At 64.3% G+C, this 461373-nt stretch carries 386 protein-coding genes and 3 riboswitches (1 of these 389 only partly in view); of the genes, 207 read left to right on the top strand and 179 right to left on the bottom strand.

The window, feature by feature from the left end; translation table 11 throughout:
• Nucleotides 1-45: 45 nt before the first annotated feature.
• The 9 genes from AB7290_RS30500 (at nucleotide 46) to AB7290_RS30460 (ending at nucleotide 10709) form a co-directional block, all read left to right on the top strand.
• The gene (locus AB7290_RS30500; protein WP_245344179.1) at nucleotides 46-1839 is read left to right on the top strand and encodes a ShlB/FhaC/HecB family hemolysin secretion/activation protein; all 1794 of its coding nucleotides are present in this window, start codon (nucleotides 46-48) and stop codon (nucleotides 1837-1839) included.
• On the top strand, nucleotides 1840-3780 hold the full coding sequence (locus AB7290_RS30495; protein WP_085402777.1) for a DUF2341 domain-containing protein: 1941 nt from the start codon (nucleotides 1840-1842) through the stop codon (nucleotides 3778-3780).
• A 4-nt stretch (nucleotides 3781-3784) separates the two neighbouring features.
• Complete coding sequence (locus AB7290_RS30490; protein ID WP_027534659.1) at nucleotides 3785-4189, top strand: ExbD/TolR family protein; 405 nt, start codon at nucleotides 3785-3787, stop codon at nucleotides 4187-4189.
• Between the two features lie 9 nt (nucleotides 4190-4198).
• The gene (locus AB7290_RS30485) at nucleotides 4199-4918 is read left to right on the top strand and encodes a TonB C-terminal domain-containing protein (RefSeq protein ID WP_247308523.1); all 720 of its coding nucleotides are present in this window, start codon (nucleotides 4199-4201) and stop codon (nucleotides 4916-4918) included.
• A 52-nt stretch (nucleotides 4919-4970) separates the two neighbouring features.
• A complete protein-coding gene (locus tag AB7290_RS30480) occupies nucleotides 4971-6788 on the top strand; it encodes a putative porin (protein ID WP_085402779.1) in 1818 nt (605 codons plus the stop codon).
• A 2-nt stretch (nucleotides 6789-6790) separates the two neighbouring features.
• Nucleotides 6791-7384, top strand: coding sequence for a hypothetical protein (locus AB7290_RS30475; protein ID WP_085402780.1), 594 nt, complete (start codon nucleotides 6791-6793; stop codon nucleotides 7382-7384).
• The gene (locus AB7290_RS30470; protein WP_085402781.1) at nucleotides 7381-8421 is read left to right on the top strand and encodes a peptidylprolyl isomerase; all 1041 of its coding nucleotides are present in this window, start codon (nucleotides 7381-7383) and stop codon (nucleotides 8419-8421) included. Before AB7290_RS30475 ends, AB7290_RS30470 begins: the two co-directional genes overlap by 4 nt.
• Before the next feature lie 208 nt (nucleotides 8422-8629).
• Nucleotides 8630-10081 (top strand): undecaprenyl-phosphate glucose phosphotransferase, encoded by a 1452-nt coding sequence (locus AB7290_RS30465; RefSeq protein ID WP_161495880.1) that lies wholly within the window; start codon nucleotides 8630-8632, stop codon nucleotides 10079-10081.
• Between the two features lie 265 nt (nucleotides 10082-10346).
• On the top strand, nucleotides 10347-10709 hold the full coding sequence (locus tag AB7290_RS30460; protein ID WP_085402783.1) for a helix-turn-helix domain-containing protein: 363 nt from the start codon (nucleotides 10347-10349) through the stop codon (nucleotides 10707-10709).
• Nucleotides 10710-10739: 30 nt separating this feature from the next.
• Here AB7290_RS30460 and fcl read toward each other — a convergent pair whose 3' ends face one another.
• From fcl to AB7290_RS30445, 3 genes are all read right to left on the bottom strand, one after another.
• On the bottom strand, nucleotides 10740-11717 hold the full coding sequence (fcl, locus tag AB7290_RS30455; RefSeq protein ID WP_439037249.1) for a GDP-L-fucose synthase: 978 nt from the start codon (nucleotides 11715-11717) through the stop codon (nucleotides 10740-10742).
• A complete protein-coding gene (gene gmd / locus AB7290_RS30450) occupies nucleotides 11698-12768 on the bottom strand; it encodes a GDP-mannose 4,6-dehydratase (protein ID WP_085400598.1) in 1071 nt (356 codons plus the stop codon). The genes fcl and gmd overlap by 20 nt, the downstream gene beginning before the upstream one ends.
• Before the next feature lie 68 nt (nucleotides 12769-12836).
• Nucleotides 12837-15146: a polysaccharide biosynthesis tyrosine autokinase gene (locus tag AB7290_RS30445; protein ID WP_201266163.1), complete on the bottom strand. Its 2310-nt coding sequence runs from the start codon at nucleotides 15144-15146 to the stop codon at nucleotides 12837-12839.
• Nucleotides 15147-16066: 920 nt separating this feature from the next.
• Between AB7290_RS30445 and AB7290_RS30440 the strand changes: the two genes are divergently transcribed.
• Both AB7290_RS30440 and AB7290_RS30435 read left to right on the top strand, forming a co-directional pair.
• Nucleotides 16067-17521 carry a sensor histidine kinase gene (locus tag AB7290_RS30440; RefSeq protein ID WP_085400602.1) on the top strand — a complete coding sequence of 485 codons (1455 nt, stop codon included), beginning with the start codon at nucleotides 16067-16069 and terminating at the stop codon, nucleotides 17519-17521.
• Entirely contained in the window at nucleotides 17518-20505 is a 2988-nt protein-coding gene (locus AB7290_RS30435; RefSeq protein WP_085400604.1) for a bifunctional [glutamine synthetase] adenylyltransferase/[glutamine synthetase]-adenylyl-L-tyrosine phosphorylase, read from the top strand. The genes AB7290_RS30440 and AB7290_RS30435 overlap by 4 nt, the downstream gene beginning before the upstream one ends.
• On the opposite strand, the gene AB7290_RS30430 is transcribed toward AB7290_RS30435, so the two are convergent.
• The 5 genes from AB7290_RS30430 to AB7290_RS30410 are packed head-to-tail and all read right to left on the bottom strand — an operon-like array spanning nucleotide 20462 to nucleotide 26433.
• A complete protein-coding gene (locus AB7290_RS30430) occupies nucleotides 20462-20698 on the bottom strand; it encodes a formate dehydrogenase subunit delta (protein WP_028151503.1) in 237 nt (78 codons plus the stop codon). The two genes, AB7290_RS30435 and AB7290_RS30430, sit on opposite strands and share 44 nt — an antisense overlap.
• A complete protein-coding gene (gene fdhD, locus AB7290_RS30425; RefSeq protein ID WP_085400606.1) occupies nucleotides 20685-21515 on the bottom strand; it encodes a formate dehydrogenase accessory sulfurtransferase FdhD in 831 nt (276 codons plus the stop codon). The genes AB7290_RS30430 and fdhD (AB7290_RS30425) overlap by 14 nt, the downstream gene beginning before the upstream one ends.
• 4 nt (nucleotides 21516-21519) lie before the next feature.
• Nucleotides 21520-24393 carry a formate dehydrogenase subunit alpha gene (gene fdhF / locus AB7290_RS30420; RefSeq protein ID WP_028155556.1) on the bottom strand — a complete coding sequence of 958 codons (2874 nt, stop codon included), beginning with the start codon at nucleotides 24391-24393 and terminating at the stop codon, nucleotides 21520-21522.
• Between the two features lie 10 nt (nucleotides 24394-24403).
• Nucleotides 24404-25960: a formate dehydrogenase beta subunit gene (locus tag AB7290_RS30415; protein WP_354075125.1), complete on the bottom strand. Its 1557-nt coding sequence runs from the start codon at nucleotides 25958-25960 to the stop codon at nucleotides 24404-24406.
• Entirely contained in the window at nucleotides 25957-26433 is a 477-nt protein-coding gene (locus AB7290_RS30410) for a formate dehydrogenase subunit gamma (RefSeq protein WP_085400609.1), read from the bottom strand. Before AB7290_RS30410 ends, AB7290_RS30415 begins: the two co-directional genes overlap by 4 nt.
• A 224-nt stretch (nucleotides 26434-26657) precedes the next feature.
• On the opposite strand from AB7290_RS30410, the gene AB7290_RS30405 reads away from it, so the two are divergent.
• A complete protein-coding gene (locus tag AB7290_RS30405; RefSeq protein WP_014496684.1) occupies nucleotides 26658-27551 on the top strand; it encodes a LysR family transcriptional regulator in 894 nt (297 codons plus the stop codon).
• A gap of 215 nt (nucleotides 27552-27766) precedes the next feature.
• Here AB7290_RS30405 and AB7290_RS30400 read toward each other — a convergent pair whose 3' ends face one another.
• The 13 genes from AB7290_RS30400 to AB7290_RS30340 all read right to left on the bottom strand — a co-directional run bounded on the left by AB7290_RS30400 (nucleotide 27767) and on the right by AB7290_RS30340 (nucleotide 43217).
• Complete coding sequence (locus tag AB7290_RS30400; RefSeq protein WP_085400611.1) at nucleotides 27767-30097, bottom strand: PAS domain-containing sensor histidine kinase; 2331 nt, start codon at nucleotides 30095-30097, stop codon at nucleotides 27767-27769.
• A gap of 219 nt (nucleotides 30098-30316) precedes the next feature.
• Entirely contained in the window at nucleotides 30317-31690 is a 1374-nt protein-coding gene (locus AB7290_RS30395; RefSeq protein WP_085400612.1) for a cation-efflux pump, read from the bottom strand.
• A 256-nt stretch (nucleotides 31691-31946) separates the two neighbouring features.
• Nucleotides 31947-32915 carry a quinone oxidoreductase family protein gene (locus tag AB7290_RS30390; RefSeq protein ID WP_085400614.1) on the bottom strand — a complete coding sequence of 323 codons (969 nt, stop codon included), beginning with the start codon at nucleotides 32913-32915 and terminating at the stop codon, nucleotides 31947-31949.
• A gap of 25 nt (nucleotides 32916-32940) precedes the next feature.
• Complete coding sequence (locus AB7290_RS30385; protein ID WP_063984534.1) at nucleotides 32941-33936, bottom strand: NAD(P)H-dependent flavin oxidoreductase; 996 nt, start codon at nucleotides 33934-33936, stop codon at nucleotides 32941-32943.
• Between the two features lie 287 nt (nucleotides 33937-34223).
• Nucleotides 34224-34874 (bottom strand): hypothetical protein, encoded by a 651-nt coding sequence (locus AB7290_RS30380; protein WP_071915558.1) that lies wholly within the window; start codon nucleotides 34872-34874, stop codon nucleotides 34224-34226.
• 60 nt (nucleotides 34875-34934) lie between these two features.
• Nucleotides 34935-35138 carry a hypothetical protein gene (locus tag AB7290_RS30375; protein WP_063984531.1) on the bottom strand — a complete coding sequence of 68 codons (204 nt, stop codon included), beginning with the start codon at nucleotides 35136-35138 and terminating at the stop codon, nucleotides 34935-34937.
• A 272-nt stretch (nucleotides 35139-35410) separates the two neighbouring features.
• The gene (locus tag AB7290_RS30370; protein WP_085400616.1) at nucleotides 35411-36817 is read right to left on the bottom strand and encodes a hypothetical protein; all 1407 of its coding nucleotides are present in this window, start codon (nucleotides 36815-36817) and stop codon (nucleotides 35411-35413) included.
• 615 nt (nucleotides 36818-37432) lie between these two features.
• Complete coding sequence (locus AB7290_RS30365) at nucleotides 37433-38218, bottom strand: fumarylacetoacetate hydrolase family protein (protein ID WP_085400618.1); 786 nt, start codon at nucleotides 38216-38218, stop codon at nucleotides 37433-37435.
• Nucleotides 38218-39237 (bottom strand): 2-dehydropantoate 2-reductase, encoded by a 1020-nt coding sequence (locus tag AB7290_RS30360; RefSeq protein ID WP_085400619.1) that lies wholly within the window; start codon nucleotides 39235-39237, stop codon nucleotides 38218-38220. Before AB7290_RS30360 ends, AB7290_RS30365 begins: the two co-directional genes overlap by 1 nt.
• A gap of 98 nt (nucleotides 39238-39335) precedes the next feature.
• Nucleotides 39336-39764: a CBS domain-containing protein gene (locus AB7290_RS30355; protein ID WP_063984529.1), complete on the bottom strand. Its 429-nt coding sequence runs from the start codon at nucleotides 39762-39764 to the stop codon at nucleotides 39336-39338.
• 179 nt (nucleotides 39765-39943) lie between these two features.
• A complete protein-coding gene (oxlT, locus tag AB7290_RS30350; protein ID WP_085400621.1) occupies nucleotides 39944-41281 on the bottom strand; it encodes an oxalate/formate MFS antiporter in 1338 nt (445 codons plus the stop codon).
• A 260-nt stretch (nucleotides 41282-41541) separates the two neighbouring features.
• A complete protein-coding gene (oxlT, locus tag AB7290_RS30345) occupies nucleotides 41542-42834 on the bottom strand; it encodes an oxalate/formate MFS antiporter (RefSeq protein WP_071915554.1) in 1293 nt (430 codons plus the stop codon).
• A 245-nt stretch (nucleotides 42835-43079) separates the two neighbouring features.
• Nucleotides 43080-43217: a hypothetical protein gene (locus AB7290_RS30340; protein ID WP_166098301.1), complete on the bottom strand. Its 138-nt coding sequence runs from the start codon at nucleotides 43215-43217 to the stop codon at nucleotides 43080-43082.
• A 347-nt stretch (nucleotides 43218-43564) separates the two neighbouring features.
• Here AB7290_RS30340 and AB7290_RS30335 point away from each other — a divergent pair, with 347 nt between their 5' ends.
• Nucleotides 43565-44896 (top strand): Hsp70 family protein, encoded by a 1332-nt coding sequence (locus tag AB7290_RS30335; RefSeq protein ID WP_085400622.1) that lies wholly within the window; start codon nucleotides 43565-43567, stop codon nucleotides 44894-44896.
• A gap of 169 nt (nucleotides 44897-45065) precedes the next feature.
• Here AB7290_RS30335 and AB7290_RS30330 read toward each other — a convergent pair whose 3' ends face one another.
• Nucleotides 45066-45509, bottom strand: a complete 444-nt coding sequence (locus AB7290_RS30330) for an SRPBCC family protein (protein WP_085400624.1) — start codon at nucleotides 45507-45509, stop codon at nucleotides 45066-45068.
• 196 nt (nucleotides 45510-45705) lie between these two features.
• Entirely contained in the window at nucleotides 45706-46143 is a 438-nt protein-coding gene (locus AB7290_RS30325) for a DUF2147 domain-containing protein (protein WP_071915551.1), read from the bottom strand.
• Nucleotides 46144-46281: 138 nt separating this feature from the next.
• On the opposite strand from AB7290_RS30325, the gene AB7290_RS30320 reads away from it, so the two are divergent.
• Together AB7290_RS30320 and AB7290_RS30315 are read left to right on the top strand one after the other, a co-directional pair.
• A complete protein-coding gene (locus AB7290_RS30320) occupies nucleotides 46282-46848 on the top strand; it encodes a DUF2975 domain-containing protein (RefSeq protein ID WP_063984524.1) in 567 nt (188 codons plus the stop codon).
• An 11-nt stretch (nucleotides 46849-46859) separates the two neighbouring features.
• Nucleotides 46860-47102, top strand: coding sequence for a helix-turn-helix domain-containing protein (locus tag AB7290_RS30315; protein WP_071917595.1), 243 nt, complete (start codon nucleotides 46860-46862; stop codon nucleotides 47100-47102).
• 152 nt (nucleotides 47103-47254) lie between these two features.
• On the opposite strand, the gene AB7290_RS30310 is transcribed toward AB7290_RS30315, so the two are convergent.
• Nucleotides 47255-47944, bottom strand: coding sequence for a hypothetical protein (locus AB7290_RS30310; RefSeq protein WP_085400676.1), 690 nt, complete (start codon nucleotides 47942-47944; stop codon nucleotides 47255-47257).
• A 554-nt stretch (nucleotides 47945-48498) separates the two neighbouring features.
• On the opposite strand from AB7290_RS30310, the gene AB7290_RS30305 reads away from it, so the two are divergent.
• From AB7290_RS30305 to AB7290_RS30295, 3 genes are all read left to right on the top strand, one after another.
• Complete coding sequence (locus AB7290_RS30305; RefSeq protein ID WP_028151479.1) at nucleotides 48499-48708, top strand: cold-shock protein; 210 nt, start codon at nucleotides 48499-48501, stop codon at nucleotides 48706-48708.
• Between the two features lie 97 nt (nucleotides 48709-48805).
• Complete coding sequence (locus tag AB7290_RS30300; protein WP_063984523.1) at nucleotides 48806-49048, top strand: hypothetical protein; 243 nt, start codon at nucleotides 48806-48808, stop codon at nucleotides 49046-49048.
• Nucleotides 49049-49102: 54 nt separating this feature from the next.
• Nucleotides 49103-49327 (top strand): hypothetical protein, encoded by a 225-nt coding sequence (locus AB7290_RS30295; RefSeq protein WP_028151477.1) that lies wholly within the window; start codon nucleotides 49103-49105, stop codon nucleotides 49325-49327.
• Nucleotides 49328-49533: 206 nt separating this feature from the next.
• On the opposite strand, the gene AB7290_RS30290 is transcribed toward AB7290_RS30295, so the two are convergent.
• Nucleotides 49534-49716, bottom strand: a complete 183-nt coding sequence (locus AB7290_RS30290; RefSeq protein ID WP_063984522.1) for a hypothetical protein — start codon at nucleotides 49714-49716, stop codon at nucleotides 49534-49536.
• A gap of 304 nt (nucleotides 49717-50020) precedes the next feature.
• Between AB7290_RS30290 and bioB the strand changes: the two genes are divergently transcribed.
• Nucleotides 50021-51007 (top strand): biotin synthase BioB, encoded by a 987-nt coding sequence (bioB, locus tag AB7290_RS30285; RefSeq protein WP_085400626.1) that lies wholly within the window; start codon nucleotides 50021-50023, stop codon nucleotides 51005-51007.
• Between the two features lie 250 nt (nucleotides 51008-51257).
• Here bioB and AB7290_RS30280 read toward each other — a convergent pair whose 3' ends face one another.
• From AB7290_RS30280 to AB7290_RS30265, 4 genes are all read right to left on the bottom strand, one after another.
• Nucleotides 51258-52535: an MFS transporter gene (locus AB7290_RS30280; RefSeq protein WP_201266164.1), complete on the bottom strand. Its 1278-nt coding sequence runs from the start codon at nucleotides 52533-52535 to the stop codon at nucleotides 51258-51260.
• 350 nt (nucleotides 52536-52885) lie between these two features.
• Nucleotides 52886-54163, bottom strand: coding sequence for a formyl-CoA transferase (frc, locus tag AB7290_RS30275; protein WP_085400627.1), 1278 nt, complete (start codon nucleotides 54161-54163; stop codon nucleotides 52886-52888).
• A 66-nt stretch (nucleotides 54164-54229) separates the two neighbouring features.
• Nucleotides 54230-55963: an oxalyl-CoA decarboxylase gene (gene oxc / locus AB7290_RS30270; protein WP_085400629.1), complete on the bottom strand. Its 1734-nt coding sequence runs from the start codon at nucleotides 55961-55963 to the stop codon at nucleotides 54230-54232.
• A 74-nt stretch (nucleotides 55964-56037) separates the two neighbouring features.
• On the bottom strand, nucleotides 56038-56733 hold the full coding sequence (locus AB7290_RS30265; protein ID WP_166105920.1) for a GntR family transcriptional regulator: 696 nt from the start codon (nucleotides 56731-56733) through the stop codon (nucleotides 56038-56040).
• Between the two features lie 347 nt (nucleotides 56734-57080).
• Here AB7290_RS30265 and AB7290_RS30260 point away from each other — a divergent pair, with 347 nt between their 5' ends.
• The 11 genes from AB7290_RS30260 to AB7290_RS30210 all read left to right on the top strand — a co-directional run bounded on the left by AB7290_RS30260 (nucleotide 57081) and on the right by AB7290_RS30210 (nucleotide 70212).
• Nucleotides 57081-59210: an acetate--CoA ligase family protein gene (locus AB7290_RS30260; RefSeq protein WP_028150267.1), complete on the top strand. Its 2130-nt coding sequence runs from the start codon at nucleotides 57081-57083 to the stop codon at nucleotides 59208-59210.
• A 216-nt stretch (nucleotides 59211-59426) separates the two neighbouring features.
• Complete coding sequence (locus AB7290_RS30255) at nucleotides 59427-60269, top strand: IclR family transcriptional regulator (RefSeq protein ID WP_063984517.1); 843 nt, start codon at nucleotides 59427-59429, stop codon at nucleotides 60267-60269.
• A gap of 115 nt (nucleotides 60270-60384) precedes the next feature.
• Nucleotides 60385-61353 (top strand): Bug family tripartite tricarboxylate transporter substrate binding protein, encoded by a 969-nt coding sequence (locus AB7290_RS30250; protein ID WP_085400631.1) that lies wholly within the window; start codon nucleotides 60385-60387, stop codon nucleotides 61351-61353.
• Nucleotides 61350-61832: a tripartite tricarboxylate transporter TctB family protein gene (locus AB7290_RS30245; RefSeq protein ID WP_085400632.1), complete on the top strand. Its 483-nt coding sequence runs from the start codon at nucleotides 61350-61352 to the stop codon at nucleotides 61830-61832. The genes AB7290_RS30250 and AB7290_RS30245 overlap by 4 nt, the downstream gene beginning before the upstream one ends.
• On the top strand, nucleotides 61832-63331 hold the full coding sequence (locus AB7290_RS30240) for a tripartite tricarboxylate transporter permease (protein WP_085400634.1): 1500 nt from the start codon (nucleotides 61832-61834) through the stop codon (nucleotides 63329-63331). The genes AB7290_RS30245 and AB7290_RS30240 overlap by 1 nt, the downstream gene beginning before the upstream one ends.
• 54 nt (nucleotides 63332-63385) lie before the next feature.
• Nucleotides 63386-64186: an NYN domain-containing protein gene (locus tag AB7290_RS30235; RefSeq protein ID WP_038931674.1), complete on the top strand. Its 801-nt coding sequence runs from the start codon at nucleotides 63386-63388 to the stop codon at nucleotides 64184-64186.
• Nucleotides 64187-64271: 85 nt separating this feature from the next.
• Nucleotides 64272-66074, top strand: a complete 1803-nt coding sequence (locus tag AB7290_RS30230) for an adenine deaminase C-terminal domain-containing protein (protein ID WP_085400636.1) — start codon at nucleotides 64272-64274, stop codon at nucleotides 66072-66074.
• Between the two features lie 152 nt (nucleotides 66075-66226).
• Nucleotides 66227-68017, top strand: a complete 1791-nt coding sequence (gcl, locus tag AB7290_RS30225; RefSeq protein WP_085400638.1) for a glyoxylate carboligase — start codon at nucleotides 66227-66229, stop codon at nucleotides 68015-68017.
• 13 nt (nucleotides 68018-68030) lie between these two features.
• Nucleotides 68031-68816 carry a hydroxypyruvate isomerase gene (hyi, locus tag AB7290_RS30220; protein ID WP_085400639.1) on the top strand — a complete coding sequence of 262 codons (786 nt, stop codon included), beginning with the start codon at nucleotides 68031-68033 and terminating at the stop codon, nucleotides 68814-68816.
• A 12-nt stretch (nucleotides 68817-68828) separates the two neighbouring features.
• Nucleotides 68829-69716 carry a 2-hydroxy-3-oxopropionate reductase gene (locus AB7290_RS30215; protein ID WP_085400641.1) on the top strand — a complete coding sequence of 296 codons (888 nt, stop codon included), beginning with the start codon at nucleotides 68829-68831 and terminating at the stop codon, nucleotides 69714-69716.
• Nucleotides 69717-69828: 112 nt separating this feature from the next.
• Nucleotides 69829-70212 (top strand): DUF1236 domain-containing protein, encoded by a 384-nt coding sequence (locus AB7290_RS30210; RefSeq protein ID WP_014496647.1) that lies wholly within the window; start codon nucleotides 69829-69831, stop codon nucleotides 70210-70212.
• A 60-nt stretch (nucleotides 70213-70272) separates the two neighbouring features.
• Here AB7290_RS30210 and AB7290_RS30205 read toward each other — a convergent pair whose 3' ends face one another.
• From AB7290_RS30205 to AB7290_RS30195, 3 genes are all read right to left on the bottom strand, one after another.
• Nucleotides 70273-70635 (bottom strand): VanZ family protein, encoded by a 363-nt coding sequence (locus AB7290_RS30205; protein ID WP_085400642.1) that lies wholly within the window; start codon nucleotides 70633-70635, stop codon nucleotides 70273-70275.
• 77 nt (nucleotides 70636-70712) lie between these two features.
• A complete protein-coding gene (locus AB7290_RS30200; protein WP_085400644.1) occupies nucleotides 70713-71309 on the bottom strand; it encodes a thiamine pyrophosphate-dependent enzyme in 597 nt (198 codons plus the stop codon).
• An 8-nt stretch (nucleotides 71310-71317) separates the two neighbouring features.
• The gene (locus tag AB7290_RS30195) at nucleotides 71318-71884 is read right to left on the bottom strand and encodes a thiamine pyrophosphate-binding protein (RefSeq protein ID WP_085400646.1); all 567 of its coding nucleotides are present in this window, start codon (nucleotides 71882-71884) and stop codon (nucleotides 71318-71320) included.
• A gap of 244 nt (nucleotides 71885-72128) precedes the next feature.
• Here AB7290_RS30195 and AB7290_RS30190 point away from each other — a divergent pair, with 244 nt between their 5' ends.
• From AB7290_RS30190 to AB7290_RS30180, 3 genes are all read left to right on the top strand, one after another.
• Complete coding sequence (locus AB7290_RS30190; RefSeq protein ID WP_063984507.1) at nucleotides 72129-73178, top strand: hydroxyacid dehydrogenase; 1050 nt, start codon at nucleotides 72129-72131, stop codon at nucleotides 73176-73178.
• A 116-nt stretch (nucleotides 73179-73294) separates the two neighbouring features.
• Entirely contained in the window at nucleotides 73295-73744 is a 450-nt protein-coding gene (locus tag AB7290_RS30185; RefSeq protein WP_085400647.1) for a flagellar basal body rod protein FlgC, read from the top strand.
• Between the two features lie 140 nt (nucleotides 73745-73884).
• Nucleotides 73885-74097 carry a hypothetical protein gene (locus AB7290_RS30180; RefSeq protein ID WP_028150282.1) on the top strand — a complete coding sequence of 71 codons (213 nt, stop codon included), beginning with the start codon at nucleotides 73885-73887 and terminating at the stop codon, nucleotides 74095-74097.
• 3 nt (nucleotides 74098-74100) lie between these two features.
• Here AB7290_RS30180 and AB7290_RS30175 read toward each other — a convergent pair whose 3' ends face one another.
• From AB7290_RS30175 to AB7290_RS30150, 6 genes are all read right to left on the bottom strand, one after another.
• Nucleotides 74101-74679, bottom strand: coding sequence for a GNAT family N-acetyltransferase (locus AB7290_RS30175; protein ID WP_085400679.1), 579 nt, complete (start codon nucleotides 74677-74679; stop codon nucleotides 74101-74103).
• Between the two features lie 6 nt (nucleotides 74680-74685).
• On the bottom strand, nucleotides 74686-77043 hold the full coding sequence (locus AB7290_RS30170) for an Orn/Lys/Arg decarboxylase N-terminal domain-containing protein (RefSeq protein WP_085400649.1): 2358 nt from the start codon (nucleotides 77041-77043) through the stop codon (nucleotides 74686-74688).
• Between the two features lie 97 nt (nucleotides 77044-77140).
• Nucleotides 77141-79345: a xanthine dehydrogenase family protein molybdopterin-binding subunit gene (locus AB7290_RS30165; protein WP_085400651.1), complete on the bottom strand. Its 2205-nt coding sequence runs from the start codon at nucleotides 79343-79345 to the stop codon at nucleotides 77141-77143.
• A gap of 7 nt (nucleotides 79346-79352) precedes the next feature.
• Nucleotides 79353-80369, bottom strand: a complete 1017-nt coding sequence (locus AB7290_RS30160; protein ID WP_085400652.1) for an FAD binding domain-containing protein — start codon at nucleotides 80367-80369, stop codon at nucleotides 79353-79355.
• A complete protein-coding gene (locus AB7290_RS30155; RefSeq protein WP_085400654.1) occupies nucleotides 80366-80857 on the bottom strand; it encodes a (2Fe-2S)-binding protein in 492 nt (163 codons plus the stop codon). The genes AB7290_RS30160 and AB7290_RS30155 overlap by 4 nt, the downstream gene beginning before the upstream one ends.
• A gap of 143 nt (nucleotides 80858-81000) precedes the next feature.
• The gene (locus tag AB7290_RS30150; RefSeq protein ID WP_028150288.1) at nucleotides 81001-81480 is read right to left on the bottom strand and encodes an Lrp/AsnC family transcriptional regulator; all 480 of its coding nucleotides are present in this window, start codon (nucleotides 81478-81480) and stop codon (nucleotides 81001-81003) included.
• Nucleotides 81481-81621: 141 nt separating this feature from the next.
• Between AB7290_RS30150 and ald the strand changes: the two genes are divergently transcribed.
• Nucleotides 81622-82737, top strand: a complete 1116-nt coding sequence (ald, locus tag AB7290_RS30145) for an alanine dehydrogenase (protein WP_085400655.1) — start codon at nucleotides 81622-81624, stop codon at nucleotides 82735-82737.
• Nucleotides 82738-82740: 3 nt separating this feature from the next.
• On the opposite strand, the gene AB7290_RS30140 is transcribed toward ald, so the two are convergent.
• The 4 genes from AB7290_RS30140 to AB7290_RS30125 form a co-directional block, all read right to left on the bottom strand.
• Nucleotides 82741-83376: a 2-hydroxychromene-2-carboxylate isomerase gene (locus AB7290_RS30140; protein ID WP_085400657.1), complete on the bottom strand. Its 636-nt coding sequence runs from the start codon at nucleotides 83374-83376 to the stop codon at nucleotides 82741-82743.
• Nucleotides 83377-83527: 151 nt separating this feature from the next.
• Nucleotides 83528-85438, bottom strand: a complete 1911-nt coding sequence (locus tag AB7290_RS30135; RefSeq protein ID WP_085400659.1) for a flavin-containing monooxygenase — start codon at nucleotides 85436-85438, stop codon at nucleotides 83528-83530.
• Nucleotides 85435-86076, bottom strand: coding sequence for a TetR/AcrR family transcriptional regulator (locus AB7290_RS30130; RefSeq protein ID WP_071915527.1), 642 nt, complete (start codon nucleotides 86074-86076; stop codon nucleotides 85435-85437). The genes AB7290_RS30135 and AB7290_RS30130 overlap by 4 nt, the downstream gene beginning before the upstream one ends.
• Complete coding sequence (locus AB7290_RS30125; RefSeq protein ID WP_085400661.1) at nucleotides 86073-87566, bottom strand: AMP-binding protein; 1494 nt, start codon at nucleotides 87564-87566, stop codon at nucleotides 86073-86075. Before AB7290_RS30125 ends, AB7290_RS30130 begins: the two co-directional genes overlap by 4 nt.
• Nucleotides 87567-87739: 173 nt before the next feature.
• Between AB7290_RS30125 and AB7290_RS30120 the strand changes: the two genes are divergently transcribed.
• The 7 genes from AB7290_RS30120 to AB7290_RS30090 all read left to right on the top strand — a co-directional run bounded on the left by AB7290_RS30120 (nucleotide 87740) and on the right by AB7290_RS30090 (nucleotide 94029).
• Nucleotides 87740-88999, top strand: a complete 1260-nt coding sequence (locus AB7290_RS30120; RefSeq protein WP_085400663.1) for an ABC transporter substrate-binding protein — start codon at nucleotides 87740-87742, stop codon at nucleotides 88997-88999.
• 90 nt (nucleotides 89000-89089) lie between these two features.
• Nucleotides 89090-89992, top strand: a complete 903-nt coding sequence (locus AB7290_RS30115) for a branched-chain amino acid ABC transporter permease (protein WP_085400665.1) — start codon at nucleotides 89090-89092, stop codon at nucleotides 89990-89992.
• Nucleotides 89989-91008 carry a branched-chain amino acid ABC transporter permease gene (locus AB7290_RS30110; RefSeq protein WP_085400667.1) on the top strand — a complete coding sequence of 340 codons (1020 nt, stop codon included), beginning with the start codon at nucleotides 89989-89991 and terminating at the stop codon, nucleotides 91006-91008. The genes AB7290_RS30115 and AB7290_RS30110 overlap by 4 nt, the downstream gene beginning before the upstream one ends.
• Nucleotides 91009-91010: 2 nt before the next feature.
• Nucleotides 91011-91766 carry an ABC transporter ATP-binding protein gene (locus tag AB7290_RS30105; RefSeq protein WP_085400669.1) on the top strand — a complete coding sequence of 252 codons (756 nt, stop codon included), beginning with the start codon at nucleotides 91011-91013 and terminating at the stop codon, nucleotides 91764-91766.
• Complete coding sequence (locus AB7290_RS30100) at nucleotides 91763-92476, top strand: ABC transporter ATP-binding protein (protein ID WP_085400670.1); 714 nt, start codon at nucleotides 91763-91765, stop codon at nucleotides 92474-92476. The genes AB7290_RS30105 and AB7290_RS30100 overlap by 4 nt, the downstream gene beginning before the upstream one ends.
• Nucleotides 92477-92641: 165 nt before the next feature.
• Complete coding sequence (locus AB7290_RS30095; protein WP_063984492.1) at nucleotides 92642-92860, top strand: hypothetical protein; 219 nt, start codon at nucleotides 92642-92644, stop codon at nucleotides 92858-92860.
• 110 nt (nucleotides 92861-92970) lie between these two features.
• Nucleotides 92971-94029 carry a YeiH family protein gene (locus AB7290_RS30090; protein ID WP_038941923.1) on the top strand — a complete coding sequence of 353 codons (1059 nt, stop codon included), beginning with the start codon at nucleotides 92971-92973 and terminating at the stop codon, nucleotides 94027-94029.
• A gap of 205 nt (nucleotides 94030-94234) precedes the next feature.
• Here the strand turns inward: AB7290_RS30090 and AB7290_RS30085 are convergent, their stop codons facing one another.
• The 5 genes from AB7290_RS30085 to AB7290_RS30065 form a co-directional block, all read right to left on the bottom strand.
• Entirely contained in the window at nucleotides 94235-95107 is an 873-nt protein-coding gene (locus AB7290_RS30085) for an ABC transporter ATP-binding protein (protein ID WP_085400672.1), read from the bottom strand.
• A complete protein-coding gene (locus AB7290_RS30080) occupies nucleotides 95104-96015 on the bottom strand; it encodes an ABC transporter permease (RefSeq protein ID WP_187387763.1) in 912 nt (303 codons plus the stop codon). Before AB7290_RS30080 ends, AB7290_RS30085 begins: the two co-directional genes overlap by 4 nt.
• Entirely contained in the window at nucleotides 96012-97433 is a 1422-nt protein-coding gene (locus tag AB7290_RS30075; protein WP_085399403.1) for an ABC transporter substrate-binding protein, read from the bottom strand. Before AB7290_RS30075 ends, AB7290_RS30080 begins: the two co-directional genes overlap by 4 nt.
• A 165-nt stretch (nucleotides 97434-97598) precedes the next feature.
• Nucleotides 97599-98372: a Crp/Fnr family transcriptional regulator gene (locus tag AB7290_RS30070; RefSeq protein ID WP_085399404.1), complete on the bottom strand. Its 774-nt coding sequence runs from the start codon at nucleotides 98370-98372 to the stop codon at nucleotides 97599-97601.
• Nucleotides 98373-98595: 223 nt separating this feature from the next.
• Nucleotides 98596-98892 carry a gamma-butyrobetaine hydroxylase-like domain-containing protein gene (locus tag AB7290_RS30065; RefSeq protein WP_085399439.1) on the bottom strand — a complete coding sequence of 99 codons (297 nt, stop codon included), beginning with the start codon at nucleotides 98890-98892 and terminating at the stop codon, nucleotides 98596-98598.
• Nucleotides 98893-99099: 207 nt separating this feature from the next.
• Here AB7290_RS30065 and AB7290_RS30060 point away from each other — a divergent pair, with 207 nt between their 5' ends.
• The 17 genes from AB7290_RS30060 (at nucleotide 99100) to AB7290_RS29980 (ending at nucleotide 118638) form a co-directional block, all read left to right on the top strand.
• Entirely contained in the window at nucleotides 99100-99873 is a 774-nt protein-coding gene (locus AB7290_RS30060) for a ferredoxin--NADP reductase (protein WP_085399405.1), read from the top strand.
• A gap of 100 nt (nucleotides 99874-99973) precedes the next feature.
• The gene (locus tag AB7290_RS30055; protein ID WP_085399406.1) at nucleotides 99974-101716 is read left to right on the top strand and encodes a fumarate reductase/succinate dehydrogenase flavoprotein subunit; all 1743 of its coding nucleotides are present in this window, start codon (nucleotides 99974-99976) and stop codon (nucleotides 101714-101716) included.
• Between the two features lie 31 nt (nucleotides 101717-101747).
• Nucleotides 101748-101981 carry a 4Fe-4S dicluster domain-containing protein gene (locus tag AB7290_RS30050; RefSeq protein ID WP_008141081.1) on the top strand — a complete coding sequence of 78 codons (234 nt, stop codon included), beginning with the start codon at nucleotides 101748-101750 and terminating at the stop codon, nucleotides 101979-101981.
• 2 nt (nucleotides 101982-101983) lie between these two features.
• A complete protein-coding gene (locus tag AB7290_RS30045) occupies nucleotides 101984-102961 on the top strand; it encodes a HEAT repeat domain-containing protein (RefSeq protein WP_071915514.1) in 978 nt (325 codons plus the stop codon).
• 130 nt (nucleotides 102962-103091) lie between these two features.
• Complete coding sequence (locus AB7290_RS30040) at nucleotides 103092-104264, top strand: fumarylacetoacetate hydrolase family protein (RefSeq protein ID WP_085399440.1); 1173 nt, start codon at nucleotides 103092-103094, stop codon at nucleotides 104262-104264.
• A 458-nt stretch (nucleotides 104265-104722) separates the two neighbouring features.
• The gene (gene ytfQ / locus AB7290_RS30035; protein ID WP_063984486.1) at nucleotides 104723-105688 is read left to right on the top strand and encodes a galactofuranose ABC transporter, galactofuranose-binding protein YtfQ; all 966 of its coding nucleotides are present in this window, start codon (nucleotides 104723-104725) and stop codon (nucleotides 105686-105688) included.
• A gap of 119 nt (nucleotides 105689-105807) precedes the next feature.
• On the top strand, nucleotides 105808-107352 hold the full coding sequence (locus AB7290_RS30030; protein WP_085399408.1) for a sugar ABC transporter ATP-binding protein: 1545 nt from the start codon (nucleotides 105808-105810) through the stop codon (nucleotides 107350-107352).
• The gene (locus tag AB7290_RS30025; protein WP_085399409.1) at nucleotides 107349-108341 is read left to right on the top strand and encodes an ABC transporter permease; all 993 of its coding nucleotides are present in this window, start codon (nucleotides 107349-107351) and stop codon (nucleotides 108339-108341) included. The genes AB7290_RS30030 and AB7290_RS30025 overlap by 4 nt, the downstream gene beginning before the upstream one ends.
• The gene (gene yjfF / locus AB7290_RS30020; protein WP_071915510.1) at nucleotides 108338-109318 is read left to right on the top strand and encodes a galactofuranose ABC transporter, permease protein YjfF; all 981 of its coding nucleotides are present in this window, start codon (nucleotides 108338-108340) and stop codon (nucleotides 109316-109318) included. Before AB7290_RS30025 ends, yjfF begins: the two co-directional genes overlap by 4 nt.
• Nucleotides 109315-110067, top strand: coding sequence for a FadR/GntR family transcriptional regulator (locus AB7290_RS30015; protein WP_028150313.1), 753 nt, complete (start codon nucleotides 109315-109317; stop codon nucleotides 110065-110067). Before yjfF ends, AB7290_RS30015 begins: the two co-directional genes overlap by 4 nt.
• Nucleotides 110064-110990: a Gfo/Idh/MocA family protein gene (locus AB7290_RS30010; protein WP_085399410.1), complete on the top strand. Its 927-nt coding sequence runs from the start codon at nucleotides 110064-110066 to the stop codon at nucleotides 110988-110990. The genes AB7290_RS30015 and AB7290_RS30010 overlap by 4 nt, the downstream gene beginning before the upstream one ends.
• Before the next feature lie 2 nt (nucleotides 110991-110992).
• The gene (locus tag AB7290_RS30005) at nucleotides 110993-112069 is read left to right on the top strand and encodes an aldose epimerase family protein (RefSeq protein ID WP_085399411.1); all 1077 of its coding nucleotides are present in this window, start codon (nucleotides 110993-110995) and stop codon (nucleotides 112067-112069) included.
• Entirely contained in the window at nucleotides 112069-112947 is an 879-nt protein-coding gene (locus tag AB7290_RS30000) for an SMP-30/gluconolactonase/LRE family protein (protein ID WP_085399412.1), read from the top strand. The genes AB7290_RS30005 and AB7290_RS30000 overlap by 1 nt, the downstream gene beginning before the upstream one ends.
• 73 nt (nucleotides 112948-113020) lie before the next feature.
• Nucleotides 113021-114094, top strand: a complete 1074-nt coding sequence (gene chvE, locus AB7290_RS29995; protein ID WP_063984479.1) for a multiple monosaccharide ABC transporter substrate-binding protein — start codon at nucleotides 113021-113023, stop codon at nucleotides 114092-114094.
• A 101-nt stretch (nucleotides 114095-114195) separates the two neighbouring features.
• Nucleotides 114196-115773: a multiple monosaccharide ABC transporter ATP-binding protein gene (gene mmsA / locus AB7290_RS29990; RefSeq protein ID WP_085399413.1), complete on the top strand. Its 1578-nt coding sequence runs from the start codon at nucleotides 114196-114198 to the stop codon at nucleotides 115771-115773.
• Entirely contained in the window at nucleotides 115770-116960 is a 1191-nt protein-coding gene (mmsB, locus tag AB7290_RS29985; protein ID WP_085399414.1) for a multiple monosaccharide ABC transporter permease, read from the top strand. Before mmsA ends, mmsB begins: the two co-directional genes overlap by 4 nt.
• Before the next feature lie 472 nt (nucleotides 116961-117432).
• Nucleotides 117433-118638, top strand: coding sequence for a sensor histidine kinase (locus AB7290_RS29980; protein ID WP_085399415.1), 1206 nt, complete (start codon nucleotides 117433-117435; stop codon nucleotides 118636-118638).
• Between the two features lie 29 nt (nucleotides 118639-118667).
• Here the strand turns inward: AB7290_RS29980 and AB7290_RS29975 are convergent, their stop codons facing one another.
• Nucleotides 118668-118823 carry a hypothetical protein gene (locus AB7290_RS29975; RefSeq protein WP_085965373.1) on the bottom strand — a complete coding sequence of 52 codons (156 nt, stop codon included), beginning with the start codon at nucleotides 118821-118823 and terminating at the stop codon, nucleotides 118668-118670.
• Nucleotides 118824-118995: 172 nt separating this feature from the next.
• Between AB7290_RS29975 and AB7290_RS29970 the strand changes: the two genes are divergently transcribed.
• The 15 genes from AB7290_RS29970 to AB7290_RS29900 all read left to right on the top strand — a co-directional run bounded on the left by AB7290_RS29970 (nucleotide 118996) and on the right by AB7290_RS29900 (nucleotide 134173).
• Complete coding sequence (locus tag AB7290_RS29970) at nucleotides 118996-119571, top strand: cytochrome c oxidase subunit 3 family protein (RefSeq protein ID WP_085399416.1); 576 nt, start codon at nucleotides 118996-118998, stop codon at nucleotides 119569-119571.
• 2 nt (nucleotides 119572-119573) lie between these two features.
• Nucleotides 119574-119834 carry a cytochrome C oxidase subunit IV family protein gene (locus AB7290_RS29965; RefSeq protein ID WP_085399417.1) on the top strand — a complete coding sequence of 87 codons (261 nt, stop codon included), beginning with the start codon at nucleotides 119574-119576 and terminating at the stop codon, nucleotides 119832-119834.
• Between the two features lie 110 nt (nucleotides 119835-119944).
• Nucleotides 119945-120397 carry a c-type cytochrome gene (locus AB7290_RS29960; protein ID WP_085399418.1) on the top strand — a complete coding sequence of 151 codons (453 nt, stop codon included), beginning with the start codon at nucleotides 119945-119947 and terminating at the stop codon, nucleotides 120395-120397.
• 67 nt (nucleotides 120398-120464) lie between these two features.
• Entirely contained in the window at nucleotides 120465-121811 is a 1347-nt protein-coding gene (locus tag AB7290_RS29955; RefSeq protein WP_085399419.1) for a cbb3-type cytochrome c oxidase subunit I, read from the top strand.
• Nucleotides 121812-121870: 59 nt separating this feature from the next.
• Nucleotides 121871-122683, top strand: a complete 813-nt coding sequence (locus tag AB7290_RS29950) for a CbbQ/NirQ/NorQ/GpvN family protein (RefSeq protein ID WP_085399420.1) — start codon at nucleotides 121871-121873, stop codon at nucleotides 122681-122683.
• A gap of 10 nt (nucleotides 122684-122693) precedes the next feature.
• Complete coding sequence (locus AB7290_RS29945) at nucleotides 122694-124613, top strand: nitric oxide reductase activation protein NorD (protein WP_085399421.1); 1920 nt, start codon at nucleotides 122694-122696, stop codon at nucleotides 124611-124613.
• A gap of 74 nt (nucleotides 124614-124687) precedes the next feature.
• Entirely contained in the window at nucleotides 124688-125350 is a 663-nt protein-coding gene (locus AB7290_RS29940) for an HAD family hydrolase (RefSeq protein ID WP_085399422.1), read from the top strand.
• Between the two features lie 6 nt (nucleotides 125351-125356).
• Entirely contained in the window at nucleotides 125357-126307 is a 951-nt protein-coding gene (locus AB7290_RS29935; protein ID WP_085399423.1) for a sugar-binding transcriptional regulator, read from the top strand.
• 347 nt (nucleotides 126308-126654) lie between these two features.
• Nucleotides 126655-127908: an ABC transporter substrate-binding protein gene (locus AB7290_RS29930; RefSeq protein ID WP_441254555.1), complete on the top strand. Its 1254-nt coding sequence runs from the start codon at nucleotides 126655-126657 to the stop codon at nucleotides 127906-127908.
• A 95-nt stretch (nucleotides 127909-128003) separates the two neighbouring features.
• Entirely contained in the window at nucleotides 128004-128876 is an 873-nt protein-coding gene (locus AB7290_RS29925; protein ID WP_085399441.1) for a carbohydrate ABC transporter permease, read from the top strand.
• A 3-nt stretch (nucleotides 128877-128879) separates the two neighbouring features.
• Nucleotides 128880-129710 carry a carbohydrate ABC transporter permease gene (locus AB7290_RS29920; protein WP_085399425.1) on the top strand — a complete coding sequence of 277 codons (831 nt, stop codon included), beginning with the start codon at nucleotides 128880-128882 and terminating at the stop codon, nucleotides 129708-129710.
• 15 nt (nucleotides 129711-129725) lie between these two features.
• On the top strand, nucleotides 129726-130733 hold the full coding sequence (locus tag AB7290_RS29915; RefSeq protein ID WP_085399426.1) for an ABC transporter ATP-binding protein: 1008 nt from the start codon (nucleotides 129726-129728) through the stop codon (nucleotides 130731-130733).
• A gap of 40 nt (nucleotides 130734-130773) precedes the next feature.
• The gene (locus AB7290_RS29910) at nucleotides 130774-131547 is read left to right on the top strand and encodes an SDR family NAD(P)-dependent oxidoreductase (protein WP_085399427.1); all 774 of its coding nucleotides are present in this window, start codon (nucleotides 130774-130776) and stop codon (nucleotides 131545-131547) included.
• Nucleotides 131548-131585: 38 nt separating this feature from the next.
• Nucleotides 131586-133232 carry an FGGY-family carbohydrate kinase gene (locus AB7290_RS29905; RefSeq protein WP_085399428.1) on the top strand — a complete coding sequence of 549 codons (1647 nt, stop codon included), beginning with the start codon at nucleotides 131586-131588 and terminating at the stop codon, nucleotides 133230-133232.
• A gap of 5 nt (nucleotides 133233-133237) precedes the next feature.
• The gene (locus tag AB7290_RS29900) at nucleotides 133238-134173 is read left to right on the top strand and encodes a carbohydrate kinase family protein (protein WP_085399429.1); all 936 of its coding nucleotides are present in this window, start codon (nucleotides 133238-133240) and stop codon (nucleotides 134171-134173) included.
• Between the two features lie 12 nt (nucleotides 134174-134185).
• On the opposite strand, the gene AB7290_RS29895 is transcribed toward AB7290_RS29900, so the two are convergent.
• Complete coding sequence (locus tag AB7290_RS29895; protein ID WP_063984460.1) at nucleotides 134186-135073, bottom strand: LysR family transcriptional regulator; 888 nt, start codon at nucleotides 135071-135073, stop codon at nucleotides 134186-134188.
• Between the two features lie 134 nt (nucleotides 135074-135207).
• Here AB7290_RS29895 and AB7290_RS29890 point away from each other — a divergent pair, with 134 nt between their 5' ends.
• From AB7290_RS29890 to AB7290_RS29860, 7 genes are all read left to right on the top strand, one after another.
• The gene (locus tag AB7290_RS29890) at nucleotides 135208-136629 is read left to right on the top strand and encodes an amidase (protein WP_085399430.1); all 1422 of its coding nucleotides are present in this window, start codon (nucleotides 135208-135210) and stop codon (nucleotides 136627-136629) included.
• 84 nt (nucleotides 136630-136713) lie between these two features.
• The gene (locus tag AB7290_RS29885; protein ID WP_085399431.1) at nucleotides 136714-137664 is read left to right on the top strand and encodes an ABC transporter permease; all 951 of its coding nucleotides are present in this window, start codon (nucleotides 136714-136716) and stop codon (nucleotides 137662-137664) included.
• Nucleotides 137661-138554, top strand: coding sequence for an ABC transporter permease (locus tag AB7290_RS29880; RefSeq protein ID WP_085399432.1), 894 nt, complete (start codon nucleotides 137661-137663; stop codon nucleotides 138552-138554). The genes AB7290_RS29885 and AB7290_RS29880 overlap by 4 nt, the downstream gene beginning before the upstream one ends.
• A gap of 2 nt (nucleotides 138555-138556) precedes the next feature.
• Nucleotides 138557-139570, top strand: coding sequence for an ABC transporter ATP-binding protein (locus AB7290_RS29875; RefSeq protein ID WP_441254225.1), 1014 nt, complete (start codon nucleotides 138557-138559; stop codon nucleotides 139568-139570).
• The gene (locus tag AB7290_RS29870) at nucleotides 139567-140571 is read left to right on the top strand and encodes an ABC transporter ATP-binding protein (protein ID WP_085399434.1); all 1005 of its coding nucleotides are present in this window, start codon (nucleotides 139567-139569) and stop codon (nucleotides 140569-140571) included. Before AB7290_RS29875 ends, AB7290_RS29870 begins: the two co-directional genes overlap by 4 nt.
• Before the next feature lie 54 nt (nucleotides 140572-140625).
• Nucleotides 140626-142122: an ABC transporter substrate-binding protein gene (locus AB7290_RS29865; RefSeq protein ID WP_085399435.1), complete on the top strand. Its 1497-nt coding sequence runs from the start codon at nucleotides 140626-140628 to the stop codon at nucleotides 142120-142122.
• 262 nt (nucleotides 142123-142384) lie between these two features.
• Entirely contained in the window at nucleotides 142385-144025 is a 1641-nt protein-coding gene (locus AB7290_RS29860) for an amidase family protein (protein WP_135214992.1), read from the top strand.
• A gap of 74 nt (nucleotides 144026-144099) precedes the next feature.
• Here the strand turns inward: AB7290_RS29860 and AB7290_RS29855 are convergent, their stop codons facing one another.
• The gene (locus tag AB7290_RS29855; RefSeq protein ID WP_063984453.1) at nucleotides 144100-145002 is read right to left on the bottom strand and encodes a LysR family transcriptional regulator; all 903 of its coding nucleotides are present in this window, start codon (nucleotides 145000-145002) and stop codon (nucleotides 144100-144102) included.
• Between the two features lie 153 nt (nucleotides 145003-145155).
• Here AB7290_RS29855 and AB7290_RS29850 point away from each other — a divergent pair, with 153 nt between their 5' ends.
• A complete protein-coding gene (locus AB7290_RS29850; RefSeq protein ID WP_085399436.1) occupies nucleotides 145156-145857 on the top strand; it encodes an alpha/beta fold hydrolase in 702 nt (233 codons plus the stop codon).
• 387 nt (nucleotides 145858-146244) lie between these two features.
• On the top strand, nucleotides 146245-147672 hold the full coding sequence (locus AB7290_RS29845; protein WP_063984452.1) for a DUF1254 domain-containing protein: 1428 nt from the start codon (nucleotides 146245-146247) through the stop codon (nucleotides 147670-147672).
• Between the two features lie 222 nt (nucleotides 147673-147894).
• Here AB7290_RS29845 and AB7290_RS29840 read toward each other — a convergent pair whose 3' ends face one another.
• A complete protein-coding gene (locus AB7290_RS29840; RefSeq protein WP_224517759.1) occupies nucleotides 147895-148131 on the bottom strand; it encodes a DUF1127 domain-containing protein in 237 nt (78 codons plus the stop codon).
• A 164-nt stretch (nucleotides 148132-148295) separates the two neighbouring features.
• On the opposite strand from AB7290_RS29840, the gene AB7290_RS29835 reads away from it, so the two are divergent.
• Nucleotides 148296-149870, top strand: coding sequence for a winged helix-turn-helix domain-containing tetratricopeptide repeat protein (locus AB7290_RS29835; protein WP_085399438.1), 1575 nt, complete (start codon nucleotides 148296-148298; stop codon nucleotides 149868-149870).
• Between the two features lie 173 nt (nucleotides 149871-150043).
• On the opposite strand, the gene AB7290_RS29830 is transcribed toward AB7290_RS29835, so the two are convergent.
• Both AB7290_RS29830 and AB7290_RS29825 read right to left on the bottom strand, forming a co-directional pair.
• Nucleotides 150044-151204 (bottom strand): IS30 family transposase, encoded by a 1161-nt coding sequence (locus AB7290_RS29830; RefSeq protein ID WP_085398133.1) that lies wholly within the window; start codon nucleotides 151202-151204, stop codon nucleotides 150044-150046.
• Between the two features lie 139 nt (nucleotides 151205-151343).
• Nucleotides 151344-152312 (bottom strand): glycosyltransferase family 2 protein, encoded by a 969-nt coding sequence (locus tag AB7290_RS29825; RefSeq protein WP_085403208.1) that lies wholly within the window; start codon nucleotides 152310-152312, stop codon nucleotides 151344-151346.
• 359 nt (nucleotides 152313-152671) lie between these two features.
• Here AB7290_RS29825 and AB7290_RS29820 point away from each other — a divergent pair, with 359 nt between their 5' ends.
• Nucleotides 152672-153970: a glycosyltransferase gene (locus AB7290_RS29820; RefSeq protein ID WP_085403110.1), complete on the top strand. Its 1299-nt coding sequence runs from the start codon at nucleotides 152672-152674 to the stop codon at nucleotides 153968-153970.
• 57 nt (nucleotides 153971-154027) lie between these two features.
• Here the strand turns inward: AB7290_RS29820 and AB7290_RS29815 are convergent, their stop codons facing one another.
• A complete protein-coding gene (locus tag AB7290_RS29815; protein ID WP_085403112.1) occupies nucleotides 154028-154654 on the bottom strand; it encodes an alpha/beta hydrolase in 627 nt (208 codons plus the stop codon).
• Nucleotides 154651-155589, bottom strand: a complete 939-nt coding sequence (locus tag AB7290_RS29810; RefSeq protein ID WP_085403113.1) for a ring-cleaving dioxygenase — start codon at nucleotides 155587-155589, stop codon at nucleotides 154651-154653. The genes AB7290_RS29815 and AB7290_RS29810 overlap by 4 nt, the downstream gene beginning before the upstream one ends.
• 129 nt (nucleotides 155590-155718) lie before the next feature.
• Between AB7290_RS29810 and AB7290_RS29805 the strand changes: the two genes are divergently transcribed.
• The gene (locus tag AB7290_RS29805) at nucleotides 155719-156630 is read left to right on the top strand and encodes a LysR family transcriptional regulator (RefSeq protein ID WP_085403115.1); all 912 of its coding nucleotides are present in this window, start codon (nucleotides 155719-155721) and stop codon (nucleotides 156628-156630) included.
• A gap of 158 nt (nucleotides 156631-156788) precedes the next feature.
• The gene (locus tag AB7290_RS29800) at nucleotides 156789-158936 is read left to right on the top strand and encodes an adenylate/guanylate cyclase domain-containing protein (RefSeq protein WP_245344190.1); all 2148 of its coding nucleotides are present in this window, start codon (nucleotides 156789-156791) and stop codon (nucleotides 158934-158936) included.
• Nucleotides 158937-159041: 105 nt separating this feature from the next.
• Here the strand turns inward: AB7290_RS29800 and AB7290_RS29795 are convergent, their stop codons facing one another.
• Together AB7290_RS29795 and AB7290_RS29790 are read right to left on the bottom strand one after the other, a co-directional pair.
• On the bottom strand, nucleotides 159042-161732 hold the full coding sequence (locus AB7290_RS29795) for a hybrid sensor histidine kinase/response regulator (RefSeq protein ID WP_085403117.1): 2691 nt from the start codon (nucleotides 161730-161732) through the stop codon (nucleotides 159042-159044).
• Entirely contained in the window at nucleotides 161729-162760 is a 1032-nt protein-coding gene (locus AB7290_RS29790) for an ABC transporter substrate-binding protein (protein WP_085403118.1), read from the bottom strand. Before AB7290_RS29790 ends, AB7290_RS29795 begins: the two co-directional genes overlap by 4 nt.
• Nucleotides 162761-163056: 296 nt before the next feature.
• Between AB7290_RS29790 and AB7290_RS29785 the strand changes: the two genes are divergently transcribed.
• The 3 genes from AB7290_RS29785 to AB7290_RS29775 all read left to right on the top strand — a co-directional run bounded on the left by AB7290_RS29785 (nucleotide 163057) and on the right by AB7290_RS29775 (nucleotide 182620).
• Nucleotides 163057-163812: a hypothetical protein gene (locus AB7290_RS29785; RefSeq protein WP_085403209.1), complete on the top strand. Its 756-nt coding sequence runs from the start codon at nucleotides 163057-163059 to the stop codon at nucleotides 163810-163812.
• Nucleotides 163813-163883: 71 nt separating this feature from the next.
• Nucleotides 163884-180914 carry a leukotoxin LktA family filamentous adhesin gene (locus AB7290_RS29780; protein WP_441254224.1) on the top strand — a complete coding sequence of 5677 codons (17031 nt, stop codon included), beginning with the start codon at nucleotides 163884-163886 and terminating at the stop codon, nucleotides 180912-180914.
• A gap of 11 nt (nucleotides 180915-180925) precedes the next feature.
• The gene (locus AB7290_RS29775) at nucleotides 180926-182620 is read left to right on the top strand and encodes a ShlB/FhaC/HecB family hemolysin secretion/activation protein (protein WP_085403119.1); all 1695 of its coding nucleotides are present in this window, start codon (nucleotides 180926-180928) and stop codon (nucleotides 182618-182620) included.
• A 164-nt stretch (nucleotides 182621-182784) separates the two neighbouring features.
• Here the strand turns inward: AB7290_RS29775 and bluB are convergent, their stop codons facing one another.
• The 3 genes from bluB to cobU are packed head-to-tail and all read right to left on the bottom strand — an operon-like array spanning nucleotide 182785 to nucleotide 184707.
• Nucleotides 182785-183417: a 5,6-dimethylbenzimidazole synthase gene (gene bluB, locus AB7290_RS29770; protein ID WP_085403120.1), complete on the bottom strand. Its 633-nt coding sequence runs from the start codon at nucleotides 183415-183417 to the stop codon at nucleotides 182785-182787.
• Nucleotides 183418-183421: 4 nt separating this feature from the next.
• Complete coding sequence (gene cobS, locus AB7290_RS29765; RefSeq protein ID WP_085403121.1) at nucleotides 183422-184204, bottom strand: adenosylcobinamide-GDP ribazoletransferase; 783 nt, start codon at nucleotides 184202-184204, stop codon at nucleotides 183422-183424.
• Entirely contained in the window at nucleotides 184201-184707 is a 507-nt protein-coding gene (cobU, locus tag AB7290_RS29760; protein WP_063984439.1) for a bifunctional adenosylcobinamide kinase/adenosylcobinamide-phosphate guanylyltransferase, read from the bottom strand. The genes cobS and cobU overlap by 4 nt, the downstream gene beginning before the upstream one ends.
• Nucleotides 184708-184828: 121 nt before the next feature.
• Between cobU and cbiB the strand changes: the two genes are divergently transcribed.
• Both cbiB and cobD read left to right on the top strand, forming a co-directional pair.
• Nucleotides 184829-185770, top strand: coding sequence for an adenosylcobinamide-phosphate synthase CbiB (cbiB, locus tag AB7290_RS29755; protein WP_085403122.1), 942 nt, complete (start codon nucleotides 184829-184831; stop codon nucleotides 185768-185770).
• An 11-nt stretch (nucleotides 185771-185781) separates the two neighbouring features.
• Nucleotides 185782-186747 (top strand): threonine-phosphate decarboxylase CobD, encoded by a 966-nt coding sequence (cobD, locus tag AB7290_RS29750; RefSeq protein ID WP_085403123.1) that lies wholly within the window; start codon nucleotides 185782-185784, stop codon nucleotides 186745-186747.
• On the opposite strand, the gene AB7290_RS29745 is transcribed toward cobD, so the two are convergent.
• Both AB7290_RS29745 and cobO read right to left on the bottom strand, forming a co-directional pair.
• Nucleotides 186736-188184, bottom strand: a complete 1449-nt coding sequence (locus tag AB7290_RS29745) for a cobyric acid synthase (protein ID WP_085403124.1) — start codon at nucleotides 188182-188184, stop codon at nucleotides 186736-186738. The genes cobD and AB7290_RS29745 overlap by 12 nt on opposite strands.
• A gap of 23 nt (nucleotides 188185-188207) precedes the next feature.
• Nucleotides 188208-188843 carry a cob(I)yrinic acid a,c-diamide adenosyltransferase gene (gene cobO, locus AB7290_RS29740; RefSeq protein WP_085403125.1) on the bottom strand — a complete coding sequence of 212 codons (636 nt, stop codon included), beginning with the start codon at nucleotides 188841-188843 and terminating at the stop codon, nucleotides 188208-188210.
• A 40-nt stretch (nucleotides 188844-188883) separates the two neighbouring features.
• A riboswitch (cobalamin riboswitch) is annotated at nucleotides 188884-189105 on the top strand.
• A 96-nt stretch (nucleotides 189106-189201) separates the two neighbouring features.
• Here cobO and AB7290_RS29735 point away from each other — a divergent pair.
• Genes AB7290_RS29735 through cobJ form a run of 7 tightly spaced genes read left to right on the top strand, consistent with a single transcriptional unit; the run spans nucleotide 189202 to nucleotide 197124 of the window.
• On the top strand, nucleotides 189202-189576 hold the full coding sequence (locus tag AB7290_RS29735; protein WP_028148471.1) for a DUF1636 family protein: 375 nt from the start codon (nucleotides 189202-189204) through the stop codon (nucleotides 189574-189576).
• Nucleotides 189573-190622, top strand: coding sequence for a cobalamin biosynthesis protein CobW (gene cobW, locus AB7290_RS29730; RefSeq protein WP_085403126.1), 1050 nt, complete (start codon nucleotides 189573-189575; stop codon nucleotides 190620-190622). Before AB7290_RS29735 ends, cobW begins: the two co-directional genes overlap by 4 nt.
• Nucleotides 190622-193870, top strand: coding sequence for a cobaltochelatase subunit CobN (gene cobN, locus AB7290_RS29725; protein ID WP_085403127.1), 3249 nt, complete (start codon nucleotides 190622-190624; stop codon nucleotides 193868-193870). Before cobW ends, cobN begins: the two co-directional genes overlap by 1 nt.
• Nucleotides 193867-195030: a precorrin-3B synthase gene (gene cobG, locus AB7290_RS29720; RefSeq protein ID WP_085403128.1), complete on the top strand. Its 1164-nt coding sequence runs from the start codon at nucleotides 193867-193869 to the stop codon at nucleotides 195028-195030. Before cobN ends, cobG begins: the two co-directional genes overlap by 4 nt.
• A complete protein-coding gene (locus AB7290_RS29715; protein ID WP_085403129.1) occupies nucleotides 195030-195659 on the top strand; it encodes a precorrin-8X methylmutase in 630 nt (209 codons plus the stop codon). The genes cobG and AB7290_RS29715 overlap by 1 nt, the downstream gene beginning before the upstream one ends.
• Before the next feature lie 2 nt (nucleotides 195660-195661).
• A complete protein-coding gene (locus AB7290_RS29710) occupies nucleotides 195662-196393 on the top strand; it encodes a precorrin-2 C(20)-methyltransferase (protein ID WP_085403130.1) in 732 nt (243 codons plus the stop codon).
• On the top strand, nucleotides 196390-197124 hold the full coding sequence (cobJ, locus tag AB7290_RS29705) for a precorrin-3B C(17)-methyltransferase (protein ID WP_085403131.1): 735 nt from the start codon (nucleotides 196390-196392) through the stop codon (nucleotides 197122-197124). The genes AB7290_RS29710 and cobJ overlap by 4 nt, the downstream gene beginning before the upstream one ends.
• Here cobJ and AB7290_RS29700 read toward each other — a convergent pair.
• Nucleotides 197100-197846 (bottom strand): cobalt-precorrin-6A reductase, encoded by a 747-nt coding sequence (locus AB7290_RS29700; RefSeq protein ID WP_085403132.1) that lies wholly within the window; start codon nucleotides 197844-197846, stop codon nucleotides 197100-197102. The genes cobJ and AB7290_RS29700 overlap by 25 nt on opposite strands.
• Here AB7290_RS29700 and cbiT point away from each other — a divergent pair.
• The 8 genes from cbiT to cobT all read left to right on the top strand — a co-directional run bounded on the left by cbiT (nucleotide 197845) and on the right by cobT (nucleotide 205045).
• Nucleotides 197845-199026 carry a precorrin-6Y C5,15-methyltransferase (decarboxylating) subunit CbiT gene (gene cbiT, locus AB7290_RS29695; protein WP_085403133.1) on the top strand — a complete coding sequence of 394 codons (1182 nt, stop codon included), beginning with the start codon at nucleotides 197845-197847 and terminating at the stop codon, nucleotides 199024-199026. The genes AB7290_RS29700 and cbiT overlap by 2 nt on opposite strands.
• The gene (locus AB7290_RS29690; protein WP_085403134.1) at nucleotides 199023-199391 is read left to right on the top strand and encodes a cobalamin biosynthesis protein; all 369 of its coding nucleotides are present in this window, start codon (nucleotides 199023-199025) and stop codon (nucleotides 199389-199391) included. The genes cbiT and AB7290_RS29690 overlap by 4 nt, the downstream gene beginning before the upstream one ends.
• Complete coding sequence (gene cobM / locus AB7290_RS29685; RefSeq protein WP_085403135.1) at nucleotides 199388-200170, top strand: precorrin-4 C(11)-methyltransferase; 783 nt, start codon at nucleotides 199388-199390, stop codon at nucleotides 200168-200170. The genes AB7290_RS29690 and cobM overlap by 4 nt, the downstream gene beginning before the upstream one ends.
• On the top strand, nucleotides 200170-201480 hold the full coding sequence (locus tag AB7290_RS29680; protein ID WP_085403136.1) for a cobyrinate a,c-diamide synthase: 1311 nt from the start codon (nucleotides 200170-200172) through the stop codon (nucleotides 201478-201480). The genes cobM and AB7290_RS29680 overlap by 1 nt, the downstream gene beginning before the upstream one ends.
• Nucleotides 201477-202235 carry a uroporphyrinogen-III C-methyltransferase gene (cobA, locus tag AB7290_RS29675; RefSeq protein ID WP_085403137.1) on the top strand — a complete coding sequence of 253 codons (759 nt, stop codon included), beginning with the start codon at nucleotides 201477-201479 and terminating at the stop codon, nucleotides 202233-202235. Before AB7290_RS29680 ends, cobA begins: the two co-directional genes overlap by 4 nt.
• An 18-nt stretch (nucleotides 202236-202253) precedes the next feature.
• Nucleotides 202254-202471: riboswitch (cobalamin riboswitch) on the top strand.
• Nucleotides 202472-202508: 37 nt separating this feature from the next.
• Complete coding sequence (locus AB7290_RS29670; protein ID WP_063984424.1) at nucleotides 202509-203186, top strand: energy-coupling factor ABC transporter permease; 678 nt, start codon at nucleotides 202509-202511, stop codon at nucleotides 203184-203186.
• 46 nt (nucleotides 203187-203232) lie between these two features.
• The gene (gene cobF, locus AB7290_RS29665) at nucleotides 203233-203982 is read left to right on the top strand and encodes a precorrin-6A synthase (deacetylating) (protein WP_085403138.1); all 750 of its coding nucleotides are present in this window, start codon (nucleotides 203233-203235) and stop codon (nucleotides 203980-203982) included.
• Between the two features lie 10 nt (nucleotides 203983-203992).
• On the top strand, nucleotides 203993-205045 hold the full coding sequence (cobT, locus tag AB7290_RS29660; protein WP_085403139.1) for a nicotinate-nucleotide--dimethylbenzimidazole phosphoribosyltransferase: 1053 nt from the start codon (nucleotides 203993-203995) through the stop codon (nucleotides 205043-205045).
• 6 nt (nucleotides 205046-205051) lie between these two features.
• Here cobT and AB7290_RS29655 read toward each other — a convergent pair whose 3' ends face one another.
• Entirely contained in the window at nucleotides 205052-205624 is a 573-nt protein-coding gene (locus AB7290_RS29655; protein WP_085403140.1) for a histidine phosphatase family protein, read from the bottom strand.
• A 71-nt stretch (nucleotides 205625-205695) separates the two neighbouring features.
• Nucleotides 205696-205897: riboswitch (cobalamin riboswitch) on the top strand.
• A 115-nt stretch (nucleotides 205898-206012) separates the two neighbouring features.
• On the opposite strand from AB7290_RS29655, the gene AB7290_RS29650 reads away from it, so the two are divergent.
• From AB7290_RS29650 to AB7290_RS29595, 12 genes are all read left to right on the top strand, one after another.
• Nucleotides 206013-208385, top strand: a complete 2373-nt coding sequence (locus tag AB7290_RS29650; RefSeq protein ID WP_085403141.1) for a TonB-dependent receptor — start codon at nucleotides 206013-206015, stop codon at nucleotides 208383-208385.
• A 12-nt stretch (nucleotides 208386-208397) separates the two neighbouring features.
• A complete protein-coding gene (locus AB7290_RS29645) occupies nucleotides 208398-209819 on the top strand; it encodes a PepSY domain-containing protein (RefSeq protein WP_085403142.1) in 1422 nt (473 codons plus the stop codon).
• Nucleotides 209820-209940: 121 nt separating this feature from the next.
• On the top strand, nucleotides 209941-210681 hold the full coding sequence (locus tag AB7290_RS29640; RefSeq protein WP_085403143.1) for a maleate cis-trans isomerase family protein: 741 nt from the start codon (nucleotides 209941-209943) through the stop codon (nucleotides 210679-210681).
• A gap of 11 nt (nucleotides 210682-210692) precedes the next feature.
• A complete protein-coding gene (hydA, locus tag AB7290_RS29635) occupies nucleotides 210693-212102 on the top strand; it encodes a dihydropyrimidinase (RefSeq protein WP_085403210.1) in 1410 nt (469 codons plus the stop codon).
• A gap of 179 nt (nucleotides 212103-212281) precedes the next feature.
• Complete coding sequence (locus AB7290_RS29630) at nucleotides 212282-213715, top strand: NAD-dependent succinate-semialdehyde dehydrogenase (protein ID WP_085403211.1); 1434 nt, start codon at nucleotides 212282-212284, stop codon at nucleotides 213713-213715.
• A 153-nt stretch (nucleotides 213716-213868) separates the two neighbouring features.
• Nucleotides 213869-215416, top strand: coding sequence for a MocR-like pyridoxine biosynthesis transcription factor PdxR (gene pdxR, locus AB7290_RS29625; RefSeq protein WP_441254223.1), 1548 nt, complete (start codon nucleotides 213869-213871; stop codon nucleotides 215414-215416).
• A 425-nt stretch (nucleotides 215417-215841) separates the two neighbouring features.
• The gene (locus AB7290_RS29620) at nucleotides 215842-217851 is read left to right on the top strand and encodes a hydantoinase/oxoprolinase family protein (protein ID WP_085403145.1); all 2010 of its coding nucleotides are present in this window, start codon (nucleotides 215842-215844) and stop codon (nucleotides 217849-217851) included.
• Nucleotides 217848-219428, top strand: coding sequence for a hydantoinase B/oxoprolinase family protein (locus tag AB7290_RS29615; RefSeq protein WP_085403146.1), 1581 nt, complete (start codon nucleotides 217848-217850; stop codon nucleotides 219426-219428). Before AB7290_RS29620 ends, AB7290_RS29615 begins: the two co-directional genes overlap by 4 nt.
• 10 nt (nucleotides 219429-219438) lie before the next feature.
• Nucleotides 219439-220734: a class-III pyridoxal-phosphate-dependent aminotransferase gene (locus tag AB7290_RS29610; RefSeq protein ID WP_085403212.1), complete on the top strand. Its 1296-nt coding sequence runs from the start codon at nucleotides 219439-219441 to the stop codon at nucleotides 220732-220734.
• A complete protein-coding gene (locus tag AB7290_RS29605) occupies nucleotides 220731-222521 on the top strand; it encodes a long-chain-fatty-acid--CoA ligase (RefSeq protein WP_245344192.1) in 1791 nt (596 codons plus the stop codon). The genes AB7290_RS29610 and AB7290_RS29605 overlap by 4 nt, the downstream gene beginning before the upstream one ends.
• Entirely contained in the window at nucleotides 222521-223453 is a 933-nt protein-coding gene (locus tag AB7290_RS29600) for an N-carbamoyl-D-amino-acid hydrolase (RefSeq protein WP_028148445.1), read from the top strand. Before AB7290_RS29605 ends, AB7290_RS29600 begins: the two co-directional genes overlap by 1 nt.
• A gap of 5 nt (nucleotides 223454-223458) precedes the next feature.
• Nucleotides 223459-224127: a flavin reductase family protein gene (locus AB7290_RS29595; protein ID WP_201266220.1), complete on the top strand. Its 669-nt coding sequence runs from the start codon at nucleotides 223459-223461 to the stop codon at nucleotides 224125-224127.
• Here AB7290_RS29595 and AB7290_RS29590 read toward each other — a convergent pair.
• Nucleotides 224124-224786 (bottom strand): aspartate/glutamate racemase family protein, encoded by a 663-nt coding sequence (locus AB7290_RS29590; RefSeq protein WP_085403148.1) that lies wholly within the window; start codon nucleotides 224784-224786, stop codon nucleotides 224124-224126. The two genes, AB7290_RS29595 and AB7290_RS29590, sit on opposite strands and share 4 nt — an antisense overlap.
• Before the next feature lie 56 nt (nucleotides 224787-224842).
• Here AB7290_RS29590 and hydA (AB7290_RS29585) point away from each other — a divergent pair, with 56 nt between their 5' ends.
• The 13 genes from hydA (AB7290_RS29585) (at nucleotide 224843) to AB7290_RS29525 (ending at nucleotide 240394) form a co-directional block, all read left to right on the top strand.
• Nucleotides 224843-226312: a dihydropyrimidinase gene (hydA, locus tag AB7290_RS29585; protein ID WP_085403213.1), complete on the top strand. Its 1470-nt coding sequence runs from the start codon at nucleotides 224843-224845 to the stop codon at nucleotides 226310-226312.
• A 16-nt stretch (nucleotides 226313-226328) separates the two neighbouring features.
• Nucleotides 226329-227303, top strand: a complete 975-nt coding sequence (locus AB7290_RS29580; protein ID WP_085403149.1) for an NAD-dependent epimerase/dehydratase family protein — start codon at nucleotides 226329-226331, stop codon at nucleotides 227301-227303.
• Nucleotide 227304: 1 nt separating this feature from the next.
• On the top strand, nucleotides 227305-228054 hold the full coding sequence (locus AB7290_RS29575) for an SDR family oxidoreductase (protein WP_085403150.1): 750 nt from the start codon (nucleotides 227305-227307) through the stop codon (nucleotides 228052-228054).
• Entirely contained in the window at nucleotides 228051-229487 is a 1437-nt protein-coding gene (locus AB7290_RS29570; RefSeq protein WP_085403151.1) for an NAD(P)-binding domain-containing protein, read from the top strand. Before AB7290_RS29575 ends, AB7290_RS29570 begins: the two co-directional genes overlap by 4 nt.
• A gap of 107 nt (nucleotides 229488-229594) precedes the next feature.
• Nucleotides 229595-231214, top strand: a complete 1620-nt coding sequence (locus AB7290_RS29565; RefSeq protein WP_085403152.1) for an ABC transporter substrate-binding protein — start codon at nucleotides 229595-229597, stop codon at nucleotides 231212-231214.
• 28 nt (nucleotides 231215-231242) lie between these two features.
• On the top strand, nucleotides 231243-232277 hold the full coding sequence (locus AB7290_RS29560; protein WP_085403153.1) for an ABC transporter permease: 1035 nt from the start codon (nucleotides 231243-231245) through the stop codon (nucleotides 232275-232277).
• The gene (locus AB7290_RS29555) at nucleotides 232274-233122 is read left to right on the top strand and encodes an ABC transporter permease (protein WP_008131147.1); all 849 of its coding nucleotides are present in this window, start codon (nucleotides 232274-232276) and stop codon (nucleotides 233120-233122) included. Before AB7290_RS29560 ends, AB7290_RS29555 begins: the two co-directional genes overlap by 4 nt.
• Nucleotides 233119-234789 carry a nickel ABC transporter ATP-binding protein NikE gene (gene nikE / locus AB7290_RS29550; RefSeq protein WP_441254222.1) on the top strand — a complete coding sequence of 557 codons (1671 nt, stop codon included), beginning with the start codon at nucleotides 233119-233121 and terminating at the stop codon, nucleotides 234787-234789. Before AB7290_RS29555 ends, nikE begins: the two co-directional genes overlap by 4 nt.
• Before the next feature lie 141 nt (nucleotides 234790-234930).
• Entirely contained in the window at nucleotides 234931-236532 is a 1602-nt protein-coding gene (locus AB7290_RS29545; protein WP_354075041.1) for an ABC transporter substrate-binding protein, read from the top strand.
• Between the two features lie 17 nt (nucleotides 236533-236549).
• Nucleotides 236550-237491 carry an ABC transporter permease gene (locus AB7290_RS29540; RefSeq protein ID WP_063984403.1) on the top strand — a complete coding sequence of 314 codons (942 nt, stop codon included), beginning with the start codon at nucleotides 236550-236552 and terminating at the stop codon, nucleotides 237489-237491.
• On the top strand, nucleotides 237488-238411 hold the full coding sequence (locus tag AB7290_RS29535) for an ABC transporter permease (RefSeq protein WP_085403156.1): 924 nt from the start codon (nucleotides 237488-237490) through the stop codon (nucleotides 238409-238411). The genes AB7290_RS29540 and AB7290_RS29535 overlap by 4 nt, the downstream gene beginning before the upstream one ends.
• Nucleotides 238412-238430: 19 nt before the next feature.
• A complete protein-coding gene (locus AB7290_RS29530) occupies nucleotides 238431-239420 on the top strand; it encodes an ABC transporter ATP-binding protein (RefSeq protein ID WP_085403157.1) in 990 nt (329 codons plus the stop codon).
• Nucleotides 239417-240394: an ABC transporter ATP-binding protein gene (locus AB7290_RS29525; protein WP_014496506.1), complete on the top strand. Its 978-nt coding sequence runs from the start codon at nucleotides 239417-239419 to the stop codon at nucleotides 240392-240394. Before AB7290_RS29530 ends, AB7290_RS29525 begins: the two co-directional genes overlap by 4 nt.
• Nucleotides 240395-240399: 5 nt before the next feature.
• Here AB7290_RS29525 and AB7290_RS29520 read toward each other — a convergent pair whose 3' ends face one another.
• The 11 genes from AB7290_RS29520 to AB7290_RS29470 form a co-directional block, all read right to left on the bottom strand.
• Nucleotides 240400-240687 (bottom strand): YciI family protein, encoded by a 288-nt coding sequence (locus tag AB7290_RS29520; RefSeq protein ID WP_085403158.1) that lies wholly within the window; start codon nucleotides 240685-240687, stop codon nucleotides 240400-240402.
• Between the two features lie 88 nt (nucleotides 240688-240775).
• Nucleotides 240776-241750 carry a sugar ABC transporter substrate-binding protein gene (locus AB7290_RS29515; protein ID WP_071915426.1) on the bottom strand — a complete coding sequence of 325 codons (975 nt, stop codon included), beginning with the start codon at nucleotides 241748-241750 and terminating at the stop codon, nucleotides 240776-240778.
• A gap of 42 nt (nucleotides 241751-241792) precedes the next feature.
• Nucleotides 241793-242770 (bottom strand): ABC transporter permease, encoded by a 978-nt coding sequence (locus tag AB7290_RS29510; protein ID WP_085403159.1) that lies wholly within the window; start codon nucleotides 242768-242770, stop codon nucleotides 241793-241795.
• The gene (locus tag AB7290_RS29505; protein WP_071915425.1) at nucleotides 242767-243717 is read right to left on the bottom strand and encodes an ABC transporter permease; all 951 of its coding nucleotides are present in this window, start codon (nucleotides 243715-243717) and stop codon (nucleotides 242767-242769) included. The genes AB7290_RS29510 and AB7290_RS29505 overlap by 4 nt, the downstream gene beginning before the upstream one ends.
• Nucleotides 243710-245236: a sugar ABC transporter ATP-binding protein gene (locus AB7290_RS29500; RefSeq protein WP_085403160.1), complete on the bottom strand. Its 1527-nt coding sequence runs from the start codon at nucleotides 245234-245236 to the stop codon at nucleotides 243710-243712. The genes AB7290_RS29505 and AB7290_RS29500 overlap by 8 nt, the downstream gene beginning before the upstream one ends.
• A complete protein-coding gene (locus AB7290_RS29495; protein ID WP_085403161.1) occupies nucleotides 245233-246627 on the bottom strand; it encodes an FAD-linked oxidase C-terminal domain-containing protein in 1395 nt (464 codons plus the stop codon). The genes AB7290_RS29500 and AB7290_RS29495 overlap by 4 nt, the downstream gene beginning before the upstream one ends.
• A gap of 59 nt (nucleotides 246628-246686) precedes the next feature.
• Nucleotides 246687-247571 carry an intradiol ring-cleavage dioxygenase gene (locus AB7290_RS29490; protein ID WP_028155718.1) on the bottom strand — a complete coding sequence of 295 codons (885 nt, stop codon included), beginning with the start codon at nucleotides 247569-247571 and terminating at the stop codon, nucleotides 246687-246689.
• 14 nt (nucleotides 247572-247585) lie between these two features.
• A complete protein-coding gene (locus tag AB7290_RS29485; protein ID WP_085403162.1) occupies nucleotides 247586-248488 on the bottom strand; it encodes an NAD(P)-dependent oxidoreductase in 903 nt (300 codons plus the stop codon).
• 21 nt (nucleotides 248489-248509) lie between these two features.
• Nucleotides 248510-249883, bottom strand: a complete 1374-nt coding sequence (locus tag AB7290_RS29480; protein ID WP_085403163.1) for an amidohydrolase family protein — start codon at nucleotides 249881-249883, stop codon at nucleotides 248510-248512.
• Nucleotides 249884-249887: 4 nt separating this feature from the next.
• A complete protein-coding gene (locus AB7290_RS29475; RefSeq protein WP_085403164.1) occupies nucleotides 249888-250967 on the bottom strand; it encodes a maleylacetate reductase in 1080 nt (359 codons plus the stop codon).
• Complete coding sequence (locus AB7290_RS29470) at nucleotides 250964-251287, bottom strand: Dabb family protein (RefSeq protein WP_085403165.1); 324 nt, start codon at nucleotides 251285-251287, stop codon at nucleotides 250964-250966. The genes AB7290_RS29475 and AB7290_RS29470 overlap by 4 nt, the downstream gene beginning before the upstream one ends.
• Nucleotides 251288-251395: 108 nt before the next feature.
• Here AB7290_RS29470 and AB7290_RS29465 point away from each other — a divergent pair, with 108 nt between their 5' ends.
• The 5 genes from AB7290_RS29465 (at nucleotide 251396) to AB7290_RS29445 (ending at nucleotide 257512) form a co-directional block, all read left to right on the top strand.
• On the top strand, nucleotides 251396-252319 hold the full coding sequence (locus tag AB7290_RS29465; RefSeq protein ID WP_028147172.1) for a LysR family transcriptional regulator: 924 nt from the start codon (nucleotides 251396-251398) through the stop codon (nucleotides 252317-252319).
• A gap of 13 nt (nucleotides 252320-252332) precedes the next feature.
• On the top strand, nucleotides 252333-253778 hold the full coding sequence (gene xylB, locus AB7290_RS29460) for a xylulokinase (RefSeq protein ID WP_085403166.1): 1446 nt from the start codon (nucleotides 252333-252335) through the stop codon (nucleotides 253776-253778).
• Nucleotides 253779-253908: 130 nt separating this feature from the next.
• On the top strand, nucleotides 253909-255432 hold the full coding sequence (locus AB7290_RS29455) for a sugar ABC transporter ATP-binding protein (protein ID WP_085403167.1): 1524 nt from the start codon (nucleotides 253909-253911) through the stop codon (nucleotides 255430-255432).
• Complete coding sequence (locus AB7290_RS29450) at nucleotides 255425-256462, top strand: ABC transporter permease subunit (protein WP_085403168.1); 1038 nt, start codon at nucleotides 255425-255427, stop codon at nucleotides 256460-256462. Before AB7290_RS29455 ends, AB7290_RS29450 begins: the two co-directional genes overlap by 8 nt.
• Nucleotides 256463-256564: 102 nt before the next feature.
• Nucleotides 256565-257512 (top strand): ABC transporter substrate-binding protein, encoded by a 948-nt coding sequence (locus AB7290_RS29445; protein ID WP_085403169.1) that lies wholly within the window; start codon nucleotides 256565-256567, stop codon nucleotides 257510-257512.
• 79 nt (nucleotides 257513-257591) lie between these two features.
• Here AB7290_RS29445 and AB7290_RS29440 read toward each other — a convergent pair whose 3' ends face one another.
• The 3 genes from AB7290_RS29440 to AB7290_RS29430 form a co-directional block, all read right to left on the bottom strand.
• Nucleotides 257592-259127, bottom strand: coding sequence for a glucosamine inositolphosphorylceramide transferase family protein (locus AB7290_RS29440; protein ID WP_085403170.1), 1536 nt, complete (start codon nucleotides 259125-259127; stop codon nucleotides 257592-257594).
• A gap of 29 nt (nucleotides 259128-259156) precedes the next feature.
• The gene (locus AB7290_RS29435; RefSeq protein WP_085403171.1) at nucleotides 259157-260332 is read right to left on the bottom strand and encodes a glycosyltransferase family 4 protein; all 1176 of its coding nucleotides are present in this window, start codon (nucleotides 260330-260332) and stop codon (nucleotides 259157-259159) included.
• Nucleotides 260333-260559: 227 nt separating this feature from the next.
• Nucleotides 260560-261906 carry a lipopolysaccharide biosynthesis protein gene (locus tag AB7290_RS29430; RefSeq protein WP_085403172.1) on the bottom strand — a complete coding sequence of 449 codons (1347 nt, stop codon included), beginning with the start codon at nucleotides 261904-261906 and terminating at the stop codon, nucleotides 260560-260562.
• Nucleotides 261907-262378: 472 nt separating this feature from the next.
• Here AB7290_RS29430 and AB7290_RS29425 point away from each other — a divergent pair, with 472 nt between their 5' ends.
• Entirely contained in the window at nucleotides 262379-263602 is a 1224-nt protein-coding gene (locus AB7290_RS29425) for an FAD-dependent oxidoreductase (RefSeq protein WP_085403173.1), read from the top strand.
• A 28-nt stretch (nucleotides 263603-263630) separates the two neighbouring features.
• Here AB7290_RS29425 and AB7290_RS29420 read toward each other — a convergent pair whose 3' ends face one another.
• Nucleotides 263631-264767 (bottom strand): GNAT family N-acetyltransferase, encoded by a 1137-nt coding sequence (locus tag AB7290_RS29420; protein ID WP_085403174.1) that lies wholly within the window; start codon nucleotides 264765-264767, stop codon nucleotides 263631-263633.
• A gap of 230 nt (nucleotides 264768-264997) precedes the next feature.
• On the opposite strand from AB7290_RS29420, the gene AB7290_RS29415 reads away from it, so the two are divergent.
• Complete coding sequence (locus tag AB7290_RS29415) at nucleotides 264998-266284, top strand: O-antigen ligase family protein (protein ID WP_085403175.1); 1287 nt, start codon at nucleotides 264998-265000, stop codon at nucleotides 266282-266284.
• Nucleotides 266285-266305: 21 nt separating this feature from the next.
• Nucleotides 266306-267331, top strand: coding sequence for a glycoside hydrolase family 5 protein (locus AB7290_RS29410; protein WP_085403176.1), 1026 nt, complete (start codon nucleotides 266306-266308; stop codon nucleotides 267329-267331).
• 53 nt (nucleotides 267332-267384) lie between these two features.
• On the opposite strand, the gene AB7290_RS29405 is transcribed toward AB7290_RS29410, so the two are convergent.
• The 5 genes from AB7290_RS29405 to AB7290_RS29385 are packed head-to-tail and all read right to left on the bottom strand — an operon-like array spanning nucleotide 267385 to nucleotide 273461.
• Nucleotides 267385-268749, bottom strand: a complete 1365-nt coding sequence (locus tag AB7290_RS29405; RefSeq protein ID WP_245344193.1) for a four-carbon acid sugar kinase family protein — start codon at nucleotides 268747-268749, stop codon at nucleotides 267385-267387.
• Nucleotides 268746-269954, bottom strand: a complete 1209-nt coding sequence (locus AB7290_RS29400) for a ribulose-bisphosphate carboxylase large subunit family protein (RefSeq protein WP_085403178.1) — start codon at nucleotides 269952-269954, stop codon at nucleotides 268746-268748. Before AB7290_RS29400 ends, AB7290_RS29405 begins: the two co-directional genes overlap by 4 nt.
• A 15-nt stretch (nucleotides 269955-269969) precedes the next feature.
• Nucleotides 269970-270509, bottom strand: coding sequence for a VOC family protein (locus tag AB7290_RS29395; RefSeq protein ID WP_014496479.1), 540 nt, complete (start codon nucleotides 270507-270509; stop codon nucleotides 269970-269972).
• A 19-nt stretch (nucleotides 270510-270528) separates the two neighbouring features.
• Nucleotides 270529-272439: a TRAP transporter large permease gene (locus AB7290_RS29390; protein WP_094184275.1), complete on the bottom strand. Its 1911-nt coding sequence runs from the start codon at nucleotides 272437-272439 to the stop codon at nucleotides 270529-270531.
• 5 nt (nucleotides 272440-272444) lie between these two features.
• Complete coding sequence (locus tag AB7290_RS29385; RefSeq protein WP_085403215.1) at nucleotides 272445-273461, bottom strand: TRAP transporter substrate-binding protein; 1017 nt, start codon at nucleotides 273459-273461, stop codon at nucleotides 272445-272447.
• A gap of 136 nt (nucleotides 273462-273597) precedes the next feature.
• Here AB7290_RS29385 and AB7290_RS29380 point away from each other — a divergent pair, with 136 nt between their 5' ends.
• Nucleotides 273598-274653, top strand: a complete 1056-nt coding sequence (locus tag AB7290_RS29380; RefSeq protein ID WP_071915404.1) for a LacI family DNA-binding transcriptional regulator — start codon at nucleotides 273598-273600, stop codon at nucleotides 274651-274653.
• Between the two features lie 308 nt (nucleotides 274654-274961).
• Here the strand turns inward: AB7290_RS29380 and AB7290_RS29375 are convergent, their stop codons facing one another.
• Nucleotides 274962-275693, bottom strand: coding sequence for a DUF3750 domain-containing protein (locus AB7290_RS29375; RefSeq protein WP_085403179.1), 732 nt, complete (start codon nucleotides 275691-275693; stop codon nucleotides 274962-274964).
• A gap of 121 nt (nucleotides 275694-275814) precedes the next feature.
• Between AB7290_RS29375 and AB7290_RS29370 the strand changes: the two genes are divergently transcribed.
• Together AB7290_RS29370 and AB7290_RS29365 are read left to right on the top strand one after the other, a co-directional pair.
• Complete coding sequence (locus AB7290_RS29370; RefSeq protein WP_071917581.1) at nucleotides 275815-276075, top strand: hypothetical protein; 261 nt, start codon at nucleotides 275815-275817, stop codon at nucleotides 276073-276075.
• 371 nt (nucleotides 276076-276446) lie between these two features.
• Nucleotides 276447-279551 carry a DEAD/DEAH box helicase gene (locus AB7290_RS29365; protein ID WP_085403181.1) on the top strand — a complete coding sequence of 1035 codons (3105 nt, stop codon included), beginning with the start codon at nucleotides 276447-276449 and terminating at the stop codon, nucleotides 279549-279551.
• A gap of 7 nt (nucleotides 279552-279558) precedes the next feature.
• Here the strand turns inward: AB7290_RS29365 and AB7290_RS29360 are convergent, their stop codons facing one another.
• The 12 genes from AB7290_RS29360 to AB7290_RS29305 all read right to left on the bottom strand — a co-directional run bounded on the left by AB7290_RS29360 (nucleotide 279559) and on the right by AB7290_RS29305 (nucleotide 291665).
• Nucleotides 279559-280533 (bottom strand): tripartite tricarboxylate transporter substrate-binding protein, encoded by a 975-nt coding sequence (locus tag AB7290_RS29360; RefSeq protein ID WP_085403182.1) that lies wholly within the window; start codon nucleotides 280531-280533, stop codon nucleotides 279559-279561.
• A 26-nt stretch (nucleotides 280534-280559) separates the two neighbouring features.
• Nucleotides 280560-281273, bottom strand: a complete 714-nt coding sequence (locus tag AB7290_RS29355; RefSeq protein ID WP_085403183.1) for a GntR family transcriptional regulator — start codon at nucleotides 281271-281273, stop codon at nucleotides 280560-280562.
• A 23-nt stretch (nucleotides 281274-281296) separates the two neighbouring features.
• The gene (locus tag AB7290_RS29350; protein ID WP_085403184.1) at nucleotides 281297-282037 is read right to left on the bottom strand and encodes an SDR family oxidoreductase; all 741 of its coding nucleotides are present in this window, start codon (nucleotides 282035-282037) and stop codon (nucleotides 281297-281299) included.
• Between the two features lie 19 nt (nucleotides 282038-282056).
• Nucleotides 282057-282827, bottom strand: a complete 771-nt coding sequence (locus AB7290_RS29345) for an SDR family oxidoreductase (protein WP_085403185.1) — start codon at nucleotides 282825-282827, stop codon at nucleotides 282057-282059.
• 15 nt (nucleotides 282828-282842) lie between these two features.
• Nucleotides 282843-283223: a carboxymuconolactone decarboxylase family protein gene (locus tag AB7290_RS29340; RefSeq protein ID WP_014496467.1), complete on the bottom strand. Its 381-nt coding sequence runs from the start codon at nucleotides 283221-283223 to the stop codon at nucleotides 282843-282845.
• Nucleotides 283224-283276: 53 nt separating this feature from the next.
• Complete coding sequence (locus AB7290_RS29335) at nucleotides 283277-284512, bottom strand: ABC transporter substrate-binding protein (RefSeq protein WP_085403186.1); 1236 nt, start codon at nucleotides 284510-284512, stop codon at nucleotides 283277-283279.
• 33 nt (nucleotides 284513-284545) lie between these two features.
• Nucleotides 284546-285796, bottom strand: a complete 1251-nt coding sequence (locus AB7290_RS29330; protein WP_085403187.1) for an ABC transporter substrate-binding protein — start codon at nucleotides 285794-285796, stop codon at nucleotides 284546-284548.
• A gap of 33 nt (nucleotides 285797-285829) precedes the next feature.
• Nucleotides 285830-286537: an ABC transporter ATP-binding protein gene (locus tag AB7290_RS29325; RefSeq protein WP_085403188.1), complete on the bottom strand. Its 708-nt coding sequence runs from the start codon at nucleotides 286535-286537 to the stop codon at nucleotides 285830-285832.
• On the bottom strand, nucleotides 286524-288296 hold the full coding sequence (locus AB7290_RS29320; protein ID WP_201266221.1) for a branched-chain amino acid ABC transporter ATP-binding protein/permease: 1773 nt from the start codon (nucleotides 288294-288296) through the stop codon (nucleotides 286524-286526). Before AB7290_RS29320 ends, AB7290_RS29325 begins: the two co-directional genes overlap by 14 nt.
• A 2-nt stretch (nucleotides 288297-288298) precedes the next feature.
• Nucleotides 288299-289234, bottom strand: a complete 936-nt coding sequence (locus tag AB7290_RS29315) for a branched-chain amino acid ABC transporter permease (protein WP_028147199.1) — start codon at nucleotides 289232-289234, stop codon at nucleotides 288299-288301.
• A 112-nt stretch (nucleotides 289235-289346) separates the two neighbouring features.
• Entirely contained in the window at nucleotides 289347-290741 is a 1395-nt protein-coding gene (locus tag AB7290_RS29310) for an MmgE/PrpD family protein (RefSeq protein WP_085403190.1), read from the bottom strand.
• Between the two features lie 30 nt (nucleotides 290742-290771).
• On the bottom strand, nucleotides 290772-291665 hold the full coding sequence (locus AB7290_RS29305; RefSeq protein WP_085403191.1) for an NAD(P)-dependent oxidoreductase: 894 nt from the start codon (nucleotides 291663-291665) through the stop codon (nucleotides 290772-290774).
• A gap of 227 nt (nucleotides 291666-291892) precedes the next feature.
• On the opposite strand from AB7290_RS29305, the gene AB7290_RS29300 reads away from it, so the two are divergent.
• From AB7290_RS29300 to AB7290_RS29250, 11 genes are all read left to right on the top strand, one after another.
• The gene (locus AB7290_RS29300) at nucleotides 291893-293269 is read left to right on the top strand and encodes an MmgE/PrpD family protein (protein WP_085403192.1); all 1377 of its coding nucleotides are present in this window, start codon (nucleotides 291893-291895) and stop codon (nucleotides 293267-293269) included.
• Between the two features lie 28 nt (nucleotides 293270-293297).
• Nucleotides 293298-293684 carry a carboxymuconolactone decarboxylase family protein gene (locus tag AB7290_RS29295; protein ID WP_027575101.1) on the top strand — a complete coding sequence of 129 codons (387 nt, stop codon included), beginning with the start codon at nucleotides 293298-293300 and terminating at the stop codon, nucleotides 293682-293684.
• Nucleotides 293685-293705: 21 nt separating this feature from the next.
• Nucleotides 293706-294539 (top strand): N-acyl homoserine lactonase family protein, encoded by an 834-nt coding sequence (locus AB7290_RS29290; RefSeq protein ID WP_085403193.1) that lies wholly within the window; start codon nucleotides 293706-293708, stop codon nucleotides 294537-294539.
• Between the two features lie 69 nt (nucleotides 294540-294608).
• Nucleotides 294609-295337, top strand: a complete 729-nt coding sequence (locus AB7290_RS29285) for a GntR family transcriptional regulator (protein ID WP_071915391.1) — start codon at nucleotides 294609-294611, stop codon at nucleotides 295335-295337.
• A gap of 52 nt (nucleotides 295338-295389) precedes the next feature.
• A complete protein-coding gene (locus AB7290_RS29280) occupies nucleotides 295390-296349 on the top strand; it encodes an ABC transporter substrate-binding protein (RefSeq protein WP_085403194.1) in 960 nt (319 codons plus the stop codon).
• 2 nt (nucleotides 296350-296351) lie between these two features.
• Nucleotides 296352-297107: an ABC transporter permease gene (locus AB7290_RS29275; protein WP_085403195.1), complete on the top strand. Its 756-nt coding sequence runs from the start codon at nucleotides 296352-296354 to the stop codon at nucleotides 297105-297107.
• Nucleotides 297086-297892: an ABC transporter ATP-binding protein gene (locus AB7290_RS29270; protein ID WP_041956016.1), complete on the top strand. Its 807-nt coding sequence runs from the start codon at nucleotides 297086-297088 to the stop codon at nucleotides 297890-297892. Before AB7290_RS29275 ends, AB7290_RS29270 begins: the two co-directional genes overlap by 22 nt.
• Nucleotides 297893-297899: 7 nt before the next feature.
• On the top strand, nucleotides 297900-298697 hold the full coding sequence (locus tag AB7290_RS29265) for an ABC transporter permease (protein WP_085403196.1): 798 nt from the start codon (nucleotides 297900-297902) through the stop codon (nucleotides 298695-298697).
• Nucleotides 298698-298706: 9 nt separating this feature from the next.
• Nucleotides 298707-299366 carry a polysaccharide deacetylase family protein gene (locus tag AB7290_RS29260; RefSeq protein WP_085403197.1) on the top strand — a complete coding sequence of 220 codons (660 nt, stop codon included), beginning with the start codon at nucleotides 298707-298709 and terminating at the stop codon, nucleotides 299364-299366.
• A gap of 3 nt (nucleotides 299367-299369) precedes the next feature.
• Nucleotides 299370-300224, top strand: a complete 855-nt coding sequence (locus AB7290_RS29255) for a fumarylacetoacetate hydrolase family protein (RefSeq protein WP_085403198.1) — start codon at nucleotides 299370-299372, stop codon at nucleotides 300222-300224.
• A gap of 36 nt (nucleotides 300225-300260) precedes the next feature.
• Complete coding sequence (locus AB7290_RS29250) at nucleotides 300261-301304, top strand: 5-methyltetrahydropteroyltriglutamate--homocysteine methyltransferase (RefSeq protein ID WP_201266222.1); 1044 nt, start codon at nucleotides 300261-300263, stop codon at nucleotides 301302-301304.
• A gap of 91 nt (nucleotides 301305-301395) precedes the next feature.
• On the opposite strand, the gene AB7290_RS29245 is transcribed toward AB7290_RS29250, so the two are convergent.
• A complete protein-coding gene (locus tag AB7290_RS29245; RefSeq protein WP_085403199.1) occupies nucleotides 301396-302403 on the bottom strand; it encodes an alpha/beta fold hydrolase in 1008 nt (335 codons plus the stop codon).
• Between the two features lie 294 nt (nucleotides 302404-302697).
• On the opposite strand from AB7290_RS29245, the gene AB7290_RS29240 reads away from it, so the two are divergent.
• Nucleotides 302698-303561, top strand: coding sequence for an alpha/beta fold hydrolase (locus tag AB7290_RS29240; RefSeq protein WP_085403200.1), 864 nt, complete (start codon nucleotides 302698-302700; stop codon nucleotides 303559-303561).
• A 165-nt stretch (nucleotides 303562-303726) separates the two neighbouring features.
• On the opposite strand, the gene AB7290_RS29235 is transcribed toward AB7290_RS29240, so the two are convergent.
• Entirely contained in the window at nucleotides 303727-304485 is a 759-nt protein-coding gene (locus tag AB7290_RS29235) for an SDR family NAD(P)-dependent oxidoreductase (protein ID WP_063984354.1), read from the bottom strand.
• Nucleotides 304486-304652: 167 nt separating this feature from the next.
• On the opposite strand from AB7290_RS29235, the gene AB7290_RS29230 reads away from it, so the two are divergent.
• The 6 genes from AB7290_RS29230 to AB7290_RS29205 are packed head-to-tail and all read left to right on the top strand — an operon-like array spanning nucleotide 304653 to nucleotide 310515.
• The gene (locus AB7290_RS29230) at nucleotides 304653-305912 is read left to right on the top strand and encodes an extracellular solute-binding protein (protein WP_028155765.1); all 1260 of its coding nucleotides are present in this window, start codon (nucleotides 304653-304655) and stop codon (nucleotides 305910-305912) included.
• Nucleotides 305913-305914: 2 nt separating this feature from the next.
• Nucleotides 305915-306853: a carbohydrate ABC transporter permease gene (locus AB7290_RS29225; RefSeq protein ID WP_085403201.1), complete on the top strand. Its 939-nt coding sequence runs from the start codon at nucleotides 305915-305917 to the stop codon at nucleotides 306851-306853.
• Nucleotides 306846-307694 (top strand): carbohydrate ABC transporter permease, encoded by an 849-nt coding sequence (locus AB7290_RS29220; protein WP_085403202.1) that lies wholly within the window; start codon nucleotides 306846-306848, stop codon nucleotides 307692-307694. Before AB7290_RS29225 ends, AB7290_RS29220 begins: the two co-directional genes overlap by 8 nt.
• Nucleotides 307695-307716: 22 nt before the next feature.
• Nucleotides 307717-308814 (top strand): Gfo/Idh/MocA family protein, encoded by a 1098-nt coding sequence (locus AB7290_RS29215; protein WP_085403203.1) that lies wholly within the window; start codon nucleotides 307717-307719, stop codon nucleotides 308812-308814.
• A gap of 10 nt (nucleotides 308815-308824) precedes the next feature.
• A complete protein-coding gene (locus AB7290_RS29210; RefSeq protein WP_014496439.1) occupies nucleotides 308825-309469 on the top strand; it encodes a ThuA domain-containing protein in 645 nt (214 codons plus the stop codon).
• A complete protein-coding gene (locus AB7290_RS29205; protein WP_085403217.1) occupies nucleotides 309466-310515 on the top strand; it encodes a LacI family DNA-binding transcriptional regulator in 1050 nt (349 codons plus the stop codon). Before AB7290_RS29210 ends, AB7290_RS29205 begins: the two co-directional genes overlap by 4 nt.
• Nucleotides 310516-310586: 71 nt before the next feature.
• Here AB7290_RS29205 and AB7290_RS29200 read toward each other — a convergent pair whose 3' ends face one another.
• From AB7290_RS29200 to AB7290_RS29105, 20 genes are all read right to left on the bottom strand, one after another.
• On the bottom strand, nucleotides 310587-311213 hold the full coding sequence (locus AB7290_RS29200; RefSeq protein ID WP_085403218.1) for an FMN-dependent NADH-azoreductase: 627 nt from the start codon (nucleotides 311211-311213) through the stop codon (nucleotides 310587-310589).
• Nucleotides 311214-311216: 3 nt separating this feature from the next.
• Entirely contained in the window at nucleotides 311217-312791 is a 1575-nt protein-coding gene (locus tag AB7290_RS29195; RefSeq protein WP_085403204.1) for an isochorismatase family protein, read from the bottom strand.
• Between the two features lie 22 nt (nucleotides 312792-312813).
• Entirely contained in the window at nucleotides 312814-313662 is an 849-nt protein-coding gene (locus tag AB7290_RS29190) for an N-acyl homoserine lactonase family protein (protein ID WP_028147221.1), read from the bottom strand.
• Nucleotides 313663-313692: 30 nt separating this feature from the next.
• Nucleotides 313693-314577, bottom strand: coding sequence for an amidohydrolase family protein (locus AB7290_RS29185; RefSeq protein WP_085403205.1), 885 nt, complete (start codon nucleotides 314575-314577; stop codon nucleotides 313693-313695).
• Nucleotides 314574-315695 carry a vWA domain-containing protein gene (locus AB7290_RS29180; RefSeq protein WP_085403206.1) on the bottom strand — a complete coding sequence of 374 codons (1122 nt, stop codon included), beginning with the start codon at nucleotides 315693-315695 and terminating at the stop codon, nucleotides 314574-314576. Before AB7290_RS29180 ends, AB7290_RS29185 begins: the two co-directional genes overlap by 4 nt.
• Nucleotides 315692-316573: an AAA family ATPase gene (locus tag AB7290_RS29175; RefSeq protein WP_085403207.1), complete on the bottom strand. Its 882-nt coding sequence runs from the start codon at nucleotides 316571-316573 to the stop codon at nucleotides 315692-315694. The genes AB7290_RS29180 and AB7290_RS29175 overlap by 4 nt, the downstream gene beginning before the upstream one ends.
• A gap of 8 nt (nucleotides 316574-316581) precedes the next feature.
• Nucleotides 316582-317604 (bottom strand): xanthine dehydrogenase family protein molybdopterin-binding subunit, encoded by a 1023-nt coding sequence (locus AB7290_RS29170; protein WP_014496431.1) that lies wholly within the window; start codon nucleotides 317602-317604, stop codon nucleotides 316582-316584.
• Nucleotides 317604-319196: a xanthine dehydrogenase family protein molybdopterin-binding subunit gene (locus AB7290_RS29165; protein ID WP_354075006.1), complete on the bottom strand. Its 1593-nt coding sequence runs from the start codon at nucleotides 319194-319196 to the stop codon at nucleotides 317604-317606. The genes AB7290_RS29170 and AB7290_RS29165 overlap by 1 nt, the downstream gene beginning before the upstream one ends.
• 11 nt (nucleotides 319197-319207) lie before the next feature.
• Complete coding sequence (locus tag AB7290_RS29160) at nucleotides 319208-319684, bottom strand: (2Fe-2S)-binding protein (RefSeq protein ID WP_038941740.1); 477 nt, start codon at nucleotides 319682-319684, stop codon at nucleotides 319208-319210.
• Between the two features lie 6 nt (nucleotides 319685-319690).
• A complete protein-coding gene (locus AB7290_RS29155) occupies nucleotides 319691-320509 on the bottom strand; it encodes an FAD binding domain-containing protein (protein WP_085400985.1) in 819 nt (272 codons plus the stop codon).
• Between the two features lie 2 nt (nucleotides 320510-320511).
• Nucleotides 320512-320955 carry an SRPBCC family protein gene (locus AB7290_RS29150; RefSeq protein WP_063986523.1) on the bottom strand — a complete coding sequence of 148 codons (444 nt, stop codon included), beginning with the start codon at nucleotides 320953-320955 and terminating at the stop codon, nucleotides 320512-320514.
• 5 nt (nucleotides 320956-320960) lie between these two features.
• On the bottom strand, nucleotides 320961-321398 hold the full coding sequence (locus AB7290_RS29145) for an SRPBCC family protein (protein WP_014496426.1): 438 nt from the start codon (nucleotides 321396-321398) through the stop codon (nucleotides 320961-320963).
• Between the two features lie 9 nt (nucleotides 321399-321407).
• Nucleotides 321408-324320, bottom strand: a complete 2913-nt coding sequence (locus tag AB7290_RS29140; protein ID WP_085400986.1) for a flotillin family protein — start codon at nucleotides 324318-324320, stop codon at nucleotides 321408-321410.
• Between the two features lie 25 nt (nucleotides 324321-324345).
• A complete protein-coding gene (locus tag AB7290_RS29135; RefSeq protein ID WP_063984343.1) occupies nucleotides 324346-325179 on the bottom strand; it encodes a phosphoenolpyruvate hydrolase family protein in 834 nt (277 codons plus the stop codon).
• A 3-nt stretch (nucleotides 325180-325182) separates the two neighbouring features.
• Nucleotides 325183-327399 (bottom strand): ABC transporter permease, encoded by a 2217-nt coding sequence (locus AB7290_RS29130; RefSeq protein ID WP_085400988.1) that lies wholly within the window; start codon nucleotides 327397-327399, stop codon nucleotides 325183-325185.
• The gene (locus tag AB7290_RS29125; protein ID WP_028147232.1) at nucleotides 327392-328174 is read right to left on the bottom strand and encodes an ABC transporter ATP-binding protein; all 783 of its coding nucleotides are present in this window, start codon (nucleotides 328172-328174) and stop codon (nucleotides 327392-327394) included. Before AB7290_RS29125 ends, AB7290_RS29130 begins: the two co-directional genes overlap by 8 nt.
• Nucleotides 328167-329276, bottom strand: coding sequence for a branched-chain amino acid ABC transporter permease (locus AB7290_RS29120; RefSeq protein WP_071915372.1), 1110 nt, complete (start codon nucleotides 329274-329276; stop codon nucleotides 328167-328169). The genes AB7290_RS29125 and AB7290_RS29120 overlap by 8 nt, the downstream gene beginning before the upstream one ends.
• Nucleotide 329277: 1 nt before the next feature.
• Complete coding sequence (locus AB7290_RS29115) at nucleotides 329278-330288, bottom strand: branched-chain amino acid ABC transporter permease (RefSeq protein WP_071915371.1); 1011 nt, start codon at nucleotides 330286-330288, stop codon at nucleotides 329278-329280.
• Nucleotides 330289-330527: 239 nt separating this feature from the next.
• Entirely contained in the window at nucleotides 330528-331355 is an 828-nt protein-coding gene (locus AB7290_RS29110) for a helix-turn-helix domain-containing protein (protein WP_071915370.1), read from the bottom strand.
• Nucleotides 331356-331491: 136 nt separating this feature from the next.
• Complete coding sequence (locus AB7290_RS29105) at nucleotides 331492-332742, bottom strand: ABC transporter substrate-binding protein (protein ID WP_071915369.1); 1251 nt, start codon at nucleotides 332740-332742, stop codon at nucleotides 331492-331494.
• Nucleotides 332743-333194: 452 nt separating this feature from the next.
• On the opposite strand from AB7290_RS29105, the gene AB7290_RS29100 reads away from it, so the two are divergent.
• Nucleotides 333195-335465 (top strand): MHYT domain-containing protein, encoded by a 2271-nt coding sequence (locus AB7290_RS29100; protein WP_354075435.1) that lies wholly within the window; start codon nucleotides 333195-333197, stop codon nucleotides 335463-335465.
• Between the two features lie 205 nt (nucleotides 335466-335670).
• Here the strand turns inward: AB7290_RS29100 and AB7290_RS29095 are convergent, their stop codons facing one another.
• Nucleotides 335671-336222: a hypothetical protein gene (locus AB7290_RS29095; protein WP_063984337.1), complete on the bottom strand. Its 552-nt coding sequence runs from the start codon at nucleotides 336220-336222 to the stop codon at nucleotides 335671-335673.
• A 1052-nt stretch (nucleotides 336223-337274) separates the two neighbouring features.
• On the opposite strand from AB7290_RS29095, the gene AB7290_RS29090 reads away from it, so the two are divergent.
• The 3 genes from AB7290_RS29090 (at nucleotide 337275) to AB7290_RS29080 (ending at nucleotide 342232) form a co-directional block, all read left to right on the top strand.
• A complete protein-coding gene (locus AB7290_RS29090; RefSeq protein WP_201266170.1) occupies nucleotides 337275-338645 on the top strand; it encodes a calcium-binding protein in 1371 nt (456 codons plus the stop codon).
• Between the two features lie 207 nt (nucleotides 338646-338852).
• Nucleotides 338853-340694, top strand: a complete 1842-nt coding sequence (locus AB7290_RS29085) for a type I secretion system permease/ATPase (protein WP_063984335.1) — start codon at nucleotides 338853-338855, stop codon at nucleotides 340692-340694.
• A 134-nt stretch (nucleotides 340695-340828) separates the two neighbouring features.
• Nucleotides 340829-342232, top strand: coding sequence for an HlyD family type I secretion periplasmic adaptor subunit (locus tag AB7290_RS29080; protein ID WP_231144505.1), 1404 nt, complete (start codon nucleotides 340829-340831; stop codon nucleotides 342230-342232).
• An 89-nt stretch (nucleotides 342233-342321) separates the two neighbouring features.
• Here the strand turns inward: AB7290_RS29080 and AB7290_RS29075 are convergent, their stop codons facing one another.
• From AB7290_RS29075 to AB7290_RS29060, 4 genes are all read right to left on the bottom strand, one after another.
• Entirely contained in the window at nucleotides 342322-343008 is a 687-nt protein-coding gene (locus AB7290_RS29075) for a N5-glutamine methyltransferase family protein (RefSeq protein ID WP_354074997.1), read from the bottom strand.
• A 61-nt stretch (nucleotides 343009-343069) separates the two neighbouring features.
• Nucleotides 343070-343567, bottom strand: a complete 498-nt coding sequence (locus tag AB7290_RS29070) for a hypothetical protein (RefSeq protein ID WP_144030701.1) — start codon at nucleotides 343565-343567, stop codon at nucleotides 343070-343072.
• A gap of 119 nt (nucleotides 343568-343686) precedes the next feature.
• Nucleotides 343687-344709: a TAXI family TRAP transporter solute-binding subunit gene (locus tag AB7290_RS29065; RefSeq protein ID WP_085400993.1), complete on the bottom strand. Its 1023-nt coding sequence runs from the start codon at nucleotides 344707-344709 to the stop codon at nucleotides 343687-343689.
• A 47-nt stretch (nucleotides 344710-344756) separates the two neighbouring features.
• Nucleotides 344757-346874 (bottom strand): hypothetical protein, encoded by a 2118-nt coding sequence (locus AB7290_RS29060; RefSeq protein ID WP_144030702.1) that lies wholly within the window; start codon nucleotides 346872-346874, stop codon nucleotides 344757-344759.
• Nucleotides 346875-347246: 372 nt separating this feature from the next.
• On the opposite strand from AB7290_RS29060, the gene AB7290_RS29055 reads away from it, so the two are divergent.
• Nucleotides 347247-347783 carry a DsrE family protein gene (locus AB7290_RS29055; protein ID WP_085400996.1) on the top strand — a complete coding sequence of 179 codons (537 nt, stop codon included), beginning with the start codon at nucleotides 347247-347249 and terminating at the stop codon, nucleotides 347781-347783.
• 131 nt (nucleotides 347784-347914) lie between these two features.
• On the opposite strand, the gene AB7290_RS29050 is transcribed toward AB7290_RS29055, so the two are convergent.
• The 19 genes from AB7290_RS29050 to AB7290_RS28960 form a co-directional block, all read right to left on the bottom strand.
• Entirely contained in the window at nucleotides 347915-350647 is a 2733-nt protein-coding gene (locus AB7290_RS29050) for a non-ribosomal peptide synthetase (protein WP_085400998.1), read from the bottom strand.
• Nucleotides 350648-350785: 138 nt separating this feature from the next.
• Nucleotides 350786-352663: a hypothetical protein gene (locus tag AB7290_RS29045; RefSeq protein WP_085400999.1), complete on the bottom strand. Its 1878-nt coding sequence runs from the start codon at nucleotides 352661-352663 to the stop codon at nucleotides 350786-350788.
• 11 nt (nucleotides 352664-352674) lie between these two features.
• A complete protein-coding gene (asnB, locus tag AB7290_RS29040; RefSeq protein WP_085401001.1) occupies nucleotides 352675-354663 on the bottom strand; it encodes an asparagine synthase (glutamine-hydrolyzing) in 1989 nt (662 codons plus the stop codon).
• A 3-nt stretch (nucleotides 354664-354666) separates the two neighbouring features.
• A complete protein-coding gene (locus tag AB7290_RS29035) occupies nucleotides 354667-355923 on the bottom strand; it encodes an O-antigen ligase family protein (RefSeq protein WP_085401003.1) in 1257 nt (418 codons plus the stop codon).
• The gene (locus AB7290_RS29030) at nucleotides 355920-357143 is read right to left on the bottom strand and encodes a glycosyltransferase (RefSeq protein ID WP_245344061.1); all 1224 of its coding nucleotides are present in this window, start codon (nucleotides 357141-357143) and stop codon (nucleotides 355920-355922) included. The genes AB7290_RS29035 and AB7290_RS29030 overlap by 4 nt, the downstream gene beginning before the upstream one ends.
• Nucleotides 357144-357382: 239 nt before the next feature.
• Entirely contained in the window at nucleotides 357383-358045 is a 663-nt protein-coding gene (locus AB7290_RS29025) for a helix-turn-helix transcriptional regulator (RefSeq protein ID WP_144030703.1), read from the bottom strand.
• 289 nt (nucleotides 358046-358334) lie between these two features.
• A complete protein-coding gene (locus tag AB7290_RS29020; protein ID WP_085401006.1) occupies nucleotides 358335-359606 on the bottom strand; it encodes a polysaccharide biosynthesis/export family protein in 1272 nt (423 codons plus the stop codon).
• 65 nt (nucleotides 359607-359671) lie between these two features.
• Entirely contained in the window at nucleotides 359672-360712 is a 1041-nt protein-coding gene (locus AB7290_RS29015) for an NAD-dependent epimerase/dehydratase family protein (protein WP_085401008.1), read from the bottom strand.
• Nucleotides 360713-360724: 12 nt separating this feature from the next.
• Nucleotides 360725-361462, bottom strand: a complete 738-nt coding sequence (locus AB7290_RS29010; protein ID WP_063984322.1) for a sugar transferase — start codon at nucleotides 361460-361462, stop codon at nucleotides 360725-360727.
• Complete coding sequence (locus AB7290_RS29005; RefSeq protein ID WP_354133548.1) at nucleotides 361459-362625, bottom strand: DegT/DnrJ/EryC1/StrS family aminotransferase; 1167 nt, start codon at nucleotides 362623-362625, stop codon at nucleotides 361459-361461. Before AB7290_RS29005 ends, AB7290_RS29010 begins: the two co-directional genes overlap by 4 nt.
• An 18-nt stretch (nucleotides 362626-362643) precedes the next feature.
• Nucleotides 362644-363360: a nucleotidyltransferase family protein gene (locus AB7290_RS29000; RefSeq protein WP_063986521.1), complete on the bottom strand. Its 717-nt coding sequence runs from the start codon at nucleotides 363358-363360 to the stop codon at nucleotides 362644-362646.
• A gap of 340 nt (nucleotides 363361-363700) precedes the next feature.
• Nucleotides 363701-363979, bottom strand: a complete 279-nt coding sequence (locus AB7290_RS28995) for an acyl carrier protein (protein ID WP_085401011.1) — start codon at nucleotides 363977-363979, stop codon at nucleotides 363701-363703.
• A 50-nt stretch (nucleotides 363980-364029) separates the two neighbouring features.
• The gene (locus tag AB7290_RS28990) at nucleotides 364030-365592 is read right to left on the bottom strand and encodes a class I adenylate-forming enzyme family protein (RefSeq protein ID WP_085401013.1); all 1563 of its coding nucleotides are present in this window, start codon (nucleotides 365590-365592) and stop codon (nucleotides 364030-364032) included.
• A complete protein-coding gene (gene asnB / locus AB7290_RS28985; protein WP_085401015.1) occupies nucleotides 365589-367616 on the bottom strand; it encodes an asparagine synthase (glutamine-hydrolyzing) in 2028 nt (675 codons plus the stop codon). The genes AB7290_RS28990 and asnB (AB7290_RS28985) overlap by 4 nt, the downstream gene beginning before the upstream one ends.
• 5 nt (nucleotides 367617-367621) lie before the next feature.
• Nucleotides 367622-368632, bottom strand: coding sequence for an NAD(+) synthase (gene nadE / locus AB7290_RS28980; protein ID WP_071915348.1), 1011 nt, complete (start codon nucleotides 368630-368632; stop codon nucleotides 367622-367624).
• Nucleotides 368586-369488, bottom strand: coding sequence for a thioesterase domain-containing protein (locus tag AB7290_RS28975; RefSeq protein ID WP_223153623.1), 903 nt, complete (start codon nucleotides 369486-369488; stop codon nucleotides 368586-368588). The genes nadE and AB7290_RS28975 overlap by 47 nt, the downstream gene beginning before the upstream one ends.
• On the bottom strand, nucleotides 369481-369639 hold the full coding sequence (locus AB7290_RS28970; protein WP_223153622.1) for a hypothetical protein: 159 nt from the start codon (nucleotides 369637-369639) through the stop codon (nucleotides 369481-369483). The genes AB7290_RS28975 and AB7290_RS28970 overlap by 8 nt, the downstream gene beginning before the upstream one ends.
• A gap of 56 nt (nucleotides 369640-369695) precedes the next feature.
• Nucleotides 369696-371000: a lipopolysaccharide biosynthesis protein gene (locus tag AB7290_RS28965; RefSeq protein ID WP_063986520.1), complete on the bottom strand. Its 1305-nt coding sequence runs from the start codon at nucleotides 370998-371000 to the stop codon at nucleotides 369696-369698.
• A gap of 259 nt (nucleotides 371001-371259) precedes the next feature.
• Nucleotides 371260-372165, bottom strand: coding sequence for an FkbM family methyltransferase (locus AB7290_RS28960; protein WP_231144508.1), 906 nt, complete (start codon nucleotides 372163-372165; stop codon nucleotides 371260-371262).
• Between the two features lie 370 nt (nucleotides 372166-372535).
• Between AB7290_RS28960 and AB7290_RS28955 the strand changes: the two genes are divergently transcribed.
• Nucleotides 372536-373534, top strand: a complete 999-nt coding sequence (locus AB7290_RS28955; RefSeq protein WP_085401016.1) for a glycosyltransferase family 2 protein — start codon at nucleotides 372536-372538, stop codon at nucleotides 373532-373534.
• An 18-nt stretch (nucleotides 373535-373552) separates the two neighbouring features.
• Here the strand turns inward: AB7290_RS28955 and AB7290_RS28950 are convergent, their stop codons facing one another.
• Nucleotides 373553-374800: a hypothetical protein gene (locus AB7290_RS28950; protein WP_085401018.1), complete on the bottom strand. Its 1248-nt coding sequence runs from the start codon at nucleotides 374798-374800 to the stop codon at nucleotides 373553-373555.
• 314 nt (nucleotides 374801-375114) lie between these two features.
• A complete protein-coding gene (locus AB7290_RS28945) occupies nucleotides 375115-375921 on the bottom strand; it encodes a LuxR C-terminal-related transcriptional regulator (RefSeq protein WP_085401020.1) in 807 nt (268 codons plus the stop codon).
• 582 nt (nucleotides 375922-376503) lie between these two features.
• Between AB7290_RS28945 and AB7290_RS28940 the strand changes: the two genes are divergently transcribed.
• Nucleotides 376504-377196 carry a LuxR C-terminal-related transcriptional regulator gene (locus AB7290_RS28940; RefSeq protein WP_075019340.1) on the top strand — a complete coding sequence of 231 codons (693 nt, stop codon included), beginning with the start codon at nucleotides 376504-376506 and terminating at the stop codon, nucleotides 377194-377196.
• A gap of 115 nt (nucleotides 377197-377311) precedes the next feature.
• On the opposite strand, the gene AB7290_RS28935 is transcribed toward AB7290_RS28940, so the two are convergent.
• Together AB7290_RS28935 and AB7290_RS28930 are read right to left on the bottom strand one after the other, a co-directional pair.
• Complete coding sequence (locus AB7290_RS28935; RefSeq protein WP_028147263.1) at nucleotides 377312-377548, bottom strand: DUF6894 family protein; 237 nt, start codon at nucleotides 377546-377548, stop codon at nucleotides 377312-377314.
• A 389-nt stretch (nucleotides 377549-377937) separates the two neighbouring features.
• The gene (locus tag AB7290_RS28930) at nucleotides 377938-378945 is read right to left on the bottom strand and encodes an NAD-dependent epimerase (RefSeq protein WP_085401022.1); all 1008 of its coding nucleotides are present in this window, start codon (nucleotides 378943-378945) and stop codon (nucleotides 377938-377940) included.
• Between the two features lie 376 nt (nucleotides 378946-379321).
• On the opposite strand from AB7290_RS28930, the gene AB7290_RS28925 reads away from it, so the two are divergent.
• The 3 genes from AB7290_RS28925 to AB7290_RS28915 all read left to right on the top strand — a co-directional run bounded on the left by AB7290_RS28925 (nucleotide 379322) and on the right by AB7290_RS28915 (nucleotide 383146).
• Nucleotides 379322-380308, top strand: a complete 987-nt coding sequence (locus AB7290_RS28925; RefSeq protein ID WP_244623237.1) for an aldo/keto reductase — start codon at nucleotides 379322-379324, stop codon at nucleotides 380306-380308.
• 300 nt (nucleotides 380309-380608) lie between these two features.
• Nucleotides 380609-382432 carry a glutamine--fructose-6-phosphate transaminase (isomerizing) gene (gene glmS, locus AB7290_RS28920; protein WP_085401027.1) on the top strand — a complete coding sequence of 608 codons (1824 nt, stop codon included), beginning with the start codon at nucleotides 380609-380611 and terminating at the stop codon, nucleotides 382430-382432.
• Nucleotides 382433-382945: 513 nt separating this feature from the next.
• A complete protein-coding gene (locus AB7290_RS28915) occupies nucleotides 382946-383146 on the top strand; it encodes a hypothetical protein (RefSeq protein WP_063984312.1) in 201 nt (66 codons plus the stop codon).
• Nucleotides 383147-383266: 120 nt separating this feature from the next.
• Here AB7290_RS28915 and AB7290_RS28910 read toward each other — a convergent pair whose 3' ends face one another.
• A complete protein-coding gene (locus tag AB7290_RS28910) occupies nucleotides 383267-383665 on the bottom strand; it encodes a hypothetical protein (RefSeq protein ID WP_085401031.1) in 399 nt (132 codons plus the stop codon).
• Nucleotides 383666-383954: 289 nt separating this feature from the next.
• Nucleotides 383955-384203 carry a hypothetical protein gene (locus tag AB7290_RS28905; protein ID WP_071915339.1) on the bottom strand — a complete coding sequence of 83 codons (249 nt, stop codon included), beginning with the start codon at nucleotides 384201-384203 and terminating at the stop codon, nucleotides 383955-383957.
• A 489-nt stretch (nucleotides 384204-384692) separates the two neighbouring features.
• On the opposite strand from AB7290_RS28905, the gene AB7290_RS28900 reads away from it, so the two are divergent.
• The 6 genes from AB7290_RS28900 (at nucleotide 384693) to AB7290_RS28875 (ending at nucleotide 393271) form a co-directional block, all read left to right on the top strand.
• Complete coding sequence (locus AB7290_RS28900; RefSeq protein ID WP_085401050.1) at nucleotides 384693-385373, top strand: response regulator transcription factor; 681 nt, start codon at nucleotides 384693-384695, stop codon at nucleotides 385371-385373.
• A 59-nt stretch (nucleotides 385374-385432) separates the two neighbouring features.
• Nucleotides 385433-386854 (top strand): sensor histidine kinase, encoded by a 1422-nt coding sequence (locus tag AB7290_RS28895; protein ID WP_085401032.1) that lies wholly within the window; start codon nucleotides 385433-385435, stop codon nucleotides 386852-386854.
• 194 nt (nucleotides 386855-387048) lie between these two features.
• A complete protein-coding gene (gene rpoH, locus AB7290_RS28890) occupies nucleotides 387049-387969 on the top strand; it encodes an RNA polymerase sigma factor RpoH (protein WP_085401051.1) in 921 nt (306 codons plus the stop codon).
• Nucleotides 387970-388108: 139 nt separating this feature from the next.
• Complete coding sequence (locus tag AB7290_RS28885; RefSeq protein WP_085401034.1) at nucleotides 388109-391291, top strand: efflux RND transporter permease subunit; 3183 nt, start codon at nucleotides 388109-388111, stop codon at nucleotides 391289-391291.
• Nucleotides 391288-392559 (top strand): efflux RND transporter periplasmic adaptor subunit, encoded by a 1272-nt coding sequence (locus tag AB7290_RS28880; RefSeq protein WP_063984307.1) that lies wholly within the window; start codon nucleotides 391288-391290, stop codon nucleotides 392557-392559. Before AB7290_RS28885 ends, AB7290_RS28880 begins: the two co-directional genes overlap by 4 nt.
• Before the next feature lie 10 nt (nucleotides 392560-392569).
• Entirely contained in the window at nucleotides 392570-393271 is a 702-nt protein-coding gene (locus AB7290_RS28875) for a hypothetical protein (protein WP_161495808.1), read from the top strand.
• Nucleotides 393272-393358: 87 nt separating this feature from the next.
• Here AB7290_RS28875 and AB7290_RS28870 read toward each other — a convergent pair whose 3' ends face one another.
• Both AB7290_RS28870 and AB7290_RS28865 read right to left on the bottom strand, forming a co-directional pair.
• On the bottom strand, nucleotides 393359-394567 hold the full coding sequence (locus AB7290_RS28870; protein ID WP_085401037.1) for an ABC transporter substrate-binding protein: 1209 nt from the start codon (nucleotides 394565-394567) through the stop codon (nucleotides 393359-393361).
• 80 nt (nucleotides 394568-394647) lie between these two features.
• Entirely contained in the window at nucleotides 394648-397548 is a 2901-nt protein-coding gene (locus AB7290_RS28865) for an ATP-binding protein (protein ID WP_085401039.1), read from the bottom strand.
• Nucleotides 397549-398144: 596 nt separating this feature from the next.
• Here AB7290_RS28865 and AB7290_RS28860 point away from each other — a divergent pair.
• On the top strand, nucleotides 398145-399038 hold the full coding sequence (locus AB7290_RS28860; RefSeq protein WP_085401041.1) for a helix-turn-helix transcriptional regulator: 894 nt from the start codon (nucleotides 398145-398147) through the stop codon (nucleotides 399036-399038).
• A 303-nt stretch (nucleotides 399039-399341) separates the two neighbouring features.
• On the opposite strand, the gene AB7290_RS28855 is transcribed toward AB7290_RS28860, so the two are convergent.
• From AB7290_RS28855 to AB7290_RS28845, 3 genes are all read right to left on the bottom strand, one after another.
• Nucleotides 399342-399575, bottom strand: coding sequence for a hypothetical protein (locus AB7290_RS28855; protein WP_063984302.1), 234 nt, complete (start codon nucleotides 399573-399575; stop codon nucleotides 399342-399344).
• Nucleotides 399576-399728: 153 nt separating this feature from the next.
• Nucleotides 399729-400952, bottom strand: a complete 1224-nt coding sequence (locus AB7290_RS28850) for an ABC transporter substrate-binding protein (protein ID WP_244623235.1) — start codon at nucleotides 400950-400952, stop codon at nucleotides 399729-399731.
• A gap of 404 nt (nucleotides 400953-401356) precedes the next feature.
• Nucleotides 401357-401599 (bottom strand): hypothetical protein, encoded by a 243-nt coding sequence (locus AB7290_RS28845; protein ID WP_085401044.1) that lies wholly within the window; start codon nucleotides 401597-401599, stop codon nucleotides 401357-401359.
• Nucleotides 401600-401912: 313 nt separating this feature from the next.
• On the opposite strand from AB7290_RS28845, the gene AB7290_RS28840 reads away from it, so the two are divergent.
• Together AB7290_RS28840 and AB7290_RS28835 are read left to right on the top strand one after the other, a co-directional pair.
• Entirely contained in the window at nucleotides 401913-402194 is a 282-nt protein-coding gene (locus AB7290_RS28840; RefSeq protein WP_028153535.1) for a hypothetical protein, read from the top strand.
• Between the two features lie 127 nt (nucleotides 402195-402321).
• Entirely contained in the window at nucleotides 402322-405171 is a 2850-nt protein-coding gene (locus tag AB7290_RS28835) for an ATP-binding protein (RefSeq protein WP_441254221.1), read from the top strand.
• Nucleotides 405172-405432: 261 nt separating this feature from the next.
• Here AB7290_RS28835 and AB7290_RS28830 read toward each other — a convergent pair whose 3' ends face one another.
• The gene (locus AB7290_RS28830; RefSeq protein ID WP_085401047.1) at nucleotides 405433-408336 is read right to left on the bottom strand and encodes an ATP-binding protein; all 2904 of its coding nucleotides are present in this window, start codon (nucleotides 408334-408336) and stop codon (nucleotides 405433-405435) included.
• A gap of 229 nt (nucleotides 408337-408565) precedes the next feature.
• On the bottom strand, nucleotides 408566-409459 hold the full coding sequence (locus AB7290_RS28825; RefSeq protein WP_085401048.1) for an SDR family NAD(P)-dependent oxidoreductase: 894 nt from the start codon (nucleotides 409457-409459) through the stop codon (nucleotides 408566-408568).
• Between the two features lie 357 nt (nucleotides 409460-409816).
• On the opposite strand from AB7290_RS28825, the gene AB7290_RS28820 reads away from it, so the two are divergent.
• The 13 genes from AB7290_RS28820 (at nucleotide 409817) to cydB (ending at nucleotide 421417) form a co-directional block, all read left to right on the top strand.
• Nucleotides 409817-410869 (top strand): catalase family peroxidase, encoded by a 1053-nt coding sequence (locus AB7290_RS28820; protein ID WP_085401765.1) that lies wholly within the window; start codon nucleotides 409817-409819, stop codon nucleotides 410867-410869.
• Nucleotides 410866-411429, top strand: a complete 564-nt coding sequence (locus AB7290_RS28815; RefSeq protein ID WP_085401764.1) for a cytochrome b — start codon at nucleotides 410866-410868, stop codon at nucleotides 411427-411429. The genes AB7290_RS28820 and AB7290_RS28815 overlap by 4 nt, the downstream gene beginning before the upstream one ends.
• 125 nt (nucleotides 411430-411554) lie before the next feature.
• Nucleotides 411555-412055 (top strand): Dps family protein, encoded by a 501-nt coding sequence (locus AB7290_RS28810; protein ID WP_063986515.1) that lies wholly within the window; start codon nucleotides 411555-411557, stop codon nucleotides 412053-412055.
• A 38-nt stretch (nucleotides 412056-412093) separates the two neighbouring features.
• The gene (locus AB7290_RS28805; protein WP_085401763.1) at nucleotides 412094-412717 is read left to right on the top strand and encodes a histidine kinase dimerization/phosphoacceptor domain -containing protein; all 624 of its coding nucleotides are present in this window, start codon (nucleotides 412094-412096) and stop codon (nucleotides 412715-412717) included.
• 137 nt (nucleotides 412718-412854) lie between these two features.
• The gene (locus AB7290_RS28800) at nucleotides 412855-413454 is read left to right on the top strand and encodes an HdeD family acid-resistance protein (protein ID WP_085401762.1); all 600 of its coding nucleotides are present in this window, start codon (nucleotides 412855-412857) and stop codon (nucleotides 413452-413454) included.
• Between the two features lie 3 nt (nucleotides 413455-413457).
• Nucleotides 413458-414294 (top strand): formate dehydrogenase accessory sulfurtransferase FdhD, encoded by an 837-nt coding sequence (fdhD, locus tag AB7290_RS28795; RefSeq protein ID WP_085401761.1) that lies wholly within the window; start codon nucleotides 413458-413460, stop codon nucleotides 414292-414294.
• An 18-nt stretch (nucleotides 414295-414312) separates the two neighbouring features.
• Nucleotides 414313-414978 (top strand): YoaK family protein, encoded by a 666-nt coding sequence (locus AB7290_RS28790; RefSeq protein ID WP_085401760.1) that lies wholly within the window; start codon nucleotides 414313-414315, stop codon nucleotides 414976-414978.
• A gap of 164 nt (nucleotides 414979-415142) precedes the next feature.
• Nucleotides 415143-416579: a class II fumarate hydratase gene (fumC, locus tag AB7290_RS28785; RefSeq protein WP_085401759.1), complete on the top strand. Its 1437-nt coding sequence runs from the start codon at nucleotides 415143-415145 to the stop codon at nucleotides 416577-416579.
• A 13-nt stretch (nucleotides 416580-416592) separates the two neighbouring features.
• Entirely contained in the window at nucleotides 416593-417018 is a 426-nt protein-coding gene (locus AB7290_RS28780) for a hypothetical protein (RefSeq protein WP_085401758.1), read from the top strand.
• Complete coding sequence (locus tag AB7290_RS28775; protein WP_085401757.1) at nucleotides 417015-417419, top strand: hypothetical protein; 405 nt, start codon at nucleotides 417015-417017, stop codon at nucleotides 417417-417419. The genes AB7290_RS28780 and AB7290_RS28775 overlap by 4 nt, the downstream gene beginning before the upstream one ends.
• 42 nt (nucleotides 417420-417461) lie before the next feature.
• Complete coding sequence (mqo, locus tag AB7290_RS28770) at nucleotides 417462-419000, top strand: malate dehydrogenase (quinone) (RefSeq protein ID WP_085401756.1); 1539 nt, start codon at nucleotides 417462-417464, stop codon at nucleotides 418998-419000.
• A gap of 18 nt (nucleotides 419001-419018) precedes the next feature.
• Complete coding sequence (locus tag AB7290_RS28765) at nucleotides 419019-420428, top strand: cytochrome ubiquinol oxidase subunit I (protein ID WP_085401755.1); 1410 nt, start codon at nucleotides 419019-419021, stop codon at nucleotides 420426-420428.
• Nucleotides 420429-420430: 2 nt separating this feature from the next.
• Nucleotides 420431-421417: a cytochrome d ubiquinol oxidase subunit II gene (gene cydB / locus AB7290_RS28760; protein ID WP_085401754.1), complete on the top strand. Its 987-nt coding sequence runs from the start codon at nucleotides 420431-420433 to the stop codon at nucleotides 421415-421417.
• Between the two features lie 94 nt (nucleotides 421418-421511).
• Here cydB and AB7290_RS28755 read toward each other — a convergent pair whose 3' ends face one another.
• Nucleotides 421512-422759 carry an oxalate decarboxylase family bicupin gene (locus tag AB7290_RS28755; protein ID WP_085401753.1) on the bottom strand — a complete coding sequence of 416 codons (1248 nt, stop codon included), beginning with the start codon at nucleotides 422757-422759 and terminating at the stop codon, nucleotides 421512-421514.
• Between the two features lie 240 nt (nucleotides 422760-422999).
• Here AB7290_RS28755 and AB7290_RS28750 point away from each other — a divergent pair, with 240 nt between their 5' ends.
• On the top strand, nucleotides 423000-425291 hold the full coding sequence (locus AB7290_RS28750; RefSeq protein WP_085401752.1) for an FdhF/YdeP family oxidoreductase: 2292 nt from the start codon (nucleotides 423000-423002) through the stop codon (nucleotides 425289-425291).
• Between the two features lie 11 nt (nucleotides 425292-425302).
• Here the strand turns inward: AB7290_RS28750 and AB7290_RS28745 are convergent, their stop codons facing one another.
• The 4 genes from AB7290_RS28745 to AB7290_RS28730 all read right to left on the bottom strand — a co-directional run bounded on the left by AB7290_RS28745 (nucleotide 425303) and on the right by AB7290_RS28730 (nucleotide 432142).
• Entirely contained in the window at nucleotides 425303-427258 is a 1956-nt protein-coding gene (locus tag AB7290_RS28745; protein WP_245344106.1) for a PAS domain-containing sensor histidine kinase, read from the bottom strand.
• 168 nt (nucleotides 427259-427426) lie between these two features.
• A complete protein-coding gene (locus AB7290_RS28740) occupies nucleotides 427427-427843 on the bottom strand; it encodes a thioesterase family protein (RefSeq protein WP_085401751.1) in 417 nt (138 codons plus the stop codon).
• Nucleotides 427830-430973: an efflux RND transporter permease subunit gene (locus tag AB7290_RS28735; protein ID WP_085401750.1), complete on the bottom strand. Its 3144-nt coding sequence runs from the start codon at nucleotides 430971-430973 to the stop codon at nucleotides 427830-427832. Before AB7290_RS28735 ends, AB7290_RS28740 begins: the two co-directional genes overlap by 14 nt.
• Nucleotides 430970-432142, bottom strand: a complete 1173-nt coding sequence (locus AB7290_RS28730) for an efflux RND transporter periplasmic adaptor subunit (protein ID WP_085401749.1) — start codon at nucleotides 432140-432142, stop codon at nucleotides 430970-430972. The genes AB7290_RS28735 and AB7290_RS28730 overlap by 4 nt, the downstream gene beginning before the upstream one ends.
• A gap of 23 nt (nucleotides 432143-432165) precedes the next feature.
• Between AB7290_RS28730 and AB7290_RS28725 the strand changes: the two genes are divergently transcribed.
• The gene (locus tag AB7290_RS28725; protein WP_085401748.1) at nucleotides 432166-432570 is read left to right on the top strand and encodes a hypothetical protein; all 405 of its coding nucleotides are present in this window, start codon (nucleotides 432166-432168) and stop codon (nucleotides 432568-432570) included.
• Between the two features lie 336 nt (nucleotides 432571-432906).
• Here AB7290_RS28725 and AB7290_RS28720 read toward each other — a convergent pair whose 3' ends face one another.
• Nucleotides 432907-433248: a hypothetical protein gene (locus tag AB7290_RS28720; RefSeq protein WP_085401747.1), complete on the bottom strand. Its 342-nt coding sequence runs from the start codon at nucleotides 433246-433248 to the stop codon at nucleotides 432907-432909.
• Between the two features lie 305 nt (nucleotides 433249-433553).
• On the opposite strand from AB7290_RS28720, the gene AB7290_RS28715 reads away from it, so the two are divergent.
• The 10 genes from AB7290_RS28715 to AB7290_RS28670 all read left to right on the top strand — a co-directional run bounded on the left by AB7290_RS28715 (nucleotide 433554) and on the right by AB7290_RS28670 (nucleotide 442342).
• Nucleotides 433554-434339, top strand: coding sequence for an alpha/beta hydrolase (locus tag AB7290_RS28715; protein WP_071915311.1), 786 nt, complete (start codon nucleotides 433554-433556; stop codon nucleotides 434337-434339).
• Between the two features lie 94 nt (nucleotides 434340-434433).
• Nucleotides 434434-435300, top strand: a complete 867-nt coding sequence (locus AB7290_RS28710) for an MBL fold metallo-hydrolase (protein ID WP_085401746.1) — start codon at nucleotides 434434-434436, stop codon at nucleotides 435298-435300.
• Nucleotides 435297-436943, top strand: coding sequence for a malonate decarboxylase subunit alpha (mdcA, locus tag AB7290_RS28705; protein ID WP_085401745.1), 1647 nt, complete (start codon nucleotides 435297-435299; stop codon nucleotides 436941-436943). Before AB7290_RS28710 ends, mdcA begins: the two co-directional genes overlap by 4 nt.
• A gap of 9 nt (nucleotides 436944-436952) precedes the next feature.
• Nucleotides 436953-437270: a malonate decarboxylase acyl carrier protein gene (mdcC, locus tag AB7290_RS28700; protein ID WP_085401744.1), complete on the top strand. Its 318-nt coding sequence runs from the start codon at nucleotides 436953-436955 to the stop codon at nucleotides 437268-437270.
• Nucleotides 437267-438205: a biotin-independent malonate decarboxylase subunit beta gene (locus AB7290_RS28695; RefSeq protein ID WP_085401743.1), complete on the top strand. Its 939-nt coding sequence runs from the start codon at nucleotides 437267-437269 to the stop codon at nucleotides 438203-438205. The genes mdcC and AB7290_RS28695 overlap by 4 nt, the downstream gene beginning before the upstream one ends.
• Nucleotides 438192-438914 (top strand): biotin-independent malonate decarboxylase subunit gamma, encoded by a 723-nt coding sequence (gene mdcE, locus AB7290_RS28690; protein ID WP_085401742.1) that lies wholly within the window; start codon nucleotides 438192-438194, stop codon nucleotides 438912-438914. Before AB7290_RS28695 ends, mdcE begins: the two co-directional genes overlap by 14 nt.
• Nucleotides 438889-439569 carry a malonate decarboxylase holo-[acyl-carrier-protein] synthase gene (mdcG, locus tag AB7290_RS28685; protein ID WP_085401741.1) on the top strand — a complete coding sequence of 227 codons (681 nt, stop codon included), beginning with the start codon at nucleotides 438889-438891 and terminating at the stop codon, nucleotides 439567-439569. Before mdcE ends, mdcG begins: the two co-directional genes overlap by 26 nt.
• Entirely contained in the window at nucleotides 439566-440447 is an 882-nt protein-coding gene (gene mdcB / locus AB7290_RS28680; protein ID WP_085401740.1) for a triphosphoribosyl-dephospho-CoA synthase MdcB, read from the top strand. Before mdcG ends, mdcB begins: the two co-directional genes overlap by 4 nt.
• The gene (locus tag AB7290_RS28675; protein ID WP_071915304.1) at nucleotides 440444-441394 is read left to right on the top strand and encodes an AEC family transporter; all 951 of its coding nucleotides are present in this window, start codon (nucleotides 440444-440446) and stop codon (nucleotides 441392-441394) included. Before mdcB ends, AB7290_RS28675 begins: the two co-directional genes overlap by 4 nt.
• 9 nt (nucleotides 441395-441403) lie before the next feature.
• Nucleotides 441404-442342, top strand: a complete 939-nt coding sequence (locus AB7290_RS28670; protein WP_085401739.1) for a malonate decarboxylase subunit epsilon — start codon at nucleotides 441404-441406, stop codon at nucleotides 442340-442342.
• Between the two features lie 195 nt (nucleotides 442343-442537).
• Here AB7290_RS28670 and AB7290_RS28665 read toward each other — a convergent pair whose 3' ends face one another.
• The 7 genes from AB7290_RS28665 to AB7290_RS28635 form a co-directional block, all read right to left on the bottom strand.
• A complete protein-coding gene (locus tag AB7290_RS28665) occupies nucleotides 442538-443584 on the bottom strand; it encodes a helix-turn-helix domain-containing protein (protein WP_063986513.1) in 1047 nt (348 codons plus the stop codon).
• Between the two features lie 256 nt (nucleotides 443585-443840).
• On the bottom strand, nucleotides 443841-445139 hold the full coding sequence (locus tag AB7290_RS28660) for a biotin/lipoyl-binding protein (RefSeq protein WP_085401738.1): 1299 nt from the start codon (nucleotides 445137-445139) through the stop codon (nucleotides 443841-443843).
• Nucleotides 445140-445149: 10 nt separating this feature from the next.
• Nucleotides 445150-445353, bottom strand: a complete 204-nt coding sequence (locus tag AB7290_RS28655) for a DUF1656 domain-containing protein (RefSeq protein WP_028155834.1) — start codon at nucleotides 445351-445353, stop codon at nucleotides 445150-445152.
• The gene (locus AB7290_RS28650) at nucleotides 445350-447251 is read right to left on the bottom strand and encodes an FUSC family protein (protein ID WP_135215366.1); all 1902 of its coding nucleotides are present in this window, start codon (nucleotides 447249-447251) and stop codon (nucleotides 445350-445352) included. Before AB7290_RS28650 ends, AB7290_RS28655 begins: the two co-directional genes overlap by 4 nt.
• Nucleotides 447252-447404: 153 nt before the next feature.
• Nucleotides 447405-447785: a response regulator transcription factor gene (locus tag AB7290_RS28645; protein ID WP_038955794.1), complete on the bottom strand. Its 381-nt coding sequence runs from the start codon at nucleotides 447783-447785 to the stop codon at nucleotides 447405-447407.
• Nucleotides 447786-447885: 100 nt separating this feature from the next.
• Complete coding sequence (locus AB7290_RS28640) at nucleotides 447886-448557, bottom strand: response regulator transcription factor (protein ID WP_038944749.1); 672 nt, start codon at nucleotides 448555-448557, stop codon at nucleotides 447886-447888.
• Nucleotides 448554-450431 carry a PAS domain-containing sensor histidine kinase gene (locus tag AB7290_RS28635; RefSeq protein WP_245344105.1) on the bottom strand — a complete coding sequence of 626 codons (1878 nt, stop codon included), beginning with the start codon at nucleotides 450429-450431 and terminating at the stop codon, nucleotides 448554-448556. Before AB7290_RS28635 ends, AB7290_RS28640 begins: the two co-directional genes overlap by 4 nt.
• Before the next feature lie 452 nt (nucleotides 450432-450883).
• Between AB7290_RS28635 and AB7290_RS28630 the strand changes: the two genes are divergently transcribed.
• From AB7290_RS28630 to AB7290_RS28620, 3 genes are all read left to right on the top strand, one after another.
• On the top strand, nucleotides 450884-451723 hold the full coding sequence (locus tag AB7290_RS28630) for an AraC family transcriptional regulator (protein ID WP_085401735.1): 840 nt from the start codon (nucleotides 450884-450886) through the stop codon (nucleotides 451721-451723).
• 23 nt (nucleotides 451724-451746) lie between these two features.
• Nucleotides 451747-451929, top strand: coding sequence for a hypothetical protein (locus tag AB7290_RS28625; RefSeq protein ID WP_244623230.1), 183 nt, complete (start codon nucleotides 451747-451749; stop codon nucleotides 451927-451929).
• Between the two features lie 69 nt (nucleotides 451930-451998).
• The gene (locus AB7290_RS28620) at nucleotides 451999-452865 is read left to right on the top strand and encodes a PhzF family phenazine biosynthesis protein (protein ID WP_085401733.1); all 867 of its coding nucleotides are present in this window, start codon (nucleotides 451999-452001) and stop codon (nucleotides 452863-452865) included.
• Nucleotides 452866-452928: 63 nt separating this feature from the next.
• Here the strand turns inward: AB7290_RS28620 and AB7290_RS28615 are convergent, their stop codons facing one another.
• From AB7290_RS28615 to AB7290_RS28575, 9 genes are all read right to left on the bottom strand, one after another.
• A complete protein-coding gene (locus tag AB7290_RS28615) occupies nucleotides 452929-453660 on the bottom strand; it encodes a YoaK family protein (protein WP_085401732.1) in 732 nt (243 codons plus the stop codon).
• 52 nt (nucleotides 453661-453712) lie between these two features.
• Nucleotides 453713-454495: a 3-hydroxybutyrate dehydrogenase gene (locus AB7290_RS28610; RefSeq protein ID WP_085401731.1), complete on the bottom strand. Its 783-nt coding sequence runs from the start codon at nucleotides 454493-454495 to the stop codon at nucleotides 453713-453715.
• Between the two features lie 34 nt (nucleotides 454496-454529).
• Nucleotides 454530-456146 carry an MDR family MFS transporter gene (locus tag AB7290_RS28605; protein WP_085401730.1) on the bottom strand — a complete coding sequence of 539 codons (1617 nt, stop codon included), beginning with the start codon at nucleotides 456144-456146 and terminating at the stop codon, nucleotides 454530-454532.
• A gap of 83 nt (nucleotides 456147-456229) precedes the next feature.
• The gene (locus AB7290_RS28600) at nucleotides 456230-457378 is read right to left on the bottom strand and encodes an HlyD family secretion protein (RefSeq protein WP_085401729.1); all 1149 of its coding nucleotides are present in this window, start codon (nucleotides 457376-457378) and stop codon (nucleotides 456230-456232) included.
• A gap of 32 nt (nucleotides 457379-457410) precedes the next feature.
• Nucleotides 457411-458586 carry a DUF3734 domain-containing protein gene (locus AB7290_RS28595; protein ID WP_085401728.1) on the bottom strand — a complete coding sequence of 392 codons (1176 nt, stop codon included), beginning with the start codon at nucleotides 458584-458586 and terminating at the stop codon, nucleotides 457411-457413.
• Between the two features lie 33 nt (nucleotides 458587-458619).
• Entirely contained in the window at nucleotides 458620-459417 is a 798-nt protein-coding gene (locus tag AB7290_RS28590) for an acetoacetate decarboxylase (RefSeq protein WP_085401773.1), read from the bottom strand.
• A gap of 79 nt (nucleotides 459418-459496) precedes the next feature.
• The gene (locus tag AB7290_RS28585; protein WP_085401727.1) at nucleotides 459497-460702 is read right to left on the bottom strand and encodes an NAD(P)/FAD-dependent oxidoreductase; all 1206 of its coding nucleotides are present in this window, start codon (nucleotides 460700-460702) and stop codon (nucleotides 459497-459499) included.
• Nucleotides 460703-460818: 116 nt separating this feature from the next.
• Nucleotides 460819-461112 carry a hypothetical protein gene (locus AB7290_RS28580; protein ID WP_085401726.1) on the bottom strand — a complete coding sequence of 98 codons (294 nt, stop codon included), beginning with the start codon at nucleotides 461110-461112 and terminating at the stop codon, nucleotides 460819-460821.
• Nucleotides 461113-461213: 101 nt separating this feature from the next.
• A protein-coding gene (locus AB7290_RS28575) for a helix-turn-helix transcriptional regulator (RefSeq protein WP_244623229.1) crosses the window boundary here: on the bottom strand, nucleotides 461214-461373 show its 3' end. The gene runs 791 nt beyond the window's last position; 160 of the gene's 951 nt are visible here — the last part of the coding sequence; the start codon falls outside the window, past its right edge; it ends in the stop codon at nucleotides 461214-461216.

The following is a 461373-nucleotide window of genomic DNA, read 5'->3' as shown; positions in this document are numbered from 1 at the left end:
GTCGCCGAAGGGCGTCTGCAATGCGAGCATGATATCGAGGCTGAGGTGAATTCGCGTCGTCTGTATCATAATGGCGCGCGCCGTCATGCGCCGCCGCCGCTGCGCGCTGTGCGGAGTGGTCGGTCTGATGCGGCATGTGCCTCGCGTCTCGCCATCTGCGGCCTGATCATCTGCGCGATCTGCACGAAGCCGGCCGCGGCGAAATCCGAGGCCGACGCGAGCAAGCCGGCTGCGGCGAAGCCTGCTGCTGCTGCGCCCGCAAACGCCAAGCCGGCCAAGAGTGAGGCGGAGGCGGCCAAGCCGGCAGCACCGGAAACCCGTTTCGATATCGACGAGTATCGTGTCGAGGGCGCGGACAATCTGCCGCAGATCGAGATCGAGGCTGCGGTCTATCCCTTCCTCGGTCCGGACAAGAGCTCGCAGGATGTCGAGAAGGCCCGCGCCGCGGTGGAGAAGGCCTATCACGACAAGGGCCTTCAGACCGTCAGCGTGGCCGTGCCGCAGCAGGATGCGCAGCGCGGCTTCGTCGTGCTCAAGGTTACCGAGAACCGGGTCGGACGCCTCCGCGTCAAGGGCTCGCGTTATTTCGACCTCGACAACGTCAAGAGCAGCGCGCCATCACTGAAGGAAGGAACGCTGCCGAATTTTCAGGACGTCACGAAGGACATCGTCGCGCTGAACCGCTGGCCGGACCGGCGCGTCACGCCGGCGCTGCGAGCTGGCGTCGCGCCCGGCACCGTCGACGTCGATCTCAACATCGAGGACACGCTTCCGCTCCACGGCAGCATCGAGCTGAACAACAAGCAGAGCCCGAGCACCACACCGCTGCGCACCAGCATCTCGATGCGCTACGACAATCTCTGGCAGCTGGGTCACTCCATGACCTGGACATACCAGGTCTCGCCGATGAACCCGAAGGACGCCATGGTCGTGTCGGGGTCGTACCTGGCGCGAACCGAAATCGACTGGCTCAGCGTCCTGGTCTACGGCCTGACCTCGGACAGCTCGGTCGCGACCGTCGGCGGCTCGAACGTTGTCGGCCCCGGTCAGGTGGTCGGTGGACGTGCGGTGCTGACGCTGCCGTCCAGGGGCGAACTGTTCCACACGCTGTCCCTCGGGGTCGACTACAAGGATTTCAAGCAGTCGCTCAAGCTCGGCTCCGATGCCTTCGACTCGCCCGTGACCTATGTGCCGCTCGTCGGCACCTATGGTGCAACCTGGCAGGGCGAGGGGCGGCTCACGCAGCTCAACGCAACGATCACGGCAGGCTTGCGCGGCATCGGCTCCAGCCGCGACGAGTTCGACGCCAAGCGTTTCGACGCGACCGCGAGCTTTATCACGCTGCATGCCGACATCTCGCACACTCAGGATTTCGCCGGCGGGTTCCAGCTCTACGCAAAACTGCAGGGACAGGCGGCGGATCAGCCGCTCGTGTCCAGCGAGCAATTCAGCCTCGGCGGACAGGACACGGTGCGCGGTTATCTCGAATCCGAGGTGATCGGCGATTACGGCGTCGCCGGGACGCTGGAGCTGCGCACGCCCAATCTCGCACAATATCTCGAGCAGAAGCTGCCCAATCCGCTCGGCGAATCCATCAAGTACAACGCCTTCGACGATGTTCGTTTCTTCGCTTTCGCTGACGGCGGCAATACCAGAATCCACAAGCCGCTCATCGATCAGGAATCGCATTTCGACCTCGCAAGCTACGGAGTCGGCATGCGTATGAAAACCCTTCGCTACCTCAACAGCATTGTTTTCGTCGGTATGCCGCTGACCAGCCAGCAGGTCACCGTCGCCAATCATCCACGGTTCAGCTTTCGGGTCTGGGGAGAATTCTAGATGTCGCTCCTTCGCTTTGGATCACGCCCCGGACTTCGCCTGAGCGCGCCGGTGATGCTCGCCTTCGTCTTCCTCGCCGCGCTGTGGCCGTCGCCCGCGGCGGCGTGGTGGAACGATCAGTGGACGCTGCGCAAGAAGATCACGATCGACACCGGTCCGTCCGGCGCAGGGATCAGCGATGCCATCGGCACCACGCCGATTCTCGTGCGTCTGCATGTCGGCAATTTTCGCTTCGGTGGGGCGAAGGAGGACGGCGGCGACCTTCGCTTCGTTGCCGGCGACGACAAGACGCCGCTCAAGCACCATGTCGAGAAATACGACTCGCTGCTCGGCGAAGCGCTGGTCTGGGTCGGCGTTCCCGACCTGAAGCCGGGGACCAAGAACGACATCTGGCTCTACTACGGAAACCAGAAGGCGCCGACCGCGGTCGACGCGAAGGGCACCTACGATCCCGACACCCTGCTGGTCTATCATTTCAACGATCGCTCGACGCCGGCGCAGGACATCACCGCCTGGGCGAACACCGCCCAGAACGCGGTCCCGGCTGCTGACGGCGCCATCATCGGGCAGGGCGCGCGCCTCGACGGGCAGACTGCGCTTACGCTTCCCGGCTCGCCCTCGCTCGTGACCGCGGAAGGCGGCGAACTGAGCTGGTCGCTTTGGATCAAGATGACTGCGGTGCAGCCGGGCGCAGTGTTGTTCTCTCGTAGCGAGGGCGCGAACGGGCTGACGGTTGGGCTGGACAACGGTGTGGCGTTCGTGGAGGTCACGAGCGGCGGCAATACGCAGCGTGCCGCCGGCGGGGCGGCGATCGCGGCCGGGACCTGGCACCAGGTCGCATTCACGGCGAAGGGCGCCCAGATCATCCTTTACGTCGACGGCAGCCAGGTCGCGACGCTTGCTGCGGCCCTGCCCACCATGACCGGCGTGTCGCAACTCGGTCGCGCCGCTGCCGCGGCAGCTCCCGCCGCGGATGCAGCCGCGCCCGCGGCTGACGCGGCCCAGGCGACGGCGCCCGCGGCCGCGCCTTCTGGCTCTGCCGCCGGCTTTGCCGGTGACGTCGACGAGCTTGCGATCGCGAAGGTCGCGCGCTCGGCCGGTTTCATCAAGCTCTCGGCGGTCGGGCAGGGGCCCGACCAGGCCAAGCTGATCTCGTTCAGCGTCGACGAGGAGAATGCGGGCTGGTTCAGCGGCGGCTATTTCGGCGTGATCCTGCGCTCGGTGACGCTCGATGGCTGGGTCGTCATCGGCCTGCTCGGGATCATGGCGTTGATCAGCTGGTACGTCATGGTCGATCGCATCTCGTATCTGAACCGCGTCTCGGCCGGCAACACGATCTTCCTCAAGCATTTTCGCGAGACCTCGACCGACATCGGCGGGCTGCTCCAGCTCGACAGCCAGGAGAATGATCCCGGCTTCGGGGGCGAGCTCGGCAAGAAGCAGCGCAAGGTGGTCCATGCCGCGCCGCTCTACCGCCTGTTCGCGGCCGGTGCGCAGGAGATCCGGCGCCGCTTTGCGGGCGGCGGTTACCGCCGGCTGTCGCCGCAGGCAATCCAGTCGATCCGCGCCGTGCTCGACAGCGGCTTCGTGCGGGAGAGCCAGCGCCTCAATCGCCTGATGGTGATGTTGACGATCGCGATCTCGGGCGGCCCGTTCCTCGGCCTGCTCGGCACAGTGGTCGGCGTCATGATCACTTTCGCGGCGATCGCAGCCAGCGGCGACGTCAACGTCAATGCGATTGCACCGGGTATCGCGGCCGCGCTGGTCGCCACCGTCGCAGGCCTCGGCGTCGCGATCCCCTCGCTGTTTGCCTACAACTACCTGACCATCCGCATCAAGGATGTCAGCAGCGAGATGCAGGTCTTCGTCGATGAGTTCATCACGCGGATCGCTGAGTCCTACGAATTGCCGGAAGAGCCGGTGAAGCAGGCGGCGGAGTGAACCCATGCAAGTCCAGTCCGAAAGCAAACCGTACGACGACATCAACATCACGCCGATGCTCGATCTCGCCTACGTGCTTCTGGTGATCTTCATCATCATGACCACGGCGACCGTGCAGGGCATGAAGGTGAACCTGCCGAAGGCGAGCGCGGCGCCGAGCCTCGCACAGCAGACCACCAAGGCGATCACGGTCGCCAACGACGGCAAGCTGTTCCTCGACACCATTCCCGTGACGCTGCCCGAGCTCGAGCAGCGACTGGTGCAGCAGCGTGCGCTGACGCCCGAATTCCCGATCGTCGTGCGCGGCGACAGCCAGACCCAGTACCAGAACGTCGTCGACGTGCTCGATCTGCTCGGCCGCCTCAACTTCACCCAGGTCGGCATGGCGACCAAGCCGTCGGCGCGATGAGACTGGACGATGGCGTGGGACGACGACAGCAACGACGACGACGGCCCGCCGGCATGGCGGCGCTATCTGCTGCTCGGCGGTTCGGCGCTGGTCGTGATCGCGTTGGTGGCCGGCGTCGTCATCATGGTCATGAGTGGCGACAAGGATCCGCCGCGCAAGGTGAACGAGCTTCAGGTGACGATGGTGCTTCCGCCGCCGCCGCCTCCGCCACCACCGCCGCCCCCGCCCGAGCAGCAGCCGGAACAGCAGCCCGAGCAAAAGGTGATGGAGCAGACGCCGGTCAAGGATGTCGCCGAGGAGAAGCCGGTCGACATTCCAAAGGACGCGCCGCCCGATGCCGGACCGGATCCGACGCCGGGCCCGCCGGATCTCGGTCTCGGCACCGGGCCGGGCAGCGGCGGCTTTGCACAGGGCAAGGGACGCGGGGGCGGCGGAGGCGGCGGCAACAGCCGCTTCGGCTGGTACGCGAGCATGCTGCAATCGCAGATCGACGCGGGACTCCAGGCGAATGAAAAATCTCGCGACGCCGCGTTCCGCACCGTCGCCAGGGTGTGGCTCGACAATTCCGGCCGGGTCAGTCGCGTGCAGTTGTCGCCTTCGACGGGCGACAATGCGCTCGACGTGGCCATCCGGGACCAGGTGGTCGGCGGCCTGCGCGCACGCGAGCCGCCGCCGAAGGACATGCCGATGCCGATGATCATCCGCCTCACGGGCCAGAACCGGGGGTGAGTGCGGTGAGACGAGTGACTGTGAGTGAGTTGAGAGCAGAAGAGGTGATGTCATGTGGCGTGAAATGAAGACGCGAGAACTGGCAGCAACGGCAGCGGTGCTGCTTGCGTTCGCAGTCCCCGCCGCGGCGCAGGACGACGGGATGCCGCAGGGCAAGCGTCCGACCGTCTCGCGCGACGCGCCGCCTTCATCGAACGCGACGGTCAACCTGATCAATCTGCTCGTGAAGCAGGGAACGCTGAGCGAGGAACAGGCCGCAGTCCTGGTCAAGCAGGCCGACGACGAAGCCTATGTCGCCCGCCAGGCGACGCGCGATGCCGCGGCCAAGGCGGAAGGCGCGGAGAAGAAGGCGACCAGCGCCGCCGATGCGACGTCGCCGCCCGGCACCAAGCGCGTCACCTACGTGCCCGAGATCGTCAAGAAGCAGCTGCGCGAGGAGATCAGGGCCGAGGTGATGGACCGCGCTCACAAGGAGAACTGGGCGTCGCCCGGGAAATACCCCGAATGGGCGCAGCGGATCCGGTTCTACGGCGACATCCGCGCGCGGTACGAGGGAGATTATTTCCCGGCCGGGAGCGGTCCGCTTCAGAACTACAACGCCATCAATACCGGCAACCCGTTCCTCGAGGAGAACACCAACGCGCCGCTCAATCCCTACTTTCCACCGAGCTATAACACCACCCAGGACCGCAACCGCTTCCGCTTCCGCGCTCGATTGGGAGCCGACGTCGACTTGTTCGACGGGTTCAGCGCAGGCTTGAGGATCGCGACCGGCGAGAGCAGTTCACCTGTTTCGACAAATCAAACGTTCGGTGGAAACGGCGGTAACTTCTCGAAGTACGCAGTCTGGCTCGATCGCGCCTTCATCAAGTATCAGCCGATGCAAGACTTCGTCGCTTCCGTCGGCCGCTTCGACAACCCATTCTGGTCGCCAACCGATCTCGTCTGGTACAAGGATATCGGCTTCGACGGCTTTGCAATTCAGGCCAAACAGGAGGTGGCGGAGGGCTTCACGCCGTTCTTCGTTGGTGGCGCGTTTCCGGTGTTCAACACCGATCTGAACGCGGGACTTAATACGATAGACCTTTCCGGTCCTATCAAATCGGCCAGCCGTGACAAATGGCTGTTCGGTGCCCAGGGCGGGCTCGGTGCGACATTCGATCCCGAAACCAACCTGACGCTGGCGGTCGCCTATTATGATTTCACCAACGTTCGCGGACGCCTGTCGAGCCCGTGCATCGTTTATGCCGCGAGCGATGCGTGCGATACCGACTTGCTTCGGCCGCCCTTCGCGCAGAAGGGCAATACCTATATGCAGTTGCGCAATATCCCCGTCATCCTGCCGCTTAACGCCAAGGACACGGGGACGCTGAACTATCAGTATTATGGCCTTGCGAGCGACTTCCGGCCGATCGTTGCGAGCGCTCAGCTCGATTTCGCTCAGTTCAATCCGATCCACGTCATCCTCGATGCGGAATACATCTGGAACACCGCCTTCGATCGCGCAGCAGTCGCCTCCGTCGCCGTGAACAATAAGGGCTCAACGACAGACGGCAGCGCGAGCGTGTACAACGGCGGCAATCAGGGTTGGCTCGCGCGCATGACCGTCGGCAACAAGGAGATCAAGCATCTCTGGGACTGGAACGCGCATGTCGGCTACAAGTACCTCGAGTCCGACGCGATGGTTGACGCGTTCGTCGATTCCGACTTCGGCCTCGGTGGCACCAATCTCAAGGGCTATTTCATCGGCGGTAATGTCGGCCTCGGCGAGAACATCTGGGGCTCGGTGCGCTGGATGAGCGCGAACAACATCGCCGGCCTGCCGTACAAAGTCGACATCGTCCAGCTCGATCTCAACGCGAGGTTCTGATCATGCGGCTGTTGCGTCTGTCGTCAATTGCTGCACTGGCGCTCGTCGTCGCCTCGGCCGCCCATGCCGACCAGGAAAGCGATCGCTTGCGCGAGGCGCTGCGCAGCGCCACCGCGCAGGCGCGTGCCGCCGAGGATCAACGGGCCGCGGTCCAGGCCAAGCTGACCGCGGCCGAGCAGGAGCGCGACCGTCTGCGTAAGCAGATCGAGGGCTATCGCGCCCAGGTCAAGGAGGCCGAGCAGGCCTATCGCCAGGCGGTGAAGGACTTCAACGAGCGGATCGCCGAGCGCGACGATTCCCTGGAGAAATGGAAGGCCGCCTATGGTGAGGCGGCGAGCGTTGCGCGGACCAAGGACGCGGAGCGCTCCAAGTTCGAGGGCGAGGCGACGACGTGGAAGGCGAGCGCCAAGGCCTGCGAGGCCAGGAATGTCCGTCTCGTCAGGATCGCTGACGATACCGTCAAGCAATATGAGAAGATGGATCCGCTGGAGAAGGTGATCCACCACGATCCCGTGATCGGGTTCAAGCGGGTCGAGCATCAGAACGCCGCCCAGGATCTTCGCGACCAGATCATCGAACAGAAGGCCAAGCCATGACCCGGAACGTTTTCAAGCTCCTGCTGCTAGCCGGTACGCTCCACGCTGCGGCGTCATCGTCGGCACTCGCGCAGACGCGCAATCCGCCCCAGCCCGCTGTCCCGCGCGCGACACCTGCTCCGGCAGCTCCCGCGGCGGTCCAGCCGGGCCCCTCGACGCAGGACACGACAGCCGTGAAGGGCGGCGAGATCATCGCTCGGGTTGGGGACAGCGATGTCACGGCGGAAGAAGTGCGCGCGACGATCCAGCTTCTCGATGCGCGCCAGCAGGCCGCGATGGCGCGTGATCCGGCGCTGCTGAGCCAGACCGTGCGCGCGATCCTCGCCAACCGCCTGGTGCTCAAGGAGGCCGCGGCCAAGAAGTGGGACCAGCAGCCGGCCGTCGTGACGCAGCTTGCGCGCGCACGCGACACCTTGATCGTCGAGAGCTACCTGCAATCGGTCACGGCGCTCGGCGACAGCTATCCGAGCGAGGCCGACATCAAGAGCGTCTACGAGGCGAACGCCAGCGCGTTCCTTGTTCCCCGCCGCTTCCGTCTGGCCCAGATCGTGGTCAACCTCGCCAAGGACGCCGACAAGGCGGCTGAGGACACCGCGCGCAAAAAGCTCGATGACATCGTGCGGAAGATCAAGCAGCCCGGCGCGGAGTTCGGTCCGATCGCGAAGGCATCGTCCGACGATGCGGCAACCGCGGGGCGGGAAGGGGAGATCGGCTGGGTCGCCGAGCCCGACATGCGCAGCGAAATCCGTGGGCAGGTCACCGGCCTGCCGAAGTCGGGCATCGCCGATCCGATCCGGCTCGAGGACGGCTGGCACGTCCTGAAGCTGCTCGACACCGAGGCGTCGCATACGCGGCCGCTGGCGGACGTGCGAGACGCTCTCGTGCAGCGGATGAGGGCCGAGCGCATCGAGGCCAACCGCCGCGCCTATGTGGCGGAGCTCTTGAAGCAGACCCCGCCCGTGGTCAACGAGATCGCGCTGTCCAGGCTGATCGAGCCTAAACCCGACGCCAAGCCGGACGCTGCGCCGTCGCGCTAGTCGAGCAATCACCTGAAGCGCGATGACGATTCAGCCTGATCTCATCGCGCTTGAGCACACGGCGGATTGCAAATTCATGTCAGTCGGATGACGAGGCGAATGCACCGTCATCCACGGATGATGCATTGGTTAATCGACAGTAAAAGTATCATAATTATGGTACAATGCCCGTGGTATCCGGATCGCGAACCGACCCCGGGGGCGAATTGTGACCGATCTGACCAATGCGGGTGGGCCGATATCGGCGTTCGAGGGCCGATCGCGGGTCCGTCTGGCGATCCCGTTCAGCTTCATCGAGCCCTTGTTCGCGGCCGTCGACGGCTCGATCATCGTCGCAGCGGGCGCCATCGGCGGCATCGCCTATCAGCGCGCGCTTGGTGGCACCGCCGACGGTTCCTTCTATGCCGGGCTCGGTTTGGTGGCGAGTTTCGCCTATGTCCTGGTCGCGCATTTCCTCGGTCTCTACCGGTTGAACCAGCTGCTGGACGACGAGCTCGACGGCGGACGGGTCCTGGCCGGCTGGTGTCTTGCTGCTCTCGTCCTCGCGGTCGTGCTGTTTCTGTTCAAATCCGGCGGCGACGCATCGCGTGGCTCGGTCGTCTGCCTCTTCGCGATCGGCGGCGCCGGCCTTCTCGTCGCGCGCTGGCTGGGCAAACGACGCCTTCGTTCGGCGCTTGTCGCCGGCACGATCCGCGGGCGGCGTGTGGTGGTGATCGGAACCCAAGGCGAGCTGGCCCAGTTCGGAAGGAGCGACCTGCTCGCCAGATTTGGCCTGCACGAGGTCGAGCGCATCGTTTTGCCGAGGGACGAAGCGCCAAAACTCTCTGCTCCGGGGAGGCACGAAGACGAGCTGATGAAGCGCATACGGGAGGCCGCTGCCGAGGAGATCGTGCTCTCGTTGTCCTGGTCCGGTCCCCGCGACATCGAGGCCTTGCTGGACCGGTTGCGCGTCATTCCGCTTCCGGTGCGCCTGTTACCCGATCGTGCGGTGTCGACCGTGCTGCGCCACCAGACCTCGATGCCTCAACGGCTCTACATGGTGGAGGTGCAGCCGGCGCCGCTGTCGGTTCTCGATCGCCTGACCAAGCGGCTGCTCGACATCATCGTGGCGGCAACGTCCCTGGTCGTGCTGTCTCCTGCACTGATCCTGGTCGCAGTCGCGATCAAGCTGGAGTCGAAGGGGCCGGTGATCTTCCGGCAGCGCCGCCATGGCTTCAACGGCAAGCCGTTCGTGATCTACAAGCTGCGCAGCATGAGTGTCCAGGAGGACGGCGGCACGGTTGTACAGGCGACGAAGCAGGATCCGCGCGTGACCCGGGTCGGACGCCTGATCCGCCAGACCAGCATCGACGAACTGCCGCAACTGCTCAACGTGATCCAGGGCCATATGTCGATCGTCGGGCCGCGCCCGCACGCGCTGGTGCACGACTACGAATACGGCAGCATGATCGCGAACTACGCGTTCCGCCATCACGTCAAGCCGGGAATTACCGGCTGGGCGCAGGTTCAAGGCTATCGCGGGGGCACGTCGCGGCTCGAGCTCATGGAACGGAGAGTTGCACTCGACTTATGGTATATTGATAATTGGAGCCTGATATTGGATATTCATATCATGCTGAAGACGGCGTTCGAATTGATCCGGCCGCGCAACGCATATTGACCAGAGCTTCCCGGCCGCAATCGGCCTCGAAGCGGTGTCGTCGCAAAAGTTAACATTGGTACATTTGGGAATGATCTGTTCGGTGGCGCGACCGGTTGGAGCATGGGACCGCACTTTATGATGTCTTGTCGCATCGGCGGGCGCATGCGCTGACGGGTCTGCCGGCCGATAGCCGGTCTAGGATTTCTCGCCGGCCTATTGAAAACGTTCACGATTCGCGCTTACTAAGTCCGGACTGGCAAGATTCTGGCCGGAGAGGACCACGATGGTTGGCAAGAGGCATGCCTCGGAGGAGATTTCGGCCAAGCTGGCGCAAGCCAACGAACTTGCGGCCAAGGGGAAGACCCAGCGGGAAATATCGAAGGCGCTTGGCGTCAGCATCATGACCTACCACCGCTGGAAGAAGATGCCCGACTCGTCCGAGCCGGTCGGTGGTCGGCGCGGCGAGGCCGATGGCCGGCCGCTCGGTTCGTCGGACGCCAGCAGTGTGGACACAATCAAGCGGTTAGAGCTCGAAAACGCGCAATTGCGACGTCTTGTGACCGACATGCTGCTGGAAAAGCTGAAATACGAAGAGGAACTTCGGGCGCGCCAAGGCACGCGCTTGCGGCGCCCCGACAGCGGCTAGTGCCAGAACCGCCCTACGATCCCCACTCGTCTAGCGCAAGATCTCAGACAGCTGGCGTACCGCGGCTGGATGGCTCGACAGGTACGCCTCGTATGCGCGCCTCACGCCGTCCTCGAGCGAGGTCGTCGCGCGCCAGCCGAGCTTGGCGAGCCGGCTGACGTCGAGCAGCTTGCGCGGCGTTCCGTCGGGACGCGAGGTGTCGAAGCTGATCTCGCCGCCGTAACCGACGATGTCGGCTACGACCCGCGCGAACTCGGCGATGGTGATGTCCTCGCCGGTGCCGATGTTGACCAGCTCCGCGCTCGAATAGGTCTTCATCAGGTGCACGCAGGCATCCGCCATGTCGTCGACATAGAGGAACTCGCGCCGCGGCGTGCCGGTGCCCCACACGATGACGCTCTTTGCGCCTCCGACTTTTGCCTCATGGAAGCGGCGGATCAGGGCGGCGACGACGTGGCTCAATTCGGGGTGATAATTGTCGCCGGGGCCGTACAGATTGGTCGGCATCACGCTGATGAAGTCGCTGCCATACTGGCTGCGATAGGCCTCCGCCATCTTGATGCCGGCGATCTTGGCAATCGCATAGGGCTCGTTGGTCGGCTCAAGCGGGCCTGACAGCACCGAGTCCTCGCGCAGCGGCTGCGGCGCCAGCTTCGGATAGATGCAGGACGAGCCCAGGAACATCAGCTTCTCGGCGCCGTTTTGATGCGCGGCCTGGATCACGTTCGCGGCAATCGCGATGTTGTCGTAGATGAACTCGGCGCGCAGCGTGTCGTTGGCGACGATGCCGCCGACCTTGGCCGCGGCGAGGAAGATCACTTGCGGCCGCGTCCTGGCGAACCAGTCGAACACGGCGGCCTGGTTGCAGAGATCGACCTCGCGCCGGTCGACCGTGACGAGGTTGACGTCCTCCCGCGCGAGCCGGCGCACCAGTGCGGCTCCGACCATGCCGCGATGGCCGGCGACATAGACGCTCTTGCCCTTCAGCTCAAACGGTGCGTTTGCCACTGGCCGCATCCCGTTTTGCCTCCGCCAGGTCGCTCGTCATCATCTCCTCGACGAGCTGGGCAAAGCTCCGCTTCGGCGTCCAGCCGAGCACCTCGCGCGCCTTGCTGGCGTCGCCGACGAGGAGATCGACCTCGGTCGGACGGAAATAGGTCGGATCGATCTTTACCACGGTCTTGCCGCTCGCCTCATCGACGCCGGTCTCCTCGACGCCCTTGCCGCGCCATGCGATGCGGCGGCCGACATGCGCAAAGGACAGCTCGACCATCTCGCGCACCGAGCGCATCTCGCCGGTGGCGAGCACGAAGTCGTCGGGCTTGTCGGCCTGCAAGATCCTGTGCATGCCCTCGACATAGTCCCTGGCATGGCCCCAGTCGCGCTTGGCTTCGAGATTGCCGAGATAGAGCGTCTGTTCCAGCCCGACCTCGATACGCGCGACGCCACGGGTGATCTTGCGGGTCACGAAGGTCTCACCGCGGATCGGGCTCTCATGGTTGAACAGGATGCCGTTCGACGCGAACATGCCGTAGGCTTCGCGGTAGTTCACCGTGATCCAGTAGCCGTAGAGCTTGGCGACGCCGTAGGGCGAGCGCGGATAGAACGGCGTCGTCTCCTTCTGCGGGATCTCCTGCACCAGGCCGTAGAGCTCGGAGGTCGAGGCCTGGTAGAACCGCGTCTCCTTCTCCATGCCGAGGATGCGGATCGCTTCCAGGAGGCGCAGCACGCCGATGGCGTCGGCGTTGGCGGTGTATTCCGGGCTCTCGAAGCTGACGGCGACGTGGCTTTGAGCTGCGAGATTGTAGATTTCGGTCGGCCGGATCTGCTGCACCAGGCGGATCAGATTGGTCGAGTCCGTCATGTCGCCATAGTGCATCAGGAACGGCACGTTGCCGACATGCGGGTCCTGGTAGAGGTGATCGACGCGCGCGGTGTTGAACGAGGACGAGCGCCGCTTGATGCCGTGCACGACATAGCCGAGCGACAGCAAATATTCGGCGAGATAGGCGCCGTCCTGACCGGTCACGCCGGTGATGAGAGCGATCCGCTTGCTCATCCTAGGGCTCGTCCCGCCGCAGCGGGGATCCGGCGCGGCGCCCTCTCAGCATCAATTCAACGGCACCTCTAGCTGCCACTTCTGTAGTATCCATTCTGATAAACACCCGGCTGCTCAAATTTTTCGAGAACCCTCAGATCGGCCTTGTTCAGCACCACGCCAAGCAGGCGATCGTGAAGGTCCGGCTCGGCTAGCAGATGGCGCCGCACCGCCTTGATCCTGGTGCTTCCCCATTCTACCACGAACACGAAGGAGTCGATCACCGGGACGATCGCACGCACGTCGACGACGGGTGCGATCGGCGGAAGGTCGACGATAACATAATCATAGCTTTCGCGCAGTCGATCAAGCAGGGTTCGAAATCCCTGCGAGGCCAGCACTTCGTCGGAATGGACCGGAGCTTCGGTCAGCAGCAGAGGCAGCAGCGCCAGTCCCGTGGCGGCGTCTCGGCCCGTGGCCTGTGCGAGATCGATCTTGCCGCTCAGCACCTCTAGCCATCCGGCTGACGGCCGTGGCGTGAGCGAGCGGGCAAGCGTAGGATTGCGAAGGTCCGCGTCGATCAGGATCACGCGTCGACCGGCATCGGCCAACAGCGACGCAAGGTTCGAGGCAACAGTGGATTTGCCTTCGCCCGCGACGGTCGAGGTGATGCCGATCAGCCTGTTCTCGCGGATGGTGGATTCCAGCCACGCTCTCATCTTGATTGCGCGAAACGCTTCGGTGAAGACTGAGATCGGATCGTCGACTGCGCGTCGCTTCAACGGATCGATGAATGCGTAATGGGGTGTATCAGCCGCCACGTTCTCCACGGTTTGCGGCGGCGGACCCAGTCGACCGGCCTCTGCATCGAATCCGGTCGCGATCGATCGCGGAGGTGATGGTGCACGAGGTGCCTGTCCAGCCGCGAGCGGAATCACCGAAAGACAACGGACGCCCAATTCCTGTTCGGCCTGCGATCCCGTGCGGAAGACGCCGTCGACCGCCTCGCGCCAGGCTGCAATTCCAAAGCTCGCCATCAGCCCCATTGTGAGCGCGATGGCAAGGACGAATGATGCCACCGGCTTGCTCTTCTTCTTCGGCGCGACGGCTGGACTGATCACGCGTGCATCGGTGATCGGAAACGACTGCTGCTGTATCGCCTCCATATAACGCTGCAGGAAAGTGTCGTAGAGCGTGTGATATACCTTGGCCGAGCTTTCGAGCTCGGCCAATCCAAGCCGATCGCGGTTGGTGAGCTGGCCCTCGGATACCAGGCTGGCCAGCGACCGCTCCAAACTTTCTTCGCGCGTCTTGGCGATCTCGTAATCGCTCTTGTAGCTGCCAGCGATCCGTCCGAGCTCCCCGCGGATGTTTCGGCGCGTTTCCTCCATCTGGTCGCGCAGGTTGATCGCGGCCGTATGGTCCGCACCATATCTCGTCGAGATGTTGGCCTCGCGCGCAGACAGGTCGACATACTGATTGCGGAGCCGCGTAATGACCTCGTTTTTCAGGATATCTGCGACGGCGCCTTCGCTGACGTCCATTTTCCGGACTTGCTCGATCCGGTCGAGCCGGGCCTTGGCCTCGCTGGTGGCGCCGCGCGCGGCGGCGAGCTGGCTGTTCAGTTCGAACAGCTGTTGTTCGCCGATGAGCCGGCTCGCGCTGCCGGCCGATACGTTCGGTCCGCCGAGGTCGACAATGTTGTTCTTTTCCTTGAACTCCAGGACCGCGCGATCGGCTGTCGCCGCCTTCGACTTCAGCTCGTTGATCCGGTCCTGCAGCCAGGCGCCCGCGCGGGTGACTGTCTGGTATTTTGCGCCGAGCTGGTCGTCGATATAGGCCTCCGCGATCGCGTTGGTGACCTTGGCCGCGGTCTCGGGGCTACGCGACGTGTATGAGATGTTCAGCGCATAAGTCTTGTCGCCGCGCGTGATGGAGCGGTGAGCCAGAAACTCATCGAGCGCCTTCTGCTCACGTTCTTCCACCGTGTTTGAGGTGACGTCCGGACGCGAGAACAGGCTCCAGCCACCGGCGAATTCCGGATCGTCGGCGAGCTTGAGGCTTCTTACAACGTCGAGTCCCAGCTTGCGCGAGGCGAGAATTTCGACCTGGGAGCCCACCTGAAGCGTGTCGAGCGGAATATCCCCCTGCGGCTGCAATTGGTTCTGCAGGACCCGCAGCGTGCTGCTGTCGATCAAAAGCGTAGCGGTCGCGGTGTATTGCGAGGGAGTGACCAGCAGATAGAGCAGGCCGATGGCTATGGCCACGGCGGGCACGATGAGAATGACCCGATACTGTCGCCGGGCCAGTCCGGACAGTTGGTCGATCAAGGCCGACATCGAGGACGAAGCTTCTTCCCGCCCACCGCTATAGTTGACGCGGGTTCTGTGCAACGGCATGTCCATCGTCGATCACATCCTCGGTGGGCGGGCGGTTGCTCGGAGCAAAAAGGCGCTACCACGACCGCAGCGAAATTCCACCTGACCGGGGCATCTCACCCTGTCTGGTCCCAAGGGCAGCGGGAGAGGCATTGATCGTCGCATAACTCTACCCAGCTAGGAGTATCTCGACTCATGGTCTTGCCATGACCGAGCCCGGCCCGCCGAGTTGTGACGCCAGCCCCCGTAACGTTGATGGCTTTCTCTAGCGAACAAATAATACACATTTGCAACAGTTTGATATGAACTGATGTAGGTGCGTCGTTCGATATGTTATGTGTTATCGCGGCGGGCGACGCCGGATGTCACGCGCCGTCGTTTCGCGTCGGCATGTCATGGAAATGGCGCATCGGCCGGGGCGGGTACCGTTCCGTGATCTCGCAAGGTTCAGTGGCTTGCGGTCCATGCCTCGCGTCTTGCCGGGCTGCGTCTCGACGCGCGGAACGACGCTATCGCACTTCAGGGTGACCTTGTATTCGCGGGCATGGTTGGACGCGCCGCTCAACGTCGGTACGTCCGCGGCGGTGCTATCGCGTTCACCGGTCCTGGCGAACGCCATTTGCGCGCCGTTTACCGTCAAGGTCAGTGAAGCGGAAGGCCACACCCGATCGCCGCTCCCGCCCATGACCAGATAGCCCCGCCGTCCGCATGAACGCTAGCTTGCAGGGATTTAACTTGGTTCCAATTGAGTGCCACTTTAACGTTCCATTCTGCTGACCAGATGCCTCGGAAGAGAGTTGCGCCAACTTGCCGCTTTTTCGCCAGAGACGGCCGGGAACTAGGCGGCAAAAGATGCGGTAACTGCTTGAAACAAAAGGGAATAAGAGAAGTTGCGATGACCGGTGATAGCACGCGCAGCGCTCTGATTGGGTACCGGATCCGTGACGGCATTCGGTAAACTCGTCCGCACCACGGCATTCCGGCTGACGCTGGTCTACCTGTTCCTGTTTGCGATTTTCGCGGCCTCGCTGCTCGGCTATTTCGCCTGGAATACGCGGCGGCTGATCACCGAGGAAATCACGCAGACGGTCAATGCCGAGACCTCGGAGATCAACGAGATCTACGGCCGTCGCGGCCTGCGCGGCCTCGTGCTCGCGATCGAGTACCGGGCGCTGCGGCCGGGCGCCAACCTCTATCTCGTGACCACGCCGACCGGGCAGGCGATCGCCGGCAATGTCGGCTCGCTGGCGCCGGGCGTAATGGCGACGCGCGGCTGGTCGGAGACGGCCTACAAGCGGATCGAGGACGCCGACGAGCGCGACCATCGCGCGCTGGTGCGCGTCACCGAGCTCGAAAACGGTTTCCGCCTCCTGATCGGCCGCGACCTCGACGAGCGGCGGCGCCTGTTCGGGATCGTCGCCAAGGCCGCGCAATGGTCGATCCTGATCGTGGTCGTGCTGGGCCTCGGCGGCGGCATCTTCGTCGCGCGCCGCGTGCTCACGCGCATCGATGCGATGACCGGCACCGCGCAGCGCATCATGACCGGCGATCTCAGCGGGCGCCTGCCGGTGGGGCGCAGCGGCGACGAGCTCGATCGTCTTGCGGAAAACCTCAATGCGATGCTGGAGCGGATCGAGGCGCTGATGGCGGGGCTGAAGGAAGTCTCCGACAACATCGCCCACGACCTCAAGACGCCACTGACGCGTCTGCGCAACCGCGCCGAGGAGGCGCTGGCGAAATCGGGCAGCGAGACCGATTACCGAGCGGCGCTGGAGCGGACCATCGAGGAATCCGACGGCTTGATCCGCACCTTCAATGCGCTCTTGATGATCGCGCGCGCCGAGTCCGGCCAGGCGCGCGGCAACATGGATGATTTCGACGCCGCCGAAGTCGCGGGCGGCATCCACGAGCTCTACGAGCCGCTGGCCGAGGACGATGGCATGACCTTGAAGGTCAAGGCCGAGCCGACGCCGGTTCACGCCAACCGCGAATTGATCAGCCAGGCGCTCGCCAACCTGGTCGAGAACGCGATCAAGTACGGCAAGCCGGTCGCGCAGACCGGTGGAACCGTGGTCAGCATGGACTCCAGGCAGATCATCATCGAGGCGAAGCGCGAGGGCGACCAGGTGCTGCTCAGCGTCACCGATCGCGGCCCTGGTATCCCCGAAGCCGACCGCAAGCATGTCGTCGAGCGATTCGTGCGGCTTGAAGCCAGCCGCACGCTGCCGGGCTCCGGCCTCGGTCTCAGCCTTGCCGCCGCGGTTGCGACGTTGCATGGCGGAGAATTGCGGCTGGGTGATGCCCAGCCCGGCCTCGTCGCCACGCTGGTGCTCCCGGCGCGCGCCGGCGACAGGGTTGCTCCGCCAATGCAGGATGTGCCACAGAAGGTGGCATGAACCACTCCGCGCCGGGAAACGCGGACAAGACTGGTGAGAGCCTCGCCGCGCGCTTTGCGGAGGCTCCCCATATTGCCGCTTCCACCACCGACGAACGACGTCTTGAAAGCTGGCTGGCCGAGCTCGAGCCGGCGCAATCGGCCCGTCTTGGCGTGTCGCTGGCTCATCCCTTCGCGCGGGATATTCTGGCCGGCATCGCAGAATTCTCGCTCTATTTGTTCGATCTGGTGCGCACTGACCCGCTGCGGCTGATCCGGTTGCTGGAATGCGATCCGGATGCGCATCTCGCCCTGCTGATCGCGGAGGCGAGGGACGCGGTGCTCGCGGCAGGCGACGAAGCCGAGGTGATGCGGCTGCTTCGCAGGATGAAGGCCGAAGCGGCGCTTCTCACTGCGCTGTGCGATATCGGTGGCGTCTGGCCGGTGATGCGGGTGACGGCGGCGCTGACCGATGTCGCGGTATCCTCGGTGCAGGCGGCGCTCCAGTACCAGCTGCGGCAGGAAGCCGCACGTGGAAAGATCCTGCCGCCCAATCCCGAAGCTCCGGAAGAGGGCTGCGGCCTGATCGTGCTCGCGATGGGCAAGATGGGGGCGGGCGAGCTGAACTATTCCAGCGACATCGACCTCATCGTGTTCTTCGATCCCGATGCCACGACGCTCGCGCCCGACATCGAGCCGCAGCCGTTCTTCGTGCGGGTGACGCAGGGCGTGGCGCGCATTCTCCAGCAGCGTACCTATGACGGCTACGTCTTCCGCGTCGACCTGCGCCTGCGTCCCGATCCGTCCTCGACGCAAGTGGCGATTTCGCGAGACGCCGCGCTGAACTATTACGAGCGGGAAGGGCGCACCTGGGAGCGTGCTGCGATGATCAAGGCGCGTGCCTGCGCCGGCGATGCCAAAGCGGGCGAGGCGCTGCTCGCCGAAATCGCGCCCTTCGTCTGGCGCAAGCATCTCGACTTCGCCGCGCTTGCCGACGTCCACGACATGAAGCGGCAGATGCAGACCTATCGCGGCCAGAGCGAGATCGCGGTCGAGGGGCACAACGTCAAGGTCGGCCGCGGCGGCATTCGCGAGATCGAATTTTTCGCGCAAACGCAGCAGCTGATCGCCGGCGGTCGCCATCCGGAGTTGCGGGTGCGGCCGACGCTCGCCGCGCTCGATATTCTCGCCACCAGCAACTGGATCACCTTTGCCGCGCGTGACGAGCTGACCATTGCGTATGAATTCCTGCGCCGTGTCGAGCACCGCCTCCAGATGATCGCCGACGAGCAGACCCATGCGTTGCCCGACGACAAGGAGGCGGTCGAGCGCTTTGCGCGCTTCTTCGGCTATCCGGATCGCGAAGCCTTTGCGCGCGACCTGTTGCGGCAGCTCCAGATCGTGCAAGGACACTACGAAAAACTGTTCGAGGGCGATGACCCGACCGGCACAGCAAAGCTGCCGGCGCTCGACTACAGTGCAGGTCCTGACGATCCGCGCCTGCTGCAATATTTGACGACGCTCGGCTTCAAGAAGCCGGCCGCGCTCGCGCAGACCATACGTGACTGGATCACCGGCGACTACCGCGTGTTCCGCAACGACCAGACGCGAAGCGCTTTCGTCGAGTTCGTGCCGGCCCTGATCGACGGCCTCGCGCGGGCCGAGGAGCCGGATCGCGCCGTCGTGGCGTTCGATCAGTTCCTCCAGGCACTCCAGCTTGGCGGGCGGCTGATCACGCTGCTCGGCCAGAACCGCGATCTCGTCGCGCTCGTGGCGCTGGTGCTCGGCGCGGCGCCGCGGCTCGGCGAGATGCTGGCGCGGAAGCCGCAGCTCATGGATGGCCTGATCGATCCCAGATTCTTCGGCGCGATGCCGGACAAGCAGGAATTGTCGGCGCGATTGGCCGCGACGGTGCGCGACGCCGACTCCTATGAGGAGTTTCTCGACCGTCTCCGCCTGTTCGGGCAGGAGAGCCTGTTCCTGATCGGCACGCGCATTCTCTCCGGTACGGTCTCGGCGCAGCAGGCCAGCACGGCTTTCGCCGATGTCGCCGAAGGCATCGTCCACACCGTGCACGATCTTGTCGCCGAACGCTTCGCCGCCCAACACGGACGTATCAAGGATCAGGAGACCGCGATCATCGCGATGGGCCGGCTCGGCAGCCGCGAGATGACGGCATCGTCCGATCTCGACCTGATCCTGCTGTACGATTTCGACGGCGACAATCCGGACTCCGACGGGGCCAAATCGCTTCAGGGCGCCCACTACTTCGCGCGCTTCACCCAGCGCCTGATCAGTGCCTTCACCACACGCACCAATTACGGTGTGCTGTACGAGATCGACATGCGGCTGCGCCCGTCGGGACGCGCCGGTCCGGTGGCGTCGAGCCTCGTCTCATTCGCGGACTACCAGGCCAACGAGGCCTGGACCTGGGAGCACATGGCCCTGACCCGCGCCCGCGTGGTATCGGCCTCGGATGAATTCCGTGAGCGGATCGAGCGTATCATCCGCGATGTCCTGACCCGCCGCCGCGATCGGGCGACCATCGCCAACGACGTCGCCGACATGCGGCGCGCCATCGCGCAGGAGAAGGGCGAAAGCGACCATTGGGATCTCAAATACGCCGCAGGCGGCATGGTCGATATCGACTTCATCGCGCAATATCTCCAGCTCGTGCACGCCCATGACAAGCCTGAAATTCTCGACGTCAGCACCCTTCAGGTTCTGGACAACGCCGCCAAGCTCAACGTGCTCCCGCAATCGGAGGCGGAGATCCTTCGCGCGGCGGCGCGGCTCTATCACGACCTGACGCAGATCCTGCGTCTCTGCGTCAGCGACGGCTTCAAGCCCGAGACCGCCGGCACCGACCTTCAGCGCGTGATGGCGCGCGCCGGCGATGCGCCCGACTTCTCGTCGCTGGAGGCGCGCGTGAAGGAAACGCAGAGCGAGGTGAGGCGCGTATTTACGGCGCTGCTGGAAGGGACGTCGTCTGCTTCAGCGAGGTGAGAGCCTCGCGCACGTTCGGCTCCAGGCCGGCGCCGCCCGCGTCGAGATGGGCGAAGATCGCGCGCTTCATCCGGGGATCCCAGAACTTCTTGATGTGGTCGGCGATCCCCGGCACGGCCTTGTCGTGGCCCTGGCTCTTGAAGAAGGTACCGATCTGGTTGGCCATGTAGACGAGGCGGTCAGGCGACGACATCGATAATCTCCTGAGCACGATGAGCCGTAACGCGACTCTGGTGCGTGAATACTTCAAACCCATCGCTGCGGGCAATCGCGATCAACGTGATGCCGGCGGCCTCCGCGGTGCGAACCGCGAGCGCGGTGGGCGCCGAGACGGCGACCAGCACCGGGGCGCCGATTGCGGCCGTCTTCTGCACCATCTCGACCGAGACACGGCTCGTCAGCAGCACCATGCCCACGCTAGCGTCCGTCCGGCTGCGCGCCAGCGAACCTGCGAGCTTGTCTAGCGCGTTATGGCGGCCGACGTCCTCGCGCAGGGCCACAATGCCATTCGATGGCGACCAGAAGGCTGCAGCGTGGACCGCGCGCGTCTGCATGTTGATCGATTGCAGGGGCGCGATCGCCTGCATCGCCGTCATGATCTGTTGCGGCGTGAAGCTGGACCCTGGTGGGACGACGGCCGCGGGCCGCACGGCCTCGGCGATTGAATCGATGCCGCAAATGCCGCAGCCGGTCGGGCCGGCAATGTGCCGCCGCCGCTCGCTGATGCGCGCGGCATCTTCCGACGCCAGCCACATGCGCAGCTCGATGCCGTCGTCGAGGCGGACCACTTCGAGCGACTTGATGTCGTCGACCGACCTGATGATGCCTTCGTCCAGGCTGAAGCCGACCGCAAAATCCTCGAGGTTCTGTGGAGTCCCCATCATGACGGCATAGCTGCCGCCGTTATAGGTCAGCGCCAGCGGCGTCTCCTCCGGGATCAGGCGCGCGCCTTCGGACGCGACTCCGTCGCGCCAGATCTCGCGGTCGATGGCCTGGACCGGCACGTGCATGCCGTTACTCCGCTGCCTCGGCCGGCGCGATGCGGCGGGAGTGCTGCGCCTGCGCGTCATAGGCCTTCTGCCAGTCGGACGGGCCGTTCGACGGCGAGATCTGCACCGCGGTGACCTTGTATTCGGGGCAGTTGGTGGCCCAATCCGAATAGTCGGTGGTGATGACGTTGGCCTGCGTGTCCGGGTGATGGAAGGTGGTGTAGACGACGCCCGGTGAGACGCGGTCGGTGATCTCCGCGCGCAGCGTGGTTTCGCCCGCACGGCTCGCGAGCCGCACCCAGTCGCCGTCACGCACACCGCGCTGCTCGGCGTCGTGCGGATGAATCTCGAGCCGGTCCTCGGCATGCCAGACCACGTTCTCGGTGCGCCTTGTCTGCGCGCCGACATTGTACTGGCTGAGGATGCGGCCCGTGGTGAGCAGCAGCGGGAAGCGGGGGCCGGTACGCTCGTCGGTCGCGACATATTCGGTGACGATGAACTTGCCCTTGCCGCGGACGAAGCCGCCGATATGCATCACCGGGGTGCCCTCCGGCGCTTTCTCGTTGCAGGGCCACTGCACCGAGCCGAGTTCGTCGAGCTTGGCGTAGGAGACGCCGGTAAACGTCGGCGTCAGTGCCGCGATCTCGTCCATGATCTCGGACGGATGGCTGTAGTTCATCTCGAAACCCATGGCCTTGGCGAGGGCGATGGTGACCTCCCAGTCGGCCATGCCGTTCTTCGGCGTCATCACCTTGCGGACGCGCTGGATGCGGCGCTCGGCGTTGGTGAAGGTGCCGTCCTTCTCGAGGAAGCTCGAGCCGGGCAGGAAGACATGGGCGTAGTTTGCGGTCTCGTTCAGGAAGAGGTCGTGAACGATGACGCATTCCATCGACGACAGCGCCGCCACGACGTGCTTGGTGTTGGGATCGGACTGGAGGATGTCCTCGCCCTGCACGTAGATGCCCATGAACGTGCCTTCGATCGCGGCGTCGAACATATTGGGAATGCGCAGGCCCGGCTCCGGGTTGAGCTTGACGTTCCACAGCGCTTCGAACTGGTCGCGCACGGCGTCGCCCGAGATGTGGCGATAGCCGGGCAGCTCGTGCGGGAACGAGCCCATGTCGCAGGAACCCTGCACGTTGTTCTGGCCGCGCAGCGGGTTCACGCCGACGCCGGGGCGGCCGATATTGCCGGTCGCCATCGCGAGGTTGGCGATCGCGATCACGGTGGTCGAACCCTGGCTGTGCTCGGTGACGCCGAGGCCGTAATAGATCGCGCCATTGCCGCCGGTGGCGTAGATGCGCGCGGCTTCACGCAACACCTGCGGATCGACGCCGGTGAGGATCGCGGTGGCTTCCGGGCTGTGTTTCGGCTGGGCGACGAAGGCGGCCCATTCCTCGAACTCGGCCCAGTCGCAGCGCTCGCGCACGAAGGCTTCGTTGGCGAGGCCCTCGGTGACGATGACATGCGCCAGCGCCGTCACGACGGCAACGTTGGTGCCGGGCATCAGCGGCAGGTGCAACGCCTTTACGTGCGGCGATTCCACCATTTCGGTGCGGCGCGGATCGATCACGATCAGCTTTGCGCCCTGGCGCAGCCGCTTCTTCAGGCGCGAAGCGAACACCGGGTGAGCGGAGGCGGGATTTGCACCAATGATGACCGCGACGTCGGTATCTTCCACCGAGTCGAAGTCCTGCGTGCCGGCCGACGTGCCGAAGGTCTGCGACAGACCATAACCGGTCGGCGAATGGCAGACGCGGGCGCAGGTGTCGACATTGTTGTTGCCGAAGCCGCCGCGGATCAGCTTCTGCACCAGATAGGTTTCTTCGTTGGTGCAACGGGACGAGGTGATGCCGCCGATGGCGTCACGGCCGTATTTCTTCTGGATGCCGCGCATCTTGGCAGCGGCAAACGAGAACGCCTCATCCCAGGACACTTCGCGCCAGGGATCCTCGATCCGCTCGCGGATCATCGGGTTGAGGATGCGCTCCTTGTGGTTGGTGTAGCCCCAGGCGAAGCGGCCCTTGACGCAGGAATGGCCGCGATTGGCCTTGCCGTCCTTGTACGGCACCATGCGCACGACTTCCTCGCCGCGCATCTCGGCCTTGAAGGCGCAGCCGACGCCGCAATAGGCGCAGGTGGTGACGACGGAGTGCTCGGGCTGGCCGATCTCGATCACCGACTTTTCCGTCAGCGTCGCGGTCGGGCAAGCCTGCACGCAGGCGCCGCAGGAGACGCATTCGGAGCCGAGGAAGCTCTCGCTCATGCCGGGCGAAACGCGGCTGTCGAAGCCGCGGCCCGAGATGGTCAGTGCGAAGGTGCCTTGCACTTCCTCGCAGGCGCGGACGCAGCGCGAGCAGACGATGCACTTGGAGGGATCGTAGGTGAAGTAAGGATTGGACTCGTCCTTCGGCATCCAGGCGGCGTTGATCTCGCCATGGGATTTTGCGAAGACGTGGTTCTCGCCCTCATAGCCGTAGCGCACGTCGCGGAGGCCCACGGCGCCGGCCATGTCCTGCAATTCGCAATCGCCATTGGCGCCGCAGGTGAGGCAGTCAAGCGGATGGTCGGAGATGTAGAGCTCCATCACGCCCTTGCGCAGCTTCTTCAGCCGTTCGCTCTGGGTGTGCACGACGAGGCCGTTCATGGCAGGCGTCGTGCAGGAGGCCGGCGTGCCGGCGCGGCCCTCGATCTCGACGACGCAGAGACGGCAGGAGCCGAACGCGTCGACCATGTCGGTCGCGCAGAGTTTTGGGATCTGGTGGCCTGCATCCATCGCGGCCCGCATGATCGAGGTGCCCTCGGGCACCGTGACCTGGTTGCCGTCGATGGTCAGCGTCACCATCGTCGTCGATTTGGAGCGCGGTGTGCCGTAGTCGATTTCTTCGATCAGAGACATCGTCGTTCTCCTATTCCGCGGCCTGAAGCGTGGTCGGGGCCGGGATGAAATCTTCCCGGAAATGCTTCAACGCGCTGAGCACGGGGTAGGGCGTGAAGCCCCCGAGTGCGCAGAGCGAGCCGAATTTCATGGTGTTGCAGAGGTCTTCGACGAGCGCGAGATTTTCGCTCACGCGCTCGCCGCGGATGATCTTTTCGACGGTCTCGACGCCACGGGTCGAGCCGATCCGGCAGGGCGTGCACTTGCCGCAGGATTCGATGGCGCAGAATTCCATGGCGAAGCGCGCCTGCCTGCGCATGTCGACGCTGTCGTCGAACACGACGATGCCGCCATGGCCGATCAGGCCGTCGCGTGCGGCGAAGGCTTCGTAGTCGAACGGGGTGTCGAACAGCGCGCGCGGGAAGTAGGCGCCGAGAGGGCCGCCGACCTGCACCGCGCGAACCGGACGGCCCGTGAACGTGCCGCCGCCGATGTCGTCGACGAGCTCGCCGAGCGTCACGCCGAACGCCGTCTCGAACAGCCCGCCATGGCGGATGTTGCCGGCGAGCTGGATCGGCATCGTGCCGCGCGAGCGGCCCATGCCGAAATCAGCGTAGGCCTTGGCACCTTCGGCGAGGATGAAGGGGATGGCGGCGAATGACAGCACGTTGTTGATGACGGTCGGCTCGCCGAACAGGCCGTGATGCGCGGGCAGCGGCGGCTTGGCGCGGACCAGGCCACGGCGGCCTTCGAGGCTTTCCAGCAGCGAGGTCTCTTCGCCGCAAACGTAAGCGCCGGCGCCGACCCGCACTTCGAGATCGAAGCTGTAGGTGGAGCCGCCGATCTTGTCGCCGAGATAGCCGCCGCGCTTTGCTGCCTTGATGGCCGCGTTCATCGCTTCGACTGCGTGCGGGTATTCGCTGCGGATGTAGATGTAGCCCTTGGTCGCGCCGACGGTGATGCCGGCGGTCGTCATGCCCTCGATCACCAGGAAGGGGTCGCCTTCCATGATCATGCGGTCGGCGAAGGTGCCGCTGTCTCCTTCGTCGGCGTTGCAGACGATGAATTTGCGGTCGGCCTTCGCTTGCGCGACGGTCTTCCACTTGATGCCGGTGGGGAAGCCCGCACCGCCGCGGCCACGCAGGCCGGATGCGGTGACCTCGGCGAGGATCGCATCCGAGCCGAGCGACAGCGCGCGCTCGAGGCCCTTGTAGCCGCCATGGGCGCGGTAGTCGTCAAGCGAGCGCGGATCGATCACGCCGCAGCGGGCGAAGGTGAGACGGGTCTGGCGCTTCAGCCAGGGGATCTCGTCGGTTGCGCCCAGCCGCAGCAGATGCGGCGTGTTGCTGGCGAGGGCGTCGAGCAGGGAGGGCACATCGGCCTCGGTGACCGGGCCGAACGCGATCCGGCCCTGCGGCGTCGCAACCTCGACCAGCGGCTCCAGCCAGTACATGCCGCGCGAGCCGGTCCTGACGATCTCGACTGCAACGCCGCGCTTGGCCGCATCCTGCTCCAGCGCCAGCGCAACCTCGTCGGCGCCAACCGCAATCGCACCCGCATCGCGTGAGACGAATAGACGCATGCTCATCGCTGTGCCTCCGCGACCAGTGCATCGAGGCGCTTCTCATCGAGCCGGCCAATGAGGCGGCCGTCGAGCATGGCGGACGGTGCGGTCGCGCACAGCCCGAGGCAGTAGTTCGGCTCCAGCGTGACGCGATCATCGGCGGTCGTGTTGCCGAGGGGCACGCCAAGCTTCGCCTCGGCGCGCGCAGCGAGAGCATCGCCGCCCGCAGCCTGACACGCTTCCGCGCGACAAAGCTTCAGGACATGACGTCCGGCCGGCTTGTGCCGGAAATCATGGTAGAAGGTGAACACGCCATGCACCTCGGCGCGCGACAGATTCAGCGCCTGCGCCACCATGGGGATCGCCGCCTCCGGCACATAGCCGAACGCCTTCTGAAGGGCGTGCAGGATGACCAGCGTCGCGCCCTCTTGCTTCGCATGTTCGGCGATGATCTCTGCGCCGCGCGTCTCGTCCCAAGGCTCGTAAACCGCTGTCATTCTTTGTTCTCAGATTGAGCGTCCCTTGATCGCAAACTATTTGGAATCGTTCGAAGATCAATAAAGCTGTCTCATGCTGCGATTGCGAATTCTGATCGATCTGGAAGCGCAATCGGGCGATACGGAAATGCAATTAATCGCGTTCCGCTTGCCGGTTTTTCCGTGTTGGTAATGACCTGCCGTGCTAGCTTGCATGCCACGATGGCATCCGAGGGGACGACCGGTTGATCGACAAGCTTGAACTGCTGCTGGCGCTGGCGAAGGAGCGGCATTTCGGACGCGCTGCAGAAGTCTGCGGCGTGACGCAACCGACGATGTCGACCGGGCTCAAGCAGCTCGAGGAGATCCTCGGCGTGATGCTGGTCCAGCGCGGCTCCCGCTTCCAGGGTTTTACCCCCGAGGGCGAGCGCGCGCTGGATTGGGCGCGGCGGATCGTGGGCGATGCCCGCGCCATGCGTGACGAGATCAACGGGCTGAAGCATCAGCTCTCCGGCGAAATCCGCATCGCGGCGATCCCGACCGTGCTCGGCATGGTCGCCCAGCTGACGACGCCGTTCCGCGCCAAGCATCCCGAGGTGCGATTTCGCATCCAGTCCACCACCTCATCCGAGGTGCTGGGGCTGCTCGAAAATCTCGAGGTCGATGCGGGGCTGACCTATATCGAGAACGAGCCGATCGGCAAGGTGCGCACCATTCCGCTCTACAACGAGAGCTATCGCCTGCTGACCGCGCCGGATGGAATGTTCGGCGATCGCGAGACGGTGACGTGGAAGGAGGTCGGGCAGGTGCCGCTGTGCCTGCTGACGCCCGACATGCAGAACCGCCGCATCATCGACCGCGCGCTCCGCTCGGTCGGCGCGGAGGCGACGCCAACCCTGACCTCGAACTCGCTGCTCGTGCTGTTCACGCATGTGAAGACGGGGCGCTGGGCGAGCGTGATGCCGGCCAAGCTTGCCGAGACGCTCGGCCTGTCCGATACGGTGCGTTCGATCCCGATCACCGATCCTGATGTCAATTACAGCATCGGCATGGTGATCCCGCAGCGCGATCCGATGACGCCGCTGATCGCGGCGCTGGTCAACGTCGCGCGCGAAGTGGCGCCGTCGCTGCAATTGTAGGGTCTACAGCGTTTTCGAGCGAAGTGGATACCGGTTCGGCAGGGCCCGAGCAAGCGCCTCGTCCTTCGAGACGACCGCTTCGCGGTCTCCTCAGGATGAGGCTCCGTTGTATCGGTGTTCGCTGAAACTGCTGCTGCGCACTCTGCCCTCATCCTGAGGGCCCGCCGGAGGCGGGCGTCTCGAAGGATGGCCGCAGGCGAGCTTCCCGCCATGCTCTAGGCCGCAGCCGACATCCCGGACGCCGCCTTGATCGCATCGCGCGGCAGGGTCACGCGGACGACGGTGCCCACCTCGATCTTCGAGCGCAGCCGCATCGAGCCGCCGTGGAGCTGCGCCAGCGAGCGCGCGATCGCAAGTCCAAGTCCGGAGCCGTGGTAGGTCTTGGTGAGCTGGCTCTCGACCTGCTCGAACGGGCGGCCGAGCCGTGCCAGCGAATGCGGCGCGATCCCGATGCCGGTGTCGGCGATCAACAGCACGATCTTGTCGTCGAGCTGCCGGCTGCGCACCACGATGCGTCCGCCGTCGGGCGTGAATTTCACCGCATTGGAGAGCAGGTTGACGATGATCTGCTTGGTCGCGCGGCGGTCGGCAACGACCGAGATCGATTTCTCGATCCCGGCGTCGAGCGTCAGATGCTTGTCCTGCGCGCGGCCGGAGACGACGCGGAGGGACTCCGCGAGCGTCTGTCCGAGGTCGAGCTCTTCCATGTCGAGCTTCATGCGGCCGGCTTCGATCTTGGACATGTCGAGGATGTCGTTGATGACTTCGAGCAGGTAATGGCCGCTGGTCAGGATGTCCTGGCAGTATTCCTGGTACTTCTCCGAGCCGAGCTCGCCGAACATGCCCGAGCCCATGATCTCGGAGAAGCCGATGATGGCGTTGAGCGGCGTGCGCAGCTCGTGGCTCATATTGGCGAGGAATTTCGACTTGGTCTGGTTGGCTTCCTCGGCGCGGGTCTTCTCGCGCTGATACTTCTCGGCGAGGTCGGCGAGCTCGTTGGTCTGGCGCTCCAGCGCCGCCTGGGAGCGCTTCAGGTCGATGACGGTGGCGCGCAGGCGCAGATCGTTGTCGACCAGCTTCTGCTCGTGCTCCTTGATGCGGGTGATGTCGGTGCCGACCGAGACGTAGCCGCCGTCCTTGGTGCGGCGCTCGCTGATGTGCAGCCAGCTGCCGTCGTCGAGCTGCGCCTCGAAGGTGCGTGCGCCCGGACCCTGGCTGGCCGTCTCGTTGTGGCGGGTGCGCACCTCCGGCATGCGGCCGACTTCGAGCACGGTCTCGTAGGAGGTGCCGGGGATGACGGCGCTGTCGGGCAGCTTGTGCAGGCGCTGGAAGTGCGAGTTGCAGAGCACGAGGCGGTCGCTCGCGTCCCACAGCACGAAGGCCTCCGGAATGGTCTCGATGGCGTCGCGCAGGCGGAGGTCGGCTTCGACGGTGCGTTCGGCGAGGCTCTTCTGCTCGGTGATGTCGACGGCGATCCCGATCAGGTGCACGCTGGAATCGGTCGCCCCGTGCGTCTTCTCGCAGCGGACGCGGAGCCAGATCCAGTGACCGTCGACGTGCTGCATGCGGAAGGTCTGGTCGATATGGTCGATCTTCCCGGAGATGAGCTGGTCGGCGATCTCGAACAGGTCGATGTCGTCGGACTTCACCAGCGCGTTGACCTCGCCGAAGGTGAGGAGCTCGTTACGACCGTCGAGGCCGAGCATCGAAAACATCGACTGCGACCAGAAGATCCGGCCGCGCGACAGATCCCAGTCCCACAGGCCGCAGCGGCCGCGGTTGAGCGCGGTGTCGATGCGGCCGCGCACGGCGTCGTTGATGAGGTCGCCCTCGCGGGCGCGGGTCGACTGCCAGTGGAAGGCGAAGCCGAGGATCAGGACCACGAAGCCGGTGGTCGCCGACAGCGTCACCGAGAGCGCGGCGTCCGAGCCCCAGATCGGCTCGTTGCGCTCCTGGATCACGGTGACGAGGCCCGGCAGCGACTTGATCTGCCGCGAGGTCACCATCGCGGCGTTGCCGTTCGGCAGCGTCATGTCGGAGACGTTGTTGTCGCGCGGCGGCGCCGCGACCAGTTGCGCCGTGGTGATCGCATCGAGCAGGCGGTCGTTGCCTGAGGGGTCGCGGTCGATCGGAATGCGGGCGAGGATGCGGCGGTCGACGCCGGCCGAGGTGACGACGACGTGGCGGCCGGAGGCCGTGCCCCAGGACGGGATCAGATCGGGCAGCAGCGTCGGCAGGTTCTCGATGTTCTTGAGCCGCTCCTGCCGCGACGAGGTCAGGCGATCGATCCGCTCTGCGAGCAGGTCGGCCAGCGCCGAGATGTCGTGGCGGAGCACCTGCCGCTTCTGGCGCGTCTGATCGACGACCTGCACGAACGCGCCGAGACAGATCGTGACCAGGAACGCGATGATCAGCGTCGGCACGGCGCGGCGCAGCGCCGGCTCCGCGATCAGGAGCCGATGATAGGCAGGTTTCGCGATCGATTGCGCCAATCCCTTGATCGAATCGGATTGGACGCGCACGTTCGCGGCGTCTGCACGCGACATGCCTTCTGCCCCCTGGAAAACCTGCTTGCAACTTAAGTTCGGAAGCAGCCCCACATCGCTTCCGAATCATGACCGATTTGAATCCAGTTTTCGCAGGCTGTCGAGAGTCAACGAATCGTTAACGCGAATTTATTCTTATCCAACGCGCACTTTGCGTCCGCAAACTTACGTGCGTGGCGAGTCCGAAACGAGAACATGTGACTCCCCGCACATTTCGCGTCACGCCCGCGGCGGCTCGGCGTGACTGATCACGCGCTTCACGCTCGGGAACGCGCGGCGGAGCGCGCGCTCGATCGCGTCGACATGCTCGTGCACCTTGATCACGCTCATCGAGGGCGTGGCACGGCAGTGGAAATTGACGATCTCGCCGGCGTCGGTGTTGCGGACACGCACATTGTGGATGTCGTAGATCTCGCCGCCGGCGGCATATTCCGTCAGGGCGGAGGCGATGGCCCGCACCCGTTCCGGCACGGCATCGACCCCGAACGGCAGTTCCGGTTCCAATGGTTCGATATGGACGTCCACCTCGACGTCGGCGCCGAACTCCTCCTGGATGCTGCGCTCCAGCGTGTTGGCGATGTCATGGGCGGCGTCGAGCTGCATCCCGGCGTCGACCTCGAGGTCGATGCCGACGATGAGCTTGGCGCCGAGGTCGTGCACCGTGACGTGGTGGATGGCGAGGCCGGAATTGTGTGCGATGACCATGATCCGGTCGCGCACGGTCTCGTTGTCGCGCGCGACGGGGACGGCGGTGAAGGTAAGGTCGGCGTCGCCGAATGCCTTGTCGACCGCCGCCTGCGCCTTGCGCTTGATCTCCTCGACGCGGTCGATCGGATAGGTTCGCGGCACCTTCGCGATGGTGTCGATGAACATGGTCGCGCCCACCATGCGCAGCCGCAACCGCTCGACGTCGATCACGCCGGGCACGCCAAGGATCGCGGCCGTGGCCTTCTCCTGCGCGCCCTCGGGGGCGCGATCGACCAGCGTCTGCACGGTCGAGCCGGCCATGCGCAGGCCGAGCAGGGCGATCATCACGGCGACGGCGGCAGCGGCCGCGGCGTCGCCCCACCAGAAGCCGAGGGCGGCCAGGATCAGGCCGATGATCACGGCGAACGAGCCGAGTACGTCGGAGGCGAAATGCAGCGCGTCCGCCGCGAGCGCCTGGCTGCGCGTTTCCCGTGCGGCGCGGTGCAGGGCGCGGGCACGCCACAAGTTCACGACGATGTCGATCACCAGCACCACGAACGGTACGGCCGAGATGGTCGGCGGCGGAGTTCCCTCGCGCAGGCGGCTGTAGGATTCGACCAGGATGCCCCCGGCCAGCACGTAGAGCAGGGCGGTGACACCGAGCGCGGAGATGCTCTCCAGCTTGCCGTGGCCGTAATGGTGCTCTTCGTCGGCCGGCTTGTCGGACACCCGCACCACCGCCCAGGTGATGATGGTCGCGACCAGGTCGATCGAGGAATGCAGGGCCTCCGAAATCAGCGCCAGCGAGCCGATCGCGATCCCGACCGCAAACTTGGCCGCTGCCATGCCGCCGCTGGCGAAGATCGAGATTGCGGCGACCGAGGTCTTGTTGTGCTGTGCGCTCATGGCCGGGGATTTAGCAGCCTAGGGCTGAACATCAAGCGACGATCCACAGCTGTAGTCGCGAGTGAGTTGCAGGAGCGAAACTATTGCGAATGCTTCCGAATTGAATGCTCGCTTATGCCACTGGCTCAGTCTCGTAGGGTGGGCAAAGGCGCGTAGCGCCGTGCCCACCAACAAGTGTCTCCTGATCAACCGCTGTGGTGGGCACGCTTCGCTTTGCCCACCCTACGAGACCGCGCGCTCGTCGCCCGGCCAGGCATCACAGCGTCACGACGATCTTCCCCAGATGCTTGTTCGCCTCCATGTGCTCGAACGCCTTGTCGATGTCGGCGAAGGCATAGACCTTGTCGATCGGCAGCTGCAGCTTGCGTGACTCGACCGCGCCCCAGATGTCCTTGCGGACCTCGTCGAAGATCTCGCGGACCTCCTCGATGGTGCGGGTGCGGAAGGTGACGCCGACATAGTCGATCCGGCGTGCGGCATGCAGGTCGAAGTTGAAATCGGCATGGGTGCCGCCGAGCCGGCCGACATTGACGATGCGGCCCTTGACCTTGGTGGCGGCGAGGTTCTGGCTCGCGACCTTGCCCGAGACCTGGTCGACGATGAGGTCGACGCCTTCGCCGTTCGTCGCCTTCAGCACCTCGTCCACCCATTTGGGGTCGGAGGAGTCGACGGCGAGGTCGGCGCCATACTCCCTAAGCCGGCCGCGGCGATAGGGATCGGTCGACGAGCCGATCACGAGCTTGGCGCCCTTGAGCCTCGCAATCTGCATCGCCATCAGACCGACGCCGGAGCTCGCCCCCTGGATCAGCACGGCTTGGCCGGGCTGAATGCCGCCGACGGTGACGACCGCGTTGTGCATGGTCGCGAGCGCGACGGGCAGGGTGGCGGCTTCCTCGAAGTTCATGTTCGATGGCGCGCGGAACAGCCGGCCGTGATCGGCCAGGGTGTATTCGGCGAACGCCGCGCCGCCCGAGCCCATGATGCGGTCGCCGACCTTCACGCCCTTGGCATCCGGTCCGAGCTCGGCGACCTCGCCGGCCCATTCCATGCCGAGCACGGTGCCGGCACCGCCGGCGGCGCCATGGGCGTGGCCCTTGCGCATGCCGGTGTCGGCGCGGTTCAGCCCGCAGGCGCGGACGCGGACCAGCACCTGCGTGCCCTTAGGCTTTGGTTGAGCGACGTCGGAAATCTGAGCGCCGTCAGGGCCGTAGACATAAGCCTTCATGAATTACTCTCGCTTCTTGCAGTGATTATTCAGCGGCTTGTGCGCTCGGATGAGCGATCATGCCTTCGAGCCGGCTGCGAATGATGGCTTCGGCCTCGCGCACGATGCGGGAGATCAGCTCGGCGCAGCTCGGGATGTCCTGGATCAGGCCCTGCACCTGGCCCGCCGACCAGATGCCTTCGTCCGAATTGCCGGTCGCATAGACCATCTTACCACGGGCGCCCGCAACCAGCTCGCGGATGTCCTCGAACTTCGCGCCTTCCTTCTCCATGGCGACGACCTTGGTCGAGATGTCGTTTTTGGCAACGCGCGAGGTGTTGCGCATGGTACGGAAGATCAGCTCGGTCTCGCGCTCGTCATTGGCGACGATCTTCTCCTTGATGAGCTGGTGGATCGGGCTTTCCTTGGTGGCCATGAAGCGGGTGCCCATGTTGATGCCCTCGGCGCCGAGCGCCAGGGCGGCGACGAGGCCGCGGGCATCGGCAAAGCCGCCCGAGGCGATCATCGGGATCTTGATCTTGTTGGCGGCGGCCGGGATCAGGATCAGGCCGGGGGTGTCGTCCTCGCCGGGGTGGCCGGCGCATTCGAACCCGTCGATCGAGATGGCGTCGACGCCCATGCGCTCGGCCGAGAGCGCGTGGCGGACGCTGGTGCATTTGTGCACGATCTTGACGCCATGCCTCCTGAACTCATCGACATGCTCCTGCGGCTTGTTGCCGGCGGTCTCGACCACGGTGATGCCGGCCTCGATGATGGCGGCGCGGTATTCGGCGTAGGGCGGCGGCTTGATCGCGGGCAGGATGGTGAGGTTGACGCCAAAGGGCTTGTCGGTGAGGTCGCGGCAGCGCGCGATCTCCTTGGTCAGGTCTTCCGGGGTCGGCTGGGTCAGCGCCGTGATGAAGCCGAGCGCGCCAGCGTTCGCGACCGCGGCGACCAGCTCGGCGCGTCCGACCCATTGCATGCCGCCCTGGACGATCGGGTGCTCGACGCCGACGAGCTTTGTGAACCGTGTCTGCAGCATGATCTGTTTCCCCCGCCTCGCGTGGCGCTCTGTTATCGGTTGATGGCGGCAGGATGCCGCCGGGGGTAGGAAAAGTCTATCAGCCGGGCGTGCGGGGCGTCATGCGAGCGATGAGGGTGATTCCGCAGGGCGGATAATTGGACGCCGGTTTCCGTCAGGCCGGCACCGCTGAGTCGGTTCTTAGCCCCGCTGCTTCAACACCGTCATTGCGAGCGCAGCGAAGCAATCCAGACTGTCTCCGCGGAGGGACTCTGGATTGCTTCGCTGCGCTCGCAATGACGGTAGAACTACTCCGCCGACAGCCGCACCATCTGGCGGCCGCCGTTCATTTCCTTGAGGCTGTTGACGAATTTTTCCGGGCGCTGCCAGCGGTAGGGGACCTGCAGGCCCATGAACTCGGCGATGTCGCCGATGAAGCCGGTGCAGTTGGTGGTCTCAGCGTTCCAGACCGGCGAGCTCGCCTGCAATTTCTTGATATAGGCGAAGACGCGCTTGGCGTCGGCTTCGCTCAGATAGACGCGGTAGTTCGCGGTCAGATAGTCCGGATCGAGATCGCCGTAGCTCGCGCCGGTTTCGGCTGGCACCCAGGTGAGGTGACCGAGCACATAGGCCCAAGTGTCGCCGGCGGGCGTGAGGCCCGCGACTTCGACGGCGCGCTCGCTGGTCTTGCCGTACCAGACGAACGCATGGCCCCAGCTCGCCGCCGTCCGCGCGCGGAAGTCGACGTAGTAGGGACCTTTCTCTGCGCGTGCGACGGAGCGCCGCGTCGATTGCGGCGCCGGTCGTGATGCGGCGTCGGTCGTAGCAAGCGCATTGGCGTCGGCAACGCGCTTGTTCGCTTCGTGGGCCGAGGCCGAGGGGGTGGTGCAGGCGAGCATCGCCGCGAGAGCGAATCCCGCGAGGATGCAGGATCCCGATCGATCAGATGTGTTCGTCACGTTGTGCCCCTCGACTACCGGCCGCTTACGCAGATTTCTTGCGCGTATTTCCGTTGCGCGTCAGTAGCGCGCAGCGACCGGGCCGGGCGCCTTGCCGATCGGGGCCTTTCCAATCGGGCTCTTGCCAATCGGCATCTTGCCGATCGGCGCCTGCTCCGCAGGATAGACGGGAACGGGCTGGCGACGCGGCAGATCCGCAGCGTTCGCAGCCGTCACCAGAGCAAGCGTCGCACCCAGAGCAATTACAATTTTCTTCACAGTCATACCCCTAGAAGGTTTGGTCCAAACACGGCACGGCCGTGCCCCCAGACACGCCTCATAGAAGGCGGCCGAATGCGTCCAAGTTGCGGCACCCGCGGGACATGTTGGCGGCATTGATCGGGTGCGCGGAGATATGATGTGTCTGGATGTTTCGGCGCGGCGTGATTGCGGGCTGTAGGATGGGTAGAGCGAAGCGAAACCCATCGCACCCTTTCCACGGTGATCGTGGTTATGGGTTTCGCTGCGCTCTACCCATCCTACGCAGCTCGGGCTTCTCACCCGATTCGGTTCAGGCTGTTCCTGATCGTCGAGAAGATGCCGCCGATGTCTTTGCGCAAGGCATCGAGCGCGTTGAAATTGTCGAAGATGCGGGCGAGGCGGTCTTCGACCTCGCGCTTGCTCCTGGCGAGGGCATCGACGCGCGAGGCGAGGGTGACGTCGCCGTTCGCCTCGATCTCGCCGACGGTGTTCGCAAGGAGATCGCGGGTGGCGCCGACCTCGGCGATCATGGCCTCGATGCCGAACACCGGCGCCTTCAGCGGAACGAGGTCGGCCTGCGACTTCGACAACTCCGTCTTGAAGGCGTTCAGCGTCGCCAGCGTCTCCTGCAACGCGCCGAGCCGCTGGCGCGACTGGAGGACGAAATCGTTCAGCGCGTTCTGGCGGTCGACGAGGGTCTTGCCCTCGGGGTCGGTTTCGACGTCGGCGAGCGAGCGTTCGAGCTGGGCCTGGCGCTGGCCGAGTTCCTCGAAATCGAGCCGGATCGCTTTCAGGATATTGAAGCTGTCGTCGATGCGGGCGAGGCGCTGCGCGATCTCGATCTTGTTCTTCGAGAGCGTCTCGACGCGAGTGTCGAGCGGCGCCTCGCCGCCGGTCTCGAGCTCGTCGATGCTCTTGGCCAGACGGTCATGGCTGAGGCCGAGCTCGCCGATCAGGGCATTGATGCCGGCGTCCGATGAGCGCAGCGGGACCAGTTCGGCATGGGATTTCGCCAGATCTTCCTTGTACTGGTTGAGGGTCACGAAAGTGTCCTGGACCGCGTTCACCCGTGACAGCAGCGCCGATACGTCGCGCGCCACGTCCTTCAGGCGGTCGGCGAGGTTATTCTTGCGGTCGTCGGTCTCGAGGTCGAGCAGGGAGCGTTCGAGCTGGTTCTGGCGGTCGCGGATCTCGGTGAAAACAGGCTCGACCGCGCGCCGCTGGTCGGCGACCTTGCCGACCATCTCTCGCACCCCCTGCTGGCGCCGGCGGATCTCGGCGAGCTGGTCGTGCATGTCGGTGGATTCGTTTCGGCCCTGCTGGAGTAGGGCGCGCTGCTCAGTCTCGCCCAGCTTGTCGTGGAGGGCGGAGACGGCCTCGCGGGGATCGCTTTCGATCAGGTGCTGGACGGTGGCGTCGAGGTGGTTTTGCAGGGCGTGGGCGACGACGACATCCTCGCGGGTCTTCTTGAGGCGGTCGCGCAGGGTATTGAGGCGGCGATCCTGACGCGAGAGCCGCCAGGCGGGGGCGCCGATCAGCGCCAGCCCGAGCGTCACGATCGCGCCGGTTGCGATACGCTGCGGCATAGGCAGGTCCGCAAACAGGGCAGGCAAGTGCGCGACGTCATAACCAAACGCCTGTTGGGCGAGGATCGCGATGGCGGCTAGCAGGACAAACCAGGCAACCACGAAAAACAGCCACATCGTGACTTCCCCACCCGGGACACATTCTCGCCATAGTTGCTATTGGAGAGCGGAACCGAGATCAAGGGGCGGGCGGGGTTGCCAGATGTTTCCGGTCGCGCGATCCACTGCCGGTTGCGTCAGTCGATTGGCGGAGAGCAGGGTGCCAGGTTTTCCCGGGGAGCGGGGCAAGGCCTGTAAGCCCGGATGGAGCAAAGCGCAATCCGGGGTCTGCGCGCGCAGAAACGCCCGTCCCGGATTAGGCTTCGCTCCATCCGGGCTACGGCACTGCGTGGGCCCCTTTCGGGGAGGCTAGCAGCAGGCGTCGGCGCGAGCCGGCGAGCCTCGGGCTATCATTTCCCGAGGAAGTTCGTGCGCATCTTGTCGGCGAACCAGACCACGAAGATCGCAGCGAACGAAAGAGCGAAGTACAGAGCCGCCCAGAGAAGTGCATTACTGGCGTTCGACATGACATCCTCCCTTGCATCAGAAATCGATCTGTTGCCGGGAAGGATAGCGGCAGCCGCGACCGCCGATTTGCGCAGGATCAATTTTTGCCGGGCTGCGGCGCAAATGGCCGGCGAGCCTTCATTCCGGGCCCACGATGGATTTGCGGCCTAGGAATGACGCAGCGAGTTACAGCCGAAACTCGTTGGTCAGCTCGCCGATGCCGTCGATCGCGACGGTCACGGAATTCACCGGCTCCTTCATCACCCCGACGCCGACCGAGGTGCCGACGGCGATGAGGTCGCCGGGAAGCAGGGTCATGTCGTGGGAGATTTTGCTGACCAGCTCCTGCGCGGTGAAGATCATGTCCGAGATCGGATAGTTCTGCCGCTCCGCGCCGTTGAGGATGGTGCGCACAACAAGCTTGGCCGGATCGAGGCCGGTTGCGATGACGGGGCCGAACGGGCCGTAATCATCGATGCCCTTGGCGCGGGCCCATTGCGGGAAAGTGGGATCGCTGGTCAGGATGTCGTTGGCGGTGATGTCGTTGACGCAGGTGTAGCCGAAGATGAAGCTGTCCGCTTCCGCCGGCGAGACGCGGGCGCAGGTCCGGCCGATGACGATGCCGAGCTCGCCCTCATAGGTGGTCTTGCCGTCGTAGTAAGAGGGGCGGCGGATCACGGCGCCCGGCGTCGTGATGGTGGTGGTCGCCTTCAGCAGATAGAGCGGCTCCGGCGGCTCGGGCTGGTTCAGCTTGGCGGCGAGCGCGTGGAAATTATTCCAGAGCGCGACGATCTTGCTGGGCGCGCAGGGCGCGAGCAGCTCGACCTCCGACAGCGCCAGCACCTTGCCGGTGGCTGCATGGCGGCCGAACATCTCACCCTCATACACGCTGATGCCTGATGGCGTCAGGGTGCCGAAGCCGGTCGCACCGGCATGGCGGAAGCGCAGCCATTGCTTCATCTCGCCCGCCATCACGCCACCGCCAGTGCACGGGGATCGGCGGGCGCGGAGACGCCGTCATAGAGGCCGGCGATGCGAGCACGCTGGGTCACCATCGCCAGCACCGAGTCGAGCGCGGGCGTGGCGATGCCGGTGAGGCGGCCCATCTCCTGCACCACGGTGACGAGCGGGTCGATCTCCATCGGACGGCCGCGCTCGAGATCCTGGAGCATCGAGGTCTTGTGCGCGCCGACCTTGCGGGCGCCCTCGATACGGCGCTCGACGTCGACGCGGAATTTGACGCCAAACGTCTCGGCGATGCCTTGCGTCTCCACCATGATCGCGCGCGACAGCGCACGCGTGGAGGGATCGGTGCAGATCACGTCGAGCGTTGCATGGGTCAGTGCGCTGATCGGGTTGAAGCAGACATTGCCCCAGAGTTTCAGCCAGATCTCGTCGCGGATGCGGTCGAGCACCGGCGCTTTCAGCCCGGCGGTGACGAAGAGATCGGCGAGGCGCTGCACGTCCGAGGTGATTTCGCCGGAGGGCTCGCCGAGCGGAAAATTGTTGCCGTAGACGTGGCGGATCACGCCGGGCGCTTCGATCTCGGTGGCGGGATAGACGATGCAGCCGATGGCGCGCTCGGCGCCGATCTCGCGCCACTGCCGTCCGCCGGGGTCGATGCTCTCCAGCGTCGAATTCTCGTATTGGCCGCCGTGCTTGTAGAAATACCAATAGGGGATGCCGTTGACTGCGGTGACGATGCGGGTGTGCTGCCCGAGCAGCGGCTGCATCTTCTCGATCACGCCGGTGATCGAATGCGCCTTCAGCGTGATGATGATGTAGTCCTGCACGCCGAGTTCGGCGGGATCGTCGGTGCAGCGCGGATGCACGGTGTGCTTCTCCTCGCCCGCGAGCAGGGTCAGCCCGCGCTCACGCATCGCGGCAAGGTGGGCGCCGCGCGCGACCAGGCTGACGTCGGCGCCAGCGCGTGCGAGCTGAACCCCGAGATATCCGCCGATCGCGCCGGCGCCGTAGATGCAGATCTTCATGAAATCCTCGCGGGTGTCCGGAATTTTGGGACGAAAGATCCGGTCCGGCTCGGAGAGGTCCGAGCCGGGGCCGGTAGTCGCAGGGGAAGTGTGACGCTTTAAGCTGCTGCTTGCGGCGAGCCGTTGATCGCTTCGTCAACGGCAGCAGCAATGTCGCGCATGCTGATGACGGAGACGAGGCTGTAATCGTCGATGACCGGCAGGTGACGGATGTGATTGCGGTTCATCAGATGCCGGACGTGCTCGATCGTGTCTGAGGAGCTGCAGGACACCAGCTGCTGCACCGACACGAGCTGCGAGACCTTGACGTTGATGGCGTTGGCACCATGCTCGGCGACGGCGCGCACCACGTCGCGCTCGGTGAACATGCCGACCGCGGTGTTGCCTTCGGAGCGGACCACGTCCTTGACCACCAGCGCGCTGATATTGTTGGCGCGCATCAGCTTGGCGGCGATACCCACCGTTTCGTTCATTCGCACCGTGACAACGCGCGGTGTCTTCTTGCGCAGAATGTCTCCGACCAGCATTGCAACCTCCCTAGGTGAATGACAGGGGAAGTGTGGTATACATAATGCCAATCGTCAAGCATTCGATTTGGCTGATCCGAAAATTCTTGCGGCAGCAATACTGACGTTTGTCATCGTGCCAAAAAGGAAAAGGGGCGCATCGCTGCGCCCCTTTCGACCGATTGAAAGGCGTGTGGTCGCTACGCTGTCTCGGTCTTGGCGTTGCCGGTCTTGGCGGTGTCGGTCGCGGCGTTGGCGCTCTCGGCTTCCTTGCCGAGGATGAAGGAGCGGCGCAGCGGCTTGATCACGAACAGCGCCGTCAGCGCCGCCGTCGCGTTCAGCGCCACTGCGACCACGAACACGGCCTTCCAGCCGTACGTTGCCGAGATCACGCTGGCGAGCGGGACGAGCAGGGATGCCGTGCCTTTCGCGGTGTAGAGCATGCCGTTGTTGGTGGTTGCGTATTTCGAGCCGAACGTGTCGCCGCAGGTGGCGGGGAACAGCGAGTAGATTTCGCCGAACACGCCGAAGTACACCGCGGTCGCGAGCACGAACACGATCGGGATGTTTCCATAGGCCGACAGCGTCAGCAGCATCACCGCCGCGGTGCCGAACGCGATGAACATGGTGTGCTCGCGGCCGATCGTGTCGGAGACCCAGCCGAAGAAGGGACGTCCGAAACCGTCGAAGATGCGGTCGAGCGAGATCGCGAACGTCAATGCCGCCATCTGGAAGCCCGCGAGCGTCACCGGCGTGTCGGCGATCTTGAAGTCGTGCGCGATCGGGCCGATCTGTGCCGCGGTCATCAGGCCGCCGGAGGCGACCATGACGAAAACGAGATACATCACCCAGAAAATAGGGGTGCGCAGCACCTGCGGCGGGGTGAAGTCGATCTTGGTCTGCGGCAGATTGAGCTGCTTCTTCTTCGGCGGGATGGAGATCCGCGGCGGCTGGATGAAGAAGGCGAGCACGAACACGATCAGGCCCTGGCCGATGCCGAAGGTGAGGAACGCGTGCTGGTAGCCGCTCGTTACGATCATGGTCGCGATCGGCACAATGGTGAGCGCGGCGCCCGCGCCGAAGCCGGCGGCGGTCGCACCGGCGGCGAGGCCGCGGCGATCGGGAAACCATTTCAGCGCGTTGCCGACGCAGGTGCCGTACACCGCGCCGGCGCCCATGCCGCCGACGACCGCGGCGGCGTAAAGCAGGGCGAGCGAGTCAGCGTAGGAGTTGAGCACCCAGGACAGCGCGATCATGACGCCGCCGAACATGACGACGATGCGCGGACCGTATTTGTCGACGAACCAGGCCTCGATCGGCACCAGCCAGGTCTCGGTGACGACGAAGATGGTGAAAGCGAGCTGGATCGCCGCGCGGCCCCAATGATACTTGGCGTCAATCGGATCGACGAACAACGTCCAGCCGTATTGCAGATTGGCGATCATCGCCATGCAGACGATGCCCATGGCGAGCTGGAACCAACGGAAACCGGTGCGAAGAGGCGCAGCTGTGACGGCGCCGTCCGTGCTGGAAATCATCAATAACCTCCCAACGCGCCTGATTGAATGCGACCTGGGATTGCAAGATGACCCAGTGTCGCAAATATTGTGGCTTATCGTCGCAAGCGCGGCGGGGACATTGGTATACCATATTCCAGAAGGCAAGCCCAATCTTGTGACGCAGCGCAAGAAAAGTGCGCGGTTCCCTTCACGTCAGCGGTAGCCAAGGCGGGTTCTGCAAAAACGAAAACGCCCGGCCGTGAGGCCGGGCGTCGTGCTTGAAGGAGTGGTGGAGTGCGTCAGGCGGCGGCGGTCGATTTCGCGACCACGACCTTGCGCCAGGGCTTGAGCACCATGATCGCCAGCAGCGAAGCCAGGATGTTGGCGCCGGCCGCGATGATGAACACGCTGTCCCACGTGCCCGACGATTGCTGCATGTAGTTGGCGATCGGGACAAGCAGCGCGGCGGTGCCCTTTGCGGTGTAGAGCAGGCCCGCATTGGTGGTCGCGAACTTGGCGCCGAACGTGTCGGTGCAGGTCGAGGGGAACAGCGAGTAGATCTCACCCCAGGCGAAGAACACGAAGCCCGACAGCAACACGAACCAGAGCGGGTCGTGTCCCCAGAGGTAGAGCATCCAGATGCCGAAGCCTTCCATGCCGAAGGCGATGAACATCGTGTTCTCGCGGCCGATCATGTCGGAGATCCAGCCGAAGAACGGACGCGTCAGACCGTTGAGCACGCGGTCGATCGTGGCTGCGAACGTCACCGCGGTCATCGTCACCGCCATCAGCGTCACCGGAACGCTGTCGACCTTCCAGTCGACTGCGATCGGCTTCAGGTTCGCCGTCACCATCAGGCCGCCGGCGCCGACGATCACGAACATGAAGTACATCAGCCAGAAGATCGGCTGGCGCAGCACTTCGGTCGGCTGATAGTTGCGGCGGGTCTGTTGCAACGCAGCGTTCTGCACAACGGGAGGCACCTGTCCGGCCTTCGGCGCGTAGAGGAAGAAGGCGAGGATGCAGATGATGATGCCCTGGCCGAGCCCGAAATACAGGAAGGTGGTCTGGAATCCGCTGTCCTTGATCATGGCCTGAATCGGCGCAACCGTGAGCGCGGAGCCCGCGCCGAAACCGGCCGCCGTGATGCCGGCAGCAAGACCGCGCTTGTCGGGAAACCATTTCAGCGCATTGCCGACGCAGGTGCCGTAGACGCCGCCGGCGCCGATGCCCGCGATGATCATGCCGAGATAGAAGCCGTTGAGCGTGGTGGCTTGCGCATTGATCGCCCAACCGATGGCGCAGAGCACGCCGCCGACGAGCACGACGATGCGCGGGCCGTATTTGTCGACGAACCATCCTTCGACCGGCACCAGCCATGTCTCGAACAGTACGAAGAGCGTAAAGGCCCATTGGATCGAGGCGCGATCCCAGCCGAACTTTTTCTGGATGTCGGGGACGAAGAACGTCCAGCCGTATTGATAATTGGCGATCATCACCATCGCCGCTACACCGACCGCCAATTGCGTCCAGCGATACGTGTCGCTAACCCGCGCGGCGGTTGGAACCGTTGCCTGCACCATGTCCGTCATAAAGCCTCCCGTGGCGCCTCTAATTTTTCTACGAGCGCTGGAGGGGCATTCTTGTATTCATTATGCCAAGGTTCAAGCGCTGGTCCGATCACCGTGCGCAAATGCCGCAGGACCTTCATCGGTTGCGGCTGTGACTCGGGACAACGCAAATAGAAATGGCCCCGTCCTGCGGGGCCATTCATCAAAAGTAGTATGTGGACGGTTCTGAAACCGGCGCGTCGCGCTTGCCGCGCGGGAGGCGCTGCTTACAGGCCGAAGCGGGGCAGGTCGCCGTTGTGATTCGAAATCTCGGCGCTCGCCATCAGGAAGCGATCGACTGCGGCCAGGAAGCGGGTGAACAGCGAGGCGGAGGGGGCGAGCGCGACGGAAGCGGTCTTGGACATCTGAATTCCCTTTCTCGAGACGGTCAGTGATGCTGTCTCATTTCGAAGGGCAATCTACGTATACCAGATGCCAGTGTCCATGCATGCCATTGCATAGCAGCATGCATGCTCCCGCATTGCAGCATAGTGATCCGTTAAAGGGACCGAACCGAGCTCAAAATTGCCAGCCGGGCTGCTGGAATTGCGAGATCGGCCCCAAAAGGCCCCCATTACGGAGGCAAAAGAGCGCGGACAGAGCGGCGCGCGGGTTCCAAATCCAACCGCACCGCAACATTCAAGGTCTTGGCAGGCCCAGCCAAAGCCGTTAGTGGTCTGCCCCCTTTTCCAATCAACTGTCAGAGTGGTTCATGTCGAGCGCCTCGCCCGCCGTCTCGATCGGCATCGATTTTGGGACCAGCAACACGGTCGTCGCGATCGCGGCGGACGATCGCCGGGTCGAGGCCATCCGCTTCGATCACGGCGGCCAGCGCCACAGCGTCTACGTCTCGGCGCTGTGCTTCTGGGAGGATCGGCCGGGCGCCGGCGCCCAGGCCGAAGGCGGTCCATGGGCCATCGAGACGTTCCTCGAAGGCCGCCACGTCTACCGCTTCCTGCAGTCGTTCAAGACGTTTGCGGCGAGCTCCAGCTTCAACACCACGCAAGTGTTTCGGCAGCGCTTCAAGTTCGAGGACATTCTGGCGGCGTTCCTGCGCACGCTGGCGCGCCATGGCGGCGAAAAGGTCGGCTTCGAGACGTCCAACATCACAGTCGGCCGCCCGGTGCGGTTCGCCGGCGGCAATCCCGACGAAGCGCTGGCGATGCAGCGCTATCGGGCCGCGTTCGAACGCCTCGGCGCCGGCCACGCGCGCTATGTCTACGAGCCCGTGGGCGCGGCGTTCTCCTTCGCCCGACGGCTGGAGCGTGATGCCACCCTGCTGGTTGCGGATTTCGGCGGCGGCACCAGCGATTTCTCGGTGATGCGCTTTTCGCGCGCGGGAGGAGCCTTGCGCGCCGAGCCGCTTGGACACGCCGGCATCGGCATTGCCGGCGACACCTTCGATTACCGCATCGTCGACCACGTCGTCTCGCCGCGGCTGGGAAAAGGCTCCAGCTTCCGCTCGTTCGACAAGGTGCTGCCGGTCCCCACCGGCCACTACACCAACCTCGCGCGCTGGCATCAGCTCGCGATGATGAAGAGCAATGGCGATCTGCGCGAGCTTCGGGAGCTTGCGCGCAGCGCGCTGAAGCCGAAGCTCCTTGAAGATTTCATCACCATCGTCGATCTCGACCTCGGCTTTTCGCTCTACCGCGCGGTATCCGACGCCAAGGTCGCGCTGTCGGCGCGGGACGAGGTGGACTTCCGCTTCAAGGGGGGCGGCGTCGACATCGGTGCGACCATCACACGGAAGAATTTTGAATCCTGGATTGCCGACGACATCGCCCGGCTGGGTGCCACCGTCGACAAGGTGCTAAGCGAAGCGGGCATCACCGCGCGCGAGGTGGAGAAGGTGTTCTTGACCGGCGGGACTTCCTTCGTTCCGGCCGTCAGAAAGCTGTTTGCCGAGCGGTTCGGTAACGAACGGCTGATGTCGGGCGACCAGTTCGAGTCGATCGCCTACGGCCTTGCGCTGATCGGACACAGCCCCGACCCCGATCGATGGACCGCAAGCGGTGGGATTACGCCGAAGGCGGGCGCGTAGCCCAGCAACAGCCGCCATTGCTTGGCTGCTCGCAATGACGACGGAGAGCTGTCATCAGTGCCGTAGGGTGGGCAATGGCGCGGAGCGCCGTGCCCACCATCTTTCCGAGGTTGAGAGAGCATCGGTGGGCACGCTGCGCTTTGCCCACCCTACGATACTGATTTCGCCGCTACTGATTGATCTCCGGCTCCACGAGCCTTGCGAGGCTTCGCAGCGATTCCTGCCAGCCGAGATAGCAGGCCTCGGGCGGGATGACGTCAGGGATGCCGGCCTGGGTGATGTCGACCTCGGTGCCGACCGAGACCTTCTTCAGCATCACGGTCACCTGGATTTCGCCGGGTAGATTTGGGTCGTCGAACTTGTCGGTGTAGCGGAGACGTTCGCCGGGGACGAGCTCGAGATATTCGCCGCCGAAGGCGTGGCTGTTGCCCGTCGTGAAATTCCGGAACGACATCTTGAACGTGCCCCCGACCTTGGGCTCGAGGTGATGGACGGTGCAGGTAAAGCCGTTCGGCGGAAGCCATTTCGCCAGCGCATCCGCCTCGAGGAAGGCGCGATAGACTTTCTCCGGACTGGTCGAGAGAACGCGGTGCAGACGTACAGTGCTGGGCATGTTCCTTCATCCTCTTGCATCGATGGGTCCGACCTTGGCGTCTACGGCCCATTCATGTCTCAAGGACGACCGGGATGCCGCCGATCCGACATGGCGTTGCAGATAAACGGGGGCCGCCGAAACCGGCGGCCCTTGATGCTGTTTTTGTTGTCGTCTTGGAACTTATCTTGGACGTTGTTTTGGATCGGTTTGCCGCTCACCGCGTCCAGTCTTCACCCGCGCACAACGTTCCCATGCAGCCCCGGACGTTGAGACTGCCGGATGGCAGCAAGGTGACGGTGCTCGCATAGGTCTTTCCGTCGTCGGCATTGTAGATCCTGCCCGACCATTGATTGGCGCCGGCCGCCTGCATGTCGATGAACAGGGAGATGCCGACGATCTTCCGGGCGCGCAATGCAGGATCGGCGTTATGGTCGTCGAGCTGCGCCTTGCCCGTCTTCTTATCGATCGGCTCCTTCAGCCAGACGACCCGGCCGCATAGCGCATTGCCGCAACGGCTCACCTTGATCCTCGCGTCGCCCGACTGTGTCAGCCAGACGCCGGCGGGACCGCTGGCCGTTGCGGCTTCGGCGTTTCCAAGCGGGGAGATGGACAACAGCGCTGCGAGCAGGTGCCGGACGAGGGTGGAACGCATGGGGGCTCCATATTGGATCAATTGTCATGAAATATTTCATGATAAACGATCAATATATCGCGCTTAAGGTTGAGTCAATCGCGCGGAACATGCATATTGGGGGTGGGTGGTTGCCTGGAAATTGCGGAGTGCTTGTAGATGGGTGTGGTGGAGATATCGGTACGTGAGGCCCGGCAGAGCTGGTTCCGGCGTCTCGATCTTGCGTTCTGGGCGATCTGGGCGGCACTGCCGGTGGTGGTGTGGCTCGCCTATCTCCGGAGCACGACCGCCTCCGCCTCGATCGCGGCGAGCCTTGGGCCCGACCAGGTGAAATGCGCAGGCCTTGTCGCCAATCCACTCGAGATGTCGCGCCCGGGACAGCTGTTGTTCTGGACGCTATTTGCGCTTCAGCTCTCGTTCTTCGCCGTGTTGATCGGCATCCTGCACCGTATGGTGCACCGATTCGCACGCGGCCGGATCTTCGCGTCCGAGACGCTTCAGGGCGTGTGGTGGATGGGGATCATTCTGGTGATCTGGCCGTTCATCGACCTGATCACCAGCAACGCGGTGGCTTATGCCTTGCACGAGATCGGCGACGTCAAGTTCTTCCTGCCGTCCTACAACGTCGACATCGGCACGATCGCGGGCGGGATGTTCCTGATGGCGCTGAAATTCGTCATCGAGCACGCCATCCTGCTGCAGTCCGAAAACGAGCTGACGATCTGAGGTGAATGCTTGTGCCGATCGTCGTGAACCTCGATGTCATGCTTGCGAAGCGGAAGCGCCGCCTCGGGGACCTCGCCGACGCAATCGGCATTTCCATCCAGAACCTGTCGGTCCTGAAAACGGGCAAGGCGAGGGCGATGCGCTTCTCGACCCTGGCCGCGATCTGCCGCGAGCTCGATTGTCAGCCCGGAGACATCCTCGAATATGTCGCAGGCGAGGAGGGCAGCGATGAGGATGCAGGCGAGGGGAGCTGAGCTCACACCTGGCGAGCCTTGTCCGCCTTCGTGCTGCACGCGAGAACCTGAAACACATCCCCCATGTGCAACGGTTGGCCGTTTGCGCGCTCAATTGAATCGAGCTCGCCTGGTGCGAGATCTACCTCGCGGCCGGCCGGACGACCGATCCGTCAGATCGTTGCCACATCCTGCGGCGTCATCGTGAAGGCGAGCCGGTAGCGGCCGATCGTCGGATTGTCCTGCGCGCCCAGAGCGCCAAGCGCCGCCGGCGAAAGTCGGTCGGCGGTCACCTGCTCGATCGCGTCGGCATCGTAACCCGACAGCAGCATGATCCAGTCGGCGGCGCCGTCCTTGCCGCGGATCTGCTGCTCGGTGGTGGGCGAGCTGGTCCGGGGCGTGTCGGTCAGGAGGAGGTGCGCGCCCGTCAGTCCCCGCATCTGCGCCAATGTGCCGAGCGTCTCCGAGAGATGTGTCTGCAACTCCACCTCGCGCCCGGCCTCCGGCGAAAGCCGGACGGTGGCGAGCGAGGTCGCGACGCCACCGCCAAAGCTGGCGGCGACGCGGCACTGGCTGCGCACCATGCCGAGATGGTGCGGCATCATCTTGGTCGACCACGGCGTCGGCGCGTTGAGCCGGTCGAGATATCCCTTCGACGTGAGCACCTCGTACCGCTCCAGCTCGTACAGCACGAAGAAGCCGTCAGTGTCCGTCGTGCTGGTCCAGCGCGATCCGCGCCGGAAGCCGGGAATGCTCATCCGCTCGGGAAAATGTTCGTGGGAATGCCAGTCGCCGAACTCCGCGCGCTGCTCGGGGCGGACGCTCCACCACATCGCGACGGCGGCCTTGCCAAGCAGTGACATGCTGACCTCCCTGTTTTCCAGCACTTTGCCTTGACGCCAACGGAGGAAGCAAGTCGTTCACGCTTCCAATCCGACCCCGTACTGTCAGGTGTGATCTGCTATCCCTTCGGGGCGGAGCCGGCACGTGTGGAGCTTGGCAGTCTTTCGGTGCACACAGTCGATTGGCTGGAGGGAGAGTGGTGCGGGTCTTCCGCGAGCAACTTGCCGGCGGCGTACGGTGTGCGCTCGATAGCGCGGCATCGCATCGACGCTCTCGGGCCAGCACAGTTAGCCGACACTAAATCGCGGCTGCGAACGCGCAACTCACCTTGCCTCAGGCGCCTTTCGGGCCTGAATTCGCAAAGTCCGAATTGTTCCGCCGAAGCCCATGAGGCATTAAATCCCGCCAAGCCTTGCAACTGGCGCCGATGAGGTATACGTTGGTGCTGTTCGTTCAGCCGCTGTGCCTTGTTGAATGCGCCCGCGGGCTCCTTTTCCAGAGACATCGACGAATTGAATCTGGTTCTGCGTGAGTGTCACGCGGAATGTGCGCGTATGCGCTTTGGAGAAGAATAATGACGACAGGTACCGTGAAGTGGTTCAACGGCCAAAAGGGCTTTGGATTCATTCAGCCCGACGACGGCGGCAACGATGTGTTCGTTCACATCAGCGCAGTCGAGCGGGCTGGTCTCTCAGGTCTCGCCGAGGGCCAGAAGGTCAACTTCGAGGCCAAGACCGACAAGATGCGAGGCAAGGTCAGCGCAGAGAATCTATCGCTGGCCTAAGATCCTGCGCCGTTTCACGGATGTACTGAAACGGCCACGCTGCCCGCTCGATCCCAGGGATTGAGCGGGTTTTGTCCGTTGCGGGAGTGGGTGAAGCATGAGCGGCAAGAAGTCGGCTGAACCGTCACCCCAAAGCATTGCGCGTACCAACCGTCAGCGTTTGGCTGCCGAGGAGGGAACGCGGGCAATGGCGGACGTCGAGAGACAGGCCGTCGATGTTCGCAAGAACATGGCGCGGCTTCGCGAACTGCGCGAAGCCAAGGAAGCGGCCGACGCAACTCTTCAAGCATCGCTGCCGGCACCAACCCTGACGAAGCGCAAGAGAAAGCTGACGCGATAGTCGAATTCAACTGCGTCGACGAAAATCTGGAGAGGGCCGGTCACATGCCAAAGAGTGCGGATCGTGCCTAGGATCAAGTCGGACAGCGGCGGCACAATCACCTTCTTTCTCGCGCTTGGCGCAGGCCGGCAGATGTGCCGCCTTGCGACCACGTTCCAGACGCAGAAGCAGGCCTTCAGCTATCTTCAGAAATACCGGACGGAATTCGAGCGCATCGCGCGGAGCCGATTGGCCTCCGGGGAGCTCGAAGACGGGATCGTCGTGCTTTCGATGCTCTAAAGCATGACCCGGACCCGAAGGGCCGCGTTAGCGCAAAGTGCGAAGCGGTTTTCCGAAAAGATCATGCTCAAACAATAACCTAAAGCGCGTTGACGATTCATTCCGATCTCATCGCGCTTTCGGTCAGGCGTCGATTTCGACGCGACGCGCTCAGCGCCAGCCTTCATCGCGCGGATGCAACATCGTGACCCGGCAGGGAACGCGTCCTATTCAGAGCGGTCCTTCGGCTCGGCCTCGCGGGCCAGTCGCTCCGCTTTCAGCCGCTCGCGATTCTCGTTGAAGGAGTGCTGGTCCTTCGCATAGTCATTGATCGGCTTCTGCGTTTTGACAGGCTTGAACGCCTTGTTGGCTTCACGCTTGGCCCGATCCGAGGATTGATCTCTCAACATTTCGACCTCGTTTTGATCAACAAGCTGTGACAGGACAGGTGCTGGCCGACGCCTCCCACCGCAAACGCTGTGCGTAGGCTTGCTACCTTTCGGGGCGAGAAGAAGGCCAATTCTGCAGCGTTGCGCAGATGCTTTTGCGATGTGTTTCAGTCACTCGCCTTGGCGGCTGCGTTGCTCGTACGTCGGGATAGCACGCCGGCTTAGACAACAATGGCACGCCGCCGCTTTTGTTCCAAGGACCCTGCGGACTGGCGCCAGGTTTGCGATAGTGCGATTGTCCCGCCGCAATGTCAGGAGATGTGTAATGCTCGGTGTGAACGACGGGGAGACAATCCCCGCGAAGGAAAGGCCGCAAAGGTCTCAAAGATGGACCGGTGAAGATGCATGGGCGGCTTACCAGCTTCCCTTCAACGATCTGCTCTTCCGTTCACAATCCGTACATCGGGAGCATTTTGACCCAAATCGCGTGCAGTTGAGCCGGCTGCTGAACATCAAGACAGGTGGTTGTCCGGAAGACTGCGGCTACTGCAGCCAGTCGTCGCATCATGCGACCGCTCTTGCAGCCTCCAAGTTGATGGAGGTCGGGAAGATCGTTGCCGAGGCACGCAAGGCAAAAGACAGCGGCGCGACGCGTTATTGCATGGGCGCGGCCTGGCGCAATCCGAAGCCGCGCGACATGGATGCCATTGTCGAGGTCGTCGGAGCCGTGAAGGAGCTCGGGCTCGAGACCTGTATGACGCTCGGCATGCTCGACCGGGATCAGGCCGACCGGCTGAGTGCTGCCGGGCTTGATTACTACAATCACAATATCGATACCTCGGAGCGCTTCTATCCGAGCGTTACCTCCACCCGCACGTTCGCCGATCGTCTCGATACGCTGGAGCATGTCCGCGAGGCCGGCATGAAAGTGTGCTGCGGCGGAATTCTCGGCATGGGTGAGAGCGAACAGGACCGCGTCGACATGCTGGTCACGCTCGCCAACCTCCCGGAAGCGCCGGAGAGCGTGCCGATCAACATGCTGATCCCGATTCCGGGAACGCCGATGGCGAAGGCGACGCCGATAGGTCCGATCGAGTTCGTGCGCATTGTCGCGCTGGCGCGTATCATGATGCCGGCCTCATTCGTGCGACTCTCGGCGGGGCGGTCGGCGATGACCGACGAGATGCAGGCGCTGTGCTTCTTTGCCGGCGCAAACTCGATCTTTGTCGGCGACACGCTGCTGACGGCGGGCAATCCGCAGGACGAAGCCGATCGAAAGTTGTTCCGCCGGCTCGGACTGGAGGCGCTCTGAAGCGTGATCCCTCTGGAAAGCCACTGTGCGCTTTCCGGATTAGAGCGTTTTCGAGCGAAGTGGATGCCGGTTCGCGTCAAGAAAACGCATCAAAACAAGAATCTAGAGCCCCGTTCCGATTCCATCGGAACGGGAAAGACTCTAGCCAACGCCAGACAAAGAAAGGCCGCCGAAATCGGCGGCCCTTCGTCTTCTCTGATGGTCCCGCTTACTCAGCAGCCTGCTTCTGCGGCGGGGCGAGAGAGGTCCGTTATGCGGGAGCCGGAACCGCCGGATCCTTCACCAGCGCAAAGGCTGCAGCGGCCAAAAGGCAGAGGAGCCCGGCGAGAAGAAACGCCGGCACATAAGTCCCTAGCGTATCTCTGCTGACGCCCGCGGCAAATGCCATCAGGCCAACGCCGAGCTGGTGGGCGGCAAAAATCCAGCCGAAGACCACCGGCCCCATCTCCCGCCCAAACGTACCGACCGTCAACTTCACCGTAGGCGGAACAGTCGCGATGAAATCCAGGCCGTAGAGTATCGCGAACGCGCTCATCGCTCCCAACGTTGCGTTGGACTCCACGAGCCAGATCAACGCAAGTCCGCGAAAGCCGTAATAGATCGCCAGCAGCCATCGGTTGTCGTAGCGGTCGGACAGCAATCCCGATCCGATCGTACCGATCAGATCGAACACCCCGATCATGGCGAGCAAACCTGCTGATGTCACGACCGGCAAGCCGAGATCGCCGCAGAATGGCACGAAGTGTGTCGATGTCAGCCCGTAGCTGGATACACCGCAGATGAGGAACGTCAGCGCCAGCACCCAGAACACCAGACGGGTTGATGCCAGGCGCAGGCCCCGGAAACTGATTGCCGCAAAGTTCTGCGCGGGAATTGCGGGCACCGGCGGCATCGCCGTCTCTCCGAGTGGCGCCAGCCCCAATTCCTGGGGGCGGTCCTTCCCGAGCAGCAGAAAGAGGACGAGCGAGACGAGAAGACCGAATCCGGACGGAACAAGCGCGACGCGCCAGCCCCAATTCTCGGCGATCCACGCGCCCAGCGGCATGAAGATCAAAGTGCCGGTTGCGATTGATCCGTTCGGGAGGCCGACCACCAATCCCCGATGGGTCGTGAACCAGCGTACCGAGATGACCGCGGCAAGTTGCAGGGCCGTGAGCCCCGGCGCGATGCCGAGAATAAGCCCGAGGCCGAGCCACATTTCGAACCGGTTCGTCATGACGATCGTCAGCAGCGGTCCGGCCAGCGCCAGCGTTCCGGCGATCGACAGCATCATCCGCGGACCGTAGCGGAGCATCAAGCCGCCGGCGAACGGCGCCGCCAGTCCGAACAGCGCGAAGCGAAGTCCTTGCGATGCAGACAACTCGCTCATGCTGACGCCGATGTCAGAAGCGATCTCCCGCATCAGGACGCTGGGCACGCCGAGCGCCGAGCTTGCAAATAGCGAATAGAGAAATCCCAGTGCAGCCATCACCCAGCCGTAATGGATGTTTCGCGCTGCCGCATGCCGTGCGATGAATTCAGCAAGCATGGCCAAATCCCTTCGATGAAATGAATTTTCTGAAAAAGCCGAAGGCTATGCCGGAGCTCGCCGACGAAACCGGCGGCCTTTTGTCTCGAGATAATCACCTCGATCGTGCTGCGAAGTGCTCGTCGCCGCGCAAAACATTCACTTTTCGGATGATGGCATAATACCCCTGTTTTGCCCGACGTGTCAAAAGAGGTTTCGTGAAATACGAAATCGTTTAAAGCCAACAGGTTAGCTACTGTGCATGGGGTTGTTTTTCCATTTTTTAGTCACAGCCGCGACCGCACGGTCTTCTGAAGCAAAAAGGGCCGCCCCTTCGGGCGGCCCTTTCGTCTCGTTCAACGTGGTGCGGCTTACTCAGCGGCCTGCTTCTGCGGCGGCTCGAGCGCGCCGGACTTGTGGATGTCGGCGACCTGGTGATCGCTGAAGCCGAGCACGCTGCGCAGGATCTCGTCGGTGTGCTCGCCGAGCAGCGGGGAGCGCTCCACCTCGCTCGGGCTATCCGACAGCTTGATCGGATTGCCGACCGAGATGTACTTGCCGCGGGTCGGGTGATCGACCTCGACCACGGTGCCGGTGGCGCGCAGCGACTGGTCCTCGGCGATCTCCTTCATCGACAGGATCGGGCCGCAGGGGATGTCGTCCTTGTTGAGGATTTCCATCGCCTCGAACTTGGTCTTGGTCATCGTCCACTGTTCGATGCGGGCGAAGATCTCGTTGAGGCGCGGCAGGCGGACGGCCGGCTTGGAGTAGTTCGGATCGGTCTTCCAGGTGGGCTCGCCGATCACGTCGCAGATCTTCTCCCAGACCGGGGCCTGGGTGATGAAGTAGATGTAGGCGTTAGGATCGGTCTCCCAGCCCTTGCACTTCAGGATGCGGCCGGGCTGGCCACCGCCGGAATCGTTGCCGGCGCGCGGCACGGCGTCGCCGAACGGAATGCCTTCGCCGAACTGGCTGTATTCCTTGAGCGGACCATGCGCGAGGCGCTGCTGGTCGCGCAGCTTGACGCGGGCGAGGTTGAGCACGCCGTCCTGCATCGCGGCGGTGACCTTCTGGCCCTTGCCCGAATGCGTGCGCTGATAGAGCGCGGTGACGATGCCGAGCGCCAGGTGCAGGCCGGTGCCGCTGTCGCCGATCTGCGCGCCGGTGACGAGCGGCAGGCCGTCGCGGAAGCCGGTGGTCGAGGCGGCGCCGCCGGTGCACTGCGCGACGTTCTCATAGACCTTGCAGTCTTCGTAGGGGCCAGGGCCAAAGCCCTTGATCGAGGCGACGATCATCTTCGGGTTGATCGCCTGGATCTTCTCCCAGGGGAAGCCCATGCGGTCGAGCACGCCGGGGCCGAAGTTTTCGACCAGCACGTCGCACTTCTTGATCAGCTCGGTGAGGACTTCCTTGCCCTTGGGGTTCTTGGTGTCGAGCGTGATCGAGCGCTTGTTGTGGTTGAGCATGGTGAAATACAGGCTGTCCACGTTCGGGATGTCCTGCAGCTGGCCGCGGGTGATGTCGCCCACGCCCGGACGTTCCACCTTGATCACGTCGGCGCCGAACCATGCCAGCAGCTGCGTGCAGGTCGGTCCGGACTGGACGTGGGTGAAGTCGAGAATGCGAACGCCCTTGAGCGCTTTGGTCATCGTGTTGCTCCGTATACTCTGTCTGCCCCCGCAAACCGCAGGGAATTAAGGGTTGAAGGGGAGGACTTACTTTTTCTTCTGCAGAACGCTCTGCGGATTGAGGTTGCCGATGCGGCCGCTCTCCGAGCCCGCGGCCGGATCGATCACCGCGTTGATGAGCGTCGGCTTGCCCGAGGCCATCGCCTCGTTGACGGCGCGCTTGAGCTCGTCGGGCGAGGTGGCATTCACGCCGACGCCGCCGAAGGCTTCCATCATCTTGTCGTAGCGCGCGCCCTTGACGAACACGGTCGTCGCCGGATCGGCATTGACGCTGTTGATGTCGGTGCCGCGATAGATGCCGTCATTGTTGAAGATGACGACGCAGATCGGCAGGTTGTAGCGGCAGATGGTCTCGACCTCCATGCCGGAGAAGCCGAAGGCCGAGTCGCCTTCCACCGCGAGCACGGGATGGCCGGTCTCGAGCGCAGCCGCGATCGCCTGGCCCATGCCGATGCCCATCACGCCCCAGGTGCCGACGTCGAGGCGCTTGCGCGGCCTGTACATGTCGATGACGCCGCGGGCGAGGTCGAGCGTGTTGGCACCCTCGTTGACGAGGATCGCCTCGGGATGGTCCTTGATCACGTTCTTCAGCACGCCGAGCGCACCGTGATAGTCCATCGGCGACTTGTTGTTCATGAGCTTCGGCGCCATCTTGGCGACGTTCTCGTCACGCTTGGACACGATGGCCTTGGTCCATTCGGCCGGCGGCGCGGTCCAACCCGTGCTGATCGCCTGATTGAAGGCGGAGACGACCGAGCCGATGTCGCCGACCACGGGCGCGACGATCTCGACGTTGGAGTCCATCTCGCGCGGCTCGATGTCGACCTGGATGAACTTCTTCGGGGTCTCGCCCCAGCTCTTGCCCTTGCCGTGCGAGAGCAGCCAGTTCAGCCGGGCGCCGATCAGCAGCACGACGTCGGATTCTTTCAGCACCGTGGAGCGCGCGGCGCCAGCGCATTGCGGATGCGTGTCGGGGAGGAGGCCCTTGGCCATGCTCATCGGCAGGAACGGCACGCCGCTCTTCTCGACGAACGACTTGATCTCTTCATCGGCCTGCGCGTAGGCCGCGCCCTTGCCGAGGATGATGAGCGGACGCTTCGCCGCCTTGAGCACGTCGAGCGCGCGCTTGATCGAAGCGGGCGAGGGGATCTGTGCGGGCGCGGCGTCGATCACCTTGACCAGCGACTTCTGGCCGGCATCGGCGTTCATCACCTGGCCGAACAGTTTTGCCGGCAGGTCGAGATAGACGCCGCCCGGACGGCCCGAGACCGCGGCGCGGATGGCGCGGGCGAGACCGATGCCGATGTCCTGGGCGTGCAGCACGCGATAGGCCGCCTTGCACAGCGGCTTGGCGATCGCGAGCTGGTCCATCTCTTCGTAGTCGCCCTGCTGGAGGTCGACGATCTCGCGCTCGGAGGAGCCCGAGATCAGGATCATCGGGTAGCAGTTGGTGGTGGCGTGCGCGAGCGCGGTGAGACCGTTGAGGAAGCCGGGCGCCGACACCGTGAGGCAGATGCCCGGCTTCTTGGTGAGGTAACCGGCGATGCCTGCGGCGTAACCGGCGTTCTGCTCGTGGCGGAAGGAGATCATACGAATGCCTTCGGCCTGCGCCATGCGGCCCAAATCCGTGATCGGGATGCCCGGCACATTATAGATGGTGTTGATGCCGTTCAGCTTGAGCGCGTCGATGACGAGATGAAAGCCATCCGTCAATTCCTGCTCGGTGCCCGGTGCTTCGGACTTGGTCGCGGTATTCAGCATGGGCCTTGTCTCCCTGGTCTCATATGCCGTTTTAGGCTTTGTGGGCGAATGGCTCGCCCTTCTGGTGAACGTTGCTAGGTGAACAGTTCTTGACCGTGCGCTTCGACGTAAGCGGCAAGGCCAAGGGTGTGGTCGCGGGCGCGCTTCTCGGCGAGCTCGGTGTCGCGCGCTTCCAGTGCTTCGATCATGCTGAGATGCTCGGGCAGCGAAGTGGCGGTGCGATCCTTGCGTCCGATGGTGAGCTGGCGGTAGCCGCGCACGTGCAGCAGCAGGTCGTTGGTGAGATCGACCAGCACCGGCGATTCCGACAGCGAGATCAGCGCCTGATGAAAGGCGATGTTGGCGCGCGAATATTCCTCGACGTGATCCTCGGGCAGGCGGTCCTTGCCGAAATCCTTGAAGTAGTCGCGCAGCGCCGTGATGTCTTTCTTGCGTGCGGTGGTGGTGATCAGGCGGGCCGCCATGCTCTCCAGCGCCGCCCAGGCGCGGATCATGTCGACGATCTCGCTCTTGGTTCTGCGCACCACCATGATGCCGCGGCGCGGAACCGTCTTCACGAAGCCGTCCTGCTCGAGCATCGCGATGGCTTCGCGGATCGGGGTGCGGCTGACACCCAGGCGTTCGGACAGCGCGCGCTCGTCGAGCATCACCGGCTCGGGCGTCGAGTAGATGTCCATCTTGAGGATGGCTTCCTTCAAGGCGTCATACGCCTTGTTCTTGAAGCTGCTCTCCGGGGCAATACGAACGATTGCGATATCTGCCTCGGTCATGTTCGGCAACGCCTTGGTTGGTTTCCGCAGTGACACGACGAATCTCCTCCAGTGGGAGTCGTCTTTTACAGGATTATTAACTGGAAAGTTTTTGGCATACCACATGCCAGAATGTCAAGCTGGCTATTTTTTGCGGCGTTCTAAGTCATGCAGCAGCTTGACAAGTTGGCTTCTGGCATACCAAATGCCATCGCCAGCCATTTTTGATCCAAAGCGGCGGAGTAATGTGGGCTTTATGCCACTCCGTTCCGCGACATGGAACAGAGCGCGGCGAATGGCAAGCATCACGGGCAGCCGCTACACGCGCGCGCTTTGAAAGAACGAACTGAGGTCAAGGGAGAAGCCATATGTCCAATTCCAAAGATGCCGTCCGCAAAGTGCTCGACCAGGTCAAGGCGGACAACCGCACCAGCCTGACCGCGCCGGAAGGCAAGCTGGTCTGCGACGCCTACGGCATTCCGGTGCCGAAGGAGGGCGTGGCCAGGTCGGCGGGTGAGGCCGGCAAAATGGCCTCCTCGATGGGCTTCCCAGTGGTGATGAAGATCGTCTCGCCGGACATTCTCCACAAGACCGAAGCTGGCGGCGTCATCGTCGGCCTCAAGACGGCCGAGGATGCCGAGAAGGCCTACGAGACCATTCTCTCCAACGCCAAGAAGTACAAGTCCGATGCCAAGATCGAGGGCGTCCAGGTGCAGCAGATGCTGGCCGGCGGCACCGAGGTCATCGTCGGCTCGATCACCGACGGCTCGTTCGGCAAGCTGGTCGCTTTCGGCCTCGGCGGCGTGCTGGTCGAAGTCTTGAAGGACATTACCTTCCGCCTCGCGCCCGCGACCAAGGAAGACGCGCTGTCGATGCTCGACGGCATCCAGGCGCATGAGATTTTGAAGGGCGTTCGCGGCGGCGAGGCGGTGAATCGTACGGCGCTCGCCGACGTCATCGTCAAGGTCTCGCAGCTCGTCACCGATTTCCCCGAGATCGTCGAGCTCGATCTCAACCCGGTGTTCGCGACGGCCAAGGACGCGATCGCCGCCGACGTGCGCATCGTCGTCGACTTCGCCTATGTGCCCAAGCCGAAGCCGCGCCCGACCGAAGAGATCGTCGCGGCCATGAGCCGCATCATGCAGCCGAAGGCGGTCGCCGTGGTCGGCGCCTCCGCCGAGGACGGCAAGATCGGCAACTCCGTGATGAAGAACCTCATCAACGGCGGCTACAAGGGCGACATCTATCCGATCCACCCCAAGGCCGCCGAGATCCTCGGCTACAAGGCCTACAAGAGCGTGAAGGACGTGCCGGGCGTGATCGACACGGCCGTGTTCGCGATCCCCGCGAAGTTCGTCGCGGCGGCGCTCACCGAATGCGGCGAGAAGAAAATCCCGGGTGCGGTTCTGATTCCGTCGGGCTTCGCCGAAGCCGGCGCGCCGGAGCTTCAGGCCGAGATCGTCGAGGTCGGCAAGAAGTACGACATCCGCCTGATGGGGCCGAATATCTACGGCTTCTATTATACGCCGGCCAATCTCTGCGCGACCTTCTGTACGGCCTATGACGTCAAGGGCCACGCCGCGCTGTCGTCGCAGTCGGGCGGCATCGGCATGGCCATCATCGGCTTCTCGCGCTCGGCCAAGATGGGCGTCTCGGCGATCGTCGGCCTCGGCAACAAGTCCGATATCGACGAGGACGATCTGCTCGCCTTTTTCGAGCAGGATCCGAACACGAACCTGATCGCGCAGCACTGCGAAGACCTCAAGGACGGCCGCGCCTTCGCGGAAGCCGCCAAGCGCGTCTCCAAGAAGAAGCCGGTCATCGTGCTCAAGGCCGGCCGCACCTCGGCCGGCGCAAAGGCGGCCTCGTCGCATACCGGCGCGCTCGCCGGTAACGACAAGATCTACGAGGACGTCCTGGCGCAGTCCGGCGTGATCCGGGCCCGCTCGCTGCGGCAGCTGCTCGAATTCGCCCGTGGCGTGCCGGTGCTGCCGACGCCGAAGGGCGAGAACGTGCTGATCATCACCGGTGCGGGCGGCTCGGGCGTGCTGCTGTCGGACTCCTGCGTCGACAACGGCCTGTCGCTGATGTCGATGCCGCCGGATCTGGATGCGGCCTTCCGCAAGTTCATCCCTCCGTTCGGTGCGGCCGGAAATCCTGTGGATATCACCGGCGGCGAGCCGCCGATCACCTACGTCAACACGGTGAAGCTCGGCCTGTCGGACGAGCGGATCCATTCGCTGATCCTCGGCTACTGGCACACCATCGTCACGCCCCCGATGGTGTTCGCCCGCAACATGGTCGAGGTGAAGAAGGAGATGGAGGCCAAGGGCTTCGTGAAGCCGATCGTCGCCTCGCTCGCCGGCGACGTCGAGGTCGAGGAAGCCGCCGAATATCTCTACCAGAACGGCATCCCGGCCTACGCGTACTCCACCGAGCTGCCGGTCGAGGTGCTCGGCGCCAAGTACAAGTGGGCGCGCGGCGCGGGGCTGCTCTGAGACGACGAAGACGCTTCGGTATGATCCGGAGCGGGTGGTTATTCACCTCTCCCCGCGCGCGGGGAGAGGTCGAATTGCGAAGCAATTCGGGTGAGGGGGACTCTCCACGAGTCTAACTGTCACCGTCCTTGCGGAGACTCCCCCTCACCCTGACCCTCTCCCCGCAAGCGGGGAGAGGGAAATAAGAATAGGGCGAGGGAGAACGGTCAGGTCGCGATGAGCAAGAACGTGATCCGGCGCAAATCGCTCGAGCCTCGATCGCCATCGGAGGCCGACCACGACGCGCGCGATGGCGGCGTGCAGTCCGTCGACCGCGCGCTATCGATCCTCGAAACGCTGGCCGAAGACGACGAAGGCTATCGCCTCAGCGACCTCGCCGTGCGCACCGGCCTGTCGGCCTCGACCGTGCACCGCCTGCTGGCGACGCTGGAGAGCCGCCGCTTCGTGCAGTTCGACCGTGCCCAGTCCAAATGGCATGTCGGCGTGCGCAGCTTCACGGTCGGCGCGAGCTTTGCCCGGCGGCGTAATTTCTCCACGCAGGCGATTCCTTACTTGCGCAAGCTGCGCGATCTCACTCGCGAGACCGCCAATCTCGCTGTCGTCGACGACGAGTTCATCATCGTGCTGACCCGCATGGAGAGCCGCGAGATCATGCGCTCGCTGACCCAGGTCGGCGGCCGCGTCGCTATGGTGACGTCAGGCGTCGGCAAGGCAGTGCTCGCGACTTATTCGGACGAGGACGTCGGCGCGGTCATCCGCCATCACGGCATGCCCCGCCTGACCGAGAAGTCGATCGTGCGGCCGGGCGACCTGTTCAAGGAGCTCGAGAAGATACGCAAGCAGGGTTTTGCGCTCGACGATGAAGAAGCCTGTATGGGCCTGCGCTGTATTGCCGCAGTGGTCTATAACGACTGCGCCGAGCCGCTCGCGGCGATTTCCGTCTCGGGCATGACCAGCCGCCTGACCGACGACAGATTGCCGGAAATCGGCCAAATCGTGCGCGAAGTCGCCGGCGAGTTGACCGTCGCGCTCGGCGGGGTGATGCCGAAATCTGGCTAACAAGGAACCGGGCCTGTCGCTGGACAGCATCGGCCGTTTTGGCTGATATGCGACCAAACGACACAATGCGGCAACCGATCAACGACGTCCGCACGAGCCCTGGAGAATGCCCCCCATGTTCAAATTTCCCGCGCGCCTTGTCGGCGCAGCCGTCGCGCTGACCCTTGCGGCAGCTGCGCCCGCTTTCGCCCAGCAGCTCGAGCTCAAGCTGATGGCGCCGGCGGCCCCGGGCGGTGGCTGGGACCAGACCGCGCGCTCGATGCAGCAGGCGCTGGTCGCTTCGGGCGTCGCGCGCAGCGTGCAGGTCGTCAACGTTCCCGGCGCCGGCGGCAGCGTCGGCATCGCGCAGTTCGTCAACGGCGCCAAGGGCGACGGCAACCAGTTGATGGTCAACGGCTTCGTCATGGTGGGTGCGCTCGCCATGAACAAATCGCCTGTCACGCTCGAGCAGGTGACGCCGATCGCGCGCCTCACCGAGGAAATCCAGGTGATCGTGGTGCCGGCGAATTCGCCGATCAAGACCGCGCAGGATCTCGCCGCCGCGGTGAAAGCCGACATCGCCAAGGTGACCTTCGCCGGCGGCTCGGCCGGCGGCGTCGACCACGTCATGGCCGCGTTGTTCGCGGGCGCCGTCGGCGCCGACGCGAAGAAGATCAACTACATCCCGTTCTCCGGCGGCGGCGAATCGCTGGCGGCAATCCTCGGCGGCAAGGTCACCGCGGGCATTTCGGGGCTGAGCGAATATGAAGGGCAGATCAAATCCGGCAAACTGCGCGCGATCGGCGTGACCTCGGAGAAGCGCATCGCCGGCAGCGACATCCCGACCTTTAGGGAGCAAGGCATCGACCTCGTGATCGCCAACTGGCGTTCGGTGGTCGCGCCTCCCGGCATCACGCCGGAGCAGCGCAAGACGCTGAGCAATGCGGTCGAGAAGATGGTGAAGTCGGACGCCTGGAAGGAGATCCTCAAGCAGAAGGGCTGGGAGGATGCCTATCTCGGCGGCGACGCCTTCGTCGACTTCCTGAAGAAGGAAACCGTGCGCGTCACCGACGTGCTGAAATCGGTCGGCCTGGTCAAGTCATGACCTCAGGCGATCCCGCCCAGCCGCGGCGCGTCGATCGCGCCGGCATCGTCATCGCTGTATTGCTCGCAGGTCTCGCCGCGGTGCTGGTCTGGGACGCGCGCGGGCTACAATCCACTTCGATGTACGGGATGGGACCGGAGGCAATGCCGGTCGTGGTCGCCACCGGCCTTGCGCTGCTCGCGATCGGCAATTTCATCGACGCGCTGCGCGGCAATCTGCCGGCGCGCGAGAGCGCCGATCCCGTGCCTGTGGTTCTGATCCTCGTTGGCCTTGCGCTCCTCATTGCCATCATCGGCTTCGGCGGCGGCTTCATCCTGGCGACGTCGGCGCTGTTCGTGACGACGTCGGCAGCTTTCGGGCGCCGTGCCATCCTCGTCGACAGCATCATCGCCCTCGTGATGTCGACTCTCATCTATCTCGCGTTCGACCGGCTGCTGACGCTGAGCCTTCCGACCGGCCCGCTGGAGCGACTGCTGTGATGGACACTTTTGCGGCGCTGGCCCACGGCATGGCGGTCGCCGTCCAGCCGATGAACCTGCTTTACGCGCTGATCGGCGTGTTTCTTGGCACGGCAGTGGGCGTGCTGCCGGGCATCGGCCCGGCGCTGACGGTCGCGCTGCTGCTGCCGGTGACCTACAAGCTCGACCCCGGCGGCTCGCTGATCATGTTCGCGGGCATCTATTACGGCGGCATGTATGGCGGATCGACCACGGCGATCCTGATCAACACGCCCGGCGAGAGTGCCTCGATGGCGACTGCGCTCGAAGGCAACAAGATGGCCAAGGCCGGCCGCGGCGGGCCGGCGCTTGCGACCTCCGCGATCGGCTCCTTCGTCGCCGGCACCATCGCCACCATCGGCCTTGCGTTTCTCGCGCCGTGGCTGGTCGATTTCGCCGTGCGCTTTGGCCCCGAGGATTACTTCGCGCTGATGTGCGTCGCCTTCGTCACGGTGTCGGCAACCTTCGGCGATTCCCCGGTCCGCGGCCTGACCAGCCTCTTCATCGGCCTGACGCTGGGCCTCGTCGGCATCGACAAGCTGACGGGTCAGGCGCGGCTTGCGTTCGGCGTCCCCGAGCTGCTCGACGGCGTCGAGGTGACCACACTTGCTGTCGGCCTGTTTGCGGTGGGCGAGGCGCTCTACGTCGCATCGCGCCGCCACCACACTGAGGAAAAGCTCGAGCCGGTGCGGGGCTCGCTGTGGATGACGAAAGAAGACTGGAAGCGTTCGTGGAAGCCGTGGCTGCGCGGCACCATGTTCGGCTTCCCGATCGGTGCGCTGCCCGCTGGCGGCGCGGAGATCCCGACCTTCCTGTCCTATTCCACTGAGAAGCGGCTGACAAAACATCCGGAAGAATTCGGCAAGGGCGCGATCGAAGGCGTCGCGGGACCGGAGGCCGCCAACAACGCCTCCGCCGCCGGCACGCTGGTGCCGCTGCTGACGCTGGGATTGCCGACCTCGGCGACGGCCGCGATGATGCTGGCGGGGTTCCAGCAGTACGGCCTCAACCCGGGGCCGCTGCTGTTTGCCGAGCGGCCTGACCTTGTCTGGGGCCTGATCGCCAGTCTCTTCATCGCCAATTGCATGTTGCTGGTGCTCAATCTGCCGCTGGTCGGCCTGTGGGTGCGGCTGCTCGCGATCCCGCAGCCCTGGCTCTATGCCGGCATTCTCGTGTTCGCGACCATGGGCACCATCGCCGCAAAGCCGTCGGTGGTCGAATTGTCGATGCTCGCCGGCTTCGGCGTGCTCGGTTTCCTGATGCGCCGGTTCGACTTTCCGATCGCGCCGGTCGTCGTCGGCCTGATCCTCGGTCCGATCGCCGAGAGCCAGCTGCGCCGCGCGCTCGCGATCAGCCTCGGCGATCCCATGACGCTGCTCCAGAGCCCGATCTCGGCGACGCTGCTCGGCATTGCGCTGGTTGCGCTGCTGGCCCCGTTCGTGCTGAAGGGGATGGGGCGCTTCAAGGCGAACGAGGACTAGCCGTCCCGGCGCGCGCGTCCTCTAATGCTGCGTCCAGCTCGTTGAGGAAACGCCATGCCGTCGGAACTTCGCTCGCCCCGTCTCGCCGTCCTGATCGATGCCGACAACGCCTCTGCGAAGATCGCGGATGGGCTGTTCGAGGAGATTGCCAAGATCGGCGAGGCCAGCGTCCGCCGCATCTATGGCGACTTCTCCAATGCACGGTCCAGGGGCTGGGCCGACATTCTGTCGAAGCACGCCATCATCCCGCAGCAGCAATTCGCCTATACGACGGGAAAGAATGCCTCCGACATAACCCTGGTGATCGACGCCATGGACCTGCTTCACAGCGGCCGGTTCGACGGCTTCTGCCTGGTCTCCTCCGACAGCGACTTTACCCGTCTGGCCGCCCGCATCCGCGAGCAGGGCGTCGACGTGTTCGGGTTCGGCGAGCAGAAGACGCCGGAGAGCTTCAGGCAGGCCTGCCGAAGGTTCGTCTACACCGAGAACCTGGTCTCCGTCCCGGCGACCACCCAGGATGCCGCCTCAAGATCGACGTCGCTTCAGCCGCCCGATGCCGCCACGCCCATCATCAAGAAGGTCATCACCCAGATGGAGAGCGAGGACGGCTGGGTCGCGCTCGGCGAAGTCGGCCGGCAGCTCGCCAATCTGGCCTCCGATTTCGATCCGAGAACGTTCGGGTTCCGCAAGCTGAGTGACCTCGTACGCAAGACGAATTCGTTCGAGATCGATGAGCCAAAGGGCCGGTCGATGCGAATTCGGGTCAAGCCCGCTGCTGCAGCACCGCCGAGAAGGCGGAACCCGCGCAGGCCCGCAAGGGCGGGGGCGACGGGCAGTTCGGCGCCTAAGGCGTAAGCAGGGCCTGCCGTTATATTTGCGCTTGCCCGCTATAGCGCAGGGCGTAACCATCGCCGGGCCGTAACGCCACGCGAGGGTCCCGATGACCAGACTTAGCCGCTTCGCCGTCGCACCGCTGCATTCGATGACCCGGCGTCTGGCCGATGTCGCCTCCGCGCGCGTCGCACCGGATCTCGTGGTCACGGGTGCCCGGGTGCTTTCGACCTATTCGGAACGTATCCATCCCGGTCGGGAGGTCTGGATCACCGGTGGCCGCGTCGCAGCGGTGAAACCGGCCGGGGCGGCGAAGAAGGTCTGGGGCGGGGTGCCGCTTTACGACGCCGCCGGCGGCATCATCGCGCCGGGGCTGGTCGATCCGCACATCCACATCGAATCCTCCATGGTGACGGCCTGCGCCTATGCCGAGGCTGCGCTCCTCAACGGCACCACCACGATCTTCTGCGACAGCCACGAGATCGGCAACGTCATGGATGTCGCCGGTGTCGAGGCGATGCTGGAGGACGCGCGCGAGGCGCCGCTCTCGATCTTTTTGACGGTGCCGAGCACGGTGCCGGCCACGTCGGCGGAACTGGAGACCGCGGGCGGCGACCTCACGCCAGACAAGATCGCCGGCCTGTTCGACCGCTGGCCCGAAGCGGTCGCGCTCGGCGAGAAGATGGATTTCGTGCCTGTCACGATGGGCGACGAGCGCAGCCATGCCATTCTTGCCGCTGCCTTGAAGCGGGGGCGGCCGGTGTCCGGACACGTTTACGGCCGTGAATTCGTCGCGGCCTATGCGGCGTCCGGTGTCACCGACACCCATGAGGCGATCGATCGCGATATCGCCGACGATCTGCTCGACGCCGGCGTCTGGGTGTTCCTGCGCGGCGGTCCGCCGACCACGCCCTGGCATTCGCTGCCGCAGGCGATCCGCACCATCACCGAACTCGGGGCGTCGCACAAACGTACGGCCGTGTGCACCGACGACCGTGATGCCGACGATCTTCTGCTGTTCGGTCTCGACTGGGTGGTGCGCGAGGCCGTAAAGGCCGGCATGTCGCCCGAACAGGCCTGGTCGATGGGCTCGCTGCATGGCGCCATACGCTTCGGCATGGAGGGCGATATCGGCGGGCTCGGCGGCGGCCGCCGCGCCGATCTCGTGCTGATGGACGATCAGCTCAAGCCGCAATGCACCTGGTATGGCGGCGAGCTGGTGGTCGAGCATGGCAAGATTACGCCGCGGCTCGATCAGGCGCTGTCGCAGCGCTATCAATATCCGAAGGCGGCCTATGCGACGGTGAAGCTGCCGGAGAAGGTCAAGCTGACGCCGGAATTGCCGGCGAAGGCGTGTACCGTCAACGCTATCAAGACCGCGTTGCCGGGCATTACGCTGATTCATGAGAAGGTCGCGATCGAGCCGGCCAAGGATTGGCCGTCGCTGTTTGAGCGCTACGGCCTGTGCTTCGTCACGGTGGTCGAGCGCCACGGCAAGTCGGCCGGCAATGTGGCTTACGGCCTGCTGAAGGATTTCGGCCTGAAGCGCGGGGCGGTCGCCTCCAGCGTCGGGCACGACAGCCACAACATCATCGTCGCCGGCACCAACGAGGGCGACATGCAGGCGGCGATATCGGCCATCAAGGCGGAGCAGGGCGGCGTTTGCGTCGTCGCCGACGGCAAGGTGAGGGCGCTGGTTCCGCTGCCGATCGCAGGCCTGCTCTCCGACAAACGGGTCACCGAGGTCGCCGAAGCGGTCAAGGTACTGAAGAAGGAATGGGCCGAAGCCGGCTGCACCATCCCCTACATGGGCTTCAATTTGATTCCGCTGTCGGTCATTCCGGAAATTCGTATCACCGACAAGGGCCTCGTGCTGGTGCCGCAGATGGAGCTCGCGCCACTGTTCGAGTGAGCGGCTTTCACGCCGATGTCGATCTAACCGCTTGAGACCGCCGCGGTTTTTCCACGGCTGCCGCATCGTGGAAAATAAAATCGATCTCGTTGAGATCGCATCTTGCACGCCCGATGATCGCGCTCGCTGACGCAACTCAAGCGAGGTCCGATATGGCGAAGATGCGAGCCGTCGATGCTGCCGTGCGAATTCTGGAGAAGGAAGGCATCTCGACTGCCTTCGGCGTTCCCGGGGCCGCGATCAATCCGCTGTACTCGGCGCTGAAGAAGCGCGGGTCGATCCGCCACATTCTCGCGCGCCATGTCGAGGGCGCCTCGCATATGGCCGAGGGCTATACGCGGGCGAAGGCCGGCAATATCGGCGTCTGCATCGGCACGTCGGGGCCGGCCGGCACCGACATGATCACCGGGCTCTATTCGGCGATCGCCGATTCCATTCCGATCCTCTGCATCACCGGGCAGGCGCCGCGCGCACGGCTCTACAAGGAAGATTTTCAGGCCGTCGACATCGAGTCGATCGCAAAGCCCGTCACCAAATGGGCTGTGACCGTGCGCGAGCCGGCGCTGGTGCCGCGTGTGTTCAGCCAGGCCTTTCACATCATGCGCTCGGGCCGGCCGGGTCCGGTGCTGATCGACATGCCGCTCGACGTGCAGCTCGCCGAGATCGAGTTCGACGACGAGACCTATGAGCCGCTGTCAGTCTACAAGCCCACCGCGACGCGCAAGCAGGTCGAGAAGGCGCTGGAGATGCTCAACGCCGCCGAGCGGCCGCTGATCGTCGCCGGTGGCGGTATCATCAACGCCGACGCCTCGGACCTGCTGGTGGAATTCGCCGAGATCGCCAACGTGCCGGTCGTGCCGACGCTGATGGCGTGGGGTGCGATCCCCGACGACCACGTGCTGATGGCCGGCATGGTCGGCCTGCAGACCAGCCACCGCTATGGCAATGTGACCATGCTGGAATCCGACTTCGTGCTCGGCATCGGCAACCGCTGGGCCAACCGTCACACCGGCTCGGTCGAGACCTACACCAAGGGTCGCACCTTCGTGCATGTCGACATCGAGCCGACCCAGATCGGGCGCGTGTTCAATCCGGATCTCGGCATCGTCTCGGACGCCAAGGCCGCGCTCGAGCTCTTCGTCACCGTCGCCAGGGAGTGGCGCCGGTCAGGCAGGCTCCGCGAGCGCCAGGCGTGGGCCGCGGCCTGCCGCGATCGCAAGAAGACGATGCTGCGCAAGAGCCATTTCGACAACGTCCCGATCAAGCCGCAGCGCGTCTATGAGGAGATGAACAAGGCCTTCGGCCGCGACACCACCTATGTCACCGTGATCGGCTTGTCGCAGATCGCCGGCGCGCAGTTCCTGGGCGTCTACAAGCCGCGCAACTGGATCAATGCCGGGCAAGCCGGCCCGCTCGGCTGGACGCTGCCTGCCGCGCTCGGAGTGCGTGCGGCATGCCCGGATCGCGAGATCGTCGCGCTGTCCGGCGATTACGACTTCCAGTTCCTGATCGAGGAGCTCGCGGTCGGCGCGCAGTTCAATCTGCCCTACATCCACGTCGTCGTGAACAATTCCTATCTCGGCCTGATCCGCCAGGCCCAGCGCGGCTTCGACATGGATTACCACGTCCAGCTCTCCTTCGAGAACGTCAACGCACCGGAGCTCGGTGGCTACGGCGTCGACCATGTCGCGGTCGCCGAAGGCCTGGGCTGCAAGGCGATCCGCGTCACCGATCCCAAGGATACGCAGGCGGCGTTTGCGACCGCGCGTGAATTGATGGCGAAGCACCGCGTGCCCGTCGTGGTCGAGTTCATTCTCGAACGCGTCACCAACATCGCGATGGGCACGGAGATCGACAACATCGTCGAGTTCGAGGAGGTGCTGGATCTGCCGCTCGACGAGGTCTCGACCGCGCGGCCCGGCGTGCTTCAGCCGGCGGAATAGGGGGAACAGCATCATGCCGAAATTTGCCGCCAACCTCACCATGCTCTTCAACGAGATGCCGTTCATCGACCGTTTCGCCGCGGCGAAAGCGGCGGGCTTCTCCGGGGTCGAGTATCTCTTCCCGTATGATTTCGACAAGGCGTTGCTGCGCGAGCAGCTCGAAGCTCACGGGCTGACGCAGGTGCTGCACAATCTTCCAGCGGGCAACTGGGCGGCGGGCGAGCGCGGCATCGCGATCCTGCCCGATCGCGTCAGTGAATTTCGCGACGGCGTGTTCCGTGCCATCGACTATGCCAAGGCGCTCGATTGCGAGCAGCTCAATTGCCTCGTCGGCATCGCGCCTGCCGATGCCGACCCGCGCGAGCTCAACGAAACGCTGGTCGGCAATCTTCGCTTTGCCGCCTCGACGCTGGCGCGCGAGAACATCAAGCTCCTGGTCGAGCCGATCAACACGCTCGACATTCCCGGCTTCTACCTCAACGGCACCGAGCAGGCGGTTCAGCTGATCTCCGAGGTGCGGTCGAACAATCTGTTCATCCAGTACGACATCTACCACATGCAGATCATGGAGGGCGATCTCGCCCGGACCATGCAGGAATATCTCCCGCAGATCGCCCATATCCAGCTCGCCGACAATCCCGGTCGCCATGAGCCCGGCACCGGTGAGATCAACTACCCCTTCCTGTTCCGCCACCTCGACGCGATCGGCTATCGCGGCTGGATCGGCTGCGAATACAAGCCGCGCACCACGACGCTGGAAGGCCTGTCCTGGCACGCCGCGCAGACATTTGAGACCTGAGGAAACGTAGACATGATCGATATCGGCTTCATCGGACTTGGCACCATGGGACGGCCGATGGCCGGCCACCTTCTGGCCGCAGGCCATCGCGTGCTCCTACATGACGTCGCGCCGGTCGCGCCTGAGCTGATTTCCGCGGGTGGCATCGCCTGCAAGTCAGCCAAGGAGGTCGCGGAGGAGGCGGATGCCGTCATCATCATGGTGCCTGATACCCCGCATGTGGAGGCGGTGCTGTTCGGTAAGGACGGCGTTGCTAACGGGATCTCCAAGGGCAAGATCGTCGTCGACATGAGCTCGATCTCGCCGCTGGCGACCAAAGAATTCGCGAAGAAGATCGAGGCGCTAGGCGCGGACTATCTCGACGCGCCGGTGTCGGGCGGCGAGGTCGGGGCCAAGGCCGCGACCCTCACCATCATGGTCGGCGGGCCGGAGCGGGCCTTTGGCACCATGAAGCCGATCTTCGACAAGATGGGCAAGAACGTCACGCATGTCGGCGCCAATGGCGATGGTCAGACGACGAAGGTGGCCAACCAGATCATCGTCGCACTGACGATCGAGGCGGTGAGCGAAGCGCTGCTGTTCGCATCCAAGGCGGGGGCCAATCCCGCTCTCGTGCGCAAGGCGCTGATGGGCGGTTTTGCATCGTCGCGGATTCTCGAAGTGCATGGCGAGCGCATGGTGAAGCGCAATTTCGAGCCGGGCTTCCGCATCGAGCTGCACCAGAAGGACCTCAACCTCGCGCTCGAAGGTGCGCGCGCGCTCGGCCTGTCGTTGCCGAGCACGGCATTGGCGCAGCAATTGTTCTCGTCCTGCGCCGCGCATGGCGGCAAGGCCTGGGATCATTCCGCGATGGTGCGGGCACTGGAACTGATGGCGGGACACGAGATCGCCGCAGCGTAAGTGTTACGCGGTAACACTCTCCAGATCTGGTCTGTCTTTCGTCGTGCGGGAACCGGAACAATGGTCCGCCCCCGCGGTTGAAGGCGCAGAACAATCACTGGAGAGTGTGGACATGAAGACCCGTCTTGCGATTTCGCTGGCTGCCGTGTCGCTGCTGGCGTCGAGTGCAGCCTTTGCCCAGTCGACGACCGAACAGGGCGCCAGGGACGGCGCACGTGCGGGTGGCGACATCGGCGGACCGATCGGCGCGATGGTCGGCGGCACCGTCGGTGCGGCCGTCGGCGCGGGCCTCGAAATTCCGAATGCCGTGCTCGGCGGAATCCCGCGCGACGATTCCGTCGTGATCCACGAGCGCGTCGTCGTCGGCGAGCCGCTGCCCCCGACCGTGGTGCTGCGCCCCGTGCCGAACTATACCGAGTATCGCTACGCGGTCGTGAACGATCGCCGCGTCATCGTCGAACCGCGCACGCGCCGCGTCGTCAAGATCATCGACTGATCGGTCAGAGCGTGAAGGCTTTGAAGAGCCGGGCCCCGCGGAGCGTCACTCCGCGGGGCCCTAGTTCGTCAGGGCCGAATTGGCGCGGAGGCGTGCCATGATCCAATCGGCGACGGCGGCGAGCGCAAAGCCGATACAGGCGGTGCCGGCATCGACCAGAAAATCGTCCAGCCGTGCATGCCGTCCCGGTGCCCAGAACTGCATCAGCTCGAGCACGCCGATCAGGACCACCGCGATGGCGGCGATGGCCCAGCGGCGATTCCGGTAGGCGAGGCCGAAGGCCAGTCCCACCAGGATGAAGGCGAGGGCGTGCTCACCGTCCTGGCCGAGGTCGGAATGGGGCCGCAGGCCGGGCGGGCCGAGGGTTGCGAAAGTGACGGCGGCCGCGAGCAGCCAGGCAAAAAAGCGAATAAAAATGGGCATCCGGTGCCGATAGCACGGATTTGCAACGGCCTGTTGCGGGGCAGGGATCAGATCGCCGTGTAGTTAATGACGAAACGTTAAAGTGGCTCGCGTACGCCGAGGCCGTGCATGAAGCGTTCCCGGATCTGGACGGGATCCCTGCGGGTGGTACCCACGCCCGGCTTGTCGTCGATGCGGACCGCGATCAGGCTCGGCTCGGAGGCGGACATGGCCTCGTCGACCAGCCGCTCGAAATCCTCCTCGTCCGCGGCCCAGGCGCTGTTGGCAAGTCCCGAGCCTGTGGCTATGGCGACGATGTCGGCGACGCCAGCGGCCGGCGTCGGCTGCGCACCGGTGATCTGGTAGATGCCGTTGTCCATCACGATCATGATGAGGTTCTTCGGCTTCAACGCCGCAATCGTCGAGAGCGCGCCGAGCTGCATCAGCAGCGAGCCGTCGCCTTCGAGCGCGAAGACGCGGCGATCGGGCTGGGCCAGCGCGACGCCCAATGCGATCGGGAAAGCCAGCCCCATGCTGCCGAGCATGTAGAAGTTCTGCGGGCGATGGCCGGCGGCCCAGAGATCGAAATTGGTGTTGCCGATGCCGCCGACCACGGCTTCCTCGTGCTTGAGCTTTCCGATCAGGCGCGAGGTAACGTCGAAGCGGTTCATGACCTTGGTATTGCGCGTGTTCATCGCCGACCTCACTTGTCGAACGTCTTGCCGCCGGTGAGCAGCGGGTTGAGGATTAACGCCACCGGCGCTTGCGTGGTGACGGCCTGCTTGATCGAGCGGTCGGCGATGAATTCGAGTTCGTCGAGCCGGGTGATGGTGTGGTGCTCCAGCGCGAGCGAATCCAGCACCGGGCGCATGGTCCGGCAGACCAGCGATTGCCCGTAATTGAACTCGCCAAGCGTGCCGCGCTCGGAGACGAACATGATCAGCGGGATCTGGTAGGGCACCGCGAGCGAGGCCAGCACGTTGGCGAGCGTGGCGAAGCCGGAGGTCTGCATCAGCACCGCGCCGCGACGTCCGCCCATCCAGGCGCCGGAGACGATGCCGACGGCCTCCTCCTCGCGGGCGGTGGCAAAGGTGGTGAAGAAGGGGTCGGCGTGCAGGTTCTTGATCAGCGGCGTCAGCACGCGGTCGGGCACGTAAGGGATCAGGCTGATCTCGTTCCGCTTCAGGGTCTGCAGGACGATGCCGTGCCAGCTCCTGTCGCCGGCGCCTTGTGCCGCCTGGGGCGAGGTCTGCTGTTCCGCAAGCGCCATTGCGTTCTCCCTTGAGCCGCGCATGCTTCTTAGTTCTGGTCGTCGCGGCGGTCTGCCGAACTTGACGCAGGCAGCGGGATTGTCAACATGTCCGGGCCAGCACCGTGATCTGCGCCAGACGGCCTGTCGTGGCCGGCACCGCCATGTCATAAGCGGCGATAATGCAAAAACGGGAGGAACGCATGGACGGAGCGCGGGGTGCGCTGGCCTTGCGGGTCTCCTTGAGAGAGCCGGAAGGGTCCTGATGTCCGTCAACAGCAAGCGTGTCTTCTACGTCAAATACCTGGCCAATCCGATCTATATCGACATCCTGAAGGCGCGGTCCGACGTCCGGCTCGATCGCATCGAGAACGAGAGCCCGGAAGATTTCTATGCCCCGATCCTGAACGCGGCGCATGTTTACCAGATCGGAGCCGCCCGCGACGAACTTGCCCCGCATTTCCATGTCGATGCCGCCTTCCTGAAGCGCACGCCGAACCTGTTGCTGGTCTCCAGCAATGGCGCGGGCTTCGATCCCGTCGATGTCGAGGCCTGCACCGATGCGGGCGTGCTGGTCGTCAACCAGTCCGGTGGCAACGCGCATTCCGTCGCCGAGCATGCGCTGGCGATGATGCTGACGCTGTCCAAGCGCATCATCCAGTCCGACCGCAAGCTCCGCAGGGAGGCCAACGTCAACCGCAACGAGCTCGTCGGCAACGAGGTCGAGCACAAGACCGTGGGCATCATCGGCCTCGGCAATGTCGGCCGCCGCATTGCCGCGCTGTGCAAGGGCCTGCTCGGCATGACGGTGCTGGCCTATGACCCGTATTTGTCGGCCGAGGTGATGGCCGAGCGGGGCGGGGAGAAGGTCGAGCTCGACGAGCTGCTGCGCCGCGCCGATTTCGTCTCGATCTCCTGTCCGCTCGACAAGAAAAGCCGCAACATGATCAGCACGCGCGAATTCGCGCTGATGCAGCCGCACGCCTATTTCATCACCACGGCGCGCGGCTTCATCCACGACGAGGATGCGCTGCTCCAGGCGCTCCGCGACAAGCGCATTGCCGGTGCCGGCCTCGACGTCTGGTCGAAGGAGCCGCCGCCGCCCGAGCATCCGCTGCTCCAGTTCGACAACGTGCTGGCGAGCCCGCACACCGCAGGCGTGACGATCGAGGCGCGCCAGAACATGGGCCGCATCGCCGCCGAGCAGGTGCTGGACACGCTCGACGGCAAACGCCCGCCGCGCATCATCAATCCCGAGGTCTGGCCGCGCTACGCCGAGCGCTTCAAGCAGGCGTTCGGCGTGACGCCGGGGTAGGGGCGTGCGAAGCCTGATCGCGCTCCGATCGTTGGTTACGCGGATGAAAACAGAAAGCGGCGGATTTTACTGATGGCGTGAATGAACGCGTATCACTTGTCCTGTAGTTGAAGTCCATGAGCATATTTTCGATTGCGACATCCGGACTTTCCGCGGCGAGTTTGCGCGTGAACGTGGCCGCGAGCAACATCGCCAATGTCCGCACGACCGGCCCGCTACCCGCCTCAAGCGGATCGAGCACATCGGCCGGTGCGGGCAGCTCGAGCATTGGCCCGACATTTCCAGCGGCCTATGTGCCGTTGCGCATCGATCAGGTCTCCCAATCGAGCGGCTCGACGCCAGGCGGTACGGTCGCGACCGTGTCGACGGTTTCGCCGAGCTATACCGCACAATCCGACCCCGGCGCTGCCTTCGCAAACGAGGACGGCCTTGTCGCCGCGCCGAACGTCGATCTCGCCAGCGAGTTCGTTCAAATGGCGGCCGCCAAGTACAGCTTCATTGCCAATGCGCAGGTCATTCAAGCCTACGCCGAGACAGAACAGACCCTCCTCGATATCAAGACGTGATCGCTGACGGATTGTATCGACGCCTGCGTTGGCGGCGGGAACCGTCACCGATCTTGATCCGCGTCAAAATCTCCTTTCCCGGTTCAGGCTAAATGGGATTAAAGTGCCGCCGGGGCACGCTGGCGCAGGCAGGAGGTCCCATGTCAACTTATGTCGTCAGGTTCATGAAGGACGTGCTCGGCCAGTACGGCCGGCAGATCGAGGTTTGCCAGGGCACGCTCGAAATCGACGCCACCGACGAGGACGAAGCCAGGGAGCGGGCGAAGGCGAGGTTTTGCAAGGACCAGGCGTTGCATCACTGGTCGCTGCATGCCGACCGGATCCAGGTCAAGCCGGCTGACTTTCCCTCGTAAGGTTTAACGGCCCGGTGCCGTTAGCGTCGGCGGCGCGGTGATGCCCGCGCCGAGCGATCGCTGCACCATGACCGTGTCCGACCAGCGGCCGTGGCGATAGGCGACGCCGCAGAGCACGCCGGCGCGCGCGAAGCCGAACTTTTCGTGCAGCGCCAGCGAGGGCGCGTTGTCGGCATCGATATAGCCGATCATCTGGCGGAAGCCGGCCGCCGCGCACGCATCGATCATTCCCTGGAGCAGCAGCCGTCCGACGCCGCGACCGAGATGCTCGTGGTGGACGTAGATCGAGTGCTTGGCCGTGTAGCGGTAGGCCGGGCGCTTGCGGAACAGCACCGCATAGGCATAGCCGACCACCTCGCCGCGATAGGTCGCGACCAGATGCGGCAGGCGGGTCTGCTTCAGGTTCTTGCGGCGGTCGCGCAGATCGTCCGGTTCGGGCGCGCCGGTTCCCTCGACGTCGCGCGGCACGCCATTGCGGACGTGATGGCGGTAGATCGCCAGCATCGCCTCGACATCGCTCTCCCGTGAGGGGCGGACCAGAACCGGTTCGTCATCTGTACGCGCAATCGCTGTTTCGTTCATCGGCACCTACTCGGCAACGACGTAAGTATAGAGGCCGATGCGGCCCTGTGCATCGATCTCCTTGTAGACGCCCTGGATTTCCACATCGAACCCCGGGAACGTGTTGAAGCAGGTTTCGAACATTTTGAGATAATCCACCATGGGCTTGGCCCGCTCCGTCAGCCGCTCGCCGGGGACGATGGTGGCGATGCCGGGCGGGTAGACCACGAACGGCGTGGTGGCGATGCGGCCCGCGATCGCCTCGATCGGCAAATAGTCGACGTCGTTCTTGAACAGATAGCGCGCGGCATCGCGCGGCGACATCGCGATCTCGGGCATGTGCTCGGGCATGAACTGCCGGGCCTGGAGGGCGCTGACATCGGCGGCGCGGAAGAAGCGGTGCATGTCGCCGCAGAGATCGCGCAGCCGCACGCCGGCATAGCGCGCCTGCCGCCGCTGGTAGAATTCAGGGATGACGTCGGCCAGCAACGCGTTGTCGTCATGCAGCCTTTTGAATGCGACAAGCCCGGAGATCAGCGTGCCGGCCTTGCTCGCCTCGACGCCGGGAGTGAGCAGGAAGAGCAGGGAGTTGAGGTCGTTCTTCTCAGGGACGATGCGGTTTTCGCGCAGATACTGCGCGACCACGGGCGCGGGAATGCCGTGCTCGGCATAGGCGCCGGTGGTGCGATCGAAGCCGGGCGTCAGCAGCGTCAGCTTGTTCGGGTCGGTCATGGCAAAGCCCTCCGCGAGATCGGGAAAGCCGTGCCAGTTGGTATCTGGCGAGAGCTGCCACAGCGCCGGATTGGTGGCGAGCTCGTCGGTGGAGAGGGTCTCCCAGGCGACGTTGTGCGCGGCGCCGGGGCGGCTGACGTCGGGAATGGCGACGCGATCGGGCACGAAGGGCTCGAAGAACCAGCGGCGATCCGGATTTTGCTCCTTCTCCTCGAACTCCCGGCGCATGGCGCGGATCTTCTTGCGCAGCTCGATGCCGAGCCGGATCGTGTCGTCCCACAGCACCTCGCCCGAGCGGCCCTTCATCATCTGCGCGCCGACGTCGAGGGAGGCGAACAGCGGGTAGAACGGCGAGGTCGAGGCGTGCTGCATGAAGCTCTCGTTGAAGCGGCGGTGTTCGACGCGCCGCTTCTGGCCGCGGATATGGCGGTCCTTGATGTGGATCTGGGAGGCCTGTGAGAAGCTCGCGAGCTGCTTGTGGGTAGACTGCGTCGCGATGATGCCGGGTGCTTCGGGGGGAAGGTTCGCCAGCCCCATGGCGAAGCGGCCGGCATAGAGCGGGTGGAATTTCATGAAGCCGGCCCAGGCCTCGTCGAACAGGATGTATTCGCAGAGATGGCCGATGCGCTTCAGGATCATCTCGGCGCTGTGGATCGAGCCGTCATAGGTGCACTGCTCGACGACGGCGACGCGGAACGGCCGCGCCTTGCGCCAGGCGTCCTTGTCCGTCACCAGCGGATGGTTCCGGATCGCCTCGCGCAGGGCCTTTTCGTCGAGCATGTCCCAGCGCATCGGGCCGATCAGGCCCCAGGCATTGCGGATGGTCGGGACGTAGACCGGGACGCCGCCATTGATCATCAGCGCGCCGTGATGGGCGGCCTTGTGGTTGTTGCGGTCGAACAGCACGAGGTCGCCGTCGGTGACGAGGGCGCCGAGCGCGACCTTGTTCGAGGTCGAGGTGCCGTTGAGCACGAAATAGGTCTTCTCCGCGCCGAAAATCTGGGCAGCTTCCTTCTGCGCCCTCAGCGCGGGACCCTCGTGGGTGAGGAGGTCGCCGAGGTCGAGCACGGAATTGTCGAGGTCGTCGCGGAACACGGATTCGCCGAGATGCTCGACGAAGACCCGGCCGATCGGGCTGCGGTTGTAGAACACGCCGCCATTGTGACCCGGACAGGTCCAGAGCTGGTTGCCTTCCTCGGCATAATCGACCAGTGCGCCGAAGAACGGCGTCTTCAGCGTCTCGGCATATTGCTTGAGCCGGCTGATCAAATTCTTGGCGATGAAGGTCGGCGTCTCCTCGGACAGGAAGACATAGCCGTCGATGAAGTCGAGCACCTCGACCGGCAAATCCTCGAAGCGCTTGCGCCGGATCAGGAGGATGATCGGGAAGTCGAGGCCGCGGCGCCGCATCAGGTTGATCAGCGCCGAGGTCTTCCCCTCGAGGCCCTTCTTGCCCCAGTCCACCACCATGCAGCCGATCGCGGCGTCGGTCTGCACCGCGATCTCCGCGTCCTCCAACCTGCGGGCCCTCACGACCTCGAAGCCGGAGCGCTGGATCTCCTCGATAATCTGGTTGAAGCGGATGCCTTCCAGATCGTCGGCGTCGAACACAGGTGCGGCGAACAGGAAGTTGAAGCGCTTGAAATAATCCATGGTGTGTCCCGAATCTACAGAGACTGGCAGGTCTCTGCACTTTCGATGACAGTTCTATGACAATCGCCCGATCCAGCGGGGATCGTGTGACGGGCGATCAATCCAGCAACTTGTCCAGCGTGATCGGGAAGCGCCGGATGCGCTTGCCGGTGGCGTGATAGACTGCGTTCGCGATCGCCGCAGGTACGCCGACGATGCCGATTTCGCCAATGCCCTTGACGCCCAGCTTGTTGATCCGGTCGTCGGGTTCGTCGACGAAGATGACGTCGATGTCGTGAACGTCGGCATTCACGGGAATGTGGTACTCGGCGATGTTCGCGTTCATGATCCTGCCGAAGCGGTGATCCATCACCGTCTCCTCGTGCAGCGCCATTCCGATGCCCCAGACCACGCCGCCCATGATCTGGCTGCGGCCGGTCTTGGTATTGAGGATCCGTCCGGCTGCGACCGCGCTCACGACGCGCGTGACGCGGATGACGCCCAGGTCTTCGTCGACCTTGACCTCGGCGAAGACCGCCGAATGGGTGTTGCGCGCGTGCGACTTGTCCTCCGCGAAATGATTGAGCTTCTGCTTCTCGATCCGCTCGAGCTTGCCGTGACGCATCGCGTCCGCGATCGAGACGGCACGGGCCTTGTCGCCGGCCTTGGCGATCGTGCCGTCGACCAGGATCACATCGGGCGCATCGACGCCGCCGAGGGGCGAGGCGGGCATCGCCTTGGCGAGCCGTGCGAGCTCCTGGCGAATGTCTTCGGCCGCGCCCAGCACGGCGTGCGCGGCCGACGCCGCCATCCAGGAACCGCCTTCGACGGGGGCCTGCGGCAAGGTCGAATCGGCAAGCCTCACGTCGATATTCTCGATCGGCAGCCCGAGGGCGTCGGCGGCCACCTGGGCCACGATGGTGTAGGTGCCGGTGCCGATATCGGACGCGGCGCAGGATACCTCGGCATGGCCGTTCGACGTCAACACGATGCGGACGGCGACCGGCATCTGAAGCGCCTCCCATACCCCCGTCGCCATGCCCCAACCGACCAGGTCCTTGCCATCACGCATGGAGCGCGGAGCAGGATTGCGCCGGCTCCAGCCGAACGCTTCCGCGCCGCGGGCGTAGCATTCGCGCAGCTGCTTGCTGGTGTAGGGCAGGTCTTCACTCTGGTCGCGGTCCGAATAGCACTTCAATCGCAGCTCGATCGGGTCGAGCTTGAGCGCGACGGCCAGCTCGTCCATGGCGCATTCGAGCGCGCAGACGCCGGAGGCGGCGCCGGGCGCGCGCATGTCGCAGGGTGTGGAGACGTCGAGATCGACGAGCTTGTGGGAGAAGAGGCTGTTCGGGCTCTTGTACAGCTGTTCCGCCCAGCCGCTGTCATTGCGCGAAAAATCCTCGTAGCGCGAGGTCATAGCAGTGGCTTCGTGCGCGACGGCATCGAGCGTGCCGTCGGGCCTTGCGCCGAGCGCGACGCGCTCGATGGTCATCGGCCGATAGCCGAGCCCGTACATCTGCTGCCGTGTCAGGACGACACGAACGGATCGCTTGAGTTCGAGCGCGGCAAGCGTCGCCAGCACCACCTGGTATTGCGGCCGCAATCCGGAGCCGAAGGCACCGCCGACATAGGGCGAGACCACGCGGAGGTCATCGTGCTTCTTGTTGAACACACTGCATAGATATTTGTGGACGTTCTGGACACCTTGCGTCTTGTCATAGACGGTAAGCCTGCCGCTGCCGTCGCGGACCACCGTGGTCGCATAGAGCTCCATCGGGTTGTGGTGCTCGGTCGGCAGGACGTAATCCGCCTGGTGCCGCACAGCGGCCCCAGCCAGCGCTGCGGCGGCGTTGCCGCGCGGCTTGTGCGGCCGATCCACTTTGCCGGCTTTGCCATGTTCGGATTCGAGGTCGGTCGCAAATGCCTCCCGGTCGTATTCAACGCGCACGCGGGTCGCGGCGAATTTGGCGGTTTCCCAGTCATCCGCCACGACGAGCGCGATCGGCTGGCCGTTGAACCAGATCCTGTCGTCATAGAGCGGGCGGAAAGGCGAGCCCTTCTCCGGCGCCACCTCGTCCTTCCAGGCATCGTCATTGTCGGCGAGGGGCGGACGATGCGCATGCGTAAGCACGTCGACCACGCCCTTCACTTGCAGCGCGTCGCTGGCGTCGAGGCGAGCGATACGTCCGCGCGGAATCGTGGCCTCGACGACGAAGCCATGGAGGAGGCCGTCTGCCGGGAATTCGCCGGCATATTTGGCGGCTCCGGTGACCTTGGCGCGGCCATCGACGCGGGACGTTGGCGTTCCGACATAGGCGTTCATCGGTCCCTCACGCGATTTTCTTGTGAGCCTGTGATTGTGGCGTGGCGATCGCGGCCTGTATCAGCGTACGCACGATGGTGCGGCGTGCGAGCTCGATCTTGAAGCGGTTATGTGCGCGCGCCGTTGCCCCGTGCAGCAGCAGATCGGCCGCGCGCGAGAAGTGGTCCGGCGTCGCTGCCTGGCCGCGCAACGCCGCTTCGGCCTCAAGGCTGCGCCAGGGCTTGTGAGCCACGCCGCCGAGCGCCAGGCGGGCTTCGCTGATCGCGTTGCCATCCAGTTCGAGCGCGGCCGCGACCGAGACCAAAGCAAAAGCATAGGACAGCCGGTCGCGGATTTTCAGATAGCTGTAGTTACGGGCAAAGCCATGCTTGGGAAGTTCGACGGCCGCGATGATCTCGCCGATGCCGAGATTTGTATCGACATGAGGTTTGTCCTCCGGGAGTCGATGGAAATCGGCCAATGCGATCGTGCGCTGGCCGGAGGGACCTGCGACGTGCACGAGCGCACCGAGCGCGGCAAGTGCGACGCTCATGTCGGACGGGTTGGTCGCGATGCAGGACGCGCTCGTGCCGAGGATTGCGTGGTTGCGGTTGAGGCCGTCGATTGCCGAGCAGCCGCTGCCGGGCTCTCGCTTGTTGCAGGGCGTCGCCGTGTCATAAAAGTAGGCGCAGCGCGTGCGCTGCATCAGGTTGCCGCCAACGGAGGCCATATTGCGCAATTGCGCGGAAGCGCCGGCGAGGATGGCGCCGGCGAGCAGGGGGTAGCGCTGCTCGACAAGCGGATGGTAGGCGAGGTCCGAATTCGGTACCAAGGCGCCGATGCGCAGCCCTCCGTCGGACGTCTCCTCGATGTCGCGGAGCGGCAGGCGGGAGATGTCGATCAGCCGGGAGGGCCGCTCGACATTTTCCTTCATCAGGTCGATCAGATTGGTCCCGCCGGCAATCAGCTTGGCGTCGGGATCGGCGGCCAGCAGGCGGATCGCATCGGCGACGTCGGTGGCGCGGGAATATTGGAAGTTGTTCATGGCCGGCCCATTGCCTGCTGGATCGCGGCGACGATGTTCGGATAGGCGCCGCAGCGGCAGAGATTTCCGCTCATCAGCTCTCTGATCTCGTCGGCATCCCGGGCGCGGCCTTCGGCCAAAAGGCCCGCCGCCGAGCAAATCTGTCCCGGCGTGCAATAGCCGCACTGAAAGGCGTCGTGGTCGATGAACGCCTGTTGCACGGGATGAAGCGTTCCGTCCTTGGCAAGCCCTTCGATCGTCGTGATCTCGGCGCCGTCCTTCATGACGGCGAGCGTCAGGCAGGAATTGACGCGCCGTCCGTCGATCAGCACGGTGCAGGCGCCGCACTGGCCGTGATCGCAGCCTTTCTTGGTGCCGGTCAGCGCAAGATGGTCACGCAGGGCATCCAGAAGCGTGGTCCAGGGCACGAGATCGAGCGTGTGGCCGACGCCATTGACGACGATATGAACTGGAATGCGTTCGGGAATCTCGTGCGTGACATCGCTCATGTCCTGCTCCCTGCGACGGCGACTGAGCCGAGACGTCAGCCGAGCTGACGCGGAGGCACCGTTGCCTCCGCTTGCCAATGGCCTCCAACTTACAATCGGCCGCTTGGTTCCCTGCCGGGAATTATGGCGCCCGCGACACAGTGTCAGCGCTTGGCTTCGCCGAAGACCACCGTCGGCACCGCGCGGTTGACGATCTCGCGCAGCGCGAAGCTCGATTGGACCCGCGCCACGCGCGGCAGGCGCGACAACTCGGTACGGTGGATGCGCTCGAAATCCTGGATGTCGCGGGCGAGCACGATCAGGATGTAGTCGTCGGTGCCCGACATCAGGAAGCAGCGCACGACGGACGGACATTTCACCACCTCGGCCTCGAACGCCTTCAGCGCCTCGTCGCTCTGGCTCTCCAGCGCAATGCGCACCAGCACGGTCGTGGTGAGGCCGAACTGCGCCAAATCAAGCGCGGCTTGGTATGCCTGGATGTAGCCGTCGTCCTCCAGCGCCTTCTGCCGCCGCGCCAGCGCCGTGCTTGATAGCCCGACCTTGGTGGCGAGCTCGGTGTGGCTGGCCCGCGCATTGGTGGTGAGTTCCGCGAGGATGGCGAGATCTTTCCGGTCGAGGGCCAAGGTTTCGTTTCCAGCGTGAAAGGGCGTTTGCACGCCGGAAACCGGCGCGGGGAGGTCGAAGCTAGCGGATATTTGCACGAAACCAAACTGGCCCGATCGCTACGATGGCGGGGTGAATCAGGACGTTGGAAGGAGCCCAAAATGCGCGTCGGTGTGCCCAAGGAGATCAAGGTGCAGGAATATCGCGTCGGGCTCACCCCGGGCGCGGTCCGCGAATATGTCGCGGCCGGGCACCAGGTGACGGTCGAGACCGGCGCCGGCAGCGGCATCGGCGCGTCCGACGAGGTGTACCAGCGGGCAGGGGCCGCGATCGCGGAGAACGCCCGCGACATCTTCGCCAGCTCCGACATGATCGTGAAGGTGAAGGAGCCACAGAAAAGCGAATGGGCTCAGCTTCGCGAAAGCCAGATCCTCTTTACCTACCTCCATCTCGCGCCGGATCCCGAACAGGCCAAGGGTCTGCTCGCTTCCGGTTGCACTGCGGTCGCCTATGAGACCGTCACCGACGCGGCCGGTCACCTCCCCCTGCTTGCGCCGATGAGCGAAGTCGCCGGCCGCCTCGCCGTCGAAGCCGCCGGCGCCGCGCTCAAGCGATCGGCCGGCGGCCGCGGGGTGCTGCTCGGCGGTGTGCCCGGCGTGCAGCCGGCGCGCGTCGTCGTGCTCGGCGGCGGCGTGGTGGGAACGCAGGCCGCGCGCATGGCGGCGGGCCTCGGTGCGGAAGTCACTGTGATCGACCGCTCGATTCCCCGTCTACGCGAGCTGGACGATGTGTTTCTCGGGCGCGTGCGCACCCGCTTCTCGACCATCGAAGCGGTCGAGGACGAGGTGTTCGCCGCCGACGTCGTGATCGGGGCGGTGCTGGTGCCGGGCGCCAGCGCTCCAAAGCTCGTCACGCGCGCGATGCTCAAGTCGATGCGGCCGGGCGCCGTGCTGGTCGACGTCGCGATCGACCAGGGCGGCTGCTTCGAGACATCGCATCCGACCACGCACGCCGATCCGACCTATCAGGTCGACGGCATCGTGCATTATTGCGTCGCCAACATGCCGGGCGCGGTGCCGGTGACGTCGAGCCAGGGGCTGAACAACGCAACGCTGCCATTCGGCCTGATGCTCGCCAACAAGGGCTTTGCTGCAGTCCTGGAAAATCCGCATTTGCGCAACGGACTGAACGTGCATCGTGGCCGCATAACCAACAAGGCGGTTGCCGAGAGCCTCGGGCTGGAATTTGCTCCGGTCGAGAGCGGCCTCGCCGCTTGACGGCTACACTGATTTGCGGTGGCGGCTGTCGAGCGCGGCCTCGATCGTTTCCGGACGCTCGATCCGTTCGATCAGCATGTCGATGCGATCACCGCCCCAGAACAGCTCGCCGTTGAACACCATGGTCGGCACGCCGAACACGCCGAGTGCTTCGGCTTCGTCGATGATGCGGTCGTGCTCGGTGCGGGCAGGGCCGTTGACGTAGGCTTCGAACTCGCTCGCCGAGCCGCCGCACGCGGTGATGACGTCCGTGATTGCGGCGAGATCGTCGATCTCGAGCTCATGGCTCCAGAATTTGCGGAACACCGTGTCGTGATAAGGGCGGAAGAAGCCGTGCCGCTGTGCGAACAGCATTCCAACGCTGGAATAGAAGGCGTCGTAGATCCGACGCGGCCCCTTCATGACGAGCCCTTGCGCATTGGCATAGCGCCGCGCGTCCATATAGGCGTAACGCACCTTGCGCCAGAAATGCGGCGTGCGCTCCTCGACCGTCCCCATGAATTCGGCGACGCGCAGCGTATAGGGCAGCCATTCGAGCTCGACGCCGTGCGCCTCCTCGAGCGAAAATAGCCGCTTGTTGGCCACGAACGCGTAAGGGCTCTTGTAGTCGGTGTAGACGCGGACAAGCGGCTTGGGCATTGGCGGCTTCCCTCGGCGTACGGCGCTCCCGGTTGTGCGGGAGATTAACCCGCGAATTCCGTCATTGCGAGCGCAGCGAAGCAATCCAGAGTATCTCCGCGGAAAGATTCTGGGTTGCTTCGCTGCGCTCGCAATGACGACGAGGTGAGGTTTACGCCTTCGTCAACCTGTACTGCCCCAGATCCGGATCATGCGTCATGCGCCAGTAGTCCACGAACCGCCAGGGCATCGCCGAAAACACGCGGCCGCTCGAATTGCGATAATAGGTGCTCATGCCGGTATGGGTCCAGATCATCGCCTCGTGCTCGGCATCGACCTTCTGGACGTAGTCGTCCAGCACCTCCCTGCGGACGTCGATGGCGGCGACGTCGTGCTCAATCATGTCGGCGAGGCAGGCGGAGATATAGCGGCTCTGGCATTCCGACTGGAAGATGACGCTGCCGCCATGGGCGGGGCCGGAGTTCGGACCGAGCATGCAGAAGAAGTTCGGAAAGTCCGGGACGGTGAGGCCGAGGAACGCCGTCGGGTTGTCGTTGGCCCAGGCCTCGCGCAGATCCTTGCCGCCGCGGCCGCTGATGTTGAGGCGCGCCGCCATCTCCGTGACCTTGAAGCCGGTGGCGACCACGACGATGTCGGCGGGGCGGTGCTCGCCGTCTGCGGTGACGATGCCGTCGCGATCGAAATGATCGATCGTGTCGGTGACGAGCTCGACATTGTCCCGCGTGAGCGTCCTGAACCAGTTGTTGTCAAGCAGGATGCGCTTGCCATAGGGCGGATAGGTCGGCACGCATTTGGCGATCAGGTCGGGCCGATCCTTCAGCTCGGTGAGGATGAAATCGGTCAGCTCCTGGCGATGCCGGTCATTGCCCTTGTTGACGGCGCGCTCCGGATGCGGCCAGGCCGGGTCCTTGCGCAGGAACGGCAACAGGCCGTCGCCATAGCGCCAGAACATGTTGAAGCGGTACCACTGCACATAGAACGGCAGATGCGCGAGCAGCCAGCGCGCGCCGTCGCTGATCGGATCGGAATAGCCCTTAACGGGCCGCGCCCATTGCGCGCTGCGTTGATAGACCGTGACGGACGCGACGCGGCCGGCGATCGACGGCACCAGCTGCATCGATGTCGCGCCGGTCCCGATCACGGCGACATGCTTGCCGTCGAGATTGATGTCGTCCGACCACAGGGCCGAATGCAGGATCGTGCCCTTGAAGTCTTCCTCGCCCTTGAAGCGGGCGCGAGAGGGATCGTTGAGCTGGCCGATGGCCGAGACCAGCGCGGTGGATTCAAAGGTTTCTTCGCCGCTCTTCGTCTTCAGCGTTGAGATCCAGCGTCGCTTGCCTTCGTCCCAGCGCGACGCTGTCAGCTCGGTATTGACCCGCAGATGCTCGCGGATGCCGTATTCCTCGGCGACCTTCAGCAGATAGGCAAGCAGCTCCTCGCGCTGGCAGAAATAGCGCGTCCATGCATTGCCCGAGCCGAACGAGTAGGAATAGGAATGGTTCGGCGTATCGACGCCGCAGCCGGGATAGCGGTTGATCCACCAGGTGCCCCCGAGCTCGGCGTTCTTCTCGACGATGGTGTAGGGGATGCCGAGATGGCCGAGTGCGACGCCGAGCGCGATGGCGCAGACGCCGGCGCCGACGATCAGCACGTGCTGGCCGGCAAGCTTCTCGGCGGAGGGGCGCTTCGTCCATTGCGGCTCGCGCGCTACAAATCCCATCTCCTCGCGCATCAGCGGTGCATATTCCGGTGCGACGTTCTCGCCGAGGCAGGCGCGCATCATCTTGAGCAGCAGCTCTTCGCCGGGATCGGTGATGACGGGTTTTGGCGTGCCGCCGGCAAACAGCTTGACCACTGCGGCACGGATTTCGTCCTGGACCTCCCGGGGCACGCCGGCTTCTGGATCGGGAATGAGGCGGATGTCGCGCTTGGGCAAGTACGGCGGCTCGAGCCAGCGCTCATCGCCGGTCATGTGCACCAGCACCATCAGCAAACAGCGGATATCGCCTTCGGCGATCGCGGAGACGAGATCGAGCGGCTTTTGTGGAGATGCGATGTTCATGGCGTGTCCTGATCTCCGGATGCACTGAAGAGGCCGCGCGTCATCAGCTTGCGATAGGCGGAGATGACGTGGTCGGGGACGGCGGTGACGCCGCCGGCCGAATAGGAGTAGCGGCGGCTGAGATAGCCGCGCGCGCCCATCAGCATGTGGACGATGGCCTCGAATTCCTCGTCGCTGTAATCCTCGATCGCGCCTGCCGCTCGTGCGCGGCGCAAAATGCGGACATAGGCGACCGAAATGTTGTCGAGATGTTTCTGGTAGCCGATGGGCGCGAAGAATTCGGCCTCGTTGAGGATGCGCAGGAACTCCGGCACCTCACGGATAAAGTCGAAGAAGGCGGAGAAGCGGGCGATCTCCTGCCGCGCGGCATCGGCGGTGCCGGTGCGTGCGCGGATGAACTCGACCATGTCGAGGCCGATCTTCGGCAGCAACTGGTCGAGCAGTTCCTGGCGGTTCTCGAAATGATTATAGAAGGTGCCTTGCGCGACGCCGGCTTCTTCCGTGATGCGGGCGACGGAGGCTTCGGCATAGCCATGCTTGCCGACGACCTTGGTCGCGGCGTCAAAGATCTTCTGCTTGGTCCAGGCGTTGCGCTCGACGCGGTTAAGCTTTGTGACCTTGGCATTCGCTTGCGTCATTCAGAGGTCTCCAGCTCGGCGCGCAGCACGCGCTTGAGGATTTTTCCGCTCGGGTTGCGCGGCAGGCCGTCGCGGATAACGAGCTGTTTCGGTACCTTGAAGCTCGCCAGGCGCGTACGGCAGTGCTCGGTGAGGGCAGGGAGCGCAAGGCTCGCGCCTTCGGCCAGCACGACGATCGCGACCGGCCGCTCGCCCCAGCGCGCATCGCGCAGGCCGATCACCGCGACTTCGCGCACCTCGGGCAAGTCGTAGATGACGCGCTCGACTTCGGAGGAAGCGATGTTCTCGCCGCCCGAGATGATCATGTCCTTCTTGCGGTCGGTCAGGTACAGGAAGCCTTCCTCGTCGAGATAGCCGACATCGCCGCTGCGGAACCAGTCGCCGAAGAAGGCCGCCGCCGTCTTCTCCGGATCCTTCCAATAGCCGCGCGTGATTTTCGGTCCGCGCAGACAGATCTCGCCATTGACGTTCGGCGGCAGCGTCTTGCCGTCCTCGTCACGGATCTCGATCTCGACATGGGCGATGGCGCGGCCGGTCGAGCCGATCTTCTCGATCTCGCGGCCGGCTTCCATGAAAGTGTCGCCGCCGACGGTCTCGGTGAGGCCATAGGCATCGATGTAGCGCGCATTGCGGAAGAACTCCGAGAACGCGCGGATGCGCACCTCCGGCGTCTTCTCGCCGCCGCCGATCGCCCATCTCAGGCTGGAGACGTCGTAGCGATCGCGGGTGGGGCAGGTGAGCATCGCGGTGGTCATCACAGGCGCGAACCATGCCGCGTTCAGCTTGTCCTCCGCGATCGCCGCAAGCGCGGTCTCCGGCTCGAAATTGCGCTCGATGCGGATGAAGCCGCCGTGCCAGAGCACGGCGATGCCGGGCAGGTCGAGCGCGCCGACGTGATAGAGCGGGCCGACAACGAGCAGTCGCGTCTCGGCACCGATGCCGAGCGCGATCGTCTGGTCGGCGGACTTCCAGTAAAAATTATCGTAAGTGAGCATCACGCCTTTGGGGCGGTCGGTCGTACCCGAGGTGTACATCAACCGCATCAGGTCGGACGGTGCGCGGACGTGCATCGGCGCGGGCACGGCCTCGCCCGCGAGGTGCGTGATGCTTTGCTGCGCAACTTCGTTCAGCACGACAACCTTCGCGCCCGCTGCATTCGCGGCGAGTTCCTCATCGACGATCAACAACCGCGCGCCGGCATTGCCCGCGATGTAGCCGACCTCGTCGCGCGACAGTCGAAAATTGATCGGCAAGAACACCGCGCCGAGATGACTGGTGGCGAAGACGAGCTCCAGGAACGCCGCGCTGTTCTTCATCAGCACGGCCACGACGTCGCCCGCGCCGATGCCCTGCGCGGCGAGCCAGCCGGCCGCTTGCCGGATGCGCGCATCGAAATCGGCGTAGGAGATCTCCTCGCCGCGATATTTCAGCGCGGGCCGGTCCGGCGTGCGCCGGGCATGAAAGGTGATGAAGCTCGAAAGATTGATCATTTTGCGGGTTTTGGGCCGATTACCGGCCTCGTTTCCTCCTTTGATGAATTATGACTCGTAATTCATCTTTGGCTTGACGTCACCCCCCTGCCTCTGAAATTGTTGGGAACACGGAGACGAGACGATCTCCGGCAAGGGACCAGGAAACGCCGACCCGAAAGAGGGAGGGGAAAATGACGAGAACCCGCATGCCGGGCATCAGCCGCCGTTCAACGCTGGCGCTGATGGGCGCCGGTGCGATGAGTGTTGCCGCACCGTGGGTGGCGCGCGCGCAAGCCAAGACGATCAAGATCGGCATGCCGACGATTCTGTCGGGCCGCGTTGCGCAGCTCGGCACGTCGTCGCGCAATGCGGTGATGCTCGAGGTCGACAAGGTCAACGCCGCCGGCGGACTTGCCGGCCGCCAGATCGAGATGGTGATCCGTGACTCCAAGGGCCAGCCGCAGGAAGCCGCCCGCGTCGCGCGCGAGCTCGTCAACACCGATGGTTGCGAGTGGCTGATCGACGGCGAGGCGTCGTCCGGATCGTTTGCGGTTCACGAAGTGGCGCGCGATCTCGGTGTGCTCTGCGTCCACACCTGTTCGGAAGCGTCCTCGCTCACGGCCGATCCGAAGCAGCACATCCCGAACGCGTTCCGTTGCGTGCGCCAGGGCATCCACGATTCCATCGTCGGCGGCAGCTATGCCGCCTCGATCGCGAAAGCCAAGGGCCTGAAGAAATGGGCGACCTGCTCGCCGGACTATGCCTATGGCCGCGACACCACCGGCGAGTTCACGCTGTACCTGAAGCGCTTTGCGCCCGACGTCGAAATCATCAGCGAGTCCTGGCCAAAGCTGTTCCAGCCCGACTACACCGAAGTCGTGACCAAGATCCTCCAGGCCAAGCCGCAGGCGCTGTACTCCTGCCTGTGGGGCGGCGATCTCACCTCCTATATCGACCAGGCCAACATCTATGCGATGTTCGGCCAGATGGAGGTGTTCGCGGTCAACATGGCCGACTACACCGCGCTCACCGTGGTGAAGAACCTGCCCAAGGGTATCCACTCCGGCAACCGCTACATCAAGACCTTCCCGACCACGCCGGAGAACGCGGCCTGGGGCGATGCCTACAAGGCGAAGTACAACGAATATCCGACCAACTGGTCGTGGCAGAACGCGACGGCCGTGATGTTCCTCGCCGAGGCCGCGAAGAAGGCCAACACCACCGACGGCAAGAAGATCGCGGAGGTGCTGAAGGGCCTCACCATCAAGTGCCCGTTCGGCGCCGACGGCACCGTGACAATGCGCGGCGACGACCACACGCTGGTCGGCTACGCGATCGGCTGGGGCACCACGATCCCGCAGGAGCCCTACGTGCCCGAGGTCAAGGCCGGCGACTGGAAGACCATCTTCGAGCTCGAGGCCGAGTGGAAGAAGAGCAAGGGCTACACCTGATGTGACGCGCGGCGGAGACGGGCGACCGTCTCCGCCGTTTTTATTTGGTTCTCCGCGCCAAGTCCGGCGCGTCGCAATGAAAGTGCTCCCGTGGATCTCGACGCGCTCGCCGGCTGCCTCTCCAGTTCCGCCTGCCTGGTGACGCAAACCACCAGCGGCCTCATCATCGGCATGCTCCTGTTCCTGGTCGCAGTCGGGCTGACGCTGATCTTCGGCGTGCTCAAGGTCGTCAATTTCAGCCACGGCGCCTTCTACATGTTCGGCGCCTATTTCGCGATGACGGCCTATCAGCTCACCGGGAGCTTCGCGCTGGCGATGTTCGCGGGCGCGGCTGGGACCGCGATTCTCGGTATGATCTTCGAGCGCGTCTTCATGAGCCGCGTCTATGGCGCCGACGTGCTGATGCAGCTGCTCGTCTGCTACGCCTTCGTGCTGATCTTCGACGATGTCGTGCGCATCATCTGGGGGCCGGAATTCAGGTCGATGGGCATGCCCGCGGCATTCCAGGTGATGCCGCTGTTCATCGCCGGCGGCGTAGTGCCGCCTTATTACCTGCTGCTGATCGGCGTCGCGCTCGTCGCAGCGATCGTGCTCGGCATCGGATTGTCGCGCAGCCGTATCGGCAAGGTGATCCGGGCGGCGGCACATAATCCCGGCATGGTCTCGGCGCTCGGCATCAATACCGGTCTGATCTATGGGGGCGTGTTCGCGCTCGGCGGCATGCTGGCGGGCCTTGCCGGCGCGCTCGCGGCGCCCGTGCGTTCGCTCACACCCGGCATGGGATTTTCGGTACTGATCGAATCCTTCATCGTCACCGTGATCGGGGGGATGGGTTCGATCCTGGGCGCTCTGATCGGAGCGCTGCTAATCGGTCTGATCCGCTCCTTCGGCTCGCTCGGCTTTCCCCTGTTCACGGAAGGCCTGATGTACCTGTTCATGGTGATCGTGCTGGTCTCCAAGCCCACCGGCCTGTTCGGCAAGGAGGCGGCATGACCGAGCTCGAGGCCGGACGCGCCGAGACGCTGGCGCCGGTGCGTAGCGGTGTGGCGCTGCAACGCTATCGCGACGTCCTGATTGCGCTCGTCGCCTTTGCCGTGCTGGCGAGCCTGCCGCTGTTCACCGGCAGCAAGGCGCTGCTCGATTTCGTCATCCGCTGCTCGGCTTACGGCCTGTTCGCGACCTCGCTGAACCTGCTGGTCGGCTACACCGGCCTGACTTCGTTCGGCCACGGCATGTTCTTCGGCCTTGGCGCCTACAGTTTTGGCCTGATCATGCAGAAGCTGGGCGTGCCGATTCCCGTGGCCTTCGTCGCGACGCTGGCGATCACGGCGGTAATCGCCGCCGTCATCGGCGCGATCTGCGTGCGGCTGAAGGATATCTATTTCGCCTTCGTCACGCTCGCGTTTCAGATGCTGATCCACTCGACCATCCTGTCCTGGGCCTCCTTCACCGGCGGCGACCAGGGCCTGCGTGGCGGCATTCCGCGCCCCACATTCCTCGGCATCAATCTTGCGAACCACATCCATCTCTATGTCGCGAGCTGCGCGCTTCTCATCCTCGGCCTGCTCGCGATGCGCCAGATCGCGCAATCGCCGTTCGGTTACACGTTGCGCATGATCCGCGACAATGCCGCGCGCGCAAGCTTCCTCGGCATCGACGTCTGGCGGGCCAAGCTGACAGTCTTCGTGCTGGCGGCATTGTTTGCGTCGATGGGGGGCATGGTGATGGCGCTGTTCGTCTCCGGTGCCTATCCGGAATTCGCCTATTGGACGATCTCGGGCGAGGGCATCTTCATCAACATGCTCGGCGGCGTCTCGACCTTCCTGGGGCCGATGGTCGGCACCGTGCTGCTGCTTCTGCTCAACGACACCGTCACGCGCTTCACCGAATACCACGGCATCGTGCTCGGCGTGGTCATCCTGTTCTTCGCGCTGGGCCTGCGCAAAGGCCTGCTGGATTTCGTTGCCGACTGGTTCGCGCACCGGCGTGACGCAGGCGAGGGGCGCTAGCGATGCTCGAGATCCGCAACCTCGCAAAATCCTTCGGCGGCGTGAAGGCGACCAACGACGTCACGCTCGACTTCCCCGACGGTTCGCTCACGGCGGTGATCGGCCCGAACGGCGCCGGCAAGAGCACGTTCTTCAACCTGATCACCGGCGCCTTGAGGCCGGATTCCGGCCAGGTGCTGCTCGACGGCATCGATCTCGCCGGCCGCTCGCCGCCGGAGATCGTGCGGCACGGCATCGGCCGCGCCTTCCAGGTCGCGAGCATCTTCAAATCGCTGACGGTGCAGGAGACCATGCTTGCCGCCGTCAGCGCCGACCAGCGCTCGTCCGCGGTGCTGCACAAGCGCTTTCCCTTGCCCGAGACGCGCGACCGCGCCGAGCACGTGATGGAGCTGCTGGGCCTCGCGGGAAAGCGCAATCGCACGGCCGCAACGCTGTCGCATGGCGACCAGAAGCTGCTCGACATTGCGCTCGCTCTGGTGCTCGAACCAAAGGTTCTGCTGCTGGACGAGCCGACTGCCGGCATGGGCCCGGAAGAGCGCTGGCGCATGATCGACAAGGTGCGCGAGCTCTGGGAGACGCAGAAAATCACCGTCGTCTTCATCGAGCACGACATGGACATCGTGTTCAAGATCGCCCCAAAGATCGTCGTGCTCTGCTACGGCCGCATCCTCGCGACCGGCACGCCCGACGAAATCCGAAGCAACAGCGCCGTGATCGAGGCCTATCTCGGCACTGAACATGCGGGGGCCGCCGCATGAGCGCGACCATTATCGAAGTCGCCGATCTCGACGTCTACTACGGCACCAGCCAGATACTGTTCGGCGTCGGCCTCTCGGTGCGGCAGGGCGAGACCATGGCGCTTTTGGGCCGCAATGGCGCGGGCAAATCGACGACCATGAAGGCGATCATGGGGCTGGCGCCGCCGCGGCGGGGCAGGATCAGCCTGCGCGGCGCGGTGATCTCGGGCCAGAGGCCGCACCATATCGCGCGCGCCGGTCTCGGCTTCGTGCCGGAGGATCGCCAGATCTTTCCGGAGCACACGGTCGAGGACAATCTCGTCATCGGTCGCAAGAAGGGGCCGGAAGGCCAGGACGAGTGGCCGATCAAGCGGATCTACGACGTCTTCCCGCTGCTGGAGCCGCTGCGCCATCGCATCGCCGGACGTCTCTCGGGCGGGGAGCAACAGATGCTCGCCATCGCGCGCACGCTGATGGGCAACCCGGCGCTGTTGCTGCTCGATGAGCCGAGCGAGGGCCTCGCGCCGATCATCGTGCAGCGGATCGGCGAGCTGTTGCGGCAGCTCCGACAGCTCGGATCGACCGTGCTGATCGCCGAGCAGAACATGCATTTCTGCCTGGGGCTTGCGAGCCACGCCACTGTCATCGACAAGGGCCAGATCGTCTATGCCGCCGGAATCGACGAGCTGAAGGCCAACGACGCGATCCGTCGCCGCTATCTGGCGCTTTAACCGGGTTCCGGACCGCCAAACCGGCCCAAAGAAGAAAACTATTGCCTCGGGTTCGCCAGACGGAAGGAGTTTCCCCATCGAGGGCCAAAAACGCCAATCGCTTCCATTGCCGTTTGGGGCCGAAACGACGACATTCCATTCAGAATTTGATGGATCGGCGTAGCCATGGAACGCACTGGATTTGAGCCCTTCGGCGAGCAGCTGGTGTCCGCAACGGACACCCAGCCGCGATCGCGCGCGTCAAAGCTCCTGTTGCGGGCCGGCACCACGGTGTTCTGGTCGCTGGTCGCGGGGATCGTGCTCGCGCGTGCGGCCTTCTTTGAGCCGGGCGTCTATGACAGCTTCAGCCGCGTCGCCTCGCTCGCCAAAAGCCTGATCTTCTGAGCCGATTATTCCGGGCTGAGGATAGAACTTCCCTCGGCCCTGATATGCTGAAAACTTATTCCCCAATCGGCCAGCACTGCGTATAAATATTTCTCCTCTGGGAGAGATTTGTGTCGCAGAATCAAGCATCCAACCCGGCCGACGCCAAGCCTACCACTGTCGTGAGCCGTATTGCGGCGCTGATTCCGGGAATCCTCCTGTGCATCGCCGTGGCCGGTATCTCGGCCTTGCTCGAACGGGCCGAGCTGGGTGTCTTCGAGCACCCCTATGTCGAAGCGCTGGTGATGGCGATCCTGCTCGGGATGGCGCTGCGCAGCTTCTGGAAACCGGCGCCGCGCTGGCAGGCCGGCATCGCCTTCAGCGCCAAGCAGCTGCTCGAAGTTGCGGTCATGCTGCTGGGGGCCTCGATCAGCTTCGCCGCCATCGCGGCTTCCGGCGTGGCGCTGCTGGCATCGATCGCCGCGGTCGTCGTGATCGCGCTCTGCGTCTCCTTCGGCCTCAGTCGCATGCTGGGCCTGTCGACGCGGCTCTCGATCCTGATCGCCTGCGGCAATTCCATCTGCGGCAATTCCGCGATCGCCGCCGTGGCGCCGATCATCGGCGCCAACAACGACGAGATCGCGTCCTCGATTTCCTTTACGGCGATCCTCGGCGTGATGATGGTGCTGGGCCTGCCGCTGCTGATTCCGCTGCTGCAATTGTCGGCCACGCAATATGGCATCCTCGCAGGCCTCACCGTCTACGCCGTGCCGCAGGTGCTTGCGGCAACGGTCCCGGCCGGGCTCGTCTCGACGCAGATCGGCACGCTCGTGAAGCTGATGCGCGTGTTGATGCTCGGGCCCGTCGTCGTCGGTCTCTCCCTGGTCGCCTCGCGCTGGCAGACCGGCGCCAAGAAATCCAATGTCGGCTTCTTCCGCCTGGTCCCCTGGTTCATCCTCGGCTTTCTTGCGCTGGCGACCCTGCGCTCGCTGGAGATCGTGCCGGGCACGGTGGTCGGGCCGGTGACGAAGATCACGAGCTTCCTGACGGTGGTCTCGATGGCCGCGCTCGGCCTCGGCGTCGACGTGAAGGTGCTGGCGAATGTCGGGGGCCGGGTGACGGCTGCCGTGACACTGTCGCTGATGCTGCTCCTCGGCATCAGCATCGCGCTGGTGCACTGGTTCAAGTGAGGGGAGCACAGCGACTGCGAACTCCTCTTCCTTCTCCCCTTGTGGGAGAAGGTGGCGTGAAGCGCCGGATGAGGGGTTCTATCCGCGAGTCCGAAATGAGAGGGGAGTTTGCCGAAGCAGACCCCTCATCCGCCTTGCCTTCGGCAAGGCACCTTCTCCCACAAGGGGAGAAGGGAAGTAAGAGCGCAATCGTCGAGATGGGGCGCTAGATCACATCCGCCAGCGAATGCCCATGCAGCTCGATGTTAAGCCCTTGCATGCCCATGTCGCTGATCTCGCCGCCCATCGCCTTCAGGCTCTCCTCGCGGATCAGTGACATCAGGCCGCGGCGGAGCGCCAGGAACTCCGACGACATCATCATCGATTGCTGCCGCGGCCGCTCCAGCGGGATCGGGATCTCCGCCTTGATCGAGCCGGGGCGGGCGGTCATGCAGTAGACGCGGTCGGAGAGGAAGATGGCTTCGTCGATGTCGTGGGTGACGAACAGCACCGAGATCTTCAGCCGTTGCCACATGTTGGTGAGGATCTGCTGCATGATCACGCGCGTCTGCGCGTCGAGCGCGCCGAACGGCTCGTCGAGCAGCAGCACCTTCGGTCCCGTCGCGAGCGCGCGGACGATGCCGACGCGCTGCTTCATGCCGCCGGAGAGTTTTTCCGGATAATGCTTTTCGAACGCTTCGAGCCCCGCGAGCCCGAGCAGCGTGCGCGCGGCGCGCTCGCGCTGGGAGCGCGCCATGCCGCGCATCTTCAGGCCGAACTCGACGTTCTCCCGCACCGTCTTCCACGGAAACAGCGAATATTGCTGAAATACCATGCCGCGCTCGGCGCTGGGGCCGTTGACCCGCTCGCCGTCGACCGTGACTACACCGGTGGTCGGCTTGAGGAAGCCGGCGACAGCATTGAGCAGCGTCGACTTTCCACAGCCGGAGGGCCCGACGATCGAGACGAACTCGCCGGGCTTCACATGAATCTGCGTATCGGTGACGGCCTGCACAGGTCCCTCGATGCTCTCATAGCTGAGGGAGAAATTCCTGACCTCGATATGGCCTTGCGGTGCTTTGGTCAGGATTTCGTTCATTTTAGCCTCCACGGCATCACCAACTGCCCGGCGCCCCTGATAAGCAGGCTCGATCCAAGGCCAAGCACGCCGATCGCGATCATGCCGAGCGCGATGTCGGCATATTGGACAAGGGAATAGGCCTCCCAGGTGAAGTAGCCGATGCCGTACTGGCCCGAGATCATCTCGGCGGCGATCAGCGACACCCAGGCCACGCCCATACCGACGGTGAGGCCGGTGAAGATGTGCGGCATCGAAGCCGGAAAATACACCTCGCGGAAGATCGAGCGCTCGCGCGCGCCGAGACATTGCGCGGCGCGCACCAGCACGGGGTCGACGAGCGACATGCCATGCAGCGTGTTGACCAGGATCGGGAAGAATGCGCCGAGGAAGGTGATGAAGACGATGCTCTGCTCGTTGGTCGGCCAAAGCATGATTGCCATCGGCACCCAGGCGATTGCCGGGATCGGCCGTAGCACCTCGGCGACCGGGAAGATGATTTCGTGCACCAGCTTGAAGCGGCCCATGATCAGGCCGAGCGGCACGCCGACCACCGCCGCGAGCGAGAAGCCGAACAAGATGCGCCGGCAGCTCAAGAGGATGTGCAGCAGGAATTTCGGATCGTGGATCGCCTTGGTGAAGCTCGCATAGACCGCGAGCGGCGAGGGCACGTTGGTGAAGCGCACGAAGAACACGACGCGATAGGTCGTGAGCAGGTGCCAGACCAGCAGGAAGGCGAGCAGCGATATGATGCCGATCGCCGTCGCGCGTAGCCCCGCTCGATTGAGCCGGTACCAGCGCAGCGCAAGCGTGCCGAAGGAAGGCGGTGTCGCGGGCGGGAAGGGGGCGGGCACGGGGCCCGCCTCGGCGATTGCAGTTGCTGCCGGCATGCTGTCCTCGGGATGTCTGGCGAGGGCGGGACTGCTCACGTCTTGCCTCCGCCGACCGCCGCCTTCACCGCGTCGTCGAAGCCGAGCACCTTGCCATTGATCTTGGCGGCATGGGCTTCGGCGTCCTTCTTCAGCAGGAACGGCGCGACCTCGCCGTTGCCGACCGCGAAGAAGGCCTGGTCGGCGAACAGCTTGATTCCACGGGTGGTGTCGAAGACGTAGGCGACGTTGATCTTCTTGCCCTTGGCCTTGTAGTCGGCATAGGCCCCTAACGTGCACGCTGCGGACGCAAACGGCAGGATGCCGGCTTCGTCGACCCAGACCTCGCCGGCCTTGCGCGGGTCGGTGATCGGCTTCTTGCAGAAGGAATCTTCGCCCGCGATCTCGTAATTTCTGGTGCTCGCAAGCTGGGTGTCATAGTCGAGCTTCATCTCGGCATAGGCCTTGCGGATGTAGGAATCATCCACCCACTTCTTCGGATCGAACTCCTTCATGCGGCCGAGATTCTGCAAAACCTTGACGTCGGTCGCGGCTGCATCGATCAGCGCCGGCTTCACCGTGGGATCGGTGGTCATGTTGCCGCTGGGACCGAGGAAGATATAGACGACTTCCTTGTTGATGCCGGTCCACTCCTGGATCTTTTCGGCCGCGAGCTTCGGATCGTCGCGCAGCCACTGGTTGGCGGCGATCAGCGCCTTGAAGTAGGCAACGATGACCTCGGGGTATTTCTCGGCGAAATCGGTGCGGACCACGATGCCGTGGAAGGTCGGCAGGTTGGTCTCAACGCCGTCAAAGATTTTTCGCGCAAAGCCGCGGAACGGCAGCAGCTCGGCGAAGGGGACGAAGTCGGCGTGCGCGTCGATCTTCTTCTCCTGGAGATTGGTCGAGCCGACCTCCGGGCTCTGGCTGACGAGCTGGAAGAAGTCGGAGGCGTAACCGCGGTCCTGCATCGCCTTCAGCACCATGCCGTGCGCGGCCGAGCCGAACGGCACGCTGACGAGCTTGCCCTTGAGATCGGCGAGATCGTAATAGGGCGAGTCCTTGTGGACCACGAGCCCGTTGCCGGAGCCAGACAGGCTGTAGGCGGCCACGCCGATCAGGCGGCTCTTGCTCTCCGGATTGCTCTCGAAGGTGAAGCCGTTCACGATCAGCGGATAGTCGCCCATCATGCCGATCTGGAGCTTGTTCGCCATCATCGCATTGGTGACGGGCGGGCCTGAGGTGAAGTTCTGCCACTCCAGCTCGAACTTGATATTGGCGTATTTGCCGTCCTTCGGCAGATATTTCTCGAGGAGATGCAGCTGCCGGATGACGACGCCGGCGGTCACCGTGTTGGTCGTGGTGTCCTGCGTTCCGATGCCGAGGGTGACGGTTTCCGCCAGGGCCGGCTGCGCGATCAGAAGCGCCAGCGAGGTCACCGACATCGCGATCGAGAGCGTGGGAAGATGGCGGACCATTCTCATCCTCATTCGGTTGGATGTGCTGTGGTTGCCATGATTGGGTGAGGCCGCGGGCAGGGCAAATCCGGAGTGACCGCCGCAGTCGATTAGTTGCCGGGAAAAGCTGATTGCATACTCCTTGGGCAGTCCTGCACTATAAAGCCACTTGCCTGTGCATCGACCCTAGTCGCCGCTCTGGCCGCGCATCTCCTCGAGAGCGTCGGCCCGGCACACCACGATCTGCGAGCGCTTGGTGACGACGATTCCCTTCTCCTGCATCCGTTTCAGGCTGATCGTGACCCATTGCCTGGTCGCGCCGACCATGTGGGCGATGTCGGCATGGGTGAAGGCCGCCGCGATCACCCGGCCGTCGGCATCCTCGACGCCGTAGAGCTCGACCAGATGCAGCAGAAGATGCGCGAGGCGCTGGGTGATCGAACGTGTTCCCAGCATTTGCGCCAGCGCCGAATAGCATTTGCCCTTGAAGGTAAGGCCTTCAATGAGGCCGATGGCGAGGTTCGGGATCTCCACGGCAAGGGACCGCAGTTCCTTTCCGGGCAGGTGCACGACGCTGCAATTGCTGGATGCGACGCCGGACCATTGATGCACGGTGCCCTCGAACACTTCGGGCCCACCGACGAAATTGCCGACGTGCCAATAGGCCAGCGTGATCTCGCGTCCGAGCGGCGAAGTGTAGAACACGCGGATGCGGCCGCTCTCGATCAGCCAGATGCCGTCATGCTTGCCGCCCTGGCTGAACAGCGTCTGGCCGCGGTTGAGCACCTTTCGCCGGCCCTGCTTCAGCACCAGCTCCCGCTCGCGCGGTGACAGCTTGTCCATCAGCGGCGGCGGTCCGCCGATCCATTGTTGGTTCTCGGTCAGCAGCAGCGAGGAGCCGCCGGCAGGCCGGACCGTTGCGGGAACCGTCCCGCGAACCGCATTCGCCGCCTGCAACATCGTCTGCCTCCGGAACGTTCAAATCGTTCTAAAGAGGAGCAATGTCCGTGCCAGATGGGGGGAGCTCGTGGCAGGCCGCCGCCATTCACTCCGCTGTCATCGCCCGCGAAGGCGGGCGATCCAGTATTCCAGAGACTTCAGTGACATACGGAGGGGCCGCGGCGTACTGGATTCCCCGCTTTCGCGGGGAATGACAGCGGTGTGCGTGTAGCGGGATCGAGGCTTACCGCCCCGCCAAGCTCAGCAGATACGGCTTCGGATAAATCCCCCTGTTATGCCCATCCGAAAACGAGATGTTCAGCCCGTAGCCGAGATCGCCGATCTCGGTGATGGCGATGCCGGGAAAGCGTTCGGGGAAGCGATCGTCGAAGCGGGCACGGGTGCAATGGGCGCATTTGCAGGAGAGTCGGAGCTGCTCGGCAGCGATCCCGACCACGTCGTCCTGCGTGGTGCGCACGACGAGCGTCGCGAGATCGGCGCTGGCTTCATAGGCCGCCACAGTCGGCGCCACCAAGGTCATGGTCATGACGAACCTCCAGCTTCCTTCTATGTCGGCGCGGGCGCGCACGAATAGCAACTAATTGCCAGCGCGAACGCGTGGCCGTCGGCCTCCTCTTCAGTCACCGCCCACTAAATGTGAAACTAATCGACCGGGAATTTCACTTCCGAATTGCCGGGCTCTGCTCTCTCCGAAACCTTGTGCGCCAACGACGGCTGAGGAGAGAGCATGAGCGCATTTCAGAAGGAAACGGTTTTGTCGGTCCGGCACTGGACCGATAGCCTGTTCAGCTTCACGGCGACGCGCGATCCGGGCTTCCGTTTCCTGAACGGCCAGTTCGCGATGATCGGGCTCGAAGTCGAGGGCAAGCCGTTGATGCGGGCCTACAGCATGGCGAGCGCCAATCACGAGGAGGCGCTCGAATTTTTTTCGATCAAGGTGCAGGACGGCCAGCTGACCTCGCGCCTCCAGAAGATCCGGGAGGGCGACATCATCCTGGTCGGCCGCAAGGCGACGGGCACGCTGATCACCGGCAACCTCATCCCTGGAAAGCGCCTGCTGCTGCTCTCGACCGGCACGGGCCTCGCGCCCTTCGCCAGCCTGATCAAGGACCCCGACGTCTATGAGAATTACGAGACCATCGTGCTCGCCCATGGCTGCCGCCAGGTTTCGGAGCTCGCCTATGGTGAGCACCTCGTCGACGGCCTGCGCAATCACGAATTCTTCGGCCCCCTGATCCGCGACAAGCTCGTCTACTACCCGACCGTCACCCGCGAGCCGTTCAAAAACCGCGGCCGTATCACCGACCTGATCGCCTCCAATCAGCTGTTCGACGACATCGGGCTAACAGGTCTCGATATCGAGACCGACCGCATCATGCTGTGCGGCAGCCCGGCGATGCTCGAGGAACTCCCCGCGATGTTTGCCGCGCGCGGCTTTGTCGAGGGTAACCACAGCCAGCCCGGCCATTTCGTCGTTGAAAAGGCCTTCGTCGAGCGCTGAGGCGCAAATCGCGTCCCGGCGACAACTAATTGCTATCGCCGGACAACCACCTGAACAAATCTGATGCAAAGGCGCCGGACCGGCGAACCAGGAGCAAGTGATGGCACTAGATGAGATCGTCGACGGACTTTCGGAGGTTTCCTGCGACGTGCTCGTCATCGGCGGCGGTACGGCCGGCCCGATGGCGGCGCTGAAGGCAAAACTGAAGAACCCGAAGGCCAATGTCGTCCTGCTCGAGAAGGCCAACGTCAAGCGCTCCGGCGCGATCTCGATGGGCATGGACGGGCTCAACAACGCCGTCATCCCCGGCTACGCGACGCCGGAGCAGTACACCAAGGAAATCACCATCGCCAACGACGGCATCGTCGATCAGAAGGCGGTCTATAAATACGCGCAAAATTGCTACAAGATTATCGAGGAGCTCGACAGCTTCGGCATCCGCTTCCTGAAGAACGAGAACGGCGATTACGCCGTCAAGAAGGTGCACCACATCGGCACCTATGTGCTTCCGATGCCGAACGGCGAGACCGTGAAGAAGGCGCTGTACCGCCAGCTCCGCCGCGCCCGCATCCTGATCTCCAACCGCTACATGGCGACGCGGCTGCTGAAGTCGTCGGACGGGCGCATCGCCGGCGCGATCTCAGTCAACACTCGCACCGCCGAAATCCTGGTGATCAAAGCCAAGGCCGTGATCCTCTGCATGGGCGCCGCCGGCCGCCTGGGCCTGCCGACCTCCGGCTACATGTTCGGCACCTACGAGAACGCCGCCAATTCCGGTGACGGCTATGCGATGGCCTATCACGCCGGCGCCGCGCTCGCGAACCTCGAATGCTACCAGATCAATCCGCTGATCAAGGACTATAACGGCCCGGCCTGCGCCTATGTCGCCGGTCCCTTCGGCGCCTTTACCGCGAACAACGAGGGATCGCGCTTCATCGAATGCGACTACTGGTCCGGCCAGATGATGCTGGAGTTCTACAACGAGCTGCTGTCAGGCAAGGGCCCGGTGTTCCTCCAGCTCAAGCATCTCCATCCTGATACGATCTCGGAGATCGAATCCACGCTGCACAAGGTCGAGCGTCCCACGCGCGGCCTGTTCCAGCAGGGGCGCGGGGTCGACTATCGTAGCGAGTCGATCGAGATGCATATCTCCGAGATCGGGTTCTGCTCCGGCCACAGCGCCTCCGGCGTGTTCGTCGACGACAATGCCCGCACCACCGTGCCCGGCCTTTACGCCGCCGGCGACATGGCGAGCGTGCCGCATAATTACATGCTGGGCGCCTTCACCAACGGATCGGTCGCCGGCATCGACGCGATGGAGTTCGCCGACAGCCACGACTTCGCGGAATTCGACGCCGCCGATGTCGCCAGGGAGCGCGATCGCGTGCTGGCGCCAACGAAGCGCGAGGACGGCATTCCGCCGAACCAGGTCGAGTACAAGACCCGCCGCCTCGTCAACGACTATCTCCAGCCGCCGAAGGTCACGCGCAAATACGAGCTCGGCATGCGCCGCCTCGCCGAGACGCGGCAGGACATGCAGGAACACATGATCGCGCGCAATGCGCACGAGCTGCTTCGTGCGCTCGAAGTGCAGTCGATCATGGACTGCGCCGACATGGCGGTGCACGCCTCGTTGTACCGCGAGGAGAGCCGCTGGGGCCTCTATCACTGGCGCACGGATTTCCCGGAGAAGGACAACGAGAACTGGTTCTGCCACACGCTGCTCTCCAAGCAGAACGGCAAGATGACCAGCGAGAAGCGCGCCGTGGAGCCCTATGTCGTGCCGATCGCCGACGACGAGAAGGACCTCTACGACAAGCAGCGCATCCGCGCCTCCGCCTGATCCACCGCAACATCGCAACAGGAGACATAAAATGCCTCTCGCGTCCTATCAGACATCGGTTCCGGTGGTCGTCGACGACGCCAAATGCATCGCCGACAAGGGCTGCACCGTATGCGTCGACGTCTGTCCGCTCGATGTGCTCCGCATCAGCGACATGACCGGCAAGGCCTACATGGCCTATGACGAGTGCTGGTACTGCATGCCTTGCGAGGCCGATTGCCCGACCGGCGCCGTCACCGTCAATATTCCCTATCTGTTGAGGTGATCATGTCGAGCCCGTTCGAGTCCTATGACGACCTCGAAGACGCCGATGAGCGGTTGCAAGCCGCCGATCCCGCCGAGCGCCGCGTCGCCATCATCGCGCTCGGTCACTCCGGCGATCCCGCAGCCGTCGCGCATCTCGCCAACATGGTCGCCGATCCCGACGCCGGTGTGCGCCAGCAGGTCGCGATGGCGCTCGGCGAGTTCGACGGGCCGGAGGCCGCGCATGGGCTGGTCAAACTGCTGGTCGATCCCGAAAGAATCGTGGCGGCGGCCGCGGCCGACAGCATGGCCGAGTTCAAGGATCCGGCCTGCGCCGAGATCATCCTGCCGCTGGTCAAGCACGCCCATGCCTTCGTCCGCATGGGCGCGCTGCGCGCGCTGAAGGAGCTGCGCTGCAAGGACACGCTGAAGCCGGCGCTGGAAGCGCTCCTGGATCAAGATGCGGCCGTTCGCGTGCAGGCGATCGGCGTGATCGGTTTCCTCAAGCTGGAGGAATCCATCCCCGCGCTGACCGCGCTGATCAATGATCCCGACGCCCATGTGCGCCGCGCCGCGGTGAGCGCGCTGGCCTTCTCGCAGCTGAAGCCCGCGGCCGAGACGATCACACGCGGGCTGAAGGACTCGGACTGGATGGTGCGCGAGATGGCCGCGGAAACGCTGGGCCTCAACGTCAACGGTTCGCTCGCGGCCGATCAGCTTGTCGGCTCGCTCGCCGATGAATTCTGGCAGGTGCGGCTGAAGGCGATCCGCAGCCTCGGCAAGATGAAGATCGAGCGCGCGGTACGCCCGATCGGCAATTGCATCAACCACGACCAGGCCAATTTGCGGAAGGAGGCGGCGGCCGCGCTCGGCGAGATCGCCCATCCCGACGGCGAGGCGTTCCTGGCGGTCATCGCCGACGATGCCGACCCCGACGTTCGCAAGAACGCGCGCTGGGCGCTCCAGCAGATCGCGGCGCGCAAAGCGCGAGCAGGCGCATAAAGGCCCGGGCAGGGGCATAGCGGCTCTTCGCTGCCGGTCTGGACTTCCCCTGCCAGACGTTTATTGGTCTTCGCCAATGGGATCGGCTGCTGTGAACGCGGCCGATCCGAGAAAGAGCGAGGACGCGGCCATGACGACACTGTCTGTTAGAGATCTTCTCCCCGAGGATGGAACGAAGGGGACGCTGGTCGGCCGCGTCTGGCTGCCGCAGGCGAACGGCCCGGCCGTTGTCGCCGTCCGTGGAGACGGCGTCTTCGACGTCACCGCCAAGTTTCCGACCGTCAGCGCGCTCTGCGAGGAAGACAATCCGGCCAAGGCGCTCGCCTCGGTCAAGGGCGAGCGCATCGGCGATCTCGAAGCGATCGTGGCCAACACGGCGCCGGATGGGCGCGATCCGAAAAAGCCGTGGCTGCTTGCGCCCCTCGATCTCCAGACCCTGAAGGCCGCCGGCGTCACCTTTGCCATCTCGATGCTGGAGCGCGTCATCGAAGAGCGGGCCAAGGGCAATCCGGCATCGGCCGAAGCGATCCGGAAAGAAGTGACGCGGCTGATCGGCGACGATCTGTCGAAGCTCAAGCCGGGCTCCGACCAGGCGATGCATTTGAAGCAGGTGCTGATCGATCAGAACGCCTGGAGCCAATATCTCGAAGTCGGCATCGGTCCGGATGCCGAGGTCTTCACGAAGGCTCCGACCTTGTCCTCGGTCGGCACCGGCATGGATGCCGGGCTGCATCCGAAATCGACCTGGAACAATCCCGAGCCCGAGCTGGTGCTGTTCGTCTCGAGCCGCGGCAAGATCGTCGGCGGCGCACTCGGCAACGACGTCAATCTGCGCGACTTCGAGGGGCGTTCGGCGCTGCTGTTGTCGAAGGCCAAGGACAACAACGCCTCCTGCGCGATCGGCCCGTTGCTGCGTCTGTTCGACGACAGCTTCACACTCGACGACGCCCGCAAGCTCGACATCAGCCTGAACGTGAAGGGCGCGGACGGTTTCGTTCTCGACGGCCATTCCTCGATCAGCATGATCAGTCGCGATCCCACGGACCTCGTCGAGCAGACGATCGGCAAGGTGCATCAATATCCCGATGGCTTCGTGCTGTTCCTCGGCACGATGTTCGCACCCGTCAAGGATCGCGATGCGCCGGGGCAGGGGTTCACCCACAAGCGCGACGACATCGTCACGATCGCAGCACCCCAGCTCGGCAAGCTCATCAACCGCATGCGCACCAGCGACGAGTGCGAGCCCTGGACGTTTGGAATCGGCGCGCTGATGAAGAACCTCGCGCAACGGAAGCTGATTTAGCTCCGCTACCCTTCGCCTCTCCCCGCACGCGGGGAGAGCCGGATTGCATCGAAGATGCAATCCGGGTGACGCGGACTCTCCGCGAGTCGATTTGGTCGACCTACGCCGAACTCTATCCACACCGTCATTGCGAGCGCAGCGAAGCAATCCAGAGTCCCTGCGTGGACAGTTTCTGGATTGCTTCGCTGCGCTCGCAATGACGCGGAGGAGAGATTGCGGGCCGCACATATTCCTTCATCTCCCCGTTGCATCCACGGAACAAAATCGCGCTGGGCGTGTCATTGAACCGTCCTTCCCGCCAAATCGAAGTTTCGCGCGAATAGTCAAATAATATGACTAGTCGGAACTCATCTTCCGTGAAATAGTCCCTCCCGCCGCCTCAAAGGCCGGCCTGCGGGTGCCATGCTACCGATCGGCACTCGAGATAACACAAGATGACTTCTTGGGAGATACGCCTGATGACCCTCAAAGCCCTCTTTGCGGCCAGCGCCACGGCCGCGTTGCTGCTCGCGCTGCCGGCCAGCGCCGCCGAGCTCACCATCGGCTTCTCGCAGATCGGATCGGAATCCGGCTGGCGCGCGGCCGAGACGTCGGTCTCCAAGCAGGAGGCTGCCAAGCGAAAGGTCAATCTCAAGATCGCCGACGCGCAGCAGAAGCAGGAGAACCAGATCAAGGCGATCCGCTCCTTCATCGCGCAGAACGTCGATGCGATCTTCCTTGCACCCGTAGTCTCGACCGGTTGGGACTCGGTGCTGAAGGAGGCCAAGGAGGCCAAGATCCCGGTCGTGCTGCTCGACCGCGACATCGATCCCTCCGGCAAGGAGCTCTATCTCACCGCCGTGACCTCCGACAGCGTGCACGAAGGCGAGGTTGCCGGCGACTGGCTGGCCAAGACCGTCGGCGGCAAGGCCTGCAACGTCGTCGAATTGCAGGGCACGGTCGGCGCCAGCGTCGCCGCCAACCGCAAGAAGGGCTTTGACACCGCCATCGCCAAGCATGCGAACCTCAAGGTGGTGCGCAGCCAGACCGGCGACTTCACCCGTGCCAAGGGCAAGGAGGTGATGGAGAGCTTCATCAAGGCCGAAGGCGGCGGCAAGTCGATTTGCGCGGTCTACGCGCACAATGACGACATGATGGTCGGCGCGATCCAGGCGATGAAGGAAGCCGGCCTCAAGCCGGGCAAGGAGATCCTCACCGTCTCGATCGACGCAGTCCCCGACATCTTCAAGGCCATGGCCGCCGGCGAGGCCAATGCCACCGTCGAGCTGACGCCGAACATGGCCGGCCCCGCGCTCGATGCCGTCGCGGCCTTCAAGGACAAGGGCACCGTTCCGCCCAAGTGGATCCAGACCGACTCCAAGCTCTATACAGCGGCTGACGATCCGCAGAAGATCTACGACAGCAAGAAGGGCCTCGGTTACTGAGGCGGCGCAGCGCCGGACCGCTCCCCCGTGGTCCGGCGCATCCCCCTTCGAAACCGTTGCGCGAACGAATAGGCTGGGTGTCCGCAGCATAAGCGGACGCCGGTGGGAGTGACGTCGTTATGGAGAACAGCCCCGATCCTGCTCCTTCCCTGCTGGAGGTGCGCGGGATCAGCAAAAGCTTCGGTGCTGTGCGTGCGTTGCAGGAGGTCGACTTCACGCTTCGTGCCGGCGAGATTCATGCGTTGCTTGGCGAGAACGGCGCAGGCAAATCCACGATGATCAAGGTGATCACCGGCGTATTCCCGCGCGATGCCGGCATCGTCCGGCTTGGCGGTGAAGAGGTCGCGCCGCGCTCGGCCAAGGCCGCACTCCAGGCCGGCATCGCCACGGTCTACCAGGAGGTCAATCTGCTACCGAATCTCTCGGTCGCGCAGAACCTGTTCCTCGACCGACAGCCGATGCGCTTCGGCATCGTACGTGAAGGCGAGATGCGGCGTCGCGCCAAGGCGCTTCTCACGGACTTCGGCCTCGATATCGACGTCGCCGCGCCGCTCGGCAGCTATTCCGTCGCCATCCAGCACGTCACCGCGATTGCGCGGGCCGTCGATCTCTCCGCGCGCGTGCTGATCCTGGACGAGCCCACGGCGAGCCTCGACCGCCACGAGGTCGAGATCCTCTTCGGCATCATGCGCCAGCTCGCCAAGCGCGGCATCGGCATCGTATTCGTCAGTCACTTCCTCGATCAGGTCTACGAGATCTCCGACCGCATCACGGTGTTGCGCAACGGCCGCTTGGTCGGCGAGCGCGAGACCGCCTCGCTGCCGCGGCTCGAGCTGATCCGGATGATGCTCGGCCGCGAGCTGGCCGAGACCACCAGCGCCCGCGCGTCGGCGGGAGAGCATCGGGCGCGCGAGGTCTGCGCGAGTTTCGAGAACTACGGCAAGGCCGGCTATGTCGCGCCGTTCAATCTCGAGCTGCGCCATGGCGAGGTCGTGGGTCTCGCCGGCCTGCTCGGCTCGGGCCGGACCGAAACAGCGCGGCTGGTGTTCGGTGCCGAGCGCGCCGATGGCGGGCAGGCGAGGGTGGAGGGGGCGCCCGTGCGGCTGCAGTCGCCGCGCGACGGCGTGCGCCACGGCTTTGGCTATTGCCCGGAGGAACGCAAGACCGACGGCATCGTCGCCGAGCTCACCGTGCGCGAGAACATCGTGCTCGCGCTCCAGGCCAAGCGCGGCCTGCACCGGCCGCTGTCGCGCCGCGAGCAGGACGAGATCGCAGGCCGCTACGTCAAGATGCTCGACATCCGCCCGCCCGATCCGGAGCGCGCCGTGGGGCTGCTGTCCGGCGGCAATCAGCAGAAGGTGCTGCTGGCGCGCTGGCTCGCGACCTCGCCGCGCCTCCTGGTGCTGGACGAGCCGACCCGCGGGATCGACGTCGGCGCGCATGCCGAGATCATCCGCCTGATCCGCGAGCTCTGCGACGACGGGCTGGCGCTGCTCGTGATCTCCTCCGAGTTGGATGAGATCGTGACCTATTCCGACCGCGTGGTCGTGTTGCGCGACCGTGCCCATGTCGAGGAGCTCGCGGGAGAGACGATCGACGTCGGCAACATTCTCGCGGCCATCGCCGCCGATGGCGCCGCTGTCGCGCATGAGGGTCGGGCATGACAGCGCTGTTGCCGCGCCGCGGCCTTGCCCAGATCCTCGCGTTGATCGTCATCCTGGCGGCCGATCGCATCGTGTCGCCGCAATTCTTCGATCTGCGTCTCCAGGACGGCCGGCTGTTCGGCAGCCTGATCGACGTGCTCAACCGCGGCACGCCGGTGGCGCTGCTCTCGCTCGGCATGGTGCTGGTGATCGCGACGCGCGGCATCGATCTGTCGGTCGGTGCGGTCATGGCCATCTCGGGCGCGATCGCGGCGAGCCTTGCCGACACGCACAGTCTGCCTGTGGTCCTTGCGGCCGCGCTCGGCGCTGGCCTGGTCTGCGGATTGTGGAACGGATTTCTCGTCGCGGTGCTCGGCATGCAGCCGATCGTGGCGACGCTGATCCTGATGGTGGCGGGACGCGGCATCGCGCAGCTCATTACCGAGGGGCGTATCGTGACCTTCTCCTCGCCGGATCTGGTCTGGCTTGGCAATGGCGCGGTGCTCGGCGTGCCGATGCCGGTCGTGATCGCCCTGGGCATGCTGATTCTCACCGGAGCGGTGGTGCGCGGTTCGGCGCTCGGATTGCTGATCGAGGCAACCGGCGGCAACGCGCGGGCGAGCGAGCTTGCCGGCGTCGGCACGCGTGCGATGATCCTGGCTGTCTACGTCTGGTGCGGCATCTGCGCCGCGCTCGCCGGCGTGATCGCGGCGGCCGACATCATGGGCGCGGATGCCAACAATGCCGGCCTCTGGCTCGAGCTCGACGCCATCCTCGCGGTGGTGATCGGCGGCACCTCCCTGTTCGGCGGCCGTTTCAGCCTCGTGCTGGCCGTGCTCGGTGCGTTGATCATCCAGACCATGAACACCGGCATTCTGCTGTCGGGCTATCCACCGGAGTTCAATTTGCTGGTCAAGGCGGTGGTGGTGATGACGGTGCTGCTGCTGCAATCGCCGAAATTTTCGGGGATTGCCGGGATCGCCGCGCGGCTGCGGAGGTCCAAAGCATGAAAGGCCTGCCGCCCGTCCTCATCACCGCTATCGTGCTGGTTGCCGGCTTTGCGCTCTGCGCCGTGCAATTCCCCAACATCGCCTCCACCCGCGTGGTCGGCAATCTCCTCACCGACAACGCCTTTCTCGGCATCGTCGCGACCGGCATGACCTTCGTCATCATCTCCGGCGGCATCGACCTCTCGGTCGGCTCGGTGATTGGTTTCACCACGGTGTTCGTCGCGCTTGCGATCGAGCGCTGGGGCGTGCCGCCGCTGCTTGCCTTCGTCGCGATCCTCGCGCTCTCGGCGGCCTTCGGAGCTGCGATGGGCGCGGTGATCCATGTCTTCGACCTGCCGCCGTTCATCGTGACGCTGGCGGGGATGTTCCTGGCCCGTGGCGCGAGCTTCCTGCTCTCGACGGAATCGGTGCCGATCACCGCGCCGGTCTATTCCACCGTGTCGGACTTCGCGCTGCGGATGCCCGGTGGAGGGCGATTGACGGCGATCGCGATCATCATGCTCGTGATCGTGATCGGCGGCGCCTTGCTGCTGCATCTCACCCGGTTCGGCGCCAATGTCTACGCGCTCGGCGGCAGCCGGGCGACCGCGAGCCTGATGGGCGTTGCCGTCGGCAAGATGACGGTGAGGATCTACATGCTGTCGAGCCTGCTCGCGGGCATCGCCGGCATCGTGTTCTCCTTCTACACGAGCGCCGGCTACTCGCTCTCCGCGGTCGGCGTCGAGCTCGACACCATCGCGGCTGTCGTGATCGGCGGTACGCTGCTCACGGGCGGGCAGGGCTCGGTGATCGGCACCTTCCTCGGCGTGCTGATCCAGGGCTTGATCCAGACCTACATCAATTTCGACGGAACGCTGTCGAGCTGGTGGACCAAGATCGCGACCGGCGTGCTACTGTTCGCCTTCATCGCCTTGCAGCAGGGGCTGGTCGCGCTCGCGCGGCGGCCGGCGGCGAAGCGCGCAGGAGCAGCCACATGACGTCGCGCATCGTCGTCATCCCGACGCGCCGGGCTCACTCCAACCATGCGGAAGTGGCCCGCTCGATCGGCGTCGACATCATCGCCGGCCGCTACGCCGAGGGAACGCGCCTGCCTGGCGATGCCGAGATGATTGCAATGTTCGGCGTGTCGCGACCGGTGCTGCGCGAGAGCGTGAAGACCCTGGTCGCCAAGGGTCTGCTCACCACCAAGGCCCGCGTCGGCACCGTCGTACGCGAGCGCGCCGCCTGGAACATGTTCGACGCTGACGTGCTGGCCTGGCATCTCGACGCCGGCATCGACAAGCGCTTCCTCAACGACCTCGCCGAGATTCGCCTCGCGGTCGAGCCGCGCGCGGCCATGCTGGCGGCGGCGCAGCGGTCCGAGGACGACCTCGCCGAGCTCCGTCGTTGCATGGACCGCATGCGGTTTGAGGCTTCCGATTCCGTCGGCTTTGCCGACGCCGACCTCGCGCTCCATGTTGCGGTGGCGCGCGCTTCGGGCAATCTGTTCATGCGCTCGATCGGCCACGTCATCGAGGCCGCCCTGCGCGCCTCCTTCCTGCTCAGCGCACCGGTCGAGCCGGAGGACCGTGACACCGTGCTGCTCTGGCACCAGAAGATCGTCGATGGCATCGCCGCCGGCGACGCCCAGACCGCCTCGGAAGCGATGGTTTATGTCATTCACAACGGTATGCGCCGCCACGAGGCCGAGGCGCTGCCGTCCGCGGATATTGGAGAAAAAGCGTGACCGAACTTCGCATTGCCATCGTCGGCTTCGGCAAGATCGCGCGCGACCAGCATGTCGGTGCGATTGCCGCGACGGCGGGCGCGACGCTCGCGGCCGTCGCGAGCCGCAACGCATCGCTGCCGGGCGTGCCGAATTTTGCGACCATCGAGGAATTGCTGGAAAAGGGACCGCCGATCGATGCCGTCTCGCTCTGCACGCCGCCGCAGGTACGGCGTGCCCAGGCCGCCACGGCGCTCGCTGCCGGCAAGCACGTGATGCTGGAGAAGCCGCCCGGCACCGGCGTCGCCGAGCTCGACCCGCTGATCGCGATGGCGGAGGAAGCCAAGCGAACGCTGTTTGCGACCTGGCATTCGCGCTATGCGCCCGCGGTCGAGCCGGCGCGCGAGTGGCTTCTCACGCGGCAGATCAAGTCTGTGCACATCAACTGGAAGGAAGACGTTCGCGTCTGGCATCCCGGGCAGGGCTGGATCTGGGAGCCGGGCGGGCTCGGCGTGTTCGATCCCGGCATCAACGCGCTCTCGATCCTGACCCGTATTCTGCCGCGGCCGGTGTTCGTCACCGCGGCCGAGTTGGCCTTTCCAGCCAATTGCCAGGCCCCGATCGCCGCGAACCTGACGCTGACCGACATCGGCGGCCTGCCTGTGACCGCCGAGTTCGATTTCCGCCAGACCGGACCGCAGAGTTGGGATATCCTCGTCGAAACGGACGAGGGCCGAATGACGTTGTCGGGCGGCGGCCGGCGCATGGCGATCGACGGCGAGACCATTGCCGAGGCGCCCGATCAGGAATATCGCGAGCTGTACGGGCGCTTCGTCAAGCTCACCGCGACCGGCGCGCGCGACGTCGACCTGGCGCCGCTGCGTCTCGTTGCCGATGCCTTCCTGCTCGGCAAGCGTAACATCGTCGAACCGTTTGTGGACTGAACATGGCTGGCTCAAGAATAACAAAAGACATCTTCGGAACGCTGCCGGACGGCCGCAACGTCGAGCGCATCGTGCTGCGCGGGGAGGGCGGGTTCGAAGCCCGCATCATCACCCATGGCGCGGTGATCCAGGCGCTCATCGCACCGGACGCCAAAGGCGGTTACGACGACGTCGTGCTCGGCCATGACGCGTTCGCCGGTTATCGCGCCGAACGAAAGTTCTTCGGTGCCACCGTCGGCCGCTACGCCAACCGCATTGCCAACGGACGATTTTCGCTGGACGGCGAAACGGTGCAGCTTCCGGTCAACAACGGTCCGAATGCGCTGCATGGTGGCCTCGACGGGTTCGATCGCAAGCTCTGGGAGATCGCCGCCATCGACGACGGCGCGGAGCCGGGCGTCACGCTCACCTATTCGAGCCCGCATGGCGAAGAAAACTATCCCGGCCGGCTCGACGTGCGCCTGACCTATCGCGTCACCGGCCCGGCCGAGCTGTCGTTGACGATGGAGGCGCGAACCGACCGGCCGACCATCGTCAACCTGACCAATCACAGCTTCTTCAATCTGGAAGGCGCGACCTCAGGCACGCCCATTATCGACCACAAGCTGACGGTCGCCGCCGAGCATTTCCTTGCCATCGATCCCACCGCCATTCCGTTGGCTGAGCCGCCGCGCGCGGTGGCCGGAACGCCGTTCGACTTCCGCGACGGCGAAGCCGTCGGCGCGCGCATCCGCGAGAGCGATCAGCAATTGCGGAACGGCAAGGGCTACGACCATACCTACTGTCTCGGGCGCGATGGCAAGCTTGCTTTCGCGGCCCGGCTGGAGGCGCCGCGTTCAGGGCGCATCATGGAGCTCCTGACCAATCAGCCCGGCCTTCAGGTCTATTCCGGCAACTATCTCGACGGCACGATTTCGGGCAAGGGCGGCAAGCTCATCCGGCAGTCGGATGCCATGTGTCTCGAGCCGCACATCTGGCCGGATGCGCCGAACCGGCCGGATTTCCCGAGCCCGCGCCTCAATCCCGGCGAGGTCTACCGTCATCACACGGTCTATCGCTTTGGAGTGAGGACGCCATGATGGAAGAGGTGCCGACCTCGGTTCTCTCGGACGATCCGTGCCACCTCGGCGAGGGGCCGACCTATGATTTGAGCACCGACACGGCCTGGTGGTTCGATATCCGCGAGGAGCGGCTGTTCGAGGCGAATCTCGGCAGCGGCAGCATTCGCGTCCACGCGCTCGGCCGGATGGCGAGCGGTCTCGGGCGCATCGACGCCGAGCGCCAGTTGATCGTCGCCGAAGACGGCCTCTACATCCGCAAGCTCGCCGACGGCGCGTTGACGCTGGTCTGTCCGCTTGAAGCCGACAATCCCGCGACGCGCTCCAACGATGCCCGTGTGCATCAGTCCGGCACGTTCTGGATCGGCACCATGGGCCGCAATGCGGAGGCAGGAGCGGGCGCGATCTACGCGTTCCATCGCGGCAAGATATCGATGCTGTTCCCCCGCATCACCATTCCCAATTCGATCTGCTTTTCACCGGACGGTGCGACCGGCTACTTCGCCGACACCGCGCGCGCCGTGCTCTACGCCGTTCCGCTTGATCCGGCGACCGGCTTGCCGCGAGGCGAGCCGGACGTTCTGTTGCGCCACACCGGCATCGGGGGGCTCGACGGCTCGGTGTGCGACGCCGACGGGCGGATCTGGAACGCCTGCTGGGGTGCGGGCCGGATCGATGTCTACTCTCCGCAAGGCGAGCGCCTGCGCTCGCTGCGCGTGCCGGCAAGGCAATCGAGCTGCCCGGCCTTCGTCGGCCCTGATCTGTCACGCCTCCTCGTCACCTCGGCCTGGCAGGATATGGACGCGGCGGCGCGCGCTGCCGATCCGCAAGCCGGCTGTACTTTCCTGTTGCAGGCATCTGCGCGTGGCCGCGCGGAGCCTGACGTCAAGCTCGCATAGGAGGCTCGAAGCCGCACACGACCAACGTTCTCGACGAAACGAAGAAACAGTCTGACACCCAAGGGAGTAAAACATGCTGAAACTGAAGACGACATTCCTCGCGCTGGCGCTGGCCGGCGCAGCGACGATGGCCTCAGGCGTCACTGCCTCCGCCCAGGACAAGGCGACGGTTGGCATTGCCATGCCGACCAAATCGTCGGCGCGCTGGATCGACGACGGCAACAACATGGTCAAGGTGCTGAAGGAGCGCGGCTACAACACCGACTTGCAATATGCCGAGGACGACATCCCGAACCAGCTCTCGCAGGTCGAGAACATGGTGACCAAGGGTGCGAAAGCGCTGGTGATCGCGGCGATCGACGGCACCACGCTGTCCGACGTGCTCAAGCAGGCGAAAGCAAAAGGCATCACCGTGATCGCCTATGATCGCCTGATCCGCGGCACGCCGAACGTCGACTATTACGCGACCTTCGACAATTTCCAGGTCGGCGTGCTGCAGGCGGAGTCGCTTGTGCAGGGGCTCGGCCTCAAGGACGGCAAGGGCCCGTTCAACATCGAGCTGTTCGGCGGCTCGCCCGACGACAACAACGCCTACTTCTTCTACAACGGCGCGATGAGCGTGCTGAAGCCGTACATCGACAGCGGCAAGCTCGTCGTCGTCTCCGGCCAGATGGGCATGGACAAGGTCGCGACGCTCCGCTGGGACGGCGCCACCGCACAGGCGCGCATGGACAATCTGCTCAGCGCCTACTACGGCAACAAGAAGGTCAACGCGGTGCTGTCGCCCTATGACGGCCTCTCGATCGGCATCATCTCATCGCTGAAGGGCGTGGGCTATGGCAGCGCCGGCCAGCCGATGCCTGTTATCTCGGGTCAGGATGCCGAGGTGCCCTCGATCAAGGCGATGCTGCGCGGCGATCAGTACTCGACCATCTTCAAGGACACCCGCGACCTCGCCAAGGTGACCGCCGACATGGTCGACGCCGCACTCGCCGGCAAGCAGGTCACCGTCAACGACACCAAGACCTACGAGAACGGCGCCAAGACGGTGCCGTCCTATCTCTTGAAGCCGGTCGTGGTCTACAAGGACAATTGGGAGAAGACTCTGGTCGACAGCGGCTACTACAAGAAGTCGCAGTTCCAGTAAGCTTCTTTCTTTCCCCTCTCCCCGCTTGCGGGGAGAGCCTCTTCTCCCTCTCCCCGCAAGCGGGGAGAGGTGAACTAGCAGCGATCGAGGGATGTGAAATCATGACCGCCATGCTGGAGATGCGCAACGTCAGCAAGAGCTTTTCAGGCGTGCAGGCTCTGCGTGACGTGAACTTCTCGGTCGAGGCCGGGCAGATCCACGCGCTTGTCGGCGAGAACGGTGCCGGCAAATCCACACTGATGAAAGTGCTCAGCGGCGTCTACCCGGCCGGCAGCTACGAGGGTACCATCGTTTTCGAGGGTGAGGAGCGCCGCTTCCGCGACATCAACGATTCTGAGGCGCTCGGCATCATCATCATCCACCAGGAGTTGGCGCTGATCCCGCTGATGTCGATCGCGGAGAACATCTTCCTGTCGCATCCGCCGTCAAAATTCGGCGTCATCGATCGCGACGAGGTCTACCGGCGCACGCGCGAGCTGCTGGCGCAGGTCGGCCTGAAGGAATCGCCGGATACGCTGATCACCGACCTCGGCGTCGGCAAGCAGCAGCTGGTAGAGATCGCGAAGGCGCTGTCCAAGCGGGTGCGGATGCTGATCCTGGACGAGCCGACCGCGAGCCTCAACGAGGCCGACAGCGCCGCGCTGCTCGAACGCCTGATGGCTTTCCGCGAGCAGGGCATCGGCTCGATCCTGATCTCGCACAAGCTTAACGAGGTGGCCAAGGTCGCCGACCACATCACCGTGCTGCGCGACGGCCGCACCGTCGACAGCATCGACTGCCGCAGCGAGCCGATCCAGGAAGACCGCATCATCCGCAGCATGGTCAACCGCGATCTCGCCCATCGCTTTCCCGAGCGCAGCGCGAAAATCGGCGGGCCTGTCCTGACCGTCGAGAACTGGTCGGTCTATCACCCCATTCATCCCGAGCGGCAGGTGATCAAGAACGTCAATTTCGGCGTGAAGCGCGGCGAGGTCGTCGGCATTGCCGGGCTGATGGGCGCCGGTCGCACCGAGTTTGCCATGAGCCTGTTCGGCCGCTCCTGGGGCACCACTATCAGCGGCCGCATCAAGCTCGAGGGCCATGAGATCGTGCTGCCGAGCGTTGCGGCCGCGATCGACGCCGGCCTTGCCTATGTCACCGAGGACCGGAAGCAGCTCGGCTTGATCCTGGCAGATGACGTCCGCAAGAACATCACGCTCGCCAGCCTCGACCAGGTCGCACCCGGCCGGGTGATCGACGACATCGCCGAGCTGAAGGTTGCCAGCGACTACCGGAGCCGCATGCGCATCCGCTGCTCCGACGTGTACCAGGAGACCGGCCAGCTCTCCGGCGGCAACCAGCAGAAAGTGGTGCTGTCGAAATGGCTGATGACCGATCCCAAGGTCCTGATCCTGGACGAGCCGACACGGGGCATCGACGTCGGTGCCAAATACGAGATTTACTGTATCATCAACGAGCTTGCGGAGGCCGGGCGCGGCGTCGTGGTGATCTCCTCGGAGATGCCCGAGCTGCTCGGCATCTGCGACCGCATCTGCGTCATGAACGACGGCGCCTTCGTCGGGGAATTCAAGGGCGCAGAGGCGACGCAGGAGAAGATCATGCGCGCCATCATGCGCAACGAACGAAGCAACGGAAACAGCGTGCCTGAGGCCGCGGAGATGGGAGGATCGCAGCCATGACCGACAAGACGGTGTCGCTGCCCGAGGAGCGCCGGCACGGCAGCTTCATCAAGAACAATTTGCGCAATTACGGCATGCTGATGTCGCTGATCGCGATCATGCTGTTCTTCCAGGTCATGACCGGCGGCACGCTGCTCCAGCCGCTCAACCTGACCAATCTGGTGCTCCAGAACAGCTACATCGTCATCATGGCGCTCGGCATGCTGCTCGTGATCGTCACCGGCCATATCGACCTCTCGGTGGGGTCGGTCGCGGGCTTCGTCGGCGCGGTCGCCGCTCTGCTGATGGTGACGTACAAGGTCGACTATACACTCGCCTTCATCGCCTGCCTCGTGGTCGGCGCTGCGATCGGCGCGGCGCAGGGCTATTGGGTCGCCTATTTCAAGATACCGTCTTTCATCGTGACCCTGGCCGGCATGCTCGTATTCAAGGGACTTGCGCTCGCGGTGTTGCAGGGGCAGTCGCTCGGGCCGTTTCCGCCGACCTTCCAGAAATTGTCGTCGGGCTTCATTCCGGAGTTCCTGCCCGAAGCGGGCACGCTGCATCCGACCTCGATGCTGATCGGCGCGGTGCTGGCGCTGGGGCTGGTCTATGCCAGCGCCAAGAGCCGCGCGCGGGAGCAGTCGCACGGCATCGAGGTCGAGCCTTACGCGTTCTTCCTTGGCAAGAGCGTGGTGCTGGCCTGCGCCGTGCTCTACTTCACCTACCTGATCGCGACCTATCGCGGCTTGCCGAACGTGCTGGTGATCATGAGCGCCTTGATCGCGCTCTACGGCTTCGTCACACGCCGCACCGTGATCGGCCGGCAGATCTATGCCGTCGGCGGCAACGCCAAGGCGGCAAGCCTGTCGGGCATCAAGACCGAGCGGCTGACCTTCCTCACCTTCGTCAACATGGGCGTGCTCGCAGCCCTTGCCGGCCTCGTCTTTGCCGCGCGTCTCAACACCGCGACGCCGAAAGCGGGCCTCGGCTTCGAGCTCGACGTCATCGCCGCCTGCTTCATCGGCGGCGCCTCGGCCTATGGTGGCGTCGGGCGCGTCGGCGGCGCCGTGGTCGGTGCCATGATCATGGGCGTGATGAACAACGGCATGTCCATCCTCGGCATCGGCATCGACTATCAGCAGGTCATCAAGGGCCTGGTGCTGCTCGGGGCCGTGTGCATCGACGTGTATAACCAGCGGCGGTAGGCGCAAAATCACGTCGCGGGGGAGGCTCTGGCGCCGCCCCGCCAGGCGACTACCATTTTCGTCAATTTCGATCACGGCATCGCGACCGGAACCGATGCCTCGCGATGACCATGATTTGGGGACTAGATCCGGGGGGTGCCGAGCAGGGCACGGGCAGGGCAGCACCAGTGGCGGCTCATATCCACGAGATGACAGACGATGAATTTGAGGGCCGGCTTCGCATCCTCTTGCGCATCGTTTCCGTCTGCACCCTCGGGCTAGGCTCCTTTGCTGCAGGTTTATTGATCGGGGCCTTTGTTCTGTTTTGAACGAGGCGATTCACGCCAGAGCCTCGGAACGAGAGGCGCCGGCGCGTCTTCTTGATCTAGATCAACCGATCGCCAATTCCGTGCTAATCTCATGTGGTCGACGCAAGGGACCACGGGGAACCTGAGTGACGAGTACAGTGAGGTCATCGCCGGCTTCGGAAGTGATGCTGGTCTCGACTTTGCCGGCGTTGCAGCTGATCTACGACACCGCCCCGATCGGGTTGGCCTGTCTGTCGCCGGACTGCCGCTATTTGCTGATCAACCAGCGTCTGACCGAGATCTGCGGCATATCCATCGAAGGCCATCTTGGACATACGGTCAGGGACTGCGTGCCGGCCCTGGCGGGTTCCGTCGAGCAGATTGTGCGCTCGATCGTCGCGACGGGCGAGCCCGTGATCGGTATCGAGGTGGCGGGGCAACGGGCTGATCAGGTCGAGGAGCGTTCCTGGGTTACTTATTGGCACCCGCTGCGAATGCCGGACGGCGAGATTGTCGCGGTCAACGTGGCAGCGGAGGAGATCACCGAACGCAAGCGCGCCGAGCGGGAGATTCGCAGCGCCAGGGACGCCGCTGAGACCGCGCTTCGCCATCTGCGCGATATCCAGGACACCTTGATCGAGGCGGAAAAGCTGGCGGCGCTCGGGCGCATGGTTGCCGGTGTCGCGCACGAGATCAACACGCCGCTCGGCAGCAGTCTGACGGTGGCATCGACGCTCCAGCGCAAGGCGGAGCAGTTCGCGGCGGAGGTCGCGCGGGGTAATCTCAAGCGCTCGACACTGACAGGGTTTCTGGAACTGGTCAGCGATGCGTCGGCGCAGCTGGTCACGAATCTCGGTCGCGCCGCCGAGCGGGTGCAATCCTTCAAGCAGGTGGCGGCTGACCAGACCGAGTCACTTCGGCGCAGCTTCGACGCAGGCGAGCTGACCGGCCAGGTTCTGTCGCAGTTCGAGCGGCAGTTACGGGTGCGCGACATCGCGTTCAGCCTCCACTGCGAAACGAATCTCGCCATGGACAGCTATCCCGGGCCTTTCGGCCAAGTGCTCACCAACCTCGCAGTCAATGCGATGACGCACGCGTTCTCCGATGGTGAGACCGGGACGATCAACGTCTCGCTCCGTGCGGTCAATGATGACCACGTTGAGCTGCTGTTTGCTGATGACGGCTGCGGCATGGCTCCCGATGTGGAACGGCGGGCCTTCGACCCGTTCTTCACCACGCGCCGACACGACGGCGCCAGCGGACTCGGTCTGCATATCGTGCACAGCATCGTCGTCGACCGGCTGGGTGGGCAGCTCCGGCTCGAGAGCCTGCCCGGCGCGGGGACGCGGTTTCAGCTCATCCTGCCGAGAATAGCGCCCGACCGGCGATAGCTGATCGTCTCCTCATCGGTAGTGCCCGGCTACTGCGTCGTGAACAGCACCGTCGCGATCGCGACGGAGAGGCTCACCGCCGATACCGTCGCCACCGTCGACAGCACGCCCATGCGCCGGAGCGCGATGGCGAAGGCGATGATGATGGGTGTCGCGGTCATTAGCCCGATCTGTGCATCGCTCATGTCATTGCTCACCGCTCTTTGCGAACCCTGAGTCTGTTCGTACCGCGCTCCGGCGAGCGAGACGTTGCGTCGGCGCAAACATCTCCGCCGGTGGCCCCCCAGTTTGTCCTGCGACAAATTCCGAACTGGACGGTTGAGCTAGGTCTGGCCGGTGTCCTGATCCGGAAAGACGATGTCTGCGGCCGATTGCGAACAACAGGGAACCGGCTGGGGAATCTTGGAAGATCTCCCCGGCGATCCCATGATCTGGGTGCTGATCTTCAGCGAGCTCGTCGCCTTCGGCCTGTTCCTCGGCGCCTTCGTCGTTGCCCGGGCGATCTATCCCGTTGTGTTCGCGGCGGGGCAGGCGGCGCTCAACGCGAATCTCGCCGGCCTCAACACAATCGTGCTGGTGACCAGCGGCTGGGCCGCGGCGAGGGCGACCAGATCTGCGCGCGCCAATGAAAAGCAGGCCTCGCGCCGCTGGCTACTGATTGCCATGGCGCTCGGCGGCCTCTTCATCGCGATCAAGCTGACCGAATATGCCGAAGAGATCGGTCGCGGGATCGGCCTGGAGACCAGCCCGTTCTTCACGCTCTACTTCCTCCTGACCGGCTTCCATCTCCTGCATGTTGGCCTCGGCATCATCATCCTTGCCGTGGTCTGCCGCCGCGCCGAGATCTCGGGCGTCGAGACCGGCGCCGCCTTCTGGCACATGGTCGATCTGGTCTGGATCGTCATGTTCCCGATCCTCTATCTGGTGCGCTGATCATGCCCGGCCGTCTCGACATCACCTGGCTCGTGCTGATCGGCCTCGCGCTCGCGACGATCCTGCTTCCGCCACTGATGCCGCGTCCGCTGCTCGCCAATGCACTTCTCCTGGTCCTTGCCGCCATCAAGGGCCGCCGAATCGCGCTCGATTTCATGGACCTTCGGGCGGTGCCGGCGCTCTGGCGCGGCCTCGTCAGCGCATGGATCTTCATCGTCGTGCTGTTCGCCTGGCTCGCCTCCGCCGTCGTCGCATTGATCTGACGCCGCCAACGCAGCGCTCATTGCGCCCGAACAAAGACCCGTCGGCACCGATCGGCAAGATACAGCATCACTGCTCCTCATTACTGGACTCACAACGGAAAGGACTGGCAATGGCTGAACGCCTGACCAAGTCGGCGGCGCGAAACGTCTTCTACGGCGGCTCGGCTTTCTTCTTCGCCATCTTCATCGGGCTGACGGCGCACAGCCACTACTATATGGCGACGACCTCGACGGACGCGACGACGCTGACATCGTCGGTCGCGCGCGGCAAGCATGTCTGGGAGAAGAACTCCTGCATCAATTGCCACACCTTGCTGGGCGAGGGCGCGTATTTCGCCCCTGAAGTCGGCAATGTCTGGGATCGCTGGGGCGGCAATGAGGATCCGGCCGCGGCGCGCGAGACACTGAAGGCCTGGATGCAGTCACAGCCCTCGGGCGCGGAGGGCCGGCGCCAGATGCCGCAGTTCAATCTCACCGACCAGGAGCTCAACGATCTCGCCGACTTCCTGCAATGGACCAGCAAGATCAAGCGCCAGGAGTGGCCGCCGAACAAGGCCGGCTGACGCCTTCCTCTTTCAGGGCCTTGCCTCCTTCAAGGCCTTGCCTCTTTCAAGACAGAGAGAACCCGAAATGAAATATCAGACCCAGAAAGTCGCGATGCTGTATTTCTACGGCGCGCTGACCCTGTTCCTGGCGCAGGTCCTGTTCGGCCTCCTCGCCGGGACCATCTACGTTCTGCCCAACACGCTGTCGGTGCTGCTGCCGTTCAACATCGTCAGGATGATCCACACCAACGCGCTGATCGTGTGGTCGCTGATCGGCTTCATGGGCGCGACCTACTTCCTGTTACCGGAGGAAACCGAGACCGAGCTGTACAGCCCGCTGCTCGCAAAGATCCAGTTCTGGATGTTTTTTGGCGCGGCGGGGGTGGCCGTGGTCGGCTATCTCTTCCATTACCATGAGGGCCGCGAATTCCTCGAGCAGCCCTTCATAATCAAGGTCGGCATCGTGGTCGTCTGCCTGATGTTCCTGTTCAACGTGACGATGACGGCGCTGAAGGGGCGCAAGACCACGGTCACCAACATCCTGCTGTTCGGTTTGTGGGGCGTCGCGATCTTCTTCCTGTTCGCCTTCTACAATCCCGCCAATCTCGCGGTCGACAAGATGTACTGGTGGTATGTCGTTCATCTCTGGGTCGAGGGCGTCTGGGAGCTGATCATGGCGTCCGTGCTCGCCTATCTGATGATCAAGCTCAACGGCATCGACCGCGAGGTGGTCGAGAAGTGGCTCTACGTCATCATCGGCCTTGCGCTGTTCTCAGGGATTCTCGGCACCGGCCACCACTTCTACTGGATCGGCGCGCCCGGTTACTGGCAGTGGATCGGCTCGCTGTTCTCCACGCTCGAGGTCGCACCCTTCTTCACCATGGTGATCTTCACGGTGCAAATGACCTGGAAGGCCGGCCGCAAGCATCCGAACCGCGCCGCGCTGCTGTGGTCGGTCGGCTGCTCGGTGATGGCGTTCCTCGGCGCCGGCGTCTGGGGCTTCCTGCACACGTTGTCGTCGGTGAACTACTACACCCACGGCACGCAGGTCACCGCCGCACATGGCCATCTCGCCTTCTTCGGCGCCTATGTGATGCTGAACCTGTCGGTGATGGCTTATGCGATCCCGCAAATCAAGGGACGTGCGCCCTATAACCAGTGGCTCAGCATGACCAGCTTCTGGATCATGTGCACGGCGATGATGACCATGACCTTCGCGCTGACCTTTGCCGGCGTGATTCAGGTCCATCTCCAGCGCGTACTTGGCCAGAGTTACATGGACGTGCAGGACCAGCTTGCCTTCTTCTACTGGGTGCGGCTCGGCTCCGGCGTGTTCGTCGCGATCTCAGCATTGATGTTCGTCTGGGCGGTGCTGGTGCCCGGCCGCGAGAAGCAGGCGACTATCCCAGGCGCCCTGCAACCGGCCGAATAAACACAAGGCGGCCGCGCAAGTCGCGGCCGCCTTTCCCGAATGATTTCCGGAGAAAAACCATGACAGCAGCACTTCACGCCTTGTCGGCACCCGCGCTCGTGCTCCCGGCTTACGTTCCGAGCGGCAACGAATGCGCGCTGTTCGAGCACGCCTGGCGGCATCAGCTCCCGGTCTTGTTGAAGGGACCGACCGGCTGCGGCAAAACGCGCTTCGTCGCTCACATGGCGGCGCGGCTGGGATTGCCGCTTCATACCGTCGCCTGCCACGACGATCTCACCGCCGCCGATCTTACCGGCCGCTACCTGCTGAGGGGCGGCGACACCGTATGGACCGACGGTCCGCTGACACGGGCGGTGCGGGAAGGCGGCATCTGCTATCTCGACGAGGTCGTGGAGGCGCGCAAGGACGTCACGGTGGTGCTGCATCCGCTCACCGACGACCGCCGTATCCTGCCGCTGGAGCGGACCTGCGAGGAGCTGGTCGCGCCGAAGAGCTTCATGCTGGTGGTCTCCTACAATCCCGGTTACCAGACGCTGCTGAAGGCGTTGAAGCCGTCGACGCGTCAGCGCTTCGTTGCCATCGAGTTCGGCTTCCTGCCGCCGGAGCAGGAGATCGCGGTGGTGGCGGCCGAGAGCGGGCTCGCGCCCGACTATGTGCGGCCGCTGGTCCTGCTGGCCGGCCGGCTGCGCGCGCTGAAGGGGCACGACCTGGAGGAGGGCGTTTCGACCCGTCTCGTGGTCTATTGCGCCACCCTGATTGCGGCCGGAGCCTCAATTACGGATGCGGTGCTGGCCGGCATGATCGAACCGCTCACCGATGATGCAGACGTCAAGGCGGCGCTGCTCTACGTCGCACGCGCCGTGATCTCCTGAGGGTGATGCGATGCTCGATTTCCTCGAGCTTGAAGAAACCGTCGGCCGCGCCTGGCATCGCCTGGTCGGCGGCACCGCGAGCTATCCGGTCCATGCCGAACACGCGGTATCGCTCGCGGAGGTGCGCGGCCGGATCGCGATCATGTTCCGCGCGCTTGGCGGGGAGACGGGCGTGCAGATCGCGAGCGCGAGTGCCCGCCGGACTGGGCATCGGCTCGGATGGCGGCAGCGCATCGGGCTTGGCGACGAGCGGCTCGCGCAACCCGGGCGTGATGCCGCGACGATCTTCCTGCCCGACAACATCGCGATCTTCGCCGATCGCGGGCTGAATGCTGCGCTGTACCGGTGGCTGGCCGCGTGGTTTGCCTTTGCACCGGTCGAAGTGATCGCGGAGGCCGATCCGCTGCGGCGCGATCTGCTGACGCTGCGCCGGACCAGCGAAGTCGCGGTGCTTGTGCTGACGGAATGTCCCGGCCTTGCCGAGGACTACGCCCGGCTGGCCGCGGCCACGGCCATGGCGCGGCCGCACCGGCCATTGCCGCGCATCGAGCAGGACATGGAGCAGATCGTGCTTACTCTGCTCGGCGCCGATACGCCGCCGGTGGGAAAGCTGTGGCCGGCGATGATGGGGACGGGGCCACTGCCGGACAAGGCGCCGCCGGGTTACCGTTCGATCCTGCCATGCCCGCTCTGGGGCGATTGCTGGACGCGCGAGCTGTCGCCCGCACATGAAGGCGACGACGATTGGGCGTCGACCGCTGCGCCAGCGCCATCAGACGATCGCAAGCGTTTCGCCGTCCGCGAGCGCGAGGACGGTACCAATCGCCGCGATCCTTTCGTACTCAATCGCTTTGAAAAGATTCTCGCGATGGCCGAGATGATCAATGTCGACCGCCCGGCTGACGACAGTGAGGACGAGGACGCGCGGAAGGCAGCCGACGACCTCGAGGAGATCACGCTCAGCCGCCGTAGCGGCAAGCCGGCGAGCCGGCTCAAATTCGATCTCGACCTGCCGCCGGAAGCCCTCGATGTATCGCGATTGAACGCGGACCTGAGCTATCCCGAATGGGATTATCGCAGCGGCTCCTATCTGCCCGATCATTGCCGCGTGCTCGCGGGTGCGGCCTCCGAGCTGGGTGAGGGCTGGATGCCCGATGACGCCATGCGTCGGCACATCCGCCAGGTGCGCCGCCGCTTCGAGGTGTTGCGGCCGCGTCATGAATTGATGCGCGCCCAAGCCGATGGGCACGACCTCGACCTTGACGCGCTCGTGCGTGCGCGGTGCGATCTCCGCGCCGGAAGTGGCGGGGGCGGTCTCGATCGCGTCCATGGGGCGATGCGACCGCGAGGGGACGATCTTGCCGTCACGCTGCTTGTGGATGTCTCGCTCTCGACGGATGCCTGGGTCGATGGTTATCGGGTGCTCGACGTCGAGAAGGAGGCGCTGCTGGTGCTTGCGCACGGCCTGTCGGCCTGCGGCGATCACCACAGCATCCTCACCTTCACCTCGCGCCGGCGTTCCTGGGTGCGGCTCGAAACGGTCAAGGCCTTCGGCGAGCCGATGAGTGGCGCGATCGAGCGCCGGATCGGCGCGCTGAAGCCGGGCTATTACACACGGATCGGTGCCGCGGTACGTCACGCCTCGGCCGAGCTGGCGCGCCAGCCGCAGCGCAAGAAGCTACTGCTCGTCCTCACCGACGGCAAGCCGAATGACGTCGATCATTATGAGGGCCGCTTCGCGGTCGAGGACACCCGCAAATCCGTGCAGGAGGCGCGGCGGCTCGGCATCGCGGTCTTCGGCGTGACGGTCGATGCGACGGCGCAATCCTACGTCCCGACGCTGTTCGGCCGCAGCGGCTACGCCATCGTCGGCAACATCCGTCGACTGCCTGCGGCGTTGCCGGCGATCTATCGACAGGTCGCCCATTGACCCCGGAGAATCCGCATATGTCCTCCACCGGGTGAACTATTGCTCAAAGCATGGGTATATGATCGAATGGCCGGATGGACCGAAGCCGGCAAAGGCCCGATCTCGTCATCTTCGACTGCGACGGCGTGCTCGTCGACAGCGAACTCTTGAGCTGCCAGTGCTTGGTAGACGAGCTGTCCGGATTTGGGATTTCGCTGACACTCGCGCAGGCGCTCGAGCTGTTCCTCGGACGAAGCACGAGCGCGGTCACGCAACATTATCGCGAACTCGGCCAGGCGATGCCGGCCGATTTTCCCGTCCGGCTGAAGTCGCGCGTACTGACCGCCTTCGAGAAGGCGCTCCATCCGATTCCCGATGCGGATACCGTCCTGTCCGGACTGCGCGTGCCGAGTTGCGTGGCCTCGTCGAGTGATCTCGACCGCGTCGCGCTGTCGCTGAGGGTGACCGGTCTCGCGCCCCATTTCGGCGACCGGATCTACACGGCGCAGATGGTCACGCACGGCAAGCCCGCGCCGGATCTCTTTCTCCACGCGGCGGAGAAAATGGGCGCGCTCCCTGCGCGCGCACTGGTGATCGAGGACAGCGTCAGTGGCGTGCTGGCCGCGAAGGCTGCCGGCATGACCGTCTGGGGATTTGTCGGCGGCAGCCATTATCGCGGGCGCGACGGCCAGGTTATATTGTCCGGCGCCGGGGCCGATCGGGTCTTCGCGCACATGAGCGAATTCTGGGAGGCATAGGCCGCCATGGCCGTCGAGAACGAAAAGTCCAGGCTCGACGATGCCGCGCGTGCCGGCTGGCTCTATTTCATTGCCGGTCACACCCAGGACGAGATCGCAAAGATGCTCCAGGTCTCGCGGGCCTCCGCGCAGCGGCTGGTCTCGCTGTGCCTCGCCGAGCGTCTCATCACATTCCGTCTCGAACATCCCATCGCCGCCTGCATGGAACTGGCGGCACGCCTGAAGGCGCGCTTCGACCTCAGCCATTGCGAGGTGGTGCCGGCTGACCCTGCCGCGCCGCAGGCCACGGCGGGCATCGCCGAACGCTGCGCCAATCTGCTGGATTCGACGTTGCGGTCGGAAACGCCCGTCATCGTCGCGCTCGGCACGGGGCGGGCGGTGCGCGCCGCGGTCGAGCGCGTGACGCCGATCGACCGGCCCAACCACCAGATCGTCTCGCTGGTCGGTAACATCTCCGCGGACGGTTCGGCGAGCTTCTACGACACTGTCGGCCGGCTCGCCGACCGCACCGGTGCGCGGCACTATCCGATGCCGCTGCCGTTCCTGATGTCGTCGGAAGACGAGCGCAACAAGATGGTGCGGATCGAGCCGATCGCGAAGGTCAAGGCGGTCGCGGCCAAGGCGGACTTGCGCCTCGTCGGTATCGGCCAGATGGACCAGAGAGCGCAAATCCACATCGACGGCTTCGTCACCCGCGACGAACTGTTCGAGATGATGCGGCAGGGGGCGATCGGCGAAATCACCGGCTGGGCATATGATTCCAAGGGCCGCCTGCTCAAGGCCGGTACCAACAAGCGCCTCACCAGCATTCCGCCGGAGGTGCCGGCCAAGACCACGACGATCGGCGCCGCGGTCGGTGCGGCCAAGGTGCCGGCGATCTCGGCCGCGCTGAACGGGCACCTGATCAACGGCCTGATCACGGACGAGGCGACGGCAAGGGCGATTTTGGAGCGGTAGGGCGGGCGCTACAGCCACTTGCGCCAATGTCATCATCCGCGAATGCGGATGATCCAGTACGCCGCGGCCTATCCGGAGCAAAACCAACCCACGACACGGCGTACTGGATGCCCCGCTTTCGCGGGGCATGACAGCGAAGGCGGAGGAAAAGCTCCGGCCCTCCCGCACCGCAGCACTCATAAGTTGCGGGAACGCCCGCGCGCCTGCTTGACAAGCGATGTACCTCGGCCGAACATACGCCCAACGCGTGGGCATATGCTCAGAAGCGCGATCCTAGGGAGGTCACCGTGAAACACGTCCTCGGCGCCGTCTGCGGCGCGTCTTGCCTGTTGCTGGCCGTCCCTGTGATGGCCGAAACGACCCTGACCATCGCCACCGTCAACAATGGCGACATGATCCGAATGCAGGGGCTGACCAGCGAATTCACCAAGAAAAATCCAGACATCACCGTCAAATGGGTGACGCTGGAGGAGAACGTGCTGCGCCAGCGCGTCACCACGGATATCGCCACCAAGGGCGGCCAGTTCGACGTTTTGACCATCGGCACCTATGAGGTGCCGATCTGGGCCAAGAAGGGCTGGCTGGTGCCGCTCGCCAATCTCGGCGCCGATTACGACATCGCCGACCTGCTGCCGAAGATCAGGGACGCGGTCTCCGTCGACGGCAAGCTCTACGCCGCGCCGTTTTATGGCGAGAGCTCGATGGTGATGTATCGCACCGACCTGTTCGAGAAGGCCGGCCTGAAGATGCCGGAAAAGCCGACCTGGGATTTCGTTATCGACGCCGCCAAGAAGCTCACCGACAAGAGCGCCGGCACCTACGGCATCTGTCTCCGCGGCAAGGCCGGGTGGGGCGAGAACATGGCGTTCCTGTCGGCCATGGCCAATTCCTACGGCGCGCGCTGGTTCGACGAGAAGTGGGAGCCGCAGTTCAACACGCCGGAATGGAAGACGACGCTCACGACCTATGTCAATCTGATGAAGGAGGCCGGCCCTCCCGGCGCGAGCTCGAACGGCTTCAACGAGAATCTGGCGCTGTTCAACGCCGGCAAGTGCGCGATGTGGATCGACGCGACAGTGGCGGCGTCCTTCGTCACCAATCCGAAGGAGTCCAAGGTCGCCGACAAGGTCGGCTTTGCGCTGGCGCCGAACACTGGGCTCGGCAAGAACGCCAACTGGCTGTGGGCCTGGAGCCTCGCGATCCCCGCCGGCTCCAAGAAGACGGAAGCCGCCGAAAAGTTCATCGCCTGGGCCACCAGCAAGGATTACACCAAGCTCGTGGCGTCGAAAGACGGCTGGGCCAACGTGCCGCCGGGCACGCGCACCTCGCTCTACCAGAACGAGGACTATCTGAAAGTCGCGCCGTTCGCGAAGCTGACGCTGGCCTCGATTGATGCTGCCGACCCGAACAAGCCCACCGTGAAGCCGGTGCCTTACGTCGGCGTGCAATACGCGGCGATCCCCGAATTCCAGGGCATCGGCACGCAGGTGGGCCAGCAATTCTCCGCCGCGCTCGCGGGATCGATGACGGTCGATGCCGCGCTTGCCGCGGCGCAGTCCGCCACCGAGCGCGAGATGAAGCGCGCCGGCTACATCAAGTGAACCCGAGCTCTCCCTCCTGAGCTCAAACTGGCGGCCATCCACCAGCCAGCCCCGAATGGATGGCCGCCTTCTTCCTCCCAGCGGAGACGCCAAGGATGGCAACCCGGCAGACGCAGTTTCTTGCGCGCTCGCTCCTGACGCCTGCGGTCGGGCTGCTGTTCATCTGGATGATCGTTCCGCTGGCGCTGACGATCTATTTCTCGACCCTGCATTACAGCCTGCTCGATCCCGGCTCCGAGGCGTTCGTCGGGCTGGAGAATTTCCGCTACTTCCTCACCGATCCCGCCTTCCTCGCCTCGCTCCAGAACACGCTGGTGCTGGTCGGCTCGGTGCTGGCGCTGACGATCCTGCTCGGCATCCCCCTGGCGCTGCTGATGGATCAGCCCGTGATTGGCCGCAACATCGTGCGGCTGATGGTGATCGCGCCGTTCTTCGTGATGCCGACCGTGAGCGCGCTGGTCTGGAAGAACCTGTTGATGCACCCGGTCTCCGGCCTGTTCGCCTGGCTCGCCAAGCTGGTCGGATTGACACCGATCGACTGGTTCACCGACGCGCCGCTGTTCGCGGTGATCCTGATCGTCGCCTGGCAATGGCTGCCCTTCGCGACGCTCATTTTGCTGACCGCACTGCAATCGCTCGACGAGGAGCAGAAGGAGGCCGCCGAGATGGACGGCGCCAGCGCGGTCTCCGCCTTCATCTACATCACGCTGCCGCACCTGGCGCGTCCCATCACCGTGGTGATCCTGATCGAGACTATCTTCCTGCTCACGGTGTTCGCGGAGATCTTCGTCACCACCGGTGGCGGACCGGGCCTGCAAACCACCAACATCGCCTTCCTGATCTATTCGCAGGCGCTGATCCAGTTCGACGTCGGCAGCGCCTCCGCAGGCGGCCTCGTTGCGGTCGTGATCGCCAATGTTGTCGCTTTCTTCCTCGTCCGCATCGTCGGCCGCAATCTGGAGGCTTGAAACATGGCGCGGATGGCGACGACGCAGCGGGTGGTGGTCTCGACGATCGGAGCGTGGTTCTTCGGCTTCCTGATCTTCTTCCCGATCCTCTGGATGGTGCTGGCGAGCTTCAAGACCGAGTTAGAGGCCTTCGCCATTCCACCGTCCTTCCTGTTCTTCCACTGGACCACGGAAAACTACGCGACCGTGCAGGAGCGCAGCGATTATTTCCACCACGCGATGAACTCGATCATCATCGCCGGCGGCTCGACCTTGATCGCGCTGCTGATCGCAATCCCCGCGGCCTGGTCGATGGCGTTCGCACCGACCAAGCGCACCAAGGACATCCTGCTCTGGATGCTCTCGACCAAGATGATGCCGCCGGTCGGTGTGCTGGTGCCGATCTATCTCATCTTCAAGACCTTCGGCCTGCTCGATTCCCGCATCGGCCTCGTCTTCATCCTGTGCCTCGGAAATTTGCCGATCGTGATCTGGATGCTCTTCACCTATTTCAAGGAGATCCCGCGCGACATCCTCGAAGCCGCGCGCATGGACGGCGCCACCATCGGCCGCGAGCTCATCTACGTCTTGACGCCAATGGCGATCCCGGGGCTGGCGTCGACCATGCTGCTCAATCTGATCCTGGCCTGGAACGAGGCGTTCTGGACGCTCAACCTGACGACCTCGAACGCCGCGCCGCTCACCACGTTCATCGCCTCCTATTCGAGCCCGGAAGGGCTGTTCTGGGCAAAGCTGTCGGCGGCCTCGACGCTGGCGATCGCGCCCATTCTCGTCCTCGGTTGGTTCAGCCAGAAGCAGCTCGTGCGCGGGCTCACCTTCGGCGCGGTGAAGTAAAGGGGCTGGCGGATCATGGGTCAGATCACACTTCAGGACGTACAGAAATCCTTCGGCCCCGTTCACATCATCAAGGGCGCCGATCTCGAGATCGCGGACGGCTCCTTCGTGGTGTTCGTGGGACCGTCCGGCTGCGGCAAGACCACGCTGCTGCGCCTGATCGCCGGGCTCGAGGACGTGTCTGGCGGCAAGATCCTGATCGACGGCAAGAACGTCGTCGACACGCCGCCCGCCAAGCGCGGGCTGTCGATGGTGTTCCAGTCCTACGCGCTCTATCCGCACATGAGCGTGCGCGGCAATATCGGCTTCGGCCTGAAGATGGCTGGGCTTTCCAAGGACGAGACCAACCGCAAGGTCGAGGCGGCGGCCGCGACACTGAACCTCACGCCCTATCTCGATCGCAAGCCGCGCGAGCTCTCCGGCGGCCAGCGCCAGCGCGTCGCGATCGGACGGGCCATCGTTCGCGAGCCCAAGGCGTTCCTGTTCGACGAGCCGCTGTCCAACTTGGACGCGGCCTTGCGCGTGCAGATGCGGATAGAAGTCACACGGCTCCAGAAGCAGCTTGGTACCACCGCGATCTACGTCACCCACGATCAGGTCGAGGCCATGACCATGGCCGACAAGATCGTCGTGCTCAATGGTGGCAAGATCGAGCAATATGGCTCGCCGCTGGAGCTCTATGAGCGGCCCGCCAATCTCTTCGTCGCCGGCTTCATCGGCTCGCCGAAGATGAACTTCGTCACTGGCGAGCACGCCTTGCAGAAGGGGGCGGCGACGATCGGCGTGCGGCCGGAGCATCTCAAGATCGAGCGCGATGGTGCCGGCGGCTGGCAGGGAACGATCGCGGTCGCCGAGCATCTAGGCAGCGACACCTTCCTTTATGTCGATGCCGGACCGCTCGGCATGCTGACGGCGCGCTACATCGGTGAATTGAGCCTGCATGCCGGCGACCACGTGTCGCTGGTGCCGGATCCCGCGCGCATCCATCGCTTCGACGAGAGCGGCAACGCGCTTCGGGGCTGACAAGAAACGGCAAGAGACGGCAAGAAACGGAAAGACCACCATGTACCTCGAAAAATTCAAGCTGAGCGGCAAGACCGCGTTCATCACCGGCGGCGGGCAAGGCATTGGCCTTGCCTGCGCGGAAGCGCTGGCCGAGGCCGGCGCGAAGGTCATCATCGGCGATCGCGACAGCAAGGTTGCTGACAGCGCGAAGGCAACCCTGAAGGCGAAGGGTTTTGACGTCGAGACGGCGATCATGGATGTCACCGACACGAAGCGCGTGGCGGAGGTCGCGGCCGACCTCGTCGCCCGCCACGGCAAGGTCGACATCCTCGTCAACAATGCCGGCATCGCCCGCAGCGAGACGCCGGCCGAGACCGTCACCGACGAGCACTGGCTCAACGTCATCGACGTCAATCTCAACGGCACCTTCTGGTGCTGCCGCGAATTCGGCAAGCACATGCTGAAGGCCAAGAGCGGCGCCATCGTCAATGTCGGCTCGATGTCGGGCTTCATCGTCAACAAGCCGCAGGAGCAGTGCTTCTACAACGCCTCCAAGGCCGGCGTGCACCATTTGACCAAGTCGCTGGCCGCCGAATGGGGCGCGCGCGGCGTCCGCGTCAACGCGGTGGCGCCGACCTATATCGACACGCCGCTCAATGCTTTCGTGAAAAGCACCCCGAAAATGTATGACGCCTGGATCGGCGGAACCCCGATGGCGCGGATGGGGCAGGTCGAGGAGATCGCCTCCGTCGTGCTGTTCCTGGCCTCGGAGGCCGCGAGCCTGATGACCGGCAGCATCGTGCTGGTGGATGGCGGCTACACTTGCTGGTAGGCTTGCGTCAAAACTGACGAGAGCGACCGGGAGCGACAATGCCGCGAGCGTATATCGGCGTCGACGTGGGGACCACGAGCACGCGGGCAGGGGTGTTTGACGAGGCGGGCACCCTCCTTGCCACCGCCAAGCATCCGATCCGGATCTGGCACGAGGCCGGCGACATCGTCGAGCAATCGTCGTCCGACATCTGGGAGGCCTGCGCCAAGTCGGTGCGAGCGGCGATGGAGGAAGCTGCCATCGCGCCCGACAGCGTCGGCGGCATCGGTTTCGACGCCACCTGTTCGCTGGTCGTCCTCGATCGGCAAGGCGAGCCGGTCACCGTCAGTGCCTCCGGCGACCGCCAGCGCAATGTCATCGTCTGGATGGATCATCGCGCTACGGCCGAGGCACGGCTGATCAACGAGACCGGGGACGCGGTGCTGCGCTATGTCGGCGGTTCGATCTCGCCCGAGATGGAGATGCCGAAGTTGCTGTGGCTGAAGCGGCACATGCGCGCGAGCTTCGATGCCGCCGGTCATTTCTTCGATCTGGCAGATTATCTGACCTGGCGCGCGACCGGGTCGCTGCAGCGCTCGACCTGCACGGTCACCTGCAAGTGGAACTACCTCGCACACGACGGCGGCGGCTGGAGCGCGCCGTTCTTCAAGCGCATCGGCCTCTCCGATTTCGTCAGCGAGAAATACGCCCGCATCGGCACCGAGATCGTCGCGCCCGGCACGCGGCTCGGCGAAGGCCTCACCCGAGCTGCGGCTGCGGAGCTCGGCCTGTCGCCGGGCACGCCGGTCGGCGCCTCGCTGATCGATGCCCATGCCGGCGGCATCGGCGCGATCGGCGGACGCGACGGATCGGGCGGAACGAGCGATGTCAGCGACCGTCTCGCCTACATCATGGGGACGTCGGCCTGCATCATGGCGACGACGAAGGAGCCGTGCTTCGTGCCCGGCGTATGGGGCCCTTATTATTCCGGCATGGTGCCGGACTTCTGGCTCAACGAGGGCGGCCAGTCGGCTGCGGGTGCGGCGATCGACCATCTCCTCAAGTCGCATCCCGGCCATGCCGAGGCGGGCGCGGCGGCGCGCAACGAGGGTGTCGACCTCATCGAGTACCTCGAGCGGCGCATCATCGCGCGCGCCGGTGACGCCAGCCGCGCCGCGCTGCTCGCCCGCGACGTCCATGTGCTTCCCGAATTCATCGGCAACCGCTCTCCCTACGCCGACCCCGACACCCGCGCGGTGATCGCGGGCCTCGATCTCGACAGCGACGTTGGTGCGATGGAGCGGCTGTTCGTCGCCGGCCTCTGCGGTCTGGCTTATGGCCTCGCCGAGGTGATCGAGGCCTTTGCCGCGCATGGCGTCCATTCCAGCATCATGATCATGGGCGGCGGCGCGAGCCGCAGTCCGCTGGTGCGGCAGATCATGGCGGATACCACCGGGCTCACCGTCGCGCTGCCGCAAACGAAAGAACCCGTGCTGCTGGGCGCCGCGATGCTCGGCGCGGTGGCCGGCGGTGCCTATGCCTCGATCGGCGAGACCATGGCGAAGATGTCGGCGCTGGGACGGAAGAGCGAACCGACCGCGCTCGGCATGGCCGCGTTTCATGCCCGCAAGCGCGAGGTCTACAAGCTGCTGCGCGAGGTCGATCGCAGCAGCCGTGAAGCGATGCGCGAGGGTGCCGGAGGTTGAAACGGATGTTGATTGCCTGCGGCGATGCGCTGATCGATTTCGTCCCGACGCGAAACACCGAGGGGCGAGAGGCGGTGATGCCTGCGGTCGGCGGCTCCTGCCTCAACGTCGCGATCGGCATGGCGCGGCTGGGCGCGCCGACAGGATTTGTCGGCGGCGTCTCGACCGATATGTTCGGGCGCATGATCGTCGACCACGCCACCGCGTCGAACGTCGAGCTGGGGCTTGCCACCCGCAGCGACCGCCAGACGACGCTCGCCTTCGTGCGCATCGTCGCGGGCGAGTCGCACTACGCCTTCTACGATGCCGAAACCGCGACACGGAACTGGACCTACCGGCGCGGCGCGATTCCGTTCGCGAATATCGAGGCCGTTCATGTCGGCTCGACCACGCTGGTGAACGACCAGGGCGCCGCCGAGACGAAAGCCCTGATCGCGGACGCGCGCGCGTCGTCGACGATCTCCTTCGATCCGAACTGCCGCCCCAATCTGGTCAAGAACAAGCCGGCCTATCTCGCGCGCATGGCCGAGTTCGCAGGCCAAGCCGATCTCATCAAGATGTCGGATGTCGATTTCGCGTATCTCTTCGGCGAGGAGCAATATCAGCAACGCGCGAACGCGTTGCTGGGGCAGGGCACGAGCCTCGTCGTCATCACCCGCGGCAACAACGGGGCCATTGCCTGGCACGCGAGCGCAGGGCAGGTCGAAGTTCAGGCGCCGAAGGTCGAGATCGCCGACACCATCGGCGCCGGCGACAGTTTTCAGGCTGCGCTCCTGTTCGCCCTGCACAAGCAGGGCCGCATCAGCCGGCAGCAGCTGAAAGACATCGGCGCGGACGAGCTTCGCCGCGCGCTGTCCTTTGCCGCCAATTGCGCCGGCCTGACCTGTACCCGCCCGGGCGCCGATCCGCCGTGGAGCCATGAAGTCACCTGGAATGTCTAGCCCGGGTCCGCATCACAGCCGTGCCACGACCTTCTCGGCGCATTTGAGGAAGGTGCGGATCAGCGGGCTCTGCGAATCCCGCCGCCAGCACACGGCGATATCGATGGAGTCGGCGGCATCCCGCAGCGGCCTGAACACGATGCCCTGCGGCGCGCCAAGCTTCGCGCAGGCCGGCAGGATCGCAAGCCCCTCGCCGGCGAGAACGAGGCTCATCGCCGAATGCACCGTCTCCACCCGGCTCGCGATCGGCATCACGATCTGATGCCGCCGCAGCAAGGCTGCGACCGCGGAGGAGGCGGGGTCTTGCTCCGGCGGCGGCAGCGCGATCAGCGGGCGGCCCTGGAGTCGAGCCATCGGCACCGCGCTCAGGCGCGCAAGCGGCGAGCGCTTCGGCATCGCCAGCATGAACGGTTGTGCGCCAATCCGCGCCACCTGGATCTCGGGATGGTGGATCGCCGGCATGCACAGCGCGACGGTGACGCTGCGGTCGAGCAGCCGCGCCTCGCGCGTCGAGGCGCTGAGCTCGGCGAAGTCGAGGTCGACGCCGGGAATGGATCGCCGCAGCTCGGGGATCAGGCGCGGCAGCATGGCGTTCGCCAGCACGAACATGTATCCGACCGAAATCCGCCCGCGGCTGCCGGCCGCGACCGCCCGCGCGGCTTCGACCCCGTCGGCCGCAAGCGCCAGCGCCTCGCCGGCGCGCACCAGCAGGGCCTGGCCGGCTTCCGTCAGGTCCATGCCGCGCGTGCCGCGGCGGAACAGCGGCGCGCCAACCTCGGCCTCTAACTTGCGGATCTGGACCGACAGCGGCGGCTGCGCCATCCGCAGCCGTTCGGCGGCCTTGCCGACGCTGCGCGCCTCGGCCACGGCGACGAAGTAGCGAAGCCGGTGAAGATCCATTGGCATACCGAAAACGTATGGGTTGACCACCAAAATGGTATTGGACGCTGAGTTAACAGAAGTGTCATTCTCGCTGTCAATGCCTTGTCAATGCTTGGGCCAACGAGGGCCGGCTTCGGAGCGATGATTTGACGATGAACGGCGATCCCTGCCTGCTGTCCGCAACCGAGTTGCGCGGCCTCATTTCCACGAAGAAGATTTCGCCTGTCGAAGTCACCCGCGCCGTGCTCGCGCGCGCCGAGGCGCTTCAGCCCGAGCTGAACTGTTTCATCACGCTCTGCGGCGACGAGGCGATGGCGCAGGCGCGTGCGGCTGAGCGCAAGGCGATGGCCGGCGAGCCGCTCGGCCTGCTGCATGGGCTTCCGGTCACCGTCAAGGACATCGTCAACACCAAGGGTGTGAGGACCACCTTTGGCGCCGTTCCCTACAAGGACAATGTGCCCACCGAGGACGCCGTCGCAGTCGCAAAGCTGCGCGCGGAAGGCGCGATTCTGATCGGCAAAACGACCACGCCGGAATTCGGCAGCAAATGCCTGACCGACTCGCCGCTGTTCGGCCGCACCCGCAACGCGTGGAGCGCTGAGCGCTCCTCCGGCGGCTCCAGCGGCGGCGCTGCGGTGGCGGTGGCGAGCGGCATCGCGCCCCTTGCGATTGCGACCGATGGCGGCGGATCGACGCGAATTCCCGCAGCCTGCAATGGCGTGGTCGGGCTGAAGCAGAGCAACGGCGTGATCGCGCACAGCCAGGCGCTCGACGCCTTCGGCAACCAGACCTATGTCACGCCGACCACGCGCACGGTCGCCGACACCGCGCTGATGATGCAGGCGATGGCCGGTGAGGATTCCTGCGATCCCTGGTCGATCGGCGTGCCCGTGCCCGATTTCATCGGCACCGCCGCGCCGCGCGGCGATCTGCGCGGGCAAAGGATCCTGTTCTGTGCGTCGCCGCCCGGCCGCCCGGTGTCGTCAGATGTCGCGGCCAGCTTCAAGGCGAGCCTCGACCGGCTGGCCGGTCTCGGTGCCGAGCTCGAGGAGTTCTCCGGCGAGGGGTTTGACATCGAGCCGATCTGGCGCGCCATCAACCACACCGTCTGGCGCACGCGTTTCGCCAAGCTGGTGGCCGAGCACGGCGCCGTCCTCAGCGAAGCCTTCGTCAAGCAGGTCGCGCTCGCGACCAATGTCAGCGGCATCGCCTATCAGGAGGCGATGTTCGCGCGCACCGCGCTGTTCCGCCGTGTGCAATCCCTGCTTGCGCGCGGGCATCTTTTGGCGATGCCGACCCTTACCCGCACCGCGCTGCCGATCGACCAGGACCTGTTCGGCACCATCGAGATCGACGGCAAGCACTTCGACAGCGTCCGGCCGCACTGGTTCCCCTGGACCATGCCGTTCAACATGACCGGACACCCCGCGATCAGTCTTCCCAGCGGCTTCGGCGGCGACGGCCTGCCGATCGGGCTCCAACTCGTCGGGCGCTTCCGTGCCGATGCCGAATTGCTGCGGGTGAGCGCGCTGTTCGAGGCCTCGCACGATCTTCTGTCCCGCCGGCCCGGCTGAGGTGAGGTACATGCCGCAAAGGACTTGCCTCCGGCGCCCGGACATGTTGATCGTGCGGCGGATGAGCCCTGAAGCCGAGCGCGCATGAGCGTATTCTTTCTTCGACGTCTGTTTACCTTGCTGGCGACGCTGGTCGGCGCATCCGTGATCATTTTCCTGGTGCTGGACGCTCTTCCGGGCAACGCGGCGCAGATGCTGATGGGCGCCGATGCCTCGGCCGACGCGGTGCGTGCGCTCACCGTCAAGCTCGGGCTCGACCAGCCGCTGGCGGTTCGCTATCTGCAATGGATCAAGGGCCTCCTCGTCGGCGATCTCGGCAACAGCTATGTCTATGGCACGCCGGTCGCGAGCCTGATCGCGGAGCGGCTGGTGCTGACCGTTCCGCTCGCGATCATGTCGATGCTGATCACGGTGACGCTGGCGCTCTCGGCCGGCATCTACACCGCGGCCAACCACAACAAGCTCGGCGACGTCGGCGTAATGTCGTTGACGCAAGTGGGCATCGCGCTGCCGAATTTCTGGTTCGCGATCCTGCTGGTCCTGCTGTTCTCGGTGCGGCTGCAATGGCTCTCGGCGGGCGGCTTTCCCGGCTGGGAGGATGGCATCTGGCTCGGCATCAAGTCGCTGCTGCTGCCGGCGATCTCGCTCGCCGTGGTGCAGGCCGCGATCCTCGCGCGCGTCACGCGCTCGGCCGTGCTCGAAGTGCTGCGCGAAGATTTCGTCCGCACGGCGCGCGCGAAGGGTCTCGGCAAGCGCGAGGTGCTGTGGAGCCACGTGCTGCGCAACGCCATGATCCCCGTGATGACGGTGATGGGGCTGCAATTCGCCAATCTGCTCGCCGGCACCATCGTGATCGAGAACGTGTTCTACCTGCCGGGCCTCGGCCGCCTGATCTTCCAGTCGATCGCCAACCGCGACCTGATCGTGGTGCGTAATTGCGTGATGCTGCTTGCGGCCATGGTCGTCATCGTGAATTTCGTGGTCGATGTGCTCTACGCCTTCATCGATCCCCGCATCAAGGTCCACGATTTGTGAGCGCGCCCCTGGCCACTTCGGTTGACGCCCCGGTCGCAACGCGTCCGCTGCCGGCCCGCACCTTCTGGACCCGCGCGCTGCGTCACCGCAGCTTTGTGCTCGGCGGAGCGCTGAGCCTGCTGGTGCTCGCCTCGGCGCTGCTGTCGCTGGTGTGGACGCCGTGGTCGCCCTATGAGATCGACATCGCCTCGAAGCTCCGGCCGCCGTCGGCGGCGCACTGGCTCGGCACCGATTCCTTCGGCCGCGACATCGTCTCGCTGCTGCTCGCAGGCGCGCGCTCGACCATTCTGGTCGGCATCATCGCCGTGAGCATCGGTCTCACCTTCGGCGTCTGCCTCGGCCTGGTCGCGTCGGCCAAGCGCGGCTGGACCGAAGAGATCATCATGCGCTTCTCCGATTTCACCTTCGCCTTTCCGGCGGTGCTCTCCGCAATCATGCTAGCCGCGGTCGTCGGGCCGGGCATGGTGACCTCGATCATCGCGATCGGCATCTTCCAGATCCCGACGCTGACCCGGCTGACGCGCGGCTCGGCCAACGCGATCTGGGCGCGCGAATTCGTGTTGGCCGCGCGCGCGTCGGGCAAGGGCAAATTCCGCATCACCATCGAGCATGTGCTGCCCAACATCCTGTCGATCCTGATCGTGCAGGTCACGATCCAGTTCGCGCTCGCCATCCTTGCCGAAGCCGCGCTGTCCTATCTCGGTCTCGGCACGCAGCCGCCGCAGCCGTCCTGGGGACGGATGCTGAACGACGCACAGACGCTGCTGTTCCAGTCGCCGATGCTTGCGGTCTATCCGGGCGCGGCGATCGCCATCGCGGTGCTCGGGCTCAATCTGCTCGGCGACGGACTGCGCGATCTGCTCGATCCGCGACTGGCGCGGGAGCGATGACGATGGGGGAGCGCTCAACCCTGCCGCTGATCGAGGTCGCCAATCTCGGCGTTCGCCTCAACACCAGCCGCGGACCCGCGCAGGCCGTGCGCGGCGTCAGCTTCACCCTCAAGCGCGGCGAGACGCTGGGTCTCGTCGGCGAATCCGGCTGCGGCAAGTCGGTGACGGCGCTGTCGCTGATGGGCCTCTTGCCAGACAGTGCTGTCGTGACCGGCAGCATGAGGCTTGACGGCAGCGAGCTCGCCGGTCTGTCGGATGCGGATTATTGCAAGCTGCGCGGCAACCGTATCAGCATGATCTTCCAGGAGCCGATGACCGCGCTCAACCCGATGCACACGATCGGCCATCAGGTTGCCGAGCCGCTGCGGCGTCACAAGAAATATTCGGCGGCGCAGGCGCGGCGTGAAGCGATCGCCTTGCTCGACCGCGTCGGATTGCCCGACCCCGCAAGGCGGATCGACGCCTATCCGCACCAGTTCTCCGGCGGTCAGCGCCAGCGCGTCACCATCGCCATGGCGCTGGCCTGTGAGCCCGACCTCCTGATCGCGGATGAGCCGACCACGGCGCTCGACGTCACTATCCAGGGCCAGATCCTCGACCTCATCGCCGATCTCGTCGAGGAGCGCGGCATGTCGATGATCCTGATCTCGCACGATCTCGGCGTTATCGCCGAGAACGTGCAACGCATGATGGTGATGTATGGCGGCACGGTCGTCGAGAGCGGGCCGACCGACGAGGTGTTCCGCCGGATGGGCCATCCCTACACGCAGGGCCTGTTCCGCGCCCGGCCGAAGCTCGGCGCGCGCAAGGGGACGCGGCTGACGACGATCTCGGGGACGGTGCCCGAACTTGCGGAATTGCCTGCCGGCTGCACGTTCGGCGACCGCTGTCCGCTGGTCGAGGACAAGTGCCGCGTGGCGCTGCCGCCGATGATCGAAGTCGGTCCCGGTCACGGCGTGCGCTGTGTGCGCACCGATCTCTCCATGGCCGCGAATGTCGGAGCGCTGCCCGCATGACCGCAGCGCCGCTTCTCGACGTCAAGAATCTTGAGCAGCGTTACACGCTGCCGCGCGAAAGCCTGTTCCGCCCGCCGGGCCAGGTGCGCGCGCTCAACGGCGTCAGCGTGCGGGTCGATGCCAGCAAGAGCCTCGGCGTCGTCGGCGAGTCTGGTTCGGGCAAGTCGACCTTCGCGCGGGTGGTGATGGCGCTGGAGCGGCCGATGTCGGGGCAGGTCGCGCTGCTCGGGCGCGATCTCAACCGCATCTCGCCCGACGAGCTGCGCCGCGCGCGCCGCGATTTCCAGATGGTGTTCCAGGATCCTTACGGATCGCTCGATCCGCGCCAGACCATCGCGCGCATCGTCGCCGAGCCGCTCACCGTGCTGGAAGATGCCGACCGCACCACTTTTCGCGCCCGCGTCTCTGCGGTGCTGCGGCAGGTCGGCCTGCGCGATGCCGACATGGACAAATATCCGCACGAATTTTCCGGCGGACAGCGCCAGCGCATCGCGATCGCGCGCGCGCTGATCACCCAGCCGAAGCTCATCGTCGCCGACGAGCCGGTTTCCGCGCTCGACGTCTCCGTGCAGGCGCAGGTGCTCAATTTGATGCAGGACCTCCAGGAGCAGTTCGGCCTGAGCTACATCCTGATCAGCCACGACCTCGCCGTGGTCGACTATCTCTGCGACGAGGTCGCGGTGATGTATCTCGGCCGGATCGTCGAGCAGGGCAGGCCGGAGGACCTGTTCGAGCGCTGTGCCCATCCCTATACGCGGGCGCTATTGGATGCCGTGCCGCGGGCGCGCGCCGGCGGCGGCCGACGGCGGCGCGGGGCCCAGGCGATCGCCTCGCAATCGGTGACTGCTGCCGGATGCCCCTATGTCGCGCGCTGTCCGCTCGCCGACCAGCATTGCCGCGAGGTTCCGCCCTTGCTACGCAAGGTCGGCGAAGCCCATCTCGCCGCCTGCCACAAGGCGGAGGCCGTGATGGCATTGCCGCACGCGGTCATGGAAGGTTAGTGTCCCCCATGGAATTGGCGTAGGCTGAGACAAGAGAAGGCCGGGGAGTTACGCATGTTCAGGAAATTATCGATCGTCGCATTTGCCGCCGCGCTTGTCGCAGCACCGCTGCCGGTGCTGGCGCAGGGCAAGAAGGACAGCGTCGTCATGGCGATGGCGCTAGAGCCGCCAGGGCTCGATCCCACCATCGCCGCCGCGGCCGCGATCGCCGAAGTAACGCTCTACAACATCTATGAGACGCTGACCAAGATCAACGAGGACGGCTCCGTCTCGCCCTTGCTGGCGGAGAGCTGGACCGCCTCGCCCGACCTGAAGACCTACACGTTCAAGCTGCGCAAGGGCGTCAAATTCCAGAACGGCGAGCCGTTCGATTCCGCGGCGGTGAAGTTCTCGTTCGAGCGCAACGCGATCGCGACCAGCACCAACAAGGACAAGAGCCTGTTCCAGGCTTTCGAGAAGGTCGACGCGCCCGACGCCGACACCGTCGTGATCACGGTGAAGTATTCCGAGCCGAACCTGCCGTTCCTGCTCGGACAGGCGAGCGGTTCGATCGTCGAGCCGAAGAGTGCAGCCACCAACGGCACGCAGCCGGTCGGGACCGGGCCCTATCAGCTCGGGGCCTGGGCCAAGGGCTCCTCGATCACCCTGACCAAATGGGCCGACTATCGCAACGCCGCCGCGATCAAGCTGTCGAAGGTGACGATCCGCTTCATCTCCGACCCGGCCGCGCAGACCGCGGCGCTGCTCTCTGGCGACGTCGATGCGTTCCCGCGCGTTGCGGCAGCGCGCGCCATCGGACAGTTCAAGGCCGATCCGCGCTTCAACGTCATGGTCGGCGGCTCCCGTGCCAAGACCATCGTCGGCATCAACGAGCGCAAGAAGCCGCTCGACGACGTCCGCGTGCGCCGTGCCATCCTCGCCGCGATCGACCGCAAGGCGATGGTCGACGGCGCGGCTGATGGTTTCGGCACGCCGATCGGCAGCTTCTACGTGCCCGGCGCGCTCGGCTTCGTCGACACCACCGGCATCAACCCCTACGATCCCGAGAAGGCCAAGAAGCTGCTGGCGGAAGCCGGCGTCACCACGCCGCTCGAACTGTCGCTGAAGCTGCCGCCGCCGTCCTATGCGCGGCAGGGCGGCGAGATCCTCGCGGCCCAGCTCGCCAAGGTCGGCATCATCGCCAAGATCGAGAATGTCGAATGGGCGCAGTGGCTGTCGCAGGTGTTCGCCGGCAACGGCCCGCACAATTTCGACCTCACCATCGTCAGCCATGTCGAGCCGTTCGACCTCGTCAAGATCACCGAGCCGGACTACTACCTCGGCTACAACAACGAGGCCTTCAACGCGCTCTACAAGCAGATCGTGTCGACGCCTGACGAGGCCGGCCGCGCAAAGCTGCTCGGCGATGCCCAGCGCATGCTGGCCACCGACGCGGTCGCCGGCTTCCTGTACCAGCCCCAGCTCATCACCATCACCAACAAGAAGCTGAAGGGCGTCTGGAAGGACGTCCCGCAATACGAGAACGATTTCTCGACCTGGTCCTGGGAGTAGGGGCCGTTCGATCAAGTCGAACCTGCTGCAACGTTGACCTCTCCCCATCGGAGGAGAGGTCAATCTTTTTGGGCAACCCAAAACAAAAACCTGAAAAACAACCCCATGCACAGTAGCCGGGGTTAGATATTTCAATGGCTTGCACGGTCCGCTCGATGGCTTGCTGAGCCATGCGATGCGGTTGACCCGTCGGGCAAAACACCGGCAATATACGATCATCGCGGCGTCATGGTTCGGGACGCGCCGTCAGGCGAGGCACGCCATGAAGAAGCCATCCCGCCGCGATGCCGGCATCGCCGCGGCTGCCGTCAGCGCTGAAGCACCGATCACTCTGAAGCTCGACAATGCGCCGATGAGCGATATCGCTCATGCGCTGGCCAGCGGACAGGTCACTGCCACGGCGCTGACCAAAGCTTACCTCGCGCGCATCGAAGCTTATGACCGCAACGGGCCCGCGCTCAACTCCGTGCGCGCGATCAATCCCGACGCGCTCGGGATCGCTGGCGAGCTCGACGACACAAAACCATCGGCCAAGCGGCCGTTGGCGGGCATCCCGATCCTGGTGAAGGACAACATCGCGACCGGCGACAAGCAGCCGACGACGGCGGGCTCGCTGGCACTGGAGGGCGCGCGCGCCAGGAGAGACGCGACAATCGTCAAGCTGCTGCGAAAGGCCGGTGCGGTGATCCTGGGCAAGGCGAACCTGACGGAGTTCGCCAACATTCTCGCGGCCGACATGCCCTCGGGCTATTCGTCGCTCGGCGGCCAAGTGAAAAACCCTTACGCGCCGGCGCTGATGGGCGATCACGGCATTCCGGTCGTGCAGCCAGGCGGATCAAGCGCGGGTTCGGCGGTCGCGGTGGCGGCCGGCCTGTGCTCGGCCTCGATCGGCACCGAGACGTCGGGCTCGCTGCTGTATCCCGCAAGCCAAAACGGCCTCGTCACCGTGAAGCCGACCGTTGGGCTGGTCAGTTGCGCCGGCATCCTGCCGATCGCGCACAGCCAGGACACTGCAGGGCCGATGACGCGCACGGTGCGCGACGCGGCGATGCTGTTGAACGTGTTCGCGGCCGAAGACCCACTCGACCCCGCGACCGAGCGGCAGCGGCGGCCGGTCGACTACACCGCCGACCTCGCGACCGACGCGATGAAGGGCGCGCGCATCGGCGTGCCGAGCGACTCGACCGACCCGCTCAACGATCGCTATTACGGCAAGCTGCCGCCCAGGTCGGCCAAGGTGATGGTCGACGCGATCAAGGTGCTGGAGGATCTGGGCGCCATCATCGTGCGTGCCAACATGCCAACATCTGGCTGGATCGGCGGGCCGGGTACGAGCATGAACGTGCTCAATCGCAATCCCCTGAGTCGCAACAAGGGTAATCTGGCGACGCCGCCGATCGTCTTCCTCTACGAGCTGAAGCACGATCTCAATCTCTACCTCAGCGATTGGGCGACGAACACAGAGATGAAGACCATGGCCGACATCGTGGCCTTCAACGAGGCGAACGCTGAGACGGCGCTGCGGTTCGGCCAGGACCTGTTCCTCGCCGCCAACATGACCAGAGGCGATCTCAGCGAGCGCGAGTACAAATCGGCGCGGGCCATGGACCTGCTCTCCGCCAAGACGCGCGGCATGGACGCCTACATGAACCAGTACAAGCTCGACGCGGTGCTGTTTCCCGGCGCCGCCGGCTGCGTGATATCAGCGAAGGCGGGCTATCCCAGCGTCATGGTGCCGGGCGGTTTCATTTCGGGAGCAGACGACAAGGACACGCCTGACTATCCGCTCGGCGTAACCTTCGCAGGCCGTGCCTGGAGCGAGCACAAGCTGCTGCGTCTGGCCTACGCCTATGAGCAGGCGACCGACATGCGCAAGCCGCCGCCCGGCTTGCCCGCGCTTTAGATGTCACTGGCCGAGAGGATCAGGCGGAAATCCCTGCTCGCGCGTCGGACCCGTTTCTGGCCAGTTCCTAAAGTTCAGAGTGACAAATTGCGCGACACGCCCAAGGCGTCGACAAGAAAATCGATGAACAGGCGGGCTCGCAGGGGGAGTTGTCGTCCGAATGCGTGCAGGACGTAGACCGGTGTGGTGAACATCGGTATGCCCGGCAGCACGACATTCAATCGTCCGGCGGCAAGCTCGTCCTCGATAGCGATGCGCATGAACTGCGTGATGCCAACGCCTTTTATGACCGCCTCAATCAACGACTGGGCATCGTCGCTATCGAAGGGGCCATTGGGGATGACCCGTGTGCCGTCCGCAAAAGTAAATGCTTGCGGCCGGCCACCAAGCAGATGGCGAAGGCAGGCATGCTGAGTGAGATCGTCGATCGACTGCGGGATTCCTCGTCGCTGAAGGTATTCCGGCGATGCGCCCAGAACATATTGCAGGACACCTAACGAGCGGCCGATCAGGTTTGTGTCTTCCAATTCGCCAATTCTGACAGCGAGGTCGAAACCCTCGCGGATGAGATCGACACGGCGGTCCGTGACGCTGAGATCAAGCTTGATGTCCGGATAGCGCTCCAGGAACGAGCCCGCCCATGCGGAAATCAACGGGCGTCCAAATGTACTCGGCACAGTGACCCGAAGCACGCCACGGACGTTTCCCGGAACCTGCACGACGTCGTCGGCTTCCTCTATCGCGCGCAGATGGGGAGCGACGTGCTCGTAGTAAGCGGCGCCTTCGGACGTTGGGCTGAGTGTGCGCGTTGAGCGCTGCAGCAAGCGCACGCCGAGGCGTTGTTCGAGGCGCGAAACGCTTTTCGATACCGCCGAGGGGCTGGCGCCGATCGATCGCGCGGCGCCGGCGAAAGAACCCGCGTCAACCGTCCGCACGAAGGCCAGCAGACCGGCCGTTCTTTCTAGAATCGTTGTCATTCAGGACTTTGGATCGCGAAAGAACCGAACGAAAGACGGCTAATCGGCCATTTATGAACGAATAGTCTGACTTTCGCAATGGAGGCCCCGACAACCGAGTTGGTCTTCCAATGCCCTTCATCGCTGAAGCTCGTGCAAAAAAGGAAAAGCAGTATGTCTGCGCAAATCAAGCCAACGATCGTTTTCTGTCACGGCATTTGGGCCGATGGCTCCTGTTTCAGCAAAGTCATTCCAGCATTGCAGGCCGACGGGTACGAAGTGATCGCCGTTCAATATGGCCTGGACTCCTTTGAGGAGGACCTGGCGACGGTGAGGCGCACACTCAATCGTGTTGGCAGCCCGGTCCTTCTCGTCGGCCATTCGTATGGCGGCGCCACCATCACGGGCTCGGGCACCGATGAACGCGTGGTCGGTCTCGTCTACATTGCAGCGGTCGCTCCGGATGCCGGCGAGACCGTACAGGACCGGCTCGACAAGTATCCGTCGGATATCTTCTCACGCGTCGAGGTCGCCGATGGGCGTGCCTGGATGCTTCCGAGCGGCACCGAGTTCTTCGCAGGAGACCTCTCCGCGGAAGACCAGAAGCTGGTTTGGGCCACCCAATATGCGCCCGTCTACAATCTGTTCCAGCAACAGAAGCTCAGCGCCGACAAGATCGCGTGGCGGTCGAAGCCGAGCTGGTACATTCTGGCCACGCAAGACCATACCGTGCATCCGGATCTGCAACGCTGGGTGTCGAAGCGCATGGGAGCGACGGTCACCGAAGTGGCGAGCAGCCACGTGCCGATGCTCTCCCAGCCAAATGTGGTTATCGACGTGATACGCAAAGCCGCGGCCGCCGTTCAAAAAAGCTGATCGCAAATAAGATACATTGCCGGACACGAAGGAGAGGTCGTTCGCGAGGCGACCTCTCTTATTCATGGGCTGGCGTGCGACGGCCGCTCTTGGCCCTTCGCAGACGTGGCGTTGCTCGATGCAGATTTCGGCTTGTGACCCCAAGCTGGCGTGCTGGGGCATTGGCGCGGTGTCGGCTTTTGACCCGAAGCGGACATTTTCCGAACGAATGAGCATCAACGTATTGGAAAATGCTCATGAAATCGGATTTCGATTGTAGTTCAGCGCGATTTGGCCTGACAGCTGCAAGCTGTTCGTTTTTCCGTAGTCCGCTGAGACTATTTCGTGAAATGATGACCCAGCTTCCCGGGTGTCTATTTGGCGCCCTTTCGCGCGTGGGTGGTTCACATGAACATTCGATCAAGTGTATTGGCCGCCGCTCTGACGGGCTCGATATTCGCACTGACGCCAAGTGTGTCGCAGGCGGAATGGCCTGACATCCGCGAGGCCAAGGCCATCGCCGAGGAAGGCTTCATCTACGGGCTGCCGATCGTGATGAACTACGCCGTCATGTACGAATATGCCGTCGACAGGAACTCTGGGCAATTCAAGGCGCCGTTCAACCAGATCAAAAACGAGGCGCGTGTCTATACATACAAAGACACGGCCGTAATAACTCCCAATAGCGACACGCCCTATTCGCTGTTATGGCTCGATCTGCGCGCCGAGCCGATCGTTCTTTCCGTGCCGGCTGTTGACAAGAGTCGCTACTATTCAGTGATGCTTTGCGACGGCAACACGTTCAATTACGGCTATATCGGTAGCCGCGCGACCGGAAGCGAGGCCGGAGATTATATGGTGGTTGGGCCGAACTGGCAGGGTGCCACTCCGCCTGGCATCAAGAAGATGTTTCGCTCCTCGACACAATTTTCCGCCGCCGCCTACCGCACCCAGCTCTTCCATCCGGCAGATATGCCGAACGTTGAGAAGGTCCAGGCCGGCTATAAGGTGCAGCCCCTGTCGGCCTATCTCAAGCAGCCCGCGCCCCCCGCCGCAGCGGCCGTCGACTTTCCCAAGGCTAATGCGGAGTTGGTGAAGAAGAACTTCTTCGAGTATCTCGACTTCGCTCTCCAATTTGCGCCGGCCGGGCCGGAGGAAAAGGAAATCCGCGCCAAGCTCACGCGCATCGGCGTCGGCCCCGGAAAGACCTTCGACTTCAAGGATCTTCCGCTGACCCACAAGATTGAAATCGGGCTGGGGATGAAGGACGGCGAAGAGAAAGTTGAAAAGTATCTTGCTAGTGGACAGAAAGACGTAAATGGCTGGAAAATCGGATCGCTGTTCGGAGACCGGCAATTCTACAGCGGCGACTGGCTGAAGCGCGCTGCCGCAGCCAAGGGCGGCATCTATGGCAACGACGCAATCGAGGCCGTCTATCCAATGACGAAGGCGCTTGCTGATGGCGAGGTGCTCGATGGTTCCAAGTACAAGTACACAATCACTTTTTCCGCCGGACAATTCCCGCCGGTAGAGGCTTTCTGGTCGGTGACGATGTATGATGGCAAGAGCCAATTGCTGATCGAGAATCCGATCAACCGCTACCTGATCAACTCGCCGATGCTGCCGGACATGAAGAAGAATGCCGACGGCTCTCTCACGTTGTATATCCAAAAAGATTCGCCCGGCGTCGACAAGGAATCCAATTGGTTGCCGGCGCCGAATGACGAAATCTACCTCGTGATGCGTTTATATTGGCCGAAGACAACGGCGCCTTCGATCCTGCCGGCCGGTGGGGGCTCATGGCAGCCACCGGCCGTTGTGCGCGCAGCCAACTAAGCAATCTGAGGTGATCGAGTGATGCTGGCCAAGGTCCGCTTGTGGCCCTTCGCAGACGTGGCGTTGCTCGATGCTGATTTCGGCTTGTGACCCCAAGCTGGCGTGTTGGGGCGTTGGCGCGGTGTCGGCCTTTGACCCTAAGCGCAAGCCGGTATCTGGGCCGCCAAGCGGCTCGCGTCGACCAATTTCCAACGGACCGTCCACCGCTCCCGGAGGTCGACGTCATCCGACCGATCGTATGCCTCGCGGGTCAGTATGTCGGTTCGAGGCCACGTAGTCGATCTCGCCATACGTAATCCCGATATCCTTCAGCTCCTGATCACTTAGGTGGCAAAGATCGCGCCGCAGCCGCTCCCATTTCCGCCACTCTTGAAAAGCGTTCCAGCAATTCTTGAAAACGCTGACATTGCGTCGCTGGGAGTCTGCCGTCTGGACCAAGCCCGTTGTCTGATAAATCATGCTCATCGCAGTATCCTCGGGCACCGTGTTTCCACCCTGGCATGCTGCCAAAATCCGGCCCGGCACGCTTGATCTGCTGCTTACATTTTCCTTACGGACAGCTTATTCTTTGTTTTCCAAGTGTTGCCGGGCCTGACCGGAGACCGTCCAAGGGATTTCGCGTCTTGCGCTATCTCTTCGAAGACTACGAACTGGATTCCGGCCGCCGCGAGCTGTACCGCGACACAAGCGTCGTTGCCCTGGCGCCACAGACCTTTGACTTTCTGGACTACCTCATCCGCAACCGCGAGCGCGTGGTTTGCAAGGATGAGCTCATCACAGCCATTTGGAAGGGGCGGTGCGTGTCGGATGCCGCGCTGACGACCCGCCTGAATGCCGCTCGGTCCGCAATTGGCGATTCCGGGGAGAAACAGCGGTTGATCAAGACGCTGCCAAGGAAGGGCTATCGCTTTATCGGTAAGGTGCAGGAGGCTGACGGCGCCCCCACTGTGGCGGTCACAGAAATCCAGAGGGAGACGGCTAAACCCGCCCTCCCACTTCCCGATAAACCGTCGCTGGCCGTTCTGCCATTCACCAACCTGAGCTCCGATCCAGAGCAGGAGTATTTCGCCGACGGCATGGTCGAGGACATCATCACCGGCCTTTCACGGTCCAAATCGCTGTTCGTCATCGCGCGACAGTCCACTTTTACCTACAAAGGCAAGGCTATCGACATCAGGCAGGTCGGGCGCGAGCTGGGCGTTCGGTATGTGCTCGAAGGCAGTGTGCGCAAATCCGGCGATCGAGTTCGCATTGCCGGGCAGTTGATCGAGGCCACGACGGGTGCTCATCTTTGGGCGGACCGGTTCGACAGCCAGCTCAAAGATATCTTCGATCTGCAGGACCAAGTGACGAGTAGCGTGATTAGCGCGCTCTTTCCTCAATTGGAGCGCGCCGAGATAGAGCGCGCAAAACGCAAGCCAACTGAAAATCTTCAGGCCTACGACTACTATCTGCGTGCACTCTCGAGCTTCTATGAATTCACCCGCGAACAAAACATTGAAGCCCTCAGACTGATCCGGCTTGCTGTCGAGATCGATCCCGGATTGGCCTCAGCATACGCGCTTGGTGCTTATTGCTATCTGCAACGAAAGATCTTCGGCTGGACGATCGACGCGGATCAGGAACTGAACGACACCCGACGGTTGGCAAGGCGTGCGATCGAGCTCGATAAGGATGATCCAACCGTACTCGTGAGAGCCGGGCAGGCAATTGGCGCCGTATTATACGAGATGGACGATGGCGTGGCCCTCGTCTCCCGAGCGCATGAGCTTAACCCGAACTTGGCTGTCGCACGGTATACGATCGGCTGGGAACACATACGGCGCGGTGACATAGAGGCGGCGCTCAAGCAGTTCCACGCCGGGGGGCGTTTAAGCCCCATGGATCCGTTTCTTTTTCTGCTGCAGACCGGCATAGCGTTTGCGCATTTCTTGACGGATCGATACGAGGACGGGTCATCATGGGCCAAGTCGGCTGTGCTGCACCGGCCCAACTATCTCAACGCACAATTTATTCTGGCGGCATGCCACGCGATGTCTGGAAGGGTCGAGGAAGCCCGGATGATCGGTGCACGCCTGGTGGAAGCGAGGCCGGCTCTGCGCGTCTCCACACTCGTTCCAAAGCTCGCTCGATTTTACAGGCCGGAACACCTCGAAAGGATAGCGCGAGCTTGCCCCATCATGGGTCTCCCCCCATGAGTGCTGCGGTTGCCGGGAAATACTGGTCTCATTCCAATTCCCATCAACGGCGCAGTATGCAATGTCGGCTTGTGGCCCTTCGCAGACGTGGCGTTGCTCAATGCTGATTTCGGCTTGTGACCCTAAGCTGACGTGTTTGGGCGTTGGCGCGGTGTCGGCTTTTGACGGCGAGTTCAACCGACCGCTGCAACACATTCTGCGAACTTCTCAGCCGGCGTCTGATAGAGCAAGGTCTTTCTCGGCCTTTCATTGAGCTGCCTTGCGATGGCACTGAGCTTGGCCTGGCTGTGCAAGGACAGATCGGTGCCGCGCGGAAGATATTGGCGCAGTAATCTGTTGGTGTTTTCGCTTGACCCGCGCTGCCAGGGAGATCGAGGATCACAAAAGTAGACCTCGACTTCGGTGGCCAATGTCAGCCGTTGATGGTCTGCGAGCTCCTTGCCTCTGTCCCAGGTCAGCGACCGGTAAAGTTCGCTGGGCAATCGCTGCGATTGCTTGATCAGTGCCGAGACAACGCTTTCGGTATCCTTGTTCGCAACCTTGACCAGCATCACGTAGCGCGAATGGCGCTCGACAAGCGTTGCGACATAACTATTCCCCGAACCGCCGATCAGATCGCCCTCCCAATGGCCGGGCACCGCACGATCTTCAACTGACGGCGGCCGCTCGCTGATGGAGACGGCATTCTTGATCTGGCCGAGCCCGTTTCGTTTCATGCTGGCGTGCCTCGATCGGCGGACCGTGCGCCTCGCCCTCAGGTGCTCAAGAAGCTCCTTTTTCAGCACGCCGCGCGCCTGAATGAACAGGCTGCGATAGATCGTCTCGTGTGACACCTGCTTTTGAGGTTCCCCCGGATAGGTGCGCTTGAGCCAGCCGGCAATTTGCTCCGGTGACCATTGCCGCTGAAGCAAGGTCGATACTGTCCGCCTCAAGAACGGACGGCAAGCCAGCTTGCAAAGCTTGGGGCGCCGCGCCCGATCCCACGCGGCCTGATCGGACCCCGCAGCCCGATAGCGCTCGGGCCCGCCATTGCGCTGGACTTCACGGCTGATGGTTGATGGAGATCGTCCCAAGTGGCGCGCGATCGACCGCAACGAGCAGCGCATGCTGAGCCATCGAGAGATCTCCTCTCGTTCGGCCAGGCTGAGCGCCTGTTTGGCACGGTGCCTATCTGGAGGACGAATTCCGCCGGTCGGCGAGATCACTGAGAAGACCGACGAGGACTTCCGGTCAAATCGGCGTCCGATCGAGCTCATCGGCTCGCCGGCCTGCCAGCGATCCCAGATTTCGGATCGCTGGGCTGCCGAGTAATAAATGCGACTTCGCCGTTTCATGTCCACACTCCATCTTTGCTAAAAGATTAGAGTGTCGCGCTGACCAATTGAGCCCACCACCCATAGGGGACCTTGCCATTTCGAGCGGCGGTCAGTTAGCTGCGCTATCAGATCAGAGCGTTCCCGCAGAAAGGATGAATTAAATTGCACCCGGCGCGCGCGCCCGAGCACGGATGATCTTGTTGAGAGCCATCAGGACCGAGGGGCGCAGGATTTGGATTGCGTCACGGATCGTTGCGCCGAGTGGCTGCCGGCCGATCCGTCCGCGTAGTCGAGCAACCCGCAACGCACGCACGACCGTTTCAGGATCGGGAAGTTCTCCTTTATCTTCCAAAAGGCTCCAAGTGAGGCGTTTGAGATCGACTGTCTCTTGGTCAATGTGAGTGAACGACCCGTCTGCCGTGATGCAGGGGTGGTTGGTCATGTCGTAAAAGATAAGACCATCGTCTATCGCTACCATGTCACCATGGCAGGCCAGATCAATGAAGAACAGTTGGTCGACCCCCCAACTTATCGACTTGTAGTTTCGCATCAGGCAGCCGGCTTTGACGACGTTGCTATTGACCAACAGCGTCGATGGGACAATTCCGAGCGACCGCGTTTTGCCCACCAAATAGAGATCAGTCAGGCACTGTTGGCCCGAATACACGTAAATCTCACCCCCTTGCCGGTACTTTATGCCTTTGTCTTGCACCAGATGGCTTGTGGAGGTGATGACTGCCGCGGCGGGGTAGGCCAACGCAAGTCTCGCGAAAGACGTAAGCGCCCCTGGCGCGAGCCAGTCGTCGTCATGCAACAATTTGATCCAGGGACCGCGACACGCAAGCATCGCATTGTTCGTGTTCTCGACCTGACCACGGCCTCTGCGGTTCTCGACGACTCGGATGCGCGGTTCTGTGCTGACATATTCGGACAAGAGGCGACAACTCTCGCCCACTAACCCTTCGTCGTCGCTGATCACCATTTCCCAATCGGAGAAGTCCTGCTGCAGCACGCTTTCGATCGCGCGTTGCAGCCCAAAAGGACGTCGAAAGGTTGGGATCGCGACCGAAATGAACGACCGGAGTTCCGCCTCGCTGTTCGACAGTTCTGCTGGAGACACAATCATCATCCCCTAGACGCAAGACCGCTCAACAATAACAGTTCTCGGGGAGCGGCAACATCCTAGATGTCCGGATGTGGCCCTTAGCGGACAAATCCGCGTCCTGAACAGTTGGACCGCTCTTGCCGCTTAGCGGACCTGGCCATCAGCTCCAATGTCCGCGTTGGCCCATAAGCGGCCTTCCTCTCCTTACGGCTGTAACCATCTCCCTCCGGGGAGACATCGTTCGGTAGCGCGCGCCGCTCCATTCTTGGCGTGGCCCGCGCGAACACAAGCGCAGCCACGCGTCCGTCCGGAAGCCTGCATTGGGTTGCGCAGGATGGATTGCGACAGCGCATTCGCAACCGTGACGAAAGGGTTCTACGATGTCTTATAATTTTCTGCTGGCGTCGTGGGGGACCCTCGGGAATTTGAGCCCGCTGCTGACTGCGGCGCGGAGATTGCACCGGAATGGACATCATATCCGGGTGATGGCGGATCCGGCGATGCGCTCGGAAGTCGAGGCCTCCGGCTTTGCATTTGTCGCATGGCGCCGCGCCCCGACCGGAAAGGCTGCGGATCCGGTGGACGTCTCGGATGTGAAAGACTTTCTACGCCAGGCCGTCTTTGATCCTGCTGCGCTCTATGCGGCCGATGTACGGGATGAGATCGGCCGTATGCCGACGGATGCCGTTCTCGTGCTTGACGTGCTGTTTGGAGCTGCGCTCGGGGCGGAGGCGTCAGGCGTGCCTTTCGCTCTGCTGTCCCCTCATGTCAGCATTCGGCCCCTGCCGGGAATGCCGCCGGCCACCAGCGGGTTGAGGCAACCGAAAACGCCGGAAGAGCGCGCCGAAGTCGACGCCGCCAATGCCAGGCTTACCGAAACACTCAATGTGTTTCTGCCAAGTCTCAACCGCGCGCGTGCCGATCTGGGTCTTCCGCTTCTGGCAGATGTCTACGATCTGTTCGATCGGGCCAACCGGCTTTTGCTCGCGACCAGTCGAGCGTTCGACTTTCAAGCGGACGCGCTGCCCGACAATTTCCGCTATGTCGGACCGCTGCTCGATGTACCGAACTGGTCAAAATCTCGGCAGACGGAGGCGTGGCGAGCGCCATGGTCGGCTCAGTCGGATCGTCCTCGCGGGCTGATCGCATGCAGCACGGGCGCGCAGGGTCAGCGCGAGCTGTTTCAGCGCATTATCAACGCGATGGAGGCGGTCGAGATCGATGCCCTTGCAACAGCCGGTCCCAATGTCGACGTCGCCGATCTCCGGGCTCCGAAGAACGTGCATTTGGTCCGGGGCGCTCCCCATGACCTCGTCATGAAGGATGTTTCCGTGGTGATCTCGCAAGGCGGCCACGGAACGACCACGCGTTCACTCATCAACGGACTGCCGCAGCTCATCCTGCCAATGGGGCGAGACCAGGCTGCCAACGCCGCGCGCGTCGAAGCGAAGGGGGCAGGGCTTCAATTGCCTCCAACCGCCTCCGAAGCGGAAATTGCCGCGGCGGTGAACCGATTGATTGCAGAGCCGCAATTCAGGAAGGCGGCCTGTCTGCTCGGCGAGGCCATGAAAGTCGATATCGATCGGTCCGGCCTCGTCGACGAGATGGAGGCGATCGCCGCCATTGGCCGCGCGGCGAGACCGCAACCGAAGAAACAATCGCTTCGAAAATCTGCCTGACGGATCGCAAGGCGAATGAGCGGCGCACCGTTCGTGAACGATGCGCCGCTCGTTGGTTCATGCCGCTTTGGCGTCGACGCTGCCGATCCAGTTGCGGGCCAGCGTGACGTCGGCCTGCGACAATTGATGGCCTGCCGGCAGGACCTTGTGGTCGACACGCGCGCCGGCTTCCGACAACAGCGCCGCAAGCGTTGCCGAATTGCTCGCCGGCACGATCGGATCGGCCTGCCCGGACAGCAGCAGAATCGGCTTGCCGCCAAGCTCTGCCTTCGGCGGATCCGACAGCGGCACCATGGCACGCAGCAGGATTGCGCCTGCCAGGACGTCCGGCTTCAGCAGCAACAGCGCGGCTGCGATGTTGGCGCCGTTGGAGAAGCCGACCGCAACCGGCGCGGCGATGCCGTATTGCTTCCGCGCATCCGCGACGAAGTCGCCGAGCTCCAGCGCGCGCCGGCGCACGTCGTCCTCGTCGAACACGCCCTCGGCGAGACGGCGGAAGAAGCGCGGCATGCCGTGCTCGAGCACGCGGCCACGCGGCGAGAGCAGCGCGGAGCCGGGCGAGATCATCTTGCCGAGCCCAAGCAGGTCGTTCTCGTCACCGCCGGTGCCGTGCAGCAGCAGCATCGGAGGGGAGCCCGCGCTGGTCGCGGGCTCGAAACGATGGATGAATGTGCTCTCGGTCATGACGCGCTTTCTTCCAGGCTCGGCAGAACATTTTCGATCTGCTTGCGCTGCGCTTCGAGGAAACTCGGCAGCTTCAGATCACGTCCCAGCGTTGCGACCGGTTCGTCGACGGCGAAGCCGGGGATATCGGTCGCGATTTCGAACAGCACGCCGCCGGGTTCGCGGAAGTAGATCGAGCGGAAGTAGTTGCGGTCCCTCTGCTCGGTCGGATGCAGGCCGTGATTGCTCACGAGCTTTTGCGCCATCCGGCCCTGCTCGGCGTCGTCGGCCGCGCGGAAGGCGATGTGATGGACGGAGCCGCCGCCCTGATGTCCGCGCAAAAAGCCCTTGGCCTCGTAGATGTCGACGACGCTGCCTTCGGCATCGCCCGGCGCCTTGAAGCGGATCACCGAGCCCTCGCGTCCGGTCTCCTTGAAGCCGAACACGTCGGTGAGCACGGAAGCCGTCTTCGCCGCGCTGTCGAGCAGCAAGGTCACGCCATGGAAGCCGCGGATCGCGTGCTCGGCCGGGACGTCGCCATTGCTCCAGCCGGGCTCGTTCTCGGCACCGGGGACACCCACAAGCGCGAGCGCCATGCCGTCAGGGTCGGTGAACGGCAGCACGGACTCGCCAAAACGCTTCTCCAGCGCCTCGTAGGCGATGTCCTTCTCGGTGAAGCGCTGCGTCCAGTAGCCGAGCGAGCGCTGCGGCACACGGAAGGCGGTCTGATGGGTCTCGCCGACGCCGCGGCGACCGGCGGGCACGCCGGCCCAGGGGAAGAAGGTCAGGATGGTGCCGGGGCGGCCGGTCTCGTCGCCGTAATAGAAGTGGTAAGTGCCGGGATCGTCGAAATTGACCGTCTTCTTGACGAAGCGCAGGCCGAGATCCCGGGTGTAGAAGCCGAAATTGCGGATGGGATCGCCGGCGATCGCGGTGACGTGGTGCAGTCCAGACATTGTCGTCCTCCAGAATTCGGGGAGCGGTCTTGCTCTGGGTGGAAATATCGTTCCGCTTTGGATTGGAGACAATCCATGCAAATATGACATCTATGTCTACGATTTGGAAACAATCGCCGGGGCCGGCCCTTGGATAAGGTCGCCAGCCTCCGGGCCTTCGTGAAGGTGGTCGAAAGCGGCAGTTTTGCCGAGGCGGGCCGGCAGCTGCGGCTGTCGCGCTCGGCGATCAGCAAATACATCGCCGACCTCGAGGAGAGCCTCGGCGTCCAGCTTCTGAACCGGACGACGCGCCACGCAAGCCCGACCGAGAACGGCCAGCGCTACTTCGAGCGCGCGGTCGTGATCCTCTCGGAGATCGAGGCCGCCGATCAGGCGGTGGCGCAGGCCCAGTCGGCGCCGCGCGGCCTGCTACGGGTCAACGCGCCGATGTCGTTCGGCACGATGCGGCTCGGTCCTGTGCTGGCCGATTTCATGGCGCGCTATGGCGAGCTTCAGCTCCAGATCGTGCTCAGCGACGATCTGCTCGATCCCGTCCAGGACGGCTTTGACGTGACGCTGCGGATTGCGGAATTGGAATCCTCGAGTTTGATCGCGCGAAAAATCATGCCGGTGGCGCGCATGATCTGCGCTTCGCCCGATTATCTCGCGCGTCACGGCACGCCAAAGCATCCGCAGGACCTGCGCGAGCATGTCTCGTTGACCTACGGCTTCCTGCTGACAGGCAATCAGTGGAAGCTCACGGGCAGCGACGGCGATCACTGGATCCAGCCGGCCTGGTCGCTCTGCGTCAACAATGCCGAAGTGCTGCGCGACGTCGCGATCAAGGGCAGGGGGCTCGCGCTGCTGCCGGAGTTCATTGCCGCCGATGCGTTGAAGAAGGGCGAGCTGCGGACGGTGCTGGACAAATATTCCGCGCCGCCACTGGCGCTCTATGCGGTCTATCCGCCGACCCGGCATTTGTCGGTGAAGGTGCGGCTGTTCATCGATTTTCTGGTTGAGCGGTTTGGGCGCGAGGAGGAGGCGGGTGTGCGGACGCGCTGAGGTAGGCGCGGGCTCATCAAGCGGCCGGCCGATGTCTGCTTGGCCCCGAACAGCGGCCGAGAAGCGGGGTATTTTGCCTTTGGGCCAGAAGGCGGCACAAACGGATGGGCAATCCTTGCAACCCATTGTAGAATAGGGGCGGCTTGGAATTGCGTACCATGGCGCAGGAGCGGCCAGTCCGGGTTGAGCGCAGGTTAGCGGCTATCTTGGCCGCCGACGTGGTTGGCTATTCGCGACTCATGCATCGCGACGAAGAGGACACACACGCTAGACTGACTTCCCTTTTAACGGAGGCTGTCCACCCGGCGATCGCCGAACACCGCGGCCGCATCGTCAAGAATACCGGCGACGGATTCCTGGCAGAGTTTCCAAGCGCGGTCGAAGCGGTCCGCGGGGCCGTGCAGTTCCAGACCCGTATCAAGGAGATAACGATCGACGAATTAGGAGACACGCGCATTGCTTTGCGCGTGGGTATCAATATCGGCGACGTAATCGTCGAACCCCACGACATCTTTGGGGATGGCGTTAACATCGCGGCTCGGCTTGAGGGCATCGCGGAGCCGGGCGGCATATGCATCGCGTCTTCTGCCTACGATCAAATCCGAGGCAAGGTCGGGGTACAGTTCGCTGATTTGGGCGAGCAAAACCTCAAGAACATTGCTTGTCCCATCAGATCCTACGCCGTGGTCTGGGAGACGCCTAGCCAAGCGACACGGGCCTCAACTGCGTCCACGTCGCCCACGATACTTGGCCACGGTAGCGAGCCAGTCTCGCATGTTCGCCAAAGGAAGTACCCGTTTGGTCCGTTCAGGATTGTGAGAAGCCACGAGGAAACGGGCCTGATCGGCCACAGCGCGGTAAAAGAAACCGCTGCTCGCCGAGCAATGCATCTACTGGCCAACATCAAATCTGGTCCCAATACCGTACTCGGCATGATGTTCTTACTGGCAGCGGTAGGCGCTTTGGCCGTTGGATTGATTGGCTATTGGACGACCTGGAAACCGGCTCGCACCGAGCTTGTGCACGCGAGTACTGCACCGCGCACGCCGACGGGCTCAGTGATCAAGCCGACCCACTCTCAGGGGCCGATAGTTCTGATCCTCCCTCTCATCAATAATACTGGAGACCCAAGATATGATGCAGTTGCCTCGATCTTGACCGAGCATATTGGCGCCTCGATTGGCAAGTTCTCTTCCTTGCGTGTCATCGAGCGCTCCCTCGCTGAACCAATGACGACGACCGAATACGGGCAACTAGCACGAAAAACGAGCGCCCAGTATGTCATTGGTGGCAGCCTGAGAGGTTCGGCCAAAGGCATGGCTATCAGTATTCAACTGAGTGATGCGCTCGCGGCGAGTTCGGTATGGTCAAGGAACTTTGAGGTTGGCTCCGAAATTATCTCGTCGACATCGCTTCAAGACGAACTCGCTGGTCAAGCTGCAACGTTAATCGCTGCCTATCCGGGTGCTATTGCGACCGCCGAGTACAAGCGGGTGCAGGCGAAGCCGACCGGCGAGCTCAGCTCTTATGAGTGCATTATCCAAGGCGTACTTGCAGGAACGGTCGGCACACCCGCAGCGGTGATCAGAGCGCGCGAATGTCTCGATCGCGTCACCCGCGAGGAGTCCGCCAACGCCACTGCCTGGGCAGTATTGGCTGGCGTTATGCTCAATCAGCGGTCGTTTGGGTTCGGATTGCCTCAAGACGAAGCGAGAAGCATCGACAAGCGGCTCTATCTCAACGAAGCGATCTTGAAGGCATCACTGCGTGCGGCCGAGCTAGCGCCGGATGATAGCTTCGTTCGCTTTCGCCTGGCCATTGGATACTTCGCCAATTGTCAGACCGACTTGCTGCAGTACGAAGCTGAAAGGGCGATTGCACTCAATCCATATGATGCCTACGCGATAGGTTCGTTGGGGCTTAGCCTGGCGTTTTCGGGACATTGGGATGCTGGCGCGGCCATGGCCGAAAAAGCGCTTGGCTTAATGGGAGCGAGTGCACCGAGCTTGTGGTGGTATGCGCCCGCAAAGCGACATTGGTCTAGAGGTGAACATCAGGAAGCTTACGAAACATTTCGCCGTGGTTACGTCGAGGGTCTTTGGCTTAGTCATCTCAACATGGCTTACGCGCTCGCATCCCTCGACAGGCTCGACGAAGCAAAAGCCCATGTTACCAAGCTATTGAAACTTGAGCCTGAGTTCTCCATACGCGAGGCAAACAGCTTCTTTCGGACGTACTGCCTCGAACCTTCGTTCCGCGAAAAAATGGCGAGCGCGTTGCGTAAAGCCGGGCTACCTGAGGAATGACAACGGTCCACCGCGGAGTTCGGCTTCGGGTCGCAAGCGGAAGGCGCTAGCGATCAGATGGTCCGCCAGGCCAAATCCGGGCTCGGCAAACTGGTCTGAGCATCCCTAACTGACTGAACGCTGCTCGGCCGGCCGGAGCAGATCGTCCAGCGCACTCATCGAGGCATCACGAAGTGCGGTGAGATCGCGCGCGGCGCTCTGGCATTCGGATGGGGACATCGAGGGCGCCGCCAGTTCGATCTCACGGCTGCGCTCGAACAAGCGGACGAGGCCGAGCGCGCCGGCGGCGCTGCCGAGCTGGTGCGTGAGCCGCGCAAGCTGCTTGTGATCGCCAATCGCTGCCGCCTTGGCGATGTCTGCGATCAGCTTGCCGCTGGTCTCCCCCAGCAAATGATGGAGCTTTTCGATTTGCGCGGGGCCGAGCAGCTCGCGCTGGTCGTCGAGGAAATGCAGGTCGATCAATGCGCCCGCGGCGAGTTGTGGTGCGGCCGGCTCATCCGGGGCGTCCTCGATCGCCTCGCGCAGCGCGTTGATCAGGATCGGCTTGCTGACGACCTTGGCGATGCCGGCGCTTGCGAGTCGCTCGCGGGCACTGGTGGACACGTCGGCGGTCACGGCGATGATGCGCGGCATTTTCGGCAGACCGAGCTTGCCGATTCGCGATGCCGCCTCGACGCCGTCCATGTCGGGCATGTGCAGATCCATCAGGATGATGTCGAATGCCTGATCGCGGGCGAGCGCGATGGCCGACGCGCCGTCTCTCGCGATCGTCGCGCGATGGCCGAGCCGGTTCAGGATCGCCTCGCCGACCTCGCAATTGACGGGATCGTCGTCGACCAGCAGCACCCGGAGCTGCCGCGACGGCGGCGGGACCGCGCCTTGCGCGACGCCGCTTGCGGCGAGGCCGAGCGGCACCTGAAGCGTGAACGTGCTGCCCGCGCCCGGCGTGCTCTCCACCGTCAGCTCGCCGCGCATCAGGCGCGTGAGCCGGCGCGCGATCGCGAGTCCGAGGCCGGTGCCGCCGAACCGCCGCGCGATGCTGTCGTCGGCCTGGACGAAATCGTCGAAGATGCGCTCGTGCATGTCGGGCGCGATGCCGATGCCGGTATCGCGAACGGTGATGCGCAGCAGGACATGATCGTCGCGTTGCTCGGCGGCCGCCGCGAGCGCAATTCCGCCGTGCGGGGTGAACTTGATGGCATTGCCGATCAGATTGAGCAGGATGCGGTTGAGCCTGACCGGATCGCCGTGCACCGATGTGTCGACCGTCGCATCGCAGGCGAGGTCGAAGGTCAGGCCCTTGCCGAAGGCTTGCGGACACATCAGCTCCGCTGCGGTCTCGATCAGCTGGTGGAGGCGGAAGTCGCGCGTCTCCAGCGTTTCGGTGCTGGCCTCCAGGCGGGCATATTCCAGGATGGCATCGACCAGCGCGATCAGCGTTTCGCCCGATGCCTCCGCAGTCGCGAGGTGGCGGCGCTGGGCCTCGCCGAGGCTGCCGTCGTCGAGCAGCTGCAGCACGCCCATGACGCCGTTCAGCGGCGTGCGCAGCTCGTGGCTGACGACGGCGAGGAAGCGCGACTTGGTCTCGTTGGCCAGCACGGCGGCCCTGCGCGCGCGCTCGGCCGCGTCATGCTCGGCCAGGGCCTGATCGCGGGTCTTTTCGAGTTCGGCGGTCCGCTCGACGACCTTGCGCTCGAGCGTCGCATAGGAGTCGCGCAAGTGAGCGGCCATCCGGTTGAACTGGTCGCCGAGCGCTTCCAGCTCGTCGCCGGTCTTGATCGCGAGCCGCAAGCCGAGATCGCCGCTGCCGATCCGCCGCGCGCCCTGCGTCAGGATCTGGATCGGCACGGTCATGCGCCGGCTGAGCCAGAGGGACACCAGGACCGCGCAGGCGAGCAGGACGACCAGGAGAAACGTCGCGCGTCCGATCGATGCATAGATCGGGGCGTAGGCTTCGCTGAGCGGAAGCTCGACGAACACCAGCCAGCCGAGCGAGGGGACCGTCGCATAGGTCGAGAGCACGCGCAGGCCTGTTAGATCCCCCTTGACCAGGCCACCCGAAGGCGGCCCCACGCCATCGAGTGCGGCGCGCACGTCGGCATGCCCGGAGAGATCGGTCCGTTGCAGCGCCGGCCACAGATCGGGATGCGCGATCAGGACTCCCATGCGGTCGACCACATAGGCCTTGCCGGTGTTGCCGACCCTGATCCCGGCGACGAGGTCCCAGATGAAGCGCAGATTGACGTCGGCTACGATCACATTGGGATTCCGTCCGGTCCCGCGCGTGGCGAGCGTCATGAACGGCTCGGTGTCGCCGAGGAAGTAGACCGGCCCGTAATAGGCCCGGCTTTCATTGGCACCGCGGAAGGCCGGCGAGGCCGAGAGATCGGCCTTGCTGCCGACTCTGTCCGCGACACGGCGCGACACGCGCACCTGCTCGCGGCCCTGCGAATCGAGCTCGGCAATTTCCGCGATCGCGGGCGAGAGGCGCAGGAGCCGGATGGCGTTCAGGCGGTCGTCTTCGTTGCTCGACAGCTCCGGAGGCAGCCGCGAGAGCCATCTGATCTGGCTTTCGATCTGGCCGATGAACTGGCCGATCTGGATGGCCGCGCTTGCTGCCTGCTCGCGCTGGGTCGCCGCGAGAAGCTGCTTCTGCTCGCGATAGGAGAACCAGACGTCGAAGCCGGTGTTGATGGCGAGTGCGGCAAAGGCGAGGGCGACGATCGAGTAGAGATATTTTCGGAACAACCGGCCCGGGGGCGTCCGCAAATGTCCCTGGTCGATCGCCTCGTTCACTCGCGGATCTCGTCGGCGCGCGCCAGCAGCGTGAATGGAATGTTCAATCCGAGCGAGCGGGCGACAGTGCGGTTGATCAGGAGCTCGTATTTCCGCGGCGATTGCACCGGCAGATCTCCGGCCTTGGTGCCGCGCAGGATGAGATCGACGTAATCGGCCGAGCGCACCTCCAGCGTCGGCCCGTAGCTCATCAGTCCGCCCGCATCCATGAAGTAATGGAACGGATAGATCGTGGGGACGCGATGCTTGGCCGCCGCCGCCACGACCGCCTGACGGTGGACCACGAGGAAGCTGTCGACCAGCGCAACCAGCGCCGCCTTGGGCGGTTCGGAAAAGCGCCTGATGGTTTCGTCGATGTCCGTTGGCGCGTTAACGGGCGCGGGGGCCACGGACACCCCTGATGTCGCAGCTTCCTGCTCGATCGATTCGAGGAAGAAGCGCCCGGCGCGGGGCGTGGTCGCCGGGTTGAAAAGGACGCCGACGCGCGCGAGACCCGGCACCGCCTCCCTGATGAGCTGAAGCCATTTGCCGCCCATTTCGGCGGTGCTGTTGGTGAAGCCGGTGACGTTGCCGCCCGGATGCGCGAGGCTTTCGACGAAGCCGTTGCCGACGGGATCGTTGGCGGTCGCGAAAACGATCGGGATGGTTTTGGTGGCGGCAAAGACTGCGGCGGTTTCGATGGTCGAGCCGGTCAGGATCACGTCCGGCTTGAGCTCGAGCAACTCCTGGACCGCGGTCTTGAGCTTGTCCGGTCCGCCGAAGGTCGAACGAAGTTCGAGGCGGAAGTTGACGCCTTCGACCCAGCCTCGCTGCCTCAAGCCGACGATGAGACCACCCAGGCGGGAGGTCGGGCTGTCGGTCATGCTCCGTCTGGTCAGTTCGTCGTCGAGCGGCAATCCCGTCAGCGAGGCAACGATCCGCATGCGATCTGACGTTGCGCCGATCGCAATCCATCCTGCAGCGGTTGTGCCCGCGAGGCGAATGAAGCCGCGGCGATCGAGCGCGAACGCGGAAGGCCGTTCGGTCATGGAATTCTTTGCACGATGGTCTGTCCCAAGCCGGATGCTTAACGCGAAAGGGCGGTGTCCACAATTGATGAAAAAATGCGCTTATGAATGTTCATTCGCAGCATTCGGCAGTCCGATACCGTATTCCTACCCGGCCAAAGAGTCGCTGTTTCGAGCTTTGTCTGCTCCGTGACGATCTGCAACGCATTGTGGCGTTGCAACATTTCCCGTCTCGTTGAGACGACGGTTCGGAGAAGTCGATTTCTGAGCGGCTGATTTTTTGAAGCGTTGTTTCAGGTTTGTTTCGAAGGTTGTCGATGCGCAAAATCTATCTTCTTCCGGCCCTCGTGGGCCTGCTGACCTCTGTTGCAGCCGGGCCGCTCGCGGCTCAGGGAGTGGTGCCGAAGCAGAAGGCTGCGCCGGCACCCAGAGCCGCCGCTGCCGGTGCGGCGCCAGCTGCCGCCGCCGGTGCGCCGGTCGCTGCTGCGACCGAGACGCCGGCCGCCGGTGCGGACGACAAGACGACCAAGGCGATCGACGGCTTCCGCTCCGCCAAATTCGGCATGAACGAATCCGACGTGCGCGCGGCGATGACCAAGGACTTCAGCGCCAAGCCCGACGCGATCAGGGCGCAGGACAACGCGTCCGAGCTGACGCACAGTCTGCTGCTCTCCGTTCCCGAGCTGCTGCCGAACGGCGGCACCGCCGAGCTCTCCTATGTGTTCGGCTACAAGTCCAAGTCGCTGATCCAGGTCGGCTCGGTCTGGTCGAAGGGGACCGACACGGCGATGACGCCGGAGAAGCTGTTCTCCAACGCCAACATCCTGCGCGCCCATTTCATGGGCGAAGGCTTCAAGCCCGATTCGATCGCGATGAACATGCCCGTCGCCGGCGGCATCGTGATGTTCCGTGGCAGCGACGCCAAGGATCGCTCGGTGATCCTGCTTCTGCAGGGCACGTTCGAGAACAAGGAGAACAACCAGCGTGTGCTGACCCCGACCAGCCTGCTGCTGTTCTACGTCGCGGACGCCAAGAGCCCCGACATCTTCAAGCTGCCGCCCGGCCAGTTCTGATGCCGGACGACCTCACGACATTCTCCCACCCGGTTGTGGATCGGCGCGAATGCCGATGAAGAGGATATGAAATGCGCGGACCATCTGCGACGCGACACAATGACGAGCTGACGACGCTGCGGAGGCTGGCACGCTTCCGCTCGATGTCGCTGCTCTGCGCGATGCAGATGGTCTTCCTGCCGGTGTTCAGCGTCCGCCTGCAGGCGCAGACGGCGAACGTGATCACCCCGGACGGCCGCACCGGGACGAGCCTTCAGACATCAGGCAGCGTGACCAACGTCACGACGTCGACGATTTCGGGCAACAACGCCTTCAACTCGTTCTCGCAGTTCAGCGTCGGGCAGGGCAACACCGTCAATCTGCAGCTGCCGACCGGCACGCAGAACCTCGTCAACATCGTTCGCGACGCCCCGGTCTACGTCAACGGCACGCTGAACTCCTACATGAACGGCGCGATCGGCGGTAACGTCTATTTCGCCGACCCCAAGGGGTTCGTGGTCGGCCGCAGCGGCACGGTGAATGTCGGCAGCCTCAACGTCTCGACGCCGACACGCGAGTTCACCGACAGCCTGATCGGCGCAGGCGGGCAGATCAACCAGTCGGCGGTCGGCAATCTGATGGCGGGCTCGTTCCCTGTCTCGCCCGACGGCAACATCCGTATCTATGGCCGCATCAACGCGATCGACGGTGTGCGCCTGACCGGGCAGAACGTCTTTGTCGGCGGCGCCAGCCAGCGCGACATCGCCAATCTCGACCACGCCGCGAAGTTCGCAGCCTCCGTCAACTCCAAGGGCCTGCGCAGCGCCAGCGCGATCACCGTGAGCAACGGCTCGATCCATATCGGCGCCGTCAACAACGCCAGGATCAACGGACGCCTCACTGCGCAGAGCAAGAGCGCGACGCCGAGCAACATCACGGTTCAGGCCGGCAACAACATCGATGTCGGCAAGAAGGCCAATCTCAACATCGCAAGCGCAAACGGCAATGCCGGAGAGATCCGCCTGAAGGCGGCGCAGAACCTGACCGTCGCGGGCGGCGCCAGGTTCGATGCCAGTGCGAAGACGGGCAATGCCGGTCTCGTCGACTTCAGCGCGAACGGGATCATCGACATTGGGAAAGGCATCAAGGTCGATCTCAGTGCGGACAACGGCAAGGCCGGCACGCTGCTGATCGACCCGACCGACGTGGTCGTGGGTGATGCCGCTCAGGGCGACACCGGCGTGACGCTGTCGAACAGCTCCATCGTGAATGCGCTCGCCGGGCTCAGCGCCGGTGCCGACTACCTCATCCAGGCCGATCATTCCATCACGCTCGCCGCGCATGCGATGATCGATGCCCGCCGTCTCGATGGCTCCGGCCATTCGACCGGCAACGCCAACAACGTCATCATAGACGCGCCGAACATCGAGATCATGAATGGCGCGCAGATCCTGGCCCAGTCGGTCAACTTCGGCGGGACCACCTACGCCGACGGCAACGTGACGCTGAGGGCAACGGCGAGCGACATCAAGCTGTCCGGCCAGGCCACCGCCGCGACGGCGATCACGGTCGACGGCAAGATTACCGGCGGCATCGTCTCGATCACCGCAACCTCGACGGCCGTGTCGAGCTTCCTGAACGGTTCGGTGGCCGGTGATTTCGCGCTTGTCGGCTCGACGCTTGCCGCCTCGCTGCTCGGGCTCAATGGCGGCTATGTCGCGGCAAGCGCGACTGCGACCATCAACATCAACAGCCATGCCGACATCAACGGCCGTGGCGACGTCACCATTTCCGCGCATGCCACGGAGACCGCGTCGGATCCGGCGGTCGCCTCCACCTTGCTCGGCAGCCTCACGCCGGTCGCGGCCGGCGTGGTCGTCGGCAAGATCGACGGCACTGCCACGACCAACGTGGCCTCGGGCGCGACGGTCAACGCCGGCGGCAACCTCGAGATCAAGGCGCTCAACGATGCGACCATCGCCATCTCGGCCCTCGCGGCGTCGACGAGCGCGCAGATTGTCCCGACGGTGGCCTATTCCACGGGATCGGTGACGACGACCGCCAACGTCGCGACCGGCGCGCATATTGCTGCCGGCACGGTGAACACGAGCGGCAGCACCCTGAAGGTGCGCGCGATCAACAACAACTCGTTCTCGACCAGCGCAACGTCGGTTGCGGCGCCCGGAACGGGGGCGAGCGGTGCTGTCGGCGGCGCGTTCGCCATCAGCGACATCACGACGTCCGCGACCGCGACGCTCGGCGCATCGCTCGGAACCGATACCGCCAACCGGATGAACGGGTCCGTTCTGGTCGAAGCGACGTCCGATACCACGCTCAATTCCACGATGGCTTCGTCCATCGCCGGCCTCCCGGCACTGATCGCGGCAATCGAAAGAGGACTGCGTGCCGTCACCGCGCCGACGTCGATCATCAGGGACCATATGGGCTCGCTGATGCCGTTGAGCTTCGATTTCAAAGTCGCAGGCGCGCTCTCGCTGGCCAACAGCACGCAGAGCGCAACCGCTGCGATCGCGCAGAATCCGAGCGGCGGCGCGCCGAGCATCTATGCCAGCGGCAACGTCGCCGTCGCCAGCAACGTCATCGATCGCGGCGTTCGCAGCAATGCGACGTCCAGCGCGATCACGAAGGACCCGGTGTCCGGCGAGAGCACCGCGATCAGCGCGGCCGTCGCCTGGGGCAATTTCACCCACAATTCGAACGCCTATATCGGCGGCGGAACCCTGGTCAACGCGGCGAATATCGCCGTCGATGCCACCACCGAATTGCCGATCACCAACACCTGGCTGAAGTGGGATGGTTTGGGCGCGGTGCTGAGCCACCTCAACGGCAATCTCGGCGTCGGCGGCAACATCCTGACCAGCTACGCCAATGCCACCGCGGACGCTGGCGACACGATCGGCATCGCCGGTTCGCTGAACCATTTCGTCGTGAACAACAACACGACGGCGTGGGTGGCCGGCAGCGCGAGCCTGACGGCAACCTGCGCGACCGCGGCCTGCGGCAGTGGCACCGGCTGGTCGGTCGGGATGGACAATGGCGACGTCCATACCTACAACGCCAGCCTCCAGATCGCGGCCACCACGACCACGGCGTCGATCGACGCCGCCGGCAATGTCGGCACGCTCGGCTTCCTGTTCGGCAACACCTCGGGCGGCTCCTCCGTCGGCGGCGCGCTCAATCTCGTCCAGTTCAACACCAATACCATCGCCGGCGTTTCGGACCGTGCGACGCTGCGTGCTGCGGACGACATCGCCGTCAACGCGATCACTTCCGACCGGTTCGTCGCTGTCGCACCGTCGTCCGGCAAGGCTGCCGGCACGCTGGCGCTGAACGGCATCACTTCGCTCGGTTTCCTGAACAACACGACGCACGCGTCGATCTCGAGCCAGGCCACCGTCTATGCCCCGACCGTCGGCATTCTGGCGCAGCAGGATCTGTCGGTCGTGACGCTGTCCGGCGCGATGAGCTATAACGGGAGCGGCGGTTCGGCGGTCGGCTTGTCGGTCGCCTATCTCGGCGCAAATACCGACACCTCCGCCTATATCGGCGACAACCATTCCGACATCCGGCCCGGCGTGTTCAGCGCCAACGATCCGTTCGCCGGCACCAGCGGCGGAAGCGGGGCGGTCAATGTCGACAATCTGACACTCAGCGCGACCACTTCGGGACGCATCACGGCGGCCGCCGTCGCGGCAGCCGTCTCCGACCCGGCGTCGTCGAGTTTCTCCGACAAGGCAGGCGCTGCCGGCGCCGCCTCGACCGGAGGCACCGCCGGCGTGACGACGGCGGCGGGCAAGATTGGTTCGACCTCGGGATCGAGCACAAGCGGCTTCAGCCTCGATCTCGCCGGCAGCTCGTCGGTGAGCGACGTCTCGCTCGGCACCAGCGCCTATATCAGGAACACGACGGTCAACAAGTACACCACGACCGGCGCCGTGCTGACCAACACGATCGTTCAGGCGCTGAACGACACTATGCTCAACAATGGTTCCGGCTCCGCGGCGCTCAATCTGGCCGGAGGGTCTGCCACGGGGGCTGCGATCGGCGGCGCGATCGCGGCGGCGATGTCGAACAATGCGACGCTCGCCTATATCTACGGCACCACCATGAACAACCAGAGTTCGGTGACGGTGCAGGCGCTCAATGGCGGCTCGGAGACCGTCGTTGCCATCGGCGTGGCGGGATCGAAATCCAATTCAGCGTCGCTGTCGGCCTCCGTCGGCATCATCACTGACAGCGCCAACGCCTATATCGAGAGCTCGACGATCACGGGGCAGGCGTCCGGCGTCAACCGGGCGCTCGAGGTCGATGCCTACCAGACCACGAACATCGCGATCGGCGGCGGCTCTCTCTATATATCGGGCGGCCAGGCCGGAGTCGGCATCGGGCTGACCTATGCCTCGATCGCCGATCCCACGGGCGGAAACGCGACCGACGCGCATATCCGCAGCACGGCGATCTCGAATTACGACACCCTGTTGGTGATGGCCGACAGCGCCAGCGTGATTGCGGCCGGTGCGGCCTCAGGCGGGGGCGGGGCCAGCGCCAACGGACTTGCCGGCGCGATCGTCGTCAGCGAGATCACGCCGACCACGACAGCCTATATCAACAGCGGCTCGACGGTGAGCATCAATGTCGGCCGCGTGACGGTGCTGGCGGACAGCGGCGCGGTGTCGGCGCTCGACACTGCGCTCGGCAACCTCGTCAAGAAGTCGAACAACAATCTTCTCGCGTCGGATACCTGCACGGTCGCCGGTGGCACGGGCGGGCAGAACTGCATCGACTTCAGCGCGGCTGCGCTCAACGGCGGCACGGGCAACGGTCCGGGAGCCAGCATCGTCTCCGTTGCGGGTCTCATCCAGGCGGGCAAGAACAATGTCGGCGCCTCGATCGTCTACAACACCATCGCAACCACGCATTCGGCCTATATCGCCAACGTCCTGATGACCGCCGGCAGCAACGGCAATGTCAGTGTGAGCGCGGTCGACTCCTCCAAGATCCAGGCGGTCACGATCGGCTTTGGTCTGGCGACCGGACAGTTTGCGGGCGTCGGCGGTACCACGATCAGCAGCATCTCCAATACCGTTACGGCGGCCATCGGCAACGGCCAGTCCAGCGCGACGCAATCGTCCGTCACGGCCAAGAACATTTCCGTCAACGCGACCGACAATTCCAGCATCACCGGAACCGCCGCCGTCGCGGGAGCCTCGACGCAAGGCAGCGCCGCGGGCCTGGCACTCGTCTACAGCAGCATCGCCAACAATGTCAGCGCTGGCGTGACCGGGTCCAAGCTGACCGCCTCGGGCAGCGTCGCGGTCGGTGCGAACTCGAACGCCAGCATCTCGACCGTCGCCGTCGGTATCGCGATGTCCTCGCAGGTCGGGCTGGCCGGTTCGGTCGCCACCAATCTGATGGGGACCAACGTCACCGCCAGCATCACCGCCGCCGGCACCAACGGGATCAACGGCGCCGACGTCACCGCGACCAACAACGTCGCCGTGATCGCCGGCAACAACGACAAGGCGGCCGTGTTTGCGGGTGCCGTGTCGATCAGCAAGGGCGCTGCCGGCGGTGCCGGCTCGCTGGTCACCAACCAGATCACGGGAACCACCGCGGCCTATATCAGCGGCGCCAACACCAAGGTCGATGCGCTCGGGACCAGCACCACCGACACGCTGTCGGTCAACAGCGGCTCGCTCGTCCATGCCTTCGATCTCGGCACCGCGCATGCCCCGACCGACACCACGCCCGACCTCACCGAGACCCAGGACACCGTGCGCGGCCTTACCGTGGTCGCGAGCTCGCACCAGGCGGTCGTGACCAACGTCGCGTCGGTTGCCGCGAGCAGCGGCATCGCCATCATGATCAACCCGATCACCAATGTGATGAGCGGGCAGACCCGGGCCTATATCGACAGCGCTTCCATCGACACGCGCCTGACCTCGTCGACGCTGGCGCCGCAGATCGAGGTCGCCGCGTCGAGCTTCTCCTATTCCGGCGCGTTCGGTGCCGGCATCGTGGCTCCGACCGGCAACGGCGGCGGCGGCGCTACCATCATCAGCACCACGATGCAGCGCGGTACGTTTGCCTACATCACCAATTCGACTGTCGGCGGCGCGCAGTCGTCGAGCCCGACGGTCGGCGCCGTCACCGTGAAGGCCAATGCCGAGCAGGATGCATCCTCGATCGCGATCGGCTTCAACACCGGCTCGGTCGGGTTGAACGTCTTCCAGGCGACGACTGAAGCCTATGTCGACGGTGGCGCGCTGACGGCCGCATCGCTGACGGTGAACGCCACCAACAACACCGGCATCTTCTCCGCGAACGGCTCCGGCGCCTATGGCAGCCAGGCCGCGATCGGCGCGGCGTTCCTGGTCCAGGTCTCCTCGAACCGGACCGAGGCCTATGTCGGCGACGAATTCCACTATCAGGGCAATGGCGCTGCACACACGACCGCGCTCAATCTGAGCGGCGCGCTCGACGTCGAGGCCACCACCAAGAACCGCTTCGAGGCCTATGCGATCGGCGGTGCGCTCTCGACCGGCACGGCGGCGATCGCCGGCATGGCGAACATCGAGATCGCCAACAACACCACCATCGCCGGTGTCTACGACACCACATTGCAATCGGTGACGGGTGGTGCGGCTGGCGCGGTCACCATCAACGCGACCGAGGACGTGGCGATCAAGGAGATCGCGGGGGCGCTCGCGGTTGGCGCCAGCGGGGCAGGGGTCGGCATCGGCGCCGCCGCCAACGTCATCAGCTTCAAGAGCCAGACCATTGCGGAAAGCCGCAACAGCAATCTGAACTCGGCTGGCGCGATCAACGTCAATGCGCTCAGCACCAAGGAGGTGCTGTCCTACGCGGTCACCGCGGGCATCGGCGGCAGCGTCGGTATCGGCGCGACGGTCGGCGTCATCATCATCGGCACCAACACCGCCGATGCCGACACCCAGGGCCAGCAGACCGGCCAGCTCAATCAGGGCAACAACGGCACCATCGCGTCCGTGAACAACGGCACCAACCATACGCAAGGCAGCAACGCGGTCGCCAGCGGCACGGCCGGCAATCCGAACAGCGCCAACGTCAGCTCGACCTACGACGTCAGCAGCGTGCTGAGCGGCGGCAACGACGCCGTCGTCGCGCAGATCGCTGGCGGCAACGTCACGGGCACGCAGGTCAATGTCACTGCCACCAGCGCCAATGCGGCCAAGATGTATCTGCTCGGCGCAGGCTTTGCGAAAAATGTCGGCATCGGGGCCGGCATTGGCTACACCAGCGTCAACAGCACCGTGCTCGCCAATCTGAGTGACTACGGACGCAACGGCTCCGGCGTGCTGGTGGCCGCAGATACGCCTTTGGCCGTCTCGGCACCGATTGTCACCGTTGCGGCGGTGGTCAAGGACGCGACCACCGGACCTTATGCCGGCAAGACCATCGACACCGAGGCGATCGCCGGCGGTGCGGCGCTTTACTTCGGCGCCGATGCGGCTGTCGCGGTCGGCAATGTCAGCAACTCCGTGGTGGCGATGCTTGGCGGCCAGATCACCGGCACGGGCGGCACCGGCACTGGCGCCGCGGTCATGGCGCAGGATTCGACGACCCAGGTGGTCTTCACCGGCGGCGTCACCGGCGGCGCCGTGGCTGTCGGCGCTTCGGTCGCAACGGCAAGCCGAACGAGCTCGGTCGCTGCGAGGGTTCTGAACGGCTCCACCGTCAACGTCACGACTCTGGCAGTTGGAGCAAGCGGCGCCGGCACCTTGACCACGACGTCCACAGCACTTGGTGGCGGCATCGTCGCGGGCGTCGGTGCGGATGCGGAGGCCCACGAGAACTCGTCCGTGTTGGCGGAGATCGGCAGCAGTGCCTCGATCACGACGTCGGCGGCCGGCGTCGGCACGCTGGTGTCGGCGTCGATCGCGCCCAACCTGTCGAGCGAGGCAATCGGCGTCTCGGTCGGTGGCGGTGCCGTCGGCGTCGCCATCGCCAAGTCCACGGTCGGCGCCACGGTGACGGCCGATGTCGGCGACAACGTCAGCTTCTCGGGCGGTGCGCTCGCGGTAACCGCCATGGCGCTGGTTCCGACCGTCGGCACCACGACGTGGGCCAAGGCGCTCGCTGGCGGCGGCTCGCTGATCGGCGCACAGGGCAGCCTTGCCGTGGCGTCCGAGAACGCGACGGTGAGCGCCTATGGCGGGATGGGGATCCGGCTTCCCAACGCCGACGTCACCATCGCGGCCGAGAACGACAGCGCCCAATACGCCGAGGGGACGGGCCTTTCGAGCGGCTTCCTGGCGCTCGGTGCGACGGTCGCGCAAACGTCGTCGAACGCGCACACCTATGCCTATCTGGGTGCGCCCGCCGATATGGATAATCTCAATCACGGCAATTGCACGGGCATTCTCCGGATCACGGCCACCGGCACGGATACCAACGTGTCCAACGCGACGGTCGGCGCAGGCGGCACCTATGCCGGCGCGGCAGCGGTCGCCACCACCAGCTCGACCGCCGTGACCAACGCACGGTTCGACGGTGGCGCGACGGACGACACGCTCTATTTCGGCGGCCTCCGCATCAATGCCAAGCACACCACGAATTACGCCGCCAGCGGCGACGCCTATCAGGCCTCGACGGCCGGTGTCTCCGCCGGCAAGGCGCAGAACGACGTCGACTCCACCACCACTGCCGAGATCGGAACGCACCTGATCATCAATTCGGCGGGCGGCAACATGGTCGTCATCGCCAACGACATCGTCAACCAGGGGGGCGGCGGCGCGCGGTCGGGCTCCGGCGGCTCGTTCTCGGGTGCAGCCGCACTCAGCACGTCGACCGTCACCCAGCACGTCAACACAAATATCGGGGCCGGCACGGTCCTGAGCCTCAACGGCGATCCGCGGACGTCGGCGGCGTTCATCAATATCGAGGCCTACAACACGCTGAACACCAACGATACGGCGAGCCTCGCCACGGCCAGCTTCTTCGCCGGCGGCGGCGCCGAATCCAACATGACGGCGAATGCCACGCTCGCGGTCAACATCAATGCCCGCGAGCTGTTCAGCGTGGGCAAGATCTATATCGGCACGGCCGCGAAGATGGCGGCGGCGAACAACGCCAATGCCAGCCTCTACGGCGCGATCGCCGGCGTCGGTGCCAGCACCAACAGCTGGGTCCACGCCAACCAGTCCGTCAATGTCGGCGACAACGCGAAGATCGCGGCCTGGCGCGACATCACCATCTACGCGGGCCTCGCTGGCGACGGCACCGTCTTCAGCAGCGTGCAGGCGACGGCGACGACGGTCGTCTACAACAACACCGCCGTTCCGATCTCCACGCTTTATCGCGGCACGGCCAATGCCGACGACACCACGAGCCTGACGCTGGCCCCCACCTCGAGCATCCTCGGCGCGCGTGACATCTATCTCGGCGCAACGCAAGGGCAGGTCACGGCGGCCGGCAACGGCAGCAACTACAATCCGTATCTGGACATCTTCAGCGCCAAGAACAGCGACAACCACAGCCACACCAGCGGAACCGGCGATGTCGCGCTCAACGGCCAGGTGGTGGCGGGCGTCAATAACGATTTGACGATCACGATCGAACTCGGTGCGACCGCGCCGACACTGAGCACGACCAGTCCCTATTCCCTGCTGACAAACGGCTCTTCATCGGTCCTTGAGCTCGTCTCCGACGTCAATCACTTGAGCCCGGTGATGAGCTGGAACCACCAGACGGTCCAGTACGCCGTCGTCGGCAACTTCAATCCCTACCAGCTGGTGGTCAACCAGCTGGCGTCGCTGACCGGACTGACCGAGTCGCAGGTCCGCTCCCAGCTCGCGGCGGCGACGCCCACGTCGCCTGCCAGCATGTTGCCGTCCGGCACCGATCCGACCGGCGACAAGCAGCGCCAGATCGACACGTTGATCAAGCAGGCGCCGTTTACCTCCGACGCGCCCGGCAACGCCTTCGCGTTCGGCGACATCATGGTGTCCGCCGGCAACGTCTCAATCCTGGCCCAGAAGCTCACCGGCAACAGCGGATCGAATCCCGCGGCACCGGCGGTCATCGCGCGCAGCTCGCCGTTGATCAAGATCGAGAACAAGGGTCTCGACTTCATGAGCCTGGCCAACCTCACGGTCACCGATGTGACCGGAGGCAACATCACCTACCGCCAGATCGACCATGTCGACCCGGATTCGCACTCCAATGTGACCTTCACCGCGATGCCGAGCGCGACGCCGGTCATCGACGTCTCGGCCACCTACAACCGCCTGGATCCCGATAGCGGCCAGGGCATCGACCAGAACGGCAACGTGCTGACCCGCACGCCCGACATCTATTTCAACGGCGCCGTCAACAACGCGAACGGCCTGCTCAAGATCATCAACAATCTCGGCAGCGTCGTCGCATCGCAGTCGCTCAGTGCCGCGACCGTCCAGATCGTGGTGCCCAAAGGCACCTTCACCTTCCTCGGCGGTATCGGGAGCTTCTACGACAGCGGCAGCGCGGTCACCTCGCAATGGGCCACCACTGAAAACAGGCCGGAAGACACGCTGACCGCGGTGATGACGGCGGCGACCTATCTCGGCGCCTACGGCGACTACTATACCGCTCCGCATATCGCTTCGGGAACCGATCACCCCTATTTCTATTACTGCTGCACCGACGGCAGCCACGGCGTGTATCAACCCGTCGGCAACGCCGACGCCAGCACGATCTTCACCGCGCGCATGCTGATGACGTATTACGACGGCACCTCGCTCTATTCATCGATCTTCCTGCCGGTGGGCAGGGGTACGCCTGGGAACACCAGCACTCCCGATGCCGGCAGCGTGCCTGACATCGCGACCCTCAAGATCATCGAGGGGCAGTCGCAAGACTCGTCCAATGTCGTGCTCGCGCAGTGGAAGAAAACGACTTATGACGGCCGCAACGTCTACACCGATAGCGGTCCGTACAAGACGCCGTTCAACTGTGCGTCAGCCTGCGACAGCTCGGGCTTCTTCCAGGTGATCAACATCCAGCCGGATGCGATCACGCCGAAGACCGCGGACGCGCCGGCCACCGCGACTGCCACCCGGACCATCAGCGGCCAGGCGGTCATCATCTCGGCGTCGGTGATCAACATCAACGGCACCATCCAGGCCGGCTCGAGCAGCAATTACTCGGTCGACATCGGCGCCGCGGCGTACGATGCCATCTACGGCAGCAACGGCCTCAAGAACCGCAACGGCGGCGCGGATTTTGCCGCGGCCCAGGCCAATGCGCGGAACGGCGTCTATTACGACATCTCGGGCTCCGTGACGGCGTCGGCCAGCGGCGACGCCAAGATCGGGGTCAGGTACAACGCTCTCACCGACCAGCTCATCCTGAATGGCGTGGCGCAGGGCGCCGGCGGCTACGTCTACCTCAACGGCAAGATCATCTCGACCTCGACCGACAGTACCCAGACCCAGGGTAACATCGAGATCAAAGGCGGCGCCGGCACGGTCACCGTCAACAACACCAGCGGGCTCCAGCTGGTCACCAACACCATCAATACCAGCGTCACTGCCCAGAGCGTGGTCGAGATCGTCGACCAGCTCAAGGGGAAGACGACGTGGTGGGTTTACGATCCCAAGGCTGCAAGCAGTCAGCAGGTGTCGCGGTACGAGACCAACAGTGTCACTGCGGCCGCGATCGACCCGTCGATGCTTACGGCCAGGACCGGTACGGCGGGCGTCCAGTACCGGACGCAGGAGAACATGCTCTATCAATGGGTCGACACCGCGACGCTGGATCGTCTACCCACCAGCACGCAGTTCGACTACGGCTGGAGCTTCACGCCCAATCAGGTCACCGGCGAGAACTGGACCCGCTCGACCAACCTGGTTTCAGGCACGCAGAGCAGCAACTATCAGAAAGTCACCACCGCCACAGGCAGCTATCACTGGGCGGGAGGCGTGAACCCGGATGGGAGCCCCGTTGGACTCAACACCCATTCCAACGCGTGCTGCGGCGCGGACGCCCAGTACAACTGGTACCAGGCGATCTATGATCACCTGACGCTCACGCTGACCAACACGGTCAAGGCGTCGAACCCGATCAACATCAAGTTCATCGGCGGCAGTAGCAGCGACGTCGTGGTCAATTCGACCTCGGGCATCGTCATCAACGGGTCGATCAACAACCAGCAGGGCACGACGACGCTTGCCGCCACCGGCGCCAACTCGTCCATCACGGTCGCCGCCAATGCCAACAACCCGGTGATCTCGGGGACGAGCGTGACGCTTCGGGGTGACGGCGGTATCGGCACGCTCGGCACCACCAAGGCGCCCGTCCAGGTGCAACTCTATGGCGGCAGCCTGACCGCGAGCTCGATCGACCGCGACATCGCGATCTCGGCGATCGGCGCGCTGTCGATCAATCAAGTGAAGGTGAATTCGGCAGGCACCACGCCGCAAGGCAGCGTCTTCCTCTCGGCGACCGGCGACATCAACTCGGCGTCCGCCTACAACATCGCCAATCCCGTCGTGATCGGCAAGAACATCGAGATCAACTCCACCTCCGGCGCGATCGGCGCGAAGAGCGCCGTCGTCAACGGCGCGTCCACCCTGACCAACATCAATCCGCTGGTGATCCAGGCGACCGGCACGGTCCAGGCCAACAGCACTGTCGATGGCGGCGTTCTCGACAGCGCCTCGGCCACCGGCACCTACATCATCCAGTCCAAGGGCGATCTGCGCCTCGGCACGGTCCAGTCGACCGGCGGTCCGGTGTTCCTCGAGGCGGCAGGCTCCGACGGCAACCAAGCCAACATCCTGAACGGACGCGCGGCGGTTGGTCTGACCCAGGCGCAGAGCCAGCATCTGCAGGACGTCTGGGCGAGCCTCGACCTGCTGAGCGGCAACGCCGCCACCAATGCCGTCAACAGCTACCAGTCGATGGTGACGTCGGCCTACAACGACTACTTCCAGCTCAAGAACATCGCGTTCCAGGACGGCAGCACCTACAATCCGACCTCGGTGGGGCTGACGGTGCTGCGGGCGCAGGTGGCTGCCAAGCTCGGCATCATCGATCCCGCCAATGTCACGACCACGCAGATGCAGGTCGAGGCCACGACGCGGTTCCTGCAGGACCAGTTTCTGCTCGGCAAGATCACCACCGACCAGCTCAAGAGCTCGCTGACGACATTGCTCGGCACCGCGCCGGCGGATCCGCTGGGGACGGTGTTCGGCACTTCGCTTTCGACGACGCTGTTCACGAAACTGTTCGACGGCGTGGCAACCGCCAATCAGCGAATGCCCAGCAACACGGCGCTGCAAACGGCGCTCAATACCTACAATGCGAGCTACAGCTATACGCTGGCGTCGACCGAGCGGGTCTATAGCATCATCACCGCGGGCTCGCAGTGGACGCAGAGCCAGCTCGCCTACACGGTGTCGTCGTCGGCCGTCGGCGCGGCGCCGCCGCCGATCGACGAGAACGTCGTGGCCAATGTCAACGCCAACCAGATCATGCTGTACGCGCCGCGCGGCTCGGTCGGCAATTCGGCCGCGCCCCAGACGTTCACCTTCACCAGCGTCGATTCCTCGTCGCTGACGCCGGAGCAGAGGGGATTGCTCGCCACGGCCGGTCCCGGCCAGCTCACCGTCGGCGCGGTCACGGACCCGACGACCCATGTCACGACCTATACGGTCAGCCTGTCGCAGCAGAACCTCGTCGTCGTCGACAACCCGATCGCGATCTCGGCCAAGGCGCTGTCGAATATCTATCTCGGCAGCAAGAACAGCCTCGCGCTCGGCGGCGTCACTGCGAACTACGGCCCGATCGCGGCCGCGCAGGCCAACGGCATCGAGGTGACCGGCCGCGGCGACGTCAAGCTCGACGCCGTCAACAGCATCTCCGCCAACGCAAGCGGGGCCGTGATATCAGGTGATATCGGCAACCTGACCCTGATCGCCGAGCACGGCAATGTCGGTGCCCCCTCGGGAACCGCCGGAAGCAACCCCGCGAACAATACGAACGCGCTCCAGATCGCGTTCGCGGATCCGTCCAACGACCAGCTCGACCAGGTTTCGTCGGCGCAGGGCATCTACCTGAAGCAGACCACCGGCGATCTCATTCTCGGCAACATTGCCGCCGGCAATGCGATCCAGCTCGCTGCGACCGGCAGCATCTATGCCGAAGCCGGCTTCACCGACCGTTCGGCGATCCATATCCTCGGCGCCGACCTCGATCTGCGCGCCGGCGGCAACATCGGCTTCAACGGCTCGACCTTCCAGCCGCTGCAGGTGAATATCTCCGGCGCGGTGACCGGCTCGGCGGTCGGCGACCTCAGCATCCTCGCCGTCACCGGCGATCTCATAGTCGGCACGAGCGGCACCTATGGGACGCTGACGGCCGGCGGTGCGCTGACGCTGAACGCTGCGCGCGGCGGACTCACCGTCAATGCCGACATCACCAGCGGCGGCCTGATGCAGCTGCTTGCCAACCGCGGCATGAATTTCGCTGCCGGCACCAGCGCTGCGCCGGTGGTTGCGACCAGCAGTTCGGACGGCGTCACCCTGGTTGCCGCGACGCTGACGATGGGCGCCTATTCGGCCATCAACGCGGGCGGCCTGATCTCGGTGACCACCACGGGCGATGCGACGATCGGCCAGCTGAATTCATCGCTGTCCTATGCGGCGGCCTCGAACGCGCCCTCGATCATTGTCACCGCCGGTGGCGTCGCCTCGCTTGGCGCGATCCTCGACAATGGCGACGGCCAGACCAGGTTCGTCGCGTCCGGCGCGGGCGCCGAGCTGTCGCTGAGTGCATCGAACGGTATCGGAAGTGCCACGAGCCGGCTCGCCTTCAACGCCGTACAATTGTCGGCGAGCGCGAGCGCCGGGGGCATCTACCTGAAGGCGCTGACCGACACCGAGGCGAGCTTGCTCTCCGCGGTGAAGGGCAACGTGGACATCATCGGCACCGGCGCGCTGACGCTCGACCAGGTGCTGGCGGGCACGGCGACCGGCGCGAGCGGCAGCTTCAGTGCCGTCGCGAACAACGGCAGCATCGTCATCGGGACCGCCGACAGCAGCGGCTCGCAGACGGTCCACGCCAGCCAGAACGTGACGTTCAAGTCGCTGACGACGACCGGAAATGCCGGCGATGCCGGCAACATTGACGTCACCGCCGACAACGGCTTCATCCTGGCGCAGACGGTGACGTCGGGCGGCGTGACCACGCTGGGGTCGGTCTCGGCCCACGGCTCGGCGACGCTGCTCGCGGCGACGACCATCACCGGCAACACGCTCGCCACCACGACCGGCTCGGCCGTGCTGACCGCGACCGGCCCGATCGACTGGAACACGCTCAACGTCGGCACGACGCTGGGCGCGACGGCAAGCCAGGGCAGCATCACCTTCAAGACCGCGCAGAGCGGCGGCACGCAGACCCTCCGCGCCCATGACAATGTGACGTTCAATGCGCTGACGACGACCGGCATCACGGGCGATGCCGGCAGCATCAACGTCACCGCCGACAACGGCTTCATCCTCGCGCAGACGGTGACGGCTGGCGGCGTGACGAGCCAGGGTTCGGTCTCAGCCAACGGCTCGGCGACGCTGCTTGCGGCCACGACCATCACCGGCAACACGCTCGCCGCCACGACCGGCTCGGGCCTGCTGACCGCGAGCGGTCCGGTCAACTGGAATGTCCTCAATGTCGGCACGACGCTGGGCGTGACTTCAAGCCAGGGCAGCATCACGTTCCAGACGGCGCAGAGCGGCGGCACGCAGACCATTCACGCCCACGACAACGTCACCTTCAACGCGCTGACGGCGACGGGCATCAACGGCGACGCCGGCAGCGTCAACGTCAATGCGGATAACGGTTTCATCCTGGCGCAAACGGTGATGTCGGGCGGCGTGCCAACGCTGGGCTCGGTCTCCGCCAATGGCTCGGCGAGGCTGATCGCGGCGGGGACCAACACCGGTCATAACCTCACGGCCACGACCGGCAACGCAGTCCTGAGCGGCACCGTCGTTCGTTGGGATAATCTTAGCGCGGGCGGCACGCTCGACGTCACCGCGACGGCCGGAGGGATCACCGTTGGCACCGCCATCAGCGGCGGCACGCAGACCCTGCATGCCGTCAACGATATCGTCTTCAGCCAGCTCACCACGACCGGTATCCCGGGCGATGCCGGCGACCTCTACGTCAAGTCCGACACGGGCTCGCTCCGCGGCGGATCGATCACCGCCAACGGCGAGACGCGTTTCGATGTGGCCGGATCGGTCTCGTTCGACCGGATCAGTGGCGACATCGTCAAGATGACGTCGTCGGGTGACCTGACGATCAACTGGGTCAGCGTCGTCCGGGAGCTCGACCTGGCGGCAGACACGATCAACGTCAGGGGCGAGCAGATCCGTTCGAATCCGGCGATCCCGCTGATCATGAACATCACCGGCTATAACGGCGGCGTCGCGAAGTCCGCCAACATCTCGATCGACCCGGACAGCATCATCGTCAACCAGTTCAGGGTGGTGGACGCGAACTTCTGGACCGACGCGCATGCGGTCACGATCCTGAACGGCTATGTCCCGGGCCAGCTCATGCTCACCACCGCCACCCAGCAGGTGTTCCTGAACAACCGGACGCTGGTGCCGACCAACGGGCCGACGCTCCAGCTCTACCAGCCGGGCGGCGTGTTCACGATGAGCCAGATCGGCAACGCCAATGTCAGCAACGCCTACGTGGTGTTCTACACCGGCGACGTCTCGGCGAGCGTCACCAATTACGGGCCGACGCACACCTGCTGCTACGACTTCACCGGCGCCAGCATGGTGCGCAACATCCCGGTCGACGGCGAGGGCAAGGAGAGCATCGAGACCTGGCTCGCGAAGAAGGATGGCGGGACGTTCTATTTGCTCGGTCTCTCCGGCCAGGCGCGGCTCGATGCGCTGCTGACGCCGCGTCCGGTCGAGACCATCGGCTCCGGTCCCGCCGTCAACATCGAGGGACTGAGCGACCTGCGCAAGCTGCGCCGTCAGGGGCAGCGCGTGGGTCGCCCGGGCTGGAAGGATGCGGCGGTCGAGACGGCGAAGCCGTCCGTTGGCCGTCTCGCACAGGCATGGTAACGAGATTCGGGATGCGGATTTGGGGGGCAGCGTTGGGGGTGGGGCTTGCAGCTTGCTGCATCGCCCCTTCGCGCGCGCAAGTGCCCTCGATCAATCCCGGCGTGATCCAGAACGACGTCGACCGGCAGCGCCGCCAGCTCGAACGGCAGAGCGCGCCGCCCAAGCTCACCGGTCCCGCGGTGATCGGCGGTGAGCGGGAAAAGTCCCAGCTGCTGAAGCCGGGGGGGCCGAAATTCCGCCTGCGCAAGGTCGAGTTCGACGCATCCAAGTTCATCACGCCGGCAGAGCTGGACGAGATCGCGAAGAAATATGTCGGCAAGAACGTCGACATCGCCGCGCTATTGCAGCTCGTTGCCGACATCAACGCCATCTACACCGAGCGCGGCATCGTCACGGGCATCGCGACGCTGCCCGATCAAGACGCCAAAGGTGGTGTGGTCAAGATCAAGCTGACCGAGGGCCGGCTCCAGAAGACGACCATCGAGGGCAACAAGCAGACCCGCACCGATTACATCCTTCAGCGCGTGAAGGAGCCCGAAGGCGAGGTCCTCGACGTTCCAAAACTCAATCGCGACGTGATCTGGTTCAACCGGACCAACGACGTGCAGATCAAGGCGCTGCTCCAGCCTGGCACGAGTTTTGGCCTGACCGATCTCCAGTTCGCCGTGATCGAGCCGCCGGTCGACACCTTGCAACTCTTCACCGACAACCAGGGCGCGGAGAACACCGGGCGCTGGGAGGGCGGAGCCTTCTACAAGCGCCACGGCCTGTTCGGCGTCGACGACCGCCTGACCTTCTACGGCGTCCGCGCCGACGGCAATCTCAACGGCAACGCCGCCTACAGCATTCCGGTCAATCCCTGGGGTGGCCGCGTCGGCGTCAGCTATACCGAAGGCAAGATCAAGATCATCCAGGGACCGTTCGTCGCGCTCGACGTCACCGGACGCTCGAGCCAGGCCGCGGTCAATTTCAGCCAGCCGGTCTGGGTGACGCAGAACTGGCTGATATTGCTCAACGCCGCCGAGACCGAGGGCAAGACGGTCAGCCGCTTCGCCACGGTCTCCGTGACCGACGACCACTACGACAAGGCCACCGCCGGGCTCTCGGTGACCAATTCCGGCAACACCTATTCGATCACGGTCTCGCCGGCGGTGAACTACATCACCTGGCATGATTATGTGCTCGGCAACAACCGCGCGTTCAACACCTATACCGGCTCGCTGATCGCGACCAGCGCGGCGGGGCCGCAGAATTTCAGCGCCAACGTGCTGGCGAGCTGGCAGTACACGCAGGAGAAGCTGCTGCCGGGCGACCAGATCTTCTCGATCGGCGGTCCCACCACCGTGCGCGGCTATCCCTCCAACTCCGCATCCGGCGACAGCGGCTATTATTTCAACGCCGAGCTGCACTACAATTGGTCGTCGTGGCTCAAGGGGTTCGACACCTACATCTTCACCGACTGGGGTGCGGTCTATTCGACATTCCCGGGGATCACCGAGCTCGCTTCGGTCGGCGTCGGCTTCTCATGGACCTATGCGTCGTTCATGACGTTCGAGGCGAATTACGCGACGCCGTTGAAGATGGCCGTCTCGACCCAGAACCATTACGAGGCCTATGGCCGCGTCATCTTCCGGCCGTTGTTGATGTTCCAGAAGCCGGAGAGCCCCGCGCCGGTGGCGGCTGCCGCCGGCAAGAGCAGGTCGTAGCGACAAGCCGCCGCTCTCTCCGTCGTCATTGCGAGGAGCCCGCGACAAAATTGCAAAGCAATTTTGCGCTGGTGCGACGAAGCAATCCAGAATCCCTCCGCGGATGCAGCCTGGATTGCTTCGCCACGCTCGCAATGACGGAGGATGGAGCGGGGGCGCGGCGATTAACGCCGCAGCGTGAATTCCTCCGCGCCGCGCCGGTGTTCCCATTTCGCCTGCTCCAGCTCCGGCTGGTCGCATTCGACTTCCGGATAGCCGATGCAGAGATAGGCGATGAACTTCCAGGAGCTGGGCACGTCGAGAGTGGTGCGAACGCGCTCCGGATTGAGGATCGACACCCAGCCGATGCCGATGCCGTCGGCGCGCGCGGCGAGCCACATCGCGGTGATCGCGGCGACCACGGAATATTCCGTCGTCTCCGGCATGGTCGCGCGGCCGAGGCCGTGGCCGATGTCGCTCGCCTTGTCCGCGAACACGGCGAGGTGACCGGGCGCCTGTTCGAGACCGGACAGTTTTAGTGTGGCATAGCGCGCGGCGCGTTCGCCGGAGTAACAGTTCAGCGCATCGGCGTTGCATGCCCTGAAGTCGTCGATCACGTCGCGGCGTCGTGCGGCATCTTCAACGACAACGAAGCGCCAGGGCTGGCTCAGGCCGACCGAGGGTGAGAGACAGGCGGTCTCGATCAGGCGATCGATGGCGCCGGCCGGCAGCGGATCGGCGCGGAAGCGGCGCACGTCGCGGCGCCACACGAACAGCTCGCGCAAGTGCTGACGGAAGGTGTCGTCGAACTCGACCATGAGATCAGCCTCCCATCCGGAAGGATGCCGCCACCAGCAGAATGAGGATCTCGCCGGTCTGCTCGAATGCGCCGAGGATGTCGCCGGTCTGCCCGCCGATCTGGCGGATGGCAAGCCGCGCCAGCATCAAGCCGGCGAGCGACAGCAGGATCAGGCTGACCAGCGCCTTGCCAGGCCCGAGCGCGAGGGCGAGGGCGAGCGTTCCAGCAGCGAAAGCGATGGCGACGCTGCGGCCCGGCGGCGATCCCGCGCTTGCCGACAGTCCATCAGATCGTGCCGGCGGGACCAGCGACATGAAAGCCGGCACGCCCGCGCGGGCGGCAGTGTGCGCGGCGCACAGCGCGAGCGCGACGGCCCAGGGATTGGCGATCGCCGCGAGCGCGCTCCAGCGCAGACCGAACGACAGGATCAGCGCGCAGACGCCATAGGTGCCGATCCGGCTGTCGCGCATGATCTCGAGCTTGCGCTCGCGCGTCCGGCCGCCGCCGAGCCCGTCGGCGGTATCGGCAAGGCCGTCCTCATGCAGCGCGCCGGTGATGAGCGCGGTCGCGGCCAGCGTGAGCAGGGCGGCGAGGTTCGGTGTCAGTCCGAACCGGCTGGAAACCTTGTAGACCAAGGCACCCGCGAGGCCGACCAGCAGTCCCGCGACGGGGAGTGCCCAGGTCGCGCGCGCGATGGCGCCTTCGCCTGCGGGCTTCGACGATGCCACCGGCAGAATCGTGACGAACGATGCCGCCATCCTGAGATCGGCGATAATCTCTTTGAAAAGCTCGGCGCGCGGCATCATTTCAGTTTCATCGGCAGGCCGGCCACGACGAACTCGACTTCGTCGGAAACCGCCGCGATGACCTGGTTCATGATTCCGGCGGCGTCGCGATAGCTGCGCGCCAGCGCGTTGTCGGGCACGATACCGAGGCCGACCTCGTTGGTGACGAAAATGACGGGGCTCTTCTGGCCGCCCATGAAAGCGGCGAGCTTCATGAGTTCGTGTTCCCAGTCACGCCCCGCATGCATGATATTGGAGAGCCACAAGGTCAGGCAATCCACCAGCCTTGGGCCGGCGCCATCGGTCTCGATCAGAGCTTGCAGGAGATCGAGTGGTACCTCTCGCTCGATCCAGTCGACGGCCGCGCGCTTGGCTCGATGCTTGGCGATGCGCACCTCCATTTCGGCATCGAGCGCCTCGGCCGTCGCGATGTAGATGGGCTGGCCCGGAAAGCTGCGCGCGCGCTTTTCCGCGTGGGCGCTCTTGCCCGATCGTGCTCCGCCCGTGATCAAGATGACGGCCATAAAGTTCTCCTGTGGGCCTGACTAATCACCAATCGCGGCCAAAGACAAAGCCGAAATCAGGCGGCCGGGGGCTTGCGCTCCGCCTTCGCTTTGCGCAACAGGGGCGGGACAGGAGGCGTGCGTGGGTTTTGCGGGGGCGATGGCGGTGGCGATGGCGGTGGATGCCCTGCTGGGCTGGCCGTCGTGGCTGTTCGCGCGGATCGGTCATCCCGTGACCTGGCTGGGCCGGCTGATCTCTGCCATCGACGCCGCCTGGAATCGCGCGTCCGATCCGCCGGCATTTCGCCGTGCTGCGGGCGTGGCTGGAGCGCTTCTGGTGATTGCGATCTCGGTCGCAATCGGCTGGGTACTTCAGTCCTTGCTCCCCTGGGGATGGATAGAGATCATACTCGTGGGTGTGCTGGCCTGGCCGCTGGTCGCCTTGCGCTCGCTTCATGATCATGTCGCTGCCGTCGCGAAGCCCTTACAGGCGGGCGACATCGCCGCTGCGCGCGCAGCGGTGTCGCGCATCGTCGGACGCGATCCCGCGACGCTCGACGAAGCCGGCATCGCGCGCGCGGCGATCGAGAGCCTCGCCGAGAACGCCTCCGACGGCATCGTGGCGCCGGTGTTCTGGGGCGCGCTGTTCGGACTGCCCGGCATTTTGGGCTACAAGGCGATCAACACGCTGGACTCCATGATCGGTCATCGCAGCGAACGCCACGAAGCTTTTGGCTGGGCCGCGGCACGCATCGACGACGTCGCAAACTTCATTCCGGCGCGGCTGACCGGCTTTCTGTTCGTCCTGTTGGCGTCGCGGCGCTCGGAGGCGCTGTCGTGCATGACGCGCGATGCCCGCCGTCACCGCTCGCCCAATGCCGGCTGGCCGGAAGCGGCGATGGCGGGCGCGCTCGGCGTGCGGCTCAGCGGCCCCCGCATCTATCGCGGCAGCGCGACCGATGAGCCCTGGCTCAACGAAGGCGCGCGCGATCCGCTTGCCGCGGACATCAGCCAGGGGTTAACGATCTACCGCCGCGCCATGCTGCTGCTCGCCGGCCTCCTTGCGATCCTGGCCTTCGCGTGAAAGAACGGGGCATGCGCGAGCACGGTGGAAATCTCGATCTGGCCCAGCAGCGTTTTGGCGGGCGCGCGGAGGACTGGATCGATCTGTCGACCGGGATCAACCGCCTGCCTTATCCCGTGGGTGAGGTGAGCCCGCGCGCATGGAACGCGCTGCCGTCGCGCGCTGAGATCGAGAGCCTGCATCAGGCGGCACAGCATGCCTACGGCACAAGCGCGCCGATCGTCGCAATGGGCGGTGCGCAGGCCGCCATTCAATTGCTGCCGCAACTCGCGCCAGTCGGCCGCGCGCGCATCCTCGGGCCGACTTACAACGAATATTCCGGGGTCTTGTCGGCTGCAGGCTGGGATGTCCAGGAGGTCGGCGAGCTCGACGCGCTGGCGGGCACAGATCTCGCCGTCGTCGTCAATCCCAACAATCCCGATGGCCGGCGTTTTGCGCCAGAGGATTTGCTGGCGCTGCTGCCGCGCGTCGGCCGTCTCGTCATCGACGGGAGTTTTGCCGATGCCGCCCCGCAGCTGTCGCTCGCATCCGAGGCGGATCGGCCTGGACTGCTGGTCCTGCGCTCCTTCGGCAAGTTCTATGGTCTTGCCGGCCTGCGGCTTGGGTTTGCGCTCGGCCATGCGGCCGACATCGCCAAGCTCGCGGCGATGTCGGGGCCATGGCCGGTGTCGGGAGCTGCGATCGCGATCGGCTGCCGCGCCTTGCGCGACGACGCCTGGGCCGAGGCCACGTCCGCGCGGCTCGCACGCGACTGTGCCCGCCTCGACGACATCGTGCAGTCGCAAGGCTGGCGGCTCGTCGGTGGTGCGCCGCTGTTTCGTCTCTACGAGACGCCTGATGCGCTTGCTGCGCAGGAGAAACTGGCGCGTAGCCAAATCTGGTCGCGCGTATTCGCGAAAGAGCCGGCATGGCTGCGCCTCGGGCTTCCCGGCAGCGAAGCCGAATGGACGCGCCTTGCCGAGGCGCTAGCGCGCTAGCGCGAGCAGGCCGCCGACGTCGAGATGCTGTTCGATGTGATCGGCGAGGGCGTCGAGCGCGCTCTCGACCCTGCTGTGATAAGGCTCGTCGCCTGCCGGAATGTCGAGCTTTGCGAGATACGCCTTGCGGAAATCATCCGACGTGAACAGGCCGTGCAGATAGCTGCCTTGCACGCGGCCATCGCGTGAGATCGCGCCTTCGGGCTCGCCGTTCAGTTTCGCAAACGGGCGGGCGCGATCCGGTCCGTCGGTGCGGCCGATGTGGATTTCGTAGGCGTCGATCGGCTGGTCCGTGGCGGCATGCACGGCCGCGACGCGCGTCAGTGTCTTCTGCGGGCTCATCATGGTCGCGACGTCCAGAAGTCCGAGACCCGACGTGTCGCCGGCAGGGCCTTCGATGCCATCGGGGTCGGCGACGTTGCGCCCGAGCATCTGATAGCCGCCGCAGAGGCCAAGCACATGGCCGCCGCGGCGGTGATGCGCCAGGAGATCGATGTCCCAGCCCTGCGCGCGCAGGAAGGCGAGATCGCCGCGGGTGGACTTCGAGCCGGGGATGATGACGAGGCGGACGTCGCCGGGGATGGCTTCGCCCGGCCGCACCATCACGAGATCGACGCCAGGCTCGAGCTTCAACGGATCGAGATCATCGAAATTGGCGATCCGCGACAGCGCGAGGCAGGCGATCTTGCACTGGCCCGGCTTGCGCGCGTCGCTCAGCCCCAGCGCATCCTCGGCTGGCAGCTCGCCGGCGCGCGCGAACCAGGGCAGCACGCCAAGGCCGCGCCACGCGGTCTTCTGCTCGATCAGCTTGTAGCCGTCGTCGAACAGCGAGGGGTCGCCGCGGAACTTGTTGATGACGAAACCCTCGATCATCGCGGCATCGTCGGGGTTGATCACCGTCTTGATGCCGACGAGCTGGGCGATGACGCCGCCGCGGTCGATGTCGCCGACCAGCACGACCGGCACGTCGGCCTTGCGTGCAAAGCCCATATTGGCGATGTCGGCCTTGCGCAGGTTGACCTCGGCCGGGCTGCCGGCGCCTTCGACCAGCACCAGATCGGCGCGCGCTTTCAGCCGCTCGAAGCTTTCCAGCACCGCGCCCATCAGCGACGGTTTCATCGCCGCATATTCACGCGCCCGCGCGGTCGCGATGCGCTTTCCCTGGACGATGATTTGTGCGCCGACATCGGTCTCCGGCTTCAGCAGCACCGGGTTCATGTCGGTGTGCGGCTCGACGCCGGCGGCCAGCGCCTGCAGCGCCTGGGCGCGACCGATCTCGCCGCCGTCGACGGTGACGGCCGCGTTGTTCGACATGTTCTGCGGCTTGAAGGGCAGCACGCGCAGGCCGCGCCGCGTGAAGGCGCGCGCGAGGCCGGCGACGATGAGCGACTTGCCCACGTCCGAGCCGGCCCCCTGGATCATCAATGCGCGCGCCATGGTGTTTTCAGAATCTGGCGTCGTCAGAACTCGACGCCGGCTTGCGCCTTGATGCCGGAGCGGAAGGGGTGCTTGACCAGCGTCATCTCGGTGACGAGATCGGCGATCTCGATCAGCTCGTCCTTGGCGTTGCGCCCGGTGAGCACGACATGCGTCATCGGCGGTTTGTGCGTTTTCAGAAAGTCGACGACCTCGGCGATGTCGAGATAGTCGTAGCGCAGCGCGATGTTGATCTCGTCGAGCACGACCATGCGCAGATTGGAATCTGAGATCAGCTCCTTGGCCTTCGCCCAGCCGGCCTGTGCTGCGGCGATGTCGCGGGCGTGGTCCTGCGTCTCCCAGGTGAAACCTTCGCCCATCGCATGGAACTGGCAGAGCTCGCCGAAATGGCCGGTGAGCAGGCGCCGTTCGCCGGTGTCCCAGGCGCCCTTGATGAACTGCACGACCGCGCAGGGGAAGCCATGGGCGACACAGCGGACGATCATGCCGAAGGCGGAGGTGGACTTGCCCTTGCCGGCGCCGGTGTGGACGATGATGAGGCCCTTTTCGCCGCTCTTGGTCGCCATGATCTTGTCGCGGGCGACCTTGATTTTCGCCATTTTCGCGGCGTGGCGGGCGTCGGTTTCCTCGGCCGTTTGGGTATCCGGTTCAGGCGTCATCTGACAGGGTCCTTCGGCTTGACAAGAGGCGGCCGGGGGCAAATGGTGGCCCGGCGTTGGTTCCTGTCCTATGACAGGCGAAGAGGGAATGCGATAGGGTCCGAATCGACAAGATTCGGCTCCAAACTGCAGCCGCCCCCGCGACCGTGACCGGAGAGATGCCCGAAGCCACTGATCCCCCAGGGGATCGGGAAGGCGGGGATCGAAGGGCCAAAAGCCCTGCTCCGCAAGCCGGGAGACCTGCCAGCGCGGACGAGTTTTGGACCGGCGGACGGGGTGTTCCGCGACGGGGAAACGGACCTTCGGGGGAATGGTCCGTGTGCCTCTTCGCCTCCCGCTGTTTATCCTGGAAGAGGCGATGACCGTCACACTTCACGTCTGTATTACCTGCCGTGCCGGCCAGACGCTCGACGAGGGTGAGACGACGCCCGGCAAGCGCCTGCATGGTGCGATCCTCGACGCCGGCGTGCCCGAGGGCGTCAATGTGGTTCCCGTCGAATGCCTGTCGGCATGCAGCCAGGGTTGCTCGGTTGCGCTCAGCGCGCCCGGCCGCTGGTCCTATGTCTATGGCCGTCTGTCAGAGGCCCATGCGAGCGACGTGGTCGCGGGTGCTGCGGCCTATGCCGCCGCGCCCGACGGCCTCGTGCCCTGGCGCAGCCGTCCCGAAATCTTCCGCAAGCAGTCGCTTGCCCGCATTCCCCCCATTGCCGTGTTGCCGGAGGCCGCCGAATGAACTCGCTCGCAAAAGTCCCTGTGACGGTGGTCACGGGTTTTCTCGGCTCCGGCAAGACCACGCTGATCCAGCATCTGCTCGCAAACCCTGACGGCAAGAAGCTCGCCGTGCTGGTCAACGAGTTCGGCAGCGAGGGTGTCGACGGCGAGATCCTGAAATCCTGCGCCGATGCGAATTGCCCGGAGGAGAACATCGTCGAGCTCGCCAATGGCTGCATCTGCTGCACCGTTGCGGACGATTTCATTCCGACCATGGAAAAGCTCTTGGCGCGGCCGGTGCGGCCCGATCACATCCTGATCGAGACCTCGGGCCTGGCGCTGCCGAAGCCGCTGCTGAAGGCGTTCGACTGGCCGGAGATCCGCTCGCGGATCACGGTCGACGGCGTGATCGCGCTGGCCGATGCCGAGGCTGTTGCCGCCGGCCGTTTTGCGCCGGACCCGGCTGCCGTGGAAGCGCAGCGCGCAGCGGATGGAAATCTCGATCACGAGACGCCGCTGTCGGAAGTGTTCGAGGACCAGATCGCCTGCGCCGACATCGTGCTGCTGACCAAGGCCGATCTTGCGGGGGCCGCAGGGATCGAAGCCGCCAAGGCCGCCATTACCGCCGAGATGCCGCGCCGCGTGCCGATGCTATCCGTCACCGATGGCGCGATCGATGCGCGTGTCATCCTCGGCCTTGGCGCCGCCGCAGAGAACGATCTCGCCGCGCGCCCCTCGCATCACGACGGCGAGGAGGATCACGAGCACGACGATTTCGCCTCCGTTGTGATCGATCTTCCTGAAATCAGCGACATCGACGCACTGGTCGCGTCGGTGCAGCGTCTTTCGCGCGAGCAGAACGTGCTGCGCGTCAAGGGCTATATCGCGGTCGCGGGCAAGCCGATGCGCCTGTTGCTGCAAGCGGTCGGCGAGCGCGTGCGCCACCAGTTCGACAAGCCCTGGGGCGCAGCTCTCAGGCAGTCGAAGCTTGTCGTGATCGGCGAGCACGGCGATATCGACGAGGCCGCGATCAAGGTCGGACTTGGGCTTTCAGGATCTGGTATCTGATGCACGTCGTCTTCCGCGAGAGCCGCGGTCTCGAGGAGACCGCGACGCCAAGGGACATCGGCCAGGACCCGGCCGATCTCGTGGTGCTCTCGTACTCGGATTCCGACCTTGCCGCGTTCGCGGCCGGCTGGCGGCGCGGCCGTAACAGCCTGCCGTCGCTGCGGCTCGCCAATCTCGCGGAGCTGCGTCATCCGTTGTCGGTCGACACCTATATCGAGCGCACGCTGTCGCAGGCGCGCGGCATCCTGGTGCGCCTGATCGGCGGTGAGTCCTATTGGCCGTACGGGCTCGCGGCCCTGCAGCAGCTTGCGAAGAACCGCAACATCGTGCTGGCCGTGCTGCCGGCCGACGGCCGCGACGACACGCGGCTCGATGCCTACTCGACCCTGCCGGTTTCGACGCTGCGCCGGCTCAAGGTGCTCTGCGACACCGGCGGTCCTGTTGCAGCCCAGGCCGCGATCGCGCAGCTCGCGTTGGCCTCGGGCCTTTACGCAGGCCCGGTCGTCGGCGAGATGAACCTGCCTGAGATGGGCTTTTACGATCCCGCGCGTGGCGTCATTGCTGCGCCGATGGCAGGCGAGGGAAAGCCGCTCGCGTTCGTGACCTTCTATCGTTCCTATCTCACCGCCGCGGATACCGGGCCGGTCGACGCCCTGATCGCGGCGCTGCGCGAGCGCGGCTTTGACGCGTACGGCGCGTTCGTCACCTCGCTGAAGGCTCCGGGCGTTGCGGACTGGCTGCGGACCTATTTCGCGACGAATCCTCCGGCCGCGATCGTCAACGCGACGGCGTTCTCGGCGATGGGCGACGACGGCACGACACCGTTCGATGCTGCATCATGTCCCGTCTTCCAGGTCGCGCTCTCATCGGCACGGCGCGAAGACTGGGCGGAGTCGCTGCGCGGCCTGTCGCCCGGCGATCTCGCGATGCATGTGGTGCTGCCGGAGGTCGACGGCCGCCTGTTCGCGGGCGTGGTGAGTTTCAAATCGGCGGCGGAGCGCGATCCCGATCTGCAATTTTCGCATCTGGCGCACCGCCCTGACGAGGAGCGCGTGAACGCCGTCGCCGCGCGCGTTGCGGCCTGGCGGCGCCTCGCGGAGACGCCAGCCGCCGAGAAACGGGTGGCGCTCGTGCTCTCGAACTACCCGGGCCGTCCGCATCAGATCGCGCATGCGGTTGGTCTCGATGCGCTGGCGTCGGTCGAGGCATTGCTGTCTGACCTGACCGAGTCCGGCATCGATGTTGCGCCGGTTCAGGCGCTCGGCGAGACGCTGCTCAAGCAGAACTTGACCTGGAGCGTCGCCGACTACCGCGCGGCGCTCTCGCGCTTGCCGCAAGCCTTGCAGGATGATCTCGCGCAGGCCTGGGGCGCGCCGGAGGATGACCCGAGCTGTCGCGACGGTGCATTTCAGTTCGCGGCCATCGCAAGTGGCCAATCGATCATCGCGGTTCAGCCCGAGCGCGGCGATGCGACCACGCGCGATGCCGACTATCACGATCTCGCCCGCACGCCACGCCACGCCTATGTCGCGTTCTATCTCTGGCTCCGGCAGCAGGGTTTTGACGCCGTCGTGCACATGGGCGCGCATGGCACGCTGGAATGGCTGCCCGGAAGATCCGTGGCGCTGTCCTCACATTGCTGGCCGGAAGCCCTGATCGGCGATCTGCCGGTCATCTATCCCTTCATCGTCAACGATCCCGGCGAGGCCGCGCAGGCCAAGCGGCGCTTGGGTGCCGTCACCATCGGCCATCTGCCGCCGCCGCTGGAACAATCCGCGGTGCCGGACGGCCTGCGCCGGCTCGAACGTTTGCTGGACGAATATTCGACCGCCGATGGTCTCGACCCCGCCCGACGTCAGCGTCTGATCGCCGCGATTCGCGACGAAGCGCGTGCGGCAGGGCTCGAAGACGATCTCGGTCTCGATGCATCGGCTGCACCGGCGGAAGCGATCCCGCGGATCGATCGCTTCGTCTGCGATCTCAAGGAGAGCCAGTTCGGCGACGGGTTGCACGTGTTCGGCCGCGGCACCTGCGCCGACGCGGAGCGCGATGCGTTGCGTGCCGCGCTAGCGGGACAGCGCGTTGCGCCGGGGCCATCGGGCTCGCCGTATCGCGGACGCCAGGACGTGGTGCCGACCGGACGCAATCTCTTTGCCGTTGATCCGCGCGCGGTGCCGACGCCGTCGGCGCATGCGCAAGGCATCAGGCTCGCGGAAGAGCTGCTGCGTCGCCATTTGCAGGATCACGGCGACTGGCCGAAAGGCCTCGTGGTCGATCTCTGGGGCTCCGCGACGATGCGGACCGCCGGCGAGGAGTTTGCCATGGCGCTGCATCTCGCCGGCCTTGCGCCGCGCTGGGATCACGCCTCCGGCCGCGTCACCGGCTATGACATCATCGCACCGACGGAGCTCGGGCGCCCCCGTATCGACGTCACGCTGCGCGTGTCGGGCCTGTTCCGCGATGTCTTCTCCGGCCTTGCGCAATTGTTCGAGGCCGCCGCCGAGGCGCTCGCAACGCGCGAGGAGGAGGGCGACGAGAATCCCTATCGTCACCGCGCCTCGCGTGTGTTCGCGCCGCGCCCCGGCCAATACGGCGTGGGTCTGTCCGCGATCCCCGATGCCTTTACGGCCGAGACGCGTGATGCCGCCGGCGAAGCCTGGCTGTCGGCATCGTCCTGGGCGTTCTCCGCGGACGGTGCGATGCAGCCGGATCGGGCCGGCATCGAGACGCGGCTCGCATCCGCCGATGCTTTCGTGCACGTCCAGGACTTGCCGGAGACCGATCTTCTGCTCGCCGCGGATTACGCCGCGCATGAAGCAGGCATCGCGGCGGCCGCAGCGCATCTCGGTGCGGCAGGACCATCGCTCTATCACCTCGATACGACGCGGCCCGAGCAGCCGCACGCGCGGACGCTGACCGAGGAAATCTCCCGCGTCGTCCGCGCACGCGCGGCCAATCCGGCCTGGATCGCCGGCATGATGCGGCACGGTTTTCGCGGTGCCGCCGAGATCACCGCGACGCTGGAGCACATGGCCGCCTTCGCGCATCTGGCCGGCGCCGTGCCGCCGCATCTGTTCGATCTCTACTACGATGCGACGCTCGGCGACGCCGATGTCCGCACCTTCATGGCCCGCGAGAATCCGGCGGCGCTCGCCGCGATGGAGACCTGCTTCACACGCCTGCACGAAGCCTCGCTCTGGCGAACGCGCCGCAATTCGATCGCGGCTGCGCTGAAGGAGGCTTCATGAGTGCGGCCGCGATCAAGGGCTGGTGTCCCGGCGCGTTGCGCCCGATGCAATCGGGCGACGGGCTGGTGGTTCGCGTGCGCCCGTTCGGCGGGCGCCTCGAAGCTGCACAGGTCGCCGGGCTTGCTGAGCTCGCCGAACGCTACGGCAATGGTCTCATCGATGTGACGAGCCGCGCCAACCTCCAGATCAGAGGCGTCAGCGAGCAAGGCCATCGCCGGCTGCTCGATGGACTCGCGTTGCTGCGGCTGCTCGACCCCGATACCGACATCGAAGCCCGGCGCAACATTTTGGTGACGCCGTTCTGGAACAGCGGTGATGAGACACAGGCGCTCGCCGCGGAGCTTGAGGAAGCGCTCGCCGACAGCACGCTCGATCTCCCCACAAAGTTCGGCTTCGCCATCGACGATGGAAAGTCGCGCGTACTCGCCGGCGATTCCGCCGACGTGCGCATCGAGCGCGATCACGGCGGCCGGCTCCTGGTGCGGGCCGATGGCGCAAGGCTGGGCCGCTCGGTCGCGCGCGGTGAGACCGTAAGCACGGCCCTCGCGCTCGCGAACTGGTTCATCTCGTCCGGCGGCGCGAAGGGCGGGCGAGGGCGCATGGCAGCTCATATCGCGGTAGGCTCGGTATTGCCTGAGTCTTTGAGCGGCGAAACCGAGCCTGCTCCGGTCATGGCCGCGTCACGACCCGGGCATTATCCGCATGGCGCCCTGGTCGGCGTGGCGTTCGGGCAGATGCTGCACACGACGCTCCATCAATTTTCCGGCTGCGGACATGCGCTGCGCATGACGCCATGGCGGATGGTGTTGAGCGAGGGCAAGCGCGAGATGCCGAGCGGGGCAGGCCTCATCACCGAGCCTTACGATCCGGCGTTGCGCGTGATTGCTTGTAGCGGCGCCCCGCGTTGCCGCGAGGCGCATGCCGACACCCGCGCACTCGCTTCCGCCCTTGCGCCGCGCATCGCCCTCGATACGCGCCTTCACGTCTCCGGCTGCGCCAAGGGCTGCGCGCGTTCCGGCGCGTCCGCGGTGACGCTGGTTGCGACCAGCGCCGGATTCGATCTCGTCCGCGACGGCTCGACCCGCGACGAGCCGGTTCTGCGCGGCCTCAACGGTGCCGACATCGTCAGCGATCCCTCCATCCTGGTCGGAGGCCACTGATGCCGCACACCTACGAGACCGACGGCGCGGCGATCTACCGGCAATCCTTCGCGACCATCCGGGCCGAGGCGGATCTTGCGCGCTTCTCGCCGGACGAGGAGCAGGTGGTGGTGCGGATGATCCACGCCGCCGGCATGGTTGGCCTCGAGGCGCATATCCGCTTCACATCAGGCATGGCGACTGCTGCGCGCGCGGCCTTGCAGAGAGGCGCCCCGATCCTGTGCGACGCGCGCATGGTCTCGGAAGGAATTACGCGCGCGAGACTGCCGGCGGCCAACGCCGTGATCTGCACGCTCGGCGACGAGGCCGTTCCCGCGCTCGCGCAGTCCATGCGCAATACGCGCTCGGCTGCGGCGCTGGAGTTGTGGCGACCGCATCTCGACGGCGCAATCGTTGCGATCGGTAACGCGCCGACCGCGCTGTTTCATCTCCTCAACATGCTCGAGGACCCGGGCTGCCCGCGGCCCGCAGCGATCATCGGCTGCCCGGTCGGCTTCGTCGGCGCGGCCGAATCCAAGGCCGCGCTGATGGCCGATCCGCCGGTGCCGGCGCTGACAGTCGAGGGCCGCCTCGGCGGCTCCGCGATCACGGTCGCCGCCGTGAATGCACTGGCGAGCCGGAGCGAATAGCCATGGGACGCATCATCTGCTGCGGTCTCGGCCCCGGCGATCCTGATATGATGAGCGTGCGCGCTGACCGGACGGTGCGGGCTGCGAAGCATGTCGCCTATTTTCGCAAGAAGGGCCGGCCCGGCCAGGCGCGCCGCATCGTCGAAGGCATGTTGGCCTCCGACGTCACCGAATACGCAATGGAATATCCTGTTACGACGGAGCTCGCCTTCGATAGCCCGGAATATGTGCAGCTGCTGGCCGGCTTCTACGACGAATGGGCGGAACGGCTGGCGCGGCTTTCGCGTGCGGTGGACGTCGTCGTGCTCTGCGAGGGCGATCCTTACTTTTACGGCTCCTTCATGCATCTGCACACGCGCCTGCAAGGCCGTGTCGAGATCGAGGTGATCGCCGGCATTCCCGGCATGGTCGGCTGCTGGAACGGCGTCGGACAGCCGATCGCGCTTGGCGACGACGTGACGACGGTGCTGATGGGGACGCTCGCCGAAGACGAACTCGAGCGGCGCATGCGCGATTCCGATGCGCTGGTCATCATGAAGACCGGCCGCAATCTCGCAAAGGTGCGTCGCGCGCTGGCGTCCGCCGGCCGGCTGGACGATGCCTGGCTGGTCGAGCGCGGCACCATGCCGGGCGAGCGCGTGGTGCGGCTCGCCGATATCGATGCCGCCGACTGTCCCTATTTTGCGATTGTGCTCGTGCACGGCAAGGGCCGGCATCTGGACGCCGCCGAATGACGGGCACGCTGATCATCGCGGGCCTCGGGCCGGGCAGCGATGCGCTGGTGACGCCCGAGGTCTCCGCCGCCCTTGCCGCCGCAACCGACATTCTGGGCTATGCGCCCTATGTTGCGCGCGTGCCGCCGCGGGCAGGGCTCACCTTGCACCCCTCCGACAATCGCGAAGAGCTGCAGCGCGCGAGCGAGGCCCTGCGGCTTGCGGCCGAAGGCGGGCAGGTCGTCGTCGTCTCCTCCGGCGATCCCGGTGTCTTCGCGATGGCGTCGGCCGTGTTCGAGGCGCTCGAACAGGCGCCGCAATGGCGCGAGCTTCCCATTCGCGTTTTGCCCGGTATCACAGCGATGCTGGCGGCGGCCGCGCGCGCCGGCGCGCCGCTCGGCCATGATTTCTGCGCGATCAATCTCTCCGACAATCTCAAGCCGTGGGCGGTGATCGAGAAGCGCCTGCGGCTGGCCGCGGAAGCCGATTTTGCCATTGCGATGTACAATCCGCGCTCGGCAAGCCGGCCGGAGGGTTTTGGCCGCGCGCTTGCGGTGTTGAAGGACACCGGCTGCGGCGAGCGCCTCGTGATCTTCGCGCGCGCGATCAGCGCCGCTGATGAAAGGATCGAGACCGTCACGCTGAACGAAGCGACGCCTGAGATGGCCGACATGCGCACGCTTGTGATCGTCGGCAACTCGCAGACGCGCCGCGTCGGCCGCTGGGTCTATGCCCCGAGGCAGGCGCGATGACCGAGCCACTGCATGATCTCGGCCACGCTCTCAACCCGCAACCGTTCGGGCAGTTTTGGCCGCGCGATCATGATCACGGGCAGGCCGAGCATGCGGGCCGCGTCGATCTTGGCGCGTGCGCCGTCGCCGCCGGAATTGCGGGCGACAATCCATGCGATGCCGCGCGTGCGCATCATTTCGAGCTCGCCGTCGAACGTGAATGGCCCGCGCGACACGATCACGTCCGCAGCGAAGGGCAGCGGTGCTTCGGGCGGATCGACGAACCGCAGCGTGTAGGTGTGCTGTGGCTTGCTCGCGAAGGGCGCGATGTGCTGCCGGCCGATGGCGAGGAACATTTTTGCCGGCGTCTCGGGCAGCGCAGCGAGCGCGGCGGTGACGTCGGCGACTTCGATCCAGGTGTCGCCGGGCGCCTTCGTCCAAGGCGCGCGCTCGAGCGCGATCAGCGGCGTTCCCGTTTGCGCGCACGCCTGGACCGCGTGGCGGCTCATCTCGGCAGCGAAGGGATGCGTGGCGTCGATCGCATGCGTGATGCGCTCACGGCGAATATAGTCGGCAAGCCCGCTCACGCCGCCGAAGCCGCCGATGCGGGTCGGCAGCGGCTGATCGGCGGGCGCGCGGGTTCGGCCGCCATAGGAATACACGGCGTCGATGCGCGCGCGTGCGACTTCCGCGGCGAGCAAGCTCGCATCGGCGGTTCCGCCCAGAATGAGGGCGCGCGTCATGGCTGATCCCTGGCTGACCATCATCGGTATCGGCGAAGATGGCCTTGCCGGGCTGTCCGAGGCAAGCCGAAAGGCGCTTGCCAAGGCAGAAACTGTTTTTGGTGGCGAGCGTCATCTCGCGTTTGCTGACGTGGAGGGGCGCGGTCGTCCGTGGCCGGTGCCGTTCGACGCAGACATCGTGCTGAGCTGCCGCGGCCGGCCGACGGTGGTACTCGCCTCCGGCGATCCGTTCTGGCACGGCGCGGGTGCAAGTGTCGCCGAGAAGCTCGATGCCAACGAGTGGATCGCGCATTCGGCGCCATCGACCTTCTCGCTCGCCGCCGCGCGGCTCGGCTGGCGCCTCGAAGCCATCGCCTGTCTCGGGCTTCATGCCGCGCCGTTCGAGCGTCTCGTACCGCATCTCGTGCAAGGTGCGCGCATCATTTGCCTCGTGCGTGACGGCAAGGCCGCCGGTGATCTCGCGAAATGGCTGAGCGAGCGCGGTTGTGGCGCCTCGGCGTTCTGGACTCTCGCCGCGCTCGGCGGGCCGCGCGAAAGCATCGCTGAGCATCGTGCCGACAGCTTTGCGGGCGATCTCGCCGAAAACCTGGTCGCAGTGGCCGTCGAGGCGAGGGGCGGGCAAGGCATTCCCCGCAGCTCCGGCCTGACCGACGATCTCTTCATGCATGATGGCCAGATCACCAAGCGGCCGGTGCGTGCGCTGGCGCTCTCGGCGCTGGCGCCGCGACCCGGCGAGCGGCTGTGGGATATCGGCGCGGGTTCTGGCTCGATCTCTGTGGAATGGGCGCTGTGCGGCGGGACGGCGACCGCCATCGAGGCGCGCGAGGATCGTGCCGCGAATATCCGCAGCAATGCAACAGCGTTCGGATTGGCGCATCGGATCACTGTCATCACGGGGAGCGCGCCGAAAGCTTTTGCTGCGTTGGAAGCGCCGGATGCCGTCTTCATCGGTGGCGGTCTCGATATCGCGATGTTCGATGCCATCTGGCCGCGGCTTGCGCCGGGTGCGCGGCTCGTCGCGCATGCGGTGACGCTGGAGACGGAGGCGCTGCTCGGCGAACTGCACCAGCGCCACGGCGGCGAATTGATGCGGGTCGAGATTGCCCATGCCGCGCCGCTCGGCCGCTACCGGTCCTGGGAAGCGTCGCGGCCCGTGGTGCAATGGAGTGCGGTTCGATGAAAGTCGCCGGACTCGGATTCAAAAAGGATGTCACGCTGGCTTCGCTGCGTGAGGCGCTGCTGGCGGCGGGTGGTCCCGAGGGCCTTGCGGCGGTCGCGACTGTCAGCGACAAGGCCGACGCGGAGCCGCTCAAACAGCTCGCGCGTGAATGCGGCGTGCCGATCAAGCCGGTTCCGGCGGACATGCTGGCCGGCATCGAGACGCCGACGCAATCGGAGCTCGTCGCGGAGAAGTTCGGCACGGGCTCGGTCGCCGAAGCCGCGGCGCTCGTTGCCGCTGGTCCTCGCGCGCGATTGATTGCGACGCGGGCGGTCTCGCGGGATCGCACCGCGACCGCCGCGATCGCGGAAGGAGACGGCGCATGACGGTGCACTTCATCGGTGCAGGGCCGGGCGCTCCGGATTTGCTGACGTTGCGCGGACGCGACCTGATCGCGGCCTGTCCGGTCTGCCTCTATGCGGGCTCGCTGGTGCCCGAGGGCGTGCTGGCGCATTGCCCGCCCGGTGCACGGATCGTCAACACCGCGCCGCTGTCGCTTGACGAGATCATCGCGGAGATCGCCGCCGCGCATGCCGCCGGCAAGGATGTTGCCCGCCTGCATTCCGGCGATCTCTCGATCTGGTCGGCGATGGGCGAGCAGCTTCGTCGCCTGCGCGCGCTCGGTATTCCCTACACGGTCACGCCAGGTGTTCCGTCGTTTTCGGCTGCAGCAGCTGCACTAGAGATTGAGCTGACGCTGCCCGGTCTTGCCCAGTCAGTCGTGCTGACGCGCACGCCGGGCCGCGCCAGCGCGATGCCTGAGGGCGAAAAGCTCGCGGCGTTCGCCGCCACCGGTGCGGTGCTCGCGATCCATCTGTCGATCCATCTGCTCGACAAGGTCGTCGCCGAGCTCACGCCGCATTACGGCGCGGATTGCCCCGTCGCGATCGTCTGGCGCGCGAGCTGGCCGGACCAGCGCATCGTTCGCGCCACGCTGGCGACGCTCGATGCCGCCGTCGGCACCGAGATGGAGCGCACCGCGCTGATCCTGGTTGGCAAGACGCTTGGAGCGGCGGATTTTGACGAGAGCCGCCTCTATGCCGCCGATTACGATCGGCGCTATCGGCCGGTCGGCGCCGATCCGCGCTTTCCGGAGGCATCGTGATGCCGGCAGGGCTTGTCATCTCGGCGCCGGCCTCCGGCGTCGGCAAAACCACGCTGACGCTGGCGCTGGCGCGCGCCTGGCGCAATCGCGGATTGAACGTGCAGTGCTTCAAGAGCGGGCCCGACTATATCGATCCCGCCTTCCATGCCGCTGCGACGGGGCGCGCTTCCGTCAACGTCGATAGCTGGGCGATGGATCGCGGGACGATTGCTCATCTCGTGGGTCGCGGCACTGATGCCGATGTCGTGCTCGCGGAGGGTTCGATGGGCCTGTTCGACGGCGTCGCCGCGCGCGGCGTCTCCGGCACCGGCGCCACCGCCGACATTGCGGAGATGCTGGGCTGGCCGGTGCTGCTGGTGATCGATCCTTCCGGACAGGCGCAGACGGCGGCGGCGATCGCCGCAGGCCTTCGCGACTATCGTGCCGGCGTGCGCCTTGCCGGCGTGGTGCTCAATCGCGTCGCCAGCCCGCGACATGAAGATCTCGTGCGGCGTGCACTGAACGACGCCGGCATCGCCGTGTTCGGCGCGCTGCCGCGTCATGCAGAAATCAGCCTGCCGAAACGGCATCTCGGCCTGGTGCAGGCCGAAGAGCAGGCCGAGATCGGCAAGCTGATCGACGAAGCCGCGCGCTTCGTCGCCGAGCATGTCGATCTCGATGCGGTGCTGCGGGCGGCAGCAAGCTGTTCGCCGCAACCGGCGGCAAACGGCATGAACGTGACGCCGCCCGGGCAGCGCATTGCGTTGGCCCGCGATGCCGCGTTCTCCTTCATCTATCCGCACATGCTGGAGGCCTGGCGCGCGGCCGGCGCCGAGATCTCGACATTCTCGCCGCTTGCCGATGAAGCGCCTGACGCGAGCGCCGATGTCTGCTGGCTGCCCGGCGGCTATCCCGAACTGCATGCCGGCACGATCGCGGCCAATGCGCGCTTTCGCAGCGGCTTGCGCGCCTTCGCTGACACACGGCCGGTGCACGGCGAATGCGGAGGCTATATGGTGCTGGGAACCGCTCTGACCGACGCCGACGGCGTCCGTCATGAGATGACGGGCCTGCTCGGACTGGAGACGAGCTTTGCCAAGCGCCGCATGCATCTCGGCTATCGTCTCGCTGCGCTCGCCGCGCCGATGCCGGGCCATCAGGTCGGCGCGCGCCTGCGCGGTCACGAGTTCCACTATTCGACGATTGTCGCGCAGCCGGATACGCCGCTGGCGGTCGTGCACGATGCAACAGGCGCGATCATCGCCGAGACCGGCTCGCGGCGGGGACAAGCCACCGGCACGTTCTTCCATCTGATCGCGGAGGATCGGTGAGCGGTTTTGTCACTTTCATCTCGGCCGGCCCCGGCGACCCCGAGCTCCTCACGCTCAAAGGCGCCGCGCGGCTGCGCGATGCCGACGTCGTGCTCTATGACGACCTCGCCTCGGGCGCGATCCTCGATCTGGCCCGGCCCGGCGCCAATCTCGTCGCGGTCGGGAAGCGGGCAGGGCGGCCCTCGACCAAGCAGCACCACGTCAACCGCCTGCTGATCGATTACGCCGCGGCCGGCGTCCGTGTGGTGCGGCTGAAATCGGGCGATGCCGGTATCTTTGGCCGGCTCGAGGAGGAGCTGGAGGCTCTGCGCGAAGCCGGCATCGGCTACGAGATCATTCCCGGAATCACCTCGGCCTGTGTCGCCGCCGCGCAAGCCGGCATTCCCCTGACCCGGCGCCACACCTCGCGCCGGGTGCAGTTCGTGACCGGGGCCGATGTCACCGGCGAGCTGCCGCAGAATTTGAACTGGGCGGCGCTGGCGGATCCCGAAGCGACCACCGTCGTCTATATGGGCCGGCGCACCTTTCCGGCGCTTGTCGCAAAATTGATCGAGCACGGCCTCGCCCCTGATACCCCGGCGCTGTTCGCCGAATCCCTCGGTCGTCCCGACGAGCGGCTGGTCCGCACCACCATTGCCGAGCTGGCGGAACAGCTTGCGCGGGGCGGCGCGGCCTCGACGGCGGCGGTGATCCTGTTTGGCGCGCTGGCGGGCGATTATCCGTCAGGACCGTCCCGGCCGCCCTTCGCCCCTTGACGCCCGGCTGGCGAAAGGGGCACACAGGAGACGCATGGTGCTCGAGGCGGCGCAAACCGCCGGAGCATAATCGGGAATGGGGGTGGGCGGACAGTTGCGCCGCCCAAAACCCCAGCCGCCCCCGCGACTGTAAGCGGTGAGGGACTCCGATCAGCCACTGGGCCGCAAGGCCCGGGAAGGCCGGAGAACCCCAGTGAACCGCGAGCCAGGAGACCGGCCGTGCATGTCTTGTGGCCAAGGCCGTCGGGTGTGACGGCAGGAAGGAACTGAACCATGCATATCGAACCCGGAGTCGTATCGGGCGCCAAGCTCGTGTTGAGTTACGCAACCGGCATCGCAGTCGGCGGCGTTGCGCTGAAGCTCGCGGTCGAGACCGTGCGCGAGCAGGGCATCACGTCGTTCGCGGCGCGGACGCTCGCCACCACGGGCCTCGTTTTCGTCTTCTTCGAGATCCTGCCGCACTTCCCGGTGGGCGTCTCCGAGGTGCACTTCATCCTCGGCTCGACCCTGTTCCTGCTGTTTGGGGCAGCGCCCGCGGCCTTCGGCCTTGCGTTCGGACTGTTGTTCCAGGGCATCTTCTTCGAGCCGCCCGATCTGCCGCAATTCGGCATGAACGTCACCACGCTGCTGGTGCCGCTGTTCGGGATCCAGGCGATCGCCGCGCGGATCATTGCCCGCAACACCGCCTATGTCGATCTCAGGTATCGCCAGGCGCTGGCGCTGTCGACCACGTATCAGGCCGGCGTCATCGCCTGGGTTGCGTTCTGGGCGCTCTATGGCTCGGGCTTCGGTGCGACCAACCTCGTCAACATCGCGACCTTCGCGGCCTCCTACGCGCTCGTCATCGTGATCGAGCCGCTGGCCGACCTCGGTGTGCTGGCGCTGGCGAAGTCGCTGCGCGGCGTCACCGCGCCCGGCCTCGTTACCCCGCGTTTGCATAACGCGGCTTGAGAGACAAGCGAACGGGCGGCCGTGATGGCCGCCCTTCGCACTCACGATGCTGACACTCTCCCTGATAGGCATCGGTTGCGGCGATCCCGAGCAGCTCACGCGCGCCGCCGTTCAAGCCATCAACGCGGCCGATCTCATCCTGATCCCGCGCAAGGGGACGGCGAAGTCCGATCTCGCAGATCTCAGGCGGACGATCTGCGCGGATGTACTCACCAATCCAACGACGCGCATTGCCGAGTTCGATCTTCCTGTGCGCGATGCCGGTGAAGCGGACTATCACAAGGGCGTGGACGACTGGCACGATGCCGTGGCCGCGGCGTGGTCGCGGACGATCGCCAGCCATCTCGAAGGTAAAGGCAAGGTCGCGCTGCTGATCTGGGGCGATCCCTCGCTGTACGATTCCTCGCTGCGCATTGCGCGGCGGCTCGATCCCTTGCCTGATATCGAGGTCGTGCCGGGCATCACCTCGATCCAGGCGCTGTGCGCGGCGCATGCGCTGCCGCTCAACGACATCGGCGAGCCCTTCCTGGTCACGACGGGGCGCCGCTTGCGCGAAGGCGGCTGGCCGCAGGGCGTCGATACCGTGGTGGTGATGCTCGACGGCGGCACGGCTTTCCAGTCGCTCGATCCAGCCGGGCTGCACATCTGGTGGGGCGCCTATCTCGGTATGCACGATCAGATCGTCATGTCGGGCGTTCTGGCCGAGATCGGCCCGCGCATCGTCGCCGCGCGACAGGATGCGCGCGAGCGGCACGGATGGATCATGGACAGCTACATTCTCAAGCGCAGGCCGTAAGCGAGGCAGCATGCTCCCCGAATGGGTCACCCGGAAATGCCCCGAGGTCTCCGCTGTCCATCGCGAGGCGGCGCTCGCGCGTCAGGCGCAACTCACAAAGCCGGCCGGCGCGCTCGGCCGGCTGGAGCAGCTTGCGGTCGAGCTTGCGGGCCTGCAGGCGACCGAGCAACCGCGCGCTGCGCGAGTGCCGATCATCGTCTTCGCCGGCGATCACGGCATCGTCGCGCAGGGCGTGTCGGCCTATCCGCAAGGAGTGACCATCGCGATGATGGCGAATTTTGCCTCGGGCGGTGCCGCGATCTCGGTGCTGGCGCGTGAGCTTGGCTCAGGCCTGGAGGTCGTCGACGCCGGCACGCTGGCACAGGAGGAGATGGCAGGAATCGTCACCGACAAGCCGCGCAGCGGCACGCGCGACTTCAGCGTGGAAGCAGCGCTCACCCCCACGGAGCTGGCATTCGCCTTCGAAGCCGGTCAGCGCGCAGTCGCGCGCGCGGCAGCCGGCAGGCCCGATCTCCTGATCTTCGGCGAGATGGGCATCGGCAATACCACGACGTCGGCGGCGATTGCGGCGAGCCTGCTCGGCATCAGTGCCGAGGAGATCGCGGGCAGCGGTACCGGCGTCGACGCGGCCGGCCGCGCGCACAAGGCGGGTGTGATCGATGCGGCGATTGCGCATCACGGCATTGCGGGCGCTTCGCCGGAAAAAATCCTGTGCGCCGTCGGCGGCCTCGAAATCGCGGCGATTTGCGGCGCCATCATTGCGGCTGCGCAAGCCCGCGTTCCCGTGTTGATCGATGGCTTCATCGTATCGGTGGCGGCGCTGGCGGCGGTACGGCTGAACCCGTCGTGCCAGCCATTCCTGCTGCCGTCGCATCAATCGGCGGAGCAGGGGCATCGGCTGGTGTTGCGTGCGCTGAACGTGCAGCCGTTGATCAGCCTCGATCTCAGGCTCGGCGAAGGATCGGGTGCGGCCATCGCGCTGCCGCTGGTGCGGCTCGCGTGCAGCCTTCACAACGGCATGGCGACCTTCGCGCAGGCCAATGTGCCGGATCGCCCGGCCTGACCCGGCTCAAGCCGCGCGCTGATTGACCGCGACGACGCGCCAGCCGGTGGCGAGCCGGTCGATCCGGGTCAGTGACAACGGATCGATCACGAAGCGCAGGGCCGCTTGTGGTGTCAGATCCAGCGCAATGCAGAGCGCGGCGCGGATGGTGCCGGAGTGAACGACGAGCGTTGCCGAGCCGGCGCCGATTTGCGAGAGACCCAGCCGGACGCGCACGACCTGATCCTCAAAACTTTCGCCGCCCGGCGGCCGCCCGTGCGCCGGATCGCTCCAGAACTGCGCATAGGTCTCGCCGCCGGTCGCCGCGAGCTCGTCATGCCGCCGGCCGGTCCAGTCGCCAAAATCCTGCTCACTTAATTCGGGCACCAACGCGGGTTCGAGTCCCAGCGCGCGCGCCGTCTCAACCGTACGTCGCGCCGGGCTCGCCAAGCTCGCAGCATCTGGCGGAAGCCTCTGCCGCAACGCCTCCAGTTGCACGCGATCGCCGAGATCGGCGGGCGCGTCGGCCGCATGGATCGTCCCTTTGACGCCGTCGACGGGCGCATGCCGTATCAGCCAGAGGAAGGTCTCGCCTTCCATACCTATCTCCAAGGAAGTTGGTCGCGGTGGTAATAACGTCGCACCGGCACATTGACTCTGTCTTGTCGGTAATCCTAGATGGCTTTGACGGTTTCCCCGAGTGGGGATGAAAAGGGAATGCGGTGCGGGGATTTTGTCCCCAATGCCGCGGCTGCCCCCGCAACTGTAAGCGGCGAATCTTGCGTCACGAGCCACTGGGTATCTCGGTCCCGGGAAGGCGATGCAAGGTACTGACCCGCGAGCCAGGAGACCTGCCGTCAGCCGTGGTCACACGCGAAGATGTCGGTCGGGGAGTACAGACATTCGGCTTCATCGGAAGGCTCAAAGGCCGGAGGTGGGACCTGGTTCGCTGTGACGTGCCACTGACGTCATACCGAGGTCCCGAACTGTGTCTTCCATTCGTCTTGTACGACCGCGTTGCTTCCTGCTCGCTTCCGCCGCGCTTACTTCATTTGCAGTCGCCGATCTGCCCGCAGCGCTGGCGCAGCAGGCCCGCGAGCCGCTGCCGCCGGTCGAGGTGTCGCCCGCCCAATCCCGCAAACCGGCAAAGCCGGCGGCCCGGGACGCGCAGAGCCCACGCCGCGCAGCATCGCGCAGGCCAGCGGCCGCATCGGCCGCGGCCAAGCCCGTCGTGCCGACCGCGGCGGCGCAGACGCCGCTCAACACCAATGTGGTTGCCGAGAGCGCCTCGCGCCTCGGCCTGACCGTGCAGGAGACACCCGCGACCGTCGAGGTCATCTCGGCCGAGACCATGCGGGAGCAGGGCTATCGCACCGTGTCGGAGGTTGCGCAGGGCGCGGTCGGTGTCACCTCCGGCGACAATCCGGCCGAGCCCGCGGCTTTCTCCATGCGTGGCTTCACCAACAGCCAGATCAACATGCTCTACAACGGCATCAAGATCGGTCCGCAGAACATGACCTCGCGGATCACGGATACGGCCAATCTCGCAGCCGTGGAATTTTTGAAAGGTCCGGCCTCGCTAATGTCGGGCGAAGGTGCCGCCGGTGGCGCAATCAACTTGATCACGAAGCAGCCACACACCGGGCCGATCCGGAATGACGCTGACTTCTCCTGGGATTCGCTCAACTCGTTCGGCGTCCATTACGGCTCGGGCGGCAGCACCAATTTGCAGGGGCTCGACTACCGCTTCGACATCAGCCGCGCCTCGCTCAATGGCTTTGCCGACGACACCAATACCAAGACGCTGGATGTGTCTGGCCAGCTCAATTACCGCATCTCCGACAGCCTCAAGATCTGGGGCGCGATCGAGTACCGGGAAGATCGCTCGAAGGCCTATTGGGGCGCACCGCTGGTACCGGTCGCCTTCAGCAGTTCGCATGCGACGAGCGGGATTGTTTCGGGCAATTACGTCTCGAACTTCAACAAAACGAATCTCGGTGCGATCACGATCGACGATCGTACCTTCAACACCAATTACAACGTTCTCGACAACCGCAACGTGGCACAAGAGGTGTGGCTGCGCGGCGGCTTCGAACTGAAGCTGGCGCCTGACCTGACGCTGAAGAGCCAAGCCTATGCCTATGGCGCGGAGCGTACCTGGTTCAACAACGAGATCGAGGCTTTCAATGCCAGTACGGGCCTGCCCAACTCGAACATGGTCGATCGCGAGCGCTTCTATGTTGCACATAGCCAACGCCTTGTCGGCAACATTACCGACCTGATTTGGGACGCTAATATCGCAGGCTTCGACAACCGCCTGGTCACGACACTTTCGTCCAGCTATCTCGATTTCGTCAGGCCAGGCGCGGCCAACTTCCCGGACGATTACGTCTCGCTCGTCAATCCCGACCGTGGCCTTTACGGCCTGCTCACGACGCAGCAGCAGACCGCGCGCATCGACAACGAGGCGCTGTCGTTCGAGGACCGGGTGAAGCTCACGCGAACCTTCGCGCTGGTCGGCGGCCTCCGCGTCGAGCATATCGGGCTTGACCGCAACTCGACCGACGCCGCCGGGCTGGAAAAGGCGAACTTCCCGTTCTCGAAGTCCTGGGTCCCGACGACGGGTCGCATTGGCTATACCTGGGACGCCGTTCCCGGCCTGACCTTCTTCAGTCAGTACGCGACCGGTGCTGACGTCTCAGCCAACAACATCTTCCTGCTTGGGCCAGCCCAGCCGCTCGACCTGACGACCTCGCGCACCTATGAGACGGGCGTCAAGCATCTGTTGTGGAACAACAGGGCGGAATGGTCGTTCTCGGCCTACGATATCGAGCGCAAGAACGTCTATGCGGCGGCTGGCGGCATGCAGCTCAACATCGCGGGACGGCAGGAGTCGAAGGGCGTCGAGCTCGCCGCGGCCGTACGCCCGATCGATCCCCTGCGGCTCTGGGGCAACATCGCCTATGTCGATGCACGCTATGCCGACTACAATTTTGCCGGTGGTTCGTTCTCCGGCAACACGCCGCCGAACGTGCCGCGTGTCGTGGCCAATGCCGGTGCGTCGTACCGGTTCTTCACGCCCTGGCCGGTGGAGCTCGGCATCACGGGCCGCTATGTCGGCGACCGCTACAACACCGATGCCAACGTCGTGACGATGAAGGCCTACACCGTCGCCGACGTCTACGCCTTCGTCGACATCCCGAAGACGGTGTTCAACGCGGTCGACCAGGCCCGTCTGGGCTTCCGCGTGCGCAACATCACCAACAAGCGCTACGCGATCTGGGGCGATCCGTTCTATCCCGACCAGATCCTGCTCGGTGCGCCCAGGACCTATGAGCTCTCGGCCGCGTTCAAATGGTAGGGCGCTGACCACATGATGAACGCGATCGTGCTGCTGCATCGCTGGCTCGGGATCGCGTTCTGCCTGCTGTTCGCGATGTGGTTCGCGAGCGGAATCGTGATGCACTTCGTCCCGTTTCCGTCATTGGCGGAAGCGGAACGTTTTGCCGGGCTCGCGCCGGTGGCTGGCGGAGCGGTGAGGATTGCGGTCGCGGAGGCCGTCGCCGCGAGCGGGATCGCGGACGCCACGCGCGTTCGCCTGGTCCAGCGGAGCGACGGGCCGGTCTATGTCGTGTCGAACCCGTCGCGTGTGCGTGCGGTCCATGCCTCCGACGGACGGGATGCATCGGTGACGTCCGCCGACGTCGCGGTCGGTATCGCGCGGGATCATGCCCGGCAACGCGGGCTCGATGCCGCGCGGGCGTCGATGATTTCGGGCGCGGATTATGATCAATGGAGCGTACCCAACGGCTTTGATCGACACCGGCCTCTGTTGCGCGTCGCTCTTGGCGATGCGGCCGGAACCGAGGTCTATGTCTCCTCGCGCACCGGCGAAGTCGTGCTGGATACGACCCGCAGCGAACGCGGCTGGAATTGGGCCGGCAGCGTCCTGCACTGGATCTATCCGACGGTCCTGAGGAGCAACTGGTCCCTTTGGGATCGGGTGGTCTCGACATTGTCGCTGGTGGCTTTTATCGCCGCGACGCTCGGCGCGGTGCTTGGAACTATCAGGATCAGGATTCGAGGGCGCGGGGTTTCGTCGCCTTATCGCGGCTGGCACGCCCTGCATCACATCATTGGTCTCGTCGCGACCGTTTTCGTGCTGACCTGGAGTTTCAGTGGCTGGCTCTCGATGGATCACGGCCGGCTGTTCTCGCGCGGGGAACTGACCCCGACCGAAGCGGGCGTGGTGTATGCCGCGCCTGACTGGACGACGGCCCCACCGGTCGGTCAGCCGTCGGCTCGCGAAGTCGAATGGTTCGCCGTCAACGGTGTTGTCTACCGGCGCGACCGTACCGGCCTCGCCAGTCAGGCCTTGACCAAAACGGGGGAGGCGATCCGCAGCCGCCAGGTGGCATTCCTCGGCGAGAGGGATGTCCATGACCTGACGACGCGCCTTGCGCCGGGCTGTGGCGCCCCGTCCGTTCTAGCCGACAATGACGATTATCCCGCGCACTCCGTTGTCCCCGGAGCGCCCGTCTATCGCTCCCGATGCGGCGACCTCTGGTTCGACATCGACGGTGCCGACGGCCGCGTGCTGCAAAGACTGGATGCCTCGCGGCGCGCCTATCGCTGGTTCTATAGCGCGCTTCACACGCTCGATTTTCCCGTTCTCATGGCGCATCCGCGTCTGCGCGATATCCTGGTCGTCGGGCTCTGCTTGCTGGGGCTGGCATTTTCCGTCACCGGCATCGTCATCGGCTGGCGGCGCTTGCGGTCGACCTTCGCGGCTTGAGCTGCGTATCGAACAAATCATATGCGCCATGCAAATTGCGGGTTGCGCGGGCGATGGCAGGCGCGGATGATCCTCCGAGGGGGCGCAGCGGTGCGCTCTCTCAATGGGGCGATCGTGATCGATGTCAATTCAGCGCAAGCGCCTCGGCATGATTACCCCGTCGTCCAACTCGGTGCTGGAGCCCGTCACCAATTCCATGCTGCATGGCGTGGCCGGAGTCACCGTTCATTTCTCGCGCTTCCGCGTCACCGAGATCGCGCTCGATGCCGCGGCGCTGAACCAGTTCGATGCCTCGGTGATGCTGCCGGCGGCGGATCTGCTGGCGGACGCCAAGGTCGATGCCATTGCCTGGAACGGCACGTCGGCAAGCTGGCTCGGTACCGGCCGCGACCGGAGCCTGTGCGAAGCGATCGCGGCGCGGACCGATATCCCGGCGACGACCTCCACGCTCGCCTGCATCGACGCCGTCCGGGCGCTCGGCGCCGGACGCGTCGGCCTGGTCTCACCCTATACGGACGACGTGCAACGGCGTATCGGCGATGTCTGGGCCGAGGAGGGGATCGCCCCTCACGCCGAGCGGCATCTCGGCCTGCGCGATAACTTTTCCTTCGGTGAGGTCACGCCCGCGACGATCGCCGACATGATCCGCGCGGTCGCGGCGGACGGCGCCGATGCCGTCGTCATTCTCTGCACCAATCTCGACGGCGCCGCGCTGGCTGCAGCACTCGAACGGGAGTTGGGCATCGCCGTGCTGGACTCGGTCGCGGTCACGCTGTGGCGGACGCTCGAACTCGCCGGTGGCGACATCGCGGCCCTTACGGCGTGGGGCCGGATCTTCCAGACATCAGCGATCATCAAGTGACGGAGACACCTGTGACGCAGCTAGATCTCGCCATTCGCGGCGGCACCATCGTGACGGCCAGCGACGAATTTCGCGCCGATATCGGCATTCGCGACGGACGCATCGTCAGCATCGCCGACCGCATTGAAGGCGCGGCGCGCGAGATCGACGCGACGGGGCTGCTGGCGCTGCCGGGCGGGATCGACAGTCACGTCCACATCTCCCAGGCCTCTGGCCCCGACGTCGTGATGGCCGACGATTTTGCTTCGGCAACGCGCGCGGCGGCGGCCGGCGGCAACACCATGGTGTTACCCTTCGCGCTCCAGGAGAAGGGGACGTCGCTGCGCACCTGCGTCGAGAACTACCGCAAGCTCGCCGAGGGCGAGTGCTACATCGACACCGCCTTCCACCTCATCATCTCCGACCCCACCGCAGTCGTGCTCGGGCAGGAGCTGCCGGCTCTCGTCAAGGATGGCTACACCTCGTTCAAGGTGTTCATGACCTATGACGACCTCGTGCTCAGCGACAAGCAGCTGCTGGAAGTGTTCGACGTCGCGCGCCGCGAGGAGGCGCTGGTCATGGTCCATTGCGAGGGTTACGACGCGATCCGTTTCCTCACCGCCAAGCTCGAACGCGAGGGCCATATCGCGCCCTATTATCACGGCGTGTCGCGGCCGGAGGCCGTCGAGCGCGAGGCGACGCATCGCGCCATCAGCCATGCCGAGGTGATCGGCGTCCCCATCATGATCGTCCACGTCTCCGGCCGCGAGGCGATGGAGCAGGTGCGCTGGGCCCAGCAGCGCGGACTGCCGGTGCATGCCGAGACCTGTCCGCAATACATCACGCTGACGGCCGACGACATGAAGGGCCTGAACATGGACATGTCAGGCGCAAAGTATGTCTGCTCGCCGCCGCCGCGCGATGCCGAAAGCCAGCAGGCGATCTGGGAAGGCATCACCACCGGTGTGTTCCAGACCTTCTCGTCCGATCACTGCCCGTTCCGCTACGACGACCCCAAGGGCAAGCTGACGCCGAATGCACGCACCTCGTTCCGCTGGGTGCCGAACGGCATCCCGGGCGTCGAGACCCGGTTGCCGATCCTGTTCTCCGAAGGCGTCTCGAAGGGGCGGATCAGCTTGCAGAAATTCGTCGAGCTGACTGCGACCAATCATGCGCGGATCTACGGGCTCTATCCGCGCAAGGGCTCGATCGGCGTCGGCTTCGACGCCGACATCGCGCTGTGGGACCCGAAGCTGACAAAGACGATTCAGCAGGCCGACCTGCACCACGGCGCGGACTATACGCCGTGGGAGGGCTTTGACGTCACCGGCTGGCCTGTCACCACCATCGCGCGGGGCCGCGTGGTGTACGAGCAGGGCAGGATCGTCGGCGACAAGGGCGCGGGCGAGGTGCTGAGCCGCGGCAAGTCGAGCCTGGTGTGACGGAAAAATAATCGTATCGGGACGACGCCATGTCGTCTGTTGCGCATACCATCCTCGCGCTGCTGCGGCATCATTGATCTCTTTTCGCCGGCCGCCTTTCGGTGTAGCTCTGCGCTCACTTATGAGGCGGCCGGGCGCCAATGCTGATCGCCGCCGAAATCATGCAGGAGACACCAGGGATGTACCCGAAAGTTCAGATGTTCATCGCCGGCGAGTGGACCGACGGCACCTCCGGCAAGTCGGAGGACATCCTCAACCCCGCCACCGGCCAGCCGATCGGCAAGACCCCGCACGCCTCGCGCCAGGACCTTGACCGCGCGCTGGAGGCCGCCAAGGCCGGCTTCGAGATCTGGCGCAAGACCTCGCCGTTCGACCGCTACAAGCTGATGCGCAAGGCCGCCGACATTATCCGCTCGCGCGCCGCCGAGATCGCACCCGTGATGACCATGGAGCAGGGCAAGCCGGTCGTGGAAGCCCAAGGCGAGACCATGCTTGCCGGCGACCTCATCGACTGGTTCTCCGAGGAGGCCCGCCGCGCCTATGGCCGCATCGTGCCGCCGCGGATGGGCAATGTCTCCCAGCTCGTGACCAAGGAGCCGGTCGGCCCGGTCGCCGCGTTCACGCCCTGGAATTTCCCGATCAACCAGGCGGTCCGCAAGATCTCGGCCGCGCTCGCCGCCGGCTGCTCGATCATCGTCAAGGGCTCGGAAGAAACCCCGGCAAGCTGCATGGAGCTGGTGCGCGCCTACGCCGACGCGGGCATTCCGGCCGGCGTCGTCCAGCTGGTGTTCGGCGTGCCGTCGGAAGTGTCGGAATATCTCATTCCGCACCCGATCATCCGCAAGATCAGTTTCACGGGCTCGACCGCGGTCGGCAAGCATCTGGCCGCACTCGCGGGCCTGCACATGAAGCGTGTCACCATGGAGCTCGGCGGCCACGCGCCGGCAATCGTGTTCGCGGACGCTGATCTCGACAACGCCGCCAAGATCCTCTCGGCCAACAAGTTCCGCAATGCCGGCCAGGTCTGCGTCTCGCCGACGCGCTTCCTGGTGCATGAGAGCGTGTATCAGCCCTTCGTCGACAAGTTCGTCGCCGCGGCCAAGAACCTGAAGGTCGGCAACGGCCTCGACAAGGACACCCGCATGGGCCCGCTGGCAAACCCGCGACGCGTCGACGCCATGGAAGGTCTGGTCTCCGACGCTGTGCAGCGCGGCGCCAAGGTGCAGGCCGGCGGCAAGCGCATCGGCAACGAAGGCTTCTTCTTCGAGCCGACTGTGATCACCGACGTGCCGCGCGATGCCCGCATCATGAACGAGGAGCCGTTCGGACCGCTTGCCCCGATCACATCGTTCCGCAGCTATGACGAGGTGGTGGCCGAGGCGAACCGCCTGCCGTACGGCCTTGCGGCCTATGCCTACACGACCTCGACCAAGACGATGCAGGCGATCGGCTCCGATATCGAGAGCGGCATGGTCTCGATCAACCACCATGGCCTCGCGCTGCCGGAAGTGCCGTTCGGCGGCATCAAGGATTCCGGCTACGGCTCCGAGGGCGGCCTCGAGGCGATCGAGGGTTACCTGAACACGAAGTTCGTGACCCAGGCGAGCGCGTAAGGAAGAGTCGCGTTGTCATTCCGGGGCGCGCGAAGCGCGAACCCGGAATCCATCGCGCCGCACGTAAAGAGGGAAAATGGATTCCGGGCTCGCGCCAAGTGGCGCGCCCCGGAATGACGGTGGATAGGACCTGCGTTGCCTGACGGGCGAGACATGGACAACAGCCGTCACCCGAGCAAGCGCGTGTCCCTTGCCGGGATGCATATCGACCGGAATTCGGCCGTGCCGCTGCATCTGCAGATCGCGGCGCACATCCGCGACGGCATTTTGCGCGGCGTCTTTCCGGCTGGAACGCAATTTCTGGGATCCCGGGAGATCGCGCGCGAATTGGGCTGCTCGCGCACGGTGGTGTTGACCGCCTGGGATCTGCTCTACGCCGAGGGCTATCTTGCATCGATGCCGCGCGGCAGTGTCATGGTGGCGTCAGTGGCGACCCCACATGCCGCGCCTTCGTCCGCGACGTCGCCTGCGGCCAAGCCCGCCCACATGTCGGAGCGCTGGCGCTCGCTGCTTGCCTTCGACTACGAGACCAACTGGCCGTCGGAATTCAGCCCGGGCGCGCCTGACATCTCGACCTTCCCATTCAAGGACTGGTCGCGCCTGTTGCGCCAGTCCTGGCAAAATCCAAGAGAGCAGGAGTGTCTCGATCTTCCCTCGGAGGGCCATCCGCGCTTGCGGAGCGAGATCGCGAACTTCCTCGGCTCGGTGCGCGGGCTCGTCTGCTCGCCGGAAGAGGTCGTCGTCACCTCAGGCACATCGGGCGCGCTTGATTTCTGCAGCCGGATGATCCTCGATCCCGGCGACGAGGTCTGGGTCGAGGAGCCCGGCTTCGTCGAGGCCCGGTGGGCGCTCACGGCCGCCGGCGCGAAGCTCGTTCCAATTCCGGTCGATGACAAGGGCCTCGTCGTCTCAGAAGGAATCCGGCGCGCACCGGGCGCGAAGCTGATCGTGGTCACGCCGTCGCATCAATATCCGCTCGGCGTCAGTATGGGGCTGGAGCGGCGGCTCGAACTGCTCGACTGGGCCAACAAGAACGACGTCTGGGTGATCGAGGACGATTACAATTCGGAGTTCAGGCACCAGGACAGCATGATCGCCTCGCTGCGCTCGCTCGATCGCGAGGGGCGGGTGATCTATTTCGGTACCTTCTCGAAGATCATGATGCCGAATTTGCGGCTCGGCTACATCGTCGCCAACAGGCATTTCATCGAGGGCTTTTCCAGGTGCCGCGCGCGCATCGATGTGCATACCTCCGGCATCGGACAGCTCGCTCTGGCCGAGTTCATGCGGGAAGGGCACCTGCTGCGGCATCTGCGCGGGATGCGGCGGATCTACGCCGCGCGCCGGAAGGCACTGATCGATGCGATCACAGCGCTGATGCCTGACGATCTCACCGTATCCTCCGCCGTCACCGGATTGCATCTGGTGGCGCTGTTCACTGACGCGATGCAGGCACGGAGGAGCGACCGAGAAGCGGCCGCGGTCCTGAAGCAGGCCGGCATCCACGTCCAGCCGCTCTCGCAAAACTTTCTGGAGCAGCCGACGCGGCAGGGCCTGGTGTTCGGCTACGGGCGGCTGCGGGTCGAGGATGCCGCGCCGCTGCTTGCGAGAATCGCGGCTTGCATCGGCAGCGGTCGCCGCGACGCACCATCCGACCCGGCAATATCCTCTCTTACTGTTCGTACAATAAAGAGAAGCTGAGCCGACCGTCGTGCATAGCTCGTAGGCATGCGGCTATCCCGCAACGCCGTTCAATCGCCTGGAAATTAGACAGACGTTTTTGAGTGCTCCGATTGCAGTGCAGCGGGCGTCACGATTTGCGCGGAGAAATCCGTGGTGCGCTGCACGTTTGTCGCGTGGAACGGTTCGCGTTCGTGTGCTCTCTGCGCGGGCATGGCTGCACCAAAACGTGCAGCCGGTGTTGCGCTGCATGATGTCGGTCCTGCGCTGGTCTAGTGGTTTGCGACAACTCTGGCCCTATCCCGAGCCCATCGCTCTGTCGCACGCTCGCAGGCGGTGGCATGACAGGGGATGATGATGAGCGCTCTCGGTTTGGCATTGGACGTTGCGATGGACGGCAAGCACCCGGCGTCCGGTTCGGACGTCATCCGTAACTGACCCCGCACATGAGTTCCTCCGAAAATCACTGGGAAGTCGGCACCGATATCGGCGGCACCTTCACCGACATCATCGCCATCAGGCGTGACTCCGCGGAGGCGCGGATCGCAAAGGTGCCGTCGCGCCCCGACGCGCCGGTTCAGGCGATGCTGGAGGCGATCGAGGCGGTGGGCCTGCGCAAGAGCGAGGTCAGGCGCTTCGTGCACGGCACCACGCGCGTGACTAACGCCATCGTCGAGAACCGGCTGCCGAAGGTGGCGCTGGTCGCGACCGAAGGGTTCGCCGATGTGCTGGAGATTGCGCGCTATCGCCGCCGCGATCTCTATCGTCTCGACATTCCGCCGAAATCACCGCCTTTGGTGCCGCCCGAACGATGCTTTGGGCTCGCCGAGCGCCTCGATCACGAGGGCCGGGTGCTGAAGGCGCTGGATGAGACCGAGATCGAGCGTCTGGTGGCCTGGCTGAAGCAGACCGGCGTGCAGAGCGTCGCGGTCGCACTGCTTCACGCCTACGCCAATCCCGTGCACGAAAAGATGCTGGGCGAGCGCCTCAAGGGCGTCGTCGCCCACGTCTCGCTGTCGCATGAGGTCAATCCCGAGGCGCGCGAATACGAACGGACGTCCGCGACCGTGTTCAACGCGGCCGCGATGCCGATCGCGGTGGAATATCTCAGCGAGCTGGAGCAGCGGCTGCCGATCGGCGCCGGCTTGCAGGTGTTTCATTCGGCCGGAGCCATGGTCCCGATCTCGGCCGTGAAGCGGCGGCCGCTGGTGATGGCGATGTCGGGGCCGGCCGCCGGTGTCTCCGCATCGGTCAGCATCGCGCGCCAGCTCGGCACATCGCGCATGCTCACCTTCGACATGGGCGGTACCACGACGGACGTCTGCCTGATCGTCGACGGTCAGGCCGAGATGACCGACGGCCGCATGCTCGGCGACAAGCCGCTGCGTCAGCCGATGCTTGCGGTCCATTCCATCGGGGCCGGCGGCGGATCGATCGTGCGAAACGGTCCCGGCGGCCTGACGGTCGGGCCGGAGAGCGCCGGCTCCGAGCCGGGGCCGGCCTGCTACGGCCGCGGCGGCACTGAGCCGACCATCACCGATGCCAATGCCGTGCTCGGCTATCTCAATCCCGAGACCAAGCTTGGCGACCGCATCGGCATCGACATCAAGGCCGCGGAACGCGTCATCGACCCGATCGCGCGCGCCCTGGGGCTGAGTCTGACCGAAACCGCGCTCGGCATCATCAAGGTCGCCAATGCGACGATGGCCCGTGCGCTTCGCCGCGTCACGGTCGAACGTGGTATCGACGGACGCGACTGCACGCTGCTCGCCTTCGGCGGTGGCGGTCCGATGCATGCCGCGGGCCTTGCCGATCTCTACGGGATTGCAGAGGTTGTCGTGCCGAGCGCTTCGAGCGCATTCTCGGCGCTGGGCTGTCTCACCGCCGATTTCAGCTTCCTCCAGCAGCAGACGCTACGCGCCGCCCTCGACGGTATCGATCTCGCCCGGGTGTCGGAGCGGATCGGGACGCTGATGGACGATGCGTCGGCGCCGCTGATCGCCAACGGCGTTGCGCAGGCGGAGATCCAGGTCGAGCTGGTGGCGCTGATGCGCTACGCGGCGCAGAACGATGCCATTCCGGTGCCGTTCACGTTGCCGCTCGACGTGACCAAGCTGAAGAAGGACTTTCTGGCGCGGCATCACGAACTGTTCGGCTATGCGACCAGCGAGCCCTGCGTCATCGAATCCGTGCGCATGCAGGCGCGGCGCCCGTCGACGACGGTGGTGAGCCGGCCGGCGACTGCGGTGAGGGCGGTGTCATCAGGCAAGCGAGCCTGCTCATTCGACGGCCTCCACGATATCCCGACCGCCATCATCGATCGCGCCAAATTGGCCGATGTCGTCAGCGGCCCCGCGATCATCGAAGACGCATGGTCAACGGTGGTGGTCCCGCCGGGCTGGCAAGCTAAACCCGATGTATCAGGCAATCTGTTCCTGACGCGGAGGGCGGCATGAAGCTCGATCCGTTCGTCGTCGAGGTTATCAGGCACGGGCTCTCGGCCGCGGCCGAGGAAATGAGCCTGGTGATGACGCGCTCGGCGCGCTCGCCGCTGCTGCGCGAGGCCGGCGATCTCTCATCAGCAATCACGGATGGCCGCGGCGGCCTGGTCGGGCAGGGCCGCGACATCCCGATCCATCTCGGCGCGATGGCTTACACGATCCCCGAACTCTTGAAGGTCGTTCCGGTCGAGAGCCTGAACGACGGCGACGTGCTGATCTACAATGTCGGCGCGCTCGGCGGCAATCACCTCAACGACGTCAAGGTCGTGCGTCCCGTCTTTGTCGACGGCGAGATCGTGGCGTTCGCGGTGAGCCTCGCGCATTGGCCCGACATCGGCGGCACCTGGCCCGGCAGCTATTTTGCCAAGGCGATCGACACTTTCCAGGAGGCGATGCGGATTCCGCCGGTGCTGATCGCCACGTCAGCTGGCGTCAATACGCCGATCGTGCAGCTGCTCAAGGCCAACGTCCGGGATCCCGAATCCTGTGAGGGCGACCTGCTCGCGCAGATCGCCGCGACCAAGGCCGGCGAGCGGCGCATCGTCGAACTCTGCCGCGAGCACGGCAAGGCGGTGTTCACGGCGACGCAATCGCGCCTGCACGATCTCTCCGAAATCGAGATGCGGGAGGCGCTCCGCGACCTGCCCGATGGCGTCTACGAGGGCGAAGATTATCTCGACGACGGCAGCGTCAACAATGCACCTGCGCGCATCCATGTGAAAATCACCATTCGCGGCGACGAGGCGACCTTCGACCTCTCCGGCAGTTGCGATCGCGTCTCCAATTTCTGCAACACGACGCCGTTCATGGCGCGCTCAGCTGTCGCCTATGCCGCACGCATCATGAGCGGCCGCGACATGCACCAGAATGCGGGCGCGCTCCGGCCTTTGACCATCATCACACGCCCGGGCTCGATCCTGGAGCCGGGCTGGATGGCGTCCGTTGCCGCCGGCAACCACGAGACGTCCATGCGCATCGTCGATGCGATTTTTCGCGCGATGCAGGACACTATTCCGGAGCGCTTGTCAGCCGGTGGCGCGACCACCGCGGGCGTCTTGTTCTTTGCCGAGCCGCGTCAGAACGGCTCGTGGAAGATGCTCTACGAGGTTCACGGCGGTGGTGAGGGCGCGCGGCATGATCGGGCCGGCATGTCGGCGACGCGCGTGCATCTCTCCAATACGTCGAACACGCCGGTCGAGGTGATCGAGGCGAGCTACGCGATCCGCCTGGAGCAGCAGGCCATTCGCCGGCAGTCCGGCGGCGCGGGCGCGCATCGCGGCGGTGACGGCTCGGTTCGCACCTATCGCATCCTCGCGCCTTCGATGCACCTGACCACCTGCATCGAGCGCATGGTGATCCCGCCATTCGGCATGCAGGGCGGCGAAGCCGGCAAGGCCTGCCGCATCTCGCTGATCAGGCAGGGCGCGAACGTCGCCATCGACGGCAAATCGAACCTGGTGTTGCAGCAAGACGATCTCGTCACGATCGAGATGTGCGGCGGCGGCGGCTATGGCGCCGCGGCCGCGGAGTGAGGGGATTGCGATGAGCAGATTGTTGCGAACCGGGCTGAACGCGGGCGACAGCGCGCCCATGGCCGTCGTCGGCGGCGAGGGCGTCTACTTTCACCTGTCCGATGGCCGCAAGCTGATTGACGGCAGCAACACCGGCGGCGGCCTCGGCCATCGTCACCCCGCGATGGTGGAGGCGATCCGCCGCGCGGCCGATACGCCCGTCGTGAACGAAGGCTGGACCTGGGTCGGCCGCGAACAGGCCGCCGACGACCTGATGATCACCGCATTCAAAGGCGAAGACGACTGGGTCGGCGCGGTGCGCTTCTGCATCAGCGGCAGTGAGGCCAACGACATGGCGCTGTCGCTCTGCCAGGCGCTGACGCAGCGGTCTGCGCTGGCGACGCGCGAGCGCGCCTATCACGGCATCACCGGCCTGTCGCGCAGCATGACGGTGCAGCCGCAATGGCACGGCGGCCTCGCGGTGCACGCGGGCGGCTCGAAGCTACCGGCGCCGATGGCACCGGTGCGGATTCTCCCGGCGCCGGATGGCGCGATCTATGGCGCGCCGGCCAACAACACGCCGCCCAGCGAATATCTGACGGATGCCACGCGGCTGCTGTCGGACACCGCGGCGACGATCATCGACTACACCCAGGGCGGCATCTACTACGACGGCGCCTATCAGGACGAGGTGGCGCGCCACGCCCGGCAAGCGGGATCGTACTGGATCGCGGATGAGGTCGTCACCGGCGCGGGCCGCGCAGGCCGCTGGTTCGCGTTCCAGGGCGCTGAAAGCCGCCCCGATATCGTGACGCTCGGAAAATCGCTCGGCGGCGGAGCGGCTGCGGTCGCGGCGGTCGTGGTGTCGAAAGACATCATCGAGCGGCTCAAGGGCACGAGCTGGCAGAATTACGGCACGCTGCGCGGCCATCCCATCAGCATGGCCGCCGTCAGCGCATACCTGAAGGTCGTCAGCGAAGAGAAAATCCTCGAGCGCGTGGCGAGCCTGGAAAAGTTGTTCACTCGCCGGCTGCTCGCGATCGCGCAAAAACATCCGAGTGTGCAGCGCGTGGCGGGGCAGGGGCTGCACTGGACGGTGGAGCTGCACGGTCCGGATTGGCGCTCCTGGCATGCCGACACCACGGAGGTCCCGATCGCCTCGCGCGTGGCGGAGCGCGCACTGGAGGCGGGCGCCGTGATTGGAACCAGCGGTGAGCAGACTTCGCTGTTCCTGGCGCCGCCGCTGGTGATCTCGGAGCAGGAAGCCGAGCGGCTGCTGGATGCGCTCGACCACGGCCTCGACATCGCAGACGAGGAGCACGGGTGAGCGCAGACCCCGCAGCGTCCTACCGCTCGCCGGCCTGGCCGGCGGACGAGCCCTGGCATCTCGCGATGCCGGAGGGGACGCTGTACGACGCGCTGGCACGCGCGGCGAAGGATCGGCCGTCGCACCCGGCGACGGTGTTTTATGGTGCGAGCCTGAGCTATGCCGAGCTACGCGCACGGGTCGATGCCTTGGCCGGCTTCCTGCAGAACGCTTGCGGCGTGAAGCGCGGCGATCGCGTCATGATCGCGCTGCAAAACTCGCCGCAATATGTCATCGCCTACTACGCGGTGATGCGGGCGGACGCCGTGATCGTGCCGGTCAATCCGATGAACAAGACGGCTGAGATCGCGTATCTTGCCGAAGACAGCGGCGCCAGGGTCGCGATCATTGGAAGCGAACTGAGCGAAATATTCGTGCCGCTGGTGGGCGAAGCCATCTCCCATACGATCGTCGCACAATATCGCGACGAAGTGCCGGCCGCCACGCCCTATACGCTGCCTTCATGCATCACCGAGGCGCCGTCGAAGATACCGCCGTCGCCAGGCTGGCATTCCTGGTCATCTGCGATCGCGCAAGGTTTGCAGCCAGGCGCAATGAGCGCGGGGCCGGACGATCTCATGATCCTGCCCTATACGTCGGGGACAACAGGCAAGCCCAAGGCCTGCATGCATACCCATCGCAGCGCGCTGTTCACCGCAGTCCTGCAGGCACGCTGGTATGGACTCGACGGCAGCGACGTGATGACCGGCTTCATGCCGCTGTTCCATGTCGCGGGCATGCAGGGCTCGATGAACGCCGCGGTGGTAACAGGCGCCACGCTGCTGTTGATGGCGCGCTGGGACAAGGATCTGCTGCCGGATCTGTTCGAGACCTACGGCGTCACGTTCTGGAACGCCGCGCCGACCATGATCGTCGACGTGCTCGCAAGCGTCCGGTTCCGCGATCGGTGCTTTGCGAAACTCAAGGTGCTGACCGGAGGTGGTGCGGCAATGCCGACCGCGGTAGCCGAACGGCTCAAAGGCCGCTTCGGCCTCGATTTCGTCGAGGGCTACGGCATGACCGAGACGATGTCGCCGACCCATCTCAATCCGATGGCGGCCCCGAAGCGGCAGTGTCTCGGCATTGCCGTGCAGGAGACCGATGCGAGGATCGTCGATCCCGAGACCTTGATCGAGCTCGACGACAATGTCGTCGGCGAGATCGTCGTGCACGGGCCGCAGGTGCTGCAAGGCTACTGGAACAGGCCGCAGGCCGACGCTGAGTCCTTCATCGAGCGCTCGGGAAAGCGGTTCCTGCGCACCGGCGATCTCGGCTATCGCGATGCCCAAGGCTATTTCTTCGCGGTGGATCGCCTCAAACGGATGATCAATGTCAGCGGCTTCAAGGTGTGGCCGGCCGAAGTGGAAGCCGCGATGTACCAGAACCGCGCCATCCGGGAATGCTGCATCGTCTCGACCCCCGACGACTACCGCGGTGAGACCGTCAAGGCGCTGGTGGTGCTCGATGAAGCCGCGCGCGCGACGATTTCGGCGGACGACATCGTCGGTTGGGCTCGCGGCGCGATGGCCAGCTACAAGGCGCCGCGCGCCGTCGTCTTCGTCGATGAGCTGCCGCGCACCGCCAGCAACAAGATCAACTGGCGGCTTTTGCAGGATGCCGAATGGGGGGCGGACGGCATGAAAGCTGCTTGGCTGGAAAAACGGCGCAGGACCGCGTTATGCTGCGCGCGCCGGCACGCCCCTCAAGCTGCGATCCCCAGCCTCACCAAGAAATCAGGAACTCGCTGATGCGTATCGTCACTGTTGCCGCCGCCCAGATGGGCCCGATCCAGAAGGCCGACAGCCGCGAGGCCGTGGTCAGGCGCATGATCGCGCTGATGGACGAGGCGAAAGCCAAAGGCGCCGACCTGATCGTCTACCCGGAACTGGCACTGACGACGTTCTTCCCGCGCTGGTATTCGGAGGACCGGGCGGAGGCCGACATCTGGTTCGAGCGCGAGATGCCGAACGCAGCGACCAAGCCGTTGTTCGAGCGTGCGGCGCAGCATCAGATGGCGATGAATTTCGGCTATGCCGAGCTGACGCCGGACGGCCACCATTTCAACACCGCGATCCTGACCGACAAGTCCGGCAAGATCGTCGGCAAATATCGCAAGGTCCATCTGCCAGGGCATGTGGACTACGACACCAAGCGGTCGCACCAGCATCTGGAGAAGCGTTATTTCGAGCCGGGCGATCTCGGCTTCAATGTCTGGCGCGAGCTGGGCGGCATCATCGGCATGGCCATCTGCAACGACCGGCGCTGGCCCGAGACCTATCGCGTCATGGGCTTGCAGGGCGTGGAGATGGTGCTGATCGGCTACAACACGCCGTCGGTGAATGCGGAGAAGAGCGAGGAGGGCGTCGAGAAGCGGCTGTTCCACAACCGTCTCTCGGTGCAGGCCGGCGCCTATCAGAACGCGACCTGGGTGGTCGCGGTGGCCAAGGCGGGTGTCGAGGACGGCCATCCGCTGTTCGGCGGCAGCCTGATCGTCGATCCCGATGGCGAGATCGTCGCCGAGGCCAAGACGGAGGGCGACGAAGTCCTGGTTCACGCCTGCGATCTCGACGCCACGACGTTCGGCAAGACCACGATCTTCAATTTTGCCCAGCATCGCCGCATCGAGCATTACGGCCTGATCACCAGCCAGACCGGCGCGGTGCCGCCGCCGGAGAAGTGACGCCGATGGCGGACAAGGGCACATCCGGCATTTCCTTGCGCGAGCTCGATCCGCGCGACCGCTACAAGCTGCTCTGCGGCGTGGTCGTGCCGCGGCCGATCGCGCTGGTGACGACGCTGGACGCGAACGGAGCGGTGAATGCCGCGCCCTTCAGCTTCTTCAATGTCTTCTCCGAAAGCCCTGCACTGATCGTGCTCGGGCTCCAGCACAAGCCGGATCACGGCCCGAAGGACACCACCCGCAACATCCATCGCGACGGCGAGTTCGTGGTTCACATGGTGGATGAGGCGCTGTCTGCCGCGATGAATGATTGCGCGGTCGATTTTCCCTCTGGTGACAGCGAGGTCGCGGCGACCGGGCTTGCGACGTTTCCCTCAGTTGACGTGAAGGTGCCGCGCCTTGCGGCTGCACCATTTGCTCTCGAATGCCGCCGTCACGTCGTACTGAATTTCTCGCCCGATCGCGAACTGCTGGTCGGCGAGGTGCTCCGGGTTCATGCCCGGGAGGGCCTCGTCGACGAGACCAACATGTATGTCGATCTCGACGCCTACCGGCCGATCGGGCGCATGTTCGGCAATCTCTACACGACGCAGCGGGATACGTTTGCGCTTGTGCGCGAGAGCCACGCGCAATGGCTCGCGCGGCAGGACGCCAACGAGCTGAAGGACGCCTAGTGAGCCGAGAACTGCACCGTACCCAGTGCCATGGTGACGGCCGCCTGTGTCGGGTCGATCACGGGAATTCCAAGCGCTTCTTCCAGCGGACGGCGATGGCGCGCCATGCCGGCGCAGCCCATCACGATGGCGTGGGCGCCGTCCTCGTCGCGCAGCACGCGGCCGACCTCGATCATCTTCGCCAGCGTGCCTTCGCCCGAGGCGGTTTCGGCGACGCTCATGTTGAGCGGCCGTTCGCCTGCAAGGCGCTCGGTCAGTCCCATCTGCCTGAGATAGCGCATGTGACGCGGGATCGAGCGCTGGGCAATCGCGATGACGCCGAAGGTTTCGGCACGCGCCAGCGCCGTCAGCACGCCACACTCGGCGATGCCGAACACGGGCCGGTCGGTGCCTTCGCGGCAGACCTGAAGCCCGGGATCGCTGTAGCAGGCGATGACGAACGCGGCCGAGCTGTTGTCGCCTTCGACCAGTTTTCGCAGCTGCATCGCGACGCCGTCGACGTCGGCCTGGCTTTCAATGCCGAACGGACCTTCGGCCAGCGACTGGCAGACCAGTTCCGGCCCGCCCTCGAAGCCGAGCGGCTTCAACGCATCCTCCAGCCCTTGCGTGACCGCAGGGTTGGAGTTCGGATTGATGACGAGAATGCGCGGCCGGGGCATGTTGGTCTTCCCTTGAAATGGCGATCACGTAGCTCAGGCATATCATGGAGTGCCTCATGACTGAACCCACCTACGACCTGATCATCCGCGGCGGCCGCGTTGCCACCACGACCGACGTGTTCGAGGCCGATGTCGCCATTTCCGGCGAGACGATCGTTGCCGTCGGCCGCGGGCTGCCTGCGGCGAAGCGCGAGATCGACGCGCGCGGCAAGCTGGTGCTGCCCGGCGGCGTCGACAGCCACGCCCATATCGAGCAGTTGTCCGCGGCCGGCATCATGAATGCCGACACCTTCGAGAGCGCGACCGTCTCTGCCGCTTTCGGCGGCACCACCACGGTGATCCCGTTCGCTGCCCAGCATGTCGGCATGAAGCTGCCGCAGGTGGTGGAGGATTATCACGCGCTGGCCAAGAAGGGCGCCGTGATCGACTACGCCTTCCACATGATTATTGCGGATGCGACCAAGGAGACGGTCGAGGAGCACATTCCGGCGCTGGTGAAGCAGGGCCATGGCTCGATCAAGATCTTCATGACCTATGACCGGCTCAAGGTCGACGATGAGCCGCTGCTCGACATTCTCTTGGCCGCACGCCAGTCCGGCGCGATGTTGTGCGCCCATGCCGAAAATCACGGCATCATCGCCTGGATGGTGAAGCGCCTGCTTGCGCGCGGCTACACCATGCCGAAATACCACGCCGTCAGCCATGCCCGCGTGTCGGAGGCGGAAGCCTTTACCCGGCTGATCGGCATGGCGGCGCTGATCGACCAGCCCATCATGATCTTCCATGTGTCCACGGCCGAAGGCGCCAAGGTCATCCGCGATTCGCGCGGGCAGGGGTTGAAGGTCTTCGCCGAGACCTGTCCGCAATATCTGTTCCTCACCGCAAACGATCTCGACAAGCCGGGTGCCGAGGGCGCCAAGTGGATGTGCAGCCCGCCGCCGCGCACGCATGCGGATCAGGAGGCGCTGTGGCAGGCGCTGTCGCTCGGCGATCTCCAGACCATCTCGTCGGACCATGCGCCGTATCGCTACGACGAGACCGGCAAGCTGCGCGCCGGTCCCAATCCGAACTTCAAGCAGGTGGCCAACGGCCTGCCGGGGCTGGAGCTGCGGCTGCCGCTGCTGTTCGACGCGATGGTGTCGAAGGGCCGGCTCGGGCTGGAAAAGTTCGTCGAATTGACTTCGACCGCGCCGGCAAAAATCTACAATCTGCATCCGCGCAAGGGCTCGATCGCGGTCGGCGCCGATGCCGATATCGCGATCTGGGATCCCAATCGCGAGACTGTGATCGCCGACGAGATGATGCACGACCTCGCCGGCTACACGCCGTTCGCGGGCCGCAAGCTGAAGGGCTGGCCGGTTAGCGTTCTCTCGCGCGGCCGGGTGATCATCGACGGCAACAAGTGCCTCGCGGAGGCCGGCAGCGGCAAATTCCTGGCGCGCGGCGGCGGCGAGGCGGCAAAGCCGACGGGGCGGCTCGTCGCCGACATGGATCCGGAGCGGAATTTTGGGGCAAAGCTGCTGTGACGGCAGATCGCGCGCGATGAAGATCGTCATCTTCGGCGGCACCGGCTTTGTCGGCCTCAATCTTGCCGAGGTACTGCTCGCGCGCGGGCATGACGTCACGCTGTATGACCGCGCGGAGTTGCCGCCATCCGCGCGGCGATCGCTTGCTGACTACGGTGCACGGCTCAAAGCCGTGCAGGGGGATATCACCGACGCAGACGCCATCGACGCCCTCATTGCCGCGGGCTGCGATGCGATCGCGCTGGGCGCGGCGGTGACGGCCGGCGATAAACTCGAGCGAGCGTCGACCTCGCGCGTTCTCGAAATTAACGTGATGGCGCAAATCCCCATCCTGCTCGCGGCGATCCGTCATGGCGTTCGCCGTGTCGTCAATCTGTCGTCGGCATCGGCCTATGGCGCATCCGGTGGGCGGGTGGACATTCTGGACGAGGAGACGCCCTGCGATCCCATCTCGTTCTATGCGATCAGCAAGTTCACCTCGGAGCGCTCTGTCGCTCGCCATGCCGAACTCTTTGGCGGCGATTTCCTGAGCGTGCGTCTGAGCGCCGTGTTCGGTCCATGGGAGCGGCCCGGCTCGGTACGCGACACGCCAAGTCTCCAGTACCAGATCCTGGCTGCGTTTGCGCGCGGCGAGCCGGCGGTCATGCCTGAAGCAGGCATGAGAGACTGGATCTACGCGCCGGATGCGGCCGAAGCCGTCGCACTGCTCATCGAAGCGGAGCGGCCGCGCCATCGGCTCTACAACATCTCCCGCGGTGGGCTATGGCCAGCGCTGCAATGGGGCGAGGCCTTTGCGGCGCTGCATCCCGGCCTGCAATGCCGGCTTGCGGCGCCCGGCGAGCAGACGGCCATCAAGCTGCATGGATCCTATCGCGCGCCGCTGTCGGTGACGCGGATGGCGGATGAGTTCGGCTGGCGCGCGCAGCTCGGCTGCGCTGAATCCGCCGCCGCGATGAGCGCCTGGTTGACCCAGCACAAGGAGTGGATCTGAGATGCGGCTGCAGGGGCGCACGGCCATCATCACAGGAGCAGCTTCGGGCATCGGTCGTGCAAGCGCGAAGCTGTTTGCGGAGGAGGGCGCGCATCTAGCTTTGGTCGATCGCGATGCCGCGGGCCTTCAGGAAACGCTGAGCCTTGTGGGCAACGCCACGACGCATGTCGGGGACGTCGGCGATGCCGGTTTCGCCGAAACAGTTGTAGGCGAGGTGATCGCGCGGCACGGCCGGCTCGATGTCCTCATGACTGCCGCCGGCTTTTCCTGTGGCGGCACGGTGCTGACGACGAGCCCGGAAGACTGGGACGCGGTGTTCCGCGCCAATGTCGGTGGCACTTGGCTGTGGGCGCGGGCTGCAGTGCCGCAGATGCAGCAGCAGAAGAGCGGCTCGATCATCACGCTGGCGTCGCAGCTTGCGATCGCCGGCGGCAAGGGCAACAGTGCCTATATCGCCGCCAAGGGCGCGATCGTCAGCCTGACGCGCACCATGGCGGTCGATTTCGCGACCGACGGCATTCGTGTCAACGCGATTGCGCCCGGCGCAATCGACACGCCGATGCTTCGCCGCAGCTTTGCCCGCCACGCCAATTCGGACGAGGTGCGCGAAGCCTCCCGCAACCGCCACGCCATGAAGCGCTTCGGTCAGGCGGAAGAAATCGCGCAGACCGCGCTGCATCTCGCCAGTGATGCGTCTTCGTTCACGACCGGCACCGTGATGGTGGTCGACGGAGGCTGGCTCGCGGCATGAGCGACGCGCTGGCAAAGCTTAAAGCGACCGTGCGCGCCGATCTCGCGATGATCGCGCATCCCGGCGCCGCCTGGCTCGAGCCGAAGACGGGACCGGACGGCAAGCCCGCGCTCGACGTGCTGATCGTCGGTGCCGGCCAGTCCGGCATCGCCATCGGCTTCGGCCTGATGCGCTCGCGCGTCAGCAGCATCCTGCTGCTGGACAAGGCCGAGGAGGGGAAGGAGGGCCCGTGGCTCACTTACGCCCGCATGCCAACGCTGCGCAGCCCGAAGGACTATACGGGACCTGACCTCGATATCCCCAGCCTGACCTATCAGTCCTGGCACGAAGCCCGCCTCGGCAAGGAGAGCTGGCAGGAGCTGAACCTGATCCTGAGAGAGCATTGGGCCGAATATCTGCTCTGGCTGCGACGCACGATCGGTCTGCCCGTGCGCAACGGCTGCGAGCTTCTGGAGATCGCGCCTGCGTCAGACGGTCTGCTCGCCGCACGCGTGAAACGGGCCGATGCCATCGAGACGCTCTACGCACGCAAGATCGTGCTGGCGACGGGGCAGGAGGGCATGGGCGACTGGATGATTCCCGAGCCCCTGCGCGATCTGCTGGCAGGTTCGGTCGCAACTGTTGCCGACGACATCGACTTCGAAAGCCTGCGCGGCAAGCGCGTCGCGGTGATCGGCGCCGGCGCGTCCGCCTTCGACAATGCGGCGACCGCGCTGGAGGCAGGCGCGGCGGAGGTGCATCTGCTCTGCCGCCGCGCTCAGATCCAGGTGATCCAGCCCTATCGCTGGCTGACCTTTCGCGGCTTCCTGCGCCACCTCAGCGATCTCGACGATGCCTGGCGCTGGCGCTTCATGCGCAAGATCCTCGAGATGCGCGAAGGCTTTCCGCAGCCGACTTATGATCGCTGCGCGCGTCACGCCAATTTCACGCTGCACGAGGGTGCGCCGGTCGAGGGCACCAGGCAGACCGATGGCGGTGTCGAATTGCACACGCCACGCGGCACGATCACGGCGGATTTCGTCATTTGCGGCACCGGCATCGACATGAACTTTGCTGGCCGCGGCGAGCTGCGCCGCTTTGCCGGCAATATCGCGACCTGGGCCGATCGCTATCAGCCGCCTTCGAGCGAGCACAACGCGCGGCTCGGCCGCTTTCCCTATCTCGCCGACGATTACGCCTTCACCGAACGTGTGCCGGGCGAGACGTCGTGGATCTCAGACATCCATCTGTTCGCCATTGCCTCCACCATGAGTTTTGGTCCGTCGGGATCGTCGATCAATGCAATGACGACGGCCATTCCCAAGCTGGTCAATGGCCTGACGCGCGGCTTGTTTCGCGCCGATGTTGAACGCCACTGGGCTTCGCTCAGCGCCTACGACGTGCCGCAGGCCGTGGTTGCGCGGCCCGCGCGAAACATAGGAGAATCGCGATGATCATCCATGCACCGCCGCGACGAAGCGCCTCTGCGGGATTGGCGCGCAACTTGCTTCTTTCTTGACCTGCCTTGCTGGCGTTCTTGCCGAAATTTTGGGGAAAACGAATGCGTTTTGTGTCTTTCAGGCCCGCGGCCTCAGTCCTCGCCACCACTGCGCTGTTGCTCATTGCCACCGCGCCGTCGCAGGCACAGACCAGGGCGGAGACGTTGCGCTACGTCACGGGATCAGCGGTCAACACGCTCGATCCCAACATCCCCGGATCGACGCGCGAATCCTTCGCGCTGAGCATGAGCACCTACGATCGGCTGGTGGCGTTCGGCCGCAAGCAGCTCAACGGCAAATGGGTGTTCGACCTCGACACGATCACCGGCGAGCTCGCTGAATCCTACGACGTCAGCCCCGATGGCCTGAAGCTGACCTTCCGTCTGCGCAAGGACGCCAAGTTCCAGGATGGTTCGCCTGTCACGGCGGAGGACGTGAAATGGTCGCTCGATCGCTGCGTCACCGCGCCGATCCTCGGCAAGGCCCAGCTCCTGACGGGATCATTGACGTCGGCCGACCAGTTCAAGGTGATCGATCCCCTCACCATCGAGGTGACGCTGCCGAAACCCGACAAGCTCGCGCTGCCCAATCTCGCCACCGTCTATCCCCTGGTCATCAACTCGAAGGTGGCAAAAGAGCACGCGACGCCGGATGATCCCTGGGCCACCGCATGGCTGAAGGAGCATACCGCCGGCAGTGGTGCTTATGTGGTCGAGACCTTCAAGCCGGGCGAGCAGGTCATCCTCAAGCGCGACGAGACCTGGAACCGCGGTTCGGCCAACAAGCCCGCATTCTTCAAGCGCGTGATTATTCAGTCCGTGCCGGAGCCGGCGACCCGCGCCAATCTCGTCGAGCGCGGCGATGCCGACCTCGTCGTCGATCTCCAGGCCAGCGACGTGCAGTCGCTCGAAGCCAAGGGCAAGCTCAAGGTGGTCTCGACCCCGCAGTACAATGCGATCACCTATGTCTCGATGAACAACCAGATGCCGCCATTCGACAACGTCAATGTCCGCCGCGCCATCGCTTACGCGCTGCCCTATGACGACATGTTCAAGGCCGCGCTGTTCGGCCGCGGCGCGCCGCTGTTCGGCGCGACCTGGCCGGACGGCAAGCCGCTGAATGGCATCTATCCGTTCCAGCAGCCGGTGAAGCTCGACCTCGACAAGGCAAGGGAATATCTCAAGGCGGCCGGGCTCCCCGAGGGTTTCTCGACCACCTTCAGCTTCAACGTCGGCCAGTCCTCGACCGCGGAGCCGATGGCCGCGCTGGTGAAGGAATCGCTCGGCAAGATCGGGATCAAGGTCGACATCCAGAAGCTGCCGGATGCACAGATGTCGACGCAGATCAACGAGAAGAAGCTTCCCTTCTACACCGAGGGCATCGTAGCCTGGCTGCCGTCGACCGATTACTTCTACCGCAACTTCTACACCGGTAATCAGCGCTGGAATTACAGCTCGATCAACAACCCGGATCTTGCCGCGATCGCGCAGGAGGCGCGTTTCGAGCCGGACAAGGCGAAGTATGAGGAAGCGGGCCGCAAGCTCAACGCGATGCATGTCGATCTGATGCCGCAGATCATGCTGTGGCAGCCGAACCAGGATGCGGTGATGGCGTCGTCGGTCGAAGGCTACACCTACGAGTTCCACCGCCAGGTCGACTATCGCGACGTCAGCCGCAAGTGATGGCGGCAAACAAGAGAGGCTCCGAAAGGTGACGACCGGTCTTGGTGCAACCATGGTGCGGGCGGGCAGGCGGCTTCTGTCGTCGCTGCCGGCGCTGTTCGGTGTGCTGGTGTTCACCTTTCTTCTGATGCGCGTGCTGCCCGGCGACCCCGCGGTGTTCTTCGCCTCGGGGCCTAATGCCGGCAAGGAGGAGATCGAGCAGATCCGCAAGCAGATGGGGCTCGACAGGTCGGTGCCGGAGCAGCTCGTGTTCTATCTCTCTGACATCGGCCACGGCAATCTCGGCCGCTCCATGATGACGGGACAGCCGGTGCTGAAGGACCTGCGCGAACGGCTGCCGGCTTCGCTGGAGCTCACCTTCACGGCGCTCCTGATCGCGCTGATCGCGGCGGTACCGCTCGGCGTGGTCGCAGCCTTGAAGCCCGGCTCGGTGGTCGATCACGGCGTGCGGCTGTTCTGCGCGCTCGGCGTCTGCGTGCCGACTTTCGTCTCGGGCCTGCTGCTGATCTATGTGTTCTACTATCTCCTCGGGCTGGCGCCTGATCCGACCGGGCGGATCGACGTGTTCACTTCGCTGCCGCCGCAACGGACCGGGTTCCTGTCGATCGATTTCCTGCTCGCCGGAGATGTCGAGGGCTGGTGGGCGGCCTGCAAGCAGTTGATTCTGCCGGCGGTGAGCATGGCCCTGTTCGTGATCGCGCCGCTGGCGCGGATCACGCGGGCCTCGATGCTGGTTTCGCTCGGCAGCGATTTCGTGCGCACTGCGCGCTCAGTCGGATTGTCCTGGCACAAGGTGGTCGTCACTTATGCGCTGCGGAACGCGATCCTGCCCGTCATCACCATCGCCGGCATCGTGTTCTCGACCATGCTGGGCGCCAATGTCCTGGTGGAGAAAGTGTTCTCCTGGCCGGGCGTCGCGTCCTATGCGCTCGATGCGCTCTTATCCTCCGACTATGCGCCGGTGCAGGGTTTCGTGCTGCTGATGGCCAGCTTGTTCGTGCTGGTCAATCTCGTGGTCGACATCTGCTACGGCATCGCCGATCCCAGGGTGTCGATCGAATGACCAGCGCAACGCTCCGCCATTCGGTCTGGATCCTGCGCGGCAACCCGCTCACCGCCGTTGCCGCGGCCGGCGTTGCGCTGTTCGTCCTGATTGCGATCTTCGGGCCGTGGATCGTGCCCTATGATCCCGTGGTCTCCAATGTCTCGGAGGCTCTTTTGCCGCCGAGCGCGGCGCATCTCGCCGGCACCGATCAGCTCGGGCGCGACGTCTTCAGCCGCCTCATCATCGCCGCGCGCCTCGATCTTGCCATTGCGGTTTCCGCGGTCGGCATCTCCTTCGTGATCGGCGCCGTCGTCGGCGCGTTCTGCGGCTATGCCGGCGGCAAGCTCGATCGCGGTGTCGGCCGTTTCGTCGATGTGATGATGGCCTTTCCGCTGTTCGTGCTGGCGATGGCGATGGTTGCCGCCCTGGGCAACCGGATCGAGAACATCGTGATCGCGACCGCGATCATCAATCTTCCGTTCTACATCCGCTTCGCGCGCGCCGAGGTCAACGTCCGCCGCAATGTCGGCTGGGTTGAAGCCGCGCGCGCCTGCGGCGAGAGCCATTTCTCGGTGGTGCTGCGCTTCCTGCTGCCGAATATCCTGCCGGCGATGGCGGTGCAGATCTCGCTCAATCTCGGCTGGGCCATTCTCAACGCGGCCGGCCTGTCCTTCATCGGTCTCGGCGTCAAGCCGCCGACGCCGGAATGGGGCATCATGGTCGCGGAAGGGGCGCGCTTCATCTCGACCGGGCGGTGGTGGCTGGTGGCCTTTCCGGGTCTTGCGCTGATGATGGCGGTGCTGTGCTTCAATCTCCTCGGTGACGGGATGCGGGACATTCTCGACCCGCGGATGCGCACATGAGCGAGGAGCTGCTAGGGATCAACGACCTCCACGTCTCGTTCTCGACGCGGCGTGGCATGGTCGAGGCCGTGCGCGGCGTGACGCTCTCGGTCGAGAAGGGCGAGATGCTCGGCCTCGTCGGCGAGAGCGGCTCGGGCAAGTCGGTCACCGGCTTTGCAACGACGCGGCTGCTCGATGCGGCCGGGCGCGTCACCGGCGGCAAGATCCTGTTTCGCGGGCAGGACGTCACAAAACTCAGGGGCGATGACCTCCGTCAGCTCCAGGGCGCCGCGATGTCGATGATCTTCCAGAATCCGCGGGCGGCGCTCAACCCGATCCGCGCGATCGGCCTGCAGATCGCGGATGCGATCCTCACGCATAAGAAGATATCGAAGGACGCCGCGCGCGCCGAGGCGCTCGAGCTGCTGCGCGCGGTTCAGATCCGCGACCCCGAGACACGGATGAACGCCTATCCGCACGAGCTGTCCGGCGGCATGTGCCAGCGTGTCATGATCGCGATCGCGATTTCCTGCAATCCTGCGCTGCTGATCGCCGACGAGCCGACCACCGGGCTCGACGTCACCACCCAGAAGGTGGTGATGGATCTGCTCGCAGACATTGCCGCCGCGCGTGGCATGGCGACGATCCTGATCACGCACGACCTCGGTCTCGCGGCGCGCTATTGCCGCCGCATCGCCGTGATGGAGCGCGGCCGCATCGTCGAGGAAGCGAGCCCTAAGAAGCTCTTCAGCGCACCGCAGCACGCCTATACCCGCCGCCTGGTGGCGGCATCGCCGACCGCGACGTCGCGGATCGAGGACCTCGTGACGGAGGAGGAGCGGGAGCGGCACGCGACGATCGTCAGCAGGCCGAGGCAACAGCTCCCGCACGGGACGCCGCCGCTCCTCGAGGTGCGCAAGCTCGCCAAGCGTTTTGACCAGGGCTCCGCTGCGGTCGCGGATTTCTCGATGACGATGGCCGGCGGCGAGAGCGTCGGGCTCGTTGGCGAGTCCGGCTCCGGCAAGAGCACGACGTCGCGGATGATCTGCCGTCTTATCGATCCGAGCGAAGGCGATATCGTGTTCGACGGGCAGTCGATCGGCCACGTCGCCTCGCGCGACTTTCACCGTTCGCCCTTGCGCAAAGACATCCAGATGGTCTTCCAGGACCCGAACGAGAGCCTCAACCCGCGCTTCACGGCCTTTGACTGCATCGCCCATCCCCTGATGCGGCTCGATGGCATGCGGGCGGGCGATGCGCTGCGCAAGCGGGTGGAAGAGTGTGCGGAGCGGGTGGGCTTGCCGCTCGATCTGCTGCCGCATTTTCCGCACCAGCTCTCCGGCGGCCAGAAGGCGCGCGTCGGCATTGCCCGCGCCATCGCCTGCCGGCCGCGGCTGCTGGTGCTGGACGAGCCGACCGCTGCGCTCGACGTCTCGGTGCAGGCGGTGGTGCTGCAATTGCTCGACCGCTTGCGCCGCGAGAACGACATCGCGCTGCTGTTCGTCAGCCACGATCTCAATGTCGTGCGCATGCTCTGCGACCGCACCATCGTGCTGCGCAACGGCGGCATCGTGGAGCAGGGGGAGAGCCGGGCGCTGTTCGATAATCCCAAGACCGACTACACGCGCAAGCTGGTCGAGGCGATTCCGCATATCGAGACCGGACCGGTGCTGGCGGCCGCGCTTTGACACCTGAACCGGTCGAAATCCCGATGAGATCCCGCTGGCGAAGGCCCGGTTAGTGGCATACCATTTGCACGCCAATGGGTTCTGGTTTCACCTGCCTTTGGCCAACGATGGCCGGCATCACGGCACTACTGGGAGGATTTCATGGATCGCAGGACCGTTTTGAAGGGACTGGCCGGCGCGGGCGGTCTGGCATTGACCGGCCTCTCGGCCCCGGCGATCGCACAAGGCGCCTCTGCGCGCACCCTGCGCTTCGTGCCGCAAGCCAACCTCGCCAATTTCGATCCCATCTGGGGCACGCAATATGTCGTGCGCAACGCGGCGGCGCTGGTCTGGGACACGCTCTACGGCGTCGATGCCAAGCTCCAGCCGCAGCGTCAGATGGTCGAGTCCGAGGAGACCACCGACGACGGCAAGACCTGGACCTTCAAGCTGCGCCCGGGTCTCAAGTTCCATGACGGCGAGCCGGTGCTGAGCAAGGATGTCGTCGCGAGCCTGTCGCGCTGGGCCGCGCGCGATCCAATGGGTCTGATGATCCTCGCTATCCAGCAGGAATTGACTGCGGTCGACGACCGCACCTTCAAATGGGTCCTGAAGCAGCCTTTCCCGAAAATGCTGTACGCGTTGGCCAAGAACAACGCGCCGTGCTCCTTCATCATGCCCGAGCGCATCTCGAAGACCGATCCGTTCAAGCAGATCACCGAATATGTCGGCTCGGGTCCGATGAAGTTCGCCAAGAGCGAATGGGTGCCCGGCGCCAAGTCGGTGTTCGAGAAGTTCACCGATTACGTGCCGCGACAGGAGAAGGCGTCGTGGCTTGCCGGCGGCAAGAACATCTTGGTCGATCGCGTCGAGTGGCTGGTGATGCCGGATCCGGCCACGGCTGCCGCCGCCTTGCAGAACGGTGAGGTCGACTGGTGGGAGAACCCGATCTCCGATCTCGTGCCCGTGCTGAGGAAGAACAAGAACATCAGCGTCGATATCGGCGATCCCCTCGGCAATATCGGCTCCTTCCGCATGAACCATCTGCACCCACCCTTCAACAATGTGAAGGCGAGGCGCGCGGTACTGATGGCGTTGAGCCAGGAAGACTATATGCGTGCGCTGGTCGGCGACGACGATACGCTGTGGAAGCCGCTGCCCGGCTTTTTCACGCCGGACACGCCGCTCTACACCGAGTTGGGCGGAGAGATTCTCAAGGGCAAGCGCGATCTCGATGCGGCCAAGAAGCTGCTCGCCGAGAGCGGCTATTCCGGCCAGCCGGTCACATGCGTGGTCGCGCAGGACCAGCCGATCACGAAGGCGCAGGGCGACGTCACCGCGGATCTGCTCAAGAAGCTCGGCATGAATGTCGATTTCGTCGCGACCGATTGGGGCACGGTGGGCGCGCGCCGCGCGATGAAGACACCGCCGGGGCAGGGCGGCTGGAATATGTTCCACAGCTGGCACGCCGGCGCCGATTGCATCAATCCGGCCGCCTACACCGCCATCCGCGCCAATGGCGACAAGGCCTGGTTCGGCTGGCCCAACAGCCCGAACACCGAGAAGGAGATCACGGCCTGGTTCGACGCCAAGAATCTCGAGGAGGAGAAGGCCGCGATCGGGCAGGTCAACAAGGCGGCGCTCGAGGATGTCGTCTACGCGCCGACCGGCTTCTTCCTGACCTACACGGCATGGCGCAAGAACGTCTCCGGCATCACCAAGGGGCCGCTACCGTTCTTCTGGGGCGTGTCGAAATCCGCATGATCGTACGCTGAAGCCAGATGCTCTCTTACATCCTCCGTCGCATCGTCTCGACCTTGCCGGTGATGGCGATCGTCGCGCTGTTCGTGTTCAGCCTGCTCTACATCGCGCCGGGTGATCCCGCCGTGGTGATCGCGGGCGATCAGGCGAGCCCGGAGGATGTGGAGCGCATTCGCCAGAGTCTGGGTCTCGACCGTCCTTTCCTGATCCAGTTCGGAAGCTGGGTCTGGCGCATTCTGCACGGCGATCTCGGCACCTCGATCTTCACCAACCTTCCGGTCTCGACGATGATCGGACAGCGTCTCGGGCCGACACTGTCGCTGATGATGGTCACGCTGCTACTCACCATCGTGGTCGCGGTGCCGCTTGGCGTCGTGGCGGCATGGAAGGCGGGGAGCCTGATCGACCGCGTCATCATGGCATTCGCCGTGTTCGGCTTCTCGCTGCCCGTCTTCGTCGTCGGCTATATCCTCGCCTATGTCTTCGCACTCGAGCTCGAATGGCTTCCGGTGCAGGGCTACACGCCGCTCACGGAGGGCTTCTGGCCGTGGCTGCAAAACCTGATCCTGCCGTCGATCGCGCTCGGCTGCGTCTACATCGCGCTGATCGCGCGCATCACGCGTGCCACCATGCTCGAAGTCTTGCAGCAGGACTATATCCGCACCGCGCGAGCCAAGGGCCTCGGGCAGGGCGGCATCCTCTTCGTTCATGCGCTGAAGAATGCCGCGGTCCCGATCGTGACCGTGATCGGGATCGGCATCGCGCTCCTGATCGGCGGGGCGGTCGTCACGGAAAGCGTGTTCGCGATTCCCGGCCTCGGCCGACTCACGATCGACGCGATCCTGCGCCGCGACTATCCCGTCATCCAGGGCATCGTGCTTCTCTTCAGCTTCGTCTACGTCCTCGTCAATCTGATGATCGACGTCATCTATACGCTCGTTGACCCGAGGATCCGCTATTGACCGATACGACCGTCAATCCGCAAGCGCTGCCGGCCGGCTTCGTTCTCGCGCCGCAACTGCCTGAAATCCTTCGGCCGGTCACGATCAGGCACGGTTTCCTGGGATTCTTGCGCGGCCATCCCACCGTCGCGATCGGCGGCGCACTGCTGCTGGCACTCGTCTTCATCGCGATCTTCGCGCCGTACCTCTGGACAGTTGACCCGACTGCGCTCGCGCCCGCCAAGCGCACGCGGGCTCCGTCGGCACTCTACTGGTTCGGCACCGACGTGCTTGGCCGCGACATCTATTCGCGCGTGCTGTTCGGTGCGCGGGTCTCGCTCACGGTCGGCCTGTCAGTCGCGATCTTCGCCTCCGTGGCGGGGCTCGCCATCGGCATGGTCTCCGGTTTCGTCCGCTGGGCCGACGGCATTTTGATGCGCTTCATGGACGGTTTGATGTCGATCCCGCCAATTCTGCTCGCGATCGCGCTGATGGCGCTGACGCGCGGCAGCGTCGGCAACGTCATCCTGGCCATCACCATCGCCGAGATCCCGCGGGTTTCCCGTCTTGTCCGGAGTGTAGTGCTGTCGCTGCGCGAGCAGCCCTATGTGGACGCTGCGGTCGCCTGCGGCACGCGCACGCCGATGATCATCCTGCGCCACATCCTGCCCAACACGCTGGCGCCGATGCTGGTGCAGGCGACCTACATCTGCGCCAGCGCCATGATCACGGAGGCGATCCTGTCCTTTATCGGTGCGGGCACGCCGCCCACCATTCCGTCCTGGGGCAACATCATGGCCGAGGGCCGCGCGCTGTGGCAGGTCAAGCCCTACATCGTGTTCTTCCCGGCGGCGTTCCTCTCCGTCACCGTTCTCGCCGTGAACCTGCTCGGCGACGGCCTTCGCGATGCGCTCGATCCGCGCATGGCCAAGAGCCTCTGATGTCGAGGGGGTGATCGCTATGCCGCTGCTCGAGGTCGAGAACCTTCAGACCCATTTCCGGACGCCCAGCGGCATCAACCGCGCGGTCGATGGCGTGTCCTTCCATGTCAACGAAGGCGAGACGCTCGCCATCGTCGGCGAGTCCGGCTGCGGCAAGTCGGTGACCTCGATGTCGCTGATGCGGCTGATCCCCGAGCCGCCAGGCAGGATCGCCGGCTCGATCCGCTTCGCGGGAAGGGACCTGCTGCAACTGTCCGACCGCGAGATGCGCGCCATCCGCGGCAACGACATCTCGATGATCTTTCAGGAGCCGATGACGAGCCTCAACCCGGTTCTGACGGTCGGCCGCCAGATCCGCGAAACGCTGATGATCCATCAGGGCCTGGACAAGCAGGCGGCCGAGGCGCATGCGATCGAGATGCTGACGCTGGTCGGCATTCCCGAGCCGAAGCGGCGGGTGCGCGAATATCCGCATCAGCTTTCCGGCGGCATGCGCCAGCGCGTGATGATCGCGATCGCGCTGGCCTGCAATCCAAAACTCCTGATCGCGGACGAGCCGACCACGGCGCTCGACGTGACCATCCAGGCGCAGATCCTGAAGCTGATGCTTGATCTCAAGCGCCGGGTCGGTGCGGCGATCATCCTGATCACCCACGATCTCGGCGTCGTCGCCGAGATCGCCGAGCGCGTCATGGTGATGTATGCCGGCCGCAAGGTCGAGGAGGCGCCCGTGGCCGAGCTGTTCCGCTCGCCGCGCCATCCCTACACGCAGGGCCTGCTCGGCGCCGTGCCGCGGCTCGGCTCCTCGCTAACAGGCACCGCGCGGCGTCTGGCCGAAATCCCGGGGCAGGTGCCTGATCTGCGCAAGCCCATCATTGGCTGCGTCTTCGCCGGCCGCTGCGCGCTCGCGACCGATCTCTGCCGCCAATATGCGCCTGGACTTGAAGAGAAGGCGCCTCGCCACGTCGCCGCCTGCCACTATTCCGCCAAGGGGGCCATCGCGGCATGAGTCCTCCGCTGCTCCAGGTCAACGACCTCAAGAAGCATTTTCCGGTCAAAAAGGGCCTGTTCGGCCGCAAGTCCGAATATGTCTATGCCGTCGACGGTGTGTCCTTCGAGATCGCGAAGGGCGAAACGCTGTCGCTGGTCGGCGAGTCCGGTTGCGGCAAGTCGACGGTCGGCCGCGCCATCCTGCGGCTGTTCGACATCACCGCGGGTCAGGTGATCCTCGACGGCCAGCGCATCGACGACGCACATCCGAGCACGATGCGCCAGATGCGCCGCCGCGTGCAGGTGGTGTTCCAGGATCCGTTCTCGAGCCTCAATCCGCGCATGCGGGTGCGCGACATCCTGGCCGAGCCGATCCGCAATTTTGGCCTCGCCAAATCCGCCGCCGATCTCGAAACCCGTGTGACGGCGCTGATGGACACCGTGCGGCTGCCGCGCGAGGCGCTCAACCGCAGGCCGCACGAATTCTCCGGCGGCCAGCGTCAGCGCATCGGTATCGCGCGGGCGCTCGCAGCCGAGCCCGAGCTGATCGTCTGCGACGAGGCGGTCTCGGCGCTCGACGTCTCGGTCAAGGCGCAGATCGTCAATCTCTTGCAGGATCTTCAGCGCGAGTTCGGCCTGGCGCTGCTGTTCATCAGCCATGACCTCGCAATCGTCGAGCACATGACCCATCGTGTCGCGGTGATGTATCTCGGCAAGATCGTCGAGGTGGCGCCGCGCCGCGAGATCTTTGCCGCGCCAAGGCATCCCTATACCAAGGCGCTGCTCTCCGCGGTCCCGCTGCCCGAGCCCGGCGCCCAGCGCAATCCCATCATCCTCAAGGGGGACGTGCCGAGCCCGATCAACCCGCCGAGCGGGTGCCGCTTCCACACCCGTTGCCCATACGTCTTCGATCGCTGCCGCACGGAGGAGCCGACGCTGCGTTCGACCGGACCCGAGCAATGGGTGGCCTGTCACCTCGAAGAGGCGCCGTAGGCCCTTCAGCCCTGGCGGCGCAGGAAGCCTGTGATCGTGACTTTCTCCCAGATGCCGGCTGCGGCGAAGGGATCGGCGCGGTTGAAGGCTTCGACCTCGGCGCGGCCGGGCGCTTCGATTAGGAACAGGCTGCCGATCATGGTCGCGCCGTCGTCGGAGACCAGCGGCCCAGACATCACGATCTTGACGCCGAAGCGCGATGTGTCGCTCAGAAAGGCCTTGTGGGCGTCGTAATTGGCGAGCCGGGTCGGCAGCGCGCCGGCGCGGTCGAGGGCGTGAATGGCGAACAGCATGATGTCTCCGTTGACGTGTCGGTTTTCTTGTGACGATTCTTGGGACGGCCGCGAAGGCGGCCGTCCGTGCTTGTGATGAGCGGTTGGGCTATTTGGCGCCGAGCTTGCCGGCGTCCTCGAAGGTCGGGCAGGTCCGTTGCTCCAGCGGTACGTCGAACGGCTGGTAATTGTCCTTGGTGATGACGGTCGGCTTCAGCACGATCTCGGAAATGACAGGCTGGTTGCGCAAGCTGCGGATCGCCATCATGGTGCCGAGACACCCTTGCGCAAATCCGTTGTAGTCGCCGCTGGCGAGCAGCTTGCCGGACTTGATCGCGTCGATCGCCTCCTTGGTGCCGTTGATGCCGATCACCTGGGCCTTGCGGTTCGCGCCGTCGAGCGCCTCGATCGCGCCGACCGCCATGGCGTCGTTGGCCGCCAGCACGCCGTCGATCTGCGGGTTCGACTGCATCAGGTTCTCCATGACCTGGAGCGCCTGCAGCCGCTGGTAGTTGCCGGGCTGCGAGGCCAGCAGCTTGGCGCCCGAATTCTCCTTCAGCGCGTCGTTGAAGCCGCGGACGCGATCGACATTGGTCAGCGAGCCCTTGACGCCCTCGATGATGACGATGTTGCCCTTGCCGCCCAGCGTCTTGAGCAGGAAGCGCGCGGTTTCGAGTCCGAGGCTGTAATCGTCGGCGCCGACGAAGGAGAGGAACTTGCCGCCGGCGGAGCGGTCGGTGATGTTGACGACGGGGATTTTCGCCTCGTTGATCTTCTCGACGCCCGGCACCATCGCCTTGTAGTCGACCGGCGTGAACACGATCGCGCTCGGCTTCTTCACCACGACGTCCTCGATCTGGCTGAGCTGCTCGGGGATCGAGTCCGGCTTGGTCGGGATGTACTGCAGCGTCTTCGCGTTCAGCGCTTTCGCCATGTTGTCGGCACCGACCCGCACCGTCTGAAAGAACGGATTGGTCTGGTTCTTGGTGAACACGGCGATGGTCTCGCCGTCGGCGCGCGCCTGTGTCGTGAACGCGGCCGCCATCAGCAGCGGCAGCGCCAAATAACCCATTTTCTGTTTCATGTAGCCTCCATCCCTCATTTTGCTTGTTGGATTTCTAAGAGCTCATTGCGCGCGGCGGCGGGCCTTCATGTCGAGCCAGACCGCGAGAATGACGATGATGCCGGTGACGAGCGGCTGCCAGTTGGCGCTGACCGACAACAGGTTCATGCCGTTCAGCACCAGCGTCAGGATCAGCGCGCCGATGAAGGTTCCGAACACGGTGCCGACACCGCCGAACAGCGAGGTGCCGCCGATCAGCACGGCTGCGATCGCGGGCAGCGTCAGGCTTTCGCCGATGTCGGCTTCGGCGGAATTGAGCCGCGACAGGAAGATGATCGAGGCCAGTCCTGCCATGGTGCCGGATACCGCATAGACCAGCAGCAGGCGGCGCGCGACCGGGATGCCGGAGAGGCGGGCGGCGACCGGATTGGCGCCGATCGCATAGATCTCCTGGCCCCAGATCGTTCGCTGCGCAAACAGCGTCCCGATTCCAAGGAACACCAGCAGCAGGTAGACCGGGATCGGCAGGCCGAACAGATAGCCGCTGCCGATCTGGCGGAAGCCTGCCGGGAAGCCGTGCAGGGTTTCGCCCGCCATGTACCAGTAGGTGAGGCCGTTCAGCACCCAGAGCATGCCATAGGTGGCGATGAAGGAGGGGATGCGCAGAGCGGTGACCATGATGCCGTTGAGCAGGCCAACGATGCCGCCGCAGGCGAGCCCGGTGAGGATGCCGAGCGCCGGCGAACCGGTCTTGTGGATCACGGTGCCGGCGATGCAGGCCGACAGCGCGACATTGGCGCCGACGGAGAGATCGAGGCCGGCGGTGAGCACCACCAGCGTCAGGCCTGAGGCGATGAAGAAGGTCAGGCTCGCTTGTCTCAGCACGTTGAGGATGTTGCCGAGGCTCAGGAACGAGTCGCTGAGCACGGCAAGCACCGCGCAGATCAGCAGCGCTGCGAGCAGGCGGTAGAACACCTGGATTGCGTCCTGCGACAGGAACGAGCGGGGCGGCGAGAGGGCCTCTTTGGAGATGTCGGTCATGCGCGGCTCCGGAGGCCGTCGAGGAAGAGAGCGACGATGACGAGGACGCCGACGCTTGCGACCTGCACCGAGGAGGGCATCGAGATCAGGTTGAGCCCATTGCGAAGCACGCCGACCGCGATCACGCCGAGCAACGTGCCGAGCAGCCAGCCATTGCCGCGCTCGAACGAGGTACCGCCGACCGCGACCGCGGCGATGGCGTCGAATTCGAGACCGAGGCCGGCGGTCGGATGGCCGGAATTCATGCGCGCGGTCATCAGCAGGCCGGCAATGCCGGCCATGGCGCCGCCGATCGCGTAGACCGCGATCAGCAGCTTGTTCGGCGAGAGGCCGGCATAGCGCAGCGCCTCGCGGTTGCCGCCAAGCGCGAAGATGTAGGTGCCGAAGCGGGTATGGTAGAGCAGTCCGTGGAAGGCAGCATAGGTCACCAGCGCCATCACGATGGGCACTGGCACGCCCAGAAGCGTCGCCGAATAGATGTCGCGCACGCTGTGGGGAATGCCGACCACGCTCTGGCCGTCGCTGACGATCAGCGACAGGCCTTGTGCCATGCCGAGCGTGCCGAGCGTCGCGACGAAGGGCGGGATGCCAAGGATCGCAACCAGCCAGCCGTTGGCCACGCCGAAGGCCGCGCCGACGAGAAGCCCGGCGCCGAGGCCCAGCAGCATCGACTTGGTCGCGAGCGACACGATGGCGACGCAGAGCGAGGTCAGCGTCAGCACCGCGCCCATCGACAGGTCCAGCCCCTCGGTCATGATGATCAAGGTCATCGGCAGCGCCAGCATGGTCAGGATGGTCGACTGCACCAGTACGTTGGAGAGGTTGGCGACCGACAGGAATCCGGGCGCGATCGCGCTGAACAGGGCGATCAGCAGCACCAAGACGATGGCAACGCCGGGAATGCGTTGCAGCGGATTGGGTTGAGAGACGACCGCGGCTTCACGCATGATGCATCCCCAGTCGCACGATGTTCTCCTCGGTCAGTTCGCTGCGGGTCAGGTGTCCGGCGATGCGACCCTCCCGCATCACATAGGCACGGTCGCAGACATGGCAGATCTCGACCTGCTCGGACGAGATCATCAAGGCCGCCGCGCCTTCGGCGACCAGCCGGTCGATCAGCGCAAAGATCTCGGACTTGGCGCCGATGTCGATGCCGCGCGTCGGCTCGTCGAAGATGAAGAGCTTTGAGCCGGCCGCCAGCCATTTGCCGATCACGACCTTCTGCTGGTTGCCGCCCGAGAGCAGGCCGACAATCTGGCGCGCGCTTGGCGTTGCGATGCGGAGCTGCCGGATCAGGCCGTCGGAGGTGCGCTGCGCGCTGCGCTGGTCGAACAGGCCGCTCGGGAACAGTTTTCGCAGCGCGGACACCACCAGATTGTCGCTCACCGACCGCAGCAGGGCGAGGCCCTCGCTCTTGCGGCTCTCCGGGATCAGCGCGATGCCGCGGCGGGCGGCAAGATCAGGCTCGCCGGAGATGGCCTTGCCGTCGAAAATGATCTCGCCTGACGTCACGGCATCGGCGCCGAAGATGGCACGGGCGACCTCGCTGCGGCCGGAACCGACCAGGCCGCACAGGCCGACGATCTCGCCCCGGCGCACCTCGATGTTGATGTCGGAAATGCCGGTCGACGAGCTCAAGCCCTTGACCTCGAGTAGCAGCTCGCCGGGCTTGTCGGCAAAATTGCGCGGGTAAGTCATGTCTACGTTGCGGCCGACCATCATGCGGACGAGCTGGTCCGGCGTGACGTCGGCAGGGCGAACGCCGTCGATGCGGCGGCCGTCGCGCATCACCGTGATGCGGTCGCCGAGCGCGAACACCTCCGCCATGCGGTGCGAGATATAGACGATCGATACGCCGTCGGCCTTCAGCCGCGCGATCAGAGCAAACAGCAGCTCGGTCTCGCGGTCGGACAGCGCCGCCGTCGGCTCGTCCATGACCAGGATGCGCGCGTCCTGGCTGATCGCCTTCGCGATCTCGACCATCTGCTGCTGCGCCACCCCTAACTTGTCGACGGTGGTGGAGGGATCGATGTCGAACCCGATCGTGCCGAGCACGCGCCTGGCGTCGGCCAGGATCTTGCGGCGGTCGATGGTGCCGGGAATGCGGCCCTTCGGCTCGCGGCCGAGGAAGATGTTCTGGGCGATATCGAGATGGGGGACCAGCGAGAATTCCTGGAAGATCACGGCAATGCCGAGCTTCTGCGCATCCGCGGTCGAAGAGATCGCGACCTTGTCGCCCTTGTAGTAGAACTCGCCGGCATCGGCGCGGTAGGCGCCGCACAGCACCTTCATCAGGCTCGACTTGCCGGCGCCGTTCTCCCCCAACAGCATATGGACTTCGCCGGGGAAGACGGCAAAGGAAACATCATCCAGCGCCTTGACGCCGGGAAACTCCTTGCTGATGCCGCGCAGCTCCAGCAGAGGCGCGGGTGAGGCGGGCTCGATAGCCAATGCGGCGCTGCTCATGCGTGCACTCCGCTCGCGAAGATCTTTCCGGGATTCATCAGTCCATCAGGATCGAGCGCGGTCTTGATCGATCGCATCACATCGACGGCTTCGCCGAGCTCGTCGGTGAGATAATCGATCTTGCCGAGCCCGATACCATGCTCGCCGGTGCAGGTGCCGTCCATCGCGATGGCCCGGGCGACCATGCGGGCCTGAAGCGCCTTGGCGCCCTCGGCCTCATCCGGCTTGGCCGGGTCGATCAGGATCAGCATATGGAAATTGCCGTCGCCGACATGGCCGACGATCGGGGCGGTAAAACCGTGCTCGTCGGCGTCGCGTCTGGTCTCGGTCAGGCACTCCGCCAGCCGCGAGATCGGCACGCAGACATCGGTGATCACGGCGCGCGCGCCGGGCCGCAAGCCCAGGCCCGCATAAAGCGTGTTGTCGCGGGCATGCCAGAGCCGGCTGCGGTCTTCCTGCGCCTTCGCCCAGGCAAAACCATGGCCGCCATGGTCGGCCGCGATCGCCTGCGCGGCTTCGGCCTGCTCGGCAACTGAGGTCTCGGAGCCGTGGAATTCGAAGAACAAAGTGGGGGCTTCGCGATAGCCGAGCTTTGCGTAGGCGTTGATGCCGCGCATCATGACGTCGTCGAGCAACTCGATGCGTGCCACGGGGATCGCGGACTGGATCACGGAGATCGCGGTGTTCACGGCATCGTGCAGGGTGTCGAAGCTGCAGACCGCGGCCGAGATCGCCTGCGGAACGGGATGCACCTTCAGGGTGATCTCGGTGATGATGCCAAGGGTGCCCTCCGCGCCGACGAACATCCGCGTCAGGTCATAACCGGCGGCCGACTTGCGTGCTCGCCTGGCGGTGCGGATCACGCGGCCGTCGGCCAGCACTACCTCGAGCGCCATGACGTTGTCCTTCATGGTGCCGTAGCGCACCGCCATGGTGCCGGACGCGCGCGTGGACGTCATGCCGCCGATCGAGGCGTCGGCGCCGGGGTCGATCGGAAAGAAAAGTCCGGTGCCGCGCAGCTCGGCATTGAGCTGTTTTCGGGTGATGCCCGGCTGCACCACGACGTCCATGTCGCTGTCATGCACCGTCAGCACCTTGTTCATGCGCGCGAAGTCGAAGCAGACGCCGCCGGCGACTGCGGCCGCATTGCCTTCGAGCGAGGTGCCCGCGCCGAACGGAACGATCGGCATGCCCGCGCTGGCGCAGAGCTTCACGATCTCGGCGACCTCCTGCGTCGTTTCAGGGAAGACCACGATATCAGGCGGCAAATTGCGATAATGCGATTCGCTCTGCCCGTGCTGATCGAGCACGCCGCGCGCAACGCTCGCGCGCGGGCCGATCATGCCGGTGAGGCGATCGGCCAATATGCTCGTGCTGACCCGCGGTCCCATCCTCAGCTCCCGTCTGCTCCCTGTCGTCGGACTCTTGTTCGGTCCGCCGTCGCTCAAGCTTAGGCGGCTCTCGCGTTGCTCGCGACCTGCTTCAGGCCGAAATCGTAATTGAGGTGGAAATAGTCGCGCTCCACCATGCGACCATCCGGCGCACGGCCGGCAGGATGGCCTGTGAATTCGCGGATCAGGCTGTCCTTGACGCCGAACACCACATCGCTGTCGAGGTATTTGTCACCGGCGACGAACACATGGGTCACGAGCTGCTCGAAACCGGGCGCCGAGATCATGAAATGGACATGCGCGGGACGCCAGGGATGGCGGCCCTGGACCTCCAGCATCTCGCCGACAGGGCCGTCATGCGGGATCGGATACGCCGCCGGCTTGATCGACCAGAAATGGAAACGGCCGTTGGCGTCGGTATGGAAGCGCGCGCGCATCGCGAGATCGCCGATGTCGTCGAGCTGCTGCACGTCGTAATAGCCGTCATCGTCGGAATGCCAGACATCCACGATGGCGCCCGCAAGCGGTTGTCCGTCGACGGTCGAGACCGAGCCTGTGACCAGCATCGGATCGCCTTCCATCGGGCCGGAGATATCGGCGCCGCTGTCCTTCTCCGGCGCGGCCTGGACGAAGAATGGGCCGAGCACCGTCGTCTCGGTCGCGCCTTCCGGCACCGGATGGTTGATCGCGTCGACCAGCATGGAGACGCCGAGCGTGTCGGATAGCAGGATGAACTCCTGGCGCTTGTCGTCGCACATGTGCCCGGTGCGGGTCAGGAAATCGATGCCGTATTCCCATTCCTTCTGGGTCGGCCGGACCTCGCGGACGAAGGCATGAAGGTGGCGCACTAGCGCTTCGCTGACCTCCTTGATGCGCGGATCGGTCGCGTCCTTGATCCGCTCCAGCACCGCGTCCGTTATCGTAGTCTCGTTGAAGTTGCGCATAGGTGTCTCCGCGATCAGAGTTTGGGTTCGCCAAGCCCGGACAGACGTTCCAGGTGCTTGACGGTCGCGATGAAGTCGGTGTCGCCGTCGCCCTGCGCGACCAGCGAGCCATAGGTCTCGCGCACCTGCGCTGCGAGCTGCAAGGGTACGCCTACGGCATGGCCGGCGCCGAGGATGAGATCGAGGTCCTTGGCCATCTGCTTGCATGAGAAAGTCGACTCGAAGTCGCGTGTCCGCAGCGGCTCGGTCTTGTACTTCACCATCGGCGAGGCCACCGCGCTATCGTCGAGCACCTTCAAGATGTCCTGCCAGGCGATGCCGCCCTTGCGCGCCAGCGCCAGGCTCTCGGCCATCATCGCCGCCGAGACCGCGATCATCAGATTGACCGAGAGCTTTGCGTAGCGGGCTTCCTCGGCCGGCCCGAGATAGGTCTGGGCGCGGGTGAAGGCGGCGAACAGCGTCTTGGCGTTCTCGAAGGCATCCTTCGGCCCGGAGACGAAGCAGGTCAGGGCACCGGTATGAACGATGCTGGCATTGCCCGAGACCGGCGAACGCAGATAGGCAATGCCGCGCGCCTGTGCAGCGGCCGCAACTTCGGTGGAGGCCTCGACGCTCACGGTGCTGGTCTCGATCAGAACAGATCCAGCAGCCATCGCGGCGATCAGGCCGGCTGGGTCGAGCAACGCGCCGCGCAAGGCTGCGTCATCGGGCAGGGACGTGATGATCGCGGCCTTGCCGCTCACGGCCTCGGCCGGCGAAGCGGCAATCGAAATGCCTTGCGCACGCGCCTCGTTGACCCGGGCTGCGCTCTGATCGAATGCGGTCACGGCGTAGCCGGCCTTGGCGACGAGCGCCGACATCGGCAGGCCCATCTTGCCGATCCCGATGAAAGTGACATTCCTTGAAGCGTCGGTCATTGATCTCATCCATTGGCGCCTTCAGGCGGCGCGTCCCTGTCGTTCGATGTCCTGCACCAGCCGCCGGCCGGATTGGGCCAGCAGGTCCTTCTTCGTCTCCAGCCCCTCGATCAGCAGCTGGCCGTGCCGCTTCTTCCAGGTGCCGCCGATCATGACTGCCTCGATATTGGCGAGGCTCGTCTGCATCACGACCGTCGCGACGGGATCGTGCACCGGGACAAGGTTGAGATCGGATGCGTTGATGATGACGAGGTCAGCGAGCTTGCCCGGCGTCAGCGAGCCGATCTGGCCTTCGCGGCCGAGCATGCGGGCGCCTTCGGTCGTGATCCAGCGCAGCGCTTCGCGGACGGGGATCGTGGTCGTCGCCGGAATGGTGCCGCTCACTTGACGCGACTCCGCATTGTCGAGCGCTCGCTGCATCGACAGCGCGACGCGGGCGACGGAGAAGAGATCGCCGGCCAGCACGGATTCCAGGTCGATCCCGATGGTCGGGCGCACGCCGCGCTTGAGCAGCCGGCCGGTGATCGGAAAACCGTGGCCCTGGATCATCTCGTTCTCCGGCGTCACCGAGAAGGAGACGCCGAGGTCGACCATCTTGTCGAGGAGATCGTCGGGCAGATCGTTGCCATGAACGATGTTGATGCCGGCGCCGACGAGGCCGGCCTCGATCAGCTTCTCCCAGCCGCCGGGTGTCTTGGCCGGACCGCCGCCTTGATGCATGGATGCGATCAGGTTGAGCTCGCGCGCCAGGCGGAAGTCGTGCATCGCGACGTCGAGCGTCGAATAATGCGGGCCGAGAATGGCAAGCCCGAGCGTAACGAGGCCGTCGCGGTCGGCGAGGGGACCTGCCAGCAGCCGCTCGACTTCGCGGCGCGGATGCGGAATCTCGGAGAAATGCGGCTCGCCGGGCTTCGGCTCGGGTTTTGGCGAGCCGTGGAAGAAGGCGGCACGGATGCCGCTCTCGATCAGGCCGCGCACGGCGGCGTCGGTATGAGCGGGGGTCGGATTGTTGTGGCACCAATCGACCAGCGTGGTGGTGCCGCAATTGATCTGGTTCAGCGCACCGACGAGGGTCGCAATGTAGATGTCGCTGGGCCGGAACACGGTCGCGAGCCCGGCATGCATGCGACGGAAATATTCCAGCAGCGTCCAGTTCGCGGCATAGCCGCGCAATGCCGTCTGCCAGGTGTGCATATGCGCGTTGATCAGGCCGGGGATGACGATCCGGCCGTTGCCGTCCACGATCTCGGTTTCGGAAGCGCCGCTGCCGAGCTCGATCGATGGGCGCACATCGACGATGCGGCCGCCCTCGACCAGCAAATCGCCGGTGTTGAGATCGCCAATCGCATCATCCATGCTGATGATGACCGCGGATTTGATCAGCGTGCGCCGCATCGCTTCAGGCCGCCGCTTTGGTGGTAACAGGCGGCTCGCCGGCCCAGGCGCGGGCGATCAGCTCGCGGATCGCGTTGCGCTCGAGCGGGCGCGGATTCCAGTAGGCGTTGGTGACGGCGAGATCAGCCGCCTTGTCGATGCCGCTTTCGGGCATGCCGATGTCGCGCAACGCCAGCTTCGCACCCAGCCGCTTCGCGAGGTCGTAGAGCCCCTGGGGCGCGTCGGCCGCGCCGATCGCGCGCGAGATCCGCGCCATGGCATCGGGCACCGCCGGTGCGTTGTAGGCCACCGCATGCGAAAGCACGATGGTGTGGGTTTCGGCATGCGGCAGATCGAAGGTGCCGCCGAGCGTGTGGCAGAGCTTGTGATGCAGCGCCATGCCGACGGTGCCGAGGCAGACGCCGCACAGCCAGGCGCCGTAGAGTGCCTCGGTGCGAGCCTCGCGGTCATCGCTTTTGGCCGCAATCGCGGGCAGGGCGCGGGCCAGCGCGCGGATGCCTTCTTCCGCCATCAGCGATGTCACGGGATTGGTGTCGCGCGCATAGAGCGCTTCCACCGCATGCGCGATCGCGTTGATGCCGGATGTTGCAGCGAGGCTCGCCGGCAGCGTCAGGGTGAGATCGACGTCGTAGATCACGGTCTCGGGCAGCACGGCTGCGTCGCGTACCGTGGTCTTCAGGCCGTTCTCGGTCTGGCCGACGATCGGCGTCATCTCCGAGCCGGCATAGGTGGTGGGAATGCAGAGCTGGTTGACGCCGGTGCGCAAGGCCAGCGCCTTGCCAAGGCCGGTGGTCGAGCCGCCGCCGAGCGAGACGACGCAATCGGCCTCGCATGCCTTCATCGCCGCGAGCGCGCGCTCCGTGACCTCGACCGGCGTATGCATGGTCGCGCCGGGAAAGATGCCGGCAAAAAGCGAACCGAGTGCGGCCCCCAGGCTCTTGCCTTGCGCCTCCTGCTGCGGCGTCGTCAGCACCAGCGCGCGCTTGCCGCCGAGCCGCTCGACCTCGGCCCTGGCGGAGGCCAGCGTTCCGCTGCCGAACACGACGCGGCAGGGCAGGTTTTCAAAGGTGAACGAACCGATCATGCGCCGGTCTCTTTGATGGGATAATCGACCTGGAAGCGTCCGATCCGCAAGTCGCCCAGCGCCTCGCGGACGCGCAAATGTTCGGGGTGGGTGGCATAGGCGGCGAGTGCGGCCTGGTCGGTGAATTCGGAGAACAGCACCACGTCGCAGGCGTAATCGACATCGCTGACGTCAACGCCGACCTCGATGTGGGTGAGGCCGTCGATCCGGCCGCGCAGGCCCTCGAACAGGGTCTTGACCTTCACCCGGGCGGCAGACCGCTCTTGGGGGGTCTCCCCGCGCAGCCGCCACATCACGATGTGCCTGATCGGGCCCGACATTTCCCTGTTTCCTCGCCTGCTATCTTGCTTGTGTTCTGGCCATTTTGACTTGCGGGATGTGGAAATAAAGGTCAATATTTGTAAGTCTCTTTTTCTAAAAGTGGAAAAATGGATCGCCTGCTGCAATTGGAGGTGTTCTCCAAGACGGCCGAGCTCGGCAGCCTGTCAAAAGCCGCCGAGGCCTTGCGCATGTCGAATGCGGCGGCGAGCCGCCATCTCAGCGCGCTCGAGGAACGCCTTGCGGTCAGGCTGATCGAGCGCAACACACGCAGGCTGTGGTTGACGGAGGCGGGGCAGGAGCTGCTGGAGCGCTCCAGCCGGGTGCTGAGCGAACTGGCGGAGGCTGAGGACATCGTCAGCGATCGTGCGCTGTCGCCGCAGGGCACGCTGCGGGTCACGAGCTCGCTGTCCTTTGCGGTGATCTATCTGGCGCCGATGCTGCCGGCCTTCCGCGCGCGCTATCCGAAGCTCAACATGCAGATCACGACCGCCAACCGCTATCCCGATTTCATCGAGGCCGGCATCGATGTGGCGATCCGGACGCGCGAGCAGGAGCCGGATTCGAACATCATCGTCCGCCGCATCGGCCAGATGAGGCGCGTGCTTGCCGCCGCGCCCTCCTATCTCGCAAGCGCCGGCGAGCCGGAGCAGCCCGCCGATCTCGCGCGTCACAACATGCTGGTCTACAATCTCGCGAACGATCCCTATTCGCTGCGCCTGCGCAAAAGCCATGGCGCGCAGACCGTCCGCATCACGCCGACGCTCGACAGCAATGACGGCCAGGTCATTCGCGGCGCGGCGCTGGCAGGGCTCGGCATCCTCATCCAGCCGCTCTACATCGTTCAAAGCGACATCGCGGCGGGCCGTCTCGTCCCGGTGCTGGTGGATTGGGAGCTGCCACTGCTCACCATGAACATCGCATACCAGAACCGCGCCGGGCTGCCCGCCAAGATCAGGGCCTTTTCCGACTTCCTCGTCACCCACATCCGCGAGCATTCGGAGCCGGGCATCTGGATGGACGCGACGAAGTGAGCGGGTAGCAGCCATGTATCTCGGCATCGATCTCGGCACCTCGGCGGTCAAGACCGTTCTCGTCGACGGCGCCCAGCGTGTGATTGCGAGCGAGAGCCGGCCGTTGACGACGGCGTCGCCGCTATCAGGCTATTTCGAGCAGGACCCCGCGCAGTGGATCGATGCAACCTTCGCCACGCTGGATGCCTTGAAGGCGACGCATGCCGGCGAGTTGGCGGCCGTCGAGGGCATTGGACTGTCCGGCCAGATGCATGGCGCCACGCTGCTCGATGCGAGCTCAAGACCGTTGCGGCCCTGCATCCTCTGGAACGACGGACGCTCCGCCGCCGAGTGTCGTGTCCTGGAGCGACGCTGGCCCGCCTTGCGCGCGACATCGGGCAACAAGGCGATGCCGGGATTCACCGCGCCGAAGCTGCTCTGGATCGCGACGCACGAGCCCGAAATCTTTGCGGCGACGAAACTCGTTCTGCTGCCAAAGGCCTATCTGCGCCTGGTGCTGAGCGGCGAGGCCATCGAGGACGTCTCGGATGCATCGGGATCGCTGTGGCTCGACGCCGCGCGCCGGGACTGGTCGGACGCAGCACTCGCAGCGACCGGCCTGTCGCGCGATCACATGCCGCGTCTGGTCGAGGGATGCGCGCCCGCGACCACGCTGCGCGGCGAGCTGGCGCGGCGTTGGGGCATGACCGGACAGCCGGTGATCGCGGGCGGTGCCGGCGACAATCCGGCAGGCGCCGTCGGCATCGGCGCGATCCGGCCGGGAACCGCGTTCGTGTCTCTGGGAACCTCGGGTGCCTTGCTGGCACCGACCAGCAGAATCGCTGCCAACCCGGACCGCGCGGTGCATACGTTCTGCCACGCCATTCCCGGCATGTGGATTCAGGCCGGCGCGATCCTCTCGGCCGCCTCCTGCCTGGCCTGGATCGCGCGCCTGTTCGGCGCCACCGAGGCCGAGTTGCTGGCGCCGCTTGGATTGCGCCCGCAGGCGCCGTCGCCTGTGAGCTTCCTGCCTTATCTGGCGGGTGAGCGGACACCGCACGATGATCCCGCCGTGCGCGGCATGCTGGATGGTTTGAGCCATGGCACCGATCGCGGGTCGATCGTGCAGGCGGTGCTCGAGGGCGTTGCCTTCGCGCTTGCCGATTGCCGCGACGCGCTCGCGGATGCCGGCATCGCCATGACGGAAGCCGACGCCATTGGCGGTGGTTCACGGTCCGGGTTCTGGCTCTCGGTGCTGGCAAACGTGCTGAATGTTCCGGTCCATCGCTTTGCCGGAGGCGAGACCGGCGCGGCGTTCGGTGCGGCGAGATTGGGGCGGCTTGCTGTCACCGGTGAGGCGATCGCCGCCGTGTGCACGCGGCCGCAGCGCATCGAGACGTTCGAACCCGACGCAAGACTGGTCGATGCCTATGCCGAGCGGCTTCCCGCCTGGCGCGAACTGTATCGGCCGCGCCACTAGCATCGCCTCGACGTTGCATTCCCGTGTGTTCGGTATTGCTCTGTGCCGCGGCCTTTTGTTTAATGCGTGAACCGCGCTGACAAAATGATTGAGACGCGGGTAGGAAACGCATTGTGCGTCGGGAGGCACGATGAACGATCCGATCCTCGAGATGCGTGGGGTCTCAAAATCCTTCTTTGGCATCAAGGCGCTGCGTTCCGTCGATCTCACCGTCTATGCCGGCGAAATTCATGCCCTGATGGGTGAGAACGGCGCCGGAAAGTCGACGCTGATGAAGATCTTGTCCGGCGCCTACAGGCCCGATCCCGGCGGCGAGATCCGGATCGAAGGAAGCCCGGTACGGATCGAAGGTCCGCTCGGCGGCCGCGCGGCGGGCATCTCCATCATCTACCAGGAGCTGTCGTTGGCTCCCAATCTCACTGTTGCCGAGAATATCTATCTCGGCCGGGAGCTATCGCGAGCAGGTTTGCTGGCACGCGGCGCCATGCGCGAGGGCGTCGGCCCCATCCTGAAACGGCTGGGCGCAGACTTCCTGCCGTCGACGCTGGTGGCGCACCTCTCCATGGGCCAGCGGCAACTGGTCGAGATCGCGCGTGCGCTGCACGTCAGATCAAAAATCCTGATCATGGATGAGCCGACCACGGCGTTGTCGGCCGGCGAGAGCGCGCGGCTGTTCGCGCTGATCCGCCAGCTTCGCGCCGAGGGGCTTGCCATCATCTACATCTCGCATCGCATGGACGAGGTCTACGCGCTCGGCGACCGCGTCACCGTGCTGCGCGACGGCCGGCTGGTCGGGGCGCTCGACAAGCAGGACATCCGCGCCGACACCATCGTTCGGCTAATGGTCGGGCGTGACGTCTCCTCGTTCTACAAGAAGGATCATGATCCGGAGGCGGGGCGGGGGCATCCCGTGCTCGCAGCGATCGACATGGCCGATGGCCGGCGCGTCAAGGGCTGCTCGCTGACCGTGCATGCGGGCGAGGTGGTCGGCCTCGCCGGCCTGATCGGCGCGGGTCGCACCGAGCTTGCGCATCTCATCATTGGCGCAGCGCCCAGGACCTCCGGCCGTGTCGAGCTGGAAGGACGCCTGGTCGATATCCGCACGCCGGGTGAGGCGCTCGACATCGGCGTCGCCTATCTGACCGAGGACCGCAAGGCGCTCGGCCTGTTCCTGGACATGTCATGCCTGGACAACATCAACCTCGCGGTGCTCGGCCGGGATGCCCGGATCGGTTACATCCTCGACCGCGACAAGGCCCGCGACCGCGCCAACAGGGCGTTCGCCGCGCTCGGCATTCGTGCCGCCGATATCAACGTTACCGTCGGCGCGCTGTCCGGCGGCAACCAGCAGAAGGTGCTGCTGTCGCGCCTGCTTGCGACCACGCCAAAGGTCCTGATCCTCGATGAGCCGACGCGCGGCGTGGATGTCGGCGCCAAGTCCGAGATCTATTCGATCATCGACAATCTTGCCAAATCCGGCACCGCGATCCTCGTGATCTCGTCCGATCTGCCCGAGATCATCGGCATCTGCGACCGCGTCGTCGTTATGCGGGCAGGGCATATCGCCGGTGAAATCGAGCGTGGCGCGACGTCGCCCCTGAACCAGGAAGACATCATGGCGCTCGCCACGGGGATGGAGCAACTCGATGCATGACGGCTCTCCAAAAACGGACACCGCCGCCGCCGCGGGCCTCGCGGCCGCACAAGAGACGAAGCGTCAGCGCATAAGGCTTCTGATCCGCGCCGCCGGCATGCTGCCGGTGTTGTTGATCTTGTGCGGCGGCTTCCATTTTCTGTCGGAGGGCCGCTTCTTCACCGGACAAAATCTCGGCATCGTGTTGCAGCAGGCCGCAGTGAACACCGTGCTCGCCGCAGGCATGACCTTCGTCATCCTCACCGGCGGCATCGACCTCTCGGTCGGCTCGATCCTGGCGGCGTCCGCGATGGCCGGGTTGACGCTCTCCAAGCTGCCGGAGCTCGGGATGCTGTGGCTGCCGGCCGCGCTGCTCACGGGCCTCGGCTTCGGCGTCATCAACGGCGCGCTGATTGCACTCCTTCGCCTGCCGCCTTTCATCGTCACGCTCGGCTCTCTCACCGCCGTACGCGGCCTGGCGCGACTGCTCGGGGCCGACACCACCGTCTTCAATCCTTCCATTCCCTATGCCTTCATTGGCAACGGCTCGCTGACGCTCGTTCCCGGCGTCGCGTCGATCCCGTGGCTCTCGGTGATCGCCTTGCTCGTCATCCTCGTCTCGTGGCTGGTGCTGCGCCGGACCGTGCTCGGCGTGCACATCTATGCGGTGGGCGGCAATGAAAGCGCGGCGCGGCTTGCCGGCATCAAGGTCTGGGCCGTGCTGATCTTCGTCTACGGCATCTCGGGACTCTTCGCCGGGCTCGGCGGCGCCATGCAGGCAGCGCGGCTCTATGCGGCCAACGGTCTCCAGCTCGGTCAGTCCTACGAGCTCGATGCGATCACCGCCGTGATCCTGGGCGGCACGTCGTTCGTCGGCGGCATCGGCTCGATCTGGGGCACGCTGGTCGGCGCGCTGATCATCGCCGTCCTGTCGAACGGCCTGATCCTCGTCGGCGTCTCGGACATCTGGCAATATGTGATCAAGGGCCTGGTGATCATCGGCGCCGTGGCGCTGGACCGCTATCGGCTGCAAGGCTCCGCCAGAACCTGAAAGGGTTCGGCGCGCACCTGAGTGCGCATGGTGTGATGCGAGGTTCCGCTGCGGCAACTGGTCTGCCGTGCCGGATAAGAATACAGACCAGGGAGGAAGCCAATGTTGAAGACGATCACGCTCGCCGGCGCCGCGATGGCGCTTGCCCTAAGCACCGCGCCATCCTTCGCCAAGGAACTCAAGTCGATTGGCGTCTCGCTGGGTTCGATGGGTAATCCGTTCTTCGTCGCGCTGTCGAAGGGCGCCGAGTTCGAGGCCAGGAAGACCAACCCCAATGTGAAGATCACGACAGTCGGCTTCGAATACGACCTCGGCAAGCAGGTCACCCAGATCGACAATTTCATTGCCGCCGGCGTCGACCTGATCCTGTTGAACCCCGGCGATCCCAAGGCGATCGGGCCGGCGATCAAGAAGGCGCAGGCGGCGGGCATCGTGGTCGTCGCGGTCGACACCGCGGCCGAAGGCGCCGACGCCACCATAACCACGAACAACGTGCAGGCCGGCGAGATCTCATGCCAGTACATCGTCGACAAGCTGGGGGGCAAGGGCGACGTCATCATCGAGAACGGGCCGCAGGTCTCGGCCGTGATCGACCGCGTCGTCGGCTGCAAGAACGTTCTCTCGAAGAATCCCGGGATCAAGGTGTTGTCCAGCGACCAGGACGGCAAAGGCTCGCGTGAAGGCGGTCTCACCATCGCGCAGGGCTATCTGACGCGCTTTTCCAAGATCGACGCCATCTTCGCCATCAACGATCCGCAGGCGATCGGCACCGATCTCGCGGCGCGCCAGCAAGGCCGCAGCGGCATCGTCATCACCGCGGTCGATGGCGCGCCCGACATCGAGGCGGCACTGAAGGATCCGGCAGCGCCGCAGGTCCAGGCTTCCGCTTCGCAGGACCCGTTCTTCATGGCGCGGCGCGCGGTGCAGGTGGGCGTCGGCATTCTCAATGGCCAGAAGCCGGCCTCGACCGTCGAACTCCTGCCCTCGAAGCTCGTGACCCGGGACAACGTCGCCGACTACAAGGGCTGGACCTCGGATCGTTCTCAGTAGAACGTCGCCTCCCGCGGGAGCGGTCGAAACGCGAGATGACGGGCGGCATTGTGATCCACGCCGTCCGTCGTGCCACGCGCTAACAGGCGGTGTGGGGACTGGTTCGCGGGGACAAGACGAGCGATGGAAATTTGCTTGCGAAGGCCCGGGTCTTGGGTTGAACGCGCGATCCGTCGATCACCTCGAGCCGGCCGCAGCGGTTCAGCGTGTGCAGCTTTCTGCCGGGCCATGCCGGTCCGGGCCTGAGGGAGTGGCGCACGACCTGCTTGAACGTCGACGGAGACAGTTCGACCACTTCCGCGAGGCCGAGCGCGGCGCCATATCCGTCGGCGCAATCCTGCACCGGCCGCCACAATTTGCCATCGATGGTGACGAAATTCCCCGCGGGTCGCGCACTTGCGCGATCGATCAGGACGGGGTTGCTGGCATGGGGCAACCAGGGGCCGAGCAGGTGCTCGGCGTGATAGATCGCAAGCGAATCCGAATAGCCGCCGGTTCCGTCTCGCCAGGCTCCGAACAGGTAGTTCAGACCGTTGTGCTGCGTGATGGTCACATCGGCCAGTTCGAGGCCCGAGAGCAGCGTAGCGTGTCGCTCCCATTTGTCCGGAAACCGAATGCATTTGTAGAGCGCGACGTCCCCGTGGAGCGAGCTCTCCGGGATCATCCACAACTCGCCATCGTCCTCGATCAGGAACGGATAGGACAGGTGCCAGGGCTCCTCCAGCACGGGCACGACGTCGCCGACCGGGCCGGCGTCGCCGAACTCGACGGCCGAAATGATGCCTTTTCCAACCCGATGATCGAGATCTTCGAAGTAGACGAATGTTCGTCCCTGCCAGGTGATCGGGAAGGGATCGGCGTAGAAATGATTTCCGGGATCGGCGAGAACGTTCCAGCGAGGCCCGGAGAGATCTCCCGTCTGCCAGACACCCGCGCCATCATTGAAGCGCCATCCGACATGCCAATGCGGCGCATAGCAGCAGAGGCGGTAGATCTCCTTGGCGATCGATACGGCGAGGCCGCGCACGACATAGGCCGCCGGCGGCCGGCCGTTGCCGGCTCGGGCCTGGCGTGCCAGCTGCGGCACGATACGCGGCCGTCCCGACAGGATGGCCGCCACCATGGTCAGGGTTCGCGCCATGACCGTTTCGAGCCCACCGCTCAAACCGGCCGCGATCTCTGCGGAGGGATGGCCGCGATCGAGCACCGCGCCGTCGACCTCGTTGACGATCTCGATGACGGGCAGGTCGCCGGCGAGAATCGCCGCGAGTGCCGCGTTTTCACCCGCAGTTCCGTTGAACAACGGGCGGAGATACAGCCGGGCCGAACAGTCCGGATCGCGCGCGGCGCTCGTGAAATCGACGATTACATCGGCCGTGCCGGTGCGGGCCTGCGTCTGTTCCGGATCGATCTTCAGCCCGTCGGCGCCGCTATGCCTGCCTTTACGCAGCACCACGCGCTCGAGCTCGAACAGGGCGTCGAGCCCCGCGGGCCGTGGCTCCGCCGTTGCAGTCAACGCGATTTGAACCGGAACGTCCCGGCCGTCGATCGACAGCGTCTGGCGGTGCATCCACCGCCGCGCATGGTCACGTTCGCAGCGAAACTCGATGATCATGTCGAGCTAACCTATTCCAACGCATCGGCTCAGACGACCCGGTTGAGGATTTGAACGTATTCCTCAACCATCGCATCGACCGAATAGCGCAACCTCAGGCCTTTGGCGTTCTTTTGCAGTTCGTCGCTCAGTGCTTGGTCGGTCAGAAGTCTGGAGACGGCAGCCGACAGCTTCGCTTGATCTGAAGCATCGACAAAGAGGGCAGTGGGCTTTCCTTCGAAGGACAGCACCTCGCGCAGCACGGGAAGATCCGTGACGACCGAGGGAACGCCGGCGTTGGCGGCTTCGACGGCGGCGAGGCCAAAGGTCTCGGCCTGCGTAGGAAACACGAATATGTCGAGACAGGCGAGAAAATCCGCGATCTGGCGTGGCGCGATTTCGCCGAGCAGATGCAATCGGTCCGAGACCTTCAAATCGTCTGCGAGCTGCCGCAGTCGTGCCTCGTCGGCGCCCTGGCCGGCGAGTGCAAGGTGCCACGACGGTTCGTCCGGCAGGAGGCGTATCGCCGCATCGAGCCGCTTGTGCGGATGCAGCCTCGCCGCGCAGCCGAGCAACACGCGGTCCGGCGGCAGGTTGAATTTCTGTCGCGCGGCGCCCTTCGGCAGGATGAGAGCCTTGTCCTCGAAGCCGTGCGGGACATGCACCATGCGCGACCGGTAGGCCTGCGGGTAGCGCGAATACTCGCGCTCCATGTCCTTTGAGTTCAGCGTGATGCGGTCGAAGAAGCCGACGCTGCCCATGACGATGTCGGCCGTGCGGATCGGCCAGCTCATCGACAGCGCGGATGAAACCTGATTGGCGACGACAGGGGCGCGGCTGACGAGGCGCGTCACGCCCGCGCCGATGACGTTGCCGAAATGCTGGAAGGTCAGGACGGCGTCGGGGCGCGTGGCTCTGATATGACCGCCAAGCGTCCACAGCATCCGCAGCAGCGCAACCGGATTGCCCGGCCGGCTCGATGCGCAATAGAACGTCTCGGGCGGCTCGTCGAACGAATCCGATTTGCGGAAGAAAAACAGGTTGGAGACGCGATGGCCGCGCGCGGAGAGGCCGGCGCCGAGAAGCCTGGAGATCTCCTGCGCACCCGCGTTCTCGGCCTGGGTCTGTACGAGAAGGACGTGCAGCTTTCGTTCGCTGCCGTTCAGCCGCGCCAGTTCTGTCGCGGTCGTCTCGCCCAATTCCTTGTTCGGCTGGTAGTGGAGCACGGATCCCGACCGCTAAAGAAACGAAATCTTCACCTTCTTAACCCCGTACCTATCATGCAGGCATCGGGCAGACACCGACTAGCAACAAACGGAGTTAATGCGCGAGCCGCCGATTGCCGCGTTCTCGCGGGAATTCTGCTGGTTCCCGGGTGGTGCGCAGCGAGCGCGTTAACCAACGGGACCTGCGCGCCGTCGCGGATCAACCAGGCCGATCGTACGGTTGACGCCTATTCGGCGGAGTCGGCGCTGCGCACCGCATAGCGGCCGCGTCGCCACGCCGAGAAGCGCAACAGCACGAGAACCGAGGGATCGACCCCGGTTCGCCGGCGACACAAGATATTGAGCGCGATGGTCGTGAGCGCCAGCGACACGGTGGCCGCAATCGCCGCGCCAAGCACGCCGAGCCAGGGGATCAGGACGAGGAATCCGGCCAGTCTCAATGCGACATTTGCGGCGACGACGGGGACGTAGATGCGTTCATGGCCGGTCAACTGCAGGATCGCCGCCGACGGACCGCCCGCGGCCTGGATGGCCGTTCCGATCGCCAGCACGATCAGCACCGAGTGCTGCTCGGTGAAATGAGGCCCGAACAGGTTGAGGAGATAGGGGCCGCCGATCCAGATCATCGCGAGGCCTGCGACCACGCAAAGCGCGGTCACTTCCGCCATGAGCTGCAGCGTCCGCTCGAATTCGTGGTGATTTTTGCTGAAGTAGAGCGAAGGAAGCCGGCGCGCGCCGAACGAGTACAGCGCGGCGGAAAGCATGGCGAAGATGTTGGCGAGGCGTGACGCCGCGAAGTAGATGCCGGCGGTCGCCGGATCCAGCATCCAGTAGACCAGAATGACGTCGAAATACTGGTTCGCGACTTCAAGGATGGACGCAAGCCAGAAATGCAGCGCGCTCGATCGCCAGCGCGTTGCTTCGGAATTCGCTGCGGTCGCGCGCAAATCCGGCAGCGCCCGCACGATCGCAATGATCTGTGCGACGAGGCCCACCGACATCGCAATCGTCATTGCGGCGATCAGCTCGGCGGGATCGAGCTGCCGATGCCCGAACAGCATGGCGAGCAGAAACAGCACGACGAAAACCCGCCAGAAGAACTCGCGGTTGCCTTCGCCCATGATAATGCTGACCAGCGAGCGCGCGATCTGGCTGCCGAGCATCAATCCGGCGCTCACGGCGGTGTAGGCCGAGACGGCGAGGATCAGCAGCCACAAATCCCCTCTGAAGTGCGCAACCAACGCAACCGCGGCGATCGCGATCAGCATCGCGACGGCGGAAATCCTGAAGCTGGAGAGCAGGAGGCCCTTGGTGAGGTCTGGCCTGTCGCCGACCTCATACTCGTTCAGGAATCGCACCAGCAATGCTTCCTGACCGACCAGTCCTACGACTGCGGCGATCTGGGCAACCGAAAGCCAGGTCGCAAAGATACCGAATCCATCGGGCGTCATCGTTCGCGCTGCCAGCGAGAACAACGCAAACGCGAGCGCGCCGCTGCCAACCTTCAGAAGGATGGTCCCGACGACACCGCGCGTGACGTCACGCCGCAGAAATTGAACAATGGAATCGATCATCGAAGATGCGGAGCGTTCCCCGAAGATGGGCGTTGCAAGGACGGCGAGAGCCTAGCATGCCGGAAAAATGCGAGTGTTAATGCGCGGTCTTGAGGTCCCGTCGTCTGTCGTCGACGAAGGTCGTACGCCGCTGCTTCACTGCGGAACAGCCGCGTCCCCGATGTGCCAGATTGACCGGGCACCGGCTCGATCGAAAAGCGGCGCGATGTCGTGCCGGTGCAAGATGCGGGGCGAAGCCGGCCGGCCTGCGGCTGTTCGAGCATTGGAATGGCCTCTCTGGAACGAATTCGGACGCTTGGTCTGACGAGACAGCAGTATTTCGAGGTCGTTCTGAGCAAGGCGCGTGCCGGGACGGATGTGTCCGGCGACCCGTTAACCTCAATCGCCGGAAATGATCGCGTTTGGCTCTGCGATACGACATCAGGCGAGGGAATTGCACATGGAACCACCGTTAACCGTGGAGCCCTAAACCATGACGACGGATAGACCCGTGACCGAGCCGAGCGATGCAGCTGCGACTGCGGCCATCGTCGCAGACATCGCGATCGTCGGTGGCGGCCTTGCGGGGTCGCTCGCCGCGTCCGTGCTTGCGCGGGCGGGGCATCGCGTCGCACTCGTCGACAAGCGCGCGGTGCATCCGGACGAATTCCGGGTCGAGAAGCTCGGTGGCCAGCAGCTCGAGATGTTCCGCAAGCTGGGTTTCCTCCATGCGCTCGCGAACGTCGCCTGCCGGTATGACCGGGTGCTCAATATCCGGGAAGGCAAGGTCGTCGATGTCAGCGTCGGCCAGGCTTACGGGTTTTCCTATGCCGGCCTCGTTGCCATGGCGCGCAGCCAGCTGCCCGATCCGCCCAATCTGATCGTCGACGAAGTCACCGCAATCAGCCCCAGCGACGATGTCCAGCATATCGAGCTTGCGTCGGGACGACGCCTGGACGCGCGGCTCGTCGTGCTCGCCACAGGCATGGCGGGAGCTCTCGGCTACAAGCTCGGCATCAAGCGGCGCGTGCTGGCCGAGCGCCATTCGGTGTCGTTCGGCTTCACGATCGCGCGCCGCGATGGCACGCCGTTCGATTTCGAGGCGCTGACCTGTTACGGCGAGCGTACCGCTGACGGCATCGACTATCTCAGCCTGTTCCCGGTGCCATCAGGCATGCGGGCCAATCTGTTCATGTTCCGCGACCCGACCGATCCGATCATGCGCGAGCTGCGCCGCGAACCGGAAGCAACCGTCCTGCGGCTGCTGCCGGGACTGCGGCCTTACCTCGGCGATTTCCACGTGACCGACAAGGTGCAGAACTGGGTGATGGATCTGACCGTGGTGGAGGGACACCTTCAGCCCGGAATCGTCCTCATCGGCGATGCGTTCCAGACCAATTGTCCCGCCGCCGGCACGGGCGTCGCCCGCCTGTTGGTGGACGTCGATCGCCTTTGCACGGAGTACGCACCGCGCTGGCTCGCAAGCGCCGGCATGGGCACGGAGAAGATCTCGCAGTTCTATTCCGATCCCGACAAGCTCGCGGCAGACCAGCGGTCGCTGAAAATGGCGCGCTTCCGTCAGGCCCTGACGTCCCGCAACGATATCGAATGGGATGTGCGACGCCGGTTGCACTTCCTGCGGCGCAGTCTCACGCATCGTGTCGATCAGATGCATCCGGGCTGGCTCGGACGCGTCCGCGGCGCGCTCCGCGCGTGAGCTCTGCGCCCGCTCGCTTGCGTTTCGGTTAGCGCGTGGGCGTCGGGGTGCGGGCCGGCAGGAGCCTGAAATCCGACAGCCGCTTGGCCGCCAGTTTGAGCCAGGGAGCCTGCTTCAGCGCGAACAGGCTGATGGCGCCCGCGGTGCTGCCGGCCTGCGTGACCATCCACATCGGCGAAGGCTGGCCGCCGAACAATTTCTTGTACGGCTCGTCGCCAATCGTGAAGTCGAGCATCTGATCGCCGCGCTCGATGCAATCCCTCGCCACTTGCTCGAACATCAGAGAGCCCAGGGATTGGCTCTTGTACCCGTCGATATCGAAGGCGCTCATGATGACGAGGAAGCTGCCGCGATGGCGCAGTCCGAGCACGGCGGCGATCACGCCGCCGTCCATCTTCATGGCGTAGAGTCGGACGAACGAGCCGAGACCGCGGGCCGCCACGTCGGAATAGAAGCTGTAATATTCGGGGCGCTGGAGCAGGTCGCCGTCGCCCTGGGCGTGAAAGCGCGGGCCGCGATATTGCTTCATCGCGTCCATCGCCTCGGAGATCGAGGCGCTGTCGTCGCAGCATGAGAAGCTCAATGCTCCCTTCTTCTGGAGCTGGCGATATTTCTTGGCGAGCTCCTTCTGATAGGAGCGATCCAGCGCGCTGGCACGCCATTGCTCGAACGGGACGACGAGAACGGTCGCGTAGGCGTTCGTCTCCATCGAGACGCGGCGTGGCGCGCCGAGTAAGCTCTCGATCGGAAGCCGTCCGTCGGGCAGCTTGGTCATGCGGAGCAGGTCGAACGGGCGGACGAGGCGCCGGATCTCCGCGCAGGCCGCTTCGTCCTCCAGCAGGCTGGCAAACACCTCGGGACTGCAGACCGGCGCCAGATAGTCGGATACGCGCAGATCGGCGAATTCGATGGTGCGGATCGGGCCGCGGCGGATTCGAAGTAGCGGCAGCACCATCGCCAGTGCCCCCGTCGTACGACGGCGGACCACGACGACCAGCGGCGTCGCGCCTGCATGGGATGCGAGCCTGGCGTAGAGGCTGTCCAGCCAGAGCGGATGCTGAAACGCGGTCGCGGCAGAGCTGTCGAACAGCGCCGCGTATTCCGGAGACAGGAAGTCGAACGCCTGCTCGATGGCGATATCGAATGTATTGCTCGGCTTATTCATGCGTGACCACGGAAACCAGATAGTCCGGAGAAGTCGATCGAGCCGGATCCCGCGCTTGTATAGCAGGGTCGTGACGGCCGAGGCACCAGCGGGGTGCGATTTGCATTAACGCATCGAGCAGGGGCCGTATCGTTATCAATGCCCGAAGCTTCGAGATTTCGTGGTGCCGGGGCCCGGCAGATCAACCCGCAGTAGCAGATAATTAACCAAGCTTAAGGGAAAGTCACCGCATGACCATCCTGCAGACCGAGAGAGACTCCGGGGCACTCACGAGCGCGATCTGGAAGACGCGCAGTGCCGGCGTCGAGAAGATCGCCAGGCTCGTCATCTGCGTATCGATCACCGTCAATGTCGTCGCGTCGATGGGGACATTCAATACGGCGATACTGCCGGCTGGACTGACTTATCTGCAACAGGCGGTCGCTCTGCTGATGTGGAGCGTGCTGATCTACGCAAGCGCGTTCGTGCGCCCGCGTCTGCAGCTGGCGTTCAACCCGGATCTGATCGCGCTCCTCGCATTCTACACGCTGGCGGTCGTCTCGGTGTTGTGGACCACTCTGAATGCCGCAGCCATCATGAAGAGCGCCGCTCTTGCAATGACGACGTTTGGCGCGTTCTGTATGATCACGCGGATCGATATCGACGATGTCGTGAAGGCGACATCCTCCGGGCTTTTCATACTGGTCGCCGCATCGGCGCTTTGCGCGCTCGCCGTGCCCGATATCGGGGTAGACCATAGCTGGATGCACAATGGTCAATGGCAGGGCGTCTATGAATCGAAGCAGACGCTGGGCTTTGTCGGCGCATATCTGATGTTTTTCTCCTGCTACCGGAAGATGACGGGGCAGGGGTGGCTGGCGTTCCTCGTCGCGTTCCTGCTGGCGTCGACCTGCGTCCTCGCGTCGGAATCGCGCGGCGCCGGTGCTGTCGCCCTGGCGGCTTGTGCGCTGCTCGTGACCTCGATGTGGTCGGTCGGCTGCATGAGGCTCTATGCGATCCTGCCGTTCGTCATGTGCGTTATGGCCGGCTTCCTGATCGTCTATTTTTATGCGACCGGATACGACGCCATCCACATTGGCGATGCGACCGTCAACTTTACCGAGCGGACCTTCATCTGGCACTACGCGATAAGCCATTTCGACGATGCGCCGCTGCTCGGCTTCGGAATCAACGGCTTCTGGACGATCCCGTCGATCTACGATTATTTCGAGCAGAACCACGGTTGGGTGCTCGACAACTATCATAGCGGCTATATCGCGATTCTGATGGAAACAGGGTTTCTGGGCTACGTGCTTTTCGCCGCGAGTGTTCTTCTGTTCTCGAACAAGGTGCTCTATTTGATTTCCGCACGATCGATCCATCGGGCGCACTGTGCCCTCATCATCGGATTTGTCGCCCTCAGCTTTCAGACCAATTTCACCGAGACGACGTTCCTTCGCTCGACCATGTTCACGTCGGTGCTCCTCGTGGCGTTCCTCCTTGCAACGTGCAGGCCGGTGCCGGAGACCGATTTCTAACCCTTACGGAATGGAAGCAGGATGACCGCCCCCCGCGCTCGCTGGTCGAGAAGCTTCAATCTTGCCGCAGCGGCTTTCGTCTTCGCATCGCTCTGCTCCGACGCCCATGGCGCCGGGCCGGCCGTGCCTCGTGATGCGGCAAAGTTGGGACGCGGGATCAACATTCTCGGTTACGACGGAATCTGGGAGGGCGGTCAGAACGCGCCGTTCCGTCTGGACAATTTGACGGCGATCAGAAAGGCCGGATTCTCGCACGTCAGGATCAATTTCTTCGGCTTCAAGTTCATGGATCGCGGGAATGTGCTGGATGAGGCCGTGCTGAGAAGGCTTGATGCCGTCATCGAGGAAATCCTCGCCAGGAACCTCGTTCCCATCGTCGACGAGCACGACACGCATGTCTGTCAGCGTGATGTATCCGAATGCGGCGAGAAGCTCAGGGCATTCTGGCGGCAGATCGCGGAGCGCTATGCCGGAAGATATCCCGGGCTCGTCTTCGAGGTCTTGAACGAGCCGGGGGGACAGATGACGTCCGCCAGCTGGAATTCGCTCCTCAACGAATGTATCGGCATCATCCGCCGCACCAACCCCGAGCGGCGGGTCATTGCTGCCGTTCTCAACACGGACGAGATTCCCATCGACGATCTGGCTCTCCCCGCCGGCGACAGGAATCTCATCGTCGCCTTTCATTATTACGCGCCGATACGCTTCACGCATCAGGGTGCGCCATGGTCCGAGACGTTCGCGCGCATCGGGCCGCTGGATTGGGGCAGTCCGGACGATGAAGCCAAGGCGGCCGCTGATTTCGAGAAGGTCAGCCGGTGGTCGGAGCGAGAGAAACGCCCGGTTTATCTCGGCGAGTTCGGGGTCTACGAACGGGCTCCATCCGAGAGTCGCCAGAGATACCTGTCGTTCGTGGCGCGAAGCGCCGACAGACGTGGCTGGGCATGGGCCTATTGGCAGTTCGACCATGATTTCGCGGCCTTTGACAGCGCGCGTCAGGCCTGGAAGCCCGACATCCTGCGCGCCCTGATCCCGCCGGCCCGATGAAGCCGCGGTTCACGGCCAATATCGGCCAGATCGCGATCGCCTTGCAGTGACGGCTAACCGCCGTCTCTGGCACGGCAGAACAGATCGATCCCGCCGACCTGTCCGCCCTTGAGCGCGATCTCGATGTTCGCATGCGCGCGATCCGATGATGCGCGGTTGAGTGGCGCGCCTTCCGCGAGAGGGGCGATCGCGGTCAGCGCATAGATGCCCATTGCCTGCAGCGCATGGCCGGACGTGTCGCCGCCGGCGACCACGGCGCGCGGGAGCCGCGCGGTTTTCAGAATGGAGTCCAGCGCCTGGCCGAGCCCCGCGCCGATGCGCTCGTTTACTGCACTCGCCGTTGCGCCGCTCGCCTCGATGGCCGCGTTGAGTGCGCCGATGGCGGGATCGTCCGGTCCGCTTGCGGTGATCAGGAGCGCATCGCGCCCCGACGCGAGTGCTGCGAGCGCACGCGCGACAGCGCGGCCGATCTCCCTGGTCCATTCCGCCGCGTCGACGGCGCGCGTCGCATCGAGCCGCTCGACGTCGTAGCCGTTGTCCGCGGCATGCGCGATCTGCGCGGCGGTGACGGGCGAGCAGGAGCCGGAGACGCAGGCGATGCGCTCGACGCCGGCAAGGCGCAGATCGGGCTTGCTGTCGGGAATCAGGCCCGCCGACCGCCAATAGGCGACCAGGGCCTGCTCGACACCTTGCGAGCCGGCGACAAAGAGACGTTCGCCGCGATATTCCCAGATCAGGCGGCCGGCTTCGATCAGCGATGCCTGGTCGAGCACGTCGAGCGAGATGATCTCGGTGCCAGCGCCCCTCGCGCGCATCAGCGCCAGATCCGCGCCGCCATTGGCCATGGTGACGAAGTCGATCAGTCCGATCGATCGCGCCGTCTGTTTTGCAAGATGCCGGCCGAGATCGGACTCGTCCATCGGCGTCACTGGATGACGCGACATGGTCGGGTGCCGGTCGAGACGATGGCCGACGCCATTCACGGCCGCGAACAGATGGCCGAACATCTGATAGCGGCCCATCGCCGGCGATCCCACGAGCAGTGGATGCCAGCTTCCGCCGAGCTGCGGCACGGCGAGATCGATCGCACGCCCGATCGAGCCGATCTGCGGCGAGGAGTCGAAGGTCGAGCACACCTTGTAGTGTGCGATCGGCGCGCCGATACCTGCGAGCACCGCGAAAGCCGGCGGCAGGTTTTGCTCCATCCAGGCCGGATCCTTCGCGCGCGCCGTGCCGGCGATGCCGATGCCGCGGTACTGCCCGATAGAAGCGAGACGTTCGGGCGTCGGAGGTTCGAGGAACAGGATGGTCGGCAGGCCCGCGAAGGTGAGGGCCTCCATCGCCGCGGACGAGCCGGTGTAATCGTCGCCATAGAAGGCAACGAGTGGACCGTCGGGCAGGGCGGACGCGCCGCTCACGGCTGCGGACTCGCCATCGCGGCATCCCATGCTGCGCGCAAATCGGCAACGCCGGCGGCCGGTCCGTCGGGATGGGCGAGAATGCCGCCGCCTGCTGCGAAGATCAGATCTGTCGAGCCGAGTGCGCGCCAGGTCGGTGCAGCCTGCGCCGGCGTCTGGCCCGAGGAGAACACGGGCATCGCGATGCACGGCTTGTGCGCGAACATCGGGGTCAGCGCCGCCTTTGCGGATGTGACCACGCTGTCATCGGTCTCGCTGAACTTGTTCCCGATGCCGTTGACGTGCATGTGGTCGGCGCCGGCCAGCCGCCAGATCTTGTGCCAGGCCGTATAGTCCCAGCCCAGTGCCGGATGACGGTTCAGCGCGCCCCAGCCGTTGCGATGCGCATGAACGGGAAGCTGCGTGTGGCGGCCGATCTCGACCATGCCTGTGAGTCCGACCGAGTTGATGCTCGCCATCACGCAGGTGCCGCCTTCGCGGAGCACCAGATCATGCCGGCGGCGCATCTGGTCGATCTCGCCGGTGAGGTTGAAGGCGATCATGACCTTCTTGCCGGTTTGATCGGCGTGGTCGTTGACGACGCGCATCACGGCGCGCACGCGCGCGTCGAACGGACAATAGGCGCCGTCCGATTGCAGCTCGTCATCCTTGATGAAGTCGATGCCGGCCTCGCACAGCGTGGCGACGAGAGAGGCCGTCTCGGCCGGACTGAGTCCGATGCTCGGCTTGATGATGGTGCCGATCAGCGGGCGACCGCTGACACCGGTCAGCTCGCGCGTGCCGGCGACGCCGAACTTCGGTCCGGGATAGGCGGCGGCAAACGCGAGCGGCAGGCGCAGGTCGAGCAGCCGCAGGCCGGTCAGCTGGCGCAACTCCCAGAGATTGCCGGCGATCGCCGTGACGAGATTGGGCAGTGATGCGCCGATATTGTCGAGCGGCCATGACAACGTCACGCGCGCGCGATTCCAGGGGCCATCGGGGTTGATCGGGCGGGCGACCGGGAGCGACGGCGCGGAGATTGCATCAAGCAACTCGATGCTCTCGACTCGGGCGGCCGCACGCGCCTTCAGCTCCGGCGTTTCGCCGGGCACCGCAACGAACGTGCCGCTCGACTGCTCGCCCGCCATGGTTTCCGCGGCAAGACGCGGATCTTCCGGCGTTTCGATGAGATAGTCGGCTTCGATGCGAACGGGATTTTGCGTCACGGGAGTGCAGACAATCTAGAGCTTGGTAAGATCGGGGAACGGCCGCACGGGGTCGCGTCCGTCCCAGCCTTTGGCGGCTGCGCGGATGAGGTCGAACATCTTGCCCTTGGGTCCGGAGACTTCAGACAGTTCGATCACCGTTCCCGGATGATACTCCGTGTCGAAATAGACGAAACGACCGCGCGCGCCGACTTCGCCGCTCATGACCGGCTTGAAACCCTCGGCTTCGAGACGGGAGAGATCGGCGTCGTAGTCTTCGGTCCAGTAGGCGACGTGCTGCAGACCCTTATGCCCGGCTTTCAGGAAGTCGGCATACATCGACGGCGCATCGTTGCGGATCTGGATCAGCTCCATCTGCAGTGGCCCGGAATTGGCCAGCGCCACCGAATTGTGCGGCTCATAGGCCTTGCCGCGATAGTGGTAGTTCACGATTGGAACCCGCGGATTATAGAACCACGGCCCGATGCCGAGCTCGCGGCTCCAATAATCCATGGCCTTCTCGATGTCGTCAACGACGTAGCCGGCTTGCCGGATCTCACCAAAAAAACGGCTCATTGCATGATTCCCATGATCTTCAGAATTTGAGGAAGCCGATCGACAGCCACGGCACGGCCGCGACGATGGCGAGGCCGATGAAGAGCGCCGCGACATAGCCCCAGATGTGCTTGAGGCCTTCGTCCGGCGATATCTTGCTGATCGCGCAGGCGCCGTAATAGCCGACGCCGAACGGCGGCGCGAACAGGCCGATGCCCATCGCGAGGATCACGACCATCGCATAGTGCACTTCATGCACGCCGGCCTGCTTGGCAATCGGAAACAGCAATGGGCCGAACAGCACGATGGCCGGAATGCCTTCGAGCACGCTGCCGAGCACGACGAAGGCCACAATCGAGATCGCGAGGAAGCCGTAGGCGCCGCCGGGGATCGCCGCCATCGCCTTCGCCAGCTGTTGCGAGAAGCCCGATTGCGTCAGTCCCCAGGCCATCGCCGTGGCGCAGCCGATGATAAAGATGATCGCGCCCGTCAGCGAGGCCGTCTCGACCAGCATGGATTTCAGCCGCCGCCAGGGAAACTGGCGGTAGACCACAAGGCCCATCAGCACGGCGTAGGCGATGCCGATGGTCGAGACCTCCGTGGCAGTGGCAACACCTTCGACCACGGCAGTGCGGATCACGAAGGGCAGCAGGATGGCGGGCAGAGCGATCATTGTGAGCTTTGCGATCTCGCGCTTCGAGGCACGCCGCACATGGCTCAGATCCTCGTTCCGGTAGCGCCGCCATACCACCACGCAAAGCGCGGTGCCCACGACCAGGGCCGGCAGCAGCCCGCCCGTGAACAGCGCCGCGATCGAGACGCCGGTCACCGAGCCGATGGTGATCAGCACGATGCTCGGCGGAATGGTCTCGGTCTGCGCGCCGGTGGCCGACAGCAGCGCGACGAGGTCGCCAGGCTTGGCGCCACGCCGCTGCATTTCCGGCAGCAGCACCGGCGCGATCGCGGCCATGTCGGCGATCTTCGAGCCGGAGATGCCGGAGACCAGATACATGGCCCCGATCAGCACATAGGACAGTCCGCCCCTGACATGTCCGAGCAGGCTTGCCAGAAACTGGATCATGGCCCGCGCCATGCCGGTCATCTCGATCAACGCGCCGAGGAAAATGAACAGCGGCACCGCGAGCAGGATCAGGTGCGACATGCCTTCATCGAGACGGCCGACCATCACCATCATCGGTACGCTGGTTGTCAGCGCCAGATAACCGAAGGTCGCGAGCGCAAAGGAGAAGGCGATCGGTACGCCGGCGAACACGTTGGCTGCGACCACGCCGACGAAGAAAATGATGAGGTTGTAGCGTCCGAGCGGGGCGAGCAGCGGTCCGGCAAGCCAGAATACGGCGATCAGGACGGCGATGGTGATGAAGGCCGCGACGATCAGCGCGGGGCGGTGATGCGTCGCGAGCCGGATCGCGGCGACGACGGCCATCAGGGTCATCCCGACGGGAATTGCGGCTGCGCGCCAGGCATTGCTGATCTCCAGCGCCGGGGTGACGATGACCTGTTCCTCGCTCGCATAATCGAAGGCGGGATGCAGGATCAGCGCCAGCAGGGCTAGCGGCGCCACCGCCGCGATCGTGTCGAGAAAGGCGCTTGCGCCCGGGCCGACATGGCTGACGAGCCCTGTCATGCGCATGTGCTCGCCCCGGCGCAGCGCGATCACCGCGCCCAGCATCGAGAGCCAGAGAAACAGGATCGAGGCCAGTTCGTCCGACCAGATCAGCGGGCTGTGGAAGACGTATCGCATGATGACGCCGGCGAGCATGATGCCGATCTCGACCAGCACGACAGCGGCCGCGGCGGTCTCGACCACCGCACCGAGCCAGCGGTCGACGGTGCCAAAGGCGCTCGCAAGCTTGCGCGTGCCCGCAGCGGAAGCAGGGTGGCCGGCCGCCGCCAGATAGTCCGTCATCTGATGCTCTGCGATCGTCATCGCGCTCAGGCCAGCTTGCCGACGGCGCCTTCGAGCAGCGCCCAGGCTTCGTCGCCGAAGCGGCCCTTCCATTCGCCGTAGAAGCCGGAGTCGCGCAGTTTTGCGCGGAACGAGTCCGGTGAAGGCGTGGTGAATTTCATTCCATTGCTCTGGAGATCGGCCTGCACGGTCGCATTGAAGGTCTTGATGTCCTCGCGCTGCTTCAAGCCGGCATCGTTGATGGCGTTGCTGACGATGGTCCTGAGATCGGCGGGAAGGGCGTTGAAGGCGCGGGCGTTGGCGATGAACCAGAAGCCGTCCCAGATGTGGTTGCTGATCGCGCAGTACTTCTGCACCTCGTAGAGCTTCGCCACCTGGATGATCGGCAGCGGATTTTCCTGCGCGTCGACAATGCGTGTCTGGAGCGACGAATAGACCTCGCTGAATTGCAGGCTGGTCGGCGACGACGATAGCGCCTTGAACATGGAGATGCTGAGCGGAGACACGGGCACGCGGATCTTGAGGCCGTCCATGTCCTTGGCGCTCTCGATCGGCTTGGCGCCGCTGGTGATCTGGCGGAAGCCGTTGTCCCACATCTTCTCGAACGTATGGAGGCCGACCTTGGCCATGGCGGCACGGATATGCGCGCCGAGCCCGCCGTCCATTGCTTTCCAGACCTGATCGTAATCGGCAAAGGCAAAGCCGACCGCATTGATCGCGGCGATCGGCACCAGGGTCGCGACCACGAGCGCGGAGGGCGTGAAGAAGTTCAGCGCGCCGTTGCGCACCTGGGCGAGCATGTCGGTGTCGCCGCCGAGCTGGTTGTTCGGGAAGATGGCGATCTCGACCCGGCCATTGCTCTCCTTGGCGACGCGGTCGGCGGCTTCCTGGGCGCGGATGTTGAGGGGATGCGTCAGCGGCAGGTTGTTGCCGTATTTCAGCGAGAACTCGGCCGCCCGGGCCGGGCGCGAGAGACCGCCCATCAAGCCCGCGGCGGGGAGGACGGACAGGGCTTGCAAGGCGCGCCGACGGGTCAGGGACATGGGCTTCTCCTCCAACAGCGATTTGATGTTATTTGATGTTTCTGCGACAATGTTGATGCGAAAATTGCGACTTTCAGCTAGCATGTCAAACGATAAAGATGATGGTTTTTGATGTATTCGACGATTGGGCCCCGGAATGAATAAACCAGTGGCTCCTTCGCTGAGCCGCATCGTTGACGTGGCGCGCCGGGCCGGCGTCTCCACGGCGACGGTCGACCGCGTGCTGAATCGTCGGCCCGGTGTGCGGGCGATTACGCAGCAGCGGGTGCTCGCCGCCGCGTCCGAGCTCGACTACATGCCGGCCGAGAACATCCTGGCGGCGATGCGGCCCAAGCCGATGCGGCTGCTGTTCCTGCTGCCGGCCGGCACCAACCGCTTCCTGTCCACGCTCGGGCAGCTGATCGCGCATTCCGACGGCCGGCTCGCGCCCTTCAACGTCCATTGTCAGGTCGACACCATCAAGGGCTTCAATCCCGACCTGCTGGCACGTCAGCTCTGGCGGGCCCGCGACAAGGCCGACGGCATCGCTTTCATGGCGCTCGAGCATCCCGTCGTGAGGGAAGCCGTCGACCGATTGGCGGAGCACGGCGTGCCGACGGTGACGCTGATCTCGGATATCCTGAATGCGCGCCGCGCGGCCTATATCGGACTGGACAATCGCTCGATCGGACGCACCGCCGGCTATCTGATCGCGCGCTTTCTGGGCGAGCGTCCGGCCAAGGTCGCGATGATCGCGGGCAGCCGCAGCTACCGCGCGCACGAAGAACGCGAAATGGGCTTTCTGCACGTCTTCGAAGAACTATTCCCGGCCATCAAGGTCGTGGGCCTGCGCGAAGGCCATGATGACGCCGACCGCAACTATCGCCAGACGCGCATGCTGCTGGGCCAGCATCCGGATCTTGCCGGAATCTACAACATCGGCGGCGCCGCCGATGGTGTCGCTCGCGCCCTGAACGAAATGAACCGGGCGCGTGACGTGGTCTTCATTGGCCATGGTCTGACCTCGGATACGCGCAGCTTTCTGCTCGATGGGACGATGGATGCCGTCATCACTCAAAATCAGCTCAACACGATGATGAGCTGTGTCGGCATCTTCGACAATCTGCGCGCCGGCCGCAGCGCCATGCACGGCATCGAGGCGCCGCGCAGCGAGATCATCTTTCGCGAAAATATTCCGGCGCTTGGGGGCTAGGATCCAAGGCGGCTTGCTGGACCCATGGCCGGCCTGGTCGAGCGCATCCATGGCCTGATTGGGCACGATGCAATTTTGCCGGTGTTTTGCCCGACGAGTCAAATGACCGGCGTCTGAAGACATCGGGCTCGTCGAGCAGCTCAACGTGCGTTGCAGGAGAGATGCCTCTCGTTCTGCGCGCGCAAGGCAATTCACCCAAGCCTCATCTCGACTTAAGCCGCGCCACCGCGACCAACCGGCCAGGGGCGGTTCTACTGTGCATGGGGTTGTTTTTCAGTTTTTTGTTTGGCGAGGCGTCGGCAGGCGCTCTACAGGCCGGCGGCGACGCCCAGGCGGCCGATGCCGGGGAGCTTGAGCGCCGGCCGCCGGATGTCGATGCCCAGCACCGCGCCGAAGAAATTGATCTCGAACCCTTCGACCCAGCCGACCGTCATGCCGAGGTAACCCGACAGCGAGGCGTAGAGACCGGTGCGGGAAGGGGTGATGCCGGCCCAGCGTCCGCTGTACGGATAGTCCTTGCCGACCGCGGTGGGTGGAAGGACGGCACGAAGCTCGGGAACGGCGTCCAGCGCCGCCTGCACGAAGGTGTTGGAATTCGGTCCGGGCCAGGCGCTGTAATCGCCGTAGGCGCGGAACTTGTAGGTCTCGACGACGTGGCGGATCTTGGGGATCAGCGCTTCGGCCCGCGCGCCGTCGACCGCCACGACGGTTTCGGGCATGGCGCCGAACCAGCGGCCGTCGGGTGCAAATCCGTTGCTCCGGATCGGGTCGCCCCACGCCGTGTAGTCGTATCGGCTGTAGGTGCTGGCACCTTTCTCCTTGACGACGATCCAGCTGTGGACGGCGAAAATGCTGCGCCACCGCACCGTGCGCGCGGCAAAGACCCGGATCAGCGCGTCCGGATTGGCCGATGCCGGCGGCAACAGGCCGGCGCTCGAGCGATCCGCCGTCTGCCAATTGCCCCGGCCATCGCCGAACAGATAATAGCGTCCGGCCGACAGTCCTATCGGCACGGAGACCAGCAGCAGGAAGAGAATCAAGAGTTTCCTCAAGGGCAGACGGGGGCAGGCGGGACGACACGATTAATATAGTTCGCCCGGCGGGTCGCGCCAGCACGCTTCTGCTCTTGCATTTGGGAGGTGCGCCCCCATGTTCCCGATTATGATGAAACTGTCCCTCATCGAAGACCAGGCCATCCAGGCGCGAATCGCGGGCATCGCGGGCGCCGAGACGTTCGATCGCATCTTCGCCGGCATCCGATTCGACGAGATCGACGGCAATCTGCTGTTCGCCATTGCCAGGGACGAAGACTGCGCGAGCGAGATCGAGGACGAGTTCTCGCATCACCTCGCGGTGGTTGCGACTCAAGTCCTCGGGCAGAGCGTCGACGTGGTCGTGGTGCTGCCGAAGGTCCTGCAGTAGGCCTTATTTTGCCGTGCAAGCGGCCTCCCGGGCTTGCATCCATGCTTTCCAACGCAATCGTGAAATTGTAATGACGTGCTTGGGCGCTTAGGCCCAGTCCGCGTTGTCGACCGAGCTCTACGGCAGGGCTCGTCGGCGCGCGACTCTATTTCTGAAACAAAGTTGGATACACATTGGCGTCCACCAAAAAAGCCCGGGCCGCGACCGGCGCGAAAAAGACCAAGGCCAAAAGCTCGAAAGGCGAGAGCCCGAAGACCAAGAGCTCGAAGAGCAAGGGTTCAAAGAGCAAGGGTTCGAAGAGCACAGAGAGCAAAGGCTCGAAAGGCAAGAGCGCGTCGCGTTCTACGGTCTCGTCCTCATCGCCGCTCGGCATGCTGGCGCTGCATCTGCGCGAGCAGTGGGAGAAGTCTGGCCGCGACGGCCTCGTGTTCCTCTGCGACAATGAGAACAGGGCGGAGCGGCTGGGTGGCGTGATCCACGCGCTCGACCCTTCGGTCGACGTGCTGGTGTTCCCGCGACTGAACAATCTGCCATTCGATGGTCTGGAGCCGTCGCGCGAGATCGCGGGCAGGCGGAGCTCGGTGTTGCGGCGCCTCGCCAAGGCAAGGAAGCCGGTCTTCCTCGTATCGACCGCAGAAGCCATCATGGAGCGGCTGCCACTGCCGGCGAGCTGGTCAAAGACCAGCCTCAGCCTGAAAGTGGGCGCGGCCTATTCGGAAGCCGAGCTGGAGCGCCGCCTGGAAGCTCTCGGCTACGACCTCGACGAAGAGGCGGAATATCCGGGCGGCGTCCTGTTCCACGGCAAGACGTTCGAGGTGTTTCCCGCGGGCGGACTTGGTCCTTTCAGGATCGAACATTCCGACGGTGTTATCCGTAAGATCGTTGCCGTCGATCCGGTCGAGCATGAGGTCGTCTACGAGACCAGGGAATTGCTGATCGATCCGATGTCCGAACAGATTGCGCTCGGAGGCAAGCGCGGGCAGCGGGCGACGCTGCCGGATTATTGCGCTCGCGCGCGGTGGATCGTGGATGCCGGCGTACCGGGCCACGCCGATATCTGGCTGGGCACCATCGAGGAGGCCGCTGGCCGCAGGGATGCGGAGCGCGAGTATCTCGGACGGGCGGATTGGAAGCGGCTGAAGAAGAGCATCAGCGTACTTCCGCAAAAATCGGCCTTCACGCCGACGCCCGATTTCTCGAAGGCCTCTTCGCCAAGAAAGATCCTCCGCGCATTTATTGACGACATGCAACGCGCCGGGTCGCGGGTGCTGTTCGTCGCGGCCGTCGAGGATGACCTTCGCGCGATGGAGCGGATGAGCGGCATCAAGGCGGAGCGCTGTGCCGATTGGAGCGAGGCGACGGAGGGACGGGAGCGCGAAACGGCGTTCCTGGCCGACTTCGATGCCGGCTTCGTCGGGGCCGGCCGCAAGCCTCTCGTCATCGTCACCGCGTCCGACGTGCTCGGCAGCAGAGCCCATCATCCGCAGCCGATGGCGAGAGCCTGGACGGCCGCGTTCGACCATCCTGACGTTCCGGAACGCGGCGCGGCGGTGGTCCATTTGCAGCGTGGGCTCGCTCTGCTCGACGGCTTGCAGACCCTCGCCATGGGGACGGGATCGCGGCGCGAGATGGTCAGGCTTGCGTTCGCGGGAGACAATGCCGTTCTCGTGCCGCCGGCCGACCTTGCCTTGATCTGGCCCTATGCGGCCGAGCCCGGCAAGCTGGCGCGGGACAAGGCGGACGGAAGCACATGGTGGGCGCGGCGGACCGAGGCCGAGGCGGAGATTCAGGTCGCCGCCAAGGCGCTCGCAAAGCACATCAGCCAGCGCCACCGCCGCCGCGCGCCGAAACTGGTCGCACCCGGGCCGCTCTATGAAAGGTTCGTTGCGCGTTTTCCGTATTTCCCGACCGTCGATCAGGCGAAGGCCATTCAGGACGTGCTCGATGATCTCGCGGCAGGTCATCCCATGGACCGGGTGGTGTGCGGCGACGTCGGATTTGGAAAGACCGAGGTCGCGTTGCGCGCGGCAGCTGCTGTGGCGCTGTCCGGGAAACAGGTGGCGATCGCGGTGCCGACCACGGTCCTGGCGCGGCAGCATGTCGAAACCTTCCGCAAGCGCTTCGGTCCTCTCGGTATCGACGTCGGAAGCCTGTCGCGAGCGACCTCCGGCCCGGAGACGCGAGGGATCAAGGAGGGCCTGCGAAGCGGCAGGCTGAAAGTCGTTGTCGGCACGCAGGCGCTCTCTGCAAAGGATGTGAAGTTCGCCGATCTTGGCCTCGTCATCATCGACGAAGAGCAGCACTTCGGAGCGGCGGAGAAGGCGAAGCTTTCAGGCCTGGCAAAGAATGCCCATACGCTCTGGATGAGCGCGACGCCGATCCCGCGCACGCTCGCTGCTGGTCTTGCGGGCTTCCGGGATCTCAGCGTGATCGCAACGCCGCCGGTTCACCGGCTTCCGATCGTGACCAAGATCGCTCCGCTGTCGGATGCGGCCATTGCCGGAGCATTGCTCCGCGAACGGCGGCGGCATGGACAGAGTTTTCTGATCTGCCCGCGCATCCAGGATCTGGAGCCGATGCTGGCGCGCGTGCAATCATTGGCGCCCGACCTCCGCATCGTCTGCCTTCATGGCAAGATGCCCGTCGACGACCTCGACGACCGCATGATGAGTTTCGTCGATGGCGAAGCGGACGTCCTCCTGGCGACCAACATCGTGGAAAGCGGTCTCGATATCCCGCGCGCGAATACCATCGTGGTGTGCTGGCCCGAAAAGTTCGGCCTCGCACAGCTCCATCAGCTCAGGGGGCGGGTGGGACGCGGCGGAACGCGCGCCTTCGCTTATCTGCTGACGGAGTCGACCTCGGAACAGTCCGAGAAGCGTTTGGCCGTCCTCGAGGAGTTCAGCAAGCCCGGCGCCGGCTTTGCCATCAGCGAGCGCGACCTGGACCTCAGGGGCGCCGGCGATCTGTTTTCCGAACAGCAGTCCGGGCACGTGCAGGTGTTCGGGCCGGTGCTCTACAGTCATCTCCTGAAGCTCGCCTCGGAAAGAGTGAACGACTCGGGCGCCTTTCTGTGGGTGCCGGATCTGAATCTGCCTGTCGGCGACATGTTGCCTGAAGGTTATGTGCAATCGGAAGCAATGCGGCTCGAGATCTATGGCCGCGCCGCCAGATGTCGGAGCGACGACGATCTGGAAGACCTGGAGGAGGAGACTTCGCGGCGTTTCGGCAGGCTGCCGCCGGAGGCGCGTGATTTCTTTGCGGCCGCGAGGCTCCGGATCGATTGCAAGCGGCGTGGCATCGTCAGGCTCGATGTCGGGCCCGAGGCCGTCGCTGCCACTTTCCTCCCCGGGCGGCTGCGGAAATCCAGGGCGCGATCGCTCCAGCGAGACGGCGATCGCGTCGTCTGCGCCGCCCGCGGGCACGCGGACCCGTTCGGCCGGATCGAGGAATTCCTGGAGCTTCTGGACGAGTGAAGCAGGCCTACTGCGGCTCGATTCCGGCTGCCTTGATGATCCGCCCCCATTTGGCGATCTCCGCCTTCAGGAAGGCTTCGAGCGCAGCCGGCGTCGCGCGCTCGGCTTCAACCGGAGCCATGCTGAGCTCGGCAAAGCGGCTGATCAACGCAGGGTCCTTGAGCGCCGTCTGGAGTGCGCCGACGAGCTGGTCGACCACGGGCTTCGGCGTGCCGCGCGGCGCGTAGAGGCCATACCAGGTCGTCACATCGAATTCGGGAACGCCGGCCTCGGCCGAGGTCGGCACGCCAGGCAGTGTCGCGACGCGCGTCTTGCTGGTGATCGCGTAGCCCTTGATCGTGTTCGACTGGATATAGGGCGTCGGTCCCGTCGCGGGATCGCAATAGACGTCGATATGGCCGGCTATGACATCGTTCAGCGCGGGCCCGCCGCCCTTGTAGTAGATCTGCGAGAGTTTCGTATCGGTGGTGCTCATGAACATCAGGCCGCAGAGCTGCGAGGCTGAGCCGAGACCGACATTGCCGAAAGTCATCTTGTCGCCCTCGCTGCGGATGCGGGCGATCATCTCGCCGAGATCCTTGGCCGGGAAATTCGGCCGGGCCACCAGGATCATCGGGACATCAGTGACGAGCCCGATCATGGCGAAGTCGCCGACGGGATCGAACGGCAGCTTGGCATAGAGCGCGGGCGCGGTGGCCTGGCCGACATGCATCAGGAGCAGCGTGTAGCCATCAGGCGCGGCCTTGGCGACGCGGTTGGTGCCGAGTGTGCCGCCGGCACCGACGACATTCTCGATGACGATGGACTGCTTCAGCGTCGCGCTCATGGCGTTGCCGAGAATTCGCGCGATGACGTCGCCGGGGCCGCCGGCGGAGAACGGCACGATCATCGTGACCGGGCGGGTGGGGTAGTCGTCTGCGATTGCCGCGCCACAGGGCAAGAGCAGGAGACACAGGATCAGCGATCGTACCAGAGACAACATCGAACACTCCCTGAATTCTTGTTTTTCTAGTCGTCGGAAGGCGCCGCCTCCTTGGCGGCGTTTCGTTCAATCATGTCGAGCGCGGCCACCGCAGCCGCATTGATGTGATCGACGCAGCAGCGCTCGGCGAGATCCGGATCGCCGTTCTGGATCGCACGCCAGATCGCGGTGACCTCGCGCAGGCTCTTGTTGATCCGTTTCGGCTGCGACATCGACGTGATCCGCAACAGTTGGATCCGGTCGTGCAGCGGCTTGAGCATGCGCTCGATGAAGGCGTTGCGGCAGCCGCCGATCAGCGCGGCGTAGAAGTCGGTCTTGGCTTCGAGGCTCCCGACGAGGTCCTGCTTGGCTGCGGCCGCCTTCAGCCGGGCCAGGGCTTCCCCGATCCGTCGAGCCACTTCCGGATCGTGGAGTCTGGCGCATTCGCGGCCGGCGAAACCTTCGAGCACCGCGCGGGCCGCGTAGAGCTGCCGGGCTTCTTCGAGGCTGATCGTGGAGACCACGGGGCCGCGGTGGGGGACGATGTTGACGAGGCCGTCGGCTTCGAGGGCTCGCAGGGCTTCGCGGATCGAAGGCCGGCTGACGCCCATCATCTCGCAGAGCTCGCGCTCGACCAGGCGCTGGCCCGGTTTGAGTGTTCCGGACATGATCGCCTCGCGCAGCTTTTGCGCGACCATCGCCCGGACGGTCGGGACGTCCTCGATGCGGAGTGTCGACTGCAATTCGCTACGTCTTTCCATGTCCGGACCCTGGTTGGGAAAAGTCAGTACCGGTTTACAGGCAGAATCATCATTTCGGCAATTTGAACGTGCGCGGGCTGGTCCAGGGCGAAGACGATCGAACGGGCAATATCGGCAGGCTCGAGCGCCATCCTGAACTGGTCGAAATAGTCCTTTTCCTTCTGCCTGTCGCCGCGGTAGCGGGTCAGGATGATGTTGGTCCGGGTCAGGCCTGGCTGGAGTTCGGTGACCCGGATCGCGGTTTCCGCCAGCTCGCCCCGCAGCGTCTCGGTGAACATGTGGACGCCCGCCTTGCTGGTGCTGTAGGCGGCCATATCGGGGACGATCCGGACCGCGTTGATGGAGCTGATGTTGACGACATGGCCGGCGTTGCGCCTGACCATGTCGGGCAGGATCGCGCGGGTGACGCGCATCAGGCCGATCAGATTGGTCTGGATGATGTTGGACCAGTCGTCGGCGGAGCCGGCATCGAACCGCGTCCGCCCGCCGATATCGTGTCCGGCGTTGTTGATGAGGACGTCGACCGGCTTGAACTGCGCGGGAATGGCGTCCGGCAGGCGATCTACGGCCTGCCCATTGCTAATGTCGAGCTGGATCGGAAACACCGCGTTGCCCGCCGTGGACGCGAGTTCCTCAAGCGCCTTGGCGTCGCGATCGACCAGCACGACGCGGCGGCCGCTTTCCAGCAAGGCCTTGGTGATGGCGCGTCCCATGCCGCCGGCGGCGCCCGTCAGCACGACGCTCTGGCTCGATTGTTCAGTCATCGTAACACTCCCAATGCTTTCATGCGACCGACCAGCCGCCGTCGATCGGCAGGCTGGCGCCGGTGATATCGTTTGCCGCGGGCCCACAGAGAAAGACGACCATGGCGGCGACCGCATTCATTTCGACGAAACGCTGCGTCGGCTGGCGCTCGCCGAGATATTCCTTGGTCACGTCGTCGACCGGACGGCCGCTGTTCGACGCGATCGTTGCGATCTTGTTCAGGATCGCGGGCGTTGGCAGCGTGCCCGGGCACAGCGTGTTGCAGGTGATGCCGCTCCGCGCCGTCTCGATCGCCACCGCACGGGTGATACCGAGGATCGCAGTCTTGGTGGTGACGTAGTCGATGCGATCCTCGACCGCGCGGCTCGAATAGATCGAGCCCATGTTGATGATCCGGCCCCAGCCGCGCTGCTTCATCGCCGGCAGCGCCAGGCGGATCAAATGGAACGGCGCCGACAGGTTGACCGCCAGCGCCTGCTCCCAGCAATCGGGCGGAAATTGCTCGATGGCGGAGAAATGCCTGATCACAGCGTTGTTGACGAGGATGTCGATGGCGCCGCAGCAGTCGAGCAGATCGGCCATCATGGCCTCGATCGCCTCGCGCTGGGCGAGATCGGCGCCGGCCGCGACGACCTCGACGCCGAAGCGGGCGCGGAGGTCATCCGCGGCCTGCTTCGGCGCGACGAGATCATGAAGGACGATGTTGGCGCCCGCGCCGGCAAGGCCTTCCGCGACCGCGAGGCCAAGGCCCGCGGTCGCACCGGTCACGAGTGCCCATTTGCCCTTCATCGTCGTCACGCTCCGTTATTTCTTGTCGAGCTCGGCGAAGACTTCCTTCGCGTTCCGGAACGCATCCACGCCGGCCGGAACGCCGCAATAGATCGCGACCTGCATGAACACCTCGCGGATCTCCTCCTTGGTGGCGCCGTTGGCGAGCGCGCCGCGGACATGGGTTTTCAGCTCGTGTGGGCGGTTGAGCGCGCAGAGCATCGCCAGATTGAGGAAGCTGCGCGTCTTGCGCGTGAGGCCGTCGCGGCCCCAGACGTAGCCCCAGCAATACTCCGTGGTGAGGTCCTGCATCGGACGGTTGAACTCGTCCGCGGATGCGATCGCCTTGTCCACGAACTCGTTGCCGAGCACGCTCTTGCGGATTTCGAGCCCGCGGTCGTAAGTCGCCTTGTCCATGTTGTTCTCCGTTTCTCTTTCGGGCGTTGTCAGTTCTCAGGTCAGTTCTCAGTTCAGTTTTTGGGCCAGAACGGCTGCGCCAGCGCGAGCTGGGGCGGGAACACCGTCACCGGCACGCCGGACTGCCACTGCACGATGGTCATGCCGGCGCCGACGCGGCGGCCCTTCTCGTCGAACTTGATCTCGCCCAGCGGATAGTATTTCGAGGGGCCGGCATCCATGGTGCGCAGCGCCTCGCCGACGGCAACGCGGTCGGCCTTGCCGGCCTTCTCGAGCGCGTCCTTGATCACCCACATGTCGCCATAGGTGGAGATCGCGTTCTGCGTCATCCACGGCTCCTTGTAGCGGGTCTTCAACTCGGCGATCAGCGCTTCGTGGCCCTTGGCGCCCCAGCTTGCGACGCAGGTCAGCACGCCCTGGAGCAGTTCGGGGCTGACGGTTTGCAGCATGTCCGGCTCGGCGATCGCGATGCCAAACGAGATCGTCGGCACCTTGCCCTGGCCAAGGCCGAACTCGTTCATCTTCTCGAGCAGCAGCTTCGCGTCCGAGATCACCGTCGGCAGGAAGAAGAGCAGATCGGGTTTCGCCGAGCGGATCTTCTGCACCAGCGAGGTCGCATCCGCCAGCGGCGGCGTGAACGTCTCGTCCACGATCAGCTGCAACTGATTCTCCGCCAGCAGGCCCTCGCGCATCGCCTTTGCGGAGGCGATCGAGGCCCCCGTGTTGTCGGTCAGGATCGCGACAGTCTTCGGCCGCTTGCCGGAGGCCGTCTCCGCCAGCTTGATGATCTGGGGCAACGCTTGCCGTGCCTGCGAACCTGCAGTGGCCGCGGTCTGGAACACGTATTTGAAGCCGCGATCGGTGATCAGGTCGGAATAGGAGAGGGTGAGGACGGGCAGGCTGGCGCGCTCGGTGACTTCGGTCACCGCGAGCGTGAACGAGGACAGATAGGCGCCGCTGGCCGCGACCAGATCGGTCTCCTGGGCGACCATGCGCTGGGCGGCGTTCTTGGCCTTCTCCGTGGTGTCGCCGGAATCGAGCACGACCAGCTTCAGCTTGGCGCCGCCGAGCGCCTTGATGCCGCCTTGCGCGTTGATGTGGTCGACCGCCATCTCGGCGCCCTCACGCATCACCGTTCCCGGGCGGGCGTAGAGACCGGAGATCGGCACCAGCAGGCCGACCTTCACCTCTGAAGGTTGCTGCGCCCAGGCGCGAGATGCGATCAGCGTGCCGGACGCGCCGGCCAATAGCGCTCGCCGCGAGATCGTGAACTTGCTTCTTGCAGTCATGACAATTCTCCTCCCTGAAAAATTGCGCGGCGCTTAGGATTTCTTCGGCCAGAACGGCTCTGCTTGCGCGAGATCGGGCGGATAGACGGTGACAGGCACGCCCGATTGCCATTGCACGATGACGACGCCGGCGCCGACGCGGCGGCCCTTCTCGTCGAATTTGAGCTGGCCGCCCGGATAGTATTTCGACGGGCCGGCATCCATGGTGCGGAACGCCTGCGCGACCGAGTTGCGGTCGGCCTTGCCGGCCTTCTCCAGCGCTTCCTTCATCAGCCACATGTCGCCGTAGGTCGAGATGACGTTCTGCGTCATCCAGGGCTCCTTGTATTTGGCCTTGAGCTCGGCGATCAGCGCTTCGTGGCCCTTCGAGCCCCAGTTGGCGACGATGGTCATGATGCCCTGCACGGTCTCCGGGCTCACGCTCTGGAGCATGTCGGGTTCGGCGATGGTGATGCTGAAGGACACCGTCGGGATCTTGCCTTGGCCGAGGCCGAACTCGCTGATCTTCTCCAGCCCGAGCTTGGCGTCCGACACTGCATTCGGCATGAACAGCAGCAGGTCTGGCTTGGCCGAGCGGACCTTCTGGATCAGCGGGGTGGCATCCGACAGCGGCGGGGTCCAGACTTCCTCGACGACAAGCTGGAGGCCTTCCTGTGCGAGCAGCTTTTCCTTGAGTGCCTTGGCGGTGGCGACGGATGTCGCGGTGTTGTCCATCAGCATCGCCACGGTCTTGGGCTTCTTGCCCGACGCGTTCTCGGCGAGCTTCATCAGCGTCGGCAGGCCCAGCTCGGACTGACGGCTCGCGGTCGCGGCGGTCTGGAAGATGTATTTGAAGCCGCGGTCGGTCAGCAGGTCCGAATAGGACAGTGTCAGCACCGGAAGTTCGGCGCGCTCGGTCACCTCGGTGACGGCGAGGGTGAAGGACGAGAGATAAGAGCCGGTGGCGGCGACCAGATCGGGCTCCTGTGCCACCATGCGCTGCGCCGCGTTCTTGGCCTTCTCGGTGGTGTCGCCGCAGTCGATCACCACCAGCTTCAGCTTGGCGCCGCCGAGCGCCTTGATGCCGCCCTGCGCGTTGATGTGCTCGATGCCCATCTCGGCGCCCATTTTCATCACCTGGCCGGGGCGGGTGTAGATGCCCGACAGCGGGACGATCAGTCCGACCTTGACCTCGGCCGGCGCCTGCGCACGTGCCACGCCGGCGAGGCCGACGGCGGCGGCGCCCGACAGCACGGTCCGGCGCGTCAGTCCTTTTGATATGCTGCCCTTCGATGTCTTGTTCACCTTGTTGTCTCCCTGCTCTTTGTTTTTTGTTCGTCACATGCCGAGATAGGCTTTGCGCACGCGATCATCGGCGCGCAGCGTGTCGTTGTTGCCTTCGAGCACGACGTGTCCGGCTTCGAGGACGTAGCCGTGGTCGGCGGACTCCAGTGCTTCCGCCACGCGCTGCTCGACCAGCAGCATGGTCAGCCCGGACTGACGCCGGATATCGATCAGCCGCTCGAAGATGAAGTCCGCGGTCGACGGTGCGAGCCCCATCGAGGGCTCGTCCAGCATCAACAGCTTCGGCGAGGAGGCGAGGCCGCGGCCGATCGCTAGCATCTGCTGCTGGCCGCCGGACATCGTGCCAGCGAACTGGTTGCGGCGTTCCTTCAGCACTGGCAGCCATTCGAAGATGCGCTCGATGTTGGTTTGCCAGTCGCGCCGGCCGCTTTCGGTCATTGCACCCATTTCGAGGTTCTCCATCACCGTCAGCGACGGGAACACCTGGCGGCCCTCGGGGACATGGGCGATGCCGAGATGGGCGCGCTGCGGCGGCGGCACCGCGAGGAGATCGACGCCGTCGAACGTAATTCTCCCGCCGCTCGGCTTCACGATGCCGGAGATTGTCTTGAATAGCGTCGTCTTGCCGGCGCCGTTGGGCCCGACGATCGCGACGAACTGGCCCGCGCCGACATTGATCGACACGTCGTTCAGGACGGGCTTGGCCGAATAGCCCGCGCTTAATCCCTCAATTCGCAGCATGGCCCGCCCACTTCTTGCCGAGATAGGCCTCGATCACCCGGTTGTCGCGCGTCACCACTTCGGGCAGGCCCTCGGTGATGACGGCGCCATGGTCGAGCACGAGGAATCTGTCCACCAGGCGGACCATCGCCTGCATGGTGTGCTCGATGATGGCGATGGTCATGCCGTCGCGTGCGAGCTGCTGGATCACGGCGACGACCTCGTCCGCTTCGCCGTGGCCGAGGCCCGCAAGCGTTTCGTCGAGCAGCAGAATGCGCGGCTGGCCGGCGATCGCGCGGGCGAGCTCCATCAGCCGCAGCTCCTTGGTCGAGAGTTCGCCGGCGACATGGTTGGCTACGGCGGAGAGCCCGACGCGGGCGACTGCGTCGGCGGCAAGCTTGCGTGCCTCCGCATCGGAGCGGGCGCGCACATAGGCCCCCACCACGACATTGTCGAGGATCGACATGCGCAGGAATGGCCGCATCACCTGGAAGGTGCGGCCGATGCCGGCCTCGCAGATCACGTGCGGCCGTTGGCCGGACATGTTGCGGCCGTCGATCAGCACCTCGCCCTCGCTCGGCTTCAGAAAACCGTTGAGGAGGTTGAACAGCGTGGTCTTGCCGGCGCCGTTCGGGCCGATGATGCCGAGGATCTCGTTCTTGTGCAGCTTGAAACTGACGTCCTGAACGGCTTTGAGTCCGCCGAAGGAGCGCGAGAGATTGCGAACCTCGAGCATCACCTCGCCGGTGGCCGCACGCTGCCGCGCGGCGGGCTTCAGCGCCGTGACGTTGGCGACGGCCGTTTCCGGAGTGTCGCTCGCCGTGGCCTTGGATGCATTTCGCTTGCGCAGGAGATCGCGCAGTTTCCAGAACAGGCCTTCCGGCGCGAGCAGGATGACGCAGACGATAGCAAGGCCGAAGATGACGCCCTGAATGCCGGGGATCCGTGCACCGGCCTCTGCGTGCAGGATCTCGGCGAGTGGGATCAGGATCACGGAGCCGATGACCGGCCCCCAGACCGTGCCGACGCCGCCGAACATCGCGACCGTGAGCGCCTGCGCCGACACCAGCATGCCGAACACCGATTGCGGGGTTACGACCAGCAGCACCTGCACATAGAATCCGCCGATGGCGGCGGCGATCGCGCCGCTCAACGTGATCGCGCGCAGCTTCCAAGCCAGCGTGTTGATTCCGGCCGCTTCTGCCGCAGCCTCGTTCTGCTTGATCGCGAGCAGCGCCATGCCGAAGCGGGATCGCTCGATCACCTGCGTCAGCACGATGGTGGCAAGCATGATGGCCAGCCCCAGCAGCGTGTAGATGTGGGGATCAGAGAACTGCATATAGGCGATCGGCGCGTCGCGCTTGATCGGAAGCGTCACCTCCTGGAAGCCGAGCCACTCGAACACGTAGAGAATCGCGAGCGGGTAGGCGAGCATCGCGAGCGCAAAGTAGTGGCCCTGGAGGCGGAAGGTCGGAAATCCGATCAGAAGCCCGGCAATGCCGCCGAGCATGGCGGCGACCGGGATTAGCAGCCAGGGGGAGATATCAAAATAGATCTGCCCGAGCGCGGTCGCATAGGCGCCGATGCCGAAGAAGGCTGCGTGGCCGAACGAGATCAGCCCGGTGTAGCCGCTGAGCAGATTCCAGGACAGGCCGAACACCGCCCACACCGGCACCAGCGTCAGGATGAGCTGGTAGTAGGAGTTGGTGACGCCGAGTGAGATCCCGGCGTAAGCGAGCGTGAAGAGCAGGGGAGGCAGCAGTGAACGCATCCGGAGCATGGTCACGTCCTCTCGACCATGCGCCCGAAGAAACCTTGCGGACGGAAGAAGATGATGAGGAGGAAGACGGCGAAGATCGCGGCATTCTGCAACTGCGTCGGCAGGATCAGCGTCGACATCTGCTGCACGAGGCCGATCGTCATGCCGCCCCAGAAGGCACCGATGATGCTGCCCATGCCGCCGAGCACGACGCCGGCATACATGACGATCACGTATTCGAGGCCGACGAAGGGGTGGAACGGATAGTTGGTCGCGAGCAGGCCGCCGGCAATCGCGGTGATGCCGCAGCCGAGCGCGAAAGCGGTGCGGTGCGCACGGTCGACGTCGATGCCCATATAGGTCGCGGCGGTCGGATTGTCGGCGGCGGCGCGGAGCGACTTGCCGATCCGGGTCCGTGTGATCAACAGCGAGAGCAGAATCATGATCGCGAGCGAAACGATCGCGTCAATGCTGCGCGCCTTGTTGAGGAAGATGCTGATGTCGAAGAAGGGAACGAACTCCCAGGCCGAGCTCGACAGCGGCGTGCGGATCGAGGCCAGCACCGATCCGAAAACGATGAGGCCGCCATTCTGCAGGATCAGCGCGATGCCGAGCGTGAGGATGAGCTGGGCGTAATGGCCTTCGCCTTCAAGCGAGGCGGTGCGCGTGCCCGAGACGCGCGAGATCAGGGCCAGATGGACGAAATAGCCGAACACGGCGAGCACGGGACCAGCCAGCAGGATGGCGACGAACGGCCCCACTGTGTTGCCGAACAGCGCCTGGATGCCGGCGGCGGTGAAGAGATAGAAGGCGGCATACATGCCGAGCATCATGAAATCGCCATGGGCGAAGTTGATGACGCGCATGACGCCGAAGATCAGGCCGAGCCCGACGCACATCAGGCCATAGACGGCGCCGATCAAAAGGCCCGCAGCGAGCGCTTGAAAGAAGCCTTCCATCAGCCCCGCCTCCGCGCGGCGCGAGCGCCGGCTTGCTGGCGATTGTGCGTCGTCGGCACTGCTAGGCTGGTCTCCCGGTCGACCATGTTTCCCCCGTATTGTTTGGCATTTCTTATGATGCCGATCGTAAAACTCGTTCTGGCGCATCCAGACGACACTGCGCTGCGATGTCGCCGGCATTGCCGAGCTGCTCGCAGCCGTCGATGAGTTGCTCGAGCCGGTGCGCGCGGTCCTCGCCGAGGGCGCGAATGGCGGCGGCGCGGAAGCGCGCACGAATCTCTGAAGGCGTTGCGGCGATGACGTCGGGCAAAGCGTGCCGGATGGTCCGGCCGCTGCGCAGATGCACGGTCACCTCCGCGCCCTGCTTGCCGGGGAAGGCGGCGGTGAAGCCTGGATCTGCCCCGAGATCGGTGACCGCGACCAGGCGAATGATGTCGGCATCATCGAGTTCGGAATAGTTCTCTTCCTCGATCTCGCCCCGCGCCAGCGTGGCGGCGACGCTGAAGGGAATGCTCATCTTGGCCTGGAGCGCGTTGCGATAGGGCCCCATGGAGTCGCAGCCGGGATAGCGAACGGCGGCATCGGGTGCGCGAATGATGACGCGGTCGATCTCCTCAGTGCTGGCGAGCTCGTGCGAGACGCGAAGCGCTGCTTGGGCCGCGGTCTGCGCGAAATTGCAGGCCGGGACCGGCTTGTTGTAGACGGCCATGATCTCGCTCTCGCCATCGGGGAAGAGCGTGATGCTGTCGGGCGCGGCCTGGCGGCGATAGGCGGCGAACAGGCCGGCTTCACCCTCTAATATGGTTTCCGAGCCGAAAGCGCCGGCTGCCGCAAGACCGATCGCCTTGATCGCGTTGCTGGCCGCAAAGCCGGGATGAAAATACATGTCGGAGCCGCCGGCATGCGGCCACTCGTTCAGCCCGCTGGACGTATTGGCCGCGATCGCGACGGCGCTGGTTGCCTGGTCCTCGGACAGACCGAGCGCAAAGCTTCCAGCCAGCGCCGCGCCTGGCGGCGCCACGAGCCCCGTCGGGCGATAGAGCCGTGCGAGGTCGGAGGTCAGGAGCGCGCGGCCGATCCGCGCGCCGGTCTCATAGCCGATGATGGCGGCCGAGAGCAGCCTGGCTCCGTGCAGCGGCGTCTGTTCCGACAGCGCGAGCAGCGTCGGCCAGATCACGACGCCGTGGTGCGCGATGCTGGCCGCATGCATGTCCTCGCGGACGAGGCCGTGCCCCATCACAGCATTGGCAAAGGCGGCATCGGCCGACGAGGAGAGTTGTGACGTCCCGATGATCGTTGCAGTGCCGCCGGCTTGTGCGATCGCGACCGCCTGACGGCTCCAGGGATGCTGGCCCGCCTCGAAGGCGCAGGACAAAAAGTCCAGCAGAGAGAGCTTTGCCTTCGCGACGACCTCCGGCCCGAAATCGCCGAGATCGAGCGCAAGCACGCTCCGCGCCATCTGGCGCGTGAGCGAGACCTTGCCTGATCCGGTCGGGCCGATCGTCATCGCAATCGCTCTCCCTGAAGGCTTGCGTGATCAGCCGCGCATCTCGACCCCGGCCCATTCCTCGAGCACCTTGGCGATCGAGGTGAAGTCGGACGACGCGCCATACTTGGCGTTGGTGATCGCGAGCATCTGCCGCACCACTGCGCCGCAGACCATCGGCACGCCCATGGCCTCGGCCTCGTCGACGCAGAGCCGGACGTCCTTGTAGGAGAGGCCGGTGGCGAAGCCGAAATCGAAGGTGCCGGGCAGCACCGCGCGGGGGAATTTGTCTTCGGACGCGCTGTTGCGGCCGCTGCTGGCGTTGATGATGTCGATCAGCACCTTGGCATTGACGCCACCCTTGACGCCCATCGCGACCGCTTCGGACGTGATCACCAGCGCCGCGGCCGCCATCAGATTGTTGGCGAGCTTGGCCGTCTGTGCCACGCCGGGCTTGTCGCCGGTGTAGAACAGCTTGCCGAAATTCTTCAGGATCGGCTGCACGGTCTCGTAGGTCGCCTGCGGACAGGACACCATCACGGCCAGCGTGCCGTTGACGGCGCCCTTGATGCCGCCGCTCACGGGCGCATCGACCAGCGTCATTCCTTTGGCCTTCAGGCCTTCCGCAACGATCTTCGCGGCGCCGGGACCCGAGGTCGAGAGATCGATGACAATCTTGGCGCGGCTGCCGCTGCTGATGCCGTCCTGTCCGAGCGTGACCGCCTTGACGATGTCGGGCGTCGGCAGGCTGGCGAGCACGATGTCGGCGCGCGAGGCGACATCGGCCGGCGACTTGCCGAGCTGGGCGCCGCGCTTGACCAGCGGCTGCGTTGCTTCAGCCTGCGTGTCATAGATGACGAGCGAATAGCCCGCGTCGATCAATCGCCCCGCCATGGGGCCGCCCATGCGGCCCGTACCGATTACGCCGAGAATCTCTCCCGCCATCGTCTACTCCCTGTCGCGCGATCCCGTGACGGGCGCGCCTTCTTGATCTCGTTGGTCAAACGCTTTCGCCGGCCGGCCTTCTCGGCCGCCGTCGTCGTGGCAGCGGGATCCCGCGCCAACGGGCCGGATTGTTATGATTGTCAGACAAGCTGTCAAGCATAACATTTGGGGTCGACAGTTTGCCGCGGATCGTCATATGGTCCGGGAAAACGAGGAAGACGCCCCGCGTGCCGCAAGCTTCAATTCCGAGTGTGAGCAAGACGCTCGCCGATTTCGTCGCGTCCTCGTCGTGGGCGGACGTGGAGGCGCAGAGCCCTGAGGCGAAGCGATCGATCCTCAATTTCTTTGCGACCGCGCTCGGCTCCGCACGCGATCCGGTGGTCACGGCCGCGATGCGCACGCTGTCGCCGTTCAGCGGCGCCGCGACATCGACAATCATCGGCCATTCGGAGTCCATGGACGCGCTGTGCGCGTCGTTTCTCAATGCCATCTCGGCGAATCTGCTCGACTTCGACGACACGCACCCTGAAACGATCATCCATCCGGCCGCGCCGGTCGCCGCGCCGATATTGGCGCTGGCAGAGACGCGCAAGCTGACGGGGCGCGCGGTGCTGACCGCGTTCATCCTTGGCGTGGATGTGGAGTGCCGCATCGGCAACGCAGTCTCGCCGCGCCATTACGCCCGTGGCTGGCACATCACTTCGACCTGCGGGATTTTCGGCGCTGCGACGGCGTGCGCGAAGCTGTTGGGGCTGCCAGCGGAAGGGATTACGAACGCGATCGGACTTGCGGCGAGCCAGTCGGCCGGCAATGTCGAGAATCTGCCAAGCGCCGCCAAGAATGTCAGCGTCGGCAATGCCGCACGTAACGGGTTGTTCGCCGCGCTGCTCGCGCAGCAGGGCTATGAGGCTGCGCCCCGCGCCATCGAAGGTCCGCTCGGCTGGGCGCGTACCATGGGGGATGAGCCGGATCTCGCCCGCATGCTCGATGGCCTCGGCAAGACCTGGGAGATCGCGAAGAACACCTACAAGCCCTATCCCGCCGGCATCGTGTTCCATTCGGTCATCGACGCCTGCCTGCTGTTGCGCGAACGGATTGGCCGGCGCGTTGACCAGGTCGAGTCGGTGACAGTGCAGGGCTCGGCACTGCTGCTCGCGCGCGGTGATCGCCCCGTGAACAACGAGCGCGATGCGCGCGTCAGCATCCATCATTGCGCGGCTTGCGGACTGTTGCTCGGCGCGGCCGGTGTGGCCGAGTTCGCGCAGGAGACCGTGGTCCGGCCCGATATCGCGCGACTGCGGCAGAAGGTGAGGGCGGAGCTTGATGCGCAGATGCCCGATGGCGCTGCGCGCGTCACCTTGCGCCTGTCGTCTGGTGAAATTCTTACAGAGACCGTGACTTCGCCGCGCGGCAGCCAGGCTGCGCCGCTTTCAGACCGCGAGATCGAAGAGAAGCTGCGCGAAGGCGTGCGGACCGGTCGAAGTGACTGGGACGCGGACCGAGTTATCGATGCAGTCTGGCGGCTTGATGCGGCGGACGACGTCGCCACGCTGCTGCAGTCACTGCGGCCACCATCGGCGTCGCGCCAAACAATTTCCAACTAGAATCTCTCAAGACCGGAAAGGGACGATCATGAGCAAGACCGAACTGTTCGAAAAGGGCCTCAAAGTTCGTAAAGAGGTGCTCGGCGAGGACTACGTCAACAAGTCGATCGCCGGTGCCGACGAGTTCACGCGCACGATGGCGGAGTGGTCGACCGAGTTCTGCTGGGGCGCGCTGTGGACGCGGCCCGGCGTCGACCGCCGCACGCGCTCGATCGTCAATCTGGCGATGCTGGGCGCGCTGAACCGCCCCCACGAACTGAAGCTGCACGTCAAGGGCGCCCTGAAGAACGGGCTGACCAAGGAGGAGATCAAGGAGATCCTGCTCCAGGTCGCGGTCTATTGCGGCGTGCCCGCCGGCATCGACGCCTTCCGCAACGCGCGCGAGGCCTTCAACGAGGTCGATGCGGGGTCCTGAGCCCGTTTGATGGAAGCTCTCATGGCTGACCCGGAATACGAGCTCTTCGCCATCCGCTATGCAACGCGGGATGCCCAGCGGAGCGAGCACTTCATCGGCGGCGATCCGCATGACGGGCCGATGCCGATGGACTATTTCATGTGGCTGGCGAGGGGAGGCGGTCGCACCTTCGTCATCGACACCGGGTTCAACGCCGAAATCGCAAGGCAGCGCAGGCGAACATTCCTGCGCTGCCCGGTGGAGACGCTTGCCGCGTTCGATGTCGACGTGGCCGACGTCAAGGATGTGATCCTCACGCATCTGCACTACGATCACGCCGGCAATTTCGACCGGTTTCCGAACGCGCGGTTTCATCTTCAGGAGCGCGAGCTCGCATACGCCACCGGGCGCTATATGCAGTATCCGAGGCTGTCGCATTCCTTCGAGGTCGAGGACGTCTGCGGGATCGTGCGGCTGAACTATGCGCGCCGGGTGCTGTTCTACGACGGCGACGCCGAGATCGCGCCCGGACTGACGGTCCACGCGGCCGGCGGGCATTCCGCCGGTCTTCAGTTCGTCCGCGTCAACACGCGCCGCGGCCCGGTCGTGCTCGCCTCCGACGTCAGTCATTTCTACGAGAACATGACGAGCGAGCGTCCGTTCACGACGGCCTTTCATGTCGGTGACATGTTGGTGGGCTTCGACAAGCTGCGAGCCGCAGCGCCGGACACGGACCACATCGTTCCCGGCCACGATCCGCTCGTCATGAAGCTCTACCCGGCGCCAAGCCCGGATCTGAGTGGCGTAGCTGTTCGTCTCGACGTCGCGCCGTCCAGGGCCGCGCATTCCCAGGACGTTGGGCAAGGCGTAGCGTAACCTAAGCTAGAAAAAATCGATTTTCGATTTTCTGTTGACCGGCGGCCGCCGCCTTGCAATCATCCGACCATGGGTCCGCTTCAGTTCCAGTTGTCCGGAAGCCCCGGGGATGGTCCGCGCAGCCTGACGTCGGCGCTGCACGAACGTCTGCGCGCCGATATCCTGGCGACGCGGCTGCCGCCGGGCCAGAAGCTGCATATCGCGGGGCTCGCCAAACAGTTTTCCGTGAGCCTCGCCGCCGTGCGCGAGGCGCTGTCGCGACTTGTCGCGGATGGGCTCGTGCAGGCGTCGGACCAGCGTGGCTTTCGCGTGAGCCCGGTGTCGCTCGCCGATCTTGCCGACGTGACGCAGACCCGGATCGACATCGAGGGGCTTGCGCTCCGTCGCTCGATCGAGCGGGGCGATGAGGCCTGGCTCGCATCGGTGAAATCCGCCTGGGCGGATTTGAAGGCCGTTCCCCATCGTTATCCCGACGATCCGACCGTGCACTACGAGGAGTGGGTGATCCGTCACCGCATCTTCCATCGTGCGCTGGTCAACGCGTGCGGCTCGCCATGGCTGCTCGGCTTCCGCGACGTGCTGCACGAGCAGAGCGAGCGATATCGCCGCCTCTCGATCCGCCGAGAGGCCGGTGGCAAGCCGCGTAACGTCGAAGCCGAACACAAGGCGATCGTCGCCGCCGTGATCAGGCGCGATGCGGATGCGGCAGTTCGCGCCTTGTCAAAGCACTTCGGCACCACCAAAGAATTCGTCGAGCTCGCCGCCTCTCGCATTGCGGAGGTGAGCCGTACGACCTGACGATCCGGAAAAATCCGGCACACAAAAAACAGAGACCGGGAGGAAGCCAATAATGAAGATCAATCACGCGCTGATGTCGCTGATCGCCGCCGCTATTCTGGTGGGCCCTGCGAGCGCCGCCGACACCATCCGCGTCGGCCTGCCGACGAAAACCTATTGGCCGACCACGATCGCCGAGACGGCGGTGCGGCAGAAACTGTTCGAGAAGGAAGGCATCCAGGCTGAGCTCACGATCTACCGCAGCGGCGCGGAGACGTTCGAGGGCATGGCTGCGGGCGCGGCCGACATCATTCTCGATCCGCCGTCGCTGGTCTCCGCCGGACGCAAGAAGGGCGTCATGTCGCGGATCGTCGCCAATGCCGCGATGGGCAATTTCGGCTGGCAATTGATGGTCCCGACCAAGTCGACGCTCGACGTCAAGGACCTCAACGGCAAGAAGGTGGCGATCACCGCGGCCGGCTCCGGCTCCGACCTGCTCGCGCTGTGGACCATCCAGGACAAGAAGATCGATTTTACGCGCGTTCCCGTCGGCGGCGGCGGCTTGGTGCCGAACCTGCTTGCCGGCAATGTCGAGGCCGCCGTGGTCTATTCGCCACTGAGCTTCCAGATCTCGAAGTCAGGCGAGGCCAAGCCCATCCTCGATTACGCGACCGCGGTCCCGCCGAACCTCACTGCGGGCTGGATCGTGCTCGACAAATTCGCCGAGGCCAAGCCCCAGATGGTGCAGAAGGCGGTGAACGCCCTCTATGGTGCGGTCGCGTTCATGCGCGCCAACCGCGACGTCACCGTCAAGCTGATCGCTGAGCTCTATGAAATGCCGCCGGAGATCGCGGGCCTTGAGTACGACAACACGATCATGAAGCTCGAGACCAGCGGCGACATGGGCGCGGCCGACGTCAATGCGGCCGTGCAGCTCTCGCTCGACCTCGCCAAGCTCGGCGGACTCAAGGACATCGTGCCGGTCGAGGACGTGATCTCGGCCAAGTTCAAGCCCGTCCCGACCAAGCCGTAACGATGCAAAGCACGTTCGTCATCAACCTTGCGCGGATCGCGATCATCATCGCGGTCCTGGCGCTGTGGGAGGTGCTGTCGCGCACCGGCATCGTCAATCCGCGCCTGCTGCCGTCGGCGTCCGACACGTTTGCAACGCTCGGCGATCTGCTGCAGCGCGCGGCCGTGCAGAAGGATCTGATGGTGACCGCGACCGAGGTGCTTGCCGCGTTCGCGCTGGCCGTGCCCTTCGGTGCGGTGATCGGCTTTCTGGTCGCGGAGAACCGTTACTTTGCGGACGTGGCCAAGCCGCTCTTGTTCTTCGCCTTCAGCATCCCGAAGTCGATCTTCCTGCCGATGTTCATCCTGGTGTTCGGCGTCGGCTTTGCCCAGAAGGTGGGATTCGGCTTCTTCTCGACGATCTTCATCGTGATCATGTCGACCACGACGGCGGTGGAATCGGTCAAGGTCGAGCATCTGACGGTGGCGCGCTCCTATGGCGCAACGCCATGGCAGACGGCGTTCCGGGTTTATCTGCCGAGCATGCTGCCGGTCCTGCTGGAGGCGTTGCGGATCTCCATGATCTTCAACCTCACCGGCGTGATTTTGGCCGAAATGTACGCCTCGCGTGATGGCATCGGTCACCAGATCGCGACCTGGGGCGAGAACTTCCAGATGAAGCAGCTCCTCGCCGGCGTCGTGATGGTCGCCGCGATCGCCATGACCTTCAACGAACTTGTCAGATGGGTGGAAACGCGATGCAGCCATTGGCGAACGTGACCCCGTTGAAGCCCGCCGCGCGGGCCGGCGCGATCGAGGTGAAGAATGTCGGCCAGGTCTTCAAGACAAGGTCGCAGGACGTCGTCGCGCTGGAGGACGTCTCGCTCGAGGTCAAGCCTGGCCGCTTCGTCGTGCTGGTCGGCCCGAGCGGCTGCGGCAAGTCGACCCTTCTGATGATGATGGCGGGGCTGCGCCAGCAGACCTCAGGCACGATCACCATCAGCGGCGCGCCGATCCTTCAGCCCGACCCCGACAGGGTCGGCGTGGTGTTCCAGGAGGCGAGCTTGTTCCCGTGGCTGACGGCGGAGGACAATGTCGAGTTTCCGCTGGCGCTGCGGGGCGTGCCCAAGGCCGAGCGCCGTGCCAAGGCCCAGGATGCGCTCAAACTGGTCGGCCTCGACGGCTTCGGCAGGCGCCATCCGCATGAGCTCTCGGGCGGCATGAAGCAGCGTGTCTCGATCGCGCGCGGGCTGGTGCAGGACCCGCCGGTGCTGCTGATGGACGAGCCGTTCGCTGCCCTCGACGAGCAGACGCGCATGACCATGGGCGACGAGCTGCTGCGGATCTGGGCCGCGACCGGAAAGACGGTCGTTTTCGTCACGCACAGCCTCACCGAAGCCGTCTATCTCGCCGACGAGGTGATCGTGATGTCGGCGCGGCCCGGCCGCATCGTCGACCATCTCCAGGTCCAGCTGCCGCGGCCCCGCACCTACGAGATGCTGAGCGGCGACGCCTTCGGTGCGCTGCGCGACCGCATCTGGCGGCACATCCGCAAATCGGCGTGAGGCAGAGATGAGCGCCAAAACGCTGCGATATCTGATCGTGATCGGGCTGATTGCGCTGTGGGAGCTGCTGCCGCGCGCCGGGCTCATTCCCGAGCTGTTCCTGCCGTCGCTGTCGTCGACGCTGATCGCTGGATGGACCGATGCTGCCGAATACGGTCACGCGCTCGCAGTGACGCTCTACGAGGTCGTGGTCTCCATGGCATTCGCCTGCGGCGGCGGCATCCTGCTCGGCGCGATCGTCGGCAGCCTGCCGCGTCCGCGCGTCCTGATCATGCCGATGGTATCGAGCCTGTACGCGGTGCCGCTCGTGATCCTCTATCCCGTCTTCACGGTATGGCTCGGCATCGGCTCGGAGTCCAAGATCGCGTTCGCCTCGATCTATGGCTTCCTGCCGACGATGCTCGCCACCGCCGCCGGCATCCAGACCATCGATCCGCAGCTCCTGCTCGCGGCACGCAGCATGGGCGCGACGCTGAGCCAACGGTTGGTTCGCGTCATCATCCCGGCGGCGATTCCGACGGTGCTGTCGGGCCTGCGTGTCGGCGGTGCGCTGGTCATCGTCGGCGTCGTCGTCTCGGAGATGCTGATCTCATCGGCCGGCATCGGCTATCTGATCTCGCGCTACCGCACAATTCTCGATAGTCCGCACGTGTTCGCGGGCGTGCTGCTCGTGCTGTTCCTCGCCATCGCTTTCAATGCCGCGATCCGGTGGATCGAGCGCAAGGCGGCGATCTGGCAGACCGGTACGCGGGCCGGTCAGGCCAATGACGAGATCGCGTCGCGCGCGATGCAGCCGGCGACCTGAGGTACCAGCGTGTACGATTTGACCCTGACATTCGACAACGGCCCCGATCCCGATGTGACGCCGCGCGTGCTCGATGTTCTCGCCGGGCGCGGCATCAAGACCACCTTCTTCGTCATCGGCGAGAAGCTCGCTGACCCCGAGCGGCGCGGGCTTGCGGTGCGTGCGCACGGGGAGGGGCACTGGATCGGCAATCACACGTTTACGCACAGCATTCCGCTCGGTGAGCAGGCGGATCGCGAGACGGCAGAGAACGAAATCGGCCGAACTCAAAAAGCGATCTCCGATCTCGCGCATCCCCAGCGCTGGTTCCGGCCGTTCGGCGGCGGCGGCAATCTTGATGCGCGGCTGTTGAAATCCTCCGTCGTGGACTATCTCGCCCGCAACAAGCACAGCTGCGTGCTCTGGAATGCGATTCCGCGGGATTGGGACGACCCCGAGGGCTGGACCGGGCGCGCGCTCGACCAGTGCAGCCGGCAGTCCTGGACGCTGATGGTGCTGCACGATCTTCCGACCGGCGCGATGGACCATCTCGAGCGTTTCCTTGACGCTGCCGAGGCGGCCGGCGCCCGCTTCCGCCAGGACTTCCCGCCGCAATGTGTTCCGATCCGCAACGGCGAGATCGCGCTTCCGATCAACGACTATGTTTCCTCCATCGAAGAGAGTGTTTGACTGATGAAAGTTGCGAGCTTCACGAACGCCGGCACCGCGAGCTATGGCATCGTCACCGACAAGGGCGTCATCGATGCCGGCAAGCGCCTGAAGGCATATCCGACGCTGAAGGCGCTGCTTGCGAAGGGATCGCTCGACGAATTGAAGAAGTTGACCGTCGAGAAGCCCGATTACGCGCTGCAGGATGTCGCGCTGCTGCCGACGGTACCCGATCCCGACAAGATCTTCTGCATCGGCGTCAACTATGCCACGCATCTGGCCGAGAGCGGCCACCCGACGCCGGCGCATCCGATGATCTTCACCCGCTTCGCCAACAGCCAGGTCGGTCATGGCCAGCCGATGATCCGGCCGCTGGAGTCCGAGCGTTTCGATTACGAAGGCGAGATGGCCGTCATCATCGGCAAGGCCGGTCGCCGCATCTCGCGCGAAGCCGCGCTCAGCCATGTCGCCGGCTATGCCTGCTACAATGACGGCAGCATCCGCGACTGGCAGCGCCACACCTCGCAATTCGCGCCCGGCAAGAACTTTGCCGGCACCGGCGGCTTCGGGCCCTGGATGGTGACGACCGACGAATTGACCGACGTGACCAAGCAGACGCTCATCACGCGCCTCAATGGCGTCGAGGTGCAGAAGGCCCCGATCTCTGATCTCGTTTTCGACGTGCAGGCCTTGATTGCTTACTGCTCGACGTTCACCGAGCTTGCGCCCGGCGATGTCATCGTCACAGGCACGACCGGCGGCGTCGGCGCCTATCGCACGCCGCCGCTGTGGATGAAGGGCGGCGACGTCGTGGAGATCGAGATCTCCGGCATCGGCATCCTGCGCAATCCCGTCGAGGACGAGGGACGCGCGGCCTGATCGGCTGCACTCAACAACAAAAAGAAGGAGAATCCCATGCCCATGCCAACGCATATCCTGCCGACCACGGTGGTCGGCAGCTACCCGCAGCCGGAATGGCTGGTGAATCGCGCGATGCTGTCGAAGGTGGTGCCGCGCACGCGGTTGCACGACATGTGGCGGTTGCCGGCGGAGCATCTGGAAGAGGCGCAGGACGATGCGACCATCGTCGCGATCCGCGACATGGAGCGCGCCGGCATCGACATCGTGACCGATGGCGAAATCCGCCGCGAGAGCTACTCCAACCGCTTCGCCACCGCGCTCGACGGCATCGACGGCGACAATCCCGCGATGATCGTGGCGCGCACTGGCAACACCCAGACCCCGGTGCCGCGCGTCGTGGGTCCCGTGAAGCGCAAGGGACCGGTCGAGCTGCACGACATGCAGTTCCTGCGCAAGAACACCGACCGTGCTGCCAAGATCACGTTGCCGGGCCCGTTCACCATGAGCCAGCAGGCCAGGAACGAGTTCTACAAGGACGAGGAGGAGCTCGCGATGGCGCTGGCCGAGGCCGTCAACGCCGAGGCGCTCGATCTGCAGGAGGCTGGCGCCGACGTGATCCAGCTCGACGAGCCCTGGGTGCGCAACAATCCGGATCTTGCCAAGCGCTACGCCGTCAAGGCGATCAACCGCGCATTGCAGGGCATCACGGTGCCGACCGTCGTGCACCTCTGCTTCGGCTATGCGGCGGTCGTGCCGGGCTCGAACAAGCCGGCCGGCTATTCCTTCCTCGCCGAGCTCGACGACACCATTGCCGACCAGATCTCGATCGAGGCCGCGCAGCCGAAGCTCGACCTCGGCGTGCTCAAGGACCTGTCGTCGAAGAAGATCATGCTCGGCGTGCTCGACCTCGCGGATCCCGCGATCGAGAGCGTCGACACTGTTGCCGCCCGTATCCGCAACGGTTTGAAATACGTCTCGCCGGACCGCCTGGTCCCGGCGCCCGATTGCGGCATGAAGTACATGCCGCGCGCAACCGCGTTCGGAAAGCTGAAGGCGATGTGCGATGCGGCGGCCATGGTCCGGCGAGAGATCGGCTGAACAAAGCTGGGCCGGCGAGGATGGTTCGTTCGCCGGCCATCGCCTGGCTGTGGCCAGCCTGGTCGAAATCTGCGCGGGCGTCAGCTGCCGTTCAAGCTGACAGGAATTTGGTTAGAAGCTCCGTTGTGTCGGTAGGGTTTTCCTCAGGAAAGAAGTGACCGCCCTTGACGGCCCGACCTTGTACGTTGTCGGCCCACTTCTTCCAAATTCCCAATGCGCCGCCATTCTGCTCGTAGAATGTATCGAGTGGCCCGCCAGAAGCCCACAGGTGCAGCATAGGGCACTTAATGCGCCGGCCTTCCTTCTGGTCCGCCTTGTCGTGCTCGATATCCAGGGTTGCGGCCGCGCGGTACTCTTCGCAGATCGCATGCACCCGAGCCGGATCGCGGTAGGTTTCGATGTATTCCGCTTCCACTTCGGGGCCGAATGAGCCCTGGCCGAAGGGATTGTCGAATACCGCGTCCGGCGCACCGATCAGGTATTTTTCGGGAAGCGGTGCCTTCTGCGAGAGGAGGCTCCATGGCCAGTAGGTCATGGCGAACTTTGCGTCGGCGTGGCCCCAGGCTTCCGAGATCGGCAGCACGTCAAACACTGCGAGACGCTGCACCTTCTCCGGGTGATCGAGCGCAAGGCGGTAGGAAACGCGACCGCCGCGATCGTGTCCAACCAGATCGAATTTGGAAAAGCCAAGCTTATCCATCACGGCGACGAGCTCATTCGCCATCGCCCGCTTTGTATAGGGATAGTGATCCTCCGCAGAGGCGGGAACGCCGCTGCGGCCATATCCACGAAGATCGACGCAGATGACCGTGCGATTACCGGCGAGATGCGGCGCGACATGACGCCACATCAGGCTGGTTCGCGGAAATCCATGGACCATGAGCAGTGGGGATCCGCTCCCGTAGCGCCTGATGAAAATGGTGTTGTCGTCGGTCTTGATCTCCTTTGTCTCGAAGAGATCGGAAGCGTTCGAGGTGGAATTGTTTGGGGATTGGCCGGCCGCGCGTCGCGGTAGAAGCGCCGGTGATAGAGCGGCGCTCGATGCAGCGGTCATCACCTGGACGAAGGTGCGGCGCTCGATCTTTGTCTTTTCTGTCATCCCTGAGGTCCTTCGAGGTTCGCGCGACGCTCCTGGCAAACGCCCCCCTCAATGACGACGCGGTAAGACATGTTAGCACCTCCGTGGAAGCGCGCTTTCGCAGGATTAGCGTCACTGAACCGTTCGTGCTGATGATTTCGGTCATCCCGCTGGCGCGATGGGGCAGAGGCGGGAGCAGTCGGGAAGTGATCGTTGGAATGATCCTCCGCCTGTAACCAATGTGGTCGCGTCGCCGAATAGCGGGAGGGTAAGCGGAGGTGCGTCAACGCAAGCCGCCAGAGCAATGGAGGATCCATGTCCGACGAAATCAACCACGATCGCCGGCGTTTCGTTGGTGCTGCGGCAACGACAGTAGCTGCAGCACAATTCGGCGTAATCGCGCCGGCGGTTGCAGATCCCCGAGCGAGCAAGAAGGTCGCCCGCGACGTCAGCAGAAGATCGGAAGCAGCGGGGACGGACGCCACCGTCGTTCTCGTCCATGGCGCCTGGGCCGACGGTTCAAGCTGGGCGCACGTCATTACGCTACTGCAGTCCGAGGGACTGAAGACGATGGCGGCGCCGATCCCGCTCACATCGCTATCGGATGATGTTGCGGCGCTTGAGCGAGCGTTGGAGCGGACCGACGGGCCGGTTGTCCTTGTCGCACATGCCTATGCCGGCGCCGTGATTGGTGCGGTCACGCAGGAGAGAGTGCGGTCGCTGGTCTTCATTTCGGCTCTCTCTCCCGACGAAGGCGAAACAGTCGCGCAAATATTCTATCGCGACAAGCCGTCGCCGGAGGCGCCGAAACTCACCCCCGACAGTCATGGTTTCCTCTGGATGCCGAACGACCGGTTTGGCGCGGCCTGGTGCCAGCATGCCCGACCTGAGCAGGCTGCGCTCCTTGCTGCGATCCAGCGTCCCATTGCCGTCGCGGCAATCCAGGAAAAGGCTCTGAAAGCTGCATGGAAGGCAAAGCCGTCGTGGTACCTGGTCGCCGAGGAGGATCGAATGATCAATCCGGCGACACAGCTATTCCTGGCACGACGGATGGGTGCGCAGGTTCGCTCCGAGAAAGTCGATCATGCATCGCCGATCACCGCGCCGAAGCTGGTCGCCGGAATGATACGCGAGGCCGTCGCCAACGCAGGTCCGAACGCCACGCAGCAACACGGCTGAACTATCGCTATCGGTGCGATATGGTTGAAAGTGCCATTGGCATCTTTTCCAATAGGCTTCGCGACCTCGGCTTGTGCAAACAACTGGACGGAGTCACCAGCTGAATCTTAGTCAGCGGGGGGACCAGGTTCGAGCTCTGGTCCCGCCCACGACCCACAAAGCATCTCACACCCAGCCGCCATCCACGACGTAGTGCTGAGCGGTGCAGGCGGAGGCCTCGTCGGACGCGAGGAACAGGGTGAATTTCGCGACCTCGTCCGGTACCAGCCGACGCTTCAGGCACTGTCGCTGCTGCAGTTCGATCTCGCCCGCCGGCGTCATCCATTTCTCGAGCTGGCGCTCGGTCATGATCCAGCCCGGCGCGATCGCGTTCACGCGGATGTTGTAGGGACCGTAATCGCGCGCGAGGGAGCGCGTCAGGCCGACCACGCCCGACTTGCTGGCCGTGTACGCGGCCATGCCGCCTTGACCGGCCATCCACGACACCGAGCCGAAATTGATGATGGCGCCGGCATTCGCCGCCTTCATGTCCGGCAGCACGGCTTGGGCGGCGAAGAACTGGTGCTTCAGGTTCACCGCGATGCGGTCGTCCCAGTATTCCGGCGTCATCTCCTCGGTTTTGTGCCGTTCGTCATGTGCGGCATTGTTGACGAGGATATTGATCGCGCCGTGTGCTTTGCGCGCCTCGGCGACGCCGGCGCGCAACGCGGCGATGTCAGTCAGGTCGACGCGCTGGAAATGCGCAGCCAGACCCTGATCCGACAGCTCGCGTGCGAGGCGTTCGCCCTCGTCGGCCTTGATGTCGAAGAACACGACATTGGATTTCTGCTGCGCGAAGCGCCGCACGATCGCAGCCCCAATCCCCGATGCGCCACCGGTGACGAGAACGACCTTGCCGGCAAGGTCGGAATAAACGGCGGCCATGGGCACCTCTCAAGTTGCGTTGCGGGCGGTGCGAGGCGCCGCCCAGTTGTCCCGCCAACCTTAGCCATTCCCCGCGTGAGGTGTATAGATCAGAATTTTAGTTGCGTACCTCAAAAATCGAAGGCAGGATTGCAGCCAAAGAATAAGAGCCGGTTGGGAGGAATGTGATGAGACTGCTCGGGAAGCTGGGACTCGCCGCCGCCGCATGCCTGCTTTGGGCCAACTCCGCCGCGGCCGACACGACGGTCAAGTGGTTGCACATCGAAGCCAATCCGGCCCAGGTGAAGATCTGGGAGGAGGTTGCGCGCGCCTATGAGGCGTCGCATCCCGGCACCAAGATCGAGATGCAGTTCCTCGAGAACGAGGCCTACAAGGCCAAGCTGCCGACCATCCTGCAATCCAAGGACCGGCCGAACATCATCTACAGCTGGGCCGGCGGCGTCCTGAAGACGCAGATCGAGGCCGGCGTCCTCGACGACATCACCGATCAGGTGAAGGGGTACAGCGACAGCCTTACGCCGGCAGCGCTCGCCGCCTTCACGGCCAACGGCCGCGTTTACGGTCTTCCGACCGCGCTGTCGCAGGTCGGCTTCCTCTGCAACAAGGAGCTGATGGCGAAGGCGAAGGTCGATCCCGCAGGGATCAAGAGCTGGGACGACCTGCTTGCAGCGGTGAAAACGTTGAAAGCCGCCGGCGTGACCCCGATCGTGGTCGGCGGGGCCGACAAATGGCCGCTGCACTTCTATTGGACGCATCTTGCAGTGCGCGTCGGCGGCAAGCCGGCCTTCGACGCGGCGCTGCGCGGCGAGAACGGCGGCTTCGCCGGCGAAACCTTCCAGAAATCCGGCGAGCTGTTCAAGCAACTCGTCGATCTCCAGCCGTTCCAGAATGGCTTCCTCGGCTTCAAGAATCCGCAGGCGGTCGGCTATTTCGGCGATGGCAAGGCGGCGATGACGCTCGCCATCAGCACGGTCTATCATTTGCAGCGCGCACTTGCCGCCGACAAGGTCGGATTGAGCGAAGACAAGATCTGCTGGTTCGACTTCCCGGTCGTGGCGGGCGGCAAGGGCGCGCCAACCGATACGCTCGGCGGCATCACCGGCTGGCTGATCACCAAGGGCTCGCCGAAGGAGGCCGTCGATTTCCTGAAATACTTCGTCTCCAGGGATGTGCAGACGCGGCTTGCTGCGGGCAACTTCATCATCCCGGTGGTGCAGGGCGCGGATGCCGGTCTCAACAACGCCTTCATGAAGCTGATCGCGGCCAATCTGGCGAAGTCGAACTACCACCAGAACTTCTATGACCAGAGCCTCGGCCCCTCGGTTGGCCGCGTCGTCAACGACGTCACCGCCGAGATCGCCGGCGGCAGCATGAGCCCGCAAGACGCGGCCAAGGCGATCGAGGCGGCGTGGAAGCAGGGTAACTGACGGTGGCACGCCGGGCCGCGAGCGTGTCGGCGATGGACGTTGCCGGTGAGCTCCCGCAGGTCGCCGAGCGCGGCCCGAGCTGGGACGGCAGGCTGACGGTCCTGATCCTGTTCCTGCCGCCGGCGCTGCTGTTGTTCACGCTGTTCGTGGTGCTGCCGATCGGCGAGGCGGCCTGGTACTCGACCTTCAACTGGAACGGGTTCGGCAGGCCGACCAACTGGATCGGCTTCGACAATTACCGCTTCGTGTTGGAGACACGCGCCTTCTGGCTCGCGCTGCGCAACAACGGGCTGATCATCGCTGTTTCGCTCGCCATCCAGCTGCCGCTTGCGCTCACGCTGGCCTTGATGCTCGCCGAACGCTTTCGCGGGGCGGTGGCGCTGCGCATGCTGTTCTTCATGCCTTATATCCTGGCCGAGATCGCGACCGGACTGATCTTCAGCTTCGTCTATGACGGCGATTACGGCCTTGTCGCCTCGATCTGGCGCAGCTTCGGCGCCGAGCCCCCGCATCTGCTGGCCTCGACCGATACGGCAATGCTGGCCGTGCTGATCGTCGTCGTCTGGAAGTACTTCGGTTTCCACATGATGCTGTTCATCGCGGCGCTCCAGGGCCTCGACAAGAGCCTGATCGAGGCCGCGCGCATCGATGGCGCGACGCGTTCGCAAGCCCTGCGACACGTGGTCATCCCCTTGCTCTATCCGACGATTCGGCTCTCGGTGTTCTTCGCCATCGTCGGCTCGTTGCAGCTGTTCGACCTCGTCATGCCGCTGACGCGCGGGGGGCCTGCGGACTCCTCGAACACGCTGGTGAGCTTCCTCTACAACAACGGCATCTCCCGCATGCGGGTCGGATATGGCAGCGCCATCGGTGTCATTCTGTTCACGATCTGCGTGACCTTTGCCTTCACCTACAAGCGATGGTTCATGCGTGATGAGTAGCACCGAGACCAATCGTACGCCGTTCGATCCTGCCGTGCTGTTCAAGGCGGTGTTCCTCGCCGTCGTTGCCGTCTTCGTGCTGGTGCCGCTGCTCGCGACCTTGCTCGGCGGCTTCAAATCGCTCGGCGAACTGCGCGTCAATCCGTTCGGCCTGCCACGTCACTGGGAGTGGCAGAACTATGCCGACATCCTGTTCTCCGCGCGCTACTGGCAGCTCTTGCGCAACTCGCTGATCATCTCGACGCTCACGGTGACCCTGACCCTGATCGTCGCCTCGATGGCGGCGTTCACCTTCGCCCATGTCAGGTTCTACGGCTCATCGATGCTGCTGAGCTACCTGACGCTCGGCCTGCTGTTTCCGGCCGCGACCGCGGTGCTGCCGCTGTTCATCAAGGTGCGCGATCTCGGGCTGCTCGATACCTATTTTGGCGTGGCACTGCCGCAGGTGGCCTTCAGCCTCGCGATGAGCGTGCTGCTGCTGCGGCGTTTCTTCAAGGATATCCCCTATGAACTGCTCGAGGCCGCGCTGGTCGACGGCTGTAGCTATATCAAATTCTTCCGCTATGTGACGCTGCCGTTGTCGCGGCCGATCCTGGCGACCGTCGGGACCATCACTTTCGTCAACAGCTGGAACGCCTATCTGTTGCCGCTGGTGATGCTCAACACCGATGCGCTCTATCCCTGGCCGCTCGGCATCATGGTTTATCAGGGCGAGTATTCGTCCGAGTGGCACCTGATCCTGGCCTTCATCACGCTGACCATCCTGCCCACCATCATTCTGTTTCTTCTGGCGCAGAAGCACATCGTCGCCGGCCTCACCGCAGGCGCGGTCAAGGGATGAACGATACCTTACGGAGATCACAATGAGAAAAGTCGGCATCGGAATCATCGGCTGCGGCAATATCAGCACCGCCTATCTGAAGGCGGCCCAGCGCTTTCCAGTCATGGAAATCAAGGCGCTCGCCGATATGCGCAGCGATGCTGCAGAGCGGCAGGGCGCCGCCTTCGGGCTGCCGGCGATGCGGGTCGATCAACTGCTCAAGCGAGAGGATGTCGAGATCGTCATCAATCTCACGGTGCCGCTCGCCCACACCGACGTCAGCCTCGCGGTGCTGAATGCCGGCAAGCACGTTCATTCCGAGAAACCGCTCGGCATCGACGTCGCAGAAGCCCGCAAGGTGATGGATCTCGCCGCGCAGAAGGACCTTCGCGTCGGCTGCGCGCCCGATACGTTCCTTGGCGGTGGGCACCAGACCGCGCGCAAGCTGATCGACGATGGCGCGATAGGCACGCCGGTCGCGGGCAGCGTCTTCTTCGGCTGCCCTGGCCATGAGCGCTGGCACCCATCGCCGGGCTTCTATTACCTTCGCGGCGGAGGGCCGATGCTCGACATGGGGCCGTATTACATCACGGATCTCGTGCAGCTGCTTGGCCCGGTCGCGAGCGTGATGGGCTCGACCGCGCGTCCGAAATCCGAGCGGTTGGTCACCAGCCAGCCGATGAACGGCACCCTTATCCCGGTCGAGGTTTCGACCCATGTCGCCGGCACGCTCGAATTCGAGTGCGGGGCGGTCGTCTCGATCGCGATGAGCTTCGACGTGCCGAAGCACCGGCACGCGCCGATCGAGATCTATGGCGACAAGGGCAGCATGTTGGTGCCGGACCCGAACCGGTTCGGCGGCGAGGTGCAGGTCGCGAAGACTGGCGGTGAATGGGAGCCGGTGCCGCTGACCCACGGTCATGTCGATGGCGAGTTTCGTTCCATCGGTGTCGCCGACATGGCCTCCGCGATCCTGAACAACCGTCCGCATCGCGCCAGCGGCGCGCTCGCTTTCCATGTGCTCGAGGTGATGGAGGCGTTCCAGACCTCCGCCGACGAAGGACGCCGCGTCAAGATCGGGAGCTGCGTCGAGCGGCCGGCAATGCTGCCGGCCGGACGTGAAACCGGACAGATCGACTGAGGGAATGACCATGCGCAAGGCAATGATTGTATGGGGCGGCTGGCCGGGACACGATCCCGATCTCTGCGCCTCGATGATCCGCGGCTGGCTGAAGGCGGAAGGCTTTGAGGTCCGGGTCGAGACCACGACGGCGGCGTTCGCCGATCCCGCGATCCACGATCTGTCGCTGATCATCCCGATCTATACCATGTCGAAGATCGAGAAGGCGGAAGCGCTCAATCTCTGCGCGGCCGTGCGTGGCGGTGTCGGGCTGGCCGGGCATCATGGCGGCATGTGCGATGCGTTCCGCGAGTCCGTCGACTACCAGTTCCTGTGCGGCGGGCAGTGGGTCGCGCATCCCGGCAACATCATCGACTACAAGGTCGACTTGACGAAGCCGGATGACCCCATCATGAAGGGGCTGAAGAGTTTCGAGCATCGTTCCGAGCAGTACTACATGCATGTCGACCCCGCCAACGAGGTGCTGGCGACGACGACCTTCACGGGCGAGCACGCGCCCTGGATCGACGGCGTGGTGATGCCTGTGGTCTGGAAGAAGCGATACGGCGCGGGCAGGGTGTTCTACTCCTCGCTCGGTCACCGCGCTTACGAGCTCGACGTACCGGAGATTCGAACGTTGATGACCCGTGGCATGCTGTGGGCCGCGCGGGAATGACAGCCGGTGCGACGCAGCCGGCGGTTCGCGCCACGCTGGAGGACGTCGCGCGTGCGGCGGGCGTTTCGCTCGCCACCGTCGACCGCGTCGTCAACCGGCGCGAGGGCGTGCGCGCCAAGACCGTCGCACGTGTCGAGGCCGCGGTGGCAAAACTCGGCTATCGGGGCGACGTCGCGGCCGCGCGGCTCGCCCGCGGGCAGACGTTCCGCTTCGCCTTCGTGCTACCGAGCGGCAGCAACAGCTTCATGACCAACCTGGCCGAGCAGGTCCAACGCACCGCGGACTGGCTCGCCGGCCACCGCGGCTTCATCGATATCCTCCATGTCGACGTGTTCGATCCGGATGTGCTCGCCGGTGCGCTGGAAAACCTGTCGCCGGCCTATCAGGGCGTCGCCGTCATCGCGCTCGACCATCCCAGGGTGCGCGCCGCGATTGACGAGCTCGCCGCGCGCGGGGTCGCCGTGGTGACCCTTGTGTCGGACGCGCCGAGCTCGCGGCGGCTGCATTATGTCGGTATCGACAACCCGGCCGCGGGGCGAACTGCGGCAACGCTGATGGGGCGTTTCCTCGCCGGCCGCGAGGGAAAGGTTGCCGTGATCGCGGGTTCGTTGTCGCTGCGCGATCACACCGAGCGGCAGTTCGGCTTCCACCAGATCCTGTCCAGCGAGTATCCGAACCTGCTCGCGCTGCCGGTGATCGAAGGCCGCGACGACAGCGAGCGCACCCGGGAGCTCACGGTCGCACTGCTGGCGCGCCACGCCGATCTCCGCGGCATCTACTGCTGCGGCGCCGGGAACCGCGGCATCGCCAATGCGCTGGAGGCCTCGGGCCGCGCGCGCGAAGTGGTCTGGATCGCGCACGAGCTGACCCAGTACACGCGGCGTTTCCTGGTCCGCGGCACGCTCGATGCCATCATCAACCAGGATCCCGGTCACGAGGCGCGGTCTGCGGCGCGAGTTCTGCTCGCGCATTGTTCGGGTGAGCCGATCAGCCCCGACCAGGAGCGCATCCGCATCGATATTTTTCTGCGGGACAACCTGCCGTGATTCGCGTACGCGGGTGATGCGCAGCTTGCTTCGATAGGTGTCGCGAAGCGCCGGAGCGTCCTCAACAATGCTCAGAAGTTCGCTGCCATTGCGGCGAGGTGCTGATGGGCTCTTTCGCGGGCAGCCTCGATGGGCTGTTGCGGTCCGGTGGTTGGCCCGATCGGTACGAAACGGACATTGCTGATACCGATAAAGCGCAAAATTTCCCGCAGGTAAGGCGTTGCCATGTCGATGCGCCCGCGGTTCATTCCGGTGGCGAAATCGCTGCCACTGGCGAGGATCACCGTGGTTGGCCGGTCCGTCAGCAGCGGGACATATCCCAGGGAGGGATCGAACCGAAAGGTGAGCCCGGGCTGGACGATGATATCGAACCATTGCTTGAGCTTGTAGGGAATGCTGAAGTTCCACATGGGCGTCGAGATCAGCACCCGATCGGCCAGTGAAAAGCGCAGCGCCATCCGCTCGGCCTCCGCAAAGCTGTCGCGTTGCGCGTCGTTGAAGGCCTGCGCCTTCATGCGCGCATATTTGGCCTCGACGATGGGACCTGCGAATTCCGGCAGCCGCTCGCGCCAGAGATCCACGACGTCAATATCCCAGTCCGGACGGGCCTGCCGAAACCCGTCAAGAAACACGCGCGCGCCGGCGCTCGACTCGGAGTCGGCACGGGGCGAGCAGGAGAGGTGCAAAAGCTTTGCCACCACTCATCCCAGCGCTTTGATGACGGCATCCGCCCGGGTGACGACGGCGACGTTCTGCATGGCAAAGTTGATCGAGGCGGAGTGCCAGTCGGCATTCATGGTCGAGCAGCAATCTTCCGGCACGATCATGAAATAGCCCTTGTCGGCGCCGGTGCGTGCGGTGTGCTCGACCGACATGTTGGTCCATGCGCCGGTGTTGATGATCATATCGCGGCCGGTGGCTTTCAGGATCGTCTCCAGCCGGGTGCCCTCCCAGGCGCTCATCCGCATCTTCTCGACGACGAAATCGCCGGGCCGTGGCTCGAGGCCGGAGACCGGGGCGGCGCCCCAGCTGCCGCGCACCATCGCCTTGCTGTCGACGAGGCCCTCGAACAGCGGTGCGTTCAGCGTCACGCCGGGCGCGCCGGGCTCGACCACGAACCAGACATGGATGATGGCGACGCCGCGCGCGCGAGCTGTCTCCGCCAAGCGCCGGACGTTCTCGACCACATGCTGTTGCTTCGCATGACCCGGTGCGCCTGACTCGGCGAATGCGCCGCCATCCATGATGACATCGTTCTGAAGATCCTGGATGATCATGGCGCAGCGGCTCGGATCGAGCCGCATCTCGCCGTCGGCGAGGATGGGCGCCGCAGCCGCGGGGCCGGCGCTTGCGCCGCCGCTGCCGCGTTTGCCGCTCATATAGGGCTCGTGGCGCGGCCCGGCCTTGGTCGGGATCGCATAGACCGAATGCGTCGACGTCAGATAGAGCGTGCGGAAATCCGGGCCACCCCAGGCAAGGTTGGCGACGAGCTCGGGCACGCGGACTTTTCCGAGCAGCTCACCGCGCGGTGAATAGACCCAGACGCCGCCGGGCGCGGTGACCCAGACATTGCCATGCTGGTCGCACTTCATGCCGTCGGGCAGGCCCGGCTCCAGCTCGGAGCGGATGCCGCTTGCAAACGCGCGTGCGTTCGACAGCGAGCCGTCGCCGTTGACGTCGAATACGCGGATCAGCGCCTGCACGGTGTCGTTGACATAGAGCAGTTTCTCGTCAGGCGAGAAGCACAGCCCGTTCGGCTGGTCGAACAAATTGCGGTCCACCACGAGCGTTGGCTCGCCGCCGGGCATGACGCGATAGACGCCCTGGAAGCCGAGCTGGCGCGGCCGCTCGACACCATAGACCGGCATGCGGCCATACCAGGGATCGGAGAAATAGATGGCACCGGAGGAGTGCACGCAGACGTCGTTGGGGCTGTTGAGCTCCTGTCCCTGGAAGTGCGAGGCCAGCACTTCGCGGCGCCCGTCCGGTCGCTCACGGATCAGCGACGAGGTCGCGTGCTCGCAGACGACCAGATTGAGCTCGGCATCATAGGTCATGCCATTGCATTTGTTCGACGGGCGCTTGACCTCCGCGACGCCGCGCCGCGAATCCCAGCGCCGCCGCACGTCGCCCGGCATGTCCGAGAACAGGAGATAATGATCGACCGGATGCCAGATCGGCCCTTCCGTGAAGTCAAAACCTGTTCCAACCTGCGCGACCGGCGCGTAGGGGTCGATCAGGCTCTCGAATTCGGAGCGCAAGGTGACATGCGTCATCGGTCGATATCCTCAGGTCACGTCAGGCAGGGAACCAGTTCCGCGCGGGCAGCGACTGCACGATCGGGCCGGGGACCTGGTCGTGCAGGCGTCCGACGACCATGCCGCCCTCGATCTTGGCCGGCCTGTCGTGCACCGGCAGCAGATAGCGCGAATTGCTCAGGAGCTTCTTGATCGACGCCTTCTCGGCCCGCTTACTGGTGCCGTGGTTTCCCGTCGTCCGCGGCTCCCAGTCGTGAATCTCGTTGAAGGGCGTGACGATCTGGTCGTTGAAGTCGTAGATCACGTCGCCGCAGATCGTCGCGATCCCGTCGGCAGTCTCGACGATGACGTTCATCGATCCCTCGGTATGTGCATTGGCCGCATCGCAATAGACGCCGGGCATCAGCTCGATAGGACCTGTGATCTCGAGGTCGAGGAAGCGCAGCGCACTCTTGGTGTGCAGTCGGTCGATGAGATGCTTGATGTCGGGCGCCGGATATTGCGGATGCATCAAGCCGGAGACGGAATATTCGAGTTCTTTCCGATTGAGGACGACGGTCGTGTTCATCGGAAACAGATCGTCCTTGCCGGCGTGGTCGATGTGCAGATGGGTGTGGCAGACGAAGCGGACGTCGCCCATGCGCACGCCGTGGCGGGCGAGCTGGTTCTCGATCATGTGCTCGTGGTATTGCAGGCCGCGCATCCCGAGCGTTTCCATGATCTGGTTGGAACGGTAACCGGTATCGACCACGACCGGATATTTGCCGCCGAGGATCAGAAAGCCGAGGGTGAGGACGCGGCGAGTGCGGCCGCAGTCGCGGCCGAGGACTAGAAAGCTCGATTCCAGCTCGATATCGCCATAGTCCAGGATCTTGATCTCCAGCGCCATTCGTTTCCCTCCCTGTTCTGTTCTTGTCTGTCAAAGCCGGTAGACGCGCGTTGCCGTCGTCCTGAAAATTGCGTCCTGCTGCTGGGTCGTCAGCTTCGCGGCCGCGGCACGAAAGGCGTCGACGAGCTCCCGATAGCTGGTCCACAATTTCTCGATCGGAAAATTGGAGCCAAACAGGCAGCGCTCCGCGCCGAAAATCGCGACGGTATCGGTAAGGACGGCCGCGATATGCGCGGGATCGTTGCGGTGGATGAAGGTGCCGAGCCCGGAGAGTTTTGAGACCACGTTCGGACAGACCGCGAGCCGGGCCATCCCGGCGCGCCAGGCGGCCCGGCCCGCCGGCGAGAGGTCTTCCAGCATGCCGGCATGCTGGAGGATGAAGGTCACCCGGGGGCAGGACTCGGCGAGTTGCGCTGCATCCGGCATCTGCGGCGTGAAGACCTGGAGATCAAAGCTCCAGCCGTAGTCGGCCAGGTGCGCGATGTTGCGGCGGACCATGGGATCGACGCAGAGATCGGGCTTGGCCGCGAAGCGATAGAGCGGATTGTCGTGCCAGTGCAGCTGCATCCGCACGCCGCGCACGAGCGGATAGCGCTTCAGGCGATCGAGTTGCGGGCGAACGTCGTCGACGGCGAAATCTGCGTAGGCGACGATGGCATGCGGCCAGCCGTGCTCGTCGGCGGTCTGCTGGACCCAGGCGGTTTCATCCTCGAAGCGGTCGTTGGCCCAGTTGGTCTGGACATAGACCGAACGGGTGACGCCGGTGCCCTTGAGGTCGTCGAGATATTCCCGGATCGGATAATCGCGACGGATCGGCTCGTAGGGTCCAAAGATGCGCGGCTGCATCGGGCCGGTCAGCCAGGGCAGGTCGGCCTGTCGCCAGATGTGATGATGGCCGTCGACAATGTCGCTCACGCCGCTTTCCTCCGTCCCAACGTCAGAATGTGCGCGACAATCGACGCGCTTGAACCGCCATCCACGAGATCATCGACGAAGCGCTGGATGGCCACCAGCGCCTCGGTCTGCGGGCGGAAATCCGGGCCCGTCGCGAGCGGCGTCAGCCAGCTCACGCGCCAGGCGCGCCGCGACAGCTTTGCGACAGCGTCGCGCAACGCGTCGGGTTCGCCGCGTTCCAGCCCGTCCGACACGATGACGACGGCCGCGCCTCGCGCGTAACCGCCGAACCGCGGTACCGCGAGGAAGGCTTGCAGCGCGTCGCCGATGCGGGTGCCGCCATCCCAGTCGCTGACGAGGTGCGCCGCCGCGCTCAGCGCTTGCTCGCGACGCTTGAGGCGCAATGGGCGGGTGACGCGGGTCAGCCGCGTGCCGAAGGTGAAGACCTCGACATTTGGCGCGGCCTGCACCAGCGTATGCGCGAGCTTCATGTTCTCCTCGGTGCGCGTCTTCATCGAGCCGGAGACGTCGATCAGCAGCAGGAGCTTTCGCCGGCGCTGGCGCCGCTTCAGGTGCCCGAGCCGCAGGATCTCACCGTCGCTCCGCACGCTGTCGCGCAAGGTTCGGCGAAGGTCGGCAAACGGCCCGCGGCGGGCGCGCATGCGCCGGTGGCCGCGCCGCTGCGGCAGGCGCCGCGGGGCCTCGCGCGCCAGGCGGCGGAGCGCGTCGGTGGTGGAGAGCTGGGCGAAGCGGCGCTCCACCAGCGCCTCGGAGCGCGTCGCAGCGAGGCCGGATTCGTTGGCTTCGTCGGAGAACAGGGGGGCCTGTTCGCCGCGGCCCTCTTCCTGGAGCCGGACAGTTTCGTCGTCGTCGCCGTCATCGACATGCTCGATGGCTTCGCTGCCGCGGAAGTGCAGGTCGAACAGCCGGTCGAAGGTCGTGCGGCGCTCGGGTGGCGGGGCGAGCGTGGCCAGCGCCGCTTGCCTGATGTCGTTGAGGTCGCGCGGCCCGAGCAGCTCGATCGCGGCGAGATAGGAGGTGGTCTGCTCGGGCGCGACGGCAAAGCCGTTGGCGCGCAGCAGCGCGGCGAAGGAGACGAAGATGCGGGCGGCGCGCGGAAGCTCCGGCTCGGTGCTCATGCGGTTGCCTCCGCGAGCATGACGTCGAGCCGGGGTGAGATGAAATGCAGGTCTTCCTCGTCTTTCAGCGCCACGCCGATCGAGCGTTTGAAGGCGTCGGGCCAGCGCGCACCGCCCTTGTGAAGGAGCGTCGCCGCTTCAGCCCAGTCGACGGCTTCCGCGATGCCTGGTGCCTTGCTGAGCGGCTCGCGGCGCAATTTGCCGACGGCCGCGACGACGGCCCGCGCTGTCGCCTCGGCGACGCTGGAGGCCCGCAGCATCACGATACGCGCCTCCCGCTCTTCAGTGGGATAGTCGATCCAGTGATAGACACAGCGGCGGCGCAGGGCTTCGTGCAGGTCGCGCGTCCGGTTCGATGTCAGCACGACGACAGGACGTTCGGCCGCGCGCACCGTGCCGCGTTCCGGGATCGAGATCTGGAAGTCCGAGAGAAACTCGAGCAGGAACGCCTCAAACTCCTGGTCGGCGCGGTCGATCTCATCGATCAGCAGCACGGTGGAGTCGGGTGCGCGAAGCGTCGCCAGCATCGGCCGCTCAATCAGAAACGTTTCGCCATAGATGTCGATGCTCTCGTCGCCAGCCTGGCGGATCGCGAGCATCTGGCGTGGATAGTTCCACTCGTAGAGCGCGGCCGAGGCGTCGATGCCCTCGTAGCATTGCAGGCGGATGAGGCGACGGCCGAGGACGGCGGCGATGGCTTTCGCGGCCTCGGTCTTGCCGACGCCGGGGGCGCCTTCGAGCAGGAGCGGTTTGCCGAGGGCAAGGCCGAGATAGGCCGCGGTCGCGAGCCCTTCATCGGCGAGGTAATAGGCTGCCCGAAGCGCCTTCTCCAGCGCTTCGGGGGTGTCGATGCCGACGATGTTGCTGCGGACTGCCATGGCCAGTCTCAGCGTCGCGCCTGTGGCCGCGCGCCGCCCTGGGTCTTGATCGCGCGCAGCACCTTTTCCGGCGTAATCGGCAGATCGTCGATGCGTACGCCGACGGCGTTGAAAATCGCATTCGCGACAGCCGGCAGCACGGGATTGGCGCACATTTCGCCCGGTCCTTTGGCGCCGAACGGGCCATCTGGCGCGGGGCGCTCCAGCACGGCGATATCGTGCGGGCAAATGTCGCCCGGGCCCGGCATCAGATATTCGACGAAGTCGCGGGGGCCGTGAACAGGGTCGGGATAGTGAGGCTCCGTCGTCTCGTAGAGCGCGTGGCTGATGCCCATCCAGGCGCCGCCGACGAGCTGCTGCTCGACCAGGCGCGGATTGAGCGCGCGGCCGAGCTCATAGGCGGAGTCCATGCGGACCATCGCGACTTCACCGGTCTCGTCGTCGACCTCGACTTCCGCCACGAGACAGGCATGGGCGTAGCAGGTCGCCGGCGACATCTCGCCGGTTTCGGGGTCGACGTTGGACAGGGGCACGAGGAATATGCCGCGGCCGGAGATGGTCTTGCCCTGCTTGAACTGGGCGGCGATGGCGACGTCCTTGGTCGAGATCGAGCGATGCGGCGCACCCTTGACGTGGATGTTGCCGCGTCCGTCGGTTTCGAGATCGGCGGCGTTGACCTCGAGCTCCTCGGCGGCCGCCTCCATCATCACGCCGCGTGCCTCGCGCGCCGCGGCCATCACGGCATTGCCGACGCGATGGGTGCCGCGCGAGGCGAAGGAGCCCATGCAATGCGGACCGGTGTCGGAATCCGCGGTATCGACATAGACGTCCTCGACGGGAACGCCCAGCGTCTCCGCGCAGATCTGCCGCGTCACCGACTTCATGCCCTGGCCGAGGTCGATCGACGACAGCGCCACCGTGAACTTGCCGCTCGGGTTGGAATGAACCAACGCCTGGCTGGGATCGCCGCCGAGATTCATGCCGATGGGATAGTTGATCGACGCCATGCCGCGTCCGCGATGCCGGGTCATCAGCGCCTCCTGGTGCCGAACACGGAGGAGAAGCGGGGCGCGCCGTGCGAGGGCGCGGCCGGCCGCGGTGGAGGGGGCGGCGGCGCAGGGGGCGGCGGCTCGCGCGGTGGTTCGCGGGTGACGGCGGGCGGGAGCCGGTCATAGCTGGTGCGCTGCTGGACTGGCGCGGCCGGCCGGCTGCGCGAATCCGTCGGGGTCGGCGGGATCACGGCGCGGCTGCCGCCGCCGTCCTTGCGCGACGAAGCTCGCTTGAACTCCTCGCGGATGGGCCATTTCGCCTTCTCGGCGGCGACCTGGACGCATTCGATCAGCGCGGTGTTCTTGGCTTCGCGCCGATGCGCCTTCATGTCGCCGTCGCGATAGGCATTGAGGATCCGGAACTCCATCGGGTCCATGCCGACGAGGTTTGCCAGCTTGTCCATCTGGCACTCGATCGCAAAATCCATCGCGGTGACGCCGAAACCGCGCATCGCCGTCGCGGGCGTCCGGTTGGTGAAGACGCAATAGACGTCGCCATAGACATTGGGGATAGTGTATGGCCCGGGCAGATGCGCGGCACATTTCACGGCGGCGTAGCTGGAAAGCCTCGTATAGGCGCCGCTGTCGAAATAGGCGCGGATTTTTCGCGCGATGACACGGCCATCCCGCATCACGCCGTCCTTGATGTAGATGCGCTCGGCCCCGCGGGGCGGGCCGTATTGCATCTCCTCCTCGCGTCCGAACACGTAGCGGACGGGCCGCCCGGTCAGCATCGCGCCCAGGATCGCGAGCGGCTCGGTCAACGTATCCACCTTGCCGCCAAAGCCGCCGCCGACCGTGCCGCCGATGAAGTGAAAGGTGTTGGAAGGCAGGTCCAGGATCTTGGCGCAGGTGTCGACCGAGAAGAACAGTGCCTGCGTCGAGGTGTAGACGACGTAGCGGCCGTTGGTGTCGGGCGCGGCGATCGCGCCATTGGTTTCGGTCGGCGCGTGCTCGATCGGAGACATCTGGTAGCGCTGTTCGAGCACGTGGTCGGCGGTCGCGAGCGCGGCGTCGGCATCGCCGAAGCGCAGCTTCTGGTGATCATGGACGTCGTGATAGATGAAGGCGTTCTTCGGATAGGTCTCGTTGACGACAGGCGCCCCGGCCTTGAGCGCGTCCTCGACGTCGAGCACGACCGGCAGCGGCTCGTAGTCGATCCGCACCTTTGCGATCGCCTCGAACGCCTCGCGCTCGCTGTCCGCGACGATGGCGACGACCGGTTCGCCCTTGTAGCGGACCTTGTCCGCCGCCAGCGTAGGCTCGTCGTCCTTGCCGAAGTTGATGAGGCTGAGAAGCGTGTTGAGATTGCGCGGCACGTCGGCGCCGCGGATGATCCGGCGTACGCCGGACGAGCGTTCGGCTTCCGTGGTGTCGATATGGCGCAACCGCGCGTGGGCCTGCGTCGAGCGGACCACCTTCAGATGCAGCATGCCCTGAAGCTTGTGGTCGTTGAAATAGCTCGACGTGCCCGTGACATGGCCGAGCATGTCCTGGCGCTGCGTGCCCTTGCCGATCTCATTGAGATTGTCGTCGCGCTCGTCGGCGAAAATGTCCTTGCGCAGTTCCAGCATGACAAGATCCTTTAGGCACTGGCCCGGCCGCCCGAAGCGGCGAGGATGGCATCGATGATGGGTTCGTAGCCGGTGCAGCGGCAGATGTTGCCGGAGATCGCCTCGACGACCTCGGCGCGGCTAGGCTGCGGATTGCGATCGAGCAGCGCCTTTGCCGCCATCAGCATGCCCGGCGTGCAATAGCCGCATTGGGCGGCAAAATTGTCGGCGAAGGCACGCTGGAGCGGATGCAGGTTCGGGCCCTGCTTGAGGCCGTCGAGCGTCTCCACCGATCGGCCGGCGACGGTTTCCGCCAGCGTCAGGCATGACAGGTGCAACTCGCCGTCGATCAGCACACTGCAGGTGCCGCAGCCGCCCTGGCCGCAGCCGAATTTCGGCGTCATATCGCCGATCAGTTCGCGCAGAGCGACCAGCAGGTTGGTGCCGCCATCGACGAAGATCGCGACGTCGCGGCCGTTATGACGAAATTGCAGGGCGGTCTTGGCCATGACGAGCTATTCCTGACCCGAGAGGAGACGGCGCAGATGGACGCCGGCGATCTCGCGGCGATACCAGGCGCTGCCGAGCGCGTTGTCGAAGGGGGAGGTGCCCTCGGTGACGGCGGACGCCGCAGCAGCGATGGTCGCGGCATCCAGCGAACGTCCCTCGAGCACACGCTCGGCGGCGCGTGCCCGAATCTGGGTCGGCGCCATCGAGCCCAGCGCGATCCGTGCCCCGGCGATCCGTCCGCCACTGATCGGCAGATGGGCTGCGAGCGTAATGACGGAGCCGCCCTTTGGCTTGATACGGGCGACCTTGTGGTAGCGGAAGGCGTCCGCGCTCGCCGGCCGTGCGCAGGACACCGAGAGCACCAGCGTGCCGGCTTGCCGCTCGCGCGACTGCAAGAACTCTTCGATGGCGATGTCGCGCGTGCCAAAGCCGCCCTGCACGGCGACGGTGGCATCGAGCGCAAGCAGCGCCACCGTGAAGTCGCCATAGGGACTTGGCGCGAACAGGTTGCCCCCGACCGTGCCCATGTTGCGCACCGCAGGTCCGCCGATCGAGCGGGCAGGGGCGTGCAGGAAGCCGAGGTCGCGCTCGGCGAGGATTTTTGCGAAGGTGATGCCGGCCCCGAGCGTCACACGCGGGCCCGACGCGTCGATCCGGGTCAGGGCCTGGTCGCTGGCGCGGATGACGGTCGAGACAGAGACGTCACCCTCGTTCAGCGCCCGCATCACCAGCGTGCCGCCGCCAAGATAGCGTGCGCCGCGATCTGCCGACAGCGCGCCGGCCGCTTCGCTGGTGCTGGCAAAAGTCTTCACTGTCACGGCCATTGCTATGCCGCCTCCTTCAGGTGCCGGCGGATCGCCTCGAAGCCGGCTTGATAGATGTCTTCCGCGACCATGTGGACGATGCGATCGCGGTCCTCCGGCCTGGTGCTGAAGCGCGACTCCCAGTGCCAGAAGGTGCGATCGCCGTCGGTCACCGGCAGCAGGCGGACATGCGCCACGTAGTTGAACATCGGCACCGGCGTATCGAGCAGGCAATAGCTGAAGGTCTGCTCGAGATCGGAGAGCGCCAGCAATTGCTCGCGCAGCTCCGATCCGTCCTGCAGCTTGAAGCGCCTGACACAGCCAATTTTGTCAGGGGAGTGCGCGCGCTCGATCGTGGAGGTCGCGACCGCCGGATGCCAGCGATCGTGTCCGTTGAAATCGCGCAGCACGTCCCACACCGCATCGGTCGGCGCATCCAGGATCGTGCTCTTGACGATATGCGGCACGGAGCTCACCCTCCGAACTGGCGCTTGAGGGCGTCGAAGCCGCCCTGGAACACGCCGCCGCCGATATTGCCGACGAGCTCCGCTTCCCGTTCGGGTGCGCAGTCGAACTCGGCGGTCCATTCCATGAAGGTCTGGTCGCCGTCGGTGACCGGCGTCAGCCGCAACGTCGCGACGTAGTTCTCGACGCCCATGGGGGATTCCAGGATCGAATAGGTGCAGAACATGTCGTAGTCGGAAAGGCCGAGCAGCTTCTCGCGGATGCGGTCGCCGTTGCGCAGGCGAAAATCCCTGACACAGCCGATCTTGTCCGAGGGCTCGCCGCCCTCGATCCGGCTTTCCGCGATCGCGGGATGCCAGTTCGGCATGCCATTGAAATCGCGCACCCGCGCCCAGACGCGATCGTTGCGCGCATTGACGACGGTTGAGACATAGACGCGGGCCATGATGTGACCTCAGCTCTTCTTCCGGGGGCTGCGCTCCGCGGGCGGCTCGCCCTCGGTGGAAGGCGAGGGAGCTGCAGCCGGCTTCTCGCCGCCTCCGCCTCCACCGCCGCCCTTGCGGGCGGACTCCTTGATGCCTTGCATGTCGCGGGCCTCGCGGATCAGGCCCGGCATCTTGGCGAGGCTGCCGCCCTCGACGCCGATATCCGCCAGAAGCGAATCGATGAGAGGCGCCTGGACGCGGTAGCGCAGCGCCGAGTCGATCACCTCGTCGGTGGCGCTGCGGCCGCCATTGCCACCATGGCCGTTGCCGTTGAGGCCGTCGACCTGGAGGATGCGGATGCCCTCGATCTTCTCCATTGGCTTGACGCTCTCGCGCACGATGCCTTCGATGCGGTCAAGCAGCTTTCTGCGGAACAGCGAGTAGCGGGCCTGGTCGGTCAGCACGTTCTCGGCCTCGTTGAGCAGCCGCTGCGCCTCGGCCTCCACGGCCGCGCGAACGCGCTCGGCTTCGGCTGCAATTCGGGTCTCCTCGGCCTGCTTCTCGGCGATCACGATTTCCACGCTCTTGCGACGCCTGGCGATCTCGTTTTCACGTGCGGTGATGACGCGCTCGGTGGCCTCCGTCGCATGTATCCGCGCTTCCTCGGCCGAGGCCCGGGCGGCGGATTCTTCCAGCGACTTCAGGTGGATCGCGATCGCCTTCTCCATCAGAACGGTCTCGACCTCCTTCTCGCGATTGACTTCGAGCTTCCGCAACTCGCGCTCACGGCCGATGCGGGCCTCATCCAGGCCGCGGTCGGAGGCAATGCGGGCGCGCTCGACCTCCTCGCGCGCGGCAATCTCGGCTTCCTGGAGCGACTGGACGCGGGCGACCTCGAGTTGCTCGATCGAGCGGCGGCGTTCGATCCGCGCCGCCTCCAGCGCCTGCTCGCGCGAGACGTCGGTGGTCTCGACGTCCTTGCGTGCGACGATCTCGGCCTGCTTGACCTGGCGGTCGGCGTCGATGCGTTCGGAGCGCTTGGTGGAGAGCGCGATGACGCGGTCCTCGTCCGCGATCTCGATCGCCTTCTTCTGCTCGATATTGAGCACTTCGCGCTTCTTGGACGAATTGATCCGCTCGGACTCCAGCGCGAGATCGACGCCGATGCGCTGGCGCTCGATCACGTCGCGCCGCTTGAGGTCAGCCGCCTCGACTGCGGCGGTCCGCTCGATCTCGAGCGCCTTGGTCTCCCTGTCGGCCTGGATCCGCTCGGCCGCGATGGCCTTCTCCTGCGCGATGCGCGCGGCCTCGATCGCTTCGCGGGAGGCGATATCGGCTTCCTCGACGGCGCGGTTGCGGGCGATCTCGAGCGAACGAACTCGCTCCTCCTGGGCGATACGGGAGGCTTCGGTGGCCTCGCGTGCCGCGATTCCCGCGACGTCGAGTGCCTGGTTGCGCTCGATCTCCAATTGCCGCGTATTCTGCTCGGCGGCGATGCGTTCGGCGGCAAGCGTCCGCTCGCGGGCGATGCGCGCGGCCTCGACCGCGCGCTGGGCCTCGATCTCGGCTTCCTGGATCGTGCGCACCTGCTGGATCTCAAGCGCGCGGGTGCGCTCGTCTGACGCGATGCGCTCGACATTGACAATCATGGTCTGGGCGATGCGGGCCTTTTCGGTCGCTTCGCGGGCGGCGATCTCGGCCTCGTCCACGGCGCGGGTCCGCTCGATCTCGCGGCGCCGCGTCTCTTCTTCATTGGCAATACGAGCGTCGGTCACTACCCGGTCCTGCTGGATACGCGCCTTCTCGATCGCCTCGCGGGCGGCGATCTCGGCTTCCTCGATAGTGCGCATCCGCTCGATTTCGCGCTGGCGCACCTCGCGCTCAGAGGCGATGCGGCTGGTGTCGATCGAGCGCTGGTTGGCGATCCGGGTCTTCTCGACCTCCTCGCGGGCGAGCAGTTCCTTCTCCTCGATGGTGCGGGTGCGTTCGATCTCCCGCTGGCGTGTCTCGCGCTCCGAGGCGATACGGGCTTCCGCGATCGCCTGGTCGTTTGCGATGCGTGCCTTCTCGATGGTCTCCCGTGCGGAAATCTGCGCCTGCTCGGCCTCGGTCTCGCGCAGGGCCCGCTCACGCGCGACCTCGGTGCGTTGCAGGGCGCGGCGCATCTCGATGTCACGCTCCTGCTCGAGGCGGGCCGTCTCGCTTTCGCGCTCGATCTCGAGGGCCTGTCGCTCGGCCTCCAGATTGCGGGAGCGGATCTTGATCATCGAATCCTGCTCGATGTCGTTGCGCAGCTTGCGCTTGGCCTCGATGTCCTCCATCAGGCGTGTCAGACCTTCGGCGTCGAAGCGGTTCGAAGGGTTGAAGAATTCGAGATCGGTCTGGTCGAGATCGGTGATCGCGACGGATTCCAGCTCGAGTCCGTTCTGAGCGAGGGCCTCAGCCGCGTTCGCCTTGACGCGGGCCACATACTCGCCGCGCTGCTCGTGCATCTGCTCCAGGGTCATTTCCGAGGCAATCGAACGGATCGCGGAGATGAATTTGCCGGCGAGGAGGGCGTGGAGCTTCTCGGGCTCCATGGTGCGGCGGCCGAGCGTGGCGGCGGCGATGGACACGGCTTCGCGGGTCGCCTGAACGCGGACATAGAAGTCGGCCTCGATGTCGACGCGCATGCGGTCCCGGGTGATCACGGCGTCCTGCCGGGAGCGCACGATGCCCATCGGCTGCACGTTCATGTTGACCGGCGTGTAGTCGTGGATGAAGGGCAGCACGAACGCGCCGCCGTTGATCACGACGCGCTCGCCAAGCAGGCCGGTCCGGACGAATGAGGTCTCCTTGGACGAGCGATGGTAGAGCCAGTTCACGATGTAGACGCCGACCACGATCACCACGATGGCGACGATCAGCCAGAGGATCAATTCACCGACCAGAGTCCCTGACATATTTCCCTCCCTCGACCTTCCGGCGTTATCGCGCGCCGATCGCCTTGAATTTGCGCACCTGATCCGTCAGTGCCCGCTCGACCGGCAGCCGCTCCATCGAGGAGGCGCCGTAAAAGCCGTGGCAGTAGCGGGTGTTCTTCATGATGAAATCGGCGTCGTCCGGATCGGCGATCGGTCCGCCGTGGGCGAGCACCAGAATGTCCGGATTGACGCTGAGCGCGGCGGAGGCCCAGGTGTCGATGCGCGCCGGGCAATCCTTGAGTTTGGGCGCGGTCTGCGCGCCGATGGTGCCCCCGGTCGTCAGGCCGAGGTGACAGACGATGATATCCGCGCCCGCGATCGCCATCGCGGCGGCTTCCTTCTCGGTAAAGACGTAGGGCGTCGTCAGCAGGTCCTTCTCGCGTGCCTTCGCAATCATGTCGATCTCGAGCGCGTAGGACATGCCGGTCTCTTCGAGATTGGCGCGGAACACTCCGTCGATCAGGCCGACGGTCGGAAAGTTCTGCACGCCGGCGAAACCGAGGGCCTTCAACTGGTCCAGGAAAACGTCCATGTCGCGGAACGGATCCGTGCCATTGACGCCAGCGAGCACTGGCGTTTTGGTCACGACGGGCAGCACTTCGCCGGCCATCTCCAGCACGATGGCGTTGGCGTCGCCATAAGCCATCAATCCCGCAAGCGAGCCGCGGCCGGCCATGCGATAGCGGCCGGAATTGTAGATGACGATGAGATCGACGCCACCGGCTTCCTCGCACTTGGCCGACAGGCCGGTGCCGGCGCCGCCGCCGATGATGGGCTCGCCGCGCTTTGCCATGTCGCGGAAGCGTTTCAACAGTTCTGCGCGTTCAAACCGGGCCATCGGTCACCTCGCTAGTCTCCGGCGCGCCCCGGTGCGGCCGAACAAGGTCCGGAACGCGCTGACAATGATGGAGGCGAACTCGGGATCGTTGATGTTCTTGGGGACGCGGATGAGCTGACGGCTGGCGGTCTGCCGCACGTTCCGCTCCAGCGCACGGAACAGCGCCGCATCGGCATCGGGATCCCAGAACGGCTGTCCTCGTGTATCGAGCGCGGAGACGCCGCCCTCGGGCAGGAAGAAGCGCACCGGGCCGTCCATCTGGTTGAGCCGATCGGCGATCCAGCGGCCCATGCGTTCGTTTTCCTCGGCCGTGGTCCGCATCAGGGTGACCTGGGGGTTGTGGACGTGGAATTTGCGGCCGCGGTAGCGCTCGGCAATGGTGTCCGGGGCGCCGAAATTCACCATGTCGAGCGCGCCCACCGAGCCGACGTAAGGCAGGCGGCTGCGGATGATGGCGCCGAAGCGGTCGTCGGTTGCCGGGAACACGCCACCCATCAGGAGATCGCAGATTTCCGTGGTGGTGAGATCGATGACGCCGGCGATCTGTCCGGAATCGACGAGCTTCTCCATTGAGCGGCCGCCGACGCCGGTGGCGTGGAAGACGAGGCATTCGAAATCCTCGCGCAGGTCGGCCGCGATCTTCTGGACCGCCGGCGTGGTGACGCCGAACATGGTGATGCCGACCGACGGCAATGCGCCGTCGCCGCCATCCTTCCGCGCGTGCTGATCGAGCCGCGCCCTGACCATGCCGGCCAGCGCATGGGCGCCATTGGCGAGCACGGCACGCGAGATCGAGTTGAGGCCCTGCACGTCAGTGACCGAATGCATCATGGTGATGTCGGCCGGGCCGACATAGGGCCCGACGTCGCCGGAGGCGACGGAGGAGATGATCAGCTTGGGCACCCCGACGGGGAGGGTCCGCATCCCCGGCGCGACCAGTGACGCTGCGCCCGAGCCGCCCGCCGAAATCACGCCGGCCACATTGCTCTGGCGTCGCAGCCAACTGGCGAAGGCATCGGCCATCGCAGTGACGGCAGCGCCGCGGTCGGGTCCGAACACCGCCGATCCGCCGCGCCCATGGTTCAAGGCGATCTCCTGGGCGGAGACGTCGCTGGTTGCGTGCCGGCCGCTGGTGGAGACATCGACCAGCCGTGTGCGCAGGCCGCTCCCGGCGATGATGTCGCGGATGAAGCGAAGCTCCGTGCCCTTGGTGTCGAGCGTGCCGACGACGAGCACGACCGGGGGTCCCTGCGTTTGCGCCGCGACCGGCTCGCGCCGGCGCCGGGCGGTCTCGTCGAGACGCGCCACCTGTGTCGAGAGCGTGCGGGCGGCGGCCTCGATGCGGGCGATCGGGACCGGCTGCGACCAGCGGGTGGGCGGTGTCGGGTTGGAGATGTAGACACGGATCGGGCCGCCTGGACGGGGCGGCTGCGGTGCGGCCTTCGCCCCGGTGCCTGCCGCCGGCATGTCGACGGCGGGCTCGAGCTCGGCGTGGAGGCCGACGCCGAGCAGGCGCTGCTGCAACCCCCGGTCCGCGGCAAGGCGCGCGGAATCGATGATGCGGTTGATGCGGCCGTTGACCATGATCGCGACGTTGCGCGAGACGGCCGTGGCCACACCGATGTTCTGCTCGATCACGAGCACGGACATGTCGCCGTCCTCGCCAAGCCGTACCAGCATCTCCTCGACCTGGGCGACGATGACGGGCGCAAGCCCCTCGGTCGGCTCGTCCATGATCAGGAGCTGCGGATTGGTGAGCAGCGCGCGGGAGATCGCCAGCATCTGCTGCTCGCCGCCGGAGAGCTGGCCGCCGCCATGGTCCTTGCGCTCGGCCAATCGCGGAAAGGTCTCGTAGATGCGCTCGACCGTCCAAGCCCCGCGCCGCAGGCCCGCGGCAAGCTGCAGATGCTCGTCGACGCTGAGCGAGCGCCATAGCCGCCGGCCCTGCGGCACGTAGCCGACGCCGAGCCGGGCTATGTGGGCGGGCGGCCGCCGGGTGATGTCGTCGCCGCGGACGCGGATCGAGCCGCCGCTGACCGGCACCAGCCCCATGATCGCCTTGCACAGCGTGGTCTTGCCCATGCCGTTGCGACCGACCACCGAGAATACGCCGGCTTCGAGCGTCAGGTCCACGCCCTGCAGCGCATGCGAATGCCCGTAGTAGACGTCGAGGCCGCGGACTTCGAGGGCGGCGGCGGCCGAGCGGCGGACCTCATTCATGGCCGCCTCCGAGGTAAAGCTCCTGCACCTCGGGATCGGACTCGATCTCCTGCGGCAGGCCTTCCTTAAAGATGCGCCCGTTGTGCATCATCGTGACGCTCTCGACGACGCGTAGCGCCACGTCCATGTCGTGCTCGATGATGATGTAGCCGATATGCGCCGGCAGCGAGGTTAGGATCTCGACCAGCTCGGCACGCTCGGTCGGAGACAGGCCCGCGGCCGGCTCGTCGAACAACACGAAGCGCGGCGCGCCGGCGAGCGCCAGTGCGATCTCGAGCTGGCGCTGCTGGCCATGCGCAAGCTCCGCGACGCGCTGGTCCTTCACGCCTGTGAGATGGACGGCCTGCACGAGATTATCGGCCGCGCTCATCAGCGCGTCGTTCTGTCCGGGGCGCAGGAACGAGAAGCGTCCGCGCGAGACGCCGCGGCAGGCGAGGTAGACGTTGTCCTGGACGGTGAGACCGGGAAAGAGCGCTGAGATCTGGTAGGTCCGGCGCAGGCCGCGGCGGATGCGCTCGTAGGGCGGGAAGTGGGTGACGTCCTCGCCGAAGAAGCGGATGGTGCCGGAGGAGGGCGGGAAATCGCCGGTGATGCAGTTGAACAGGGTGGTTTTTCCGGCACCGTTCGAGCCGAGCACGGCGCGCCGCTCGCCGGGGCGCACGGTAATGGTGACGTCGGTGAGCGCGGCCAGCGCGCCGAACAGGCGCGTCACGCCGCGAAGCTCCAGCGCCGCGCCGGCGCCGACGGCTGAGAGGCGTTGCGCGACGCTATCCATGACCGGATCCTTGACCAGATCCTCGGCCGTGACGTTCGCTTGAACGGGCCGCGCCGGATCGCTGGCGCTGTCGCCAGCTCTGCCAGAGCCCGATCACGCCGTCCGAGGACCAGAAGACGATGGCGAGGAAACCGAGGCCGATCAGCAGCCGGAAGCGGTTGCCGTCGAGCCCGAGCTTGACCAGGAAGTCGAGCGCGAAGGTGCGTAACAGCACGAAGATCAGCGCGCCGATGAACGGACCGATGGGACGCGTGATGCCACCGACCACGGCGATGATGAGGATATCGATGCAGGCGCCGACGCTGACGGATCCCGGCGAGATCTGCCGGTAGTTCCAGACCTGGAGCACGCCAGCCAGTGCCGCGACAAAGGACGCGAAGGCGTAGGCGGCGACGCGGTGCGCATTGACGTTGAAGCCGAGCGCCGCCATGCGGCGGGGATTGTCGCGTACACCTTGCAGCGCCAGGCCGAATGGCGCGCGGGAGATGTATTCAACGGCGAAGTAGCACAGCGCGGCAACCGCGAGCACGATATAGTAGAAGGGAATGTCGGCGCGCCAGTTGACGCCCCAGAAATGCGGCGTGGCGACGGTGTTGATGCCGGTATGGCCGTTGAAGATCGCCCAGTTCTGATTGGTGAAGTAATAGAACGCCGCGCCGATCGCGAGCGTGATCATGATGGTGTAGATGCCCTCGGTGCGCACCGCCAGCGCGCCGCCAAGCGTGCCGAACAGGGTCGCGAGTGCGAGCGCCATCGGGACCGCGAGCCACCACGGCCAACCCAGGCTGATATTGGCGTTGCCGCTGACGCCGAACACCGCGACCATATAGGCGGAGAAGCCCGCGATGGTGAGCTGCATCAGGCTGACCATGCCGCCGTAGCCGGCGAGGAACATCAGGCTCAGCGCCATGATGCCGAGGATCAGCGTGGTCGCAAAGATCTCGATCAGGAAGAAGCCGTTGGCGATCAGCGGCATGATCAGGAGAATGGCCGCGACGATCCAGGCTGCAGGATTGTTGATCTCCGGCCATCCGCGCAAGGTGGGGCGCTGCGCCGCTGCGGCAGGACGAACGGTGACGCGGGCGTCGTGGGCGAGCGACATCTCAGCGCCTCGCCAACAGGCCTTGCGGCCGGACTGCCAGGACCAGCACCATGATCAGGAAGGTCACGACGATGGCGTAGGTCGGGATGTAGACCGAACCGAGCTGTTCGGCGAGGCCGATGATCAGCGCGCCGAGCGCGGCACCGGGGATCGAGCCCATGCCGCCGACGATGACGACGACGAGCGAGGCAAGCAGGAAGCGGATGTCTTCGCCGGGCGAGAGTGACTGGAAGGTGCCCCCGACGACGCCGGCGATGCCGGCAAGCCCGGCGCCGAGCGCAAAGACCAGCACGAAGACGAGCTGGATCCGCACTCCGGTCGCGGCCAGGATGTCGCGATCGTCGACACCGGCGCGGATGATCATGCCGATGCGTGTGCGGTTGAGCGCCAGCCACATCGCCAGGCCGATCACGACGGACGCGGCGAAGATCACCAGCCGGACCAGGGGATAGCGGAGATAGACCGGTTCGCCCGAGGATTTCACCGCAGTTACCAGCGGCAGCTCGATCGGGCCGATCAGCCAGTTCGGTGTCTGGATCTGATAGAAGTCGCCGCCGCAAGCCCACAGCATGAGATCGGCGAAAACGATCGAGAGACCGATCGTCACCATGGTCTGCCGCAAGTCCTGGCCCTCCATGCGGCGGAAGACGATGAGCTGAAGCAGGACGCCGACCAGCGCCGTCAGGATGAAGGCGACGATGAAGCTGAGGAGCCAGGAGCCGGTCGAGGCGCTGATGGCGTAGCCGACATAGCCGCCGAACAAATACAGCGAGCCGTGCGCGAGGTTGACGTTGCGCATCAGGCCGAAGATCAGGGTGAAACCGCTGGCGACAAGGAAGTAGAGGCCGCCGAGCGTGATGCCGTTGAACACGGCGTTCAGGAAGACCCGCTTGCGGCCGATCGCCTCTTCAAGTCCGGGCGGCCACACCGCCAAGGTCAGCCACAGTGCGAGCGCGATCGCGACGATCACGATCAGGGCCCAGGCCGGATGACGTTCGACGAAGCGCGTCATGTCAACTGCCTCATCCCCGCCTCGCGCCCCCGCAAACGGGAAGAGGGCGCGATCAGGCCGCTTCGACCTCGCCCTGCCTCATGTTTTGAACGTTGGTCGAACAGCCTTGCGTAGGCTGCGTACCTCGCCATGGACGTGCGTCCTCCCGGACTTGCGATCCTCTTTTCGGGATCGCGTTCCGACCATCTTAGCGAGGGCACAAGGGGAGCGTTTGATCGTCAGTATCTTTTCGCGCGCGGTCAGGCCCGCAAAACCTTGGCGGCGCGGCGGTAATCGGTCGGCGCCATCCCGACATTGGCGGTGAAGAAGCGTGTGAAGCCGCTTTGCGAGGAGAAGCCGAGGTCGAAGCCGATGTCGGCGATCGGTGCTTCGCCGGCGACAAGGGCTTCCAGCGCCTGTTCCATGATCAGGGTGTTGAGGTAGAGATGCGGCGTGACGCCGGTCTGGGTGCGGAACAGCCGGTAGAAATGCGGTCGCGACAAGCCGGATTCGCGCGCGATCGTGTCGAGCTCCATTTCGGCGCCCGGACTTTCAGACATCAGCTTGATGCATTTGCGCACGCGGAAGTCGGTGACGGCGCCGGCCGTGCGCGCGTCGCGCGCGATCTCGGCCTGCTGCCAGCTTTCGTCGTAGCAGATGTCGATCAGTCGCCGCAGCTCGGCATCGAGGCTGGAGAGGGACGGTGCGCCGCACACAAGCGCGGCGGTTCGTCTGATGTGCTTGTCGAGTGCGACCGTGCGCTTGAACTGGGTGCGGCCGAAACGCAGGCGGTCGGCGCCGGGCGCGTCGGGCGCGAACCACTCCGGATTGACGTAGAGCACGAAGAAGATCGCGCCACCGTCGAGATCGGACGGCAGGAAATTGTGAGGCTCCCAGGGATTGACCGCAACGATGGAGCTTTCCGTAAGGTCGTAGTGCCCGTTACAGACGTCGATGCATGCGGACTGGCCGCCAACATGGAAGATCAGATGACCTTCGCGATGTGCGTGCACGTTGAAGGGGCGGTTCAACTGATAGACCGTCGCCCGACCGAACCGGCCGTGAAAGACGGCAAGCGCCCGGCTCATGCCTTCCCTCCTGAATGTTCTTGTCTTTTCAGTCAGCGTTCAACAACCGGGGCGAGATTGCAAGAGCGCAAGATATCGCGCCTGCAAATCGCTCCCGGTTGCCGGAGAGCATGCGAAACGAGGACCGGTGAATGCGTCAGTACTTCTTACATTCCGGGACCGTGCGGCTCGGCAGTCCGATCTTGGCGAACACCGCCGGATCGTAACCGAGCGTCTGGTTCACGTTCGGGATCACCTTCACGACCTTGCTGAACAGCGCGCCCTTGCCGTCATCGACGACCTCGGTGACGAAGTTGGTGCCGATCGCCTGGCGGTTGGCGTCAAGCTTGATCTTGCCGTTCGGTGCGTCGATCTCGATCTTGGCCAGCGCCTCCTTGTATTTGGCCTGGTTGTTGGAAAGATCGCCATTGACCTCGCGCAGCGCGAGGATCAGCGCCATAGTCGAGCCGTAGTAGTTGGTCGCAAGAAGCGACGGGCTCGGGAAGCGCTTGTTGGGCGGAAACGCGTCCTGATACGCCTTCACGAACTTCTGCCAGCCCGGATCCTCCCAAGTGTCGGCTTGGCCGCTCGCCGCGATGGTGCCGACCAGCGCATTCTTGGCGTTGCCTTTCGAGGACAGGATGGTCTGGTCGATCATGATGGAGCCACCCATCAGATGCGCCTTGCCGCCCGCCTGCTGGTACTGGTTCAGGAAGTTGACGGCATCCGCACCACCGAGGCCGAGATAGATGGCATCGACATCATCGGGCAGCGCGGCGATGACGGAAGCAAAATCCTTGGTGCCGAGCGGCACCCATTGCCGGTTGGTGACCTGGCCGCCGGCGCCGCAGAATTCGAGCACAAGGCCGAACACCTGCGTATAGATGAAGGAATAGTCTTCGCCGACGGTCGCGATCTTGCGATACTTCTTGTCCTCATAGGCGTATTTGCCGAGGCCGACCTGCCACTGCGCGCCGTCCATGTTGTAGCGGAAGAAGTTCGGGGCGGGATCGACATAGGTGGTTTCTTGCGCGCCGGATGCCGCATTGATGAAGGTCAACTCGGGATGGGTCTTGGCGAAGTTCTTGACCGCAATGCCCTCGTCACCGGAGAGCGGCGACAGCAGGATCTGCACCTTGTCCTGCTCGATCAGCTTGCGTACAGCGCGCACCGCGGAATCCGGCGTCGCGTCGGTCGAAGCAACGATGAATTCAAGCTCTTTGTCGCCGACCTTCTTGCCAAGCACATTGAGCGCCGTCTGGTGGCCGCGCATGCCGTCCTCGCCTAGCACCGTGTAGGTGCCTTCCAGCGTTGCCGTGACGCCGACCTTGATCTTTTCCTGGGCGATTGCCGCGCCTGAAAGGAAAAGGGTGCTTAGCGCGATCAGTCCCACACTGCATTTCAACATTTCATTCCTCCCTCTATGGCCAAATTTTTCGCTGAATTGGCGCGGCGCCGTGGCTCCCGAAAGGCGCCCGGCTGTTGAACGAAGGCTAACCGAAGTCGGATGCAGTGCACGTATGGGCGCATCGTGCGGCTTGACGGGCAGTCTCATTTTGAATGTTGCGGCGCAATTGGCTTCGCGGTGCAATAGGCGGCCGGCTTGCCCAATTTGCAGTGCGGTGCGTGAGCGGCACGATCCCCTCCGGTTGATCCGTGCACGGAGCCTGATCCAGCACAGGCCTGGTCCGGTTCAAAATCCCCAAGGGAAGGTAGGGTGGAAACAGCCCCCCGACGGCTGGATCCAGCTTGAATTTGCCGACAGGGTGCCACGGATCGCGGCCGGCCGGGCCTCGATCCCGGCGCCGCTATTCAACCTAGGGTGAATTTGCCCCGGATTTCCATTACCATCTGGTGGAAATGAATCACCATACGGCCTCTCACGATCCCGTACTTGTGGCGCTGTCGATCCTGATCGCCGCGCTCGCCTCCTACACAGCGCTCGACCTCGCGACCCGGATGCGTGCCGCGTCCGGGCGGGCTCGTCCGGCTTGGCTTGCAGCCGCGGCCACCGCCATGGGGGGCGGCATTTGGTCCATGCATTTCGTCGGCATGCTGGCTTTCAGGCTGCCGGGGGTCGAGATCTCCTACGATCCATTCCTCACCTTTCTATCGCTTGTCGTCCCCATTGTTGTCGCGGCCGCGGCCTTTGCCGTGGTCGGAAGACGCCCGCAGGCGCTCCTGGTGTCCGGCCTGGCGATGGGGCTTGGCATATCCGGCATGCACTATACGGGCATGGGCGCGATGAGAATGGCGGCATCCGTCGCGTACGATCCTCGGTGGGTCGTGCTCTCGGTCGTGATCGCGATGTGCGCTTCGGTCGTGGCGCTCTGGCTTGCCTTTCGCAAGACGAATGCGACGCAGCGACTGTTCGCAGGACTTGTCATGGGTCTCGCGATCTCCGGCATGCATTACGCGGCTATGGAAGGTGCCTCGTTCGAGCCTGCGAACACCATGGCGGGACACGCTGGACATTTCGTGGGTCGGGCGCCGCTGGCATTTCTGCTCGCCGGCGCCACCATCCTGATCCTGAGCATTGGGATTGCCGCTGCCGTCTATGATCGGGCCTCGGCGGAGCGCGCCGAACGCGAGGCCAGCGCGCTGAGGCGAAGTGAAGAACGCTTTCGGCTCCTGGTGGAGGGCATCGCCGATCACGCCATGTTCATGATCGAGCCGAATGGGTCCGTCGGAAACTGGAATCTCGGGGCGCGCCGGCTGATGGGTTACGGCGACGACATCGTAGGGACCAGCTACGCGATCCTTCATACCGACGAAGACCGCGCTTCCGGGGCGCCAGCATGTGCTCTCCTGGAGGCGGAGCGGTACGGCAAGTCAGCAGTGGAAGCCTGGCGCGTGCGCCGGGATGGCAGCCGCTTCTGGGCAGAGGCAACCCTGGTCGCGGTACGGAACGAAAGCGGCTTGATCACTGGGTTTGCCAAGATCGTGCGCGACATCAGCGAGAGGAGGCGGGCACAGGAAGCGCTGGATCGGGCACGCGAAGCGCTGACGCTGTCGCAGAAAATGGAGACCATCGGTCAACTTACCGGCGGCGTCGCCCACGATTTTAACAACCTGCTCGCCGCCGTTCTGGGTAGCCTCGAGCTTCTGAAAAAACGCCTGCAAACAGACGATCCGAAGATACAGCGTCTCGTGGACAACGCGATGCAAGGCGCGCAGCGGGGCGCACTGCTAACCCAGCGCTTGCTCGCCTTCGCTCGCAAACAGGATCTCAAGCCGGCTGTCGTCGATATCGCCGCACTGGTGCGGGGCATGGCGTCACTGCTGAAATTCGAGGCAGGCGTCCGTATCGACACACTCTTTCCGCTGGACCTGCCAAACGTAAAGATTGACGCCAACCAGCTCGAACTGGCCGTCCTCAATCTCGCCGTAAACGCGCGTGATGCGATGCCGGCCGGTGGCCTGATAACCATCTCCGCCAGAGACGAGCAACACGAAGCTGGCGCTCCCCGCTACGTGGCGCTCTCGGTGAGCGACACGGGCTGCGGCATGGACGAGGAAACGCTGAAGCACGCTCAGGAGCCGTTCTTTACGACGAAGGGTATCGGCAAAGGCACCGGGCTCGGACTATCGATGGTTCACGGTCTCGCCGAGCAGTCCGGCGGCAGGCTCGTCCTGAAGAGCCGCCTTGGGGTGGGCACGACGGCCGAGATCTGGCTGCCGGTAGCAGAGGAGAAGGCCGCGTTGCCAGCGCCGCGCGCGGAGTCCCCGGCACCCATGCTTCGCGCCGACCGCCGGCTTTCTGTGCTTCTGGTCGACGACGATCCTCTCGTGCTGGAGAATACGGCGGCAATGCTGGAGGATCTCGGGCATGCGGTGGTCGAGGCACGCTCGGGCGAAGAGGCACTGGATCTACTCCGCCGCACGCAGGCCATCGAACTCGTCGTCACCGACTATGCGATGCCGGTCATGACCGGCCTGCAGCTTGCTGAAGCCGTGGTCGTGGAGCGTCCCGGTACGGTCATCCTCCTGAGCACCGGGTATGCGGAGCTTCCCATCGACGCGCGTTCCAATCTGCGCCGCCTGTCGAAGCCGTTCGATCAGGCTGCCCTTGAGAAGGCTATCGAGGGAGCGATGCGAGAGCGGGAGAGCGCGAGATCTGTCGTCGCCTGACGGTGTCGGGCTGACGGCCGCCGATCGGCGCCGCCAGCACATTTGCCTCCAGCTCCCTGGCGAACCAATATGATCGCGTGGAGCCACCAGGTCGTGTTTCGACCGGAGAGAATAACGGCGCCTCAGCGACGAGAGATTGCCGCTGTCCCAGTGAAAGAATGCCGGTGCTTGGCAACCGTGTTGCCGATTCGATAAAGGGCTAAATTCAAGTCAGCGTCGCGCGCGGATTCACAACCGTGTACCCCCTCAAAGAACGCGCATGTATTCTCGTTGCGCGTCCACCTGAGTTGCCGTCGTACGCCATCCAAACGTCGCCCCCGATGTGCTGCTCGAGGACGAAAACGTGCCCGCGTCTTGCCGCGACCATTCCTGGTGCTGGCGACGTACGCGGAAATCTCAGCCAGTTTGCCGCGAGATTCAATTCCGGAACGATGCGACCAAACAGGCGCAGGGCTGCGGCACAACCGCAGAATGAGGAGGGGCAGCCCGCGGGGCGGCCGCCAACGATCCGAGTGCTGACGGGACTATCAGACGCCGCAATATTTGTATTGGCGACGACGGAGAGTTGTTTGGTTCGGTGTATCTGCAATGAGTCTCGCACCTCTCTTCGCTGGTTCGGGATTTGCGCGTAGTTCGAGAAGTCGCATGGCATGGTGACGTTGCATTCAGAGGCGTGCTGCATGCGATAGGGTCGTGCATCGGAATTGAGCGAGGTGATCACAACGAGGCAGCACGCAGAAATAACTTGCTTGAACATCGCAGGCTCCGGGATTGATGGATCCTGCCCCGAGCAACGAGCAACTAACAAAGATTGGCTGAAATGGGTCAAAAGAGCGGCCCAATGCTGGATCAGGGGCCGGCTATACTTCTGGAGTAACTCAAAACGCGTCGTTGAAGAGCGCCTTCTGCCGCAAGTGGGGCCGTGAACGCTGCGCCCGCTTCACGTGTCGATCATGGCCACGTAGTCCACGTGAAGAGTAATTGGTCCCTTCGATCCGTCCAGAATGACGCGGAGGCTCTTCGGATAGTATCCGGCCCCAACCACGGTCCCGGTCTTTCCAGATAAGCGAGGACCGGCTGCCGGCTTTACCTGAATTCGTGAACCCGGCGGAAACTTGACGTTCGTTTGGGCCGACCCTGACATGACGTCCTCGGCAGCAAATGAGCTGATTCTACTCGAAAAATCGCCAGCGCGCGGCACAGCGAACGGGTGGGACAAATTCGCTTCGCGTGCGCTATCAAAAAGAGCTCTCCAGCCACGGTGCTAAAGAGCGGCAAGGCAACCCAGCAGAGCGGCAAGGCAACCCAGCGCCTAATACTTCCGCGATTCGCAATTGCCCCCGCAAACGAGCTCGCCTTTGGTGCTAAAATACCGGCTCACAGGAGCGCTGATCCGCATGGATTTTCTCTCTATTTGCGCCACGCCCTTTACTGAACAACGGAAACGCTTCGATGAGAACATCCGTCATCGGAGGTAATCCACGGACATCAATCCGGTTTGCTGCCCGCTACCGGCATTGAACAATTTCGTCGGCGTTGTGCCAGATTCAGCATTGATCTTCTCGGCCTCGATTGGCCGCATATCGTTGAATCGTCTTTCAAAACAAGTTTTCCCGCAGATCCGGCGATCAGCGTTGGCGCGTTGTTGTGCAAACTTTCAGCACAATAATCCCTTGGTTACGCCCAATGGAACGGAGATTCCTGCCTCAAACGTAAACATACGTTCACCTCGGTGGGACGCACGATCGGTTGTCGGGCGCTCGGACCTACAGGTCACTGGGGGCTTTCAACACTGACAGGGGAATATCATTGGCAACATTACACTACGCTGCGGGCGGGGGTCTGGACTCGCAAGGTAATTTCGCACCAGCTGAAGCTGGCTTTAATCTCGCAGATGTCCAGTATGTCGACCAGGTGAATGCACTGCCCAGCGGCGTGCAGGGTCTGGTCTGGCTCGATCAGTACCACGGCGTGACTCAGGAATTTATCGACCAGGTGACGCCGTTCCTCAACAATCCGAAAGTGTTCGGCTTCTACCTTGTGGATGAGCCCGATCTGACCGGTCAGTGGGGACCGCAAGCCAACCCCGCGGATCTGAAAGCTGAATCCGACTGGATTCATCAGCACGATCCCGGGGCCAAGACGTTCACCGTCCTGATGAACACGGGATCATCGGACGATCCGAACTACATGAACAGCTACAACCAGGCGAACACCCACATCGACTACTTCGGTCTCGATTGGTATCCGGTGTGGACGGACCGTCCGAACGTCGACCTCAGCACGATCGACAAGTACGTCTCTGCCGCTGAGCAAGCCGGAATCCCGCTCGACTCCATCGTTCCGGTGTATCAGGCGTTCGGGGGCGGCGGCTGGTCCACCGAAACCGGCAGCCAGGTCGCTGTGCCGACTGCCGCGCAAGCGCAGGCAATGATCGATCATTGGGCGGACCTCGTTCCCAATCCGGCCTTTGACTATGCTTACGCGTGGGGATCGCAGAATGGCGACACTGCGCTCGAGAATTTGCCGGCACTGCAGCAGGTGTTCCTTGCGCACAATACGAGCCATGGCACGGGGGGCGCGACCGCTCCGCCTGTTACCGATCCCGTTACCGATCCGGTGACCGACACGCCGCCGCCGGTGGACGCTGGCGGTAGCACCGGCACGGACGGCAGCACGCCGCCGGTTGACAACGCTGGCGGTAGCACCGGCACGGGCGGCAACACGCCGCCGGTTGCGGACGGTGGCGGTAGCACCGGCACGGACGGCTCCACGCCGCCGGTTGCCGATGCTGGCGGTAGCACCGGAGGCACCCCTCCCGTGTCGGGCTCGGACGGAACGACGGATCCGTCAACCGGCGGTTCGACGGATACTGGCGGCTGGGGTGGTCATCACCACGGCGGCGGCTGGTCGGGCGGTTCGTCCTGGCAGGCCGGCAACGGCGGTGGCGGGCACAACCACAACGGTGGTGGGCTCGATTTCTCGCAGTGGCTCAATAATGCCAGCACGTCGTCCGCATCCGGAGATCATTCCTGGTGGCGGGGTCACACTGCGACGTCGAACACGACTGCGGATGCCGATTCTGGGCAGACGGATACGCCGGACACAGGCTCGTTCGTAGCGCATCTGGCTGATTGGATGTCTCACCACAACAACGATCATCACGGGTGGCACTCGTAAGCTCGTAGGTCGTCTACATCGACAAGGACATGCGCGCGGTGCGCTGCGCGCATGTCCACTCTGGGGAGTTCCTCGCGACCATCGGGGCGGTCGAGAGGCGGGGTACCATTCCGCGCACGGCGGAATGTTGAAATGCGGGCGTCTTGACGCTCGATCGCATGCAATTTTTCAACCGTTTACCGCCGCCCGGCCAAGGGCGGCCCGGATATGCACATGCACGCTTCGGCAAAACAGTCTGCGCTCGCGGATGTCTTCCGTCGGATACGTCCCGGCCTGCTCGCGGCGGGTGGACTATCCATCTTCATCAATCTGCTGGTGTTCGTGTCGCCGATCTACACCATGCAGATCTACGATCGGGTGCTCACGAGCCGAAACGGGATGACGCTGCTACTGCTCTCGCTCATCGCGCTCGTGCTCTTCATCAGCTACGCGACGCTCGAGCATTTTCGCAGCCGGGTTCTCGTGCAGACCGGATTGCGCTTCGACCGGTTCGTCTCGGGCGAGACGTTCGAAACCGCGCTCGGGCAGGCGCTGAGCACGAGCAGCTCGCATCATGTTCAGCTGCTGCGCGATGTCGACACCTTGCGCGAGGTGCTGTCGGGGGGCGTCATCACGTCGCTGATGGATGTGCCGTGGACGCCGATCTTCCTCGCGATGTGTTTCCTGCTCCATCCGCTGATCGGCCTGGTCGCCCTGATCGGCGCGATCATCATCCTGACGCTCGCCTTCCTTAACGAGCGGGTTACGAAGGCGCCGCTGAATGCGGCCGCATCGAAGAACCTTCACGCACTGGACCGGTTGACGTCCTCGCTGCGCAACGCAGAAGCGATCCGCGCGCTTGGAATGGGACCCGCGGTCCGCGCCGCCTGGGCGGTAACTCATGGTCAGGCGTTGCTGGAAAGCGCTACGGCCGGAGAGCGGGGCGGGACCTTGCTCGCCATCTCCAAATTCCTGCGCATGGCGATTCAGGTCGCCATCATGGGAGTGGGCGCGTATCTCGCGATCCAGCAGGAGATTTCCGGGGGCGTTCTGTTCGCGGCTTCGCTGATCATGGGACGCGCGCTCGCGCCCGTCGAGGCTGCGGTGTCGCAATGGAAGGCGCTGGTTGCCGCGCGCACATCATATGCCCGGCTGGATCGCGCGCTTGCGAACCGCGCGACTGAGCGACAGCCGACACGGCTGCCGGCCCTGGTCGGCGAAATCTCCGTCGAGGCGGCGACGGTGCTCGTCCCCGGATCGCAACTGCCGGCCATCGCCGACGTCTCGTTCCGGCTGGCCCCTGGCGAAGTCGTCGCCGTGGTCGGCCAGTCCGGCTCCGGAAAATCGTCGTTGGCGCGGGCCCTGGTCGGCGCCTGGCCGCTGGTGCACGGCTGCGTGCGCATCGACGGCAACGACGTCAGGCATTTCGATCCCAATTTCCTTGGACAGAACCTCGGCTACCTTCCGCAGGACGTCGAACTGTTCGCCGGTACCGTGCGTGACAACATTGCACGTTTCCGCGACGACGCCTCCGACGAGGCGGTCGTCGAGGCAGCGCAGCTGGCGTCGGCGCACATGATGATCCAGCGTCTTCCCAAGGGCTATGACACCGTCATCGGGGATAATGGCGCAGGTCTTTCGGGCGGTCAGCGGCAGCGCATCGGGCTCGCGCGCGCACTGTTCGGCAAGCCGGTGCTGGTGGTGCTCGACGAGCCGAACGCAAATCTCGATGGCGACGGCGATCGCGCGCTCGCCGATGCGATCCAGCGGCTGAGGCAGAGCAAGGTGACCATCGTGATCATCAATCACCGCCCGAACCTGCTCGCTGCGGTCGACAAGATCGTGTTCATGCACGAGGGACGGCTTGGGCAAATCGGCACGCGCGAGGAAATGCTGCCTGCACTGCTCGGCAAGACGGTTGCGCCGATGCGGCGCGACGTGCGCGAGCCCGCCGAACATCATCGCGCCGATCGTCATCACCATGCTGACGGCAACCATCGAACCGATGGCGCTCACCGTCCGGCACAGCTTTCAAATCAAGTGCGTCAGGCGCACGCGACGAGGCAATAATGGATAATCTATTGCGGCGGGGACCGGACGCTCTTCACGACGAACTGGCGGAGCTTTTGAAGCAGTTCAACAAAGCAGATAAAGTGGCGCAGGAGCCGCTACCTCCGAGCAAACTCCTTGCGAAGACGGAGACCATGACAAGGTCGCTGGTCGATCTTGCCAAGCTGGTAGATCTTGCCAAGCTGGTCGATCTTGCCAAGGCGAAACTGCCGACCTTGTGGCCCCGGGGGGCAATGGGCAACGATGAGGATCCATCGGGCGATTGGCAGACACCCGCGCGGCGAGGCTTCCTGGTCGTCTTCCTGACCTTCGGCGTATTTGGCGGCTGGACCGCCCTCGCATCGATCGACGGTGCCGTGGTGGCCCCCGGCTCCGTCGTTGTCGAGAGCGACCGTAAGGTGGTGCAGCATCTCGAGGGTGGCATCGTCCAGAACCTGTTGGTCACAGGCGATTCTCATGTCGCGGAAGGTCAGGTCCTGTTGCGGCTCGATCCGACCCAGGAGCGGGCCAAGGAAGAGATCGCACGCTCGGCGGTGTACTCGGCGGTTGCCGAGGAGGCGCGCCTGCAGGCGGAATCCGAAGGCAAGGACAGCATCACGTTTCCGACCGAGCTGCTCCAGAAGACGTCCGATCCGAACGCGATACGCGCAATGGGTGATCAGAAGCGGCGCTTCGATGAACGTCGCGCTGCACGAAAGATCGAGATCTCGATCCTCGAGGAACGTATCGCGCAGGCACAGCGGCAGATCCAGGGGAATACCGCGCAGAACAAGGGCGCGCGCGCGCAGTTCGACAGTGTCAGTCAGGAATACACCAAGCTCAAGCCGCTCGTTGATCAGGGCATCGTACCGTTCGCGCGCGTCGCCACGCTGGAGCGCTCCAGAGCCGATCTCGAGGGCAAGATCGGCGCATATGAAGCGGATATCGCTCGCTATGGCCGCATCATCGACGAGTCGCGGCTCCAGATCGATCAGGTCGGGCAGAAGGTGCTGGAGGAAGCGACCGGGAAGCTCACCGACACGCGCGCCCAGCTTGCTGATGCGCGTGAGAAGCTGCGCGTCGCGGTCGATGTTCTGGCGCGGATGGAAGTACGTGCACCGCGATCGGGGCGGATCGTGAACCTCAAGCTTCACACGATCGGTGCCGTGATCAAGGCGGGCGACGTGCTGATGGAGATCGTTCCGGACAACGACGTTCTCGTGGTGGCCGCAAGGGTGTCGGCACTTGATATCAACCACGTCCAGCTCGGCCTTCCGACCGAGGTGCGGCTTCCCTCGTTCAAGGCGCGCTCCACCCCGATCGCTGTCGGCGAGGTTCTTTCGATTTCGGCCGACGCCACGCGCGACGATGTCACCCATCAGCCCTATTACGAGGTGAAAGTCTCGGTCCAGGTGACGCAATTCCCCGACAAAGTCCGCGAGAAGCTCAAGCCGGGCATGATGGCCGACGTCCTGATCGCAACCGGAGAACGCACAATTCTTGCTTATCTGACCCAGCCGATCACGGACGCGATCCGGCGCGGGATGCGGGAGAGCTGATTGGCTGACCGGCCCGTGCAAGGGCCGCTGGGTTCAGGGTGCTACGCTGCAATGCCAACGATCATTGTGGAGGAAGTGCTCGAACCCGGCTATCCCTTCGCGTACGCCATGACGACGCGACCGGCGCCCGCGTCGTCCAAGACCACGCTGACATTCTCGTAAGCGTCGTTGCGTTCGAGCAGGGTTGCCACCTGTCGATCCTGGTCGCGGCCCACCTCGAACAACAGCAGTCCTCCCGGCCGCAAGTAGCGAGGTGCGTCTTTTGTAACGCGCATATGGATGCTCAGTCCGTAGGGCCCGGCGGCGAATGCCTCGCGCGGCTCGTTCATGAGTAGAGAGGCGCGATCGCCTTTGAGCCGGGATTCCGAGATATAGGGTGGGTTGCAGACGATCATATCGATGGTTTGCTCGAGTTGCAGGCCTGCGAGAGCTTCGAACAGATCGCCCTGGAGCACGGTGATGCGGGTCTCGGCGCCCTGGCTCGCGGCATTGCGTCGCGCGAGCTCGACACATCCGTCAGTCAGATCGCTCGCCCAGACGCGAGCGTCGGGAATATTGAGCGCGATCGCGCATGCAAGATTGCCGGCGCCGCAGCACATGTCGACGATCCGCGGCGAGGGGAGGTGTGCTCGGCGCAGTGCTTCAACCGCGGTCCTGCCAAGCAACTCCGTCTCCGGCCTGGGCACCAGCGCGCCGGGAGCAACCTGCAGTTCGATTCCCATGAACTGCGTACGTCCTCGCTCGTAAGCCTCGGCTACATTGATCGTCTCGCTCATCGCATTCACACCTCACGCGTGACGTCTTCCCTGTCAGCCGTTCAGCCCGACTTGCGGCTATTCAGCTGGGCGGCCAGGTGCAGACCTTTGCAAACCGCCGGCGAACGGCGTCCAGACCTGTCAGTTCAAATGTTTCCTCGTAGGGCGCAGCCGTTCCAGCATACACTTTGGTCAGAAGCCGGCCCACCCCTGGCATGGAGTTGATGAAGCGAGCGGCGTCACCCGGAAAGGCGAGACTTCGACCGCCATCAGTAACCCTCCAGCGCTGATCGACGGGCGGTTGATCATTGATCTGGAATACGACCCTCATGTCGGTGCCCGGAGTTGTGGTCCAGGAACTCGCCGCGGAGAGCAACACCTCGGTCCGATTGGCGCGACAATGAATGGCGAGCGACGAGGGCCCATCCTTCGCGCCGGCTCGTGCGGTGGTCCGGGCGGCGATCTGCGGCTTGTGGTCCACCGGTGATGTCGTTTCGCTCAAGATCCAGTTCGGACTTGGCGGCGGAGCTTGGAAGGACTGCTCAGGTGCTTCCCCAATCTGCTCGTCGACGCATGTCATGTGCTCCATTCCCTGAAACTGCGAACATGCCCTCGAACGATCTGGCGTGTCGCCGGCTTGCGCGCAGCTTAGATGACCGATACCCGCGAGCAAGGAGGCCGCAAGGGTACCGGCTCGCTTCATCGCGATAATCCGACTGTCGCGCTGGGCGAGCGATCGAGCCATTCCTGCGCCGGACCAAACCGGGCAAGAGTGGGGACGCTGGCGCGGAGATTCACGTCCTTCCATTTTGTATCGAAGCCAGCGGATTGCAGCCGGTCGAGCCGTCCGAACAGGTGGTCAACAAAGCGCACCATGCGCCGATAGCGATCGGTCTGCGGCTGCCAGTTGTAGGCGGCAAGAATCGTCGGGACGGCAATGGTCGCGATCCGCTTGCCCGCCGGCACGAGGTTTGGATAGTCCTTTGAATCGAGGGACGACGGAAGATAATAGTCTTCAAATCTGGGGTCGTATTCGATCGGCAGGAACTTGAAGCCATCATCCCAGCGTCCTTTCAAGAAGGCGTCGACCGGCTTTGATGTGATGAAGACGACCGCTGCGATTTCGCCGCTCTTCATCTGCTGCAATGCGACCTGGTGGGGAATGAACATCTTTTCGACGTTCAGTCCCAGCCGGCTGAAGATCAGCGGACCAGAATATGCGGCTGCCGTACCCTGGGTGTTGAAATTGACCTTCTTTCCCTTGAGGTCGTCGAGCGACTTGATCTCGGGACGCACGAAGACGTGCAGCTCCGCCGGAAAGAGGTTGAGAACATAGACGATGCGCTTTTCGATCGACGGAACCTGCGCCTTGTACTCGTCAAGGGCATCCATGTTGATGATCGCGGCATCAACGCCCTTGAGATAGAGCAGCGAATTGACGTTCTCGGTCGCACCGGTCGTCACGATCGGAATGACGTGAAGCTTGTCCTCCTCGTTGGCGACGCGTGCGATCTCTGCGGCGAGCCGAAGCGGTGCGCCCTCGATAAGTCCTCCGGCGAGTCCCACCGTCCATGCATTGATACGTTCCTTTGCGGCCGTATCGGCATTCCGCGGCGCGGTCGGCGCCGGCGGGTCGCGCGGCGAGCGAGATTGGGCATTGGCAGCAAGCTGCAGGCCGACCAGTGCCAATGCGACCGTGAACGCGAGCTTACTCAATGACATGGGGCCTCTCCATTCTCTGGTCTGGCTTCCGGGGCTCGCTCCAGCAGCTATTTGAGCCCCTTGATCCGTCCTTCTGCATCTCGAATGCCGCCGGCCTGGGCTCGTTCATACAGCTCGCGCGCCTTAGCGGAATCGCCGGCGACGCCGCGAGCGTCCCAAGATTGCAGTACGTGAGGATCGTAAGTTTCGGCCAGCATAAAGGCTGCCTGCGCGCTGCCATGTCCAAGCACGTATTCCAGCAAGCCGCGGGCACCGTTGATGTCGGACTGCCGCAACAATGCGCTGGCGCGCGCGAGCAGTCGCTCCTCGTTCGCAAGCGGGCGCGGTACTCCGCTCGCGGCGACCTGTCGCTCCACCGAAGCCTTGGCCTTCGAGTCGGCGCCGGGCAGGGCGGTCCCCTTTGTGATCTGCGCGCTCGGTGGCATCGGCGCGGAGGCTGACGGTGCGGGCGGAGGCGAAGCAGCGGGCTGGAGGCTGCTCTGGCTCGGTGCGCGGCCGGCGGGCTCACGCGAGGGCGCCGCTACAACCGTGGAAGCATTCCATGCGGCCAGATGATCCCGGACGGATGCGGACGTTGGGAGCGTTGCCGCGCCGCTGCCCGGTTGCTCCTTTTCGCGCTTGGGTGCGGCCTTTGCGGCGGCCTCGGCAGCTCGTGCAGTCTCCGACGTTTCAGCCCGCGCCAGGTCGCGTTGATCCTTCAGCGACGCCGCCTCGCGCGCGAGAGCGTCCGCGCGACCGCGCTGCTGTTCGACCTCGCGTTTCAGTGCCAGTTTTTGCTCGGCGTCTGCAGCTCGGGCCGCAGCCAACTCGGAGCTCGCGGTTTGCGCTGTACGGAGTTCAGCCTGAAGGGGCTGCAGCTGGCGGTCCGCGCTTTCAGCTCGGTCGCGCTGCTTCTCGACCTCTCGTTTCAGTGCCAGTTTTTGCTCGGCGTCTGCAGCTCGGGCCGCAGCCAACTCAGAGCTCGCGGTTTTCGCTGCGCGGAGTTCAGCCTGAAGGGGCTGCAGCTGGCGGTCCGCGTTCTCAGCTCTGTCCCGCTGCTTCTCGACCTCTCGTTTCAGTGCCAGTTTTTGCTCGGCGTCTGCAGCTCGGGCCGCACCCAACTCAGAGCTCGCGGTTTGCGCTGCACGGAGTTCAGCCTGAAGGGACTGCAGCTGACGGTCCGCGCTCTCAGCTCTGCCCCGCTGCTTCTCGAGCTCGCGCGTCAGCGTCAACTGTTGATCGACATCTGCAGCGCCGACCTTCGCGGTCTCGGAGGCCGCGATCCGAAGGGGGCCGAGTTCGCTGATCAGGGCTTCTGTCTTGTCCTGCTCCTGCTTTAGTTCGCGCTCGAGAGCCTGCCTTTGTGCGGCCTCCGCCGCGGCAGACTTCGTGGCTTCGGATGCTGCGTTGCGCGAGGCCTCAAGCTCCGAGCGAAGCGAGGCAAGCTGGAGGGCAAAGCGTTTGGCCCCATTCCGTCGGTCGACCGGACGCTCCTGCTTCGGTTCGGGTTCGGGCGCCTGCATAGCCTTTGAAGCCGCAACCCTTGCGACATCGAGCTCCGCCTTCAGGAAGGAGATCTCACGTGACAGATGATCGGTCTTTTCCCGCTCCTGTTCGAGCGCCTGCGTTTGCTGAATACCAATCTCCATGGCGCGGACAGTGTGCGTCTGGGTCTGCCGCGCCGCGTCGAGCTCCACTCGAGCCGCAGCCAATTCGCGCGCAAGCTTGTTCGCTCGTTGCCGCTCCTGATCCAGCAACAGGTTCTGGTTGAGCCGCTCCGTCTCGGAAGCTGCTTGAGCCGCATTTGACACCGGGGGCGGCGTAGACGTCATGTCCTGCGCAGGGGCATCGGCAGCCGCGCGGGGCTGCTCGGTCGCGGTCCTCGCTCCGCGCGGTCCGGTCGCGGCGGGCCTGCTTCCAGCGGGCTGTGTCGCGGCGGGGCGCGCCTCGTCCGCGCGTTGGACGAGCTTCAGCCTTTGTTTATTCCCGTCGATCTGCTCTGGTCCGTGCGTACATCTGCACAGATCGAGCATCGCCGGTGTGATGTAGGAGGCACCCCGGTCGCCGTCGTCCTGGGATTTGGCATCGGCAGTTCCAGTCAGAACCGGCAGAAAGCAGGTGATCAGAACCACCATGAGCCGGCCGGCTCTGTCGCATGCGCGCGCGCCGTCAGCGATGTCGAACAATCCGAGTTCGCGGAACGCAAATTGCCGGTGCCTGGGCCGGCGCGTAGCTTTGCTCAGCGCGACGGCTGTTCCTTTCGACAAGTCGAATCCGTGTACCCCCATTGCGACGCCCAACTGCTTGGTAGGGACCATGATGCTTGGTAGCTTGGTAGGGATCATGATGCTTGGTAGCGATCATGGCATGTCGTTTATGACGGCGCTTTCATCGACGCGATGTCGATGTCGCAGTTGCGGTAGCCAAAACGGAGTAGTGCGCCGACAATGGGAATTAAGTAGATCGGGCGGGGCTTTGGCCAAAGCTGCTTGCCCCCACGGTTGCGCTTAAATAGCTTGCGACGTGCACGCTTCATCACACACGCAGGAAGCACAGTCATGAGCAGATCATTTGCCGTTTTTGCCGGCGTGGCGGCTGTCGGACTGGTTCTCATTAGCGGCATCGAAACCCGCGGTTCTGCGCAATCCACCCTCTCCACCAAGAATCCCGGCACTACCGCCAGGAACGCAAATGCCAAGATGGGTGTTGCGACACCTCGGAAGCAGCCGCCGCATCGACTTGTCATCCATGTCGACGTCAACGATCCGGCCGTCATGAATCTCGCTCTCAACAACGTCAGCAACGTCGTTCAGCACTACGGCGACCTCAGTCAAAAGGTCGAGGTCGAAGTCGTCGCTTACGGGCCAGGACTGCACATGCTGCGAGACGATACCTCGCCTGTGAAGGGGCGCATCAAAATGATGAGCGAAACAACGCCCGAGCTTACGTTCTCGGCCTGCGGAAATACACGAGAGAACATGACCAAGAATGAGGGCAAAGAAGTGCCTCTCATCACGCAAGCGAAGGTCACCAAATCCGGGGTTGTTCGCCTGATGGAGCTTCAGGAGCAGGGCTGGAGCTACCTGCGGCCCTGATGATCGTACTACGCGGCATCCCCAAGCGCGGGACGGCGGGTTTGAGCCAGGTTTGAGCCGAACCCGCGTGATCTCTCCGTGCTGGCCTGTGGTGGGCAGGACCGGCCCCCCAAAAAGCATTGTGTTGTGGATCAGGAGCAGGACGCCCCGATCGCGCGCTCGATGACGGGTCGATTGATCGAGAGGTGGGGCTCGACCACCAGATCAAGATGTCCGCCGGCGATCGGAATCACGTCCAGTTCTTCAAACAGGGAGTCCCATCCGAGGCGCGGCGTCACGCCAGGCCGATGACAGGCAAAGACAGTCCCCTTGATGGCTAGACGAGGCTTGGCATCCTCGACCCAGCGTCCGAACGCGCGCATCCGGAGAATCTCCTCGAGCTCGAGCTTGAGCATGAAGCGCGTATTTGCCAGGCGAGGCCATGTAATGGTGTCGATGAGCCTGCAGAATCGAGCCTCCTGGCCCAAGCGAGCGGCGAACTTCGCCACCGAGCGACAGAACATGCGGTAGATCGTCACTCGATGGGATCGAATCCGCTGTAGCGTGCGAGAGAGGGCTTCTCGGTGATTTGCTCTGCGAGGGCCGACATTGGTGTCGAGGATGCCCAGGAATTTGACGGCACGACCTTGTTCGATCAACCGGCTTGCGACTTCGAAGGCGACGCCGCCGCCCAGGGAATAGCCGATCATTCGGACGTCGCCGCGTGGTTGGACTGCATTGATCTGTTCGACGGCCATCGCGGCCATCTCCTGCACGGAATCGCGTCCCGCGAGGCTCCAGCTCAGATCTGGATAGCGAATCGGAATCACCCGCGCCACCTTGCCGAGCTGAGCGCCAAATGCGGCCATGCTCGGGCCATACCCCATGGAGCCGGGCAGTATGACAAGACCTGGGAGAATCTGGTCGTTTAGACGCTGCCGCACCGGTGGCTCCACCGTCGCGATAGCCCGGATCATGTCTTCAGCGCTCATATCGACCGTGAACGCTTCCATGCTGACTTCGCGGCCGATGAGGTCTTCGATATCCATGACGCAGCGCAGGAGCTTCAGGGAATCACCGCCGGCCTCATCCCAGCGTCCGGCAGCTTCCGGCACGCCGAGGATGCTGCTCCACACCTGCTGCACGATCCTGTTGGCCTCGGCCATTCCTTGCATCGTCGGCACGGGCGCGGGCGAGGTCGTTTTGCTCTCGAGATCGAGCAGTTTCAGCTTGGCGTGATCGATCTTACCTCCTGGAAGGCGCGGCATCTCCGGTATCTCGTGCAGCCTGGTCGGATGCAAAGCCGCAGGAACAGCCTGCCGGATGCTGTTGCGAACGTCGGTCCGGAAGTGCGCTTTTGGTGGATCGGCCGGCGATGCAAACAGGACCAGCTCGTTCGCATCCGTCACGACGGCGACAGCGTCCTTCACATAGGTGAGCTTGCGCAACGCACTCTCGAGCTCGGCCGGCTCGACACGCTGGCCATTGATCTTGAGCTGGCGTCCCTTCCGTCCAACGATCCGCATCAGTCCGTGCGTATCCACGGTGACGAGGTCGCCGGTCTGATAGATGCGAGACTTTGGGTCATCCGGGGAGGGCGATGCCGGAGAAAGCCGACCGTCTTCCCAGTATCCGAGCATGACGTACCTGCTCTTGATCACCAGTTCGCCGACTTCACCGTGCGGGACGGGCTTCCCGCTTTCGTCGACCACGGCGTACGATATGCCGGGAAGCAGGTAGCCAACAGGAACGCTGACGCCGTCCTCTCGCCATTGCTTGGGAAGAAACCACTGGGTGCCGGTGGTTTCCGTCGACAGATAGCTGACCTGGATGAAGCAACCGGGTGGTATCGCTCGCCGAACGAGCGCGATATCGGTCCACAGGACCTTCTCCCCGCCGATGCGGATCATGCGAAGCGAGTCGAGATCGCCTGACCGGCTCGCGTTGATCAGTGCACGCACCAGGGCTGGTACAACGTATGTAATCGTGACCTGTTGCGTGGTGATCTGGCGAAGAACGCCGCGCAATCCGAGCGCCTCGACGTCGACGATGTGCAGTCTTGCCCCCGTCAACAAAGCCGACAGCATCTCCCGGCAACCAGCGATCGTGGTGGGGCCGCTCAGAGGCATGAAGACGTCTGCCGCACCTATGTGGCAGGCGTCCACATATTGCTGGACGCGCTGGAGCAGGTTGCGTTGGCTGTTCACGACCCCCTTCGGAGCTCCGGTGCTGCCGGAGGTATAGAGCACTACGGCAGGCGCATCGACCGAAACCTTGGGGAGTGTTGAAGTTGCTGCGGAAGGGTCGCTGGCGCCGGCGACGTCGAGCCAGCGCAGGCCGTGCTGTTGGATCCACCCGGCGGAGCTGTCGCCGTCTTGCCCGATCAGCACGGAAATCCGGGCGGCCGCGGCGATAGCCGTGAGCCGCTGAACTGGATCGCGGGGATTGAGTGGGACGAGGACTCGTCCGGCCGCCATGCAGGCCAGCATAGCGATCGGCTGCCAGGCCGAGCTGCGCAATAGCCATCCGACGGCTTCCTGCTCCGGGATCAACGCGCTGATCGCCTGGGCCAAGGTCAAGACGCGGGACAACAGCTGCGCGTAGGTGAAGCTATGATTGCCGTCGCTGATTGCGACCCTGTCGGCGAACTTCGCCGTCACCGCAATCAGGTGTTCGATGGCGGGGACGCACGCAAAGCCGGCTTTTAGGGGATCGAATGATCGATCGACCGGACCGTTCAGATCGAGAGGGACTCCCACGGGGCTCAGCCAGCTCGGCGTCGCTGGAGCTTGCTGAACGGTCGAGGGCAGGTGCGCGTCAAGGGCGTCGCATGGATCACCCGACGGATCGCCAGATATCTGAAGCCGCATCACCGTACCCGTCATTTTGCTGTCCCAACGTACTTAATCAGGCCTGGGCACGCATACTTCAAACGAAGGATGCCGGTTTCGCAGCCACCGTCTGGTCGATCGGCTGGCTGCCATATCGAAAGACCCGGGTGATTAACCCAGGCCGCCTGGGTGTCATTGCCGTGGTCTCAGGCCAGATGCAGCGTGGTCGGAAACATTGATTGCAGGTTCGATGCTTGTCCACCGTACCGCCGTTGTTTTGAAGCGGCGATAGTAATGCATCAAAGTCGATGTTGATGACGGCTCCAGATCCGAAGGCGCGAGCTCGGACGGTACTCCGTGCGTCAGGACACACCAGAGCTTGACACGAGAATCGAGATCCGACGTCCCGGCAAACCGGGTCAAAGTGCTTCGCACGACGTCGCGGCTCGTGCTTCCGGCGCGGACGGCAAGTAGAACGTGATCCGCCCAGGAGGCGAGGAGGCGCACTTCCGGCGCATCATCCAGCGATGGTGCGTTGATGACGACGAGATCGTAGGTGTTCCTGAAGTGCTCGAACAGCGAGGCGACTTTCGGACCCGCCAACGGCCCCAGGCGACTGCCCTCGGACAATCTTGACGATATGTAGTCGAGTCCGAGCTCCGGGATGTGCTGGACGGCCTTGGCGGCCGCTCCGTCGTGCGCCAACAGCTTGAACAGATCTGCAGCCTCACCGCCGACGCGCCGGGGCAATTGAGAGAAATCCAGGAACAGAACGCGCTGTCCGAGTTGCGCCGCACAAAAGCCGAAACTCCAGGCGATCGCGCTCTTGCCTTCACCGTGCAAGCTGGATGTCACCAGGATGACATGCGGCGTCTGTGGCGAGACCGGATCGGCGGCCATGAGGGATACGACGGTCGAGCGAACGGCCCTGTTATGCGAGACAGCCGATTGCTCTACGAAGCGCTGCGGCGAGATGCTCAACTCCGGCGGGATCGAGGGGATCAACCCGACGCACGGGATGTCCAATGCCTCTGCAGCTTCCGCCTCGGTGTGCAGACTTCGATCGAAGTACTTCAGGATGATCGCGACGAGAGATGCCAGGAGCGCGAAGATAATCGTGATCGGTGGAACAAGGAGGAACGGGTTCAACGAGCTCGGAAAGTCGGGTGGTGAGGCGTCCGCGATGACGGTCACGTCTGGCTCGGCGACCACGCCCTTCGTGGTGAGATCCTGCCGCTTTCGTATCAGTGTTTCATATTGCTGCGCCAGCGTGGTTATTTTCCACTCCAACGCGGCGGCGGCCTGTGCGGCTGCCGGTGATGACGAGATCTGACCTGAGTGACTGGCGTCCCATTCCGCCTTCGCCGTTGACAATTCGCGCTGAACATTCGCCGATTGTGCTGCGATGGCGTCCAGAGCCTGCAGCTCGACAGCCCGCTTTTGCCGGACAAGCTCGTCAGCGTAGGATCGGGCGACCAGGTTTGCGACGTCTGCGGCCCGTTGTGGATTGGGGTCGCTGGCAATTACGCTGATAACTCTGGACCGGCGCTCCTGGCTGACCTTCAGGCGCCCTTTCAATGCTGCCACCGCCGCGCCGTCGCTCGGGTCTTTCCGGAAGGAGAGGAACCCCTTTATCTTTGACAAGGCAGTGCGGAGCACCGAACCGTTCTCGTTGGCCGGGTTGTCGAGCATCCTCAGTGCCGGCAGGAGCCGCCGCAGATACGCATCGGATGACATGACCGTTACGTGCGTATCGATCGTCGGGTCGTCCGAACCGCCAGTCGACGAGGAATTGCCGGATGCACCGGCATTGTCGGCCGCTCCGCTTCGAGCGCTCACGACAAGCTGTGCCGTTGCGAGATAGGTGGGCGACATAAAAATACTACCGAGCACCGCGAGCAGCGCGCCCGCGCCGATCATTTTGACGATGAAGAGCTTGTATCGCCTGATGCTCTCGAAGACATGCTTGAATGCCGCGATGGCGTCATCGGGAGGTGACTCGTCGCCCTTTGACCGGCCCTGGGTCAGGACAGTCACCGGCAGAATCCGTTTATTTGTGAACGCTTCCATCGCCTGCTCCTTTACTGCGCCGGTTCCATCACGCCTGCTGTTCGCGAAGGCCCGGAGGTAACTGCTGAGTCGAGCCAGGACTGCAGCATCAAGACAGCCCACAGCGGTCGCGAGAAATCGCGGCGACCGCTAAGATGTTGAAGCCAGCACTCCTGCACGCGGGAAACGTCCAGGAGATGCTGGTTGCGAAGACGCGACTCCGAAAGGAGGTCCGACGCCCACGAACGAAGCGGTCCCTTCAGCCAGGAGCCGATCGGCACGTCAAAGCCCTGTTTCGGTCGCTCGAAGAGGTGGCGTGGCAGGTAACGGCCGAGGACCTGGCGCAGGAGCCATTTTCCCTGACCATGACGCACTTTCGCCGAGTTCGGCAGCGCCCAGCTGAACTCGACAACGCGATGATCCAGAAGCGGGCAACGAGCCTCCAGGCTCGTGGCCATGCTCGCGCGATCGAGTTTCACGAGAATATCGCTCGGGAGATATCCAAGCATATCCCGAACGATAAAATCAGACAGCAGATCGTTGAGCGGCGGGATCGAGTCCGGCGCCGCGCCTGCCTGGGTTCGCGTCAACTGCAGTTCGGAGAGCCGCGTCGACCGACGGTACATCTCGCCGACGTCGTTGCTGCCAATAAGGTCTGCCAGGCGGTTGATCCGGTCGCCGTGTGTCATCCGCTGCACCCAACCTGGGAGACGAAGTGTTTCGACGACGCTTTCGCGCATGCCGCGCCCGAGCAGCGCCACACCGCCCGCGGCCATGGTCCGGATCGATCGGTTGGAGTTCAGCAGAGGCGCTAAACGGGCGGAAAGTACGTGCCTGGAATACCCTGCGAAGCACTCGTCACCTCCGTCGCCCGAAAGCGCAACGGTGACGTCCTGCCGTGCAAGTCGAGATAGAAGCAGTGTCGGGATCTGCGATTCATCGGCAAACGGCTCGTCCCAGATGGTTGGAAGTTCGGGGATGACCGCTCTGGCGTCCGCGGAGGTGAGGCGTAGCTCGGTATGGCTGGTGCCGAGGTGCTGCGCCACGGCCGCAGCGTTAGCCGTTTCATCAAAGGCGCGCTCACCGAATCCGATCGTGAAGGTCCGTACCGGGCGCGCCGATTGGGCCTGCATCAGGGCCACGACGGTCGAACTGTCTATTCCGCCCGACAGGAACAGCCCGACCGGAACGTCGGCAACCATTCGGTCGGCGACCGCGGCCTTGAGCAGATCGCAAGCCTGGGAGACGAGCTGCTGGTCATCCGCAGTGGCCAGCGCTGCGCGGCCCGTGTGCGCGACATCGGCCAACGACCACCAGCAGCGCGCGCGTTCTTGTAGCGCTGCGGCATCCCGGCAGACCGAGAGGTCCTCGGCACGGATCGATAGGGCGCCCCCGGGTGGAATCTTGAAGACACCTCGCCATATACACTGGTCTTCCGGCAACCATCCGCGCGATAGAAACTCCGCAACCGCGCCTGGGTCGATCTCCTGGTGAAAGTCGGGGAATGCCGCGATGGCCTTCAACTCCGACGCGAACACGACCGCACTAGACGTCCGCGCGACGTAGAGCGGCTTTTTTCCCATTCGATCGCGGGCCAGGTGCAGGGTGCGGTTCCTGCGATCCCACAGGCCGATTGCGAACATACCATTGCAGCGCTGGAGGGCCTTCTCCAGGCCCCATTTCTCGATCAGGCCCAGCAAGACCTCCGTATCGCTATTGCCGATGAAACGCTTGCCTGCGCACTCGAGCTCTTGCCGCAATGGCTTGTAGTTGTAGATCTCGCCGTTGAACGTAATCACGAAGCGGCCGTCGCTCGAAAGCATTGGCTGCCGGCCCGCATCGGAGAGATCGATGATGGACAGCCTGCGATGCCCGAACGCAACGCCGGCGTCACGATCGCTCCAGAACCCGTCCGCATCAGGACCGCGATGGCGCAGGCGAGCCGTCATCGGCCCGATCGCCGCCAGGTCGGCGGATCGAGAAGCATGCGGCGTCTGAAGTATTCCTGTAATTCCACACATTGCTTAACTTCCAACTCGCGCATGCGCCAATGAGCGCCGATCCGAGCCCAGGATGAGGCCCAGCGTGACGGCAAACCACACGGTCGGGTGCCGCAGAATGAAATGGCTGATGCTGAAGACGGCGAGTGCGAAGATCAGGACAGCCAAGGCGTCGAGCCGTGCGCGAAGCAGGAGCGCAAACGTGCCGGCAAACAGGCTGACAATGGCGATCACGCCAGGCAGTCCGCCTTGGGTGAACACGTCCAGGAGGGTGCTGTGAGCTTCCACCGGGAGTGCTACGCCCTTGTCCGTGATTCCGCTTGGCTTCTCCAGATGCGGCCCGGGCCCAAGGCCAAGCGACCCGGACTCCAGTCCGGCATGCAAGGCGTCTTGCCAAAGACTTAGCCGCAGATTGGCGGTTGCCTTCGTTGCCTCGCCGCCACGATCCTTCATCATGCCGGCGGCCAGCCCCTCGACATCATTCGCCGTTGCCACCCCGTAGGGAAGCAGTGAGAGCGAAAGGGGAATTATGGCCACAACGACGATCGCTGCAGCTGCGAAACGCAGACTCCATCGATGTTCGGGGGATGTCAGCCAGCTTCGCAAGCGTAGCGCAATGAGCAGCGGTATCGACAGCGACATCGAGATGAGAAAGGTATCGCTCTTCGTCAGCCGGCCGACGACGAATGTTGCGATGCAGCTAAACACTGCGACGATCCGGCCAAACCGCTTGGCCGTCAGAGCCATGTGAAGCGAGAGTGGTGTCAAAACCGCACAGTAGATTGCAAGCTGGTTTGGATTCTCCGACCACCCGCGGAACCGGTCCCAATACCATGGATCGACCGACGAGATGCTGAGGTAGCCCCAGCCCAATGCAAGTTGCACCGCCACGGCGACGATCCAGAATCCGATCAGGAACCACAGCGATTGGCGTAGGGTATCCTCGGGTCTCAACGTTGCAGCAACCAGGCAAGTGAGGGCCGCCACGAGGAGATATGCGAAGATGTCGTGCACGACGAGCTCTGGGTCGACGATCTCCGGGCGCAGCAATGCAAGGAAGCCCCCGAAACTCTGAATCAAGACAAAGCAGCCCCAGAATGCAACGAGCCAGAGCAGGGCTTGGGGGTTGTAAATTCTTGAACTGACCAAGAGATGCAGGGATGCGAGACCGAGCCAGAGGACGAGGCAAGCTTCCCCGATGCCCAGGGGGAAGCTGGGAAGACGCAGCTGCGAGGCTGTCCCAAGCACGAGGCCAAGCGCAAGAAGGGCACTGCCGATCATTGTACTTCACTGCTGCTGTGCGCCGCAGCCCGCCAGCCACTGGAATAGCTGCGGGAAAGCAGCTGCGTGTAAAGCTCGGCATAGCGATCGGCGACGACGTTGAGGTCGAACTCTTTGCGCACCACGTTGATCGAGCGTTGACCCATCGTCTTGGCACGCGCGGAATCCTGAAGAAGGTCGAGAATTGAGGCCGCGAGCGCGCGCGGGTCGCGCGGCGCTACGAGTTTGCCGTTCCAGTCCTCGCGGACCACGTCGTCGCACCCCGGCATGCGGGAGGCGACGATTGGCACGCCAGCCAATCCGGCTTCCAAAAGAACACGGGGAATGCCTTCACGATATTCAGTCGGAAAGGCAAAGAGGTCGGCGATACCCAGAAGCGCGGGAATATCCGATCTGGCGCCGGTCGCAATCACATATGGTGCGTGCGCCTCGATCAGCTCCTGACCTACGGCGAATGGACCCTCGCTTTCGCGCGGACCGACGAGCAGAAAGCGGACGTTCGGGCGCACCTCATGCACGAGCTTCGCCGCTTCGAGGAGCGTTGTGATTCCTTTTTGGACGGTTAATCGGCTTACTGTCAGGACAATCTCGGCATCGCCGAGCCCGAGTTCGGCGCGCAGCTCGGCAGGCGAGGCCGTTCGCGCTTGCGCCGCTTCGAACGCGCCGACATCGATCCCCGAGCTTCCGATGATGACAGATGAGCTCTTTCCAAGCAGGCGGTGTCGTTGAAAGAAGCTGCTGTCGGCCTTGTTCTGGAAAACCGTCGCCGCGGTCCAGCAAGCAGCCAGGCGTTGCATCGCCAGATAGACGGGGCGGAAGGCCAAGGCTCTCAGTTCTGTCGATGAGAATACCCATCCCATTCCGTTGATCGTGCGCACAACCGGTACGGAGCCGCGAAGCGCCAGCGGCGCAAACAGGTTGGGCTTGGTATCAAACGTCTGGATCACGTCGGGCCGAGCGCTCTTCACGAGCCGCGCCAGTTGACCCATGGCCGCGCGATCGGCAAAGCCGACGCCAAATCTGTCGAACTGATATTGATGATACGGGATTCCGGTCTTCGCGAATGCAGATGCTGCACCAGTGCCGGCCGCGCTCACGCGCATGCCGCGGTTCTGCAAAGCCGCCAGGAACGGGATACGCAAAGCGTGATCCTCGCCTCCTACGCAAAGCAAGTGCAGCGCCATGTTGGTTCCTTCCAGCCCTTTGAGCAATTCCGCCAAGATGTTAGTCTTTGCGGAGACCCCCGGTTTTCCCGGCGAAAGTTTGACAGGATCAGGTTAGGACGTGGCCGCGGCCTGTCTTCATTCATTCGCATGACAGCGGAAGTGAGCGGTTGGCGGACGTGCTCGAACAGGGCTGAAAAGACGACGCGGCGCGAGTGCATGTTTGCCGAACGCGCCGCGAAGCACGTCGATGTTCGACTAGTCGAGACAACGCGACACCGTATTCCGCGTCCACGCTAGGGCAGGACGGCGAGGCGGCCCAGTAACGCGATCAGGTCTGCTTGCCGGCGTGTCTGTGTTTTGACAAACAGGGAAGCCAACTGGGAGCGTACTGTCGTTCGACTCAATCGTCGCGAACGAGCAATGTCGATCAGGTTGTTGCCTCGCGCCAACTCGAGAGCAAGCTGGGTTTCGGCAGCGGTGAATCCAAACAATCGCTGCAGCGTCCGCGGCGAAGGCTCCGGATGCGCGTCGAGATCCAGCAGGATCAATGCGATGGTCTCGTCGGACCACGCATTCGCGACCTGGTTGATCAGCGCGGTAAATCCTTCCTTGGTGGATGTTGCCAACCAGGAAGTCGAGCCTGCCGGAAACTGTGCGCCGGCGCGGTGGACCAGTTGCTTGACGGCGCCATAGAGCGTTTCGTGGCTCGCATCCACGCGCGCTTCGCGTTCCAATATTGCACGGCCGGCCGGACTGAGTTCGATGACCTTGCCGCGTCTGAGCAAGACCTGTCCGCAGCCGATCCGCGCGAGCACCCCGCGCAAGCCGTCCTGCTTGGGGTTCTGGGCGTCAGAGTGAGCAGATGAAACGGGACTGGAAATATTGAATATCGATTCAGAAGAATGACGCTGTAGAGCAATGGTAGACCTTGGCAATGCTTGGCTTAAGTTCAACATTTTATTCCCCCGGCCGCGCTGACCCGATGGAGTGAACGTGCCACAAAGATTCCCAACTTCTGCCACGCCTGGCAACGTTGAATGGGGGGTAACCCCGCGGCCGTCGGAGGGGGTGAAAGTTGCCGATCTTCCGGGCATCGACCCGGTTGTGATCAACGAAGAGGTAGCAACGCGGGTTGAAGGGGTAGCAAGGCGGGTTTAAGCCTCGCGGGAGCAGCCATGGAGGTATGCGGAAGCTACTCCGGAAGGAGCGGCCTGCTTACTCTTAAGGGAGTACCTCTGTTCGTGCTCAGTTCGAGAAGGCCGGCGCAGGGCGCAATGTGACTTCGATCACATCGCCTGGCTCCACGTCGAAGTCGACGGATGCGGTTATCCTGTCCCACTGTTGACCGAGCCGCCGCACGACGACCACGTCGGGATTGAGCTCGCCTGAATTGACGGGGATGGCACCCGAGCCGCCGATGGGCTGCAGTTTCTGGCTGAGCGCCTGCATTCTCACGCGCAAGTCCGCCAATCGAACGTTCGAGTCTTTCTGCTCCCTGAGCAGATTGATCGTGCGCTGGCTGGTGACACGTCCCGCTTGCCGCAGGAAGTCCTCACGCTGGCGCTGGAGCCGCATGAGTTCGACGCTGGTCTGCAGGCGTCGGGTCGAGGACAGCAACAGCGCGCGCCGGCTTTCGCTGACACGAGGACTTGCAAGCAATCCGGAGCCGAACGCCTTCATGACCCGTTCGAGCTCCTCTTCGTCGGCCTGCACGCCCTTCTCTTCACCTTCCTGTTGCTTCTTGAGCGTAGCGAACTGCGCGTCCGTTTGCTTTACGGCGTCGTCCAGGAAGCGTTGTTCCGTGCGGTAGTCGCTTTGTGAGGTCTTCAGAGAGTCCTTCTCGGCTTGAACGACCGAACCGATCACACCCGCGGGCAGCGAAATGTCGCTTGGAGGCGTGGCGTCGAACGTGTCGCGGCCATCAAGCTCCGCGCCGGTTCGGACGATATGGAAGTATTCCTTGGTGTATTCGGTGGCGAGGGACTGGTAGTCCCGCACAAGATCCGCAGGGTCGGTGGCGCCGGGCTGCATGCCACGCGACCGCAACAGGCTGAAGCCGCCGGCCACTGCCACGGCCTGGCGCACGGTCATTGAAGCCCGATACGTCTGCTGTCCGGGCGTGAGCACATCGCCGGAAACATAGACCGGCCGATATTCCACGACGCTTGCTATGACGTCGCCGGGCTTGACCACGAATGCCTGGTCGCGACCGTCGGTCAGGCGTTGACGCAGTATCCGTGCCTGCAGCAGCGTCTCGATGCGGTTCTGCATCTGCGCCGGGGTCAGGCCGGCAACTTCAACCGTCCCCCCGCCCGGAAGCGGGATGGTGCCGTCGATCTGGATCTGCGTGCGGTTGCGTTGATCGGGGAGGCCACCGATCGAAATCTCGATGGTATCACCCGGTCCGAGCTTGTATGGCGCGGCAAGGGACAGCCCGCTTGTCGCGAAAAACAGAACTGCCGCGCATGAGCCCAGCAGGAGGGTGGAAGAGGGTCTGCCTTGCTTCTTGCACTTCATGGACGAACTCCCGATGGAACCGAGCCTTCGCCGCTCGCGATTTAGGGACACCGATATCGGATCCTTCAGCCGGCTCTCTTCAAATCCGGGATGAGGGCGGTCGGAAGGAAGATCTCGTAGTTTCCGAAGAAGTGCCTCTGCTCCTCGACGTGGTCGAACAAGCCCTGGCTCAAGGCAGCGAGGATTTCGCTGATCCCTTGCTGAACGCTGATCTCGGGCGTGAAATTCAATACCCGACGGATCTTGTCGAAATTCACGCGGTAATTCCGGGGATCGGCGCCGCGCTCCTGATAGGTCACCTTCGATCGCGGAATGTGCCGCATGATCTCGTCAACGACCATCAGCTTGGTGAAGTTGTTTTCCTCGCAGCCCACATTGAAGACTTCGAAGGCGACCTTGCTGGTGGGCGCGCGGAGCACTTCCTCGATCGCGCGGGCAAAATCACGAACATGGCAGTAAGGACGCCAGGTGTTGGGATCGAATACCAGCAGTTCTTTTCCCAGGTGCAGTTCACGCACAAATTCGTTCACCGTGAGATCGAAGCGCATTCGCGAGGAAAGACCAAAGGCCGTCGCAAAGCGGAGAACCGTTGGATGGAATCCAGCCTTTCCCTTGAGACCCAGGATCTTCTGCTCCATCTCCACCTTGTGCTTGGCGTAAAGGGAGAGTGGTGCGAGCGGGTAATTCTCGTCGACGGCCGTGTCTACTTCCACTAGCCCATAGTTCGAGCAGGTGGACACGAAGATCAGCCGATCGACCGGATGGTGTTGCATCGCGTCGATGAAGGACGCGACGCCATTGCGATTGATGGCGTGACTTTCATCGGGGTACTTGCTCGTGATCGGATCGCCGACGAGCCCGGCGAGGATAACGACGTCATCCACACCCTTCAATGCTTGATTGGCGAAACGGGGATCGCGAATATCGCCTTGCATGAACTCGTATTGCGGAACGCTCAGATAAGGCCAGGCACAGCTCTCGTTCTTGTAGATGAGCTGATCCAGGCAACGGACGTGCCAACCCTTTCTCAGAAGATGGCCCGTGATCACTGAGCCCACGTAACCAGCACCACCTACCAGAAGCACAGTTCGCTTTTCAGTCGCCATTTGATCACCCGTCTACTTTTGAAATAAGTTCGCACCGACAGATCCGCCAGTTGGCGCTATGCCGCTCTGGCTCTCCGGTCGGGGTCTTCGCATGCGGTTGAGAAGCGGCTCCCCCACGGCGATCCAGCCGGCCTGAACGATCCACCGGAGATCGGACGTGACGGTTCGATTGGAATAATATGCCAGGTCGATCTTCGCCTTCGCGGGAAACAGAACCTCCCGATAGAAATCCGCCACATTGCCGTCCGGCGGGAACAGCTCATTTTCATGCCGGAAGAGAACCTGGCACGGCCCGACGAGGCCTGGCCGGTGTTCCAGGATCTTTTCGAATCCGTTCCTGAAACAGTCGGCAAATACGAGCGTCTCGGGTCGCGGGCCGACGAAAGACATGTCACCCCGCAGGATGTTCCAGAGCTGCGGTAGCTCATCCAGCTTGAATGCAGCCAGCAGCCCGCCGATCGTCGTCATGCGGTTGTCGTTCACCATCGTGAGCGGACTTCCGCGATCGTCGCAATCGGCTCTGAACTTCCGGAACTTGTACATGCGGAACGGCGCCCCGTTCAGCCCGAGACGGAGTTGCGAATACAGTATCGGTCGCCCGCCTTCGATCCAGACTGCAAGCGCAATGACCAACAGGATCGGCAGCGAGACGAATATGGCCGTCCCGGCACCGAGGACATCGATGACGCGCCGCAAACGCACGGCCGGAGCTGCCGGCCCAGCGCATCCCGCATTGACCGTTTCGCTCATGCCTGTTCGACCTCCGCGGGACAGGTTACCCGAAGTCCATCCGCGAGGCTGTCTGCCACGTGATCGACGTCCGCGGGAGTCATCGCGGGATGGAGCGGCAAGGTGAGCTCACGTCCGCAAAAATCCTCAGTGTTGGGGAGGCTGATGCCCGGATACTGATCCTGGTAGAACGTCAACCGATGCACCGGGGGATAGTGAATGGTCGTCTGAACGCCGCGCTTGCTGAGCTGCTCGATCAGGGGCTGCCGCGCGCTTGCCGCGGGGAGAACGACCGGCATGAGATGGTGGGCCGATACCCACGACGCGTTGAATGGCACCAGGACCGAAGGGCAACGCTCGGCGAGCCGCCGCCGATAGTGCAGCGACAGATGCCGCCTGGCGTCGTTCCAACCTGCCAACTTACGCAGCTGCACCAGGCCGACCGCGGCGCGCAACTCGTCCATGCGGTAGTTGAATCCTAGAAGCGTCACGTCGTATTCGGGGCTGCGGCTGACGAGGCGCTGGCGCGTGTTGGTGGTCATGCCATGCGACCTGGCGCGCTTGATCATGTCGTTCAAGATCCGGTGACGCGTTATGATTGCGCCGCCTTCAGCAGTCGTCATGTTCTTGTTGCCGTAGAAGGAGAACGCGGCTGCATCGCCAAACGTGCCGACCCCCTTGACGCCGGGGGCATGCGCGGCGTCTTCGATCAGGAGCAGACCCTTGCTGCGAGCGAAGGCCTGCCACTCCTCTCGATCAGCGAGGTAGCCCCCAAAATGCATGAGGATCACCGCTTTCGTCCGCGAGGTGCATTTGCGGAGCGCGTCGGCCGCGGACATCAGGGGAATTGCCCCGGATTGGACATCGACGAACACGGGCCGCGCTCCGACGTAGAGCACGGCATTGGCCGTGGCAACGAACGTGAGAGATGGAACGAGGACTTCATCGCCGGGGCCGACTCCGAGCGCATGCAGGATGAGGTGAAGTGCGGCCGTGCATGACCCGACTGCAATTGAGTCCTCGGCGCCATGCATGCGCGCAAACGTCTGCTCGAACTCCCGTACGCGATCCCCCATGGTGATCCAGCCGCTATCGATCGCGGCAACAAGAGCTTCCTTTTCGTCAATTCCCAGGGCCGGTTCTGATACCAACAGCATGTGTTCCTCTTCCCGTTCATTCCTCATGCGAAGGGTGACGCTGCGTCACGCAGCCGCAGTTGCGAATGCAGTCGATTGCTCGTCCCACGCAATGTCCTGGGCTTTCAGGAAGTCCTCGACCCGGCCAATGTCGAGCCACAGGCCAGTGTGCTTGAAGACGTTGACGCGGGCTTCTTCCTCGAGCATCTGGAACATCAGGTCGTCGAATCCGAAGGGGACGCCCGACGGAATGCGCTCGAGGACGACCGGATTCATGCAGTAGATTCCCATGCTGACGAGGTTCGTCAGCTCCGGCTTCTCGCGAAATCCGGTCACGCGTCCATCGATTTCATCAATCACGCCGAAGTCCATCTTCGTGCTCCGAACGGAGGTTCCGATGGTGATGTTGGCGTCGGATTTTCGGTGATTGTGGATCAGCTGGTTCAGGTTCAGGTCTGTCAGGACGTCACCGTTGAGGACCAGGAACGGCTCGTTGAGCTGTTCTCGCAGCAACGACAGCGGGCCGATCGTGCCGAGCGGCTCGAGCTCCTGCGTATACGTGATCTGCATGTTCCACTGGCTGCCGTCACCACAGACGCTGCGGATCAGATGGCCCAGATAACCGGTGGTGACGAAGACCTCTCCGATCCCGTTCCGTCTCAACCATTTGAGAACGAGCTCGAGGACGGGACGGGCGCCGATTGGCATGAGGGGTTTTGGCAAAATGGACGTATGTGGACGAAGTCGAGTTCCTCTGCCGCCGCACTGAACTACCGCTTTCATCTGAACCTCCATGTACTCAAAAAAATACGCTTCAAAAAAACGAGATATGCTTCTCAAGGAAAAAGGTAGGAGCAAACCATGCCTGCGTCTTCGTTCGTTTGCATGAGAGCGTTGGAATCGGACGGCGGAGGAATGCCGGCGGGTTGTCCACGCAGTCGTGCAGCGGAGGCGTACCTTTCCGGAAGACACGGGATTCGCCTTGACCAAGGGCCTCATGCGGAAGGCTTCGCGAAGGGCAAAAAAACGCCGCACTCGGCGGCCGGGTGAAGCCCCGGGGCGCCAAGCCGCGATCGAGTCACAGGACAGCTCGTTTCCTCCGCTTGCCGAACGTGCCGGTCGGTCAGGTATCGGCGGCCAAGTTAACCTTGCTGGCGATGTAACGTGTCATGCCCCGAATTGAATCGAGATTTTCGGGCAGGATCTCATTGTCGTCGACGGCGATGCCGAAGGTCGTCTCGATGAACCCGACCACCTCGAGCACTCCGGTCGAATCGATGATCCCCTGGTCGAGCAGGGAAGCGTCGTCGTTCAGCGCCGCGATGTCGCTGATGTAGAAATTCGATGTCAGAAAAGCGCGGATTTGCTCCTTGCAGCGGTCGGGTGCCAAGACCAGTGTCATTGCGTTGGTGCTCCATATGAAAGCGGGTGCGTCGATTGGTCGTCCACAAGCTATCCTGTGATGAGCTCTCTCTTGTTGATCTTGCCCGTATCCGTGCGCGCCAGTTCCGGCACGATAACGACGTACTTGGGGACCATGAAACTCTCGAGGCGCTTGTGACACTCCCGCTGGATCTGCTTGGCGTCGATCGGCCGCACCTGGTCGATGACCACGAATGCCTTGATCGCGTGACCGAGCAGATCGTCGGGAACGCCGACGACTGCCGCTTCCCTTATGCCGGGAATGTCCAGCAAAGCGCTCTCCACCTCCTTGGGCGCGACCTTCTCGCCGCGTGATTTGATGACCTCGTCGCTCCGGCTGACGAAGTACAGATATCCGTCGGCGTCCATCTGACAGTAGTCGCCGGTGTAAAGCACCTGCTCGCCGGGAAGCGGTCCGGGCTTGAGTTTTTTCGCAGTAGCTTCGGGCTTTCGCCAATAGCCCTTCATGACGGTCGCACCGCGGATCACCAGCTGGCCGGCGACGCCGGCGCCGACCCGTTGATCACGCTCGTCGACGATCCACATTTCGGTATTTGGGATGGCAATTCCTACGCTCGACGGCTTCCGATCGAGATCCTCCGGCGGGAGGTAGGTGCAGCGTTTGCATTCGGTAAGACCGTACATGGAGTAGATGCGGGCGCCGGGGAACGTGTGTCTCAGCTGCACCAGGTGCCGGACCGGCAGTGCGGCACCGGTGCTTGTCACGTAGCGAATGCTGGATAGATCGTAACTCTTCAACGACTCAAGCTGCAGCAGAGTCGAGAACATCGTCGGCACGCCGGGAAAACCCGTCACTCTCTCTTCCGCAACACGCCGGAGCGTCTCGGCGGGGAAAGCAAACGAGCGCTCGAGAACAAGGCGCGCCCCGGCGCGTACGGCCATGATCATCTGATACAGGCCGTAGTCGAAGGCGAGTGGCAGAGCGTTGAGGATCACCTCATCGTCACGGACGTCCAGATACGACGAAACCGACGTACACGCCGTCATCATGTTCCGGTGCGTCAGCATCACCCCCTTGGGCTCGCCGGTCGAGCCCGAGGTGTAGACAATGGCGGCGAGATCGATATCGATGCAGCGGCGCGCGGGTGCGGCGTCGTGCTCGGTGGCCGTTACAGTGTTCCATCGCACGGCATGCGGCAGTGCGTTCAAATCGGCGTCGTCGATAGGGCCGGACACGATCACGCGGCGCAAGGACGGGCAATGTCGTGCAGGTTCGCGGAACGTCGCATAGAGGCGCGTTTGCGTAATGAGCGCACTCGGCTGGCAGTCGTTGAGGAGATAGCCGAGCTTGTCGGGTTTCGTGAGAGGATTGATGAGGCATACGATCGCGTTGGCCTTGAGGACGGCCCAGAAACTGACGGCTGCCTCGACGGTGTTGTCGGCAAAGATCATCACACGATCGCCGTGCTCGACGCCGGCCTCGACCAGGTGGTGCGCGACCGCATTTGACCACGCCTCGAGCTGGTCGTACGTGACCCGATGACCGTCGCATACGAGCGCGACCTTCGCGCCGTTTTGATGGGCCGAGTTGATCAGGTAATCGTGCAGGAGCGGCACGGGATTGTTGATCATGCGTAAACTCCCGGTACGTCCTGGCGGTCGACGTCCACACTGAGCTCGAGGCGATGCGGTGCTTCCGGCCGGTCCGCGACGAATTGCTGGAACAGGAGCTGAGTGGACAAGATGCCGACGAGCGCCATGTTGTCGAAATTGGACAGGTCGCCACCGCCGGCGTGCGCATGAGCTTGGCACTTGGTGCGCAACCGTTCGACCGCCACCGGGTCGAAGATGTTGGCGGCGCGGACGCTTGCGCTTGAAAGCGCTTCGTCGACATAAGGGGGGGCATCCCTGTCGACGAAGCAGAGCGCATTGGGGGTCCGGTAGGGCTGCTTCTTGCGTGCGACGATCTCTGGTGGAGCCTGCGACTGCGTGACACGCTTAAGGACGTGTTTCTCGTCGAGAATGCGAAGTTTGCAGGCGTCGGGAAGGGAGTTCGCGAGCTCGACGACGTCGTCGTCAAGGAATGGAAAGCGTCCCTCGACCGAGTGCGCCATCAGCATCCGGTCTCCCTGGGAGGAGAGCAGGTAGCCAGCCAGGAGCGTCTTGGTCTCGAGGTACTGATCTTGTGCGAGCGGCGTCCAGCGGGAAAAATCCGGCGGCAGACGATCGAGCAATTCGGTCACCGGGTCGGCTTGCGAAGTCGCAGCGCGCATGTCTGCGGAGAACAGGCGCTTGATCGCGCTCGTGCTGCGCCAACGCGGAGAATGAGCGAAGCCGGGCGCATCCGGGGCAGAAATGCCGTGTCCGAAGAACTTTAGCGCGATGGCCTGCATGTGGACCGGCGATCGCGAGATGTAAGGATAGAGCCGGCTCAGGAGGGCGGCGCGCCGGGTTGAGGCCGGCTGGCGGCCCCAGAAGCGGCGGATCTTGCCTTCGCGAAACACATCGTAGCCGGCGAACATTTCATCTGCGCCTTCGCCGGTCAGCACGACCTTGATGCCGCGCTCGCGTACGAGCTTCGAGAGCAGGAACAGCGGTGCAGGGGCGGTCCGCAGGATTGGCCGCTCAGTGTGGTAGATGACCTTGGGAAATACTTCGGCGATATCCTGCCGCGAGACCATGAGCTCGTGGTGCTCGCTCGCAATCGTGCGTGCCATTAGGCGCTGATAGGAGGTCTCGTCATACTCAGCGTCGGAAAAGCGCACGGAAAACGTCTGGAAGCGCCTGCCCGCAAACCGGCTCCCCAATGCCGCAACAAGCGAACTGTCGAGGCCACCGGAGAGATAGCTCCCCACGGGGACGTCGGACCGCACCATTCGGAGCGCCGTAGCCGCCTCCAATGCGCCACGCACGGCATCGATCACATCGTCATTGCAGCCGGCGGACGAAATGCGATGCTCGTCGGACCGGGTCGCATAGCACGGAGTCCAGAATGCGCGGTCCCGGACCGCGCCGCGCACGTAACTGCGGACGTGTCCCGGTTCAATTTCCGTGATCCCCTGAAACACGCTTTGCGGCGGCACGCTACTCCAGAAGGTAAAGGTCTGGTCGATGCCTGCTGGATCGAATGCCCGAGGGATTGCCGGATCTGCCGCGAAGATGGCCTTGATCTCACTGGCGAAGTAGAGTTGGCCTTGATGGTTGCAGATATGGAGCGGACAGATTCCGGTCCGGTCACGGGACAAGACGAGGCGGCCGGCGGAGGCGTCCCAGATGGCAAGGGCCCATTGCCCGTTCATCCGTTCGAATGCTGCCTCGCCCCAGGCGCGATAGGCCTGAATCACGACCTCCGTGTCGCTGCGGGTGCGGAAGCGATGGCCGAGCGAGATCAGCTGCTCGCGCAGCTCGACATAGTTGAAGATCTCGCCGTTGAACACGATCCAGGCGGGCCCGCCGGGATCGGAGAGAGGCTGTTGTCCGCCCGCTATGTCGATGATCGAGAGCCGGGCGTGCGCCAGGCCCGCGCGTTGGTCCCGGTAGAGGCCTCGCTCGTCTGGCCCGCGATGTGCAAGCGCCCCGGCCATCCGCAACAGCGCTCTCCGCGAAGGACTCGGAGCGTTCGCACTCAGCGCCACGATGCCGGCGATGCCGCACATGCCGTCTAGTCCTCGATTACCGCATCAACGAGTAGAGGCGGGCTGTGAAGGTAGCGCGTCGCCCGACGCTTGGAAGTGATGTCCTTGAAGACCTTCTGCACCTGCGCTGTGGCCAGACCTACGGCCTCGGCCACGTTGTCGGCGGAAATGCCGTGGTTGACCGCGTACATGCAAACGTCAGTCAATCGATACGGGGCAGCGAAATAGAACTCCTCCTGGCTCTGCGGCAGCGAGAATGTGTCGGACGTCGGCGGCCGTCGCCTGATCTCGTCGTCGATGCCAAGGTATTCGGCCAGTTGGTAGACCTGGCTCTTGTAGAGATGCGCAATCGGCATGACGTCCGCATCCCCGTCACCCTGCTTCACGAAGAAGCCTTGATCGTGCTCGAGCCGGTTTGGCGTACCTATCACGGCATATTTCAGACGGTCCGCGTGATAGTACTCGGTCATCTTGCGGACCCGTTGCTTGTAGTTGGTTGCGGCAACGATCTGCAGGTAGACCTCGGGCGGAAGACGCACGGTGGAGGTTTCGCCGTCCGGGTCCTGTACGGTCAGACGAGTGATGTTGATACCGGCGCTCTCCGAGCCCGAGCCGAGCACCAGCTTACATTTCCAGTCGGTTCCGTACTCGGGTACGACGGCTTGGATTGCCTCTCGCTGCCGGCGGTACGCGCCCAATGCTTCGAGCGCCGGTGCGATGTCTTCGACGACCGTCGTGAGGCGCAGTTGCGTGGCGACGGCCCGGCCGAGCCTCAGCGAATCGGAAGACGAATCGCGCTCGGGCATCAGCAGACCAAGGACCTTCGTATTTCCAAATGCGCGCGCACAGAGCGCTGCGACCACCGAGCTGTCGATGCCGCCGGAAAGCCCGACGATGGCTCCGCGTCGGCCAAGCACGCCAAGGACACGGTCGCGCAAGAACGCGACGATGCGCGCGACCTCGGATGGCGCATCCAGGACCAGGGCGTCTTTACTGAACGCGGGTTCGGTTTGGCTGTGTGCTGCTTGCAAGGTCACTTGAACAATCCGCCTCTCTCTGGGGAAACTCGGCCGGTGAGTAGGTTTGCGACAGCGCCTTCTGGACGAGGTGCAAGTTCATCGCGAGGTAGGGCGGCATGACCAGATCGGTGTGAGTGCCTGCGCTTGGGACGACATCGATCTGGGCAAACGCACGATCCCATCCCAGAGTTTGCGGCATCTTCTTTCGCTGGCATCGGAACAGAACGGCGGAGAACGGCAGCATCGATTTCGGCTCCGCCAACCAGCGGAAGTAGGCCTTCGCGCGCAAGACTTCCTGCAATTCCTGCTTGAGCCTGAACGACGTGAGATCGAACTGCCCCTTCGCGCGGCGATCGAGCATCCGGGCCAGGTTAGCTTCATGGCCGATCGCAACGGTTGCCTTGGCGAGGGCCCGGCAGACCATCCGGGGCGCGGTGACCCGGTTGTTGCGGATTCGACGGATCGTGCGGGTCAACGTCTCCCATGCAGAACTGCGCTCGCCCATGAGGCTGGTGTCGAGAATTCCGAAGAACTTCACCGAGCGGCCGGCGGCAAACATTCGCGTCGCGACCTCGAAGGCGACCGCCCCACCGAGGGAATGACCGAGAAGTCTGATGTGGCCGCGCGGCTGGATGCGATTGATCTGCTCCACGGCAGCAGCAGCCATATCGCAAACGCTGTCCTGACCCTGCAATATCTTGCCGAGATCCGGGTAGCGGATCGGAACGACATGTGCAATTTCGCGGATTGAGGCTGTCAGGGCGGCGAGGCTGGCTCCATAACCAAGAGAGCCGGGCAGTAGGAAAAGCACGGGCGGCGCCGCCGCCACAATGCACGAGGGCGGAGAAGCCAAATCCTCGCCTGTATCAATCAATGGCCGTAGCTTCATTGGCATGCAACCGACTGACCGAGCTCCAAAATTGGAGTATGAAGACGTTGAAAATCCTCTCATCATTCATTTGCATGAAGCACATGGTCGCGCCCAGGAAATTGGTTATTTTTGCTCCAGCGCGTCTGTCGTCCATGTGCCGCCTCCTCGAGCGGACGCGAAGTTCGGGGCATGCTCTTTCGACCCTCTGGGTCACACAGGCCCATTGATCGGTGCGCCCGACGTCCGCGCGCCGCCAGGCCCATTCAAGAGAAACAGCGCCACGATAATTCCCAGGGCGTAGCCGGTAGCTCCTCCGGCGGCCATCATGTAGATCACCTGCAACGGGTCGAGGCCGAGGTGAGCACCGATGAGAAGTGGGCCAAATACAAACACGGCCCGCACCAGATCAACCAGCAGACGCAGTTCCTGACGACGAAAAAGAGTCGGAACTTCCTGAATGGGCGTCGACAAGGCTTGTGCGGCGCACATGAGCGCCAGGGCGCCCATGATCTGACCCGTAGGTATCCAGGATTCTCCGAGCAGCGGAACGACGACGTAGGGGGAGATAAATCCAAGGCCGAGCACCGGCAGAACGATCAGGCCGGCCGCAACGACCAACAGTCCGCATGCGGTGCCGAGCAGATGATGACGGTCGAAGTCTTTGCTGGCCTCGGCGACGAAGACATTGCTGAGCGGCAAGGCGATCAGGGTGACCGGACCGGTCACGAGACGGGCGGCGACGCCAAAATGCCCCGCGAATGCGGTACCGAATAGCGAGCCTATGAAGATTGCGGGGAGATTGATGATCGCGAATCCCGCAAGGGCCGAGGGCAGCTCGAACAGGGGAAATTTGTACTCTCGCCGCGCCGTCGCCGCGACCGAACCCCACGGGGCTTGCGCGATGCGGCGGATGTCCTCCCATTTCAGGAGCCGGACGCAGAGAAATGCGATCAACACAGCCTGGCTCAGGATGTGGGCTTGGATCATTGCGCCGTCCCCGAGGTGCGCGAGGCCGAAGCTCACCTGGAGCACTGCCATCGACGCCGGCAGGATCAGGCGGCCCATGCCGAAGTCACGCATATGATTGAAGCGCAAGCACCAGCAGTTCATTGCGTCGGCAACGCCGACCGCAGCCATCCCGATGGGTACGAGGTAGGTAAGATGTTGCAGTCGTGCTGGCACCACGTCCGACAGCAGGTATCCCGCGGTTAGCACAACAGAGGTCGTAAAGCAGACCGCCACGAGCGTGAGCTTGAGCGCGACCAGCGCGTGAGCTCTGTCCTCAACCACATACAGAGACGTGCTGAAGCGAAGTCCGGCTATCGCGCCGACGATGTTTACGATTGAGAGATAGATCGTGAATATTCCAAAATCCTCCGGCGAATAGAGCCGGGTAAGGATGGGAATGGCCGCTACGAGCATGAGCTGTCCGGTGAGTGCGAGGGCGGAGACGCCCGCCGCTGCACGAACAAGAGCCCTTGTCCGCGTCGGACCGGTCGCCGGTTTCGCGGCCATGAAGAACTTCCTCGGTCCAGAATTCATTTCAAAAACGGCAAGATCGTCGCGACGACGGTGCGATCTATTTCGATTCGATCGTAGGATGGAGAGGGGTGCGCGCCATCATTCGTTCGCATGACGCTGACTGAAGTGTCGCGGAATCGAAGGAGAGTTTGCATGAACAGCTCGTGCTTGCGGAATAGACGACGCATGGAGCCCGATCGTGGGGCCGGAACCCAGCTGTGATGCGCGTGGCTTGTGGGCGGATGATGGATGCTCACGCAAGCCGCGCCGACGGGAGACGCCGATCTACAGGCGATGGGGACGTGAGCTGTGCAAGCCGAAGGCCGGTCCGCGCGAGCAAATCCGACAAGGCGGATGGTCTGACGGCGATAAGGTTATCGTCGTCCGGTCCGGGTACGTCAGGAGACGCCGGCTCCAGTCGTCCCGCCCTGAGATGGAAGAGCTCAAACCCGTGATCGGTCAGTCGGTCATACAGCTCCGCACGCGAGGTGCCGGCCCGCCGAAGGTTGAGCTCAGAATCCTCTATGTACAGACATCGGCAATTGGAAATGGTCTGGGCGGCGCCCTTGAGAAGATCGACTTCGAACCCTTCGACATCGACCTTCAGGAGATCGATCGCCCGATTTCCGACGATCGAATCGAGCGTTCGTACTGGAACTCGGAGCGCCGCGATGCCGGCCGGAGGAGTAGCGCATGCGAAGTTCATGTCGTCACTCCGAAAGTCCGTGAAGACGAGCTCGCCTTCCGTGCTGCCGATCGCCGTGTTGTGGACCTCGACGGTCAATCCGTTCAGGCGAATGTTGCCCAGCAGGTATTTGCAGATGCGCGGATGTGCTTCGATAGCGATGACTCGTCCGGACCGGGCAACGCGCATAGCGGCCGCGAGGCTCAACTGTCCGACATTTGCGCCGACATCGACGAAGGTTTCTCCGGGCTGCAGGTAAGATCCGACGAAGTCGGCGTCTTCGGCGCGAAGGTTCCGGTTGCGCCAGAGTCCTGCGGACATGGAGCTGGGATAGAAACGCATTCTGTATCCGGCAGGAAAGCCGAAGGTGATAAAGCGGCACAGTCCGCTCACCCACAGTCCGCGCGATAGCAGGAATCGAGCCTTGTCGGGCTCCTCTTGAATTCGAGCGAGCAGTTGATGCAATTTGTGCAAGGGGCCACCCATCTCTAGCGGTTAGCTGCTCGGCAGAGCCTAGGCTGACCGGAGCGCCCGGCCATCCTTCATTTGCATGATGGTATCGATCGTTCGATTCTGGATCTCCCGGTCCCGCCGTGATCTTGCCGACCTAGCTGACCGCTTCGAGACCTCGCGTCTGGGGATGATCATCGTCATGCGAATGAAGGATGACCAGTCCCATGCCGCTACCTAGCGTTCGTCGTGTGTAATTCGGTCGGTCTTGACGTTCACTGCTTGTCAAGAAGGACACGGTGCAACGCGATGAGGTCGGTTTTCTGCGGAGCGGATCGCGGGTTCGTCAGGGTCGACTGCTTGAATGACATGAACTGAGCTTGAGGGAAAAGCGATGAACCTGTTGCAGCACGACGGGTCGGAGGGCATTCGAGATCCGGACGCCCGCCCCATGATTTCGGTGGCCATACCAACCTTCCGTCGACCGGATATGATACGCCGTACGATTGAAAGCGTGCTGCAGCAGAACTACGCCGACTGGGAAATGGTGATCAGCGACGACGAAGGTCCCAAAGGCGTCAGTTGGAGCATTCTGTCTGAATACGCTCGGAGCGATTCCCGTATTCGAATTGTCCAGAACCACCGGGGACGGGGCCAGGTTGAGAATACGAACAGCGCAATGCTCGCATGCCGCGGTCATTGGATCAAAGTGTTGCATGACGACGACTGGCTGGTGCCGGGATCGCTCGAGACCTTTGCGGAATTGGCGAGGACGTATCCCGCCGCTGCGTTCATGACCTCCACATCTCATCTCGTTCAGGATGAAGGCATAAAATACCGTCGGGGAGGGCAGGTCACGCTGTATTCGAGCCAGCAGTGCCTGACGGATCTCTATTTGGTCGGCAAGACCCGGGTGCTGGGAATTGTTCCGTCGACCCTGCTGATCAACAGCGAGGTCATCCAGGCGGGTTGTCTGATGCGAAACTACAAGTCGATCCGGTGGGGAGTGGACCAGCTGTTCTTCGTCGACCTCGCCTGTCATGGCGACATGGTGGCGATCGACGACGGCCTGATCTTCTACGATATGACGGACCACGCGAACATTACCGCTTCCAAATCGTTCTCTCAGATCGATGAGGAGACCCTTGATCTCAAGAATCTGACCTGGAGCCTGGTCGAGGACAAGCGAGGGCTTCCGGATCCTGAGACGGTCGTGCGTGCATTGCGGGTTGCAAGATTGCGCGGAAGATTTCGCCACCAGTCCTGGGGGGCGACGATCCGGGATGCGCTCCAGATCCTGCGTCCCTCGGTTATCAAGGCAGCCAACAAGGCGATCCGGGCGCGAGCGCGCACATCGGCAGCGGGCTCATTAGCTCGTGTGGGTCACGCCTGACGGAGCCGCCGCCGATCATTATCGGGACAAGGCGCTGGTCCGATCGGGGGCATCGAGACGTGTTACGAAGTCGAACACGGGGCCGCCCGCTACCCCCCAATTGCTCGACCAGATCACCTGGGAACCGTCAGGCGACGGCGAGCCGTGAGTCTCGCTCCAGTAGTCATGCGGGACGTTGCGTGTGTACGCAATGCGTCGGAATTCGCCACTGCCGTCAATTCGCAGAGCAATGACTTCCCGAGCGAAGGGCGCAAACTTTGGTAGCTGGGCGATCTCGGCTGGATCGCCGCCATAGCTTAGAATCACCCAGCCGGGCCAGTGGATCGCGCGCGTGGACGCATGCGAGGCCTCTCCACGCGGAGCAAGGGCGGTAACCACGCCGTCATCCAGCCGGCGCTTGATCACCTGGTATATGTCGGGATCAGCTTTGCTGATTCCGACGTATATCTCGCGTCCGTCTGTGTCCACGGCCATGTCGCCATGACTCGGACGATGATGTTCGGTCCAGCTCTGCACCAGATCGCCTGCGACGGTATAGATGAATGCCTCATCCTTTCCGTCGACCCAGCGGCTGCATCTGATGTAGCTGCCCAGGGCAGATATCTCGCAAACGCCGTCTCGCCCGGGCAGTTTCCCCACCTCGATATCCGGAAACTTCTGTCGGCTCACGAGGTCAAACGCGAATGCGACGACGACGCCGTCGGCGCGCGTGCCCCGCACGGCGATGCGCCGGCCATCCTGAGAGGGATTGCCCTTGCCCGGTCCGAACTGAAGGCCGCGATAGCCCTCGGCCATCAGCATGATCTCTTCGGCATTGGTTCGCGGCGTCCAGAGCGAGATCTTGCGCCCGATCACGCATATCATGCGCTCGGGATCGCGCGGGTGCCATTCGCACTCGTCTTCACGCTGCCGGCGGAACAGCGGAACGTATGTCCGTCCGTCCAGAAAGCAGAGCCCGTTACAACCGTTGGCGATCAGAAGCAGAGTCTGGTCTGCGTTCCAGGCCTGCGCGCTCGAATATCGGTGGGTGCAATAGGCTCGTTGGCAGGCCAGGCCAGCGCCCAAGGGCCCCGGGGTTGTTATCCGGACGATCGTGGCGCCGGTGTCGGGATCGGTGACCGGAACGAGATAATCGGGCAAGTTCATGCTGCTGGCAGTAGTCAGCTTGGTCTTTGCAAGCGTCTGTGCGGCGGCGATGCCCGCCAATGCAAGCACGACGGCCACGGCGCCGGCCAGGCCAATTCGCGTGTAGAGGGGCGGAGACATCCGTATCTTGCTCCATGGCAAGCAGGGGGCTCGGATCATCCGGGTGGGCAAGCGATCGATACAAGGTTCGATGCTTGCCGGTCACCAGGCTCCTGCGGGGACCAGGACTATTGGTTCGACGATGCGTTCTAGCCGCTCGGTCCCAGCGCGCATCATTTGAATGCAGGAGACGCCCCACGAAATGTTGCCGCTCCACGGGCAGGTTCTGATCCTCTCGATCGATAGATCAGTCCGGCGCGGTTAGCTGGGCGGCGCGTATAGGCGCCGCCCGGCATTTGTTGAGGGCTTGATGGGCGTCAGGCCGATCCGCCAGGCTAGTCCGGCTCTGCGGCGCCGATTTCGTGACGTCCGCGGTCGCTTGACACGAGGCTGAGCGTAGGTTCCCGATCGATTGACAACGGCAGCGCGTGACCATTCGAGACCCGCACCAGTGACCCGTTGTTCATTCCCCAAATTGCGGCCTGCGTCCTGTTCTGGACCCGTATCTTGCGCAGGATCGCCTTGACGTGAACCTTCACGGTCGCCTCGGCAATATCGATCTTTCGCGCAATGCACTTGTTGGAATTGCCCTCGATCAGATAGGAGAGAATCGCCCGCTCTCGCGGTGACAGATGAGGTGCTATCCGTTCTTCGGCCGCAACGAGGAGATTTGATCGCTCTTCGATCACTGGCTGAAGCTGAGGCTCGCGATCGAAACCGCTATCGAGCACGAATGACAGGAAAGCCGGTGGAAACACCGTCTCGCCCATCGTCACGAGTTCGATGGACTTGATGAAAGCGTCGCATGAATTGACGTCGACGAAATAGCCGCTGGCGCCGGCCTTGTAGGCCGCGATCAACTCATCCGGCCGGTAGTGGTCCGAAACGATCGCTACGCGCGCATCCGGATAGTTCTCTCTTACAAATCCGATGTGCTTCATGGCTGCATCGAATTCGCCGGTGCTGTGGATAATCACAAACAGGAGCTGCTGATGTGCCTGGAGTGTGCTTGTAATTTCATCGGTGCTCGAGGCCGACACCGCAATTTGAAAATCTGCCGCATGCAGTATTTGAGAAATTCCCTCTCGCAGCAAAATGTTTCGTCCGATCAAAACAACTTTGCAGGATTGCCGCCTCCTCATCTTACCCTCCGCAACCAACGCAATGACACAACTTGAATGAAAAACACGCAGGAAAAGGAACAAAGCATTGCATAGCCCGTTTTTTCTGATTTACAGAAGTCGGGCGCCGTTTAGTTAATAATTGCTGAAGGTTAGATTCGATCTTTCGATTTTGCCTATATACCTTTCGTTATAGGCCGATGGGTCCCCAAGCTGTTGGTGAATGGTCGTCGGAGATTGACTTGGGGGCGAAAGAGAATACTGATTCAACCTTTGAATGTTCGCCCTGAGCGGGTGAATCCGTTCGCGAAAGCCTTGCTCCATCGCGATGCTTTCGAACTTGCCAAGTGGCAAGACCGCTCTCCAGCGGTTGTGAGCCGAGACCACCGGGTTCATACGGCCCTTTGATCCGGCGAACTTGATGTATATTGCGATCACAGACTCGTGCGGTTATTTGCCTCATGGGTCCGCTACGCCAAATGATACTTTAGGGAATTGCTCGAAGTTTATTTGTTGGTGATCAATTGATGTTGGAGCGGCAAGGGCGGGGGCCTGTAGCTTCAATCGCGGGAATTTTGGGGGCGGCAGGTTAGGGAGCGCCCGATGCGTCGTGCGACTGTAGTGATTGCAGACCGACACCCAATGGTTTTGCAGGGTCTCGCAAGTGTTCTCGGTTCAGAATCCGATTTTGAGGTCGTTGCATCCTGCGGCGATGCTGCGAGTTGCATCCAGGCAATTTTGACGCTTGCGCCCGACATAGCGATCATGGATGCGGCAATGCCGGAGCTGACCGCGCTGATGAACAATTCGCTCAGCCATTCGGACAGCCGACCAACGCGGTTTGTGTTCTTCGCGCCCAGCGAGGACTATGATCTTGTGTTGGCGGGCGCCCCCGCCGGGTACAGTGTCCTTCTCAAGGAGATGACAGGCCAAGCCGTGGTGCAAGGCTTGCGAGACATTGCCAACGGCCAGACCGTTGTTCCGTTATCACCCACCGATCAGGCCGCGCCTCGCGAGCAGAGTCCGAATCCGGAAAGTGCGCTCGCGGTGCTCACCGAGCGCGAGCGGCAGATCATGCGCCTGGTCTCTCGTGGCCTGTCCAACAAGGAAATCGGCCGCCGGCTCAACATTGCGGATGGCACCATCAAGGTTCACCTCCACAACATTTTCCAGAAGCTTGAAATCGGCAATCGCACTGCGCTTGCTGCCCTCGCCATCTCGCAGGATGACCGCGCCAATTCGGCGCAGGACAAACCGGCGCATGCTGGATCGGATCCGGTGCCCGGGGAGCGCTAAGACATCATATCGCACTGTTTGCAGTGCGATATGCGGGCATTTCGCCGAAGCCCAGCCGAGCGACTATTGCACCTTCAGATTGCGCAAGCGCCGGCAGAGCTGCGTTTTCGGTCTCTTATCCCTCGATGGAGAACTGAAGAACGAACAGCGACCGGCCGCCAAGCTCGGGGCTGTCGCTGACTTCCACCTGCCAGGAAATGTAATGCAGGAGTGGGTCCATCACGTCGTGCTTGAGGATCTCGCCGCTCAGTTCGATCGCAGTAGTCCGTGCCGCGGAAATGTCGGGGAGATCAAGTCCGACATCGTCGAGCACTGAATGACCGTCGTGGATATGAAAGAAATACCGCGGCATGGATGTCTCCGGACAACGCGAACATTCCGATGACTGCAGCGAGCCCCCCGCATCACGGTCGAGATTTCGCATCGCAGGGGCGCGCATAGCAAGCGGCTATTCTAGGAGGGCTCAATCATCATTGATGGGTACCCCGACGTTGATCTCTATGATCACGAATTCAGAATGAACAATTGCTTCTCGAGGACTACGATGATGTTGCGTCGACGGAGCCCACTTCGGCGCAGCGTTGCGGCCCCGGCCCTGCGAATCCCCAATGCCCCCGCCGGGGCCGCGCTCTTTTCGCAAGTCCCGCCTGGTCGTCCATCACCGCCGCGCAGAAATTGCAACCGATACGCCGATCGCTCGGGAGCGGACGGTTTGACCCTTGGGGAGATGATCTCGAAAAATCATATCCGGTAGTAGTCGCGATACCAGCGGACGAAATTGGATATGCCGGTTTCGATAGGGGTGGAGGGCGAAAACCCGGTATCGCGCATGAGATCGCCAACGTCGGCAAACGTTTCCGGAACATCCCCAGGCTGCATTGGCAGCATTTCCTTCGCCGTGGTTCGTCCCAGCTCTTTCTCGATCAATTCGAGGACGTGCATCAGCGCTTCCGGGCGGTTATTGCCTACATTGTAGAGCTTGGCCGGTGCGCCCGCCGCATCGGCGTTGTCCTCCGGAGCGCGCTCGATCAGCCGCGAGATGACGCGAGTGACGTCGTCGACATAGGTGAAGTCGCGCCGCATCCGGCCATGGTTGAAGAGCTTGATCGGCTTGCCTTTGACGATCGCGTCGGCGAACAGGAATATCGCCATGTCGGGCCGGCCCCACGGGCCGTAGATCGTAAAGAACCGTAAGCCGGTGACCGGGAGCCGGTACAGGTGGCTGTAAGAATGGGCCATCAGCTCGTTGGCTTTCTTCGTCGCGGCATAGAGGCTGACGGGGTGGTCGGCCCTATGCCGGGTCGAAAATGGTAACTCGGCATTGGCGCCGTACACGGACGATGATGATGCGTAGATCAAATGACCACAGGCGTTATGCCTGCAGCCTTCGAGGACGTTGAGGAACCCCTCAAGATTGGCGTCGACATAAGCGTGCGGCTGATCGATCGAATGCCGGACGCCGGCCTGAGCGGCCAAATGGACCACTCTCGCAAAACGATGTTTTGCGAACAACTCGGCCATCGTCGACCGATGTCCAAGATCGATCTGCACGAAGGAAAAACGCGGATCGCGGCGCAGAATGTCGAGACGCGCGCGCTTCAAGGCGGGATCGTAGTAGCTGTTGATGTTGTCCAATCCGACGACACGACGCCCTTCATCGAGCAGTCGACGTGCAACATGAAAACCGATGAAGCCAGCAGCTCCGGTCACCAGGACGTCGTCGGCAACTTGCTCTGAGCGAGATGACATTCGCTGTCCAAGTTAGATGGAGTTCGAACGGCGAAAAAGGCGCCATCGATCGCAGAAAGTTAGCTCTCAATCGCGCCGCATCTCGATTGCGCAAATGAGCGCACCTGACGATGGCGGCGGAGCCGAGCTGCCAGCAGCCGCTCGAACGGGTTACTCCGTGCATCCTCGCCGCTGTCCTCAAATTCCAGGGGCGTAGCGTATTTAATGTCCGAGCGAACCGCGTCATCATCCATTTGCATGAAGATGAAGCCAGGCAAACCTGCAGAGTTGTTTCAGCGGCGGGCTTGCCCGACGTGGCCGTCGGCTTGGAGTACGCGCTGTCGAACGATCGACGTCGGTGACTTGAGCGCAAACGGCGTGGTCAGGGGTGTTTGCGATGAAGATGGTCCGTGTTGATGCTCTCGGCGCGAATGTATCGAGCATCGGTTTCGGCTGCGCGTCGCTCGGAGGGCGCGTTGGGGCTCGCAGGGGGACCGAGGGGCTCGAGCGCGCATACGACGCCGGAATAACCTGGTACGACGTGGCGCCTTCGTATGGCGATGGGATGGCCGAGTCGATCTGGGGCAAATTCGCATCAGGGAAGCGCGGCAGCGTCTATATCTGCACAAAGGTCGGGATGCGCCCGCGTGATACCTCCGCCGTTAAGCGGATCCTGAAGCCGATAGCGCGCGCCGCTCTTGCGGTGTTTCCCGGGATCCAACCGCGCCTCTCCGCAATGAAGTCGAAGCCCTTCAAAGTGCCGCTATCGGCCGAGCTGATCAGGACGAGCATCGAGGATAGCCTGAGGCGACTTCGCACGGATTATGTAGATGTGCTTGCTCTCCACCGTCCCACCCGCGAAGAGGTCGTTCGCGAAGACATCATTCGAGCGGTCGAGCGCATCGTTCAGGACGGGAAAGCCCGCGCAATTTCGATTGCGGGCAATAACGAGGGCGGAATTGACGACCTCCATGAATCTCTACCATATCGGCTGATACAGATCGCGAATAATCCGCTCGAGCCGAATCTTCAGAGATCGACGGAGATTGCGCGGCGCAGGACGTTTGTCACGTATGGATCATTCTCGAGCGTCGATCCGCTTGTCGCGAGGCTGGGATCGGAGAAGGAAATACTGAACGGCCTTTACGAGATGGGATACCGGGGCGACCTCACCGAGATCGCTGCTGCCTTCGTCGTGGATTACGCGCTGGCAACGAACTCTACAGGAGTCTCACTGTTTTCGATGTTTCGGAAAGAGCATCTCGCGTTCAATCTGCGCCGGTCAGCGCAAATCCCGGCGCTTCATCAGCTCAATCGCATCGTCGCCGAGCTCTCGAACGGGCCGCGGCAAACCGAACGATTGGTCATGCGTGCGTCGGTGTAGCGATCAAGTGCGGAGCTTATGGGTATGAGGTCTACTCCGTCATCATCATACAATCGGCGGCTGCGCGTGCTAGAATTCGCGTCCCACGATACTACTCGCCAATGTTGTCGACGATATTCGACAGGCGCGCGGGCGGCCGGGAGGCGGCTAGCTTGAGCGTCTCGCCGAAGCATGCGCAGCAGGGCAGGCCAAAGGTGAGGGGGCCAGGCCGATGCCGTCGCGTTAGGAGATTGCCCGCGATCGCGGTTGCGCCTGGCGGCGCGCTTCGCGGGGCCGTTGGTAGTTGCTCGGAGAGAGGCCATGTGCGGAATTGTTGGTGTCGTCGGGCGGGGCCCAGCCTCTGCTCTTCTTTTGGATGCGCTGAAGCGGCTTGAATATCGCGGATATGACTCAGCCGGTATTGCCACTCTCGAGGACGGTTTGCTGACGCGACGTCGTGCGGTCGGAAAGCTCGTGAACCTCAAGAGTCGGCTCGACTTGGAGCCGCTTGCCGGGCGGATCGGAATTGGTCACACCCGCTGGGCAACGCACGGCCGTCCCGATGAGACGAATGCGCATCCTCACATGGTTGATGGTGTGGCGATCGTGCACAATGGGATCATCGAAAACCATCGAGAGTTGCGCAATGATCTCAAAGCGGCCGGTGCACATTTTGCGACCGAAACCGACTCCGAAGTGGTTGCGCATCTCGTTAGCCGCGAGCGGAAGAACGGATACGAGCCGGTCGCAGCGGTGCGTAAGGTGCTCCCGCGCTTGAGCGGAACGTTCGCGCTCGCCTTCCTGTTCGAGGGGCACGACAATCTCCTGATCGGTGCCCGAAAGGGCTCGCCGCTTGCTGTCGGCTACGGTTGCGGCGAAATGTTCCTGGGGTCGGATGCGATGGCGCTCGCGCCTCTGACGGATATTGTCGCCTACCTTGAGGACGGCGATCTCGCCGTTGTGACCCGAGAGCAGATCGAGTTTATCGACGTGAACGGCGCGCGCCTGCGCCGTACGTCGGCCAAAATCGCTGGTGCCGCCGTGATTGTTCACAAGGGCGAGCATCGCCACTTCATGGCGAAGGAGATTCACGAACAGCCGAAGGTGGTTGGGCAGACGCTTGCGCAATATATCGCGCCCGACGGGAGGATCAGGTTGCCGGCAGGCGTGGATGTGGACTTCGGGACAGTCGATCGCGTGTCGATTGTAGCTTGCGGGACCTCCTTCTACGCCGGTCTGATTGCGAAGTACTGGTTCGAGCGCTACGCCAAGCTCCCGGTCGAGATCGATATTGCTTCGGAGTTCCGCTATCGCGATGTTCCGTTTGGCGCGGGCAATCTGGCGATTTTCGTGTCGCAATCCGGCGAAACGGCCGACACGCTCGCTTCGTTGGAGTTCGCCAAGACCCACGGCCAGCGTATTCTCTCTGTCGTCAACGTGCAAACCTCGACGATGGCTCGTTCGAGCCACATCGTAATGCCCACATTGGCCGGTCCGGAAATAGGGGTCGCATCGACAAAGGCGTTCACCTGTCAGCTGGCAATCTTGCTCTGCATTGCAATCGCTGCCGGTCGTAGTCGCGGTGTGCTCTCGGCCGAAGACGAGCGATCACTCGTCCGGGCCCTTGCCGAGATTCCAGGCTATATGGCGCGCGCGCTCGAACTGGAGCCGAAAGTCCATGAGCTCGCGCGTGAGATCGCCAGGGCCAGAGACGCTCTGTTCATAGGCCGGGGCACCAATTATCCGCTGGCATTGGAGGGTGCCCTCAAGCTCAAGGAGGTCACTTACATTCACGCAGAGGGCTATGCGGCCGGTGAGCTCAAACATGGACCAATCGCGCTGATCGACAAGGGCCTGCCGGTCATCGTCATTGCGCCGTACGACGCGACGTTCGAAAAGACCATGTCGAACATGCAGGAGGTGATCGCCCGTGGGGGCCGCATCATCCTCTTGACCGACGAGAGAGGTGCTTCACTCGCCGCGTCCAGTGGTTGCTCGGTCCTGGCCTTACCGGATATGCCCCCGATCGTGGCGCCGCTGGCTCTCGCGGTGCCGCTACAGCTCCTTGCCTATCACAGTGCCGCGATTATGGGGACCGACGTGGACCAGCCGCGGAATCTCGCGAAGTCCGTGACCGTCGAATAGCCGGTCCGGTCGCGCCACTTCCGCTTCAGAAAGAGGTGCTGTCGAAAGCAGGATGCTGGTCTGACAGACCGGGACGCTCCGAAATGGGTGCCTCTTTCGACCAATCCGCGTTCTCAGCGGCTCGGGGTAAAATCTGGTGGCCTTCGGGCCCAGGTTAAGCACCGACGTCCGCAGGGCAGGCGGCCCCGCTATATTGTAACCGCGTTGGCGGGGCCGCTGCTGCCAAGAAACGAGCTAGGTCCTGGAGGCTGCTTCCATCCGACGAAGCGAGTGGGTCGTCTCGGGGGCGATGCGGCTCGGACTTGAGATACACAACTCCTCAGAACCAGCCGCCTTGCGCGCGCTCCGCAGCCGGATCCTCGCAGACTCTTCGGCATCAGGCGGCAAGGGCAGCCCGTTCAGGGAGTAGTCCTTTCGGGTTATTGGAAGACCGTTCCGCTTCGAGATAGCTTCAGGCAAGCCCGTCCGGTCGACGAGCTCGTTTGGCATGCTACGTGCGCTTCGCGAGGGATCATGTCGGTTTTGACGGGAACGGCCGGCGCGGACATTCGACGTGGTGATATGATTAAGGTGATCAAAGGGAGGCTGTTCCCGGCGCTCCTTTACGAGCAACATGAGGGCGGCGCCGCCGAAGATATTCCCGAGGGCGCCCGTGCCTATTGCCTCAAAGACAAAGTCTGGCGAACGATGCCTCCGGGCTTCCGCCCCTCCTAGAGCTTGCTGGCAAACCAGCATCGCAAAATGGCCGAGCCAGGCTCGGCCAAGTCGTGAGCGGGCCGGGACCGCAACCTCCGCGGTAGGTCTGGACCGACGGCGGAGCGCCGTGTGTGCAGACTAGCTGCAGCTCAGCGGCAACGGCTGGTCGGGGTGCAGCTCGTACCAATCGTAGCAATCTGGATAGGCGCCGTAGAATCCGTATCCGGGTCGATCGTGACCAAAGCGGTGGAACGCATGTTGGCGCAGGCCGATGCCGCCGTTGCCGGCATGACCGCCGAATCCGAGATGTTCGCCGCCAAAGCCTCCATCACGCGCCATGCCGCCGAAATGCGCGCCGCCGCCGCCGAAGCCCATATGTCCGCCGCCAAAGCCACCACCGCCAAAACTGGCGTGGCCGCCGCCGCCAAAGCCACCACCGTGGCCGCCGCCGCCGCCACCGCCGTGCGCCTCGGCCGCTCCGATGGCCAGGGTCGAGGCAAGCGCCGCCGTTGCCAAAATCATGATTGCTCGTTTCATGGGACACTCCTTTCGTGTCGATCTGCCTGGTCATCCATGCAGTCCGCTTCCGCGTCGTGCCGTCGCCAAAAGCTCCTGATGACAAGGCTCGTGATGAAAGGAGAGGTAGGAGCGATGCGCGGCAATCCCACTAAATTCGACTTCAGGAACGAGGCGCACCGGTAGGGAAGTTGACCCTGCCGCGGGGGCCGCGGCCCACAAAGGGGCGGGCTGAACGTTCCGGCCCGCCCCCGTCGTTCGATGAGGAGCGGCCGACCGAGGCGCCCGGCCGGCCAGGGAAATGCCGTGATCAGAAGCTGCCCGTGCCGGGCTCGCAAGGCACGTTGTTGCCGGTCCACGGCGCCGTCGCGAAAGCGCCGACGCGCGGCGCAGGAACGCAGACGCGGCCTCCCTGCTGATAGAAGGGCGCATCCGGTGCGGCCGTATCGGTTGTCATCGCGGGCTGTCGCATGACGGAATGGTGCTCGCGCGCCATGACGGGTCCCCCGAGCACGGCGGCTGCAATCAATCCCGTCGACAAGAGTTTGAGAGTGGTCATTTCGGCTTCTCCTTTGATGACATCAGGCCGACCAAGCGGCTCCCCATCAACGTATGGACGGCCGGGCATTGTCCAAATGCACGAATTGCTCACCGGATTTCAACGGCCTGTGAGCCGACGCGGCGTTGCAAGCACGATCGTGCGAATGCGCAACATCCGTTGCCTTGAGAGTAACGGGAAGCGCATCGCGGGCATATGTTCATGAAAGCGCAGTTCAGAATGGAGGCGGAAGATGATCACGACGACAGCGAGACGTATGGCCATCGCGCTAGCCCTGTTGGCGACGGAGACGGCACGCTTCCTGAATCGCTATTTAGTGGTGCCCCATTCTCCGCAGGACTATCTCGTCAGACAACGAGTGGCCTATGGCAGGCTGGCGCGGCGCCGCGCGTTCAGAGCGGGCGGGCGTTGAACATGACGCTCCGGACCGCCGAGCCCGTGCTCCTCCGCCGCAGGCCGAAACGCCTCGCAGAACGTGGGAGCAGGATCATGACGCGGATTCTTCTGATCGAAGATGATGCCGAAACCGCCGAGGTGATCGTCGCCGAACTCGCCGATCGCGGTTTTGAGGTCCAATGGGCCCCTGACGGCGTCGACGGTCTCGATCGGGCGCGCGCGGCGTGTCCGGATGCCATGATCGTCGATCGCATGCTGCCCGGAATGGACGGGCTGACCGTGATCGAGGCCTTGCGCAAGGATCGGGTCGGGACGCCGGTGCTGGTTCTGAGTGCGCTCGGCGCCGTGGACGATCGGGTGCGCGGATTGCGTATGGGGGGAGACGACTATCTCACCAAGCCGTTCGCGATCATCGAGCTCGTCGCACGCATAGAGGCGTTGTTGCGCCGTCCGATGGACAGCCGCGAGACCACGTTGCATGTCGGGCCGCTGGAGCTCGACCTGATCGAGCGGACCGCGCGACGGGACGAGCGCGAGATCGATCTGTTGCCGCGTGAGTTTCGCCTGCTCGAATACATGATGCGCCGGAGCGATCAGTTGCTCACGCGCGCGATGCTGCTCGAAGAGGTCTGGAACTACAAGTTCGTTCCGGCAACGACGAATCTGATCGACGTGCATATGGGCCGGCTGCGCCACAAGGTCGATGGTCCCGGCGATGCGCAGCTCATCCACAATGTTCGCGGCTCCGGCTTCATTCTGCGTTCGCGCGCATAGAGACGCGAAACCCAGGGGCTCGCGGAGCAAATCTCGGACGAATACAGAGTGCCGGTTCGATGCGCCAGATTCAGTTCATCCGTTCGAACACGTTCCTCTGGGCCCTGGCGGTGGCGGCCGCATTTGCGCTGTTCGTGGTCGGGCTGTTCGCGTTCACCTATTGGAAGCTCGACGACTATCTGATCGCGCGATCCGACCGCATGATCGCGACCCGGATCAACTTCATCGCCGATTTGCCGCCGGGGCGCCGCATCGGAGCGATCTCCGATCATCTCGAGCAGGATTCCAGGGGCGTGCAGTACGCGGGACTTTTCAATGGTGCCGGCACCCGGCTGGCCGGCAACATCGACAGCTTGCCGCGCGCACTCGATCTCGGCGGAGCGGCGCAGGGTGTGCGGCTCGACCTCATCGAGAAATCGGCGGTCCACGGACCGGTCATCAGGGTCGTGGGCAGGCGTCTTGAGAACGGCGATGTCCTGGTGATGGGACGGAATGTCGATGAGACGCACGAGATCTCGAGTGTCGTGGGGCAGGCACTCGCGCTCGGCCTGCTGCCGGCGTTCTGCCTCTGTCTGCTGGCCGGAGCGTGGCTGAGCGTTCGCGCCCAGAGACGCGTGGAGGAGGTGAACCAGCGGGTGCAGCGGATCGTGGCCGGGGAGTTGCGCGAGCGGCTTCCGGAGGACAATTCCGACGATCCGTTCGGGCGACTGGCCAGGATCGTCAACGGCATGCTCGCCGAGATGGAGACCATGATCAACGCGCTTGCCGGTGTCGGCAACGATATCGCCCATGATCTCAGGACGCCGCTCACGCGCGCTCGCCTGGCGCTGGAGCGCGGCCGAACGCATGCGACCACCCTGGAGCAGCTCCAGGAGGTCACGGACAAGGCAATGGCCGGAATCGATCAGTCGCTCGCGATCGTCACCGCCTTGCTGCGCCTCACCGAGATCGAGAACAGTCGCCGCACCGCCGGTTTCGGCAACGTTGCGCTCGACGAGATCCTGCGCGAGGTGTGCGACGTCTATGAGCCCATCGCCGAAGACAAGGGCATCGGGCTTGGCGTCGTCATCGATCGCAATGTGCAGGTGTGGGGCGATCGGGACCTGTTGTTCGAAGCGATGGCCAATCTCGTGGACAATGCCGTCAAGTTCACGCCGCCCGGCGGCCAGGTGAGGCTCGAACTGGTGTCGGAAGACGACACGGCGCTCGTGCGCGTAAGTGACACCGGACCCGGCATCAGCACGCAGGAGCGCGAAGCGGTGCTGCGGCGATTCTATCGTTCCGACAAGATGCGCAATACGCCGGGGGTTGGGCTTGGACTGAGCCTGGTGGCCGCCATCGTCAAGCTGCATGGCTTTCGATTGATCATCGGTCCGGCTCCCGGCGGGCGGATCGAGATCCTTGCCTGGACCGGGAGGGCGAGCAAAGCCGCCGCATGCCGGTCCCGGACCCCAACTCTCGCAACCGTTAATCAGATGTGATGCCCCTCATGATGCGTGATGTTCTCGATGCCATGACATGCCGAGTGACATGCCGAATGTCTGAAGGCGAATTCAGGTTTGTTACGCTCAATTCAGTCGCCTCTGCCTCCGGAGGCTTCCTAGAGTCCGCTCGCCGGTTTCGTATGTGGGAGTGACAGATGCAGATCCGCCCCGAAGGCGTGAGGAATGGTGCCATGGCTGTCGCGGCCGGAGCCCCATCGCCCTCCTTCCTCAGCGCCTATTCCGCGGCCATCAAGCGCTATGAACTGCTTGAGCCCGGTCACGAGCAGCAGCTTGCACGCCGCTGGCGCGAGACGCGGGACCGTGGTGCCGTGAACGCGCTCGTCACGAGTCATCTCCGGCTCGCAGCCAAGGTGGCGCGCGGCTACAAGGGGTACGGTCTGCCCTTGGCCGATGTGATTGCGGAGGCAAATCTCGGCCTCGTCATCGCGGCGTCACGCTTCGAACCCGGCCGCGGTGCGCGGTTCTCCACCTATGCGGTTTGGTGGATCAAGGCCTCGGTTCACGAATACATCCTGCGCTCCTGGTCTCTGGTCAGGATCGGCACGACGGCAGCGCAGAAGAAGCTGTTCTTCAAGCTCCGTAGCGAGATGAGGAAAGCCGCGGGCGGCGCGATGGCGGCGCTCACGCCCGATGTCGCCGAGACGATCGCGGAAAGGCTCGACGTCACGGCGCGTGAGGTGATCGAGATGGATTCCCGCCTGAACGGTGACATGTCGCTGAATGCGCGCGTTGGCGACGACGAGCAGGGAACCGAATGGGAAGCGTTGCTGGTCGATCAGGCGATCGACGCGGAGACGGTACTCGCCGATCATGAGCAGACGGAGCGCCGTACCAACGCCTTGCGCGTTGCGCTGGGCATGCTCACGGCACGCGAGCGTCATATTCTGGAGGCAAGGCGGCTGGCGGAATGCCCGGTTACGCTGGACCAACTCGGCTTCGAGCTTTCGATCTCCAGCGAGCGGGTTCGGCAGATCGAGATCCGCGCCTTTGCCAAGGTCAGGCGAGCCGCAATTCTTGCCGCGCAGGATGCGGCACGCAAGCGCGCCGACGGCGCCTCGGGCTCACGGTCGCGGGAGCTCACCGCTCCATGAGCGATCGAGAAGCGGTGATGCCGGTACGAATGATGTCTGTCCTGCCGCGGAGCATCTGAATTCGTTTTCATTTGAACGGATGCTCTCCCGTCCTCATCTATTCAATGATCCCGCGCAACTTGCTTCAGGCAGAACCACCATGGGAATTGTTCGCTTCGCGCTACGGTTTCCGCACACGTTCTATGTGCTTGCGGCGCTGATCCTGTTTCTCGGCGGCATCGCGATCTGGTCGATGCCGACGGACATTTTTCCGGAGATCCGCATTCCCGTCGTCACGGTGGTGTGGAGCTACACCGGCCTGTCGACGCCCGAGATGGAGCAGCGCGTCAGCACCTACAGCCAGTATTCGATCAGCGCCAATGTCAGCGGCATCAAGAACATCGAGGCGCAAACTCTCAACGGTCTGTCGGTTCAGAAGATCTACTTCCAGCCGGACGTGAATCTCGACCTCGCAATCTCGCAGATCGTCTCGGCAACCAACGCCATCCGCGCCCTGATGCCGCCGGGCATTCAGCCGCCGATCATCGTACAGTTCAATGCATCGAGCGTGCCGGTGCTGCAGCTCAGCCTCGAGTCCAATAGTCTGAACGAGCAGCAACTATACGACTTCGGCATCTACCGTATCCGGCAGCAATTGGCGCCTGTTCCGGGCGTGACGCTGCCCACGCCTGCCGGCGGCAAGTACCGCCAGATCATGGTCGACATCGATCCGAACAAGCTCCTGTCGCGCGGATTGACGCCGCTCGACATCGTCAATGCGGTGAACACCCAAAATCTGACGCTGCCCACCGGGACGACGAAAATCGGCGACACCCAGTACACCGTTCGAACCAATGCCACGCCGGCCTCGATCAAGGATCTCAACATGATCCCGGTCAAGTTCGTGAACGGGGCCACGATCTTCCTGAAGGACGTGGCCCAGGTCCGGGACGGCTCCCAGGTCCAGCAGAACATCGTGCGCGAGGACGGTCATCGCGCCGTCCTGCTCAGCGTGATCAAGAACGGAAATGCCTCGACGCTCGCCGTCGTCAACGGGGTGAAGAAGGCCTTGAGTTCGATTCGCGCGTCGGCTCCTGCAGGGCTGAAGATCAACGAGCTGTTCGACCAGTCGGTCTTCGTCACCCATTCGGTGGATGGCGTGCTGCGCGAGGGCGCGATCGCGGCGGGCCTCACGGCGCTGATGATCCTGCTGTTTCTGGGATCGTGGCGATCGACGCTGGTCGTCTTGATCTCGATCCCGCTGGCGATGCTGTCTTCGCTGGTCGTGCTGTATTGTCTCGGCGAGACCTTGAACACGATGACGCTCGGTGGGCTTGCACTCGCGGTCGGCATCCTGGTCGACGATTCCACGGTGACGATCGAGAACACGCACCGACTCTGGACCGAGGAAGGCATGCCGTTGCCCGATGCGACGCTGCACGGGGCGGCTGAAATCGCGGTGCCGACGCTCGTCTCCACGCTCGCAATCAGTTGTGTGTTCACCTCGGTCGTATTTCTGGAAGGGCCGGCCAAATACCTCTTCACCCCGCTGGGTCTGGCGGTGGTGTTCGCGATGCTGGCGTCATATGCGTTGTCGCGAACGCTGACGCCGATCACCATCGGCCTGTTGCTGAAGGGCGAGCGGCGCCATGGCGAGGGCGGAAGCCCGTCGGGCATCTTCGGCCGCGCCTCTGCGATGTTCGAGCGCGGATTCGAACGCCTGCGCAACGGCTATTCCGATTTGCTGTTGACGTTGCTTCGGCGTCGCGTCGTCGTGCCGATCGTCGCGGTGCTGGTGCTGGCCCTCGGCGCCATCATGTTCGTCTATGTCGGCAGGGACTTCTATCCCCTGATCGACGGCGGCCAGATCCAGCTCCACGTTCGCGCGCCTGCGGGCACTCGCATCGAGAAGACGGAAGCAATCTTCCAGGCGGTCGAAGACAAGATCCGCCAAGTGATTCCGGAGCGGGACCGGGCGCTGATCGTCGACAATATCGGGCTTCCGGCGCGTCCCTACAATCTCGCATTCACGGACGGCTCGACGATCGGTGTGAACGACGGCACCATTCTGGTGTCGCTCAAGGATGGGCACAAGCCGACCGCGGACTACGTCAGGAAACTGCGCCAGGTGCTGCCGGCGGCGTTCCCGGAGGACACGTTCTATTTCCAGGCGGCCGACATCGTGACGCAGATCCTGAACTTCGGTCTTCCGGCGCAGATCGATGTCCGCACGGTTGGCTATGGCGACAACAATCTGGCCGTGGCCAAGGAGCTGCAGAAGAGCCTCGCGGCGATCCCCGGTGTCGTCGATGCGCATCTGCAGCAGGAAGTCGATGCTCCGGCGTTCTATGCCGACATCGACCGCACGCGGGCCGCCCAGCTCGGGCTCAACGCCAGCACGGTGGCGACCAATATCAATGTCAGCCTCAGCTCGTCGGCTCAGGTCTCGCCGAACTTCTGGACCGATCCGACGTCGGGCATCCCGTATTATCTGGCCGTGCAGACGCCCGAATACAGGGCCAATTCGCTGAACGCACTGGGAAACACGCCGGTGTCGGCCTCACTTGCCGCGAGCGGGCAGACGGTGCCCGGTCTCCTCAGCAATGTCGCGACGTTCAAGCGGGGGAGTGTCCCCACCAATTCGAACCAGGCCAACGTCCAGCCGGTGTTTGACGTCTATGCGAGCGTCCAGGGTCGCGATCTCGGCGGCGTCGCGGCCGATATCAACAAGGTCACGTCCACACTCCAGAAGCAGCTCCAGCCGGGTAATTCGATCCAGGTCCTGGGACAGATCCAGAGCATGAATCAGTCGTTCCGCAATCTCGGAATCGGCCTGCTGTTTGCCGCGATCCTGGTCTACCTGCTGATGGTCGTGAACTACCAGAACTTCGGCGATCCCTTCGTCGTCATCATGGCGCTGCCGGCGACCTTGTGCGGCATCTTGACGATGCTGTTCATCACCGGAACGACACTGAACGTGCCTTCGCTGATGGGGGCGATCATGGCGGTCGGCGTTGCCTCCGCGAATTCGATCCTGCTCGTGACGTTCGCGCGTGATGAGCAATTGAAGGGACATTCCGCGTTCCAGGCGGCGCTGAGCGCGGGCCGCACCAGGATCCGGCCGGTCCTGATGACTGCTGCCGCGATGATCGTGGGCATGATCCCGATGGCGCTCGGAGGTCCGGGCGAGGAGCAGAACGCCGCGCTCGCGCGCGCTGTGATCGGCGGACTTCTGTTCGCGACCCCGACGACTTTGCTGATCGTGCCGTACCTCTTTGCCATGCTGCGCAAAGGTAACGATGGCAAGCCTCACCACGGCGTATTCGAGGAGCAACCGGAATGAGCGACGTTCGTGTGCGGACCAATGACGACGAGGCGAGGGACCCGCCCGATGCGGAGAGCCGCCGCATCGTCGAGCTCCCCGGCAAGGCCGCGCCATCCGGACGCCGTTACGGCGGCGCGCTGCTCGGAGGAGGTATGCTTCTGCTGCTCGCGGGCGGTCTCGGCATTGGCGGCTGGCGGCACTATCAGGCGGCGCGTGAGGTCGCTGCAGTGGCGGAGCAGGTGAGAACCGCCATTCCGGAAGTGCGGGTGGCGGTGGTCCGGCCCAGCGGCGACCTGATGAAGGTTACCTTGCCGGCGACGACGACCGCGTTCGAGGCAGCCAATATCTTCGCGCGGACCAGTGGCTATATCGAAAAGCGCTATGTGGATATCGGCGATCGGGTCAAGAAAGGCGATCTTCTCGCGGCAATCACCGCTCCGGAGCTCGACCAGCAGATCGCCCAGGCCCAGGCGACGCTGGCGCAAAACCAGGCCGCCTTGCAGCAGGCGCAAGCGAGCCGGGAGCTTGCCGACGTCACCAATGCGCGCGACAGCAATCTGGTCAAGCAAGGCTGGCTGACGGCACAGCAGGGGGACAACGATCGTCTCACCCTGCGTGCACAGCAGGCGGCCGTGGGTGTCGCCCAGTCGAACATCACGGCGCAGGAGGCCCAGATTCGAGTCCTTCAGCAGGAGAAAGCCTACCAGCGCGTGGTGGCGCCGTTCGACGGCGTGATCACACAGCGCAACGTGGACAATGGCAGCCTGGTGCAGGCCGGGTCGACCTTCATGTTCACGCTGATGCATTCCAATGTGATCCGAACCCAGGTTTTCGTGCCGCAGGACGAGGCCTTCGGAGTTGGACCGGGCGTCGACGCGGATATTCGCGTCCCCGAGATTCCGGGGCGGACGTTTCCGGGGAAAGTCACGCGCATCGCAAGCGCATTGCAGCCGGGAAGCCGAACTCTGCTGACCGAGATCGACGTGCCCAATCCGGACGGTGCCTTAAGTCCCGGTATCTACTGCACGGTCGAGCTGTCGATCCCACGCAAGACGCCGTCGATGACCGTCTCGTCCGATGCGCTCGTCTTCGATCAGAACGGTCTTCATGTCGCGGTCGTGCGGAATGGCACCGTTCATCTGCAGCACGTCTCGATCGCGCGGGACTTGGGCACCACAATTGAAGTGCGCGAGGGCCTACAGCCCGGCGACCAGGTCGTGCTCAATCCGGCGGTGAACCTGGCGGAGGGCAGCAAGGTCACCATTCGCAAGGTCGAGGTCAGTTAGGAGCATAGAGATGATCCGGGTCGTGCTCGCAACAACGATCGCCCTGCTGTTGGGCTGTTCTTCGAGTGAGGCGCAGGTCTCAACGATGGGCACCACGGCGATGGGCCTTCCAACCGTACCGGGCGCGATCGTGACCTCGCCGCTCAATAGTCCGGGGCCCTTTTCCGCAACAACCGAGCCTGGCGTTCCCGACACGACGCTGGCGCCTGTTCCGCTCGCCTCGGATCCGACGACGCCGGGTACGGTCGTCGTCTGCGCCACGCCATCGACGTCCCCGATGCCGGTGCCGGCGACCCCGATCGTATCGAGCATCGGCTCGTCAGCGTCAGGCATCGGCGCTCCGCTATTGCCGGTCACAGGGCAAACCGGCAGCTCCATCGGAACGATTCCCGCAGCGGCACCGGCGGGAACGGGGACGACGGTCGCATGCAGCTCGACGCCGGGAGGGCTCGCGACAAGCGCTGCGTCCCTGCCGCTCTCGATCCCGCAAGTGCCGTCCAGTCTCGCGCCCGGCACGATCCTGGCGGACACCAGCGCTGCCGGCGGTACCGGCATCGATCCAAATGCCGCCGTCATGCCGAGCCCGAACAGCACGGCCTGCGCGGAAGGCGTCTCGATGAATCTCGCAGCGCCTGCGACCGTGTTGCCGGCCAACGCCTCAGGCGCGGCGCCAACGCCGGGAGTGTCGCCGATCTTGCCGCCGGGATGCTGAGGCGACGCCGCTACAGGACTCTCGTCGCACCGCGTGCGGATCGGGGGATGACACGTCGGCTGGCGTAGCCTTGGCCGTACCAGCGCTTCACGTTGCCGGGCGTAGCTTCAAAACTTCGGCGTCGGGCGGCAGCATCGTTCCACCGTCCCGGTATTTCCAGTCCACCATCACGCCCTTGTTGCCCCGTACAGTGGTGCGGCCGACGAAGGTCCCCATGGTGCTCTGATGGTCGATCGAACGCCAAATCGCCGGGCCGAACGGCGTTTCGAAGCCGACGTTGCCAAAGCCGTCGGCCATCGCCTCGGTATCGAATTTCCCGAGCTTTGCGATCGGTGCCACGATGGAGCTGATCAAGGCGTGACCGACCACGGATCCCATCGTGGGAGCCTCGCCATATCGTGCGGAATAGGCCGAGACGAAGGCGTTGTTGGCGTGATCCAAGACCTCGGTCACCGGATAGCCGGTCACGATCCATCCTTCCGGGGCGTCCTGCCCGAGCGGAAGAAGGTATTCGGGTTCGCCGGTCGTGAACGACACGACGTGTCGCCCTTCGAACAGGCCGCGATCATTGCCTTGCCGGACAAATCTGGCGAGATCGGGTCCGAAGGTGACGTTGAGGATCGCTTCGGGTTTCTGCTGCGCGAGAGCGTTAACGACCACGCCGGCATCAATGGCGCCCAGCGGCGGCCACTGACTGTTGATGAACTCGACGTCGGGACGACGGCGGCTCAGAAGCTGCGTGAACCATCTTACGGCCGACTGCCCGTATTCGTAGTTCGGGGCGATCGTCGCCCACCGCGTCGCCTTCAATTGAGCTGCCTCCTCCACCAGCATGGCTGCCAGCATGTATGTCGAGGGGCGGAGCCGGTAACAATATCGATGCCCTTGCTCCCAAACGAGGGCGTCGGTGAGCGGTTCGCTCGCCACGAAGAGGATCCGGTTTTGCCGGGCGAAGTCGCTGATTGCCAGTCCGACATTCGACAGATATGCGCCTGCCAGAAGATCGACGTCATTCCGCCGCACCAGTTCTTCGGCGGCACGCAGCGCGACGCTCGGCTTGCCTTCATCGTCCCGGCTGATGACCTGCAGCTCTCGCCCGAGGAGACCTCCACTCGCATTCAGCTGTTCGACCGCCAACTGCCAGCCGCGGCGATAGGGCAGGGTAAACGCGGGCGCGCTGCTATAGGAGTTGATCTCGCCGATCCTGATCGGTCTCGTGCCCTGGGCGCGGATGATGCCGGGCGAAAACACCGACGCGCCAACACTGCCTAAGACCTGTCGTCGAGAGATGCTCATCTGGTGCGATCCGGAGGATTGAGTGTGAGGGCTGGTCCAGCGCTGCAGGACATGTCGTGCCGGTCGAAAAGATCAGCAACCTAGTGGCAGGTGCAGGACGGGGGCCGGTCGTCGCCGCCTGTCGAAATCGAGATGCCGGGACTTGCAGCGAGACCGCGCGCAAAGGCGAGCGCGGGAAGATCGACCTCCCGATCGAACAGAGCGCTGACCGGACCGACGAGATCGAGAGCGGTCTGCTGGCGGTCCGACGCCGCCATGATCCTTGCCCAGGCTGCCGCGACCTTCAGCTCATAGAAGCGGCATTGCTGCTCTCTGGCAACGGACAGGCCCTCGGAGAACAGGACTTCCGAGCGGGACCGATCTGACGAGCCATCGGCAAGCAGGATCTCGCCCTTGATCCGCAGCAGATCAGCAAGGCACCACAATTGCTGGCCTTGCCGGGAGATGGCCAGGGCATCTTCCACGGCGGCCAGGGCCTGCGCAGTCTCGCCGACCGCGAACAGTCCTTCGGCGAGCGATCCGAGAAATTCGGGATTGCGCATCAGCCAGCCGTTCTCGGCCCGCGCTTTCAGTCCGCTGCGCAGCAGATCTATTCCATCGTGATGTCTGCCTTGCAGGACGAGCAACTGCCCCTTCAGGCAGGACGTCCAGCTCGTCCAGAAAGCTATTCCCTCGCGCGTGACGAGCTCGAGGAGAGACGCTATCGCCTGATCGGCAGTGGCGACATCATGCGTCATCAGCGCAATGGGGCACACGGCGTTCCGCAGCGCGTAAGCGATCGCGAGCTTGTCCTTCTCACGCTGCGCCTCCTCGAGGCATTCCGCGGCCAGGGATCTGCTCTGGGCGATCTTTCCCTGGAGCAGCAGCACGCGGGCTAACATGGCCTTTGCCAGGACGGTCTGGTTGAGCAGGAACCACATCTGGTTCGTGCCGTCCTTCAATCCGTGAGCCGAGTGGTCCAGGGACAGGGTCAGTTCGCGTCGAGCTTCCTCCTGCGCGCCGTAAAAATGGGTGGCGGCGCCGATCAGGCGGCGGCCGACCGTCTCGTTGGCGGGGTTTCCCGTGCGAAGGGCGATCGCCAGATATCGCTCTCCGACGCTCTTGGCCGCGTCATATTGGCCCGAGTTGAGATTATAGCTCCACAGCGTCCAAACAGCCTTGAGCTGAAGCTCGAGATCGGACAGCTCTTCGCCGAGTGCAAGCCCGATGTTCAGGGCCGCCTTCATGCGATCCGCCGAGCCAGTCGTATTGAGAAGCGCGAACCCCAGCGCGACGTAGAGCTGCGCCTTGAGCCTTGGATTGCAGGTGAGCTCTCCGTCAAGATGGGCGAGAGCGTGCTCGACCCGGGTCGAGCATTCCATGAAGGACAGCAGTTGCATCCACACCGGCACAAAGCCGGCCGTCAGCTCTACGCCGAGCGCGGCATCGCCGCCGGGTGCGAAGGCCCAGTCGAGCGCTGCATGCACGTTTCCAATTTCCTGGGCAAGGCGAGTGAGATCGTCGGAGGCGGGGGAGGCATCGCCAGGTGGCATGATGAGCTGCCTGAGAAAGCCCGCATGCCGTCTGCTGGCCTGCTCGCAGAGCCCTGCTTCTGCCAGCTTCTCCAGAGCATAGGCGCGGGTGGTCTCCAGCAGACGCCACCGCCCTTCGAAGGAGGGATCGAGCGAGACCAGCGATTTTCCGACCAGATTGAACAGTGTTTCGATGACGTCCGACCGGGACAACGCGTCGTCCATCATTGCAATGGCCGCATCGAGTGTGAAACCTGCCGGAAACACCGCGAGCCAGCACAACAGCCTTTGCTCGTCGGGCGATAACAGATCGTAGCTCCAGTCCAGCGTCGCTCGCAGGGTCTGGTGCCGTGGCAGTTGGTCCCTGCGGCCGCCGCTCAGCAACTCCATTCGCCTGTCCAGGCGAAGCAAGACCGTGTCGACCCCAAGATTCGCGGTCTGAGCCGCGGCGAATTCCAGCGCGAGCGGAATTCCGTCGAGCCGGCGACAGATGGCAGCCACTTTCAGCAGATCGTCCGCGCCTGGAGAGAAGTTCGCGCGTAGCGACTGTGTGCGAGCGACGAAGAGCTGCACGGCGCTTGCCTGCAACAGCACACCGGGATCACGCAAACCAGAGTCCGGAACCGACAGCGGCGGGATGGTCGCAACGTATTCGCCATCGATGCGGAGGCCTTCCCGACTGGTCGAAAGAATAGTGACATTGGGACAATAGCGAAGTGCGGCACTCGCGATCTGTGCAGCGATGTCGATGACATGCTCGCAATTGTCCAAGATGAGAAGCAGACGCCGTGACCCGATAGCCTGCGCGATGCAGGCGGCCGAAACCTCCTTGTCACTCAAGGCCAGCTTGAGCGCACGGGCGGTGGTCGATGTCGCAAGTGCCGGATCATGCAAGGTCGCGAGCTCGACCAGCGCCACCGCACCATCGAATGAGGATGCGACCAGGCGCGCAAGTTCGATGGCCAGCTTTGTTTTCCCGATGCCTCCCGGGCCGACCAAAGTCACGGCCCGATATGCGAACATAAGTTCGGCAATTTCGCTCAGGCAATCCTCGCGCCCGATAAGAGGAGCGCGCGTGTTCGGCAGGTTGTTCGAAAAGGATTCGATGGCCGGGACGGATACCGATGTCGCTGCGGGCTGATCCAAATGCCCGCTTCGCCAGGTCCCGGCGAGGGTATATCCACGGCCCGAGATCGTCTTGAGGAGATCGCGATCTTTGCCCAGCGCCTTGCGGACGGCGGAGATATGGACCTGTAGCGTGTTGTCCTCGACGGCCAGGCCTGACCAGACACTTCCGATCAAATCATCCTTGGTCACCAGGTGACCGGCGCAACCCGCCAGTTTCTCGAGAATCTCGAATGCGCGGCTTCCGATCGGGACCGTGATGTTGTCGCACTTCAGCTCTCTCCGCTGGCAATCGATGAGCCAGTTACCGAAAGAGTAGGTTCGTACAGCGGGCGAAGGCGACATAAGGGGGTCCGTGGATCAGCTTCACTGCCGCAATCTAGGAGAGTGACGTGACCCCCAAAGATCACCGCCCCTGGCAAGATTCTGAAAGCGTCAGTATGCCCAGGTGTCGTACAGGGGAGGCCGTTGGGGTGTCAAGACGACCTTCTCAGTAGCCGGCTGTTCGCCATGGCTCGATGCAGGCGTCCGAAACGCTCGTTGCTTGCACACGAATTCGTGAGGACGAATGGGAGTGCCAAAATGGGAGAGCGGGCCGGAAGGAGCGTGCAGCACATCCCGACAGCAACACGGGGCAGGGGACTTCGCGTCGCAACGGTTCAGAAGCTCGGCAGCCTGCTTGGTCTCTTCGTTATCGAGCGGTCGAAGCGACACCTGTTCACATCGCGAGCTGCAGGATATCGCGCGGCATCTCGATTGAAAGGATGGCACGACGCATCGCTTCGACTGTGTCGGCAAGTCGGCGAAGGAGAGCCTGAAGTTTCCTGATTTTGCGCCTCTTCACTCGCGATCGGGCCATAGCTTGCTACCTTACTCTGCGATCGATGCGCTTCGCCGGAATGGGGCATCATCGTTTGGATTGTCCTTGCCAGAGTAAGATCATGTCTCAGCCATTATTACTGTCGCCACAACCGAAGCATGGCGACACCCAGGCGACCGTCACCGCGGACGAAACAGATTTCCGCTCGGCCATCGCAATGGCCTCGATCGCGCCGCTTCCGAAGGTCATCGCGCCTACCACCGTTTCGCGCAGGGACGATCTGTCCCCCCTTGATGCAACGACGATTGCCTTCGAGCGGCTCGGTCTGGTCATTGCGATCGAAGGGCGGCCACGGCGCAGCTCCAGCATATCCCCGTGTAATCCGGCGCGCGACACCGGCTGGCTTCGCGTCGAAATCCCGTGGCAACGCGCGGCCATGACTGCACCTAGCTCTCTGACAACGGCGCCCATTTGTGACGACGATCCGGTTGTTCAGCGCCTGTCCGAAGCTCTCGTCGCGATGGAGCGATTGAAGGCCACCGATAGCGCCCTTTGCGTCGACGCCCTGCGATTTGCCGTCATTGCCCGGCTCCTTGCCTTGCGGTCCGAGGCGGAGCCGAGGTTCGACGAGCGAGCCCGCGTCGGCCAATGCACTTCTGAAAGGCCGGTCCACGGATTGCAGAAGTGGCGGCTCAAGCGGGTGCTCGACTATATCGAGACTCACTTCCGCAAGAAAATCGTGCTGGCGGATCTTGCCGCGGCCGCGGGCCTGAGCCGGATGCATTTCGCCGCCCAGTTCCGCGCCGCGACGGGTTGCAGGCCTCACGAATATATCTTGCGGCACCGGATACAGCGCTCCAAGGATCTGCTGCGGGACTGCGAGATGCCGATTGTTGAGGTCGCGCTCACAGTGGGTTTTCAGAGCCAGGCCCACTTCACGACGACGTTCAGGCGCTTCACGGGTGACACGCCGAGTCGATGGCGAGATGCCGCTGCGGCTGGATTCGATCTTTGATGCCCCTGCCTCGACCGAATAGGCCTCTGCCCTCGCGGGGCCTGAGACTGCAGTGGCGAGGTTGGTGAATTCCGCGATGGAGCTGGCATCGCTCTCGGATCCGCTGCAGATGCCGGGCCGCGGCGTTGGTACGGATCAATGCGTCTCAGACAGGGCCGGTCGGAAGAACGGGGCTTCATAGGGCCGCCATTCTTCCTCCAGTCACGTCTGTGAGATGGAAGCCCCCGAAGCGCCGAGATGAATCTCTTCAAGTCCGCGCTGACGATTGCCTTGCGGCAAGGGGGCTCGCTCCGGCTGGCGTGCTCAATAGCCCGACTTGGGCTCGCACGGAGGCCGACGCCAGGGGTCGCTCGCATACGCGCCGACGTCGGGAGCGCGAACACAGTTGCGCTTGGACGTCACCGGAACGCGCTGAACCGACGCATAGGCGTCGTCATTGGTCCGGCGCGCCTGGTTGTTGCCTTCGCGAGCCATCGCGGGGGAGGCGATCATGGCCGAAACCATCAGTCCCGCCGACAAGAGCTTCAGTGTAGTCATTGCACGTCTCCTTGACAAAGCGACGCCGGGAACGCCTCGGCTCGCCTGCCAGACATGTGTACGCGTGTGTCGGATGAGCAGTATCAATTGAACGATCATTTTCGCCTTTGCACGAAGTCGGCGCCCGCGCTTCATCTCGAAAGCGATTGCTCGCTAGTCGGGCGAAAGCGTTATCTGGTCCGAATGGCCATTCATGAGCGGACCGAACCATTCCCACTTCTCGCCGGTGAAGCGCATCATTTGGAGATGCTCAATCGGGCGAAAGTCCGTCGGCGATGTCTTGACCCGGACGCCGGGAATATAGGCCGCCCCCTCGATGTCGAGATTCGTCGCCACCTGCATGATCCTCTCGCGTGTGAGATCGTCGCCACAGCGCCTAAGCACCTCAACGAGCGCGCTCGACATATTGAATGCCACCAGCGGGCCGCTTTCGGATCGATCTGCGTCCGGATAGTATTTCGCCATGAACGCGCGAAAATGCTGCATGCCCGGGTATGAGTCCCACTGCGGGTCGGTCACGTCCATCTGGTACCCGGCACTCAGGACTCCCTTCGCGTTGTCCAGTCCTGCGAGCTTCAACACAGAGCCGACCGAAACCGAGACGTTCGTCATGATGTGGACGGGATGCCAGTCCAGCTCGGCGAGCTTCCTGATCGCCTGAGCCGCGAATTTTGGCGTGGCGACATTGATGAAAATGTCGGGGGCGGCCGCCTTGATCGCCACGATCTGCGAGTCGATTGTCGGCTCGCTGATTTCATATGGCAGGCTCGCAACCACCATTTGCGCGTACCCGTCTTGTAGCACCTCCTTCAGGCCAGCCAGATAGTCGCGTCCGAAGTCGTCGTTCTGGTAGAGGATGCCGATCCTGGCGCCAGGGTGATGCGTCAGGATATAGTCCGCGTAGATGCGTGCCTCGGTTCGGTAGCTCGGTAGCCAGCCGATCGTCCACGGAAAGTGGACGGGATCAGCCCAGCGAGATGCCCCCGATATGGCGAACAATTGCGGCACGTGGCGATGGTTCATGTACCTTTGAATGGCGGCGTTGCTCGCGGTACCGAAGGGGGCGAAGATCGCGAGCACTTCGTCGTCCTCGACGAGCCGCCGTGCCTGCTCGACCGCTCGGGACGGATTGTAGCCATCGTCGTAGGAGATGAACGCGACTGTCCGGCCGTTGATGCCGCCATTGTCGTTGACCATGCGAAAATACGCACTCATCGTCCTGCCGATGATGCCGTAAGCCGATGCCGGGCCGCTATAGGGCATGATGTTGCCGATCCTGATCTCGGTGTCGCTCGCACCGGGATCGTATCGCTGTTGCGCAGAGGCGCTGGCTGCGCCGGCCGCAAATATGACGGCGACGATCGCTAGTTTTCGCAAGCGCCTCGCAATGTCCGGACTCAAATGGCCACTTCCACCGGTGATCAAGCGATGCCTCCATAGCGCTGCTGGTCTTCGTGCCTGCCGGGCGGCGGTATGGCGCCAATGGAGGGCCTGCTCGTCCAACAGTCGATAGCCGGAGTGTAGCGCGGGACCCGACGCGAGCCGGATTACAGAAGCTGAAGAACTGTGAAGTTTTACAATGGTGTGCGTAGAATTGACCCGTCACCGGCGCCCGATCTGGGGGAGCGTTCTACGCCGTCGTCGCGAACAAACGTTCGGAGCCGATGATATCGATCGAGGCTCCGGACCCGCGGGGTGCGCCGCATGGCGCGGTCGCACTCCGAGCGAGGTCACAGACAGGCATGGTGACGCGGCAATTTGCCTTTGCGTGTTGCCGCCGCTCACCGATGCCCGTGGCGGTTGTAGATGTGGCCCGCTCCGAACACCGGAGCCGCGCCACCGGACCGCTCGAGACCCATTCGCCCTGCCGGCGTCAATGCGCCGCCATTCAGCACGTCGCGATTGGGATACATTGATGCAAATGCGGCGGGCTCCTGATCGGCATAGGACCAGGCCGCGGAGGCGGATGATATCGTTGCCGTTGAAAGCAGCACTGCGGCGATCAGGGTTTTGAATGCACTCATAGCGATTCTCCATTGCTTGTGATGTGCGGAGAGTCGCTTGGCGATGATCGCTGCTCGGCTGATGGCGTTTCCGGAATTGCTTTCTATACCGGGCTATATAGGCAGTCCGGCCGGAAAACCCCGCTTGTTGAGCATCACTCTTGCGAGAAGATGACGGGAATATCAGGCAGTGCGCGCGGTTACCAAGGTCTGATGCGTCTTCGAAGCCGAACTCTGTCACAATTGTCATAGTTGCTCGCGCGATCGTGCGTGGTCGAATCGTGTGCGACGCCCAGTTCTAGGTGCAGGTCATACAACATGAGGAGTGTGAGCCATGAGACTGCTCTGGTTTCTCTGCGTCGTCGCCAGTCTTGCGCTCTCGGGTGTCGCATCGGCCCGCGGCGGCATGGGATCCCACATGTCGATGGAGAGCGGTGGCGCGCTCGGTACCAGCGCTGCTGCGCCGGGAACGAACTCGCTCGGCACCGCGCTCCCGTCATCGGAGGGGGTTGGTCATCCGACGAAGGGACCGCTGCTCGGCTCGGATGCGACCATCGACAAGGAGGACGCACGGGTCGAGAAGATGCTGGAAGGATCCATCTGTCGCGGCTGCTGACGTGCGAGCATTGCGATATTTGCGGCGAGTGTCTGGCGGCCTTGGTCGCCGGACAGATTGTGTATTTTGAATGCGTTGGTGATACGCTGGGCGCAAGATCAAGCAACCGCCTGGGGCTATGCCGATGATGGCCGAGCCAAACCAGCGCCCCGTCTACGCTTGCGCTGAATGGGAGATCGATCTTGCCAGACGCGAACTGCGCTCGATGGGAGAGTCCGTTCCTCTGGGCGGTCGTGCCTTCGAGATTCTTGCGGAATTGGCTCAGGCCGAAGGCGGGCTGGTCACCAAGAATGACCTGACGGAGCGTGTCTGGCGCGGCGTCTTCGTCGAGGAGAGTGCACTTCGGGTCCATATCGCGGCGATCCGGAAGGCCTTTGGTTCGGATCGTGACATGCTGGCGACAACGGTCGGCCGGGGCTATCGCCTGCTGGGTTCATGGCGGACCCGGCAGATGGCTGCCCCGCTACAATCTGCCGCACCCCAGCCACTGCCGTCGACCAACATTCCCAATGCATCATTCGTTCTCATCGGCCGCACCACCGCGGTCGCGCGTTTGTGGGAGCTTCTATCGGCTTATCGCGTCGTGAGCCTCGTCGGGCCTGGCGGGATCGGCAAGACGGCCCTTGCACTACAAGCTGCCAGGACGCCGCCAGCCGGTTTTGCGGCCGACCGGTTGCTGGTCGAATTGGCCTCGCTGCCCGATCCCAAGCTCGTGTGCTCGGCCGTCGCCAGCACGCTCCGTATCAAGCTCGAAGGGGAGGAGATCACCCCGGGCTCCATAGCGCGCGCGATTGGAGCCAGGCAGTTGTTGCTCATTCTCGACAATTGCGAGCACGTCGTTGATACCGTGGCCCAACTGGCCGAGACGATCGTCAGCCAGTGTTCCGGAACGATCGTCCTGGCGACAAGTCGCGAAGCGCTGCGCATTGACGGCGAACATGTCTATCGCGTTCCGCCCCTGGGTGTGCCGCCCGAAGTCCGGCTCGGGTCTGACGCCGCATCGGCCTACACGGCGGTAGAATTGTTCACGACCAGAGCGAAAGCGCTGGGCTCCAGCTTCGCGCTCGACGAAGAGAACCTTGATGCCGTCGCAGCCATCTGCCGCCGGCTGGATGGCATTCCGCTCGCGATCGAGTTCGCGGCGGCGCGCGCCGTGATGCTCAGTCCGCCGAAGATCGCGGCACTTCTCGACGACAGGTTCAAATTTCTGACGACCGGCCGGCGTACTGCGTTGCCCAGGCAGCAAACGCTTCGTGCGACGCTCGACTGGAGCTACGATCTACTGCCGGACGCCGAGGCGCGGGTTCTGCGGCGGCTCGGCGTGTTTGCCGGAGAGTTTCTACTCGATGCCGTGATCGCGGTCGCCGGCGAAGGGATGGGCGATGTCACCGCGGAGCTTGCCAACCTGGTGGCAAAGTCGCTCGTCCTTGCGGATATTCGCGGCGAGCGCCCGTACTATCGCCTGCTGGACACCACGCGCGCCTATGCGCTGGAAAAGCTTCACGCCAGCGGCGAATTTCCCGGCGTCGCGCGCCGCCAGGCCGGATACTATGGCGGGTTCTTTGCGAATGCGGAAGCTGACAGCGAAGTGAAACCGCAGGCGGAGTGGCTCGGCTTTTATGGCCAGCACATCGACAACGTACGATCCAGCCTCGATTGGGCTTTCTCGCCCGACGGAGATGCGCAGATCGGAGTGGCGCTGACCGCAGGGGCCGTCCCGTTATGGGTACAATTGTCGCTCCTCGCCGAGTGCCGCGAGCGGACCGAACTGGCGTTGGCCAGCCTCGACGGCAGCGCCGCGGGCGCTTTGCGGCTCCGCATGCAATTATCGGCCGCGCTTGGCTGGTCACTGATGTACGGCGTTGGCAGGGCTCGAGAGGCCGGTCCGGCCTGGGCGGCGACCCTGCAGCTGGCCGAGCAGCTCGGCGACAGCGACTATCTGTTGCGTGCGCTTTGGGGGCTCTGCATCGATCAATTCAACAACGGCGAGTTCCGCAAGGCGTTGGAATTCGCGCACCGCTTCGCGGATATCGTGGCCGATTCCCAAAATTCGGTCGACCGGATGATGGGCGATCGGCTGCTTGCCACGACGCTGCACTACCTCGGTGACCAGCGGTTGGCGCATCATCACATTGGGCGGACCTTGTCTCGCCTTTCCGATCTGGCGGCGAAGCCGCAGGTGATCCGTTTCAGGTTCGACCTGCGAGCCTCGGCACGCTATTTCCAGGCGCGCATCCTGTGGCTTCTCGGGTTGGCGGATCAGGCACTGAGCGTCGTCGAGCGCAATGTCGAGGAGGGCCGTGCGAGTGGTCATGCCCTGACCTTCTGCAGCGTACTCGGCCAGGGTGCCTGTCCGATTGCTTTCCTGGCCGGCGACCTCGATGCTGCGGAAGGCTATTGCACCATGCTGCTCGAGCACACCGAACGTCATCCGATCCGTCTATGGAACGTATGGGCGCGCGCCTTCAGGGGCATGGTGATGGCGCGGCGTGGCGATGTCGCCGCCGGATTGACGTTGCTGCGCAAGGCGCTCGAGCTGGCGGGCGAGGCGCGTTTCCTGCCGCGCTTCCTGCTTCCTCTCGGCGAACTGGCAGCATGTCTCGGAGAGGTCGGCGAAGTATCGCTGGGGCTTGCGACCGCGGACGAGGCGCTTGCGCGCTGCGAGGCGAGGGATGAGCGGTGGTACGCGGCTGAGCTCTGGCGCATCAAGGGCGAGTTGCTCCGGCATCCCGGCGAGCGTCGCTCGGCTATCGCCACCGAGCAGTGCTTCGACAAGGCTTTCGAAGTCGCGCGCGGCCAAGGTGCGCTGTTCTGGGAGCTGAGAGCGGCCATCAGCCTGGCACGGTTGAGGACGAGTCAGGGCCGTCCCGCCGATGCGCACCAAATCCTGGCTCTTGTGTACGGCAAATTCACTGAGGGTTTCGAGACCACGGATCTCAGGCTCGCGAGAGCGATGATGACGGAGTTTTCGACATAATAGTACGGTCGGTGCTCCAGGATGCCCCGGGGGCGGCGTCCGATACATGTCATCGGACGCAGGTGCGGCCTCGGCGAGCGCCGCATCCCCCGTGCTCCAGAACGTTGGCTTCGAAGTCCTATTGCCGGACCAAGAATGCGCCGGCCCCTCGACGCGGTCTTTCCATGCCGCGCGCTTCTATCCGGATTGCACGGCATCGCCGCCAGCCGCGCGACCTGGCCACTGCAGGTTCGCGCACCCCACGCGAGTTTGTCAGAGAGATTAACTCGCGGCGAGCGAGCCCGAAGGCGGAGACGCCAATTCGGCAAGCAATTCGCTGGCCGCTTTCAGGACGGGCGTATTGAACCCCTCGGTGAATCGTCCATAGATGGGCGCAAGCACGTCTTGCGCTTCACTGCGGCGGCCCCGCCGCTGCAATAGCCCTGCAAGACCGATTGCCGTGCGCAACTCAAAACCGAGCGCCCCCTGATGTCGGGCAAGGTCAAGTGATTGCGCCAGGCTCCGCTCCGCCTCCAGGAAGTCGGGATTGTCCTTGCGGATCAGCACTTCTGCCCTTGCCCGCAACATGTCCGGCATCTCCACCATGAAGTTGCGACGCCGACCCCGGGCAATCGCCTGATCGAGGATGTCGAGTGCTTCATCTCCACGACCTGTCGCCGCCAGAGCTTCCGCGAGCGGCACGCAAAGTCCGGCCGCCGCGCCGTAGCGCTGGCTCTGCAGCTTCTTGACGGAGGCGTTCAGCATGGCCAGCCCGATATCACTCTCGCCGCGGGCCAGTAGCGCAATCCCTTTCATGGCGTCGCCGACCGTCTGGAGGGTGGCGAGATTATGCTTGCGGGTCTCCACGAGGAGCCTGTCAATGTGCTCCTCGCACACCCCCACATCTCCGTTCCAGAGGAAAACACCGAATGCCCAGGGCAGCGCTATGCACAGTATGGTCGGATGGTTGATGGCGATCACATCGGAGATGGCTTGGCGCGCCGTCGCCGTGGCCTGATCGGGATGTCCCTCGAGCCACAAGATGCGGGCGAGGGTGATTTGAGGACGCTTCGGGTAATCGGACGTCAGGCCGCCACGGGAGTCGCCTTCCAGTCCCGGATGGGACAGCGCCGCTTCGACGTACGAGCGAGACGCGGCAACCTCGCCCAGATAGTGGCACGACGTTCCGAGCAACATGCGCATGCGCGCCACTCCGACGGAATCGTTGCTGGCGAGGGCAATCGCTTCGCCGCGCTTAGCGGTGGCCAGCGCATCGTCAAAATTGCCGACCAGCAATTGGAGCAGATGCAGTCGGCCAATCAGGCGGATTTGGCCGGCGACATCGCCAATTGTCTCGGCCAACCTGACCGCTCTGTCGAGATAGCCGACGCCCAATTCGTCGATTTGTCCCGTCAGCATCCGGGCCGACGCCAACGCGGCATGAAGTGCGAGGTCGTGCCTGACACTTCCGCCCGTCTCATGAAGCGCTTCGATTGCGCGCGTGACCCAGAACTGGCATTCGGTGAAGAGCGACAGCTTGAAGAACAGGGGGATCGCTGCCGCAGCGAGGCGGACGCCGGTTCTGCGGTCGCCTCGATCCGAGAAGCACCACGCCAGCGCGCTGCGTATGTCGCCGAATTGATCGGCCATCGACGACAGGCCTTCATTCGGCTCGTCGGCCGTCTTTTCAAGCAAATCCCGAAAGTAGGAGGCGTGGCGTAGCGGCACGATCTCGGCGTCGGGGCTGGCGGCGAGCTTCTCCTGCGCGTAGGCCCGCGTCGCGTCCGCGAGCCTGTAGCGCATCGATTGCGAGCCCTGGTTCAGGGCAAGCATCGACTTGGCCACGAGGTTGTCGAGCGCAGCCATGGTCGTGTCGTCGCTAGTGGGATCGCTGCCGGCGATCGCTCGGGCGGCTTCGGCGGTGAAGCTGCCGACGAACACGGATAGCTGGCTGAGAACCACCCGTTCGGGCTCGGATAGAAGATCGTAGCTCCACTCGATGGTTGCGCGAAGCGTCCGGTGCCGGGGCAGCGCCGTGCGTCGTCCTTCCCACAGCAGATTGAAGTGCTTGTCGAGGAGTTGGACCATGGCCTTGACTCCGTATGCGGTCACATGGCCGGCGGTGAGCTCGATCGCGAGCGGGATGCCATTGAGCCGACAGCAGAGGTTGCCGACGTCCGACGCGTTCGCATCCGTCAATCCGAACTCACCTCCAGCTGCGGCCGCGCGCTCCACGAAGAGCTTTACGGAGGGGTAGGCAATCGCGCTCTCGGCCGTCAGAACGGCATTTTCCGGCGGGCTTGTCAGAGGCGAGAGCCGATATGTGTGCTCGCCTTCGACCCGCAGCAGCTCCCGGCTCGTGGCCATGATGTGCAACTGCGGTGCCTCCTGGTAGAGCCGTTCGGCCAGCGCGGCTGCGGCGTCGACGACATGCTCGCAGCAATCCAGAATGAGCAGCATCCGCCGGTCGCGCAGGACTGCAACAAGACTGTTTGAGGGATCGTCCGATCGCGCCCGCAGCCCGAGCGAAGATGCTGCAATGGCCGGTACCAGAGCGGCATCGCGGGTCTCACCGAGACTGACGAAGTGAACCTGGCCGGCGAATTCCGCGAGAAGGGCGTGGCCCGCGGAAACAGCGACCGTCGTCTTGCCGATGCCGCCCGGGCCGACGACCGTGATGAAACGCTGGGCTTTGAGCCTTTCCGATATATCCTGGATGGTTTGCTCGCGGCCCACCATCTGCCAGGGATGTGCCGGCAGGTTGTGCGCGCGAACAGGCTTGGTCGGTGCAGGTTGATTCTGCTCCGGGCTCGCGGCCGAACCGACGAAACAATAACCCTGTCCCGAGACCGTGCTCAGATATTTGGCGCCGGCATTGCCGTCCCCGAGCGCCTTGCGGAGTGCTGCGATATGGACGCGCAAGCTGTTGTCATCGACGCTGGAGCCTGGCCATGTCCTGGCGATCAAATCGCTCTTGCTGACGACGTCGCCCGCATGCCGGATCAGTGTCAGCAGAAGGTCAAATGCGCGAGCCGACAGTTGAACCGGATTGCCATCTTTCTCGATCCGTCTCTGCGAGGCGTCCAGACGAAACGGCCCAAAGACGAAAATCTCTTGAGCGGAGCTCTCCTGGAGAGAGGGTCCGGTCGTGGCTGTTGTGGCGTTGCTCTGCCAGCGGTGGACCATTTGAAAATATTAAATCCGACGACCGACTCGTCGTACTCTATGACTTGAACTCGGGCCGAAACGTGTGACCGCGGTGGCAGCTCCAAACGTAACATCCAGCAGTATCGCGGTAAAGGATCACCGATGAATGTCGCTGATCACTTTCGTCCGGAGGGCAGGGAACTCCGGGGAGAGTCCCGATTTTTTGGGAACGACCGTCGATTGGGGAAATCTCCGCCAATGGGTGATCTCATCGGATCAACACGGGCTTGAGAAGATCCTCCAGGCCGATCCGGCGGAACAGTTCCGTGCGAGCGCGGTCGGCGACGGCGTCGACAGCTGCCGCCCCATCGTCATCCGGGCCGAAATGAACTTTCAGCGGACGTTGTCCGAACGGCATGTTCACGACATTCGCAACTGTGCTTGCGACATCTTGTGGGGCCGTATCCTTCGGCGAAAGCTGCGCGAGTCCCGCAAGCGCGATTTCACTCACGTCGGCGGTTGGACCATCCGCGTATTCTTCCGCCCGAACAGTATCCTGCGGCCGGCCGGATCGGACATAGTGGCCGGGTCCGAGAGCACTGGGAACGATGATGGTCGTCTCGACGCCCCAACGTGCGAGCTCGCCGGCGTAACTGAGTGCCAGCGAATCCAGGGCGGCTTCCGTTGAAGCACAGGCGCCGAGGAACGGAACCGAGCTGCCCCGCGCGCTGCTTGACGTGATCCATATCAGCAAGCCCTGACCCTGCTTGCGCAATTGTGGCAACGCCGCGCGATTGAGGCGCTGTGCGATCAGGACGTTGGTATCGTAGAGCTCGGCAAGCTGCTCCGGCGTGAAGGCTTCTGCGGGTCCGTAAACGACTTGCCGGGCATTGTGCACGACCACGTCGAGGCGGCCGTTTTCGGCGATGATGGTCTCAACGGCCGAGGTCACTGAGGATTCCGAAGAGACGTCAAACTCGATCGTGCGGAGATCGGGGCCGGGCTGGCCGGGATTTGATCCAGCCTCCTCGATCCCTTGCGCAATAGGGCCACTCATTTCCCGGCTTGAAACGTAGACCGTGTGGCCTGCCTGCATCAGTTGCCGGCAGGTGGTTCGTCCGATGCTGTTTGCAGCACCCGTGACGATGATCACTTTGCTCATTCGATTCCCAATCGCATTCCAGCCTCTGCGGCGCTGGCGGCCCCGTCGCGACACGGTCCATCGTTCGGGAGTCGACCGCCGCCATCGTGCGAAGCGCATCTGGAATAGGGCGGGGCGCAGGGTGGGTCTTTTCGGGCATCACGATCGATTGTCAAATTGCACGAAAAATTTCGAGAATGCCCGAAGCCGGATCCGGTCCGGCGAACGCCGAAGACAGTTCAGGCGTGCCTTCGCGAAATTGGCGGTGGGTTCGAAAAGATCGGGCCTTGGCCGCCGGCTACAAGGAGGCTGCGTCGCTCGAAAGAGCGCCGCGCGCACCCGATTGCCAGGCGGTCTGCGCATCGCAAAGGAGACCGGATGAATCAAGGCAAGCTACCACGTTCGGGGCTTGGGTCCCTCGTCCTGATTGCGGCCGTGGTCGGCGGCGGCGCGGCTGCCTTCGCATACACTGCGGGATGGCTCTCGCCGGGGCGCCTGACGCCGGAACGGATGATCGCTGCGCTGACGCCTCCGAGCGGCCCGCCGCTCGGGCACCGGCGAAATCATGCCAAGGGAATCTGCTTCACTGGGACATTCGAGGCGAATGGAAACGGTGCGGAGCTCTCCCGGGCCAAGGTCTTCGCGCAGGGGCACTATCCGGCCTTGGGCCGTTTCAATCTCGGCACGGCCGATCCGAACGCGGTTGATGCGACCGTGCGCGTCCGCGGCCTGGGATTGCAGATCACGACGGCAGACGGCGAAGAGTGGCGCATGGCGATGATCAACCCGCCGGTCTTTGCGGTTTCCACGCCGCAAGCATTTCACGACCTGCTGATCGCATCCGGAAAGAAGGATCCGGAGGCGATGAAGGCATTCATTCAGGCCAACCCGGAATTCGGCCCCTTCGCGGCCTGGGCCAAGACGGCGCCCTGGACCGGCAGTTATGCGGAGGAGCCCTATAACGGTCTCAACAGCTTCGTCTTCACGGACGCCGGAGGCGGCGACCACACCGTGCGATGGTCGCTGTTGCCCTCGGCGCAACCCATTCCGATCTCGCAGGCCGACCTCGAAAAGCGCGGGCCGGATTATCTCGAGCAGGAGATCACCGAACGGGTCCGGACCGCCGGTCCACTGCGATGGACCATGGTCACGACCGTCGCCGATCCGGGCGACCCGACCGCGGATCCGAGCAAGGCCTGGCCGGAGAACCGTCGCAAAGTGGAGGTCGGAACGCTGATCGTGCAGCGGATCGAGCCGGAGCGCGATGGACCGTGCCGCGACATCAATTTCGATCCGGCGGTCCTGCCACAGGGAATCCGGGTGTCGGACGATCCGTTCCCGGCTGCACGCTCATCGGTCTACCGCAAATCCTACGATCTGCGCGCGGCCGAAGCCAGGGACTATCCGCGAACCGGGACCGCCAAGCCATGACCAGCGCTCCTCATCGTTTTGCCCTGATCCAGCGGGTTCTGCACTGGCTGATGGCGGTCTGCATCCTCGCCATGCTGTTCATTGGCGTCGGCATGGTCTCCACGGTCGCGCCGAAATATCTGCCGCTCATCCTGGTCCACAAGACGATCGGCGTCATCCTGCTGGTCCTCGTGCTGATCAGGCTGGCGTTGCGGCTGCATTACGGTGCGCCGCCATTGCCGGCCGATCTTTCGAGACCTATGAAGTTTGGAGCAAAATTGTCGCATCAGCTCCTGTATGGCCTCATGATCGTCATGCCGTTGCTCGGTCTCGGCATGCTCTGGGCCGCGGCCTATCCGGTCGTCCTGTATGGCGGGATCCGAATTCCCGCGCTGCTGCCGCAGAGCGACCTGATGCACACGCTGCTCTGGAATGCCCACGTCTATCTGGGTTTCGCTTTTTTTGCCCTTGTGCTGCTGCATCTGGCGGCGGGGCTGTTCCACGCATTGATCCGTCGCGATGGCGTATTCGCATCGATGTCGCTTCTGCCGCTGCGGGACAGGGTGACACAAGTGAAATGAACCCGCGGCGCGCCAGCGGGCGCCCCTCGCAGGCGTGCGATCCCAAAAGGATCTTTCGCGCTGGAAAGATTCCTCGCGCACCGCGCGGTTAGATGTTTCCAACCTCCAACACAAGGATGCCGACCATGACCAAAGCAGACCTCCAAAGCCCGACGGATCTCGGAGCGAATGCGAACCGGGACGTTCCAGCCGCGCTGAGAGCGCTGCTCGCCGACGTTTTCGCTCTCTACCTGAAGACCAAGAACTTCCACTGGCACGTGTCGGGCAGCCACTTTCGCGACTACCACCTTATGCTCGACGAGCAGGCCGACCAAATCTTCGCCATGACTGACGACATCGCCGAACGCGCACGCAAGATCGGCGGCACGACGCTACGCTCGATCGGCCACATCGCGCGCGAGCAGCGCATTCTCGACAACGATGCCGACTATGTCGATCCGCAGGACATGCTCGCCGAGCTGCGCAGCGACAACCAGCAGCTAACGCGGGAAATGCGCCGGGTCCACGAGCTCTGCGACGAGTACGGCGATGTCGCCACCGCGAGCGTCCTGGAAAACTGGATCGACGAAACGGAACGGCGCATCTGGTTCCTCTACGAGACCGGCCGAAGCGGCCAGAACCCGTAAGTGCAAAGCACGCCGTTGGGCCGGGAGGCGGGTAAAGGATGAGCAGCCTCTCGGAACTCCTGCCGGATGGCGGCGTCAAGGCGGAGCGCCTGCTGCTGCGTGAGCTCGCGCACCGGATCGACGACGAGCTCGCCTCGGCGATTGATCTGGTGGCGCAGGCGGCCGATCGTTGCGACGGCATCGAAGCGAGGGCGACCCTCGCTTCCGTGCAGGACCGGCTGGAAGGTCATGCACAACTTCACCACGCGCTGCAAATGCCGCAGTTCACCACCACCGTCGATCTGGCGGCCTATCTTCAGCAATTGTGCCGGTCGATCAGCCGCTCGAGCCTCGAAGACAAGGGTATTGCGCTCTCGCTGCTGCTGCATCCGCTGCAGATGAGTTCCGAGCGCTGCTGGCTGCTGGGGATGATCGTCTTCGAACTGATCACCGGTGCGGTGCGCCACGTGTCCCACTGCGGAGCAGGCGCCATTCGTCTCGAAGTATGGCTCACGGCGACGTCGGTTGCGTGCAGCATCATGGACAACGGCTCGTCCGACGAAAGTCGGTACCGGGAAGAGGACCGCTCCATCGTCGAGACGCTTGCGGCGCGTCTGCACGGGACCATCGACGTCCGCGGCGGCTCCGACGGGTTCAGGACCGTCGTGACCATCCCGCGCTAGTCGCGATCCTCGCGCAACGGTCCGTATCGTGCGGATCAAATAATATCGCTGCGTCCTCGAAAGATGAGTTGGGACAGATCTCGATACGCTTGCCCTATTCATGATCTGCGGATCGTCGTGCGAACAAGGGTCAAGCCATGACGGACATGTCGAACTCGAAGGCCTCGCTCGGATGGGCCATCCACGCCATCACCGGAAAATGGGGCTGGTTCGTTGCGCTGGGTGTCGGCGAACTGATCCTCGGCGGTGTTGCATCTGCCAATCTGATGGCGGCGAACCTCGCGTCCGTACTGGTCATCGGCGCCACCATGGCGGTCGCTGGCATTTTCCAGATCGTGCAAGCGTTTTCAGTGCGCGGCTTGCGAGGATTCCTGCTTTGGCTACTGGCCGGGATCGTCTATGCGGCCGCCGGGGCCATCATACTCTACGATCCGATCCTGGCTTCGTTCACGCTGTCTCTCGCAGTGTGCGCCTTCCTGGTCGTAGCCGGGGTGATAAGGATCTGGGCCGGTTTCCATATCCGGCCGGCCGCGGGCTGGCGTTGGATCGTGGCTGCGGGCGTCCTGACCTTCTGCGTCGGTGTCATGCTGGTTGCGGCTTGGCCCGCCATCGGTTTGTGGCTGCTTGGTGTGATGCTGGTCGTCGACCTGATCTTCCAGGGATGGGGATTCATCGCATTCGGGATCGCGCTCAAGAGCCGCGCGTCGCGCCATTCGCCCCAGCCGGCGACGGTATGAGTCATGGCGAAAGGCTCGACATTCACGCGGCATTGGGAGATTGCCTGGCGCGGCGGTCAGACGAAGTCGACCTCGCGGCTGGTTGCCGAGGAGACCGCGATCGCGCTCACCTATAACGGTTCGACCCAGGCGGTGATGATGGGCACGCCGGGAGATCTGGAGGATTTCGGTATCGGCTTCAGCCTCACCGAGGCCATCGTCGAACGTGCGAGCGAGATCAGCAGCATCGAGCTGATCCCGAACGATCTCGGCGTCGAGGTTCGGATGTGGCTCGATGGTGACCGCGCGGCATCCCTGGCTGCACGGCGCCGAACCATCAGCGGCCCCGTTGGCTGCGGGCTATGCGGCATCGAGAGCCTCGAACAGGCTCGCCGCGCGCCGGCGCGGGTGAAGGGCCGGGGCATCGTTTTCCACGCGCGCGACTTGCTGGGCGCCATGCAGGCCCTTTCTCCGCACCAAATCCTGAATCAGCAAACGCGGGCCGTCCACGCGGCGGCCTTCTGGCATCCGCGGGCCGGCGTCGGCCTGGTCAGAGAGGACGTCGGCCGGCACAATGCGCTCGACAAGCTCGCCGGTGCGATCGTACGCGAGGGGAGATCGGCGTGCGATGGCGCCGTGCTGCTGACCAGCCGGGTTTCGGTCGAGATGGTGCAGAAAGCGGCGATGCTCGGCGCACCGGTCATCGTGGCCGTATCCGCACCCACCGCACTCGCGATCAAGACCGCGGATGAAGCGGGGATCACGCTGCTCGCGATCGCGCGCGATGACGGATACGGCGTATTCACGCACCCGCGTCGCGTTCTGCTGCCGGATCAGGCCGCAACGCACGCCGGCTGCTGACCTCGCGGGGCGGCGCACATGGCGATGCAAGCCGTATCTCCGGAACCGGTCGCCGAGACCGGAAGCGTCGTCCATGCTGCGGAGCGATCGGTTCTCGTGGCGTCTCTTCTGAGCATGACGGGCGGCTTTCTCGACGCCTTTACATGGCTCTCACTCGGCGGCGTGTTTGCAAGCTCGCAAACCGGCAATGTCATCTTCCTCGGCATCGACGCCATGTCCGGGCAATGGCGGCAGGCAACCCATCATCTTCTTCCCCTTGCCGCCTTTCTGCTCGGCGCATCGCTGGCAATCCGCCTCAAGGCACCGCTGCTCTGCCTCGCCGGAGAGATCGTCTGCCTGGTCGCAGTGATGCTGTTGTTTCATCGGATTCCGGACATGATCACGATCCTCGGAATCTCCTTCGGCGCCGCGCTGCAGTCGGCCAGCTTCAGGCAGGTCGAGCGCTGGAAATATCTCACCGTCACCGTCACCGGCAACATGCTCCGTGCCCTCGATCAATCAGTTGCGTCCGATCGCGATGCGGCGCGCGGCACCGCAGTCATGCTTCTGGTCTGCCTGATGTTCCTGTCGGGGGCCGCCATCGGGGCCTGCGTGACGAAATGGCTGCACGCCTGGAGCCTTGTCCTGCCGATCGCATCGTCGGTGAGCGTTCTTTGGCTCTGCCGGCCACAGCTGCGAAGCTGAACCGTCGATCTACGTCCCATGATTTTGCTCGTTGACGGTGCGGAGCGCGCACCATGCCATTCGGCAAAAGGACGTTCATTCACGGAAGCATGCGCGTCATGCGGTGCATACACTTTCTAGCAGCGCCGAGATGGCCTTTCGACGTCAACTGCCAAGAGGCACGGATGAACAACCTTCGCAAAGAGACGGACAGCCTGGGTGAAGTGGACGTTGCCGCGGATAAGCTCTGGGGGGCGCAGACGCAGCGTTCGCTCGAGCATTTCAGCATCGGCAAGGACCTGATGCCGCGCGAAATGATCCAGTCCTACGCGATCCTGAAGAAGGCGGCCGCGGACGCCAATTGCGCCGGCGGCCGTCTCGACGGCAAGGTCCACAAGCTGATCGCGCATGTCTGCGACGAGATCCTCTCCGGCCAGCATCAGGACATGTTTCCGCTTCACGTCTGGATGACGGGCAGCGGAACGCAGTTCAACATGAACGTGAACGAGGTGATTTCGAACCGATCCTGCCAGCTTGCGGGCACGCCGCTCGGGAGCAAGCACCCGGTTCATCCGAACGATCACGTCAATATGTCGCAATCGTCAAACGACAGCTTTCCCTCGGCCATGTACATCGCAGCCGCGATGAACGTGACCGGGCGGCTCGTTCCGGCGGTCGAGGCGTTGCACGACGCAATCGCGGCAAAATCGAGCCAGTGGGACGACGTCGTGAAGATCGGCCGGACCCACATGCAGGACGCGACCCCCCTGACGCTCGGGCAGGAATGGTCCGGCTACGCCGGCATGCTCGCCGACGATCTGGCCCGCATCGACGACGCGCTCAAGGGCGTCTTCCGGCTCGCCCTGGGCGGCACGGCCGTCGGCACCGGCATCAATGCCGCGCCGGGCTTCGCCGAGGCCGTCGCCGCGGAAATCGCGCGGCTGACGGGGCTGCCCTTCGTCAGCGCACCGAACAAGTTTGCCGTCCAAGGTGCGCATGACGCGCTGGTGCAGCTATCCGGCACGCTCCGCACGCTCGCGGGGTCGCTCTACAAGATCGCGAACGACATCCGTCTGATGTCCTGCGGCCCGCGCGCGGGCTTCGCCGAATTGCTGATCCCCGAGAACGAGCCGGGTTCGTCGATCATGCCGGGCAAGGTCAACCCGACGCAGGCCGAAGCACTGACGATGATCGCCGTGCAGGTGATGGCGAACGACGTCGCCGTCGGGTTCGGCGGAGCCGGCGGCTATCTGGAAATGAACGTCTACAAGCCGCTGATCATCCACAACATCGCGCAGTCCGTTACCATCCTGACCGATGGTTGCACCAATTTCCGCACCTTCCTCGTCGAGGGCACCGAGCCGAACCACAGGAAGATCAAGGAGTATGTCGAGAGATCGCTGATGCTCGTGACTGCGCTGGCGCCCGTGATCGGCTACGACAAGGCGTCGCACATCGCGCACTATGCGATGGACAACGATCTCACGCTGAAGTCGGCGGCGCTCAAGCTCGGTTTCGTGACCGAGCCGGAGTTCGACCGCATCGTGGATCCCGCCAAGATGGTCAAGCCCTATGTGGCGGAGATCAAGGTGCCGCTCGCAATCGGCGCGAAGGCCGGCTGAAGGGACGGCGGCAATGATCCGGTGCGTCAGACTCTGGACGGGTGCGGATGGCAAGTCGCACTTCGAGGATGGCGTCGTCGAGCTCGCGCGCGGGGCGAGGGGCAATGCGCTCAGCGCAAAGCTTCGGATCGATGCCGCTTCGTTCCACGAAACGGATGCAGATCCGAAACTCGGCTGGCATCCCGACGCGGCGCGCCAACTCGTCATGTCCCTGAGCGGGACGCTACGGTTCGAAACGGCGGATGGAAGCTTCACGCTGCGCCCGGGCGATGTCCTGTTCACGGAAGATACCGGTGGGACGGGCCACAATTGGACCATGACGGACGAGGCGCCGTGGCGGCGCCTCTACACGGTTCTCGAGCCGGACGCCGAGGTGCCGTTCCGGTCCGAACGACGCCGCGCAGGCGGCGCAACCACAATGCAAGGAGAGACACGATGATCCGCTGTGTGCGCCTATGGACCGGAGAGGACAACAACTCGCATTTCGAGGAAGGCTTCCTCGAAATGGAGCCGGGACAGCGCGGCGACTTCCTGACCGGAAAGATCGATGCCGCCAGCGTCTCCTTTCAGGAAACGGAATCGGGCGGAGCTTTCGCCTGGCACACCGCGCCGATCCGGCAGCTGGTGATCACGCTCAGCGGAACGCTCGATTTCCTGACGCGTGACGGCCACCACTTCCTGCTCCACCCCGGCAACATCCTGCTGGCGGAGGACACCGCCGGCTCGGGGCATAGCTGGAGATTGACCGACGATTCATCCTGGCGCCGTGCCTACGTGATCCTGCGCCCGGGAGCGGACGTGCCGTTCCGCGCCAAGGTGCGGCAATCGGTGCGGGCCTGATCGAGCCATCCAAAGCAGCAACACCCGACGAAGGAAATAGCCATGTCAGCAGCTTCCGACCGCGAAACTGATGTCGTCCTCATTGGCGCCGGCATCATGAGCGCGACCCTCGGCGTCTTTCTCAAGGAGCTCGAGCCCTCTCTGTCGATCCAGATGTGCGAGATTCTCGGGGATTGCGCGCAGGAAAGCTCCGACTCCTGGAACAATGCCGGTACCGGCCACGCGGCGAACTGCGAGATGAACTATACGCCGCAGCGGCCCGACGGCAGCATCGACATCTCCAAGGCGCTCCAGGTCAATGTCGAGTTCGATCTGTCCCGGCAGTTCTGGTCCTACCTGATCGGTCGCGGAGCGATCGCGGATCCGCAAGCGTTCATCCATCCGGTGCCGCATATGAGCTTCGTGCACGGCGCGGAGAACGTCGAATTTCTCCGGAAACGGTTCAAGGCGATGTCGGCCCATCATTGCTATGAGGGGATGGAGCATACCGAGGATTCCAAGAAGATTGCCGAATGGGCGCCGCTGGTGATGGACGGACGGAGTGGCGACGAGCCGGTTGCCGCAACACGGATCATCACCGGCACCGACGTCGATTACGGCTCGTTGACGCATCTGCTGGTCAAGCATCTGGTCAGCCAGCCGGGCTGTGCGGTCCACTACAACAGCTGCGTCACCGGTCTTGACCGGGAGCAGGGCGGCCGGTGGCGCGTCGAAGTGCGGGACACCGCGAGCGGCGAGACGCGATCGGTGCGCGCAAAATTCGTCTTCATCGGTGCCGGCGGCGGTGCGCTGCCATTGCTGGAGAAATCCGGTATCCCGGAGGGGCGCGGCTATGGTGGTTTCCCGGTCAGCGGGATCTGGCTGCGCTGCGATGATCCCGAGATCAACAAGCGTCACCATGCCAAGGTCTACGGCAAGGCCGCGGTCGGCTCCCCGCCGATGTCGGTGCCGCATCTCGATACACGGGTGATCGGCGGCCAGCACTCGTTGTTGTTCGGTCCCTATGCCGGCTTCTCGAGCAAATTCCTCAAGCACGGCTCGCTGCTGGATCTCTTCGAGTCCATTCGTCCCGCCAACGTCAAGCCGCTGCTTTCGGTGGCGCGCGACAATTTCGATCTCACCGAATACCTGGTCGGGCAGGTGCTGCAATCCGAGGGCCACCGGCTCGCGGCGCTCGACGAATATTTCCCGAAGGCCGACCCGAAGGACTGGAGATTGCAGGTCGCGGGCCAGCGGGTCCAGATCATCAAGCCCAATGTCAAGCGTGGTGGGTTGCTCGAGTTCGGGACCGAGCTCGTCGGCGCGGACGATCATTCGCTGGTGGCCCTGCTCGGTGCTTCACCGGGGGCGTCCACCGCCGCGTTCATCGCCATCAGCGTGCTCGAGAAGTGCTTCGCCGGCGAGCTGACGGCAAGCGCCTGGCTGCCCAAGCTGAAGCAGATCATCCCGTCCTATGGCGTGTCGCTGATCGACGATGCGGATTTCTGCCGCCAGATTCGTGCAGCGACCGCTGCGGTCCTCAAGGTCGACAACATTCCGCAGCCGGCCGCACGCGCGCCGGCGGCCGCGAAGCGGGCGTGAACCAACGGAGAATGTTCGATGGACCCGACGGCGCTCCTTCTGTCGCGGCTGCAATTCGCCTTCACCATCTCGTTCCACATCATCTTCCCGGCGTTCACGATCGGGCTTGCCGCCTGGCTCACCGTGCTCGAAGCGATGCACCAGTACAGTGGCAAGCCCGTCTACCGGACCCTGTTCGCGTTCTGGCTGAAGATCTTCGGCGTGGCGTTCGGCATGGGCGTCGTATCGGGCGTGGTGATGGCGTTTCAGTTTGGAACGAACTGGAGCGTGCTCTCGAAGATGTCGGGCCCGATCCAGGGCCCGCTGCTCTCCTACGAGACCTTCACCGCCTTCATGCTGGAAGCGGCCTTTTTCGGCATCCTCATCTTCGGTCGCCCCCGGGTGCCGCCCTGGTTCTACCTGTTCTCGACGGCGATGGTCGCGCTCGGGACGACGCTTTCGGCGTTCTGGATCATGGTCAACAACAGCTGGATGCAGGTGCCGACCGGCTACGTCCTGCAGAACGACCAGTTCGTGCCTGATGACTGGACGCAGATCATCTTCAATCGCGTGGTCTGGGTCCGGTTTCCGCATATGCTGCTCGCGTCCTACCTGACCGGCGCGTTCTGCGTGGCGGCAACCGGCGCGTGGTATCTGCTGCGGCGGACCTATCGCCCCGAGGCCCATGTCATGCTGCGGATGGGCCTTGCGCTTGCGGCGGTGCTGCTGCCAGTCCAGCTCTTCATCGGGCATCTCGTCGGCGACTATGTCCACGATTACCAGCCGGCCAAGTTCGCCGCGATCGAGGCGCGCTGGCATGACGAGCAGCCGGCCTCCGAGGTGCTGATCGCGATCCCGGATTCGAGCACCGAATCGAACAAATATGCGATATCGATTCCGGTGCTCGGGAGCATCATCGGCAGCATGAGCCTGACGTCGAAAGAGGTCGGCCTCACCAGCTTCGCGCCGCAGGACCGGCCGCCGGTGTTGATCCCGTTCTTTGCCTTCCGCATCATGGTCGGCTGCGGCTTCGTGATGCTGGGATTGGCCTGGCTCGGGACCTGGCTCGGCCTCAAGCATCGGCTCGATCGGAACCGCCTCTTGCTGTGGGGCATCTTCCTCAGCTTCCCGCTGCCGTGGGTCGCGATTCTCACCGGCTGGTACACCGCGGAAGTGGGGCGCCAGCCATGGACGGTCTATGGCGTGTTGCGGACTGCAGACGCCGTGACGCCGTTCCTGACCGCGTCGGCTGCGATGACTTCCTTGATCCTGTTCGTCGCGGTCTACGCCTTCATCTTCTCATTCGGGACGTATTACATCTATAAGCTGCTGCGTGCCGGCCCGGCGGGACTCGGCGGCAGGCCGCTCCACGTTCCCGTGCCCAATCGGCCGATGTCGCTCGCCGATCAGGTGCCCTCCGCACGCAGCTATCTCGGGGCGGGAGAATAGCCATGGTGATGTACTGGGTTGCCCTTCTTGCCATCAGCATCCTGATCTATCTCCTCCTCGACGGGTTCGATCTTGGCGTCGGCATGCTGTTCAGCGTGGCCGGCGGCGAGTCGCAGCGGGATGCCATGCTGAGCACGGTCGCTCCGGTCTGGGACGGCAATGAAACTTGGCTGATCGTCACGGGCGTGATCATGTGGGGCTCGTTCCCGGTGGTCTACGCCATGGTGATGTCGGCCTTCTATATCCCCGTTCTCGTAATGCTGCTCGGATTGATCCTGCGCGGCGTGGCGTTCGAGTTTCGCGGCAAGGCGCTCAGTTCGCGCTGGGTCTGGGACGTCAGCTTCGTCGTGGGCTCGTTTGCCGCCAGCTTCATGCAGGGCGCGATGGTCGGCGCTCTCGTCGAAGGGCTCCAGTTCTCCAACGGCGATTATACCGGCGGAACGCTCGGCTGGCTGACCGCCTTTTCCGCGCTGTGCGGGATCGGGCTCTGCTTCGGCTATTCGCTGCTCGGCGCCTGCTGGCTGGTGAGGAAGTGCGACGGTCCCGTTCGGGATGTCGCACGGCGCCAGATCCCGCCGCTGGCGATCGGCGTCCTGGTCTTCCTGGTCATCGTCTTTGCGTATGCACTTGTCGAACATCTTCCGATTCTGCAGCGCTGGACCGACCGGCCCTATCTGTTCGTGTTTCCCGTGATCGGCGCCGGTGCGGCCGCTGTGCTGGCCAAGAGCATCCTGCGCCATGACGACTATTGGCCGTTCCATATGGTCGCCCTGATCTTCGTCGCGGCTTTCGCCACGCTCGCCCTGTCGTTCTGGCCCTACATGATCCCGTTCGTCGTCACGATCGACGAGGCCGCGGCGCCTCATGCAAGTCTCGCATTCATGTTCTGGGGCGCCGGCCTGTTCGTATTCCCGCTGATGCTGCTCTATGTGGCGATCGGCTATCGCGTCTTCCGCGGCAAGTCGGCCCCTGCTGCCGATCACTACTGACGGCTGCACGCTCGAAGTTGCCGTGAGCTGCCACGGATAAAAGAAAGGCGCCGGTTTCGGCGCCTTTCTCGTTCAGAACTCTTGCGAGGCTGGTTCAGGATTTGGGCATGACGCCGGGGCTGTTGTCCGGCCATTGGGCGATCAGCTTCTCGTCGATGTTGAAGTGCTGGGCGACCAGCTTGGGTGGCGTGTGCGTCAGCCAGTAGGAGAGCGACACCTCCTCGTAGCGAGGGGCTCGAAACACGCCGACGAACTGCAGCTCGGTGTCGCCGACGTTCTCGACATAGTGGCCGAGATTGCGCCGGACATAGCCGATGTCGCCGGCCGCGAAGTCCGTCGTGAACGCATTGGGGCCGGTGTCGAACACCGTCATTCGCGCCTTGCCCTTGATGTAGTACTGCCACTCGTCGGCATTCGGATGCCAGTGCATCTCCCTGACAGCGCCCGGCGGCATCGACACCAGCGCCGCAGCGACGGTGGTGGCAACCTTGAAGGTCGTGCTGTCGGCGACGCGGATGCTGCCGGCGGAGCTCTCCTTGACCGGGGCCGAGCCGCCGAGCGAGTGGACGAAGGGGTAGGGCGGCGCTTCGGCGTGCTTCGCAACGGCTGCGCGATCGGCGGCGAGATCGCCGGGCACGGTCCCCTGGAAGATCCAGCGGTTGTGCAGCGGGATCTTTGCGAACGCATCGGCCGGAACACCGAAGTTCTTCGCCAGCACCTCGGGCGGCGTGTGGGCGAACCAGTCGGTCACCAGCAGCGTGTTGAATTCATTGGCGTGGCCGTCGTCGAAACAGATCACGAACTCGCAACCATCGGGGCCCAAGCCCTGCAGCGAATGCGGCGCGCCCGGCGGAAAATACCAGAGGTCGCCGACTTTGAGGTCGCCGACATAGGGACGCCCCTGCGTGTCGAGCACGGTGACGCGGCAGGAGCCGTAGGTCAGGATCGCCCATTCGGCAGCCTGGTGCCAATGCAGCTCGCGGATTCCGCCGGCAGCCAGCCGCATATTGACGCCGGAGATCTCTTTCGAGATGGCGAAATCCTCGACCGTGACCTGACGGGCCCAGCCGCCATTCTGGATGCGCCTCGGCGCATTGTTGAACGAGGCCCAATCCATCGGCAGGCCGCCGACGTCCGTCGGGGGCGGGGTTTGGGCTGAGGGGAAGTGCTTGGCAAGGTCTGGATCTTGAGGACCGGGATCGGACAGGCTTCCCGGGCTCTTGGCGTTCACGGCGCCTTGCGGCGGCTCGTCCGGATTGCCGAAAGTTGCGGCCTGCGCGCTGGAGCCGACCATGGCGGCGCCTGCCGCGGACATGGCCAGCAAATCACGTCTTGAGAACATCTTGGCTCGCTCCTGAAAAATGTCGAAAGCCCTCCGTAGCGACGGGGCTCCAACTCACAAACCTAGTTTCCGGTCGCCGTTTCAGCTTCCGTGAACGCGCTCTTTTTGCCGGAATGCACTGGCTGCTGCGCCCGGCTCCGAACATGTGCAATTGCGAAATTCGGCTTCGTTTTGAAAAGACGGCTCTGCCCGCACGATCCTTAACTGGCCCGGAGAATTGCCATATCGCGAGATATCGAGATGACAACGAAATCGGTTCGTCCCTACCGTGAACCCGCCGGCGGCTGGGGCGCACTCAAGGCGCTCAGCGAGGCGCTTCTGGTGCAGCGGGCGCCGCTGAAGGGTGCAGCGACGCTCAGCAGGATGAATCAGCCGGAGGGCTTTGATTGCCCCGGCTGCGCCTGGCCCGATCCGAAGCACACCTCGTCATTCGAATTCTGCGAGAACGGCGGCAAGGCGGTCGCCTGGGAGACGACATCGAAGCGCTGCACGCCCGAATTCTTTGCCGAGCACACCGTCACGGAGCTCGCGAGCTGGAACGATTACGATCTCGAAATGGTCGGTCGGCTCGCCCATCCGATGGCCTATGACGCCGCATCCGATCGCTATCTCCCGGTGCAGTGGAGCGATGCGTTCGCCATGATCGGCCGCGAGCTGAATGCGCTGCCGGATCCGAACATGGCGGAGTTCTATACGTCCGGGCGAACCTCGAACGAAGCCGCCTTCCTCTATCAGCTGTTCGTGCGCGAGTACGGCACCAACAACTTTCCCGACTGCTCGAACATGTGCCACGAGGCGACCAGCGTCGGCCTGCCGGAATCGCTCGGCGTCGGCAAGGGCACCGTGCTGCTGGAGGATTTCGACAAGGCCGATTGCATCTTCATCTTCGGCCAGAATCCGGGCACCAACAGCCCGCGGATGATGACCAGCCTGCGCAACGCGGCCCGCCGAGGGGCCTCGATCATCTCGTTCAATCCGTTCCGCGAGCGCGCGCTGGAGCGCTTCCAGGCGCCGCAGAGCCCGGTTGAGATGATCACGCTGTCGTCGACGACGATCAGCTCGAAGCTTTTCCAGGTGCGTGTCGGTGGCGACGTCGCCGTCCTCAAGGGGATCATGAAGATCCTCGTCGAAACGGACGAGGCCGCCCGTGCGGCCGAGCAGCCGGAGATCCTGGACTGGGATTTCATTCGCGGGCACACCGCCGGCATCGAAGCGCTGATCGGCGATCTCAAGCGAACGCAATGGCCCGACATCGAACGCCAGTCCGGCCTGACGCGCGAGGACCTGGAATATGCCGCCGGCGCCTATATGAAGGCGGAGCGCGCCATCCTTGTCTACGGCATGGGCATTACCCAGCACCAGCGTGGTGCGCACAACGTGCAGCAGATCGCCAATCTTGCGCTCTTGCGCGGCAATGTGGGACGCGACGGCGCCGGCGTTTGTCCGGTTCGCGGTCATTCCAACGTGCAGGGCGACCGAACCGTGGGGATCACGGAGATCCCCAAGGCGGATTTCCTCGAGCGCCTCGAGCACCGCTTCGGCTTCAAGCCGCCGAGCGCGCCGGGACACAACGTCGTGACGGCATTGGAGGCAATGATCCGCGGCGAGGTGAAGGTCTTTTTCGCGATGGGCGGCAACTTTGCCGCGGCCATACCCGACTGGCAGGCGACGCAGGCCGCGCTGCGCAAGCTCGATCTGACCGTCCACGTCTCCACGAAGCTCAACCGCAGCCATCTGATCCATGGCCGCGCTGCCCTGATCCTGCCGTGCCTCGGGCGAACCGAGATCGACATTCAGGATTCGGGGCCGCAGTCGATCACGGTCGAGGATTCGATGTCGATGGTCCACGCCTCGGGCGGTCGCAACAAGCCGGCATCGGAGCATCTTCTCAGCGAGGTCGCGATCATCGCAGGCCTCGCCAAGGCGACGCTCGGCGAGCGCACGGTGGTCGATTGGGACGGCTTTGTGGGCGACTACGATCGCATCCGGGATGCGATCGAGGCCGTCTTCCCTATCTTCGAGAGCTACAATGCCCGTATCCGCATTCCCGGCGGCTTCCATCTGACCTCGACCGCGCGGGAGCGCATCTGGGCAACGCCGTCCGGCAAGGCCAATTTCCTGGTGTTTGAGGGGTGTGGCGAGGACCCGCCGCAGGCCGATCCGGATTTCCTGTGGCTCAGCACGATACGCAGCCACGACCAGTACAACACGACGCTCTACTCGCTGTCGGACCGCTATCGCGGCGTCTTCGGCCAGCGCGACGTGGTCTTCCTCAACGAATATGAACTGAAGAAGCGCGGGCTCGCGGACGGCGATCGCGTCGACCTGATCACGGAGTCGACCGATGGCGCCGAGCGGATCGTGCGCAACTTCCGCGTGGTTGCGTATTCGTTTCCGACCGGCTGCTGTGCCGCGTACTATCCGGAGACCAATCCGCTGGTGCCGCTCTATGCCCGTGATCCCCTCAGCTTCACGCCGTCATTCAAGGGCATCCCGATCCGCCTGGTGCGCTCGACCGCCCCGGCGCAATAGAGCGGGCGGGGTCAGGCGTCGGCGTCCCGACCGGATGGCGGCGATGACGCCGGCGTCGCGATCGGCAGCGTAAACCAGAACCGGGCGCCGCGATCGGCGCCAAGGCCTTCGGCTTCGGTGCTAAGGCCTTCGGCGTCGATGCGGCCGCCATGCGCTTCGACGATGGACCGGCAGATCGGCAGTCCCATGCCCATGCCGGACTCCTTGGTCGTGAAAAAGCTTTCGAACACCCGGCCGGCATGTTCGGCGGAGATGCCGGGACCGTTGTCCTCCACGGAGCAGCACAGGGTCGTCACGTCCTGCGCGGCGGTGGTGATGACGATCTTGCCATGGTCGCGTCCCGCCTGCGCCATCGCTTGCACGGCGTTGATGGCCAGATTGACGATCACCTGCTGGAGCTGGGTGCGGTCGCCGAGCACGAGTGCAGCTTCCGCGTCGGGCCGGTGCAGGATCGTTACGCCGCGGGATTCCATCTCGTGGCGCAGGAACAGAAGCGCCTCGCGAATGACATCGTCAAGCGACAGAACGGCGCGCTCCGGCGCCTTGCGCGAAGCCATCCCGTGAACACGCGCCACGATGTCCGCGGCCCGCCTCGTATCCGTGGCCATATTTTCGATTGTACTGCGGACCTCGGCCATGTCGGGAATCGGCCTGTTCAACCAGCGCAGACCGGCAGCGGCGTTGGTCGCGATGGCGGCCAAAGGCTGGTTGACTTCGTGCGCGATGGAGGCGGTGAGCTCGCCGAGCATCGAGACGCGTGCCGCATGCGCGAACTCCGCCTGCACCTGCCGAAGCCTCTCCTGGGCGCGGACGCGTTGCGAGATGTCGATCGTGGCGACCAGGCTTATTTCGAGATCATTGATTGGGCCGACGCGGGCCGTTGTGAAGAGAACGTCGACGACGCGGCCGTCCCACGTCACCATCTTGGTTTCTTCCTCGAAGTTCGTTTCACCGCGAAAGCGGGACTCCATGGCCCGCCGAAACGTATCCGGGCGTGCCTTCCAGGTGTCGGACATGGAACGCCCGACATAGCCGTCGACGCCTCCTCCGAACATCTGGATGGCCCGTTCGTTGGCTTCCTGAAACGAGAGCGCGTCCATGCAGGTCCGGAGAAAGTCGGGATGGCTGTCGAAATAGCTGCCGAGGTCCTTGATGCCCTCGGCCCGCAGTTTTCGGAACAACACCACCAGTCTGCTGGCGTCGAGCTGACGGAGGGCGATCGGCATGCGGCCGAACAGGTGGCGGTAGCGCTGCTCGCTCCGCTCCAGCTCGGTGTGGTCCTTCTTCTGGGCGGTGATATCCATGACCGCGCCGATGAACCGAAATTGTCCGCGATCTTCTGACGTTCCACGGGCGACCACGCGAATGTGCCTGATCGAGCCATTGTTCAGGATCAGCCGATGTTCCAGGGAAAAGTCGTTCCTGTCGTTCGCGGCGCGATCGAGCGCCTCGCGTACGGCATTGAGATCGTCGGGATGCGTACGCTTCAGGATGGTGTCGAGCGACGGCGGCAAGGTCGGCTCGAGATCGAAGATCCTGAACGTCTCTTCGGACCAGAACAGCTCGCCGCTGGCGACGTTCCAGACAAAGCTGCCGGTGTGGCTGAGCTTCTGGGCCTCGGCGAGATAGGCGACCTGACGCCGCCGCAAGACGTCCTCTCGCTCGAGCCGGTGCTGCCGCCTGACCAAGCCGGCGATCGCAAGCAACGACAACACGAGAATGACGGCCAGCAGGGCGAGGGCGCTGGTGGTGAGGTCGATCCCGAGCAGGAAGCAAGTGAATGACAACACGCCGAGCGCGACGCCTCCCAGGACCCAAAGGGCGGGATGGGCGTAGCGCGAATGGTCGGGCCACGATGCGCGACAGACCATCCCCGTGTGACGGACCGTCGCGGGTTCCTTGCCTTCGTGAGCGAGTCCGGACTGGGCCAGCAGATTGAAGAGGTCCAAGAGATACTCGCCGGGCATGAGACCAATTCCCGAGCCCGGATGTCCGGACGCGGGATGCAAGCGATGTACCGCAGCGTGGAAAACCGGTCTTTTGCTTTTTCGCGGACCCTTTGTCAAAACGCACGGCGGCACCATGCGAGCCTGCGCCCAGATCCGGGATGTTGCCGCGGGAAGGATTCCGCGACCTTAGGCCAACGCCGCGGTGGGCCTCGTCACGCCGAAACGCCTTTCGAACTCGGCGACATCGACGACGCCGCGCCGATGGGTCCCGTCACCGATCTTGCGGCCGCCGTCCCAGGCCTCGACTTCGAACAGGACGCTCCTGGCTTCGACGGCGACGACCCGTGCGACCGCGCGCACGGTGCGGCCGACCGGCGTCGCCGCCAGATGACGGACGTTGACCATCATCCCGACGCTGACATAGCCGGTCGGCAGGGACGGCTGGATCGCCGATCCCGCCGCCATCTCCATGTGCAGGATCATCATCGGCGTGCCGTAGACTTCAGGCATTCCCGGCACCACGTGGCCGACCGTCATCTCGGCCGTGACGGTCACCAGCTTTTCCGCCGTCATGCCGACGCTCACCTGATCAAGCGGACTCATGGCCCAATCCCGCATCTGCTTCGCTCGTGGAGGGGGCGGGTGTCTCGACCGCATGCGGCTTGCGGTTGGTGAACCAATTGCCGAGCCGGTCGAGATAGAGATAGACCACGGGCGTGGTGTAGAGCGTCAGGATCTGCGAGAGCATCAAGCCGCCGACGATCGTGTAGCCGAGCGGCTGGCGCAGTTCGGCGCCGGTGCCGTTGCCGAGCATCAGAGGCACACCGCCGAGCAGCGCGGCCATGGTCGTCATCAGGATCGGGCGAAAGCGGAGCGTGCAGGCCTGGTAGATCGCTTCCTCAGGACTCAGCCCTTGATTGCGCTCCACCTCGAGGGCGAAGTCGACCAGCATGATGCCATTCTTCTTGACGATGCCGATCAGCAGGATGATGCCGATGATGGCGATGACGCTGAGATCCATGTGGACTGCCAGCAGCAACAGCAGCGCGCCGATGCCGGCGGAAGGCAGCGTCGACAGGATCGTGATCGGATGGATCAGGCTCTCATAGAGGACGCCGAGGATGATGTAGATCACGATCAGCGCCGCCCCGATCAGCAACGGTGTGCCGGACAGCGAAGACTGGAAGGCTTGCGCGTTGCCCTGGAACGAGGTCGACAGCGAGGCGGGCTTGCCGGTGTCCTTCTCGATCTTCTGGATCGCCGTCACCGCATCGCCCAGCGCTACGCCGGGCCGCAGGTTGAACGAGATCGTCACCGAGGGAAACAGGCCCTGGTGATTGATCAGAATCGGCGCCGGCATGATCACGCTGTGGACCAGCGTGCTTAAGGGGACCTGTTGGCCGGTCGCCGAGTTGAGATAGATGTCCTTGAGCGCGTCGGGCCCATACTGGAAGGCTGGATCGACCTCCATGACCACGTGGTATTGGTTCAGCGAGGTGAACATGGTGGAGACGATGCGCTGACCGTACGCGTCGTCGAGGGTGTTGTCGATCGTCGTGGGCAGGATGCCGAAGCTCGAGGCGACTTCGCGATTGACGGTGACCTGAAGCCTCGGGCCGGCATTGGCCTGGTCGCTCGCGACGTCGGTGACGAGGTCGAGCGCGCGGATCTTCTCCAGGAAGATCGCCGACCAGTGGTTGAGTTCGTTGGAATCGGCGTCCGTCAGCGTGAACTGATACTGCGTCTTCGACAGGCGCGCGCCGATCGTGATGTCCTGGGCCGACTGCATGTAAAGCTTGATGCCCTGGATATGGGCGAGCCGGGGTTCTAGCCGCGCGATCACCTGGTCGGCGCTGGCCTTGCGTTCGGGCTTCGGCTTCAGGACGATGAAGATGCGTCCCTGGTTGAGGGTCGCCGTCGGCCCGCCTGGACCGATATAGCTGGCCACCGATTGGATCGCCGGATCCTTTGACAGGATGTCGACGACCGCCTGCTGGCGTTCGGACATGGCGGGGAAGGAGATGTCCTGGGCAGCCTCGGTGATGCCGACGATCTGTCCGGTATCCTGTTGCGGGAAGAAGCCTTTCGGGATGATCACATAGAGATAGCCGGTCAGCGCGATCGTCGAGAGCATCACGAGCAGCGTCACGAAACGATGGCGCAGCACGATTCGCAGGCCGCGCGCGTACAGCGCAAGCAGGCCATCGAAGCCGCGCTCGAACAGGAGATAGAGCCGGCCGTGCTTTCTCCGCGATTCATCCTTCAGGAGGCGCGCGCACATCATCGGGGTCAAAGTGAGCGAGATCACCAGCGACAGCAGCAGCGAGGCGGTGATCGTGACGGCGAACTCCTGGAACAGCTTTCCGACGTAGCCGCCCATCAGGAACAGCGGGATGAACACCGCGATCAGCGACAGGGTGATGGAGACGATCGTGAAGCCGATTTCGCTGGAGCCTTTGAGCGCAGCCTCCATGGGCGTCATGCCCTGCTCGAGATGGCGCACGATGTTCTCGATCACCACCACGGCATCGTCGACCACGAATCCGACCGCGATCGACAGCGCCATCAGCGAGAGGTTGTCGAGACTGTAGCCGAGCACGTAGAGGACTGCGAAGGTGCCGATCAGCGCCAGCGGAACCGTGATCGCCGGGATGATGGTGGCCCAGAAATTCCTCAGGAACAGGAATATGACCATCACCACCAATGCGACCGTCAGCAGTAGCGTGAATTGCACATCGGTAACCGCGGCGCGAATCGTGGCGGTGCGGTCGGCGGCGATCGTCACCTTGATCGCCGGCGGAACGGAGGCCTGCAGCTGCGGCAGCAGTTTCTTGATGCGATCGACGGTTTCGATGACGTTGGCGCCGGGGACGCGCTGGACGGCGAGGATGACGGCGGGGTCCTTGCCGTACCAGCCGGCCAGCAGGTCGTTTTCGGGCGCCTCGATCGCCGAGCCGATGTCGCGCAGCCGCACCGGCGAGCCGTTGCGATAGGCGATGATGAGGGCTTCATAGGCGGCGGGCTTCAGCAACTGGTCGTTGGTATTGAGCGTATAAGTGACGCGCGGGCTGTTGAGCGTGCCCTTGGGCAGGTCGACATTGGCGCCGGCGATCACGGTGCGGACGTCTTCGAGGCCGATGCCGCGGGCGGCCAGCGCCTGCGGATTGACGCGGATGCGGATCGCGGGCTTCTGCTGGCCGCCGATTCCGACCAGGCCGACGCCTGGCACTTGGGAAATCTTGGGCAGCAGGATGTTTTCCGCGTAGGCATCCACCGTGGTCATCGGCAGCGAGTCCGACGTCAGCGCGATCAGCATGATCGGCGTTTCCGCCGGATTCACCTTCCTGATCGTCGGCGGGTAGGGGATGTTCTGCGGCAGGAACGGGCTCGCGGCATTGATCGCGGAGAGCACGTCGACCGCCGCGCTGTCCACCGTGCGCGACAGCTCGAACTGCACCGTGAGCTGGGCGACGCCGAGTGCGCTGGACGAGGTGAGCTGCGTGACGCCGGGGATCTGGCTGAGCTGCTGTTCGAGTGGCGTCGCGACCGACGAGGCGATGGTTCCGGGGTCGGCGCCGGGCAGTTGCGCCGAAATCTGGATCGTCGGGTAGTTGACGTTCGGCAGCGCGCCGACCGGCAGCAGGGGATAGGCCGCGAGGCCGCACAGCAGCAGGCCCGCCATCAGCAGAGCGGTTGCAATCGGCCGCAGGATGAAGGGCGCGGACAGGTTCATGGGAGCGCGTCCTGCACGGAGCTTTGCAGGTCGGCTTCGCGCGCGGCCTTGCCGTGCAGTTCCCGAACCTGGCTTCCTTCCGTCAGCCGATACTGACCGTCGACGACGACGGTATCGCCTGATTTCAGTCCCTGGTCGATCAGGGCCTGCCCCTCGCTGATCTGCGCGACGTGAACAGGACGCAAGGAAGCGGTCTGGTTCGGAGAGACGACATAGACATAGCTGCCGTTCGGGCCCTGCTGGACTGCGGAGCCGGCGACCGTCAGCGCATCCTTCTGAATCTTCAGCAGCAGCCGGGCATTCACCAGCTGTCCCGGCCACAGCCGGTGCTCGTGATTGGCGAATGTGGCCTTGAGCTGGACGGTGCCGGTCGTCCCTGCGATCTCGTTGTTGACGAGCAGCAGCGTGCCTTCGCCGAGCTTAATCTTGTTGTCCTGGCTGTAGGCGATGACCTTCAACTGGCCTTTTGCTTCGTGTTCCTGGATCACGGGCAGATCCGTCTGCGGAAGGGTGAACAGCAGCGAAATCGGCTCGATCTGGGTGACGACGACGAGACCGTTCGGGTCGGTCGGATGAATCACGTTGCCGACATCGATCTGGCGGACGCCGGTGATGCCGGGAATGGCCGATGTCAGGCGTGTGTAGCTGAGCTGGACGTTGGCCTCGTCGATCTGCGCCTGGTCCGCTTTCACGGCGGCCTTGAGTTGGGCCACCTGCGCGGTCTGCGTCTCGATCAGCTGCGGGGTCGCATAACCCTTGTCACCGAGTTTACTGTATCGGGAGAGATTGGCTTCGGCATTGGTGAGTTGGGCCTGATCTCGGTCGCGATTGGCCGTCAGCTGCTCGATCTGGGCCTCGTAGGGACGCGGGTCGATCTGGGCGAGCAGATCTCCGGCCTTGACGGTCTGTCCCTCGGTGAAGGCGATCTTGACGATCTGTCCCTGAATCTGGCTGCGCACGACATCGGTGTTGTAGGCGATCACGGTGCCGATGCCGCGCAGATAGATCGGAACGTCCTTGCCGGTGACCGCGGCGGTGACCACCGGTACGGCCGCGGGCACCGGCGCGGCGGCGACGACCGGCTTCCGGTCCGCGGCGAAGAACCAGAGGCCGGCTCCGACGAGAATCGCGGCGAGAGCGACAAGCGCGATGGCGAGATTTCGTTTCATGAGACCGTCCTGGATGTCAGGGATTGCTTGAGCCGCTGATCGAAGTCGTGCTGCCCGTTGCGGCAGGGCCTTGCACCGGGACGGACGGACTGATTCCGGCGCCGCCGAGCTCGGTGGCTCCGAGCGGTATCCCGACGCGTCCGACCGTCGATGCTGAAGGCAGCGGAGGCGCCGCCGTGATGCTGCCGTTGCAGGTGACGGATGAGCCCCCGGACAGTCCGCCGCCGTCGAACAAGGCTCCGGACGAGGCGGTATTGCCGGATCCGGCACAACCCGCCGTGCTTTGCGCCGGATTGAGCGGCGAAATGCCGGGTGTTGCGATCTCGGTCGATCCCAGCGGAACGCCGACGGGCCGCGTGGATTGCGGGTTGAGCGGCGACGTCGCCAGCATGCCGGTGGAAGGCTGCATTCCCGGCATGGTCGTTTGAGCGGACGTCGCAGCCGGGACGAGCCACAGCATGCCGGCCGTGAGTGCCACGGCGAGCGGTATCAGGGTGAACCGGTGCGAGCTGGATCTTCCCGAGCCGACGTCGTTCGATGGGTGCTGCTCTCGCATGAAAAATGCTCCGGCTGAATGCTGTCGAGCACTAGAGAGGTGCGGAACGGTGGGGTATTTCCAGAACGCACGTCCCGCTACCCGGCAGCACGACGACAACGGGCATTCGACGCATCGTAAGCGGGCATTCGTCTTCGTTCGGCCGCGTCGCCGAGTTGCCTCGCCGATGACAGCGCCGTTGGCCGGCTTTGGCTTCGGCTCGCTTTCGCTATTTCAGAATGGCCCGCACATGCGCGAGTTCCCGGCTGCATGTGCTTGTGTCGCCGTTTTGTTCGGCGGTACGTGCGCGATCAAGCGAATCCAGCGCATCCGCGAAAACCGCTCCGCGGCCGCCTTCGGCCTCTGCAATCGAGCGAGGCGTCGGTTGATGACTGCGCAGCGCGCTGAGGCTCTCCCGCTGCCAGCCGTGGGCGCCCGCGTCTTTTTCTATGGCCTGATCCAGCTGGATCTGGGTTTTCGCGATGTCGTCCGCACAAGTGCCTGCACGCGCGGGCGAAGCTGCGCACAACAGGATGAGAAGCGCGATCTGGAGATTTGCTGTGGATGTCATGTGTCCGATCCCATGCATGGAGTTTAATCAGCATCAGATGCGACCTCTTGAATGCCAAAGCGGATCGTTCGTCTTTCGCGTATGAACGCCGGCCGTTCACAGTAATGAGAGGTCTGTACGCCTGACATATGCGCTGCGCTTTGAAGTGCGCGCCCTAGCTAGGCAGTGTCCCGAGGATGCACGAGCAGCCGTTGTCGCGATCGGCATGTCCCGACGTGCGAAGTGGCAAGGGCCGTTGTTTGCCGAAATACGCCGGCGAGTGTCGACACTACTGTCGCACCATTCCAACCTGGAGTGATCCCGACATGAAACACCTCAACGCTGGCCTCGCCTTCGCTGCCGCTCTCTCCCTGTTCGCGACCGTCGCCCCGGCGCGCGCTGAACCCCCGAAGAACATCGTCCTGGTGCACGGCGCCTGGGTCGATGCGTCCGGCTGGAAGCCGGTCTACGAGATCCTGGTCAAGGAAGGCTTCCGCGTCAGCATGCTGCAGGAGCCCGAGACGTCGTTTGGCGATGATGTCACGGCGGCGAAGCGGCTGCTCGATCTCCAGAATGGCCCGACGCTTCTGGTCGGCCACAGCTATGGCGGCTCGATCATCACCGAGGCGGGTGTTCATCCCAATGTCGTCGGCCTGGTCTACGTCGCTGCGCATGCGCCCGACGTCGGAGAGGACGAAGCGGCGCTGGGCAAGAAGACGCCGAGCGTACTTGGAAAGACCGAAGGCGCCATCAAGGTCACGCCCGACAAATTCACCTATCTCGATCCCGTGCAATTCCCCAAGCTGTTCGCCCCCGATCTGCCGCGCGAGCAGGCGGAGTTCGAATCACGCTCCCAGGTTCTGGCCGCGACGCAGGTGTTCAGCACGCCGCTGACGGCGGCTGCGTGGAAGACCAAGCCGAGCTGGGGCATCGTTGCCGGCAACGACCAGATCATCAATCCGGATCTCGAGCGCTGGTATTACGAGCGCGCCAAGAGCCACACCACCGTGATCCCGGGTGCAAGCCACTCGGTCTACGAGTCGCATCCGAAGGAAGTGGCGGAGATCATCACCCGTGCCGCTCGCAGCATCGATCAACCGGCCACCCGCTGACGCGTTTTGCCGGTCCTGACGCACGGCCGGCAGAAGGAAGGACGGCGGGAGAGACAGCACTCCCGCCGGCCCGACTGCCCCTCCGGAGAATTCCATGAGCATGATCGAGACGACCGGCACGATCCTGGACTGGGTCGTGACGACGGTGAAGCGGGCTGGACTGAGCCGCGATCTGCCGTCCGGCAATCCGGACCTGATGTGGGTCGCGAATTCGTCGACTTTGATCTACGGCGAGCGGGATGCCATCCTCGTCGACACGTTCCTCACCGCCGGGCAGTCGAAGACGTTGCTGGATTGGGTCGTGTCGCGGGAGCGAAATCTGACCACGATCTACGTCACGCATGGCCACGGTGATCATTTCTTCGGTCTCGCGCCGCTGCTCGATCGCTTTCCGCGGGCACGGGCCGTGGCCGTTCCCGAGGTTGTCGACGAGATGAAGACGCAGCTTTCGCCGGCATCGCTCGACGGTTTCTGGCGCAAGCGCTTTCCGGGCGAGATCGCGCAGCGCCTGGTCGCTGCAGAGCCTCTCGAAGGCGAGCTCGCGCTCGAGGGACACAAGCTCGTCGTCATCGACATGGGACGAACCGACACGGCGCGCTCCACCGCCGTTCATGTCCTGTCTCTCGATCTGATCGTCGCCGGCGACACCACATACAACGGCATTCATCCTTATCTCGCCGAAACCGACACGCAGAGCCGGCTGGAATGGATCGCCGCGCTCGATCGGCTCGAAGCGTTGAAGCCGCGCTTCGTGGTGGCCGGACACAAGAAGCCGGAGAACGATGACAATCCGCGCAGCATCGCGGACACCCGGCAATATCTGCTCGATTTCAACCGCCTCGACCAGGCGACGATTTCTCCGCGCGAGCTCTACGACGCGATGCTTGCGCTTCATCCCGACCGTGCCAATCCGGGATCGCTCTGGAGCGGAGCCAACGCCGCAAAGGGGCCAAGGTCATGACGAGCTGGCAGAACAACCGCGCCGCGCGCGATGCCCGCATCGCGGCCGGTGCCGGACTTGCCCACGGCAAGGTCGTGGAAGCGTCCGACGCTACGCGTCTGCTGGAGGCCGTGATCCGGCCGGGCGACCGGGTTTGCCTCGAAGGCGATAACCAGAAGCAGGCGGATCTCTTGAGCCGCGCGCTGCTGGCGGTCGATCTGTCCAAGGTCAACGATCTGCACATGGTGCAGTCGGGCGTCGTTCTGCCCGAACATCTGGACCTGTTCGACCGCGGGGTCGCGAAGCGGCTCGACTATGCCTATTCCGGGCCGCAATCGGCGCGCATCGCGCGCATGCTGTTCGGCGGCAAGATCGAGCTGGGAGCAATTCACACCTATCTCGAACTGTTCGCGCGCTACTTCATCGATCTCACCCCGCACGTCGCCCTGATCGCCGCCGTCAGCGCCGACCGTGACGGCAACCTCTACACCGGCCCGAACACCGAGGACACGCCCACCGTGGTGGAGGCAACGGCGTTCAAGGACGGCGTCGTGATCGCCCAGGTCAACGAGATCGTCGAGACGGTTCCGCGGGTCGATATCCCGGCGGACCGCGTCCATTTCGTCGTCAAGTCCGACAAGCCGTTCTTCGTCGAGCCACTGTTCACGCGCGATCCGGCGGCGATCACCGAGGGGCAGATCCTGACCGCGATGCTCGCGATCAAGGGCATCTACGCGCCCTATGGCGTGCAGCGGATCAATCACGGGATCGGCTTCAGCACGGCCGCGATCGAGCTCCTGCTGCCGACGTTCGGCGAGAGGCTGGGCCTGAAGGGCAGGATCGCAACCCACTTCGCCTTGAATCCGCATCCCGCGCTCATTCCCGCGATCGAATCTGGTTGGGTCCGGCAAATCCACTCGTTCGGCTCGGAGGTCGGGATGGACGAGTACATCCGGGCGCGATCCGACATCTATTTCACCGGCCCCGACGGTTCGCTGCGTTCCAACCGCGCCTTTTGCCAGACCGCCGGGCTCTATGCCTGCGACATGTTCATCGGCTCCACGCTGCAGATCGATCTCCAGGGAAATTCTTCGACCATCACCACCTCGCGCATCGCCGGGTTCGGCGGCGCGCCGAACATGGGCGCGGACGCACGCGGGCGCAGGCATCCGAGCGAGCCCTGGCTGAAGGCCGGCGCGGAGGCCGATCCGGACAGCCCGGCTCCGTTGCGCCGGGGCCGCAAGCTGGTGGTGCAGATTGGCGAGACCTTCGGCGACAAGAATGTCCCGCTGTTCGTCGAGAAGCTCGATGCGATCGAGCTCGCCGAGAAGCTGAACCTCGAACTCGCGCCGGTGATGATCTACGGCGACGACGTCACGCACATCGTCACCGAGGAGGGCGTGGCGAACCTCCTGTTGTGCCGTACGGCGCAAGAGCGCGAGCAGGCGATCCGCGGCGTCGCCGGATACACCGATGTCGGTCGCGGGCGGGATCGCAGCATGGTCGCGCAGCTGCGCGAGCGCGGCGTGATCCGGCGGCCCGAAGATATCGGCATCAACCCGCTCGATGCGGATCGCAACATGCTGGCGGCGCGCTCGATCAAGGATCTCGTGCGCTGGTCGGGCGGGCTCTACGCACCGCCGTCGAAATTCAGGAACTGGTGAGGACAGGCCATGGAAGATCTCAGCTTTCATCACCCGGTTCGCGAGCGCGCGGGCGGCATCAGGCGGAGCGCGATCGTGGGCGTGGTCGCCTCGGGCAATCTGGAAGTCCTGGTCGAGCGCGTCCTGCCGGATGCCGAATGCGCGGTCGAGATCAAAACCGCGGCGATGGGCTTCGGCGAAGTCTGGAGCGCCGTCATTGGCGATTTCGTCGAGCGCTATTCGCCCGGCGGGCTGAAATTTTCCATCAATGACGGCGGCGCGCGGCCCGACACGGTATCGCTTCGGCTGGCGCAGGCGGTGCGATTGATCGAGGGGAGCGAGCAATGACTGCGCCGCTCCCGCACATCGCCCCGGCCGAACGGGCCCGCAGCACAAGCTTCAACGAGGCATCGGCGCGGACGAGGCTTGATCTGCTGCTTGATGCCGGCAGCCTGGTCGAGTTCATCGGGCCGGAACAGCGCGAGGTCAGTCCGCATCTGGAGATATTCGGCCTTCCCGAGCAGTTCGATGACGGCATCGTCGTCGGCCATGGCCGGCTCGGCGGCGCGCCGGTATTCGTCGCCGCACAGGAAGGACGTTTCATGGGCGGCGCCTTCGGCGAGGTGCACGGCGCCAAACTGCTGGGTCTGCTCCGCGCGGCGCGCGAGATCGGATCGATCCCCGTTCTGATCCTGCTCGATACCGGCGGCGTCCGTCTGCAGGAGGCCAATGCCGGTGAACTCGCCATCGCCGAGATCATGCGCGCGGTGATTGAGGCGCGCAGTGCCGGCGTGAAGGTCATCGGCCTGATCGGCGGGCGCTCCGGCTGCTATGGCGGCGGCGGTCTGATCGCGGGCTGTTGCTCCGCGCTCGCCGTTTCGGAGGCGGGACGCATCGCGGTGTCGGGCCCCGAGGTGATCGAGACCAACCGCGGCGTCGAGGAATTCGACTCCCGTGACCGTGCCCTGGTCTGGCGCACCATGGGCGGCAAGCACCGGCGGCTGCTCGGCGCAGCCGACGTCTTCGCCGGTGACACTGTGCAGGATTTTCGCGAGGCCGCACTCGAGCTGATCGGGTTGATTGGCCCCTTCGGCCTCGACCGGCTCAGGGCGGAGCAGGGGCGTCTGGCCGACAGGTTGCGCCGCTTCGGCGCTTGCCAGGACGCCGTCGATATCTGGACCGCGGAAGGTGTTGCGCATGCGGAAACAGTTCCGGAATTGCCGGCCGACCAGTTCATTGCGCTTGCTAGCAGGATCGGGAGGAGCAGCCGTGACGCTCGATGACATTCTCGCCTCGCTGTTTCCCGATGGCCATGAGGTCAGGAACGACAATGGCGTCATTGCTGGCGCCGCGACGCTGCGATCCGGTGGCAGGATACTCGTGATTGGTGTTGCGGATCGGACTGCGCTCGGCGTCGACGAGGCGATCAGACTTTCCGCGCATGTCCTGGAGTCGATCGACCGGGGGAGCGGACCGATCCTGGTGCTCGTCGACAGCGACAGCCAGCGCATGAGCAAGCGTGACGAGCTGCTCGGGCTCAACGAATTCCTCGCGCATCTGGCGAAAGTGCTGATCCACGCGGATATGCACGGTCGCCCGACCATCGGTCTTCTTTACGGCCACTCGGCTGCGGGGGCCCTGCTTGCGACGGGCCTTGCGACGCGCGTGCTGGTCGGATTGCCCGGCGCCTCTCCCGCGGTGATGGATCTGCCGTCGATGGCGAAGGTCACCAAATTGTCGATGGCCGCTCTTGAGGAGAAAGCCAAATCGACGCCGGTTTTTGCGCCGGGGCTCTCCAATCTCGAGCAGATGGGTGCCGTTCATATGACATGGAGCGACGCCACCTCGCTCGCAGACCAGCTGGAGGCGCTGCTCGCCGACATGCCGGCTGCGCGGGATCGAAGAGATGCGCTCGGCAAGGAGCGCGGTGGCCGGCCGAAGGCCGCCGATATCGCGGAGCGCGTTCGTGACCTTGCCCTGCAAATCCGGTGAACCGCCGGCCGGTCGCCACGACCTCGTCTTTGTCAGCCCGCAGGGTTGGCGCGCGATGATCGGGATGCGCGGCGATCTCGCAGCCGACCCGCTGGTTTCGCGTTGGTCCGAAATGGGATGGCCGACCATCAGGCGGCGCGCTCTACCTAGCGAAGCGACCGGCCTTGCACTCGGCCTGCCGTTGCCGCCCTCCGCCGGCAAGAAGCGGCTGTCGTTTCTCGCGGATATCGACCACGTCACATCGGTCGCGAGGCCGCCCGCGCTGCGGCAGGTGCGCGCCTCGGCGCCGCGCAACTGGTGGCCGACGCTCGATCGGCTCGACGGGCTCGCGCTTCGTCATTCGGTGGACGTGCGCGTGTTCGGCAGCCTCGCATGGCAATCGCTGACCGGGCTCGATTACGTGACCGCTCGTTCCGACCTCGATGTCCTGTTCGCGTTCCCCCGCGAAGCCGATCTGGATCGTCTCGCCGCCGACGTGGCTGCGATCGAGACCGATGCGCCGATGCGGCTCGATGGCGAATTGATGCGCGCGGATGGTGCAGCGGTGAACTGGCGCGAATTCCATGCCGGCACGGACCAGCTTCTGGTCAAGACCATCGGGTGCGTAGCCCTGCTCGACAGGGATCGATTCATTTCGGGAGCGATGGGATCATGACCACAGCGGCCGCACGAAGCATCGAACCGCTTGTTTCCAGCCGGAGGCAGATGCCGTCCGGTATCTGGGCCATCGGCGGCTTCGCTGCCGATTGCCTTGCCATGGAGCTGGAAACCTGGCCCAAGCCGGGGCTCGTGAGCCATGTCGACAATGGTAGTCACGTCGACATGGATGCCGGCACGTTTCGTCGCAGCGCTGCGGCCATCAGGCCTTACCTTCAAAGTCTTGCCGAAGCGGGCGCGCTCGGTTGCGGCATGGGAGTGCTGCGGGTCATCGGCCTGGAGGCCGAACGGGCGATGCTCGAGGCGACCGCGGGCGTCAATACGCATCGCGGCGCGATCTTCGGTCTTGGCCTGTTGTGCGCGGCGGCCGGTGCGAGGGCCGGCGGGCTGGTCGATCCGGCACGTCCGCTCGGCGACGTCGTGGCACGCCTCTGGGGCGCCAGCATACTCGACGGTCCGGTGTTGCTGCACAGCCATGGCAGCGCTGCTCGCCGCCGCTTTCGCGCAGGCGGAGCCCGTATCGAGGCGGCGAGCGGGTTTCCCAGCGTCTACCGGATCGGCTTGCCGGCCCTGCGGAGAACAATGCCTGCCACGCCCGAGGATGCGGAAGCGGCTCGGGTCGAAGCGTGCTTTGCCCTGATTGCGTCGGTGGAAGACACGAATCTGCTGCATCGTGGCGGGCTCGAGGGGCTTCGTTTTGCGCGTCGCGCGGCACGTCGCTTCATCGACGCCGGCGGCGTGCGCGCTCCCGGCTGGCGCGTCAGCGCGCAATGGATCCATGAGAGCTTCGTCGCCCGTCGTCTCAGTCCCGGTGGCTCGGCTGACCTGCTTGCGATGTCGCTCTTCGTCGATGCCCACGACGCGCCGGGGCCATGATGTCCAATGCAATCCTGATGGCGCTGGTGCCGGTGTTCTTTGTCTTGCTGCTTGGATACGCCGCCGGAAGGTTTCATGTCGTCGACAATCTTCATGTCGATGCTCTCAACGCACTCGTGATGGATTTCGCCGTGCCGGCGTCCCTGTTCGCCGCGACCGCCTCAGCGTCGCGCAGTGAGATGATCGAGCAGGTTCCGCTGTTTCTGGTGCTCGGCATAACGATGTCGTTGCTCTATGCCGCCTGGTATCTTGCCGCGCGCAGGTTGTTCAAGGTGTCGCGGCCCGATGCGTCGATTCAGGCACTCACGGTCGGCTTTCCAAATCTTGCCGGCGTCGGTCTTCCAATCCTGACATCCGTCGCGGGACAGGCGGGCGCCGTTCCGGTCGCCGTCGCATTGGCAACCGGTTCGGTCCTCATCAGCCCGGTGACCCTGATCATGGCGGAAATGGACGCCGCCAGGTCCCGTGGCGAGGAAATGGCGGCGCGGCAGATGCTGACGGCAGTGGGGCGTGCGATCACCAAGCCGGTCGTGCTCGCGCCCGTGTTCGGCATCCTGTTTTCGGTGTCGGATCTGAGCCTCAACGCGCTCGCTCATGCGTGCCTCGCGCTGATCGGGAGTTCGGCCGCCGGCGTCGCGCTGTTTCTCACCGGAGCCATCCTGTCGGCACAGTCGTTCCGCCTGAACTGGAAGATCGCGGCCGCAACCGTGGCCGCGGACGTGGTTCGGCCGCTCGCAGCCGTTGCAATCACTCACGTCTTTCCAATCGCTCCCGACACAGCGAGGACGGCCATTCTGCTCGCCGCGGTGCCTTCCGGCTTTTTCGGCATCCTGTTTGCGGTCAACTACCGGCTGGACTCGGCAGCGGTCGGATCGATGGTCATTTCGAGCACCGGATTCAGCGTCGCGACCATGGCGGTTGCGATCGCCGTGCTCTTTCCGCACTAGGCGGCGATCATGACACTTGCGATCCTGTGCTCGGGACAAGGCGGACAGCATCGGGACATGTTCGCCCTGACGGGCGATGCGCCGGAAGCGACGCACCTGTTTGCACACGCGGCAACGTTGCTGGGCGGCAGGGATCCGCGCGATTTCGTGCGCAGCGAATCTGACGAGGCTCTGCATCGCAACCGGTCCGGCCAGATTCTATGCACGTTGCAGGCACTGGCCGCCGCTGCCGGGCTCAGGGACATCATTCCACATGGCGCCATCATCGCAGGCTACAGCGTCGGTGAGGTGGCGGCATGGGGCGTGGGAGATTTGTTCGAACCGGTCCTCACGCTTGACCTCGCGGTGCGCCGCGCGGAAGCGATGGACGCCGCCACCTGCGCCGGTGACGGGCTGATCTTTGTCCGTGGTCTTTCACATGACGATATGACCCGCCTTTGCGAGCGCCACGGCGCGGCGATCGCCATCGTCAATCCAGGCGATGCCTTCGTGGTCGGCGGTGGCCGGGAGGCATTGAACGGGATTGCCGGAGAGGCGAGGGCGATGCGCGCCACAAGGATCGTCGATCTGCCGGTTCGGGTTGCCTCCCACACCGGACGGCTCGCCGAGGCGTCGGTCGTGTTTCGCGAAGTCTTGCGGTCGGCGCCGGTGGCGTTCCCGTCGGCCGCCGGTGCGCGCATCCTGAGCGGCATCGATGGCGGTTCGGTCGTCTCCGCCGAGACGGGCCACGACAAGCTCGCCGCGCAGATCTCGCAAACCGTGCAGTGGGGAAATTGCCTGCAAAGCTGTCTCGAAGCGGGTGCCACGGCATTTCTCGAATTTGGACCTGGACATGCACTGAGCCGGATGGTTGCGAGCATCGAGCCCGGCCTTCCGGTGCGGTCGCTGGATGATTTCAGGAGTCTTCAGGGCGTGCGCAACTGGCTTGCGCGGCATCTCAGCGACTGAAATGGCAACAGCTTCGTTCCGGAATCGGACGGACGGCGCGCTCCGGATCGACGTGCGGCGCGGCAAAAAAAGGGGCCGTCCTTGTGGGGAGGACGGCCCAATGCTCGCATGCCTGGGAGGAGAAGGCTCGAGCCGTGACTTGGGGGTCTCAGTCACTAACATTGCCAACATCGCCGATCCCGCGTGCAAAGTATTTCACGTCCCCACGCTGTTTCTCATTTCGCATGATTCACGGAGGTCCGCCGGCAGGACATGAGACACCGGCTCGCGTGACGGAACCGGGTCGCATTCAGCGAGCCTGGGTGACGCCAATGCGTTCCGGCTGGTGCACCGCCAACGTGCCGGCGTGTCGCCTGTCAGACGTTTGAAGACGGTCGAGAAATGCGCCTGCGTGCAGAAACCGACGGCCAGCGCCGCCTCGACCAGCGGCGTCTCGGTATTCGACAGGAGAGATTTTGCATGCTCGATGCGCTGTTGCAGGAGATACTCGCGCGGCCGGTATCCAGTCGCGGCGCGAAACTGCGCTGCGAAGTGCATCCGGGACAATCCCGCGACGCCGGCGAGGTCGGACAGGCTGATGGAGTGGTCGAAGCGCGCCCTGACATACTCCTCGACGCGTCGGAGCCGCCATTTCGGCAAGGCGTTGACTTTCGTACGCGGGGGCTCGCGCCGAGCGACGTGCATCACCAGCGTCTGGGCGATGCAGCACGCAAATTCGCGATCGGCCGAATGGCCTTGTTCGGTCAGCGCCTTTGCGAGCTGCTCGGCGAACGGGTCGCGCAACAGAAGGAGATCGTTCAGGCATTCGGGCGCGAGCGGCTCCGTTCCCTGCTGTGGAGATGGAAAGCAATTGGCCGAGATGTGGAAGTGCAGGAAATCGCACGGCGCAAGAAACTGCGCGCGGAGCGGCTTCGACGGCGCGCCGACATAGAGTGTGCCTGCCGGCATGGCGCCGTCGAAAATGGTCTGACTGCCTCTGGTCAGCTTGAGACGTGTGCTCTTCAGGGCGATCGAGAAGAAGTACCGGTCGGGAGGCGTCGTTGCATCCTCGCGCCTGACGGCCGTCTGCGCATAGGTAAAGCGCGAGATCGTGATGTCCTCGCGCGCGACGCCCGCGCGTTGCTCGGGCTGGCGCCATTTTCGTTCGTGGGGGAATGCGCGTGCCCCCTGAGAGAAATCCGGTTCGCGGGCGCCGGGTTGATGTGTCAATCGGGCGCCGGCCGCTTGCATATCGGTGAGCATCGTTCGTCCCGTCTTTTGGATTCCGCTGCCGCGGTGACGGCTGCTGAATGCCATTGGTTGACGCTCGAACGATATGTCTGATGCCGCCACAAGGCCCGTTAGCGTTGCTGAAATCGTGTTAGATTTTGCGAAAGCTGCAGGTGCGTCGGAACGTCGCGAAACTCCGAATTAAGCAAGAAGAATCAAAGGCCTGCGCTGTGAGCTCCGATGTTGCGGCGCGATGCAGCTCTCTTCAGGTCGGGCGATCTGACCGGATTCAGGGAAGGCGTGGCGAGGCATCGATGCCGGGGGTGAGTCCGGGCGCGATCTTCTCCGCCGGCGGAATTGCGGGCACCCGCGCGTAGGGAAGCGCCGTCACCTCGGGAGGCTGCTGGGATGGGGATTGGAGGCAGTTGGGTCGCGGCGGATCTCCTGCGCCGAACACATCGAACATTGGGTCCACGAAGGTCGTGCGGAGCCGATGAGGCCAGGTCTGGCGATCGACCGCATCGGGCTGCCGGATCGTCACCGTGGCCGTCATGCCGGAGACCAACGGCACGCCCGGCGGCACCGTGTCGATGGCGACACGAACCGGTATGCGCTGTGCAAGCCGCACCCAGGTGTAGATCGGGTCCACGTTGGGCAGACCTTGCGTGCCCGCCGCGGCGTTTGACGGGCTGATGCCGCGGGTCACGGTTTTCACATGTCCCAGGATCGGCTTGGAGTAACCGATGAGCTGTGCCTCGACGCGATCGCCGACGCAGACATGCGCCATCTTGGTTTCCTCGAAATAACCGTCGATCCAGAAGCTGTTGGAATCGATGATGGAGACGTTGGTGACGCCGGTCAGCGCATAGTCGCCGACACGTAGCAGGAGATTGGTGACATAGCCGTCGACGGGGCTGAGCACATTGGTGCGCTTCAAGTTCAATTCCGCCTGTGCAAGCTGGTGAGCGGCCGCTGCGTAGGCGGCCTTCGCCTGCGAGGCATTGCCGGCGAAGATCTGCTGCTCCTCTGGCGTCGTCGCGAGGTCGGACAGACGCCGGCGCCGGTCGGACTCGGCCTGCTTCACCTCGAGGTCCGCCGCTCGCTGGTCGACGAGGGCCTTGCCGATGCGGACGGCTACGTCGAAGTCGAAGGGATCGATGACGTAGAGCACGTCACCCTTGTGGACGAACTGGTTGTCGGCCACCCGCAGCTCCACGATTTTGCCTGCGATCTGCGGCGCGACATTGGCGACCTGCACGCGCACGCTGCCATTGCGCGTCCAGGGCGCGGTGACATAGTGCTGCCAGGTTGCAACCGATATCAGAATAGCGACCAGGGCGATGGCAAGGGTGGCAAAATGCTTGCCGACGCCAGCCATGAAACGCCCGGCGGCCTTGCGCAGCGACCGCGTCAATGACGTCGCCTGCCGGGAAGCTTCGCCATCGTTCGCGGCGCGGTCGCTGGTCGCGCGCGCCGCGGCCTCCGTCGGGCTGGAACACGCGACGGCGTCGGCTGCGTCCGCCCGTGCTTCGGCTGAAGATTCGGGGTGGGGCGGAAAGGCCGCATCTCGAGGCAGAGCCGCGTCCATGACTTTCTCCCTAGCAAAAGAGCGCGAGCAGGCCGAAGATCGACACGTAGAGGCAGAGCTCGGCCAGCGACGGGTTGCTGAAGATTCTTGTAAATCCCACGAAGCGCAGCACCGGGCGGAGCAGCAGGAATGCGAGCAGCGCCGTGGCCGCATAGGACACGATCGGGGCGATCAGCACGCCGCCCACGACGAGTTCACGATAAGTATTCGTCACGGATGCGTCCCCTGGCCGGAACCGGCGAAACCCTGCCATGGTTCGAGGACGATGCTGGCCGGAACGAGCGCGGCGAGCACCGGATCGACAGACAGGTTGCTTCGGGCAGCCGTCTGGCGCAGCGCCTCGGCGGCAGTCAGGATTGCGCCTCCATCGCGTAGGGTGAGCGCGGCTCGCGCGGCGCGCGCCGCGTCGCCGAGTGAGGTCTCGGCCAGGCGGTCCAGTTCGGCATGGCACCGTCGCAGCACCACGGCCTCGTCGAAGCAGCGCAGCGCTTCCGCGACGACCCGCGGGGGAGGTGCCGTGGCGCCGTTCGTCGTCAGGATCTGCTCGATCCGGGCGGCATCGCGAAACGCGGCTTCCTCCGGCGCGAGATGCCGGGCTCGCCCGGAATCGAGGCGGCTCAGCTCGCGATGGGCCTCGTCCAGCAGCAGCCGGATCCTCCGTTCGCCGGACAAGGACGGCAGCAGGAGCTGCGCTGCGAAGACCAGAACCGAGGAAAGCTGGGCAAATAGACACGTCACAAGGAATACGTCGGGGTCGTAGCTCTGCGGATTGCTCGGTGCGAGAATGACAAGCGTGAATACGAGGGAGAGCCGGCCGAGCGGCGGCAGGATGCCGCTCGGCAGCGTGATCAGCAGCGCTGCGCCGATCACGAGAGGCGCAAGGCCGATCGCCAGCAGTTGAAACTCGGATACGCCGTTGAAGACGAGGTATTTCAGGATGCCGGCGAGCAGGCATGCGATCGGCATGGCAAAGACCGCCAGTGTCGTGAAGGCGCGCGGATCCGGAGCCGTCGCACTCAGGCCGATGATCACTGCGGCAAGCGAGAGGCAGAGCGCGGTGGTCGGCCATCCCGCCATCACGAAGATGATTGCAATGAGGATGAAGTGGATCGCGGCCCTGACGCCGGCTTCCGCCGCAATGCGAGGCGAGCGGTAAAGCGGCGCGCGCCATTGCCGGAGTGGATAGTTCCCGGCCCGCAGTGCCTCGAGACTTTCGCGCACGTCTGCATTCCTGCGGATGATCTCGTCGCGCAGATTGGTCCGGCAGATCGCGATCAGGCCGGAGGCGCCGGGGTCTCGGTCGTCCCGGGACGTCGCGGATGCGGCCGGCAGCGCGGCAAGCGTGCGGGCGAGCGCGAGCTCGCTCACGAGGCCCACCATCGCGGAGCGTGCGGCTGCGGTTCTGGCCGGGCCGCTGATCGACTCCGTGACGAGGCTCGCGATCTCCGGATGCAGGGCCGCGACATCGCGCAACATGTCCGCAGCAGCCGTCGCGGATGAGGCTTCACCGCGGACGGCGCGTTGCGCGAACTCCGTGACCCGGTGATGCAGTGTTTCGAGGCGGTTCGCCAGAACCGGATGATAGTCCGGCGCGGCGAGCACCTCGTTGACCAGAGCGACCGCGAGGACGCCGATGGCGATGGCGGCGCCCCGGGCGACGCCGGTCGGAAACACTTGCAACGGGCTGTCGATCTGTTGGATGGCAATCAGGGCAACGGTGATGCAGCTGAGAGCCGCCGCATAAGCGCGATTGCCGTCCAGCATCCCGGCGACGTAGACGCAAAGTCCGACCCAGATCCCCAACACTGCGGGCAGCAGCGCGCCGGTTTGGGAAAAGGTGCCGGCGATGGCGATCGATGCGATCACGCCGATGGCGGTTGCGAGCAGCCGATAGCCCGCCTTTTCCATGCCCTGCGCGCGCGTGGGCAGCGCCAGGATTGCCACGGTGACGGCTGCCGACGAGGGGGATTCGAGTTCGAGCCAGAAGCTCACATAGAGTGCGAGGAGCATTGCCAGCAGGACGCGCAGCGCGAACGCCCAGGAACTCACCGGGAAGCCGGCGAAGACCCGCGGGCGGATGTCATCGGCAGCGCTGGTGGCGTCACCTGGCAATTATGCTCCCTCCATGCGCGGCAAAGCATGCGGCCTGCCGGCGTCGCGAAATCAAAGGGGAGCATGAGCTGTGCCGGCCGGTATTTTCGGTCCATCAACCTGCTTTCGGGAACGCACGCCGGGAAGGCGCAGTTTGCCCGAGCCGGGGCCCGACTATTGCGGCGCGTGGCCCGCCAGGGCCTCTTCGAGGCGGCGGATGATCTCGTCGCCGCTGGATGGCTTGCCGAGATAGCAATGCGCGCCAGCCGCCATGACGCGCTGGCGCACGGGTTCGCTCGGGAAAGCGGTCATGAAAATGATCGGGAAATGGCGGCCGGAGGCAACCAGGCGAGCCTGCAATTCATCGCCGGTAATGACCGGCATCTGAACGTCGGCGATCATGCAGGCCGGATCTTCTCCCGCCGGTTCCCGCAGGAAGGCGACGCCGGACTCGTAGGCGTGGGCTTCATAGCCGAGCGAACGCACGAGGCTCGCCAGCGACGCGCGCACGCCTTCGTCGTCGTCCACGATCGCAATCACCGGGGTTTTGGCCATTGGCACACATCCTGACCGCTGTGTTCCGCAGGGAGGATATCTCCCATTGGGCGGCCGATGGGGCCTTATGCACCGTGCGGCAGTCCCGCCGGAATTATACTCAGGTTTGGTCCGTAGTCTTTCGGTTCTGGGAAATCCCGAGCGCTTCGGCCTTGCGAACGAGGTCGGCCAGCGACCGGACCTCCATCTTGCGCATGACGTTGCCGCGGTGGATCTTGACGGTGATCTCGCTGAGGCCGATCAGGCCTGCCACCTGCTTGTTCATCAAGCCGGCGGTCACATGGCCCATCACCTCGCGCTCGCGCGCCGTCAGGCTCTCATACTGGATCCGGATATCCTCCTTCGTCGCGGCTTCCGCACGGCGCTGCGCATCGCGCTCGAGCGCTGCCGTCACTGCATCGAGCATGTCCTGATCGCGAAACGGCTTGGACAGGAAATCCACGGCGCCAGCCTTCATGGCGCGCACCGACATTGGAATGTCCCCATGACCGGTCATGAAGATGATTGGATATCTGATGCCCTGGCGGGTCAGTTGCCCCTGGAGATCGAGGCCGCTCACGCCCGGGAGCCGGACGTCCAGCACGATGCAGGCCGGTTTGTCGGGCATGACGCCGCCAAGCAGCTCGGCCGGTGAGCCGAACAGGCGTGTCTCGAGGCCGACGGATCGGAACAGGCTGTCGAGCGAGGCACGAATGCTCGCGTCGTCATCAACGATGATGACGACTGAACTGGAGGATTGGGCCGGCGGTTGCACTTGGTTTGGTCGTGTCATGGCAAGGCGTGTTCTTGGCTAAATGGCAGTGTCAGGTGGAATGTCGCGCCCGAGCCCGGAGAGCTCTCCACGGACAATCGGCCGCCGTGAGCTTCCACCGTCGTTCGGCAGATCGCAAGTCCCATGCCCATGCCGCCGCCCTTGGTGGTGAAGAACGGATCAAACAGGCGCGGCAGGTCGTCCGGCTGGATGCCCGGGCCGCTGTCCTCGACCGTGATGGCGAGGTTTTCGCCGTCCACGGTTCCGGCGCGCAGCGTAACGGTGCGGGAACCAGGCCGGCCTGACATGGCCTGGCCGGCATTGATCAGAAGATTGACCAGGACCTGCTGAAGCTGGATCCGGTCGCCGCGAACCGGCGGCAGGCCATGCTCCGTCTCGACGATGAGGGTGACGTCGTCCTTGACGAGCTCGCGCGCGACCAGGAGGGTCGCTTCCTCGATGATCTCGTCGATCTGCAGCAGATCCTGCTGGGTAGGGGCCTTCTTCAGGAAAGTCCGGATGCGGGTCACGATCTCGCTGGCGCGGCGGCCCTGAGCAACGACGTGACCGATCGTCGCCGCAACCTCCTTGAGATCGGGCACGTCGCGGCGCAGCCACCGCAAGCCAGCCTCGCCGCTGGTGACGATCGCTGCCAGAGGCTGATTCACCTCGTGGGCAATGGACGCGCTGAGCTCGCCGAGGGTGGCGACGCGCGCGGCATGCGCCAGCTCCGCCTGCGCCGCGAGCAGCGCATCCTGTGCCTGCTTGCGCTCGGTGATGTCGATGACGAAGGCGAGCACGTTGCGATCTCCGTCGGGCTCGGCCGGAAAGGTGATCGTAAACATGACGGGAACCTTGCGTCCGTCGAGACTCACGAAATCGGTCTCGCCTTCGTGGAACCGCTCTCCTTCCGCGAATGCGATCAGCGCGCCGAGGAAACGGCGGTGGTTCTCGTCCAGAAGCCTGTCCACGTTCGCGATGAAGGCCGCAGAGTCGCTTGCTCCCGCCATCTTCTGGAGGGCCGGATTGACGTCGGTAATTCTGGCGAGCCGGCGGACATGCCGCACGAATTCAGGATTTCGTGCAAGGTAGTCCCGCAACGTGGCGCCTCCGGTCTCCAGCGAATTCAGCGCGGTCCGCACTGCGCTCCAATCCTCCTCGACGATGCCGACCCGGCTTGCGTCGAACATCCGGCGGTATCGCTGCTCGCTCTGCACCAGCGCGTTATGTGCCGCGACGCGGTCCGTGACGTCGGTGTGGGTTTCAAGGACTCCAACGGGTTTGCCGAGATGGTCGTGCTGGAGCGCCCATCTTGCATCGACGGTGAGTGCGCGGCCGGCCTTCGTCCGCTGCTCCAGCCTGCCTTCCCATCGGCCGATGTCGAGCAGGCCGGCCTCGATGGCCTCTCGCCGGTCGGGATATTTGGTTCTCAGCAGCGCGTCGGCGAGTTGCCCGACCGCCTCGTCGGCCGACCAGCCGTAGGCCTGTTCCGCGGCCCTGTTCCAGAAACTGATCACGCCGCCGCGATCCCTGACGAAGATCATGTCATGCGAGAGATTGAGCAGGCGCGCCTGCGCCGCGAGGCGCTTCGTCGCCGCCTGATTCTGGAGCGCCAGCAAGGTCGTGATTCCGATGGCTGCGAGGCTCACCAGCGCACGAAGGGCAGGCGAGGCGATCGCCTCCAGATCGTGCGACAGTAGATAGGCGGTTATGGTCAGGACGCTGCAGCCGACAGCGGCGGCGATGATGTCGTTACGCCGGTGCGTCCTCGCCGCGAGCAGGATCGCAACGACGTAGAGAACTGCGACCGCGCCCTCGAGCGGCGTCAGCACATCGACCAGGAAAACCGCGAAAGCGAGGACGGCAGACCAGAACCGCAAGCCGGCGCGGCTCATCGATGAACCCGTGGCCCGATCAAGACTGGTCATCGTCGCTGGTGGTCGCTCTGCTCATTTTCGGTCACGTTGATGCCGCGATTTGATCGGGCCGACAACATGCGGCAACATGATTTTCGTGCTCTCTTGAAAGACGTTGCCGCGGTTCGATCCCGCGCGCGTGCCGATGAGGCACATTCCCCGGCAAAAACGGGGTTTTGCGTGAGTTTCCGACCATTGGCGAGCGCGTCAACATACCGCAGGGCGAGACCAGTTCCGCCATCGCGGCGAACGGGACGTCCGCGCGGCCGGCGACGCCACGGTCATACCTAGGTATGACGCGATCAACCCGAGAACCTATCCGGTGCACCCGCGCGTAGAATGGAGCGCGGGGACCGCCGAACTACTCTGCTCCCACATTCGGACGAGCCATTGGGTCTCGCCGGATCGAAAATGGGACAAGGAGTTCGACGATGTCGCTACAGATGTCACACCCGCTAGGCGCGAAGGATCATGTCGTCGGCTCGATCGGCGTCTCGGCCATCGATGGTTGCCAGTCCGGGCTTGCGGAACGTCCCGATCGCGCCGGCGAAAAGGCGATGACGCTGTCCCTCGTTCACCTCGATGTGGCCCTGGCCATCGAGACGCCCCCGCCGGGCGTGCGGAGATGCGCCGGCGACGGGCCCAGCTTCAGGGTATCGGCGAAACGCCTCGCGCGCATTTCCGTCGAGACCGATCGGGAGGCCGGTGCAGGCGAGTTCCCGGACCCGGTGATGCGAAGCCTCTCCGATGCGCTCGCGGCAACCGAAGCGGCCCATCATCCTCACTCCGCCATCCTTGCGGACGCCTTGCGTCTTGCCATCCTGACCCGCAGAGCCAGCCGGCCGACGGCCGTCGCGCGCAACGAGACCCATCAGGCCGACGAGCGGTGCCGGTCTGTGCGGTCATTGCAAAAATGGCGCCTGAAGCGCGTGCTGCAATATGTCGACGAGAATTTGGCTGGCAAGATCACCTTGCAGCATCTGGCGGCGGTCGCCGGCCTCAGCCGCATGCACTTTGCCGCGCAGTTCCGCGCGGCCGTCGGCATGCGGCCTCACGACTTTCTGCTGAAGCGGCGGATCGAACGCGCCCAGGAACTGCTGAGGCGCGCCGACGTCTCGCTGGTCGACGTTGCCTTGACCGTCGGATTCCAGACCCAGGCGCATTTCACGACGGTATTCAAGCGTTTCGCCGGCGATACGCCTTATCAATGGAGGAGCGCCTACCTTGCGCAATTCCTGCCGCTGCCTCGCGCCGAAGTTGGGCCGTCATGAGCAGTGTTGGCATTGAGGCCCTGATGCTGCCGCTGGCCGGCATTCACCTGGCTATGACGCACCATGAAGTCACGGGCGTGCTGGAGATCGCCCGTGCTCTCGGTAACTCCTATCGCCTGGCATCTTCAGATCCGGGATCCGGCGCTCTCTATGGCCGGTTCATTTTCGATTTCTGCCGAACCATCGTCACGGTGCTCGCGCGATAGCCTCGAGCCCTTTACAAGCGGGGCAGGTCAAGCGTTAACACTGCGATGGCAAACCGCAGAGCGAGAGTCATGAGAGCCTACAAAGTCGTCGACGCTTTCTCCTCCAAACCCTTCCTGGGAAACCCCGTCGCAGTCGTCCGTGATGCCGAGGGGCTGGCGACGGCCGAAATGCAGGCAATTGCCCGCTGGACGAACCTGTCGGAAACGACATTTCTCTTGCCGCCCACGAGTTCCGAGGCGGACTACCGCCTGCGCATTTTTACCCCCCGCAGCGAACTGCCGTTTGCCGGGCATCCGACGCTCGGCAGCGCCCATGCCGTGTTGGAGGCAGGCCGCGTGATGCCCCGGGGCGGTCGTCTCGTCCAGGAATGCGGTGTCGGGCTGGTGCGGATTGCCGTGGAGGGCGACGGCGCGGAGAGGCGTCTGACGCTTGCGTTGCCGCCGGCGAAGGTCACGGCTCTTTCAGCCGCAGACGTCGACGAATTGGAGGCAGTCATCGGGCATCGGATCGTTCGCGAGGTGGCTCCAGCGATCGTGGATGTCGGGGCCGTCTGGGTCGTCGCGCAACTTGCCGACGCGGACAGTGTGCTCGCGCTGACCCCAGACTTCCGGCGCTCGGCTGCCTTCGAGAAGCGGCTCGGTGTGACCGGGCTCTCGCTTTTTGGCCGTCACGCTGATGGCGAGGCGGCTATCGAGGTGCGTTCTTTTGCACCATCATGCGGCGTCGAGGAGGACCCGGTATGCGGCAGTGGAAACGGCGCCATCGCCGTGTTCCATCGCGACCGCGGTCTCCTCAAGGCCGGGACGAGCTACACGGCGGCGCAGGGGCGCTGCGTCGGGCGCGATGGCCGCATCGCCTTGGCGATCGAAGCGGACGGCGAGATCAGCGTTGGCGGCGCTTGCGTTACGTGCGTGGATGGCAGGATTGCCGATTAAGCCACAGGTCGATGGTCGATCATGCCGCGCTTCGGCTGCGGTATGCATATTGAGTCAGACCCGCTAACGCACCGCGACCGCGACGGCAGACAAGGCTGCCGGAAGGGACCAGGCCCAGTCTCCCAGTACTGAAACAGCCGCCGCGGCGGCGACACAGCCGAAGATGAAGCCGAGCAAGCGATGGAGCGAGCGACCCAGCGGCGTTGAATCATGCGGCAGCAGAGGGGTGCGTGGAGCGAGCAGGTCCATCGCCGACAAGACGGCATTGGCCAGATTGCCGGTCATCACCGCCGTCGAGATCGCGCCCGGCAGAGCGAGGCGAAGGAGCGCGTACTGGCAGGCCATGGCCGACACGGCGATCATCGCGGCCGCGCCGGCCCGGGATCCAGCCGCATCGGCAGACGGCCTTGTGATGACGCTGAAGATCAACAACGCGGCCAGCACGAGGAACTGAACCCGAAGCAACAGTCGCGCCAGGCTCGAACCGTGCCGGCCGGAAGCTTGGGCGATCAGCCAGACGGTCGCCAGGGTCAGCATGAAGACGGGAATCGCCAACAACTGTGCCCAATGAAACGAGCCGCCATCGATGGCAACGACGGCGGCCAGCACGATATTGCCGGTCACGTGAGCCGTGAAGATATGACCCAGCGTGAAGAAGCCGGTGAAGTCGACCATTCCGGCGATGATGCTGAGCAGCGGTGGCAGCCGCGCCTCCAGGCGCGACAGCTCCGCTGCGTCATCCGCTGAATCCGCGGACCTTTGCAGCACGATGAGGTCTCTGGCGAGCAGGGACATCTTTGGCTACTCCGATGCTGGCCGTTCGCATGGGCCGCTCACTGACCGCCGGCTACTGTGCCGTCCATCCGCCATCGACCGCGATCGCGGTGCCCGTGATCTGGTCCGCCGCAGGCGAGCACAGGAAGGCCACGGTGCCTCCAAGCTGCTCCGGAGAGACGAACTCGGATGACGGTTGTTTCTCGCCCAGGAGTGCCTTGGCGGCGTCCTTTTGACTGATGTTTTTCTCTGCGGCGATGTCGCTGATCTGCTTTTCGACCAAGGGCGTCCGCACCCAGCCGGGACAGACTGCGTTGCAGGTCACGCCGCTGCCGGCGGTCTCCAGGCCAACCACCTTGGTCAGGCCGATCAACCCGTGCTTGGCGGCGACGTAGGCCGCCTTGTGCGTCGAAGCGACGAGGCCGTGGGTTGAGGCGATGTTGACGATCCGGCCCCAGTGCTGCTTCTTCATCTGGGGCACTGCCGCCGCGATGCCGTGAAACGCGGCCGACAGGTTGATGTCCAGGATCGCATGCCACTTGGCCGACGGAAATTCTTCCACCGGCGCGGTGAACTGGATGCCGGCATTGTTCACGAGGATGTCGAGGCGTCCGAACGTCTCGATTGTCGCGGCGATCAATCGGCGCACGGCATCGCCCTTCGACATATCAGCGCCATCGTAGACTACGCGCACGCCGTGCTCGCGCTCGATCCCGCTGCGGATGGCTTCGATCTCGCCGGGGTCGCCGAAGCCGTTCAACACGAGGTTGACGCGGAGCCTAGCCAACTCTCTGGCGATTCCGAGCCCGATACCGCTGGTCGATCCGGTGACGATAGCGACCTTATCCTTCAACATGGGAGTTCCTTTCGACGTCAGGTGGGGTGGGGGACTAGTGGGTCCCGCCGGCCTCGATCTGGCCGGGCTTCTTCAGCATCATGGAGGCGGCGAGTGCGACGATCAGCGCGACACCGAGCAGGTAGAACATGTCGCCGAAAGCCAGGATGAAAGCCTGCTTCTGCACGATCTTGCCGATCGCGACATAGGCGCGGTGAGCGGCGTCGATGCGATCGGTCACGCCGTGGTTCATGAAATACTGCGTCAGCTTCTCGAGCCTGGCTTGTGTGGCCTGCTCCAGCAGCGAGACCGACTGCGTCAGCACGTTGGAGTGATATTGCTCGCGCTTGGTGAGCAGCGTCTGCAGCAGCGCGATGCCGACGGCGCCGCCGAGGTTACGCATCATGTTGAACAGGCCCGAGGCCGAACCCGCGTTCTCCGCCTCGATGCCCGATGTCGCGACAGCGGACAGCGGGGCGAACACCAGTGCCTGACCGAAGGCGCGGACGACGTTCGGCCAGAAGAGCTGGTCGGTGGCGTAGTCGTTGGTCATCGAGATGTTCATGAAGTTGGAGGCTGCGAACAGCGCAAAGCCGACACCGATGATGAGCCGCGCGTCGAAGCGCCGTAACAGTTGCGGCACCAGCGGGATCAGCAACAGCTGCGGCAGCCCGGTCCACGCCAGCACCATGTCGATCTGCTCGGCGTTGTAGCCCTGGATGCGCGATAGATAGACCGGCAGGATGAAGACCGAGCCGTAGAGCGCGATGCCGAGCAGGAAATTGGCGAGGATACCGAAGCCGAAATTGCGACGCGCCAGGAGGCGGAGGTTCAGCAGCGGCTTCCTGGCCGCCAGCTCGATCCACAGGAAGGCCGACAGCGCGATCGCCGCGACAATCGACAGCTTGACGATGAACGGCGAGCCGAACCAGTCGTCCTTGTTGCCTTCCTCGAGCACGGTCTGCAGCGCGGCGAGACCGATCGCCATGGTGGCGATCCCGGCCCAATCGCCCTCGCGCAGCAGCGACAGCTTCATCGGTTGCGACTCGAGCGAGACGAACAGCAAGCCGATCATGACCGCGCCCGGCACCAGGTTGACGTAGAAGATGTACTGCCAGCCCCAGTTCTCGGTGAGATAGCCGCCGATGGTCGGCCCAATCGCGGGCGCAAAGGTCGCGGAGATCGCAAACAGCGCCAGCCCGATCGGCTGCTTCGCCTTTGGCAGCAGCGTGATGATGAGCGTGAACGCCATCGGGATCAGCACGCCACCGGTAAAGCCCTGAACGGCGCGCAACACGATCATCTGCGACAGGTTTTGCGCCAGCGCGCAGGCCGCCGAGAACACCAGGAACAACGTCGCATTGGTCAGGAGATAGATGCGGATCGAGAACGCCTGCGCGAGCCAGCCGGACAGCGGGATCACCACAATCTCGGCGATCAGGTAGGAGGTCGAGATCCAGCCGCCATCATCGATACCGGCTCCGATCGCGCCCTGGATGTCAGCCAGCGAAGCGTTGACGATCTGGATGTTGAGCACCGCCATGAAGGCGCCGAGCGTGGCGCCGGCGATGGCGATCCAGGTCTTGGCGGAGACCGCCGGAGTCGGTGTGATGACGGACCGCTCGTCTTCGCCGGCGGGCACGGCATCGATGGCCGGTTGCAGTGTGGTCATGGTTGTCTGCTCGTCGCTTGCGAGAGAAGCATTGCCTGAGCGGACTGTCCGGGAGGAGACAACCGCCAGGGACGCGTGTTCATTCAACTGCGAGGCTCGGGGCGCTGCGATGCGAGACGCTTTTTGCTTTCGCGTTCGGCGATCGCCGCCGATCTGGTGTTGATGGTCGGCTCGGCCGACATGCCGGGACGGAGCAGGCCGGTCAGGCTGCGGTCGTCGAGGACGATTTTCACCGGCATGCGCTGGACGATCTTGGTGAAGTTGCCGGTCGCGTTGTCGGGCGGCAGCAGCGCGAACTCCAGGCCGCTTGCCGGGGACAGGCTGTCGACATGGCCCTGCAGTCTGGTGCCGCGGAAGCTGTCGATGGTCAGCTCGACGGGCTGGCCACCGCGCACATGGGTGAGCTGGGTTTCCTTGAAATTGGCGACGATGTACACGGCATCGAGCGGGACGACGGCCATCAACTGCGTACCGGCCTGGACGAATTGCCCGACCCGGAGCGAGCGCGCACCGACGGTGCCGTCGACCGGCGCGATGATGCCGGTGTAGGAGAGGTTCAATGCCGCCTGCTGCTCGACCGCGCGGGCGCGGTCGCGCTGCGCGACTGCCCTGGCGCGTTCGGTGGAGAGCACGTCGACCTTGCGCTCGGCCGCGAGCAGGCCCGACTTGGCGTGCTGCAATTGCGCGGCGGCGGCGCGCAGTGCCGCGTCGGTCTGCTGCGCGCGCTGCACCGTACCGGAGCCCGTCTTCATCAGCCCGTCGTATCGGGCCTGCTCTTCCTGCGCGAAGTTCAGATTGGCCGTGGCGGCCGCGACATCGGCCGTGCCTTGCTCGATGATCGGCTGCTGCAGGGCAAGCTGTGCATCGAGATTGCGGACAGCGGCGTCGGATGCGGCGACGTCAGCGCCGGCCTGATCGAGCGCGGCGCGGAAATCGCGATCGTCGATCTTTGCCAGCAACTGGCCGGCCTTCACCATTTCGTTGTCGCCGACCAGGACCTGCGCGATATAGCCCGACACTTTCGGCGAGATGATCGTGGAATCCGCCTTCACGTAGGCGTCGTCCGTGGTCTCCAGATAGCGGCCGATGGTGAGATAGTGGTGGCCGAACTCGGCTGCGGCGACGACGCCCAGGGCCAGTGCCAAGGCGAGGGCGGCCCGCCTGATCGCCTGCCCGGACGGCCGAAGGCTGGCTTTGGCGTCCTGCTCGGGAGCATAGGGAATGGAAGACATGGTATTCTCCGAAACGAGGTGGGCGGTGAGATTCAGTCGCGGCGATGGACGTCGTGGGTGACGATGCCGAGCTCGGGAGCCGGCGGGTCCAGGCGTCGCGGATCGGCCAGCGTGCGGCGGATATCGTCCAGTCCGCTCTGCCAGTGAGCGCGCATCGCGCTCAACCCGAACTCGTAATCCCTCGAATGGCCCTCGTGGATCTTGGTCTGATAGATCAGGTGCACGATGTTGTAGCAACGATGGCGCGCCATCTCCGCAATCGCGCGGATCTCGGGATCGTGCCTGGCGGCGTCCGGCAATTTCGCGATCGTGCGCTGCAAGGCCTGACGCATCTTCTGCATCCGCAGCACCTGGTCGGTCACGGCGCGTGTGCGGCTCGAATACTGGATGTCCTTCTGCCGGCTCGACACTTCCATCATGTCGTGGGGAACGTGGCCCTTGGCCGACCAGAGATCGATCTGGAACGTCAGCGTGTCACACGGCTCGCCGGACAGCACGCGGGATAAAGGCGTGTTCGAAACCACGCCGCCATCCCAATAGTGCTCGCCTTCGATCTCGACGGCGGGGAAGCCCGGCGGCAGCGCGCCCGATGCCATGAAATGCTTCGGTCCCAGCCGGCGCTCGGCGGTGTCGAAATAGGTCAGGTTGCCGGTGCGGACGTTGACCGCGCCGACGCTGACGCGCACGTCGCCCGAGTTCAGCCGGTCGAAGTCGACGAGCCTTTCCAGCGTCCGGTGCAGGGGGGCCGTATCGTAAAAGCTGGTCGCGGCGTCGCCCGAGAACGGTGACCAGAGCGGCGAGGGGAAGCGTGGCTTGAAGAAGCCAGGCTGGCCATGGATCAAGGCCCGCGCCGCCGCCATCGCGTTGCGTACCGAGTTGATGTCGAACGCAAACGGCAGGGCGTTGGCGAGCCCTTCGCCGGCGGGCCACTCGATCGAAAACGCGCAGATGGTTTCCCAGAACTCGCGCAACCGTGCAACACGCTCGCCTTCGGGCGAGCCCGCGATGATCGCGGCGTTGAGCGCGCCGATCGAGATGCCGGCCAGCCAGTTCGGCCGGATGCCGGCCTCGTGCAGGCCTTCATAGACTCCGGCCTGATAGGCGCCGAGTGCGCCGCCGCCTTGCAACACCAGGGCGACGACATCGTAGGGCAGCGAATTGCTCCGCTGCGGCACAGGATTGGTTTGCTCGCGCATCACGTTCAGCATTTTGAGGACTCCCGATGGTACGGATGATGTCGATCAGCCGGCATTCGCGTCGACCAGGGTTTCGGAGGATCCGCGCCGCCGCACGATTTCGCTCGAGGCCAGATAGTCGTGGACCACGGTGCCGAGCCCGAGCGTCAGGTCGGCGACGATATGCTTGGCCGAGAGCACCTGGAGCACCGGCAGTTCGGCGACGGGGGCAAGGGCGTGCGAGTACAGGTCGAGCGCTGCCGGCCCAGTCCAGGCGCCCTTCACGGTGATGTCTTCGAGATGGAAGCGCACCAGCTCGCAGATGCGCGGCGTGCCGTCGACATGCGGAATGATCTTGAGCAGGAAATTCGGTGCGGCGAGCTTTTTTGCTTCGGCCGCGGCGTCCAGGGCCCGGTGCTTGTAGCCCATCGTGCCGGTCGCGATGCGGACCGAGCCGTAGTTCAAGGTGCCGACCAGGGTGTCGGTCTCGACCTCAAGCTTCGGCTGCGCCAGCTTCTTGGGAAAGCCCCAGAGCTCGCGCCCGCCCGCAATTGGCGGATGATCGTTGAGGAACATCTGGTGGACGAAGCTGCCGGCCTTGCCCTGATAGGACACCGGAACGACCTGCCCACTTTCGGTGTAGTCGCCAAATCCGGTCGAGTCCGGCATTCGGATGAACTCATAGTTCACCACCGGTTCGGTGATTTCGAGTGGTGCGGGCACGATCCGGCGCAGTGCCTCGGGATCTGTCCGGTACTGGATGATGAAGTATTCGCGATTGATGAAGCGATAGGGGCCGGGCGGGAAAGCCGGGCTGGTCAGTGGCATGGCGAACGCGCTCGCGCGCACGGTTTCGTGTTTCATCATGGTCGGCTCCGGTTGGTATGGGGTGATCGGGCCGGGCTCGCGCACGGTCGACGCGGCCCGGTTTCGCGCGAGGCAGCTACACCTCGCCGACGTGCTCCGGATCGGCCGAGGCCAGCGCGGCCGCACGTTCCGGTCGGGGCGGATAGATCCAGACAGTATTGATCTGCTGCTTGGTCCGCTTCGCCTCGTCGCCGACGAGCTCGAGCTTCCGATCCCAGCCTCGCGTGAAGATCGCGCCGGCTTCTCCCAGATCGAGGCAGGTGGCGTAGGCCTTCTGGTGATAAGGCCTGGTCGCGACACCCAAAAGTTCGGCAGCGGCATTGTTGCCGGCAAACGCGCCCATTCGCGTGGCATGCTGGCACGACATCAGCGCGTGGTTGCCGACGTCGTCACACGCTGCTTTGGCGGCATCGCCGGTGGCAAAGACGCCGGCCACGCCCGGCACTCGCAAGTCGCGGTCGACAAGGAGGCGGCCCAGATTGTCGCGCTCGGCCGGGATCTGCGCGGTCAAAGGAGCGGCGCGCATGCCCGCGGCCCAGATCACGGTCTCCGCCTCGATGTGTTCGCCGCTGGAAAGCGTGACGCCAGACTTGTCGAGCGACGCGACACCGGTGCCGAGACGGGTCTCCACGCCAAGCTTGCGCAGCGCATCCTCAATGACGGGGCGGGAATCTGTGCCCATATCGTGAGCGATCGTACTGTTGCGATCGACGATGACGACGCGTGCCTTGGAGTTCTTGCCGAGGACCGCACGCAGCCGCGCCGGCATCTCCGTCGCCGTCTCGATACCGGTGAACCCGCCGCCGGCCACGACGACCGTATCGCGTCCGTTCCTTGCAGGCCGATCGGCCAGATCATGGAGATGCCGCTCGAGCGCAATCGCATCGTCGAGCTTGTCGACGCTGAAGGCGTGCTCGGCGATGCCGGGGATGTTCGGTCGGAAAAGCCGGCTGCCGGTGGCAACGACCAGCCGATCGTAGGAGAGAGTCTGCTTCGTGCCTTCGGCCGTGACGAGCTCGATCGCACGAGACTTGGTATCGATGGTCCCGGCGCTGCCTTGCACGTAGACGACGTCGATGGCCTTCAACACGTCTTGCAGAGGTGCCGTCAGGGTCTCGGGCTTGCTTTCGTAGAGGCGGGGCCGAACCACGAGCGTCGGCTCCGGTGCAACAAGCGCGATCTCGAGTTGTTCGGGCGAAGCGCCCTGAATGTCCCGCAGGCGCGCGGCGGAAAGTGCGGCGTACATGCCGGCAAAGCCGGCGCCGATAATGACGAGTCGCATTTGATGATCTCCTGTGGATTGAGCTTTCCGGGCATGGGCGCGTCATCGCCGCCGCCACTCTCGTGGCGGATCGTCGAGACCGATGACGCGAAGACGTGACGCGAGATCGCGAATTCTCAGGGAGAGGGGCAGCCTGGCATCGAAGCCATCGGCGGCGGCCAGCGGTGCCGAAAGAAAATTGGCTCGATGGCGTTCGGACGCCAATCGGCGTACGGGAGCTGGCCGCCATCCCTGTCGATGATGGGCATCACCGGACTTGCGTCGTGTACGGACTGCGCCGGTATTTCCACTTCCTCGCCGGTTGCCGAGGTGAAGCGAACGGCCAATGAAAGTCCGTACATGATGGCGCTTGCGGCCATCCTTCGTCGCGGCACGAGTTTGACCGGACTAACGAAGTTCTTCCAGGTCATTGTTCGTCTCCGTCTATTGGATCGAGGGCACCCTGATCATTTAGCGGAGCGGACCTGCAGTTGCGCCAGAGCGATTGCTCTGCCTGCAGAGTGATTGCTGCTTAGCGCATGCGACGTCGCCAATCGCTCGGCGTTTCTCCCGTCAATCTTCTGAACGCGGCGGCAAAGGCGGTTTGAGAGGCATAGCCAAGCTCAGCCGCCACCGTGGCGATCGGGATTTCGGTGTCGCGCAGCGTGTTCATGGCCTGCTCGAGCCGGTGC

Source organism: Bradyrhizobium sp. 613_E4_N2_2, from assembly GCF_052075995.1.
Classification (GTDB): Bacteria; Pseudomonadota; Alphaproteobacteria; order Rhizobiales; family Xanthobacteraceae; genus Bradyrhizobium; species Bradyrhizobium barranii.
This window is presented reverse-complemented; position numbering and strand designations above follow the sequence as displayed.

What these genes read in the sequence shown, in the direction of transcription:
- AB7290_RS29915 (WP_085399426.1), top strand. Translation starts at nt 129,726, where the DNA reads ATGGGTCAGATCACACTTCAGGACGTACAGAAATCCTTCGGCCCCGTT.
- AB7290_RS29780 (WP_441254224.1), top strand. Translation starts at nt 163,884, where the DNA reads ATGCGCGGACCATCTGCGACGCGACACAATGACGAGCTGACGACGCTG.
- asnB (WP_085401015.1), bottom strand. Translation starts at nt 367,616, where the DNA reads ATGTGCGGCATCGCCGGCATCGTGGCGCTGAGTGCGAACGCTCCGAGT.
- AB7290_RS28790 (WP_085401760.1), top strand. Translation starts at nt 414,313, where the DNA reads ATGGCGATGCAAGCCGTATCTCCGGAACCGGTCGCCGAGACCGGAAGC.
- AB7290_RS29075 (WP_354074997.1), bottom strand. Translation starts at nt 343,008, where the DNA reads ATGAGCGAGACGATCAATGTAGCCGAGGCTTACGAGCGAGGACGTACG.
- AB7290_RS30360 (WP_085400619.1), bottom strand. Translation starts at nt 39,237, where the DNA reads ATGAAGATCTGCATCTACGGCGCCGGCGCGATCGGCGGATATCTCGGG.
- AB7290_RS29490 (WP_028155718.1), bottom strand. Translation starts at nt 247,571, where the DNA reads ATGCGCAACTTCAACGAGACTACGATAACGGACGCGGTGCTGGAGCGG.
- AB7290_RS30075 (WP_085399403.1), bottom strand. Translation starts at nt 97,433, where the DNA reads ATGGTCCGCCATCTTCCCACGCTCTCGATCGCGATGTCGGTGACCTCG.
- AB7290_RS29180 (WP_085403206.1), bottom strand. Translation starts at nt 315,695, where the DNA reads ATGAGCACCGAGCCGGAGCTTCCGCGCGCCGCCCGCATCTTCGTCTCC.
- AB7290_RS30230 (WP_085400636.1), top strand. Translation starts at nt 64,272, where the DNA reads ATGACCAGACTTAGCCGCTTCGCCGTCGCACCGCTGCATTCGATGACC.
- hyi (WP_085400639.1), top strand. Translation starts at nt 68,031, where the DNA reads ATGCCGAAATTTGCCGCCAACCTCACCATGCTCTTCAACGAGATGCCG.
- AB7290_RS29420 (WP_085403174.1), bottom strand. Translation starts at nt 264,767, where the DNA reads ATGAATAAGCCGAGCAATACATTCGATATCGCCATCGAGCAGGCGTTC.
- AB7290_RS29955 (WP_085399419.1), top strand. Translation starts at nt 120,465, where the DNA reads ATGAAATATCAGACCCAGAAAGTCGCGATGCTGTATTTCTACGGCGCG.
- bluB (WP_085403120.1), bottom strand. Translation starts at nt 183,417, where the DNA reads ATGGTCGAGTTCGACGACACCTTCCGTCAGCACTTGCGCGAGCTGTTC.
- AB7290_RS30045 (WP_071915514.1), top strand. Translation starts at nt 101,984, where the DNA reads ATGTCGAGCCCGTTCGAGTCCTATGACGACCTCGAAGACGCCGATGAG.
- fdhF (WP_028155556.1), bottom strand. Translation starts at nt 24,393, where the DNA reads ATGTCTCTGATCGAAGAAATCGACTACGGCACACCGCGCTCCAAATCG.
- cobU (WP_063984439.1), bottom strand. Translation starts at nt 184,707, where the DNA reads ATGGCCGTCATCTTGATCACGGGCGGAGCACGATCGGGCAAGAGCGCC.
- AB7290_RS29070 (WP_144030701.1), bottom strand. Translation starts at nt 343,567, where the DNA reads ATGACATGCGTCGACGAGCAGATTGGGGAAGCACCTGAGCAGTCCTTC.
- AB7290_RS29500 (WP_085403160.1), bottom strand. Translation starts at nt 245,236, where the DNA reads ATGAGCAGCGCCGCATTGGCTATCGAGCCCGCCTCACCCGCGCCTCTG.
- AB7290_RS30155 (WP_085400654.1), bottom strand. Translation starts at nt 80,857, where the DNA reads ATGAGCGATGTCACGCACGAGATTCCCGAACGCATTCCAGTTCATATC.
- AB7290_RS30330 (WP_085400624.1), bottom strand. Translation starts at nt 45,509, where the DNA reads ATGCCCAGCACTGTACGTCTGCACCGCGTTCTCTCGACCAGTCCGGAG.
- xylB (WP_085403166.1), top strand. Translation starts at nt 252,333, where the DNA reads ATGTATCTCGGCATCGATCTCGGCACCTCGGCGGTCAAGACCGTTCTC.
- AB7290_RS30195 (WP_085400646.1), bottom strand. Translation starts at nt 71,884, where the DNA reads ATGGCGCTTGCGGAACAGCAGACCTCGCCCCAGGCGGCACAAGGCGCC.
- AB7290_RS30265 (WP_166105920.1), bottom strand. Translation starts at nt 56,733, where the DNA reads ATGACCGAGGCAGATATCGCAATCGTTCGTATTGCCCCGGAGAGCAGC.
- AB7290_RS28995 (WP_085401011.1), bottom strand. Translation starts at nt 363,979, where the DNA reads ATGACACTGGTCTTGGCACCCGACCGCTGCAAGGAGCAAATCCGCGCT.
- AB7290_RS29980 (WP_085399415.1), top strand. Translation starts at nt 117,433, where the DNA reads ATGCTGGTCTCGACTTTGCCGGCGTTGCAGCTGATCTACGACACCGCC.
- AB7290_RS28930 (WP_085401022.1), bottom strand. Translation starts at nt 378,945, where the DNA reads ATGTCATCTCGCTCAGAGCAAGTTGCCGACGACGTCCTGGTGACCGGA.
- AB7290_RS28765 (WP_085401755.1), top strand. Translation starts at nt 419,019, where the DNA reads ATGGACCCGACGGCGCTCCTTCTGTCGCGGCTGCAATTCGCCTTCACC.
- AB7290_RS30470 (WP_085402781.1), top strand. Translation starts at nt 7,381, where the DNA reads ATGACCCGGAACGTTTTCAAGCTCCTGCTGCTAGCCGGTACGCTCCAC.
- AB7290_RS29940 (WP_085399422.1), top strand. Translation starts at nt 124,688, where the DNA reads ATGGACCGAAGCCGGCAAAGGCCCGATCTCGTCATCTTCGACTGCGAC.
- AB7290_RS30260 (WP_028150267.1), top strand. Translation starts at nt 57,081, where the DNA reads ATGTCCAATTCCAAAGATGCCGTCCGCAAAGTGCTCGACCAGGTCAAG.
- AB7290_RS28875 (WP_161495808.1), top strand. Translation starts at nt 392,570, where the DNA reads ATGATCCGGGTCGTGCTCGCAACAACGATCGCCCTGCTGTTGGGCTGT.
- AB7290_RS30400 (WP_085400611.1), bottom strand. Translation starts at nt 30,097, where the DNA reads ATGTCGCGTGCAGACGCCGCGAACGTGCGCGTCCAATCCGATTCGATC.
- AB7290_RS30070 (WP_085399404.1), bottom strand. Translation starts at nt 98,372, where the DNA reads ATGTTGCAGGCGGCGAATGCGGTTCGCGGGACGGTTCCCGCAACGGTC.
- AB7290_RS30235 (WP_038931674.1), top strand. Translation starts at nt 63,386, where the DNA reads ATGCCGTCGGAACTTCGCTCGCCCCGTCTCGCCGTCCTGATCGATGCC.
- AB7290_RS30390 (WP_085400614.1), bottom strand. Translation starts at nt 32,915, where the DNA reads ATGAAGGCTTATGTCTACGGCCCTGACGGCGCTCAGATTTCCGACGTC.
- AB7290_RS30185 (WP_085400647.1), top strand. Translation starts at nt 73,295, where the DNA reads ATGAGCATATTTTCGATTGCGACATCCGGACTTTCCGCGGCGAGTTTG.
- AB7290_RS28615 (WP_085401732.1), bottom strand. Translation starts at nt 453,660, where the DNA reads ATGTCCCTGCTCGCCAGAGACCTCATCGTGCTGCAAAGGTCCGCGGAT.
- cobD (WP_085403123.1), top strand. Translation starts at nt 185,782, where the DNA reads ATGCGCGAGCACGGTGGAAATCTCGATCTGGCCCAGCAGCGTTTTGGC.
- AB7290_RS30175 (WP_085400679.1), bottom strand. Translation starts at nt 74,679, where the DNA reads ATGAACGAAACAGCGATTGCGCGTACAGATGACGAACCGGTTCTGGTC.
- AB7290_RS29920 (WP_085399425.1), top strand. Translation starts at nt 128,880, where the DNA reads ATGGCGCGGATGGCGACGACGCAGCGGGTGGTGGTCTCGACGATCGGA.
- AB7290_RS29475 (WP_085403164.1), bottom strand. Translation starts at nt 250,967, where the DNA reads ATGATCGGTTCGTTCACCTTTGAAAACCTGCCCTGCCGCGTCGTGTTC.
- AB7290_RS29890 (WP_085399430.1), top strand. Translation starts at nt 135,208, where the DNA reads ATGAACGGCGATCCCTGCCTGCTGTCCGCAACCGAGTTGCGCGGCCTC.
- AB7290_RS30015 (WP_028150313.1), top strand. Translation starts at nt 109,315, where the DNA reads ATGACGTCGCGCATCGTCGTCATCCCGACGCGCCGGGCTCACTCCAAC.
- AB7290_RS30065 (WP_085399439.1), bottom strand. Translation starts at nt 98,892, where the DNA reads ATGACCTTGGTGGCGCCGACTGTGGCGGCCTATGAAGCCAGCGCCGAT.
- AB7290_RS30410 (WP_085400609.1), bottom strand. Translation starts at nt 26,433, where the DNA reads ATGACAGCGGTTTACGAGCCTTGGGACGAGACGCGCGGCGCAGAGATC.
- AB7290_RS29245 (WP_085403199.1), bottom strand. Translation starts at nt 302,403, where the DNA reads ATGACAGAAAAGACAAAGATCGAGCGCCGCACCTTCGTCCAGGTGATG.
- AB7290_RS29590 (WP_085403148.1), bottom strand. Translation starts at nt 224,786, where the DNA reads ATGCCCCGGCCGCGCATTCTCGTCATCAATCCGAACTCCAACCCTGCG.
- AB7290_RS28695 (WP_085401743.1), top strand. Translation starts at nt 437,267, where the DNA reads ATGACTGCGCCGCTCCCGCACATCGCCCCGGCCGAACGGGCCCGCAGC.
- AB7290_RS29055 (WP_085400996.1), top strand. Translation starts at nt 347,247, where the DNA reads ATGAGCAGATCATTTGCCGTTTTTGCCGGCGTGGCGGCTGTCGGACTG.
- AB7290_RS29960 (WP_085399418.1), top strand. Translation starts at nt 119,945, where the DNA reads ATGGCTGAACGCCTGACCAAGTCGGCGGCGCGAAACGTCTTCTACGGC.
- AB7290_RS29410 (WP_085403176.1), top strand. Translation starts at nt 266,306, where the DNA reads ATGACCGCCCCCCGCGCTCGCTGGTCGAGAAGCTTCAATCTTGCCGCA.
- AB7290_RS28905 (WP_071915339.1), bottom strand. Translation starts at nt 384,203, where the DNA reads ATGACCACTCTCAAACTCTTGTCGACGGGATTGATTGCAGCCGCCGTG.
- cydB (WP_085401754.1), top strand. Translation starts at nt 420,431, where the DNA reads ATGGTGATGTACTGGGTTGCCCTTCTTGCCATCAGCATCCTGATCTAT.
- AB7290_RS29005 (WP_354133548.1), bottom strand. Translation starts at nt 362,625, where the DNA reads ATGAGGAATGAACGGGAAGAGGAACACATGCTGTTGGTATCAGAACCG.
- AB7290_RS28625 (WP_244623230.1), top strand. Translation starts at nt 451,747, where the DNA reads ATGCTGCCGCTGGCCGGCATTCACCTGGCTATGACGCACCATGAAGTC.
- AB7290_RS29445 (WP_085403169.1), top strand. Translation starts at nt 256,565, where the DNA reads ATGTTGAAGACGATCACGCTCGCCGGCGCCGCGATGGCGCTTGCCCTA.
- AB7290_RS29775 (WP_085403119.1), top strand. Translation starts at nt 180,926, where the DNA reads ATGCGGATTTGGGGGGCAGCGTTGGGGGTGGGGCTTGCAGCTTGCTGC.
- AB7290_RS28865 (WP_085401039.1), bottom strand. Translation starts at nt 397,548, where the DNA reads ATGTCGCCTTCGCCCGCTGTACGAACCTACTCTTTCGGTAACTGGCTC.
- AB7290_RS30335 (WP_085400622.1), top strand. Translation starts at nt 43,565, where the DNA reads ATGTCGAGCGCCTCGCCCGCCGTCTCGATCGGCATCGATTTTGGGACC.
- AB7290_RS29735 (WP_028148471.1), top strand. Translation starts at nt 189,202, where the DNA reads ATGACCGTCACACTTCACGTCTGTATTACCTGCCGTGCCGGCCAGACG.
- AB7290_RS29495 (WP_085403161.1), bottom strand. Translation starts at nt 246,627, where the DNA reads ATGGGACCGCGGGTCAGCACGAGCATATTGGCCGATCGCCTCACCGGC.
- AB7290_RS29045 (WP_085400999.1), bottom strand. Translation starts at nt 352,663, where the DNA reads ATGGAAGCGTTCACAAATAAACGGATTCTGCCGGTGACTGTCCTGACC.
- AB7290_RS29905 (WP_085399428.1), top strand. Translation starts at nt 131,586, where the DNA reads ATGCCGCGAGCGTATATCGGCGTCGACGTGGGGACCACGAGCACGCGG.
- AB7290_RS28745 (WP_245344106.1), bottom strand. Translation starts at nt 427,258, where the DNA reads ATGCCCGGCGAGTATCTCTTGGACCTCTTCAATCTGCTGGCCCAGTCC.
- AB7290_RS28715 (WP_071915311.1), top strand. Translation starts at nt 433,554, where the DNA reads ATGAAACACCTCAACGCTGGCCTCGCCTTCGCTGCCGCTCTCTCCCTG.
- AB7290_RS29505 (WP_071915425.1), bottom strand. Translation starts at nt 243,717, where the DNA reads ATGCGTGAAGCCGCGGTCGTCTCTCAACCCAATCCGCTGCAACGCATT.
- mqo (WP_085401756.1), top strand. Translation starts at nt 417,462, where the DNA reads ATGTCAGCAGCTTCCGACCGCGAAACTGATGTCGTCCTCATTGGCGCC.
- AB7290_RS29525 (WP_014496506.1), top strand. Translation starts at nt 239,417, where the DNA reads ATGAGTCCTCCGCTGCTCCAGGTCAACGACCTCAAGAAGCATTTTCCG.
- AB7290_RS29135 (WP_063984343.1), bottom strand. Translation starts at nt 325,179, where the DNA reads ATGGCCCGGTTTGAACGCGCAGAACTGTTGAAACGCTTCCGCGACATG.
- AB7290_RS28730 (WP_085401749.1), bottom strand. Translation starts at nt 432,142, where the DNA reads ATGAAACGAAATCTCGCCATCGCGCTTGTCGCTCTCGCCGCGATTCTC.
- AB7290_RS28630 (WP_085401735.1), top strand. Translation starts at nt 450,884, where the DNA reads ATGTCGCTACAGATGTCACACCCGCTAGGCGCGAAGGATCATGTCGTC.
- bioB (WP_085400626.1), top strand. Translation starts at nt 50,021, where the DNA reads ATGCTCGGTGTGAACGACGGGGAGACAATCCCCGCGAAGGAAAGGCCG.
- AB7290_RS30435 (WP_085400604.1), top strand. Translation starts at nt 17,518, where the DNA reads ATGAACCACTCCGCGCCGGGAAACGCGGACAAGACTGGTGAGAGCCTC.
- AB7290_RS29655 (WP_085403140.1), bottom strand. Translation starts at nt 205,624, where the DNA reads ATGGAAGGCGAGACCTTCCTCTGGCTGATACGGCATGCGCCCGTCGAC.
- AB7290_RS28660 (WP_085401738.1), bottom strand. Translation starts at nt 445,139, where the DNA reads ATGGACGCGGCTCTGCCTCGAGATGCGGCCTTTCCGCCCCACCCCGAA.
- mmsA (WP_085399413.1), top strand. Translation starts at nt 114,196, where the DNA reads ATGACCGCCATGCTGGAGATGCGCAACGTCAGCAAGAGCTTTTCAGGC.
- AB7290_RS29800 (WP_245344190.1), top strand. Translation starts at nt 156,789, where the DNA reads ATGGCGCAGGAGCGGCCAGTCCGGGTTGAGCGCAGGTTAGCGGCTATC.
- AB7290_RS30095 (WP_063984492.1), top strand. Translation starts at nt 92,642, where the DNA reads ATGGAACGCACTGGATTTGAGCCCTTCGGCGAGCAGCTGGTGTCCGCA.
- AB7290_RS30475 (WP_085402780.1), top strand. Translation starts at nt 6,791, where the DNA reads ATGCGGCTGTTGCGTCTGTCGTCAATTGCTGCACTGGCGCTCGTCGTC.
- mdcA (WP_085401745.1), top strand. Translation starts at nt 435,297, where the DNA reads ATGACGAGCTGGCAGAACAACCGCGCCGCGCGCGATGCCCGCATCGCG.
- AB7290_RS29130 (WP_085400988.1), bottom strand. Translation starts at nt 327,399, where the DNA reads ATGAATGAGGTCCGCCGCTCGGCCGCCGCCGCCCTCGAAGTCCGCGGC.
- AB7290_RS30495 (WP_085402777.1), top strand. Translation starts at nt 1,840, where the DNA reads ATGTCGCTCCTTCGCTTTGGATCACGCCCCGGACTTCGCCTGAGCGCG.
- AB7290_RS29545 (WP_354075041.1), top strand. Translation starts at nt 234,931, where the DNA reads ATGGATCGCAGGACCGTTTTGAAGGGACTGGCCGGCGCGGGCGGTCTG.
- AB7290_RS28640 (WP_038944749.1), bottom strand. Translation starts at nt 448,557, where the DNA reads ATGACACGACCAAACCAAGTGCAACCGCCGGCCCAATCCTCCAGTTCA.
- AB7290_RS29715 (WP_085403129.1), top strand. Translation starts at nt 195,030, where the DNA reads ATGCCGCACACCTACGAGACCGACGGCGCGGCGATCTACCGGCAATCC.
- AB7290_RS30290 (WP_063984522.1), bottom strand. Translation starts at nt 49,716, where the DNA reads ATGTTGAGAGATCAATCCTCGGATCGGGCCAAGCGTGAAGCCAACAAG.
- AB7290_RS28735 (WP_085401750.1), bottom strand. Translation starts at nt 430,973, where the DNA reads ATGAACCTGTCCGCGCCCTTCATCCTGCGGCCGATTGCAACCGCTCTG.
- AB7290_RS29925 (WP_085399441.1), top strand. Translation starts at nt 128,004, where the DNA reads ATGGCAACCCGGCAGACGCAGTTTCTTGCGCGCTCGCTCCTGACGCCT.
- AB7290_RS28855 (WP_063984302.1), bottom strand. Translation starts at nt 399,575, where the DNA reads ATGACTACACTGAAGCTCTTGTCGGCGGGACTGATGGTTTCGGCCATG.
- AB7290_RS29255 (WP_085403198.1), top strand. Translation starts at nt 299,370, where the DNA reads ATGAAAGTTGCGAGCTTCACGAACGCCGGCACCGCGAGCTATGGCATC.
- AB7290_RS30110 (WP_085400667.1), top strand. Translation starts at nt 89,989, where the DNA reads ATGACCGAGCTCGAGGCCGGACGCGCCGAGACGCTGGCGCCGGTGCGT.
- AB7290_RS30280 (WP_201266164.1), bottom strand. Translation starts at nt 52,535, where the DNA reads ATGCTTGCTGAATTCATCGCACGGCATGCGGCAGCGCGAAACATCCAT.
- fdhD (WP_085401761.1), top strand. Translation starts at nt 413,458, where the DNA reads ATGGCGAAAGGCTCGACATTCACGCGGCATTGGGAGATTGCCTGGCGC.
- AB7290_RS29825 (WP_085403208.1), bottom strand. Translation starts at nt 152,312, where the DNA reads ATGATTGTGTCTCCAGCAGAACTGTCGAACAGCGAGGCGGAACTCCGG.
- AB7290_RS29465 (WP_028147172.1), top strand. Translation starts at nt 251,396, where the DNA reads ATGGATCGCCTGCTGCAATTGGAGGTGTTCTCCAAGACGGCCGAGCTC.
- hydA (WP_085403213.1), top strand. Translation starts at nt 224,843, where the DNA reads ATGACTGAACCCACCTACGACCTGATCATCCGCGGCGGCCGCGTTGCC.
- AB7290_RS29395 (WP_014496479.1), bottom strand. Translation starts at nt 270,509, where the DNA reads ATGAGCCGTTTTTTTGGTGAGATCCGGCAAGCCGGCTACGTCGTTGAC.
- AB7290_RS28830 (WP_085401047.1), bottom strand. Translation starts at nt 408,336, where the DNA reads ATGGTCCACCGCTGGCAGAGCAACGCCACAACAGCCACGACCGGACCC.
- AB7290_RS29310 (WP_085403190.1), bottom strand. Translation starts at nt 290,741, where the DNA reads ATGACGATCGGCCCGACCGGATCAGGCAAGGTCTCGCTCACGCGCCAG.
- AB7290_RS29390 (WP_094184275.1), bottom strand. Translation starts at nt 272,439, where the DNA reads ATGACGATCGCAGAGCATCAGATGACGGACTATCTGGCGGCGGCCGGC.
- AB7290_RS29285 (WP_071915391.1), top strand. Translation starts at nt 294,609, where the DNA reads ATGGGTCCGCTTCAGTTCCAGTTGTCCGGAAGCCCCGGGGATGGTCCG.
- AB7290_RS28990 (WP_085401013.1), bottom strand. Translation starts at nt 365,592, where the DNA reads ATGATCAACAATCCCGTGCCGCTCCTGCACGATTACCTGATCAACTCG.
- AB7290_RS28815 (WP_085401764.1), top strand. Translation starts at nt 410,866, where the DNA reads ATGACCAGCGCTCCTCATCGTTTTGCCCTGATCCAGCGGGTTCTGCAC.
- AB7290_RS29975 (WP_085965373.1), bottom strand. Translation starts at nt 118,823, where the DNA reads ATGAGCGATGCACAGATCGGGCTAATGACCGCGACACCCATCATCATC.
- AB7290_RS29670 (WP_063984424.1), top strand. Translation starts at nt 202,509, where the DNA reads ATGCATATCGAACCCGGAGTCGTATCGGGCGCCAAGCTCGTGTTGAGT.
- AB7290_RS30240 (WP_085400634.1), top strand. Translation starts at nt 61,832, where the DNA reads ATGGACACTTTTGCGGCGCTGGCCCACGGCATGGCGGTCGCCGTCCAG.
- AB7290_RS29530 (WP_085403157.1), top strand. Translation starts at nt 238,431, where the DNA reads ATGCCGCTGCTCGAGGTCGAGAACCTTCAGACCCATTTCCGGACGCCC.
- AB7290_RS29610 (WP_085403212.1), top strand. Translation starts at nt 219,439, where the DNA reads ATGAGCAGATTGTTGCGAACCGGGCTGAACGCGGGCGACAGCGCGCCC.
- AB7290_RS28835 (WP_441254221.1), top strand. Translation starts at nt 402,322, where the DNA reads ATGGCCGAGCCAAACCAGCGCCCCGTCTACGCTTGCGCTGAATGGGAG.
- AB7290_RS29275 (WP_085403195.1), top strand. Translation starts at nt 296,352, where the DNA reads ATGCAAAGCACGTTCGTCATCAACCTTGCGCGGATCGCGATCATCATC.
- fumC (WP_085401759.1), top strand. Translation starts at nt 415,143, where the DNA reads ATGAACAACCTTCGCAAAGAGACGGACAGCCTGGGTGAAGTGGACGTT.
- AB7290_RS29785 (WP_085403209.1), top strand. Translation starts at nt 163,057, where the DNA reads ATGCGCAAAATCTATCTTCTTCCGGCCCTCGTGGGCCTGCTGACCTCT.
- AB7290_RS29270 (WP_041956016.1), top strand. Translation starts at nt 297,086, where the DNA reads ATGCAGCCATTGGCGAACGTGACCCCGTTGAAGCCCGCCGCGCGGGCC.
- AB7290_RS30165 (WP_085400651.1), bottom strand. Translation starts at nt 79,345, where the DNA reads ATGAACGCCTATGTCGGAACGCCAACGTCCCGCGTCGATGGCCGCGCC.
- AB7290_RS29555 (WP_008131147.1), top strand. Translation starts at nt 232,274, where the DNA reads ATGACCAGCGCAACGCTCCGCCATTCGGTCTGGATCCTGCGCGGCAAC.
- oxc (WP_085400629.1), bottom strand. Translation starts at nt 55,963, where the DNA reads ATGCTGAATACCGCGACCAAGTCCGAAGCACCGGGCACCGAGCAGGAA.
- AB7290_RS29950 (WP_085399420.1), top strand. Translation starts at nt 121,871, where the DNA reads ATGACAGCAGCACTTCACGCCTTGTCGGCACCCGCGCTCGTGCTCCCG.
- AB7290_RS28675 (WP_071915304.1), top strand. Translation starts at nt 440,444, where the DNA reads ATGATGTCCAATGCAATCCTGATGGCGCTGGTGCCGGTGTTCTTTGTC.
- AB7290_RS30375 (WP_063984531.1), bottom strand. Translation starts at nt 35,138, where the DNA reads ATGACTGTGAAGAAAATTGTAATTGCTCTGGGTGCGACGCTTGCTCTG.
- AB7290_RS29340 (WP_014496467.1), bottom strand. Translation starts at nt 283,223, where the DNA reads ATGGACAAGGCGACTTACGACCGCGGGCTCGAAATCCGCAAGAGCGTG.
- AB7290_RS30385 (WP_063984534.1), bottom strand. Translation starts at nt 33,936, where the DNA reads ATGCTGCAGACACGGTTCACAAAGCTCGTCGGCGTCGAGCACCCGATC.
- AB7290_RS30120 (WP_085400663.1), top strand. Translation starts at nt 87,740, where the DNA reads ATGACGAGAACCCGCATGCCGGGCATCAGCCGCCGTTCAACGCTGGCG.
- AB7290_RS29640 (WP_085403143.1), top strand. Translation starts at nt 209,941, where the DNA reads ATGTCAATTCAGCGCAAGCGCCTCGGCATGATTACCCCGTCGTCCAAC.
- AB7290_RS29415 (WP_085403175.1), top strand. Translation starts at nt 264,998, where the DNA reads ATGACCATCCTGCAGACCGAGAGAGACTCCGGGGCACTCACGAGCGCG.
- AB7290_RS29430 (WP_085403172.1), bottom strand. Translation starts at nt 261,906, where the DNA reads ATGATCGATTCCATTGTTCAATTTCTGCGGCGTGACGTCACGCGCGGT.
- AB7290_RS29840 (WP_224517759.1), bottom strand. Translation starts at nt 148,131, where the DNA reads ATGATTTATCAGACAACGGGCTTGGTCCAGACGGCAGACTCCCAGCGA.
- AB7290_RS30060 (WP_085399405.1), top strand. Translation starts at nt 99,100, where the DNA reads ATGAGCGCATTTCAGAAGGAAACGGTTTTGTCGGTCCGGCACTGGACC.
- AB7290_RS29095 (WP_063984337.1), bottom strand. Translation starts at nt 336,222, where the DNA reads ATGTTCAAGCAAGTTATTTCTGCGTGCTGCCTCGTTGTGATCACCTCG.
- AB7290_RS29265 (WP_085403196.1), top strand. Translation starts at nt 297,900, where the DNA reads ATGAGCGCCAAAACGCTGCGATATCTGATCGTGATCGGGCTGATTGCG.
- AB7290_RS29125 (WP_028147232.1), bottom strand. Translation starts at nt 328,174, where the DNA reads ATGGATAGCGTCGCGCAACGCCTCTCAGCCGTCGGCGCCGGCGCGGCG.
- AB7290_RS29120 (WP_071915372.1), bottom strand. Translation starts at nt 329,276, where the DNA reads ATGTCGCTCGCCCACGACGCCCGCGTCACCGTTCGTCCTGCCGCAGCG.
- AB7290_RS30365 (WP_085400618.1), bottom strand. Translation starts at nt 38,218, where the DNA reads ATGGCGGGCGAGATGAAGCAATGGCTGCGCTTCCGCCATGCCGGTGCG.
- AB7290_RS28610 (WP_085401731.1), bottom strand. Translation starts at nt 454,495, where the DNA reads ATGTTGAAGGATAAGGTCGCTATCGTCACCGGATCGACCAGCGGTATC.
- cobN (WP_085403127.1), top strand. Translation starts at nt 190,622, where the DNA reads ATGCACGTCGTCTTCCGCGAGAGCCGCGGTCTCGAGGAGACCGCGACG.
- AB7290_RS29910 (WP_085399427.1), top strand. Translation starts at nt 130,774, where the DNA reads ATGTACCTCGAAAAATTCAAGCTGAGCGGCAAGACCGCGTTCATCACC.
- AB7290_RS29700 (WP_085403132.1), bottom strand. Translation starts at nt 197,846, where the DNA reads ATGACGCGCGCCCTCATTCTGGGCGGAACCGCCGATGCGAGCTTGCTC.
- AB7290_RS30135 (WP_085400659.1), bottom strand. Translation starts at nt 85,438, where the DNA reads ATGAACATCGCATCTCCACAAAAGCCGCTCGATCTCGTCTCCGCGATC.
- AB7290_RS29000 (WP_063986521.1), bottom strand. Translation starts at nt 363,360, where the DNA reads ATGAAAGCGGTAGTTCAGTGCGGCGGCAGAGGAACTCGACTTCGTCCA.
- AB7290_RS29250 (WP_201266222.1), top strand. Translation starts at nt 300,261, where the DNA reads ATGCCCATGCCAACGCATATCCTGCCGACCACGGTGGTCGGCAGCTAC.
- oxlT (WP_071915554.1), bottom strand. Translation starts at nt 42,834, where the DNA reads ATGACGGACATGGTGCAGGCAACGGTTCCAACCGCCGCGCGGGTTAGC.
- AB7290_RS29240 (WP_085403200.1), top strand. Translation starts at nt 302,698, where the DNA reads ATGTCCGACGAAATCAACCACGATCGCCGGCGTTTCGTTGGTGCTGCG.
- AB7290_RS29385 (WP_085403215.1), bottom strand. Translation starts at nt 273,461, where the DNA reads ATGTCCCTGACCCGTCGGCGCGCCTTGCAAGCCCTGTCCGTCCTCCCC.
- cbiT (WP_085403133.1), top strand. Translation starts at nt 197,845, where the DNA reads ATGGCTGATCCCTGGCTGACCATCATCGGTATCGGCGAAGATGGCCTT.
- AB7290_RS30305 (WP_028151479.1), top strand. Translation starts at nt 48,499, where the DNA reads ATGACGACAGGTACCGTGAAGTGGTTCAACGGCCAAAAGGGCTTTGGA.
- AB7290_RS30480 (WP_085402779.1), top strand. Translation starts at nt 4,971, where the DNA reads ATGTGGCGTGAAATGAAGACGCGAGAACTGGCAGCAACGGCAGCGGTG.
- AB7290_RS29325 (WP_085403188.1), bottom strand. Translation starts at nt 286,537, where the DNA reads ATGCTGCGAATTGAGGGATTAAGCGCGGGCTATTCGGCCAAGCCCGTC.
- AB7290_RS28925 (WP_244623237.1), top strand. Translation starts at nt 379,322, where the DNA reads ATGAAGATGGTCCGTGTTGATGCTCTCGGCGCGAATGTATCGAGCATC.
- AB7290_RS30170 (WP_085400649.1), bottom strand. Translation starts at nt 77,043, where the DNA reads ATGGATTATTTCAAGCGCTTCAACTTCCTGTTCGCCGCACCTGTGTTC.
- AB7290_RS29935 (WP_085399423.1), top strand. Translation starts at nt 125,357, where the DNA reads ATGGCCGTCGAGAACGAAAAGTCCAGGCTCGACGATGCCGCGCGTGCC.
- AB7290_RS30320 (WP_063984524.1), top strand. Translation starts at nt 46,282, where the DNA reads ATGGGTGTGGTGGAGATATCGGTACGTGAGGCCCGGCAGAGCTGGTTC.
- AB7290_RS29965 (WP_085399417.1), top strand. Translation starts at nt 119,574, where the DNA reads ATGCCCGGCCGTCTCGACATCACCTGGCTCGTGCTGATCGGCCTCGCG.
- AB7290_RS29710 (WP_085403130.1), top strand. Translation starts at nt 195,662, where the DNA reads ATGGGACGCATCATCTGCTGCGGTCTCGGCCCCGGCGATCCTGATATG.
- AB7290_RS28860 (WP_085401041.1), top strand. Translation starts at nt 398,145, where the DNA reads ATGTCTCAGCCATTATTACTGTCGCCACAACCGAAGCATGGCGACACC.
- AB7290_RS28900 (WP_085401050.1), top strand. Translation starts at nt 384,693, where the DNA reads ATGACGCGGATTCTTCTGATCGAAGATGATGCCGAAACCGCCGAGGTG.
- AB7290_RS28635 (WP_245344105.1), bottom strand. Translation starts at nt 450,431, where the DNA reads ATGAGCCGCGCCGGCTTGCGGTTCTGGTCTGCCGTCCTCGCTTTCGCG.
- AB7290_RS28600 (WP_085401729.1), bottom strand. Translation starts at nt 457,378, where the DNA reads ATGTCTTCCATTCCCTATGCTCCCGAGCAGGACGCCAAAGCCAGCCTT.
- AB7290_RS29290 (WP_085403193.1), top strand. Translation starts at nt 293,706, where the DNA reads ATGGCTGACCCGGAATACGAGCTCTTCGCCATCCGCTATGCAACGCGG.
- AB7290_RS29080 (WP_231144505.1), top strand. Translation starts at nt 340,829, where the DNA reads ATGACAAGGTCGCTGGTCGATCTTGCCAAGCTGGTAGATCTTGCCAAG.
- AB7290_RS29480 (WP_085403163.1), bottom strand. Translation starts at nt 249,883, where the DNA reads ATGCGGCGCACGCTGATCAAATCCGCGGTCATCATCAGCATGGATGAT.
- AB7290_RS30300 (WP_063984523.1), top strand. Translation starts at nt 48,806, where the DNA reads ATGAGCGGCAAGAAGTCGGCTGAACCGTCACCCCAAAGCATTGCGCGT.
- AB7290_RS28585 (WP_085401727.1), bottom strand. Translation starts at nt 460,702, where the DNA reads ATGCGACTCGTCATTATCGGCGCCGGCTTTGCCGGCATGTACGCCGCA.
- nikE (WP_441254222.1), top strand. Translation starts at nt 233,119, where the DNA reads ATGAGCGAGGAGCTGCTAGGGATCAACGACCTCCACGTCTCGTTCTCG.
- AB7290_RS29680 (WP_085403136.1), top strand. Translation starts at nt 200,170, where the DNA reads ATGCCGGCAGGGCTTGTCATCTCGGCGCCGGCCTCCGGCGTCGGCAAA.
- AB7290_RS28755 (WP_085401753.1), bottom strand. Translation starts at nt 422,759, where the DNA reads ATGTTCTCAAGACGTGATTTGCTGGCCATGTCCGCGGCAGGCGCCGCC.
- AB7290_RS30030 (WP_085399408.1), top strand. Translation starts at nt 105,808, where the DNA reads ATGGAGAACAGCCCCGATCCTGCTCCTTCCCTGCTGGAGGTGCGCGGG.
- cobJ (WP_085403131.1), top strand. Translation starts at nt 196,390, where the DNA reads ATGACGGGCACGCTGATCATCGCGGGCCTCGGGCCGGGCAGCGATGCG.
- AB7290_RS29875 (WP_441254225.1), top strand. Translation starts at nt 138,557, where the DNA reads ATGGGGGAGCGCTCAACCCTGCCGCTGATCGAGGTCGCCAATCTCGGC.
- AB7290_RS29930 (WP_441254555.1), top strand. Translation starts at nt 126,655, where the DNA reads ATGGCCGAAACGACCCTGACCATCGCCACCGTCAACAATGGCGACATG.
- AB7290_RS28915 (WP_063984312.1), top strand. Translation starts at nt 382,946, where the DNA reads ATGTCGGTTTTGACGGGAACGGCCGGCGCGGACATTCGACGTGGTGAT.
- AB7290_RS28885 (WP_085401034.1), top strand. Translation starts at nt 388,109, where the DNA reads ATGGGAATTGTTCGCTTCGCGCTACGGTTTCCGCACACGTTCTATGTG.
- AB7290_RS29565 (WP_085403152.1), top strand. Translation starts at nt 229,595, where the DNA reads ATGCGTTTTGTGTCTTTCAGGCCCGCGGCCTCAGTCCTCGCCACCACT.
- AB7290_RS28605 (WP_085401730.1), bottom strand. Translation starts at nt 456,146, where the DNA reads ATGACCACACTGCAACCGGCCATCGATGCCGTGCCCGCCGGCGAAGAC.
- asnB (WP_085401001.1), bottom strand. Translation starts at nt 354,663, where the DNA reads ATGTGTGGAATTACAGGAATACTTCAGACGCCGCATGCTTCTCGATCC.
- AB7290_RS29515 (WP_071915426.1), bottom strand. Translation starts at nt 241,750, where the DNA reads ATGAAACAGAAAATGGGTTATTTGGCGCTGCCGCTGCTGATGGCGGCC.
- AB7290_RS29895 (WP_063984460.1), bottom strand. Translation starts at nt 135,073, where the DNA reads ATGGATCTTCACCGGCTTCGCTACTTCGTCGCCGTGGCCGAGGCGCGC.
- AB7290_RS29065 (WP_085400993.1), bottom strand. Translation starts at nt 344,709, where the DNA reads ATGTCATTGAGTAAGCTCGCGTTCACGGTCGCATTGGCACTGGTCGGC.
- AB7290_RS30395 (WP_085400612.1), bottom strand. Translation starts at nt 31,690, where the DNA reads ATGAGCGCACAGCACAACAAGACCTCGGTCGCCGCAATCTCGATCTTC.
- AB7290_RS29335 (WP_085403186.1), bottom strand. Translation starts at nt 284,512, where the DNA reads ATGACTGCAAGAAGCAAGTTCACGATCTCGCGGCGAGCGCTATTGGCC.
- AB7290_RS29145 (WP_014496426.1), bottom strand. Translation starts at nt 321,398, where the DNA reads ATGGCCCGCGTCTATGTCTCAACCGTCGTCAATGCGCGCAACGATCGC.
- AB7290_RS30055 (WP_085399406.1), top strand. Translation starts at nt 99,974, where the DNA reads ATGGCACTAGATGAGATCGTCGACGGACTTTCGGAGGTTTCCTGCGAC.
- AB7290_RS30190 (WP_063984507.1), top strand. Translation starts at nt 72,129, where the DNA reads ATGTCCGTCAACAGCAAGCGTGTCTTCTACGTCAAATACCTGGCCAAT.
- AB7290_RS30245 (WP_085400632.1), top strand. Translation starts at nt 61,350, where the DNA reads ATGACCTCAGGCGATCCCGCCCAGCCGCGGCGCGTCGATCGCGCCGGC.
- AB7290_RS28710 (WP_085401746.1), top strand. Translation starts at nt 434,434, where the DNA reads ATGAGCATGATCGAGACGACCGGCACGATCCTGGACTGGGTCGTGACG.
- AB7290_RS30250 (WP_085400631.1), top strand. Translation starts at nt 60,385, where the DNA reads ATGTTCAAATTTCCCGCGCGCCTTGTCGGCGCAGCCGTCGCGCTGACC.
- AB7290_RS28910 (WP_085401031.1), bottom strand. Translation starts at nt 383,665, where the DNA reads ATGAAACGAGCAATCATGATTTTGGCAACGGCGGCGCTTGCCTCGACC.
- AB7290_RS29540 (WP_063984403.1), top strand. Translation starts at nt 236,550, where the DNA reads ATGCTCTCTTACATCCTCCGTCGCATCGTCTCGACCTTGCCGGTGATG.
- cobG (WP_085403128.1), top strand. Translation starts at nt 193,867, where the DNA reads ATGAGTGCGGCCGCGATCAAGGGCTGGTGTCCCGGCGCGTTGCGCCCG.
- AB7290_RS29575 (WP_085403150.1), top strand. Translation starts at nt 227,305, where the DNA reads ATGCGGCTGCAGGGGCGCACGGCCATCATCACAGGAGCAGCTTCGGGC.
- AB7290_RS29105 (WP_071915369.1), bottom strand. Translation starts at nt 332,742, where the DNA reads ATGTTGAAATGCAGTGTGGGACTGATCGCGCTAAGCACCCTTTTCCTT.
- AB7290_RS28580 (WP_085401726.1), bottom strand. Translation starts at nt 461,112, where the DNA reads ATGACCTGGAAGAACTTCGTTAGTCCGGTCAAACTCGTGCCGCGACGA.
- AB7290_RS28880 (WP_063984307.1), top strand. Translation starts at nt 391,288, where the DNA reads ATGAGCGACGTTCGTGTGCGGACCAATGACGACGAGGCGAGGGACCCG.
- AB7290_RS29855 (WP_063984453.1), bottom strand. Translation starts at nt 145,002, where the DNA reads ATGACAACGATTCTAGAAAGAACGGCCGGTCTGCTGGCCTTCGTGCGG.
- AB7290_RS29295 (WP_027575101.1), top strand. Translation starts at nt 293,298, where the DNA reads ATGAGCAAGACCGAACTGTTCGAAAAGGGCCTCAAAGTTCGTAAAGAG.
- mdcB (WP_085401740.1), top strand. Translation starts at nt 439,566, where the DNA reads ATGACCACAGCGGCCGCACGAAGCATCGAACCGCTTGTTTCCAGCCGG.
- AB7290_RS29235 (WP_063984354.1), bottom strand. Translation starts at nt 304,485, where the DNA reads ATGGCCGCCGTTTATTCCGACCTTGCCGGCAAGGTCGTTCTCGTCACC.
- ytfQ (WP_063984486.1), top strand. Translation starts at nt 104,723, where the DNA reads ATGACCCTCAAAGCCCTCTTTGCGGCCAGCGCCACGGCCGCGTTGCTG.
- gcl (WP_085400638.1), top strand. Translation starts at nt 66,227, where the DNA reads ATGGCGAAGATGCGAGCCGTCGATGCTGCCGTGCGAATTCTGGAGAAG.
- AB7290_RS29160 (WP_038941740.1), bottom strand. Translation starts at nt 319,684, where the DNA reads ATGGCCAAGACCGCCCTGCAATTTCGTCATAACGGCCGCGACGTCGCG.
- mdcC (WP_085401744.1), top strand. Translation starts at nt 436,953, where the DNA reads ATGGAAGATCTCAGCTTTCATCACCCGGTTCGCGAGCGCGCGGGCGGC.
- AB7290_RS29195 (WP_085403204.1), bottom strand. Translation starts at nt 312,791, where the DNA reads ATGACGCATGTCACCTTGCGCTCCGAATTCGAGAGCCTGATCGACCCC.
- AB7290_RS29455 (WP_085403167.1), top strand. Translation starts at nt 253,909, where the DNA reads ATGAACGATCCGATCCTCGAGATGCGTGGGGTCTCAAAATCCTTCTTT.
- AB7290_RS29870 (WP_085399434.1), top strand. Translation starts at nt 139,567, where the DNA reads ATGACCGCAGCGCCGCTTCTCGACGTCAAGAATCTTGAGCAGCGTTAC.
- AB7290_RS30255 (WP_063984517.1), top strand. Translation starts at nt 59,427, where the DNA reads ATGAGCAAGAACGTGATCCGGCGCAAATCGCTCGAGCCTCGATCGCCA.
- AB7290_RS29220 (WP_085403202.1), top strand. Translation starts at nt 306,846, where the DNA reads ATGAGTAGCACCGAGACCAATCGTACGCCGTTCGATCCTGCCGTGCTG.
- AB7290_RS28595 (WP_085401728.1), bottom strand. Translation starts at nt 458,586, where the DNA reads ATGCTGAACGTGATGCGCGAGCAAACCAATCCTGTGCCGCAGCGGAGC.
- frc (WP_085400627.1), bottom strand. Translation starts at nt 54,163, where the DNA reads ATGACCAAAGCGCTCAAGGGCGTTCGCATTCTCGACTTCACCCACGTC.
- AB7290_RS28870 (WP_085401037.1), bottom strand. Translation starts at nt 394,567, where the DNA reads ATGAGCATCTCTCGACGACAGGTCTTAGGCAGTGTTGGCGCGTCGGTG.
- AB7290_RS29865 (WP_085399435.1), top strand. Translation starts at nt 140,626, where the DNA reads ATGTTCAGGAAATTATCGATCGTCGCATTTGCCGCCGCGCTTGTCGCA.
- oxlT (WP_085400621.1), bottom strand. Translation starts at nt 41,281, where the DNA reads ATGATTTCCAGCACGGACGGCGCCGTCACAGCTGCGCCTCTTCGCACC.
- cobF (WP_085403138.1), top strand. Translation starts at nt 203,233, where the DNA reads ATGCTGACACTCTCCCTGATAGGCATCGGTTGCGGCGATCCCGAGCAG.
- AB7290_RS28825 (WP_085401048.1), bottom strand. Translation starts at nt 409,459, where the DNA reads ATGAGCAAAGTGATCATCGTCACGGGTGCTGCAAACAGCATCGGACGA.
- AB7290_RS29580 (WP_085403149.1), top strand. Translation starts at nt 226,329, where the DNA reads ATGAAGATCGTCATCTTCGGCGGCACCGGCTTTGTCGGCCTCAATCTT.
- AB7290_RS29360 (WP_085403182.1), bottom strand. Translation starts at nt 280,533, where the DNA reads ATGTTGTCTCTGGTACGATCGCTGATCCTGTGTCTCCTGCTCTTGCCC.
- AB7290_RS30180 (WP_028150282.1), top strand. Translation starts at nt 73,885, where the DNA reads ATGTCAACTTATGTCGTCAGGTTCATGAAGGACGTGCTCGGCCAGTAC.
- AB7290_RS29860 (WP_135214992.1), top strand. Translation starts at nt 142,385, where the DNA reads ATGAAGAAGCCATCCCGCCGCGATGCCGGCATCGCCGCGGCTGCCGTC.
- AB7290_RS29690 (WP_085403134.1), top strand. Translation starts at nt 199,023, where the DNA reads ATGAAAGTCGCCGGACTCGGATTCAAAAAGGATGTCACGCTGGCTTCG.
- pdxR (WP_441254223.1), top strand. Translation starts at nt 213,869, where the DNA reads ATGGACAACAGCCGTCACCCGAGCAAGCGCGTGTCCCTTGCCGGGATG.
- AB7290_RS28800 (WP_085401762.1), top strand. Translation starts at nt 412,855, where the DNA reads ATGACGGACATGTCGAACTCGAAGGCCTCGCTCGGATGGGCCATCCAC.
- AB7290_RS28940 (WP_075019340.1), top strand. Translation starts at nt 376,504, where the DNA reads ATGCGTCGTGCGACTGTAGTGATTGCAGACCGACACCCAATGGTTTTG.
- AB7290_RS30205 (WP_085400642.1), bottom strand. Translation starts at nt 70,635, where the DNA reads ATGCCCATTTTTATTCGCTTTTTTGCCTGGCTGCTCGCGGCCGCCGTC.
- AB7290_RS29745 (WP_085403124.1), bottom strand. Translation starts at nt 188,184, where the DNA reads ATGGCGCGCGCATTGATGATCCAGGGGGCCGGCTCGGACGTGGGCAAG.
- AB7290_RS29230 (WP_028155765.1), top strand. Translation starts at nt 304,653, where the DNA reads ATGAGACTGCTCGGGAAGCTGGGACTCGCCGCCGCCGCATGCCTGCTT.
- AB7290_RS29380 (WP_071915404.1), top strand. Translation starts at nt 273,598, where the DNA reads ATGAATAAACCAGTGGCTCCTTCGCTGAGCCGCATCGTTGACGTGGCG.
- AB7290_RS29485 (WP_085403162.1), bottom strand. Translation starts at nt 248,488, where the DNA reads ATGACCGACGCTTCAAGGAATGTCACTTTCATCGGGATCGGCAAGATG.
- AB7290_RS30325 (WP_071915551.1), bottom strand. Translation starts at nt 46,143, where the DNA reads ATGCGTTCCACCCTCGTCCGGCACCTGCTCGCAGCGCTGTTGTCCATC.
- AB7290_RS30025 (WP_085399409.1), top strand. Translation starts at nt 107,349, where the DNA reads ATGACAGCGCTGTTGCCGCGCCGCGGCCTTGCCCAGATCCTCGCGTTG.
- glmS (WP_085401027.1), top strand. Translation starts at nt 380,609, where the DNA reads ATGTGCGGAATTGTTGGTGTCGTCGGGCGGGGCCCAGCCTCTGCTCTT.
- AB7290_RS29630 (WP_085403211.1), top strand. Translation starts at nt 212,282, where the DNA reads ATGTACCCGAAAGTTCAGATGTTCATCGCCGGCGAGTGGACCGACGGC.
- AB7290_RS30200 (WP_085400644.1), bottom strand. Translation starts at nt 71,309, where the DNA reads ATGAACACGCGCAATACCAAGGTCATGAACCGCTTCGACGTTACCTCG.
- AB7290_RS30485 (WP_247308523.1), top strand. Translation starts at nt 4,199, where the DNA reads ATGGCGTGGGACGACGACAGCAACGACGACGACGGCCCGCCGGCATGG.
- AB7290_RS28740 (WP_085401751.1), bottom strand. Translation starts at nt 427,843, where the DNA reads ATGAGTCCGCTTGATCAGGTGAGCGTCGGCATGACGGCGGAAAAGCTG.
- cobS (WP_085403121.1), bottom strand. Translation starts at nt 184,204, where the DNA reads ATGATGCCGCGCGCCGAGCTTTTCAAAGAGATTATCGCCGATCTCAGG.
- AB7290_RS29450 (WP_085403168.1), top strand. Translation starts at nt 255,425, where the DNA reads ATGCATGACGGCTCTCCAAAAACGGACACCGCCGCCGCCGCGGGCCTC.
- AB7290_RS30050 (WP_008141081.1), top strand. Translation starts at nt 101,748, where the DNA reads ATGCCTCTCGCGTCCTATCAGACATCGGTTCCGGTGGTCGTCGACGAC.
- AB7290_RS29885 (WP_085399431.1), top strand. Translation starts at nt 136,714, where the DNA reads ATGAGCGTATTCTTTCTTCGACGTCTGTTTACCTTGCTGGCGACGCTG.
- AB7290_RS28845 (WP_085401044.1), bottom strand. Translation starts at nt 401,599, where the DNA reads ATGAGTGCATTCAAAACCCTGATCGCCGCAGTGCTGCTTTCAACGGCA.
- AB7290_RS30125 (WP_085400661.1), bottom strand. Translation starts at nt 87,566, where the DNA reads ATGATCAATCTTTCGAGCTTCATCACCTTTCATGCCCGGCGCACGCCG.
- AB7290_RS28955 (WP_085401016.1), top strand. Translation starts at nt 372,536, where the DNA reads ATGAACCTGTTGCAGCACGACGGGTCGGAGGGCATTCGAGATCCGGAC.
- AB7290_RS29205 (WP_085403217.1), top strand. Translation starts at nt 309,466, where the DNA reads ATGACAGCCGGTGCGACGCAGCCGGCGGTTCGCGCCACGCTGGAGGAC.
- AB7290_RS28820 (WP_085401765.1), top strand. Translation starts at nt 409,817, where the DNA reads ATGAATCAAGGCAAGCTACCACGTTCGGGGCTTGGGTCCCTCGTCCTG.
- AB7290_RS29345 (WP_085403185.1), bottom strand. Translation starts at nt 282,827, where the DNA reads ATGAAGGGCAAATGGGCACTCGTGACCGGTGCGACCGCGGGCCTTGGC.
- AB7290_RS30100 (WP_085400670.1), top strand. Translation starts at nt 91,763, where the DNA reads ATGAGCGCGACCATTATCGAAGTCGCCGATCTCGACGTCTACTACGGC.
- AB7290_RS29970 (WP_085399416.1), top strand. Translation starts at nt 118,996, where the DNA reads ATGTCTGCGGCCGATTGCGAACAACAGGGAACCGGCTGGGGAATCTTG.
- AB7290_RS30000 (WP_085399412.1), top strand. Translation starts at nt 112,069, where the DNA reads ATGGAAGAGGTGCCGACCTCGGTTCTCTCGGACGATCCGTGCCACCTC.
- AB7290_RS29035 (WP_085401003.1), bottom strand. Translation starts at nt 355,923, where the DNA reads ATGATCGGCAGTGCCCTTCTTGCGCTTGGCCTCGTGCTTGGGACAGCC.
- AB7290_RS30105 (WP_085400669.1), top strand. Translation starts at nt 91,011, where the DNA reads ATGCTCGAGATCCGCAACCTCGCAAAATCCTTCGGCGGCGTGAAGGCG.
- AB7290_RS28945 (WP_085401020.1), bottom strand. Translation starts at nt 375,921, where the DNA reads ATGAGGAGGCGGCAATCCTGCAAAGTTGTTTTGATCGGACGAAACATT.
- cobO (WP_085403125.1), bottom strand. Translation starts at nt 188,843, where the DNA reads ATGACGCCTGAACCGGATACCCAAACGGCCGAGGAAACCGACGCCCGC.
- AB7290_RS29900 (WP_085399429.1), top strand. Translation starts at nt 133,238, where the DNA reads ATGTTGATTGCCTGCGGCGATGCGCTGATCGATTTCGTCCCGACGCGA.
- AB7290_RS28810 (WP_063986515.1), top strand. Translation starts at nt 411,555, where the DNA reads ATGACCAAAGCAGACCTCCAAAGCCCGACGGATCTCGGAGCGAATGCG.
- AB7290_RS28970 (WP_223153622.1), bottom strand. Translation starts at nt 369,639, where the DNA reads ATGGACGACAGACGCGCTGGAGCAAAAATAACCAATTTCCTGGGCGCG.
- AB7290_RS29820 (WP_085403110.1), top strand. Translation starts at nt 152,672, where the DNA reads ATGTCTTATAATTTTCTGCTGGCGTCGTGGGGGACCCTCGGGAATTTG.
- AB7290_RS28665 (WP_063986513.1), bottom strand. Translation starts at nt 443,584, where the DNA reads ATGCTCACCGATATGCAAGCGGCCGGCGCCCGATTGACACATCAACCC.
- AB7290_RS28805 (WP_085401763.1), top strand. Translation starts at nt 412,094, where the DNA reads ATGAGCAGCCTCTCGGAACTCCTGCCGGATGGCGGCGTCAAGGCGGAG.
- AB7290_RS30490 (WP_027534659.1), top strand. Translation starts at nt 3,785, where the DNA reads ATGCAAGTCCAGTCCGAAAGCAAACCGTACGACGACATCAACATCACG.
- gmd (WP_085400598.1), bottom strand. Translation starts at nt 12,768, where the DNA reads ATGAGCAAGCGGATCGCTCTCATCACCGGCGTGACCGGTCAGGACGGC.
- AB7290_RS29600 (WP_028148445.1), top strand. Translation starts at nt 222,521, where the DNA reads ATGCGTATCGTCACTGTTGCCGCCGCCCAGATGGGCCCGATCCAGAAG.
- AB7290_RS30040 (WP_085399440.1), top strand. Translation starts at nt 103,092, where the DNA reads ATGACGACACTGTCTGTTAGAGATCTTCTCCCCGAGGATGGAACGAAG.
- AB7290_RS30160 (WP_085400652.1), bottom strand. Translation starts at nt 80,369, where the DNA reads ATGAACAACTTCCAATATTCCCGCGCCACCGACGTCGCCGATGCGATC.
- AB7290_RS29190 (WP_028147221.1), bottom strand. Translation starts at nt 313,662, where the DNA reads ATGGCGCTGGAGATCAAGATCCTGGACTATGGCGATATCGAGCTGGAA.
- AB7290_RS29050 (WP_085400998.1), bottom strand. Translation starts at nt 350,647, where the DNA reads ATGACGGGTACGGTGATGCGGCTTCAGATATCTGGCGATCCGTCGGGT.
- AB7290_RS29570 (WP_085403151.1), top strand. Translation starts at nt 228,051, where the DNA reads ATGAGCGACGCGCTGGCAAAGCTTAAAGCGACCGTGCGCGCCGATCTC.
- yjfF (WP_071915510.1), top strand. Translation starts at nt 108,338, where the DNA reads ATGAAAGGCCTGCCGCCCGTCCTCATCACCGCTATCGTGCTGGTTGCC.
- AB7290_RS30460 (WP_085402783.1), top strand. Translation starts at nt 10,347, where the DNA reads ATGGTTGGCAAGAGGCATGCCTCGGAGGAGATTTCGGCCAAGCTGGCG.
- AB7290_RS29845 (WP_063984452.1), top strand. Translation starts at nt 146,245, where the DNA reads ATGAACATTCGATCAAGTGTATTGGCCGCCGCTCTGACGGGCTCGATA.
- AB7290_RS29085 (WP_063984335.1), top strand. Translation starts at nt 338,853, where the DNA reads ATGCACATGCACGCTTCGGCAAAACAGTCTGCGCTCGCGGATGTCTTC.
- AB7290_RS28935 (WP_028147263.1), bottom strand. Translation starts at nt 377,548, where the DNA reads ATGCCGCGGTATTTCTTTCATATCCACGACGGTCATTCAGTGCTCGAC.
- AB7290_RS29425 (WP_085403173.1), top strand. Translation starts at nt 262,379, where the DNA reads ATGACGACGGATAGACCCGTGACCGAGCCGAGCGATGCAGCTGCGACT.
- AB7290_RS29350 (WP_085403184.1), bottom strand. Translation starts at nt 282,037, where the DNA reads ATGACTGAACAATCGAGCCAGAGCGTCGTGCTGACGGGCGCCGCCGGC.
- AB7290_RS29210 (WP_014496439.1), top strand. Translation starts at nt 308,825, where the DNA reads ATGCGCAAGGCAATGATTGTATGGGGCGGCTGGCCGGGACACGATCCC.
- AB7290_RS30140 (WP_085400657.1), bottom strand. Translation starts at nt 83,376, where the DNA reads ATGCCCAAGCCGCTTGTCCGCGTCTACACCGACTACAAGAGCCCTTAC.
- AB7290_RS29100 (WP_354075435.1), top strand. Translation starts at nt 333,195, where the DNA reads ATGAATCACCATACGGCCTCTCACGATCCCGTACTTGTGGCGCTGTCG.
- AB7290_RS29370 (WP_071917581.1), top strand. Translation starts at nt 275,815, where the DNA reads ATGATGAAACTGTCCCTCATCGAAGACCAGGCCATCCAGGCGCGAATC.
- AB7290_RS29520 (WP_085403158.1), bottom strand. Translation starts at nt 240,687, where the DNA reads ATGCTGTTCGCCATTCACGCCCTCGACCGCGCCGGCGCGCTGCCGACC.
- AB7290_RS30210 (WP_014496647.1), top strand. Translation starts at nt 69,829, where the DNA reads ATGAAGACCCGTCTTGCGATTTCGCTGGCTGCCGTGTCGCTGCTGGCG.
- AB7290_RS29110 (WP_071915370.1), bottom strand. Translation starts at nt 331,355, where the DNA reads ATGAGCCGGGCGCTTGCCGTCTTTCACGGCCGGTTCGGTCGGGCGACG.
- AB7290_RS28645 (WP_038955794.1), bottom strand. Translation starts at nt 447,785, where the DNA reads ATGGCCAAAACCCCGGTGATTGCGATCGTGGACGACGACGAAGGCGTG.
- AB7290_RS28895 (WP_085401032.1), top strand. Translation starts at nt 385,433, where the DNA reads ATGCGCCAGATTCAGTTCATCCGTTCGAACACGTTCCTCTGGGCCCTG.
- AB7290_RS29020 (WP_085401006.1), bottom strand. Translation starts at nt 359,606, where the DNA reads ATGAAGTGCAAGAAGCAAGGCAGACCCTCTTCCACCCTCCTGCTGGGC.
- AB7290_RS29815 (WP_085403112.1), bottom strand. Translation starts at nt 154,654, where the DNA reads ATGACCGAGAGCACATTCATCCATCGTTTCGAGCCCGCGACCAGCGCG.
- AB7290_RS29790 (WP_085403118.1), bottom strand. Translation starts at nt 162,760, where the DNA reads ATGACCGAACGGCCTTCCGCGTTCGCGCTCGATCGCCGCGGCTTCATT.
- fdhD (WP_085400606.1), bottom strand. Translation starts at nt 21,515, where the DNA reads ATGCACGTGCCGGTCCAGGCCATCGACCGCGAGATCTGGCGCGACGGA.
- cobM (WP_085403135.1), top strand. Translation starts at nt 199,388, where the DNA reads ATGACGGTGCACTTCATCGGTGCAGGGCCGGGCGCTCCGGATTTGCTG.
- AB7290_RS29215 (WP_085403203.1), top strand. Translation starts at nt 307,717, where the DNA reads ATGAGAAAAGTCGGCATCGGAATCATCGGCTGCGGCAATATCAGCACC.
- AB7290_RS29140 (WP_085400986.1), bottom strand. Translation starts at nt 324,320, where the DNA reads ATGTCAGGGACTCTGGTCGGTGAATTGATCCTCTGGCTGATCGTCGCC.
- AB7290_RS30310 (WP_085400676.1), bottom strand. Translation starts at nt 47,944, where the DNA reads ATGTCACTGCTTGGCAAGGCCGCCGTCGCGATGTGGTGGAGCGTCCGC.
- AB7290_RS28965 (WP_063986520.1), bottom strand. Translation starts at nt 371,000, where the DNA reads ATGGCCGCGAAACCGGCGACCGGTCCGACGCGGACAAGGGCTCTTGTT.
- AB7290_RS30415 (WP_354075125.1), bottom strand. Translation starts at nt 25,960, where the DNA reads ATGAGCATGCGTCTATTCGTCTCACGCGATGCGGGTGCGATTGCGGTT.
- cobT (WP_085403139.1), top strand. Translation starts at nt 203,993, where the DNA reads ATGCTCCCCGAATGGGTCACCCGGAAATGCCCCGAGGTCTCCGCTGTC.
- AB7290_RS29170 (WP_014496431.1), bottom strand. Translation starts at nt 317,604, where the DNA reads ATGACCCGGCATCGCGGACGCGGCATGGCGTCGATCAACTATCCCATC.
- ald (WP_085400655.1), top strand. Translation starts at nt 81,622, where the DNA reads ATGCGCGTCGGTGTGCCCAAGGAGATCAAGGTGCAGGAATATCGCGTC.
- AB7290_RS29280 (WP_085403194.1), top strand. Translation starts at nt 295,390, where the DNA reads ATGAAGATCAATCACGCGCTGATGTCGCTGATCGCCGCCGCTATTCTG.
- AB7290_RS29365 (WP_085403181.1), top strand. Translation starts at nt 276,447, where the DNA reads ATGCTGGCGCTGCATCTGCGCGAGCAGTGGGAGAAGTCTGGCCGCGAC.
- AB7290_RS30340 (WP_166098301.1), bottom strand. Translation starts at nt 43,217, where the DNA reads ATGTCCAAGACCGCTTCCGTCGCGCTCGCCCCCTCCGCCTCGCTGTTC.
- AB7290_RS30215 (WP_085400641.1), top strand. Translation starts at nt 68,829, where the DNA reads ATGATCGATATCGGCTTCATCGGACTTGGCACCATGGGACGGCCGATG.
- cobW (WP_085403126.1), top strand. Translation starts at nt 189,573, where the DNA reads ATGAACTCGCTCGCAAAAGTCCCTGTGACGGTGGTCACGGGTTTTCTC.
- AB7290_RS29595 (WP_201266220.1), top strand. Translation starts at nt 223,459, where the DNA reads ATGGCGGACAAGGGCACATCCGGCATTTCCTTGCGCGAGCTCGATCCG.
- AB7290_RS28620 (WP_085401733.1), top strand. Translation starts at nt 451,999, where the DNA reads ATGAGAGCCTACAAAGTCGTCGACGCTTTCTCCTCCAAACCCTTCCTG.
- AB7290_RS29175 (WP_085403207.1), bottom strand. Translation starts at nt 316,573, where the DNA reads ATGGCAGTCCGCAGCAACATCGTCGGCATCGACACCCCCGAAGCGCTG.
- AB7290_RS29470 (WP_085403165.1), bottom strand. Translation starts at nt 251,287, where the DNA reads ATGTCGGGCCCGATCAGGCACATCGTGATGTGGCGGCTGCGCGGGGAG.
- AB7290_RS28775 (WP_085401757.1), top strand. Translation starts at nt 417,015, where the DNA reads ATGATCCGCTGTGTGCGCCTATGGACCGGAGAGGACAACAACTCGCAT.
- AB7290_RS29645 (WP_085403142.1), top strand. Translation starts at nt 208,398, where the DNA reads ATGATGAACGCGATCGTGCTGCTGCATCGCTGGCTCGGGATCGCGTTC.
- AB7290_RS29155 (WP_085400985.1), bottom strand. Translation starts at nt 320,509, where the DNA reads ATGGCCGTGACAGTGAAGACTTTTGCCAGCACCAGCGAAGCGGCCGGC.
- AB7290_RS29320 (WP_201266221.1), bottom strand. Translation starts at nt 288,296, where the DNA reads ATGCTCCGGATGCGTTCACTGCTGCCTCCCCTGCTCTTCACGCTCGCT.
- AB7290_RS29115 (WP_071915371.1), bottom strand. Translation starts at nt 330,288, where the DNA reads ATGACGCGCTTCGTCGAACGTCATCCGGCCTGGGCCCTGATCGTGATC.
- AB7290_RS29440 (WP_085403170.1), bottom strand. Translation starts at nt 259,127, where the DNA reads ATGATCATCGAGTTTCGCTGCGAACGTGACCATGCGCGGCGGTGGATG.
- AB7290_RS30085 (WP_085400672.1), bottom strand. Translation starts at nt 95,107, where the DNA reads ATGAACGAAATCCTGACCAAAGCACCGCAAGGCCATATCGAGGTCAGG.
- AB7290_RS29305 (WP_085403191.1), bottom strand. Translation starts at nt 291,665, where the DNA reads ATGGCGGGAGAGATTCTCGGCGTAATCGGTACGGGCCGCATGGGCGGC.
- AB7290_RS29010 (WP_063984322.1), bottom strand. Translation starts at nt 361,462, where the DNA reads ATGAGCGAAACGGTCAATGCGGGATGCGCTGGGCCGGCAGCTCCGGCC.
- AB7290_RS29810 (WP_085403113.1), bottom strand. Translation starts at nt 155,589, where the DNA reads ATGTCTGGACTGCACCACGTCACCGCGATCGCCGGCGATCCCATCCGC.
- chvE (WP_063984479.1), top strand. Translation starts at nt 113,021, where the DNA reads ATGCTGAAACTGAAGACGACATTCCTCGCGCTGGCGCTGGCCGGCGCA.
- AB7290_RS29015 (WP_085401008.1), bottom strand. Translation starts at nt 360,712, where the DNA reads ATGGCGACTGAAAAGCGAACTGTGCTTCTGGTAGGTGGTGCTGGTTAC.
- AB7290_RS28840 (WP_028153535.1), top strand. Translation starts at nt 401,913, where the DNA reads ATGAGACTGCTCTGGTTTCTCTGCGTCGTCGCCAGTCTTGCGCTCTCG.
- rpoH (WP_085401051.1), top strand. Translation starts at nt 387,049, where the DNA reads ATGGCTGTCGCGGCCGGAGCCCCATCGCCCTCCTTCCTCAGCGCCTAT.
- AB7290_RS28670 (WP_085401739.1), top strand. Translation starts at nt 441,404, where the DNA reads ATGACACTTGCGATCCTGTGCTCGGGACAAGGCGGACAGCATCGGGAC.
- AB7290_RS30445 (WP_201266163.1), bottom strand. Translation starts at nt 15,146, where the DNA reads ATGCCGTTGCACAGAACCCGCGTCAACTATAGCGGTGGGCGGGAAGAA.
- AB7290_RS29615 (WP_085403146.1), top strand. Translation starts at nt 217,848, where the DNA reads ATGAAGCTCGATCCGTTCGTCGTCGAGGTTATCAGGCACGGGCTCTCG.
- AB7290_RS29945 (WP_085399421.1), top strand. Translation starts at nt 122,694, where the DNA reads ATGCTCGATTTCCTCGAGCTTGAAGAAACCGTCGGCCGCGCCTGGCAT.
- mmsB (WP_085399414.1), top strand. Translation starts at nt 115,770, where the DNA reads ATGACCGACAAGACGGTGTCGCTGCCCGAGGAGCGCCGGCACGGCAGC.
- AB7290_RS30370 (WP_085400616.1), bottom strand. Translation starts at nt 36,817, where the DNA reads ATGTGGCTGTTTTTCGTGGTTGCCTGGTTTGTCCTGCTAGCCGCCATC.
- AB7290_RS29510 (WP_085403159.1), bottom strand. Translation starts at nt 242,770, where the DNA reads ATGACCGACATCTCCAAAGAGGCCCTCTCGCCGCCCCGCTCGTTCCTG.
- AB7290_RS29165 (WP_354075006.1), bottom strand. Translation starts at nt 319,196, where the DNA reads ATGCTGGAACTGCGCAAGGACATTTTCGCCGACGAGCGCGACGACAAT.
- AB7290_RS29025 (WP_144030703.1), bottom strand. Translation starts at nt 358,045, where the DNA reads ATGTTGAACTTAAGCCAAGCATTGCCAAGGTCTACCATTGCTCTACAG.
- AB7290_RS29315 (WP_028147199.1), bottom strand. Translation starts at nt 289,234, where the DNA reads ATGGAAGGCTTCTTTCAAGCGCTCGCTGCGGGCCTTTTGATCGGCGCC.
- AB7290_RS29830 (WP_085398133.1), bottom strand. Translation starts at nt 151,204, where the DNA reads ATGAAACGGCGAAGTCGCATTTATTACTCGGCAGCCCAGCGATCCGAA.
- AB7290_RS30430 (WP_028151503.1), bottom strand. Translation starts at nt 20,698, where the DNA reads ATGTCGTCGCCTGACCGCCTCGTCTACATGGCCAACCAGATCGGTACC.
- AB7290_RS29850 (WP_085399436.1), top strand. Translation starts at nt 145,156, where the DNA reads ATGTCTGCGCAAATCAAGCCAACGATCGTTTTCTGTCACGGCATTTGG.
- AB7290_RS28720 (WP_085401747.1), bottom strand. Translation starts at nt 433,248, where the DNA reads ATGACATCCACAGCAAATCTCCAGATCGCGCTTCTCATCCTGTTGTGC.
- AB7290_RS29620 (WP_085403145.1), top strand. Translation starts at nt 215,842, where the DNA reads ATGAGTTCCTCCGAAAATCACTGGGAAGTCGGCACCGATATCGGCGGC.
- AB7290_RS29355 (WP_085403183.1), bottom strand. Translation starts at nt 281,273, where the DNA reads ATGGAAAGACGTAGCGAATTGCAGTCGACACTCCGCATCGAGGACGTC.
- AB7290_RS30355 (WP_063984529.1), bottom strand. Translation starts at nt 39,764, where the DNA reads ATGCTGGTCGGAGACATTCTGCGCAAGAAGACACCGCGCGTTGTCACG.
- AB7290_RS28950 (WP_085401018.1), bottom strand. Translation starts at nt 374,800, where the DNA reads ATGTCTCCGCCCCTCTACACGCGAATTGGCCTGGCCGGCGCCGTGGCC.
- AB7290_RS28590 (WP_085401773.1), bottom strand. Translation starts at nt 459,417, where the DNA reads ATGAAACACGAAACCGTGCGCGCGAGCGCGTTCGCCATGCCACTGACC.
- AB7290_RS30130 (WP_071915527.1), bottom strand. Translation starts at nt 86,076, where the DNA reads ATGACGCAAGCGAATGCCAAGGTCACAAAGCTTAACCGCGTCGAGCGC.
- AB7290_RS30005 (WP_085399411.1), top strand. Translation starts at nt 110,993, where the DNA reads ATGGCTGGCTCAAGAATAACAAAAGACATCTTCGGAACGCTGCCGGAC.
- AB7290_RS28780 (WP_085401758.1), top strand. Translation starts at nt 416,593, where the DNA reads ATGATCCGGTGCGTCAGACTCTGGACGGGTGCGGATGGCAAGTCGCAC.
- AB7290_RS28750 (WP_085401752.1), top strand. Translation starts at nt 423,000, where the DNA reads ATGACAACGAAATCGGTTCGTCCCTACCGTGAACCCGCCGGCGGCTGG.